Source organism: Flavobacterium ginsenosidimutans (assembly GCF_037478105.1).
Classification (GTDB): Bacteria; Bacteroidota; Bacteroidia; order Flavobacteriales; family Flavobacteriaceae; genus Flavobacterium; species Flavobacterium ginsenosidimutans.
The window spans coordinates 4,844,402-5,305,774 of record NZ_CP147988.1 but is presented as its reverse complement, the minus strand read 5'-3'; the positions used below and the strand labels follow the sequence as shown (position 1 = coordinate 5,305,774).

Here is a 461,373-nt window from a genome sequence, read left to right as displayed (position 1 = left end):
TTTATTTTTTATATTATAATCTTTTACTACTTTCGCACCCAAATGAGAAAGTTAATAGTATTTTTAGTATTCATGAATATGCTTCTGTTCGGCGGAGGCCAATATCTTAATGCAAACACTTTTGGCTTACCTCAACACCATAATCTTGAAAAGAAACATCGAGTTAAATTCACCAGTCAAGATCGAGGATCTTCAATTATAGAAGATGCAGACGTTGATATTGAAGAAGATCTTCTAGGAAGTGATGATGTTGATGGACTTACGAATAAATTCTTTGCAACAACTTACAGTTTTGTAGACCATTTGTATCTGACACTATCAGATCAATCTGTTGTAAATGATTCCAATCGTTTTAAAATTTCTACACCCGTTTTCGGGCATTCAAATCCTTTATACATTACTCAACGCGTATTAAGAATTTGATTTTAAAGTATACATCGGTTGCCTGAGTTGCGATCTGCATATCTTGTTGATGTATATTATTTCTTTACTTCCACTTATATGAAAATTGAGGTCAAGCTAGGGCTTTCAGGTGTCTAACCATCTTTAAGGAATCTATGTATTCCAAGCATTCAATCGCTTAATTTCCATTTTAAAATCATGAAAAGAATTATCTTGTTCACAGGCTTTATGGCCTTGGTGTGCTTAACCAGTTGCGCAGAAAAAAAAGAAGAAAAAGAAGAAGCGGAAAAGTTTACAGTAACAAATCCGATAAAAATTGACACTTCATTTACAAAAGACTATGTTTCTCAGATTAGATCTGTTCGAAATATCGAAATCCGTGCCCAGGAAAAAGGGTTTTTACAAAATATTTATGTTGATGAAGGACAGTTTGTAAAAGCTGGACAACTTTTATTTAGAATTATGCCGAATATGTATCAGGCAGAATTACTAAAAGCTCAAGCTGAACAAAAATCAGCTGAAATCGAATTACAAAATGCTAAATTATTGGCAGACAAAAATATCGTTTCTAGAAACGAACTTAGTGTAGCTCAAGCAAAATTGCAATCTGCAAAAGCTGAGGTTTCATTAGCAAAACTACATTTGTCATTCACAGAAATCAAAGCTCCTTTTGACGGAACAATTGATAGAATTCCATTAAAACTAGGAAGTCTTATCGACGAAGGCGAATTATTGACAAGCCTTTCAGACAATAGTCAGATGTTTGCTTATTTCAATGTTTCTGAGCCAGAATATCTTCAGTATGAAACTAATATTAAAGACAGAGCAGATAATAAAGTTGCTTTAGTTTTAGCTAACGGAGATACTTTTAAAGACAAAGGTAATGTTGAAGTTATCGAAAGTGAATTTAACAATGAAACTGGAAATATCGCTTTCAGAGCAAGATTCCCTAACTCAGGAAAATTACTTAGAAATGGTGAAACAGGACAAGTTCAAATGAACGTTCCTCTTAAAAACGCTATTGTAATTCCACAAAAAGCGACTTACGAAATTCAAGATAAAAAATATGTTTTTGTAGTAAGTAAAGACAATAAAGTAAGTTCTAGAGAAATTACAATTACGGGCGAAATCCCTGATTTGTATGTAATCAAAACCGGTCTTACAGAAAATGATAAAATCTTGCTTGAAGGAGTTCAGAAAGTAAAAGAAAACGACAAAATTAAATTTGAGTACGAATCTCCTAAAGAGGTAATCAATCATTTACGTTTAAAAGCAGAATAGGTTTACTGGGTTTTAATCATTAAAAAATACAAAAATGTTTAATAAATTTATACAAAGACCTGTTCTGTCGATAGTAATATCGCTGATAATTGTCTTTTTGGGAATCTTATCGGTATTAAACTTACCAATTACCCAATTCCCTACAATTTCACCACCAATGGTGAACGTTACCGCAGATTATCCAGGATCTAATGGTGAATTGATGATTAAGGCGGTTGTTATTCCTTTGGAAAGAGCCTTAAACGGAGTTCCAGGAATGAAATATATGGCTTCAGATGCCGGAAACGACGGTGAAGCTACAATCAAAGTGGTATTTAACTTAGGAACAGATCCAAATCAAGCTGCAATTAACGTTCAAAACCGTGTGGCTTCGGTTACCAATAAACTTCCTCCATTAGTAATTAGAGAGGGTATTAAAATTACACGAGAAGTACCGAGTATGTTGATGTACGTGAACCTTTACAGTACAGACAAAAATACCGATATGAAATTCTTGTATAACTATGCTGATATCAACGTACTTTCGGAGTTAAAAAGGGTAAACGGTATTGGTTCTGGGGATATCTTAGGAACACGTGAATATGCAATGCGTATCTGGTTGAAACCAGACCGTATGTTGGCTTATAAAATTTCGGCTGATGAGATAATGGAAGCATTATCTAGTCAGAGTTTGGAGGCTTCTCCAGGTAAAACAGGGGAAAGTTCTGGTAAACGTTCTCAAGCATTTGAGTACGTATTGAAATATTCTGGACGTTTTACAACAAAAGAACAATATGAGAATATCGTAGTAAAAGCAAATCCAAATGGAGAACTTTTAAGATTGAAAGATGTTGCTAAAGTTGAATTTGGAAGCTCGATGTATGATATCTATTCGAATTTGAATGGAAGACCATCTGCGGCTATTGTATTGAAACAATCTTTTGGAAGTAACGCGAATCAAGTTATCGAAGAAGTAAAAGCGAAACTGGAAAAAATTAAACAGAGATTTCCAAAAGGAATGGATTACGAAATTTCTTATGACGTTTCTAAATTCCTTGATGCTTCTATCGAGAAAGTAATCCACACTTTAGTAGAAGCCTTTATTCTGGTAGGTTTAGTAGTATTCCTTTTCTTAGGAGATTGGCGTTCTACGGTAATTCCAGCAATTGCGGTTCCAGTTTCTTTGGTTGGAACATTCATATTTATGACATTCTTCGATATTTCGTTGAACTTAATTACATTATTCGCCTTAGTACTGGCAATTGGAGTCGTGGTCGATGACGCGATTGTGGTTATCGAAGCCGTCCATGCCAAGATGGAAGAAGAACATCTCTCGCCATTTAAAGCAACTAAAAAAGCAATGCACGAAATTGCAGGAGCTATTGTTGCAATTACATTCTTAATGGCTGCGGTATTTATTCCGGTTGCGTTTATGTCTGGTCCAGTTGGGGTGTTTTACAGACAGTTCTCTGTAACTATGGCAACGGCTATTATACTTTCAGGGGTAGTTGCTTTGACGTTGACTCCAGCGCTTTGTGCGATGATGTTGAAAAACAATCACGGCCAGCCTAAAAAGAAAACGCCTGCAAATAGATTTATTGATGCTTTTAACGAAAAGTTCAATTTAGCACAAGGTAAATATCAGAATGTATTGGCAAAAATTGTTAACAGACGAGTAGTTACAATTGTTTCTCTTCTTGTTTTCTGTGCTGGTACATGGATTATCAGTAGTAGTGTTCCTTCTGGATTTATTCCGAATGAGGATCAGGGAATGTTCTATGCCGTTATTCAAACGCCGCCAGGTTCATCTTTAGAGAGAACTAATAATATTGCAGAGCGCGTTCAGAAAATTGCTGAAGATATCGACGGAGTGAAATCTGTTTCTTCTTTAGCTGGTTATGAGATTCTGTCTGAAGGTACTGGAGCAAACTCAGGAACTTGTTTGGTTAACCTTAAAGATTGGAGCGAAAGAAAAGAATCTGTTCTTGAGATTATGCATGAAATGGAGGAAAAATGTAAAGATATTACAGGTGCTAATATCGAGTTTTTCCAACCACCTGCTGTACCTGGATATGGTGCTGCCGGAGGATTTGAGCTTCGTTTATTAGATAAAACGGGTTCTGTAGATTATAAGAGAATGGAGCAGGTAAACAATGATTTTGTGGCCGAATTAAACAAACAGCCAGAATTAACTAACGTATTTAGTTTTTACAGCTCTAGTTTCCCTCAATATATGATGAAAGTCGATAATGATTTGGCACAGCAAAAAGGCGTTTCGATTGAAAATGCCATGAATACTTTGTCAACTCTTGTGGGAAGTAACTACGAAATCAGTTTCATTAAATTTGGTATCAACTACAAAGTAATTGTTCAAGCTTCGCCAGAATATCGTGCACAGCCTGATGATATCTTGAAATTGTATGTAAAAAATGATCGTGATGAAATGGTGCCTTTTTCTGCTTTTATGAAGTTAGAAAAAGTGTATGGACTTTCAGAAATTACACGTCATAATATGTATACCTCAACACAAATCAGTGGTTCACCAGCTGCAGGTTATAGTTCTGGAACAGCGATTAAAGTGATTCAGAAAATTGCGGCCGAAAAATTACCAAGAGGATATGACATTGACTGGGCAGGTATTTCTGCCGATGAGGTGGCACAAGGAAATCAAGCGATCTGGGTATTCTTGATCTGTTTAGGATTCGTCTACTTGGTATTAGCTGCTCAATACGAAAGTTTTATTCTTCCATTGTCAGTAATTTTTTCTTTACCAGCGGGTATTTTTGGAGCTTTCTTTTTATTAAAATTAACTGGATTAGAAAACAATATTTATGCTCAGGTTGCAATGGTAATGCTTATCGGATTATTAGGTAAAAATGCCGTGCTGATCGTAGAGTTTGCCATTCAAAGACATGCTGCGGGTATGACTGTTTTACAATCTGCAATGGAAGGTGCGAAAGCAAGGTTCCGTCCAATTTTGATGACTTCATTTGCCTTTATTGCTGGTTTATTACCGCTTGCTTTTGCAACTGGTCCAGGTAAAATTGGTAACAGAACGATTGGAACTGCAGCAGCTGGAGGTATGCTTATCGGAACAATCTGCGGAGTATTTGTAATTCCAGGTTTGTATTACATTTTTGGTAAAATCGCCGAAAAACACAAACTGGTAAAACATGAAGAAGAGAATCCATTAACAGAAGAAATTGATAACAATCATGTCTAAAATAAAATTATATCAATACAGTATTGCATTGAGCTTATGTCTTGCCGTGGCAGGATGTAAAGCTCCTGCGCCTGAAACTGCAAGCACAAGCACTCCGGTTCCCGAAGGATTTGGTGCCGAAAAACCGCAGGATACAACCAATATGTCTGCTCTAAAATGGAAAGATTTCTTTAAAGATCAAAATCTTGTAGAGCTGATTGATATTGCGTTAAAAAACAATCAGGAACTAAATATGACTTTACAGGAAATCGAAATTGCAAAGAATGATATTCGTGTTCGAAAAGGAGCTTTATTGCCAACTGTAGGAGTTCGTGCAGGAGCAGGAATAGAAAAAGTGGGTAGATACACAAGTCAAGGTGCGGGTGATGCTACAACTGAAATTAAACCGGGAGTTGAAACACCAGATCCGTTGCCAGATTATACAATTGCCGCTTACGCGAATTGGGAAGTAGATATCTGGAAAAAACTGCGTAATTCTAAAAAAGCAGCAGTAAACAGATATTTAGCAACTGTTGAAGGTAAAAACTTCGTTGTTACAAATCTTATTGCAGAAATCGCTGATTCATATTATGAATTATTGGCTTTAGACAGTCAGCTTGAAATTGTAAGACAAACTATTGAATTACAAAGTAACGCTTTAGAAATTGTAAAAATTCAAAAGCAAGCGGCTAGAGCAACAGAATTAGGAGTTCAGAAATTCCAAGCAGAAGTTTTAACTTCAAAAAGTTTAGAGTTTGATATTCTTCAGAAAATTAAAGAAAACGAAAACAAAATCAACTTTTTGTTAGGACGTTATCCTCAGGATATAAAAAGAGACAAAACCAATTTTACAGATTTGCTTCCAGCAGTTGTAAATTCTGGAGTTCCATCTCAATTGCTGATGAACCGTCCAGATGTTAAACAAGCAGAATTGGAATTGGTAGCAGCAAAATTAGATGTAAAAGTAGCTCGTGCAGAATTTTATCCTTCATTGGACATTTCAGCTGCTTTTGGAGTTCAAGCTTTTAAACCATCATATTTGTTTACGTTCCCAGAATCATTGTTGTATTCTTTAGCAGGAGATCTTGCAGCGCCATTAATCAATAGAAATGCAATTAAAGCCGAATTTTCTAGCGCCAATGCAAGACAGCTTCAGGCATTATACAATTACGATAAAACGATTTTAAATGCTTATTTAGAAGTTTCAACGCAGCTTTCTAAAATCGAAAATCTTCAAAAAGGTTACGATTTAAAATCACAGCAAGTTGACGCTTTAAATAAATCTATCGATGTTTCGAATGATTTGTTTAAATCGGCTAGAGTAGACTATTTTGAAGTTTTGATGACTCAACGAGATGCATTAGAAGCTAAATTGGAATTAGTGGATACTAAAAAAGAACAATTAAATGCTGCAGTCCATGTTTACAGAGACTTGGGCGGCGGATGGAAATAATATTGCCACTTAATTTGTAGATAAAAAGCCTTTCGGGAGTAAAATCCTGAAAGGCTTTTTTTTATCTTGGAATTACGATTTTTGCTTTAAAACCTTTATCTGGTTCTGTTTCAAATTCAATTGTTCCTTTGACGGTCTCAATATGGCTCTCCATATTTCGAAGACCATTTTTTGAAATAGCCGTTTTTTCACAGCCTATCCCATTATCCGTATAGTTTATGAAGATTGATTTTTTGTCGCTTTCAAATTTTATCACAACAAGATAGGCCTTACTGTGTTTTTTCATATTCACCATTAATTCCTGTAAAACGCGTCCAATAGTGATCTTTTTTATGTTATCAATTGTTTCCCAGTTTACACTTTCTAAATTAGTGGTTATAATATTTCTTTCGTTGGTATTATAAGCCGAAAGCATTTCTTTTATGCTTTTAATAAAACCTGTTCCAATTTCTACTTTATTGTTTTCTTTAGAAATTTCTCTCACACGACCGTAAATATCATCCAATTTCTGGAGCAGATTTTCTTTTGTATTTTCTTTAGGTAATGGCAATGATTCCGCAAAAGCAATTACTTGGAAAACATCATTGGCAAGTTCGTCATGAATTTTTTTAGCAATTCGGGTTTCGGTATCGTACGAACTTTTAAATTCGATTGCCTTGTTTTTATTTTTATAATAACGGATTAAAAGCACTATTAAAATCATTAAAAAGACAAAAACAATTACAAATACAATCCGCATATATTTGGCTCTTTGTAAGGATAAAAGATTTTCTGTTTTTTCCAAACGAAGTTTTTCGTTTTCATCTTTCTCCTTTTTAGCATCATATTTAATTTTGGCAGATTTATTTTTGAAATTATTTCTAACCTTAATAAGACTGTCATTTAGCGTAAAGTAATGCTGTATGTATTTGTTAGTATTTGGAGTGTTATCATTAGAAATTAAAATTTGCAGTGCTTCCAATCTTTCTTCAACACTATTTAGTTTTGTAGCAATTGTGTAAGCGGCAAGAGCATTTTCATCTGATTTTTGAACATCTCTTTTTGAATAATAATCGGCAAGGTGAAGATAACTTTCAATACTGCTATAATTGTCCTTAATTTCATTTTTTAACAACAAACCTTGATTCATTAAATCAAATCCTTTTTGATGCATTCCATTCTTAAAGTACGCATAACCTAAATTGTCCTGTATTCTCGCTTTAGAACTTGCATTAGATTTTTTCTCTATAAACTTTTGACTTAAAAGAAATTCTAAAAGAGTAATTGCGGCATTATATTTTTTTTGTTGCATATAAACAACCGCAATATTACTTAGAGGAGAATGACTGTCTTCCAGATTTTTAGAACCTTTAATCGATTCTTTGTAGTAAAAAATGGCATCATCATAAAGGGAAAGTTCTTTGTCAGCAATGCCTAAGCTATTATTTATGGAACTTATATGATTTTCAAATGTTTTAGCATAGGGTATAGCTTCGGTTACTGTTTCTTTACTGCCGTAATAGTCTCCGTTAATTTGCTGTATATCTGACATCCGAATAAGCACGTACGAAATATTGGGGCTGTCTTTTACAATTTCAAAAAGTTCTTTGGATTTGTTAAACTGATAAAAAGCAGTATTAAGATTTTGCTTTTCAAAATTTATATCTGCCGTATCTCGTAAACTGAGCGCTTCTTTTTTTATAGATTCGATATTAGGATCAATTCTCTTTTTTTCTTTACAGGAAAAAAGAGAAATAAGCATAATAAAATAAAAAAGTTGGGCGCGCAACATATAGATTTACTTTTTCCGAAAAGTAGCAATTAATTAAACTCTTTTCTAAAAATTTGAAGAAAAAGGCTTTTGTTTATTTAGGAATTACAATTTTAGCTTTAAAACCTTTGTCTGGTTCAGTATCAAATTCTATAGTTCCTTTGACCGTCTCGATACGACTCTCCATGTTTTGAAGGCCATTTTTTGAAATAGCCATTTTTTCACAGCCAATTCCGTTATCTGTGTAATTTATGAAGATTGATTTTGCATCACTTTCAAATTTTATTATAACAAGACTGGCTTTACTGTGTTTTTTCATATTCACCATTAATTCCTGTAAAACGCGTCCAATAGTGATCTTTTTTATCTCATCAATTGTTTCCCAGTGTACACTTTCTAAATTAGTACTCATAATATTTCTTTCGCTGGTATTATAAGCCGAAAGCATTTCTTTTATGCTTTTAATAAAACCTGTTCCAACTTCTACTTTATTGTTTTCTTTAGAAATTCCTCTCACACGACCGTAAATATCATCTAATTTCTGGAGAAGATTTTCTTTGGTATTTTCTACAGCTAATGGCTGTGATTCGGCAAAAGCAATTACTTGAAAAACATCATTGGCAAGTTCATCATGGATCTTTTTAGCAATTCGGGTTTCAGTATCATACGAACTTTTAAATTCGATTGCCTTATTCTTATTTTTATAATAACGAATTAAAATTGCAATTAAAATCACTAAAAAGATAAAAACAATTACAAATACTATTCGCATATATTTTGCCTTTTGTAAGGATAAAAGATTTTCTGCTTTTTCCAGACGAAGTTTTTCGTTTTCGTCTTTTTCTTTTTTAGAATCGTATTTTATTTTAGCAGATTTATTTTTAAAGTTATTTCGAACTTTAATAATACTGTCATTTAGAGTAAAATATTTTTGTGTATAGTTGGGAGTATTAGAACTGTTATCATTTGAAATTAAAATCTGTAGGGCTTCAAGTCTTTCATCTACACTATTAAGTTTTGTAGCAGCTTTGTACGCTAAAAGAGCGTTTTCGTCTGATTTCTTTGCGTTTTTTTTAGAATAATAATCAGCAAGGTGAAGATAACTTTCAATGCTTCCATAAGTATCCTTAGTATCAATTCTGATTTGGAGGCCTTCAGTCATTAATTGGAATCCTTTTTCATTCATTCCCTTTTTAAAATAAGCATATCCTAAGTTATCTAAAAGTATAGATTTATCACTTGGTATAGCTTTGTCTTTTAATTGTTTGCTTGAAAGAGATTTTAAAAGAGAATCTAAGATATGAATTGCTTCAACGTATTTTTTTTGTTGAGTATATACAACCGCAATATTTTGTAGAGGACCATGTTTATAGAGTGGATCTGTATATTCATCTGCTGCTTTTTTATAGTAAAAAATGGCATCATCATAAAGAGAAAGTTCTTTGTCTGCGATGCCCAAATAATTATTTGCGCTAGCAGAATAAACTTCTTTTTTAATATACGGCAATGCTTCGGTAATTATTTCTTTACTACCATAATAATCTCCATTTCTTTGATGAATTTCTGCAATTCTAATAAGTATGTACGAGATATTGACACTGTCCTTTATGACTTCAAAAAGTGCTTTTGATTTATTGAATTGATAAAACGATGTGTTGAAGTCTTGTTTGTCAAAACTTTCAATAGCCTTATCTCGCAAAATGATCGCCTCTTTTTCTATAGATTCTTTCTTAGGATTAACAGGCTTTTTCTCTTCGCAGGAGAAAAGAAAAAGAGTTATAATAAAATAGAAAAACGGGGACCGTAACATACAAATTTACTTTCCCCGAAAATAACAATTAATTAGATACTAAAAATATATTTTTAGCTTATGGTTTTATTGGTGGTGGTGTGCTTCCTTTGTCACCAGGACCATCAGGATTTGGATCACCAGCTTGTAAAGGCTTTTTAACCTTTTCAATTTTTTTGACTGGTTGTGTCTCGTACTCATCAGGAGTACAAGAAAATATCGTGAATATTAACGCAAAAGCGATAAAAAGTATTAGTTTTTTCATTTTAATTTAATTTAGAAATTAGACATAGGTATTGCTGTCCGGGAATTATCCAGATCTTGGAATTGCGATACCAAAATTGATTTTTGGGGAAGTCGTGTGTAGAACTGTAAGACGTAATTTATACTTCCCGAATAAACTCGGTCTTACGGTTTTCCACAATGATAATTAGAACTAGTTTTTTATTTTTGTTTTAGTCTGCAGACAAAACTGGTACTAATTTCTTATGCAAAGTAAAGGCGCTTTTAGAGCACTGTTGATAAGGGATTCCCGGAATTCCTGCATTTTCCTAAGATTCCCATGAATTCCCGAGAATTCCTAATACAACAAATCAGGAAAGGCCTAACTTTTTTATTAAATGTTATTTAATTCTAAATAAATCTCTATTATAAATAGATGCAATAAGTCCGACAAAAGTTGGTTGCGAACCCTTAAAAAAAATATATAAATAATATAGATTTGGAACAAAAATTGAAATGCTGATATGGATCTTATAGCAGAGGTCAAAAATAAAGGCATAGAAAAAAATTGTTTCGGTGAAAAATGAAAATAAAGAGTCAAATGAAGTTCTTAAAAAAGGCAAAATGATTAATACATTAGAAGAATATAAAAAGTCGATTAAAATTAAATACGAGATCGAAAAAGAAGGACAATACTTTGATTATTTATACAGTCCCTCTCGCGGGAAACTTCGCGATTTGTGCTGGCTTATTTTTGAAAATGAGCCAACTCAAGACGATTTGAATGTTTTTAGAAATTTGTTTTGCTTAGATTTTGACCATACCAAAAAAAACAAGTTTAAGGAGCAAAAAGATAAATTCAGACCGATTGAAACTTTCTTCAAAAACGAAACTGACCCACACAATATTGACGCGATAAATCTTGCGGCAATTATGGTCGATTTTCAGCCGCGGCCTTTTAAAAATTTCGATAAAAAATATAGAATTGTTGAAGCAAAACAGCTTGAAAGTAAGGCAGACGTGAAGCCAAGTGTTGAAGTCAGACATGAAAGCATAGAATTTAAGAGTTTTGTGGAAAATGAAAATGAAGAGTCGAAAGAAGTTCCTAAAAAAGGAAATCTTTTATTTGATTTGGCAGATGAATTTTCTAAAAAAATAGCTCAGAAAATACAGCCAGAAAAAATAATTACGGTTGCAGTTGGTGCAGTTGTACTTGTTTCTTCTGCGTGTTTAAACTTGGTGAAGAAAAAAGAATAGAAATAAATTCTAAATGATTTTGGATTGCATTTTCAAAAATAAAATGCTGGAAGAGATAAAAAGAATAATTTTTTGAAGAGTAATTTTGGCATTTAAAAAGTTCGTTTTTCGGCATATATTTACTGTTATTTAGATAATAAAGATAAGAAAAAAAATCCGTAAAACCTACTAAAAATCAATAATTTAATGAATTTTTTAGTCTTTTTTTTGACCTTTTTTTTGAAAAATTTATTTACTCATAATAGCTAAATTTTGAAGTAGAAAACGAACTTTCGAAACAGCCGAATTGTAATAAAATTATTTATATTTATCGAACATTAAATAGATTTTTGATTTTCTAATAACTATCCGTTTTAAAACCTCTTTTATGAAAAAGCTTCTCTTACTTTTAATCGTTTTATGCACTTTTAGCTGTAAAAAATATGTTGTCTCTTTTGAACAGCCAACGAATATGGAACTTGATAAGTTGAAACTGGAAGTATTTCTGGATAAAAAGAAAGTTCAAGACATTAATTTAAATGCAACAGAAGAATTGCCAACTTATGAAACCATAGATCTTTCAATATCTGATGAGGGAAAACATTTGCTTCAGGTTAAAGCAATGGACACGACTTTTAGTTATGATATAAAATATCCAGAAGAAAAATATATTATGGTGACAACTCACTTAAAAAGCAATGGAAAAATCCATGTTGGAATCTTAAAACAGAATTACAAATTTAGATTTCAATAAGACAGTTTTTTAGCTGCAAAGACCGCAAACGAAAAACACAAAGTTCGCAAAGCTAATAGAAGCTTTGCGAACTTTGCGTTTATAAAAGTAGCTGTTAAACCAGGTGTTCTTTGCGGTTAAGTTATTAAGATAGAAAATCTTTAAACCATAATCCAGAATTTTTAATGGTTCTTTTCTGTGTTTCAAAATCAACGTGAATTAAGCCAAATCTCGCATTGTAACCTTCGGCCCATTCAAAGTTATCGGTTAGACTCCATACAAAATAGCCTTCGACATTTAATCCGTCGTTTTTGGCTTTTAAAATCTGTTCCAAATGATCTTGAATATAATGCGTTCGCTTTATATCATAAACTTTTCCATTTGTAACCGTATCTGGAAAAGCAGCTCCGTTTTCGGTAATAATGATTTTTCGAATTCCTTCGTATTCATTAAATTTTTTCAGAACATGATAGAGTGCAGGCGGATAAACTTCCCAACCCATTTCGGTTGAGATTACATTTCTTTTTTCGGCGCTTACCAATTCGGCGCCAATATACGGAATGAGCATTGCAGATTTTACAATTTCTCTTGTATAACATTGTAATCCAATGAAATCGAAATCAAAATTAAGATTGTTTAAATCGTCTTCTAAAATATATGAATTAAGCTTTTTAAGAACCGGAAGATCTTGCTGCGGATAACCTAATCCTAAAATTGGTTCAATAAAAGTTCTATTTAGTAAAGTATCTACACGTTTTGCGGCTTCAATATCTTTCTGGCTGTCGGTTGCTGGTTCTATATGAGTACAAGAAAATGTCGTACCAATATTGGCTTGCGGAATCCGATTTCGAATTATTTTGGCGCCTGCCGCAGTTGCTAAAGTAACGTGATGCATGGCTTTAAGGTAATTGGTAATTCCTTTTTTGCCAGGCGCATGAATGCCTAAAAAATAACCAGCTCCCGTAAAAACAGAAGGTTCATTGATTACCATCCAGTTTTTTACGCGATCGCCAAAATACTGTACGCAAACTTCTACATATTCTTTAAACCAAGAAACCGATTCGCGACTTGTCCATCCGCCTTTTAATTCCAGTTCGTGCGGCAAATCCCAATGATAAAGTGTAATCCAGGGTTCGATTCCAGAAGCAAGCAATGAATCTATAATTTTGTTGTAATAATCGATTCCTGCCTGATTTATAGGATGTACACCAGTTGGCATAATTCTAGGCCAGCTAATTGAAAATCTAAAATTCGGAATATTCAATTCGCGTATTAGATCAATATCATCCTGATAAGAGTTGTAGAAATCGCAGGCAGTTATGGCATGATGACCGTTTTTTATTTTTCCTTTTTGAGAAGTAAAAACATCCCAAATAGAAGAACCTTTTCCGTCTGAATCATGCGCACCTTCAATTTGGAAAGCAGCGGTTGATACACCCCACAAGAAATCTTCACCAAATTGGTTTTTGTTCAGAAATGAGCTTTCAGTTTTATTCATTCAATCGTACTTTCCTTTATTTTTAAACTATTTATTAATGTAGGAAAGAAGATTGCATAGCTCTTAGAAAAAGCCATTCTTTGAAAGAAACTAGAAAATTTAGATTAAATAATTTCATGACGATTAGTTTTATATCAAATTAAACAAACTAATGTGAAATTATTGTAAAGTGATTATTATCAAATGATTAAATATGAAAATGGGAAGATGTTTAATCTTCCCATCCGCAAAGTGTTAAACCATAACTTTGAGCTTCTTTAAGAGATGTTTTTACAACTCCGTGACTGCAGGAACTTAAACCGCGACAGTTTTCATTATAATGATATTTCTTTGCGCCTTTTGGCCCGCAGATATATACATTTGTTTCTGGCGGACTGAAAGAAGTTAAAAAGATAAAAAGTAGAGGTAAAATATATTTCATGGAAAAATTTTATTTAACGATTAACTGATATTCATTTCCATTTTTGTCAAGAGCTTTTAGTTTTCCATTCGAAACCCATTCGGTATTGATTTCTAGTTCAGGAATGCTGTCGGTTTTTAAAATTCCAGCTCCATATTTTCCTTGTGTATTGATATTGCCAAAAACCGAATCGCCTTTGATGTTTATTCCTTTTACATCATAATTGTATTCGTAATTACCGGGATGTCCAGTTCGATATTCATATTTGTAAGTCGTATTAACATGATATGTTTTGGCTTCTTCCGGCGTAATAGTTTTTCGATCTTCTGCCTGAATTACGGGTTTGTAAAATGAATTTACTTGCGGTAAGGGAGGCGGAGCGCTAGCTTTTTTACAGGAAAATAAAAAGAATATTAAAAGTAAAATAGAGTAGTTTTTTTGCATAGGCGATGTGGTTTTAGTTAGAGTTAGAAGCTTATTTGGTTGCGATAAATCTAATTAGAATTAAATTCTTCAAAGTGAGTACTTATACGGGATTTAATTCTGTTTCATAAAGAGCTGCAGTTTCTAATAATTCTTTTTCGTATTGATAGATGTCATCAATTGAAGATATTACGATTTTAGCTTCGCTTTTGTTATTATTGAAAAGACTTATATATTTTTTTCCACCATTTAAGTGAAGTCTGCATAGAGGTTTACGATTATTATCGTCTAATAATATTCCGAAATAAGACTGTGTATCGCGATATACTATTCTGCTAATTGGCAATTTTCGGCGTAAAATGGCAACCACAATACGATAACCATCTAATTCTTCTTCGGTTGTTACGACTTTATTGTCATCTTCAAGAGAAATAATTTCTTGATCTTGTTGCTTAATAGTTTCTTTGCTTAAAGCGGCATTCAAACGATCGTTAATTTTGTCATTAATGAATTGATTTACCGATTTTTGAACTAAATCTTTAAATTCTTCTACAACTTTTTCTGTAAGCCTGCCAGTGTAAACTTTGTTGGCAAAAAGTTTTGTAAATTCATTAGATGGGTTTTCTAGTTCTGTACTTATCTGTTTTTTTATTTCTTTAATATATTTTAAAGAACTGGCATTGCTTACAATATTGTCAACGTCAAAATTTGCTTTGTGGAATTTAGCAATTTCGTTTATTGTATTTTCTTTCAGATTACAGATATCAAATTCCAAAAAAGGTTTTTCATCCATTTTATTTTGATCATCCAAATCGGTAAAGAATTGATAATTTATTCCGTTTGTTAAAAGAGCAAACCTAGTTTTTGTAACATGGAAGTAACGGAACAATTGGGAATTATGAACCGTAAGTTTTTCTTTCCAGCTTTTGCATTCCACAATTATTATAGGTTCTCCATTTTGGAAAATAGCATAATCTACTTTTTCGCCTTTTTTTAATCCAAGATCTGCGGTAAATTCAGGAACTACTTCAAGCGGATTAAATGCATCGTATCCCAAAATATTTATAAAAGGTAATACAAAAGCATGCTTAGTAGACTCTTCTGTTTCAATTTTACTTTTCAGCTGATTTATTTTATCTGCTAACGATTTTAGTTGAATATTCATTTCCATAGGTTTAGAATTTAAATTAATAATTCAAAAGTAAAACCAATCAAAATCAGTATTTTATGGAAATCCGTAATGAAACAGAATTTTAAAAGAAGAAGTTTTTTAAACGGAAAAAAGAGGACAATGAAGTTCCTCTTTAAAACATATTGGTTTGATGTTTTATTCTTTTTCTAAAATAAAATCTTTAATGATTTTATCCATGTTAGAAGGCAAGTCGGCATTTTTGATTTCGAAATGTTATCTTCATTTCAGAAAGCCATTTAGTCCAGTAAGCTTTTATAATTTTTTCTTCGAAAGGATTATTTTTACTTGGATTTATCCCTAAAACTAAGACTTCAAGATTGGATAAGTCGGTATCAGTTTTAATGAAACCAAAATTTTCTTTTTCAAATTTTTTCTCCCAATCGTTTGTATTTAAACCATTTTGTTTAATAAGTTGAGGTGTTAAATAACTGGATAAATTTCCGTCTTTGATTTGAGTTCCTTCATAAAACATATACCCGTCTGTTAAAATAACCAAGATGTTTCTGAAATTCTTATCAATGCATTGATCTTGTACTTTACTGTCAAAAAAGTTCCAAATATCTGAACCAATGTATTTATCATCTTTAATTGCAGATTCATAAATAGTTGCCGTTTTTAAAGAATAAGTATCATTAATGGAATTGAGGAATTTTTTTGAAGCATTATCTTTAGTAACATTAATTCTCAAATCTTTTGAAATAGAATTAATTTCAGAATTTTCAGGTTCGGGATTAAAGAATAACTGCATTTTATCATTAATCTGTCTCATTCTTTTGGATTTTAAATGCTGCGTAAAAGCTTCAGAAACCGATTTGATATATCCTAAATCTCTTTGGTATATTTCCATTGTAGCATTCGGATTTTTTTTGAGACTTATTCGATCTGACAAATCAACAAGAATACTGATATTGTAATTTTCTGAAATGGAACTTTTAGTTGAGGTTTCCTTGTTTTCAGTTTTGGTTTCTTCTTTGCATGAAAAAAATAAAACCAATAATAAGGATGTTGAAATTTTGAGTAGAGTGTTTTTCATCTTAATTAATTTTAGAATATATCAAGTGTTGAAAGTCAGGATCAACTAAATTTAATTTTCCAAGATGTTCCTCAGAGTAAAGTTCACAGCTTTGAAGAAGCTCTTCTTTTTCTTTATATGGTAAAGCCAATTCGGTACCAATTGCCTGAAACCAGCCTTCTTTGTATTGATGATGATAATGAAGATATTCTTTTACAGGAAAAACAAAACCGTCAATTTTGGCTTGCAATTCGGAGATTTTACCATTAATAATAACAGTTTGTTGTTTGAAGTCGTTGATTTTGTTTATATAATCCGTTTTTAGTTTTTCTAGGTTGAGTAAATTTTCTTTTTTTCCTCTTATAAAAGCTCTGATCTTATCAATGTTTTCAAATTCTTTCATTACAAAATCAAATACAAGTCCCCAAATGATATAGACTACAAAACCTGCAAAAATGATCATCCAGAATTCTGGTTCGCCCAAAGCAATATTTAAATTATACGGAGAGGATTCTGTTGTTTTATTAAACTCATATATTTTTTTCTCAATGATATAAGCCAAAAGAGAATCGAATAAAAACGTAATAGCAAAAAGCGCAGCGAGCCTAAAAATATTTTTGATTCCTTTTCCTTTTTGAACCATGTGAATCACGTAACCCAATCCCATAAAAACAAACGGAATAGTCGTAACCAAAACGCCTTCAAGCCAGCTTGCCTTAAATGCATTTGTGAAAGCATCTGCATCGAAGATTGCCGCAGTTAAACTGTCATTTGAAAATTCCTTAAAAAAAGCAGAATAAGAAGCGGAAATGTAGAATACCAAAACATATAATGTAATTGGAAGCAAAAGAATAAGACCAATATAAAATTGGGCTTTTAGACCTTTTCCTTCTTCAATTCCGTATTTATCAGGATTGCGTTTAACTTCTATAATTTCGTTTTTTATCTGATCAATATTCTCATTGATATCTTGTTCTTTTTTCTCAAAAATACCAATAGCCGTTTCAGATTTTTTAAGTTCGGTTCTGTTTTTTTCCTGTTCTTCGCGATAAGGCTGTTTGAGTCTGTCTTGCTCCATTTTTTGTTTTCGGCATTGATCTTCAAAACTCATGTACAAATTTTGAAGACATGCTTTTAAAACAATTGGTTTTCCAGTTGCTTTTACCGATGCGGCAAAACCGCTTTGATAATACGTAATTCTAATTTGTTCTCTGTCTTCTTCATTTTCTTCCAAAACTTTAAAAGAAGGATCTTCAGATTTTTTTAAACTAAATAATTGTGAAAGTGGTTTCATATCTTAAGCGTTTAGTTGACTAATAATTTCTTCTTTTCCAATGTTTTTCTGAACACAATCAATTAAATAATCAGATAAATTATTGATATTTTCTTCGATGAAATCAAATTTCCTGCAATACTTTCTCAGCATATTTAATTCATCATCAGTAATTTTTCCATCGGCCCAGATAATTCTGGTAAGATCATACAGATATTCAATTTTTGTATTTAAAGCTTCTGGAACAATAAATTCTGTATTGACAGGATTTAGAAAAAGTTTATCCAGTTCTTCTTTTGGAATTCCTCTCTCGTCTGCAAAATGATACAGCATTTGAAGCTCTAATACATCAAATAGATCATCTGATAATGCCATTTGATATAATCTTAAAAAATGACTTTTTAGTTCTAGTGTTATCATAGTTTTGGGTTTAGTTAATTAGTCTATCAGCGATTTCCTCTTTGTCAATTATTAGTTGAGAAGGAAGAATCATTCGGATTTCGTTATTAATTGGATTTTTAAAAATTGAAAAATTTCCTCTACAGTTTTTATATCGAAATTGAAATGCTTTTAATCCCTTTATGAATCCTTCGTTTTGTGTTATTTCAAAAACATAATTTGAGCAGGATTTTTTAAAAATGCATTTTCTTCTTTTAGATTGAGGAATTAAAATCCAATACAATCGAATAATTAATACAATGAAAATTTTCATTTATTTTTGAAAAACAATTAAATGAGTGAAAAGTGTTTGAGCTGGTCTTGCTCCGAATCCGAAACATCCCATTTCGGCATTAACAAAAGTTGTTATGTTTTCAACTCTTACATATTTCCAGTCTTTTTCTGTGTGATATTTAATAGCACTTTCTAATTGTTCTGCGATTTGTGAAGATGTGTTTTTCTTTAAATCGATTGAAGCTGCAAATGGCACTACTTTGTATTCCATAATTTTTGGTTTTAATTAATATTAAATTGTTTTATAATCCAAAAGTAAAACCAATCAAAACCAGTATTTTATGGAAAACCGTAATCCGTGAAATTTAAATTTCGGAAATAAAAAAAGCCCCCGAAGGAGCTTGAAAATGATGCGATGAGAATTTAAATAATTCCCATATCTTTTGTAATTGAAACCAAATGAATAGTATTATTTGCCTTGAAAAAGTCTTTCAGTTTTGACAACCTTTTTTCCATCGCACTTTTACTATTTGGCTTAATATCGCTGGTTTTAAAAATTTCGATGATTTCGTCCTGTGAAGTTCCAGCAGACAAATACTTTAAGATTTTAATATCGACATCATCAATTTCGTAGTTGCCTTTTTCCTGAAGCGCAGATGCAACTTCGGGTGAAATAAATTTTTGATCAGAATTCGAAATCAGTGTAATCGCTTTTTTAAGATCTTCAATACTATTTCGGCCTTTTAGCACAAAGGCGTTAATTTCAGAATTTTCGAAAAGTGATTTTATGCGAACATTTTTATCTTCAATAGAGTAGGCAATGATTTTAATATTAGGTTGCAGTTCACGAACTTTCTCAATTAGTTCGTCACCGCTGCCAATTTTTACTTCGCGATGGTCTTGTTTAAATGAAAGATCACTAATTAGTAAATCATATGGTTCATTATCCTGAATGGCTTTTCTTATTTTTAGAAAAGCATCGTCACAATATTTTGCGTGCTGAAAATTGACAATGTCGAAATCATTCAAAGTTTGTTTTATGGCTAAATTGAATTCTTCAAAATCCTCGGCAATAATTACTTTTTTAAACATAGGCTCTTATTTAGGCATTGTTATTTTTACTTTGAAACCTTTATTTGGTTCAGTGTCAAAAGTAATAGTTCCGTTTATAGCCAAAATACGGTTTTCCATATTTTGCAAACCATTTTTTATAATCTTTGACTTTTCGCAACCTTTACCAATATCGCTGTAGTCAATAAATAAAGAATTGGAGTTTGAATTAAATGTTATTGATACGACAGCAGCTTCACTGTGTTTTTTCATATTAACCATTAATTCGTGCAAAACTCTTTGGATGGCAATCTTTTTTAAATCTTCAACCGAATCCCAATTTACTTTATCAATACCATTAATAATAACGTTTGTTTGATTGCTATTATAAGTTGAAAGCATTTCTTTTAAATTATTGGGATAATTTGCACCGGTATCAATATTGTTATTTTCTCGAGAAATTCCTCGAACTCGCGAATAAATATCATCCAATTTTTCTAATAAGTTGTCTTTGTTATTCTCGTTGGTTAAAGGCTGGGTTTGAGTATAAGTAATAGCGTGAAATACATCGTTTGCCAAACCATCGTGAATGTCTTTTGCAATTCTGGTTTCGGTATCATACGCTGTTTTTATTTTCTCCATTCGGTTTCTGTTGTCATAATGCTTTTTCAGATATGCCAATAAAAACAGTAAAATGGTGAAAGCGGCAATAAAGATGATCTTTTCGTTTTCAGCTTCTTTAAGAGCGACTAAATTTTCGGCTTTTTCTAAACGAAGTTTTTCATTTTCGGCTTTTTCTTTTTTCGAATCGTATTTAATCCTAGCAAACTTGTTTTTAAAATTGTTGCGAATTTTAATAATGCTATCATTTAAGAAAATGAATTTTTGAGCATAAGCATTTTGAGAATCAGAGTCATTTGAGATTAAGAATGATAATGCTTTTAAACGTTCGTCAATACTATGAAGTTTTGTAGCTATCTCATACGCTTTTTCTGCATATTCATTTGATTTACGAATATCGGTTTTAGCGAAAAATTGAGCCAAATGAAGGTTACTGGCAATAGTAGCATATAAATCTTGAGACTCTGTTCTAATTTTCAGACCTTCATTCATTAATGCAAGTCCCTTTTCGTTATTTCCAATTCTAAAATATGCAAAACCAAGATTGTCTAAAACCCTTGCTTTACTTTGTTTTGAAATTTGTTTTTCTTTTAGAATTGACTCTAGAATTTGAATGGCTTCTTTGTACTTTTTCTGTTCGATATAAATAACAGCGATATTATTTAAAGGGGAGAATTTAGAAACGTTATTCTCAGCATCTTTTATTGCTTCATTATAGTAATAAATTGCATCATTATAAAGCGAAAGTTCTTTGTCTGCAATTCCAAAAAAGTTATTGATAGAAACCGTGAAAACATCTTTCTTTTTAACGAATGGCAACGCTTCTGTTAAGGTTTCTTTGCTTCCGTAATAATCTCCATTTATTTGTTGGATGGAAGCCATTTGAATTAAATTATAAACAATATTGGAACTGTCTTTTACAGTTTCAGAAAGTATTTTAGATTTATTAAAATTGTAAAAAGCGCTGTTGTAGTTTTTGTTTTGAAAATCGGCAATGCCTTTATCTCTTATTTGATAAGCTTCATCTAAGCGAAGATTGACTTTAGGAGACACAGTTGTTTTTTCTTTACAAGAAAAGAAGAAGAGAACCATTAGCAGACAAAAAAACGGGGATCGTAGCATAAAAGTTACTTTCCCCGAAAATAGTAATAATTTATTTATAAATTACTGTTTTTTGAATTATGGTTTTTTAGGTGGTGGCACCACAACTGGATCATCTTCTGGCCCTTCAGCCTGTGCGCCTTTTATAGGACTAACTTCTTTTTTTACTTCAGTTTTGTCAGCAGCTGTTTCTAATTCGTCAGCAGTGCAAGAAAATAATGTAGTTGACAACAGAGCACACGCTCCCCATAAATATAATGTTTTCATTTTTTTAAATTTTAAAAGTTGGACATGGGTATTGCTGTCCGGAATATTTTTCCAGGTTGGTTAATGAATGGCAATACCAAATTTTGTTTGGGAAGTGAAGTGTGTAGAACTATAAAACATTATTTATACTTCCCAGATAAACTCTGTTTTACGGTTTTCCACACTTGTTGACTTAACTAGTTTTGTACATTTGTTTTTGACCAGCAGATCAAACGTTAACTAATTTTGTTGAAGCAAAGTTATATCGGGTTTAGAGCTGTATTGATATGGAATTCCGGGATTTCCGATTTAGTTTTAATGAATCCCTATATGTCCTTAGATGTCCTTTAAAATCCAAAAAAAATATTGCCTATGTGTAACATTACTTTAGAAGATTTATATAAAAAAGCCGTTAAAGAGAAATATGAAGAAGTAAAAAACGGTGATGATTTTTTCTTCTTGAATGCTCCAACAAGAGGAAAACTCAATAAGTTATGTTGGGAAAAATTCACGAATAAAGAGGTACATTCAAATGACTTGACAGTCTTTAATTCTTTGCTTGGACTTTCTTTTGATATTAATTCAAAAAATAAGTTTAGGCAAGAGACGAATCCATTTCGACCAGTAGAAAAATTTTTTAAAGGGGAAACAGATCCAGATAAAATTGAAGTTGTGGATATGGCCGCAATTTTAGTAGATTTTCAGCCAAGACCTTTTAATAAGTTTAGAAAAGAAATTGATCCAGAAGATTTGAAATTAATTGAAGAATTAAGAGATACTGATTTTCCGAAGAATGATTTTTTTTCTGATAATTTGACTGATGAGGTAGAAAAGGAAAAAATTACCGATTTAAAAAGTGAAGAACAAGAACAAATTAAAAGTCAGGAATCAGAACAGATTCAAAGCCAGAAATTAGAATCAGTTCCAATGCCAATTGTTTCAGTAACTTCTGTTGTGAAAGAAGATAAAGAAAAGCCTGAAAATATAATACCAACTAAGCTATTACATATAGGCATTGTTACTTTTGTAGTTTTTGGTTTGGTTGCTGCGGTCATTTATTTCGCTTTCTTTAACAAACAGTGCATGCAATGGTCAGAAGATCATTATGAGATTGTAGATTGTTCTTCGAAGATTGAAGGTAATTTTAATGAAATAATTCGGCTAGATAAAGATCTATTGGACTTTAGAAAAATAAAAGCTTGTGATACTACAACTTGTTTTCTAACAAATGGCGATCCTATCGTTTGGTATGGTAAAACTGCAAACGGAATAGATTTCTTTAATGATAATGGGAACGGCTTTCATCCAGAGAATAAAAAAGCGCTTCATCCTATGACTAATTATATGTTTGGCAGATATCTAAAAGGGAAAATTTGCGAATAATGATTTTATAGCTCTTAATTTTAAGTTAAAATGCGATTTATGTAAAATATTCCTAAAATCATGGAATTTTCTGTAGGATTATACTTTTAATTTAGCAGTATAATTTTTAAACAAAAATCTACCATGAAAAATAAAGCATTATTATTAGGATTATTAAGTATCGGTTTTTTTGCAATTTCTTGCAGTAATGATGATAACGAAGGGGAAACAATAGTTCCAATACAAGGGAAATACAATTTAAGTAAAACAGGAACAATTGTTAACGGACAAGAAGTTTTAATTGACGCAATAGAAAACGAAAGTGGCTGTAACAGAGATTATTTAGATTTAAGAGTGAGTAATGCAGCAGTTATTGGAGACTATGATGGTACAGATTGCGCCTTGACAGAAACTACAGGGACTTATGTAAGATCTCATAATGATTTAACGATTACAATTGGGAACGTTAGTTCAGTAAGTGATATTATGAATCTTACGAACAAAGAATTAAAAATAAAAGACAAAACAACTGGTGTAATTACAGTTTATACTAGATAAGAAAATTTGTTTTGAGATAATTTCAATTTGTTTTGAAATGGAAAACGGAAACGACTTTAATGTGGTTTCCGTTTTTTTTTATGAAATTATATCACGAATATTTTAATTGACAGGAATATAAATATCAAAAGCTGCTCCTTCATTTTGGATTCCTGATGCAGTGATAATTCCGTTGTGGTTTTCTACAATTTTTTTCACAATTGCCAATCCAATTCCAGTTCCGTTGTAGCGGTCTCGGCCATGAAGGCGCTGAAAAACTTCGAATATTTTTTTGTTGTATTGAGCTTCAAAACCAATTCCGTTATCTGAAACTTTAACGTGACAATATTTTTTGGCAGGGATCAGTTTTTCATTTTCTAAATCTTTGCCTAAAGCCGTTTTGCTTTCAATTTTAATTACAATTGGAATTTCTGGATTTGAAAATTTTAAAGAATTGCTGATCAAATTATAGAGCAATTGCTTGAATTGAAACGGAATAATATCAACTTGGCAAGTTTGTTTAATTTCAATAATCGCATTTTTTTGTTCTAATTCTTCCGTTAGATCTTCTTTTACTTCTTCGATAATCTGGCTGAGGTCTGTTTTTATAAAAGTGCGTTCATGCGCATTTGTTCTCGAATAAGCCAATAAATCATTAATTAAAGTCTGCATTCGCTGCGCTGCGTTTTGCATTCGTTTAAATTTATCTTTTCCGTTTTCAGATAAATTTTCAGATTCTTTCTCGATAATCTGCGAAGCAAAAGTCTGAATTTTTCGAAGCGGTTCTTGCAAATCATGACTCGAGATGTAGGCAAAAGACTGAAGTTCTTTGTTCATTTCTTCGAGTTCATTGTTTTTTTGCTCTAGTTCGAGTGCATTCATTTTTAATTTATCATCGGCTTTTTTTCTTTCCGTTAAATCATGCGTTACTTTTGAGAAACCGATAATTTCATTTTGCTTATTATGAATTGCAGTAATTACAACACTTGCCCAGAATTTACTTCCATCTTTGCGTGATCGCCAGCCTTCATGAACGACTTTTCCATTTTCGATTGCGAGCTGTAAAAGTTTTTCAGGCAGTTTCTTTTGCTGATCTTCTTTGATGTAGAAAATCGAAAAATATTTCCCAATTACTTCCTCAGCTTTATAACCTTTTATTTTTTCGGCTCCAGCATTCCAGTTTTCAATAATTCCGTAGGCATTTAGATATAAAATAGCATATTCCTGAACTTCTTCAACCATTAAATGATAACGCTCTTCACTTTTTCGAAGCGATTCATTCATCTGAATTAATTCTCTCGTTCTAGCTGTAACCTGCTGTTCAAGTTCATGTGTAAAAGCCTTTTCAGTATGAATGTCGGTAAAAGCGCCAACCCATTTTATAATTTTATTGTCGAGACCCAAAACAGGTTCGCCAATAACGGTGTGCCATCTATAAGAACCATCTTTTCTATGCATTCTCACATCGCAGCGATACATTTCGCCCGTTGCAAGCGCATGTTTCCATATTTTGACATTTTCTTCAAAATCGTCAGGGTGAATCATTTTTTGCCACGAATCTTCAAGACCGGGTTCAATTCCTGTATATTCTAGCCATTTGCCAGAAGTAAAAAGTGCATTTCCTTCGGCATCTGTTTCCCAGATTAACTGCGGAATACTTTCTGTAAGCGAACGGAATCTTTTCTCGCTTTCTTCGATTTTTTTTCTGGCTTCGACTTTTTCGGTAACATCGATAAGCGTCATTCTAAGTCCTGAAATAGAATTATCGCTTTCGCGAAGCGGTGCAAATTCAAAATCAACATAAAACTGATTTCTGCCTTTTTCATTATCAATAAAAAGTAAGGATTCAGATTCTGAATATACTTTTCCTGATTCGTAAACTTTCTTTAATAATTTGGCATATTTCTGTTTATTCAATTCTGGAAATAATTCTAATATTTTTTTTCCTTGAACTTCCGATTCTTCTTTTTTCCAGATATTCTTCAAAAGGGCAAAATTGGCCATTTCGATAACAAAATCATTTCCACGCAAAATAGCTTTTGGAACAGGCGACTGCATAATAAGATTGCGCAGTTTTTTTTCGCTTTCCTCAATTTTCTGCTGATATTTCTTTTCTTTGGTAATATCTCGAATCGTACCAATTAGTTTTTCAGGCTGCTGATTTTCATCATAAAAAACTTTTCCTTTTCCTTCAATCCAATGTATCGATTGGTCTTTCCAAATTACACGTACTTCATAATTTAGTAAACCTGAACGTAGCGCTTCCTTAAAACCTTTGTTTCTTATATGAACATCGTCAGGATGAAGATGCGCTAATAATTCTTCATGCGTCAACAGTACATCTTCAGTGTAACCGCCAATAATTTCAAGATATCGTTGAGAATAAGTTGGAATTCTCGTTTTTACATTCAATTCCCAAGTTCCCAATTCGCTGGCTTCAACTACTATTCTTAAGCGTTCTTCATTAAGTTCAATTTTTTTTCTGGCTTCAACTTTTTCGCTTACTTCTGTAACGGTTACTAAAATTCCCGAGATTGCGCCATTTTCTTCTTTTAATGGATGATAAAGAAAATCAAAATATGAAGTTTCAATTTTTCCGTATCGGTTTAAAGGAACAGGAACTTCAATTCCATGAAAAGGAATTCCAGTTTTTAAAACGCCATCTAAGAAAGCGCTGACGGTTTCTTTTACTTCAGGCAATGAATCATACAACGATCTTCCTATAAAAGTTTTTTCTTCTCGATCTACAAGTTTAAGATAAGCTTCATTGGCCATTTCCACAATATATTCTGGCCCTCGAAGAATGGTAATACCAACAGGCGCTTGTCTAACTGTATTACGGAAACGCTTATCACTTTCTTCAATTTTTTGTTTGGCCAAGAACAAGTCGGTGATATCTACAGCGGTATTCATTACACCATAAATTTTACCATTTAGATCGTACAACGGCGTAAAACTGTAATTGAAATAAGATGTTTTTAGAACATTATCAACAACGAGATCAATTCGGGTATTTTTAGAATGAAAAGATTGTCCCGTTTTATAAACAGTTTCGACTTGTTTAAAAATGGGTTCATCTTTTAATTCGGGAAGAATTTCAGTGTATGTTTTTCCAATTACGTCAGGACCTTTTCCCCAAACTTTAATGATTGAGTCATTGGCAAGTTCAATGCGCATTTCTTTTCCAACATAAACGGCAATAGGGAAAGGTGCATTTTCGACCAATTGTCTTATTTTTTGTTCACTTTCTTCTACTTTTGAGCGAGCCAAAACTTGAGCAGTAACTTCTGTAGCAATTGCTGCAACTCCAGAAATAGTTCCGTCAGGTTCTCTTAAAGCTTCATAAACAAAATTGATATAAGTATTTTCAGTTTTTCCGTTTCGGTTTAATTGGACAAAAAGTTCGTCAGTCGTAATTTTTTTTCCGTCTTTAAAAACGTTGTGCAGAATTTCATCAAAACCTTGTTTCTTTAATCCAGGAAGAACTTCAAAAATGGATTTATTAATTACATTTTCTGCTTTTGTTTCCCAAAGCTGGAGCATTTGGTCATTAGCAATTTCAACAATATGATTTTCACCTCTAAAAATACACATTGCAATAGGAGCTTGCATAATATTATTTACAAATCGTGCATTACTTTCTTTTAGAGCATCTGCAACAATCTTCTTTTCTGTGGTTTCAATAACAGTCACTAAAATACCACCGACAGATCCATCTTCAATTTTTATTGGACTGTATGAAAAATCAAAAAAACAATCTTCTATATAACCGTTTCGATGTAATGAAACTTTAAAATCAGGAAGACTTACCGCTTGTCCCTGCATTACGTTGGCAAACATTGGACCTATGGTATCCCAGATTTCAGCAAATGTATTTCGGGAACTTCCGCCTAAAGCTTCTGGATGTTTAGAAGCTCCAAGAATAGGTCTAAAAGCATCATTGTAGAGCTGAGTATAATTTTTCCCCCATGCAATGTACATTCCAAACGGATTGCCAAGCATCATTGCGGTCATAGTTTTTAAACTTTGTGGCCATTTTTCAGGATCGCCCAAAGGTGTTTTGCTCCAATCTGCAGAACGAATTAAACTTCCCATTTCGCCACCTTCGGAAAGAAAATAATGTTCCTTTTTTTTGCGGTTCATTTCCAAAGAAGATTAAGGTTGCAGTATAAATTTTGCTCTTTCGGGCTGTTTGAAATTATTTTCTGATGCTACATTTAGTGCTTTTTCGATAACAGTTTTAAGTTTAGAAAAATCACCAGGTTTTCGAATATAATAAGAAGCACCTTTTATGTACAAATTGTTTACAATTTCGCTATCGAGCGAAGTAGAAAAAATAATAATAGGCAGGTTTGTTAGTTTTTCGTCGTTTTTAATTTCATCCAAACATTCAAGGCCATTTTTTCGGGGCATATTTAAATCCAAAAAAAGAACATCTGGAAAATTTGAAATATTTGTTTTGAGATAATCCATCAATTGTACACCATCGTGAACCATAGAAAGATTAGTGCTGACAGCTATTTCATCGAGAGCTTCTTTAAAGAAAAGGCAGTCGTCTTCGTCGTCGTCAGCCAATAAAAGATTGTAATGCTCCTTACTCATATTGTAGTCTCCTCAATTTAGGGTTAAGTTTGTTTGGTTAAATTTAACTTTTTTCCGTAAGATTTTCTGCTTTTTTGTGAAGAATGTTTTTTAAAATACAAAAAAATAGCATATAAATATGTTTTTCATACTCAAATGCAATTTTCTGCTAAAAACTGCGTTTAATTTATTCTTATCGTTTTTTCGATGCAAAACTATTTTTGAGATTAGGTTTTCTTTTCAAATTAGAAATTAGAAATCTTCTGAAAGCCTTCTGAAATCTCACTTTTCAATCCAAAAAATTCACCATTTTAGTGTTTACTGTATCCTAAAAGTGTAAAATAATTATACACTCTTTTTTGTTTCAATTTACATAAATAGCTCTATACCAGTCTAAAGTCGTGTTGGCACGGCGCTTGCAAATTGTGTTTATGTCAAATCTTTGATGTGTTTGTTTTTTTTATTGTTTCTCGAAAAGGAGAAGCAAATAAATCAGAAAAGAAAGATTTTACTAAAAGCCAAATTAAGGAAATTAAAAAAAGGAGTATAAGCATGGAAAGCGAAACAATTATCTCAAAACAATTTTACGCAAACAATAGTTCAGCTATCAGCGAAAAAACATTAACTGGTTCATTCTTCAGAACCAACGAAAAATCACAAAAAGTACACGTAGAAAGACCATCAAGTCCATTTGGATTAGCAATTCTTGTTGCTACATTTTTATTGATGCTTTCTGGTGTTTATTTAGTATTTCAATTTCAAGACGATTTTGAACAATTTCATTTTGAAAGAATCGCTTCAACTTGGGGATTACCATTTTTAATCATCACAACAATTTTATTCTTCTATCAAACGGGAGTTTTCTTGTACAGCTCTTATTTGTATTTAAGATATAAACCAATCGAATCTGTATCAGACGATTTGTTGCCAACTTGTACGATTATCGTTCCGGCATACAATGAAGGAAAATTAGTTTGGGACACTTTATTAAGCCTTGCAGAAAGTGATTATCCAGCAGAAAAATTACAGCTTTTAGCAATCGACGATGGAAGTAAAGATGATACTTGGTATTGGATGCAAGAAGCAAAAGCAAAATTAGGAGATCGTGTTACGATTTTTCAACAGCCTAAAAATCAAGGAAAACGTCAAGCTCTTTACAGAGGTTTTAAATTAGGAACGGGAGAAATCTTTGTAACGGTAGACAGTGATTCTATTGTGAAAAAAGATACTTTAAGAAACTTAGTTAGTCCATTTGTGGTAAACAAAAAATGTGGTGCAGTTGCAGGAAACGTTCAGGTTTTAAACAACAAATCGGCAGTTTTACCAAAAATGCTGAATGTAAGTTTTGTAATGAGCTTTGAATATCAACGTTCTGCCGAAAGCGAATTAGGTTCTGTATTATGTACGCCAGGCGCATTGGCAGCTTACAGAAGAGATGCAGTTTTCAACTGTCTTCCAGAATGGATCAACCAGACATTTATGGGCGAACCATCAGATATTGGAGAAGATCGCGCTTTAACAAATATGATTTTGAAACAAGGTTTTGAAGTTAAATTTCAAAGAAATGCAGTAGTATTAACTAATGTTCCTGAAGAATATAAAGGTTTATATAAAATGTTTATCAGATGGGCGAGAAGTAACGTTCGTGAAAATCTTATGATGGCAAAATTTGTTTTCAAAGATTTTAGAAAAGGATCAAAATTTGGAGCTAGAATGTTATTCTTAAACCAATTTTTTAAGATTGCAATGACATATCCGTTTATACTTTTTATGTTCTATTTTATTGCAGTTCACCCAGTATTATTTTTAAGTTCAACATTAGCAGCGATTTTAATATTCTCAACATTTTCAATGCTATTTTATGCAAAAAGATACAACTTGTCAGAGTCTTTCTGGGCTTACTCTTATAGTGTTTTCTACACTTTCAGTTTATTCTGGATTGCTCCTTATGCCATTGCAACTGCAAACAAAAAAGGATGGCTGACAAGAGGATTATAATATTCATTCTATTCTATATAAAACTCCGCCAAATGAAAACCCGCTGTATTTTGCAGCGGGTTTTTTGATTAAATCACATTTCATTCCAAGAGGAATGTCCGGTAGCTAAAATTAAAATTTACATAGTACGTTCCGTAGGAACGTTTCATCGGTAAAAAAAGGAAACCGCACAATTACGTTCCGTAGGAAGGTCTGATATATCAGATTGTTTAAAAACAATATTAAATCAAACGTTCCTACGGAACGTAAAATAATGATAACAATATTAATTTCTACCGATGAAATGTTCTTACAGAACAAATAATTTTTGAGAAATTTTATGCATTTTTATTTGAATCTAAAGCAGCAATAATCTGTTTTTTCATTGTTGTATTTATGTAATCTAAAGCCTCAGCATAAGAGGTAGCGTAACGTCTTTCTATATTTTGGAAATGCTCTGGAAAACAGCCTAAGATTTTATCATAATAAATATCCAGCTGTTTTTCTGAAGGCATTTCATATTTCAAACGAAGCTGAAATCTTCTCAATAAAGCGCTGTCTATTATTTCGTAATGATTGGTTGCACAGATCAATAAACTATCAGAAGGGAAATAATCAAAAAGCTGAATTATAGTGTTTACCAAACGTCTCATTTCGCCCACATCTTTATCGTCGCTGTCTCGGCTTTTTCCAATTTGATCAAATTCATCCAAAAATAAAACAGCTCTTTCTAGAATTGCTCTATCAAAAATTGCTTTTAAGTTTTTAGAAGTTTCACCAATTCTAGAATCGATAACGGTGCTGAGGTTGACAATGATAATTTTTTTATTTAAAGTATTGGCAATCGCTTTTGCTGTTGTCGTTTTCCCGCAGCCAGAACTTCCGTGCAGTAAAATTTTATTATCAACTTTAAGATTATACTTTTTTAATTCGTCAACATATTGATGCTCTTTGATAATTTGAAGCAAAGAAGCTTTATTTTCAGCACTAAAAAATAAATCGTCTAAAGCAATTTTTTCATTATCAATTACGGTAAGATCATTCAGGTTCATCAGCGTTTAATTTGCTGCAAAATTAAGTTTTATTCTGTAATGTTCTTATTCTCAAAAATAGCTTTTCTGGAAAAAGTTTCTGCACAGATTCAATACTTTAAAATGTTTTGTTATTTTTAAAATAAAAAAATAAACCATGAAAAAGATGCTCTTCAGTTTTCTGATTATTACTTCTTTGCATTCTTATGCTCAAAATAATCCCATTTTTAAAGGATGGTACGCAGATCCCGAAGGAATCATTTTTGACAAAACCTATTGGGTTTATCCAACTTATTCAGCGCCTTTTGACGAGCAGGTTTTTTTTGATGCTTTTTCTTCTCCCGATTTGGTGCATTGGACAAAACATCCTAGAATTTTAGATACCACATCCGTAAAATGGGCGAAACGCGCAATGTGGGCGCCATCGATCATTAAAAATAAAAATAAATATTTCTTGTTTTTTGGTGCTAATGATATTCACGAAGGAGAAACTGGCGGAATAGGAGTTGCAGTAGCTTCTAAACCAGAAGGGCCTTATAAAGATTATTTGGGAAAACCTTTAGTAGATAAAATTATTAACGGCGCTCAGCCAATTGACCAATTTGTTTTTAAGGACAAAGACGGTCAGCATTATTTAATTTACGGTGGCTGGAGACATTGTAATATTGCCAAATTAAAATCGGATTTTACTGGATTTATTCCGTTTGCAGATAAAACGGTTTTCAAAGAAATGACGCCAGATAATTATACTGAAGGGCCATTTATGTTCATTAAAAACAATAAATATTATTTTATGTGGTCTGAAGGAGATTGGGGAGGTCCAGATTATTGTGTGGCGTACGGAATTGCAGATTCTCCAATGGGACCTTTTAAAAGAATTGGAAAAGTCCTAGAATCAGATCCGAAAATTGCTCGCGCAGCAGGACATCATTCGATCATAAAAGTGCCAAACAAAGAGCAATATTATATTGTGTATCACAGAAGGCCTTTGACAGAAACGATAATGCATTCGAGAGAAACTTGTATTGAAGAAATGTTTTTTGATGAAAATGGTTTTATAAAACCTGTTGTTTTGACCAATGAAGGTGTAAAAGCCAATCCGTTAAAGTAAAAGGCGAATAATTTTTTTGTTCCACAGGAACATTTTATCGGTAGAAAAAATTATATTGTTATGATGTTTACGTTCCGTAGGAACGTTTGATTTTTGCATCATTTTAATAATAAGACCAATCAAACATTCGTAGGGAATGATTAGGAAATATGTTTAAAAATAAAAAAGCGGTTATTTCAATTTGAAATAACCGCTTTTTTAGAGTCCTAAGAATATTAAGAAAGTACTGCAATTGGCAAATTTACAGCAGTTTTTTGAGTAAAATTTAAAGTAAGTTGATCCAAATGTCCGAAGAAAAAAGTATCTAAAACTTGCTGAAATACAGGATGTGCATTTTGTACCTGAACAAATAAACTCATAGAAGAATGTAGTTTTTTTGCTCCCAATTCTCCCAGAATTCCTTCAGCCGATTTTTTGTTTAATGTCAGCAAAAGTTTCGAAATCTCAATTAAATGTTTGGATAAAATGGGATGATTTAAAAATTCTGTCGCTTCTTTTAAATCTGCTACAGCATAATAATCTGAAATGGTACTTTTTCCCAATCCTTTAATCTGCGGAAAAATAAACCACATCCAATGCGTTTCTTTTTTACCTTTTTTAATTTCAGATAAAGCAGTTAAATACAGTTTATTTTGAGCATCTAAAAATCGGGTCAAATCATTTTTTGCGTAAATCATGTCTTGATTCTGTATTAAATCGTTTATAAATGGAGTTTCTTTAATAGGTAACACTTTTATATTTCTTTATTGTACTTTGTCAAATTTTTCGAATACCAAAAGTAAAACGCTAAAAACGGTATGAGTTATAGAATTGTAATTCGTCGTTACATAATTCCGATAGCCTGTAAGAATGCCTTGTTAATATAATTTTAAAGTTTTGAACGATTCTAAATTCTAATGTTATTTTAATGTTCTACAAAAAAATTGGCTCTAAATTGCGCGCTCAGAAAAATTGTAATAAACGCCTTAAATCACTGAGATTTTGAATTAAATTAATGTGATTTGATTAAACTTCAAGCCTTTTTTAGAGTATGTTGAATAAAATTAGAAATAGCTTTTTATGTAAATGCCTTCAGGCATTACTTGTCGGCTATTTTCTAATAAGCAGTTTAAACATCTCAAATAGTGTAGGCAGAATCATCAATGCAAACGCTGAAACCTATACTGTTAAAGGGATTACGTGCAATTTTCTGAAAAAAATCTTCAAATGTGACGGAATTCCAGAAGAATTGGACGATTACAAAACAAAAGATACTAAAACAGCCAAATTAGCAAAAGGAATTCCTTTAATGGAATATTTGATTTCATCAGAATCACTGATGCCTAATTTTTATTTTTTAATAGAATCAGAAGGGAAAAAATATATTGATAATACAATATTCTCGTTTGGTTTTCATGGCAAAATAGATATACCGCCTCCTCGGGTGAATTCATAAATACTTGTTTTTTAGGGATTAGGATAAAAAATCTTCGTCCTGAATGCGGTTTTTGCCGTATATTTATTCTATGTAATAATCTTGTATTTATACTTAAATTCATGACACCATTTAAACGTTTTTATAACTTATTGCAGCTCGATAAGCGCGATGTATATCAAATTATCTTCTATGCTGCTTTTGCAGGGTTAGTAAATCTTTCTCTGCCTTTGGGAATCCAAGCTATTATTAATTTTATTCAAAGCGGACAGCTCAGTGTTTCTTGGATCATTCTTGTGATTCTAGTTACGGTTGGAGTTGGTTTTGGAGGAGTTTTAACGATTTTACAGCTGCGTATTGTAGAGAATCTGCAGCAGCGAATTTTCGTTCGTTCTTCTTTCGAATTTGCCTACAGAATGCCTTTGATTAAATTTAAAGAAATGTACTCGGAGTACGCTCCAGAAAAAGCAAATCGTTTTTTCGATACTTTGATGGTGCAAAAAGGAACAGCAAAACTTTTATTAGATTTCTGTACAGCATTTCTTCAAGTTGGTCTAGGGATTATTTTATTGGTTCTTTACCATTCTTTCTTTATGGTTATTGGACTTCTTTTTATTGTGATTTTATGGGTAATTTTTAAATTTTCGTACAAAGATGGTTTAGAAACCAGTTTGAACGAATCTAAATTTAAATATAAAGTTGCGGCTTGGCTTCAGGAAATTGCTAGAAACAGAGAAAGTTTCCGACGAAAAGGAGCTTTCGAATATGCTTTGGAACGAAATGACAAATATGCAACCAACTATGTAAATTACCGTGAAAAGCACTTTCAGGTAATGAAGAAACAATATATTCAGCTTACTATTTTTAAAGTAATTGTTACTGCTGCCTTATTATCGATCGGTGGTTTTCTGGTAATTCACCACCAAATGAACATAGGGCAGTTCGTAGCAGCTGAAATCGTAATTGTATTATTAATCAATTCGGTAGAAAAAATCATTTTCGGATTAGAGTCTTTCTACGATGTATTGACTTCTGTTGAAAAAATCGGTCAAGTTACTGATATGGAAATTTCATGCATTCCTCAAACTTCAGATAAAACTGAAAAAGGAATCAATATAGAAACTGAAAGTATCAATTACAATTATCCACAACACAACAAAAAATCACTGAAGAATATCAATTTAAAAATATCTCAAGGAGAAAAAATCATTCTTACAGGAACAAATGGTGCTGGAAAAAGTACCTTATTGCGACTGCTTTCAGGCGTTTTGGAACCAGAAAGCGGAGCAATGTATGTGACCGATAATTATATGAATCGCCTTAGCGAAGATACATACAGAGCGCAGGCGGGAACATACTTGCAAGGCGATACACTTTTTGCAGGAACAATTCGTGAGAATATTGTTTTTGGAAATGAAGAATTAAATAGCGATGATTTAAAATGGGCTTTAGATAATGTTGGTCTTACACCGTACATTAAAACTTTCGAGAACGGATTGGAAAATCAAATTCATCCCGGAGGTCGTGAACTTTCTGCTTCAGATGTTCAAAAAATTCTTTTGGCAAGAAGTATTGTTAGTAAGCCAAATATCTTATTCTTAGAAGATCCAGTTGATAAAATGGACGAATTGACTTCGAGTAAAATTGTTGATTTTTTACTTTCTGAAGAAAATGACTGGACTGTTATTGTAACTTCTAAAAATGATATTTGGAAAAGCAAATGCAGTCGTATGATCACGATTGATGACGGAAAAATTATTAACGACATAAAGCTTTAATCATGCTCAATATATCTAAAGATAATAACGTACTTATAACGCCGGGCAAATACAAATCGATTACAAGCGTTGCCCGAAGACCTCACTATAAAATTTTAAATAGAGTCATAATTGGATTTTTGATTTTTGCTGTCTTATGCCTTTTTCTGCCTTGGACGCAAAATATTTCAGGAAGTGGTTCTGTAACAACTTTAAAGCCAGATCAAAGACCTCAAACGGTTCATAATGCAATTGCGGGACGAATTGAAAAATGGTTTGTAAAAGAAGGTGATTATGTAAAAAAAGGAGATACGATTCTTTTTATTTCGGAAATAAAAGAAGATTACTTAGATCCAAATTTGGTTGGAAATACCAAACAACAAGTTGATGCCAAAAAGATGGCTGCTGAATCGTACGGTGATAAAGTAAATTCGCTTGATGTTCAGGCACAATCGCTTACTACAGAAAGACAATTGAAGTTGCAGCAGGCTCAGAATAAAATTCGTCAGGCACAGTTGAAAATAAAAAGCGACAGTATGGATCTTGTTGCGGTTAGAACACAATTGAGAATTGCTAAAACGCAATTTGACCGTTCGACTGCCTTAAACAAAGAAGGTCTTAAACCCATGACTGATGTCGAGCAGAAAAGATTAAAACTTCAGGAATCTGAAGCATACATTATCACTCAGGAAAATAAATTATTGAGCAGTAGAAACGAATTGATTAATGCGAAAGTAGAAATCAATAGAATTACTGCTGAATATGCCGAAAAAATATCAAAATCTAGAAGTGATAAGTTTACCGCTTTAAGTACGCAATACGATACAGAAGCTCAGGTAAATAAATTGGAAAACCAATATACAAACTACAGATTAAGAAATGGTTTGTACTATATAACAGCGCCACAAAGCGGTTATGTAAACCGTGCATTATTGGCTGGTCTTGGAGAAACAATTAAAGAAGGAACTCCTGTAGTAAGCATTATGCCGGCTAAATACGATATTGCGGTAGAAACCTATGTAGATCCAATCGATTTACCGCTTGTTCATCGTGGTGCAAAAGTTCGTGTTTGGTTTGACGGATGGCCTAGAATCGTATTTTCTGGATGGCCTGGATTATCTTATGGAACTTACGGCGGTAAAGTTGTAGCGATAGAAAATTTTATAAGCCCGAACGGAAAATACAGAATTTTAGTTTCACCAGATGGAGAAGACCGTCACTGGCCAAAAGAATTGAGTATTGGTGCTGGTGCGCAAAGTATTGCATTGTTAGAAACCGTTTCGGTATGGTACGAGATTTGGCGAAACTTGAATGGTTTCCCACCAAATTATTACAATTCAGGAGAAAAAGAAGAAAAAGGAAAGGAGAAAAAGTAAAATGAGAAATCTAGTAAAACTGTTTTCTTTCTTAATACTATTTTGTTTTTCTACGCTGCAAAGTCAGAATTTTAATCAAGAGGAACTTACTTTTATCGAGTTTTTGGGATATGTAAAAAAGTATCATCCTTTGGTTAAACAAGCTAATCTTGAAGTGACAAACGCTCAAGCAAAGCTGATGATGGCACGAGGCGGATTTGATCCAAAACTTGAAGTAGATTACAATAAGAAAGAATTTAAAGGCACAGAATATTATTCGTTATTAAACAGCAGTTTCAAAATTCCAACTTGGTATGGAGTGGAGATTAAAGCAGGTTTTGACGATACAAGTGGAGAATATTACAATCCGCAGAACAAAACGCCTGAGGCAGGTTTAACTTCGCTTGGAATTAACGTTGCTTTAGGGCAGGGAATGTTTATTAACCAAAGAATGGCCGATGTTAGAGAAGGAAAACTTCAGGTAAAACTGAGTGATGCACAACGAAAACTAAGAGCTATTGAAATTTTATATCAGGCGAGCGAAGCTTATTTTGAATGGAGAAGAAGTTATAACGAAGCAGAATTGTATAAAAACTATTTAGGCTTTGCGAGCACTCGTTTTGAAGGGGTTAAAAAACTAATCGCAGCAGGAGATGCGCCAGCAATTGACAGCGTTGAAGCTAAAATTACCGTAAGAAACAGAGAACTGAATGTTGAAAACGGAAATTTGAAATTAGCGAAAGCGAAACTGAAATTAGCCAATTTTTTATGGATTGAAAATGTTCCAGTTGAATTGGGAGATTTGGTAAAACCAGAACAAAACCTAATTCAGACCATTGAGGAAACTTTGAAAACAGATGCTATGATGGTCGATGTTGAATCGTTAGACTCGCACCCAAAAATTCAGTCTTTAGAAACTAAAATGGATATTTTGGAAGTCAACCGCCAGCTAAAAGCTAATTCATTGCTTCCGAAAATAAATGTGGGCTACAATTACATTTCAGAACCCAATTATTGGAATAATTTCAACGCCGATGATTATAAGTTTAACATCGATTTCAGCTTTCCTATTTTCTTAAGAAAAGAACGCGGAAGTTTGAAAATGGCTAAACTGAAAATTCAGGATATGCAATATGATATTGGACAGCAGCGATTGGAACTTAAAAATAAAATCAAAGCGCAGCAGACAGAAATTGCTTCGTTAAGAAAACAGAAAATCGTAATCGACAATCTCGTACAAGATTATATGACGATGCTGAATTCAGAAGAAAAATTATTTTCATTTGGAGAGAGTTCGATTTTCCTAATCAATTCAAGAGAAAACAATTTGGTTAGCGCAAAATTGTCACAAATAAGTTTAGAGAATCAGTTTTATCTGTCGAATGCCGAATTGTATAAAATATTGGCAAATCCAGATTAATAAGGTTTCGATTTATAATCGAATTGTTGAAATTTAGAAGAATCTAATATGTCGCTCCTCTGGAGCTTCTAAATTAGGGAGCATAGATTTTTAGCTATAAATATTTCGCTCTTCCAGAGCTATAAGATGGTTTTTAAAAGTCCCCGCGGGACGAAATGTTGGTAGTTCCAGCGGGACGAAATATTTATAGGAATGTATGTTTGATCTCTAAAATAGCCCCAGAGGGGCGAAATATCATTTGTACACAAAAATAACAGTCAGCTTTGTACCTGTCTGCATTATTAGTTTTCAGAATTTAAATTTTAAAAAAGCTTTAGATATTTTTCTAAAGCTTTTTTGTTTGGAAGAAATGTTTAAAAAAGCGGTTTCAAATTATAACATGAAACCGCTTTTTTAAAAAGTTAAAAACATCTTTATTTAAATTTGATAGACTTTCTTATTTCACAGCCGTGTAATTTAATACTGACTGATTATGAGTTTATTAAAAAAGAGTTTCCTTTTATTTTGTTGCATCATTCTGTCTCAAATTTTAAAAGCCCAAGACGCTCCTTACACAATAGGATTTATTCCAGCATCTATAAGTGAAGTTGATGTTGCGTTTCCGTTAATAGAAAAGTGGAATTTGAGCGGTCAGGCAGATATGCAGCTCGTTACACAAGGTGCTTACACAAACGGAAATCCTTTTGAATATACGCAGCGAAAAGTAATAAGACCTTGGATTATTTATTCTGGGTTTAAAAATATGAAGCTTTGGTTAGGATATGCCCACAATCAAAAATATGCAGTAGAAGAAGCGGGAAACTACAAAACTTTAGAAAATAGATTGATTGTTATGGGAACCTATACTCAAGAAATGCCAAAAGGATCTATTTTCGAACAAGTACGTTTTGAAACCAAATTTTTTGATGACAGAAACGGCAATCACCAGACGATACCCAGAATAAGAGCCCGTTTTGGAGTCAATCATTATTTAAGACAAAGTAAAGAAAAGCCAATTTTTCTGGCACCAAATATTGGATATTACACTGAATTGATGCTAAAATTTGCTTCGAAAGATTATGCCGATGAACATTTTGATATCTTCAGATTATCGGTTTATTATACCGCGGGAATTACGCCGAATATTCATTTTTTGGCAGGCATAATAGGGCAGATGCAGCTGCGTACAAACGGAACCCAATTTGATGTTTACTACGGACCAATGGTTTCATTAAAATACAGCGTAAAACCAAAAGAACGCGAAACATTTGATAGCGTCGATGGTGGTGCAGATTAACCAAATTATTTCTGCCGATTTTAAAACGACTTTGTTTTGGTTAAAACTTATAATATTTAACTTTGGAATGTTATAAGAAATAAGCAAAATGAAACAAGCGATTATAAATGCTGTCGTACACACAGGAGAAGAAATAATAGAAAATGGAGTTGTAATTGTAGAAAATGGAACTATTATCTCGGTGCAAAAAGAAATTCCAAACGATATTAAAAGCATCGATTTAAAAGGAAATCATCTTTCGGCAGGATTTATAGATATCCAGATCAATGGCGGAGAAAAGTACTATTTCAGCCAGACTCCAAACGAAGAAACGATTCAGGATATTTATGATGCCAGCATGAAATACGGCACAACGCACGTTTTACCTTGTTTGATTTCTTCTTCTAGAGAAACTATTCTTCAAGGAATCGAAGCTGTTCGCGATTACATGAAAAAACATCAGAATGGCGTGATCGGAATGCATTTAGAAGGACCATTTTTAAATCCAGAAAGACGTGGCGCGCACAGTATAGATCAAGTTAGAAAGCCTACTGATGAAGAACTTCAAGAAATTATCAGCAAAGGAAAAGACGTTATAAAAGTGATTACCATTGCTCCAGAATGTTTTACTGAAGAACAATTGAATATGTTGATCGAGAGTGGAATAACAATTTCTATCGGACATTCGACGATAACACATAAAGAAGCAAAACACTATTTTTCGAAAGGAATAAATTTGGTAACGCATTTGTTTAATGCCATGACGCAATTTGGTCACCGCGAACCAGGTTTAGTGGGAGCTGTTTTTGAAAACGAAAAAGTTTATGCTCCAGTAATTTTAGACGGAATGCATTGCGATTATGCTGCTGCTAAAATTGCATATAAGTTAAAACAAGAAAAATTCTTCTTAATCAGCGATGCTACATTTTTAGGACGAAAGGTTGCCAATTTCAAATGGGACAATTTTGATGCTCATTTAGTTGATGGTTTCTATAGAAATGAAGATGGAAATCTTGCAGGAGCAACAATTTCAATGACAGAAGCTGTGCAAAATGCTTATAATCATTTAAATGTTTCGGCAGATGAAGCTATAAAAATGGCAACTACAAGAGTAGCTTCTGCAATTGGTGTGGAAAATAAAGTTGGAAAAATTAAATCTGGTTTTCCGGCAAGTTTTGTTCAATTCAATTCTGATTTGTCTAAAATCGAGACTTTAGATTTAACCTTATAAAGCTTTAAAATCTGACTGTTAAGTATAGTTTCTGTTAAGGAAAACTTACTTTGGATATATTTAGGTTTAATACTTTTCTTTCAATATGCTTGTTTTTAAAAAGCATATTGATAGTTTTGTACCGTAATTAACCCCAAACCTACTTACTTAACAATGAGAAAAAACACTCACTATTTTTTACTTGCTCTTTTTTCAAGTATAATTTTAGGCTGTAGTGACGATAGCGATTCGTACCAGCCAAATTATCTGCCAAGCATTGATGCCACAGCTTTACCAGACGGAAATCATCCAATGGCAATGTTTGAAGATGATGAAGATCCTTCAATAATGTACAATAAAGCTGATCGCTGGTTTAGAGTAAATGAACCATTTCAAGTTATTCAAAAAGGAAAAGATTCTGTACAAGTTTCGCTTTATTCTCCAGTCGGATTGACAAATGTGAAAGTGTATGCAAAACTGCCTAATTATGATAAACGATTTTTAATTTACAGTTTTTCAAAAGTTCCAGCTTTTCATCGTTCGTTTCATAAATTACCTTTAACAGAACAGAAAAACGATTATTTGTTAGAAACAGGAAATACCGTAACGATTGATAAAATTGAAGGATTTTCTTCAGGAGCAATAGAATTTTCTGTTGAATCAGATGATCCATTATTTCAAAAATTCAAAAAAATAAAATCAACACATTTAGTTCAGTTTAATGATGGCTATCACATCAATGAATATGGTAAATTTCTACCAATGAATCCAGCTTTGGCAAAAGAAGCGATAACCATGATCATCAATTATTCTTATGCTTTGAGTCATCCTTTGTATTATGACACTTTTACCAATTTTGATAGATATAAGCAAGAACAGGCAACTACAGCAGGAACGGAAATAAACGGGGCTTTGAACTGGCACGGAAATGCAGATGATGTCGATGGAGTTTATGATTATTATTCGAAAGAAGAAATCGAAAAAATATATTGGAATTATCTAGATAAAAGAACCCTTTGGATGGCAATGGTAGGCGGTGATTCTGCTTGGGGCGGAGGAAATCTGGCATCGCAATGGGAATCTGGTTATGTAACCGGACATTGGGTTGGAGAAATGTCGGTTTGGTCGCATGAATATTCGCATCATATTGGTTTCAGCCACAGCAGTAATTTAGCCAATAGTGGCGAGGGCGGAGGACAACAAGAAATGCTGACTCATTTTTATAAGTATTTAATTTATTTAAATGATCTTCCTTTTACAGATCCAGAGGTTTTAAAAACCTATGCAAAAACAAGTTATGTAACAGGAACTTATAAAAAACCAGTATTTACTATTAATCCTAAAAATCCATTTTTACTGAAATATAAAGGTGAAGGAAAATGGAACTAAACTATAAATCACTCATGAAACATATTTTACCGCTTATTCTTGTACTTTGTTTTTTTACAAATTGCAGTAAAGATGATAATGTTGCGACTAAAGATTACACGTATTTTTATCCAACAGATGAAGCTTCTATTACAAATGTAAATATTCCAGGAAGTACAGAAGCTTTTGATCCAAAAGGAATTGCAATATCAAATGAAAAATTATATGTCATAAACGGAAATGTTTTAGAAATTTTTAATGCATTAACCCTTGAGCATATTAAAACGATTAAAGAATATACAAAAGGTACAACTATTATTCCGTTAACGAGTTTAACATCGGTTAGTGTAGATAATGGCCGAATTTACATTGGAAGCACCGAATCAAGATTATTTATTTTTGACGAAATAACAAATGCTGGAATCAGCACCGTTGGAAACGGACAATGGTGGCAGACTTTTGTACACGTTTTTGGTGTTGTTGCCAAAGACGGATTGGTGTTTGTAAAAGAAAAAGAAAATAGCATAAAAGTGCTTGACGCTACTCAAATTACAGAAACAAGTACTTGGGATTTAAAGCCAATTGCTAAATTAAATACTTTAAAAGGATATACAGAGGTTTATTCACTTGATGTTTACGGAGGAAATTTGGTTGTAGCAGGAAGAGATGCTAAAAGTTATTTGTATTATAATATTGCCAATATTAAAAAGAATGCTACAAGCTCACTAACAACTCCTATCGAGCCAGAACTAGTACAGTTTGTAGATATAAAACCAATTGCAGTATCTTTTAGCAAAGATTGGGCTGTAACTTCAGAAAATGTTGGAAGTGCGTCTTATTTAAAATTATACCCTAAAGAAGAGTTTATTAAAATGAATTACAAAGCAGTTTTAAGCGCTTCTGATATTTTAGGGCAAAATGCTTTTGGAACAATTGTAGGAACTGCACAACTTGACGATCGTATTTTTATATCTGATAATACAAATAAAAAAATCAGAGTTATAAAACTAAATAAGTCAACCATTTCAGAGCAGAATAATTAATTTTTAAGTTCCAATACTGAATCCTTGAGATAAATTCCAAATTCCAAAATGAAAACTTCAAATTGGAATTTGGAATTTTTTTATTGAAATTTGAAAATAACCTACTAGATTGATAGGTTAATAAAAGTTTTAACGATTTATACATTAAAATTGAAAATAACTATTTAAATTTGCACTCGCTATGAACAAAGAGAACCAGAAAATGAATAATTATTATCGTTGCAGCATGATGTGCTGTGATGCTATTATGGTATTTGTTGATCTGGCTTATATATAAAATAATGTTATTTATTTCAAAAAAGCCTTTCATATATAGTTGAAAGGCTTTTTTGTTTTTAAACTTTTAAAAATGATTGAATTAAAAAATGTAACCAAAACTTTTCATCAGAAAGACAGAATTGTTGCTGCTTTGTCTGATGTCTCGCTTAGAGTTCCTGAAGGGAAAATTTTTGGGGTAATTGGAACTTCTGGAGCAGGAAAAAGTACACTGATTCGTTGTGTCAATTTGTTGGAAAGGCCAACTTCTGGTGAAATCATTGTTGATGGAAAAGCTTTGATGCAATTATCAAACGCAGAATTGGCGATTGAAAGAAGACAAATCGGAATGATTTTTCAGCATTTCAATTTACTTTCTTCTAGAACGGTTTACGAAAATGTTGCTTTTCCATTAGAATTGGCTGGAACCTCAAAAGCTGAAATCAAAACTCGTGTTTTAGAATTATTGCAATTGGTTGGATTAGCCGAAAAAGCAAACGATTATCCTGCAAGTCTTTCGGGCGGACAAAAACAGAGAGTTGCGATTGCAAGAACTTTGGCAAATAATCCGAAAGTTTTGCTTTGTGATGAAGCTACAAGCGCGCTTGATCCAGCAACAACAAGATCGATTTTAAATTTATTGAAAGACATTAACAAACGTCTAAATATTACCGTTTTATTGATTACACACCAAATGGAAGTTGTAAAATCTATTTGTGATGAAGTGGCGGTAATCAGTCACGGAAAATTAATAGAGCAGGGAAGTGTTGGAGAAATTTTTGCAGATCCAAAACATGAACTGACAAGAGAGTTTATTTCTTCTTCGCTTCATATTGAAGTTCCATCTGTTTATCAGGAAAAATTACAAAAAGAAGACAACGGAAATCTGAATCCGTTATTGAAACTGGAAATGACAGGAAAATCAGTTAACGAGCCTGTTATCTCAGAAGTTTCAAGACTTTTTGATACCGATTTCAAAATTGTAAGCGCACAAATGGATCAGGCTGGCGAAGTGAATTTTGGTGTAATGCTGATTGAACTTTCAGGTAAACGCGAAAATTACGACGCAGCAATTCAATATTTTAATTCAAAACACATTAAAACAGAAATTATAGGTTATGTCTGATTCTATTATAGATTTATTGTTAAAAGGAACATGGGAAACCATTGTTATGACTTTTGTATCGGGCTTTTTCGGTTTTTTATTGGGACTTCCAACAGGAATTTTATTGTTTCTAACTCGTAAAAACCAGATTTTAGAACAGCCTGTTTTAAACAGAACATTATCAATTGTGGTAAATGTTTTTCGTTCTATTCCATTTATTATTTTAATCGTTTGGATGATTCCGTTTACACGTGCGATTGTTGGAACTTCAATTGGTGTGAGTGCAGCTTTGGTTCCGTTAAGCATTGGTGCGGCGCCATTTATTGCCCGTTTGGTCGAAAATAGCTTGCTAAGTCTTCCGTCAGGATTAATTGAGGCAGCAAGAGCATTAGGAGCAACGCCATTCCAAATCGTTTACAAAGTTTTATTGCCAGAAGCTTTGCCATCTTTAATCAATGCGGCTTCAATTACTTTAATCACGCTTGTTGGTTATTCTGCAATGGGTGGAGCTGTTGGAGCAGGCGGATTAGGGCAAGTTGGTTATCAATACGGATATATTGGTTATGATGCTGTAACGATGAATTCTGTTCTAGCTTTATTGGTAATCTTAGTATTCATAATTCAGTTTGCGGGAGACAAATTATCAAAAAGATTTGATCATAGATAGTCATCAATTGACAATTAATAATTAACATTTTACAATTAAAAAAATATGAAACTTAATATTTTAAAATCTGCTGGAGTTTTGGCTTTGGCGCTTGTTTTATCAAATTGCGGAAAAAGTAAAAATAATGATCCTCATTTTATAAAAGTAGGAGTAGCTTCTGGACCTGAATTAAAAGTGGCTGAAGCAGCAAAAAAAGTAGCCAAAGAAAAATTCGGTTTAGAAGTAGAATTGGTTTCTTTTAACGATTATGTAATTCCAAATGAAGCTTTAAGCCAAGGTGATATTGATGCCAATGCTTTTCAGCACAAACCATATTTAGACGAGCAATCAAAACAAAGAGGTTACAAATTGGCTATTATCGGAAATACATTTGTTTATCCGATTGCTGGATATTCTAAAAAAATAAAAAGCCTTTCTGAATTGAAAAACGAAAGCACCATTATTATTCCAAATGATCCAACAAACGGCGGGCGTTCATTATTGCTTTTACAGAAAAACGGATTATTGAAATTAAAAGAGGGCGTTGGTTTATTGCCAAAAGTAACAGACATTGTGAGCAATCCTAAAAACTTAAAAATTTTAGAATTAGAAGCTCCTCAATTGCCTCGTGCCTTAGACGACCAAAATGTTTCTATTGCAATCATCAACAATACTTTTGCTTCTGCTGCTGGATTGGTTCCATCTCGTGACGCTTTGTTTGTTGAAGATAAAGATTCTCCTTATGTAAATTTGGTGGTGAGCCGCGAAGACAATAAAAACGAAGAAAAAGTAAAACAGTTTTTACAAGCATTCCAATCTCCAGAAGTAGAAAAAGCAGCTGAACGAGAATTTAAAGGCGGTGCTGTAAAAGGATGGTAAACAATTATGAGTTATAAGTTATAAGTTATGAGTTTTTAACCTGTAACTTGAAACTTGAAACCTGAAACAAAAAGAGACAGATGATAGAAGAATCATCTGTCTCTTTTTATATACAAAAGTCGTATTGTGTTGTTTTTCAGTCTTGTAGTGATAATTTGTTTTTTAACGGCAAACTAATTTTGTTCTGTTAATTTCTAAGAACAATTATTATGAAAATCTTTAATTTGACTTTATTTTTATTTATTGGTTTTTTGGGAACTCCAAATGAAAATAAAAAAGAAATACCGCCTTTAAGTCCAGAAATGGAACGTTTTAATGCACAGATTGAAGAAGTAAAAGCAGCTATTGCAAAAAATAATACCTACAATTCTAAAATTGCTTTTTTTATTGATATGAAAATCAAATCGGGTAAAAACCGGTTTTTTGTTTACGATCTTGAAAACAATAAAATTTTAGAAGAAGGTCTCGTTGCAAACGGGTCTGGTTCTGAAACAAATAGAAGAGGAGAATTAAAATTCAGTAACGAACCTAATTCAAGATGTACTTCTTTAGGGAATTATGTAATCGGTAAATCGTATCGAGGAATGTTTGGCAAATCGTACAGACTTTCTGGTTTAGATGAATCGAATAGCAATGCCGAAAAAAGAGCCATTGTACTACATCCTTATTCAGCCGTGCCAGATGAAGAACAGGATTATTATATTTATAATAGTCAGGGTTGTCCAATGGTTAGTGACGCTTTTTTTAAAAAATTGGAAAAAATTATCGATAGCTCGAAATCAAAAATAATACTGAATATTTATTATTAATTGTGAATGGTGAATTGTGAATTGTGAATTGTGAAATTGTTTTTATCACCTTACGGTTGATATTTTTGAGAAGAATTTTATAAAACAAATCGTTGATTTTGTAAGGTTTATGTCTTTTGGCTTAGCTAAATTTAATATTCAATTTTAAAACAAAAGCCATGAGAGCGATTTGGACAGGTTCAGTAAGTTTTGGATTAATTAATATTCCGATAAAAATGTTTTCGGCGGTGCAGGAAAGCAGTTTAGATATGGATATGCTTGACGCGAAAGATTACGCCAATATCAAATTTAAACGTATAAATGAAGATACAGGAAAAGAAGTTGATTTTGCGAACATTGTGAAAGGCTACAAACTCGATGACAAATATGTCATTTTAGAAGATTCCGATTTTGAAGCCGCGGATGCCATTAAAACTAAAACAATTGATATTGAAAGTTTTGCTTTCGAAAAAGAAATCCAAAGTATTTATTACGAACAGCCCTATTATCTCGAACCAGACAAAGGCGCGATGAATGCCTACGGATTGCTTCGTGATGCGCTTGAAGCTTCTGGAAAAGTGGGCGTTACAAGATTTGTTCTGCGAAATAAAGAAAGTCTGGCCATTTTAAAACCGTACAAAAATGTTATTGTTTTAAACCGAATTCGTTTCGAGCAAGAAATTCGAAGCACAGCAGAATTAAAGCTTCCGCCAATGTCAAAAAAGTCTACAAAAGAAATGGACATGGCAGAAAAATTAATTGATCAGCTGACAGAGAAATTTGATATTTCTGGTTTTAAAGACGAATATACCGCCAAGCTCTTGGATATTATTAAAAATAAAGCCAAAGGAAAACCACAAAAAGCAGCTCCAAAATTAAAAGTCGTGCATAAACAAAGTGACGATTTAATGTCGATGCTAAAAGCCAGTCTCGAAAACAAAAAGAAAAAGTCTTCTTAACTGTTTTGACTATTTTCCAATTTGTGAATGATCTTTTTGATATTCGCTCCTTTCAATAAAACAGGTTTCCATAAATCGCCTTTTTTCTCAAAACGTTTCAAGACATTTTTGATAGTAAATTGCGACGGATGCAGTTTTTCATTTACTTCACTCCATTCTAAAGGCGTAGAAACTGTTGCGCCAGGTTTTGGACGAACAGAATACGGCGCTGCCAAAGTTTGTCCGCGTCGGTTTTGCAAAAAATCGATATATAGTTTGTTGTTTCTCTTTTTGATGCTTCTATCAACCGTCGTGATATCAGGAAGTCTGGATTGGACTTCTTTGGCAATCAATTCGCCTAGAATTTTTATAGAATCATAATCGTATTGCGCACCAAGCGGAATGTAGATATGAAGTCCCGAAGCGCCTGATGTTTTACACAAACATTCGGTTTCCAATTCGTCTAAAACTTCTTTTACGACTAAAGCAGTTTGAACGACTTGTTTAAAATCGTCTTTTGCGGGGTCTAAATCAATTACTAGCCAATCTGGATTCTGGATATGTTTAATGGTCGAATTCCACGGATTCATTTCAATACAGCCTAAATTGGCCATATAAATTAGTGTTTCTTTATTATTGCAAATAAGATAATCAATGTTGGCATTATTCGATTCTGAGAAGATTTTTTTGGTTTTAAGCCATTTCGGAATTTTATCTACATCAACATCTTTTTGGTAAAAACTAGGAGAATCAATTCCGTTTGGGAAACGGTTCATCGATTCTGGGCGGTCTTTTAAATACGGCAGAATCAACGAAGAAACTTCATTATAATATTGCACAATATCACCTTTTGTAATCTTGTCTTTCGGAAAATAAATTTTATTCTGATTGGTCAAATGCAAGGTCGTTTTGCCAATTTTTAAATCGTAATCATTTTCAGTTTTGTGTTTATTTAGTTCTCCCATTTCAATTAAATTAGAATCTCCATTTTTATTATAATTGACATTCTCCGCTTTTTTATCAATCCTGATCCCAAGATAAACAGGATGCCTCAAATGCTGATCTTGCGTCCACTCCGAAAATTTTACCTGACAAACGACTTTGGGTTTAACCCATTGAATCGGATCACGCAACGGAATTTTTTCATCAAGCGGCGATTTTTCAATAAAATGTGGTTTTAGTTTAGTATATAATTCTTTAAGAATAGCTTCTGTAAAACCAGTTCCGCATTTGCCAATATATTTCAATTTTTTACCTTCATATTGACCGAGAAGAAGCGCACCAAAATATTTTCTAGAATTTTTAGGTTCTGTGATTCCAATAATTATAGCTTCTTCTTCATTTGCTGTTTTTATTTTAAGCCAGTTTGTACTTCTTCTATTTATCGCATAAGTACTGTCAGCTCTTTTTGCAATGATTCCTTCGGTTTTATTTTTAATTGCTTGTTCAAATTGTTTTATTCCGTCGCCAATAGTATGTTCAGAATAAAAAACATTCGAAAATGGATATTTATTAAAGAGAATTTTAAGCAGTTCTTTTCGCTCCAAAAGAGATAGTTCGGTAATGAGATTTCCGTCCAAATTCAATAAATCAAAAACGTAATATTTTAGATTTCCAATTCCGGTTTTCATATAGTTTTGTAGCAGCTGGAAATCGGCTTTTCCAGAATCATTCTCCACTACCACTTCGCCGTCCAGAACGACTGTATGATCTATTTGTTTTAATTCCTCGGCAATAGGTTTGAAATTAGAATTAAAAGAAAGTTTATTTCTGCTGAATAAATCTACTTGCTGACCATTTATAACCGCAATCGTTCTGTAACCGTCGTATTTATTTTCGAAAATCCATTCGTCATCGTCAAAAGGTTCTTCGCGTACGCTGGCAAGCATAGGTTTTATAAACTCAGCTATTTCAACTTTCGGATTAGACTTTTTTTTTACCGCTTTTTTCTCAACTGTTTTCTCTTCTGTTTTCTCTTCTGTTTTCTCTTCTGTTTTTGAAGCGAGTTTTTCAGATTTTTCTATCAGCTGTTCCAAACTTCTTTTAGAAATGACAGATTTATTTTTTTCTAAAATATCTTCAGTAGAAGCATATTTATCATTTTTCTTGATTAAAAGCCAGGCATTTTCTTGTTTGCCGTGAAGTTTAACCAAGGAAAATTCACCTTTCAGTTTTTTGCCTTTTAAAACAAAACTCAAACGTCCTTTTGCTAAATCACTTAATAGCTGTTTTTCGTCAGAAGCTGTTTTTTCATCAGAAGTATAAGTTCCGTTATCCCACACAATTACATTTCCAGCGCCATAATTTCCTTCTGGAATTGTGCCTTCAAAATCTTTATAACTGTATGGATGATCTTCGACCATCATGGCGAGACGTTTTACTTCAGGATCCATCGACGGACCTTTTGGCACTGCCCAGCTTTTTAAAACGCCATCCATTTCCAGCCTGAAATCATAATGAAGATGTGATGCGGCATGTTTCTGCACAACAAAAATCAGTTCATTTACCGATTTTTCAACCTTTCCTTTGGGTTCACGGGTTTGTTTAAAATCTCTTTTCTGATGGTATTTTGACAATGACATAAGCTTTTGCGGGTGTTAGAAAGTTAGCTGCAAAATAATATGGGCAAAGAACAGCTGAATATCGCAACCGTTAAAGTCAATTGGGGGTTGATAAATGGCTACTTAAAAATAGAATGATCCAGCTGAATATGCCAATTACACCACTGAGAACTCTTGAAATAAGTGTATTGAGTGGCGAAATTGGTAAATGTCCTTTACCCATACTATATGATATTTACTATATGATATTCCATAACAATAGAAGATCAATAATAATGTAAAAAACCTTAAGTCTTTTTTGAATTAAAACTCTATTTCAAAGTTACTTTTTGCTGGACTTTTTCTGTTATAGGATTAAAATGCGTAATTATATAATTATCAGTAATGTGTTGATTTTTATTTATGTGTGATTCGAATGTTATAATCCTTAAACTGAATTGTATAAATTTTAACTTGAAAAGCACTCTAACTTTGTGAGCCTATTGTTTGAGAAATACCTCACAACCTTGAATGAATGATAAATGTAAAATCAACAGAAAATGAAAAATTCAAAAAAAACAAACCAAGACAATTCTGATGGGAAACAGAACGATTTAGAATACAATAAATCAAATGCCGAGAACGAATTTTTAACCACCAACCAAGGCGTTAAAATAAACGACAATAATAATTCTTTAAAGTCAGGAGAAAGAGGCCCTTCTCTTTTAGAAGATTTCATATTACGAGAAAAAATTACCCATTTTGATCACGAAAGAATTCCAGAACGCATTGTTCATGCACGAGGTTCAGGAGCGCATGGTTATTTTGAATTGTACAATAGCATGGAAAAATATACCAAAGCAGGCTTCTTAAACGATAAGAGTATCAAAACACCAGTTTTTGTTCGATTCTCGACTGTTGCTGGTTCTAGAGGATCTACCGATTTAGCTCGTGATGTTAGAGGTTTTGCTGTAAAATTTTATACACAGGAAGGTATTTTTGATTTAGTCGGAAATAATATGCCTGTATTTTTTATTCAGGATGCCATGAAATTTCCAGACTTGATTCATGCTGTTAAAGCAGAACCGCATAACGAAATTCCGCAGGCGGCTTCGGCACATGATACGTTTTGGGATTTTATTTCGCTAATGCCCGAATCCATGCACATGATTATGTGGGTAATGAGCGATAGAGCGATTCCGAGAAGTTTAAGAATGATGGAAGGTTTCGGAGTTCATACTTTTAGATTTATTAATGATAAAAACGAATCGCATTTTGTAAAATTTCATTGGAAACCAAAATTAGGTACACACGGAGTTGCTTGGGATGAAGCACAGAAAATATCAGGGAAAAATTCAGATTTTCATAAATTGGATTTATGGGAAGCTATAGAAGCAGGAAATTTTCCAGAATGGGAATTAGGGGTTCAGATTATTCCTGAAAGCGACGAACATAAATTTGATTTTGATTTGCTTGATCCAACAAAATTAGTTCCAGAAGAATTAGTTCCAGTTACTATTGTCGGAAAAATGGTTCTGAATAAAAATCCAGATAACTTTTTTGCAGAAACAGAACAGGTCGCTTTTCACCCAGGACACATTGTTCCGGGAATTGATTTTACAAATGATCCTTTATTGCAAGGAAGATTATTTTCGTATACCGACACACAATTATCAAGATTAGGAAGTCCGAATTTTCATGAAATTCCAATTAACAGAACCATCGCGCCCATGCACAACAATCAGCGTGACGGACATATGCGTCAGGAAATTGCAAAAGGGAAAGTGAGTTATCATCCAAATTCTTTAGGAGGCGGATGCCCATTTCAAGCCAAAATGGATCAGGGCGGATTTGTAAGTTTCAATGAACGAGTAGATGCCCATAAAGTACGAGAAAGAAGTAAAAGCTTTTCGGATCATTTTAGTCAGGCAGCGCTTTTTTACAACAGTCAGACACCTATAGAACAAGATCATATTGCAAGTGCTTTGTCTTTTGAATTGGGAAAAGTAGAAACGGTTTCGATTAGAGAAAGAATGCTCGGACTTTTAAATTACGTCGATTCGAATTTAGCGGCAACAGTTGCTAAAACATTAGGAATTGCAGTTCCGAAAGATATTGAAAAACCAATTAATCATGGAGTAGGAGCAGACGATGAAGGAAATCAAGAACCTGCAAAAGTAAAGCAAAACATAGGAAGTTCAGATGCTTTGAGTATGCTTAAAAATCCAACCATTTCAAATACGATTGCAACTCGACAAATAGCTTTTTTATGTGCTGATGGTGTAAATGCAGATTCTATAAAAGTAATGAAAACAGCCTTGCAAAATGCTGGGGCAAAAGCTGTTATTATAGCACCGCATCTAGGAACTATTGTTTCTGCAGAAGGAACAGAAATTGCAGTAGAGCAAACTTATAAAATTGCGGCATCGGTGCTTTTTGATGGTGTCTTCATTCCAAGTGGAAAAGGAATTGCAGATCTTTCAAAAATAAAAGAAGTAAAAGAGTTTTTAAATGATGCGTATCACCACTGTAAATTTATTGCAGCTGAAGCTGAAGGAGTACAAATCTTAAAAAACAACAGTGATATAAAAGCTAAAGATTCTGGAGTTTTGACAAGTGAAAATAGCGCAGACAAATTACTAGCTACTTCGTTTATAAAAGCTTTAGGAAGACATCGTTTCTGGGAAAGAGAAAAAACTTTGTAATAAATTGTATAATTGGCTGTCGAAAAAGACAGCCATTTTTTTTGTTTTATACGCATATATATTCAAACATAGCCTCGTGGTCTCAACCACGGGTTATGTTTTATAAAGATGTTCATTTGAATCTATGGAGCTGAATCATTGACTGTGTTTCCATTAGTCAGAATCACTTCAATTGTCCAAAATAATAGCTAAACAGCTACTTAAAATAGCAACTGCCTTTTCCATTTCTTCTTTTTCTAAATGTCCAAATCCTAAACGGGTTGCGGTAAGATTTTTGGTTTGATATAAAATGGTTTTCGGGAGAAATAAACCATGATTGGAACATTCCTTTTGAAATTGTATCAAATTAAATTGATCTAGCCATTCGACCCAAATTGCCAATCCTCGTGGCGGTATCTTAAATTTGATTTTACCTTTTAGTTTTTCATTTAAAAGCGAAACAAAATGATCACGGCGTTCTTTATAGATTTTTTTATTTTTTTTTGAAAGCCTGTGCACTTCGCCTTCGGTAATCCATTCGGTTAAAACTTGTTCTTTTAATACATCAATTCTAGGTTCTAGAATGTTTTGATGTTTTTCGAGTTCTTTAATAAATTCCGCAGGAGCGGCAACAAATCCGTAACTAAATCCTGATGGAAGCGATCTTCCAAAAGAACCAATATAAACCACTTTCTGATTCGAGTCGAAAGCGGCTAAAGGTAGAACTGGATTATTATCGTAATGAAAATCAAAATCGTAATCGTCTTCTAGAATTACAAATCCATATTGATTGGCCAATTCCAGAACTTCGATTCTTTTTTTCGCGCTAAGCGAAATTGTAGTTGGATAATGATAATTGGAGGTTAAATATAAAACTCGGATTTTGGTCGTTTCACAAATTTCTTTCAATTTTTTGGTATCGATTCCATCATCATTTACGGGAATGGAAATAATCTGCGCGCCAGTATTCGTCAGCGTCATATTGGACATATAGTAACCTGGCGAAGCCACAACCACTTTATCATTGGGCGAAATAAGCACTTTGGTAACCAAATATAAAGCAATTTCATGACTGCTTGTAGTAAGTAGATTAGAAGTTGCAATACGAATTCCTCGAGTAAGATTCAGATAATTAGAAAAATGTGTTTTAAAATTCGAATGCGAACGCAATTCTATCTGTTCGTAAGTTTTAGAAGTTTTTCTTCTTTTTAATTTCGAAACATATAATCTGGCCAAAACATCTGTTTGAACTAATCTTAAATCGGGCATTCCGTCATTAAATTGATGCGGAAGATTGCTTATTTCTATTGGATTTTCGAGAATCGTCGAACGCTGAAAACTAAATCCAACATTTTCTTCAGATGAATTTTGTTCTTTCGAAATCGTAAATTCGGCTTTGTTTTTTTGTTTTTGCTGCGATAAAATAAAAGTTCCTTTATTCGGAAGAGTTTCTATCCAGCCTTGTGATTCTAAATCTTGAAAAGCTTTGATTAAAGTATTTCGATTAACAGAAAGCACTTTGCACAAAATTCGGGTTCCGGGAAGTTTAGTGCCTTCAGGAAGAAAACCCGTTTGTATGGCTTTGATAAACTCAAAAACAATCTGCAAGTAAATAGCAGTGCTTTCTTCTGGCTTAAGCTGAATAAAGCTTTTAAAAGGAATTTCAACCGGACTATCCATAATTCGAAACTGATGCTTTTGATTAGTACGGCAAGATACTGCTTTTCTCAAAATTTTTAGAAAAAAGAAAAGTGATCTTGCATAAATAAGTGTTAGAACGATGACCAAATCAAACTATTAAGTCTGGCTGAAATTATTTAATTCATTCCGTAGGAATGTTTCGTAGGTAGAATCAATTTGTAATTGCAGTTTATCGTTCCGTAGGAACGTTTGATTCATAAAATAGAGCGCTGTTATATAAAATCAGGTGTTCCTCTGGAACACAATGCAAAATGACATATTCTTTTTCTACCGACCAGATATTCCTACGGAATATTAAACTGTAACTCGTTGTGGTAATTCATTATAATCTTAATTACACTTTAAAAATCAGTTTCTTTTTGTAAAAAATCCATAAAATGAAAGACCAGAAAATGGCATAAGATAAAGCGTAAGCCAACGATGCATTAAGTGGATTTTCAAAACAAGGCATAATTCCGTGATCATAAATGTAGGCTTGAAGTCCAATTTCTTCTCCAGCGATTTCAGGATTTGCCACTTTTATCGAACCTAAAACTCTCGGAATTATTCCTGAAAAGAAAAATACAATCATCGGGTTTACTCCCCAAATCAAGAATAGTTTGGTCCATTTTTTATAGCCTTTCACATCAATTATAAAATATAAAAATGTCAATGAAATTGTTGCTATTCCTGCCGTGTACAAAACGTAAGAACTTGTCCAAAGCGATTTATTAATTGGGAAGAAAGTGTTCCAAATTAAACCGCCAATTAATAGAATAATTCCTGTAATGGCTGTTTTTTTCACGATCTGAATTTTCTCGATTGAAAGATTTAGAAGTTGTCCAATGTACATTCCTAAAATTCCAGTTCCAATTGCTGGCAAAGTGCTCAAAATTCCTTCTGGATCCCAAGTTTTAGACGATGCCCATAGATGTCCGTTTAAAAGCGTATCGTCTATCCAAGCGGCAAGATTGGTTCCTTTATCAAAATTGGCAGAACCAAATCCAGGAACGGGAACAAAAGCCATTAAAAGCCAATATCCAATTAAAAGTGCGGCTAAAACTAAAAGCTGTGTTTTTAAATTTGTCTTTAAATACAAAATAGAAGTAAAGAAATATACAATTGCAATTCGCTGTAAAACGCCTGGAATTCTAGTATCTTCAAAATGTTCTAATCCGCTAAAAGATAGCGAAAGCAATATGATAAAGATCCCAACTGCAAGAATGGTTTTGACTTTCATTGAAAAGTTTCCTAAAAGTGCATAGGCAACAGCAAAAGCAATTGCTAATCTCACTGTTAATAACGGAATTCCTTCTAAACCAAATAAATGAATTCTGCTGAAAACACTTAAAAACAATCCTAAACAGAAAATTCGAAGCGAACGAACTAAGATTTTATTAAAAACACTTCCGTCAAAATGTTTTACAGGCATTGCAAACGGAATTGCAGTTCCCATTATAAAAACAAAAAACGGGAAAACTAAGTCTGTAGGCGTGCAGCCATGCCATTCGGCGTGTTCTAAAGGCGGATAAATAGAAGACCAGCTTCCCGGATTATTTACAATTGTCATTAAGAAAATGGTAAATCCTCTAAAGACATCGAGTGAAGTTAAACGTTCTTTTGTCATTGGGTTTATATTTTAGATGTTAGATTTTAGATTTTAGATTTCAGATTTTAGATTTGAATTTTGGAATTTAATTTTTTGGAATTTGGGATTTGAAATTTTTATTTTATGATTGCGTCTTGAATGATCTGCTGAATTTCTTCTCTGATTTTTCCTTTGGCTAATTTATTTTCGTCGTTAACCACTTCTGGATAAGTTCTGTTGGATAAGAAAACATAAACAATTTCGGTTTCTGGATCTGCCCAAGCCATGTTTCCTGTAAAACCAGTATGTCCAAAACTTGCTTCAGAAACGCAATTGCAAGTTGGACCGTCTTTGTGGACTCTTTTGTCAAATCCTAATCCTCTTAAAACACCTTGATTTTTGTAATAACAAGTATTAAAAGCATCAAAAGTTTCTGGAGAAAAATATTGAATTCCGCCGTAATTTCCTTTTTGTAAAAACAGCTGCATCATTTTGGCAACATCCATGCTGTTCGAGAAAATTCCTGCGTGACCCGCGACACCACCTTCCATTGCCGCAGCCATGTCGTGAACATAACCTTGAATTACCTGATGTCTGAAATAATTATCGATTTCAGTTGGAGCAATATTGCTTTTATCAAATCTGTCCAGCGGATTGTAAAGCGTATTTGTCATTCCTAATGTGCTGAAGAAATTTTCTTTGCTAAGATCTTCCAATTTTTTATGCGTTTTTCTTTCTAAATATTCTTTTAGAATAATAAAAGTAAAATCGCTGTATTTATATTCTTTTTTATGTGATACAGGACTTTCTGCAATGATTTTCATAATCGTATCATGATAATCATTTCGAATGTAAAGATTCTCAGCAACTTTCGTTGTAAAATTTGGCCCAGCTACTTTGCTGTAATATTTTTCAGAAGGCTGGTTGTTGCTGTCTAAAGTTGCTTTGTAAAACGGAATCCAAGCTTGAAGTCCGGCATAATGATTTAGTAATTCTTTGAAAGTGATATTTTCTTTATTTGTTTTAGCAAAAAAAGGCAACATGTCTTTCAATTTGGTGTCTAGCTCGACTTTGTTTTTATCATACAATTGCATCACATTTGGCAGAGTCGAAATCATTTTTGAGATCGAAGCAACATCATATAAATCTGTATTCGTGACTTTTTTTCCGTTATCGTAAGTTTGTGCTCCGTACGATTTCTGGAAAATGACACTTCCTTTTCTTGCTACCAAAACCTGCATTCCCGGAGTCATTCTGTCATCGATTGCTTTTTGTGCCACAGCATCTATTTTAGATAAAATAGCAGGATTCATATTTACATTTTCTGGAGCTGAAAACGCTAAGCGATTTAGTTTTTCTGTAGTTAAACCATCGTTGACATGAAAAGCATCATTGATAGAAACAGGCAATTTTCCTTTGGCTTCAATGGCTCCAAAAAGTAATTCTGCCGAAACAACCTGACTAATATCTGAGTTTTGATAGGAAACTACCAATCCTTCAATATCATCAAAATTTGAAATAGATAGAAGAGAATACGGTTTTGCAAAAACATCCAAAATCACTTTATTGTGTTTCGCAATTTCTTTCAGCCAAAGCATTTCTTGTAGTGTAAATTCTTGTTTTTCCCAAGGTTTATTTACTTTGTGAAAACTGATAATGACTTTGTCAAATTTTTTCAATTCCTTATTCAGACTGTCAAGATTGGTATCTTTAACTTCTGTAATTTCAGTATATTTTTTTAGGGTCGAAACAAAAGTGCTATTGGTATCTTCACCCAATTTTATGTACGCAATTTTTTCGCTTAAATCTTTTATTGGAAGAATTTCTTTTTCATTTTTTAAAACCGTAATTGCATTTTCATACAATTTATAATGTAAAGCATCATTTTGCGTCGGATTCAAATCTTCGTACAAATTATTTAAATCTATCGGTTTGTATTTATTTAGTCCCGCTTTGTATTTAAAATGAAGAATTTTTTTAACAGAATGTGCTAATCGTTCTTCTGTAATTACGTTTTGATTATAGGCAGCTTCTAGTTTTTGAAATGCTACAGGTACATTTTCTGGGCAAAGCAAAATATCATTTCCAGCTAAAATTACGGCTATTTCCAAGTCTCCAGGACCTTTAAAATTAGCCGCTCCTTTCATTGCTAAACCATCAGTAAAAATCAATCCGTTGAAACCTAATTCTTTTTGAAGCAGATTGGTTACTACATTATAGGAAGCCGAAGAAGGGCAATTTGGCTGTGATTCTAAACTTGGAATATTAAGATGCGCGACCATTACAGAAGCCAAACCTTCGTCAAATAATTTTTTGTACGGATATAATTCTACTAACTCAAGACGTTCTTTAGAAAAATTAACGGTTGGTAAAGCTTTATGCGAATCGGTTGAAGTGTCGCCGTGTCCAGGAAAATGTTTTCCGGTACAGAAAACGCCGTTTCCTTGAATTCCTTTCATTAAAGCAATCGCTTTTTCGCTTACATTGACTTTGTCTTCACCAAAAGAACGGTTTCCAATAATCGGATTTTTAGGATTGGTATTAATATCCAAAACAGGAGCAAAGTTAAAATGAACGCCAATTCGTTTGTTTTCGGCAGCCATATTTTTTCCCACGTTTTCAATTAAATTTAAATCCTGAATCGCACCCAATGTCATATTCCAAGGATAACGATACGTTGAATCTAGTCGCATGGCTAATCCCCATTCGGCATCGATTCCAATCATCAAAGGAACTTTTGCTTTTGATTGATATAAATTGGTCAATTTCGCCTGACGAACTGGTCCGCCTTGAAAGAAAATAACGTTTCCTATTTTGTAATCTTCAATAAGTTTGATGATTTGATTTGCATGTACAGAATCTTTATTGGAATAAGCCGAAACCATAAAGAGCTGTCCAATTTTTTCTTGAACCGTCATTTTGTTGTAAATGCTGTCGACCCAAGCTGTTTCTTTATCAGAATCTTTGAAAAAAGTCTTTTTTTCAGTATTATTTTTTTGAACGTAAACAACGGTGTCTTTCAAAGGAATGTCCTTGTTTGCATCGGTTACACTATTGTTTTTTTTAGAGGCGCAATTGGTAATTAAAAAGATAAAAAAGGCGTATAAGCTAATTTTTATGAATGAATTTTTCATGTTATTTTTTTTAAAATCAATTGGAATCTAACATTAAACCCAAATTGATTAATCAATATTGATAAGCTGATTAGAAGCTTATTTTGTCACTCCTTTTAGAGCTTGTAATGTATAATCCTAAATAAGTTATTAATCCGTTTAGCACGATTAATTCGTTATCAAAAACATATCCTGCAAATAGCAGTTTTGAATTTTCATTAATTAAATAAGTGAAAAATGGAGACAATAAACAGATGATTGGGACTAGTTTATCATGCACGTTTCTAGATTTTTGGAACAAACCAAAAGCGTATAATCCTAATAATGGTCCGTAAGTATAAGAAGCCACTTTAAAGATCATTCCAACAACAGAACTATCGTTTATTACGTTAAAGACCAAGATGATAAAAAACACTAAAATAGAAAAACTGATATGTACTAAATGTCTAATTTTTACTGTGTTTTTCTTATGACTGTTTTCGGCTTTGTCCATTCCTAAAAAGTCTACGCAGAAAGAAGTTGTCAAGGCAGTCAAAGCGGAATCTGTAGTTGCAAAAGTGGCAGCAATGATTCCCAATAAAAATACAATTGCAGGAACAAGCGCTAAATGATTTAAAGCAATTTCTGGGAAAAGTAAATCGGTTCTTGGTTTTCCTGTAACTAAATCAGTTGGAATTGCGATTCCGTTTTTATTTGCGTAGATGTATAAAAGCGCTCCAACACTCAAAAAGAAAATATTAATTACAACAAATATTCCTGTAAAAGTGAACATATTTTTTTGTGCTTCGCCAATGTTTTTACAGCTTAGATTTTTCTGCATTAAATCCTGATCCAAGCCAGTCATAGCAATCGTTACAAACATTCCGCCTAAGATTTGTTTTATGAAATGGAATTTACTTCCCATGAAATCATCAAAGAAAAATATCTTAGAATAATTACTGTTTTTTACTTCTTCAAAAGCGCTGATGGCACTTAAATCCATTCGATCGCAGATAAAATAAATGGTTAGAAAAACCGAAGTGACCAAAAAGAAAGTCTGTAAAGTATCTGTAATGATAATCGTTTTTAATCCGCCTCTATAGGTATAAGAGAAAATAAGCAATAGTGAAATTAAAACTGTAAATGCAAACGGAATATGATAGAAATCAAACACAAAACGCTGTAAAACAATTACAACCAAATAAAGCCTAAACGCCGAGCTAATTGTTCTACTGATCAAGAAAATAGAAGCTGCTGTTTTATAGCTAAAAATTCCCATTCTTTGCTCTATATATCCGTAAATCGAAGTTAGATTCATTCGATAATACAACGGAAGCAATAATTTTGTAATGACAATAAAACCAAGCGCATTACCCAAAACAAACTGAAAATATTTGAATTGTTCACCACTTGCAGCACCAACTTCTCCTGGAACCGATATAAAAGTTACTCCAGAAAGCGCAGTTCCGATCATTCCGAAAGCAACTAAATACCATTTTGAATTTTTATTAGCGGTAAAGAAAGCTTCGTTTCCGCTGTCTTTCTTGCTCACTCTGTGTGAAATATAGAATAATGTTCCGAAATAAATGATAATTAGAAGAAGGATGGTGCTTGGTGTCATTTTTATTTTTTGGTGTTTGATTCTTTTATAAAACTATAAAAGATTTTAGATAGTTTTAGATTTCCTGATTTTATTTTTGAGCTAATAAAACGGCTCTTACACTTTTATGCTTGTGAAGTAATTCTTCGGCTATTTCATATTCCACATCAAGTTCCTCCATAATCATTTTGATGCCACGTTTTACCAGTTTTTCGTTAGAAAGCTGCATGTCAACCATTTTGTTGCCTTTTACTTTTCCTAATTTAATCATAACCGAAGTTGAGATCATATTTAGAGTCAGTTTTTGAGCAGTCCCTGATTTCATTCGGGTACTTCCAGTTAAAAATTCTGGACCTACAATTAATTCAATTGGATAATCTGCTTCTTGAGCAATAAGTCCGTTGCTGATACAAGAAATACTTCCTGTTTTTACATTATGTTCTTTGGCCTTTTTCAAAGCTCCTAAAACGTAAGGCGTGTTTCCAGAAGCCGCAATTCCGATAATAAAATCTAAGCTTGAGATTTCATATTTGGCTAAATCTTTCCAAGCTTGTTCTGTATCATCTTCAGCATTTTCTACAGCTTTTCTAATAGCGGTATCTCCACCGGCAATAATTCCGATAATCATGTCATGAGGCACACCAAAAGTTGGCGGACATTCAGATGCATCCAAAATTCCAATTCTCCCAGAAGTTCCTGCTCCAAGATAAAATAATCGGCCGCCAAGCTGCATTTTTTTGACAATTGCTTTTACAAGCTTTTCGATTTTAGGAATCTGTTCTTCAATAATATCTGGTACTTTTCGGTCTTCTGTATTAATGTTAGTAAGAAGTTCTTTCACGCTCATTTGATCCAAGTCTTTGTACAAAGATTCTTGTTCAGTTTCAGGATTTTTATTTTTCATTTTTCTTTTTTTTGATTTTGAAACCAAACTTCTTTCGAATAATTGATTTCGTTTTTTTGCATTAATAGTCTCTGTTTTATTGAAAAAACAGTAGAATTTGAGTTATTATTGAATTAAGGGATTATTTGTAAATCAGATATTTTGTTCGCATTTTTTTGAAAGCTTCTAAATCTTTCTGCCAGCTTTGTCTTATTTGAGTTTCAGAAACACCGCTTTCAATTTGCTGTTGTAATTTTTTTGTTCCTGCTAGTTTCGTAAAAAAAGCATTGAAGAATTTTGTCTTGTCACTAGTATTCTGGTAAGCTTTAATAAGCCATTTTAATTCTAGCTGTTTTAGTTTTGGATAAGCTGTTAAATCTTCACCAAAACATTCTTTTCCATTGTATAAAGGATCTTTTGCGCCAAAGTTAGGTTTTGGCGTAAAGCTGAAATTAGTTTTGGTTAAATACGGAGAACCATAAATTTGGAATTGTTTTTCAGTTCCGCGTCCCATACTCACATTTGTTCCTTCAAAAAGGCATAAACTTGCGTAAAGGTTGATCGATTGATCGTTAGGCAAATTTGGAGATGGCTTTACCAATAAACTGTATGGCATTGTTCGTTTATAATCTAAACATGGAATAACAGTCAATTTGCATTGAGTGCCATCTTTTAGCCATTTTTCGCCATTTACCATTTGAGCATATTCACCAATCGTCATTCCGTGAAGGAGCGGAATAGGGTGCATGCCCACAAAACTTGTAAATTCTTTTTCTAAAAGCGGACCGTCAACAATAGAACCGTTCGGATTTGGTCTGTCAAAAACAATAAGCGGAACGTTATTTTCTGCACAAGCTTCCATTACATAATGAAGTGAAGAAATATACGTGTAGAATCGTGCTCCAACATCTTGCAAATCGAAAATCATAACGTCAATTCCAGATAACTGCGCTGGTTTTGGTTTTTTATTGTCGCCGTAAAGAGAAATAATTGGCAAACCAGTTTTTTGATCTTTTCCGTCAACGATATGTTCGCCCGCATCTGCTGTTCCTCTAAATCCGTGTTCTGGAGCAAAAATAGTTTGAACGGCAATCTTTTTCTCCAAAAGAAAATCAACAACATGTGTTTTGTTGGATAAAATTCCAGTCTGGTTGGTAACGATTCCGACTTTTTTATCTTTTAAAAGAGGAAGATATTTTTCGTAATTATCTGCTCCTGTTTTAATTTCAGTATAACTGAATGCTTTAGAACTATTAGTTCCAATTGTTTTCACTACTGTTGAATAAGACGGAGTATTAAAAAGAAATGCTGCAACAAAAGCACTTTTTGCTATAAATTTTATCATTTTAAATACAGTTTATAGTTAAAGACAAAAACTTGACTTAATAAAATTAAGGATATTATTGGTATATATAAATGTTTTAGGTAGATAGGGGACTCTAAAAAAAACTATTGTTTTGCCTAGATTATTTCAGGCTAGATTTTGATTGTGTCTTTTTGTCTTTTGACGATGTGTTTAAAAAAGAATATTTTAAATACTACCTCCAAAATAAACGATCTTGGAGGTAGTTTTGTATGTATTAATTTTTTAGCTGTTACTAAATTACCAGCCTGGATTTTGTTTTAATTCTACACCTTGAGCTTTATATAAGTCGATGTCATTCGTTGGAATGTTCATTAAATAATGCTTAGGTTCGAAATTTCTTGTACTTGCTGGGTATATTTTAACATATCCATTTGCGTCAACAACAGTTTGCGATCCAACTGGAGTTCCAATTCTAGCGCCTAGATTTACGTCTGGATTTTTACTAGTGTCTAAATAATCACCTTTTTTCCAACGGTAAATATCAGCTTGTCTTAAAGTTGTCCAGCTCATAAATTCAATCTGACGCTCACGACGAACTTCCCAGATTAATGGATTTACAGTTCCAGAAATTTGCTCTAAAGCAGAAGTTCTTCTTGGATCATTAATTTGAACACCATTTGCAGAAGCATTAACGCCGTCTGTAGTTAAAGGCGCAATTCCTGCACGAGCACGAACTTTATTGATTGACAAATCAAGATCGCTGTTTGTTGCGTTTCCTAATTCAGCACAAGCTTCGGCATAATTTAAATAAACTTCGCTTAAAGTAAATAATGGAGCATCAGTGTAATTACGTCCTCCAGTTGTAACATCTGGACCTGTTGTAGCAGGGTTGTTGTATAATTCGAATACATATCCAGACATTGAAACTAAAGCTGCTGTACCAAAAGGTTTTCCTTTGTATCCATAATTAGCAGGATTTACCGTTTTACCAAAACGAGGATCTCTATTAGTAAACGTATCTGTAACGTTGTCATCACCAACATACTGACTGTTTCCAGTTTGTTGAATTGGTAATCCGTTTGTTGTTACATAACTATCTGCTGCCCATTTTGTCAAACCATATTGAATAGTCGAAGTATTCGTATAGTTTTGAAGAGAGTGCATTAAAACGTTTGTTAAGTAACGTTTTGCCAATATCACTTCTGTATTTCCAAGTAATTCAACTGAATTGTATAAAGATTTCCAATCAGCATTTAATTTATAACTCGGGTTATTCATAATCATTAATGAAGCAGCTTTGGCTTTGTTAAGATATAAACTTCCGTCTTGACCTAAATGATATTTTCTGTACGTTCCTTCATAAATACAAGCATTACTCAAAGCTGCATAAGCGGTATATTTATTTGCAGTAACGTTTTTATCATCACTTACAAGCATTAAATCCGCTGCTTCCTGAAGTTCTGCAATTACTTTGTCCATAATCTCTGCTCTAGGCATTGCAGGAGAGTAAACTTCCGGATCGCCTTGAGCTAAATATTTGTCAGTATAAGGCACATCTCCAAATTTTTGCACTAAACGGAAATAAGTATAAGCTCTGAAAAACTTAGCAACCCCAATGTAGTGGTTCTTTTTTTCTGTAGACATATTTACAGTTGGCACTTTTTCCAGCATTAGATTGCAACGGCGAATAAGTGTGTAATATTCATTCCAAGAATAAGTATTAGTAGTCGCAGCTGTAACGGGCATTTGATAAAAAGTAAATGCAGACAAGTTATCATCTACTCTATAATCACTTCCATGATAGTAGAAAAAAGAAAGTCCGATTGTTGTACCATTTCCGTAGCCATAAAAAGTGTCATAATTCAACCAAGAAAAGGTTTTTACGTTATCTTCTGACTGCCAAAAGTTATCGTTTGTAAATTTATCTGCAGGATCATCTGTTAGATAATCTGAACAGCTAACTGCGCTTCCTGCTAATAAAACAGCAGTAAACATTAGCAGAAACTTAGATTTTATATTTGATTTTTTCATTTTAAAAGTTTTGAATAGTTAGAGATTAGAAAGATAAATCAACACCAACAGACCATGTTTTTGTGTAAGGATAAGCTCTTCCCCAGAAAACTTCTGTTTCGTCAATTTCAGGATCTACAGGAAGACGTTTGTCTTTCCAAGTCACTAAATTTTCACCTGAAGTATACAATCTTACTTTTTCTAATCCTGCTTTTTTCACAATTGCTGCTGGCAAGTTATATCCAAACGTAAAGTTCTTTAAACGGAAGTAAGACATGTCTAATAAATATCTTGTTGATGTAACAAAGTTGTTTTGACCCGATGTACCTGATCCAAAAGTATTTGCTTCATTTCCATAATATGGATTTGGGAAATAAGCATCTGTATTTTCTGGAGTCCAGTAATCTGCTTGGTTTGCATACATTTGCTGAGGCGCTCTGAAGAAAGGTAAAACAGCATCAGAAGCAGCCCAGTAATCACGTTTTCCAACTCCTTGGAAGAAAGCAGAAATATCAAATCCTCTGTATTTTCCACCTAAAGTAATACCGTATTTATAACGAGGCGTTGAATTTCCAATTTTACGTAAATCTCCGTGATCATCAGCAGTTCCAGCTCCACGTGTAATAGCTCCGTCACCATCTAAATCTACGTAGTGAACATCTCCGGCTCCGTATTGGAAATTACCTCCCATTGTTTTAGAGTAATCAACACCGTTTACTGTTTTACCATTATTTGTAATAACATCATCAGCTTGAAGAAGTCTGTCACTTGTTAATCCCCAGATTTGGCCAATTTCATAACCATCATAGTAAGGTTTTGTATCAGCTGTTACTAATGCTAATAATTTAGAAGAGTTATTCCATTTTGTGATAACTGATTTATAATCTGATAAAGCAAGATCAACAAATACAGAAGCGCTTTCGCTTAATTGTTTATTAAAGTTTAATCCTAATTCCCATCCTCTAGTTCTCATATTTCCTGAGTTTGTCTGTGCAGAAGTCTGACCGAATGAACCTGGAAGAGTTATACCAGGAGCAAGCATTCCTTTTGTATCACGTTGGTACCAGTCAAATGTAGCGCCTAACATGTCAAATATTTTAATGTCGATACCCACATCTTTAGTATATACTTTTTCCCAAGTCAATGCAGGATCCACGTTAGTTGGCAAGTCAGCAGAAGGAGGAATTGTAGTGCCGCTGTTTACCCAAGAAGGATTTTTAGCGTTCATGATAGATAAGAAAGCATTATTTCCTACGTTTTGGTTTCCAATTGCTCCAATAGATCCACGCAATTTAAGATCAGTTAACCAGCTGCGTGTTCCTTCCATAAATTTCTCATTCACAATTTTGTATCCAACAGAAGCAGAAGGGAAGAATCCCCATTGTTCATTTGTTGGGAATCTTGACGAACCGTCATAACGAGCATTTAATTCTAAAAGATAAATTCCGTTGTAGTCATAATTTACACGAGCAAAGAAACCTGCAATTGAGTACTCAGTTTCTGCTGGGTTTAAAGAAGTATTTGCAGCTCCAGAAACAAATTGCTCGCCAACTGCAAGATTAAATTCTGGTTTAGATTTATCTAAAAGCGTATTTCTTCTTGCATAATTACGAGAGAAATTTTGCCACTCAGAGTTGAAACCTCCTAAGAATTTGAAATTATGCTTGTCAAATTGTTTTTTGTAGTTACCATAAATGTTTACAACATTTGTAGTAGACTCAGATTTTGATTGCGCTACATAATCGTTTCCTGTTTCAAGAGTTGCAGGTGTAGCAGTTTGAATTGTTGTAGCATCGTATGGCATTGCTGACCAGCTGTCCCATGCTAAGAATTTACCACCATTTTGTTTTCTGTTGTAATATTCATTTACAGTGCTTACTTCAGTAATAAGATTTAAATCTTTTGTAATATCTGCTGTAAATTTAGCGCTAAGTCTTGTATTACGTTTGTTGTTTTCGTTTCTAGAAGCATTTGATAAATATCCTCCAGCAGTACGGAAATTATATCCTCTATAAGTTCCGAAATTCGGGAAATATTGTCCCCAACGAAGCGCATAACCAAAATAACCTCCGTAACCTGTATCATCTGTTCCAGAACCACCATAATAGTTAAATGGCTGATCGTAAGTGCTATTGATCGTCATTACTTTGAAATCTCCAGTAAGCCAATCTGCTAATTTGGTTGTAAAACCTAAATTAATATTAACTCTTTGTCTTTTTTCCTGATTCACTCTTAACATCCCTTCTTGGTTTGTTAATCCGAATGAAGCGAAGAAAGAACTTTTATCTCCTAAATTTCCTTGTGCAGATAAATTATGTGTTGTTTGAAGCGCATCACTTGCATATAATTCTTTATTAGCATCCCAAACTCTGTAAAAATACGGCGTACCATTTTTTATTTCCCAATCTTCACCATAAACCATTTCATGACTAGTACGGTTATTTGCGTATTTTTCTTTCCAGTTTTTAATTCCATCTAATAAAACACTGTAATTTTGACCAAAAATCTCAGGTGTTGAACCATCTGTTCTTGTTCCCGCAGCGATTAATCCAGGAATTTCTTCTGTTGGATCCAAGAATTTTAAAGTAGAAATCGGATTAGTGAATGCAGTATTTGCACTATAAGAGAATCTTACTTTTCCTTCTCCAGTTTTTCCGCCTTTTGTAGTAATAAGAACCACCCCAAACGCTGCACGAGCTCCATAAATAGAAGCAGAAGCCGCATCTTTAAGTACAGACATTGTAGCGATATCATTTGGATTGATAAGCGATAAATCTGTTGGAACACCATCAACTAAAATTAAAGGTGCATCAGAACCATTAATAGTTCCCGCTCCACGAATATTGATATTTGCTGCACGATTAATATTTCCAGAGTTAAAAGAAACATTTACTCCTGGTGTGGTTCCCTGCAATGCTTTACTAACGTCAGTTAAAGGTCGGCTACCTATAGTTTTGCTTACATCAATGTTAGCAACGGCTCCTGTTAAATTGGTTTTTTTCTGAGAAGCAAAACCCACAACAACTACTTCGTCTAATTTTGAAGTGCTTTCTGAAAGATCAACATTTACTTTCTGTTGATTTTCGATTTTAATTAATTGGGTCTCAAATCCCATATAACTAAAACTTAGCGTTCTTCCTGGTGCTACAGAAATGCTGTAGTGACCATCAAAATCTGTAGAAGTGCCATTTGTTGTGCCTTGAATTATGACGCTGACTCCGGGAATTGGAATTCCGTCCGTTTTGCTTTTTACAGTTCCAGTAATTGTTTTTGTTTGTCCAAATGCTGTTTGAATAAACAAAACCAACACTGAAATAAGAAGTAATTTTTTCATGATTAATCTGGTTTTTATAATGGTTGTTGAGCAAATATATTTAATTATTGCATACAAATGCATTATTTAAAACTTTTTTTAGAAAAAAAAATCAAATAACGCAAAATAATGCAAAAATTATCAAATAATCTGTACTTGATTAATCTGTAAAATTTCAATTTTGCATACTGTTGCAGTTTTAAGGGTGTTTTCTAATATAAATTGAAATATTTGATATATTTGTGATGAACTTTAACTTTTATAGAAAAATGCTGAAAGCCGAAAGACATAAATATATAATGACTAAGCTTATTGAGGACCAAAAAGTTGTCACAACAGATTTGGCTTTGGCTCTGGATTTGTCGGAAGATACTATACGACGAGATTTGAACGAACTTGACAGTAAAAAGCTGTTAGAGAAAGTATATGGCGGGGCTGTACAAGTTAAAGAGAAGTCTGCAAATGTTTTTGACATTGCGATATCTGAAGAAGAAGAGAAAAAGAAAATCGTATCAAAAGCGTTGTCACTACTTCATGACGATCAAGTTATTATAATGAGTGGAGGAAGTACAAATTTAGTTTTCGCAAAGTTAATTCCATCCGATTTGAAGGCTACAATATATACGTATAGTTTACCAATTGCCATGCAATTGTCTCAGCATCCTAATATAGATTTAATATTTATTGGTGGGAAAATGCAAAAAAACGCAATGGTAACAATCGGTATGGATGTGATTCAGGTTGTGTCTAAAATTAAAGCAGATATTTGTTTCATCGGAGCCAGCAGTATTAATATAAAACAAGGACTTACAGAAGTGGGTTACGAAATCTCAATTGTCAAAAAAGCAATGATAGAAGCTTCTGATAGAGTAGTTTCGATGTTTTCTGCAGATAAGTTAAATACTAAAATGCCACACGGCGTTTGTGAATTAACTCAACTAGACACTATTGTAACCGATTTGGATCCGTATGACGCAAAACTGGAAGAATATAGAAAATCAGGTGTTTTTATCTTATAAGATATTGTTTTAAAAAATATGTTTTGCATGTTTTTGCGTTTTTTAAAATTTATTTTGTTAAATAATGCAGAATAATGTAAAAACTATCTTTTTTGTATATATATTTGTTAAAGCTAAACCTTTGACCAAATATATTTATGAAAACCATTACTTCATTTACTTGCCGTTTATCTGGTAAATTTGAAGAAGTTCAAAGCTTTCAATTGGAGCTTTAATAAATATTTATTTCCAACAAGATTTAGATTGTATTGTTTTAACTGATGTTCGCAGAAGTATAAAACATTTATTAAAGAACCAAAAGCAATAGAACCAAATTAAATGCCCGATTCTCTTCAACTACAAGAATTAGAAACTTCCTTAGAAGGAAACCTTTTTTATGATGAGCTTCATAAAAAATTATATGCCACAGATGCTTCTGCTTATAGAATTATGCCGCTTGCTGTGGCAATTCCAAAGTCAGAAAATGATATAATTAATATTATTCAATTTGCTACAAAAAATAAAATTTCAATAACACCAAGAACTGCAGGAACTTCTCTTGCAGGCCAAACTATAGGAAGCGGAATTATTGTCGACGTTTCAAAACATTTCAATAAAATTATCGCTTTTGATCCTGAAAAGAAAACCATAACCGTTCAGCCTGGAGTGATTCGCGATGAATTAAATCTATATTTAAAACCGCACGGATTGTTTTTTTCGCCAACAACTTCTACTACGAATCGATGTATGATTGGTGGAATGGTTGGAAATAATTCTTCAGGAACAACCTCAATTCGCTATGGCGTTACCAGAGATAAAATAGTAGAAATAAAAGCAGTTTTAAGCGACGGAACTACTGCGATATTTAAAGATTTAACTTCTGAAGAATTTATCGAGAAAACAAAAGGCGATTCTTTAGAAAGTAAAATTTATAAAACGATTTACGAAGAGCTTTCAATAAAAGAAAATCAAGAAGAGATTTTAAGGGAATTTCCAAAACCAGAAATTCACAGAAGAAATACGGGTTATGCGATTGATGTTTTGTTGAAATCGGAGCTTTTTTCTGGAACAGAAAATACTATCAATTTAGGAAAACTGCTTTGCGGAAGTGAAGGAACTTTGGCATTCTCAACTGAAATTACTTTAAAAGTAGATGATCTTCCGCCGACCAATAATATTATGGTTGTGGCGCACTTTCACACCATTCAAGAAAGTTTGGAAGCTGTTGTTGTCGCAATGAAACATCATTTGTACACTTGCGAAATGATGGACGATACGATTTTAGATTGTACCAAAACCAATAGAGAACAAGCCAAAAATAGATTTTTTATTGTTGGAGAACCAAAAGCAGTTATCATGCTCGAAGTTGGATCTCACATTAGCATGGAAGATGCCGAATTGCAAGCCGATGCTCTAATTAAAGATCTTGAAGTGAATGGTTTTGGATATGCTTTGCCAAAAATTTACGGAACAGATATTGACAAAGTAAACGAGGTGAGAAAAGCGGGTCTTGGACTTTTAGGGAGTATTGTTGGAGACGACAAAGCAGCTGATTCTATTGAAGATACAGCGGTAGAACTAAGCGATCTTCCAAATTATATTGCCGATTTTGCTGCGATGATGGAAAGACACGGACAAAGTGCGATTTATTATGCACATGCCGGGGCAGGAGAGTTGCATTTGCGTCCGAAGATAAATTTAAAAACTAAAGAAGGTCTGCATCAATTTAGAAATATATCTACCGAGGTCGCTCATTTAGTTAAGAAATATAGAGGTTCGTTAAGCGGTGAACATGGCGACGGAATTCTACGCGGAGAATTTCTACCGTTTATGATTGGCGATAAAAACTATGAACTGCTAAAACGAATTAAAAAAGCATTTGATCCTAACACAATTTTGAATGTTGGGAAAATTGTAAATGCTTCTAAAATGGATGAAAACCTTCGTTTCGAAGCAGGAAGAGTTGAGCCAGATATCAAAACGATTCAAGATTTCTCAGACAGTTTGGGAATTTTGCGTGCTGCCGAAAAATGCAACGGTTCGGGCGATTGCCGCAAAATGCCTTCGGCAGGAGGAACTTTATGTCCGAGCTATCGTGCGACAAGAAATGAAAAAGATACTACTCGTGCTCGTGCGAACGCTTTACGCGAATATCTAACGAATTCTGAAAAAGAAAATAAATTCGATCACGAAGAATTGTACAAAGTATTCGAATTGTGTGTGAGTTGTAAAGCCTGCGCGAGCGAATGCCCAAGTAATGTGGATGTGGCGACTTTAAAAGCAGAATTTTTATACCAATATCAAAAAGCAAATGGTTTTTCTTTCCGCAATAAAATCTTTGCTTTTAATTCAAAATTGAATGAATTGGGAAGTATTGCGCCATCAGTTACCAATTGGGCTTCCAATCTTTCATTCGTTAAAAAAAGAATGGGAATTGCACCTGAAAGGCAAGTGCCATTATTGGCTTCAAAAAGTTTTAGAAAATGGCATCAAACTAACAAAAAGCTTTATGAATCTAATTCTTTTGAAAACGGAAGCGTTTATCTTTTCTGTGATGAATTCACCAATTATTATGATGTTTCGGTTGGAATTGACGCTTACGAATTATTAACGAAATTAGGTTACAGAGTAATTATAATCGATCATGAAGAAAGCGGAAGAGCTTTTATTTCGAAAGGATTTCTTGAAGAAGCACAAGAAATTGCGAATAAAAATATCAATACTTTTAAAAATATAATTTCTGAAAATACGCCTTTAATAGGTCTTGAACCATCGGCAATTTTGACTTTTAGAGATGAATATCTTCGATTGGCTGGAGATAAAGAAAGTGCAGAAAAAGTAGCAAAAAACACTTTTACGATTGAAGAGTTTTTTAAAAGAGAAATTACAAGCGGAAAAATTCACGCAGGACAATTTTCTGAAAAAGAAAAAAATATAAAGATTCATGGGCATTGTCATCAAAAATCATTGAGCACTGTTGAAGCTTCTTTTGCAATGCTTAATGTTCCCAAAAATAATACTGTTACCATTTATAATTCAGGTTGCTGCGGAATGGCGGGTTCATTTGGTTATGAAAAAGAACATTACGAAATCAGTATGCAAATGGGAGAAGATACTTTGTTTCCAAAAATTAGGGCAACGGAATCGACAACAGAAATTGCAGCAGCAGGAACAAGCTGTCGTCATCAGATTTTTGACGGAACGAGCAGAAAGGCCATGCATCCCGCGACTATTTTAAAAGATTGTTTGAAATAATTTTTTGTATTTTCCCAGTGCTTTTCAAAAATATTATTTTATAAAAAACATCAGTTATGAAAAAAACAATTTACACCTTTTTGTTCGCATTTCTAATTTTTACGGCAAGAGCAGCAAAGGTTGATACTTTACAGGTTTTTAGTGCTTCGATGCAGAAGAATATTAAAACTTGTGTCATAGTTCCAGACAATTATAAAAAGAGCAAAAAGGCATTTCCTGTGGTTTACTTGCTTCATGGTTATAGCGGAAATTATGCTTCTTGGGCAAAAGATTTTAAGGAACTTGGAAAACAAGTAGATCAATATGGTTTTATAGTGGTTGGTGTTGACGGAAATTATTCAAGCTGGTATTTTGACAGTCCGATAGATCCGAGTTTTAAATATGAAACTTATGTCGTAAAAGAGTTGGTTCCTTTTATTGATAAAAAATTCAGAACTATTACAGATCGTACTGGAAGAGCGATTTCAGGTTTAAGCATGGGCGGACATGGCGCTTTGTATTTGTCTTTTAAACATCAAGATGTATTTGGTGCTGCAGGAAGCATGAGCGGAGGAGTAGATTTTCGTCCGTTTCCAGAAAATTGGGATATCAAAAAACGATTAGGCACAATTACAGAATTTCCTGAAAACTGGAATCAAAACACCGTTACCAATATGCTAGATTTGGTAAAAGACAATAAATTAAAACTGATTATAGATTGTGGTGTTGACGATTTTTTCATGACAGTTAACAGAGAACTTCATGCAAAAATGCTTGCTTTAAAAATAAATCACGATTACATCGAACGTCCAGGAGAGCATAATCTAAAATACTGGGAAAACTCATTAAAATATCAACTTTTGTTTTTTCATGATTTCTTCAATGAAACGGTAAAAACAAAGTAAATTATTGTTTGTTGCAGCCTTTCCAAAATTGGTACGCACATGTTTTGTTTGGTTATCCTAACAGGTTTTTAAAACCTGTTAGGTTTTTTTAGCCAATCAATTAAAAGCATTTTTTAAGTTTCTTTTTTTGTAAATGAAATTGCTCGCAAAGACGCAAAGAATATAAAAAACTTAAAAAATAAAAACTTTGCGCCTCTGCGACTTTGCGAGATTAAAAAAAATAAATAAAATAAAACTTAGCGAACATTGCGTAAACCACTGCGTGCTTTGCGGTTAAACAATATTATACAAACTAACCCAAAATAATAATTATGAAAAGCGTAAAAATTATGATTTTGGTATTGCTGATTCAGACCAAAATTTTCAGTCAGCAGTCTCCAAAAAGAGAAATGCGTGCAGCTTGGATTTCTACTGTAGAAAATATCGACTGGCCGTCTAAACCAGGTTTGTCAGACAAAGAAATGAAAAACGAAATGATTGCCATTTTGGATAATCTTCGTTCGTATAATTTGAACACTGTAATTTTTCAAATTCGTCCAACTGCCGATGCATTTTATAAATCTACAAAAGAACCAGCTTCACATTGGATAACAGGAACTCAAGGCGTTGCTCCAGGTTTTGATCCGTTGCAAATGATGATTGATGAAGCAGGAAAACGCGGAATGAACGTTCACGTTTGGCTGAATCCATATCGTGTTCAGAAAGATACTGTTAGAGATGTACTTTCAAAAGATCATTTATATTTTAAAAGACCAGACCTTTTTCTGACTTACGGAAAAACAAGATATTTTAACCCAGATTTGCAAGAAACCAGAGATTTTGTAGCTTCTGTTGTGGGTGAAATTGTTCGTAAATATGATATTCAGGCCGTGCATATGGACGATTATTTTTATCCGTATAAAATTGCGGGACAAGAATTTCCAGATGATAAAGCATTCGCTAAAGAACCGCGCCAGTTTAAAGACAAAGACGATTGGCGACGAGACAATGTAGATTTAATCATCAAGCAAATCAGAGATACAATTATTGCCAATAAACCAGAAGTTGAATTCGGAATTTCGCCTTTTGGGGTTTGGAGAAATATTGCCAAAGATTCTGAAGGTTCTAAAACTGTTGCAGGAGCTACAAATTATGATGATTTATATGCCAATATTTTAAAATGGCAGAAAGAAAACTGGATCGATTACGTTACGCCTCAATTATACTGGCACATTGGTTTTGACAGAGCTAATTTTGAAGTTTTGGCAAAATGGTGGGCAGAACACAAATACGGAGCAAATGTTTACGTTGGTCATGGCGATTATAAAATTTCGACTTCTGCTAAAGAACCAGAATGGAGAAGTCCTGATCAAATCGTAAAACAAATTGAAATGATTCGTAAAATGCCTCAAATTGAGGGTTCAATGCATTTTACTGCTTCTACTTTTCTAAAAAAAGGAGATTCGCTAAGACAGCCTCTTCTTCAAAAAGAATATAAATACATCGCTTTAACTCCCGAAGCAAACCGAATTACAAGATTAAAACCAGAAGTACCAACAAATGCATTTATTACTAAAAAAGGTAATAATGCACTTTTGACTTGGAAAGCTGCATTTAACGACAAGAAATATGTGATTTACAGATTCCCAAAAGAAAGAATAACCGATTTCTCAAATCCTTCGACTATTTATTATGTGACAACAGCATTAAAACTAGAAGTTCCAAATGCCGATTTGGAAAACTACGTTTATGCGCTCACCGCTTTAAGTCAAACCCAGACAGAAAGCAGTCCGATAGAATTTTCACTAAAATAAAATAGTAAGAAATGAAAAAAAGTATTCTTCTAATCGCCATATTTCTGAGTTCGATAAGTTTTGTACAAGCCCAAAAATTAGATATAATTCCAAAACCAGTTTCAGTTCAGCAAAGTGTTGGGCAGTTTGTTTTGCCTTCGCTATTAAAAGTTGTGGTAGACAAAAAACTAAAAAATAGTGCCGATTATATTTCAACAAGTATTTCAAAAAATACAGGAATTAACCCAATTATTTCTATTGGGAAAAAACACGGAAAAAATACTATTTCATTTTTAGTTGATAAAAAATTAGATCTTCCAAATGAAGGCTATCAATTGGAAATAAACGAAAAAGGAATTTTTGTAAAAGGAAAAACAACAAATGGAGTTCTAAACGGATTTCAGACTTTAGTGCAAATTTGTTCTGCAAAAGAAGTTAAAAAAGGAACAGTGCCGTTTGTGAAAATAGAAGATTATCCTCGTTTTGATTGGCGCGGAATGATGCTCGATTGTTCGAGACAATTCTTCGACAAACAAACCGTAAAAAATTATATCGATTGGCTGGCTGCTCATAAAATGAATGTTTTTCATTGGCATTTAACCGATGATAACGGCTGGAGAATCGAAATCAAATCGATGCCAGATTTAACTTTAAAAGGCGCTTGGAGAGGACCAGGCGAAGTTTTATTACCTTCTTATGGTTCGGGAGACAAACGCTACGGAGGTTTTTATACACAAGAAGATATTAAGGAAGTGGTGGCTTATGCAGCAGATCGTGGAATTTCTGTAATGCCAGAAATCGAAATACCGGGGCATTCGCGTGCGGTAACGGCTTCGTATCCAGAAGTGGGCTGCGCTATAACGCAGGAACTTAAAAGTGTTCAGGGCGAAGTGAAAAATGTTTGGTGCGTTGGGCGAGAAGAAAACTATGATCTTCTAGATTCAATCTTTCGAGAAGTTTCTGGACTTTTTCCTTTCGAATATATTCATATTGCAGGAGACGAAGTCAATCGTGCCAATTGGGAACATTGTCCAAAATGTCAAGCTTTAATGGCGAAAGAAGGGTTTACGGATAGTTTTCAGCTTCAGAATTATTTCTTTAGAAGGGTTCAAAAAATTGTAGATAAGTACCATAAAAAAACAGACGGCTGGAATGAAATTCTGAAAGGCGGAGAAATCAATCCAAATACGTTGATTTCTGCTTGGCAGGGAATTAGTTACGGAATTGAATCTGCAAAAAAAGGATATTCAACGATCATGATGCCAGGTCAATTTATGTATTTTGACATGGCACAATCTGAAACAGAACGTGGTCATCGTTGGGCGGCGATCACCGATACAAAAAGAGCATATTCTTTCGAACCAATTCCAAATAATGATTTAACACCTGAAGAACAAAAAAACATAAAAGGTGTTCAAGGCGCTTTATGGAGCGAATATCTGGATCGTCCAGCAAGAATTATGGAATATCAAAGTTATCCGAGAATTAGTGCTTTGTCTGAAATTGGCTGGTCTAAAAAAGAAGATAAAAACTGGGATGATTTTTATGGAAGATTAACCAACAGCCATTTGAAAAGATTGGCCGATATGGGAATTGCTTTTAGAGATTTTCCTCCAACAGCCATTTATAAAAACGGAACTATTACTGTAAGCCCACCTTATGAAGGTGCTGTTGTGCGATTTGATAAAGATGGAAATGAGCCAACAAAACAATCGCCATTATATACAGGACCAATTCAGACGAAGAATTATGAGCAATATTTATTTCGAGTATTTTTCAATGAAGATTCAGCAAGTCCAGCTGTAAAAGCCGAGAAATTGCCTGTTGCAGAATGGAATACAGCTAAAGCAGAAGTTTTGACTATTTCTGAAAATATCTCAGAACATATTGATAAAAAAGGCATTTGGTATTTGACTTTTAATCCGACAGATGATGGAGCAAATGGAACAATCAAAAATGTTTCGCTTTTTGAAAACGATAAATTAATTCAGACTTACGCAGATGAAAAAACATTAAAATCAAAACCTCGCCTGAGATTTTTAATCGAAAATTATAATGAAAAAAACACGTATCGATTAGACTTTACAGTCGAAAATAAAGAAGAGAAAAAGTCGGCTGGAAATGTAAAATTTAATTGTACGCCATATCAGGAACCAGAAGTAAAAGTAACTTCGTCGATGGCAGAAAATCCGAAGTTTCCAATTTCGAATCTGCAGGATTATAATGAAGAATCGTATTTGCGTACAGATGTTGCTTGTAAAGACGGCGATTGGATTTTGTACACTTTTTCAAATCCTGTAAACTCTTCAAAAATTGATGTTTTAACTGGAATTCCACATCATCCGCGATTCATTGTAAACAACGGTTTTGTTGAGTTTTCATATAATGGAACTGATTTTATAAAAGGAGATAATTTCGATTACGGAAATGCATCAATTTATCCGAAACAGCCTGTAAAAGCAGTGAGAATTAAAATTACTGGAACCAATAATGAACCTTTAGTTGCAGCGCAAGACTTAAGAATTAATCCATAGTGTTATGAAAAATATTGGTATTAAAATTATAATTGTTTCCTTGATTTTTTTTGGAATAAATGGTTATGCTCAGGAAAACACAAAACCATTTTATGGTTTAAAATATAATGAAGTTTACATTGATTCAATGATGACAAATGCTCTGGAAAAAGGCTTTTTTCCGGGAGCACAAATTATTGTTGGTACAGGAGATTTTAATTTGATTTCCAAAAATTATGGTTACCACGATTATACGAAAAAGCAATTAGTAAAATCTGAAGATGTTTTTGATTTGGCTTCGATGTCTAAAGTTTTAGGCGCAACGCTTGTAACAATGCGTTTGGTTGGAGATGGAAAAATTAAACTGACAGATCAAGTGGGCGAAATTGTTCCGATGTACAAAAAAACAGCCATTTCCGATTTAACGCTTTTTGAATTGCTAACGCATACTTCTGGATTAACACCAAGTATTACTTTTTATCAAGCATTGCTTTCTACACCAGATAATTCGCCTTTTTTGAGCAATCAAAAATCAGAGCAATATGTTGAACCTTTTGATAATATGTTTGTGAACAAAAACATTGTTTACGATTCAAAATATCTTGTTTTTGAGCCAAAAGAAAATTGGGTTCAGATTTATAAAAACATGTGGCTGAATCCAGAATTTTATCCATCGGTTTATGAAAGGATTGCGAAAGCAAATACAAATCCGAGAGGGAAATATCTGTACAGCGATTTAAACTTGCTTTTGGTGAAGCAAATGATTGAAACCAAAACAGGAAAAAAACTCGATCAGTTCACCAATGAAATTTATACCGAATTGGGTATTTCAAAAATTGGATATAATCCGTTAAAATGGACTTCGATAGATAACGTCATGCCAACTGAAGTGGATAATTTTTTCAGAAAAGATACTATTAAAGGTTATGTGCACGATGAAGCGGCGGCTATTTTTGGTGGTGTTTCTGGAAATGCTGGTTTGTTTGCCAACGCAGAATCGATTGCCGTTATCTGTAAAATACTAATGAACAATGGTAATTATAAAGGAAAACAAATTCTAAAAGCAAAAGTCGTAAAAGAGTTTACAGATTCACCTCTTGCGAAAGAAGGTATTTACAGAGGTTTAGGTTTTGATAAACGAAAACCAGACGAGTTTTTTACAAAAGATGATTTTGGACATACAGGTTTTACGGGAACTTTTTTCTTTATGAATAGGAATACCAACCGTTTTTTAATCATTCTGACCAATCGCGTAAATCCTACTCGAACAAATAGATTGATGTACAAAGATGATTTTAGTGCCAAAATCTGGAGACAAATTAATAGATGATTTTTTTTCGCCACGAATTCACGAATTATTTTTTTTATAATCTGTGTGTTTAAAAAGCATGTTGAATTACACCAATTATTTGAAATAATTCGTGAATTCGTGGCGAAAAAACTTTAACCCAAAATATTCTCATGAAAAATATAATAATCTGCATACTAATTTCAGCAGTTTCTTTTGCGCAGGAAATAAAAACTGGCGCTGAAAATTCTGCAAAATATCTTCCTTTACTAAAAGACAAAACCGTTGGAATTGTAACCAATCAAACGGGAATTATTACTAAAGAAAAACATCTCGTTGATTTTTTAGTGGAACAAAAAGTAAAAATCAAATTCATTTTTGCACCAGAACATGGTTTTAGAGGAACTGCCGATGCAGGCGAACATGTATCTGATGAAATTGATTCGAAAACGGGCTTATCAATCGTTTCGCTTTACGGAAAAAACAACAAACCAACTCCTAAACAATTGAAAGGAATCGATATTATGATTTTTGATCTTCAGGATGTTGGAACACGATTATACACGTACGTTTCTACAATGCATCGCATTATGGAAGCCTGCGCTGAGAACAATGTTCCACTGATTGTACTGGATCGTCCAAATCCGAATATTGCGATTGTCGACGGTCCAGTTTTGGACATTGCTTTTAAAAGTGGTATCGGAATGCATCCAACGCCTTTGCTTCACGGAATGACTTTAGGCGAAGAAGCAAAAATGATCAATGGACAAAAATGGCTGAAAGATGGAATTCAGTGCAAATTGACTGTGATTCCGTGTTTGAATTATACCAGAAAAAGTTCTTATAGTTTGCCAGTTCGTCCTTCGCCAAATTTACCTAACGATCAGGCGATTAATTTGTATGTGAGTTTATGCCTTTTTGAAGGAACAAATGTGAGCATGGGGCGCGGAACAGAAAAACAGTTTCAAATTTATGGTTCGCCATATCTTCCAAAAAGTAATTTCGCCTTTACGCCAAAACCTAATTTTGGAGATAAAGATCCTTTGTATAATGGCGTAGAGTGCAATGGAGAAGATCTGTCTTCTATTCCGAGAATAAATAGATTAGAAATAAAATGGCTGATAAAAGCCTATCAGACAACATCAGATAAATCTAAATTTTTCGATAAAAGAAAATTTGCCATTCGCGCAGGAAATGAAAAACTGCAGCAGCAAATTGAAGCTGGAATTTCTGAACAAGAAATTAGAAATAGTTGGAAAGAAGGCTTGATCGAGTTTAAAAAAATGAGAGCTAAATATTTGATTTATAAGTAATATCTTTCAGTTTTGTTATGTATTATTTTAAATTCAAGTAAAATAGAATAGAATTTCAACCGGACTAGTTATAATTGTAAAACTGGAATACTTTATTGGTACGGTAAGCACCTACTTTTGCCAAAAAAAATAGTAAACCAAAATGAAAAAAATCTATTTTGCTGTTTTTACAGTAATTTGTTCCAATTTTTACGCACAGACAAAGAATGATTCCATAAACCAAATGGATGAAGTCATTATTAATGAAGGCCGTTTTAATACACCTATTTCTAAACAAAATAGAAACGTTTATGTTATTTCTAGCGAAACGATTAAAAAGCTGCCTGGTAGAACATTGCAAGAAGTATTGCAATATGCAAATGGAGTAGATATCAGACAAAGAGGGCCGTTTGGAACTCAAGCCGACATTAGTGTTGATGGTGGAAGTTTTGAGCAAACTGTTGTTCTATTGAACGGAGCAAAAGTAATCGACTCGCAAACTGCACATAATATGTTGAATCTTCCTCTTCCGGTTGAAGCAATTGAAAGAATTGAAGTAGTTCGTGGTCCGGCTGCGAGAATTTACGGAATTAACAGTTTAACTGGAGCAATTAATATCATTACAAAAAAACCAACCGATTCTGGTTTTATGGTAAGCACTTATGCAGGTTCTAATTTCGAAAAAGATACGCAAGATACAGGAGATACTTTTTACGGAACAGGAATTCAGGCTGGAGCTGTTTTAGGTAAAGAAAAACAACAGCATTTAATCTTCGCTTCGCACGATAAAAGCAATGGTTACCGCTACAATACAGCATTCGAAAACAATAAAATTTTCTATCAAGGAAATGTGCAGATCAATGATAAAAACGAAATTTTAGGTTCTGCTGGTTACATTAATAACGGATTTGGTGCAAACGGATTTTACGCAGCGCCGGGAGATAAAAACTCTACAGAAATTGTTCAGACTACATTTGCTAACATTCAGTCAAATCATCAAATTACGGACAGTTGGAAAATTATGCCGAGAGTAACTTACAGATACAATTATGATGATTATCGTTATTTAGGAAACTCAAATTTGGCAGTTGGAAGAAGTCAGCATTATACGAATTCAATAGCGGGAGAATTGAACTCTACAGTTAAATTATCTAAAGGAGAAATTGGTTTTGGAGCTGAATTCAGAAACGAAAATATTCACTCTTCAAACATTGGAGATCACGATCGCGAAAATGTTGGATTGTATGCAGAATATAGAAGAAGCTTTACTGAAAAATTAGATGTAAATATCGGAACATATTTAAACTATAATTCAGATTATAAATGGCAGATTTATCCTGGAATTGATGCAAGTTATGCAATTACTGATGCCTTTAAAATTATTGGAAATGTTGGTACAAGCCAAAGAATTCCTTCGTTTACTGATTTGTATTTGAAGCAAACAGGAAATATTGGAAACCCAGATTTAGATTCAGAAAATGCATTTCAGAGCGAAATTGGATTTAAATACAACAAAAGAGCTTTGAGTTTGAATGCAAATTATTTCTACAGAAAAATTGACAATTATATCGATTGGATGCGTAATGAAACAACCGTGCCTTGGCAAAGTCAGAATACTGGAGATTTGAACACAAATGGAATCAACTTACGTGGAACTTACAGATTTGATTTCTCTAAAGATTCTAGATTGAACATTCTTCTTGGATACACTTATTTAGATTCAGAATTCAAAACTGCCCGTACAGAAACATATTCAAAATATGCAATTTCTTCTTTAAAACATCAAATTACCAATACGATAGATTATCAGTTTAAAAATCTGTCTGTAATGTTTGCAACTCGTTTTAATGAAAGAATTACAGGACCTTCTTACTGGGTAAATGATTTTAGAGTAAGTCAGACAATCAATAAATTCACCATTTTCTTAGATGGACAAAATATTTTCAATGCAACTTATTATGAAGTAGGTGCAGTGCCACTGCCTTCAAGATGGCTTACATTGGGAGTTAAGCTGGTTACTTTTTAAAATTACTTTTAGGGATTTAGATTGGTATAAAGCCTGTAAACTTAGTGTTTACAGGCTTTATTCTTTTATTAACGATTGCTGTTCTTTATCAAACTAAAAAGCAAAAAATAAGTTTTATTTTACAATTCAAAACATAATGTTCTTTTTTACAATTTCTTAATCAATGTTGGAAATATTTTGCTTAATTTTAGTGAACTGTTAAATAGAATCATATAAAATTTCTACAAAATGATGTAACAGCCCCTTAACTTAATTTGTTGAATTTTACGAGTCTACGTTATGAAGTAATAATCATACTTTCAATTTGTGATGGTATAAAAATAGTTAGACAAATGGATACAAGAAATGAACAAAACGGTTTGTTCCAAGATGGAATCGATCGTACTCAAGAATCAAATTGGGATCCTATTTTTGGTTATCAAATGTATTTTCCAAGTGATGAAAATAAGGATGAACAATTAAAAGAAAGAAACAATCCGATTCAACAGCAAAATACAGGAGATTGGGGTGATGATGACGATTACGAGGAACTTAGGCATAAAAATAATTTCCATAGAGATATTTCTGAAAATGATGCAACCAAAACGGATTAAAAGGATACAAAAGAGCGGAATTTTTCCGCTCTTTTTTGTTAGAGTTAATTCAATAAAAAACATCTGTATAGGAAACTGCAAGCTTCTTTCCTCTTAATCGAGTTGATACTATTTGATTTCTATAACAGGTTTTTAAAATTGTGTAAAGAAGTTTGCGATAGAGGTTTTAACTTTATAAATAAGATTTTAAAAAATATAATAATGAAAACGATATTAAAAACGAAAATCGCTTTTTTCATTCTATTGATTGGATTGGTATTTTCTTGTAAAAAGAATGAAACTCCAACAACAGATTCTTATGAAAATGATTCGATTCAAAATACGTTTGATACAGTTGGACCTGAAGTAGATACAATTAATATGGATACTACAGAAACCATTAGTACAGATACTATAAAAAAGTAGGAATTAATTAAAATTTAAAGTTTAAAAGCCAAATCTTAGAGTTTGGCTTTTTCGATTTTTAAATTCCATTTTAACTGATGTTTAAGTGACAAGGTTTTTCTCTATATTTGAGAAAGAATTTTAACAAATTCGGAAGGCCTTTGGAAAAAATCATACAGCATTAGAAATTATTTTAACTCAAAACTATAATGGAGCTAATAAATAATTTAGACCTTTTTCAAACTGTTTTTAATTCTGCGCCTAACGGTATTGCAGTTTTAAAATCTTTATATGATAAAAAAGGCAAGGTCGAAGATTTCTCCATTTTGCTGTTTAATACCTACATTATAAATTGGATCAATATTGCTGATTATAAGGGCAAAAGATTCAGCGAAGTTTTTTCTAAAATTGAAAAAACTAATATTCTCCAAAAAATTATTGAAACTGCAGAAACAGGAATTACAACTAATTTTGAAAATTGGTATGGAGATGAAAATGCCAAAAAATGGTTCAAATTTACTACAGTAAAACAAGGCGAATTATTGGTGGTGACGATGGAAGATATCACTGAAAAGAAAAATGCAGAAAACGCTTTGAATAATGCATTAATTGATGCCGAAAAACAAAAAAGACTTTACAATTCTATAATAAATGCAACTCCCGATCTAGTTTATGTATTTGATCTTGATTATAAGTTCACGTATGCAAACAAAGCCTTATTGAGTATGTGGGGCAAAACGGCAGAAGATGCGATCGGGCGTGGGCTAAGAGAAAATGGTTATGAAGATTGGCATGCCGAAATGCATGAACAAGAAATAGACACCGTAGTTGCCGAAAAAAGAGCCGTAAGAGGAACTGTTTCTTTTCCGCACGCAGAATTAGGAAGGAGAATTTATGATTATATTTTAGTTCCAGTATTTAATGAAAAAGGAGAAGTTGAAGTTGTTGCTGGAACAACAAGAGATATTACTGAAATTAAACTGGCAGAAGAAAAACTGCAACAAAGCGAGAGTCGTTTCAGAAAAATGATTCACCAAACACCTGCACCAACTTTAGTGCTTAGAGGAGATGATCTCATAATTGAACAGATAAACACGCACATGCTTCAAATGATTGGTCGAGGCCAAGAAGTTATTGGCATGCGATTGATTGATGTTTTGCCAGAACTAGAAGGTCAGTACGTTTGGGAACAGCTTTTAAAAGTTTATAATGAAGGAATTCCTTTTGACCAAAGCGAAGTTTTGGTTCCGCATAATCGTACGGGAGAATTAAAAGATTACTACTATAATCTGGCCTATCGTCCGTTGATTGAAGATGGTCAGATAACTGGAATGATACAAGTGGCGGTTGAAGTTACACAGCAAGTTGTAGCGCGCCAAAAAATGGAAGAAAGCGAAAGCCGTTTTAGAGCGCTAGTCAATGCATCATCTGATTTAGTCTATCGAATGGATGCCGATTGGATGATTATGCAAAATCTTGAAGGAGATGGGCGTTTATCTAATTCTGGCGAAAAACGTGTTAATTGGCTGGATAAATTTATTCATCCAAATGATTTAAGAAGAGCAGTAGATCTTATTTCTAAATCTATAATAGAAAAAAGCATTTTCGAAATGGAACACAGAGTGATAAATCCAGACGATTCTATAGGATGGGTTTTTTCTAGAGTAGTTCCAATATTAGACGATCAAGAAAAGATCATTGAATGGTTTGGTGCATCTAGCGATATTACTTCGCAGAAAGAGCTTCAAAATGTAATTACAGAAAGCGAAGAAAAATTTAGGCAGCTCGCAGATTTAGTTCCGCAAATTATTTGGACAGCCAATCCAGACGGTTTTGTTGATTATTATAACAGTCGCTGGTACGAATACACCGGTTATGAAGAACATGAATTTGGAGATTCAAGCTGGATTTCAAAATTGCATCCTGATGATGTTTATTTAGTGTCAAAAGGCTGGCACGAAAGTGTTCATGCAGGTTCTTCTTATCAGCTTGAATTTCGTTTAAGAAATGCAAATACTGGAGGATATCGATGGTTTTTAAGTAAAGCGGTTCCAATCAAAGATAAAGAAGGAATAATCAATAAATGGTTTGGTACCTGCACTGATATTCATGAACAAAAATCAACTACTGAAAAGCTAGAAATTTTGGTAGCCGAACGAACGAAAGAATTACAGCGTTCTAATGACGATTTGCAGCAATTCGCTCATGTTGCTTCGCACGATTTAAAAGAACCGATTAGAAAAATTAAAACATTTGTCAGTCGTCTCGAAGATCATTTGGAAGGACAATTAGACGAATCTGCTTCGAAATTTTTTGATAGAATTCATGTCGCGGCAGATCGTATGTTTAACATGATTGATGGCGTATTGGCCTATTCTAAAATCAATGCCGATTCGCAAAAAGCTACAATTGTCGATTTAAATGAAACCATTAAAAACATAGAAACTGATCTGGAAATCGTGCTTCAAAAAACAGGCGCAAAAATTTATTACCAAGATCTTCCCGTTTTAGAAGGAGCTTCTGTTTTATTATATCAATTGTTTTACAACCTGATTAATAATTCTATTAAATTTGCTAAAGAAGATACCGCTTCGGAAATTATTATTACTGCGAAAGAACAAATTGAAGAGGATAAAAAATTTGCAATTATTACGGTAGAAGATAACGGAATTGGTTTTGATCTTGATCAAACAGGCCGTATATTTGAGACGTTTACACGACTTAATTCTAAAGACCGTTATGAAGGAACTGGCTTAGGATTATCGCTTTGTAAAAAAATAGCGGAACGCCACGGCGGAAGTATTACTGCTTCTGGAGTTCCAAATAAAGGAGCTGTTTTTATTATAACATTGCCATTTGAGCAAAAAGAAAAAGACATTTAAATATGATAAAAAAAATAATTCTATTAGCTGATGACGATAGGGATGACGCAGAAATGTTTTGCGAGGCATTGGCCGATATAGATGAAAATATTATTTGTCATTGCGCAGAAAATGGAAGCGAAGCTTTAAAAATGATAGAGAAACAAAATGAAATTCCTGAAGTTGTTTTTCTAGACTTGAATATGCCTATAATGAACGGCTGGGAATGTTTGAAACAATTAAAATCGGATGAGCGTTATAAAAACATTCCTGTAATTATGATTTCGACTTCTTCGTATAAAAATGATATGGATACCGCTGCAAATCTTGGCGCTGTCTGTTATTTCATAAAACCAACCAATTTTAAAGACTTAAAAGAAGTTCTACGATCTATTACTACAAATCTAGAAAACGGGTTGAAAGAATCGCTTTCTAATCTGGAAACGAACAAATATCTTTATGTTTTTCTTTAAAAAGAAGTGAAATTTATTCTCTGTTTTTGATAAAACGTATGAATTTATTTTATAAAACGAATTATCATTAAAAATATTTTTAGCTTTTAATGCCTTGATTTTATTGATATTGAAGTTGTTTTTCAACTCAATTAAAAATAAAATTCAAAAAAAACAATTTTAAACTTGACTAATTCTGTAGAATTAATATATATTTGTATCACAGAAAATTTATAAAATGATACTTATCCAGAAAGACTGAGGGAATAGGCCCGATGAAGTCTTAGCAACCTGTTGCCGAATAAGGTGCTAAATCCTTCCGTTAAACGGACAGATAAGAAAAGATTTCCTCAAAATCTGAATAAGATCATCAACGTTAAATCTTTATTTTTTTAAAATGAAAGCAGACTTGATATTATACGCCGGTTACGAACTTTTGAATTCAATTTTTGAAGAATATAGTCTTGCCACTTTTCGAATGTGAAAACATAATCTCTCTTAGATCTTCTTTTTAAAATATTATTCGCTAATACTTTTTGGCATTGGCCTGAAACTCTTTTGTCTAATCTTAAAACTAAAAATAAAATGAAAAAAATACTATTAGGTTTTGCCTTGTTTCTTGGAGTTTTTCAAACTCAGGCACAGGAAAGTAATTTACAATTAAAAGGAACAGTTGTCGATACTGTGGCGCAATATGTTTATCTGCAAAAGTTTCACAATAAAATGTTTACAACTATTGATTCGGTAAAAGTAAAAGACGGAAATTTTAGCTTTAAAACAAAAGTAAAAACACCAGAATTATACGGATTGAGCGTAAATACAGCAAGTTCGCCATTGTATATTTTCTTAGAAAAAACACCAATTACGGTTCAATTAAATCCGAAGAAATATTACAGCAATTCGGTTGTAGAAGGTTCGGCTTCTCAAGATTTGTTCGAAACTTATAAAAAGACGAAAGATGTAGAAATCAGCAAATTCATTACAGAACATCCAAATTCTTTGGTTTCTGCATACGTTTTATACAGAAACTGGTCGTATCGATTGTCTCCAGAACAGATTACACAAAATATTGCTTTGCTAGATAAAAGTCTTCAAAGTACCACTTACGTGAAAGAACTTAAAGAACTGGTTACCGTTTTAGACGGATTAGCGATTGGTAAAAAAGCCCCTGATTTTACTGCTAATGATCCTGAAGGAAAACCAGTTCGTCTTTACCAAAATTTAAAAGGCTACACTTTAGTTGATTTTTGGGCTTCATGGTGTGGTCCTTGCCGAAAAGAAAATCCAAATATCGTTGCTGCGTACAAAGAATTTCATGATAAAGGATTCAACATTGTAGCAATTTCATTGGATAAAAAGAAAGAAAATTGGATTAAAGGAATTCAAGATGATAACTTGACATGGACACATGTTTCTGATTTACTTTTCTGGAATAGTGCTGTTGCCAAACTTTATGGAGTAAGAGCTATTCCTGCTAATTATTTAGTGGATTCGAAAGGAATAATTGTTGCAAAAAATCTTCATGGAGAAGAATTGCAATCTACTTTAAAAGCGCTTGTGGAGAATAAAATTTAATAAAGAATGCGCAATCTTGTCATCCTGACGAAGGAAGGATCTCCGCAAGAAGCTCCTCAAAAAAGGCAATCAATCTTTGCGGAACATAGGACGGAGATTCCTCGTTCCTCGGAATGACAAAAATTGAGAAAGAATAAATTTAGTTAATTAAAAAAATGATAAGGAAATGAATGCTATTGAGTCAACAACGAAACCAACAGAATCTGAATGTTACTTTTCTAAATTTAGAGAAAACACAGTAGGAATAGATCATATTTTTGAATCGGTTTATGGAGAACAAAATCTCGTTTATGCAGATTGGGTTGCCAGCGGAAGGTTGTACGTTCCGATTGAAGATATAATGCTTAATAAAATTGGTCCGATGATTGCCAACACGCATTCATTTTCAAGTCAGACAGGAAAAACTTCTACATACGCTTATCAGCATGCAAGGGAAATTATCAAAAAATCGGTTAATGCAAAAGACTCTGATGTTTTGGTGACAACAGGAACTGGAATGACGGCGGCTTTATCAAAATTGCAGCGCATTATTGGTTTGAGAAAAAACCACGAAAATGAACAAGATAAACCTGTAGTTTTTATCACGCACATGGAGCATCATTCCAATCAAGTTTCGTGGTATGAAACCAATGCTGAAGTTGTGATTCTTTCGCCTGACGAAAATAATTTAGTAGATCCAAAAGTCCTTTCAGAAGAAATTAAAAAATATGCTGATAGAAGTATAAAAATTGGTTCGTTTACAGCTTGTTCGAATGTTACAGGAATTATTACGCCTTATCATGAATTAGCTAAAATCATGCATCAAAATGGCGGTTTATGTTTTGTCGATTTTGCAGCTTCTGCGCCTTATGTAGAGATCGATATGCATCCAAAAGATCCAGAACAGCAATTGGATGCTATTTTCTTTTCTCCACATAAATTTTTGGGAGGACCTGGAACTTGCGGAGTTTTGGTTTTCGATGAAAAATTATATCAATCTGAGTTTCCTGATAATCCGGGAGGCGGAAATGTAAAATGGACAAATCCGTTAGGAAATTATTGTTACAGCGATGTAATAGAAGTTAGGGAAGATGGAGGAACTCCAGGATTTCTTCAGGTAATTCGAACAGCTTTGGCTTTAGAATTAAAAGAAAAAATGACCGTTGACAAGATTGCCAAAAGAGAAAAAGAACTTCTGGATATTTGTTTTTCACGACTTCAAAAAATACAAGGTTTATCTATTCTGGGAGATTTAAAAAGCGACCGAATTGGCTGTGTTTCTTTTGTGATCGAAGATATTCATTACAATTTAATCGTAAGACTTTTAAACGATCGTTTTGGAATTCAGGTTCGTGGCGGCTGGTCGTGTGCGAGTACTTATGCGCATTATTTGTTCAATATTGATGAAAAACGTTCTAAAGCAATTACAAACGAATTACTTCAGAAAAACCAAACCAATAAACCGGGCTGGGTGCGTTTGTCATTGCATCCGATAATGACTAATGAAGAGCTTTTTTATATCTGTGATGCCATTGAAAAAGTTGCCTTGAATTATAAAAAATGGAAGAAAGATTACGAATATAATCCTGCTTCAAATGAATTTGAAAACCCAAAAATTAAAGACAATATCGAAAGAGAAGTTACCGAATGGTTTAAGTTAGATTGAGTAAATAAATAATATTCCGTAGGAATATCTCGTCGGTAGAAAAAAAATAATGCCAATACATACAATATGAAAACAATTCCAAGAAGAGTCGTAACGGGTTTACGAAACGGAAAATCAATTATAGAACAAGATGAAATTGTTACCAATGTATCAGAACATTTTCCAGGATTAATTATTTCTGATATTTGGTCAACAGATTCGACACCAGCAAAATTTGAAGAAAAAGTTATAGAAAATACCGCTTTTCCAAACACACCAAAAAACGGAAGTTATTTTCGTTATGTTCAGATTCCGCCCGATAAAGATTTAGGTGTGATAGCTCCAGAAGGACAACCGCATCCTTTAATGCATCAGACAGATACTTTAGATTATATCATTATTATTTCGGGAGAAATTTACTTGATTGTCGATGAAGAAGAAACTTTACTGAAAGCTGGAGATATTGTAATTCAACGCGGAACCAATCATGCTTGGAGCAATCGTTCTGATTCGCCTTGCATTCAATTGGCCGTTTTATTGGATGCAAAAACAGAAAAATAGAAATTATACGCCGAAAACTACATTTTGATTTATTTTTAAAATCGTAATGATCAAATTGATTATTGCGATTTTTTTTTGTCTTAAAATATACTTAGAAACCTTCGAAGTTGTTCCATTTTATAAAATGAAACAATTTTGAGTGTTTATACTATAAGGTACTGATTAATAATTGTTTAAATTTATACGAAAATCATAATATTGGGATAGCAGATCCAAATAAAAGATACCATAATTTTTCCGCCTAGCTAAAATCCAATTCTCTCAAAAGTTCTGCTAAATATTAAATAATGTTGATTGTAAATTTCCAAAAAGTGCAAAATTAAATCAATATAATCTCATGAGCTATTGGCGGTTTAAAGTTTTTCGTTTAAAGCATTTAGCTCTCTTTTTATTGAGCTGCAGCCTCAACGTAAGTTTTGCGCAGCAAGATAGCAGCAGTCTTGGCACTGCAAAAAAAATAAGGTTAGACGAAGCAATTTTATTAGGAATTAAAAATAATCGGCAATTAAAACTAGCTAATACTGATTTGGCTATTGCCAATGAAAATGTCAGTCAGGCGAAAATTGCAAAAATGCCAAGATTGAGCTTAAATGGCGGATACAATTATATTGGAGATCCGAAACTTTACGACGGATTTTATGAAAGTCAGGTTACGGTCGATTATTACAATCATCAGGCATTTGCCAATATTATTTCGACACTTCCAATTTATAGCGGAAACGCAATCAACACCATAATCAATCAGCAGGAATTAATTACCCAAATGCAGGAATCGGCTGTAAGAATGACGGAAGCTGACGTAAAAAATGCGATTACAGAACAGTATTTTACACTCGAAAAATTGTATCGGCAAATCGAGGTAACAAAACAAAATATTATCAATACAGATATTCGAATCAGTCAGCTGAAATCTCGTGTCAATAATGGTCAAAATCTAAAAAGTGATCTTTTAAGAACAGAATTGCAGCAATCTAATTTTAAAGTTTCTGTTTTTAGAAGTACCAATACAATCCAACTGATCAGTAATTATCTGGATATTTTAATCGGTTTTCCAACGAATACGATTCTGAAACCTGAAGTAGTAGAAAGTATGATTCCGACAGAAAATATAAATCTTCAAGATAGTTTAGAAGAAGCTTTTCAAAATAGAGAAGAAATAAAACGAGCTGAGGTTAAAATCAAATTATCAGAATCGTCATTAAGTTTAACCAAAAGCGGATTTAAACCCAACTTAAATGCAAATCTTATTCTAAATACCGAATATCCAGCACAATGGCCGAATTATGTTAATATTCTAAATTATTGGGCTGCAGGACTTTCTTTGAACTGGGATCTTTCAAGTTTTTATAATTTAAAACATCGAATATCTGGTGATAAACTGGAAATCGATAAAAGTAATATTGCTTTGGAAGTGACTAAAGATCAGATTTCTACAGAGGTTAAAAATGCATATGTTAGATATGCAGAAAGCAAAGAAAATATTAAAACCTACAAGAAAGATGTTGAGCTTTCGATGAGCAATTATAAAATTGTAAAAAGCCGTTACGATAATGATTTTGCATTAATTAGCGAAATTGTAGATGCCGAATTACAACTGAATAACTCTCGAATATCATTGGTAAATGCCAATTTAGATTTAATCATTCAATATTATTCACTTCAATATGCAATGGGAAAACTTTAATGAATCTTGTTATGAGCGAAGCAGATACACAAAATGAAGTAATTCAGAAAAATGAAAAAAAGAGAAACAGAATTCTGACTGTATTGTCTTTTGTTTTTTTAATTGCTGGAGGATTGTGGATTTTAAGTTTATTCTTTGATTTCAGCACTTATGAAACCACCAATAATGCGCAGGTTGAAGCTTACATCAACAATGTTGCTGCGCGTGCAACTGGCCATATTAAAGAAATCAAATTCGAAGCCAATCAGTTTGTTCATAAGGGAGATACGCTGGTTATTTTGGATGATTCAGAGTATATCATAAAAGTTAAACAAGCGGAAGCAGATTTGGCTATAGCCGAAGGAAATCTTCATTCGCTACAGCAAAATATTACTACTTCGGCATCCAATCAAGCTTCGGGAAAAGAAAAATTGGCTGGAGATATGGCAAATTTGGAGAAAGCCCAAAAAGATTATCAGCGTTTCAAAAATATGTATGCTGATTCTGCTGTAACGCGAAATCAATACGATCAGGTTATTTCAAAACTAAAATCGGAAGAAGCTTATGTAAAAGCAGGTCAAAAAGGATTGGAAGCTAGCAGTTCTATAACCAAACAAAGCAATATTAATCTTGAAGCGTCATCTGCAACTGTTGCCAGAAAGAAAGCTGATCTGGATGCAGCAAAACTACAATTGTCTTACACGTATATTATGGCTCCTAGTAATGGTTTTGTGGGCGAAAGAAATTTGTCTATTGGAGAATTAATCAATGCAAACCAAACAATTGCCACAATTGTTCTGAATGAAAAATTATGGGTTTCGGCAAATTTTAAAGAAACTCAAATAGAAAAAATAAAACAAGGGCAAGAAGTTACCATTACAATTGATGCCTTGGACGGAAAAGAATTTAAAGGAAAAGTCGTTGGATTTTCTCCCGCAACTGGAGCTAAATTTTCGATGGTTGAACCCGATAATTCAACTGGAAATTTTGTAAAAATTACGCAAAGAATTCCAGTTAAAATTGAATTTGAAACACCAGCTAAAGAGCTGCAGGAAGTAAGACCAGGAATGAATGTAACTGTTGAAGTAAAAAAATAAAAGATGTTTGCAGGAAAAAAAGGAAGCGTTTTTACACTTGCAGGATTGTATATCCTGACGATTCCTTTTTTTAACGGACTCAATGTTACCACTTATGATAATTCGCAGATATTAGGACATTTTGGATCTTCAACAACTGCTTTTAGTTATGCGGTTTACATTCCCATTTTTGCAATGTTAGCTTTTCTTCCTTTAGGTTTAAAATTGGGAAAACAAATCAAAGTGCGAACAATGATTTTGTCCGTTTCATTTTTATCCTTGTTATTCAATACAGCATCACTTTTTGCGCCAACGATTGTATGGTTTGTTTTGTGCAGATCGCTTTTGGCGATAGTTTCGATTATCGGAATATTTGCATCAATGGTACCGATTTTATTAAAATACAATCCGGCTTTTAATATGGCTCTGATGTATGGTATTTTTCAGTTTATTCAAAAAGGGAGTCAGCATTTATACCAATATTTGGGAGCACATTTCGTGAGTTTTCATAATTGGACTTTTGGAGTTTATTTCCTGAATGTCAATTTTTTGATCTGTATAATTTTGGCTTGGTATTTTTATAAAGCCGATGTTGCGCCAATGAAAACCCAATTTCAGTTTGATTGGCGAGGTTGGATTATCATGGTTTTATTTTTTGCCATCATTCTTTTTTTATGTGCCGAAGGACAGACTAGAAATTGGTTCAGCGATCCTAAAATAACACTTGCATCAGCATTTTTATTTATTACGGTAGGAGTTTATCTGCTTCATGTTCGATTTACAGCAGAACCGCTTATTAATCCTAATGTTTACAAGTTTAAAAACGTTATGGCAGGCGCGGTTTTAATGTTTTATATCGGTGTAATCAACGGAACGGGAAGTATTATTACAGGTTATATGACCAATATTTTGGGTTTTGATTCAGTTTTAGGAGCAGTAACTCATCTTTCATTATTAATTGGTTTGTGTATTTCGATTCCGCTTTCAACATATCTTTTGTACAAACGCATTTATCTGGCTACGATCTGGATTATTGGTTTTGCCTGCTACGGATTGTATCATATTGTTCTCTTTTTTAGGTTTTATCCGGGAATTGACGCATCAGATTTTTTTCTTCCGCTTATTTTTAAAGGATTAGGAATGGGATTTCTCTTTCCTGTTTCCCTGCTTTATATTTCCGAAGGTGTGCCAAAGGATTTAAGTACATCGCGTATGATGACGGGAATTATCGCACAGGCAATTTTTGCATCGTTATTAGGCGGTGCCATTTTAGGAACTTTTATTTCTAATCTAAATGTCCAGCATAAAACAGGCTTAAGCCAACAATTGTCTTCTGTAAATCAGTTGGCAGAAAATCAGCTGGAAAACTACAAAAGGAATTTTCTATTTATGGGATTGTCTGATGCCGAGGCGCAGAAAAAGGCAGAAAAAAGTCTTTCCAACCAAACCTCTCAATCGGCTATATTATTAGCGTATAAGGATATTTATCTCGTCATGTCGGCGATTTGTTTTTTGCCTATTTTCATTATCCTGCTTTTCAAACTTTGGCGTAGGCCAATTGGAAGAGTAGAAGTAGAGCCAATACCAATTTGATCCTATAGATTATAAAAAGTAGTTCGCATCTTGTTTAATTAACAAATTGATTTTTATTATGATAATAAAAAAAGATCGCTTCTTGTATCGTTTTTGGACCCAAGAAAAAGGGCTTAGCGGAATGCTGATACTGCTATTTATTATGCATTTTATTGCTATTCCTCTTTTTGGCAGTTATCCTCATTTTATGATTGCAGTTAATATTTTCTGGATGCTATTCATCTTTGCAGGAATTATAGCCGTATCAAAACATAGAAAACAAGCTTTAATTATTTCCATAATTCCAGTTCTGTTTCTTGCCATACAGTGGATCAATTATTTAAATCACAATGTCTTTATTTTATTTGCCGATCTTATTCTCTCAGTAGCAATTATGCTTCTTCTGATTGTTTTGGTTTTAGCCAAAGTATTAGAACCAGGACCTGTCACAATTTATCGAATTATAGGTTCAGTAGTAGTCTATATGCTTTTAGTGCAATTTTGGTCAACGCTTTATTTATTTCTTTTTGAACATATTGAAGGATCTTTTCAGATAACAGAATCAAAATTTGAAAGTAATAGCGATCAGGCTAGTTTTATGTATTTCAGTTATGTATGTATTACTTCAACTGGTTTTGGCGAGATCGTGCCACTTCATCCCTTGGCTCGCGCTCTCGTCCAGATTGAAGTGCTGACAGGCGTTTTATATCCTGTAGTTTTAATAGGAAGATTGGTTTCAGATGCCAATTTTGGGGTTAAAAAGAATTAAGAATTAAGAATTAAGAATTAAGAATTAAGAATTAAGAATTAAGAATTAAGAATTAAGAATTAAGAATTAAGAATTAAGAATTAAGATTTCATTAAACATCTCATATTTCACCATTAACAATTAACAATCAACCATTAACAATCAACAATTAAAAAACTAATATAGCCATGAAAACAACTAATACTAATAAAAAGAAAGAGCTCTTTGAAACTATTTTGCAGTTATTTTTCATTTTCCTGATAATTGGATTTTGTCTTAAATTGCTGTTGCCTTTTTTTATGCCTATTCTCTGGGCTGTAATCCTTTCTGTGGTTTTTTATCCATTATTTAATGCGTTACAGAAAATATTAAAAGGGCGAAAAGCACTTGCTTCGGTTGTAATTACAATTTTGATTATTGCTGTGATGGTAGTTCCATTGATCTATTTTTTGAAGGCCGCAACTGTTAATTTTTTGGAATTGAAAAATAGTTTTGAAGCTGGAACTTTAAAAGTAGCGCCTCCTGGTTCTAATATAAAAGAATGGCCAGTAATAGGAAAACCACTTTATGAATTTTTACTGTCGATGTCAACAGATTTGGAACAGGGAGTGGTTAAATATCAAGATCAGATAAAAGAATTGTCTTCTAAAATTATGGCAAGTATTTTAAGTTCTGGAGCAGCGTTTCTTCAATTTATTTTATCTATCATCATTGCAGGTGTTTTATTGGTATCTCCAAGTGGTAAATCTTTCTTTATGAAATTCCTAAAAAAAATTGCAGGAAGTGAAGCAGAACAAATCATGACGATTTCTGTTTCAACGATTTATCAAGTAGTGAAAGGGATTTTGGGAGTTGCTGTCATTCAGACGATAATTCAGGCAATTGGATTGTTTATGGCGGATATTCCATATGCAGGAATTTTGACTTTAATCTGTCTGATATTTTCAATTTTACAGATTGGACCAATCATAATTAATATTGGTGTTATTATTTATCTTTTTTCAACTGGAGATTCAGGATACGCTATTTTCTGGACTGTATTTTTCATCATCAGCGGACTTTCGGATAATGTTTTAAAACCTCTTTTATTAGGGAAAGGAGCTCTTGTGCCAATGCTAGTTATATTTTTGGGTGTGATTGGAGGATTTATTATGTCAGGATTTATCGGATTATTTGTTGGTCCGATTGTGTTTTCAATAGGTTACAAACTTTTTGTTGCTTGGATCGATGATACCTCCGAGCCTGAAGTTGAAGCAGTTTCTCCAATAGATGAAGCCGAACCTCTTGCTTAGATTGGTTATTTAATTGTAATATAAACTAAAAACTCCCATTTGAGAAAATGGGAGTTTTGATGGAATAAATTATTTTAACTGCCTCTTTTTTGAGCCATTTCTAATAAATCTTTCATGTTATTTGGCACATTATACATTAGTATATTCTTAGAAATCGTAGCCAAACCTTCAAGAGCTATCGCGCCTAAGTAATCGTCTGCAAGATCAAAACTTTTTACCTGCCAGTCTTGGCTGTTTTTTATCAATGAAAAATCGACACTATACTCTCCATCCAAACACGGGATGAATTTAAAATCCTCATCTATGCCTTTTCCAAGGGCTTTGACAAAAGCTTCTTTACGTGTCCATAAAGTGTAAAAAGTATTTTTTTTATCAGTTGATCTTTGAATAATTGTGGTTTCATTGTCATCAAAAACATCAGGAAGAAGACTTGTGAAATTAAAATCCTTACTCATATATTCGATATCCAATCCGACTTTTCTTCGCGAAACCGCAATAGCCGCAAAATCTTCTGAATGCGAAAGATTAAAATGCAGCCACGGATGCGAAGCTAAATACGGTTTTTTATTAAAATCATAATCAAGATAAATATTCTTCACGTTTAATTTCGTGTAAGCTCCTAAAACAAGTTTCAAAATCGATCGGTATATAATGAAGCGGTTTCGGTCTACTTCTTTATAAAAACGCTTTGTTTTGCTCAATTCAGCAGAATTAAGAAACTTTGACAAATCTGCCTGTATATCCTTAAAATTGGGCAGATATACGGTATAGATCACAATATCATTATTATCCAAAGAATACTCTTTTTTTGGAACAAATTCAGTAATCTTTAAATTAAAAAATGAAATAAAGAGCTTAGAGATCTTCATGATTTTGGTCTAAAATATCTTGAAGTAATCGCGCTAATACTTTGTCATTTGGCGGGGCTACAATATCTAGATGATTACCAGAAATATTATGAATTGTAACGCCTCCTAATGCCGCTTTTTTCCATCCTAAATGTGTTGGGTCTAGCTTATAATTGATATCATCTTTTGATCGAAACAAATCGACTTTAAAATTTTGTGGTTTAAGATGATAACGGTCAACGATTTTTTTAACCATTCGATCGGCGGCGATAAACTCCTGAAGAGCTAACTCTTCTTGTTCTGTCATAGTAATTTTTTTCCCAAAGTATCTTTCTAAAATATATTCTTTTTTTCCGTTAATGCGCATTTTAAAAGCTTTCCAGCTCAACAACATCTCTTTTAAAAAGTCTAGCCTTCTATGCGTTATGTCAAAGTATCTTACAAGTTGTTTTCGCCTGTAATTTCCATAATAATAAGAAGAGTCAACATAAGAGTCTAGCAATCCTGTAAGGCTTACTTTTTTACCCATTTCGTTTAATTGGCGGGTCATTTCAAAAGCTACAATACCACCAAAAGAGAATCCAGCCAAAGCGTAAGGGCCTTTTGGATTAACTTTTATAATAGCATCGATGTAATGCGTTGCCATAGCTTCGATAGATTCATACCATCCCTCAAAACCTTTAGGTTTCGTACCTTGAATACCATAAATAGGCTGATCCTCATCAAAATGTTTACTTAAATTAATAAAGTTTAAAACATTAAGCCCAGCGCCATGAATAATAAAAAGAGGAACTTTGTTTCCAACAGGTTTTATCGGAACCAAACAATCAGAATAAATTTCTGTTCCAGTGTTTAATAACTTGGCGAATTTCTCTACGGTCGAATATTTGAATAATGCTGATAAAGGAATTCGTTTGCCAGTATGTTTTTCAATTTCAATCATCACTTTTACTCCTTTGATGGAGTGTCCGCCCATTTCGAAGAAATCGCTGAAAATATCAATGTTTTCAAGATTTAAACTTTCTTTCCAAATGGTTGCCACGATATTTTCTTCTTCTGTTCGAGGAGCAGTATAAGCGATTTTCTTGTTTACTTTATATTGCGACAATGCTTTTCGGTCTATTTTTCCGTTGAGCGTTGTTGGTATTTTTTCGATAAGATTAAAATCATGCGGAATTAACTGCGAAGGAAGTTTTGCCGTTAAAGCTTCGCGCCATGAAGGAACATTTTCTTCAGCACTTTCAATACTAGAATCAGGAACAATATGAGCAACAAGGAAGTTTTCATCAGCTAATACCACTGCAGATTTTACTCCGTCAAGCAATAAAAGCGCTTGTTCTACTTCTCCAGGTTCAATACGATGACCTCTAATTTTAACCTGCTGATCTACACGCCCTAAACACTCAATTTCATTATTTGGAGTTATTCTTCCCAAATCACCTGTTCGATAAAGAATATCGTCTTTGTTTGCAGAAAATTTATCTTGAATGAATTTCTCAGCCGTAAGTTCAGGACGGTTCCAATAGCCTTTTGCAACACCGTCTCCGCCAATAACAATTTCACCAATAGTTCCTGGCGCTACAAGCTGTCCTTGAGTATCCAACAAATAAATCTGTGTATTTCCGATTGGTTTTCCAATTGTGATCAATTTATCTTCGGCTGTTATTTGTTTTACAGAAGACCAAACGGTGGTTTCTGTAGGACCGTAAACATTCCAAAGCGAATCGCATTTTGACAATAATTCTTTAGCAAGATCTGCAGGCATTGCTTCACCGCCACACAAAGCTTTAATTGGCAATAATTCAGACCATCCAGAATCCAAAAGCATAGACCAAGTTGTTGGTGTAGCTTGCAGAAAGCTGATTTTTTCGCTTTTTACTAAATCAAGTAAAAGTCTTCCATCTCTGGCAGTTTCGTGGTCGGCTAGAATTAATGTTGCGCCTTTAATAAGTGGCAAGTATAATTCTAAACCAGCAATATCAAAGGAAATTGTAGTGATAGAAAGCAGTCTGTCATTTTCGTCAAGACCTGGTTCTATTGCCATACTGCAAAGAAAGTTGACTAAATTTTTATGTGTAATAGGCACGCCTTTTGGATTACCAGTCGATCCTGAAGTGTACAATATGTAAGCATTGTTTTCTGAACTCACCATAAATGGAAGCGGTGACGAAGAGTATTTATGCAATGCCTCTGTCGCATCTTCAATAAAAAGTGTCTGTGGCCAAGATGGCAAAGAGGCAAATAAAGTTTTGCTCGTTAATAAAACTTTTGCTCCAGAATCATGCAGCATAAATTCTAAACGTTCTTTTGGATATTCAGGATCCAGCGGCAGATAGGCAGCACCACATTGCATAATAGCTAATAAAGAATAAACCAATTCTGGACTTCTTGAAAACGAAACCGCAATAAAATCGCCAGATTGAACACCTTGCTCTTTTAAATAATGTGCCATTTGGTTTACTTTGTTATGCAATTCTAAATAGCTGATTTTAGAATCGTGAAACTCCAAAGCTATTTTATCAGGCGTAAACTCCGCTTGTTTTCTAAGTAATTCGGTCAGGGTTACATCAGGATATGGCATTTCAGTATTGTTTAATGGCTCATAATCTGTTAGATAATTTCCTCCAATTAAATCGGATAACGGGTCGTTTGGATTTGAGATTACTTTGCTGATAATTTCTTCAAAAGAGGCCATCATTTTAGTTATAGTCTCAGGTTTAAATAATGTTGTATTGTACATCCAATGAAATTCAGGTCCATTTTTGGCTCTGAAAATATGAAGTTGAATTTCAAAAGTTCCAAATTCTCTCGGATTTGGTTTGAAACTATGAGTAAGACCTGTAAATGAGAATTCATTTTCGATTGTTCTGTTCAAGTCAACCGTTAGGATAACTGGAACTAAAGGAATTCTTGAAGGATCTCTTACAATCGGAAAACTTTTTAGTAAATGACCAAAACTAACCTGCTGATTGTCATAAGCATCAAATAGTTGTGAATTTCTTTCTTTTAAATAATCATAAAAACTAATATTAGGATTAATAGTACTTCGAAGAGGAAGTAGATTGGCGCAATCTCCAATCAGCTGTCTCATGTCGTATAAGGTGTTTCCAGATGAAGGGAAACCAACTACTAAATCATTTTGCCCAGTTATTTTGCATAAGAAAACTTCAAAAGCTGAAAGCAAAGTGGTAACTAAACTGCTTCCGGTGCTTATTCCTATATTTTTTAATTCATTTATAATGGCATCATCAAAAGGAAAATCAATTCTGTTGCTATTATACGTTCTTAATGCAGGTCTTACGTAATCCAAAGGCAATTCGATCGTAGGAACAGATTCTTTATAAATATCAATCCAGAAATCCTCTAGCGGTTTATATTCACTGCTTTCCATGAACGAATTTATTCTTTCGGCAAATTTGCTGAAAAGTTCAGGAGCAGGCAGTATTGGCTCTTTATTTTCTACATAAGCAGAATAAAGCGTACCTAGTTCTTCTAATATGACATCAAGACTTAATCCGTCGCCAATGATATGATGTATCGTTATGGTTACGAGATGTTCAAAATCATCAATTTTAACTAAGCAAACTCTAAATAATGGACCGTGTACAAGATCAAAAAGCGCACTCACTTCTTCCTTAACAAACGTATCAATTGAGGATTCTTTTTCAATCGCTGAGATGTTAGAAAAATCATGATGTGAAATTTCGATGTTGTAATCGCTATAAGTACACATAAAGCGACCGTCTGGACTAAAAGTTGATCTTAAAGTTTCATGACGTTCTACCAAAGTATTTACAGCCTTTTCAAATAGATCTATTATTAAATTACCTTTAAGCCTTATAGACACAGACAAGTTGTAAGCTTTGTTAGCATCACTTCCTCCAAAAATGCAATCACTCCATATTTCCTGTTGTGAATTTGTGGTGTGTATAACTCTTTCGATTTCAGGTGTAAATGGATTAAATTGAATGGCAGTTTCAGTTTCCATTTCTGTTTGTATTTGAGGTTGATTTTTCATTATTACCCTATTTTAAATGTAATTGTATCGTTTTTAAATTGACAGTTTAAAATATTACCTGCTCCTTATCTTGTTCTTATAATTTGATCTTTACAAAACTTCCATTCTGATTTGGATCTTCAATAAACCAAGCTGGATTTCCATTTTCGTCTCTTCCTAGTTTACTGCCTTTTACAGGCGGTTCATCGGCATTTATAGTATATTTTTTTTCGGCAGTATTATTTTCAAATCGTTGTTCATTATTAATTTTTGTTATATCAGATGACTTTTCGTTTTTAGAAGTGCCATTGGCTTTGGTTCCATTAGTTTCGTTATTAAACTTAGCATCAAAACTTTCTACAGTTAGATTGACAAATGAAGCACTGCCATTTGCTGTAGAACTCTGTAGCTGATCTACTTTTTGACTTAAAAGCTGAATTTGTTTAATAATTTGTTCTAATGAAGATTGATTTTGAGATGACGATGCCGTTTCATTTGATGAAAAAGTTGGCGCTGCTGTTTGATTTGCAACCACTTTGATTTCTTTTTTTGGTTCGGTGCGAGTTTCTTTGGGAAGATTTTCGTCTATATAATCTGCTAAAAGAGCTGGTGTTGAATACGTTTCGTTGAGTTGTCTGAATGTAATTGGCAAATCGAATTCTTTCTTCAATTTTCCAGATAATTGGGTTAGTGATAATGAATCTAAACCTAATTCTAGAAACGTATTTTCAGATGCCTCACTTTCGTAAACGATTCCAGATGCATTTTTGATAATTTCAGAAATCTGTGCAAGTATTGCATCTTTTCGAGATTGATTTGAATTTACTTCTTGATGATCAACTTGTGTGGCAACTGCTGGAGCTTCAGAAATTGCTGGAGCTTGAATTACCAAAGAATCAAGCGTTCCCAAAGGTTCGATCCAGCAAAGTTTTCGATCAAAAACATAACTAGGCAATTCGATTTTTTGTCTTTGTTGTTCACTAAAATATGCTTTCCAATCCGGATTTAAACCTTTCATCCATAAATCTCCTAATGTATTTAACAAAGTGTTATATTCATTTTCCTGCTCTTCTTTTGGAGGCGTTATGCTTGCATACGCAGGAATAATTTTGCCTGCAGCTTGCTGACGTGCCAACGTAATTAAAGTTGATCCTGGACCAACTTCTAATAGCAGAAGATCTTCTAATTCAAATGCTGTATCCATGGCATCTGCAAATCGAACCGTATTTTTTAATTGGTTAACCCAATATGTTGGATCTGTGGCTTCTGTATCTTTCAGCCAAGTTCCTGATGCGCTTGAAATAATTGGCAATCTCGGAATGCTTAGTTTTATTTTTTCTAATTCATTTCTAAAATCATCCAAAATAGGTTCCATCATGTGAGAGTGAAATGCATGGCTGGTATTAAGCAGTTTATTTGGAATATCTTTGGTATCAAGTTCCTGATTAAAAAGAGCGATATCTTCTTTCTGACCCGAAACCACACAAAATTGAGTTGAATTAATCGCTGCAATTGAAAGTGTTTTAGGAACTAATTCATACAATTGTTCTACAGGAACGCGAACAATCAACATTGATCCGCCAGGTAATTCGCTTATTAATTTCCCTCTGACCGCGACAATGTGTAAAGCGTCTTTTAATGTTAGAATTCCAGCCAAATGCGCAGCTGCAAATTCGCCAATACTGTGACCGCAAAGGAAAGTTGGTTTTATTCCCCAGCTCATCCATAATTGCGATAACGCATATTCTGTTACAAATAGAGATGGCTGTGTTAATCTTGTATTTCTTAGAAGTTCTTCAGCTTCAGCAAAATGGTCTTTTGGAAAAAGAATATCACGAATGTCTAAATCTAAATCTTTCATCAATAATTCAGCACATTTGTCAACGGCATTACGGTACACTTTTTCGTTGTCATAAAGTGTTTTACCCATTTGTATGTACTGAGAACCTTGTCCTGGGAAAAGAAATCCTATTTCGCTAGGAACTCTTTTTAAAATAGAAGATTTAGTGTTTTTAGTTTTAAGAGAAATTAATTTTTCAGCAGCATCTTCGGTTGAATCTGCTATTAAAAAACTTCTGTGGTTAAAGTCATCTCTTGTCATATTCAAAGAATAAGCGATATCTGCCAAAGGAGTATTTTTTGACTTATCAATAAAATGTCCTAAAGCATTTTCGTAGCCTAACAAACTATTTTGACTTTTTGCTGACCACATTAATATTTCAAGAGGTCGTCCAGATGATGTTACTATAGGTTTTGCAACGTATTCTTCAACAATGGCATGTGTATTTGTGCTTCCAATACCAAAAGAGCTTAAACCAGCTCTTCTTATGCCATCAGCTTTCCATTCGATTAATTTGTTATTAATGTAGAATGGACTATTGTCAAAATCAATATTAGGATTAGGTTTAACAAAATTTACCATTGGCGGTATTTGTTTGTGTTGCATGGCCAACAATATTTTTATCAAACCTGCCACACCAGCCGCAGCTGTGGTATGCCCTAAATTGGTTTTTATAGATCCTAAGGCACAGTAATTATTTTTTTCTTGTTTGCCATAAGCAATCTTAAGTCCTTCTATTTCTATTGGGTCACCAATTGGAGTGGCGGTTCCATGCGCTTCCATATAGCTAATTGTAGAAGGAGAAATTTGTGCATCATTAAAAGCATTGATTATTGCTCCAGCCTGACCTTGCGGACTTGGCGCCATAAAACTGCCTTTGTCTCCTCCGTCATTATTTACACCAACTCCTTTAAGTACGCCATAAATGATATCGCCGTCTTTTTCTGCTTCTTCTAATCTTTTAAGAACAACAACCCCAGCGCCATCACTAAAAACAGTACCTTTTCCAGAAGCGTCGAAAGAACGTGTAGATCCATCTGGACTTTTAATAAATCCGTCATCATAAAGGTGTCCGCTTTTTATTGGAGCTGTAACGCTTGATCCTCCTGCAAGAGCAATATCGCACATTCCAGCTCTTATTGCTTTTACCGCTTCGGCAATTGCTAATAATGAGGTAGAACATGCAGAATGCACTGTAACTGAAGGTCCTTTTAAGTTTAAATGATAAGAAGTACGAGGCGCAATAAAGTCTTTTCCGTTTACAGTATAAATTTGTAATTCTCCTACTGAACTTTTAAGTTCTTTATTTAAGAAAATATTGTTTTCGTAGTAAGAATTGATTTCACTTCCAGAATAAACTCCAATGCTTCCTTTATAATGTTTTGGAAGATGTCCAGATTGTTCTAATGCTTCGAATGAAATTTCTAAGAATATCCTAATTTGCGGGTCCATTGCAGCGGCAAGCTGCGGATTTAATCCGAAGAACTGAGGATCAAATGTTTTGGCTGAAGGTAAAATTCCTCTTGCACCTATATAAAGCGGATCTTCGCGAAGACTTTCAGGTAAACTAACATCCAATTCATCTTTGCTGAATAAAGAAATAGTTTCTTTTCCGTCTCTTAAAATTTCCCATAATTCTTCTATCGTATCAGAACCAGGAAATCTTCCCGCCATACCAATGATTGCAATATCTGCAGAAGAAGCATTTTCTTTATGTTTTTTAAATTCGAATTTTTCTTCCTTATTATTGTGTTCTTCCAAAATAGATGAAAGTTCTTTTATTGTAGGATGAATATAAATTTTTGAAACTGGAATTTCTAATGACAAACGTTGTTTTATTAAAGTTGTAACTTTTTGCGCAAGCACAGAACTTCCGCCCATATCAAAGAAATTATCATCTATTCCAATCTCTGTTATTTTCAATTCTTCGCTCCAGATTTTTGCAAGATCTTTTTCTAATTGTGTAACGGGTTTTTTGAAAAGAGGAGCAGAGTCAGGTCTTGTATTTTCGGGAAGAGGTAAATTCTTTTTGTCAATTTTTCCGTTTGGAGTTATCGGAAATTCATCAACCCAAATGTATTTTGATGGCAATAATATTTCGGGTAAAACTTTCAAAAGCGCATCGTGAATCGTTTTTTCGTCTTGTGATTCTTCGCCCGATTTTAAATACGCTACAAGTTTATCTTCATTGCCAAAATGATTGCTGACAATTACAGCAGATTGTTTTACTCCCCGCAATGTATTTAAAGTAGCTTCGATTTCGCCCAATTCGATACGATGTCCTCTCAGTTTTACTTGATGGTCAATACGACCCAAACATTGCAGTTCTCCATTCGGCAATAATTTTCCTAAATCTCCTGTGCGGTAAAGTCGAGCGCCTGATTCTGTTGAAAATGAATCTGGGATGAATTTTTCTGCAGTAAGTTCTGGACGTTTCCAATAACCTTGTGCGACTCCATCTCCGCCTATAACAATCTCACCAATTGTTCCTTCTTCAACAATTTTTCCTTGTTCGTCCAACAAATAAATTTCTGTATTTGCAATAGGAAAACCAATGGTGATTAATTCATCATCTGCAAGAATTTCTTTTACAGCAGACCAAATTGTGGTTTCTGTTGGACCGTACATATTCCAAAGAGAATCACATCTCGATGTCAATTGACGCGCAAGATTTAAAGGCATTGCTTCACCACCGCACAATGCTTTTAAAGCTAAAGGAGTATCCCATCCAGAATCTAGTAATAATTGCCATGTAGTTGGTGTAGCCTGTAATATTGTAATTTGTTTTTTCTGTAAAAGATTAAATAAAAGCAAACCGTCTCGAGTAGTTTCATAATCGGCAAAAACTACCGCTGCACCTTTTATTAATGGTAAAAATAATTCGAGACCCGCTATATCAAACGAAATTGTTGTTATAGATAAAAGTTTGTCTTCTGCATTTATACCTGGTTCAATCGCCATACTGTACAGAAAGTTCACCAAATTTTTGTGTGTTACCGTCACACCTTTTGGTTTCCCCGTAGAGCCCGATGTGTACATCATATAAGCAACAGATGTTGGATTAACCGATATAGAAACTGGCGAATCACGATATTGGCTTAATGAAGCTAATACATCTTCTATAAATAATGTCTTTGAACTATTTGGCAGTGAAGTAGAAAGTGATCTTGTAGTGAGTAAGAAACTTGCTTCAGAATCTTCGAGCATAAATTCTAAACGCTCAGTTGGAAATTTTGGATCTAATGGCAGATATGCTGCTCCACACTGTAAAATTGCTAAGAGAGAAACAATCAAATTAGGGTTTCTTTCCATAGATACCGCTACAAATTGTCCGGGAGATAAACCTTGAGCTAAAAAGTAATTTGCTGTCTGATTTATCTTTTTTGCTAATTCCTGATAAGAAATTTGCTGATCTTCAAATTCAAGTGCCATAGAATTAGGCGATGCTTCAGCTTGAGCCAGAAAAAGCTCATGAAGCGCATTGTTAGGATACACCATTTTTTTCCAATTTGTCTCTTTGTTTAAACTATTGTTGTTGGGTCTTTTCATTTTAAGGGTATTAAAATTAAAGTTGAGCAAAATAATTATGATAATATCAGCGTTAACTAAAAAGAGAAAAGTGTAAATCTTTGTCTTATAGTTTATTAGTGGGATGGGTTTACACCTTTTTAAATTATCGGTTGAAATAATAGAAAAGGGTGTAAGAAATTTTAATTAGTTTTTGGCTTTTATTTTGGCTCTGTAATAAATAGCACTTATCGCTTATTGTTCAATAAGTTGATCAAAAAAAGGAAAAATTTTTCACTAAAACTCGCTTATTCTATATAAAGCTATTATTCTCGATGAAAAGCATATTTTAAATTGTAAAAGACAAAATTTATTCAAAATTGACGAAGATTCATTGAGTCCAAAATTTGTCAAATTCATCGCTTTTTCCCTCAATCTGCCTGCTTTTTTCTACTGAATTTTTTTGGAGATTTATTTGATTCAAGAAAAATAATTATTTTTATTAAAATGTAATTATCTTGTTTTCAATTAGATGTGTTTTTGTAAGTGAAGCATTTTTTATTTTAGCCTATAAAAATTATGAAATAATAAAATTAAGAACCCTTAAATTGAAAATTAAATAAAAAGCAGCTACAGATGTAATTTAAGAGACAAATTGCCGTTACATTCTGTAACCTGCATTTTGGTTTTTAAGACCAAAAAACATTTAGTTTTTAATAGTTGTAAAGTTTAGTGCAATTATTTTTGTTAATAAAACTAAAAACCCCTTTTCTTAACATTTCCGATGTAAGTAAATAGTCATTAAAATACTACATTTTGTGTCAGTTATCGGAAATAAAAATGATTATATCGATTATTTTTTGAAATTAAATAATTTTGCAGTATTAAAATAACGCAAGAATAATTAAACTGTGAAGTATCTAAAGACGAGAAATATAAACCTACTAATAATTACGATGTTATTCATTCCTTTTGTAGGAATTAGTCAGTCAAATACTGATATAATGGAGACTATAATTACATCGGGTAATAATGCAAGCGGGAGTTCTGGAACAGTTACTTATTCAATCGGCCAAGTATTTTATACCTATATTGGAACAGAACCCGTTTTCAATGTGGCTCAAGGTATTCAGCATCAGGAAAATGATGAGACACTAGGTAATCCAGAAATTGAAGAACCCGCTAAAGCAGAAATGTTTGTTTTCCCAAATCCAACATCAGATTTTGTTAATATCAGTATGACTGGATTAGAGTTACAAAGCGCTCATCGATCGTATAGACTCTATGATATTCAGGCGAGACTTTTAAAACAAAACACAATTAGTCAAGATGAGACTCAGGTTAGTTTAGCTAATCTTACTCCATCTGTATATATACTTGTAGTATATGTAGATAACAAAAAATTGAAGTCATTTAAAATAATTAAAAATTAAAAAAAGAGATAGAATGAAACTTGCAGAGACCCTTTTATTATTATTTGTGACTGTTACGTTTAAGGTATTTGCGCAATCACCTGAAAAAATGAGTTACCAGGCAATTATCCGAGCGCAGGATAATACTTTGGCAGTAAATAAGAACATAGGCCTTAAAATTGTTGTACATCAGACTAATGCAACAGGAACAATAGTTTATCAAGAAACACATTCTCCTACTACAAATGCTAATGGTCTTGTTTCTCTTGAAATTGGAACAGGAACAATTGTTACGGGTGATTTTAGTAAAATTTCTTGGGATAAAGGACCTTATTATATAGAAACACAAGTAGATGTAAACGGAGGAACAAATTATAACATTGTTGGAGTTACACAACTTTTAAGTGTACCTTATGCATTGTATGCAAAAACAGCAGGAGGAACTTCTACAACTCCATATAGAGCTACAGTTATTTCATTTACTTCTTCTAGAAGTATTGCTGCAGCTGACGTAAACAATACAATTGAGTGTACAACGTCTTCTACATTAACCTTAACTACCGATTTTGGAAGTATGGCAGTTGGTGAAACTATTAATCTAGAAGCTCATAATGGTGCTGTTCTAACAGTACAAGCAGCTTCGGGTGTTACCATTAATTATACATCAGCTGGAAGTGCAAAATTTACTAGCACAGCTGGAAACGTGAGATTTGGATTCCTTAGAAAAACAGGCACAAATTCCTATATTATATCGGGACAATGAAAAAGTTAATTTATTTTTTACTGTTTTCGACGACGGTTTTTTCGCAGAATTATCAATATGCAATTGATGAAGCTCCTGTAAAAACGCCAGAAAATCCTGTTGTCGCTAATCAGCCAGAAGAAACAGATTATTTTAATGCTCATGTTGTTCCAGTTACACAAAAAGCAACTCTTCAACAAGCATTGGATACGTATGGTTCTGTGCGATTAGAAAGAGGAGATTATTCTGGAGTGGATATTGTCATGAAGAGTAATCAGAAATTATATGGGCATCCGTCTTTAAATTTATTTTCAAATATTACGATAGCTGCCGGAAGTACCGGTGTTGTAATCGAGTATTTACTTCCAGCAGATAAAACTATTACGCTTCAAGCCGGAGGTGTTATTTCTAATTGTACTTTAAAATCGATTAAATGGGCGACTTTAAAAGCAACAAATGCAACTTTTGAGAATAACTCTTTCATCAATTTTGGAGGTCCAATACTTATAGATTGTAGTCAGTCGGGGTATTTTAGAAATAATAAATTTATAAAACACCAATCGGGCGGATTATCTACAGTTCTTACCATGAAAGGAAATTCAACAACTCCTAGTTATGGTAACGTAAACCTGCATACTAACTTTTTAACGCCGCACGGAAATACCACAGATATGGACAATCTTAAAACGGCTACTTTTGTTGGTATTGATGCAGAAGGATGGAACCTTACCGGAGACGGAACCTATGCTATGTTTAAGGCTAGTAATATGGGGAATGTTAAAATAACCGATTTAGGTGGAGGAAATTCTTATTCTACAGTACGAACTGGAGCTTATGACATAGATGCAGCAAATATTTCGATTCTTAATAAAAAATTGAATACAGAGTTTGATGTTATCTCAGCAAGAAGCAATATGACCTTAGTTGGTGCTTTAGGAGGATACAAAAGAGGAAGCGGAACGGTTACTGGATATGATCTTTGGGGAAATTTAGATAATAGTAATTCTGTCAAATATAATAGTACTGAACAAACTGCAGCTATCACTAATTCGACTATACTGGCAAACTTGAGTAGCTCTATTTTAGGTACAAAATATACGCCTTGGGCGAGACCAAATTGGGAAACATTACCAGATCCTTTAGGAGCAAACTGGAGAACCGACAGAGTAGGTAAGCCAGATAGTACAACTTATATTCAAAACTTGATCAATAACTCTGGTATTGCAGATCTTCCAGAAGGAGTTTATTATATCAGTTCGACTTTAAAAATTCCGTTAGACAAAAGTCATGGAATTATGGGAAAAGGAACTGGAAAAACAGTTATTGTAGGTTTAACAGACGATTTTCCTCTAATATCGCTTACGGGAGGTCAAGATGCTAATTTTGTGTTAGCGCATTTGACATTGCAAGGTGGAAACACAGGTGTTTACTCTTCACAAAACTATGGCACACAACATATGAGTTTTGTTTGGTTGAAATATGTCGTATTTAGAGATCAAACGAATGGTTTTCATTTAGATAAAATGATGGGATTTGATAATAATTTCTTCGATAATATTTCTTTTGTAAACTGTAATAAAGGCTTCTACCAAGATGCGCTTGTTGGTGGTGTTTCAGATAACTCAAGTTTTGTTGACAAAACAATGTTTTATAGAGGACAGTTTATTAATTGTACTACAGCAGTTTCGATGTTAGCTACTAGAGCAGACAATTTAAATGCTTGGGTAGATTGTAAATTTGACGGAGGAGATACAGCGCTTAATTTAAGTGCAAATAACTATCCTTTAGCTGCAAATAGTGACTTTACTAATTTTAAAGGAAAAAATGTTATTTCCAGCGGCGAGATTTCTTTCTATAGTTCTAATTTTTATAATAATTCGAATACAGGCTCAACAATAAAAGCTATTGCAACGTATTTAGAAGGATGTACTTTTTCAGATTCTGCACCAATGTTTTCGTCAGTATTATATAATCCAGTATATAGTTATATAGTAAATTCTACGATTACTGGAAGTGTAACTGCTTTAACAATAGATGGAGACTGGAACAGTAAGTATTACGGAATATTTATGAATAATACTTTTAGAGCAAATACAACGCTTAGTAAGTTGTTGGTCAATGTAAAAGAAGGTACTTCGACTGTAATTATAAATACAGCTTCAACTCCTTATCCACAGCTATTAGTGACTCAATAAACTAAATATAACTTTAAAAAATCCGTTGGCTATTAATTTAGTTAACGGATTTTTTTTTGTTTAAAATCTCATTTGAAACTTTCAACGCCTATCATTTCTGATAATTTAAACTTTATACCGATTTTCTCCTTTTTTGATGCAGATCGTCGAAAGTAAGATTTTTACGGTAAGTATTATTACGTGCTTTTTATCTTATAAAATAAGGGTTTTACGAGCTTTTTTAAGCAAATCTGACGACCTAAAAATAGGAATGTTGTATTTTATCGGATTTTAAAATCCGTTGAACAGATTTATTATTATATACTCTAAACATTATATATTTTTGATCAAAATTTAAAATGAATGCTAAATAAAAACAGTCATTTAGCTTCAAACGTTGTTAATAATTGAAAGGTTAGTATGAAAAGGTAATTTTTTTGTAAAATAAGATTAAAAAGAAAGAAAATATTTTTTCGCATAATTTTAATAATAGTTATGACAAGTACCTTCAGAGTAGAATTATTTATAATTTTTTATTTTTTATGAAATATAGTGTATACGAAAATATTAGAAAGATAAGAGAATTAAAAAATTTGACTAGGGAATATGTAGCGGCTGAATTAAAAATGAGCACCAGTGGTTATGGCAAAATTGAAAGAGGTGATGTTGATTTAACCGTTTCTAAATTAATTGAGATTTCAAAAGTCTTAGAGGTTTCAATTGAATTCATATTTAAATTCGATGTATCGATCTTTTTTAGTGAAACAAGATAAAAATATCCTGTCACAATTTATTGAATATTAAGGTAATTAAACTAATTAAGTTATAAAATAGTAATAAAAAAACAGCATCATGGAAAATTACTACCTAAAAATTAAAGAGTATAGATTACAGAATAACCATACTCCAGAATATGTAGCTATTCAAATGGAAATGAGCGTAAAAAAATATGAGAAAATTGAACAAGGAATGGTTGATCTTAAACTATCAAAACTAGATCAATTAGTTAAGATTCTTGGCATTAAAAAAAGCCAAATCTTTCAATTGGAAAACTAATATTTTTTATCGCAGCTATTTTGCTTTTTTCATGAAAAAGAAGAGTTGCAAGTTAGGATTGTACTTCTTGAAAAACTCTTTCTTTTTTCATTTGTTATTTATGTTTTACTTTTAAAACATATCCCAAAGATTCTAAAATCAGAACATAATGTGTTTTTGTAATATCCTTAATCACGGCGTTCTGATTACAAAATATACCGGAATTTAAATGTACCTTATCGCCAATTTGATATTGCATAACTGAGATATCTGAAGCGGTATCTCCACTATCAAGCCATTCTTTTATGGTTTCTATCTCTCTATCTTTTACAATAGCGTGTCTACCTAGCCAAAATAAGAATCGTACAACTCCAGGAGAATTAAAAACCAGATTTCGATCTTTTTCTGCTAATTGTACAAATATGTAATGATTAAACAATGGCACTTCTACCTTTATTTTCCTATCTGATCTCTGTTGAATTTTTTTAATCACAGGACAATAACAATTGATGTTAAACTTAGTTAACTGTTCTGCAACTCTTTTTTCCCATTTAGGTTTAGTGTACACTACATACCATTTCATAATTCTAGAATTTATTAAATGTATTTGTGAATAGTTGTTTTTAAATGTTTAGTAAGCTGGTTTGTAATGTTTTACGTTCTCTTAGTTTTTCTTGAAAATGAAATTTTTAAAAAATACTGTTTTAAATTTTTAAAGTGTTTTTAAAAAAAACGCCTTCAATCGATATAGTTAAGAGGTTTAGAAAATCAGCATTAGCAATCTAATGTTTGGTCTGTAAACTAAGTAGTAAAATTAATTCCATGAGTCTAAAAATAGTGATGCATTTTATAGTAAAATTTCCTTATTAAGGACATTTAGTCACAAAATTGAAATTTCTCATAGACCCTATTACCATAATTTTATCTTAAATTATTATAAGGGACAAATTGAAATTAATGAATTGAATTTCTCGATTTAGAACTAGAATTTTAATTCATTTTATAACGATCAGGAGCTATAATTTTTTAAGTTTTTATACCATTTATTTTTTCTTTTTTGAGTAGTTAAAATGTAACTATTCACGGGGAACCCTTTTGCAAAATTTTAAAAAAAGCGCCGAAACCCCAGTAAAATGGTTAATTACAAATTTTGAAAATCATACTACATTAACAAACATATTTTTAATTTAAAACATTAAGCAGATGAGAACTGGAATAACATTTAGTGCTTTTGATTTGTTACATGCAGGGCACGTTAAAATGCTTGAAGAAGCAAAACAACATTGTGATTATTTAATTGTTGGTCTTCAGACAGATCCAACGTTAGACCGCCCAACAAAAAATAAACCGACCCAAACAGTTGTAGAACGTTACATACAGTTAAAGGCGTGTAAGTTTGTAGATGAAATTGTTCCTTATGCAACAGAACAAGATCTAGAAGATATTTTGAAATCTTTTGCTCTTGATGTTCGTATTCTAGGAGATGAATATAAAGAAAGAGATTTTACAGGAAGAAAGTATTGCGAAGAAAAAGGAATCGAATTGTACTTTAATACAAGAGACCATCGTTTTTCGAGTACTAATCTTCGTCATGAAGTTTATCAAAGAGAAGTTTTAGTACATTCTAATGGCAATTAGTTCTGTTACACACGTAGTTTTAACTGGAGGAATTGGCAGCAGATTGTGGCCATTATCCAGAAAAACACTTCCTAAGCAATATTTAGAACTTTTTGACGGAGAATCACTTTTTGAAAAAACAGTAACACGTAATCTTAATATATCCAATAAAACAATAGTGGTTGGAAATATCGAAAATTACAAAATGAGTAATGCCATTATGTCGAAATTCGAGAAACCATTTACACATATTGTAGAAGCTGTTCCTCGTAATACTGCGGCAGCAATTGCATTTGCAGCATTTGCATCAAAACCTGAAGATATTTTATTGATTACGCCCTCAGATCATATTATTGAGGGAAATGATTTATACATAAGTGCATTAAAACAAGCTATTGAATTAGCCAATCAAGATTATTTGATTACTTTTGGTGTCAAACCAATTAAACCAGAAATAGGATATGGATATATAGAGTTTGAGCATCAAAATGTAATTGCTTTTCATGAAAAACCAAATTTGGAAACAGCCGAAATATATCTGAAAAATGGAAATTATTTTTGGAATAGTGGTCTCTTTTGTTTCAAAGCGGAAAAGTTTTTAAAACAACTTGAAATGCTTGAACCAGAGGTTTTTTTGACATCAAAAGAAGCTTGGGAAGCAAATAAAAATGGCTTTTTGGATTATGAAATGTCTATGAATATTCCATCTATCAGTATTGATTATGCAGTAATGGAACGTAGTAAAGATATTAAAGTAATTCCTGCTCATTTTGAATGGTCAGATTTAGGTTCTTTCGAATCGGTTTATGATTATTTGGTTAACAAAGATCATCCAATCGATGCTAATAGAAATATTGTTATAGGAACTTCAATGCATACCACTTTTGTAGGAGTTAAAAATTGTATATTGATCTACACTACTGATGCTTTGATGGTTTTGCAAAAAGAAAACTCTCAAGAAGTAAAACAAGTTTACCAACAATTAGAATCGATTGCATCGCCATTATTATAATTGTAAATAAATATACTCACAATGATTAATAAAAATACTGTAATATATATAGCTGGACATAAAGGAATGGTTGGAAGTGCCATTTGGAGAAGTCTCACCGCAAAAGGTTATACAAATCTTATTGGAGCATCAAGCAAAGAATTAGATTTAAGAGACCAGAAAGCTGTTCGAGAATTTATACAAAACACAAAGCCAGATATTATTATAGATGCCGCGGCAAAAGTGGGAGGGATTTTGGCAAATAATGATTTTCCATATCAATTTTTGATGGAAAACATGCAGATTCAAAATAACCTTATCAGCGAAGCTCATAGTTTAGATGTCGAAAAATTCATTTTTTTAGGAAGCTCTTGCATTTATCCAAAATTAGCTCCGCAGCCATTAAAAGAAGATTATCTGTTAACGGCTTCTTTAGAAAAAACAAACGAATGGTATGCTTTGGCAAAAATTACAGGAGTAAAATTGTGCGAAGCTATTCGTAAGCAATACAATAAAGATTTTGTGAGTTTAATGCCAACAAACTTATACGGTATTCATGACAATTTCGATTTGACCAGTTCGCATGTTTTACCCGCTATGATTCGCAAATTTCACGAAGCTAAAGAAAGCAATAATGCACCCGTAATATTATGGGGAACAGGTACACCAATGCGTGAGTTCTTGTTTGTAGATGATATGGCAGAAGCAGTAGTTTTTGCGTTAGAAAATGAACTTCCTGAACATTTATATAATATTGGAACAGGAGAAGATTTAACCATTAAGGAACTTGCTGCTACAATTCAAAAAATTGTGGGACATACCGGAAATATTATCTGGGATGAAAGCAAGCCAGATGGAACACCACGAAAATTAATGGATGTTTCTAAAATGCACAGCATTGGCTGGAAACACCAAGTGACTTTAGAAGAAGGAATCCAGAAAACCTACAATTGGTTCCTAGAAAATATTGAAAGCTTAAAAGAAAATAGTTATTAATATTATCTATCCTTTTAATTAAAGATAACAAAAATAAATTTTGCAACATTGCAGCAGAACGCATTTGCACTTTATAATTAAATTATGAATAATCCGATACAAAAAACAGCATTCATCACAGGAATAACAGGGCAAGATGGAGCTTACTTAAGCGAATTTTTATTAGAAAAAGGATATATAGTTCATGGATTAAAAAGACGTACTTCTTTATTCAATACAGATCGAATTGATCATCTTTACCAAGATCCTCATGTAGAAAATAGAAACTTCATTTTACATTATGGTGACATGAGCGACAGTACAAATTTAACACGATTAATAAAGGAAATTCAGCCCGATGAAATCTATAATTTGGCAGCTATGAGTCATGTGGCAGTTTCATTTGAAACTCCTGAATATACAGGAAATGTAGATGCACTAGGAACTCTTAGAATTCTAGATGCTGTACGTTTGTTAGGATTAGAGAAAAAGACTAGAATCTATCAGGCATCAACTTCAGAATTATACGGTAAAGTTCAAGAAGTACCACAATCAGAAACAACTCCTTTTTATCCAAGATCACCTTATGCGGTTGCAAAAATGTATGCTTTTTGGATTACGGTAAATTATAGAGAAGCTTATGGAATGTATGCTTGCAATGGTATTTTATTCAATCATGAATCTCCTATTCGTGGAGAAACTTTTGTGACACGTAAGATTACTAGAGCAGCTTCAAGAATAGCTCTAGGTTTACAGAATAAATTGCATTTAGGAAATCTCGATGCGCAACGCGATTGGGGACATGCAAAAGATTATGTTCGAATGATGTGGATGATATTGCAGGCAGATGAACCTGAAGATTTTGTAATTGCCACAGGAAAAACAACTACAGTTCGAGAATTTGTTCAAATGAGTTTTGCAGAAGTAGGAATTGAACTAGAATTTAAAGGTGTGGGTGAAAACGAAAAAGGATATGTTATATCTTGTAATAATCCTGAATATCAGCTTCCAATTGGAAAAGAAGTATTAGCTGTAGATCCAAATTATTTTAGACCTACAGAAGTAGATTTACTTATTGGCGATCCAACAAAAGCTAAAACAAAATTAGGTTGGGAGTGTGAATACAAATTATCTGAATTAGTAAAAGAAATGATGCAATCTGATTTAAAACTGATGAGAAAAGAACAGCTTTTAAAAGAATGTGGCTTTACTATTTTAAATTACTACGAATAAAAAAATTAATTATCCTAATTAATTTAGAAACAGCCTTTTTTGTCTCTTAAAAAAGATTTTTAAATGAAAATCAAAAATATTTGTTGCTTGGGTGCGGGTTACGTAGGTGGTCCGACCATGTCTGTTATCGCGTTAAAATGTCCGGAAATTAAAGTTACAGTTGTAGATTTAAACGAAAGCCGAATTGCAGCTTGGAACAATGGCGATTTAGATAAATTACCGGTTTACGAACCTGGACTTGCTGAAGTGGTTGAAGAAGCAAGAGGACGTAATTTATTTTTTTCGACAGAAGTTGATAGTGCAATAGAAGCTGCCGATATGATTTTTATAGCAGTAAATACTCCAACAAAAAACTATGGAGAAGGCAAAGGAATGGCTGCCGATTTAAAATTTGTAGAATTATGCGCCAGACAAATAGCCAGAATAGCTAAAAATGATAAAATCATAGTAGAAAAATCGACTCTTCCTGTAAGAACAGCCGAAACGTTACAGACTATTTTAGATCATACTGGAAACGGTGTTAAATTTGAAGTTCTTTCTAATCCTGAATTTTTGGCTGAAGGAACAGCAATCAATGATTTATTGCATGCAGACCGTGTTTTAATTGGTGGGAAACAAACAGAAAGCGGTCAAAAAGCAATTCAAGCATTGGTTGATGTTTACGCACATTGGTTATCTCCAAAACAGATTTTAACCACAAACGTATGGTCATCAGAATTATCAAAATTAACAGCCAACGCTTTTTTAGCACAAAGAATTTCTTCTATTAATGCCTTATCCGCTTTATGTGAAGCTACAGAAGCCGATGTTGATGAGGTTGCAACAGCAATTGGAACTGATAGCCGAATTGGACCAAAGTTTCTTAAAGCTTCAGTAGGTTTTGGAGGTTCTTGTTTTCAAAAGGATATTTTAAACTTAGTGTATTTATGCCGTTATTTTAATCTGCCTGAAGTGGCTAATTATTGGGAACAGATTATTATTCTAAACGATTATCAAAAATATCGTTTTGCAAAAAAAATCATTAGTTCTCTTTTTAATACCGTCAGCGGAAAAAAAATAACTTTTTTAGGATGGGCATTTAAAAAAGACACAAATGACACTAGAGAATCGGCGGCTATTTATGTAGCAGAACATTTGATCGAAGACGGTGCAGAAATTCACGTTTATGATCCGAAAGTTTCTGAAGAAAAAATAAAAGCTGATATGAGCTATTTATGGGAATTAAAAGGATTTACAGAACAGAAAATTGAATCCAAACTAAAACAGATTTTTGTCTATAATTCAGCAGAAGACGCACTTCATCAGGCTCATGCGGTAGCGGTTTTAACTGAATGGGACGAATTCAAAACATACAATTGGAATTCGATTTTTATCAATATGTACAAGCCTGCTTTCATTTTTGACGGACGCAATATTTTGGATGCCGAAGAATTAACAGCAATTGGTTTTCAGGTTAAAGGAATTGGTAAAGGTTATATTCCTCAATTAAAAAGAGAACCTGTTTTTTAATCGTTTTATTTCTATTCTTTGAAAAATATTTTAATCAAACTTAAACAACATCCGAAGTATGATACAGTCATAAACTGGGGAAAATTAATTTCTATAATAGGAAGCGCTCAAATTATTGTACAACTTATCGGATTTGCTTCTGGAATTTTAATAATCCGTTTATTGCCTGTTCAGGAATATGCTTTTTATACTTTGGCCAATACAATGTTAGGAACAATGACCGTACTTGCCGATGGCGGTATAGGAACTGGCGTTATGGCGCAAGGTGGAAAAGTTTGGCAAGACAGACAAAAAATGGGCGTTGCTCTAGCAACAGGATTAGATTTAAGAAAGAAGTTTGCAATAGGGAGTTTAGCAGTATCAGTTCCAATTTTGTTTTATCTTTTGGTTCACAATGGAGCGAGCTGGATTACATCAATTCTTATTGCTTTGGCATTGATTCCAGCTTTTTATGCAGCTTTATCTGATTCGTTATTAGAAATTGTTCCAAAACTGAATCAAACTATTCTGCCATTGCAAAGAAATCAAGTAGAAGTAGGAGTTGGAAGATTGGTATTGTTGCTTATAACAATGTTTATTTTTCCATTTTCGTTTGTAGCGATTTTAGCTGCAGGAATTTCTCGAATCTGGGGAAATGTTGGTTTAAGAAAGATCGTTTACGGTATGGCTGCCCAAAATCAGGAGCCAGACGCAGAAGTTAGTAATGAAATATTAAGTTTAGTAAGACGTATTTTACCAACATCTATTTACTATTGTCTTTCAGGACAGATTACAATTTGGTTGATTTCTATTTTTGGTAATACCACTTCTTTGGCTCAATTGGGAGCTTTAGGAAGATTAAGCGTAATCTTAACTGTTTTAAGTGCCGTAATTAGCACATTGATTATTCCGCGTTTTGCAAAATTAGCACAAGATAAATACCTTTTATTAAAGCGTTTTTTTCAAATAATGGGTCTTTTAATTGGGCTTCTAAGCGTCGTGATTTTTGTAGTTTATTTATTTCCAGCTCCAATTTTATGGCTGCTTGGAGATGCTTACAAAGGATTACCATTTGAGTTATTGCTAAGTATTATAAGCAGCTGTATTGGTTTATTAAGCGGAATAGTTTTTTACTTATACAGCGCAAGAGGATGGGCAATGTCGCCCGTAATTATGATTGGAGTCAATTTATTAACGATAATTGTTTTTGCCAGCCTTTTAGATCTCGGAAGTTTAAGAGGCGTTTTGTATTTCAATATAGGTTTGGGATTAGTGGGATTAATCCAGACTTCTGTGTTTTGTATTTATAATATTCTTGTAATAAAAAATAAACAACATGAAACGGCCCAATCAGATAGCGCTGATTTATAGTAAAGTAATTGGTATTAATCATTCGTTATCGTTTTATCTTTTGAAGATTAGAGGCTTACAAGGAGGCGACGATTCTAGAATAGAAAAAATCACCTGCAATTGGCCAAACAAATTAATAATAGGACATCAATGTAATATCGAAAATGGGGTCGATTTTAGAATTTTGAATCCTCTCAACGAAAGTTCATACATAAAATTAGGGAACAAGGTTTTTATTGGTCACGCCTGCGAATTTGTTTGTAACGAAAAAATCATCATCGGCAACAATTGCCTGATTGCAAGTAAAACGACAATTAACAATACTAGGCACGAGTATAAAGTCACGGCAAACATCAATACACAGCCTATTATAAGTGAAGCAATAATTTTAGAAGACGATGTCTCGATCGGAACCTCCTGTGTCATACTGCAAGGAGTTACAATAGGCACAGGTTCTATAGTTGCAGCAGGTTCAGTAGTAAATAAATCAATACCCGCGAATGAAGTTTGGGCAGGAGTACCAGCTCATTTTATAAAAAAAAGGACATAAGATATGATATCAGCAGTTTGCACCTTATTTGAAGGTCATTACCATTATGGAGTTGCTACGCTTTCAAATTCGCTATATACGCAGGGATTTCGCGGAACTATTTATGTTGGTTATCGAGGATCATTACCAAATTGGATCTCAAACGGTAAAAAAGAACCTGTTGGCAATTGGAAAGAAGCAATTACAATTCATCCTGTTGAAGGAATTGAGCTTGTTTTTTTACCGCTTGCCACTACATATAGCTTAACGAACTATAAACCTGATTTAATGCTGGAGCTGTGGGATGGTCCAGCAAAAGAAGTAGATGCATTGTTTTATTTTGATCCAGATATTGTTGTGGTTGATTCTTGGGCTTGTTTTGAACAATGGGTCAATTGCGGCGTAGCGGTTTGTGAAGATATTAATTCGCCTTTGCAGGAATTTCATCCGCGAAGACAAGGCTGGAGAAATTATTTCAAAAATTACAATATCGATTTGCAATTTAAAAATCAGATTTATGTAAACGGAGGTTTTGTTGGCGTGATTAGAAAAAATATTTTCTTTCTCAAATTGTGGGTAAAACTGCAAGAACGAATGGGAGATGCAATTGGCGGACTTGATAAATCTATTTTCCAAAATCAAATGCACAATTCGAGTATTTTAAAAATGGAAGGATTTCAGTTTTTTGATAAATCAGATCAAGATGCTCTAAATGCAACAATCGAAGCCTATCACGGGAATGTCAGCTATCTAGGAAAAGATGGAATGGGTTTTATTCCTGGCGAAGCAACAATGTTTCATGCATTAGGAAGTTCAAAACCTTGGCAAGTGAATCACTTTATCAGACTTTTTAAAGGAAGAATACCAAGAAAAGAAGATGTTGCTTACTGGGAATATACGAAAAGCCCAATTTTAGCGCACTCTAAGCAGGAAATAAGAAAAAAACAGATGGCAATTAAAATAAGCAAGTTCTTAGGAAGATTTTATAAAGTCTAATGGAGTAAAGAAAATCATGATTCCAAAAACAATACACATTTGCTGGTTTAGTGGAGAAGAATATCCTCCATTTATAAAAGAATGTATTGCTACTTGGAAAGTCCACATGCCCGACTGTAAAATTCGGGTTTGGGATAAAAATAGTTTTGATTTTGATTCTGTTTCTTTTGTAAAAGAAGCATTTCAGGCAAAGAAATGGGCATTTGCTGCAGATTACGTTCGTCTTTATGCAGTCTACACCGAAGGCGGATTGTATTTAGATTCAGATGTGAAAATATTGAAGACTTTCAAAGAATCATGGTTCGAATATGATTTTTTTAGTGCTCATGAAATTCATCCGGGACATTTTGAAGAAGCAGGAGGAAAAGAGCTTTTAAACGCTTCTTTTTTACCTAAAAAGCAAGGTGAGCCCATTATTGGTTTTGCAGTTCAAGGCGCCATTTTTGCTTCGATACCAAATCATCCTTATATAAAAGATTGCCTCGAAACATACCAGAATCTAAAGTTATTTGAAAAGGACGGAACAATTGATTTAAAAAAAGTAATAATAGGTTCTGTAATTACCCCAATAGCAGAAAAATACGGATATACTTATCAGGATAAAGAACAAGTATTGAAAGAAAATATGCTTATTCTTCCATCCAATATATTAGTCGGAAATTCTATTTATTTAGACAAAGAATCATACGCTGTTCATCTCATAAACGGCAGCTGGAGAGATAAAAAAGGAATTGAAAAATTCCTGCACTTATTTAGAAATCAATACCCTCGCATATTTCCTTTTGTCAATTTTATTGATAAAGGTTTTAATAAAACATATCGAACAACCAAAAAAATAAAAAAAGTATCTCACAATAAAATAAGAGCATTAATCAAAATAATTTCTTGGTAACAAAAAGAAATTCTGATAGGTGAATTTTTTGTAAAAGTAACTTTTCTATAAAACCAATAACTAAATCAAAAATGGACATTCTTTTCATTTGCGGATCTGCCGAACTTGGCAATGATGGTGTGGGGGATTATACCCGCAGATTATGTGGTATGCTGATAAGATCAGGTCATAAGGCTGAGATTTTAGCTTTATGCGATCATCAGGCTCCTCTTTTTATTAGTGAAAATCAAGTAATAGAAGATACAGCTGTAATGGTGCACCGAATTCCAATTGCAGCCGATAATAAACAGCGTTTTGTGTACTTGCAGCGAATTCTAAAAGATCTTGAACCTGATTGTATTTCATTGCAATATGTTCCGTACAGCTTTAATCCGAAAGGATTGCCTTTCTGGCTGCCTTCTTATTTAAAAAAAATAAGAGGAAATCATAAATGGCACATTATGTTTCACGAATTATGGCTTGGAATTGATGCAGAGTCTTCATTTAGACATAAATGCATTGGGAAATTACAGCAGTTAATTGCAAAAAAAATTGTTCAGAATACAAGAACACATGCTGTTAATACTCAGAATAAGCTTTATCAGTTCTTTCTTAAATCGCATAATATCGATGCACAGATTTTGCCAATATGCGGAAACATACCTTTAACGGCAGTTAAAAAAGAAGCAGCAGAATTTGCACAATTTGTTTTATTTGGAACGATCCACAATGGAGCTCCTTTCAAAGATTTTATTGATGATTTAATTAAAAATACCACTTTTAATAAACCAATAAAATTTGTTTTCATTGGCAATAATGGTCCAGAATTAGGCAATTACAAAACAATTTTAGAAAGTTACAAAATACCTTATGAAGTGCTGGGCATACAGTCTGAAGATGTAATATCTCAAGTGCTTTTAGATAGTGATTTTGGAATTTCTACAACTCCTTATTTCCAGACAGAAAAAAGCGGTGTTTATGCAGCTTACAAAGAACATCAAATCAATACGATTTCTATTTCTCGCAATTGGACTCCAACAAAAGGACAATACGTGATACCGCAAATAATTAAATATGAAAAAAACAATCTGAATATAATTCTGAATAAAGTTGAAGTTTCTGATTTGCCAAGCATTGCGACACAGTTTATTAATTCAATTTCATTAACATGAAAGTAATAGTGTCTCATCCAACTTTAAATGCAAATTCAAAAAACTTAGTAACTGGATTATTAAAAGATCAGCTGCTTTTTAAGTTGTTTACGTCTATTGCCATATTTCCGGGACAAGTATTATATAAATTAGGAAGTAATCCAAAATTAAAAGATTTAAAAAGAAGAAGTTTAGACACAACTTGGAAACCTTATACAAGATCAAAATCTTTTTTTGAATTTGGACGTTTGTTGACTTCAAAGGCTAAACTGGATTTTTTAATCTCACACGAAAAAGGTCTTTTCTGCATTGACAGAGTTTATCAAAAACACGATAAATGGGTGGCTAATACTTTAGCGAAAGCAAAAAAAAACGGATTATCTGGAGTATATGCTTTTGAAGATGGCGCGCTTTCTACTTTTGAAGAAGCAAAACAATTAGGACTTTATTGTATTTATGATCTCCCAATTGGGTATTGGAAAAGTGCACGTTCCTTAATGCAGAAAGAATTTGAAATAAATCCAGATTGGTCGAGTACGCTTACAGGATTTAATGATTCATCAAAAAAACTGCATAAAAAAGATAAAGAGCTGGCTTTGGCAGATGTAATTTTTGTAGCAAGCAGTTTTACTAAAAAAACATTGGAAGATTATTCTGGGAAATTATCAGAAATAAAAGTGATTCCGTATGGTTTTCCAGAAGTAACTCAAAAAAAAGAATATCAGCCACTGAAAGATAGAAAGCTAAAAGTTTTGTTTATCGGCGGATTATCACAGCGAAAAGGAATTTCCTATTTATTTGATGCCATTGAAGGAATGCAAGACAAAGTAGAGTTAACGATTGTAGGGAAAAAATCGGTACCGAATTGTCAGGCGTTGAATACGGCTTTAGAAAAACACCATTGGATTCCGTCGCTTTCTCATGATCAGGTTTTAGCATGCATGCGCGAACATGATGTATTTGTTTTTCCTTCTCTTTTTGAAGGTTTCGGATTGGTAATTACAGAAGCAATGTCACAAGGAATTCCAGTAATTACAACAGATCGTACGGCAGGGCCAGATTTAATAAAAAATGGAGAAGATGGCTGGATTGTTCCGGCAGGTTCTTCTGAAGCATTGAAAGAAGTAATTAACAAGATACTTGAAAAACCAGAAATATTAGAACAAGCAGGAACTGCAGCTCAGAACAAAGCTAAAACTAGACCTTGGGCGGTTTACGGACAAGAAATGGCAGAAGCAGTTTCTTCTTTAAGTTTTACAAATAATTGGGAAAAATGGATTTAGCTATTGAACAAGTAGAAGTACAAGAATCAGATTATAAATACATTAAAATAGCTATTTGGATGTATTTTTTACTTTGGATTTTTGAAGGTGCTCTGCGTAAGTGGATTTTACCTAGCTTGGCTACGCCTTTATTAGTCGTACGCGATCCTATTGCGATTTATATTATTGGAAGAGCTTTATATCAGGGTATAAAATTTGTAAATTCTTATGTCATTTTTGGACTAATATTTACATTATTCGGACTCGCGTTGACTTTTACTTTTGGTCACGAAAATATATTTGTAGGCATTTATGGAGCTAGAATTATGCTGCTTCATTTTCCTGTGATTTTTATAATTGGTCAGGTTTTTACAAAAGAAGATGTGCTGAAAATAGGCAGGTTTCTTCTAGCAATAAATATCGTAATGACGATAATTGTTTATTTTCAATTTACAAGTCCGCAGAGCGCTTTTATAAATGTTGGTATTGGAGGAGAAGGAAGTGCAGGATTTTCTGGAGCAATGGGATATAGCAGACCTCCAGGAACATTTTCGTTTATATCTGGACTATCGATTTTTTATACTGCAGTCTCTGTTTTTGTCTTTTACTTTTGGCTGTCAAAAGATCGTTGTTCAAAAATTTTACTTTATGCAAGCACCGTTTCTTTAATTATTGCTTTACCGCTAACGATTTCTAGAGGCGCCGTTGTAGCTGTAGCCATAGTTGGTTTATTTGCTATAATAGCTTCAGTTACAACAGGAAAAATGTTATTTAAATTAATAATCATTATTGCTGTTTTATCGCTTGTATTTATTTTTCTTCAAAAATATTCAAGCATTTTTAGTTTAGGTACAGAAGTATTTATGGACCGTGTTGATACTGTAAATAAAGTAAATGGCGGAGGTTTAAAAGATTCCATTCTTTTAAGAGCCTTAAATGAATTTCTTGGTCCACTTTCAGATTTATTTGATCAGCCAATGTTTGCAGGAAACCTAGGAATGGGAACAAATGCAGGTGCTCAAATGATGACGGGTAAAACATCCTTTTTAGTTTCAGAAACTGAGTTTGGGCGTTTGGGTGGCGAACAAGGAATTATTTTTGGAGGCGGACTTATGGTTTTACGTATAGTTTTAGCACTAAGCATGGCGATTACGGCTTTTAGATTGCCACACGAAAAAAAATTGCTTCCTTTTATTCTTTGCGGAGCGGCTTGTATCGCAATATCTCAAGGACAATGGGCGCAGCCAAGTATTTTAGGATATGCAGTTATTATGGCAGGTTTAGTTATAGCCAGCATTAAAAAAGAGGAAAATACATTTCAGAAAGAAGTTTTATGATGTCTCAAATAATTCTAATTGGTAATTACAAACCTGACAAGCAGTTTAGCATGCAGATTTTTGAATCACTAATGTCGGAAGGGTATAGTAAATCAAAAATTAATGTTAGCGCTATTCGGCCGCGTGAAATATTTAGAAAGCTGAGTTTCAATAAACCTAGTTTAGAAAAATGGCTTGCTTATATTGATAAATTCTTTGTTTTCCCAATTGAGCTTTTATCTTTCAGAAGTCTGAATTTTATTTTGCGAAGACCCGTAAACTATCATATTTGCGATCATTCGAATGCTTTTTATCTTTATTTTTTGCCTAAAAATAAAACCATAATAACTTGTCATGATGTTTTAGCAATAAGAGCTGGACTTGGTTTTGCAGACACTTATTGTTATGCAACAAAATCTGGACAGGTTTTACAAAGGATAATTTTGAATGCCTTATGCACCGCAAAAAAACTGGCAACGGTATCTGAATTTACATTAAATCAATTATTAGAAATTGATAATAAACCGGATAGAAACAAAAAATGGATAACAATTCATAATGCCGTATCTGAAAAATTTCTGCCTTTGCCGGAAGATAAAATTCAAGAAGTGCTTAAAAAATATCAGCAGTTAAAAGGCAAAGAAATTATTCTGCACGTAGGTTCTGATTTGGAACGCAAAAACAGAAAACTTCTTGTCAACATGATGTATGAATTGCAAAATGACTGGAATGGAATTTTAGTTTTAGCTGGAGAAAAATTAAATGCTGAATTGCAAGAGTTAATTCAAAAACTAGAAATTTCAAATCGAGTTTTGCACATACAAAATCCTAGCGACGACGAAATTGTAGCACTTTATTCAATATCGAAAGCAATGATTTTTCCATCATATTCAGAAGGATTTGGTTGGCCAATAATTGAAGCACAAGCTTGTGGATCTCCTGTAATTACAACAAACAAAGCACCTATGATGGATGAGGTAGGAGGAAATGCCGCACTTTATGCCGATCCTGATGATCCTACTGCTTTTGTAATGCAATTTAGAAAATTCGAAGACAAAAAATTTAGAGACGAAATCATAGAGAAAGGTTATAAAAATGCAAAACGATTTGATTTTGATAATACCATTCGTCAATATGTTGAATTAATTAAAAATTAAGGATGATAGTGCTAAAAATATTAACCGTTTTGTCGCCTTGGCCATTAAAGCGATTTATGCTAGTCCAATTTTTTAAATACGAAATTGACAGATCATCCAGAATTGGTTTTTCTTGGGTTTTTCCTAAAAAACTAATTATGGATTCAAACGCTTACATTGGTAATTTTAATGTAGCAGTGCATTTAGATTTATTGAAAATAGGAAAACATTCCAGTATTGCTCGCGGCAATTGGATTACAGGATTTCCAACCAATACCGATTCGAAACATTTTTCACATCAAAAAGATCGACAATCAAATTTGATTATTGGCGAACATTCAGCAATTACAAAAAATCATCATATAGATTGCACCAACATAATTCAAGTTGGAAATTTTGTTACAGTAGCCGGTTATTCTAGTCAATTGCTAACACATTCCATTAATATCGAATTAAATATTCAAGACAGCAATCCGATCACAATTGGCGATTATTGTTTTGTTGGAACAGCATCAACGATTTTAGGCGGAGCAGCTTTACCCGCATATTCTGTTCTTGGTGCCAATGCATTATTAAACAAAAACTTTACTACTCCATACCGATTATATGGAGGAAACCCAGCAAAAGAAATCAAAGAGTTACCCAAAGAATATAAATATTTTAATAGAGAAACAGGCTTTGTTTATTAAAATAAATCTCCCACAACCAAAAAACAACCATACCATGAAAGTAATTCATTATATAGCCAGTATTGATAAAAGCGGCGGAGGAACAACAGAATATATGCGGCTTTTGAGCAAAGTATTAAAAGATGTAACATCATTTAGTATTGCGACAGGACATTCTAAAGAACCCATTGCAATTGAAGGCGTTCAGATAAAATTTTTCAATAACAAAATGACGCGCTGGTTTTCTTTAATCAATGAATATCGCGCTTATCTTGAAGAAGAATGTCCAGATATTGTTCATATTAACGGAATCTGGAGTCCTCAAAACTGGGCTTTTCAAAACGAAGCTCAAAAACTGGGCATTAAAGTAATTGTTTCGCCACACGGAATGCTTGAACCTTGGATTTTGGCTCATAATCCGATAAAGAAAAAAATCGCATTGTTTTTATACCAAAAAAGTGCTTTGAAAAAATCGCTTTGTCTTCATGCAACAGCTCAAATGGAAGCCGAAAATCTTCAGGCTCTTGGTTTTAAAAACCCAATTCATATTATTCCAAACGGAATTCATTTGAGAGATGTTAAAAAATTAAAGGAAAAATATGGGACAAAGAAAATGATATTCATGTCTCGAATTCATCCTAAAAAAGGAATCGAATTATTGCTAGATGCTTGGAGAACCAGTAACACAGAAGGCTGGACACTCGAAATTGCAGGAAGCGGAGAAGAAGAATATGTAATTAGTTTGATTCAGAGTACGGTAGATTTAGAAAATGTACATTTTGTTGGACCAAAATACGGTGAAGAAAAATGGGATTTTTTACGCTCTGCCGATGTAATGGTACTTCCAACTCACAGTGAAAATTTCGGAATCGTTGTGGCTGAAGCTTTGGCGGTAGCTGTACCCGTAATAACGACTCACGGAACGCCTTGGGAAGATTTAGAAATACACAAATGTGGCTGGTGGATTGATCTTTCGGTTACAAATTTAGAAAAAGCTTTATTTAAAGTTTTTAATGCGCCAACTATGCTTTTGGAAATGATGGGCAAACACGGACGAGATTTAATTGTCAAAAAATACGATATAAAAACAGTCGGAAAAAAAATGGTCGAATTATATAATACGATGTAAAAGAATGAAAATAACAATAGTTCAAGGTGCCTTTTTTCCTGTACCTCCCTTGCTGGGCGGAGCTGTAGAAAAAATGTGGTATGGTCTGGCAAAAGAATTTGTTAATAAAGGGCACGAAGTAAATTATATTTCCAAATCATATAAAGGGTTTTTAGATGTTGAAAATGATGGCGGAATTAATCACATAAGAGTTAAAGGTTATAAAGTGCCGTCATCAGGAATTTTTCTAAAGGTTCTGGATTTTTTTTACACTTTAAAAGCAGTCCGAAAAATATCAAAAAGCACAGATATAATTGTTTCGAATACTTTCTGGCTGCCAATTCTTCTGCCTTCTAATCAAAAGAAAAAGTGCATGATTGATGTGGCTAGAATGCCAAAAGGGCAAATGAAATTTTACACAAAAAGTGCCAGATTAAGAGCCAATTCGAGCCCAGTTGCAAAAGCAATAAAAGACGAAATCAAAAAAGAATATTTTGATAAAGTGGTAATGATTCCAAATACATTGCCTTTTAGAAATTCAAAAACTATTGATTTTTCGAAAAAAGAAAAAACAATACTTTACACCGGAAGAATTCATCCAGAAAAAGGTTTAGATATTTTAATAGAAGCATTTGCTGCTTTGGATGCTAAAGGCTGGCAGTTACTTATTGTAGGGCCTTATTCTACAGAAACTGGCGGAGGCGGAGAATCTTATCTGCACGAATTAAAAGTTTTGGCTATAAACAGCAATGTAAGATTTCTTGAGCCTGTTTTTGATATTGAGAAATTAAATGAAATCTATGCAAAAGCCTCAATATTTGTTTATCCGTCGGTAGCAGAACAAGGAGAAACATTTGGAGTTTCGCCTTTAGAAGCCATGAGCTGGGGATGTGCAACGATTGTTTCCAATTTAGATTGTTTCAAAGATTTTTTAATTCATGAAAAAAACGGTTTGTGTTTCGATCATCGAGTAGAAAATCGAGTAGAAATTTTGAATGGCTATTTGAGAGATCTAATAGAAAATCCAAATCGGATCAATGATTTAGCCAGAGCTGGATTGATGGTAAATGAGACACATTCTAATGAAAAGTTAGCGGCTGAATTTTTAAACGAATTCGAGTCAATCAAAATCAAACAATAAAAACAATGGAACAAGAATATTCACAGAATTCCCCTTACGATTCGCCTTGGTCATTTTCGCAGCGAATTAAAATGATACTTTGGGAATATGTCTGGTTATTGTTTTGCAGTTGGACACCAAAACCCGCTAATCGCTGGAGATTATTTTGGCTCAAATTGTTTGGATGTAAAATTTACGGAAAACCATTTGTGCACCAAAGAGCAAGAATTCAAATTCCGTGGAATCTAATTTTACATGATTTTGCCTGTCTTGGTGATCGTGCCAATGCTTACACACTTGGAGTTGTAGAAATTTTTGAACACGCCACTGTTGGTCAGGAAGTATATTTATGTACTGGAACTCATGCTTTTGATAAGCCTGAAATGAATTTAATAACAAAGAAAATTACCATACAAAAAGGTGTTTTTATTGGTGTAAGGGCTATTATCATGCCTGGAGTGACAATTGGAGAAAATGCCATTGTAGGTGCAGGAAGTTTAGTGACTAAAAATGTCGAGAAAAATACTATTGTAGCGGGTAATCCTGCCAAATTTATAAAATCTAGAAGCTTTGAATAAAATTCCTATTTCCGTAATCGTTTCTGTTAAGAACGAAGCTAAGAATTTACCATCATGTTTGGATAAATTAAAGCGATTTTCTCAAGTAATTGTTGTTGATTCTGGAAGTACCGATGATACTATAACGATAGCAACTGCTATGGGAGCAGAAGTGCTGCAGTTTAATTGGAATGGAAAATTTCCAAAAAAACGAAATTGGGCGCTTCAGAATGCAAATCTTCTCAACGAATGGATTTTATTTCTTGACGCTGACGAATTTGTTACTGACGAATTTGTCAATGAAATAGCAATAAAAACCCAAGATCCTAATTATAACGGCTATACAATTCAGTTTGAAAACTATTTCATGGGGCGAAAACTGAAATATGGTTATGGATTTAAAAAGTCAGCTCTTTTTAAAAAATCAAAAGGAGCTTATGAAAAAATCGAAGAAGATTTATGGAGCCATTTAGATATGGAAGTGCACGAACATCCTATTATTGAAGGTAAAGTTGGGCTTATTTCGGCAAAAGTGATTCATAAGGATTTTAGAAATTTAGAGCATTATATCGATAAACACAACGCTTATTCTACCTGGGAAGCACAAAGATATTTACAGCTTAAGCAGTCTAAAAATGAGCTTTTATCTTTAAATCAAAAAATTAAATACGGCCTTCTTAATACAGGATTACTTCCGGTTGTATATTTTATGGGCGCTTACTTTTTAAAATTAGGCTTTTTAGATGGCAAAGAAGGATTTTATCTGGCGCGCTTTAAGTCACATTACTTTTTTCAGATTCAAACTAAAATTGATTTAATCAAAAACAAATAGAATTAAAAAATGAAAAGAATACTGATAACAGGAGGAGCAGGTTTTGTAGGATCTCATTTGTGTAAAAGGTTATTAAATGAGGGCAATGAAGTAATTTGTTTAGACAATTATTTTACTGGAGCAAAATCTAATATTATAGAATTGCTGGATAATCCTTACTTCGAAATGGTTCGCCATGACATAACAGAATCATACTATGCTGAAGTTGATGAAATTTATAATCTAGCCTGTCCTGCGTCTCCTGTACATTACCAATATAATCCGATAAAAACGATAAAAACTTCTGTAATGGGAGCAATTAATGTGTTAGGATTGGCAAAACGTGTGAATGCTAAAGTGCTTCAGGCCAGTACGAGTGAAGTTTATGGAGATCCTTTGGTACATCCTCAAACCGAAAATTATTGGGGACATGTTAATCCAATTGGTATTCGTTCCTGTTATGATGAAGGAAAACGATGTGCGGAAACTTTATTTATGGATTATCACAATCAAAATAAAGTGGCAATCAAAATCATCAGAATCTTCAATACCTACGGACCAAATATGAATCCAGGAGATGGAAGAGTGGTTTCGAATTTTATCGTTCAGGCTTTGCAGGGAAAAGACATTACAATTTTTGGTGATGGATTGCAAACGCGCTCTTTTCAATACGTCGATGATTTAGTAGAAGGCATGATAAGAATGATGAATTCTGAAAAAGATTTTTTAGGGCCAGTCAACTTAGGAAACCCAAATGAGTTTACCATGTTAGAATTGGCGCAAGCTATTATTGACCTGACCAATTCTAAATCGAAAATTATTTATCTAGATCTTCCGCAAGACGATCCCAAACAAAGACAGCCAGATATTTCTTTGGCAAAAAATAAATTGAACGGTTGGGAGCCTAAAATTCAATTGCGCGAAGGTTTGGTTTCGACAATTAGTTATTTCGAAAAGTTATTGTTAAATCAATGATTTTCTTTTTTAAAATTTCCTTATTAAGGACATTAATATTCAAAAATTAGGGTTTTAACGAGGATTGTGGTGCTTCGTCGAGAACTTTTTTTAGTGGCATTCTTTTGTTTTAGCTTTACCTTATAATTATGAAAAATTTTCACCTTAAAATGTAATTATTATGAGAATTACCATAATCACAGTCTGTTATAACAGAAAAGCTACGATTGAAAAAGCGATCAAAAGTGTATTGTCTCAAAATTATCCTGACATCGAATACATAATTGTTGATGGCAATTCTAAAGACGGAACAAAAGAAATTATTGAGTCTTATCGTGATAAAATAAGCCAATTTATTTCTGAACCTGACAAAGGTATGTACGACGCAATAAACAAAGGATTAAAACTGGCAACCGGAGATGTAATTGGACTTATGCATTCTGATGATGAGTTTTTTGATAAAAAAGCTATTTCAAGAATTGCAGCTCGTTTTAATGCCGATTCTTCGATAGATGGTATTTATGGTGACGGTGTTTACGTGACCAATGATACAGACGAACGTTTGGTTCGTGATAGAATTGGAGGCGTTTTTAGTCTTAAAAAAGTAAAAGGCGGATGGCTGCCTCTGCATCCAACAGTTTATTTGAAAAAAGATATCATCGATAAACATGGTTTATACAATCTTGATTTTAAAATAGCGTCTGATACCGAATTTTTGCTTCGCTACTTGTACAAATACAAAATCAAGATGAGTTACATCGACAAGTATATTGTAAAGATGAGAATGGGAGGTATGAGTACCAGTTTTAAAACTGCTCTTGAAGTGCTAAATGAAGATTATAAAATCTATAAATATCATGGTTTAACTGCAGTTCAGGCTGTATTTCTTAAAAAGAGTATGGCTTTGAGGCAGTACATTACTCATTAATAAAAAAGATAAATACTATTCATTTTAGTTATTTATCCCAATAGAATTTAGAGTATTAAGTAAACTATATATACCGATTAAAATGAAGAAATTTTTCTTTCCTATAATTTTATTGATTTTATTAATGCTTGGATCTTGTACTACCAGGAAAGAAATACTGTATTTACAAGATTTGGACAGTTATGCAAACTCAACTTTAAATTATACATCGCCTAAAATACAACCTAACGATATCTTAAAAATAGATATTGGAGATATTAATCCAGTAGTGGCTGCGCCATTTAATATGACTTCAGCAACTAATGGACAAACATCTGTAGAAATGATGAGGTTATCAGGTTATTTGGTTAATCCGCAGGGAAATATTATGATGCCAATTTTGAATGAAGTGAAAGTTGGAGGTTTAACTCCAGCCAATGTAGAAATCAAAATAAAAGAACGTCTTATAAACGAAAATTATCTGGTAAACCCAACGGTTCAATGTAGAGTGCTGAATAACAAGTTTACGATTTTGGGAGAAGTAAATGCTCCTGGAGTAAAACCTTTTAGCGAAGAATCAATCAGTTTACTTGATGCAATTGGATTGGCAGGAGACTTAACTTATTCTGCAATTCGTAAAGATGTAAAACTGATTAGAGAAGTAGACGGAAAACGTTTGGTTTTCCATGTCGATTTAACGAGTGCTTCTTGGATGTCAAATCCGAATTATAGAATAAGACAAAACGATGTCATAATCGTAGAAGCAAATAAACTGAAAGTAAATAGTGGAGGTTTAATAAAAGATCCGATACAAGTATTGGGTATCGCAGCTTCTCTTACTGCAGTGATTTTATTAATTGTAAATAATTAAAAACAGTAAGGATTTCAGAAATGCACTTATTGTTATTAACGCGACTGAATTAATATAAATAGTTATGGATTTTAAAAAAGAATTTTTAAAGTATTTACGTTACTGGCCTTGGTTTTTGCTAAGCTTAATTTTATTTGTTGGAGCCGCTTTTATTTTTATAAAAATTGTTCCGCCAACATACGAAACTTCAGCTACAATCTTGATTGACAAAAAACAAGAAGACAAAACAAAAATCATTACCATCAGTACAGATAAAAGCAGTAGTGAAGATAATTTAGAAGACGAAATAAGATTAATGACTTCTAATGAGTTTTTGTTGGACGTAGTTAAGAATTTGAATTTAAATTACAGCTATTACGAAAAGGTTTATACAGTTCAGAACAATTATATAAATGTTTTGCCTTTCGCTTTAATACCAACAGTTTCTAATGATTCGCTTCCACTAGTTTCTTATGAAATTAAAATAAATGAAAACGGATTTGTTGTAACAGAAACAGATACCGAAAACAGTTATACCGTTAAAGGATATAAAGGAAACGAAGCTGTAAAAGGTTTGCCATTTAAAATCCAATTATCTGCGAAAGCAAAAAAGAATCCGTCGCTTTATTTTGACAAAGAATATAAAGTAACTCTTGAACCTACAGCTATTGCTTTAAAAAACTTAAAATCATCGCTTCTTGTCGCATCTGATGAAACTGCAAAAGGTGTCATCGAGTTAAAACATATTGGATCAACTCCAGACCGTTCTAGAAAAATATTGAACGAAATTATTGTTTTACTGGATAAAAACATTGTACTCAATAAACAGAAAGTATTTAGAAATACAGTTTCTTATTTGAATCAAAGAATTAAAAGTTTTACCAAAGAAAAAGATTCTATTGAAAGCGAAAAAGAAAGATATCTGCAAAACAATGATATTGGCGTAATGGACAATTATATTGTTGAAAAAACAGCCGACAGAAGTCAGAAAAAAGAAACTGCTTCTATTAATGAAAGACAAATATCACAAGCTGCTTTTGCAATTAATGACATTAAACAATCGGGGCCTGCGCAAACTTTAGGAACAGATTACAATTTAGATTCGCCTACTGTTAATCAAATGCTTGTTAATTACAATCAAAAATTGATGGAAAGCCAGCTGATCTTAGAAAGAGCGCAGAAAAACAATCCGGCATACATCAGTTTGATGACGCAGCTGAAAACTCAAAAACAAGAAATCTTAAATACTTTAGAAGGTTATTTGAATTTTCTAAATCAAAACAGTAGAGTAAATAGAGAAGAACAAAGTATTGCTGAAGCAAAAGTAAAAAGCATTCCAACAAACGATAAAGTATTGGGGAGAATCAATAGCAATCTTAGTCTAAAAGCAGAAACGTATGTAGCATTATTACAAAAGAAAGAAGAAGCAGTTTTAAACGGCGCCATTTTAGAATCAAATTTAAAAACTCTAAATGCGCCAGAAACCAATTATTCTGCAATTTTTCCACAGCCAAAAGTATTTATGCTTGGCGCATTTATGTTTGGGTTGCTGGTTCCTTTTGGAATTACCTACGTTCGTTTATTCTTTGATACCAAAGTGCATAACGAGGAAGACATCCAAAAAATAATTAGCAATATTCCTATTTTGGGGAATATTCCTAAAATAAGCACAAACGACAAGCTAGACAATACAGCTACTTCTCGTTCTATGATTGCAGAAGCTTCGAGAGCTTTAGCATCTAATATATCTTATTTACTGCCTAGGAAAGAAGAAAATCGAGGAAGAGTAGTACTCTTTACATCAGCTATTCAAGGTGAAGGAAAATCCTTTTGTGCTTTTCACAGTGCGATAACAAGCAGTAATTTAAATAAGAAAACATTGCTGATAGGCGTCGATCTAAGAAATCCTCAGCTGCATGATTATTTCAATGTTGATAGAAACGTGCCAGGACTTTCAAATTTCTTAGCCAATAAAGCAGATGACTGGAAAGAGTTTCTTCATAAAGAGAATAATTTTTCTAAAAATATTGATGTTTTATTCGCAGGAGAAGCTCCGCCTAATCCATCTCAGTTAATAACCAATTCAAATTTTGAATCCTTAATTGAAGAAGCAAAAACACTTTATGATTTTATCATCTTAGATACTGCGCCAGTTCAAATCGTATCTGATACGCTAAATTTCAGTCATTTGGCAGACGTAACAGTATTTGTGGTAAAATATGATTATACAGATAAAAGTAATTTAGTTCATATAAACAATTTCATTAAAAAAGGTCAGTTAAAAAATGTCGGGGTTGTTATAAACGGAGTAAATCTGAAAACCGCTTACGGATATGGTTATAATTATGGCGTAAGTTATGGTTATCAGTATAAAGAATCTGGAATAAAGAAACCCTGGTATAAAAGAGGTCTTAAAATAAAAGAGGCCTAAAATGTACTGAAATCAAATAGTATAAAATGATTCATAAAATAGTTCTGGTTTTATTGCTTTTCGTTGTTGGTGCCGTTTTTTATTTTTCGTGGCTGCCTGATCCTGGTTTTACGAGTGAGCACTATTTGCCAAGATGGCTTTTAAATTGGAGCAATCATTATTACAATTTGCGCACTGCTGTTCCTTTTTTAGCTGTAGGTTTTTTGTTAGAAGCATATACAGAAAACAATGTGGATTATTTTAAAAATTTAAGTTTTATACAAAATATTGGTATTGCAGGAGTGATCGCATGTATAGCAGAAGGAGGCCAATTTATAATAGAAAGAAGAAGCCCTGATTTTATGGATGTTTTTTATGGAATTGCAGGAAGTTTAATTGGAGCATTAGGTTATAATTTATTGAAAAAGATAAAAAATGCGAAACAGACATAAATTTACTTTCATAATGTGTTGTGCCTTTGCAGACATGATTGCGATGGTACTTGGCACAATGATATTTTTGAATTTTGCGATTGAAGAAAAAGTTGGCTGGAATGCTTTGTTTCTTAATAAAATGATTCCGATTACAATTTTAAGTTGGTTGTTTTCAGTTACTTATTTTCAATTGTATAGAGTAGACGTTCTTTTTAGTTTAGATGAATTTTTCCGAAACAGCTGGCGTGCTTTCTTTACACAAAGAGTTTTATGGCACAGTTACATTTTCATTTTTCAAGATGATGTTTTGTATTTCTTTGGCACAAAGGCAAATCTAATTCAATTGAGTTTTCTATTGTCTTATTTCTTGCTGTCAAGAATCTTGTTTACGCTTGTGATTGGAAAAATAAAAGGGTGGGTTTTTAAGCAATATACTGTTGCAATCTGGGGATTTAATAAAACCAGTATCGAATTGGCTTCTCATTTAGAAAGTAATTCTTTCTTTATCAATTTTGTTGGTATTCTTAACGAAAACTCTTCGGTTGAGTACACAAACAACAGAGATTTTACAGAAGCCTTATGTACAGCAATCCACAAAGCATCTAATGATGATATTAATGAATTATATATCGTTTCGAAACCTGATTTTATTTCAGATTTGAATGATTTTTTTGAGCTTGGAGACAAACATTGTATGCGTTTGAAATTTGTTCCAGATTTCTCTTCCATTTCAAAAAAACATTTCAACTCGACACATTTAAATAATTTTCATGTTATAAAGCCCCGTTTCGAACCTTTACAAAATGCTTATAATCGATTGGCAAAAAGAATATTCGATCTTGTTTTCAGCATTTTGGTGATTGTTTTCATCTTGTCATGGCTGTATCCATTATTAGCCATTATTATTAAAAAACAAAGTAAAGGACCGGTTCTGTTCAGACAAATGCGAACAGGTAAAAAGAATCAGCATTTCTGGTGTTATAAATTTAGAAGTATGTATATGAATTCTGGCGATGAAAGTAAGCAGGCTCAAAAAGGAGACAGTAGAATTACTCCAATCGGAAAATTTATTCGCAGAACAAGTTTAGATGAAATGCCGCAATTTTTTAATGTTTTGATTGGAAATATGAGTGTTGTTGGGCCACGTCCGCACATGATTAAACACACATCAGATTACAATGATCACATTAATAATTTTATGGTACGACATTTTGTAAAACCAGGAATCACAGGTTTGGCTCAAGTTTCGGGTCTTCGAGGAGAAACCAAAAGAGTATCTGATATGAAACGACGCGTTACAACAGACATCGAATATGTGCAACGATGGAGCTTAATCAAAGACATTAAAATTTGTTTTTTGACTGTTATTGTAACTCTAAAAGGAGATAAAAATGCTTTTTAAACTAATAAAATAAACTAAATATTAAACTTAAAATTAAACTAATAAACTAATAATCATGGATATTAATAATTACCTAATAGGCTTGCTTACAGGAGTTTCTGTGACAACCTTTTTTATCGGAAAAGAGTGGTATAAGTACTATACTAAATATACTATTCAACAAAAACAATTGGACAGAGTTCTAAAATTGAATGATAAAATTAAAAAGCTAAAAACTTTGAGTTCTACTGAAACTCCAAATGTTAATGTTGGCGTTTAGTATTTATTATTTTTAGTTAGATTTTTTTCTTGATTGCTTGTGGATTAAATCCAATAAGCCTACTGTTTACATGAAATAAAGTAATCCTATTTGTTACTTTCATTTTTTACTTAAACACCTACAACAAGTAAAATAAACAGTAGTTAAAAGTTTACGCGATTATAATTTAAATTCGGAAGTATTGGGCACGACTAAGTTATCGAGCTCAATACTTTTGGATTTATTTTAAATTATAGATTGTAGTAAAACATTCTTTTATACTCCTAAATTATTGATTTGCATTTTTTGATTGCAATTGGCAGTCTTAAAACTAGTGCAGACAATCTTTTCTATCATCCTTTATTATTGATTTGTATTATTTAATTCGTTTTAAACTTTAATTCCAAAATTTTCAATCACGTCGGTTTGTGATTAATCATCAATTTAATTTTTTGAAAAGTTCGTTTACATATAGGCGTTTGTTTACTGATCTGGTCATTTTACTCCAAAGCGGAGTAAAGTTCAAGTTCAGTTATAAATATATCTTTTGGTTCCTTATTCGAAGGAACATAAGGATTATTTATTTCTATGGAGTTTCGGTATGAGATCATGCTGAAGCTCAAACAATGTGTGTTATAATCGATTGTAGGAAAAATAAATGCTAATTTTTAAGTGATGGTTAAAAAAGAAAGAGTTTTAGTTCGCGATAATAAAGGAGTTTTTCTAAAAATGTTTAAAAGAAAATTTAAAGATGAATTTGAATTTTCTGAGGATTCCTTTTTGTTGAAAAATGAAAATAAAGCAACGAACTTTGATCATTCTGTATTTGTAGTATATGAATATTCAGAGCTGTTGGATTTTTTCGAACTAGGAGGGTTACATTCAAATTTTATAGTTTGTTTATTCAGTAAGCATCTGTATAATGGTTTATCTATGATAGAAGAAATCAAAGACTTACTATTAATTGATGCTTCAAAAAATAAAACGGAAATTTTTGAAGATTTGAAAATGTATTTAAGAAAACCCGCATCTTTACTTCCAAAACTATCTAAAAAGAAATTCGGTAAAAATAAAATGCATGAAAAAGAGCTCGAAGTGCTTCAGAGAGCTTTGTTTTTTATGATGTAATCGTATAAGTAGTTCATTTTTGCGAAAAAGCCTTAAGCACTTGTTGTTTAAGGCTTTTTTTATTTGATAAGCTGAACTGCTTTTTAAACAAATGCTTTATAGTATTTTGCGTATTTTTGCAAAATACAAATCTTAGAAAATGAAACGTTCAGGCACGGCAGATCTTCCTCTACATTATGGACATGTTCCATTATGGCTTGCCGAACGAATGTCTAAACTTGGCTTTGCAATTGTAGAAACCATTGCAATGGAATTTTCTACTGCTGAAGTTATAAGTAAATTAAGTAATCCTTTTTGGTTTCAGAGTTTTGGTGCAGTTATGGGAATGGACTGGCACTCATCTGGAATTACAACTTCTGTGCTTGGCGCATTAAAAAAAGCTGTAAATCCGCATTCAAAAGAACTCGGAATTTACATTTGCGGAGGCAAAGGAAAACACTCTATGCTAACGCCCCAAGAACTTTTATTTGTGGGAGAAAAAACAGGTCTTGACGGAATTAATCTTGCCAGCTGCAGCCGACTAACAGCAAAAGTCGATAATACAGCCATTCAGGACGGATTCCAGTTGTATCAGCATAATTTTATTGTTGATAATAAAGGACAATGGGCTGTAATTCAGCAGGGAATGAATCCGAATTCTAAAACGGCAAGAAGATACCACTGGCATTCACAAGATTTGAAGTCTTTTATAAATGAACCGCATACTTTTATTTATGGCGAAAATCAAGGGAATATTTTAAATCTTACTGCCGATGCCGCAACGAAATCTAGAGAAGGAATTTTAGAGTTGGTAAAAGAATCTCCAACAAAAATTATAAAAGAAATGCAGCATCTTTCTATGCCAGCGCATCACGATGTAAGAATGGAAGATGTGAACATGAAAAGGCTTGGAGCAATGCTTTGGACAACTCATGAAAATAAGCCAGAAGATTTTGAAGAACTTTTACTTTTAAAAGGAATGGGACCAAGAGCTTTGCAATCATTAGCTTTGGTTAGCGAAATAATTTATGGAACTCCAACTAGATTTGAAGACCCTGCACGTTTTTCATTTGCCCACGGAGGAAAAGACGGACATCCGTTTCCTGTTCCTGTTAAAATTTATGACGAAACAATCGATACTTTGCAAAGAGCAATCAATCGTGCTAAAATTGGCAACAGCGATAAAATAAATGCGATCCATAAATTATCTGAAATTTCGCGAAAAGCAGAAGAAAGCTTTACACCCAATTCTAATTTTGATGCTTTAATTCAAAGAGAAAGAGAAGAGTCTTATAAATATGGAGGAAAGACCGTTTTTGGAGATGCAAAGCCTCCAAAAAAGAAACCAAACAATCCGAATAATCAATTGGAATTATTCTAAAAAATACAAATTATAATTCTCTATTTTTTTGCCTATAATGTCACAAAACGAAAAATCAATTTATACCTTACAATTCATTTTACTTTGCTTGAGTTCCCTATTGTTTTCATCAAGCTTTAATATGATGATACCAGAACTTCCTAATTATTTAAGCAGTTTAGGAGGTGCAGAATACAAAGGACTTATTATTTCCTTATTTACATTAACAGCAGCAATTTCTCGTCCTTTTAGCGGTAAGCTAACAGACAAATGGGGACGTGTTCCTGTTATGGCAATTGGATCTTCGGTATGTGTGGTATGCGGATTTCTTTATCCAATTTTAAGTTCAGTTTCAGGATTTTTATTTCTGCGTTTGGTTCATGGCTTTTCAACTGGGTTTAAACCAACATCAACATCGGCTTATGTAGCAGATATTATTCCGCAGAAAAGATGGGGAGAAGCACTCGGAATGCATGGATTATGTTTCAGCATTGGAGGGGCACTTGGTCCAGCAGTAGGAAGTATGATTGTAAATGCTTACGGAATGAATGTTATGTTTTACAGTTCGTCGTTTCTGGCTTTTTTATCTATTATTATTGTAATGAATATGAAAGAAACCTTGAAAGTAAAAGAGAAATTAAATAAATCAATGTTCATTATTGGCAGAAAAGATATCGTGGATAGAAATGTATTTCCAGCCGGAATTATAACTTTTCTATCTTATACCGCTTTCGGATTAATATTAACTTTAATTCCCGATTGGAGCGAACATCTTGGCGCACAAAACAAAGGGCTGTTTTTTACCGCTTTTACGGTGACGTCTGTTTTAGTTCGTTTTTTTGCAGGAAAAGTTTCAGATAGGCACGGACGTACAAGCGTAATATTTGCAGGTTTAATTATTACAGCTTTTGCGCTTTTTGTCATTAGCGAAGGCAGAAATATTCAAATGCTTTTGGTAGGAGCAGGGTTTTACGGAATTGGAACTGGAATTTTATCGCCAGCGATCAGCGCCTGGACTATTGATTTGAGTAATCCAGATCACCGAGGAAAAGCGGTTGCAACAATGTATATTTCGATGGAACTTGGAATTGGTAGCGGGGCTCTTATTGGAGGAAGTTATTATAACGATCTCATAATGCGCATACCGCAAATCTTGAAATTTGATATACTGATTATAATTTTAGGTGTTGTATATCTGACCTATTGGACTAGACGTCTCAAAAAAAATCTTAAGAAAGAATTAGAGTAAAATAAAGGAAAAGCTTGTAAAATAATTTACAGGCTTTTTTTGTGTTTTGATGAAAATGAAATCGGTTTTTTTGAAACTATAATCCTGCAATTCAATATTATTAAGATTAATCATATTGAAATTTATGCAAAAAAGTTAACGAAATCCTTTGCGCTTTTTAAAACTTAATAATGTTTTGGCTTTTAACATAAAAAATGTTTAATATTGCGTTTTTGATCCTCACTTTTTAATAATTAATGTCTGTTTATAGCAAATATGCTGATCATATTCTATTAAATCTTCTTAAAGAAGATGATCAATTGGCCTATACAGAAATCTTCGAAAGGTATTCCCGAATTCTCGTTAATCATGCTTATAAATTGCTTGGAAGACATGATGAAGCAAATGATGTTGTTCAAGAAGTATTTTTATCACTTTGGAACAAACGTTACGAATTGGCGGTTACTGGATCTCTTTCTTCTTATTTATACAAAGCTGTAAAAAATAGAATTCTTAATCATATCGCTCACGAAAAAGTGGTTTCGCGTTATGCCGATTCTATTTCAAATTTTATTGAAAACGAATATGTCTTCGCAGATTCTAAACTTAGAGAAAAAGAATTAGAAGCCATTATTGCAAAAGAAATTGCTTTACTCCCTGAAAAAATGCGAGAAGTATTTCTGCTAAGAAAAGTAGAAGAGCTTTCGTATGACGAAATTTCAAATCAATTGAATATAACAGATAAAACTGCAAAACAGCAAGTTTACAATTCAGTAAAAATTCTGCGTGAGAAACTAAAAACCGCGCTTAATGTTTTTATCTGGTAAAATTATTGCAAATTTTTCGATAATTTTTTTTTGATGCATTCTGTTTGTAATGTACTCATTAATAGAAATAAAGGCTTTGAAGCTCTTAATCTGTTAATTATAAAATAATATTTTTTTAATTTTTTTTTGTCATTGCCTATGACAAAACCCATTTCTAACTGTCTTATTTAAAACGGGACAAAATTTCGTGTTGTAATTATGAATGAATCAGAAATCTTAGCATTGCTGCAAAAATACCAAGAAGGAACTTTATCTAATGAAGATAAGGACAAACTTGAGGCATGGTATTTACATAAAGCTTCAAATAGTAACAGACAGCTTAGCGAATATGAACTGGAAGATAGTTACGAACATTTGAAATCGAAGTTGCCATTGGCACAAAAAGCAAAAGTGGTTAGTCTTTGGCCGCGTGTTGCTGTTGCAGCATCTGTTACTTTATTATTAGGTAGCGGAATATTCTATTTTACAAAATCGGAAGTAAAAGAAGAAGAAAAAATTCAAGTTGTTGAAAAACCTAAAGACATTGCACCTGGAGGAAATAAAGGAATCTTAACGCTTTCTAATGGAAAACAAATTGTTTTGTCTGATGTATCTGCAAAAGATATTATTGCAAAAGAAGGCGAAGAAGATGAGGTTACAATAAAAATGGATGCTAATGGAGTAATTACTTATGTGATAAATCCAAACGCTGATTCTTCGAAAGAAAATGCAAATTCATTTAACACACTTTCTACGCCAACAGGCGGACAATATAATATTGTTTTGGCAGATGGAACTAAAGTATTCTTAAATGCAGTTTCTTCTATCAAATATCCTACACAATTTAATGGAGATGAAAGAACCGTAGAATTAGAAGGAGAAGCATATTTTGAAGTTGCTAAAGATAAAAGCAAACCTTTCATCGTAAAATCAGATAATCAGAAGATACAAGTTTTAGGAACACATTTTAATGTTCATGCTTATAATAATGAAGCTATTATAAAAACAACTTTATTGGAAGGAAGTGTTGCGGTTGCTTTCAGAAATCAGACAGCAATTTTAAAACCAGGTCAGCAATCTAATATAACAGAGAATTCGACTAAAATTACAGTTAAAGAAGTCGATACCGAAGCAGCAATTGCTTGGACAAATGGCCGATTTAAATTTGATAATGCCGACTTGAAATCAGTAATGAAACAATTAGAACGCTGGTATGGAATTAAAGTCGAATACCGCGGTGATGTTTCAGACGTGAGATTTAACGGAGGAACATTTAGAAATAAAAATTTGTCTGAAGTATTAAAAGTACTTGAGCTAAGTAATATAAAATTTAGGGTCGAAGGAAAAACGATTATTGTTTATCCGTAAGATCTTTTATTTAACCGATTATATTGAGTCTATAAACTAAAAAACCAGAGGCAGTTGCGATGCTTCTGGTTGTTGTAAAAGTTTATAGCCAATATAAGTTGTCCACTATTGTTTAACTATAACCAAATGTAAATGTATGAAATTTAATTTACAACCAAAAAAACCTTACAAAAAAACTAAAAAAAAGATTCCTAAATTTAATTTTCTGACTCTATTATGTGCCTTGTTTATGTTGTTTTGCAGTTATACAAGCCAAGCTCAGAATATTACCATCAATTTTAAAGAGGCACCTCTTGAAAAAGTTCTAAAAGAAGTGGCTAAACAAGCCAATTACGAAGTTTTTTATACTCAGAAATTGCTTAAGGATTCAAGACCTGTAACTATTAATGTTAAGAATGCTAGTCTGAATGAAACTTTAAATCAAATTTTTAGAAATCAAAGTGTAAAATATAACCTTGCAAATCAAACGATTGTGGTAACTGCGCCAAAAGAGGAGGAGCGGGGAAACGGACTAATCGATATACGAGGAAAGGTAGTAAATAATAGAAATGAACCTTTTCCAGGTGTATCGGTAACTATTTGGGGAACAAATAGAACCAGCGTAACAGATTTTGACGGAAGTTTTGCTTTTGATAAAGTGTCTCCAACTGGAGTACTGGATTGTTCTGGATTAACTATCGAGAAAAAAACTTTTTCAATCAATGGGCGCAGCGAAATGACGCTTGTTGTTGATGACAAAGTTTCGACAATGAAAGAAGTTGTTGTTACTGGTTTCCAAACTATTGCAAGAAGTAATTTTACTGGAGCAATTTCTAAAGTTGACGAAAAGACATTAAACGAAAATATCAATTCAAATTTATCAAGTGCGCTTGAAGGACGTGTTGCTGGTTTGATGTTTCAAAAAAATGTAACTGGATCTGACTCTGATAAACCTATATTGAGAGGTATGGGAACTTTTTCTTCTCAAGTTGGTTACACTCCGCTTTTGGTAATTGATGGTTTGCCAACAGAATTAAGTTTGGATGATATTAATCCTTATGATATTGAAAGTGTTGACGTTCTAAAAGATGCCGCGGCGGCTTCTATTTATGGTTCGAGAGCAGCAAATGGTATTATTGTTTTAACTACCAAAAAAGGAAATGGTAAATTAAAAGTTAGTATCAATTCGGATTTCTTTATTTCTACAAAGCCTAATTTAAGAGATATGAATTATGCTTCTACAAGCGAATTGATCGATTTTGAGCAGGCAGTTTACGATAGAGAAAGAGCCAGATTTGCAGACACATCTACAATGTTTAGCAGTTATGGAGATATTGGAAGCAGCAGTATGAAATATTACAGTCCGCTTTATCAATTGAACAGAAATTTAGAAGAAGGGAAAATTGATAATGCTACTTACGATAGTACTATTGCACAATGGAGAAAAAACGATTACATAAAAGATTATCGTGACAATGTTTGGCAAAATGAGTTAAGACAACGCTACAATATTGCATTTTCGGGTAGTACAAGTAAACAAAATACTTATGTTTCTCTTAATTATGACGAATCAAAAGATCGTATAAAATTTAATAACAGTCGAGCATTTAACCTTTATGCTAAAAGCAGTTTTCAAATAAATAATTGGCTAAACGCTACATTTGGAGTAAACGGAACTTATAGTAATGATGATGTTACCGATGCTGCTTTTGGAAATTATGATATCCAAAAAAGATACGAGCGTATAACTGATGATAACGGAAACCTTGTAATGTCGCCATTTGTAGGTATTAGTGATGGTTTTACTTCTGGTAGTGTTATTAATCCTGCTGTAGCTGAAAAATTAGCAGGCTTAAGTGGTTTTAAATCAACAGAATTTAATGTTTTAGATGCGCTTCAAGAAGGTATTGAAAAACAAAATTCATTAAGCTTAAGAACTTTTGCCAACATAAAAGCTAAAATTTGGAAAGGCTTAAGCGCTAATTCGCAATTTCAATATGAATTAAGAAGAAATGATAACGAACAATATTACGCTGTTGACTCGTACAGAATGCGTATGGCTATTAATTCTTTGACAGGCTATAATCCGACTACAAATACTTATACCTATGTAGATGGTTTTTCAGCAGGAGGACGATACAAACAATCTAGCAGTCAGGCAAGTAATTATTCTTTTAGAAATCAATTAGATTTTAATCAAGAATTTGGTGATGGAAAACATTCTGTAAATGCATTAGCAGGTTTTGAAATGCGTGAAACTTTTGTTCCAAGAACTATTGAACAATTACGATATGGTTATGATCCTGTAACATTAAGTTCTTCAGTATTAAACAACCTTTTGCTTAGTCAAACTGGAGTTTCAAGTTATATCTATGGAAGCAACAGAACTTTGGCTGCTTTATCAAGAACGCAAACAGAAGTTTTACACCGTTATTTTTCGATGTTTAGTACAGCGAGTTATACTTATTTATCTAAATATAACATTACAGGAAGTTACCGTGTAGATCGAGCAGATTTATTTGGAGTGGATCCGAAATACAAAAACCGTCCTTTATGGTCAGCTGGTTTAGGTTGGAATATAAGCAATGAAGATTTTATGAGAGAGGTAAAATGGGTGAGTATGCTGAAATTAAGATCTACTTATGGTATTAACGGAAATATAGATCAGAGTACAACTCCTTATATTACAGCGACTATCAAAAACGATAACTTATATCAATCTCTGCAATATACCAATATTACATCGCAGCCAAACCCAATGTTGAGATGGGAAAAAACACAGAGCGCCAATTTTGGTATTGATTATAGTTTGTTCAGAACGAAGCTGAATGGTACTATTGATATCTACCGTAAATACAGCACTGATTTATTGGCAACAACAGATTTAGATCCTACAGTTGGTGCATTATCAAGAAGAATTAATGCAGGAGCTTTAATGAACAAAGGTGTTGAATTTACTTTAGGTTCAGAATGGTTTAATAATGGTAGCTTTAAAATAGCTTCAAATGCAGTTTTAGCATTTAACAAAACAACCGTAAAAAAAGTAACAAGAGCACAATCAACGGCTTCTGTTTATGTTAGTTCACCAATTGATTACTTTTTAGAAAACGAAGCATACAATAGTTTATACGCTTACAAATATGGCGGAACTGTTAATGGATATCCATATATTTTGGATGAAGAGGGAAATCCGTCAATCACTTTTGACGAAAATGGAAATCCAATTTCAACCAGTATAAAATCGGTTACAAATCCAGATGCTTTAGTAAATATGGGAAGTTTGACACCAACTTATACAGGTTCGTTGTCTCAGCGATTTTCTTATAAACAATTCGATTTAAATTTCTTGTTTGTTTTCTCTGGAGGAAATGTCATGCGTAAAGAAGTTTTAGCAATGGATTCAGATGCTGTGAACCTTTCTGGCATTGCAGACCGTTACACAGATGCTAATCCAAATGGAAATACCCGTTTATATGTAGATTTAGACGAAAGTGTTCGAAATTATGCTACAACAATCAGCAGCCAATGGAGAAATTCAAGCGCAAATGTTGTTGATGGCGATTACATCAAATTGAGAAACATTTCATTGAGCTATAATTTGCCTAAAGACTTTGCAAATAGAATAAAAATGAGTTCAGCTAAATTCACTTTCCAAATGAATAATATTTGGTATTGGAGTGCTGCTGGCAATCGTATCGATCCAGAAGTTTATAGCGCAAATTCTGGCACACGTAATTTACCATTGCCGAAAACGTATTTATTTGGCTTTAATCTTACTCTTTAAAAAAATGAAACATTTATATATTACACTATTATCAGTTATGATGCTCGCTGTAACATCTTGTGACGATTACACAGATGTTACGCCAAAAGGAGCTTTAGTTATTGAAACACCAGAACAATTCCTAGACTTAGTTTCACTGCCAGGAAGAGGTTATCCAATTAGTAACTTTCAATATTTATCAGACGATCAATGGATGAAAGAGTCAAATGTAATTGGAAAAACGCCAAACATCGATATCATTAATTTTACTTTTGATGAAAGCGTAGACCGAGTTTCATTAATGACCGGTTCAAGTTTTTACAACCAAGCCTATACTTATATCAACAGATGGAATACTATTATTTCATTAGTTGATGATAGTAAAGGAGACGAAAGCATAAAGCGATTAGCAAAAGCTGAAGCTCAAATTTATAGAGCATACGATCACTTTTTATTAGTGAATCATTATGCGAAAGCTTACGATCCGGCTACTGCTGCTACTGATGGAGGAATTTGCATCATGGATAAATTCGATTTAGAAGCAGAGCCAGCAAAATCGACTGTAGCGCAGGTTTATGAATTTATTCAAAAAGATATTGAAGAAGCGTTGCCATATCTTCAGGAAAAACCAACAGATGTTTACCATCCGTCATTAGCATTTGCTTATGCATTCAAAGCTAAAGTTCATTTGTTCAAACGTGAAATTGCAAGCGCTCAAGCGGCAGCCGAAAAATCTTTAAGCTATAACAATCAAATATTTGATATGGTTGCTTATAATGCGCAGGGCGGACCAAGCACTGTTTTTGTGCCTGCTGCAGATAATGTAGAAGTTCTAAGTTATATGTATATGAATGGTTATAACGAAATGAACTTTGGACAACTTTACATTATCAGTCCAGAATTGAGAACTCTATTTGGTATTAATGATGCTCGTTTTAATTTGTTTTTTAATACTACAAGTACAACCAATTTAGATCAAGGTTCAAACACTGCATATTGGGGAACTCAGTATACGAAGTTTTTTTATCCAACAGTGGGTATGAAAACTACAGAAGTATATTTAATGCTTGCTGAATGTTATGCAAGAGATAATAAGCTTAATGAAGCAGTAGATGTTTTAAACACCTTAAGAGCAAAACGTATTTTATCTGGAACTGTGAATTTAGATGTTCCAGCTACAAGAAAAGAAACAATGGAATTGGTTATTAATGAACGAAGAAAAGAATTGCTTTTTGGTTTTAACCGATTTTTTGATCTAAAACGATTAAATACGGAGTCAGAATATGCGAAGACAATTACGAGAGTATTTCCAATTGTTAATAAAACAGTTGAGCAGAAAACGTACACTTTACAGCCTAATTCAAGATTATACATTATACCGTTTCCGTTGTCTGCCTTGACAAAAAATCCAAAACTTACATTAAATACAGACGAACAAGTTCCGTTTTAATTCCAATGAAAAAATTAATTATATTCTTAATCATGCTGTCTTCTTGGCAGCATGGTTTTGCTCAAACTCCAGAAAAAAAAGCCGACAGTACAAGTACGCAACCAAAAGGTATGCAGGCTTATAGCAAAATTATTACTGATAAAGCTAAAAACAAATCAGGACTTTTTACTGTTAGCCAAGTCGATACTAAATATTACTTCCAAATTCCAGATAGTTTGTTTAACCGATATATGCTGGTGGTAACGCGATATTTGTCTACTCCAGAAGGAATGGGAATTTTTGGTGGTGAAAAAGCTAACGAGCAGACTATTTATTTTGAAAAAGGAACAAATAACACTGTTTTTTTAAGATCATTGCAGTACAGACAAGATGTTCGTTCTGCCGATTCTATGCTGGCAAAAGCATTAGCAGGCAGTAACGAAAATCCGATTGTAGCGGCTTTTCCAATAAAAACAACCAATCCTGATAACGGAAATGTTGTTATTGATGTAACTGATTCTTTCAAGAAAGATAATGCGATGTTTTCTATTGGAAGCTCTGAGAAAACTGAAAAAAAATTAACTTCTCTCGCAGATGATAAATCCTTTGTTGAAACTATAGATACTTATCCGATTAATATTGAAGTTAAAACTACAAAAACTTATACCAGTTCTACCGCAAGCAGCGGAAGCATTACGTTAAGATTAAATACCTCTATAGTATTGCTTCCGAAAATACCAATGCGTAAACGATTTTTTGATGAAAGAGTAGGCTATTTTGCTAATAAATATGTTCTATTTGATGACGATGAACAACGCGCACAAAAAAAGTTCATTATTCAACGTTATCGATTAGAACCTAAAGACAAAGACATTAAAAAATATTTAAGAGGCGAATTGGTCGAACCAAAAAAACAAATTGTTTACTACATCGATCCTGCAACACCAAAAAAATGGAGACCTTATTTAATTGCAGGTATAAACGACTGGCAAAAAGCTTTTGAAGCTGCCGGATTTAAAAATGCAATTGTAGGTAAAGAATGGCCAGAAGATGATAAAACAATGAGTTTGGAAGATGCGCGATATTCTGTAGTAAGATATTTAGCTTCTGAAACACCAAATGCTTACGGGCCAAGAATTAGCGATCCAAGAAGCGGTGAAATTATGGAAAGTCATGTTGGCTGGTATCATAATGTAATGAAATTGGTACAGAGATGGTACATGATTCAGGCTGGACCGTTAGATGCTAGAGCAAGAAAAATGCACTTAGACGATGAATTAATGGGACAATTAATTCGTTTTGTTTCTTCACACGAAATCGGACATACAATTGGTCTTCGTCATAATATGGGAGCGAGTAGTGCTACTCCAGTAGAAAAACTTCGTGATAAAAAATGGGTAGAAGCAAACGGACATACTGTTTCTATTATGGATTATGCCCGTTTTAATTATGTAGCACAGCCAGAAGATAATATTAGTCCAGTAGGTCTTTATCCGCGTATTGGAAGTTATGATAAATGGGCAGTTCAGTGGGGTTATAAATATTATCCAAATGCCAAAGATGAGTTTGAAGAAGAGAATTTACTAGCTAAATTAACTACAGATAGTTTAACAGCAAATCCGAAATTATGGTTTGGTGGAGAAGGTAAAGATGAAGATCCGCGCAGTCAAGCAGAAGATCTTGGAGACGATGCGGTACTTGCCAGCGATTACGGAATTAAAAATCTAAAACGTGTAGTTCCTCATTTGATTGAATGGACTTATCAGCCAAATGATCCTTACGATAATTTAGCAGATATGCATAAAGCAGTAGTTAGGCAGTACGGATTGTACTTGTATCATGTTCTGAAATACATTGGAAACAATTATGTTACAAAACGAACTGTTGATGAAAAAGGAGCAGTTTACAAACCAGTTCCTAAAGCAAAAATAAAAGCTGCAATTGATTATTTAGGAAGACAATTGTTTGTTGCGCCGCTTTGGATGTATCCGCAGGAAATCGATGATCTTATTGCTTTAAAAAGAGAAGATCAAATTTCAGATCAACAGAATCAGATATTGAATATGTTATTAAGTTCTGGTATGCTTTATAATATTAGCCTTAAATCTATGCAGTCTGAAGAAGCTTATACTGTTCCTGAATTTTTAAATGATGTGCAGCAAATAGTTTGGGTGAAATTTAGCGGAGATGAAAAGCAAGATTATTACAGAAGAAGTTTTCAGCGTGGCTATGTTGAAAAACTAGGAATGCTTTTATTGCCAAAAGAAGTAGAACCTGGAAAAGCATCAAACACAGCACAAAGAAGTGATGTAAGACTTTATGGAAAACAGCATCTTTTAAAATTAAAAACAGATGTCGCAAAACTGATGAATGCTTCAACAGGAATAAATAAAGATCATTATGAAAGCATTTTAATAGAAATAGATAAAATCATTACAAAATTAGATAAACCTACATCATGAAAAATTTATTAGTTGTAACATTCCTTTTTCTTAGCTGTTTGGCTCAGGCTCAATTAACTTCAAAAGAAGAAGTAGCTCCTGAATTAGTTGCAAAACGCGAAGCTGAGAAAAAAGAAATCACAAAGAATTATTTAGCTCTTAAAAATAGCTTTTTAACTTCAGACAGTCTTGCTGTTGTTAAAAATGCAGAAGCCTTGAAAAGTTCGCTAAAGAATTTCAAGTTTAAAAAATTAAACCTGGAAAATATGAATAAGGCTACCATTTCACGAAAAGAAATCATTGATTTGGCAACAGCATTAACAGTAACAAAAAATATTAACAAACAACGTAAGATTTTTGAGTCTCTTTCTCTGAAATATTGGGATCAGGTGGCAAAATTCAAACCTGCTGATGAAACATTATATTTACAAGTTTGCCCAATGACAGGCGCAGTTTGGACAAGTGATAGTAAGGAAATAAAAAATCCATACTATCCAAAAAATATGCTGACTTGCGGTGAAGTGAAAGCAAGTCTATAATTTTTTTAATTTGAATTAGTTGATAGATGCGGTATTCTAAGGAAGCCGTATTTGTCGTTTATGATAATAAGACTTAATCTAAGTTTGAATTGAATAAAAAAAGCCTGTAAACAAAGAGTTTACAGGCTTTTTTGTGGAGTCGCCGGGAATCGAACCCGGGTCCAAACAAGCAACTAAAGAGCTTTCTACACGCTTATTTCCTGATTGAATTTTCGATGTTGAGCTAGGCCAGAAACAACCACCCAACACTTATCTTCTTAAATTTCGAAATCCACCCGAAGCTCATGGAAATCTAGGTTTATTTTTACGGTTCTCCTGAACGGAACGCCACAAACCAAGGCTTTCCAGGAGAATCCAGCTTCCCTACCTTGTAGAGACGTGGCGCAATCTTACTATGATTCGGATTATGCAGCTAAAGCGTAATTATTTTCGCCGTGTAAAAGTTTGAGATCTTATATTTACGAGCAAGGTCTCAATGCTCGACGTGCTTACTGTTCAATTCGACTTGCTGTCAAAACCAGTCGACCCCAAAAAATAAGTCTGCAAATTTAGGGTATTTGAAATTACTTTCTACTAAAATTTTCAGAAAAAAAATTAGTCAAAAGTTGTAAAGCCGAAAGTCGAAAGTCCAAGAGTGAAAGTAAAAAGTTGTAAAGTTTTTAAAATCAAAAGATTGCTTTCTGTTGCTTCTCTTTATTTTTCGATAATTGGTATGTTTAAAAAAGAATAAAGTTTATATTGTCAACTGTTTTAAGACTTTTGACTTTCGACTTTATTATTATTTTATTCTTCGTCTTTAAAATTAAAAGGGTAATCTCCAAAGATCGGAGCTAATTTACGCACTGCATAAGTGTTTCGGGTCATTTTATTAGATAGTGCAATAATTGTTACACCTTCTTTCATCAAAGTAATATAAGATGAGGTATTTCCGTGCCACCATCCATTATGAAAATAGAAGTTCTGACCCGTTTCCCAGTTAATCATTCTAATTCCGAGACCGTAATTCTTAGTTCCTTTACGTTCGTTGCTATAACCCGTATAAACTTGTTTCAATAATTCAGGTTTCAAGAAATCTGGAGATTGTCTTGCTCTATCAAATTTTAAAAGATCTCTAGCTGTAGAGAAAACATTTTTATCTCCGTAAACATTATCAAGATAATCAAAACCAATTTCTACACCATTACCTTTATAAGAAGGAACAATCTTTTTTCTGTCTTTGTCATCGTCAAAAACATAAGTATGTGTCATTCCAAGAGGTTTGAAAATCATTTCAGACATCGCTTCTTTATAACTCAATCCTGTAATTTTTTCTATAATAAGCGCCAACATTGCATAGTTGGTATTACAGTAGCTAAAACGTGTTCCAGTTCTAGATTCTAAACCAACATCTTTTGTTGCTAAAATGTCTAAAATATCTTTATTCGTTAATTGGTTATGCCTGTCCCAAACCGATTTATCGTGATCTGTGAAATAAGCATAGTTACGCATTCCTGTGCGATGACTTAAAAGCATTCTAATCGTACATTCTTCGTAAGGAAAAGTTTTTAAAATCGTATTTACTTTTTGGTCCAAATCAATTTTACCTGCGTTTACCAGTTTTAAAACCGCTGTAGCTGTCAAAACTTTACTTACTGAAGCAATCTGTACAGGAGTTTCAGCCGTTATTTTTGTCCCTTCATTTTTGTTCGCAAAACCATTATATCTTTCAAATAAAATCTGTCCGTTTTTAGCAACTAAAAAGCTTCCGTTCATGTTGTTATTTGGCCAGTTTTTATTGTAAAAGTGATTTATTCTGCCAACAACCGAATTTTTATAGGCCTGAGAAACTTTCTTTTCTTCGCCTAACGGCTTCATTTTAGGTAATGTATCTTCTATTATTGGGGTAGTAGCTGTGTCAGTTTTTTTGTCTTTACCACATGAACTTAAAACTAGTATAGAAAAAAGTATTTGTGGTATCTTTGTTTTTTTAAGGAAAATCATTTGCATCGTTCTTTAAAAACAAATATATCGAATTCAATTTTGTTGTATTCTCATTTCTGAGGCGTTAATTTGTGTTTTTTAACTTTTTTTTAAGACCTTAAAAATATATTCGTTTGTTTTTCAGCTTATAACGGTTTTTAAACATTCTAAATAGAAATTTTAAAACAAAATTTTAACTAAATTTGTTATATTTGAAACAAATGTGTTTTAAAAAGTTATATTATTTAATATTAAATTCAGTTTAAATGAAATTTGGAATCATAAAAGAAAGAAAAAATCCGCCAGATAGAAGAGTAGTATTTTCTCCAAATGAATTGACAAGATTAAAGCAGCTTTATCATGATGCTTCTGTAAAAGTGGAAAGTTCTGATATTAGAATATTTTCGGATGACGATTATAAAAATATGGGAATTACGGTTACAGATGATGTTTCTGATTGTGATGTTTTATTTGGCGTAAAAGAAGTTCCAGTAGAAGACTTGATTCCAAATAAAGCCTATTTCTTTTTTTCTCATACAATTAAAAAACAGCCTCATAATAGAAAATTACTTCAGGCAGTTTTAGAAAAAAATATTGATTTATATGATCACGAAACAATTGTTGACGAACACGACCATCGTCTAATTGGTTTTGGAAGATATGCTGGAATGGTTGGTGTTTATAACGGAATTCGAGCTTTCGGAATTAAATTCGAACTGTTCAAACTTCCTAAAGCAGAAACACTTTCAGGAAAAGAGGATTTGATAAAGCATTTAAAGCGCATCACAATGCCAGCTCTAAAGTTTGTGGTAACAGGAACTGGAAAGGTTGGGAGTGGAGCAAAAGAAATTCTTGATGCTATTAAAGTGAAAGAAATTACGATTGATAATTATTTGACAAAAAAATATGCTCAAGCGGTTTATGTTCAGCTTGATGTGCTGGAATACAATAAAAGAAAAGATGGTCAGGTTTTAGATTTTAGAGATTTTGTAAATCATCCTGAAGAATACGAATCTGATTTTGAAAGATTTACAAAAGTGTCTGATATTTATTTTGCAGGGCATTTTCATGCTAGCAGTGCTCCAATGATTTTAACGAAAGAAATGCTGAACGCAAGCGACTGCAAGTTGAAAGTTGTTGCAGATATTTCTTGCGATGTTAATGGACCTATTGCCTGTACAGTTCGTTCTTCTACAATTGAAGATCCATTGTATGGATATTTTCCTTTAGAAGATAAAGAAGTAGATTTCTTTCATCCTGCGGCAGTTGCAGTTATGGCGGTAGATAATCTTCCTTGCGAAATTCCGAAAGATGCTAGCGAAGGTTTTGGAGAACAGTTTATGCAACATGTAATTCCAGCTTTCTTCAATGGAGATAAAGACGGAATTCTAAAACGCGCTAAAATCACAGAAAACGGAAAACTGACGGAGAGATTTAGCTATTTGCAAGACTATGTTAATAATGGTTAATTGTGAATTGTAAATTATAAATAAAAAGCCTGAAATTGATATTTCAGGCTTTTTATTTTTTTGTCAGACTGAGCGAAGTCTAAGGGCTTTATGCATAAAAAACTTCGACTTCGCTCAGTCTGACAATGCATCATTTTATCTGAATGATAATAATTAATAATTCACCATTAACAATTCACCATTAAATTAAACCATATCTTCAGGTTTCACCCAAGCATCAAAATCTTCTGGAGTTACATAGCCTAAACGAACAGCTTCTTCTTTAAGTGTAGTTCCATTTTTGTGTGCAGTTTGAGCGATTTCGGCAGCTTTATAATAACCAATTTTAGTATTCAAAGCGGTAACGAGCATTAATGAATTATCCACTAATTCTTTGATCCTTTTGTGATTTGGTTCGATTCCTTGTGCACAATGTTCATCAAAAGAAACACACGCATCTCCTAATAATTGTGCCGATTGTAAAAAGTTGGCTGCCATTACAGGTTTAAAAACATTCAATTCATAATGTCCCTGCATTCCTCCAACTGCAATTGCCATATCGTTTCCGATAACTTGAGCGCAAACCATTGTTAAAGCTTCACATTGCGTCGGATTTACTTTTCCTGGCATAATAGAAGAACCAGGTTCGTTTTCAGGAATATGAATTTCGCCAATTCCAGAACGTGGCCCTGAAGCTAACATTCTAACATCATTAGCGATTTTATTTAAGGAAACAGCTAATTGTTTTAAAGCTCCGTGTGTTTCTACAATTGCGTCGTGTGCTGCAAGTGCTTCAAATTTGTTTTCTGCAGTAACAAAAGGATGATTGGTAAATTGAGCAATATATTCCGCCACTTTTACATCGTAACCTTTTGGAGTGTTTAGTCCAGTTCCAACAGCTGTTCCTCCAAGAGCGATTTCAGATAAATGTGCTAAAGTATTTTTTAAAGCTTTTAATCCAAATGCTAATTGAGCGGCATAACCAGAAATTTCTTGACCTAAAGTTAATGGCGTTGCATCCATTAAGTGTGTACGCCCAATTTTGACAACATCTTTATATTCAGTTGCTTTTTTTGCTAAAGTAGCGTGAAGTTTTTCTACACCAGGAATTGTTGTTTCTACAACCATTTTATAAGCTGCAATGTGCATTCCTGTTGGGAAAGTATCGTTTGATGATTGTGATTTATTTACATCATCATTGGCTTTTATGAATTGTTCGCCTTCGCCAATTTCAAAACCTTTAAGAACTTGTGCGCGATTTGCAATTACTTCGTTTACATTCATATTGCTTTGCGTTCCAGAACCTGTTTGCCAAATTACTAATGGAAACTGGTCGTCTAATTTTCCTTGTAGAATTTCGTCGCATACGGCTGCAATGGCGTCTCTTTTTTCGATTGGTAAAACTCCTAAATCGTAATTCGCATAAGCTGCAGCTTTTTTTAGATAAGCAAAACCTTCTATGATTTCTTTTGGCATTGAACCTGAAGGCCCGATTTTAAAATTGTTTCTTGAACGTTCTGTTTGTGCACCCCAATATTTATCGGCTGGGACTTGAACTTCGCCCATGGTGTCTTTTTCTATTCTATATTTCATTATGTAGTATGTAAAATGTTATTCCTGAAAATGTGAAATGTTTTATTCTAAAACGAAAACTTCTTTTGAAAATGAGTCTTTTAGCCCTGATGGGAGCGGCATCTCCCGATTTAGAAAAACAAGGTTTTTTAGCCGTAGTTTTTGTTTATCGGGAATACAGCGGACAGCAGGAATAGCTCCTAAAAAAATAGATGTTTCTTTGAGGCCTTTATTTAAAAGGAATCCATGTTCAAAAAAAGCTTATTTAAAATGAGTATAAATATACGTATAAATGTTATTTAACGAAAATTGATTTAGATTTTATTGCTGAGAAAAAATATATACCCTACATTTGTCGTAACATTCAAAAATTCCGGAAAACATGTTTGAATTTTCACAGTACTTAGGCTTTTTACTTTTCTTAACCATTCTAACTATAGGGTTTTGGTTAATGTTTTTCTTAGTTGGTTTCGTATCTTACTGGGTTACGGGAGCAAGCTGGGAAATGATTAAAGAAAAAAGAGCCAGAAAAAGACAAGAAGAACAATCTATTTAATTTTAGATTGATGTCATAAGAAAAGAACCTTTTTAGGTTCTTTTTTTTTGTGCCAAAAAAGAAGAAATTCCAATATCAAAAATTCCAAATTCAATGCGTTGAGTTTAAAACTTTGACAAAGTTGGAAGGCTAAGTAAAAGACTTGAAATAAAAAATTCCAAATCCCAATGATAAAATTGGAATTTGGAATTTTTAGTATTGGAATTTAAGAGGTTTTAACCTGGAAAATCTCCACCGCCTTCTCCGCCACCTTCATTTTTAGGCTGTGCGTTTTTATCTCTTTCTCCTTTTGGTTTGTTTAAACGGTAAGTGAACGATAAGTTAAACTGACGTTTACGGAATTGGAATTCGCTATATGAAGTCACTCCATCTAAATAAGTGTAAGATCTCATTTTTCTAGAATTGAATACGTCGCTGATGTTAAAAGCAATAGTTGCTTTGTCTTTCATAACATCTTTGCTGAAAGCTGTATTCATTCCAAATTGACCTAAGTTCTTTCCTTGAGCAGTTTTCTGCTCTCCGTTGTACATTGCAGTTAGCTGCCAATCAATTTTATATGGTAAAGTAACTTTAGAGTTTACTCTTGCAAACCAAGAAGTAGCCTGATTGTCTAAATTTTGGACAATATCATTTCCTTGTGTGTCTTTATAGCTGTGTTCCCCAGTTGTTTTTACATTATAAAAGTTGAAGTTACTGTTTAATTTCCACCATTTTAATGGCGTGTAATTGATTGTAAATTCGAAACCAAATTTTTGTTCTTCTCCTAAGTTAATAGGCTGGCTTTTAATAACAGGAGTGCCATCAACTACTTCACCTGGTGCAGGAGTTACCACTTCCCCATCAGCAGTTACATAATCGCCAGTAGGAGATCTTACAAAGCTGAAAACGTCTTTAGTGTCTTCAAAATATGCCGATGTATTGAAAGTTACTTTATCCCATTTTTTGATATAACCAATATCGTATTTATCTGTTAAAGAAGGATCTAAATCTGGATTTCCTTGAAAGATATTAATGTTACTCGCATAGTTTACGGCAGGATTCATGAAACGTCCTCTTGGTCTTGATAAACGTTTGCTATAACTTGCTGTGAAGTTGCTTTGATTTGAGATTTCGTAACTAATAAATGCGCTTGGAAACAAGTTGTTGTATTTTTTAGTATTGAAATCACTATTGTCTAACAAGTTAACATGAATATCGGTGTCTTCCCATCTTAAACCAAATAAATAAGAAAACTTATTTACTTTGAAACCGTATTGGGTATAAAGTGCGTTGATGTTTTCTTTGTATTCCAGTGTGTTTGATAAATTAGGGTCCTTTACTGGAACATTATTTTCTATAGTAGTTACATAATATTCGTTATTCAAATCTCCAAAACTTCCTTTGTAACCCGCTTCAAATTGTCCACTTTTTCCTAATGGAAGAACGTAATCAGCTTGGAATAATACTTGTTTTTGTATTTGATCATTTAGCGTATTATTGAAATTTGGTGAAGCTGTAATGGTACTATAGCTGTCATCTGTATTTCTTGAAATGGAAAAATCTGCTGTAAGCTTGTGTCCTTTATCGTTGAAGTTTTTAATTAAGTTAGAAGTGTACTCAAAGTTTTCACTGCCAGTGTCGGCGTTGTTTAAACGATAAGATGTTCCTGTATAATTATGCGCTGCGTCATAATTGTAATAGTTGATCAAATCTCTATCGTCACCAGAATTTTTTTGGTAATTGATGGCATTTGTCCAAAATGTAGTAGGGGTTATGCTCCATTCAACACCAGCTCTTCCATTAAATCCTTTTCTAAGACGTTTAGTATCTCGGTCTTCATCTAAATAGCTTTTTGTTACTTCGTTTTCATCAAAATATTCTGAATTTGTTTTACCAGCTCCTTCTGTAGTTCTGTAGTTGTAACCAGCAGTTGTGAAATAGTTTAACTTTTCAGTTTTATAATTCAAATTGGCACTTAAACCATACGTTTCTGGTAAACCTGTCGAAGCAATGAAAGTTCCATTAAAACCTTGATTTTTTCCTTTTTTAAGAATAATATTAATGATTCCTGAACCTCCTTCTGCATCATAACGAGCAGATGGATTTGTAATTACTTCTACTTTGTCTATAGCATCTGCAGGTAGTTGTCTTAAAGCTTCTGCCATGTTTATCGCTTGCGAAGGTCTTCCGTCAATTAAAATACGAATATTGTCGCTACCTCTTAAACTAACATTTCCTTCTGTATCAACAGAAACAGATGGAACGTTGTCTAAAACATCGCTTACACTTCCGCCTTTTACAATCATATCTTGACCAACATTGTAAACTTTTTTGTCCAGTTTGATCTCTACAGTCGATTTTTCTGCACGAACTACAACTTCATTCAATTGCGCAGCATCTTCAGATAAATTTACAACACCTAAGTTGGTATCATCCTGAATGCTTTTTTGTTTGATTTCAGTTGATTTAAAAGAAATAAATTCGACTTTTATGTCGTAAGTTCCTGGCGCAACAGCAACTTCAAATTCTCCTTTTGGATTTGTGATCCCGCCCGCAATAACTTTTGTGTCATTTGGGGCAGTAATCGAAATTGTAGCATACTCTAATGGTTGTTTGCTTACTTTTTCAAAGACTTTTCCGCTGACTTTTACTTTTTTACCACCGGGCGCTCCTTGTTGTGAGTAATTGTAAAAACTTGTAAACAGGAATACAAGTAATACAGCAAATTTGATTTTTTTCATTTTTCTGGTTTCTTTTTCTCTTTAGACGGCAAATGTAGTTTTTGGTTTAAAGAGAGAAATCACAAAAAAATGTTAATAGAATATTTTAGAATCAATCTAAAAAAGAAGCAACCACTTCTGGGTCACGACCAATAATAGCTTTTCCGTCTTTTACCACAATCGGGCGCTCTATTAAAATTGGGTTTTCTATCATTGCAGAAACTATCTGATCGTCATTTAAAGTTTTTCCTTTAAAATTTTCAATCCACACTTTCTCTTTTGTTCTTACTAATTGAATTGGCTCCAAATTAAGCTGTTTTAGCAATTTTTTTAATTCTTCAAAAGATGGAGTTTCTGTTAAATATGGGATGATTTCAAATTCTTGGTTTGATTGTTCGATAAAAGCAAGGCAGTTTCTTGATTTTCCGCATCTCGGATTATGGTAAATTTGTATCATTTTGTTATATTTAATGGTTTCAAATATTCTTAAGGTAAAAAAGAGGTATTTTCGCAGTATCAAAAGTAAGATTAACTTATCGAATTTGGATTCTCATTTTTTTAAAATTTTAGATTTATGTTTTTAGAGCAAGGAATTAAACCTGAAAATAAGTTTTGGAAATATCTTTTAGGTTCTGTTTTTATTATCGCAGCTTCTTTTGTTGGACAAATTCCACTTACTGCAGCCGTATTTTACAAAACATTTACTGAGAAGATTGGTTTTCCAACTACTAACGAAGGGGTTATGAAAATGTTTGAGTCCAATACAACACTTTTTTTGGTAATGACTTCATTCGTTTTTGCTTTTGCGGGTGTTTATTTTGTAGTCAAATTTATTCATCATCAAACGTTATTGTCAGTAACGACTTCAAGACCAAAAGTTGACTGGAAACGCATTTGGTTTTCTTTCTTTTTATGGGCTTTCTTTTCCTTGCTTAGTTTTTTATTTGTGTATCTAAAATCGCCAGATCAGTTTGTTCTGAATTTTAAATTGGTTCCTTTTTTAATTTTATTGGTTTTAGGAACACTTTTAATTCCAATTCAAACCAGTACAGAAGAATATGTTTTTCGAGGTTATTTGATGCAGGGATTTGCTAATTTGGCTCAAAATAGATGGTTTCCGCTTTTGATGACTTCTGTTATTTTCGGGTCAATGCACTGGGCAAATCCGGAAGTGGTAAAAATGGGAAATATCATAATGATTTATTACATAGGAACGGGTTTATTTTTAGGAGTTATTACTCTTATGGATGAAGGAATGGAACTTGCTCTTGGGTTTCATGCGGCAAACAATCTTGTTGGCGCATTATTAGTAACCTCAGATTGGTCGGTTTTTCAAACGCATTCTATATTTAAAGATCTTTCAGAACCTTCAGCAGGAATTGATGTAATTCTGCCTGTTGTAGTGATTTATCCAATATTACTTTTTATTTTTAGTAAAAAATACGGTTGGACAAACTGGAAACAAAAACTAACAGGAAATATTATTAATGTTCAAGTAAAAGCTTAAAAATATGCAAAACTTAACTCATAATAACGTTCATAATTACTTTAGGTTAAATGGATACCATTTAAATGCAAAAGATTTGTGCCAAATAGCCTACAGTTACATCAAAGAAGGAGATGCCTACGAACAATCAATTGGAGAATTCTTTTTGGATTGGTTTGATAAAAAGGATTATATCGAAATGACGACTTCTGGAACAACTGGCCTTCCAAAGTTAGTTCGTTTAGAAAAACAAGCTATGATTCAATCTGCTTTGGCTACAGGCGACTTTTTTGATTTACAGCCAGGAGATAAAGCTTTATTATGTCTCCCGACTCAATTTATTGCAGGGAAAATGATGCTGGTAAGAAGCTTAATTCTAGGATTAGAATTAGATGTGGTATCGCCAAGTGTGCATCCATTAGCTTTAAATAAAACTACATACGATTTTGTTGCAATGGTGCCATTGCAGGTTCAAAATTCTATTGAGCAACTTTCAAAAGTGCGTAAACTGATTATTGGAGGCGCTAAATTAGATTCTTCGTTAGAAGAAAAACTTCTGCATCTAAAAACAGAAATTTACGAAACGTACGGGATGACTGAGACAATTACTCATATTGCAGCAAAACGCCTAGGAGATTCTGTTTTTTCAGTTCTTCCAAACGTTAAAATATCTCAAGATGATCGTCAGTGTTTGGTTATTAATATTGCTACAATTTCTGATGAACCAATTGTTACTAATGATTTAGTAGAATTATTGAACGAACATCAATTTAAATTTTTAGGACGAATTGACAACGTAATCAATAGTGGAGGAGTGAAGCTAATTCCAGAACAGATTGAAGCAAAATTGGTGGGCAAAATTAATAGCAGATTTTTTGTAACCGGACTTCCAGATACTACTTTAGGAGAAAAATTAGTTTTGGTTATTGAAGGCGAAAAACAAGAATTTGAACCTGATTTCTTTGATGTTTTAGGAAAATATGAAAAACCAAAAGAGATCGTTTTTGTCTCAAAATTCAAAGAAAACGAAAACGGGAAATTGCTTCGCAAACCAACCTTGCAGGATTAAATTCCAATATCCAAATTCCAAAACTCTTAGTTTAGAACTTTGTCAAAGTTTTAAACTTTGACAAAGTTGGATGCTAGAATATAAAAACCTTTGAAAAAATAAAAATCCCAAATTTCAATAACTAAGATTGAAATTTGGGATTTTTTTATTTGAATCCAAAATTGGAATTTGGAATTTTCAATATTGGAATTTAAGATTTTCTTTCTAAAAGTGCCATATAGAATCCGTCAAAACCAGATTTTGAAGCTAACATTTTACGGTCTTCAATAAAAGTAAATTGTTTTCCGATTTCTGTTTTTAAGAACTTCTCAACTTGTTCCTGGTTTTCTGAAGGTAAAACAGAACAAGTTGCATAAACTAATTTTCCGCCTGGTTTTACAATTTTAGAATAGCTTTCTAAAACTTCACTCTGAACTTTACGAATGTTGTCAATAAATTCAGGTTGTAATTTCCATTTAGAATCTGGATTTCTTTTTAAAACTCCCAATCCGCTACAAGGTGCGTCAATTAAAACACGGTCTGCTTTTTCGTGTAATTTTTTGATCACTTTTGTGCTGTCAATAATGCGGTATTCAATATTAAAAGCTCCGTTTCTTTTCGCTCTTAATTTTAATTGCTTCAATTTGCTTTCATACAAATCCATAGCAATTAACTGTCCTTTGTTTTCCATTAAAGAAGCCATGTGCAATGTTTTTCCACCTGCTCCAGCACAAGTATCAACTACACGCATTCCTGGTTTTACATCCAAAAATCCTGCAACTAATTGTGAATTTGCATCTTGAACTTCAAATAAACCTTGTTTAAAAGCATCAGTTAAAAATACATTGGCTCTTTCTTTTAAAACAAGAGCTTCTGGCTGGTCTTTTAAATATTCCGTTTCAATATTTAAATCCATTAAAGTATTTCTAAGGCTTTCTTTAGTTCCTTTTAAAGTATTAGTTCTAAGAATAACTTTTGCTGGCTGATTTTGTGCTGCAATTTCTTTTGCCCACACTTTTTCTCCAAGTTCTTTCACGCCTAATTCATCCATCCAATCTGGAATAGATTCTTTAATTGCTCTAGTTTTAGATAATTCGTCAAAACGACCTTTTATTTTTCTTTCTGGAGTTCCTTCCAATTGTCTCCAATCTGGAATTGGATAACCACGAAGAACAGCCCAAACAGCAAACATTCTCCATAAATTATCTCTGTCATAAGGTTCTTTAACTTCTGCAATTTCAGCGTATAATCGTTTCCATCGAACAATCTCATATATGGTTTCAGCAACAAATTTACGGTCAGAACTTCCCCAACGTTTGTCTTTTTTTAATGCTCTAGCTACAACTTTGTCTGCATATTCTCCTTCATTGAAAATAGCATTCAAAGAATCAATTGTCGTATAAACTAAATTTCTGTGTAATCTCATTTTATTTATTTGAAGTGCAAAGGTACTATTAATTGATTGAAAGTTAAATTTTTAATACCGAATCTTATTCTGACTCTCATTAAAAGAAAAAACACTCTTATTTAGAGTGTTTTTTTGAATTATTTTTAGTTTTACTCTTTGGAAGTAATACGTGTTAATCCAATATTTTCTGGAGCATGAAGCACCATTGGGAATTTTTCTATTTTAACAGAGCTGCTGTCTAAACCAAAAGCTCTTTCTTCAGATAAACTCAGTTTCTTGATGAAGAAATAAGAGTTCATGATAATGTTTTCATGCCATCTTAGATCGTTGTCGTTTGATAAGAATTTCTCTGATAATACAAATTTGAAATCTCCAATAATGTTGTTTTTGTTTAAAGATTCATAACGGCTCGTAATATCTACTTCGCCTCGTTTTACCATGTCTTTGATAACTTCTCTAAACATCAAATTGATCTTGGTAGGCTCTCTAAAACCTAAGTTGAAATCAATTCTATAAATATCGTCTTTCGCAATTTCAGTTACTTTATATTGCGTTTTGTAAGGTTCAGTCAAAATGTTCACGTGAACAAACCAATAAATATCAGCTCTTTTTGGACGTTTTTGAAGGATAGAATAAATGATTTTTTCCTCCAGTTCATCAACGCGATTCGCGTTTGTCATATAAACCAAATGCGTAGCATATTTCGGAATAGATAAATCTTGGCTTAGCTCTACAAGAACTTGTTTGTAATCGTCAACTTTAACCACTTTAGTGTAGTTTTTGTTGATTTTCTTAGCTAAATACCAGATTGTCATTACAGAAATCAGCATACTTGCAATGATTAATGTTACGTAACCACCTTCTGCAAATTTTGTAATGTTAGCAAAAAGGAAACTGAACTCAATCAATAAATAAATTGTAATCAGCGGTACCATAAAGTACAGTTTTACACGTTTCATGATTAAGTAATAGTTTAGCAAAATGGTTGTCATAATCATACATAAGATGATGGCAAGACCGTATGCATGCTCCATGTTTCCTGATTTTTCAAAATGCAAAACAATTCCAACACAGCCAAAAAACAATAACCAGTTGATTGACGGAATGTATAATTGACCTTTTACTTCTGTCGGATATTTGATTTTTACTTTTGGCCAGAAGTTCAAACGCATTGCTTCGTTGATCAAAGTAAATGAACCAGAAATAAGGGCTTGAGAAGCAATTACGGCTGCTAAAGTCGCAACTACAATCCCGAATGGTAAAAACCAATGTGGCATAATTAAGTAAAATGGGTTTCCATTTTCTCCACCTAATTGCTGTAAAGTGCTTCCTTCATGGTGAATTAAATAAGCAGCTTGTCCGAAGTAATTTAAAACCAATGTTGCTTTTACAAATATCCAACTGATTCTGATGTTTTTTCTACCACAGTGCCCCATGTCAGAATATAAAGCTTCAGCTCCAGTTGTACATAAGAATACAAAACCAAGAACGAAGAAACCATCAGGATGGATCGATAGTAAATGATAAGCGTAATAAGGATTGATAGCCTTAATTACTTCAGGATAATTAATTACCTGAATTGCACCTAAAGTTCCCAGCATAGCAAACCAAATCAACATCATTGGTGCAAAGAATTTACCAACCAATTTTGTTCCGAATTGCTGAATAGTAAATAGAATAAATAGAATTGTAATTACTATGTAAACAATGGTTTGTGTCTGCATTGTTGGATAGAATGCTCTAATTCCTTCTACAGCAGATGAAATCGAAATAGGAGGAGTGATAATTCCGTCAGCAAGCAAGGCGCTACCTCCAATAATGGCGGGCACTATAAGCCATTGAATTTTTGTTTTCTTTACTAATGCGTATAACGCAAAAATACCTCCTTCACCGTGGTTGTCTGCACTTAAAGTAATAAGTACATATTTAATTGTAGTTTGTAAAGTTAAAGTCCAGAACACACAAGAAATACCGCCTAAAACAATATCGGCATTAATGGTATGTTCGCCTAAAATAGCTTTCATTACATACAATGGAGAAGTACCAATATCCCCATAAATAATCCCTAAAGTAATCAATAAACCCCCAATAGACAACTTACTGTGTAAGTTTTTATGCGATGCGCTCATGTATAATTTTATAAAAAGACGGTTGCAAATTTACTGTTTTAAAACAAATTAGCGGCAATTATAATCAAAAAGATAAAAAAAAGCACAATCGTAAAATTGTGCTTTCCTTTTTGAATGTTATTTAGTTCTAAAATTAACCTCTTCTGCCATTTCCTCGAGAACTTGAACTATTTTCTCTTTGGCTTTGTCCGCCTCTAGATTCTTGGCTTACTCTTGGAGATTCACTACGTTGTTGAGCTTGTTGTGGTCTAGCAGAATACTCTCTGTTTGAGTTGCTAGATTGATTTTCAGAATAACTTCTTGAGCTTCTTTCTGCTCTAGGAGCAGATGCTTCACGATTAGAGTAACCTCTTGATGTATTAGAAGAATTGTTATTTCCGTAATCTACTCTTTGTGTGTTTTGTGCCCTAGGAGTGCTTTCAACTCTTGGAGTATTATTAGCATTATTAGAATAACCACGATTTGTATTTCTGTCAGTGTTAACATTTTCAGTACTTCTGCCAGTAGAACTGTAACCTCTGTTACTATTGCCGTTGCTAGTTCTTTCTACAGAAGGTCTGCTTGTTGCATTTCTGTTATCTGCATAAGTTCTGTTAGAAATTCCATTGTTAGATGTTGTTCTGCCAGTATAATTTCTATTTGTGTTATAGGTGTTTCTATTTGTTTCTCTACTAACTACACGTCTTTGGTCTAATTCGTATCTATTTGATGTATTAGCATGTCTTTCAGCGAAACTATAGTTAGGACGCATTCTTTCATAACCATAAGAACGTCTTGTTTCATAGATCACAGGTGCTCTGTAACTTCTTCTTACATTAACATAGTTATAATGATTGTTAACGTTAATACAAACATTGATGTTGTTTCTGTATCTGTACACTGGATATGGTGCCCAAGTTCTATAATATGTTGGATAATAACCCCAGTACCAAGTTGAGCAATAAGGCACATAATTTGTAACCCAGAAAGAAGTATAGATAACAGGAGCTACACTATAAACTGGCTCATAAATATAATTATCTCCATATAAATAAGTATTTCCTACAACCTGAACGCTTACTTTATTGTAATTATCTCTTTCTACGTCAATGGTTGCAATGTCTTGATATACATCACGATCCAAAACCGCTTGGATAATAACAACGTGTGTTCTGTTTTCAACACTTTCGATTACACGTAAGTAATCAACTTCGTCGTCACCATTAAGGTCAAGGTTTGATATTTGATATTTTGGATCATTCAAACGTCTTTCAAAATCTTGAAGGTTGGCTGATTCTCCAAAAATTGAAGCAACAGCTCTTAAGTCTAAGTTATCACTTATATCTGAGTTTTTTGCATAAACTGTAGCTCCAGCTTGGGCTTGGCAAGAAGTAATTGCTACTGCAAATATGGCTATTAAAAGTAATTTCGCTTTCATGGCTAAATCATATTAAATTGTTGTATTAGTTGATATCCAATTACTGTGCCACAAAATTAAAGCTGTGTTTTATTTGTTTTATTTATTTGATTATTAGGTATTTGTGTTTATTTGTTTATTTGTTTGTTTGTTTGTTTTATCGTTTGTGCAGAAACACATCTAGAACAGTAAATACAAATGGTATAATAATGTCTTTTGGACGAATTCCTGAATCTGTGCTATAGCCGGTATTTCTTGAACTCATCACGATGTTAATAGTTGCTACATCTTCATATATGTTCGGTTTGATTTCTGATTGAATAATGATTATCTTAATGTTATTTTGAATTTTTTCGATAACCCTCAAATAATCAACTTTTCCATCATGGTTTAAATCTAAATTAGAGATTCTGTAGTCTGGATAGTTTAGTCTTGTTTCAAAATCTGCAGTATTTACAGATTCAGAAAATATTGTTGAAACTGCATTTAAATCTAAGTTTTCTTCTACATAAGAGTTCTTTGGATATACGTTGACTCTTTGAGCAGTGAGAGTATTTACTAATAATATAAATATCCCGGCCAATAATATATTTTTCATATTTTACTTGTTAATTTTTATTTGGTAAGAAAACAATTACTATGCCAGAAAAAGACTAGAGAATGATTTTGATATTTTATAAATAATCGTATTTTAGCGTTAACCAAATTTTAAGTTTCCTATGAAAAAACTCGCTTTATTTTGTGTTATTTTTATTTTATTGATGTCTTTTAGAACATTTAACTATAAAACTGACGCTGTTTACAATAATGGTTTTACATCAATGACAGTAGATACATTATTCAAAGACAGAATTAGTATTAGAGCAATTTTAATTGATAAAAATAAAGTTTGGTACGGGGCAGATAATTCTCGTTTTGGATATTATGATCTAGATAAAAAAGAAAAATTCGAAGAGCATATTTACCGCGATACACTTAAATTAGAATTCAGAAGCATAGCACAAACTTCGAAAGATATTTTTTTGTTGAGTGTGGCAAATCCAGCGCTTCTTTATTCGGTTTCTAAAAAAGACCGTAAAGTTAAATTGGTTTACAAAGAAATTAACCCAAAAGTTTTTTACGATAGCATGCAGTTTTGGAATGATAAGGAAGGAATTGCTATTGGAGATCCAACAGAGGATACTTTTTCAATTATTGTTACACGCGACGGAGGAGAAACTTGGACAAAATTGCTGTCTGATAAATTACCAACCAATAGCACAGGAGAAGCTGCTTTTGCAGCCAGTAACACTAATATAGTGATTAAAGGAAATGATACCTGGCTGGTTTCTGGCGGAAAAAAATCACGTGTTTTTTATTCTCCAGACAAAGCAAAAACTTGGAGAGTTGTAGAAACTCCTATCGTACAGGGAAAACAAATGACAGGAATTTTTACGGCAGATTTTTACGATTCTAAACAAGGTTTTATAGCAGGAGGAGATTACGATTTGCCTAACGTAAAGACAAATAATAAAGCTTTTACAAAAGATGGCGGCAAGACTTGGGAATTAATTGGTCAGAATATGGGATTTGGTTATGCGTCTTGTATACAATATGTTCCTGGAGGTAATGGAAGAGAAATTGTTTGTGTAGGTTCTGAAGGAATACAATATTCTCAAAATGGAGGTGAAAACTGGATGCAGCTTTCTACAGACACGAAATTTTTTACAATTCGTTTTGTGAATAGAAATACCGCAATTGCTGCGGGACATAATAAAGTAGTTCGACTAAATTTTAAATAAAAAAATAAGAACCCTAAATAATAAAGTAAGTATTATTATATAGGGTTCTTATCGCTGTTGTTTCGTTAAGTTTAATCTTTATTAGCTTTGTCGCGGTATTGCTGCAGTAATTTTCGATTAAAGTCGTCTTCAGATTTTTTAAGCAATAATATTTTCTTTGCAGGAAGTACTTTCTTAAGACTGTTCATGTATTTTTCGCGAAGCTGGTATATTTCTTTATCGGTGCTTTCGATTTGAGATAATAATGTTGCTGCGTCTTTATCTGAAAGATTTTTAAGATTGTCATCTTTTAGCTGTCTCAGATAAGTTTTCATTTTCAAATACTTTAATTCATATTGCTTATCATCATAAGCATTATAAATAGGCCAGAATTTTTCAGCTTCAGTTGAAGTTAATTCCAATTCTGTTGTTAAAAATGACACTTTAAAAGCTTTAATTTTTTCTCGCTTTTCATCTATTTTTCCATTTTGTGCAAAAAATGAAAAACTTGTCAGAAATAGCAATAGCGGTAAAATGTTTTTTATTTTCATTGTTAAGCTAAGTTGTTGAGTTAAGTTTGATTTAATTTTGTTCTGAAATTAAGTGTTCTATGTTTGGACTTGCAACTAAAATATCTTCTAGTGTTTCATCTTCTAGAGTAACATCGTTACCTAATTTTTCTATATCACTGTCATCTAAGGTTTGAATTAAATCATATTGGCTAATATTGGAGTGATAAGATAAATAGTTTTCTAAAGTGGCTTCATCAAGCTCGTTTGAATTGGCTTTGTAATTATTTACAATCGGAATTAATAATGCAAAACCAATTACCGCAGCGGCTGCCAGAGAAATGATTTTTCTACGTTTGTAAAAAGGAATTACCTTAACTTCTTTTTCGTTTAATTGCTGTAAAACTTTTTCTGAAAAATCATCAAAATAATTTTCCGGAGTTTTAAACCCAGATTTTATTTTTGGTTCGTTTTCTAATTTAAATGTTTTCATAATACTTATAAGATAGTTTTTGTTACAAAAGGTTTAATTTGACGTAACATATAATTCTATTTTTTTTACTGCGTGATGATATGATGCTTTGAGAGCTCCAACAGAAGTTCCTAGAATATCTGCAATTTCTTCATATTTCAATTCTTCAAAATATTTCATTTTGAAAACCAATTGCTGTTTCTCTGGAAGTGTTACAATTGCCTTTTGAAGTTTGATTTGAATTTCATCTCCATCAAAATAAAGATCGGCTTTTAAGTTATCGATTGTTTTATTCTGCAGATCTTCAGATGAAATGCCACTCAATTTTGCTTTTTGCGATAAAAAAGTCAAAGCTTCATTTGTAGCAATACGGTACATCCAGGAAAAAAGTTTACTTTCTCCTTTAAAGTTTTTAAGATTTTGAAAGACTTTTACAAAAGTGTTCTGTAAAACATCATCTGCATCATCATGATTCAAAACAATGTTTCGAATATGAGAATACAGAGGTCTCTGATAATCAGACAAGAGTTTTTGAAACGCAGTATTCTGCGTCTCAGGACTTAATAATTGTTTTATAAATTCTTTCTCGTCTATCAAACTTATTGTTTTGTAAACTTTCTTTAATAGAAGTTAGACAGAATTTAAAAGAAAAGGTTTAATGCCTTTTTTTAAATTATTTAAAACTCTGAATCTTCTTCTTGTGCAGGAGTTTGTGCAGGAGCAGGCGTTGGTGCCGCTGGTTTGCGTTTTACAGGTTCTGTGCGCGGTTGTTCTGTACGTGGCTGGCTTGGAGCTTCACCAGTACTATCTTGAGCATAAACAGGCTCAGTAACAGCAGGAGCTACTTTTGGTTTTATTGGGAAATAAATTTCGGTTACCAATTTAGAAGAAGCTTTTACATCCAATTTGCTCAACGTCAAGATTTCAAGATGTGACCAGCTTAAATCTGGAATAATCTTTTCATTGTTTATATATGCAGTTGTTTTTGCAATTGCTTCGTTTCTATGAGAGTAATCTCCAGTAAGAGTTGTTTTTACAGCATCAAAACCATTTAATTTTCCTGCTAAAATATCACTTCCTGAACTGGTTGAAATTTCTTTATTAATAGGTAAACAAATAGAGATTTTAGCCAAACCATTTTTAGTATCGTAAGTATGATAAATAATAAATGGTTTTCCCATTGCAGATAAACCGTTTGTTTCACTAAAGTGAATAAGCTTTGGAATTACAATTCTAGCATTTTTGCTCACTTTGGCAATTTCACTTGTAAAAGTCTGTTTGATATAAGGCGTTTCTGTTTTCTTAACAACTCCGTCTACATTAACCGCATAAGTTCTAGTTTCGAAATCTAAATTTTTATCAATATTAGCTAAGCTTTTTTCGTAAATAGTTCCAATAACTCTATCTGAACCTCCATGTAAAGCAGTATATATTTTAAATAGAAAACTCATTGTTCCTTTTCCTTTCCAAGTAACTTTTGTTTTTCCGTTCAATGTATCTTTTAAAGTCCAATTTACATCGGCTTCAGTACCGTCAAACTGCATTTTTTGGTCAATGCTCTCGCCATCTTTTGTTTTAAGGATAATAGAATTTCCTTTGCCATCAACACCATCCCAATAAAATGTTGCGCCATTTCCGCTTGTTTTATTAGCGTATGTCATTTTTATGCTAGGATCTTCAATAGACCAAGATTCAAAATCTTCATAATTTCTAAAGTCGTTTAAGTAGTTATAAACCGTTGCACGAGGCGAATTGATGACTTTACTTCTTTCTACAGAAAAATCTCCTTTCTGAGTAGCAACAAAAACAGTAAGAGCAACAAAGCTTAAAAGTGCAAAAAGAAATAAATACTTTAGAATTTTCATGGTAGATTGTTTGGTTTCGGTAAAGTTATAAATTTATCATGAGTCTTACTAATAACCCATAATGATTAGGTTTATTTTATTGCGACCAGAATAATTTATCTTTTTAAAAATATTTTAATTACGAACAAAAGTACTATGAAAAGCAGAAAGGCAAGGAGTACTTTGTAATTTCCTTTATAAAAGACTTTGTGTAATTTCAAATCTTTTCGATAAGCAAATATCATAACGATTACAAACGCAATAAAAAAACATACCCCAAATAGTATTTGACCTTGACTAAACATAGTTATAAAAATTTTTGGCAAATTTAGAGATTTGTAAACGATTTGCTGCTAAATTGCCTTTTCATTTCTTTCAATAAATTTTCAGATTTATATGAAAGTGACTTAAATTAGCAAAAAAAAAGAAAAACTACTATATGAAAAAACAACTTGACGCCGTAACAGAATTTCATACTGCTTTTAGAATTGGCCACAGCACTACACCAGTTGCCGATGTGGGAGCAGAGAAAAAATTACTTCGTTATAATTTAATGAAGGAAGAAAACGAGGAATATTATGAAGCGGTTCAGAATAATGATTTAGTTGAAATTGCAGACGCTCTTGGAGATATGATGTATATTTTGTGCGGAACAATTATCGAACACGGACTTCAAGATAAAATTGAAGCTGTTTTTGATGAAATCCAACGCAGTAATATGAGTAAATTAGGAGAAGATGGTCAGCCAATTTACCGCGAAGACGGAAAAGTAATGAAAGGTCCAAATTATTTTAAACCTGATTTTTCGAAGCTTTTATAGAAGATTAACCACAAAGAATGTTACACTTTTTCTGTAGTTCTTAAAATAAGCGTAAAGTTTTGCGTCATTTATGTCATTTCGACGAAGGAGAAATCTTCGCAAGTAACTCCGCAACGAGAAGCTAAAATTTAATCATAAAGGAAAAATAAAAAACCCGATAAAACTAAATTTATCGGGTTTTCTTTTTAATATGGTTTTGGATTATTGAACTTTAACTGTCCATCCGTAAGTGTCTTCAGAAAGTTTGTTTTGAAGACTTGTTAGTTTTTCTTTTAAGAAAGAAGCATAAGAATTTTCGATTGGAGCCATTTCGAAGTATTCGTCTTTATAAGAGAATCCTTTGATAACGCTAATAACCGCTGCAGTTCCAGCTCCGAAGATTTCTTTCAAAGAACCGTTTTTAGCAGCTTCAACCAATTCTGAAACAATTACTGGACGAACTTCAACTTTTAATCCTTCTTTTTCTGCCATTGCGATCAAACTTTTTCTAGTAACACCATCTAAAATTCTTTCGCTTGTTGGAGCAGTTAATAAAGTATCGTTAATTCTGAAGAAAACGTTCATTGTTCCAGCTTCTTCTAATTTTGTGTGCGTTGCATCATCAGTCCAAATAACTTGTTGGAAACCATCTTTATTTGCCAAGTTAGTTGGGTAGAATTGAGCAGCATAGTTTCCGGCAGCTTTTGCAGCACCAATACCACCATTTGCAGCTCTACTGAAATGTTCAGCAATGATAACTTTTACTTCACCTCCATAATATGCTTTTGCAGGAGAAAGTAAAATCATAAATTTATATTCGTCAGACGGATTTGCGATAACTCCAGGACCTGTAGCGATCATAAAAGGACGGATATACATACTTGCTCCGTTTCCTCTTTGAATCCATTCTTGATCAATTTTCAACAATTCATTTAAACCATCCATAAAAATAGCTTCTGGGATTTCTGGCATAGCCATACGAACAGCAGAATTATTGAAACGTTTGTAATTTTCATCTGGTCTAAACAACCAAATGTCATTACTTTCGTCTTTATAAGCTTTCATTCCTTCAAAAATAGCTTGTCCGTAGTGGAAGACTTTTGAAGATGGATCCATCAAAATAGGAGCATAAGGCTTAATGACAGGATTTTGCCATTGCCCGTTTTTAAAATCGCATTCGAATAAATGGTCTGTAAATACAGCACCAAAACTTAAGTTGTCAAAATCTACTTCATTGATTTTTGTAGAAGTAGCTTTAATGATTTCAATTTTGCTCGTTTGAGTTGTACTCATAGTTATGTAAGTTTTTTGTGAGATATTTTTCACTATCAGAAATCTAAAGTGATGATATCGTGTAAAATGGAATTTATTGAATGCAAAATTACGTAAAAATCTGTAAAATACTTAGCGAAAATTCATTATTTAATGGTTTTGACTGAGATTTATTTATCTTATAATAAACTCAAATATTTAGTTGATTTTTATAAAGAATTTATGAAAAAAGTATCGTTTTTTAAGGCTTTACGCATTTGTTTTGACTAAATTTGAATCTTAAAATGGCTTGAAAATCAATAAAAAGTTATTGTAAAATTCGGAAAAAGTGAAAAGAGAAATAATTAAAACGTTAGATGGTTCAACCACAATTCGTTTACCAGAATGGGACGAATGTTATCATTCTAAACATGGTGCAATTCAGGAAGCAAAACATGTTTTTATTAAAAACGGACTGTCATTATTTGAGAATCCTATAAGTATATTAGAAATAGGTTTTGGGACTGGATTAAATGCTTTTATCACTTTTTTAGAATCTGTTAGAAAAGATCAGGCTATTGATTATGTTGGGGTAGAGGCATATCCTGTAGATCCAAAAGAGATTTTAGAGATGAATTATGCTGAAGAATTGGAAGCAACAGAATACGAATCTGTTTTTAAGGAAATGCATCTTGCAGAATGGGATAAGAAAACTGTTATTAATTCTCAATTTTCGTTAACCAAAAGAAAACAATTTTTTCATGAAATAAACGATCTTGAAATTTTTGATTTGATTTACTTTGACGCCTTCGGTTACCGAGTGCAGCCGGAGCTTTGGAGTACTGAAATTTTTCAGAAAATGTATAATAGTTTAAAGCCAAATGGCGTTCTTGTTACTTATGCAGCGCGAGGAGTTGTTAAAAGAAGCATGATAGAAGTTGGCTTTACTGTAGAAAAATTAGCAGGACCTCCAGGGAAAAGAGAAATGTTTCGAGCCTTTAAAAAGGTTTAAATGAGTTATTTAGAATAATTCTATATTGATTTATATATTTTAAGAAAACGTATTCGTTGCTAAATTTTTTAAAAAAATAAGTTAAAAGTAGTATTTATGTTCAATATTTGTTTAAATTTGGCTCGAGTTTAAAAAAATAGATAACCCCCGAAAATCTTATTTTATTATGTCAAAAATGATGTTTGATTACACGAAATCAATACTTGAAAGAGTTAGTTTCGATCCGGTACTTTTCTGTAAGGAATTAGAGAAAGCTATCAAAACACTGTTACCTTACGAAATGGAACAATTACAAGAATGGTTATTGAATTTCATTGTTGGAAAGCCAGAATTAAAACAAAGTCTACTACTGATTAAAGTATAAAAAAAGGAGCCAATTTGGCTCCTTTTTTATTATGCTCTTTTTTGTAGCGGACTTATGATTTGAACATTCTGAAAAACTATTGCGCCTTTTACAACGCCAGCAATTGTAGATCTGAGTGCATCAATAATTTGCATTTTTAATTCGCTCTTTGGGTAAATCAAACTTACCTCTCGAGCTGGTTTTGGTTCCTTAAAATTACGAAGTTTCAGTTTATCGGATTCTTTTAAGTCTAAGGTGTGCAAGTACGGAAGTAACGTTGTACCAAGGCCTTCGTCTGCCAATTTAATCAAGGTTTCAAAACTACCGCTTTGAATCTGAAAATTAGATTGATCGACGTCTGAGACATTTTTGCACAAATTCAAAATTCCGTCTCTAAAACAGTGACCGTCTTGTAAAAGCAGAATTTCATTTAGATTTAAGTCGGCAACTTCGATTTCTTCTTTCTGAAAACTAGCATGATGCTCAGGGATGTATGCTACAAAAGGCTCAAAATACAATACAATCTCTTTGATTTTTTCGTCTTCAAGAGGAGTTGCGGCAATTGCAGCATCAAGATGTCCGTTTTTCAGTTTTAGAATAATTTCCTCTGTGTTCAACTCTTCAATCAAGAGTTTTACTTTTGGGTATTTCTTAATGAAGTTATTTAAAAACATTGGTAAAAGTGTAGGCATAATCGTTGGAATAATTCCTAAACGGAATTCTCCTCCAATAAAACCTTTTTGCTGTTCTACAATATCTTTTATACGATCAGCTTCGTTTACGATATTTTTTGCCTGACTTACAATTTTTTGTCCTATATCTGTAAGCTGAATTGGCTTTTTGCTTCTGTCGAAAATTAAAATATTAAGTTCTTCTTCAATTTTTTGTATCTGCATACTAAGAGTTGGCTGAGTTACAAAGCATTTTTCAGCAGCAAGTGTGAAGTTTTTATGCTCAGCAACCGCTAACACATATTGTAATTGAGTTATAGTCATATTGATAGTATTTTGTGATGCAAAAATAAGAAAATATAATTTTTATTTATGTTTATTTTATAGAAGTTACTTTAAATTTGTAGTAAATTAGTGTAAAAAAATAGATTATGAAGACAAATATTTTAGGATTACCTGTAAAAGAATCAGAATTATTGGTAAAAGAGTTGAATGTACTTTTGTCAAATTTTCAAGTGTATTACCAAAACTTGAGAGGAATTCACTGGAACATTCGCGGAAAGCGTTTTTTTGATTTACATGTAAAATTCGAAGAACTATATACAGACGCACAATTAAAAATAGATATGATAGCCGAAAGAGTTTTGACAATTGGAGGAACTCCATTGCATACTTTTGAAGATTATATTAAGAACAATAAATTAACAGTTGGGAAAAATATTTCTAACGATGAAAAAGCAGTTCAGTTAATTGTTCATTCTTTATCTGATTTATTAAAAATCGAAAGAGAAATATTAAACAAATCGGATGAAATTAATGATGAAGGTACCAATTCAATGATGAGCGACTTCATTTCTGAGCAAGAAAAAACAATTTGGATGATGAATGCTTGGTTAGAAGAAACTTTATAAATAATTGTTTTTTAAAGAATTAAAAGCAGAATGTAATGAAAATTGCATTCTGCTTTTTTGTTTATGTTAAATTTCTATAAAAATCTCTTTGATTTTATTTGTTTAACGCTATTTTTGCTTTGATGAAATTTGTAGCCCGCATATTATTATTCATATTCATTGCCTTCTTATCGACCCCAACAATTGTTCAGGCGTTAAAGAAAGGGAATAGTGCGGCTATATCTTTTAGTATTACTGAAGAAGAAGTACATAAAGAACTTAAAAATGTAGTTCATCCAACTATTCTAGAACATGAAGTTTTAATCCCGGTTTACATCGAGAAAAAAACTATTATTTCTGAAAATATTGTCATGCTAGACAATATTTCTCCAAGCATATTTGCTCCACCACCTAACGTAGCATAATACTTCCGATTATTTCGAACTTTAGCCGCATTTCTATCGAGATGGGGTGAATCTTTAATGAATAATTTTTTTAGTATTATATTATGACAAAAAAAATCAATCTTTTTGCCAACCTTAAATCTGATTTTGCTTCGGGTTTAGTGGTTTTCTTGGTGGCTCTTCCGTTGTGTTTAGGTATTGCAATGGCTTCTGGAGCACCGTTATTTTCTGGAATTATTGCTGGTGTTGTGGGTGGTATCATTGTAGGATATTTAAGCCAGTCACATATTAGTGTATCAGGTCCAGCTGCTGGGTTAACAGCTATCATTTTAACCGCAATTACCGATTTAGGAGCTTTCGATGTATTTTTAATGTCTGTTTTTATTGCTGGATTAATTCAATTGGCATTAGGATTTTTAAAGGCCGGAAGTATTTCGAATTATTTTCCAACAAATGTAATTGAGGGAATGTTAGCGGGTATTGGAATTATTATCATCTTAAAACAAATACCGCACGCTTTTGGTTATGATGCAGATTTTGAAGGAGATCAAGCTTTTATTCAAAATGATGGAAGTAATTCATTTTCATTTCTATTTGATGTTTTAAATCATATTCACTTAGGAGCTGTGGTGGTTTCTGCGGTTTCATTGGTAATTCTATTAGCTTGGGATAAAGTTCCTTTCTTAAAAAGAATAAAACTGGTTCCAGGTGCTTTGGTTGCCGTTATTGCTGGAGTAGTTTTAAACGAAATATTTGTATCTACAGGAAGCACTTTGGCAATTGCAAAAGAACATTTGGTTTCTTTGCCAGTTCCAAAATCTTTTGATGATTTTAAATCAATTATAATTACCCCAGATTTTACCGCTGTTACAAATCCGCAAGTTTGGGTAGTTGCTATTACAATTGCCATTGTCGCTTCTATTGAAACGCTTTTATGTATAGAAGCCACTGATAGAATGGATGTGCAAAAACGTTACACAAATACTAATGTTGAGCTTAGAGCGCAAGGTATTGGTAATATTGTGAGTTCTCTTTTAGGAGGTTTACCAATGACTTCTGTAGTAGTAAGATCTTCTGCTAATAACAATGCGGGAGCAAAATCTAAAATGTCAGCCATTATTCATGGTGTGCTTTTATTATTAAGTGTATTGGCTATACCAGTAATTTTAAACAAAATTCCATTGGCAACATTGGCGACTGTTTTGATTTTGGTTGGATATAAATTAGCAAAACCAGCAGCCTTTATGCATTTCTGGAAAAAGGGTAAATACCAGTTTGTCCCTTTTATTGCAACTTTGGTCTTTGTCGTTGCGACAGATTTGCTAAAAGGTGTTGCGTTGGGAATCATTATTAGTATTATTTTCGTTTTACGAGGAAACTTAAAAAGAGCTTATGTCTTCAAGAAAGAAGAATATGAAGATGGTGATATCATTCATATTGATTTAGCTCAGGAAGTTTCGTTCTTGAATAAAGCGGCAATAAAGCAAACATTGGCTGAAATTCCAGAAAACTCTAAAGTTATAATCAATGCGCATGATACAGAATATATTTCGCATGACGTATTGGATTTGATTCGTGAGTTTAAAGAAACTAGAGCAATCGATGAACATATAAAAGTAAAACTTAAAGGGTTTAAAGAAGCTTACGAACTAGAAAATACGCCAGAAAATCATAATCACGTTAAAATCGAACATTATTATGATGTGGCAAAAAGAGAACTAGTTAAAAAAGAAGTTGTTAGATAAGAATAATTAAATTTAGGTGTTTTTAAGGCCGTAGAAATGTCAAATTTTAGGTAACTTTACATTCAAGTTCTTTTTTGAGACATACCTAGAATTAGAAATTACCACACAAAAAATAAAAAAATGAGAAAATTTTATGAGCAGTTATTAGAAAATAATAAAAAGTGGGTTGAAACTTCATTAGCAAAAGACCCTAATTATTTTGCTGATTTGGCAAAAGGACAATCACCACCTTTATTATGGATTGGATGTTCTGATAGCCGTGTTCCTGCAAACGAAATTGTTGGTGCAAAACCAGGTGAAGTTTTTGTACATAGAAACATCGCTAATATGGTTGTTCACTCTGATATGAACATGCTAAGTGTACTGGATTATGCAGTAAATGTTTTGAAAATAAAGCATATCATTGTATGTGGACACTACGGTTGCGGAGGTGTAAAAGCAGCAATGGGGCATCAATCTGTTGGAATTATAGACAACTGGTTACGTCATATTAAAGATGAATACCGCCTTCACGATAAATATTTAAACTCAATTGAGAACGAAGAAGAACGTTTTAATGCTTTTGTAGAAATCAATACTAAAGAACAAGTTTACAACTTAGCGAAAACATCTATTGTACAGAATGCTTGGAAAAATGGTCAAGATTTAATGCTTCACGGATGGGTTTACGGATTAAATTCAGGTTTTGTAACCGACTTAGATGTAAATATTGCTTCGAATGATGAACTAGATGAAGTTTACCAATTGGATCTTTAATAGTTAGAAATAGAAATCGCCCTGTAAAAAGGGCGATTTTTTTTATTCGTTTTCGTCTAAATTCTCATTAAATGCTGAAGGAAGCATTGTTGGAATAAACTTAATTAATATAGGCAGTAATAAACTTCCTCCAGGAAGTAAAAATATGGTCAGCGACGGAATGGTTTTACAAATATCCAAAAGCTGTTTTTTTACTTTCTTTTTTTCTTTTGCATCCAAATCTCTTGTTGTAGAATAAGCAAGTAAAACCATCAATTCTTTACTTTGAACAATTTCCTTAATTAGCCTGTTTTTATTTCTTATGATTAATTTGACTACGCTGTGAGTCATTTGATCATAAAAATGTTTAACAGGATTAGAATAATTAAAATACGGAATCTTCTTTTTATGAGTTGTAATAAAAGTATTGGTTGTATCCATACTTTTGGTTACAAAATCGTCAGCAACTCCCATTGTTGAACCCAATGCATATAGGAAATACGATTCTTCATTTTCGACAATTCCGTCACTCCACAGCGCCATTCCGGCCATGTCGATTAAGTAATATTGTTCTAGTTTGTTTTTAAAATATTCAAGATTTAAAGTTTCTAAAGTGTCAACAGTTACTTTTGAAAATTTAGAATATCGAATAGAAGCTTCAAAAAGCTTGATTAATAAATCGTCATGCTGCGATTTTGAAGTTTTGGTTTTTAAAGCTAAACCTACAATCCCTAAAACAGTTTCTTCAATCCTTTTCAGGTACTTTTCAGGAATTTCGCCATGTTCTAAATATTGTCTAAAAGCTAAAACATCAATAAATAGCAATGCATTAGTTACTAAATGCGAAAAGTTTTTACTAATGATACTGTCATTGGTCTGAACTCTTTGATCTATAATATTTTCCAGAGAAAGGGCAGGAGTATCTTTAGGCAATAAAATTTTAAACAAATTAAACCCTTCTGGATTCATTTGTTTGTAGAACTTTAAAACTTCTGAAATAAAATTTTTAGGTTCCGAATTTCTTTTCTCTAAACAAAAAACATGGTATAGAGTATTTAGTAAAGCTACTTTAGAAATTTCGGTTTTAAACCAGCCTTTTATCGGAATTGGCATTTGAGAATCTATAGCAATAATATGACCATAAATAAATCCCGTTTCTCTTACTTTATAGTAAAACGAATCTACAGTTTCAAAGGGAATTGCCTCTGAAAACTTCTGTTCACTAAAAAACTTATCGATCCAGCCTGGTGCTGATGGGTTAATCATTGATTTAATTTTGCTGATGCAAAGCTATATCTTTTTCTTCTTTTAGAATTCATTTTAAATGAAATAACCACTAGATTTTGTTAAAAAATAGTGGTTATTATGATTTTTCTTATTTGATGATTCCTGCGCAGGCAACTCTTCCTCCTGCATTTCCTGTTGGCTGAGTTGTAAAGTCGTCTGTTCCAGCGTGTACAATTAGGCCTTTTCCTAAAACATCTTTATTGCTGTCTCCACATCCAATACACCATTCATCAGTTGTTAGAGTGATGGATCCGTTACCTTTTGCATCAGCAGTAAAGTTTCCGATATCTCCTTTGTGATATTCGCCAACTCCCCATTTTCCGTGTTTTTTGAAAGTTGGATTCCAGTGTCCTCCAGCTGAACTTCCGTCTGCAGAGCTACAATCTGCTTTTTCATGAATGTGAATTGCGTGAACTCCAGGTTCTAATCCAGTGATTTTTGCTGTAAAAGTTACTTTACCATTTTTCTCGACAAAAGTGGCAGTTCCAGCAACTTTACTATTGCTTTTAGGTTCTAATGCTACAGTCAAAGTTTTAGCATCATTTGATTTGTTATTTGTTTTACAACCAACGATTAAGGCTGTAATTATAGCGAAAGAAACGATTAGTTTTTTCATATCTACGGGCATTTTTAATTAAAGATTAAGTAAATTTAACATAAAATAACGGAATTGATTAACTCTAAAAGTTAAAAAAAAGTCAAACTATACGTTATAATTTAATTCTGATTGAGTTAAAAACGGAAAATATTGTTTAAATTCGTAGAGGTTTTTAACGAATACTTTCTGAAACCAATTTTATCTAATTCGCTCACATTTAATCTTTAATGTTATGATGAAAAAGATTTTTACCCTCATTTTTTTTAGTTTGCTTTTAATTTCTTGCAGTATTTTTAAGTGTAAAAAAACAGATTCTGTTTCGAAACTTGATGGAACTTGGGAATTGAATTATATCACGGGGCCGCGAATTACTTTTGATGGATTATATCCAAATAAAAAACCTACAATTGTTTTTAATAGTAAAGAAAACCAAGTGTCTGGAAACAACAGCTGTAATTCGTATACAGGAAAACTGAATGTGACTGGAAACAAAATCGATTTTACACAGCCTATGGCAGTAACTAAAATGATGTGTTTAGATGGTCAGGGCGAACAGACTTATATGAGTACGCTACAGAAAATTACATCTTATGATATTACTGATGATGGAAAAACATTGAATTTTATTTCAGGAGATATTGCAATGATGCGTTTTACTAAAAAATGATAGTATGAAAACCACAATATCAGTTTTGTTGATTTTTTTAAGTGTTTTTAGTTTTTCAGCTTTGGCACAAGAAAAATCAAAAAAAGAACTTAAAGCAGAAAGAGAATTACAGAAACAGAATGAAATTAAGGCACTTATAGCTTCTCAAAATTTTATTTTTGAAGCGCAAAAAGTGACTCCTCAAGGAGGAAGATTAATCCAGCTGGATTACAATACTTATTTTTTAAATTTTAATACCGATCATACAACTTGTGATCTTCCTTTTTTTGGGCGCGGCTATAATATAGGATACAGCACTGATGGCGGAATAAAATTTGAAGGTAAGCCAGAGAATGTCAAAATTGAAAATAAATCGAAAAACATTAATGTCAAAGCAACTGTAAGAGGTCAAAATGATGTTTATGATTTAATGTTTAGAATATTTTACAACGGTACAGCAACATTGTCTGTTAATAGCAATAATAGAGCCCCAATTAGTTACGATGGAGTAATAAATCCTCCTAAATCAACGGAGAAAAATGTAGAATAATTCATTACTAAACTTGTCACAAATTCACTTGAATATATGGTAGGAAAGTTTTTTTGGTTATTTAAGTGTCTGATTTTATTTTTCTCTTTTGGTACGTTGACGATTTACGGTCAGGATTTGGAACCTAGAGCTTATGCGAATGTTCCAAAAAATTTGAATGTAATTGCCGCAGGTTATGTTTTTATGAATGGAAATGTACTCACAGATCCTTCTCTACCCATAAAAGATTTTACACTTCAAAGCCACAATATGGCTGTAAATTATATAAAAACTTTTGGGTTGGCAGATAAGCTGGCTCGTATACAAGTAGGACTACCTTTTACTTTTATGGATGGATCTGCTGTAATCAGCGATCAGATGGTTACTGGCTCAAGAACTGGTTTTGCAGATATGAAAGTCCGTTTTGGAATTAATTTGCTAGGTTCTCCTGCACTTGATAGATCTGAATTCAGAAGCTTTGAGCAAAAGACAATTCTTGGAGTCAGTTTGGTTACTTCAATCCCAACAGGAAGATATTATGGTGATAAACAAGTAAACATTGGAACAAACCGCTGGGCTTTTAAGCCCGAAATAGGTGTGTCGAAACGGTTTGCCCATGTTTATGCCGAAGCCTATGGCGGGGTGTGGTTTTATACGGATAATAATGATTATCTAGGAAAAAAATTAGAGCAAAAACCAACCTATAGCCTTCAAGCTCATGCAAGTTATTATTTTAAAAACCAAATGTGGGTTGGTTTTAATACGACTTGGTTTTTTGGAGGAAAAACTATTATTGACGGAGTTGCTGATGATAGTCAAATTGATAACTGGCGTGTTGGAGGTACATTCTCAACTCCAATTGCAAAAGGTCAGTCCGTTAGGTTTCAATATCATGTTGGAGCTTATACCAACAACGGATTGAATTATTATGCTCTATCAGCAGTTTATCAATATTCATTTTTTTAAAACTTGTTTTTGTGATTTAAAGTGTTAAAAATCAGTATATTTGAGTATGCATATATTTTTAAAAACAAATTTAAAATTAAAACTATGAAAAAATTAAGTCTTATTCTTATCATGGCGGTAGCCTCATTTTCATCTTATGCGCAGTCCTCTTACAAAGAAGATTTAGAAGTAGTACAAAGTGTTTATGGAAAATCTAAAGCTGAGCTGGTAAAACAGTACATGAATTTATCTGATGCACAAGCAACAGCCTTTACTAAAATTTACGATAATTATGAAACGTCGCGAAAAGCTTTAGGGCAGACAAAGTTTCAATTGATAAATGATTATGCTGCGAATTACGAAACTTTAACTGATGCTAAAGCGGATGAATTGGCCAAAGCAACTTTAAAAAATCACATTGATTATGAAAAACTTTACTCCAAAACATATAATCAGGCGAAAAAAGCTATTGGCGCAATAAATGCGGCAAAATTTATCCAGCTTGAAGTTTATCTTCAAACCATAATTAGAAGCGAAATTTTAGAAGCGATTCCGTTTATTGGAGAATTGGATAAGAATAAGGTGCAATAATCTTATACGATATATAAAAGAAAAAGGGAATCAAATTGTGATTCCCTTTTTTTATTATTTTGCGGTTTTAACTTTGTAAATTTCATTTACCATTCCATCACGGAAACTATCTAAAGTAAGTTCCCAGAACATTATCCCGCCTAATTTTTTGGCTTTTACATATTCTGCTTTTGCTTTAATAGATTTTAAATCATCCGAAGTTGCAAAAGTTTTAGTTTGTGCATTGTACCAGTATGGAGCTTTTGCTTTATCATCCCAAAAATATTTCCAGCCGTTAGCCTCAGTATAAGTTGTTGCAAAGTTTTTGAAGTTTACACCTTCAATATGCTCTCCAGCTTGATACAATCCGTTATTGATGTTTTCTACATTTTTCCATGTTCTAGAATAAAATGCACCCCCAATAATTAATTTTTCAGCAGGAACGCCTTGTTTCAATAAATACTCAACAGCTCTATTAGTTGATTCTTCATTTGCATTTGTGCTGTATAATGGAGTATGATGACCTGTAACTTTAGAATATCCGTTTACTAAATCATAACTCATAATATTAATGCGATTTACTAATGGAGTTATCGCTTTCCAGTCGATTGATTCGTCCAAGTACTTTTGGAATCCTCCAGCAGCAAAACTTAACTCGTATTTTTTGCCTAATGTAGAACGTAATATTTTTACTAATTCAGTGAAGTTTGGTTTGTCAGCGGCTTGATACAAATGTCCAGGAAGTCCTTCAATTGCTGGATATTCCCAGTCTAAATCTAATCCGTCAACTTTATAAGAATCGCTTATTTCTTTTACTGATTTTGCAAATTTCAAACGCCCTTCAGCAGTTGAAAAAGCATTAGAACAAGGTTCGCAGCCTCCCCATCCTCCAAGAGACAAAATAATTTTCAGCTGAGGATTTTTCGCTTTAAGCGAAACTAAATGTTTAATTGTAATTGAATCTTTAGCAGAATCGACAGTTAGCTTACCGTCTTTTAAATGACAAAAACTAAAAATGATTTGGTTTAATTTGCCAACTTCATATTTGTCAATAAGTTCTGAGTCGCCAGTATAATAGGCGATTATGTCCATTTTTTTATTTTTTTGTGCAAAGGTAGTCGTGATACCAAAACACAATAAAAATGATGTGATTAGAGTAATTTGTTTCATTATTTTGTTTTTAGCGTTTTTTAGAATGATAAATATACTGCAATACATTTGATATATAACTATCCTAAACGTCTCTGAAAGTCAATTTTAACGAATATTTTGCAAATAGTTGCAAAAATATTGCGCCTTGTAAGTAATGTCTTTCGAAGTAGATATTTGGAAAAAATAAGCCCGCGCAGTTTCGGACTTGCGCGGGCTTAAACAAATTAAAAGCTAAAAACTATTTTTATATTAGAAGCAGTATGCATTTTCTGCAACTAATTTTTCTGCAATTTTTTCTCTTAGTGCCACAACATTTGGCAGGTTAGTATATTTTGTAAAACGTTTTAATCCCATTAACATCATACGTTGTTCGTCTCCTTCAGAGAATGAAGCAATTCCTTCTTTTCCTCTTAAGTTTACAATATCTACAGCTTTGTACAAGTATAATTTTGCCATCGCGATTTGCTCTTGCACTTTATCTTCTCCTTGAGTTTTTGCTAATTTCTCAGTTCTAAGAATAGTACTTTCGGCCATGTAAATTTCGATTAAGATATCAGCAGCAGCCATTAATAATTGTTGGTGAGAATCTAAATCTGGACCATATTTTTGAACAGCGCTTCCAGCAACCATTAAGAAAACTTTTTTCAAGTTAGCAACGATTACTTTCTCTTCAGAAAATAATTCTGAGAAATCTGGAGTATCAAAAGATGGAATTCCCATTAATTCTTCTTGAACTTTCATTGCTGGTCCAAGTAAATCAACGTGTCCTTTCATTGCTTTTTTGATCAACATACCTACAGAAAGCATTCTGTTGATTTCGTTTGTTCCTTCGTAGATACGAGCGATACGAGCATCTCTCCAAGCACTTTCCATCGGAGTATCTTCAGAGAATCCCATTCCACCAAAAACCTGAATACCTTCGTCAGAACAGTTTTGAACGTCTTCAGAAACTGCTACTTTCAAGATTGAACACTCGATAGCATATTCTTCAACACCTTTCAATTCAGCTTCCTGATGACTTGTTCCTTCTGCTTCACGGGCAGCAATTCTGTCTTCAATATCTTTTGCAGCACGGTAAGAAGCACTTTCTCCAGCGTAAGCGCTAGTCGCCATTTCAGCTAATTTAGAACGGATAGCTCCAAAAGATGAAATAGAAGTATTGAACTGAATTCTTTCGTTAGCATATTTTACAGCTCCAGAAGTAACTCTTCTTTGAGCATCTAAACAAGCAGCAGCCAATTTAATACGCCCAACGTTTAACGCGTTCATTGCGATTTTGAAACCGTTTCCTCTTTCAGATAACATGTTTTCAACCGGAACTTTTGTATCGTTGAAGAAAACCTGACGAGTAGAAGAAGCACGGATTCCTAATTTATGCTCTTCTTCATTCATAGAAATTCCGTTAGACGGATCGTTTTCTACGATGAAACCTGTAATATTTTTATCATCTCCAATACGAGCAAAAACGATGAAAACGCTGCAGAAACCTGCATTCGAAATCCACATTTTTTGTCCTGTGATCGAGTAGTATTTTCCGTCTTCAGACAAAACAGCTTTTGTTTTTCCTGAGTTAGCATCAGATCCTGCACCTGGTTCAGTTAAGCAATAAGCTCCAAACCATTCTCCAGTAGCTAATTTCGGAACGTATTTTTTCTTTTGTTCTTCTGTACCATAAAGGGTAATTGGCATAGTTCCAATTCCTGTATGAGCACCAAAAGCAGTTGAGAAAGATCCAGTTGCTCCAGAAATGTAGTCACAAACTAACATTGTAGAAACGAATCCCATTCCTAATCCGCCATATTCTTCAGGAACTGCAACTCCAAGAAGTCCAAGTTCACCAGCTTTACGCATAGATGATTCTGTATAAGCGTAATCTTTCTTTTCAAAACGATCTTTATGCGCCCATAATTCTTTGTCAACGAACTCTTTTACAGAGTCACGCATCATTAACTGCTCTTCTGAGAAATCTTCTGGAGTAAAGATATCTTCACATTTTGTTTCTTTAACTAGGAATTGACCTCCTCTTGTTTTGTCGCTCATGACTTTTTGTTTTTTAGATTGATAGATGAAAGAAGCAAGATTTTAATCTAATTTGATTATGAAATCTGCGGTCATCTTTTGAAATTCAATTATTTTGTTTTTTAATTTTTCTGTTTTATGAGGAAAGAAAAAATCAAAATAGATAGCAAGTTTTTTTATTACTATTTAAAATGATTTCTTCTAAAAATATCTATTTCATCCCAAATGAAAAGTTTTTATTCTTGCTTCTTTCCTCTAAAAAAATCTATAATACCTCGTAAATTCCTGCACTTCCTTGTCCTGTACCTACGCACATAGAAACAATTCCATATTTATTACCTCTGCGTTTCATTTCGTCAAATAACTGAACAGAAAGTTTAGCTCCTGTACATCCCAGAGGGTGTCCTAATGAAATTGCACCACCGTTTACGTTTACGATTTCTGGGTTAATATTTAATTCACGAGTAACTGCTAAAGCTTGTGAAGCAAAAGCCTCGTTTAATTCAATTAGCTCAATATCGTTCAATGTTAATCCAGCTTGTTTCAAAGCTTTCGGAATTGCTTTCACAGGACCAATTCCCATAATTCTTGGCTCAACACCAGAAGAAGCAAAGTTTACCAAACGTGCAATTGGCTCAAGATTTAATTCTTTAACCATGTCCTCACTCATGATTAAAACAAAAGCAGCACCGTCACTCATTTGAGAAGAGTTCCCCGCAGTTACGCTTCCGTCAGCAGCGAAAACTGGTCTTAAACCCGCTAAAGCTTCTTTAGAAGTTCCTGCTCTTGGACCTTCGTCTTTATTTACAACGTATGATTTTGTTTCTTTTTTGCCATTTTCATTGATGAAAGTCTGCTCAACAGTAATTGGAACGATTTGTTTGTCAAATTTTCCTTCTGCCTGCGCTTTCAAAGCTTTCATATGAGAGTTGTAAGCAAACTCATCTTGATCTTCTCTAGAGATGTTATATTGGTTAGCCACCGCTTCAGCAGTTAACCCCATTCCCCAATAGTAATCTTCGTGACCTGCAGCGGCAACTTTATAATCCGGAGTTGGTTTGTAACCTCCCATCGGGATATAACTCATGCTTTCTGCACCACCGGCAATAATACAATCTGCCATTCCTGATTGGATTTTAGCAGTTGCCATTCCGATAGTTTCTAATCCAGATGCGCAATAACGGTTTACTGTAACTCCAGGTACGTCTTCTACTTTTAATCCCATTAAAGAAATTAAACGTCCAACGTTAAGACCTTGTTCTGCTTCTGGCATGGCATTTCCTACCATAACGTCGTCGATACGTTTTTTATCAAAATTAGGCAGTTCGTCCATCATAAACTGAATGGTTTCTGCAGCTAATTCATCAGGTCTTTTAAATCTAAAAACACCTTTTGGAGCTTTTCCAACTGCTGTTCTATATGCTTTTACTATATATGCTGTTTTCATAAATGATTGTATTAAGATTGGTGTATTAAGTATTAAGACTGCCAATCGATATAGTTATTATTTTTTTAGAGATCTTTGAAGCGCAAAATTCATGTTGCTGACTTCTACTAATTCATTTATTATAGTTGATATTTTTTCTTCAGCTATTAATTTCAAACGTTTTGAAATCATTAATTGAGTAATTAATTCATAAGTTGAACCATTTGCAATTCCTAAAAAATGAGCAAACTCATTATTAGAATTTCTACCAGAACCTTCAGCTATATTTGAAGGAATAGATACTGCACATCTTTTTATTTGACTTATTAAGTTAAATTTCTCATCTGAGGGTAATTCTGAGCAAACTTTGTATACATTTTCGATAATATCCATGGCTTTTTGCCAGATTTTCAACTTTTCAAATTGATGCATAATTCTTTTTAATCTTAATACTTAATACTCAAATCTTAATACTCAAATACTAATTTCTAAGTGGTTTTCCTTTAGTTAACATATATTGAATTCTCTCTAAAGTTTTTCTCTCTGTACAAAGAGATAAGAAAGCTTCACGTTCTATATCTAATAAATATTGTTCAGATACTAAAGTTGCTTCAGATAAATCACCACCAGCCATTACATAAGCCAGTTTGTTAGCGATTTTCTTATCGTGCTCAGAAATGTACTTTCCAGCTTCCATTTGGTCTGTCCCAACTAAGAACATACCTAAAGCTTGTTTTCCTAATACTTTAACATCAGTTCTTCTGATAGGTTGTGTATAACCAGCTTCAGCCATTAACAAAGCATGTTTTTTAGCTTCAGCAATCTGACGATCTTTGTTTACTACGATAACATCTTTTCCATGCTGCAAAAGTCCAGTATCAAAAGCTTCATAACCAGAAGTTGATACTTTTGCCATTGCGATTGTTAAGAAATACTCTTGAAGAACGTTTAATTCCACGTCATTTTTGCGGAATAAATCTGAAGCTCTCAAAGCCATTTCTTTAGATCCACCGCCGCCAGGAAGTACACCAACTCCAAATTCAACTAATCCCATGTACGTTTCCGCAGCAGCAACCACTTTATCAGCGTGCAAACTCATTTCGCAACCACCGCCAAAAGTCATTCCGTGAGGCGCAACTACAACTGGAATAGAAGAGTAACGAACACGCATCATTGTGTCTTGGAACAATTTAATTGCCATGTTCAATTCGTCGTATTCCTGCTCAACTGCCATCATGAAAATCATTCCGATATTAGCTCCAACAGAGAAATTCGCTGCTTGATTACCAATAACTAAACCTTGATATTCTTTTTCAGATAAGTCGATTGCTTTATTAATAGCAGCAAGTACATCGCCGCCAATTGTATTCATTTTAGATTGGAATTCTAAGTTTAAGATTCCGTCTCCTAAATCCTGAATGATTGCTCCACTGTTGCTCCAAACTTTTTTGCTTTCGCGAATGTTGTTCAGAATAATAAATGAATCTTGTCCAGGAACTTTAACTTGTGATTTTGTTGGAATGTTATAGAAATAAGTTGCTCCTTCTTTTACAGAATAGAAACTATCACTTCCAGAAGCCAACATTTCAGTAACCCATGCAGCTGGTTCTAAACCTTCTGCTTTCATGATTTCAATTCCTTTGGCAACACCAATTGCATCCCAGATTTCGAATGGACCATTTTCCCATCCAAAACCAGCTTTCATGGCGTCGTCAATTTTGTATAATTCGTCTGAGATTTCAGGAACTCTGTTTGACACATACGCAAACATTCCAGCGAAACTCTTACGGTAGAATTCTCCCGCTTTGTCTGTTCCTTTAACTAAAACTTTAAAACGATTGATTGGTTTATCGATAGTTTTTGTTAGTTCAAGAGTAGCAAAATTTGCTTTTTTAGCAGCACGGTATTCTAATGTATCTAAGTCTAAAGAAAGAATATCTTTATCTACTTTTTTATAAAAACCTTGTCCAGTTTTGCTTCCTAACCAATTATTTTCCATCATTTTGTTGATGAAATCAGGAAGTTTAAACAATTCGTGTTGTTCGTCGTTCGGGCAGTTTTCGTAAATACCGTTGGCAACGTGTACCAAAGTATCCAATCCAACAACGTCAACTGTACGGAAAGTAGCTGATTTTGGACGACCAATAACCGGTCCAGTCAATTTATCAACTTCTTCAATCGTTAATCCCATTTCTTTTACCAAGTGGAATAAACTTTGGATTCCGTAAATACCAATTCTGTTTCCAATAAACGCAGGAGTATCTTTAGCAACAACCGAAGTTTTTCCTAAGAATTTAGATCCGTATTCGTTTAAGAAATCCAATACTTCAGTTGAAGTTTTTGGACCAGGAATAATTTCAAATAATTTTAAGTAACGCGCAGGGTTAAAAAAGTGAGTTCCGCAGAAGTGCTGTTGGAAATCTTCGCTTCTTCCTTCACTCATAAAGTGAATTGGAATACCAGAAGTATTAGAAGTAACCAAAGTTCCTGGTTTACGGAATTTCTCGATTTGTTCAAAAACTAATTTCTTAATATCTAAACGCTCTACAACAACCTCGATAATCCAGTCAACATTAGCAATTTTTGCCATATCATCTGTTGTATTTCCAGTCGTGATTCTGTTTGCGAATTTCTGACTGTAAATAGGAGATGGTTTTGATTTTAATGAATTCGCCAAATGTTCGTTTACCACACGGTTGCGAACGGCTTTACTTTCAAGTGTTAATCCTTTTTTAGCTTCAGCTTCGGTCAGTTCACGCGGTACAATGTCCAGAAGTAAAACTTCGACACCAATGTTAGCAAAATGACAAGCTATACCTGAACCCATAATTCCGGATCCAATTACAGCAACTTTTTTAATTGTGCGTTTCATAATTTGTTACTATTTGTTTGTAGGAGGAAAAGAATGTTATTCTTTTTCTGTGTTTTCTGTTTGATTAAATATGTTTTTATCGTGAATCAGTTCATTGATGATTTCAGAAACTTCTATAAAATGATTCAGCTTTTCTTCCGAAACATGTTTTCTAACGGTTTCATTAAACTTTAGAACTGTATTTTTAGATAAATCTCTTTTTTCTTTTCCAAAATCGGTCAGGTAGATCAAAACGCCTCGGCCGTCGCTTGGATTTTTCTTGCGAACAATTAAACCTTTTTCTTCCATAGATTTAAGTGTTCTTGTTAAGCTGGTTGCTTCCATGCCCATTCTCGGACCTAAAGCGGTTGATGGAGTTCCTTCTTCCTTGTCCATACTTAAAAGAGCAAATCCTGTCGCCATTGTTGCGTCATATTTAGCAGCTTCTTCATTATACATTCTTGAAACAGCCTGCCATGTCGCTCTCAAAATATAATCTATCGTTTTGTCTTTCATAGGTAACTATATCGATTTCAAATATAATTAAAAAATACTATGCATGCATATAATTTTTTAATAAATTTTTGGTTAGTTAAAAAATATCCCTGATTTAGAGGGTTTTGGTGGTTTATTTAAAGTGAAATATACTATTCTTTTTTTAGATTTTAACATTTTTAATGCGGTAAAAATCTCTTTTTAATTTTTAAAACGCATTTAATTCTGTATTCTGTAAAAAATTATGCATTTAATTCAGTTGGCTTTTCAGAATCGTAGCGCGAAATGGCATCTTTCAGCATCTTTTTCATACGATTTCGTAGACCTTCGGGCCTTAAAATTTCAATACAGCTTCCAAAACCTAATAAAAGCCTTTCCATTTCATAATTCGGAATAACGAACAAATGCACAATAATACTTCCATCTTCATTTTCCTTAATTATCCGCTGAGACTCATGCAAAGGTTTTGTGATTATGTAAGGCGCATTCGAAGCATCGACCCATATTTCAATTCTTCTTGCGTTCAATCCTGAATTAACCGTAACACCAATTACATCTTTATAAAAATTATCAGCATCAAAATCTTCTTCTAGATAGGGAAGATTAAAATCGTAATCAATAGAAATGATTCTGTCCAAAGCCAAATTAGTAATCGGCTGAGAGGCTTTTTTCTTTCCGATCAAAAACCAACGGTTATTGAATTCTTTTAATATAAAAGGATGAAAATGGAATTTCGTTTCTTCAGCAGATTTAAAAGATTTATAAGTAATAATGAGAACCATTTTCTTAATTATTGCTTGATAGATTTCGTCCAAATAATGCAGTCCTTTTAGTTTTTCATTTTTATCCAAATAAATGACAGGTTTGGTATGCGATTTTTCGGCGTAGATTTTATCCTCCAATCGCTGTAAAATATCCGAAACATCATTAAATAAAGAGAAATCTTTAAACTGTTTTAGCATTGAGACCGTTTCGGTCAAAACATTCATGTCGGTTTCCGTCAGCGGAATATCGGTTATCGAAAAATTTTCGTCTTCATATTTATAATACTTTTTATCGTAAACCACGATTGGAGCGTTATATCCCAGTTTTTCACTTCGCATCAGCTGAATATCCATCTGAATGGTTCGCTTGCTGATTGGGTTCTGCCGTCCTTCGTATTCGAATAAAGCTTCAGAACAGCATTCGATTAAATCTTCGAGTGTCCATTGCCTATATTTGTTCTGCAGACATTTATCGATGGTTTTGTATCTAATTAGGGCGTTTTTGTTTTGTGACATTTTTGTGTTGTTTTGCCACAAAGGCGCGAAGGTGCAAAGTTTTTTAATTCAATGATTATTAAGATTTGTTTCACGCAGATTAAAAATGATTTAGGCAGATTCAGCAGATTATTTTAAAAATAAAATCTTTTTAGATCTGCTCAAATCTGTAAAATCTGCGTGAAACAAAAAAACTTTGCGACTTCGCGACTTTGCGAGATTCAATTTTTAGCTTAATAACTTTATTTCTTTCTCAATATTAGCCCGAGCTTTTCCCTCATATAAATTCCTAAATTCCTCGGTCTGAAAAATAAACTCATTTTCCAGAAAATGCTTCAAAGCTTTGGCACGTCCGGGTTTGTATAGAAAATCAGGATAAATGCGGTATTCTTTTCTAATCTGTTCGAAATAGATTTTATAATCGTCCCAATCTTTAGCGAGGATTTTCAAATCAAAATCGATTAACCAATTAATATCTTCAATAGAATTATGTTGATGTTGCTGTGTAGCGCAGATCACATCAAAAACTAATTGACGATCAAATTCCGCAAACCCGACAGTCCCGAAGCCTCGGGATAAAAACCTGTCGGGTTTAATATCGGTAAAAATAGACATAGCATATTCGGCACTTTTGAGTTCGTTATCTTTTTTGGAAGCCGAATACACAAAATCATGATAAAAAATAGAAAATAATATTTCGTCAGGATTTTGAAGTTTGTCTTTATAAATTTCAAAACTGTCAATCATTTCTTTTAAATGCGTGAGATTGTGATAATGCCTTGATTTTTTGGAATATGCCTTTTCTAAATCTTTCCAGTTTTGCTGAATTTCCTTAACTGAAAAACCAATATTCAAAAGTAAATCAGAATAAATTTCTTTTAAATTCATCTTGTTTTTTACTCAAATTTAAAATTCTTTTTTTACTGCGCAAAATAATTGCGTAGTAGTTTTGAAATCTTTGCTCAGGAAATAAAACAAATAGTATTTCTAAAAAATGAAATAAAAATTTTACTACGCAAGATAACTGCGTACTAGTTTAGAAATCTTTGTTCAGGAAATAAAAACAAACGTTCATAGAAATAAAAAAAGAATAAAACAGGTCAAGTTTGAGTTACTTCGAAACACTTTCCACGTACACACTTACACCATTACCTTTTTATTCAATTATAAAGGAAGCAGTAGCTCAGCGGTTAGAGCAGGTAGTTTTGAAATTATCCATCAAAGGTCAATCAAAACTTACTTCGTACACTTTTAATGTCCGGGTCGTGGGTTCGAATCCCATCTGCTTCACAATTAATGGTCAATTAAAACTTACTTCAGACAATTGGTAACTTTCGGTTCGAGTCCGAACAAGTTTTAAAATTATCATTAATAAATGAGGGTCAAGATTAACTTACTTCTCGGGGAAACCCGCCAGATAAACTCAGTTAATCAATTATCGTCAAATTTCAGGTCAAGTGTTTCTTACTTCAAAATCTTTTGGGTAGAACTAGAAGCACAATTATCTAAATTTTAAAAATTAAAAAAAATGAAAACAAAAGAATTATTAAAAATCAGTTTACGTCAAAATGCTATTTTCATTCCGTCAGAAATGATTACGAATGACGTTAAAAATTTATCAGGAACAACTTCAGTTTTGTTAGCCAATGTTTCAAAACTTGGATTTACATTTTCTGAGTCATTGCTTCACGCTTTAAACAATGTGAGCCCGAATTATAAAATCGAGGTTTTAGAAGTTTTGAGAGAAGTTTTAGGAACAGATAAAAACTGGACACCATTGGTAAAAGAATGGAATATTCCAACGGGAGAATCTGTTGTAGATCATATTTTAACCTATTTCTGGAATGTTTTAGGTGTGAAAAACGGAACAACTTTACAGTGCGGACATATTATCCCAGATAATACTTTTCCATTAGAAAGATACAATGGTTGTCCGTTCTGCGGAACTCCGTTTGAATTTGGAAAACTGGAAAATATCGGACAAGGAAGCAAATTAAAAATGCTTGAATTGTGGACAGAAAAAGATTTAAATGATTTCTACATATCGTTATTGCAATCTAAAACCGCTTTAGACGCTACTCAGGTGGATAGTTTAAAAATGGCGATGAAGTATTTGCTTTTGCCAAAAACAGAAGTGGCGATGAAGGAAACTTTAATGCTGGTGATTGATCTTTTGATCGAAAATGGTAAAGAAGATGAAGCGTCTCAGTTTTTGAAAACGCCAACAGATATCTTACGATACTTGTGGTATAAAAACACAGGAATGCTTCAAATTATTGAGCCAAAAACGATTATCAAAAGAACATCAAAAAATGCACAGCACTTTTATAATGTTTTAGATACAAGCGTTCAGGCAAGAATTGCGTCTCAAAAAGATTTGAAACTAAAATATTCCCGAAAAGAATGTTTAATGGTGGCAAACTGGCTGAATAATATTGATATGGACGTTGAGAAGATGTGCGAAATCATGCATCCAAAAAGAGGAATGTGGGTTCGTTTTATCCGCGCACTTCGTTTGGCAGAATACAGTAAAAGAAAAGGGTTTGAGAAATTGAATTTTTTAATGGATGTATTCTACAACCAAGTGTACGATGTTTGGCAAAGCAAAGTAGATTCGTCAAGATTGAAATTTGATGCCAATAAAACGTTTGCTTTATTGAAACAGCGTCCAGGTTTATTTGCACGTTCGTTATTCTCTAACATGCTATGGTTTGGAGCGGAGGAAACTATTGCTCATTTTGAAGAAATCATCGATAAAGTTCCGGCTAGATTGGTGTTTACTTTAAACATGTATGCTCAAAATTATTTTGATAAAAACATGCAGAGAAGTGTGAAACCTTTGGGTGGAACAAACAAACGAATCGAAGCAAACGCTTTATTGAAGTTGTACGAAGATTTTCAGTTGGAAGCAATGAAAAATCAAATCGAAGAATTGTGTCTTTTGGCTATGAAAAAACGATTTGCAAAAATGGCGAACACCAACAAAACAATCTATATCGATCCGCAATTGTTTAATATTCCGGTTTCTATAGGAGATCGAAGCGAAACGGTTCAGGATTTACCAGTTGCTTTAATGGGAACACGTTTCCCGGTTGAAGGAAACGAAGTACGATTGTTTATGCAATGGGGGAAAGATTTGCCAGCACAGCATTTAGATATGGATTTGAGCTGTCATATCGCTTATGAAGATAAAGCCGATATTTGTTCTTTCAGCCGATTGACTACAACGGGTTGTCAGCATAGTGGTGATATCCGAAGCATTCCAAATAAAATTGGAACAGCCGAATATATCAACATCAACATCGACGAATTGGCGAAAGCCAAAGCAAAATTTGTAACTTTTACTTGCAACGCCTACAGCAACGGAAGTATTACGCCAAATTTGGTTGTTGGTTGGATGAACAGCAAATATCCGATGAAAATTTCGGAGAGAACAGGTGTAGCTTACGATTCGTCGTGTGTAGATCATCAGGTTCGTGTGACGCAGAATGTTGCCAAAGGTTTGGTTTTTGGAGTGTTGGATGTAACCAAAAGAGAAATCGTTTGGTTAGAGATGACTTTCGGAGGTCAGGTTGTAGGCGGATTGGATTTCAAAGGCGTTCAGGCGTTGTTATCAAAACTAAACAGCAAATTGAATATTGGTAGTTTGTTACAGCTTAAAGCGGAAGCACAAGGTTTAACAATCACCGAAAATGAAATTGCCGATGAGGTTTATACAGCGCAATGGGCCATGAATCCAACGGTTGTTACGCAATTATTAATTGATTAGGTGCAAAGGTTCATAGATGCAAAGGTTTTTGTAGAGGCGCACTGCTGTGCGTCTCCGCAAAGATTAATGTTTCACGCTGATTTAAAATGATTTTGGCAGATTAGCGCAGATTATTCATAAAAAAAATCTTTTTTAGATCTGCTTAAATCTGCAAAATCTGCGTGAAATAAAACCTACGCAAAATAACTGCGCAGTAGTATAAAACCTTTGCACCTATAAACCTCTGGACCTTTGTCCCTTTAAAAACAAAAAAATGAAAACACAAATAAACGGTACAGATATATTAGAATTAGGATTCCCAGAAGGAAAAATAATTGGGATTGCCTTAAAAATAAACAGCAAAAGAAACGGATTCACCAGAGACGAAATGATTACAAATTTCAAAAACGTCTTAGAAACTCCTGAAAACTATATAGACGATAAAATCTTCAGCAAATTGGCTGTTGCTTTAATCGAAAAATCGAATGAAAAACCAGAAGATTTCATCGCTTTAAATCAGAATCCAAATGCGTATTCCGCTTACGGATTAGATCATATCGAAGACGGAGCCAGAAAACAAATGGAAGTTGCCATGAAATTGCCTGTTACGGTTGCCGGAGCTTTAATGCCAGACGCGCACCAAGGTTACGGATTACCAATTGGCGGAGTTTTAGCCACAAAAAATGCCATTATTCCGTATGGCGTTGGAGTTGATATTGGGTGTAGAATGGCATTGTCGGTTTATGATATTCCTGAAGCTTTTTACTTTGAAAACGAAGCCAAATTCAAAAGAGAATTAATTGCGAATTCTATTTTTGGAGCAGGTCACGGATTTCATGGTCAGTACAAATCAGACCATGCGGTTTTGGAGAACGAAACGTTCAATATGAATCCGTTTGTGAAGAATTTGAAAGATAAAGCCTGGTCACAATTAGGATCTTCAGGTGGTGGAAATCATTTTGTGGAATTCGGAATCATGGAATTTGCGCAAGACGATGCCGTTTTGAATATCCCAAAAGGAAAATACGTCGCTTTGTTAACACATTCGGGTTCACGCGGAATGGGCGCAACCATTGCGGGACATTATACTAAAATTGCCAAAGACGAATGTAAACTTCCAGAAGTGGCAAAAAACTTAGCGTATTTAGATATGAATTCGCAATTAGGACAAGAATACTGGCTGGCCATGAATTTGGCGGGAGATTACGCTTCGGCTTGTCATGAGATTATCCATAACAAAATGGAACGTGCTTTGGGTGCGACGATTTTAGCCAAAGTCGAAAATCACCATAATTTTGCCTGGAAAGAAATCTGGAACGGAGAAGAGGTGATCGTACATAGAAAAGGAGCAACCCCAGCCGGAAAAGACGTTATGGGAATCATTCCGGGAAGTATGACCGCACCGGGATTTTTGGTGAGAGGAAAAGGAGAGGAGAACGCCATTAATTCGGCTTCGCATGGAGCAGGAAGACAAATGAGCAGAACTCAAGCCATAAAAAACATCACTCAAACCGAAATGAAATCGATCCTGAAAGATCATGGCGTTACGCTTATCGGAGCAGGTCTAGACGAAGCCCCAATGGCGTATAAAGATATCAATCAGGTAATGGAAGCACAACAGGATTTGGTTGATGTGGTTGCCAAATTTACACCGAAATTAGTGAGAATGGCAGATGATGGAAGCCGTGAGGATTGATTTTTAGTGTTCAGTCGCAGTCACAGTTTTCAGTGTAGAGGAGTGTTTTTAGTGATCAGTCGCAGTTTTCAGTGTAGAGGCGCACTGCAGTGCGTCTAACACCCAGTTTGTCATCCTGAGGGACGAAGGATCACACAAGAAACTCTACAAAGATTGGCGATTCTCTTTGAGGAATATTGGATGTGATCCTTCGTTCCTCAGGATGACAAACTTTGTAGTTAAAGATTTTTTCACGCAGATTTTGCGGATTTTAACAGATTAAATTAGATTTTTTTAGAATAATCTGTGAGCATCTGCTTAAATCTGTTTAAAATCTGCGTGAAATAAAAAACTTTGCGGCTCAGCGACTTTACGAGATTAAAAACAAAAAACTTAACGTCTTAGCGCCGTAGTGGCAAAAAAAATAATTACCAGACCAAAAAATAAAAAAACTTTGTGTCTTAGTGCCTTCGTGGCAAAAAACAAAAAAAATGAATTATATAGACATAGGAATTAACCTAACCAACAAACAATTCCAAAACGACATAGACGATGTCGTACAAGACGCGCTCGATGCCGATGTATCGCAAATGATACTAACAGGCACCAGTGTACGAAACAGCGAAGAATCTGCGAAGATTGCGAGGCAATATCCAGGCGTGTTGTACGCTACAGCGGGAATACATCCGCATGATGCGAAGAGTTTTGATGCGCAGAGTATTTCGAAACTGCGAAACTTATTAGAGCAGAAACAAGTCGTTTCGGTTGGCGAATGCGGACTCGATTTTGATCGTGACTTTTCGCCTCGAAACAAACAGGAAGAATGTTACAAAGCCCAATTAGAATTGGCGATTGAAGTACAGAAACCTTTGTTTTTGCACGAAAGAAGCGCTTTTAATTCTTTTATGAATATTACCAAAGACTATTTACCGCAATTGCCAAAAGCCGTTGTACATTGTTTTACGGGAACTTTGCAAGAAGCCAAAACCTATCTCGATAACGGATTTTATCTGGGTTTTACGGGAGCGATTTCAGATGCCAAACGTTTCAGCCATTTAAAAGAAGTCATTCAGTACGTACCGCTCGACCGAATGATGATTGAAACCGATGCGCCGTTTATGCTTCCTAAAAATGTCCCGAACAGCCTTTTGAAGAAATACCACGAACGTCGTTGCGAACCTGCTTTTCTGCCGTATGTGGCCGGAACAATTGCACAGTTTAAAGGAATTACTTTAGCTAAAGTAGCGGAAGAAACGACTAGGAATTCTAAAAGCTTTTTTGGGATTTAGGTTTTAATTATAAAGATTATTTGTTGGCTTTTAAATCAGGGGTTTGTACTTGGTTTGAAGGCTTTTTGTTTGTATATATTTGATTGTGATTATTTCTTGTGTTTATGGGAAACCGTAAAATATCTTACGAAATTTTCTGCATTTTTGATTACAGATTTTTTATAGAAAGGTTACAGTTTTTAATCAAGAAAAACTGGATCAAAAGAACAGGCAAAAGATGAATTGCATTTGTTTTTATGTGAATGATAAAATAGATTAATATGAGTTTTAAGTTACTAGCGATTAGACCGCTTAAAGATTGCAATGATAAATTTCTTAAAAATTTAGAAGAGAATCAAATCTATCAGTTTTACAATGATTATGAATTTAAAGATGGAAAAGGGAATGGGATTATTGACTACCAGCCAATAATTGATGTAAAAGTAGTAGAAGACAGGAGAAAAAGTTTGCCAGAAAGTTTTTACGGAGAAAATATTAATGTTTGTGCAATTGTAGGAAAAAATGGGAGTGGTAAAAGTGCTTTGATAGAATTGCTTATAGCAACTATTATTAAAGTTTCTTTAATAGTAAATGAAAATTTTATAGTTCCTGAAGAATTATACTCTCAGGGAAATGAAATTTTTGATAAAATAAAATTTGATGAAAATATTGATAGATACAAAAAAAGCCTGCAAAATGATTTGAAAGATTTAAAGGTTGAAATTTATTATCAACATGATTCTGAATTTGCTGTTTCTAATAAATCAAATAAAGTGGTTACATACAATAAGGGGCGAGGTATCAAAATTAGATGTATACAATTAGAAAATGAAATCATAACAATTAAAGATCAAATAGGAGGGAAAGTTGAATATTTTTTATTGAATGATTTAGATCATGCCAATCCTCATAGTCAAAATATTGCACAGGAGTTATACTATTTTTTAGGTGATTTGTTTTATTCAATGGTTATTAACTATTCTCATTACGGATTTAATACTAATGAAATAGGTGAATGGATTAAAGGTGTTTTTCATAAAAATGACGGTTATCAATTACCCGTTGTGATAAATCCATATAGAGATAAAGGAAATATTAATATTAATAGTGAAAAAGATCTCGCTAAATCACGATTTCTTGTAAATATCTTACAGGAAGAAAACTTAAGGGAAATTCAAAAAAATAAAAAAATCACTCATATTTCCATAATGTTAGATTCTACTAAATTTAAATGGGAAAAAGATAGTTTCAGAGACTCTAGGATTGCAAATACAGATGAAGAAAAGAAAAATATTTTAAGAATTATTTTTGATACGTTTAATGGTGAATATGATTTATATGATGATGATTATATATACTTAAATGAGGAAAACCATTTTTTTAATTTTGCACTTGACTATTTATTGGTTAAGTTATATAAGATAACTAATTATCCTATTTATCGTAATTATCGTGATTGCTTTGAGCAAGTAGTAATTGATACAAGTGAAAAAAAACTAACCAAATTTAGAATTCTGGTTAATGAATTATTTTTGGATTATTTAGATTCCTTATTTGTGAATTTTAGTCATATAACAGATAAGTTTAGACAAGCTTTGTTTTTCTTGCAATATACCTATTTTGATTTATCAGATATTGAAGAAGATAGTAAAGCAAAAATTTTAGAAATTGGTACACTTTCTAATTGGATTAAAAACTCTTATTTAAGATCATTAAAAGTTCGAATTGAAAAATTTTACTCTGAAGATGAGAAGTTTATTCGGGAAAGTTTAAAAAGAGAATATGAAATCGGAAAGTTTAAACTGTTTCATTCTTTACCCTCATTTTTTAAAGTAGAGTATTATTTTGAAGATAAGATAAGTAATAATGACTTTTCAAGTTTTAGTTCTGGAGAAAAGCAGAAAATTTTTAGTATCCATTCTGTAATATATCATTTAAGAAATCTTGTCTCTATAAGAGAAAACAATCCAGTAGGAGAAAAAAACAGTTTAAAAAAATTAATTGCGTATAAAAATATTAATATAATTTTTGATGAAATTGAATTATATGCACACCCAGATTTTCAAAGAGCTTTTGTAAGAGATTTATTGAATTCTTTTAATGCAATGGATATAAAAGATTACTCCCTAAATATAATTTTTATAACTCATTCGCCTTTTATTTTATCTGATATTCCAAGGCAAAATGTACTTTTTTTAGATAACGGAAAAATTACAAATTCATTTGTAAGATCTAATACATTTGGAGCAAACATAACTGATTTGTTTACAGATAATTTCTTTTTAGGAAATTATGAAGATAATAAATTTTTAATGGGCAATTTTGCTAAAGACACAATTGATAAAATTATAAAGTGGCTTAACGACGAGAAAAGAGATTTAAGCAAAAAGAATGATTTTAAAAAGATTATTGAAATAGTAGATGAAACTTTAATAAGAAGTAAACTTTTAGAAATGTATTATAATATATTCCCAGATGAGTTTGATAAAATTAAAGCAATAGAAGAATTAAGAAGAATGGCTAATGATTTAGGTATTGAATTAAAAGAATAAGGCATGTTAACACTCAAACCAACTATAGAAGCATTAGATTTCCATAGACAAAAAGTAGATGAAATTTTTACAAATGTGATTAAAAAAGAATATATAAAGAGAGAGGGTAAACAATTAAAAATAAACAAAAGTTTTATTTCTTTTTTATCAAAATATAAAGATGAATTGATTAGTGCTTTACCAGTTCGTCTTTTAGAGATTCAGAAAGAATATGACAAAAAGCTATTTTCAAATCACGAAAAGAAAGTTATTAGTAGTTTTTTTAAAGAGACTGGATATAAAAATTTTCAAAAAAATAATGGTAAAACTTTTTTGAATTTATTGAAAACAGATACTTGTATTTATTGTAATAGAAACTATACATTAGATTTTGATAAAACAACTCATGCGCGTGCTGAGTTAGATCACTGGTTTCCAAAAGATAAATTCCCTATTTTGGCATTAAGTTTTTACAATCTAATTCCTAGCTGTCATTTATGTAATCATATGAAAGGAAGTCCGGATTATGATTGGTATACAGCCTTGGATAAAATGAATCATCCATATCAATTGGCAGATGAGAGTTTTAGATTTAGTTACTTACTAAATAGTTTAAATTCTTTTCAAATCATAACCAAAACTAAACTAAAATCAAAAACTGAAGAAACTTTAGTTTTTAATATGACCAATGAAATTTATAATGTGCATGGAGATAAAGAATTAAATGACTTGCTTAACCTTCGTTACAAATATTCTAAAAATTATTTAGATATATTATTGAACAAAACTTTTAATGACTTGCCAATATCTAAAGAAGAAACTTATCGGATGATCTTCGGAATAGAAATTAAGGAAGAAGATCATCATAAAAGACCATTTAGTAAATTTAAACATGATATAATACAAGAGCTAATAGGTAAGATATAGATATTTAAGCCTATGTATTTTAGGTAGGTTTTTTCTTTCTTTTTAGAAATAAAATAATATATTTGCTTTGCTAAAATACCTAGGATATCATCCTAAAAACTTTTATAAGTTAACATAAGCGATTCCCTCGCCATGATGTACCTGCGGAAACAATGGTAAATCTATCCTAATTGGGTATTTTAGCACATCTAAAGCGAGGGTTTCGTGTGTCTAATAATTTTCGATTATGCTAAAAGAAAATCAAAAACCAACACATCGTGATGTAGTGCCATCCGTAATTAATTTCCTTTCAGACGAATTGTTTGAGGGAGATTACAAAGAACAGCCCATATATTTGCAGGAAATCTTCGAGCTTTTAATGCATACAGAGTTTGGCGACGATATCAATTTAAGGCAAAAAATACTGAGCTGTTTAAGAACCAGCCGAAATCTGGCAGAAACGTTATCGCCATTTTCAGAGAAGCAGATTCAGAAAGCTTGTGTCAGCAATAGATAAATTATTCCAATCAAAACAAAAACCTCGCAAATATCAATTTGCAGGTTTTTGTTATAAAAAATATAGTTTCGGTATATTTTGTTAAATATCTGCAAAATATAGTATATTTGTACCTGTAATTAAAAAACAGAAAAATACATATGACACTTTCAATAGCAAAATATTTTGACCACTTAGCGGGAGAACTTCCAGCTGAAGTATCAGGATGCCATATGTATTTTTATGAAATAGAAATTTAAAATTTAGAGTCAAACTCATCATAAAATAGAAAAGCGTCCTCATTTCGGGGACGCTTTTTTGTTTTAAAGCCACTTCGAATTTGCTCAGTGTGACAAAAAAGATGTTTAGAATGATAGAAAAACAAACCATAACTAAAAAAAACTAAAAAAATAATTGACCAAAATGTTTAATGATTAATAAAAATAGAAAGATATAGTCTTGGAAAGTAATCTGATGAGTAACAGTCATTTGATACAAAATTGAGATCTGCACCAGTTTGCGGACAGGAATTTCTTTGTCTTTATTTTTGGTTTAACTGGTTGATAATCAGAAAATTATTCTTAAAAAATATTTGGAAATATGATTTTTTCCATCATATCTTTGCCAAACAAAATTGAAACACAGCGTTTCATAAAACAACAACAACAACAACAATTTTAAAAATAAATAAAATGAGTTTTAAATTATACATAAATAACCTAGGATTAGTAGCCGCGACTTCGGATCGTGAATGCTTTTTCATGTCGGTGCATCAATATAGGCAATAGGATAGTTATATCGTATTTGTTATGAAGCACCTTTAATCGGGTGCTTTTTTTGTGAATTGATTTGCCACAAAGGCACAAAGTCGCAAAGATTTTGAGAAGATATAAAAAAGAAAAACTTTGTGTCTTCGTGTCTTAGCGGCAGAAAAAAAAGTTTAATAATAAAAATTTAAGGATGAATCAAGAAATAGGATTTTCGTCTGGTCTTCATACCGGTCAAACAGATACAGTGGAGTTAAGTGAATCTTCATTTGCCTCGATTAAAAGAGCAGATTTAGAACTCATTAGCCTATGGAATGAAAAGGTAAATTTTCGGGAAACCATATATATCATTTAGAGATATTTCTCTAGTAAAGCAAGTGTGCTTTTGAACTTTTGTGATATGGATTTCCCAGAAAAGCCTTCGATTTCCTGAGATTCCCAAGAATTACAAAATCAAAATACCATGCAAAACAATACATTACAACAATATAAAAAAGCAATTAGAAAAAAATACGAAATAGAAAAAGAAGGCAAATACTTTGATTATTTGTACAAGCCTTCTCGTGGAAAACTTCGTGATTTGTGCTGGTTGATTTTCGAAAATAACCCAACTCAAGATGATTTGAACGTTTTTAAAAATCTTTTGGGTTTAGATTTCGATCATACGAAAAAGAACAAGTTTAAGGAAAAGAAAGATAAATTCAGACCTATCGAAACGTTCTTAAAAGGAGAAACAGATCCGTCAAATATTGATGCTATAAATATGGCAGCTATTTTGGTTGATTTTGAGCCACGTCCTTTCAAAAAGTTTTATGAAACTTCTAAAAAAGAAGAAACAAAACCAGTTAAAAAGCTTGAGAAAGCTAAAGCTGTTTTTGAAAAAAAGAGCTCTGAAAAAAGAGAAAAGCCTGAAAAAAAGTCTAAGAAAAGAAGTTTCTTTCTAGATTTTAAAAGCATGTTTTTCTAAGTTTTTTTGCCACAAAGGCGCTAAGACACAAAGTTTTTATAGCTATGGGGAGCTAAAACTAATCTTAGCGATCCTTTGCGTAAATCTTAGCGCTCTTAGCGGTTAAAAAAATAAACACAATTATTTAAAAAATTAAAAAAAAAATGAAAACTACAGATAAAATTATTATTATCGATTTAGAAGCCACGTGTTGGCAAGGCGCGGTCCCGAGCGGGCAGCAAAATGAAATTATTGAAATTGGTTTGGCTGTATTGGATACAGAAACTGGAGCAATTTCTAAGAATAAAGGAATATTGGTAAAACCACAGCGCTCGAGCGTTAGTTTGTTCTGTACGGAATTGACCACCATTACTCAGGATTTACTTGATAAGAACGGAGTTAGTTTCGAAGATGCCATTAATCAGCTTATTGACGAGTACAATCCCGATTTGTACACTTGGGCAAGTTACGGTCAGTACGATTTGAATATGCTGAAGAAACAATGTAAATCGTTTGGTGTTTCCTATCCAATGGGAGAGGAGCATATCAATGTAAAAGTACATTTTGCCGAAAAGTTTGGCTTGGTTAAACCAACAGGAATGAACGGCGCGCTTGCATTGCTGAATATTCCATTGGAAGGAACACATCACCGCGGAATTGACGATGCCAAAAACATTGCTAAGATTTTGAATTGGTGCCTTAAAAATTAGAATTTAATTTGTTAATCGCAGTTATCAAAAGGATAGCTGATAACTGTAGAAAACTGTAAATAGAAGTATTTACAGTTTTTCGCGTTTCTGCAATTGCTGTAAATCATTTAAATCCACTCTCCAGCTGCATTGTAATCGTTTGGAAGATAAGTAAGATATTGAACCATTCGTGGGTTTTCTCCTTTGTTTGGCGTTGCACAGTGTGGGAGTGCGTTATGCCAGATTATAAAATCGCCTGCATTTCCAATAATTGGTTTTGCTTTAAGCGTTTGTATTGCTTTTTCTCTTGGATTTTCATGCGGTTCAAGTTCGTCCAACCACTGATTAATTTGGTTATGAAAACCTGGAACGCAATGAAATGCTCCATCATTTTCTTCGCAATCTGTCAAATAAAGCAATCCTTGAAGATCGAAAACAAGCGGTTTTTTTAAACTCATATCCCAATGAAGCGGACTTCCAAGAAAAGTGAAATTTTCTGTTTCAGGCGGACTAAAACTTACTTTGTCTATTGTTTTGTAAATATTCGTAGTTCCATAAAGCTGTTCATAAGCTTTTTTTACTTTTGGCGAAAAACGGTTGCGATTTAAAGTTTCATGATCCGAAAAATTAAGCATAAGACCTTTTTGTTCTTCATGGCGCTTGTACCAGCTTTCTTTTTCATTTGGATCCATGTTTAAATATTCCCAAATGGCTTTTTGTGTGGCTTCGCAATCTTCTTTTGAAATCACATTTTTAACCACTAAATAACCATTTTCTTTCCAAAAATCAAGATCTTGTTCAGATAATACATTTTCAGTTAAATCCTCGATTTCGGATGCAATATCTCGTTTTCTGCTATTAATCCATATTTTGAAAGTTTCAAAATCGGGTTTTTCAGAATATAGAAAGCGTAGCGTATCTTCCATGCCAATGCCCAATTGGTACAAAGCTTTAACTTCACTGTCCCAGTTAGAAAGGTCTGTATTTGTGTTTTCAGGATTTACTGCACGTTTCCATAATTGTTCGAGAACTGTCCAAGGCATAGTTTTCAGTTTTAGTTGAAACAAAACCTAAAAATACACGATTTATAGTTTCGTGTTTAAAGCAAAAACACCTGTTTTTAAAAGTAAAAAAAAAGGCTGTCTTAATTGAGACAGCCTTTTCGTTTTTGGTTATATTATCTTGATTTATTAATTGTTTCCGTAGATTTTAGCATAAAGATCTTTATAAATCTCTTTAATAATTTTACGTTTCAATTTTAAAGTAGGAGTAAGTTGTCCGCCATCAATTGACCAAACATCTGGAGTAAGTTCAAAACGTTTGATTTGTTCCCAGTGTCCAAATTTCTTGTTTATTCCTTCTATTTCTTCATCAATTCGTTTAATAACATCTGGATTTGAAGCAATTTCTGCATCAGTACTTCCTAAAGTAATTTTATGGATTTTAGCCCATTCTTTTACAAATTCGAAGTTTGGCTGAATAAAAGCTGCAGGCATTTTTTCTCCCTCACCAATAACCATAATCTGCTCAATAAAACGAGATTGTTTCATTGCATTTTCGATTATTTGCGGAGCGATATATTTACCTCCTGAAGTTTTGAACATTTCTTTTTTACGATCCGTAATTTTTAAGAAACCTTCGCTGTCAATTTCCCCGATATCTCCTGTATGGAAATAACCGTCTTGAATTGCTTCAGCAGTTTTTTCTGGATCTTTGTAGTAACCTAACATTACATTTGGACCTTTCAATAAGATTTCGCCATCTTCAGCGATTTTAACTTCAAGATTACGAATTGGTTTTCCAACAGTTCCAATTTTGAAACCTTTATTTCTTTGATCGTTAACCGCAATTACAGGAGAGGTTTCAGATAAACCGTAACCTTCCATAACTGGAATTTCTGCCGCAGCAAAAACTCTTGTTAAACGTGGCTGTAATGCTGCACTTCCAGAAACCATTAAATCTAAATTTCCTCCCAAACCTTCTTTCCATTTGCTGAAAATCAATTTTCGGGCAATCTTTAATTGGAATTCATACCAAGCACCATTTGCTCCGTAAGGTTCATATCTTAAACCTAAATCAATAGCCCAGAAAAATAGTTTTTTCTTAATTCCTGTAAGTTCTGCGCCTTTAGCATAAATTTTATCGTAAACTTTTTCTAGAAGTCTTGGTACAGCTGTAATTACCGTTGGACGAACTTCTTTTAAGTTGTCACTGATTTTATCAATAGATTCTCCAAAATAAACCGAAACACCATAATATTGATAGATGTACAAAATCATTCTTTCGAAAATATGGCAAATAGGCAAGAAGCTTAATGCAGTACTTTTTCCTGGGTCAAACGGAATTCTTGGCGCACTGTCTAAAACATTCGACACAATATTTTTGTGTGAAAGCATCACTCCTTTAGGTCTTCCAGTTGTTCCAGAGGTATAAATAATGGTTGCCAAATCCTCTGTTTTGATACTATCTTTTCTAGCTTCAACTTCGCTTTGATTACTTTCGTCTTCACCCACTAAAAGAAGATCTGACCAGTGTTTGCATCCTGGAATTTCATTAAAAGAATAAACCTCTTTTAAAGTTGGTACGTTAGCTTTAATAGCATTTACTTTATGTAAAACTTCTTCATCAGAAACAAAACAGTAAATACTGCCGCTATGGTTTAAAATATATTCGTAATCTTCTTCTGCTATGGTTGGATAAATTGGAACATTTTGAGCGCCAGTCTGCAAAATACCAATATCCATTATATTCCACTCCGTTCTGTTATTCGAAGTAATTAATGCAATTTTATCATCTTTCTGAACGCCCATGCGCAATAATGCTCTTGAAATAGCATTTGCTTTTGCAATATATTCTTGGCTAGATGTTTTTTCCCAGACTCCGTTTTTTTTTGTTGCTAGAGCAACCGGAAGGTTATAAGTTTCTTGTTGATAATAGGGAAAATCAAAAAGGCGTGTGATTGAAACCATGTTTAATATATTGAATTTTATTGCAAATTAAATAAAATTTGGGTATGATTTTTAATTTTATAAAATTTAATGGGAAAATTTACGGGTACTTTTAAAATTCTACGAAAACGTTTTCTTTTTGGTAGAAAATTTCCCTAAAAATGAAGAAAAATTTAAAAGTAAGACCTTTTTTTATTGATTATTGTACGTTATAATCTTCGTATACTTTTACTCTTTCTCCCATTAAGAACATTTTTTTCTTGGCAAAATGAATAGAGAATTGAGAATAATACCATTCTTCGCTATCATTGGGTCTGTACCAAAAAGTGTATGATGCACTGTTGAATCCTTCTTTAAAAATAGGAGTGCCTTCGTCAGTACATTCAATTCCCCAATTGATTTTTTGTTTGCTTAAATCATCCGCTTGGATAAAACCTGTTCCATCTGGATTTAGAACGGTAATTGGCTCTTTTTGGTTTAATGGAGCATAAGTCCCAGGAACTGGATAACCAATAGTTGTGGTAATATAGCGCTCTTTTGAATTATGAGTAATTTGATCAACATGAACTTGCGAATGCGATTGAAAGGCTGTAAAAAATAGTGTTGCCACTAATAAATGTAAAAATTTCATTCTTATGTAGATTAAAGTGTTTTTGGGCTGAAAGTATCTGATGAACAGATTTCTCTTGGCGAATATAACTCAAATTTTTAATAGAATTGAGACTTAAAAATACAAGAATGAAATTTTTATTTTTTAATGATTTCAGATCAGTTTTTACTCCGTTGAAAACTGATTTTCCAGTAATTTTTCTTTAAAATCAGATCTAAAAGTATAAGCAAATGTAATCATCAATGCACGTGTATCAGATTTAGAAGTTCTTTGGTTTTTAAACAATGCTGTATTGTTTTTATAACCGCTTTCTAAAGTGTTAAACATATCGGTTACAACCAATCCTAATCGGGCATTTCCTTTTCCTAATTTTTGCTGAAATCCCATATCGACATTATAAATTGGAATTCTTTTTCCCTGCGGAGTTGCTACGGCTGAATTATAGTTTCCGATAATCTGAAGTTTCCCGCCTTTCCAAGGAATAAAGTTATTAATCACTTTTCCGTACCAACTGAAAGCACTTTTTACAACATCTTCGGCTTGCTCTAAATTGCCAGCGCTAATATTTTGCTGAAAAGCCGTTAAACTAATATTGGCATCATAAAATGAAAAAGGTTTAAAACTGAAAATAGATTCAAGTCCGTAAGTAACCATGTTTCCAATGTTTTGAGGCTGTAATAAAACAACTCCATTGTCTTGAAGTGTACCATATTGTCTGATTGTATTATTGGCATTTCTATAGAAAGCATTTCCAGAAAACGAATAATTATCCCATTCTTTATTATAATTTAATTCTACAATATGAATGATTTCGGGCTTTAAATAAGGATTTCCTCCATGCGGATTCAACGCATCTGTGATATCGATAAAAGGATTCAAATCATCTAAATCTGGACGATTGATACGCTTGCTATACCCTAATTTTAGAAATTCATCCGACTTCAAATTTAATTGAACTGATGCTGAAGGGAAAAGTTTTAAATAATTATTCGAAAAATTATCAGTTCCCGTTTCAGTTTTTCCACTGTTTGAAACTTGTTCAGCGCGAAGTCCTAAATTGTATTTCCATTTCTGATTGTCTTTTGTGCTTGAATAAGAGTTTAAAAGTCCGTAAAAGGCATTTATCTGTTCATTAAAATCAAAAATATTACTCGCAAGCGGATTAATTACATAATCTCCATTTACCAAATCTGCGCTTTGAAAATCAGAATTGAAGAACCTGAAAGTTCCTTTATATCCAGTTTCAATTATTGATCTTTCCGAAATTGGAAAAACATAATTTAAAATGGCATTTGAGATATTTTCTTTTTCATAATTATGTGTTTTCTGCCAAAAAGTATCTCCAATTAGCATTCCGTTCTCATCATAATTATCAGTGTCAATATTCGTATTTTCTCTATGGAAATTATATGAAGTAGTAAGACTCGCGTTTAGGCTTTTTCTATCATCAGAAAATTTTCGATCATAATTAAAAGCAAATTCCGCTGCTTTTGAACGTTCTAATTCTAAAGAATGACGTTTGTTACTGGAATAAAATTGATTAGAACTGTTAAAAATGTCTGTTTTTAAAGTTTCATCATTATCCTGGCTTTCCATATTTCCCAGAGCCTCAAAAGAAAAGGTGTTTTTTTCATTAGGAGAAAAATTAGCATTGAATTTTAAGTTCTGCAAGCCTTCAGTTCTTTCATCGTGTCTGTTTTGATTGATGAAATGTTCATCTTCAATAAAATAATTGGTTCTTTCGCCTTCAATGCTTTTTGTTCTTCCCGCAAAGCGATTGTCGTAAGCAACTCCAATATTCCATTTATCATTTTTGTAGTTTAAAAGCGCAGAACTGCTTAATCTTCCTTTTGCACCAAATCCGCCGCCGAGAACCGCTGCACCATTTATTCCATTTAGATTATTCTTTTTAAGTTTAATATTGATGATACCGCTTTCTGCATTCGCATCGTATTTTGCCGTCGGACTTGTAATAACTTCAATGCTTTCAATACTGCTCGCAGGAATTTGATTCATATTGGTAATAGCAGAATTTTTTCCATTAATCAAAATCAAAGGCGTTTTTCCTCTTAACGAAATCGCATCGTCAGCATCTACAGCAACAGTTGGAATATTTTTCAGCATATCGATTGCGGTTCCTCCAGATTGCGCAATATTAGAAACGGCATTAAAAACAAAACCTTCAGTAGTTTTCTGAATTTGTTTTTTCTCAGATTTCACAACAACTGTATTAAGCAAATTTGCATCTTCTTGCAAAACAATATTACTCATTGAAATAGGAGAGCCTGTATATTTTACTTTTTGATTTTGAGATTTAAAACCAATCAGACGAAATTTTAGAATGTATTCTGCTGGGCTTACATTTTCAAGAATGAATTTCCCAGAAGAATCCGTAACCGCGTAAGCAGATATTTTGGTAGTATCGGTAACTGGTTTTAAAACCACATCGACAAATTCGATTGGAGTTTTTCCATCAGACACAATTCCGTTGATAGAATTTGTTTTTTGACTAAAGGAGTATTGGCTTATAGTAAATAAGATAATTGCAGCGACTAAATTTTGTTTCCATTTTTTCATGAGACAAAGTTATTTATCCAATGAAAAAAGGAATAATATTCTACCTTAAGATAGTATTAAATTAAACTTAGGGTATATTAATTGACTTAAGAAAATAGGAAGATGAAAATAAAAAAGGGTGTTTTTCCCCTTTAAAAACAGGAAATTTCATAGACAGTTTGCAAAACACGATTTCTATTTTTAGTCCGTCAAAATGCGGAAGCCGAAAAGCAAACGAGTAGGCATGTTTTAAAATTGAAATAATTATGGAAACTGCTTTTTTTTTAGCGATGGGCTGGTGCGGCACAAAATACCCAGGCTGGTGGAAAAAATTCTTCAAACAACCGCCCTTTCCAGAACCAGAACCCTGGTGGATTATTGCAACAATTGGTCTGGGATTAATTGCCGGATTAGCCGGAGGAACAATCTTTAGTATTGCTGTTCGTAGCAGTCCGTTCTTTGCTGGACAAGCCGCAATCGCTTCTGGACTGTTTGCTTTTGGAACCGCAAATATTGTAACTGGAATAGCATCCTCTTTTAGGGACTGAAAATAAAGAATATCTCGGCCATTTGGGGATAGCGTCGAGATGTTTGCTGCCATGAATTAATTAGTTAAGGTTAATTATTTCGTGGCAAAAAAAAACGCCCGACAAATTCGGGCGTTTTTTATTTAATGAAAACTAAAAATTAGTTTTTCTCAATCCATTTTCTTGCATTCACAAAAGCTTCGTGCCAAGGCGTAACCTCGTCATTTCTATCTTTTGGATAATGAGCCCAGTTCCATTGGAAAGTTGAACGCTCAATATGAGGCATCATAACCAAATGTCTACCAGTTTTGTCACACATCATTGCGGTGTTGTAATCAGAACCGTTAGGGTTTGCAGGATAACCTTCGTAAGCATATTTAGAAACAATGTTATATTTATCTTCTGAATAAGGCAATTTGAATTTACCTTCTCCGTGAGAAACCCAAACTCCTAAAGTGCTTCCAGCCAAAGTAGATAACATCACAGAATTGTTTTCCTGAACCGTTACAGAAGTAAAGATACTTTCGTGTTTCTGGCTTTCGTTATGGTGCATTTTTCCGTGAACTTCATGTTCTGGATTAATCACTTCCAATTCCATAAACAATTGGCAACCGTTACAGATTCCAACAGATAAAGTATCTTTTCTTTTAAAGAAATTATCTAAAGCTGTTTTTGCTTTTTCGTTGTATAAGAAAGCACCAGCCCAACCTTTAGCAGAACCTAAAACATCTGAGTTAGAGAATCCTCCAACTGCTCCAATAAACTGAATGTCTTCAAGAGTTTCACGACCAGAAATTAAATCCGTCATGTGAACGTCTTTTACATCAAATCCAGCCAAGTACATTGCATTTGCCATTTCACGCTCAGAATTACTTCCTTTTTCACGAATAATAGCGGCTTTTGGTCTCTCGACTCCGCTCGAGATGACAGGCGCTTTTCCTGTAAAATGTGTAGGGAAAGTGTAATTTAAAACCTGATTTTTATAGTTTTCAAAACGTGCCTGAGCTCTTCCGTTTTTAGATTGTTTTTGATCTAATAAATAAGAAGTTTCGAACCAAACGTCTCTATAAGTTGGAATATCTAATTTCCAATTTCCAATTTCCAAAGTAGCTGTAGAAGTTACAGAACCAATTTTGAAGAATTCAATATTGTTAGCATTTAATTTAGCTTCAACAGCTGCGTCAGATTTAGCCTGGAATACGATTCCGATGTTTTCAGCGAAAAGGATTTTCAATAAGTCTTTTTCAGCAAATGCAGAGAAATCAATTTTAGCTCCAAGATTTACATCTGCAAAACACAATTCTAATAAAGTAGTAATTAAACCACCGCTTCCGATATCGTGACCTGCTAAAATTTGGTTTTCACCGATTAAATCTTGAATGGTATTAAATGCATTTTTGAAGAAAGCTGAATCTTTAATTGTAGAAGTTTCGTTTCCGATTGTGTTTCTGATTTGTGCAAAAGATGAACCTCCAAGTTTGAAATCATCTTGAGACAAATTGATATAATAAATTGAATCTCCATTTTTCTGTAAAACAGGTTCAACTACTTTTCTAATATCTGTACAATTTCCAGCAGCAGAAATAATAACCGTTCCAGGTGCAATTACTTCGTCATTTGGATATTTTTGTTTCATTGAAAGTGAATCTTTTCCTGTTGGAATATTGATTCCTAATTCAATTGCAAATTCTGAACAGCCTTCAACAGCAGCGTACAAACGAGCGTCTTCACCTTCGTTTTTACAAGCCCACATCCAGTTTGCAGATAATGAAATACCTTTTAACTGATCTTTAATTGGAGCCCAGATAATGTTTGATAATGATTCTGCAATAGCATTTCTGCTTCCTGCAACAGGATCGATCAAAGCAGCGATAGGAGCGTGCCCGATAGAAGTTGCAATTCCTTCTTTACCTAAATAATCTAGAGCCATAACTCCAACGTTATTTAAAGGCAATTGTAACGGACCTGCATTTTGCTGTTTTGCTACTTTTCCTCCAACACAACGGTCAACTTTGTTTGTTAACCAGTCTTTTGAAGCAACAGCCTCTAAACGTAAAACGTCTTTTAAATATGATTCGAAATCTCCTGCGTTGTAAGCAACATCAGCATATTTTCTATCGATAGTTTTATCTGTCATAACCGTTTTTGGAGAACTTCCGAAGAAATCTTCTAAAGCATAATCCATCGGTTTTGAACCATTTGATTTTGATTCGAATGTAAAACGGTGATCTCCCGTTACATCTCCAACCTCGTACATAGGAGAACGCTCTCTGTCAGCGATTCTTTGCAACGTATCAATATCTTTTTGACCAATAACCAATCCCATTCTTTCTTGAGATTCGTTACCGATAATTTCTTTTGCAGAAAGAGTAGGATCTCCAACTGGTAATTTGTCTAAATCGATTAAACCTCCAGTTTCTTCAACCAATTCTGAAAGACAGTTTAAGTGTCCTCCAGCTCCGTGATCGTGAATAGAAACAATAGGGTTATTATCGCTTTCTACTAAACCACGAATCGCGTTTGCAGCACGTTTTTGCATTTCAGGGTTTGAACGCTGAATCGCATTTAATTCGATTCCTGAACCGAAAGCTCCTGTATCTGCAGAAGAAACCGCAGCACCACCCATTCCGATTCTATAATTTTCTCCACCTAAGATTACGATTTTATCGCCTTCTTGTGGTTTCTTTTTAATTGATTGATCTAATTTTCCGTAACCAATTCCTCCCGCTTGCATGATTACTTTATCGTAACCAATTTTACGGTCGTTTTCTGAATGTTCGAAAGTTAAAACAGAACCTGTAATAAGCGGCTGACCAAATTTATTTCCGAAATCAGAAGCTCCGTTTGAAGCTTTGATCAAAATATCCATTGGAGTTTGGTACAACCATTTTCTTTCTTCAACAGCATTTTCCCATTTACGATCTTCTTTCAAGCGAGAGTAAGAAGTCATGTAAACGGCAGTTCCAGCTAAAGGAAGCGATCCTTGTCCTCCTGCTAAACGGTCACGAATTTCTCCTCCAGAACCTGTTGCAGCTCCGTTGAAAGGCTCAACAGTTGTTGGGAAATTGTGTGTTTCTGCTTTTAAAGAGATTACAGAATCAAATTCTTTTATTTCGTAAAAATCAGGTTTGTCTGCTGATTTTGGTGCAAACTGCTGCACTTTTGGTCCTTTTACAAAAGCAACGTTGTCTTTGTAAGCAGAAACAATATCGTTAGGATTTTCCTGAGATGTTTTTTTGATTAATTTGAAAAGAGAAGTTTCTTTTTCTTCGCCATCGATAACAAAAGTTCCGTTGAAAATTTTGTGACGGCAGTGTTCTGAATTGGCTTGAGAAAAAGCAAAAATCTCAGAGTCAGTTAATTTTCTTCCAAGTTTAGTTGAAAGATTGTTTAAGTATTCAACTTCTTCTTCGCTTAAAGCTAAACCTTCTACTTTGTTGTAAGTTGCAATATCATCAATCTCCAAAATTGGTTCTGGCTGAATGTTGATAGTGAAGATTTCTTGATCTAATTCGTTGAATTTTTGAGAAAGCATTGGGTCAAAATCAGTAAAATCTTCCGTTGCAGGATGAAATTCTTCGATTCTGATAATACCTGAAATACCCATATTTTGAGTAATTTCTACAGCATTTGTACTCCAAGGTGTAATCATAGTAGCGCGAGGACCAACAAAGAAACCTGTCAATGCAGATTTTTCGATCTTACTTGCGTCGGCAAAAAGCCAGTTTAATTTTGAAATGTCTTGAGCTGAAATTTCGTTTTGCGTTTGTACCGCAAAAACAGTTTTGCTTTGGTTTTCAAAGAAATGGATCATTTGTGTAGTTTGTTGTATTGAGCTGCAAATTTAATGTAAATAAATAGTAAGCGCAAATTTGGAAACCATCTCTTTTCAAAAAAAATGAAATTGCTTTTTTCTTGCATTTTTTCTACCAAAAAGACGCAGAATCAATAAGTTTTGACCTTTTGTAAAATTTAAAGATTTAGTAAAAAGTCTTCTTTGGTATTTTCTGCTATATTAAACTTTTAGAAGAAAAGAAATCAAAATTGCAAACATCAAATTTTGCCATTTTTACATGAACAGATTTGCAAAATTTACGAAACTTCAAAATATGTCAAAAATTTAGGTTTAAAGAAAATTCTCTCAAGTGTAATAAAAAAAGCGGCAAATTGCCGCTTTTTGGTTGATGAAAATCTGATTTTTAATTAATAATAACCTTTTTGAAAGCTATTTTTTCGCCTTTTATAACTTTAATAATGTAGATTCCTGATGATAGATTTTGGATCGAAATTTCAGGAGAAGTTGTGTTTTGTTTTTCGAAAACTTTCTGTCCAGAGAATGAGAAAATTTCAATAGAATATGGAAGATCTGAATTGCCTGATTTAATTCTGAAATTTCCATCAGAAGGATTTGGATAAATTACAATTTCATTAGAATCAGCAATAATTTCCTCTTCTTCGATTTCTGTGGTTTGAACCATTTTGCTCGCTAAGTTGTTGCAAGTGTCTTGTGAATACGAATCCCATTGTGCGCTTAAATTGAATGTTGTACTTGGAGATGTTACAGTCGATTTTCTTCTTAAAGTAACATCGATGGCAAAATTGGCTGTTCCGCCATTGAAAGTTCCGATAATGTCAATTAAAACACCGTTTTTGAATAAACCTACAGCATCATTTCCATTAAAAGTTAGTTCAGTTGCCGTTGTCGAAATGTTAGCCGCACTTGTAGAAAAACAGCTTGATGACATCGAACTATTTACAATTACAAATTTACTTCCTGTTGTTAAAGTTCCGCTCAAAGCCAATCCAGTACTCCAAGAACCAGCACCATTGGTTTGCTTTTTAATCGTATAAGCCGATAAATTAACAGAACTTCCAGTATTGTTTGCAATTTCTAGAGCTTTGTTATTTCCAGAACCTTCAATGTATTCAGAGAAAAGAAGATCGGTTGCAGTTCCAGTTCCGCTGCTGTCTGTTGTAACGCTTATTGTATTGCTTGACGCAGAAGCATTTCCAGCAGCATCTTTTGCTTTTGCATAAATAGAATAACTTGTTGAAGCGATTAAACCTGTAATCGTTGCAGTTAATCCAGAGACAGTTGTTTTTAAAACACTATTTGCATAAATGTCATATCCTGTTACGGCAACATTATCGGTTGAAGCTGTCCAGCTAAGCGAAATTGAAGTTGCAGTTTTTGCTGTTGAAGCTAAACTTGTTGGCGCGGTTGGTGCTTGAGTATCTCCAGAAGATGTTCCGCCCCAAATTTGATTTACATATTCAGGATGATCAATAAATGGATTTCTATTGTTTTGACGTGTATAAATTGCATTGTTTCTAGCAATTTCTCTTGCACTTACAGGATCTTGCGCGTGCCAAGCCAAAAGCATATTTAGGAAAGCTGTGGTAAAAACTTGGTTGCTTGAACCGTTAAACATTGCATAAGAATAACCTGCAACTGTATTTTCGTATCGTGTTGCAAAATAGAAATACATTCTGGCAATATCACCTTTAAATTCATTTATTGGTTCGAAAACAGTTCCAGAATATCCAGAAACGGCACTTGATCCTAATTTGCTTCCGTTTTGAGAAGTATACGTTGCAGAGCTTACATTTCCGTGAGGATAGTTCGAACGTATTCCGTTTACTTTGCCATCAGTTGGCGTAATAAAATGCGCATCGGCAACCATTGGTGATTGTTCATTAAAAACAGATTGCGGAATAATATGCTCTCTATTATAGCAATCGCCTTCAACAGAATAATTACCGCATCTTTGAGTGGTTCCAGTTGTGTAAGTGTACGGATCTGTTCCAGAAGGGTTTTCAGAATACATATCTAAAACAGTTCCGTCATTCTCGTAGAAGTTGTCAACGTCAGAGGTTTGATAAGTAGTATACAAACCTGCGTATCCATTATCAGTATGACCTTTAATAATGTTATACAATTGTGTTTTTAAAGTGAAGCCTGTTCCAGTCGCTGTGCTGTAATATCCAGATGGAATTTGGGCAAAACCAATCGTAGTAAGAAATAATAGCAGTAAAAAGTAGTTTTTTTTCATAAATAAAAGTTTAAGATTTGAATTGGGCTTTTGTTTTTAAAATTCTGATTTTTAAGTTTTTAAAAACGTATTGTAACAAATCTACTACTTTTTAAGAAGCAAAACGTTATGAAAAGTTTAATTTTAGATATATTTTCTTACGAGAGTTTTTTTTGCTGCGAAGGCGCTAAGACGCAAAGTTATTTCGGCAGATTAGACTTTCGTTCCAATATTCCGTAGAGACGCATTGCAGTGCGTCTAACGTATTGTGGATATTCGTTGCGTAGACGCACTGCAGTGCGTCTCTACGATATACTTTTGTGCAAAAAGAAACCTTTGAGCCTTCGCGCCTTTACGAGATTAAAAACTTAGCTTCTTAGTGCCTTCGTGGCAAAAAAATTACTTTGGAAAATCTTGACTCTGATAAGCCCCCAAATCCGGAGGAGAAGTTCTGGTAATTCCTAAAATATCTGTCGGAATTATATATGCTTGATTCCCTTTCGCGAAAGCGGCAGAAGTATTATCAATATTAAACTTATTCTGAGAAACATTATAAAATTTCGGATTTTCATTCAAAATGATATTATTGTAATGTTCTGTATCGGTTTTGAATTGATAATCTGAATTTGATGTGCTTCCAAATTTCAACAAACAATTATTTAATTGATATACAAACGGCGCGCTTGTATTTTTATCTAAATTAAATTCGTTTGTAGCCGAACCGTAAATAATGCAATTATTAAAAGTTGCCTGAGTAAGTGGATTCGTTTCTGGAGTTGCTCCAGCCAAAGAGTTGCTTAAATTTACCGCAAGCTGAGAACCGCCTGACCAATTATTGTTGAAAGTGCTATGTACAAAACTATAATTTCCGCCATAAACACAAGATAAACTGGCTATTCCAGCATAATTGATCACAATATTTTCTGCGTTAATTTGTGCGTTTTGAGCTAAAATTCCGTATTCAACACAATTGTAAACTTGAGTATTTTTAATTTCAATTGTATTTAACGGGCTTCTGAATTCTAAACCAGTAACCGCATTTTTTAAAGTCAGATGATTAATAGAATGATTCGTGCTTCCTTTCTCAAAAATAACCGAATTCCATTGCCCTGGAATATCAGAATAAAGTGATTCTAAACGATCGCCTTCAAAAATAACTTCGTTTTCGAGTTTATCAGTTGTAGAAGCTGTTCCATTAATTTCTAGAGAAGCTTTATTTCCAACATATAATCCGGAATTGGCATGAAAATGAACTCTTGCACCAGCTTCAAAAGTTACTGTTTTATCTTCGGGAACTCCTGCGTAACCATAAATTACATACGGTTTTTCGTTTGTAAAAAGAAGTTCGTTTCCGTTTGTTGGATCATTTTCGCTTAAATAAAATCCATCAACTTCTTTACCGTCAATTTCGATTTTTTCTTTTGTTCCATCAGGATTTTGATTCGGATATAAGAAAACAGCATCTTGAATTAAGGTTACCAAAGCTACTTCCTGTAAATTAGCTCCGCTGTCAAACTGAATTTCATCGGTATATAAAAAATCATCAGGATTTGCATCTGTAATATCTGCCGTGGTTTCTATAAAAATGTACAGACTGTCTTTTGCTAAAAGCGTAACATCTTTAAAAATCTTTCCTTCGCTGCCACTCATTCCGTCAACAGTCATTCTGTATTTGGAGTTTAAGCCTTTTTTTAATTGTACAGTCGGAATCGAAATATCATTTTTACTTCGGTTATAAACTTTCAATTGATAAGTGCTTGAGCCTATATTTTTAAAAACAGTGTCCAAATAAACAGTGTCTTTTGAGAACTTTAAATCTCCAGAACTGGCAACAGTATCAAAATCAGTTCGGCAAGAACTGAAAGCTAGAATGATTCCGAAAATAAAAAGTACAAAGTATTGACGCATTTGAATATTTTTTTAGCTACAAATTCACGAATTTTTATTTGAAATAATTCGTGAATTCGTGGCGAATAAATTGTAGATAAAAAATCTTTTTAATTTGTGTAATCTGTGGCAAAAAAAAGCCAAAGATTGATTTTGATTGTTTTTGTAAAAATAACAAAAAACCTACACGTTTGAAGTTGAATTTTAAATTTAGGATCGGATTTTAGATTTATGTCTTATCTTTCTTTAATTTTACGATTTTAAAGTTTATTTTAATGAATTATACAAAAGAGCAGATTTTGGCGCGCTGTAATGAGTTTTCTAAAAACACATTAATGGAAACGCTAAAAATTGAATATATCGATGCCGGAGAAGATTTTTTAACTGCGAAAATGCCTGTAAATCCAAGCGTTCACCAACCAATGGGATTATTGCACGGAGGCGCTTCTGTAGCTTTGGCAGAAAGTGTCGGGAGTGCGGCTTCTTTCTTTTTTATTAATCCGAAAGAGCAGGAGGTAAGAGGTATCGAAATTTCGGCAAATCATCTAAAAAGTATTCGCGAAGGTTATGTTTTTGGAACAGCCAGAATTATTCACAAAGGAAGAAGTCTTCATCTTTGGGAAATTAAAATTACCGACGAAGAAGGAAACTTGGTTTCGCTTTGTAAATTGACGAATATGGTTTTGGATAGAAAGAAAAGTGAATAAATTATGAATCCATTTTTCTTAAAAATTAAAAATCATAAAGAACAAAATTTACCTTTTGTACTTTATTCAAAACCCAACACAACAGACCTTATTGGGATTTTACAACAAAATAATACATTACACAAAGTTTCTAATTACAGCGAAAAAGGATTTGTTTTTGCTTCTTTTGATGAAAAAAAAATAATTCTGATTCCTGAAAATGAATCGGAAATTATTACTGCCGAAAAAGAAAAAACTTCTTTCGAACCAATTGAAATTGACGATTTGAGTTTTGATCCCGAAGCTAAATTTCAATATGAATATTTAGTAACGCAGGGAATTCAAGCAATTAAAAATGAAGAATTCAAAAAAGTAGTTTTATCAAGAAGTGAAGAAGTCCCTTTGGCCGAATTTGACTTCATTGAAACTTTTCAGCATTTGGTTCAATTGTATCCTGCGACTTTCTGTTATTGTTTCTTTCATCCTAAAATCGGACTTTGGATGGGAGCAACTCCAGAAAAATTATTGAAGGCAAACGGAAATGTTTTTGAAACAATGGCTTTGGCGGGAACGCAAAAAGATAATCAGGAAACAGAAATTGTTTGGCAGCAAAAAGAAAAAGACGAACAGCAATTTGTAACTGATTTTATCGTAAAAAGACTTCGAGAATTTACGGCTTCGGTTGTAGTTTCTGAACCTTACAGTTTAAAAGCAGGATCGATTTGGCATATTAAAACGGATATTTCTGGAGTTTTAAAAGAAAATTCAACTTTAGAAGAAGTAATCGATACTTTGCATCCTACGCCAGCAGTTTGCGGACTTCCAAAAAAGAAATCAAAAGCCTTTATTATAGAGAATGAAAACTACGATAGAACTTTTTACACTGGTTTTTTAGGTGAATTAAACAGCACTTTTGCAGGAAATAATGCCAGTTCTGATTTATTTGTAAATTTACGATGCATGCAGATTCAGGACGGAAAAGCGATTTTATACATGGGCTGCGGTATTACAAAAGAAAGTATTCCTGAAAGAGAATGGGAAGAAAGCGTCAATAAATCAATGACGATGAAAAAAGTTTTGAGAAAAAGTTTATAAATTGTTTCAAGTTTCAGGTTTCAAGTTTCACGTTCTGTTGACAACTTGAAACCTGAAACTTGAAACTTGAAACAAAAAATAATGAAACTAGACATATTAGCCTTCGGGGCGCATCCAGACGATGTAGAATTAGGTTGTGCTGGAACAATTTTAAAAGAAGTTTCCCTTGGGAAAAAAGTAGGTATTGTAGATTTAACGCGTGGTGAATTAGGAACACGTGGGACAGCAGAAATTAGAGATCAGGAAGCAAAAGATGCAGCTAAGATTTTAGGCGTTGTTGTCCGTGAAAATTTAGCAATGCGCGACGGATTTTTCGTTAATGATGAAAAACATCAATTGGAAGTCATTAAAATGATTCGTAAATACAAACCAGAAATTGTGTTGTGTAATGCAATTGACGATCGTCATATAGATCACGGAAAAGGAAGTCAACTTGTTTCCGATGCTTGCTTTTTATCTGGTTTAATGAAAATTGAAACTACTGTAGACGGAGAAAAGCAAGAAGCTTGGAGACCAAAAGTTGTTTACCATTATATTCAATGGAAAAATATTACTCCAGACTTCGTTGTAGACATTACAGGATTTGAAGAAAAGAAAGTAGAAGCAATTATGGCATATAAAACGCAGTTTTATGACCCAAATTCAAATGAACCTGCAACGCCAATTACAAGCAAAAACTTCTTTGAAAGCTTAAATTATCGTGCAAAAGACTTGGGAAGACTAGTTGGGAAAGATTTTGCTGAAGGTTTTACAGTTGAAAGATGTTTGGCAGTCAATAGCTTAGAAAATTTGATTTAATTTTTATGAAAATTTTTCATTTTTTTCTTTGTAGAACTCAACCTTTGTTCTATATTTGCACTCGCTAAGCAGAAAAATGGTGGTTGTAGCTCAGCTGGTTAGAGTAGCGGTTTGTGGTGCCGCGGGTCGCCGGTTCGAACCCGGTCAGCCACCCAGATAGAAAGCCTTGAAGAAATTCAAGGCTTTTTTTGTGCGTTTAATTTTCTGAACCATAAGGTGTTTAAGCTCTTTTTTTAGATTAAACTTGCTTAGTATCATGTCTTAAAAGTGAAAATTCAAAAAACATTTGCATTTCAAATATAGCCCGCGGTTTCAACCGCGTGGAAGATTGGGATTTGCGTTGTGATAACGTCGTGTTCCAGCGGTTGAAACTGCTGGTTATGTTTTCAAATATTAAGTGTTAATTGAAAGGAATGAGATCCTTTGTTCTTAAAGGCAATTGGAATTTGGATTTTTTTTGTTGGAATTTCATAAAAAAAGCCCAACTGCAAAGTCGGGCTTTTTAATGGTTATTATATTTGGTTTGTGTATTATCGAATTTCTTCAAATGTAGTGCCTTGTTTAATATCTCCGGTTTTAAAACCTTTATTAAACCAATACATTCTCTGTTCTGATGTTCCGTGAGTGAAAGAATCTGGAACAACATGTCCTTGCATTTTACTTTGAATGGCATCGTCTCCAACTGCATTTGCTGCACTTAAAGCTTCTTCGATGTCTCCAGTATCTAAATTAGTTTGATTGTAATGTGCCCAAACCCCAGCATAAAAATCGGCTTGTAATTCTAATGCTACAGATAGTTTATTGGATTCGGCATCACTTTTTCCTTGCTGCATTTGACGCATTTTAGAAGAGGTTCCTAGCAAAGTCTGAATATGATGGCCAATTTCATGTGCAATAACGTATGCAATGGCAAAATCGCCTCCTTTTGCACCAAATTTAGTTTTCAGTTCTTCAAAAAAATCTAAATCCATATATACTTTTCGATCGCCTGGGCAATAAAACGGACCAGAAGCAGATGATGCGCCTCCGCAGGCAGTTTGTACAGCGCCTTTAAAAAGAACTAATTTAGGCTTTTCATAAGTCATGCCATTTTCGGCAAAAATTTTACTCCAGATATCTTCATTATCAGCCAAGACAACTCTCACAAAATTTCCCATTTCTTCGTCTTCCTTGCTTAATGGAGCTGCAGCTTCGGTTTGCTGACCTTGTCCGCCTTGCATTTGTTCTAGAATTGGGGCGATTTGCTGACCAGTTTCGCCACCAAAAACATTAAGCAGTAAGATAATAATACCAATAACACCACCACCGACTAGTGCTTTACCACCGCCAGAAATTGATCTACGATCTTCGACATTATCACTTTGTCTTCTGCCTTGCCATTTCATATTGAATTGTTTTTAAACTTATTATCTAAAATGATATACGAATTTATAGATTTTTTATGATAAATTTCACAATTGGAACACTTAAGTTTTCAAAAAGATTTTGATATAGTCTCGGTTTTCAGTCACAGTCTCAGTTGAGTTTAGTTCAAGACTGCTAACTGCGACTGCGACTGAAAACTAATAAAATCATCCCAGCCATTTAATTAAAGCTTCTTCTACTGTTCCTTTCATGATTGGTTTCGAAATGTAATCATCCATTCCAGCAGAAATACATTTGTTTCTTTCATCTTTTTCTGCACCAGCTGTTACAGCAATAATTGGGACATCGCGTCCTTTTGTAGTGTTTCTAATTGCTTTTGCGGTTTCATAACCATTCATAATAGGCATTTGAATGTCCATGAAAACAATCGTCGGATTGATTTGTTCGAATTGTTGGATTGCTTCATATCCGTTTTCGCACTCGTATATGTAAGCATTATTATAAAGGTTTTTAATAATTGTTTTGAGAAGAAGCATATTTACTTTGTTGTCTTCAACAATCAAAAATGTAATATTGTTTTCGTTTGGTTCTGCGTCTTCAGAATCCAATTCGATATTTAAACTTTTAAGTTCGGCATTGTATTTATCGTTAATGCTTTGATGGCTAGTTTTTAAATTTAAATCAAAGAAAAAAGTACTTCCTTCGTCGATTTTACTTTCAAGCTGCAAACGGCTTTCCATTAAAGCGAGAAGCTGATTTGAAATAGTTAAACCTAAACCTGTACCTCCAAACTTTCTTGTTGTTGAACTATCTTCCTGAGAAAATGCTTTGAAAATTTTCTTTTGATTTTTTTCTAAAATACCAATTCCAGTATCTATTACTGCAAATCGAATTAAGCAAGTATTATTTTTCTTCTTTTCTAAAACCGAAACATTTAGTTTAATCGAACCTTCACTTGTAAATTTAACCGCATTTGAAAGCAGATTGATCAAAATTTGTTTAAGTCTGACAATATCTGTCCAAATATATTTCGGTACATCAGGATCAATATTTAGTTCTAGACTTAATTTCTTTTGATTGGATTCGTAAACAATTAAATCGAAGACTTGCGCTAGAATTTTTTTAATATCATAAAGATCAATAAAGAGTTCCAGTTTTCCAGCTTCAATTTTAGAGAAATCTAAAATATCGTTTATAATTTCAAGCAGCGAATGTGCTGATTGATTTATAGTTGTCATATATTTTTCCTGAATCTCTTCTAAATCGGTTTTCATAAGCAAATGCGTGAAGCCAATAATTCCGTTGAGCGGAGTTCTGATTTCGTGAGACATATTGGCCAAGAAATCAGATTTTGATTTGTTGGCAGCTTCGGCTAATTGCTTGGCTTTTATGGCGTCTTCAATTTCTTTTTTGTTTGTTATATCAAAATAAATTCCGCCGACAAATTCGATTTCATCATCTCTCTTAATTACGTCTCCAAATTCTTCTATCCAAATAAACTCCCCGGATTTGCGTCTAATGCGATATACATTATGCAAAGGCATTCCTTTTTGTAAATTATCAATCTGGTTATTGATGACTTCTTCTTTGTCATCAGGATGAATTAACGAAAGAAAAGAGAGATTATTTTCGATAAATTCAGATTTCGAATATCCAGTTAGATTTAAAACTTCATCATTTAAGAAGATTTTAGTAGAAAAAGCATCAAATTTCGACAAATAAACCGTTCCAGGAATATTGTTTGCGATCAATTTGAATTTCTCTTCACTTTCTAATATTTTACTTTCATTTCGATTTCTTTCTAAGGCAGAAGAAATGTTATTGGCTAATACCTGAAAAATATTGATTTCATCTTCAGACCATTTTTTCTCTTTCGTACAATCGTCAAAACCAATAAAACCAGTAAAAATATCGTTGATGTAAAGCGGTAAAATTAAAATTGATTTGATTTCATTGTCAATTAAAAGTGTTTTGAAAAAGCCTTCTTTTAAATTTTTAGTTAATGTATTTAAGATTTTTTTCTGTGATGCCGCGTCGTAAATTTCCTTTAAATTTTCTTCAGTCATATGTCGCAGCGGCGTGATTTGATGAGTAACACCTTCACGAGACCATTTGTATTTTTGACTGACTGTATTATAAATTGGGTCTTTTTCGTAATAATACATATGATCCACTTTTGCGGCTTTTCCAATGATATTATACGTTTCCTGAAACATTTGATGTGTAGTTTTACTCAACAGGAATTTTTCGGTACAAGAAGAAAGCGCAGATAAAAGCTGACTTTTAAATTCTAATTTTCTTTCTGCTTCCAAACGCATTTGAGACGAAATTGCAAGCGAAATCACATCTGAAATAGTTCTCGCATAATTGATGTCTTCATTATCCCATTCGCGTTTTTGCTCGGTACTTTCAAAACAAACTACTCCAGCCAATTGTCCGCTCAAGAAAATTGGAACATCTAGCATTGACTTAATATTGTTTTTTGTAAAGTAAAGCTTTTGAAATTCAGATGTTTCTAATTTATTGAATACATCTGGTGCATTGATAATGGCTTTGTTGCTTAACGTTTCAAAATAAATAGGATAAGATTCTTTATTTAAAATGTTTTTATCGCTTAAGTTTTGATTGTCAAGACTAAAAAGGTTTTTACAGGTGATTAAATCTTTGTGATATTTCCAGAAACTTACGCGGTTGGCATGACTAATTATAGAAGCTTCTTTAAGAATTAAATCAATTACAGTATTAAGTTTATCGTATCTGCTGAAATCGGTCGTTGATAATTTTTTGGTCGAATTATTATAAGCTTCGATTTTTTTGAGACGTCTTTTTTTCTCGTTTTCAATATTTTTCTTTTCAGTTATATCCCGTGCAATTCCAGAGAATCCAGCGGTTAATCCTGAATCGTTTTTACGAACAATAATCTTTTGTGAAACCCATATTTCTTCTCCGTTTTTCTTTAAAATAGGAATTTCAATTATTGGATAATTGTTTTCATTAAGTACTAAATTTTCGTAGAAATCCACAGCACTTTTGATGTAATGTTCGTGAATAAAATTAGAATAATGTTTTCCGATAATTTCATTTTCTGCGTAACCAAGAATTGCGATTCCAAATTCGTTTATGAAAGTAAAATGGCCTTCATCATCTATTTCGAAAATAATATCGGTGGCAGTTTGAATTAGATTTTTGTATTGATCCTGAACAATGATTTGTTCTGTAACATCTTGCCCGATGCTGATAATTAAATCATCTGAAAATTTTTTGTCTTTCCATTGAATGTATTTGTAATCACCATTTACGGTTTTTAATTTTCTAATGTAAAGTTTGTTTTCGTGATTTTTGACAGGATTTAATTTTTTTGCAAATTCAGAATCTTGAGTCAGTTCCCAAAATTTTAATCCCATAACTTGTTCGGGCTGATAACCTAAGATGGGAATTATGGTTTCACTGCAAAACAGTATTTCTCCTTTTTGATTGGATGCAATTGTTAACGAATTTCCTTTATGAACAATTTCACTTGCAAACCTAAAATTGTCTCGATTGTTTAATAAAACGGCATATTTTACCTGATTTATAATGAAAATAAGAATGCAGAAGTTTATTAGTAAAATCGAAGATTTTATAGGAATGAGCTGAAAAGCTACCGTAACAATTAAAAAAGTAAAAGTTAAAGCAACAAAGAACCAATAGATTTTGATTGGTTTAAGTATGCTGTACGAAAAGAAAAAAGAAATTAGAAAAACAATAATTGGGACAACATCACTGGCTAGGGCTACAATATTGTAAGCAACATAGCTCATGTAAATGAAAAAACAGGAGATGAAAATCTGCTGAATATGATCTCGCAGCCACTTTATTTTATCTGTAATTGCATAAATAACAAGTACAGATATACCAATAGAAACATTTAGCACTAAAAGACTTTTAGGTCTAATTTTGAAAATTTCATTGATGATTTCAATCAGAATTACTGCAATTCCAAAAAATAAAATATAAAGCTGATATTCTCTGCTTATGGTATCTTGTTCTTTCTTTTTTTCGATGAAATAACCAATTTTAGCTTTAATTCTAAAAAACTGATAAACTAACAGCGAAAGAAATGCAAAGAGCGATAATCCTAATACAATAAGTTTAGAATTATTGTAAAAAATAATGTCCGAATTAAACACATACCAACCAGTCATGATTGATTCAAAGGCACTTCCAAAATAGGAAATTCCCGAAATAACCGATTTGAAAAAACTATAGTCTGCGGCCATAGAATTTGGGGTATGTTGGTTTAGTAAATAGCTTTTTGAAAATTCTTAAAAGAAGTGGTTAGGTTCTCTGAAATTAAGAATTTTCGATTTTAATCTACATTGTATCTTCCAATTGAATCAATTGAATCTTCATCTTCTGATTCTGTTCCAAAAATCGCAAAATAAGTTGCATAAATCATAGAACTATTGAAAACAACAGTAAAAATAACTCCTACACAGCAGGCAATAAAGCCAACCATAGAGCCAATAAAACCTATAATAAAAAATGCAAATATGTTAAGCGGATTTTTAGTAACAATAATAATACTTGATTTTATAGCATCGATAGCTCTCAGGTTTCCGAAAACGATCAAAGGAATTGATAAAAACATGAAATAAGAAACCATAAAAGAAATTACATTCCCTACAAATACAATGTTTAAACTCTCAATCAAATTAGCAAGGGCTGTTCCTAAAAGAGCAGGAATAAAAGCCGCAACGAAAATCTGTCCAAAATAAGGGGATGTATAATAACTAAAAATAGTTGAAACATTAAATTCAACATCTTTATCTGCAGAATCTGCCATTTTCAAAAAACCTGCGCCAAAAGGAGCTGTAATTCCTGCAAGTACAGAAACAGAAACGGTTTGTATTACAAGCTCAATCGCAGTGAATTGTTGATTTTCGAAGTTCTCAATAAAATCTTTAGTCATAACTTGAACACCGTAAAAAGCAACCGCTACTCCAATAATAGCGATACAAGCAATAATAGAAAAGACTAAGATAATAAGTCCAGAATAAAGTGCTATTTTTTTATAGTTTTCGAAGGCATGATTAAAAACTGTAGCAAAATCAAGGGAATAGCCATTCTTTTTGATGTCCTCAATTTGGTTAAGTGTCGATTTCATTTTTGCGTAAAGTTGTTTTATAGACTTGTAATATTTGATAAGTATCTTGACGTAAATATAATATTTTTAATCAATTCCGTATCAAAATCTATAAAACATTGCGAAATGTTTTTAACTGATTTAAAGCCAGTCTAAAATTCGTTTTATTGAAGCTAATTTGTCTTTGTATGGCGCATAACGCATAGGTAAATCAAGCCAATTTCCTTTTTTTACAATTGGTTTGTGATGAGAAAAAGTATCGAAGCTGCGTTTACCGTGATAAGCGCCGATTCCGCTGTGTCCAACACCGCCAAAAGGCAGTCTGTTATTAGAAAAATGAACAACTGTATCGTTGATACACCCGCCTCCGAAAGAGTATTTCGAAATTAATTTCTTAGCAAATGAATTATTTTCGCTAAAAATGTAAAATGAAAGAGGTTTCTCATAACGGCTTACGACCTTTTCTATGTCATTTTCATTTTCATAAACAAGAATCGGCAGGATTGGTCCAAAGATTTCTTCTTTCATAACAGCGCTATCCAAATCTGGCTCTTCAAGAAGAGTAGGAGCAATATAAAGTTTATTGGCATCACTTTCTCCGCCAAATATAATATGTTCATTTTGAATCATATTGGTTAATCGATACCAATTTTTTGTATTTATAATTCTCGCAAAATCAGGTGATTTGTCTATCTTTTTTCCGTAGGCTTTTATGATTTCTTCTATTAAATAAGAAATAAAATTAACCTTCATGTTTTTCTGAATCAGAATGTAATCTGGTGCAATGCAAGTCTGGCCGGCGTTGATAAATTTTCCCCAGACAATACGTTTGGCCGCCAGTTTTAAATTGGCTGTTTCATCAACAATACATGGATTTTTTCCGCCTAATTCTAAAGTTACAGGAGTTAAATTTTCAGCTGCGGCTTTAGCCACGATTTTACCGACAGCCACACTTCCAGTAAAAAAGATGTAATCCCAACGTTTTTCCAATAATTTATTAGAAACTTCGACACCACCTTCAAAAACTTCTACATGATTGATATGAAAAGTTTTTTCTATGATTTTAGCAATTATCGCCGATGTGTGCGGAGTAAGTTCAGACGGTTTTAAAACAACTCTATTTCCAGCTGCAACGGCAGCAACGAGCGGACATAAAGCAAGTTGAAAAGGGTAGTTCCAGGGAGCGATAATTAATACATCGCCATAAGGTTCTTTATGAATATAATCGGAAGAAGGAAAATTAAGAATCGATGGGAAAACACGTTTTGGTTTCGTCCATTTATTGATGTTTTTGATTACATCTTTGAGTTCCGAAATAACGTAATTCGTTTCGGTTAAAACAGCCTCAAACTCTGGTTTTTTAAAGTCATCATACAAAGCTTTTACAATCAAATCTTCGCTTTTCTGAATATTATACAATAACTTTTTTAGAGTTTCTTTTCGATATCCGATGTCGCTTTTAAAGTCCATTTTTCGATTAGCTTGTTTTTTACTCCCTGCAAGTTAATCGATAAAATTTAAAAAATTAACAATTAAATCATAAAAATCATACAGCATTCCAAATAGGATCGTCTGGAGTAGGAGCAATAATTGTAATGTTTTCTTTCGAAACAGGATGTACAAAAGTCAGTTTTCTAGCATGAAGATGAATTCCACCATCTGGATTGCTTCGGTCTGCGCCGTATTTTAAATCACCTTTGATTGGAGATCCAATTGCAGTTAGCTGAGCACGAATTTGATGATGACGACCTGTATGTAAATTGATTTCTAATGCCGTATAATTTTGAAGTTCTTTAATTATAGTATAATCTAAACTCGCTAATTTGCTGTCTGGAACTTCTTTTGAATGCGCTTTTGAAGTATTATTTTTTTCGTTTCTTTTTAAGTAATGAACCAATTTAGCTTTTGCTTCTTTTGGTTTATTTTTTACAACGGCCCAATACGTTTTTTTAGTTTCACGATTACTAAACAATTCATTCATTCGAGATAAAGCTTTGCTAGTTCGAGCAAAAACCACAATTCCAGTTGTAGGTCGATCCAAACGATGAATTACGCCTAAAAAAACATCTCCGGGTTTATTGTACTTTTCTTTAATGTATTCTTTTACAATATCAGAAAGAGGTTTGTCGCCAGTTTTATCACCTTGTACAATATCACCCACACGTTTATTAATCACAATTATGTGATTGTCTTCGTGAAGTACTTGTAAATTATCTTTAGTGGAAACAATTTTCATATTAGAATTTCGAATTATATAGAGAAATTTGGCTAAAGTCTTTAATATATCTTAAAAATAAACCTCCAGCTAAAGCTGGAGGCAATTCATAAAAATCTTTGAACCTTTGTCACTTTGTATCTAAAAAAAAGAAACCTTAGAACCTTAGCAACTCAGAACCTTAGTATCTTAAAAATTAATATTGTTCTTTTTCGTTCGGGAAATCACTAGACTTAACATCTGCAGCATATTGTCCGATTGCTTTAGTCATTTCTTCGTAAAGATTTAAGTAGCGACGTAAGAAACGTGGACTGAATTCATTATTCATTCCCAACATATCGTGGATTACTAAAACTTGTCCGTCAACACCGCCTCCAGCTCCAATTCCGATTACAGGAATAGAAATACTTTCTGCAACTTTTTTAGCAAGGTCTGCTGGGATTTTTTCCAAAACTACTGCAAAACATCCAACTTTTTCAAGCATTTGAGCATCTTCGATCAATTTTTCAGCTTCTTCTTCTTCTTTTGCACGAACGCTGTAAGTTCCGAATTTGTAGATAGATTGAGGCGTTAAACCTAAATGCCCCATAACTGGAATTCCAGCATGTAATATTTTTTTGATTGATTCTTTAATTTCTTTTCCGCCTTCTAGTTTTACTGCGTGTCCGCCGCTTTCTTTCATAATTCTAATAGCAGAACGTAAAGCTTCTTTAGGATCAGATTGGTAGCTTCCAAAAGGCAAGTCAACCACAACCAAACCTCTTTCTACAGCGCGAACTACAGAAGAAGCATGATAAATCATTTGATCTAAAGTAATTGGAAGAGTCGTTTCGTGACCAGCCATTACGTTTGATGCCGAATCACCAACTAAAATTACGTCAACACCTGCAGTGTCAACAATTTTCGCCATTGTATAATCGTACGCAGTAAGCATAGAGATTTTTTCTCCGTTGCTTTTCATTTCAATTAATGACTTTGTTGTGATTCTTTTATAATCTTTTTTTGCTACTGACATTTTATTGTTTTTTTGATATTGTAAAAGTATTGAATAATTGTAAAATGGGAATCAGCAATAATAGAATATTTCGACAGAATATATTTTTCCGTCCTTAAATTCTAAGCGAAATTGACTGTCTTCCATTACGATAGTGTAATTATGAGGTGATTTTAGAGAAGCTTCAATATACGTTCCATATTTTTCTATGAAAGCTTTTTCAGACAGCGTATGATCTAAAATTGCGTTTGAGTTTAGAATGAATTTATTGTTTTCATTAATAAAAACTTTAATGATTTCGCCTTTATTTTGTTTTTCATCTACAGAAACTTCCAAGTCGGGATAGTAATAAAACAAATCACTTAAATATATTCCGCATTCGTCTGAAATTTGATTTTTCTTGGTTGGATTTCCCATTATCTTAATCAAATCGGTCTGTGAAATAGTAACTGATTTTGTTTTAAAACCTTTTAAAGAATAATGTGATTTCTGTGAAAATGCAATAATCTGTTCTGGTAATTTATGATTTGCTAAACCTTTGGCAAGAGCCATATTCAATTCGGTTTCAGCAATTAATTTTGGATCGTTAGTTTGTTTGACAACTTCATAATATCGCTGATAAGCAGGAATTAACGAAGAATAATCGCTATTCCAAGCCAATTCTACAATTCGCTCACTTACTGTTTTTCGTTCAGTTAGATTGTTTGTGTCTAGTTTATCAAACTCTTTTAGTAAAGCATCAAAATTAGGTCTTGGGCCAAGAAATTTTCTTAGCGTATATTTTGCATATTCTTCTGTAAAACTACCGTTGATATTTACCCATTCATCTGGATTTAAAGGAATATAATTTACAGCAACAGGATCTCCAGTAAATAGGATTTCTCTAATTTTTGAATTTTTATCGGGTAAAGCTCTCGCTTTCAATCCGGCAGCGAGAATAAAAAGATGATTTCCTCCATAATAAGGATCACCGCCTTCAATAATTGGATTTTTAGAATCTTTAGTTTTTACATCTTTCGCATTCAAACTTTTGGCTACAAATTTCTCTTGAACATAGCCTTCATTCAAATTATCAGCTTGTATTTTGTACCAGCCGTTTTGATTTTCAGATAACAATCGAACTTCTGCTCCATATTTAAAATAGCCTAAAAAATCAGCAGTTGAATTTGGTGAAGTATAAAGTCTTGTGTCTGAATTTAGAAAATAACGTTCTTGAGAATGCAGTAGAACAGAACAGAAAAAAAATAAAAAGTAAAGTTTTTTCATGAAGTTGACGTTGTATTTTTCACGCAGATTTAAAAAGATTTAAGCCAATATTCGCAGATTTTTTTATTTTGAATCTGCTAAAATCTGCCGAATCTGCGTGAAAAAATCTTTTAATACTTTCCAATCAGTGGCAAAATAATAGTTTAACAATCTGCCATATTTACAGCAATTGCAAGTCCACCTTCTGAGGTTTCTTTGTATTTTGAATTCATATCTTTTGCTGTTTCCCACATCGTGTTGATCACTTTGTCTAAAGGAACTTTAGCATTTTTAGAGTCTGTTTCTAAAGCCAATTCAGCCGCATTTATCGCCTTAATTGCGCCCATAGTATTTCTTTCGATACACGGAATCTGAACCAAACCGCCAATTGGATCGCAAGTTAAACCTAAATGATGTTCCATTGCAATTTCGGCAGCCATTAAAACCTGAGCAGGAGTTCCGCCCATTAATTCGCATAAAGCCGCAGCTGCCATTGAAGACGAAACACCAATTTCAGCCTGACATCCGCCCATTGCAGCAGAAATCGTAGAACCTTTTTTGAAAATACTTCCAATTTCGCCCGCAACCATCAAAAATTGTTTGATTTCTTTTTCGCCTGCATCGTGGTTTTCAATCACCATATAATACATTAAAACAGCTGGAATTACACCAGAACTTCCATTAGTTGGAGCAGTAACAACACGGCCTAAAGATGCATTTACTTCATTCACGGCAAGTGCAAAACAGCTAACCCATTTTAAGATTTGGCGAAATTTAACTTCGGTTTTTCTGATTTCTTCCAGCCAGCTTTGCGGATCGGTATAATTAGATAGTCCGATTAGATTTTGATGCATGTCAAAAGCTCTTCTTCGAACATGAAGTCCGCCAGGAAGAATTCCTTCAGAATGACAGCCAATGTACATACATTCCAACATCGTATTCCAAATTCGCATTAATTCTGAATGAACCTCTGCTTCAGGACGCATCGAAATTTCATTTTCATATACAATTTCAGAAATCGATTTGTTTTCAGTAACGGTATAATTCAATAATTCAGCTGCATTTTGAATTGGATAAGGAAATGCACATTTTATAACTTCTTTCAGTTTAGCATTTGTACGTTCTTCTTTTACCACAAATCCGCCGCCGATAGAATAAAAAGTAGATTCATATTCAGAATCATCAGATTTATATGCAGTAAATTTCAATCCATTTGCATGGAAAGGAAGAAAATCTTTATTGAAAACAATGTCTTGAAGAAAAAAGAACGGAATCACTTTTTGGTTACCCAAATTGATTTCGCTAGTCGTTTCGATTTTTTTAATAATTCCTGCAATATCTTCAACCGGAATATATTCAGGATCTTGTCCGCTCAATCCGAGCATTACGGCAAGATCTGTTGCGTGACCCTTTCCAGTCAAAGAAAGCGAACCGTATAAATCGACTTTTACTCTCGTAATGTCATTTAAAATAGCTTCATCTTTCAACTCTTCCAGAAAGCGTTCGGCAGCGCGCCAAGGTCCTAAAGTATGTGAGCTAGAGGGACCAACGCCAATTTTAAGCATATCAAAAACTGAGATACATTCTTCCATTGTTCGTTTTTTGTTAAGACAAAGATAATTGAATAATGCAATGATGATTCATATTTGAATGTTAATCTTGCGTATTTGTTAAAAAAAATATTAAATTTTAATAATTCGGCAACGAAATAAATTTAAATCCTTAATATGCGGTTTACGTAAAAAGTTCGCGTTTTTTCGGTATTTTTGTAAAGAATGATTAGCGCAAAAAGCGCAATCTTTATATTAATACTCTTGGATTTTTGTTTTAATTCTGAAATGTCTTTTTACAAATATTAATACCACAAGAAGATAAAATTACCCTATGATAGAATTTTTCAGACATCTATTACAAGAATTCGAATTACCCCTAAGCAATCCAGTATTGATTTTTTCTTTAATACTTTTTATAATTCTGCTTTCGCCAATTTTACTTAAAAAGATTAATATTCCTGGAATTATCGGGCTTATTATTTCTGGAGTTATCATTGGTCCGCACGGATTAAATATTCTAGCAAAAAACTCTGCAGTTGATTTATTTTCAACAATCGGACTTTTGTATATCATGTTTATTGCAGGTTTAGAATTGGATATGAATGAGTTTAAAGCCAACAGAAATAAGAGTTTATTGTTTGGCTTTTTCACCTTTATTCTACCACTTTCAATTGGGTTTCCGGTTTGTTTTTATTTATTGAAATATGATTTTAATGCCAGTTTCTTAACCGCAAGTATGTTTGCAACGCACACGCTTGTAGCATATCCGATTGTTAGTAAATTAGGGATTTCTAAAAATCAAGCCGTTGCAATTACGGTTGGTGGAACCATTTTGACCGATACAGCCGTTTTAATTATTCTGGCTGTCATAATGGGGAGCAGTCAAGGAAATCTAAATCAAGCTTTTTGGATTAAATTGTTTATTTCATTGGCAATTTTTTCTGCCATAATGTTTATGATTATTCCGCGTGTAGCAAAATGGTTTTTCAAGAAACTTGAAAGTGAAAAACACGCTCATTACATATTTGTACTTTCTGTGGTTTTCTTTGCAGCCTTTTTGGCAGAAGTAGCAGGAGTAGAGCCTATTATTGGAGCTTTCGTTGCAGGTTTAGCATTGAATCCATTGATTCCGCATTCTTCTGCTTTGATGAATAGAATTGAGTTTATTGGAAATTCGTTATTCATTCCGTTTTTCTTGATTTCTGTGGGAATGCTAGTCGATGTAAGCGTTATTTTAAGCGGACCAACGGCTTTAATTGTGGCAGGAACTTTAAGTGTTGTAGCAATATTTGGAAAATGGATTGCGGCATTTTTTACTCAAATTGTTTTTAAATATACCAGAACCGAAAGACAGCTTATTTTTGGATTGAGCAGTGCGCACGCAGCGGCAACTTTGGCTGTAATTTTGGTTGGATATAAAGCTAAAATTTTAGATGAAAATATCTTAAACGGAACTATTATCCTAATTCTGATTACGTGTATTGTGGCTTCATTTGCAACAGAAAAAGCGGCAAAGAAAATTGCCATTTGCGAAGAAGAAATTTCACATGAAGATACAGAAAGAGATCAAATTTTAGACGAACATATTTTAATTCCGCTGGCAAAATCTTCAGCGGCAGCGAGTTTGTTGGATTTTGCTCTTTTGATAAAAGATAAAAAATCATCTAATCCGATTACTTTACTAACAATCGTTCCGAATAACAATCAGGCGGAAAAGAACATTTTGAAGTACAGAAAAGCAGTTGATAAATTTGTAGTTCAAGCTTCGGCTTCAGAAGTAAAAATTAATACCATTGCAAGAATCGACCATAATCCTGCAAGTGGAATTGCTAGAACTTCAAAAGAAATCATGTCGGATATTGTGATTGTGGGCTGGCCTAGAAAAACAGGTTTTATTGATAAAATCTTTGGAGAAAATGTAGATTCGATTATCAATAATGTTGATAAAAGTTTGTTTATCTGCAGGTTTCAAAAGAATTTTATTGAAGAAAAAAGACTAGTTTTTATTTGTCCGCCATTTTCAGAAAGAGGAATTGGTTTTCATTTATTAATGCAGAAAGTAAGCCGTTTGGCTCAGGAATTAAGTGTGCCAGTTGTAATTCATGCTGAAGAAAAAACGTTTCAATCTATTCAGCAGATTGCTTCGCATTTAAAATTAAACAGCAAATTTGGATTCAAAAATGTTTCTGATTGGGAAGATTTTGAACTTATTACAGAAGAAATAAAACCAACAGATTTAGTCGTTTTTAATTTGTCTAGAAAAGGTTCAGTTTCGTATCAATCGATCTTTGATAAATTACCGCAGAAGTTCGAAAAATATTTTAGCGATAACAATGCGATTTTGGTTTATCCGCATGACGATCGCAAAGAAAGTTCAATGGACGCTTACGAAGATTTTACATCATCGCCTTTAGCAAAAGGTATTGAAGCGATAGAACAAATTGGACGTGGTTTGGGAAGTATTTTGAAAAAAGGATAAAAATTTAGTTTTATGAAAAGCTGTAAAACGTTTATCTTTTCTGCTTTTTGCATCTTTTTTCTAAGTTGTAATAAAAATAAAATAGAAGAATCAAAGCCAGATTCTCAAACTAAAAATAGCATAGAATCAAAGAAAAAAGAAATAGCAGAAAGCTTTGATGAATTTAATAAAAGGTTTCATTCTGATTCTATTTTTCAAGTTTCGAGAGTTGATTTTCCTATTGAAGGAAAGCACGTTTCTGGTTTTGAACAATACAATTGGTCGCGAAAGAATTGGCAGTTTCAGGCTGTTCCAGTTGCTGAAAAAACTGAAATAGGAGAATATGAACATTCTTTAGTAAAAACTGATACTTTAGTCACAGAAAAATTTTGGATTCCGAACAGTGGTTTTGAAGTAGAAAGGCAGTTTAAACTGATTAAGAATAAATGGTTTTTAATTTATTATAGCGACATAAATTTATAGTAATATGAATCGAAAAATAAAATCAATCAGACCCTTTATTGGTTCTAAAAATTTTGAAATCGCAAGAAGTTTTTATCGTGATTTAGGCTTTGAAGAAATTGTTTTAGATGCAAAAATGTCTGTGTTTAAAACGGAAGAAATCGCTTTTTATCTTCAAGATTATTACGATAAAAACTGGATCGAAAATACCATGATTTTTGTGGAAGTTGAAAATGTCGAGCTTTATTACAGTGAACTTTTAGCTTTAAATCTTCCTCAAAAATATGAAGGAGTAAAATTAACTCCGATAAAATATTTGGATTGGGGAAGCGAATGTTTTCTACACGATCCGTCAGGAGTTTTATGGCATTTTGGGAAATTCAAATAAAGCTGGTATTCTATTTTTGCCGCGAATTTCACGAATTTTCACGAATTATTTTTTTATTCACTTCAATAAAATTAGTCGAGATTTGTGAAATTAGTGGCAAGCAAAAAAATCATCTCAAACCAAAATCTCCCAAGACTTTGGTTGTGCTTTTACGCTGATACCAATCATTGTAAACCAATTCTAAATTTTTGACGTCGAATTCACCGAAATCATAATCACGGAATTTTTCTGCAATTTCAATTAATTTCTTCGGATTTTGAAGTTTTTCCTGAAAGCGCATAATAGTAGAATGAGCAGCAGAAATTGTATATCGGCTGTCTATACTTTGCTGTAATCCTGAATTTTTGAAATTCTCACGAAGTCTGTTTCGTAAATTATTTAAAGTTTCATCACTCGGAAATCCTTGAATCATTAAAGCTGAAGGAGAAGCAGTTATTCCTTTAAAATGAATTTTTATTTTATCGACATCCACCAAACTTCTGCAGATTACTTCGATATATTCGTTTGGCGAAATTTGATTTAATGTAAAATTTTCCGAACAAGAAATAATCGACATTACCGTAATGTGAATATCTGAATCTGGATAAAAATATTGTTCTGGTTCTGCTTTTTTTAATTCGTTAATTAAAGTTTGAATATTAGCTTTAATTTCCTCATTTGGACGAATAAGAAGCGTAATTCCAAAACGAGAATCTGATTCGTTTTTAAGTTCAGCATCTATAGCATATTTTCCTGTCAAAATTGCTTCAGAAGAAGTTTTGTAAAGTTGGTTGTAATGTTCGGTTAAATTGCTCATTAGAATATATTATTCGGCTTCAAAAATAGTTTTTAATTGCTTTTGTAGATCGTGTTTATTGATTTCTCCACTACCTTTCCATTTCCCAATAATAATGCCGTTTTTGTCGATTAGAACTTTGTGTGGAACACCATTCACAAAATAATCTTTATCGATCGAACTATTATTTTCTAAAATAGAAATATGTTTCCAAGCTTCAATTTGTTCTTTTGCAATAGCCTTTTTCCATAAATCGGAGTTTTCATCTTTTGTAACGCTAATGATTTCAAATCCTTGCGCCTGATATTTTTTATATAGCTCTTTTATATATGGCAATTCTTCTCTGCAAGGGCCGCACCAACTTGCCCAAAAATCAATTAGAATATATTTTTTACCTTTAAAATTGGCTAATGAAATATTTTTGCTGTTTATATCTTTAGCTTCAAAATCTGGTGCAGGACTTCCAACTTTGCTTTGTTTAAAATATTTCAGTTTTTCTGCCATTTCAAGTCCTTTCTCAGAATTCTTTATTTCGGGAGTGAAATTTTCGAAAACTTCCACGAAAGTGTCATAAAAATTCATTCCAATAAATCGACCAACATGAATTCGGATTAATTTCAATGCACGAGGCGAATTTGGGTGATTTTTAGCAAAGACAAAATCAAGTTTTAATTCGTTGATATCATTTTGATCTTTTACATTTTCTAGATCATCTAATTGAAGAATTAATTGATTTTTGATGATAGAATCCTTTTCAATTTCAATTTTTGAAACAATTGCTTTTTGCAAACCAAAAATCGAATCACGAATTTTTTTGGTTGGTTTGTGTAATTCTAGAATTTCTTTTTCGATTGCAGCTTCATCTTGAGCAAAACACATATGACTTGCAAAAAAGATAAAGACTAAAAAAAGAAGGTTTATTTTTTTCATTGAATAAGGTTTTGTTAGCGGCAAGAATAATGTAAATCTAAAGTTATTTCTTTTTTACTTTTTCAAGATTTTCTTTGACTCTAAATTTGACAATTTCAGTAATCAAATCGTAAGGCATTGGATCTTTTAAAGGAAATTGCACTGAACCTTTTCCTGATTTGTATTTTGATAGTTTTTCAGCAAAAGCTTCATGTCCAGAAGGCAGAGCATAAAGCCCGATATGGTTTTTAAAAGCAGCAAAATAAACTACAATTCCATTTTGTTCAAAAGCCGGCATCGAATAACTAATTTTTTCTTTAGCATCTGGTGCAGCTTTCTGAATTGTCATTCGAACTTTCTCTAAAATTTCCTGAACATCATTTGGAAATCCGCCAATGTATTGGTCGATATTTTCAGGTTTTTTTACTTCCATGATTTTTAATACGTGTCTTTAATTTTTAACGCAAAGTGCGCTAAGGCATTTTAATTACGAGACTAAGGAAAATCTATATATTAAGTTCGCAAAGCTTTGTCATATAAGTTTTATCTAAATATGCTTTGTGAACTTTTCATTTTAATGATTCTCAAAAAAACTTCGAGTACTTTGCGTAAATCTTTGCGTTCTTTGCGGTTAAAATAAAGATTACGCTAATCCTTTAGGGAAGCGATCTAAAACTAAATTTAAATGTAAATTATGCTCTAAATAAGCTTTTGCTCCAGCCAGAACCAAAGTAAAACCTTCAGTTGAATTTCTAACCTGATCGATTATTTTATCTGTATCACCATGAAAACCAGAATTGGTAATACTCACAAAAGTTTCATTTTCATTTAATGGACTAAAAACCCATTCTACTAAAGTAATTTCGTCTGGATTTCCCCATTCGATCACAATCTTTTTATTTTCCTGCAAAACAACCGTTTTAACCGAAAGTGAAAAACCATACATTTCCCAAGTCCATTCCGTTTTCTGATTTTCTTCTAATTTTCCTGATCCTTTTGTAAACCAGAAATTACTAGTTATCTGCGGATCAATAAAAGCCTGAAAAACTTCTGAAACAGGTTTCCGAATTAACATTTCGGCTTTTGCAAATTTGTTATTTTCTGTTTTCATTGTTTAGTGTGTAAAATATGAGCTGTTTTTTGTGACTTCTAATTTAAGAAAGAAATTTCGAATAAAGAGAATAAAAAAATCCACACAAGTATTTTTGACCTGTATGGATGTTATGTTAAAAGTTAAATTCCAATATATAAAATCTCAACTTTCAAAAAAGAGCAAAGCGATTTTTTAGAAAACATAAAATCTATTCTCTAATTGTAGTTTTATCGTTTAATGCCATTTCTGCAATTTCGTCTTTTCGTTTAAAGCTTACGCCTTTATGTTGCTGCATGTATTTGATGAGATCATTTGTTGCTTTTACCATTTGCGGAGTTCCTCCAATACGGTCATGAAAACTAATTGACATTTGTCGGCGTTGTGTCTCACTTTCGATGTATAATTGGTCAAATTCCATTTTAACTTGTTGAAAGAATTGATCTGCCGAAAAGTTTTTACCTTCAATCAGAACAATATCATTGCATCTAAGCGTATAGGGGACGACTGCAAAATCTTTATTTTTTACCTGAATAATAAATGGCTCATCCCGACTAAGATCGTCGATATGATATTTAAAACCAAGTTCCTGTAAAATATCGAGTGTATTTTGTCCTCGGCGCAGCCAGTTTGCATTGTAGCCAACAGGAGTAAAACCAGTAACTTTTTTTATAGCTTCAACACCGTCTTTTATAAACTTTTTTTCTTCGTCATACGGCATGGTGTATTGTGTGCTCCAGCTCATACCATGTGCCGCAGCTTCGTGGCCTCTTTGTACAATTTCTTTTGCCAGTTCTGGATTTTTTAAAACTGCAGTTCCAACCATGTGCGAAGTGACTTTTACGCCCAATTTGTCCCAATTATCCAGCATGCGCGGTATGCCTTCTTTATATCCATATTCGTACCAAGTTGCAGAAGGAAGGTCTATAAAGCCTTTTTGTATATTTTGAGGAAAAGGACTTTCGGCATTTTGAGGCTGTCCGCCAGCTTCAAACTGCATCGAAATAGACACAACTAATCTAGACCCATCTGCCCATTTTGTTTTTTGCGGAGCGAAAAGAGGTGCATTTTTTGAAACTTCGGAAAAAGCTTCAATAGGATTCATCATACCAACCATACCAATGATTCCAGTTTGCTTAATAAAATTTCTTCTTGAACTCATGATGTTTATTTTTTAATTAAAGCATCAATTGCCCAACTGTTATAATCTGCATAATGCAAAAGCAAAGCAAAAAAAGCGATGTGAATTAATTGCGATGGAATAGCTTCCCAATTCTCAATCATCGAAGTGCCAAACAACAAGATGAGCATAACGATTGCTCCTGCAACTAAAGATGGTTTAGTAAAGATACCTAATAATAAGAAAATACCAATTGCAAATTCGGCTATAGGAAGAATGTAACTAAATGGTGTTACGATGATTTTAGGTAGCATTGAATTTTCAAAACTGCCAACCATCCAATTGCTGAAAGTTGCTAGTTTTGGCAGACGGACTAATCCGTGGCCAAACATACTGATGGCGATTGCAAGACGTAATAATAAAAATGAGGTTGTTTCCATATTGATGTGATTTTATAGTACAAAGTTGCAGATAACGGTTTTTTAAAATTTGTACAATCATTGGAATAATTTGTATTTTTGGAAGATGGAAATTAGAAATTTACACCGTCCTTTTGAACTTCAGTTTTTAGAAGTTTTGGAATACGAACCAAAAGAACGTAAAAATACTTTCTTTGAAATGGTATTTGTTCTTGAAGGAAAAGGAACTCAAATTATCAATGATCACCGATTACCGTATAGCAATGATAAGTTTTTTGTCATTTTTCCTCAGGATACACATAGTTTTGAAGTCATTGAGAAAACAAAGTTTTTCTTTTTGCGCTTTAATGACAGTTATCTTAAAACGCAAAACAGCGACTGGATTCAGAAATTGGAGTTTATTTTTCATAACCACAATCATATGCCGGGCTGTATTCTAAAAACGATAATCGACAAACCTTTAGTAAGAGCAATGGTAGAAGCACTTATTAGAGAAGAGAAAAGTCAATTTCCGCAGCAGCAAGAAGTTATAAAGCAAATTATAAATACGATTATAACAATAGCAGCTAGAAATATTTCGCTTATGGCTCCTCTTAGTGTAAATGAGATTAATGCAGTGCCAAGTCTGGATTTACTAAATTATGTTCATGAGAATATTTATCAGCCAGATCAATTAAAAGCATCAAATATGGCATCAGCATTTAATATTTCGCCAAAATACATAAGTGAGTATTTTAAAACTAAAACAGGGCAAAGTATACAGGAATATACAATCGCGTACAAAATAAAATTAATTGAAACCCGACTGAAATATACCAATATGCAAATCAATGAGATTGTGTATGAATTTGGTTTTAGCGATGCAAGCCACTTGAATCGGTTGTTTAAAAAACATAATGGGGTGAATCCAAGTGACTATAAAAAACAGTTTAAAAATGTGGACAGAGTTTAATCTAAAGTCTAAGATTGCTCTTTATTAATCCATTTTACAACAGTTGGCGCAACATAGTTTTTCATTTTATGTAAAAGATCGTCAATAGTTTCGCTAACGATTAACATTTGTTGGTATTCACTTTTTAAGAAACCTTTTTCAACCATAATTTTTGTTAGTTGAATTAAAGAATCATAAAAGCCGTTTATGTTAAGAATTGCAATAGGTTTTTTATGTAGACCCAATTGTTCCCATGTCAGCATTTCAAAAAGTTCTTCTAAAGTTCCAAAACTCCCTGGTAACGCGATTACACCATCACATAATTCATTCATTTTGGTTTTTCTTTCGTGCATACTTTCAACCAAAATTAATTCGGTTAAACCTAAATGTGCAATTTCTTTCGATCTCAGAAAGTTTGGAAGAACGCCAATTACTTTTCCTCCAGCATTTAAAGCTCCATCTGCAACAGCGCCCATTAAACCTACATTTGCACCGCCGTAAACTAATTCTATATTTTGCTCAGCTAAAGTTTTTCCAACTAAAATCGCTTGTTCTTCGTAAATTTTTTCTGTACCAAAACTTGAAGCACAGAATACTGTTATTCTTTTCATTGTTTTTAATTATAAGTTATAAATTATAAGTTATGAGTTATGAGTTATGAGTTAGAGAGCAACTTATAATTCATAACTCATAACTCATCATTTTTTTAGTTCATATTCAAAGTATGGCACATCAACACCATTAATAGTAAATGTAAGCTCATTGATTTTTTCTGCTCCAAGTTTTAAAACGGCTTTTTGCGAACGGAAATTTTCTGCTCCGATGTGAAAAAGTACAGAATCAACATATTGAAATGCATAATCAATCATTAATTTTTTGTTTGATTTATTGTACGGGCCGCCCCAATATTTTCTTGTAATAAAAGTGTAGCCAATTCCAACATTCGATTTTTCGGGATTGTAATCATAGAAACTCGTTGTTCCCATTATTTCATTGGTCTGTTTATCGAGAATTAGAAACGAACCTTTTGTAATTATAATATCAAAAAAAGTTTTAAAACCTTCTTTTGTGTATCGGTCTTTTGCAGGATTCTGTTCCCAAATCAAAGGATCGGAAGCGGCTTCAAATAATCTTTCAAAATGTTTTTCTTCTAACGGAATTAGTTTCGTGATTTCATTTTCTAAGAAATCAGGCTGTAAATTGAAGTTTGATATTTGCATTTTTATGATTTTTAGTTAAAGACTAAATTTTTCTAATCTGCACGCAGGAAACATTTTCCATTTTAATCTGTTTTCCTACTTTTTTAAGTAATCCAGTTTTAAAATCTCTTTTAAAAACCACAACATTTCCAGTTTGCACATTTGATGCAATTAAAAATTTTCCGCTTTCATCAATGGCAAAAATTCGCGGATGTTTTCCTAAAGTAGATTGATAGCCAATGTTTTTCAGAAATCCATTTTCAGCAATAGAGAAAATAGCGATATTATTTTCTTTTCCGCGATTGGTAGCGTAAAGAAATTTTCCGTCAGGAGAAATATGAATATCCGAACTTTCAAAACCTTCTTTTATTTTATCTGGATGCGTTGCAACGCGCTGAATTTTATTCAAAACTCCATTTTCAAAATTGTAAAGGCTGATTTGCCCTGCCATTTCTTCAATACAATATCCCCATTTTTGATTTGGATGAAAAGTAAAATGTCTAGGTCCAGCTTCTAAATCAGTTTTTGTAAATGGATTTTTAGTTTCTACTAAAGGCTTTTTCAGATTTTCATCAAATGCATAACAGCGAATTTTATCGGCGCCTAAATCGGGTAAAAACAAATAATCGCATTGAGGAGAAAATATAGCAGAATGTACGTGGGATCTGGTTTGTCGTTCTTTATGCGTACTTCCGTCCATGTATTGGAAATTTTGGGCAATCGAATCGATTTTTCCATTTTCTAAAATTGGATAAACCGAAACACTTCCTTCTGTATAATTGGCATTTGCAAGCCATTTTCCGTTTTTATGAACAGAAACATAAACTGGATTTTCACCATCACTTCGCTGACTGTTCAAAAAAGTCAATGTTTTTGCCGACGTATTAAATTCAAAACTGCTCACGCTTCCCGCATTGGGTGTTTTGGTATCGGTGCAAGCATAAATGTATTTTCCGTTTGGCGAAACCGTTAAATAGGAGGGATTGACAACATTTTTAACCGAAGTAAATTTGGTCAATTTTCCACTCAAAGTATCCAATTGATAAACTTGAATAGCTTCTGCCGTTTTATCTCGATTGTAAGATCCTAAAAAGACATAGGTATTTTGAGAAAACAAGTTTATTGCTAGTAAAAATACAATTGCGAAATAGTATATTTTTTGTTTCATTTTTTGGTTTCAGGTTTCAAGTTTGAAGTTTCAGGTTTCAGGTTTCACGTTTTAAGTGCTGTGTTCGTTGTCAGGCTGAGCGATCCCAAGGCTTCGGGAGAAGCCCAAGTGCCAATTGGAACGCCCTTCGACTTCGCTCAGGGTGACATTACAATTAAGAATTAAGAATTAAGAATTAACGAACATTACGCCACCACTGTTTAAATTCTTGTTTTTCATTTTTCAATTCAACAGCTTCACCAATCATTGGCGTAATTAAAGGAATAGGATTTTCAGACAAACTATTCAATTCTGTAACTTTTTTCAAAGGTTCGTCCCAAGCATGAAGAGACAATGAAAACTTAGAAGAATGCACTGGAAATACTCTTTTTGCTTTCAAATCTTTCATTGCTTTTATCACATCTTCGGGCATATTATGAATGTATTTCCATTTCTCATTGTATTGGCCGTTATCAAGTAAAGCGATGTCAAATGGGCCATATTTTTCACCAATTTCAGCAAAATGAGAATCGTAACCGCTGTCGCCACCCAAATACATTTTAAAATCTTTAGTTTCCAAAACAAAAGAAGTCCATAGTGTATTGCATCTTTTGAAACTTCTGCCAGAAAAATGTCTTGAAGGCGTAGTGTGAATCGTTAGATTTTCATCTAATTGGATCGTGCTGTACCAATCTTTTTCGATAATGTTTTCTGATGGAAATCCCCAAAACTCAAAATGAGAACCAACTCCAAGAGCCGTGATGATTTTTTTTGTTTTAGGTTTTAATTTTAAAATCGTATCGTAATCCAAATGATCGTAATGATCGTGTGTAATCAATAAATAATCAATTTCTGGAAGATCGTCGACCGAATAAATATCAGAACCTTTAAACGATTTTGTTGTGCCAGGAATTGGAGAGGCGTTTCCGCTGAAAACGGGATCAATTAAAAATCGTTTTCCTTCCAACTGAATAAAATATGACGAATGTCCAAACCAAACTAAAATATCTTGATCGAGAGTAAGTTCGTGTAAATTGGTTTTTACGGACGGAATCAAATCGGTTGGCGTTTTTCTTTCTACTTTTTTGAAAAAGAATTCAAACAAAACCCCCGCCATACTTTCTCCTTCTGCAAGGTCTGGTGTAAAAGATTGATTTTCAAATTTTCCGTTTTTATATTGAGGCGAATTTTGAATTAAAGTTAATCTTTCGCCAGAAGGAGCTTTTCCGAATTTTGGATGCTGAAGAAATCTGTAAATGGCAAATAATAGTAAAAATGCAAGAATTAAGAATGTAATCATTTTATTTTGAGGGATATAAATTTTGAGTGTATTGGATAGAAAGCAAAATTATCTTTTTTAAGATTTCGATATCAACATCAGCTAATTTTTTGATGTAAATGCAAGCTTTTGAAGATGTATGTTTTCCTAATTTCGATAAAAGTTCTTCTCTTTTTTCTTCTGGCAAATAGAAATAAACGGTCAATGCTGTTTTTCTTGGCGAAAATCCAGCTAATGGAGCATCGCCTTCATGTCCGCTGTCATATTTATAATGATAACTTCCAAAACCAATAATGCTTGGTCCCCACATTTTGGGTTCAAAACCAGATGTTTCCTGTATTATTTTTAGAAGTTCAAAAGCATCATTTCTTTTAACTTCATTTTCGACAGCGTTAATAAAATCAGTAACACTGTTTTGAGTTTCTGTAGTTTTATTTTTTGCCATTTTATTTACTTTTTACTTAATAAATCACTTTTTAAAAGGATGTTTTTGATTTTGAATTCAGAAGCATAAAACAAATTAGAATCTTCTGGCATTTGATTTTCTAAAACAATCAGACTCACATCACTTTCTGGGAAATACAAATTTACACCAGAAAATCCGTCTCCTAAGCCTGTATGTCCAAGATATTTAACAGATTCTTCTTCTACAATTCGAATTCCGTATCCATAAGGTTGTTTTTCTTTTCCGAAGAAATTATGCTGAGATAAAATGGTGTTTTTAGTTAATAATTGATACGATTCGGGTTTCAATATTTTTCCTTTGTGCAGATTATTATTCCAAATGGCAAGATCAGAAACGGTTGAAATAATGCCGTCTGCACCTAAACTTTCATCTGTGATTTGTCTTGAGGTATCAGGTTCCAACTGATTTTTCACATTATAATAACCTTTTGCCAGATTTTGTTCTTTATCTTTTGAATAACAAAAAGTATGATTCATTTTTAATTTCTTAAAAAGCGATTCAGCAACCTCTCTATAGCTTTTTTTAGAACTGAATTCGACAATTTTTGCAACCAGATTAAAACTTAGATTTCCATATTTAAAATCAGTTCCAGGTTTAAAAGCCAACTGTTTTTGTAAATCGATAATTCCGTGCGAGTGATTTAAAAGCTGATGAACCGTTACTGAATCTGCCCAAGTTTGATTTAGTTCTGGCAAATATTTTTTGATTGGAGCATTCAAATCTACTTTTCCTTTTTCTACTTCCAATAAAAGTAAAACGGCAGCAATTAATTTACTGTTGGACATGATTTCAAATTGGGTATCCATTTTTAAAGGTTTTTTGGTTTCGAAATTCGAAAGACCTTCAACTTTTGAATACAGCGTTTTCCCATTTTTAGAAATTAAAACTATACCAGTAAATTTAGGGTTTGAGTTTTGAATTATACTATCAATACTTTTTTTGTAATCCTCTTTTTTCTGAGCTGATGAATTGCAGGAAGCTAAGATTAGAACTAATAAAGAGATTTTGGCGATGAAGTTCATTTATAATTGTTAATGGTGAATTGTAAATTGTTAATGTTTGATGCTTGCTCGATTGATTATGGTTGATATTTTTTATAGTATTCTATAATTAATAATTTACCATTAACAATTCACAATTAAATTAAAACATTCCGTTTTCGTTGATAGAATCTTTAGGAACTGGCTGGCCTAAATCCCAAAGTTCTATAATTTTGTCGTCTTTGAATTTGAGAATATGCACTACTGCAAAACCAATATCTGAAGGAGTTTGTTTGAGATGCGAATGTACCGCAACTAAATTTCCGTCTTCTAAAATATGATGAATTTTAAAAATCTTATTGGGATTTGTTCTGGCAGATTCTTCCATGGCAAGCATAAGCGTTTCGGCATCGCCTTTGAAGTGCGAATTGTGATGTTTGAAGTTCTTTCCCACATATAATCGAAAACCTTCGTGAGAATGTCCTTTTGCTGCCAATTTCAAGAAGTTTTTAGCGATTTCTTTCTTAGTCATAATTCCAGATTTAAAAACAAACTAAGTTATGAAATAAGTAGTAGAAATTAAATAATATTTAAATCGTTAGATTTTAAATAATGATTTTGATTGATGACTTTTTTTGCGTCTGGACTAATCCAGAAATTAGGTCTAAATAGTTTTGCAGTACTTTGGAGTTTTGCTTTATTTGAAATAGCTTTTATATTTTCGATTAAATTATTGAATAAAGTATTAGTAGTAAAGCTATGTGTGTCTACCAAAGATTTGAAATTATCACTTTCAAAACTTACAATTTTTGGATAGGTTAATTCTAAACCAATTGATCCTTCGTTATTCATGTAAGAAATGCTTAAGCTTTCAAAAGTTTTTGAATAAGTCAAATAAAATGGACTGATGTTTATTACAGGTTCAGTTGGTCTAACTAATTTAAAATCATTTGAAACGATTCCTTTTTTATCAATAATATCCTGAAAATTTATTTTACAGAGGTCGTCGGTTATAGATATTCTAATATCCCTTTCAAAAGACCATTGTTCTTTTTTATCAAACTTGTTTTCTCCAGTTAAGACTTCGTTATAATAAGATTTATAGCTGTCAAAAATATATTGCTCATCTGTGTTTTTATAGTTTATTTCAACTCGCGAGCCTGTAATAACAAAGTAATAGTTTAAATCTTGAAAAAGAGATTCAAATTCTTGTGGTGTAATTATGAACTTAAATGTATTCCAGCCTTTTCCTGCACCAAGTCCTCCAAAGTATGACATGTAACTTAAATTAAATTATCGATGTTAAATTGATTCTTCTATTTCTTTTTTACAGCAATTTTAGAAGCTAAATAAGCCATTGGAATGTAAGCGAAAATTAAATCGACAAAACCAAACCAAATTGGTGATGGCAGGGTAAACATGGTTACAATACCGCCAAATAAAAAGAAAGCTCCAATTCCAAAAGCTAATTTTGTTTTATGATGAATTGCGGTTAAAGCTGTCGTTAATGCGCCAGCAAAAGTTCCTAACGCGTGGGCTAAAAATGGAAAAAGAAAATGCTTTGGCTCAAATAAATGCATTGATGCTTTTAAACCTTCAGCAGTAGTAACGTCTGCACCATTTGGCGCTGGAATTATAGAGCCACTAATTAAAATGATGCTCATATTGACAACGCTTCCGATAACAAGACCTGCAATTACGGCCAAAGTATTTCTTAAAAATGGATTCATAGCTTTCGTTTTAATTACTATAACGAAAGTAAGAAAATTATTCTTTTGATGATAATGCTCTTTCTGTTTCTATTTGAGGTTTTCCAGTTGCATTAGGCTGTCCTTTTCCAGTTTCAATTAGTTTTTTCAAACTGTTCTCGATATAATTGGTCCATCCAGCTTTGCAAACGTCAAAACATTCATATTCTGGCACTAAACCAACGTGTGTAAAAATGAGTTTGGTTTTATTATCTTCTTTCGAAATATCAAAAATCGCTGTCGTATTAGTCCATTCCGTATCGTCTTTGGTAAAACTGAAATAATTTTCTTCAATCAGCCACACGATTTTCTGATTCGGAATGACTTCAATCAATTTTATTTTGCAGCGGTGAACGTCTTCATAATGGTATTTAAATTCGTCTCCCTCGTTTGCTGTGTTTCCTTCAATTTCTTCAGACCACCAGCCTCGAACATTTTGTATAGCTTTAAAAACTTCTTCTGGCGATTGATTGACAATTATTGTTGTGGTAAAATCGTGAGTTTCCATAATTAATTGATTTTTAAATTAGTAAAGTAAATTTACAATCTAAAAATCAATTAGTTAAGGTATTTTAAAGACAATTTTAAGGTGCTTTTCGGACAGAATTAAATGTGCTAGTTATTCTCCTAAAAATAGATAAGCTGAACTCAAAATTATGCCAACTAAGATTATAAGACTTAATATAGAAATCAAAAACAGTCTCCATCCTCCAAAAATGCTTCCGCCATTATCCATGTGTTTTTGAATATTTTTTTCTTGGTAGGTATGAATTAAATAAGAAGCTACCGCTGAATAAATTACAGGAAAAATAATTGTTGGAAAGTTTTCAGGAAGACTGAATGCAATAGCAATAATAACGATTGTAAAAGCTCCGGTAATAAGCCAAGTATTTCTAGCTTTTTCAGATTCGTTAAAAGCTTTGAAATTTTCTGCAATGCAATAGCCAGCGACCAACGGACCTCCAAAAAAAGTTGCGGTGCTTATTGCTTTTTTAGAATAAATTTTCTCGGTTGGAATTTCTTCAAAAACAGATTTTTCTGTTGTATCATCTTGTATCATTTGAGGTTAGTTTATTTTTAGGGATTATTTTATTGCTTTAATTTTTTCGGGAATTTGATTAATCAGTTCAAAATGTTTTGCCATGACATTTTCGAGTTCTAAAGTTCCACCTAGAATAATCATTTCCTTTTGGATGAAACGTTTTCCAAGTCGATCTTCGAGCATTATTTTTTCCATGCTTTGGGCAATTTCAATTTCGTTAAGAAAATCATTCGGATGGCCCGCTGTACAAATTACAAGTCCTAGTGGAATGGTTTTCATTTTTCTCGAAGTTTCATTTTGTCCGTAAGCATATCCAACCGAATAAACACGATCAAACCAGCCTTTTAATTTTGCAGGACAATCGCTCCACCAAACTGGATAAAGGAAAATAATGCAGTCTGCTTTTTCTATTTTTTCTTGTTCGCTCAAAACATCTTGCGGAATCGGAAGTTGTGTTTTTGCAAAACCTTCACGTTCATATTCTTCTTCAGACATATCGCTTTCGAAATTGGAAGCATACAAATCTGAGATTTCAATATTCCAATTTTCATTAGCCAAAACAGATTTTAATCTTTCCAAAACCTGAAAAGTGTATGACTTTTTACTGGGATGCGAGTAAACAATTAAAATATTCATTTTTAGACTTTTTAGATTTGTAATCGTTTCAAAGTTTAAATCAGTTCTGTACGAAAATACAAATTAAATCGAAATGAAATTATTCTTCTGAAAATTCTAAAATATCACCAGGCTGGCAATCCAAAACTTTGCAGATTGCTTCGAGCGTACTAAAACGAATGGCTTTTGCTTTTCCTGTTTTTAGAATGGAAAGATTTGATAAAGTTAAATCTACTTTTTCTGAAAGTTCATTTAATGACATTTTTCTTTTTGCCATCATGACGTCTAAGTTTACTATAATAGGCATAATGTTTCGTTTAAATGGTTAAGTCAATTTCAGATTGAATTTCGATTCCTCTTTTAAAAATCTGTCCTATTACAAACATGACAATTGCCATAAAAATCCAGATGCTGTGACCTTCAAGATTCAGAGATTCTAAAGTTGGGAGTTTTACGCCATTTGAAGCCAGCCAATTATTGAATTTGAAAGCCCAAAAAGAAAATAACCCAATTCCGAAAGCCAAGTAAGAAAGATTAGAAATAAAACGTCCCATTTCGGCAGTGAAAGGCTGTGCAATGTCTAATTTTTTATAATGCAGCATTTTTACAATCAAATAAAACATAATTGCTTTTAGTATGGCTACAATACTGATAAAACAAATTTCTTGAATGTAATAACTTGGACTATAATTGTACAAATCAAGTAAATCAAGAAAACGTGCATTGTATGAATTTATAGTCATTGTATAAATTCCGTTAAAAAGATACATACCAGCTTCTACGCATAAGCCAATAAAAATAATCCATGATAAAATATTCAAAATTTTTAGGATCTGGGGTGTTCCAATTTTAATTTCCATTGTGATCAAGATTAAAAGTTATGCTGCTAAAATAATAAAAATTTATTGATAAACAATAAATAAATAGTTTTTATCAAAAAAAACTCCAACATTAAATTTGTTGGAGTTGCTGTTTTATATTTGAAAATTAGATTATTTGAGTGCTTTCCTTTCGTTTTCTAGCATTTTTTCAATATTAAAATAAATGCCATCTACATTGTAAACTCCTTTTTCAAAACTTAGATAATCGCAGTTTCCTACGAGAGATTGTTCTTTAGAATCGATTTCGAAAAGACTAAGCAAAACATATTCATGATCGACCATTAAGACATGAAAACCAGTTTCACATTTTTTTCCGTCGCCAGATGAAAGAATGACATTCATAATACTATGAAATCTAAAAGAGGTAATTTTTGCTGCTGTCTCGTCGCCTTTTAAATGATAAATGTAAGCAAGGAAATTAAGGTGTTTTAAATCAAACGGAAAATCGTATAAGGAATGATTAGATAATTTAATAATTTCATCATAATCTGAAGTTTCGAGTTTCTCTTTATCGTAATATGTGCGAAGTTTTTCTTCATCAGGAGATGTCCAAAATGCATTGTATTTGGGTTGAAAAACATAGCCTAAATACAAATGACGATATTCATCATGTGATAAAAGGGTATCATTTTTCATGAGCCTTTCCATTAATTTTGGATAGAAAAACTTTGAATTTTTGTCGTTAATTTCTTTTTCGATGGCTTTATAATCTGGAGTTGTAAAACCAATTTCTTGTGAATGCAATTGAATTCCGAGACAAAAAAGGAGAAGGATAAAAATTTGTTTTAGCATGATTTAGAGTGTTTTTGGTTGTAGTTATGATCTTACTAAAATACAAATTATATTAGAACAAAAATGTTCTTATGAAAACAGATGGGTGAGGATGGGAGCGGCATCTCCCGATTTAGAAAAACAAGGTTTTTTAGCCGTAGTTTTTGTTAATCGGGAATTTAGCGACAGCCTGACCTGGAGGGACACGCCATATAAATTAAACTATTATGTATTTGGATTAATGCCCAAGCTGTTTTCTTAAATCTAAATTAAGGCTGTATTGTTCTTCAATAGGAATGGGTTTTCTATAAATTTTGTTAATATCGTTTCCTTGTTCACTCCATAAAAAAGGATAAAAATTAAAAACTTCATCACCTTTTAGCTCCGAAACTTCTTTTTTCCAGTTTTCCCAACGGCTTCCCGCATAATATTTGTCTAGATCATTGTTAAAACAGAATTCTAAAAACTGAGAATAAGTAATATCCAGCGGTTCGTATTCTAAACTATCTGGTGCAAAATAATAAACGTTGCCTAAATCTGTGCCGAGCGCGCCGCCATTTAATATATAAAATCCACCCCAGGCATCGTCTGCTATTAAAAGAAACGAAGGGGCTTCTCCAAATTCTTTAAAAGATTTTCCTTTGTTCCAATCTGGAAGACTTCGGTTAAGTTTGGCGCTTCCAGAACCTAGGATTCTGATCCATCCATTGTCGATTAAAATGCCGCCAGTTTTATATACAATAGCGCCCATTGGCGAGCTGGTTGTAACTTGGGTGTGATACAAAGCGTCTTTGGCTTTTTGAGGATCTGCAGGAAGAATTTCTACTTTGTTTTTAGCAGTATTTGTCCATTCTTTTACTAATTTCCATCCAGAATCTGTCTGATCAATGAGTTCGTTTACTGGTCGCATTTTTGTTTGTGAAAAGGTTGTAGAGGTTAAAAAAATAAAGGCGATTAGGGGAAAAAATTTCATTTTTGGGTTGTATTTGTTTTTGGTTAATAGGTTATTTTAGTCGAAGCAGAACTCCTTTTCGTTTGACAATATTTTTATAATCCCATTGAATTTTTATGCTTTTTCCGAGCCAGCGTTTTAAGTCTTCTTCGTTAATTTGATCAACGTTTGTATAACGCATTTCGGCTGCTTTAAACGAACCTTCGTTTTGTAGTTTTTCTTCTTCAAAAGATTGTCCGCTCCAGAAAAGCAATCTGACAGAACCTTTTAATTTACTATATCCTACAATCGGATTTTCGTCTAGAAACCAAACCGGATGTGCATGCCAGATTTTGTTTTCGGCTTCAGTTAAGTTCTTGTCTATTATGTTATAAAGAAGATCGCAAATTTCTTTATCTTCAGCTGTCTGAGAATTATTATAAGTCTGAATTTCTGATTTCATAATAATTGATTTTTAGTGAGTTACTGATTTTTGATAAAGTTATAAAAGATCTCAGGATTATTTTTATTGTTCTTCAATTACAGAATTTCCTTTTGATTGGTCGCCAGATGTCCATTGCCAGGTTTCATGAAGTCTGATTTTTCCATTTTCTAAAATTTCAGGTTTAGAATGGCAAATCCCAGTCATTAATTCGCCTTTTTCATTTACTTGATGGTATCTCATGTCGATATTACCTTCATTATCTACCAATCCAATTAAATGACCTTTTATGATTTTTCCGCCTGAATATTCTGCACTTAAAATATTTCCTTCTTGTTTATAAAGAAAAGCGGTTTCATTAGAAGTTTCTCCGTTTTCGCTGTTGCTTACAGGTTTGAAAATTTTGTTGTTATAATTGATCATTTTAGTACTGGTTAAAAAGTCAAGTTATTAATTTTATTGTAGAGAATGTATTTTGAATACAAAAACATCCGATCTGTTTATACAAATCGGATGTTGTCGTTTTATTCTATTTTTTTAACTAATTGCTGTGAGCCTACAAGTAGACCTTTGTAATAATCACCTTTTTTAAGTTCTGGAACTACATAAGTTGAAATGATGTCTTTCATTTCCTGATCGCTCATTTTGACACGTATTTTATCAACGCCTTGCACTTGAATTTGTCTTAATTGCTTGCTTATTACAATAAGAATTGAAGTGTCGATTTTTAACTGAGTCAGTAAGTATTTGTCCAGTTCTAAAGAGTAATCGGTTAGATCTGTATGCGGACTTATTGAAGAAGTAGTTACAATAAGAATTTTACTTTTTGTTTTAGCTTCACTAGTTTTTAAAAATTCGCTTAAAGTTTTCACCTGACTAGGAGTCATAATTTTTTCAAAATCATTTACATAATCGTAGGATGGGGCAAAAATAGTTTTTGTTTCTGGTTTTGTCTGTGCAGAAAGAGAACTAGATATAAGAAGAACAATTGTAAGTAGGAACAATAATTTTTTCATGGCTTATAGTTTTGGGCACGGCAAAAGTAAGTCTTTATTATTAAAAATTAATGCTGAATTTGTTATGAAAAATCAATATTTATTTAATAAAAAACCCGATCTACTTTCGCAAATCGGACTTATAATTTAAAGTTTAAAACGGCTGGTATTGTCGCTCCAGCCTTTCCATTCAAATATTTCGACTACTTTTTCTGTAATATCTTTTTGCTTTTCTGTCCATTTGTTTATAGTTAGTGAATAAAATTCAGAACTATAATCATGTTCAGTATAGTCTATAAAAGCAATTGTATCATTTTTTTCTAATATTGTAATTTTATCAAATGATGTTTTAAAATCATAATAATTCATCAATTCAACTATTTTATTATTCATTAAATTATCATTTTTTGAAAAAAGATAACTGTATGATTTAGTTTTTATTTTAGAACATTTTGCGCAAATATGTTGAATCAAAAAATTAGTCAAGTCTAAATCTTCATAGTAAGTTGTTTCTTTGGTTTTTAAATTTATGACTAGTCTATAGATTTTGGGGTTTTCTTCTGATAAATCATTTTTTTTGATACCATAAAAGAAATCTTGTTGTCCTTCTTGCAATAAGAATAAAAATTCTTGTTTTCTGTTGTATGAAATAATTAAAGACTGATTTGTAAAAATATAATTGAAGGCTGAATACAAAAACTTTTTGTTTCCATAAAAAATGGAATTACTCAAATCCATAAAAAGATTAAGAGTATTATTTATATTTTCAGATATATTAATGCCAAATCGATCTCCAAAATTAATCTCTTTGTCAGTCTGGAGAAGGTCAATTTCATACCATGTTTTTATAAATTTTCTTAGAACGGTAAAAATGTTTTTATTATTTATAGTATGTAGTATTGGAGTATAACCCATTGTTTTAATATTTTATTCAATTTAAGAAGAATAAAATTATAGAAAAAATATTACAAAATTTAAAATGCTATAAAAAACATTCAATTTTACAGATTGTAAATTATTATGATTATCTCAATAATTTTAAATATGAAGAAATAAAAAAATCCGATCTACTAAAAGTAGATCGGATTTTTGGTTTGTTATTGAAGTAATGGAAGTAAATGATCCCATTTTAGTTCTTTGGCAAAATCTAATGCCGTTTTACCGCTTTCAGTTTTTGCATTTTTATCTGCGCCAGATTCTAACAAAACTTCAACTGAAGTCTGATTTCCTGCTATGGTTTCGCGATGTAAAAAAGTATATCCCAATTCATCTTGATGCGTTATTTCTTCAGGATTGTTTTTTACAAAATCGATAAGGCTTTCTTTCATGTTTTTGCTCATCGGATGTTCTACGAGATTTTCTGGTTTTTCCTTTTGTTCGTTAACAACCAGAATATCATTAAAATCTCCAAAATCCAATCCCCATGCTTCATCATGAGATTCTCTTTCCTCTTCGCTCATTTCAGAACGCATGGCTTGAATTGTAAATGCGCCATAAGTTTGTCCATTAATAGCAAATAACCAATCACTGATTTGATTTATTGGAATTGCAATTTCGTCTCCATTATTTACATTGGTTAGTTCGTCGGGATCGTTTACTAAAACACCGTAGATATTTTCTCCATCAAAATTCACATCGTTAATCCACATGTGTTCTACTACGGTTTCATTGTCAATTTCTTGAGTAAAAGCTAGTTTTACGCAGGCAACATCCAATCCTGGGACTATTCTTCGGTATTCCCAAGAAAGTTCTCTCCAGAAGTATTTAAAGGTTTCTTGGGCTTTTTGGTAAGCTTCAATCATTTTTGGATTTTCTCCGTCGGCGTAGAATATTTTTGTTTCTTCCATAAAAGGGCATATTTATAATGGATTATAAAAGTAATCTTTTTATTACTTTGGAAGAAATGATATTTAAGGATTTATGATTTTTCTAACGTAATTGTGATTCTGTTCTTCTTTTGTTCAACAATCACCATTTTTCCTTTCTCAAACCCTAGTTTTTCAAGCCATTTTCCTTCTAGTTTTATTGATGGAATTGTAATATGATTTGATGTTCTAGTTTGAAATTTACTGTGTATTTTAAGTTTTCTTGAATTTTTCATTTTCGATTTTTACTAATCTTTGTCGAGCTACTTACGGAGATTTCTCCCTTCGGTCGAAATGACAAAGATTGACGATTCACTTTGTAGAATTTCTAGTGTGATTTCTCCTTACGTCGAAATGACAAAACTAGATGGTTATCTTAGATACTTTAAATATGTTGGAATAAAAAAATCCGACTTGTTTTCACAAATCGGATTTTATAAATTGAGAATTATATATAACCGTAAAACGGTATATTTTTACAAGTGAATTACTTCGCCGTAAGCATCAGCAACAGCTTCCATAACAGCCTCGCTCATTGTTGGGTGAGGGTGGATAGATTTAAGGATTTCATGACCTGTAGTTTCAAGTTTACGAGCTACAACTGCTTCAGCAATCATATCTGTAACACCAGCACCAATCATGTGGCATCCTAACCATTCTCCGTATTTAGCATCGAAAATTACTTTTACGAATCCGTCAGCATTACCAGCAGCTTTTGCTTTTCCAGAAGCTGAGAATGGGAATTTACCAATTTTTAATTCGTAACCTTTTTCTTTTGCTTGTTTTTCAGTTAAACCTACAGAAGCAATTTCTGGAGTTGCATAAGTACAACCAGGAACGTTTCCGTAATCGATTGGTTCTACGTGTAAACCTTTGATTTTCTCAACACAGTTGATTCCTTCAGCAGAAGCTACGTGAGCTAAAGCTTGACCTGGAGTAACGTCTCCAATTGCGTAGTATCCTGGAATGTTCGTTTCGTTGTAAGCGTTTACTAAGATTTTATCTCTGTCAACAGCGATTCCAACTTCTTCTAATCCGATGTTTTCAATGTTTGTTTTAATTCCAACTGCCGAAAGAACGATATCGGCTTCAAGAACTTCTTCTCCTTTTGCCGTTTTAACGAATGCTTTAACTCCTGCACCTGTTGTGTCAATACGTTCAACAGAAGAGTTAGTCATTACTTTAATTCCTGATTTTTTCAAAGAACGCTCAAATTGTTTTGAGATATCTTCGTCTTCTACAGGAACTACGTTTGGCATAAATTCTACGATAGTAACATCTGTTCCCATTGAGTTGTAGAAGTGAGCGAACTCAACTCCGATTGCTCCAGAACCAACAATAATCATAGATTTTGGTTGAGTTGGCAAAGTCATTGCCTGACGGTATCCAATTACTTTAACACCATCTTGAGGTAAGTTTGGTAACTCACGAGAACGAGCACCAGTTGCGATGATAATGTGGTCAGCGCTATATTCTGTAACTTTATTGTCTTTATCCGTAACGTCAAGTTTTTTTCCTGGTTTTAGTTTTCCAAAACCTTCGATAACGTCAATTTTGTTTTTTTTCATTAAGAATTGAACTCCTTTGCTCATTCCTTCTGCAACACCACGGCTGCGTTGAATAACTGCTGGGAAATCTTTATCGAATTCAGAAACTTTCAATCCGTAGTCAGAAGCGTGTTTAAGGTAATCAAAAACTTGAGCAGATTTTAGAAGCGCTTTTGTAGGGATACATCCCCAGTTAAGGCAAACTCCACCAAGATTTTCTTTTTCTACTACAGCAGTTTTAAAACCTAATTGTGAAGCTCTAATCGCTGTTACATATCCTCCAGGACCACTTCCTAAAACAATAACGTCGTATTTCATTTTTTTTGTTTTTAGTATTAACTATCGAAAAATGAATTTTAAAATTCCGAAACTCATCTTTCGATTTATTCTTTTGTTATTTGTGATTGCGAATTTAAGGATTTATTTTAAATGAACACCTGAAAATTTGTTTTTAAAGACACAGATTTTGGTCTTTTCACAGAAACCGAAGTAATTGTGAATTGTAAATTGTGAATTATGAAGTGATTTTTGCTATTTAGTGAAAAGTGAATAGTAATTAGTGAATAGTAATTAGTGATTAGTGATTAGAGAAAAGTGAATAGTAATTAGTAATTAGTGATTAGAGAAAAGTGATTAGTGATAAGTCATTTTGAAAATTAATAAAAAAATGAGCCACAGATTATTAGGATTAAAAGGATTTTTTCAAATCTGTGTTAATCTGTATAATCTGTGGCTATTATAATTTTGTTATTCTGAGTGTCCGAAACTTTGGGAGAAGAGCTTTGTGCGGGGCTTCGACTTCGCTCAGCCTGACAATTAGCAATTAATAATTCACAATTAACCATCAACAATTAACCATTCACCATTAAATCTTAACGTGCCCCCAGTTTTCTCCGCTGGCAATTCTTCTGATTTGCATTTCGCTTACGCCGAATTGTTTTGCAATCATTTTAAGACGTGTTTTTTGTTCAGGTCTTGCAAGAATTTTTTTGATTAACATCACTTTTGTAGTTGTTAATTTTCGTCCGTCGGCTTTAAGATTGTGTTCGATCAAATTCTTTTTGGCCTGAATAACGCGTGGACTTTTTCGGCTATGAGCCATCATTTCTTGTTTGGTTGCCCAGCGTAAATTGCTTACATCATCGTTAGCTCTGTTGTAATCTAAATGCAGAACATAAGTTTGATCTTCGGAATCTTTTGGAATAAAATATTGGGCAACTAATTTATATAAGAAGAGATATTTGTTTACGATTTTATCGTCTTTTTTAACCTTAAAACGGAAAGTTGGGTATCCATCGCTTAATCCGCCTTTTAAGATGCGTCCGTTTTCAATTTCGTCTGTAAAACTTATTAGTCGACCTCTGTTTGAAATGGCATATCGTAATTGTAATGAGGCATTTATTTCTATTTCTTTAAACTGTTCATTTGGATAAAATCTATTTTGTGGCATTTTCTTTTACATTTGATTTCTATACTCTCAAAGATAAATAATAAACCAAAAATTTCTGCTATCTTATTGATAGTGAACGGGCAATTTTATGATTTCTATAACGCTATTTTAACGTTTAAACGTGTTTTTGACAGTTTTTAGTCGGATTTTAAATCACAATTTATCAAAAGTGCAGTTTTTTAATTTTTGAAAACTGCGGAAATTTATAGCTAAATAATTATTAATTTATTGGTCAAGCCAATTTTTGAAATTATTTATTTCCTTTTTACTGATAAAAATAGCGTCAGATTCGGCTGCAGGAACCGTTAAAATCAATTCCACTTTCTGATTGGAATGTTTTACAACTTCTTTAATCGTGTTTCGATGAACGATATATTTTCGATTTATTTTAAAGAAATTAAAAGCATCTAAACTGTTTATAATTTCGGTTAATGTATTATTGTATAAATAGCTATTTCCAGATTTTACATGGACAAAAAGATGCTTTCCTGTGGCGGAAAAATAGGTGATTTCACTTTCGTTAATAGAAATCAATTTATAGCCGTGATTTACTAAGAAATGACGCTGTATTTTATTCGATTCTGGATTTTCTATTGCGACTAAAGATTGAAGCGTGGAATCGCTATTAAAACTTTCTTTTATATTTCTGAATTTTTGAAGGGCTTCTAATAATTCTTCTTCTTCAAATGGTTTCAAAAGATAATCGATCGTAAAATGTTTGAAAACGGAAATAGCGTAAGAATCATAAGCCGTGATAAAAATAACAGGGCAGGCGATAATGGTTTTTTCGAAAATGTCGAGACTTTTTCCATCACCTAAATGAATATCCATAAATGCTAAGTCGACTTTGTTTTCGCTAAAAAAAACAACCGCTTCTTTTACAGATTTTAAAACGCTGATTTCTGCAATCTGTAAAATATCTTGCTGTTCTAAAATAGATTTTAGATAGCTAGAAGCTAGGTATTCGTCTTCAACAATAGCAATTCTCATTTTATAAACATTTTGGAGTGTTCAATTATGTGGCAAAGATAATTCAGTAATTATTATTCGCAATAAAGTGAGCATTTTGTTATTGGGATTTATATAAAAAAAGGCCCAGCTTAAAAAAACTGGACCTTTTAAAAAAAACAATTCTAGGTAAAATTATAGATTGGGATTGTTCAATCTCGCATTTGCAGGATAAATGATTGTATAACGCGGATCGTTTTGTATCAAAGTATAATCGGTACCATTGATAGTGTGTACGATTTGTTTTTGAGATGTTCTTCTCAAATCGAACCAACGGTGTCCTTCAACTGCAAATTCACGCTGTCTTTCTGCCAAAATGAAGTTTGTTAAATCTGCTGCGTTCATTGCGTTAACTGCGATTTCAAGCGCTATATATCCTGCTGATGTATATCTGTTTTTAGCGAAAGCTAAAACAGTAGTTTTGGCATCAGCGATATTATTTAACTGCACTTGTGTTTCTGCTTTTGTCAAATACAATTCAGAAGTTCTAAGCGTACATTTTTGGTCATCGTTACCACCTTTTTGAATTCTGAAACGGCTTCCGCTTGCTAAGAAGTAAAGAGGAAAACGTAAATCTGTTGTTCTGTCGTAAGCAGCAATTAACTCAGGCGAAGCGTATGAAGCTCCCTTCATTCTGTTAATGTATCCATCTTCTAAAGCTAAAATAGATTCTTTTGAATCGTATTTTGTTGCAAATATAGAAGTAGCTTTTAAATCAACCAGATTGTTGTTGATTGCCAATGCCTTATTTGCAGCATCTAAAGATTTCTGCCATTGCTTTTGGTGCAAGTAAACACGGCTTTCTAAGCTATACAATGCAACTTTTGAAAAACGATAATTTAAACCTTTTGTCTGTGAATTTAAATTGATAAGTTTTTCAGCTTCCTGAGTATCAGAAATAATTTGATTGTAAATTACTTCAACACTTTGAGGAACGTAAACCTGCTCTAAGTCAATTTCTAAAGCCAATGGAACTCCTTTGTCTGAAGTAGCAGTTGTAGCGTTGTATGGTTTTCCAAAAAGGTTAACCAAATCAAAATAAGCCATTGCTCTTAAAGCGTAAGCTTCTCCAATTAATTGATTTCTTTCTTCAGAAGCAGCTACTTTTTTTGATGCTTCATTGATTACTACATTCGTATAGAAAATTACATTGTATAAATCCTGATATTGGAAATCTCTTGTAATACGGTCAGGATTGGCATCTTTCCAGATAAAAATGTCTTTGTAAATATTTAGATCTTCACTAAAATCATCCAATGTCAATTCATCTGTACGAAGTGTTGTCAATGTTTTGTGTTCCGGATATTTTGAATATCCAGTTGTTAATACCGCACGAAATTGTTCTTGTGTTTCTGGAATAACACGTCCAACAGGTGTTATATCCAGATAATCATCGCAGCTTGTTACTGCAATTCCTGCAGTAAAAAGTAATATATATTTTGAGATTTTTTTCATCTTTAATTGTATTAGAAAGTTACATTACATCCAATAGTGAATGATTTAGGAACTGGCTGTGCATAAATGTTTCCGTAAGTTTCAGGATCAAAATATCCTTTAAAGTCAGAACTGATTACAAATAAGTTTCTTGCTTCAACGTTAAGTCTGATGCTTTGGATGTTGATGTGATCTGTAAATGCTTTAGGGAATGTATAGCCTAAACGCATACTGCTCAATCTCATATAACTCATTTCGCTAACCCATGTATCTAAGTAATTATTCCAGTTTAATGGAGTAGCTGATGAGAACCATTGATATGCCATCCAAGAATCTCCTGTTCCAGAATCTTTACCTGTAATTCCTGGCAAATTAGAAGAAGTATTGGTTGGTGACCAAGCATTCAAAATATCAGTAGAGTAGTTTTGTCCTCTATCTACTTCAGTTCCGCTGTAAGGAGGTGTTCTTACAACAGTTTGTTTCAAATTAAATGCAGCTGCAACTGTAAAATCAAAATTATGTACTTGAATTGTATTGGTAATACCTCCAGTGAATTTAGGATCTCTATCACCTAAGTAAACAAATAAATCTCTATACTCTGCTGGTGTTAAAGATGATTCTGTAAGTTCTCCAGGAAAGAAATCAGCATAAGGATCGTACAATTTGAAGAAAGTTTGAGCATTTACTGTTTCACCGTTTTTATTAACAAATAAAGGATAACCATTTTCGTCTATACCGTTTGTTCTTAATCCAAAAACTGCATTTACAGGACGACCTTCTCTGCTTGGAAGTAAATCAGTATCACGTACTTCAATTCTATCTACATTACTTTTGTTATGAGAAAAGTTAATGCTTGTATTCCATTTAAAGTTTGGACGGTCAATGTTTCTTGTAGACAAAGTAATTTCATAACCTTTATTGCTTACTTGTGCCCAGTTCATGTTGCTGTACTCAAAACCGTTTTCGAACGGAACTGCTCTCAAACCAATTAAGTCAGTACTTTTTCTTCCGTATAAATCAGTTACAATGCTGATACGGTTGTTGAATAAGCCAAGATCCATACCTAAGTTGGTATTAGTAGTTTTTTCCCAACGCAATTTGTCGTTTGGTGGAGTTTCAACAGAAATGGTTTGTTCTGTTTGTCCAGGTAAAATGGTTGTATTGCTGTATCTTCCCATTACAAAAGGAGAAGTGTTTTTATCAATATTACCTTGTAAACCGTAAGAAGCACGTAATCTTAAGTTAGAAAGTGTTAAGTTATCTTTTAAGAAATCTTCTTCAGAAACTGCCCATGAAGCAGAAGTTGACCAAAGTGGCAAGTATTTGTATTTTGGATCTACACCAAATAAATCTGAACCATCATATCTCACACTTCCAAATACACTGTATTTTCTATTGTAAGTATAAGAAGCTGTAGCAAAAAATGAAGCAAAAGCATTTTCGTTTTCAGATTTCTGATACGTTCTGTATATAGCATCATTAGCAAAAGAGCTATTTGGGAACATAATTGGCTTAGTAGTCAAAGTGTTTTTATCAAATCCAAAACCTTTTGTTGCAATAGTAGTTGTATAATTTCTTCTTAACTCATTACCAACCATAGCCTCAACTTCGTGTTTTTCTCCAAAAGTTTTAGAGTAATTCACCATTGTTTTTAGATTGTATTGGAAAAAGTCAGTATTTGCGTTTTGGATAATACCGCCTTCAGGTAAGAAGTAATTATAAGCTCCGTTTGCAAAGTAACGAGATCTTTCTTTTTCTTTTCTAGTATAATAAGTGTCTTTATCGGCAAATTTTTCGCTAGAAGTATTGTCCAATTGTAAACCTAATTGAGAGGTTACTTTTAAATCTCTAGTGATTTTATATTCAGCATCTAATAAAGCTTTTACGGCTCTTGTTTTTAAATCGTAAGAAGTGTTTGCTCTTTCTTCTAAAATATTAAAAGGAACATAACGTTCTGAGTAACCCACAATATCTTGATCATATTTATAACTTCCGTCTGCATTATAAGGAGTCAAATATGGATTTACGTTTCTTGAATAGTTACTTGGGCTTGTGTAAGCATCTGTATCAGATAAGTAAGAAGTAGTTTTGTTTTCAGAACCAAAGATTCCAACTCCAACTTTGAATTTATCTGTAATTTCGAAATTGTTTTTCAAAGTTAAGTTGTAACGTTTGAAACCAGTTCCAATAGTAGTTCCTTTTTCATCATAATATCCTAAAGAGAAATAGTAATCAGATTTTTCTCCACCGCCAGATAAACTTAAACCGTGTTGCGTGTTAATTGCAGTTTGGTAAATTAAATTGCCCCAGTTTGTATTGTTGTTTCTTAAATCATTGATTGACTGTTGTGTAGCAGGGCTTAACGCAGAAAATCCTCCCGCTCTATAAGCTGCTAACTCATTTGATCCGTTTAAGATACGAGAAATTTCTCCAACATTGTCTCTGTATGTTAAATCAGAACGGCTTGCAAGGTCAAGTTCGAAATCAACTTTTTGGTTTGCATTCATTAAATTTAATTTTGAGAAATCAGGTCTTTGAGTGATAAAAGTATTGGTGTTGAAATTAATCACCATTTTACCAGCTTTACCTTTTTTAGTCGTAACAACGATTACACCGTTTGCAGCACGAGCACCGTAAATAGCAGTTGCAGCAGCATCTTTTAAGATTGTAATATCTTTAATATCATCTGGATTTAAACCTGCAATAGAAAAGTTATTCAATTGATCAATATTGTCTTTGTCGTAGTTTTTAGGAACGTCATTTCCTTCTAATGGCAAACCATCTAATACCCATAAAGGATCTTGAGTTCCACTTAAAGAAGCTGTACCTCTAATTCTAATTTTAGCTGGTGCTCCAGGTGCTCCAGATGGAGTAGAAACAGCGACCCCCGCAATTTGTCCTACCAATAATTGGTCAATACTAGAAACCCCAGTTTGCTGAATAGCCGACATATCTATTTTAGAAACGGCAGCAGTAAGTTTTCTTTTCTCAATTTTTTGGTAACCTGTTACAACAACCTCTTGAAGTTTTGCTGTTTCAGATGTTAAGTTAATAGTATAGTTTTTTTGAGCATCTAATTCAAGAGTATACGATTTGTATCCCATGAAAGTAACTCTCAAAGAAGTAACGTTTTTTCCGATTTTCAAAGTGAATTTACCATCGAAATCTGATGTAGTTCCAATTGCTTCACTATGAATAATACCTGCCATAGCAGTTTTGTTTGAAATAGAATTATTCTCAACGAAGATTGACGCACCAGGAATTGGCGCCAAGTCTGCTTCATCTTGAATGATACCCGTAATAGTTCGGGATTCCTGCGAGTATCCTGCGATGGCCAGGAACAGCAGTAAGGCATGTAAAATTTTCTTCATGTTTTGGGTTGTGTATTAAAAGGTTGTATTATTTAGGGCTTTATCGATTCGTTGTATCAAATCGCGGTAATGGTTTTGGGTAGATTGATCTCCTGTACTCTTTTTTAGTTTTAATAACTGAAGTACTTTTGATAATTCTCCTTTTTTATCTGAGGTTACTTCTGTAACTCTTTTTAAAAAATAGTTATTAATGTTTCTTGCCATATGTTCATCATCTACAGAACATAAATGAGGCATTTGTAATGTTTCCTGTATTTGGATTGTTTTTTTAACATCTGTTTTTTCAAATAATTTATTTGTCGAAACAATTAAAACATCTACATAATTTTTCTGTGTCATTCGCTCCAGAATGCTAAGTGATTTGTTTTGAATAGTACCTGCAAAAACACTTTGGTGTAATTTTTTAAACAAATCATTTACGGTAAAAACGGGTTCGCTGGTTTTATTTTGCTGGTATAATTCATTTTCTGTCATTCGAAGCAAACGGTCATCGAATAATAAACTATACATAACATCATATTGTAATTCTCTTGCCAGCGTGTAAGGCGTATACTCATAAGGTCCAATAGGAGAATCTTTCAGCGGATTTGTTTTGTCTAAAATGTCATTGAAAAACAACCATTGCGGAATTGTAATTACATTTTTAATTAAATAATCGGTTGCTTTTTTCTGCATTGATGCAGGAACAGGAACATAACTTTGTTTGTTATCACCGTGAACCGTTGTGTTTAAATAAACACCGCCAATATTGGCTACTACATGATGATTGTATATGTGCCATTGTCCAATAGTTCCAATATACAGTTTACCAGTTTCGTGATAAGACTGATCTTTATCATATGTCCAGTTTATGATATTATCTACAACACGTTTTAAGTTTTTCAAACCGTATTCGCTTGCTTTTACAGCATCGTTTCCTAAGTCTTCAGACTGTGAACGAGGATCAATTGCAGGACCTAGCTGCTGCTCGCCGTAAAAATAAATTGGGTCATTTTGATGTTTTGTAACTAAGGCGTTTAGTTTGGCTGTTTCATTTTCATTAGGCGAATACCATCTGTAACCCCATTCTATTGCATATTTATCATATTCTCCAATTTTTGGAGTAATAACTGTGACATTATCTTCTGGTTGTGCAACATAATTGTATCGGGCATAATCCATAATAGAAGGAGCTGTGCCTCCCATTTTTGCTGTGAATTCTTTAGAACGTAAAGATTCTACATCATAAGCAAAAGAAGAACCCATATTATGTTTTAGACCAAAAGTATGACCCACTTCGTGAGACGAAACAAACCGAATTGCTTCTCCCATGTGCTCATCGCTAAATGTATTGCCACGTGCTTTTGGATCAATTGGTCCAGTCTGGATACGCATCCAGCTTTGAAGCGAAGTCATTACATTATGCCACCAGATAATATCGGCCTCGATTATTTCACCGCTTCTAGGATCAACCACAGATGGTCCCATTGCGTTTGATTTTGGAGATGCGGCATACGTAATAACAGAATAACGTACATCATCAATGTCAAAATCTAAATCTTGTTCAGTAGGTTCTTTTGCAATAACAGCATTTTTAAATCCAGCTTTTTCAAAAGCTGCCTGCCAATCGTGTACCCCATCAATGATGTTTTTTCTCCATTGTTTTGGAGTCGATGGATCGATGTAATAAACGATTGGTTTTTTCGGCTCTACTAATTCACCTTTCGAATAACGTTCTTCATCCTCTTTTTTTGGTTCTAAACGCCAGCGGGTAATCAATTCTTTTTCAAGCATTGCCTGCTGTGCATCGGCAAAGTACCAATGCTTTTCAGTAAAAAAACCAATTCTTTGGTCAGAAAAACGAGGTTTCATTGGAGTTTTATCCAATAAAATAATATTAGTTGTCACACCAAGCGTAATAGGTACTGAGGCACCTCCATCGCTAAGTGAAGTTGTCATTTGTGATTTTACAACAATGTTTTTAGGAAAAGATTTTAATCCTTCTATATAAGATAAATCAGATTTTACAGAACCGCTTAAGCCAATGTTGCCCATTACATCATTAAAACTTTTTTGTTTTCCGTCAAAAATCTTATTTACTTTAATTACAACAGCGCTCGAATCGTTGTTTTTGGTTTCGATATCAAAAACTTCAATAATAGATTCGGAGAAATTATTAATTACAGATGCTGTGATGGCATCTTCTTTAGGAGAAGAAACTTTAGGCTGATATGTCTTTACCCAGACTTTCTTTGCAATAGTATCTTTATAAAAGGAAATAACTTTATTTTCATAATTCATTCCTTTATTTAATCCGGCTTCATTTATATCGTAAGGAACCTGAGATAATTTGTTTACAATTAGAAATTCTCTTTTAAACAAACTGTCCTGAATTTCGAAATATACATCGGTTTTAACTTGGATGATATTGAATAGTCCTTTTTTTACAGTTCCTTTTTTTATCAGGTCACTATATTTTTTGCCTTTTTTGGCGTCAGTAGAATCTTTTTTAATTTCAGTTGCCTCTTCTTTTTTGTCTTTCTTTTTCTTTTGAGAATGAACAGTAAGAGGTGCTAATAATAATAGGAGTATGCAAAATGTTATCAAATTATGCAGGAATGCCTTTTCCTTCATCAGATGTTAAGTTTAGATTAATTTTTGGCCGAAACTATTCGATTTTAGTTCAGCAAAAAAACAAAAAGGAGTGAGTGGCTTTTTTTTAGGAGTGAATGGATATTAATGGAAGAATACAGATAAAAACGCCGTCTTTTTCTGATGTTTTAAAATCGGTTTTTGAATAATAATTGTAAATACTTTTCAGGTAATTTAACCCAAATTTAGTACTTGGTTCAGCGGTGAATTTCTTTTGAAGATTGTTGCTAATGATTACCTGATCTTCTTTAATCAGGATTTTTGTAGTTAAAGGACTTTCTTGAGTGGCCGCATTATGCTTAATAGCATTTTCTACCGCAATCTGAAAGGCTAGATAGGGGATGTGTTTGTTTAAAGCTGTTTGGTTTTCGATTTCTATAGAGAAGAATAATTCTTCCTTAAAACGGGTCTGCTGTAAAAAGATATATTTTTCGATAAATAAAAGTTCATCCTTTAAAGGAACAATGTTCTTTTCTGGCGGATCAATTAAATAGCGATAAATTCGAGATAAGTTTAGTGTGAATTTCTGCGCCGTTTTTACATCGCTTCCAACCAACATATAAAGCGAGTTCAACGAATTAAATAAAAAGTGCGGATTAATCTGCTCTTTTAAATGCTGAAGCTGAATAAGTGCTTTTTCTTTTACAATTTTTTCGTTCTCAACTAAAAGTCGGTTTTTTTCTTTAATCGCAATTCCTTTTTCGCGATATGCACGTCTGTTTACATAAGAGAATAAATAGAAAATCAACAACAACATTACAGTTGTAATCGAATAAATCCAAGTTGAATATTTCTTAATTAACGTTACATTTTCATCAACAAATATTTTTGGAAAATCTACACATATATACCACGACAGATTTTGTATATCTATTTTTTTTGTAAAACGAATAACATCCATTTTCAAAAATTCAGACATTGTCACTGTTTTTACATAATCCTTCTTTTTGCTGAATATAGTATCAAAAGGTTGTGTAGAAGAAAACTTGTAAACGTTTTTTCCAATAAGATCAGATTCCGGATGATAAACACATCTTCCAGATTGATCAAAAACAAAAGCATAATTACCAGTTGTTTTGTCGGCGGTAGAAATATAATCGTGAAGTTTCTTTAAATTGATATCGTAACCATAACGCACGGTTAAATTTTTTGAAGCGAGTTTGAAATAAATTCTCCAAATCTGTTCTTTTCCCTGCGAAATAACTGTTTTGATATGGTCTTTATTTTTATTTTGAAGAATAAAATCTTTTGCCTCTTTTTTCATGACATCCGAAATAGAGTCAATTCCAAACTGAACTTCCCCGTCATTAATCTGAAACCAATTGTTATCGACTAATAAATTGGTGCCTTGAACTGAAGATAAAACTTGTAAGTTAGAAGCAAGATTTTCTGGCTTACTAATTTTTAAAACATGTTTAATTCTATTTTCCTGTTCCAGAAGTTTTGAAAATTCTTGAGACAGGAATTCGTGCTTTTTAATAAAATTACGTTGTGCTAGATCTTCATTTGCTTTTTCTGTAAGATCAGTAATTAAATTACTTAATATGTATACAGAAGAAACCGTAATAAGAATAGAAGCGATAACGTAAATTACGAAAGCGCGTTGAGATTTTATTTTTTTTAATCTAAATTTCAAGAAGTACCATTATGACTTAGTTCGCCACGGCGAATTGCGAGTCATATAAATTTTTATAGTAACCATCAGTTTTAAGCAATAATTCCTGATGCGTTCCTTGTTCAACAATCAATCCCTTATCCATCACCACAATCTTATCTGCATTTACAATTGTTGCTAATCTATGTGCAATAATAATCGAAGTTCTTCCTTTTGTAATAGTTTCTGTCGCACGCTGAATCATTTCTTCAGAATACGTATCGATAGAAGAAGTTGCTTCGTCCAAAATCAAAATACTTGGATTGCTCACATAAGAACGTAAAAAAGCAATTAGCTGGCGCTGTCCTGAAGAAAGCATGACGCCTCGCTCTTTTACATCAAAATCATAATTATCTGGCAGATTCATAATAAAATCATGAACACCAATTTTCTTTGCAGCATCAATTACTTTATCTCGAGTAATTTCTGGATTGTGCAAAGTGATATTATTATAAATCGTATCGGCAAACAAAAACACATCTTGCAAAACAACAGCAATCTGTTTTCTTAAAGAAGCCAAAGTATAGTTTTCGATATTTTCTCCATCAATACAGATTGTTCCGCTATTGATTTCGTAAAAACGATTCAATAAATTAATAATGGTAGATTTTCCAGCACCCGTAGAACCTACAATGGCAATAGTTTGCCCAGCTGAAACCGATAAATCAATTCCTTTTATAACTTCTTCTTCTGGAATGTAGCTGAAACGAACGTCTTTAAAATCAATTCTTCCATTAAAAACTGGCGCTTCAATTGTTCCTGTATCTTGAATATGATCTTGTGTGTCAATAATATCAAAGACACGATTGGCAGCGATCATTCCTAATTGCATCTCGTTAAATTTATCCGCAATTTGTCTTAACGGATTAAAAAGCATTCCGATAAACATGGTGTATGAAAATAAATCTCCGAAAGTCGTAAAATGATCTCCGTTTAAAATTCTGAAACCACCATAAACAACAACCAAACCTAAAGTTATGGATGAAATAATATCTGCAATCGGGAAAAAGATCGAGTTGTACAAAATCGTCTTAATCCAAGCTACTCTATGTTTGTTATTGATTTCTTTAAAGTTTTCGGCTTCGATTTTTTCACGGTTAAAAAGCTGTACGATTTTCATACCCGTTACACGTTCCTGAACAAACGAGTTCATATTGGCAATTTGAGTTCTTACTTCTTCAAAAGCGACCTGCATTTTACGCTGGAAAATTCTTGTAATGTAAACCAAAATCGGCATCGCAATCACGACAATCCAAGTCAGTTTCCAGTTCATGTAAAACATAAAAAGTAGTACCACAACCATTTTCATCAAATCGCTTATAATCATAAATAAACCTTGACTGAAAATACGTGCAATCGATTCAATATCTGAAACGGCTCTCGTAACCAATTGACCAACGGGAACCAAATCAAAATACTTCATTCTGAAACTCAAAATGTGCTGAAAAAGTTTGGTTCGAATATCTTTTACAATATCTTGTCCGAGCCAGTTTGCCCAATAAACAAAGTAGAATTGAGAAAAAACCTCCATCAATAAAACTGCTCCCATCAAAATGATATACATCAGTAATCCCATCTTATCATGAGTTTTGATGTAACCATCGACCGTTTCTTTAAGTAAATAAGGACGAAGTGCTGCGAAGATAGATAGCGAAATGGCAAATATGATTACGCCATAATAACGCCATTTATAAGGACGCGTATATTTTAATATTCTTTTGAATAATCCTGTATCGAATGCTTTTGCTTTCATTTGTTTTTTCAAGCTTTAAGCTTTAGGCTTTAGGCCATAAGCTATTAGCAGTAAGCTGTAAGAAATAAGCCTAAAGCCTATTGCCTAAAGCTTAAAGCTTTATAAATAATCGTAATCTATTTTGGTTAAATATAAACCATGTGCAGGAACCGAAAACCCTGCTTTTTCTCTGCTTTTGCTGGCAATGATGTTTTCAAAATCAATTAAAGAAATTTTCTTTAAACCAATATTGATCAAAGTGCCTACAATCGCCCGAACCATATTCCTTAAAAACCGATTTGCCGAAATGGTAAAAATCAGTTTTCCATTTTCTTGTTTCCAGTATGCCTCAAAAATCGTGCAATCAAATGTGTTTACATCAGTATTAACTTTTGAAAAACATTGAAAATCGGTATGTTTCAATAGTAATTGCGCAGCTTCGTTCATTAAACTCACATCCAATTTTTGCGTAACATACCAGCTCAATTCCTGTAAAAACGGATTTTTTACTGTATTGATATGATATTCGTAAGTTCGCTTTGTTGCGTCAAATCTACAATGCGCATCATCATGAACTAAAATGACATCAAAAATCGCAATATCTTTTGGTAAATAAGAATTCAGTTTATGAACTAAAACCGGAATGTCTAAGGTCTTTTCTGTGTCAAAATGACCGTACATTTCGCTCGCATGAACACCAGTATCTGTTCTTCCAGCACCCATAATACTGATAGTTTCATTTAATAAAACCGAAAAAGCCTTATTTAAAGTTTCTTGAACTGAAGAAGCATTTGGCTGTATTTGCCAGCCATGATAATGTGTTCCGTTATAAGCGAATTGAATAAAATATCTCATTTTAAGGGACAGAGGTTCTGAGGGGCAAAGGTATGAAAAAAAGCTTCTAAGATGCTAAGATGCTAAGGTTCTAAGTTTTCTTTTAGTAACAAAGTTACAAAGGTTCAGAATTGTAATGGTTTTTGCGTTCTGCATATCTGTAGAGACGCACTGTAGTGCGTCTAACATGAGATTGGAAAAAATTGTACTTAATATATAGGTATAATATTTTCGGTATATTTTTAAATCAATAAACATCCATTTCAATAAAATCTAAAAACAAAAACTTAGTTCCTTAGTATGTTAGCGTCTCAGAAACTTTGTTAAAATCCATTAAAACCCAAAATGCAAATCATAGTTTGTTCAGCTAAAAATCATGTCAGAAATTGACAATTCCAACGATATATTCGGAATCATTTTTTAACATTTTTGGTCAGAAAATTCCAAATGTTAATTTTTAAAATTTTTCATTTTAACAGTTCGTATTTCTCCTATGTTTGTACAACTAAATATCAAAAACTATGAATGAAATTACTTCTTATTGGTGGATAATTTTAATCTTATTCGCTATCATTTTTTACAAATTTATTTTGCGTGTTTTCTTCGGAATGGTTATGGTTCCTGAAGACAAAATTGGTTTAGTGACCAAGAAATTTGTTCTGTTTGGCGCAGACAGATCATTGCCTGATGGGCGTATCATAGCTACAAAAGGCGAAGCTGGTTATCAGGCGGCTACGCTTGCGCCAGGGTTGTATTGGGGAATGTGGATTTGGCAATATTCAATCGATATGACAGGCTTTACCATTATTCCCGAAGGTAAAATCGGATTGGTTTTAAGTAAAGACGGAAAGGAAATTCCAACTGGACGAATCTTAGCAAGAAAAGTAGAATGTGACAATTTTCAAGATGCTACCTCTTTCTTGAACAATGGCGGACAAAAAGGTCGTCAGACTGCATTTATTACGACGGGATCATATCGTATTAATACGTTCTTGTTTGAAATTGTTATTGCAGATCAGATCAAGATTTATGAAAACATGATTGGTATTGTAACTGCGCTTGATGGAGAACCAATTCCGCAAGGTCAGATTGCAGGAAAATTTGTTGATGATCACAATAATTTTCAGGACTTCGATAAGTTTTTAGAGCATGGCGGAAATCGTGGTTTACAGCCTCAGGTTATGCTAGCAGGTTCTTACTACATTAATACTTGGGGAATCTTGATAGAACAAAATCCAATGACAGATGTGCCAATTGGTTATGTTGGAGTTGTGATTTCATACATTGGAGAAGATGGTCAGGATGTTACAGGAGATACTTTCAAACACGGAAATATTGTTTCAAAAGGACAGCGAGGTGTTTGGATGGAGCCTTTTGGACCAGGAAAATATGCTTTGAATAAATATACAACGAAGTTAGAACCTGTTCCAACAACAAATTTGGTTTTAAACTGGGCTAATGCAAGAAGCGAGTCGCATGATTTGGATAAAAATTTATCTACGATAACAGTACGTTCAAAAGATGGTTTCCCATTTAATTTAGATGTGGCGCAAATCATTCACGTTCCAGCTGCCGAAGCGCCAAAAGTAATTGCTCGTTTTGGAAGTATGAATAATTTGGTTTCTCAAGTTTTAGAACCGACAATTGGTAACTATTTCAGAAACTCAGCTCAAGACAGCGATGTAATTTCGTTCTTAACAACAAGAAAAGAACGTCAAGAATCGGCTAAAAACCATATTAAATTAGTTCTTGATGAATATAACGTAAACGCAGTTGATACTTTGATTGGAGATATTGTGCCACCAGATTCGCTGATGAAAACGTTGACAGACAGAAAATTGGCAGAAGAAGAGCAAAAAACGTATCAAACGCAAAGAATGGCGCAAGAACAGCGTCAGGGTATGGAAAAAGAAACTGCAATTGCAGATATGCAGAAAGAAATTGTTCGTGCTTCGCAAAGTGTTGAAATCGCACAAAGAACTGCAGATGCAACTGTAAAGAAAGCTGAAGGAGATGCGACAAGTTTAAAATTGAATGTAAATGCAGAAGCAGAAGCAACAAAAATGCGTGCAAATGCAGAAGCAGAAGCGACAAAAGCTAGAGCAGGAGCACAAGCGGAAGCAACAAGACTGAATGCGAGCGCAGAAGCTGAAAAAATCTCAAAAACAGGTTTGGCTGAAGCGGAGAAAATTATGGCAATTGGTAAATCAACTGCTGAAGCTTATCAATTACAAGTTAGTGCGATGGGCGGAGATAACTTTACCCGTTATAAAGTAACCGAAGAAATTGGTAAAGGAAACATAAAAGTAATTCCAGATGTGTTGATTTCAGGAAACGGCGGATCTGACGGTTCAATCAGTGGTTTGTTAGGATTGAAATTAATGGAAATGATGGATACCAAAGATTTAAAAGAAGGTAAAAATCCTAAAAAACAATAATTATTTAATACTATAATAGAAATCCGATTTGCGAAAGTAAATCGGATTTTTTTGTTTGAGGAAGTATATCATTACGCTAGAAAAACTCAGAATCTTAGCAACTCAGAATCTTAGCGTCTTTTAAAAAAAACCTTTGTACCTTTGTTACTATGAACCTTTGAACCTTTGAACCTCAAAAAAATTGACTAAAATTCTCCTTCTCTCAGATACTCACAGCCATATTGATGATACAATTTTAAAATATGTTGCTCAGGCAGATGAAGTCTGGCATGCCGGAGATATTGGAGATTTGACGGTTACTGATACCATTAAAAAACTAAAACCTTTAAGAGCAGTTTACGGAAATATTGATGATGCAAAAGCAAGATTAGAATTCCCGTTAAACAATCGTTTTTCGTGTGAAAACGTGTCGGTTTGGATTACGCATATTGGAGGTTATCCAGGAAAATACAATCAGAATGTTAGGGAAGAATTGGCTCTGAATCCACCAAAATTATTTATTTGTGGACATTCTCATATCTTGAAAGTCATGTTTGATAAAAAGAATAATTTACTGCACATGAATCCCGGCGCGGCAGGAAAAAGTGGTTTTCATAAAGTAAGAACTATGCTTCGATTTGTAATTGATGATGACAAAATCAAAGATCTGGAAATTATCGAAATAGGAGAGAAGTAATTAATGTGGCAAAGGAATTTGAATTTTTATTTTAGTTCCCTCGTTTTCTTTTGAAACAATAGATAAAGAGCCTTTGTATTTTTTTACTCGAGCTCTAATTCGGTTTAAACCAAAACCCTCTACGTCTTTTAATTTTCTAGTTTTAAAGCCAATTCCGTCATCATGAATGTGCAAAATCAGTTGATTGTCTTTTTCAGTTAGAGTGAGTTTTGCTTTTTTAGCACTACTGTGTTTTATGATATTGCTGAATAATTCACTGACAATGAAATAGATTTTCATTTCAAATTTCTCAACATATCTTCTGCTAGTTGGAATCGAGCTTGAAAATTCAAATTCAATAGCAGAATTAGAGTTTTTCTCGCACAAATCTTCTAAGGCATAAATCAATCCAAAACGAACCAAAAGCGATGGAACAAGATCGTGAGACATATCTCGTAAAAGCTCATGAACTTCTGATAAAATAACTCTTGCTTTCTCAATCTCGTTGGATTTGATATCATGTTGTGCTGTAAAAGTATTTAAATGCAATCCAGCAGAAGACAACAATGAATTGATATTGTCGTGCAGAAAAGAGGCGATCTTTTTACGCTCGACTTCTTGAGAATCGATGCTAGAATTAATAATGTTGAGAAGAATTTTCTGCTTGGTATCTTTTCGTTTTATTTTCTGTTTTAGCTTATTGTTTTGGTACAAAAAGTAAAATAAAAGAAAAATGATTACGACAAGTATAATAGATAAACTGACGATTTTTTTATTTCGTAACTGATCTGATTTACTTACTTGATTAAGTGTTGTTTTGCTGCCAATTTGTGTTTGAAGAGCTTTGGTGTTTATGCTATCTTTTGATTTAGCAATGACAGTTCCTTCAACAGCAAAAAGTAATAGCAGAGAGATAAAGAATTTAAAACCAAACATAAAAGCAATTTTTAAGAATTAATCAAATTGTTTTTAAGGGAGTATTTTACTAAGCCAATTGTACTTTTAATATTTAGTTTTTTCATAATGTTTTTGCGATGGGTTTCAACAGTATGCGAGCTAATAAAAAGTTTTTCACTGATTTCTTTTCCGCTGTATTCTAAAGCAATTAAAGTTATGATTTCAATTTCACGCGGACTTAAAATCGGATTTTCTATAACGGCATTTTGGTTTAATTTCGGATTGTCTTTAAAGGTGTTAAATATCTTTTCTCGCACTGCATCACTAAAATATTCCTGTCCTTGATAAACGGCTTCAACAGCTTCGATAATATTTTCTCCTGCGCAGTTTTTTGTTAAGTAACCTTTTGCGCCTAATTTCATGACTTCTTTAATAATCTTCAAATCATCATAACTCGATAAAATAATGACTTTGCAAGGAGATTGATTTGTTTTGAATTCTTTTAAAGTCTCAATTCCATCTTTTTTAGGCATACTGATATCAAGAATTAAAACATCAGCATTATCCATTAAAACATCATTATATACAGTGGTTCCGTCAAGTGAGCTGCCTGCCACTTCAAAGTTTGGAACTGTTTTTAATAAGTTGGAAAGGCCATCAATTAAAACCTGATGATCATCTGCAAGATGAATCCTTATTTTTGGTATCATGATTATTTGAATTTGAAAAATACAAATTTATCATGCAAATCACATTTTAATAGGCTCTTTAGGTCTGATTTATACTAGAATAGGGCAAAAAAAAACCCGAATCAAAATTCGGGTTCTTCTTCGCACAAATAAACTAAGTTTATAGGTTTACCTCAAACGATCAACAGATTTTACAAGATCTTCATCCTTTTTGATGGCCTTATTAGCTAAAACTAATAACACGATAGCAACAATTGGCATGAACATCCCAATACCTTTCTCAGAGACCTCAGTCCCTCCAGATAAATTTAGTGATCGATATACAAATAATCCTAATAAAATTAAATTTAATATTATATTAAGTCTGTTTAACACAAACTGATTTTGTCTCTTTTTAAATGAAATTATACTGATAATGCTAAGCATAGTTGTTAAACCTAATAAAACAGTATAAAGCTGATCCTGCATAAAAAAGAACGGCTTTCCTGCACTTGTTGTCCAAAGCGGAACAAAAAGCATTAAAATGCCAGTTGCAGCAAAAGCTAGAAATAAATATACAGTCTGAATTCTTTGTATCATGGTCTAAAAATGTTTTACAAAAATATATTTTCTTTTTTTAAAATACTATTGTATGATAAAATTTTATTCGTATTATTGCATCATAATACCGTAAGCACTTCATACTGCGGTCAATTCAAATTAATTATCTACCTATTCTTTTTACAGTATTCCTTAAAATAATTAAATTCATAGAACATTCATGTTTGATATTTCTGCATTAAAAGAAATGAAGCTTGCTGAGCTTCAAGAAATAGCTAAGTTAGCTAAAACAATAAAGATTAATGGTGTCAAAAAAGAGACTTTAATTAGTCAGATTTTAGCACACCAAGAAAATACTCTTGCGCCTGCTGAAGCTCCTCAAACAGAAGCAGTTTCTGAAGTTAAAGATGAAAAACCGAAACGCGCTAGAATTGCACCGGCAAAAACAAAAGCAGCAAATACCAAAAATACACCTGTTTTAGAATTTGATAAAGTAGAGGAAACTGTTCAAAGTAACGATATAGCTGAAACAGCACAGCCAATTGCAGAAGTGGCGACTGTAGAAGCACAGGAAAACAAAGCACCAGCAGCAAAAAAAGAGCCTAAAGTTGTAAAATTTAGTAAATCGGCATACGAGAAGAAAGTAGCTCTTAAAAAGGAAAAAGAAGCTGTAAAAGAAATTACTGCTGAAGAAGTTACAGAATCAATTCCGTCAGAATTAACTCCATCAGAATCAATTGTTTCTGAAGCAACAGCCGAAACAGCTGAAAAAACTCCACAATCTGCTCCTGCAAAAAAGATCAATCCGAATCAGAATAAAAGCCAGAACCAAAATCAAAACCCGAATCAGAACCAAAATCAGAGCGGGAATGGCAATGGAAACGGAAATCACAATAATCAAAACCCAAATCACAAGAATAAAAAGAATAACAATAACTTTAGAGATTCAGACTTTGAATTTGACGGAATTATTGAAAGTGAAGGTGTTTTAGAAATGATGCCGGACGGTTACGGATTTTTACGTTCATCAGATTATAATTATTTAGCTTCTCCAGATGATATTTATTTATCAACTTCACAAATCAGATTATTTGGTTTAAAAACCGGAGATACTGTAAAAGGAGTGGTTCGCCCTCCAAAAGAAGGTGAGAAGTTTTTCCCATTGGTTCGTGTTTTAAAAATCAATGGACATGATCCGCAAGTTGTTCGCGATAGAGTTTCTTTCGAACACTTGACTCCAGTTTTTCCTTCTGAAAAATTCAAACTTGCCGAAAAAGGCAGTTCTATTTCAACAAGAATTATAGATTTGTTTTCACCAATAGGTAAAGGTCAGCGTGGTATGATCGTTGCGCAGCCTAAAACTGGTAAAACAATGCTTCTTAAAGATATTGCAAATGCAATTGCAGCCAACCATCCAGAAGTTTATTTGATTGTTCTTCTTATTGACGAACGTCCTGAGGAGGTTACAGATATGCAAAGAAGTGTTCGTGGTGAAGTTATTGCTTCTACTTTTGATAGAGAACCACAAGAACACGTAAAAATCGCTAACATCGTATTGGAAAAAGCAAAACGTTTAGTAGAATGCGGTCACGATGTTGTGATTTTGTTAGACTCTATTACGCGTTTAGCAAGAGCTTATAACACGGTTCAACCAGCATCTGGAAAAGTATTAAGTGGAGGTGTTGATGCAAATGCATTACAAAAACCTAAACGTTTCTTTGGAGCGGCTAGAAATGTAGAAAACGGTGGTTCTTTAAGTATTATCGCAACTGCATTAACAGAAACTGGTTCTAAAATGGACGAAGTTATCTTCGAAGAATTTAAAGGAACAGGTAACATGGAATTACAATTAGATCGTAAGATAGCTAATAAACGTATTTTCCCTGCAATCGATCTTACATCATCTAGTACACGTCGTGATGACTTATTATTAGACGAAAAAACTTTGCAAAGAATGTGGATCATGCGTAAATATCTATCAGATATGAACCCAGTAGAATCTATGGACTTCGTAAACGACCGTTTCAAGAAAACAAAGAATAACGAAGAGTTTTTGATTTCGATGAATGACTGATTTTAAGTTGCTAAGGTTCTAAGATGCTAAGATTCTAAGGTTTTTAGCTTTGAGTAAATTAGTAAATCAAGATAATAAAAAAAGGATGAGTTTTACTCATCCTTTTTTTATTATCGTTCCCTAAAAGAAAACTTAGAATCTTAGCATCTTAGAACCTTAGTATCTTAAAAAATTATTTTTTATCAACTACCGGTCTATTCTCTCTATTAGCTAAATCCCAAGCTACAACAAAAGCCAGTTTTGTTCTTTTAGTTAAAGCATCGTATTCAATTTTTTGAGGTTCGTCACCCTTTCCGTGATAATCTTCATGAACTCCGTTAAAGAAGAAAACTGCTGGAATACCGTTTTTAGCGAAATTATAGTGGTCAGAACGCTCGTAGAAATGGTTTGGATCTTTTGGATCATTAAATTTAAAATCTAAGTCCATTTTGATGTATTTTTCGTTTTGGGCTACAACCGCATTGTGTAAATCAGAAGATAATCTGTCAGCACCAATTACATAAACGTAGTTGTTTGTGTTTGAATGCTCAACATCGCGACGTCCGATCATGTCGATGTTGATGTCGGCAATTGTATTCGCGATTGGGAATAATGGATTTTCAGAATAATAACGCGATCCGTGTAAGCCATGCTCTTCACCAGTTACATGAAGAAACAAAATAGAACGTTTTGGTCCGTGCCCCTCTTTTTTAGCTTTAGCAAAAGCTTTAGCCATTTCAATAACCGCTACAGTTCCAGAACCATCATCATCAGCACCATTGTAAACTTCACCATCTTTAATTCCAACGTGATCGTAATGTGCAGAAATTACCAAAACTTCATTTGGTTTTTCTGAACCTTCAATATAAGCCCAGATATTTTCAGAATCTGGAAGGTTTTGATTACGTCTTGAATTCATAAATGCAGCAGGAACTGGCTGGTAGAAGTCTGAAGCTCCTTTTGGAAAAGAAATTCCGCTTTTTTTGTATTGTTCGATCATGTAAAGACCTGCTTTTTTCTGTCCTGCTGAACCAGTTTCGCGGCCTTCCATTTCGTCAGAAGCAACAGTGTAAAGCATCTTCTTAAGATCTTTTTCGCTGATAGCTTTAACGTATTTTGACGGATCAGAATTGTCTTTGGATGCAGTTGATTGCGCAGTTTTACAAGAATACGCAGAGACAACTAATAATAAAAGGAGTAATTTTTTCATTCCTATAGTTAGTGTAAATTAATAAATGTGTAAAGAACGTAAAAGGTCAGTAAAAATAGAATAAAAAGAGAGTTTATTATAAATAATAAGAAGCTTTTCGCAAAAGAGACTATTCTTGACTCGCCATAAAAACGGTGGTGTGCTGGATAAAAATAATAGCACATCCAAATGGTTCCTGCAAATGTTGTAATTGATGATATAAAAGACAGCGGGCTATCTTCTCCAAAAAGACCAATAACTCTTTCAATGATAAACATGATGAGGAAAATCAGTAGAAGGAAAGAGAAATAGTGGAGAGTAAAAATTCCGTGATCAAAATAATACCATCTTTTTTTGTTATGAAAAATCCATAAGAAAAAAGCAAAAAACGGCATGATTATAAAGAGAATTTTAGGGAGATTGTGAAAAAACGATTCAACGAATTTTTCGTAAATCTCTTTTTTGGTGTATTTTTCCGTTACGTGTATTGCTTTTTCAGAAATCCAATAAGAAGAAGCATTCAACTTCTCGCTTTCTTTCCCATACTTTTGAATTGAATCAAGTTCTTTTATCGTTTTAAAATGAAAGTACCTTTTGTCTTCTTTTTTACTTATACTATCGGTAGCTTTAGAAATTTCTTTGTTCAGTGCTTCTTCACTTTTATCAATTTGTTCGTTTACATTATTTGGAAACATTGAAATTAATAAAAAAGTAACAAAACTGATGAAAATGTAAAGTCGAACGGGCGCAAGATAAGATAAACGTTTTCCAGAAAGGTATTCTTTAGTAAGGGTTGAAGGCTTGAACAGCAGATTTTTTATTGTTTTCCAAAAAGCATTTTCATAATGCGTCAAATCTTCAAAGAAATGAATAAATAAATGGTGAAAAGTCTTTCGACTATCACTGTTTTCTTGTCCACAATTTGGACAGAATTTTTGTTCTACAACATGTCTGCAGTTTAAACAAGTTTTATCCTCTCTAATTTTATTATGTGACATTCAGTTGGTTTAATTAATTTGTTTTTGGTAGGGTTGAGTTATGTGGTATTATTTCTTCAGGACTTCATTTAAGAAAAGCTGTAAATGGTTAAAAGATCTTTTTGCAGCAACAGCATTATACGCAGCACCTTTAGAATTATCGTTTCCTGCTTCAGGATTTGTAAAAGAGTGAACAGAATTTGCATAATAAATCATTTGCCAATCTGCTTTAGAATCACGCATTTCTTGTTGAAATGATGCGATTTCATCTTTTGGTACAAACGGATCATCAGCACCATGACAGATTAAAACTTTTGTATTGATTGTTTCTGTTTTTCTGCTGGCATCTTTTCCTAAACCACCATGAAATGAAGCTATTCCCTTTACATTCAAATGTCCGCGGGCAGCTTCCAAAACTCCAGTTCCCCCAAAACAATATCCGATAGCGACAATGTTATCTGCATTAGCTCCTGCTTTTACCAATTCTTTCAAAGCAGCGTCAATACGTTTTTGGTAAGCTTCGTAATTTGTTTTATAAAAACCAGCTTGTTTTCCTGCTTCGCCAGTATTTTTTGGATAATTTCCTTCGCCGTAGATATCAGCGATAAAAACGTGATAGCCAAGTTTAGATAATTCTTCTGCAATTCCTTTTGATGCATTGTCAATTCCTAGCCACGCGGGTAAAAGTAAGATTCCAGGATTGTTACTGCTTTTTTTAGCAGATTTTACAAATAAGCCATTCAGTTGCTGGCTTCCTTCAGTGTATTTTACAGGTTTTAATTGCGCGCTCATAAGGTTAGAAAATAAGATTGCACTGAATAAAATGATTATGGAGTTTTTCATGATTTCTTCAATTTTTAACAAATATCAGAAATATTATGTTACAAAAAAACCTCACAAGTAAATTCTTGTGAGGTTTGTAACGAATATTTATACATAAAATATATTTTTATAAAGATATATTTCTTTTAAAAGCACAGCCTAATTCTACAATCGAATCAGTCTTTGCAATTCCTGGTATTCCATCAATTTTTTCATAAAGAATGCGGCGCATATGTTCGTGATTTTTAGCTATTATTTTGATGTAAAGCGTAAAAGAACCCGTCACATAATAACATTCTGTGATTTCCGGAATTTCTTTAAGCGCTTCAATAATACGATCAGAATCAGAATCTTTGTTTAATGTAATTCCAGTAAAAGAAGCCCAATCGTAACCAATATTCTTTTCTTGAATAATAGGTTTTATCCCGCCAATTACACCTTGTTCAATCATTCTGTTAATACGCTGATGTACCATCGTATTTGATATTTTCAGATTAGCGGCAATTGCAGAAAAAGCCATTCTTCCGTCTTTTTCTAATTCTTTAAGGATGCTAATATCAAATTCGTCTAATAATTCCATTCAGTAAAATCGTTTAAAATTGAGTTTTTTGCGATTTATAAAAGTAATTCTTTTTTTTAAAAAACAGACATGAATTTAAAATTCTCAAAAAAATAAAAATGCCTTTTTTATGGATTTAAAATTTAAGTTTTGACTTTTATTTTGTTATTTTTAAGTCAAAACTTTATTTTTTGAATTGTTATTTGTTTAATTTTAATATTTTTGTGGAAATAAAAAGCATATTATGATAAGTACAGAAAAAACACTTTCGTCAAAATCAGAAGTTTTGATTGAAAAAGAGAATAAATATGGAGCTCATAATTATCATCCGCTTCCTGTTGTTTTAGAACGAGGAGAAGGAGTATATGTTTGGGATGTTGATGGAAAGAAATATTACGACTTTTTATCTGCTTATTCTGCAGTAAATCAAGGGCACTGTCATCCGAAAATTGTAAATGCAATGGTAGAACAGGCTCAAAAACTGACTTTGACTTCTCGCGCTTTTTACAATGATAAATTAGGAAACTACGAAGAATACGTAACCAAATATTTTGGTTTTGATAAAGTTCTTCCAATGAATACTGGTGCTGAAGCGGTAGAAACAGCTTTGAAAATTTCTAGAAAATGGGCTTATGAAGTAAAAGGAATTCCAGAAAATCAGGCGCAGATTATTGTTTGCGAAAATAATTTTCACGGAAGAACTACTACAATCATTTCATTTTCAAATGATGAAACGGCACGCAAAAACTTCGGACCTTTTACAGATGGTTTCATTAAAATTGAATATGACAATTTAGAGGCTTTAGAAAATGCTTTAAATTCATCAAAAAATATCGCTGGATTTTTGGTTGAACCAATTCAAGGCGAAGCGGGAGTATATGTTCCTTCTGAAGGTTATTTAGCGAAAGCGAAAGCGCTTTGCGAAAAGCACAATGTACTTTTTATTGCCGATGAGGTTCAAACAGGAATTGCCCGTACAGGGAAATTATTAGCCGTTCATCACGAAAATGTACAGCCAGATGTTCTGATTTTAGGAAAAGCAATTTCTGGTGGTGTTTATCCAGTTTCTGCGGTTTTATGTAATGATGAAATCATGAACGTAATTAAACCTGGACAACACGGATCTACTTTTGGAGGAAATCCTGTTGCGGCAGCTGTTGCGATTGCAGCTCTTGATGTTATTAAAGACGAAAAATTGGCTGAAAACGCAGAACGTCTTGGAGTAATTTTAAGAAAAGGATTAAACGATATTGCGGCTAAAAATGATCTAATCACTTTAGTTCGCGGAAAAGGTTTATTGAACGCAATTGTAATCAATACAGATGAAGATTCTGATTTAGCTTGGGAAATTTGCCTGAAATTTAGAGACAACGGATTATTGGCAAAACCAACTCACGGAAATAAAATCAGATTGGCACCGCCTTTGGTAATGACTGAAGAGCAAATTCAAGAATGTCTTGAGATTATCGAGAAATCTTTGAATGAGTTTAAAAATTAATTATTTCTCCGTAACTTTAATCATATAAAAAGGCGATTGCATAAACAACCGCCTTCTGGTTATAATTACTTAAAATATCAAAAAAAGTAACTATTTCTTTGAGTCAATGTTTTTTTAAGCATTGACTCATTTTATTTTAGAATCTAACTTTTTTCAATTCCCACAATGTTTTGATAAAAGTATCAACATCTTGCGTAGTGTTGTAAAAAGCCAAAGAGGGACGAACTGTTGTTTCGACTCCCATTCTTCGCAAAATGGGTTGTGCGCAATGATGTCCTGTTCGCACTGCAACACCTTCTTTGTTCAATGCTTGCCCAACTTGATCGTTAGTATAGCCTTGCAGTGTAAATGATAAAACGCTGGCTTTATCTTTGGCAGTCCCAATCAAACGAACGCCAGGGATTTCCTTTAAAAGACTTGTAGCATATTCTAATAAATAATGCTCATATTGTCCAATAGCTTCGATTCCTAGTTTGGTTACATAATCAATTGCTGCTCCAAGTCCGATAGCGTCTGCAATGTTTCCTGTTCCAGCTTCAAAACGATTCGGAGCTTTGTGGTATTTTATTTCCTCAAAAGTCACATCTTGAATCATGTTTCCGCCAGATTGATAAGGCTCCATTTCATTCAGTAATTCTTCTTTACCGTATAAAGCACCAATTCCTGTTGGTCCAAAAAGTTTATGCCCAGAAAAAACAAGCCAGTCTGGATTTAAATGCTGAACATCTACTTTCATGTGTGAAACAGATTGTGCGCCATCTATCAAAACTTTAGCTCCAGCTGAGTGTGCCAGTTCTACTATTTTTTTAGCAGGCGTAATTGTTCCAAGAGCATTCGAAACTTGTGTAAAAGCAACCAAACGTGTTTTTGGATTTAGCAGTTTTACATATTCATCTAACAAAATTTGACCGTCATCATCAACTGGAATAACGCGAAGTTTTAAACCTTTTCGATCTGCCAGACGTTTCCAAGGAACAATATTCGCATGATGTTCCAGATTACTCACAATGATTTCATCGCCAGCAACTAAATTATTTTCTCCCCAGCTTTGTGCAACGAGATTGATTCCTTCAGTGGCTCCGCGCACAAAAACAATTTCGTTTACCGATTTGGCATTCAAAAATGCTTTTACTTTTTCACGCGCAGCTTCATAAGCATCAGATGCTCTTGCAGCCAATTCATGTGCGGCACGGTGAATGTTCGAATTTTCATGTTCGTAGAAATACGCAATTCTATCAATAACCGATTGCGGTTTTTGAGTCGTTGCGGCATTATCAAACCAAACTAAAGGCTTTCCGTTTACAGTTTCTCTTAAAATCGGAAAATCTTTTTTCACTAAATCCGCATTAAAATGTGGTCCTGAAGTGCCGTAAATTCCTTTAGGATTAAAAGAGTTTCCAACAATTGGACTGCTATTTTTTTGATCAAAAGCAAACGGATTCTGTTCTAAAAAATAATAAGAGTTTTGAAGATCACTTCCGCTTGACGGAAAATCAATTCGTTTTTTAAAATGAGTATCAACACTTTCTAATGCGGCTTTAAGTTCTGTTTCAAAAGAAGAATTTCCGCCTTGAAAAGGGAGATAATTATTATTTAAAAAGAATTGTGAAAAGAAAGTCTCTTCATTAAGCTGTGGTACACTATTGTTTTTTAAATTAATATCATGAAAACCTGTATGTGGATCATCGATGTTGAGTGTCTCTTCTTTTGGGACTTCGTATGAAAACTTTTCATTTTGCGGAGAAAATCCTGTGCCAGCATTTGGATACAAAGCTGAAGATGAAGCTGTATTTCCATAATTAGCAGCAGTTGGAGATGCTCCAAAACCACTAAATGAAGATTGGGGAACTGATAATACCTGTAACGGACTTTGCTCAGAAAATGAAGATAAAGATTCTGTATTTCCGGCATTCAACAGCGTTTCTGCAATTTTAGTCGCACGAGGATGTTCGCTTTTGTCTGGACTCAACGAAATTTCTTTTGGAAATTCATTGGGCAAGGCACTGAACAATTCGTTTGCTAAATTTTGCAAATCTTCTATGTTTGGTAAACCGTTTATGTTAGTATTTATACTCATGATACTTTCCTATTTCTACGTCTTCTAAAACTGCTATTGCATCATCAACTAAAATGGCCAATGAGCAATAAAGTGAAACTAAATAAGAGGCAATTGCTTTTTCGTTAATTCCCATAAAACGAACAGATAATCCTGGTGATTGTTCGCCTTGTAATCCCGGCTGAATCAATCCAATTACACCTTGACGGCTTTCGCCTGTACGTAATAAGATGATTTTTGATTTTCCGTTTTTAATTGGCAGTTTGTCAGATGGAATAAGCGGAATTCCTCTCCAAGTTAAAAATTGAGATCCGAATAAAGATGTAGTAGGAGGAGGAACGCCACGACGTGTACATTCGCGTCCAAAAGCAGCAATTGCTAAAGGATGCAGTAAAAAGAATCCAGGTTCTTTCCAAACTTTCGTCAATAACTCATCTAAATCGTCTGGAGTTGGAGCGCCAGTTCTTGTTTTTATAATTTGCGATGGCACAACATTGCTTAATAAACCATAATCTTTGTTGTTAATTAATTCGCTTTCTTGGCGTTCTTTAATAGTTTCAATAGCCAGTCGCAGCTGTTCCGAAATTTGATTGTAAGGTTTGCTATATAAGTCAGAAACACGAGTATGAACGTCAACAATGGTTTGCACGGCAGCAAGATTATATTCTCTTGGATTATCAATATAATCGACAAAAGTGTTAGGTAAAACTCTTTCGTCACGAGCAGAACAATCTACTTCGATATGGTTGGCGTTTTTTACTTTATTTAAACGAAATACACCTGATTCTACTGGTGTCCAATGTAATAGATGCGTTAACCATCTTGGGGTTACAGTTCCAATTTGAGGAACGGTACGAGTTGCTATTGCGAGCTGTCTTGCGGCAACATCGCCTAATGCGGTCTGTTGTGGTTTTGTTTCTGCCATTTTTTTGGTTTTTAAATTGATTTAATAATTTACTTTTTTGATACCTTAAAGTTATTCATAAATTTTAATCAAATGACTCGTTTATAGATAAATATCTTTCTGTCGTTCCATAATTAAGAGTTAGAATTGCTGTGTTTTTAGGTATTTCTTTTAGTTTTTTTGATAAAGTTTTAATTTTAATTTCGTTTTTATTATAAACAACAGAATTAGGAGGAATACTGTATGTCAGGCAGACATTTCCGCCAATTATGGAATCTTTTCCAACTATTGTCGTACCGCCAAGAATGGTGCTATTGGCATAAATTATTACGTTGTCTTCAATTGAAGGATGCCTTTTGGTAAATGCGTCTTCTTTTTTCACGGTTAATGCGCCGAGTGTAACGCCATGATAAATCTGTACATTATTGCCAACAATTGTAGTTTCTCCAATTACAACTCCGGTTCCGTGATCAATTGCAAAGTCATTTCCTATTTGAGCTCCAGGATGGATATCAATGCTTGTTTTGATATGAGCATATTCTGAAAGTGTTCTCGCTAATATTCTTAGGTTTTGTTTCCATAACTGATTTGAAAATCGGTACATAGAAATTGCAAAAAATCCTGGATAAGAATACAATACTTCTTCTATTGATTTTGCAGCAGGATCTTTGGCAAAAATGGTCTGTGCGTCACTTAAGGCTGTATGATGTAAATGCGGAATTGCATTAAAAAATATTTTTGTCTGCTGTTTTTGATCTTTTTTGGATGAAAAATTCGAAACCAATTCGTCAAACTGTTTTTCTAGCTCATTGAATTTAAATTTGATTGTTTCTTCAAATTCAAATGATTTTGACGTATTTGAAAACAATATCGCAAACAGATTATCTATAAACTGATGTATTAATTTTTTCTCAGGAAGAATCGCTAATTCTTGATGCTGCTTTGCTATTTTCTGGTAAAATAAATTCATGTCAGAATGTTTTTGGTTGGTAATTAAATCTCAGGGAGATCAACTTAAAATCTTTCTGACAAGATGCTATCATTTTGACGCAGAAATGCCTCAAAACAATTTATAATGTTCAGTAAGAAAATGTTTGAATGAAAGAAATTCGTTTTGCAATCCGATTTTATGAAATGGATAATCGGCTACACGAAGGTTTGGAAGTATTAACAACAGAAACACATATAACAAAACGTGTTATATGTATAGTTTTTAGGAAAAATGTGAGATGATATTTTTTCTGCTGTTTTCAAAATGTAGTTCTTTAATTGTTTAAACTCTACTAATTCTATAGACAAAGTTAAATTTATTATATTAAAAACCAAACGAAATGATATTTTTATTTAAAACAGAAATAAGAATTTTTGTTTGATTGTTTTTAATTATTTGATTATTAGTTGTTTATTTTTATTTTGAAATTAAAAAAGACAGAGAAACAAGTGTGATTATTTTTTAACACTTATTTTTCTGTCTTTTAAAATTCGAATTACAGGAAATTTATATTACTTTTTTAAAGCTGCTCCGCCAGGCATTGTTTCAGGTTTTAATTTGAATTTGCTGTATTCTACAACTCCTGTTTTATCTGCCCAGTCAAAATATTTCGCAGAAAGCTCATTTACGATTCCAGGATTTTGAGCTGCAACATTTGTAGTTTCTCCTCGGTCTGTTTCAAGATTGTAAAGTTCCCATTCATAAGAAGGGTAAATAGAAACCAGTTTCCATTTTCCTTCACGAACGGCTCTGTTTCCAGCTCTTTCCCAAAATAAAGGCGCGCCACGGTTTACTTCGGAAGCATTGTCGAATAAAACAGGCAATAAACTTTTACCAGGAAGCGGATTAGAATTTACACCATTCAAATTTTTAGGATATTCAATTCCGGCCAATTCGTAAAAAGTAGGAGCAAGGTCTATAATATGTCCTGTTCCTTTATCGATTCTTCCCGCTTTAATTTTGGATGGAAACCAAGCAATAAACGGCGAGCTGAAACCACCTTCGTGCATATTATTTTTGTATTGCTGTAAAGGGGTATTCGATAAATAAGCCCAGTTTTGCTCCTGATAATCAAATGATCCAGAAGTTCCTACGGGTCCATCATTTCGAACCAAACCTCTTCCTAAGGGATTGTAAGTATTAAATCCGCCTTGAGCGCCATTATCAGAAATAAAAATAATCAGCGTGTTTTTATCCTTTTTCAGTTCTTTTATCTTATTCAAAACTTTGCCAACGTTCTGATCCATATTGTCTACCATTGCAGCATAGACTTCCATTTTTGCTTTCCAGAATTGTTTTTCATCATAGGTCAGTTTGCTCCATTCTGGAACTTCAGGATCTCTTGCCGAAACTGTTTGATTTGCTGGCAAGATGCCACTAGCTTTTAATTTCTCAATGCGTTTTTCTCTTAAAACATCCCAGCCTTCATCAAATTTGCCTCTGTATTTTGCAATATCAACAGGTTTTGCCTGTAATGGCCAATGCGGAGCTGTAAAAGCTAAATACAAAAAGAAAGGTTTGTTTTCTTTGTTCTGTTCCTCTAAGAAAGTAACCGCATTATTGCCGATTTCATCTGTAAAATAATAAGAATCATCTTTTGGGTGTAACTCTTCATTATTGCGAATTAATTTTACTGGATAAGGTGTTTTTCCAAAAGGCAAAGGTTTGGTGTCAAAATAATTAGAAGCCCCTTTTAAGATGCCATAAAATTTATCAAACCCTCTTTGATTCGGCCACTGCGCTTGATCTTCAGAACCAACATGCCATTTACCTGATAAAAGTGTGCTATATCCGCCTGAACGAAAAACTTCACCTAAAGTCAGAGATTCTTTGTTTAAATAACCTTGATAAGCTGGCAAACCCAGATTGACATCAAAAAAGCCAACACCAGCTTTATGCTGATATTGTCCAGTTAATAAAGAAGCTCTTGTGGGCGCACAGATTGAATTATTGTAAAATTCGCGAAGGCGTGTTCCTTCTTTTGCTAATCGATCTAGATTTGGAGTACTAATTTCGGAACCGTAATTTCCTAAATCTGAATATCCCATATCGTCCACCATAATCAAAATGATATTTGGTTTTGATGAATTATTCTGTGCATTCGATTGGTAAAAACTAACCGTTCCAGATACAAGAAAAGACAGTAAAATGTTTTTTAGTTTGGTATTCATGGTATTTTTGATGTTAATTTTCATTGGTTTTTATTTATTGAAAAGTAAAAAAGCAATAAAAAGGGTAATAATAATATTGAATAATTGTGCAATTAAGAAGGCAAATAAAGGTTTCCGGCTATTATTTTGAAGTAAATCTTTAAAATTGGTTTCTAAGCCTATACTTGTAAAAGCTAGTGCAAACCAAACTCCCTGTAGATTTTTCAAATTGTCTTTGACTGTGTCTCGAACTTCTGGATTTATAAAAAACGAAAACACGACAGAGGCTAATATAAAACCGATAACAAATTTTGGAAAACGTTCCCAAATGACTTTTAAAGAGGGTTTAGATACTGCTTCTGAGGAATTGTTATGCGTATAAGTCCAATAAATTGAAATAACAAAAGCGGCAATTCCCAATAATACATTTTGCGAAAATTTTACAATTGTACTGATTTTTAATGCTGTTTCTCCAACCAAAGTTCCAGATGCGACAACTGCACCAGAAGTATCAATACTTCCTCCGAGCCAAGCACCAGTTACCTCTTCAGGAAAATTAAAATATTTAGCAATAATAGGCATAAAAATCATCATTGGAATTGCAGTGACCAAAACGATCGAAATTACATAAGATAATTTTTTGGAGTCGCCTTTAATCGCTCCCGAAGTTGCAATCGCAGCCGAAACGCCACAGATAGAAACGGCACTTGAAATCATCATCGTTAATTCGTCGTCGACTTTTAATTTCTTGCAAAGCCAGAAGGCAAAATACCAAACCGACAAAACCACTATTAAAGCCTGAATTAAACCTAATGAACCTGCCTTTAAAATATCAGAGAAAATAACACTAGTTCCTAATAAAACCAATCCGATTTTGACAAATAATTCGGTTGATAAAGCAGCACGAAACCATTCTGGAAGTTTAAAGAAATTACCAATTGCTAAACCAATTGTCAAACTGAAAATTACGGCTTCTAAATTGATGGATTTTATTGCTGAATTTCCTGCCAGAATAAGTGCAATCAATGTTAAAAGATAAACAATTGGAAAAGTAAGCAGAAAATATTTGATTGATTTTCCAATTAAAAAAACACCAAAAGTCCCGATAGCAATCAGATATAAAAATTGTGTAAAAAGGATTTTTAGATTATTGAAATCAAATATATTTTTCAATAAATCAGAAGTATTTGACCAATTGAAAACGGGTACTTCTGGAAGAAATATAAAAAGAGAAATTCCGATGATCAGAAATCCTAGAATAACAACTGTCCAATCTTCGTGAATATTAAATTTTATTGAGGTTGACATTAAGGGGTGAATTAATTCTTTTTCAAGAATGTTAGTTGAATTGCCTCCAGCTTTAGCTGGAGATAAAAAAATGTGAGCAAGTAAATAGGCTTTAGCCGAATAAAAAGTTTGGCTAAAGCCTTTCTATATTTTGAATTTTAAACCTCCAGCTAAAGCTGGAGGCAATTGATTTTCAAACTTAAACCTGTCAGGTTTGTGTGATGTTTAATTACAAATCAACAAAGTACTTTTGTTTTCCAAAGTCGAATTCATAATACGTTAAATTAGGCCAAAGCGGTTTGATTAAACCTTTTTCCCAAGTTTGTAATGCAGTTTCTAATTCTTTTACTTTTTCAGGATTTTTAGAAGCCAAATCTGTAGTTTCCGATTTGTCTTTGGCAAGATTATAAAGCCATTTTTCATGCGTTTTTCCGCTAATGACTAATTTCCAGTCACCGCTTCTAACCGCTTTTGCATCACCAGAACGCCAATATAAATCGTTGTGCGCAACTTTATTTTCATTTACTGTTTTAACCAAATCAACACCATCATAAATTCTATCTTTTGGTAAATCTGAACCAATCGCTGCTGCAATGGTTGTAAAAAAGTCTAAAGTACTTACAGGTTGTTTATAAACCGTGTGAGGTTTAATTTTTCCTTTCCACGAAAGTGCAAAAGGAACATTGATTCCGCCTTCGAAATGAGAAAATTTACCGCCTTTAAGTGGAGCATTTGTTGTAGCAAAAGTATAATCGGCACCGCCATTATCACTTGCAAAAATGATTAAAGTATTGTCTTCTAATCCTTCTTTTTTGACTTTTTCGCGAATTCTTCCAATAGCATCATCCAATGCACTAATCATAGCAAAATAAACACGCTTGTTTTCGTCTTTAACATTTGGGAAACGATCGTAATATTTTTTGCGAACCTGAAATGGCGTATGAGGTGCATTGAACGGAATATAAAGTAAAAAAGGCTTGTTTTTATTTTTATCAATAAAAGCCTCAGCTTCTTCCGCAAATTTTTCTGTTAAATAGGCTTTTTCATTAATGATTGTGGTATCTCGGCGAATCTGTCCAATTCCAACTCGACCTTTTCCCCAAATGGTTTTGTCGGTAAAATCTTTATGATGATGATTGATAATATCTGGATTATCATCTTCTGGAGTATAAAGCGAGAAAGCCTGATAAAATCCGTAATGATAATCGAAACCGCGATCTAAAGGAAAAAATCCTTTGTTATGGCCCAAATGCCATTTTCCAATTATTCCCGTGCTGTAACCTTGTCTTTTTGCTAAATCTGCAAAAGTGATTTCCGATTTTGGAAGTCCTTGTGTTGCTATAGAAGCATCATTTGGATAATCGATTTTGTCGTTCAATCTCCAATTATCTGTTTCAATTAAATAATTAAAAGCATAATATTCTAGATTGTTTTTAGGATAGCGATCGCCTGGCTGATATTCATGTCCAAAACGTTCCTGATATCTTCCTGTAATTAATCCCGCTCTAGATGGTGAACAAATTGATGCCGAAGCGTAACCGTCTGTAAAAGTTGCACCTGATGCCGCTAACGAATCGATCTGTGGAGTTGGAGTCGATTTTCCGCCGTAGAGCGAAATATCATATTTTCCTAAATCATCTGCCAGAAGGATAATGATATTGGTCTTTTTTCCAGAAATAGAATCTTTAGGTTTTGAAGCTAAAAATTCCTTTTTTCCTTCTGCTAATTTTGGATCTTCTTTGATTAAGATTCCATAGGTATTAATCGGCCAGAATAAAAAAGCCGCAATCAGAAAAAGCAGGAGAATAGGAATTATAAATTTTTTATTGAATTTGAAGTTTGCCATATTTTGGTAAGTTATTTTTTGAATTTTGGTTTTGCGTTGTTTAATTTTTTCATGTACGGTTTGTCAGGCTGAGCGAAGTCGAAGCCCACACAAGTAGCTCCGTCACGAAAAAAAAAATCAATCTTTGTGGAGTTTTTAGCGCGGGCTTCGACTTCGCTCAGCCTGACAAAATTGTATCCAACTTTGCTCTCAAATTAGATTATCATTTCGAAGCCAAAGCCAAATCAACATCATTTTTAAGGTCTCCTAATCCATCTTTTTTGAAAACGATTTTGCCATTTTCATAAAGAATTAGAGTAGGGAAGACTTTTACTGTTTTTAGATCGGCAATTACCTGCGGACTTTCTTCTAATTCTATTTCAATTATTTTTAATTTTTCTCCATATTGAGATCTGATCGATTCTAAAATAGGTTTTACTGTTTTGCAAGTAGCGCAGTATTTTGAACCAATATCTACTAATACATAATTATTGTCCGTTAGGATTTTTTTGTATTCGGGCAATGATAATTTACTTTTTAAATTGCTGTAAAAAGGTTTTCCTCCGCCAATCCAGCTTGCAATTCCGCCTTCTAGAATATATACTTCAGAGAATCCTCTTTTGGCTAAATCGGTTGATAAAAGTCCGCTTCGATAAGCTGCAATGGAGTAAATAAATACAGGTTTTGACGGATTTAAAGCAGCAACGTGTTTTTCGTAATCTTCAGATTTCAGATTAAAATTTAGAGCACCTTCAATATGGTTTAACGCAAATTCATCTGCACCTCTGGCATCAATTATCTGCGGATTTTTTTGGCTTTTGATTTTAGAATAAAAAGCATCCAGCAATATATTTGCACTATTTCCCTGTGAAAAATTTACAATCGTAAAAAGCAGAAATACAGCTGTAAAAGTCTTTTTAAGTATTTTATTTTTCATATAAATTTATTTAAAAAGCCAGCTTACATTCAATTTAAGTTAGATTAAATGTAAGTTGGCTTAATTTCTATTTTTGATTTAAAATTAAACCTGCTCCAAAACTGGAGTTGGTTCTTCCGTTTGTACTGTGTTTTCTACAGGTCTGGCTTTCAAAGGAAATGCTAATACGCCTTCGGCAAGAGAACTTCCTTCTTTTTTAGATTTAAAAATTGGCCAAAGAAACTGTGCGTACCACTCTTCTTGTTTGTATGATTTTGTACCAAATGATTTTGGATATTTTCGAGTAATCAATCCTGTTCCAAAAATGACATCCCAGATAAAAAACATATTTCCGAAGTTGCCTTTAAAATGTCCAACACCATCTCCGCTTGTGTCTGCGTGATGCGCATGATGCGTTGCTGGAGTAGAAATCAACCTTTCTAAAACCCATGCAATTGGGTGTAAAACTTTGTATTTGTAAAATGGTTTGTCCCATGGAATACTTGAATGAGCGCCTAAAGTGATGATACTTTTAATTACTAAAACAAATAAAGCTGGTAATCCTAGACCTAAATAAGTTAAAGTTGCTGTCAAATAAATTTGAGAAAAGAAAACCGTATAAATAAAGTTTTGTCTAGATGCCATTGCCATTCCCATGTAAGGAGCAGAGTGGTGCGTTCTGTGAAAACGCCATAAAAATGGAACTTGATGGTGTAATCTGTGGTACCAATATTGCGTTAAATCATCAGCAATTGCGATCAGGAAAAAACCTCCCCAAAACGGAACCCATGATAAAACATTAGCAGAATTTGGTAATAAATATGGTAAAGCATTTAAGCTGAAAAATGCAATGATTGGTGGTAAAAGTAATTTTGGTGCTAAGAAACAAACAATGTCAATTTTACGTTCTTCGCCTGTCCATTCATCGTCATAAAGACCTGCTGCAAATTCTATAACTCCCAAAACAAGCATAAAAACTGTTAATCCCCAAGTGCGGATGTTTTCAAAAGCTGGTTTTGCAAATTCCAAAAACGAAGGTAATGTAAGATGAGATTCGCTTACAGCTCCACCGCTTAATTTAAAGTAAAGGTAAATTGCCAATACTGGCAATGAATAAATAAAGAAGCTTATTGTTAAGTCTCTTACTAATTTTTCTTTTTGAACTATTGCCATGATTTCTTATTTTAAAAATTGATTAATTATTGTTAGTCCTCCAGCTAAAATTGCTAGCGGAACTAAAAACAAGATTATCCCAACGACAATCTTTTTTCCTATGATTTCATAATCTACTCGTTTCATATCTTTTTGTATTTGAATAGTTTAATGTAAAAATAAATAATTTAACTTCTAATTCTATGGATGTAGTAGAGTTTTATTTTATAAATTTTCATTAATTTGTTAGAATCCTTTAATTTTATTTTACTTTTTGAATGGTTGGAAGCGTCTCAACCGTTAAATTTTCTCTCAATTTTTCAGAAGGCAAGTACAAACGAATGATCAAACTTGTTTTTTGAACATTAGTGATCGGAAGCCAGTTTTCTTTCTTTTCTGTACCCGAAAGGTTGATTTTATAAGAAGTGCTGTCGGCTTCATATTTTACATCTTCCAAATTGTAACTGTATTTATTGATTGGGTTTTTAATTAAAAAACCGTTTTCATCATAAGCTGTAATGCTCCAGTATTTTGCATCAAGTTTTTTTCCGTTAATGATATAATCCGATTTTGGATCTAATTCATTTCCTTCACTATCAGTACTTGTGCTTAAGTAAATAACTTCTTTTTTAGTTAAAGCATACGGGCCGTAAACTGCTACTTGAGCAATGGTAAGTAAATCGGCTGTGTTGAGGTCTTTGTCTTTATCAACCGTTTTCCAATTCCCAATAGTACGCTGTGAATCGCTTTTTCCTGATTTGATATTGTAAATACCAATACCGCTTCCTAAAACTACAGCCAAAAGGACTAATCCTAACCCGATTGCTATTTTCTTAATTTTTTGATTTAAAGCCATTTTGATTTGATTTTAAAATTAATTCGCTAATTTTTCTACCGTAACTCCATGCTGTAATTCTTCCAGTTTTTTTACAGGATATGCTTTTGAAACCAAATAGCGGAAAAGAATTAAGCCTTTTGTAGTCGGACTGTAAATGATTTTTTCTTTTGGAACATTCTTTAAAACTTCAGAAGTGCTTCCTTCTGGAGCTAAATAATATTCGAATTTTGCTTTTACTTTTTCTTCATTTTCCACAAAAAAGTTAGTGGTATTTTCCTGATAAGCAGAGATTGACCAATAGGTTGAATCAGGAACAATTCCAGAGATTTTCAATACATTCTCTTTCAAATCATAATTAATTGTAGAATACAAAAAATCAGGATTTGGAAGCGGAATGACTCTGCTGTTCTCCGCGTTAGGCTGTTCTCCAAATCTTGGTGTATTTACATAGCCCGCACTTTTTTCGGCAAATTTATTTTGCACATAATACGGAACTGCCCAGATCGTTAAGTAGTAAAAAGTCACTGCAATTACTACAAGCACTAAAGCAAAAATGCTTTTTTTGATAAGTGGTTTTGTTGCTGCCATAGTTTGCTTTTTTAATATCAGAGCTATTAATTAGTTAACAGCTCTGATAACATTATTATTTATTTTTCTTGTGAATGCGCTGTCTCAAAACATCTTGCCAATCGATTAGCGGATAAAGATTATTTTTTTTCGCTTGATTGTCAAATTCAGCCTGAAGCTCTTTTAATTTTTCTGGGTATTTTTTAGCTAAATCGACTCTTTCATTAAAATCCGTATTTAGATTATATAATTCCCAAACGTCATTATCAAAATTACTTGGCTCGTCTTTTTTAGATAAAGCATCATTTTGAGTAATGTCAATATAATCAGGATGATGTGGCGCCGAAGCTTTCCAGCCATCTTTATATAATGATCTTGAACCAAAAATATAGTAATGTTGAATTTTATGTCTTGAAGGTGCTTTAGCGTCAGCATAAGAATAGGCTAGAGAAGTTCCTTGAATAGAATCCTGAGCAATTCCTCTGATGGTTTCTGGCGCTTTGATTCCAACAGTTTCTAAAGTTGTTGGTAAAATATCAATTACATGTCCGTACTGGTTACGAATTCCCGGCGTTTTAATTCCTTTTGGATAATAAATAATCAACGGATTTCGTGTTCCTCCTTCAGAATGTGCATCTTGTTTTAGATTTCTAAAAGGTGTATTTGCTGCCAACGCCCATCCGTGCGGGTAGTTTTCTTTTGTTGCCGCTGGAGTTCCTAATAAAGCAGTTTTAGCCAAATTAGATTTTAAAGACTCTTCTTTAATCTTAGGATCAGAAAGTTTTCTAAATGATTCGTCAATTAAACCAATTGAACTTCCTTCTTTACTAGCTCCGTTATCTCCCAAAATAATATAGAAAATAGTATTATCCAGCTGATTAATAGATTTTAGATGATCTACAATTCGGCTTACTTCATAATCTGTATATTCTAAATATCCAGCGTATATTTCCATAAACTGAGCATATAGTTTTTTCTCATCTGGAGATAAAGTATTCCATGCAGGTACATAAGAATCACGAATTGTTAGTTTTGCATCAGAAGGAATTAAACCTAATTTTTTCTGATTGGCAATTACTTTGTCGCGATAGGCATCCCAACCATCATCAAATTTACCTTTGTATTTATCGCTCCATTGTTTTTCTACCTGATGCGGAGAATGTGTTGCTCCTGGCGCATAGTATAAAAAGAACGGTTTGTTTGGTGCGGCATGTTTCTGACGATCAATGTATGTGATTGCTTTATCGGTAATCAATTCGCTTAAATGTTTTCCTTTAAGATCGGTCGTAAACTCATTTTTAGATCTGTCTTTTTCGGCACCATTTAATTTTGTGCTTCCATTTAGCCAAGTCTGGTCTTCAACCAAATCAGGATTGTATTGATCGGTTTGAGAACCTAAGAATCCATAAAAATGCTCAAAACCTTTTCCAGTTGGCCATCTGTCAAACGGGCCAGCATCTGTTGCATCTTCGTCGGGAGTAACACCATATTTTCCAACTGCAAAAGTGTTGTAACCGTTGTCACGCAAAATCTCAGCAATTGTTCCCGCCGAAGAAGGAAGTCTTCCATCCCAGCCAGGAAATCCTGCTGACATAGAAGTATGAGAAAATCCGCCAACATGTACAGCGTGAGAATTACGCCCAGTTAACAAAGCAGAACGTGTTGGTGCACAAATGGCTGTGGTGTGAAAGTTGGTATAACGCAAACCGTTATTAGCCAGTTTTTCAAAAGTTGGTGTATTGATTAATCCTCCAAAAGCACTTGTTGCTCCAAAGCCAACATCATCTAATAAAATCCAAACGACATTCGGCGCGCCTTCTCGTGCTTTTACGGGCTCAATCCAATATTCTTTAGAATCGGCTAAAGTTTTACCCACAACTCCTTTGTAATTTGGATCAGGTTTTGATTGCCCAAAACCAAATTGAGCAAAAACCAAAGCTGTCAACAAAAGACCTTTTTGTGGAGTTTTGAGATTTATTATGTTATTTTTTATTTTTTTCATCTCTATAAATTTATCCTGCAAGGTTTCCAAAACCTTGTAGGTATGATTTTCAAACCGAGGAAATCATTAAAGATTTTTCTGGTTTGGATATTTGAAACCTACAAGGTTTTGGAAACCTTGCAGGTTATGTAATCATTATTTTGTAGTTTCTGTATCTGCGGGTTTAGTTACTTGTTTTACTAAATCTTGCAGTGTTTTTCCTTTATCAGCTGCGGTGTTATGAATTCTTCTGTTGTAAACATCTTGCCAGTCAATCAACGGATAAACATTGTTTTCCTTTGCTTGTTCGTCAAATAATTTTTGAAGTTCAGCTAGTTTTTCAGGATATTTTTTTGCCAAATTATTACGTTCGTTAAAGTCTTCGTTTAGGTTATATAATTCCCAAACATCAGTATCAAAGTTACTTGCCGCTGGTTTTTCGCTTTTTCCTAAAGATTGTTTTACAGCAAATGAATCTGGTAAATGTGCAGCCGAAGCTTTCCATCCGTCTTTATAGATTGCTCTATTTCCAAAGATGTAGTAATACTGAACTTTGTGCAATGATTCTGCTTTTGGATTATCTAAAGAAGCTTGGAATGAAGATCCTTGAATAATATCTTGTTTGATTCCTTTGATATATTCTGGAGCTTTAATTCCTGCAATAGCTAAAGTTGTAGGAAGCAAATCTGTAACATGGCTGTATTGATTTCTGATACCGCCTTTGTCTTTAATTCCGTTTGGATAAAAAACAATCAACGGATTTCTTGTTCCACCTTCTGAATGTGCATCTTGTTTCCAGTTTTTGAAAGGAGCATTCGTTGCCTGCGCCCATCCTAAAGGATAATTCGTATTTAAACCTTTTGCAGTTCCGATTTCACCAATGTTATTTAAGTTGCTTTGAAGATTTTCTTCATCCGATTTTCCTTGAGAAAACAAACTTTGATTGATTGTTCCTTGTAAAGTTCCTTCTTTACTAGCTCCGTTGTCACCAATTGCAACAAAGATTAAAGTGTTATCAAGCTGTCCGCTTTGTTTTAAGTAATCCACAACTCTTCCAATTTCATAATCAGTATAAGTCAGGAATCCAGCGTAAACTTCCATGAATCTTGCATAGACTTTCTTTTGGTCTGGAGTTAATTTTTTCCATTCTGTGATTAAAGCGTTACGATCTGGCAACCCAGCATTTTGAGGAAAGATTCCCAATTTCTTTTGGTTAGCCAATACTTTTTCACGGTAAACATCCCAGCCTTCGTCAAATTTTCCTTTGTATGGTTCAACCCATTTTTCAGCCACTTGATGAGGTGCGTGAACAGCTCCTGGCGCATAATACAAGAAGAATGGTTTTCCAGGCGCTGCTTTTTGCTGTTTCTGAATATAACTGATTGCTTTGTCTGTAATCAATTCATTTAAGTGACGTCCGTCTGGTTTAATATGAACTTGATCTTCTACTAAATCAGGATTGTATTGATCGGTTTGCGAACCTAAGAATCCATAGAAATGATCGAAACCTTTTCCAGTTGGCCATCTGTCAAACGGACCAGCATCTGTAGCATCTTCATCTGGCGTAACACCATATTTTCCAACTGCAAAAGTGTTGTAGCCGTTGTCACGTAAAATCTCTGCAATTGTTCCTTTATCAGAAGGAATTCTTCCGTCCCAACCTGGGAAACCAGCTGATAGAATGGTATGAGAAAATCCGCTAACGTGAACTCTTCCAGAATTTCTTCCAGTTAATAAAGCGGCGCGAGTAGGAGCACAAATCGCTGTGGTGTGAAAGTTGGTATAACGAAGTCCGTTATTGGCCAGATTATCAAAAGTTGGCGTATTGATTAAACCTCCAAAAGTGCTTGAAGCTCCAAATCCAACATCATCCAATAAAATCCAAACAATATTCGGAGCGCCTTTTGGAGCCGTTACAGGCTCTGGCCAATATTCTTTAGAATCGGCAAGAGTTTTTCCTATTGTTCCTTTAAACTCTTGTTGTTCTTGTGCAAAGCCAAATTGTGCAACCAGCAATGCCGTAATCAAAAGCCCCTTTCCAAAGCTTTTGATTATTGTGGTATTTTTAAAATTTTTCATCTTTTAATAGTTTTTTGGTTTGTGGTTCTAATTAATATCCAGGATTTTGAGGTAAACCATCTGGGTTAATATTTCTTTCGCTTTGCGGAATTGGGTAAAGATTATTTCTTTCCGAAACTGAGTTTTTAGCCGTTACTTTTTTCACTTCGGTAACCAATGTTCCCCATCTTACCAAATCGTACCAGCGCTGTCCTTCTTGAACAAACTCTTTTTTGCGTTCTTCCTGAATTGCAGCTCTAAAAGAAGTTTGGTCTAATCCAACTAAATCTACTTCTGCATCAGGCGTTGTAATTGCTTTTCCGAAAGCTCTTCTTCTCACTTGATTAATCAATTCGTAAGCTTCAGCAGTTGGTCCGCCTTGTTCATTTATCGCTTCCGCTAAAGACAAAAGGATGTCTGCATAACGAATAACCGGAAAGTTGATCGCAACATTTGATGGAGTTGCCAGATTGGTTAAATCCAGATATTTTTTGAAAATTGGCTTAGGAAAAGTATAAAGCGTTCCCGTTGATGGATTAAGCAATTGTTTCGCATAACTCACATCTCTTCTTTTATCTCCCGGTGCATAGATATCATAAAACAATGCAACGTCTGAGATAATATCTGCTGGTTCTGTTGCTGTAAATCCTGTAAAAGATGTCGCCTGAAAAGTACTTCCGCTAGAACCATTTCCAGCTTGATTTGGTTCAAACTGAACAGAGAAAATATGCTCTTTTCCGTTCTTTTTTGTTTTAGTGAAAATATCTTGAAAATCTTCAAACAAAGCATATCCGTAACCGCCGTCAATAACTTCTCTTGCTTTTGAAATAGCATTTGGCCAGTCTTTTCTAGTCAAATAAACTTTAGCTAAAATTGCTTTTGCGGCACCAGAAGTTGCGCGTCCAGCATCTGCTGCTGTATATGTCTTTGGTAAAGCTTCAGCATCAGTTAAATCTTTAACGATTTGAGCGTACACTTCGTCAACTGTAGAGCGATTTGTTTTTAAATCTCCTAAATTGATAGAAGTTGCTTCGTGCAAAACAATCGGAACTCCACCCCAAAGACGAACTGCTTGAAAGTAAAGCAATGCTCTGATAAATTTAGCTTCGTTAATCAATCTTGTTTTGATTACTTCAGAACCAGACACTTTCGGAATATTGTCAATAGAAACATTGGCTCTATTGATTCCGTTATAAATTTGTCTCCATGCCACCTGAACGCGGTCATTAGTAGCATCGTGCGTTAAACTGCTCATTGCTCTAACTTGCGGGTTTGTCGCAGAAACTCCTGCAGCTGCGTAATCAGACCCCATATCAGTTAGGAAATAAAGGTTTCTTCCAAACAAACTTTGTTCACCTGGATCAAGGCTCAGCGAAGCGTAAACAGCAGTTACACTTGCAACAGCATCATCTTGAGTGATAAAATAATTGTCTTCGGTTACAAAAGAGTTTGGAGTTACCTCAAGCTCCGTGCACGATACAAATAGGCCGGCACTTAAAAGGAATGTTATAATGATCTTTTTCATTTTGATGTTTTTTTACTTAGAATGTTACGTTCAAGCCCGAGATGAATGTTTTTGAGTTTGGATAAGAACCAAAATCAATTCCCGGATATAAGTTGTTTTGTTCGTATGAACTTACTTCTGGATCGTAGCCAGTGTATTTTGTCCATGTAATTAAGTTTTCTGCTGAGATGTAAACTTTTACGCTTTTTGTTCCCAGTTTTTTAGAAACGCTTTTAGGTAAAGTGTATCCTAATGTGATTAATTTCAATCTGAGGAAAGAAGCATCTTCAACATAGCGTTCAGAAACAATTCCTAGCGGTGAACTAGAAGCTCTAGGAATTTCGTTACTCGGATTTGTTGGTGTCCAGCGGTCATTTAAAGTCGCTGCAGCATTGGTTCCAAGGGTAGAAATTTCTAACTGCTGATTTAAAGCATTGAAGATTTTTCCGCCGTATGCTCCTTGAAAAGAGAAATTCAGATCAAAATCATTGTATGAAACTGTATTGCTGAAGCTTCCCACAAATTTTGGCTGAGAAGTGCCTAAGTTTCCTTTATCAAGAGCGGTAATTACACCATCTCCGTTGGTATCAACATATTTTCTATCTCCGACTTTGGTATTTGCCAAACTGTTGATTTTTGGCTGTGTGTTAACTTCTTCCTGAGTCTGGAAAATTCCGTTGGTTCTATATCCCCAAAAAGTTCCTAAAGGCAACCCTACTTTTACAATTACGGGCTGTTGTTGTAGCAAAGATCCGTTTGGCACTACAGGAAAAAATTCGTTTACACCATTTCCGATTTCGGTAACTTTATTTCTATTTAAAGAAAATACGATGTTCGAGTTCCACGCGAAGTTTTCTGTTTTAATGTTTTCAGTTGTTAAACCAACTTCAAAACCTTTATTTTCAACTCCACCAATATTTTGAAGAACTGTTGCATAACCAGAACTCAATGGCACTGGAACGTTGATTAATAGGTCCTTTGTCTTTTTGTAATACACATCAAAAACAAAATTGATTTTTCGATCTAATAATGATAAATCCAATCCAACGTTATACTGATTTGTTTTTTCCCATTTCAAATCTGGATTTGACAATCGGGTAGGAGCTAAACCGGTGTATAATGTTCCTCCAAAAGAATAGTTTACAGATCCCATTGAAGCCAACGGAAGATAATTTCCAATTTCTTGGTTTCCTGTAGTTCCTGCTGTAATTCTCAATTTTGCTTCCGTTACACCTTTAATATTGTTGGCAAATTCTTCGTCAGTAATATTCCAAGAAAATCCAGCAGAAGGGAAATAACCCCAAAGCGATTCTGAACCAAATCTTGAAGAACCATCTGCACGTCCAGATAAAGTGAAATTGTATTTTCCTTTATAAGAATAATTTACTCTCGCCAGCCAAGATTTCAGAACACTTTCGTAAGCATCACTATACGGTTTTACAGGAACACCATCTTGAATGGCATTGTAAGTATTGGCATCATTAACAAAAGTCTGCGCTCCAGCATTCACAACTTCGCCTTTTGTATATTGAAGCGTATAACCGCCCAAAGCAGAAAACTTATGATCTGCGCCAAAATGAGTATTATAATTCAGCGTATTTTCATTCAGAACAGAACTTACTAATCTTTCTCCAATAGAAGCCAAACCTTTTGTTCCTGCACCTGTAGTAGTGTTTGAAGGCGCGTAATAGTTTTGTTTCGTATTCAAAACATCACCGCTTACAGCAACTTTTGCCGTTAATTCTTTATTGAATTTATACTCGCCAAATAAACTAGTTAGAATTCTGTTTAATTTGGTTTCGTTGGTTGTGTTATCCAAATCGTTAATCGGATTCGGAACATAACCATTTACGGAAGTTGCATAAGGATTGTTCGTTACATTGTAACTGCCATCCGCATTTTTGATTGGAACAACCGGAGCAGTTAAAACAACGCTAACCAATGGATTTGGATTCCTTCCAGCTCCCGCGCCGCCATTTGTACCGACACCATTTGCAATCGAGTTGGTATAATTAGCATTTACCCCAAATTTGAATTTCTGAGAATAGTTTCTTTCATAGTTGGCTCGCAGAGAAATACGTTTGAAATCTGATCCTAAAACAATACCATCTTGATCAAAATACCCTGCAGAAACTGCATATCTTGATTTTTCATCTCCGCCAGAAAATGATAAATTATGGTTTTGTACAGGTGCCGCAGTTACAAAGGCTGCCGATTGCCAATCGTAATTTCCAGAAGTTTTTAAAGCTTCAATTTGTTCAGGAGAAAAAGAAGGAGCTTGGCCAATACTTGCCTGAACATCGTTTCTTAAACTTGCCCATTCGCTGGCATTCATTAATCTCAGTTTTTTTGAAATATTCTGGAAACCGAAATAACCTTGGTACGAGATATTATCTTGTCCTTTTGTTCCTTTTTTGGTCGTTATAATAACGACACCATTAGCACCTCGAGAACCATAAATCGCTGTTGCCGAAGCGTCTTTCAGAACTTCAATAGATTCTATATCAGCTGGATTAATGGTCGATAGAACGTTTACGGTTGCCCCAGCATAAGTTACTCCAGCTCCACTGTTGCTATTATCGTTGTAAATTAAAATTCCGTCAACAACATAAAGTGGTTCATTACCAGCAGTAATAGAGTTTCCTCCACGAATGCGAACACTAGAAGAAGCACCTGGACGTCCAGAACTTTGTGTAACTACAACTCCAGCCACAGCACCTCTTAAAAGATTATCTGCTGATGAAGTTACCTGAGATAAATTGGCTTTTGGAACCGAAGCTACAGATCCTGTAATGTCTTTTCTCTTCTGAGTTCCGTAACCTACAACTACCAATTCGTCTAGTTCTTGGCGTTCTTCTTTAAGATTAATAATTACTGGATTTTTCTCAACAATGACTTCCAATTTTTTATATCCAATGTAGCTTACAATCAATGTGTAGGGAAATTTCTGTCCCGTCTGAAAATAAAATTTTCCTTCTGCATCTGTCACAACACCGTGAGTTGTTCCTTTAATGGTTACTGATGCACCTATAATGGGCTGATTTGTAATAGCGTCTACTACAGTTCCGTCTAGTTTGGATTGAATAAGAGGTGTGGTATTCTGGGCTTGTATTCCTGCCGTTATCAAGAGTAGAAACAGCAGTATGTGTATGTTTAACTTTTTTTTCATTTCTTTGTGTTGGTTTTAAGTAATTAACAAGACGCCCTGAGCACTGTTTATACAGCACTCTAAAAGTGTTCTTGATTTAGTGATAAATGTTCTTTAAGCCTTGCCATTTCTGTTGCCGCAGAAATGGCTTTTTTTATTTACAGCAACAGCTTTGCATTGTTTTCATTTTTGTCTTTTTAGTTGTTAGTTATTTAATTTGTTGAATAATAGATATGGTTTCAAGAATCTGATCCAATACATCTGAATGCATTGGAGAGATTTCTTGGTTAAAATTCATTAAATATTTTTGGTGATGTTTTTTATGTTTTGCTTCGATATGAATTATAAAGGCAAACAAAATGAAAGTAGATTATTAACAACAGATACACATATAACAAATAGTGCTATAAGTGTATTTTTTAGGAAGAATGTAACGCGATATGCTTTCTGTTGTTTTCACAATAATAGTTTTTTATAGTTGGAAATATTATTTTAAACTCTACTAATCCTATAGACAAAGTTAAATTTTATATAATAAAAACCAAAAGTTTAGACGATTTTTTTTGAAAAAAGTCTTTTTTAGAATTGGAAATCACTTAAAAAACAATTCTTAATGCCTTGTTTTTTAAGTGATTGTATGTGTTGTTTGATTTAAAAAAAATGTTAATTTATTTTTTAATTGAAGTGCAAAATTGTAGTATTTTACATTTAAAATGCTTGTTTTTAATACTTTGTAAGATATGTAAAAGCTCTAAAAACGTCTTGTAAATGTTTCAGAATGAGTTGATACACAATTTAAGGCAAACGATAGTAAGTTATTTAGCAATAATTTTAAATTTTGTTATATTGTTTATTATTAGTGTTTTAACTGTTTTTTTTCTAATTTTAATACATTCTTATTTTTAGCAGGAAAATTGAAATATTTCTGCAATATTGATTTATAGGTTAAATTTTTCAGTAATAATTCTAACACTATTTTTCTATGTCTGATCTTTCCCAATCACATCGCATTCTTTTTTTCAATACGTTAGCATTTATAATTTGTTTTGCCTGCTGGACGTTAAATGGAGTATTAGTAACTTTTTTAAACGATCGTGGTATTTTTGAATGGAGTGTCGTCGAGATAGGGTGGCTTCTCGGGATTCCGATTTTAACAGGTTCGGTAATGCGTTTGCCAATGGGAATTCTCACAGATAAATTTGGAGGGAAACCGGTTTTTTCTTGTTTATTAATCTTGAGTTCAATTCCATTATTTCTTTTACCTTTTGCTTATAATTTCTGGACGTTTGCGATTTTGAGTTTTTTATTCGGAATGGTAGGAACTAGTTTTGCCATTGGCGTAGGCTATACTTCAGTTTATTATCCAAAAGAATGGCAAGGAAGAGCCTTAGGTATTTTCGGAATGGGAAATTCTGGCGCTGCACTGACTACTTTTCTAGCGCCGACATTACTGACAAAATTCTCGGAAAATGATCCAGAAAATGGCTGGAAATGGCTTCCAATTATTTATGCAAGTGTTTTGCTTGCTATGGGAATTGTTTTTTTGATTTTTACAAAAAATAAAAAAATTGAAGCAGCACCTAAAACAATAAATCAAGTTTTTACACCGCTTAAAAGTATCCGAGTTTGGCGTTTTGGATTATATTATTTTCTTGTTTTTGGTTCATTTGTAACATTTTCGCAATGGTTGCTTCCCAATTTTTTAAACGTATATCATACGACTTTGGTTATGGGTGGAATTTTTGCTGCCATATTTAGTTTGCCATCTGGAGTTATTAGAGCTTATGGCGGATTTTTATCTGATCGTTTTGGTGCGAGAAAAGTAATGTATTGGGTTTTGAGTTCTTCAGTTGTTTTAAGTTTTCTGCTGATGTTTCCAAAAATGGATATTACAACATCTGGTTCTGGTATTACAGCAGCAAAAGCGGGAACAGTTACCGAAGTTTCAAACGATAAAATTGTTATTGGCGATAAAACCTATCCGATAATTCAAGAAGATAAAAATGCTGCACACAGCAAATTTTTCCCATCAAAAAAGTCTTGGCAACAAGTTGTAGTAGAGCAGAATCAGCAAGTTCAAAAGAAAGATTTATTGGCAGAAGGAATTACCCAAATTCATTTTGAAGCCAATATTTGGATTTATTTAGTTTTAGTAATTCTGATTGGTTCTGCGTGGGGAATTGGCTCTGCAGCGGTGTATAAACATATTCCGGATTATTTTCCAAATGAAGTTGGCGTTGTAGGTGGAATGGTTGGCTTACTCGGCGGTTTAGGTGGATTTGTTGGACCAATTATCTTCGGTTATCTTTTAAGTACAACTGGTTTCTGGACAAGTTCATGGATGTTTATTTTGGCAGTTTCTCTTATTTGTTTAATATGGATGCATCGTGTTGTTGTGAATTTGATGAAAGAGAAATCACCAGAATTTGCTAAAGATATGGATCGAAAACATTAAAATAGATTTATAAAAACAGAAAAAGCCTTTTCTAAATACAGAAAAGGCTTTTTCTATTTTAAAAGGTATTCATTTTCTGTTATTTAGGATGTTTTAAAATAAGATAAAAATATCTTTTATATGATATATGTCATATAAATTATCAGATTGAGACTATAATTTTGCTTGCATAATTGATGATAATCACTCGATTATATTCAGGTAATCTACATAGTTTATGAATAATTTGTCTCAATCTCACCGAATTTTATTTCTTAATACCTTAGCTTTTACCGTATGTTTTGCATGTTGGACATTAAATGGCGTTTTGATCACTTTTTTGGCTGATAAAGGAATATTCAATTTTACTGTAGTAGAAATTGGTTGGCTTCTCGGAATTCCTATTCTTTCAGGTTCTGTTTTCAGACTGCCAATAGGAATTTTAACAGATAAGTATGGTGGCAAATATGTTTTTTCGGTTTTACTACTCCTATGTTCTGTGCCGCTTTTTTTACTTCCTTTTGCAAATTCCTTTTGGAGTTTTGCAGTTCTAAGTTTTTTCTTCGGATTAGTTGGAACCAGTTTCGCCGTTGGGATAGGATACACTTCAATTTGGTATCCAAAAGAATGGCAAGGAAGAGCCTTAGGAATCTTCGGAATGGGAAATGCCGGTGCAGCCATTACCACTTTTATTGCGCCTACCTTATTAAATAATTTATCTGAAAGTGACCCACTTAACGGCTGGAAAATGCTTCCAGTTATATACGCATCCATACTAGTAATTATCGGAATTCTTTTTATTGTTTTTGCTAAAAACAAAACCAATCATGGTATTTCAAAAACTATGGGAGAACTTATGTCTCCGCTTAAAAAGGTCAGAGTGTGGCGCTTTGGTGCGTATTACTTTTTAGTTTTCGGATTTTTTGTAGCCTACTCGCAGTGGCTTCTTCCAAATTTCATGAATGTCTACAATACCACTTTAGTAATGGGCGGTATGTTTGCTACAATGTTCAGTCTTCCATCAGGAGTTATAAGGGCTTTTGGAGGTTATCTCTCAGATAAATTTGGAGCGAGAAAAGTGATGTATTGGGTTTTGGGCTCATCAATCGTAATCAGTTTTTTATTGATGTTTCCAAAAATGGAAATCTTCACTGCGGGCCCTGGAGTTATGTCTTTAAGTAATGGGACGGTAACAGAAATTTCGGCAGATAAAATAATAGTCAACGGAAAATCACATCAAATCAACACTAAAAAAGATCTGGAAATAAATAGCGAATCTTCTGTTTTCCCTGTAAAAAAATCTTGGCAGGAAATCATTGTAAAACAAAATCAGGAAGTAAAAAAGAAAGAATTATTAGCAAAAGGAATTACCCAAATCAACTTCAGCGCCAATCTTTGGGTGTACGTTGTTTTGGTAACGCTGATAGGAATTTCTTGGGGTATTGGAAAAGCGGCTGTTTACAAACACATTCCAGAATATTTTCCTAATGAAGTTGGAGTAGTGGGCGGAATGGTTGGTTTGATTGGTGGATTAGGAGGTTTCTTCGGTCCAATAATCTTTGGCTATCTTCTCACTTATACTGGACTCTGGACAAGCTCATGGATATTCATATTTCTGGTTTCTGTTCTTTGTTTAGTATGGATGCACAGAACAATCATAAATGCGATGCGAAGTAAATCACCCGATTTTACAAGAGAAATAGAAGACAATCATTAAAAATTAAATTGAAATAGAGATGAAAACTTGGTTAGACAAATGGAACCCCGAAGATGAAGCATATTGGAATTCTGACGGAAGTAAAATTGCATGGAGAACTTTAACAATTACAACAATTACATTAGTATTATCATTTGCCTCATGGTTCATGATGAGTGTTATAGCAGTAAAACTGCCTGGATTAGGATTTAATTTTTCTAAAGATCAGCTTTTTTGGTTAACTGCAATACCGGGATTAGCTGCCGGATTATTGCGAATTATTCACACATTTCTGCTTCCTATTTTTGGAACGCGACATATTATTTCTTTGGCGACAGCAATTAAATTAATTCCCGTAATCGGAATTGGTTTTGCAATTATGAATGTAAATACGCCTTTCTGGGTTTTTGCAGTTTTGGCTTTTACAACTGGTTTTGGCGGTGGAGATTTTTCTTCTTATATGCCAAGTACAAGTTTGTTTTTTCCTCAAAGATTAAAAGGAACTGCATTAGGAATTCAGGCAGGAATTGGAAATTTTGGTGTTTCAATAGCACAATTCGTTACGCCATTAGTAATAAGCGTCGGAATTTTTGGAGCTTCGACCGTTTTTACAAGCATCGATCCGAAAGAAACGTTAACTGTTTTCCAAAATTCTTCAATTGAAAAACAAAAAGAAGTTTTTGTTGCTTTAGATAGTCAAGTACAAACGAAAATTCTTTCTAATGTAAAGAAAAACATTGTTGATTCTGTAAGTACGGCCGTGAACTCGCAAGACAATGCGGTTGTTTTTGCTTCACTTCCTGTTAAGGCAAAAGCAAAAGCGATTGCAAATGCAAATCCAAAATTAGCAGAGAAAATAATAAACAACATTAGCGCCGAAAATACAGCGGTAAAAAACAAACCAATTTATTTGCAATCTGCAGCATTTTGGTACGCGCCATTTCTAATAATTATGGCATTTATAAGCTGGTTTTATTTAAGAAGTATACCGATGAAGGCTTCTGTAAAAGAGCAATTGGATATTTTCTCAAATAAACATACTTGGTATTGTACAATTACATACGTAATGACTTTTGGAACTTTTGCAGGTTTATCTGCCGCTTTTCCATTAATGATTAAATTTTTATATGGAGATTTTCCAAATGCGCCAGATCCTTTAGTATATGCTTTTTATGGACCGTTAATAGGTTCTGCCAGCCGAATTGCTTTTGGATTTGTTGCAGATAAAGTAGGAGGAGCCGTATTGACAACCATAACAGGTTTAGGAATTTTGGCAGGAGCTATTATTTTAGTAACTCAAGGATTAGTTGCACCGACAAGTATGGATCAGTTTCCTCTTTTTGTAGCAGTAATTTTAGCAATGTTCTTTTTTACCGGAATTGGAAATGCTGGAACCTTCAGACAATATCCAATTATTTTTAAAGAGAATCCTCGTCAGGCAGCAGGAGTTATTGGTTGGACAGCTGCAATTGCGGCATTTGGGCCATTTATCTTTTCTAAATTAATAGGAAATAATATTTCGGCTAATGGTACTGTAAATCAATTCTTTATTGGTGTTTCTTTTTTTACTATATTAGCTACAGGTATCAATTGGTGGTTTTACAATCGTAAGAATTGCGAGAAACCAAGTTAAAGAAGTAATCATTAAAATAAAAATTAAGGATGAAAAAGAAAACGTTTAATACCAAAGCTTTACTGGTTGCATCACTGGTTTCTATACTTACAATTATACTAGTATTTTACGGTTCAAGGCAGTTGCAAAATTTTGATGCTGCTCTCGTAACATACCTCTTCGGAACTGTATTTGCATTCTTTGGAATCGTTTATCGATACACAGTTTGGCTTCAAAGACCTCCAACTTGGATGTACTTTAAAAGGAGTCTTAAATTTCTTTTTACCGGAAAAGTGTTTTCACATTTATGGTTTTTAGGAAAAGAATCGGTACAGAATATTTTAGTTCAGAGATTTATTTATCCGAGAAGCAAATGGCGCTGGTTTGCCCATTTTTGTATTGCCATAGGATGTTTATCCGCTTTTGCGATTACAATTCCGCTAACATTTGGATGGATTCATTTTACATTAGCACCCAATTCCATTTCCATTTACGAAGCACATTTCTTCGGATTCAAAATGATGGATTTTCAAATAAATTCATTTTTAGCATTTCTGATTTTTCATGCATTAAACTGGTCTTCATGGCTTGTTATAATTGGTTCAGTTTATTATTTAAGAAGAAGATTAACCAATCCTGGACTTATTGCAACACAAACATTTGAGGGTGATTTATTGCCTCTTATTTTATTAATAGCGATTTCCGTTACTGGATTGTGTTTGACTTATTCGTATCAATTCATGAAAGGTTTCGCTTATGATTTTCTCGCTGTAATTCATTGTGTAACAGTAATTATGTTTTTGCTTTGGATTCCGTTTGGGAAATTCTTCCACATCATTCAGCGTCCCGCGCAAATTGGAGCACATATTTATAAGCAAGAGGGAATTAAAAAAGGAATGGCTGTTTGCCCTCATACAGGCGATGAATTTGCAACTCAACTTCATATCGAAGATTTAAAAATTGTAACCAAACAATTAGGTTTCGATTTTACTCATGAAGATGGAACTTCTCATCTTGATTTAAGTCCTGAGGGAAAAAGATCGCGCTTAGCACAAGCACATTTAAAAGCCAGATTAGAAGGCGGTAATTTATTTGGATAATTTATTTAAAAAGTATTCAGTAGCAGTATTCAGTTTACAGATTAAATTGAGGCCGAGACTGAAAACTGAAAACTAATAAAAAGTATGCAGTCACATTTAGCGGTTTACAATTTAAACTGACACTGGGACTGAGACTGAAAACTAAAAAAAATGGCAAAACTACCAGTATCAATAGAGAAAATAATAGATGACTTTGGACCGCATTTAAACTACGCGCCAGTAGACGGTTATGCAGGAAGAGATGAACCAGATGAAGTTGTAAAAACGCATTGCTGTTTCTGTGGTATGCAATGCGGCATTCAATTAATGGTGAAAGAAAACAAAGTTGTAGGTTTTGAGCCATGGATGGAATTTCCTTTTAATGAAGGTCGTTTATGCCCAAAAGGAGTACAGCGTTATCTTCAAAATAATCATCCAGATCGTCTTTTGCATCCAATAGAAAGAGTAGAAGGAAAAGGTTTTGAGAAAGTTTCCTGGGATGACGCGATGGACAAAACGGTTTCTGAAATAAAAAGAATTCAGGAGAAATACGGAAAACACGCATTCTCAATGCTTTCTGGCGTTTCATTAACCAATGAAAAAAGTTATTTAGTTGGAAAGTTTGCCCGCGTTGCCTTAAAAACAAGAAATCTGGATTATAACGGCAGACTTTGTATGGTAAGCGCTGGTGCAGGAAATAAAAAAGCATTTGGTTTAGACCGAGCTTCAAACAATTATTCTGATTTAGAATATGCTGAAGTCATTATTGTAACAGGCGCCAATATCAGTGAAACATTTCCAACTCTTACTCATTGGATTTGGAAAGCCAGAGATCGTGGCGCAAAATTGATTGTTATAGATCCAAGAATGATTCCGCTGGCTAGAACTGCCGATATTCATCTTGATGTAAAACCCGGAACAGATTCGGCTTTATATGGCGCAATGTTGAAATATTTGGTAGATCACGATATGCTCGATCATGATTTTATCGATAATTATACATCTGGATTTCAAGAAACAATTGATGCCGTAAAAGATTATACTTTAGAATGGGCAGAAGAAGTAACTGGAATTGACAAGGAAAAAATAAAAGCTGCTGCCGAATTATGGGGAAAAGCAAAAACTAGCTTTTTATTGCATGCAAGAGGAATTGAGCACCATTCAAAAGGCGTAGATAATGTTGTAGGCTGTATCAATTTGGTTTTAGCAACTGGAAGAATCGGAAAACCGTATTGTGGTTACGGAACAATTACAGGACAAGGAAATGGTCAGGGTGGCAGGGAGCACGGACATAAATGCGATCAATTGCCAGGAAACAGAGATATTGAAAATCCAGAACATAGAAAATATATTTCTGAAGTTTGGGGAATTGATGAAAAAGATTTACCAGGAAAAGGACTCACAGCTTACGAAATTATCGAAGCAATTCATAGAGATGAAATAAAAGGCTTAATTTCTATTTGTTTTAATCCGTTGGTTTCGCTTCCAAACAATAATTATGTGCGATCAGCTTTAGAAAAATTAGAGTTTTATGTATGTATTGATTTCTTCTTGAATGAAACTGCAAGACATGCGGATATTGTTTTAGCAGGCTCTTTACAGGAAGAAGAAGAAGGAACAACAACTTCTGCAGAAGGACGCGTTATTCGAATCAGGCAAGCCGTTACGCCACCGGGTGAAGCAAGAACAGACACTTCGATTTTATTAGAAATTGCTGAACGTTTGGGCGAAAAAGATAAATTTACTTACAATAATAGCGAAGAAATTTTCAATGAATTACGTGTAGCTTCAAAAGGAGGTACAGCAGATTATTTCGGAATCACATATAAAAAAGTAGAAGATAATATGGGCGTTTTCTGGCCTTGTCCAACTGAAGATCATCCAGGAACACCAAGACTTTGGGAAGATAAAAAGTTTAAAACACCTGACGGGAAAGCGCATTTTAATCCCGCGCCATATAAACTTCCGGGTGAAGTTACCGATGATGAATATCCAATAACACTGACAACTGGACGTGTAGTTTCGCAATATTTGAGTGGAACGCAAACCCGAAGAATTGGAAAATTAGTGGATCAGTTTCCGGAACCAATGGTCGAAATCCATCCAGAAATGGCCACAAAATATAATATTAAACAACGTGAATTAGTTCGAGTAGTAACGCGTAGAGGCGAAGGGATTTTTCCAGCAAATATTGTAGAAACTATTAGAAAAGATACTGTTTTCATTCCGTATCACTGGCCGGGACACAAATCTGCAAATCAGCTAACACCAGGAACTTTGGATCCAATTTCTAAAATTCCTGAGTTTAAAGTCTGTGCCTGCCAATTATTTCCGCAAGGGGCAATTGCCCCGCCAGCAAAAGAATCTGAAGCTTATGCAAGTGTTTAATCTATAAAAAGAATAGTATGAATTTAACGAATTTTAATACCAGCGAAGAATTTTTTGTAGATATGCAACGCTGCATTGGCTGTAAAGCTTGCGAGATGGCTTGCGCTGAGTGTGAAACCAATGGGCAGCAAACTTTAATCAGTGTAAATTATGTAGATCGCGCGGCAACTATTCAGACTACAGTTCAAGTTTGTATGCATTGCGAAGATCCAGTTTGTGCCAATGTTTGTCCCGCAGACGCTATTTCACAAGATGAATTTGGCGTAGTTCACACGGCAAGCACAGAAAGATGTATTGGTTGTTCAAATTGCGTAATGGCATGTCCGTTTGGCGTACCGAAAAAAGTCGAAGAATACGATTTGATGATGAAATGCACCATGTGTTATGATAGAACTAGCGTAGGGAAAAAACCAATGTGTGCAACAGTTTGCCCTAGCGGTGCTTTGTTTTATGGCACCAGAGAACAAATTGAAGAAATGAGACCAAACAGCACACCAATTAATAATTTCATTTTTGGAAAAGAAAAAGTGAAAACCAAAGTCAATATTATGATGCCAAAAGGCAGTACAGAATTACGAATTTATTAAATGACAAATCATGTCTAAAGAAGATAATTTAAATGAAAACTGGAAAAAAGATTTTCCAATAAAAAAACAAGAATCAACCCAGGTCAGTCGACGCGATTTTGCCAAATTCTTAACTTTTGTTTCTGGAGGCTTAATGGTGGGAACTGGATTTGTGACTGCAAAAGCTTTTTTATTGCCAAAGGAAGAAGTGCAAGGCGAGCATTTTATTTGTAATAAAGAAGATGTTCCTGTTGGAGGAACGAGAGGTTTTGTTTTAGAAGGAAGTACAATTCCGTATATTTTAATTCATTTAGAAAGTGGTGAATTTAGAGCTTACGAACAAAAATGTACGCATCTTTCGTGTTCTGTTTTTTATAAACCAGGAACAGGAATTATACATTGCCCATGTCACGAAGGATCGTTTGATGCCATGACGGGAGATGTAATTGCTGGGCCTCCACCGAGAGCTTTACCACAATTGGAGGTAGTTTTTAAAGAAAATGCTGTTTTTGTAAAAGCATTAATTGAGAAAAAAGAAAGCTAATTTAAATTTTGAATTATGAGCACATTTAGAAGAAGCCAAAACAGAGCGAATCCGAATAAATTGAACAACATACTTTCGACACTTATCTTTATTCTGATTTTAAATGTAAGCATTCAAATTTGGCTTTTGTATGCATCATTAAACAATGCATTAGATAATAATAAAGAGATTTTAATTCCCGCTTTTATAGCTTCTGCGATCTTATTTTTAATTGGGTTTGCTTGGCTTTATTATCTTCCAAAGGGAAATTTCAGAAACAAATAAAATGAAATTCTTAATTTCAAAAAGCTATTTTGGTTTTTTATGAATCTATTTGCATTAATTACGCTAAATTTATATTTTTTAAAGAATTAAGGTTTTTTAATGATTTTAACTAAGTAAAAATACTTATATTTGTAATAAGTATTTTTTGCTTTTAAATATACACCAGCATAATGATTAAAGTTGAAGAAGCCATAGCAATTATTGAAGCGAATAGTACTAAAATGCCAACAAAGAATATTTCGGTACGCAAAGCTTTAGGATATGTTTTAGCAGAAAAAGTGATTTCGCCAATCAATATGCCTCCATTTCGCCAATCAGCGATGGACGGATATGCGTTTACACACAGTATTCGCCATCAATATGATGTTGTTGGAATTTCTCAGGCTGGAGATCATTCAAATATAAAACTGAAAGCAACTGAAGCAATTAGAATATTTACAGGAGCTTATGTTCCAGATGATGCTGATACAGTGGTAATGCAGGAACATGTGATGGCAAATAAAGATTCGATTTTAATTGCTACAATGCCAGAGAAATTGTCAAATGTTCGTCCAAAAGGAGAACAGATTGCTAAAGATGAGGTTGTTTTTGAAGCCAATACTTTGATTACACCTGCAGCAATTGGTTTTTTGGCTTGTCTGGGAATTACAGAAGTTGAGGTTTATAAGAAACCGAAATTAGCGATTTTAGTAACAGGAAATGAACTAGTTCAGGCAGGTGAGAAGCTAAAAAAAGGGAAAATATACGAAAGCAATTCAGTTATGTTAGAAGCAGCGCTTCAAACTATCGGAATTGAAAAAACGAAAGTTTACAGAGTAAAAGATAATCTGAAAGCAACAAAAAAAGCGTTGCAAGGGATTTTAAAAAAATATGATATCGTTCTTATTTCTGGCGGAATTTCAGTTGGAGATTATGATTTTGTAAAAGAAGCATTATTGCAAAACGATGTAAAAGAACTTTTTTATAAAATCAATCAAAAGCCAGGAAAGCCAATGTTTTTTGGATCTAAAAATGAAACTTTAGTCTTTGCGCTTCCGGGAAATCCGGCGTCATCATTGACTAATTTTTATATTTATGTTGCTCCGGCGGTGAAAAACAGAATTGGATATTCGGAAATTCACAAACCGAAAGTAGTTCGAAAATTAAACTCAGAAATAAAAAACAATACTGGAAAAACATTGTTTTTAAAAGCAAAATACGACGAAACAAGCGTAACGGTTTTAGATGGACAAAGTTCTGCAATGCTAAACACATTTGCAGTTGCAAACAGTTTATTAATTGTTCCAGAAGATATTGAAAATTATAAAAAAGGGCAATTGGTAACATTATTGCCAATTGATTAGATTTTAAGAAAATAGAATAAAGCGCTAAGAAAAAAGATTTTAGTTATTAAAGATGAAAAGCAGTATGTAAATAAAAACATATAGCTGAATGACTTGAAACTTTAAACCTGAAACAAACAAATACCAAATGAACCTCCTAAATTCCGAAAATATACTATTATTCAGTTTCGCCTTAATTGTAATTGCATTTTTATATTCAAGCGTTGGGCATGGCGGAGCTTCGGGATATTTAGCATTGATGAGCATTTTTGCTTTCCCGGTTTCGATTATGAAACCATCAGCTTTGTTATTGAATTTGTTCGTGTCGAGTATTTCGTTTTTATTTTATTATAAAAATAATTATTTCAAGCCCAAGCTCTTTTATCCGTTTGCGATTGCATCGATTCCCGCGGCGTTTGTTGGAGGTTTTATAACCTTAGATAATGCGATTTATAAAATTGTTTTAGGAATTGTATTGGTTTTTGCAGCCTTGAGATTGTTTGGAGTATTTAATTTTAAAGAAAAAGAAGAAGTAAAAATAAATCTTCCGTTTGCTTTAGCAATTGGTTTTGCAATCGGATTATTATCTGGAATGTTAGGAATTGGCGGCGGAATTATTTTAAGTCCGATTCTATTATTTTTAGGATGGGCATCAGTAAAAGAATCAGCAGCGGTTTCGAGTCTATTCATTTTTGTGAATTCAACAGCCGGAATGTTAGGATTCTTTTTAGGAGGAAAAACAATTCCGATGGAAAGTTTTTACTTAGTTCCAATTGCAGTTGTCGGAGGAATGTTAGGAGGTTTTTACGGAAGCGGTTCTTTTTCGAATAGAACATTAAAAATGGTATTAGGAACAGTGATTTTAATGGCAAGTGTTAAATTGATTTTTCCTTGAAAATAAATTGAATTTTAACCGCAAAACACGCAAAGTTTTATAAAAGCGGTTTTGAGAATAGTAAAGCACGCAAAGCTTTGCGAACTTAATTTAAAAGTTAAGTAAAAAAAACTTAGCGCACTTTGCGGTAAAAAAACGCATTTCAACTTTAAACCTGAAATACAAAGACAATGGAAACACTAACAGTATTTATTCTTTGCGGAGGAAAAAGCACCAGAATGCAGTCAGAAAAAGGATTGGTTTTGTTTCAAGATAAGCCATTTATTGAGCACATCATTCAGGCGATTTTACCAATAACAGATCAAATTAAGCTGATTACAGCATCAAAAGAATACGACTATTTGGAATACGAAAAAATTCCAGATTTAATTGTAGATAAAGGCCCATTAGGCGGAATTTACACGGCATTATCGCATTCTGAAACCGAATTTAATCTGATTTTAAGCTGTGATATTCCGTTAATTTCAACCGAGTTATTACAGGAATTAATTTCAAAACATACACAAGAAGCAGGAATTACAGTTTTTGCATCAGAAAGTAAAACACATCCTTTAATCGGGATTTATTCAAAAAACATTGTTCCTGTTATTAAAGAAGCAATTGATTCAAATGAGTTAAAAATGATGGATTTGCTGGCAAAGCTTCCGCATCAGATTATCAATATAGAAGAAAGTGAAAATTATCATTTGACTAATATTAATTCAGCTGATGAATTAAACGACCTGAATATCAATTTAACATAAAAGACTATGCGAAATTTAAAAACACCAAAATTGACGATTGTAGGCGCAGGTCCAGGCGACGTTGAATTGATTACGCTAAAAGCAATTAAGGCTTTAGAAAGCGCCGATGTAGTTTTGTACGATGCTTTGGTAAACGAAGAATTATTAGAATATGCGTCAAATGCAGAAATTGTTTTTGTTGGAAAACGTTTGGGTTGCCACGCTTATACACAAGATCAGATTAACGAATTGATTGTTTCAATGGCAAATCGTTACGGTCATGTTGTACGATTAAAAGGAGGCGATTCTTTCGTTTTTGGAAGAGGAAGCGAAGAAATTGATTATGCGGTAAAATTTGGTTTAGAAACAGCAGTTGTTCCAGGAATTTCTTCTGCTTTGGGCGTTCCCGCTACAGCAGGAATCAGTTTGACACAGCGTAAAATAGCAGAAAGTTTTTGGGTAATTACAGGAACAACTTCTAATCACGAATTATCGAAAGATATACATTTAGCATCAAAATCGGCTGCTACGGTGGTAATTTTGATGGGAATGCATAAGTTAGAAGAAATCATTGCGATTTATCAAGAAAATAGAACGGATGATCTCCCGATTGCAATTATTCAAAACGGTACGAAAAATTCAGAACAAAAAGTGATAGGAACTATAAGTACAATCACTAAATTGGTATCCGAAAAGAATATTTCATCACCAGCCATTATCGTGATTGGTGAAGTAGTGAAAAATACATCAAAACTGACTGAATATTTTCAAGAGCATTTTGATGATGAATTCATTTTTCAAAATTTAAATTTATAAAAATGATCGAGGTTAAATATTTTGGAGCTGTCGCTGAAAAAACAAAATGTGAATTCGAAAAACTATCTTTTTCGGAAGAATTATCATTGCAAAAATTATTGCAAGATTTAAACGAAAAATACGAGTTTGAATCATTGACTTTTAGCGTTGCAGTAAATCAGAAAATAGTTTCAAAAGCAGCTGATTACACTTTACAAACTAGCGATATTGTAGCATTATTGCCACCATTTGCTGGCGGATAAAAATAAAATTATGAATGGAGCCGCGAGATATAACAGACAAATCATACTTCCTGAAATTGGAGATGTTGGTCAGTACAAATTGCTGAAAGCTAAAGTTTTGGTAATTGGTGCTGGAGGTTTGGGTGTTGCTATTTTACCTTATTTGGCTGCGGCGGGAGTTGGCGAAATCGGAATTGTAGATGATGATTTTATTGAGATTTCGAATCTTCATAGACAAGTAATTTACAAAAGTTCAGCGGTTGGAAAAGGAAAAGCGACTGAAGCAAAAGCAATGATTTCAGAACTGAATCCGCAGATTAAAGTGAATGTTTTTGCGGAGAAATTGTCTGGAAAAAATGCACTTTCTTTATTTGAAAAATACGACATCATTGTTGATGCAACAGACAATATTTCGATTAAATATTTAATCAATGATGCTTGTCTTGTAACCAATAAACCAATGGTTTACGGATCTATTTTTAGATTTCAAGGGCAAGTTTCAGTTTTCAATTATCAAAACGGACCAACTTATAGATGTTTGTATCCAGATGAAAATTCGAATGTAGCAAATTGCGAAGACGCTGGCGTAATAGGAGTTTCTGTTGGAATTATCGGAATGTTTCAGGCCAATGAAGTTCTAAAAATGATTCTCGGAATTGGAGAAGTTTTAAGTGGAAAAATATTGGTTTATAATATTTTAAATAACGAACAGCAGAAATACGATTTTGAAAAGAATTCAAATCTTGAAATAGCAAAAGAAGATTTTGAACGAAAATACAATTCAGATGAAAATCAAATAGAAGAAATAAAATTTGAGCTTCTTTTGGATGAAATAGAAAACAATGAGGTTCTTTTTTTAGATGTTCGAAATGAAGATGAAGTACCAAAAATCAAATTTAAAAACAGCATTCAAATTCCGTTGATGAATTTAGAAAATGAAATGAAAAAGCTAGATTCAAATAAAACTATTTATGTTTTCTGTCAATCAGGAATTAGAAGCAAAATTGCAGTTGAGTTGCTTCAAAAGCATCAATTTAAAAATATTAAAAGTATTGCTGGCGGTGCTTTGGCAATGAAACAATTATTAAAAGAGGATAAATTAAAGTTAAAAATATAATATGAAGTTAAGCAATTCATTTAGTGGAGCGCTAAGAACATTCACTTATTTCATGGCAAGTGGGACTCATTATAATTTGAAAGGTATAGAATATATATCTCTTTATGGAGAAGAACCAAGTGCGATTGAACAGGTATTTGCTATCTATGCTAATGTTATTGAAATGGATGAAAATGGAGTGGTTCTTAATGATCAATATGCACAATTGCGAGCAACAGATTATCTAAAACAATATTGTACCTCAAATTTTGTAGTTAATCCGCCTTATGAAGATTGGGAGATAGAATTATATTAAAAAGATTATTGAATTTGCTTTGTCAGGCTGAGCGGAGTCGAAGCCCTAGTCCAATTGGAGCGCCCTTCGACTTCGCTCAGGGTGACAAATGAGGCAAAACAAAAAATCCAAATAATCCTTTTAATCTGTGGCAAAAAAATAAAAAGAAATGAGTAAAAATGTATTTGTAGAAGGACCGATTTCTCCAGAATTTATTGCTGAATCGATCGCTAAACATCAATCAAAACATACGATTGGAGCGCATAATATTTTTCTAGGACAAGTCCGTGCCGATGTTATTCACGACAATACCGTCGTAGCAATCGATTATTCGGCGTATACAGACATGGCAAATGAAGCTTTGTATGCAATCCGTGAAAAAGCTTTTGCTAAATTTGATTTGACCTGCATGCACATTTACCATAGTTTAGGTGTTGTAAAAGCAGGCGAAATCTGTTTGCTTGTCTTTGTTTCGGCAACGCGACGCAAACAGGTTTATGAAGCTACAGAAGCCATTGTAAACTGGATTAAAACAGATGTGCCAATTTTTGGCAAAGAAATGTTTGAAAACGATACATTCACTTGGAAACAAAATACCTAACAAAATAAAATGGTAGATATTACGCATAAAATAAGCACTTTAAGAGTCGCAACAGCAACCGCAATTGTAAAGGTTAGCAAACAAGAAACAATTGATGCAGTTGTCAATAATTTAGTGCCAAAAGGAAACGTGTTTGAAATGGCAAAAACTGCTGGACTGTTTGCGGTAAAAAACACGCATTTGTCCATTCCAGATTGTCATCCGCTTCCAATTGAATTTACTTCTGTTGAATATAATATTGAAGGTTTGGATATTCATATTATTTTCAAAGTGAAAACCGTTTACAAAACAGGAGTTGAGGTTGAAGCCATGCACGGCGCATCAATTGTAGCATTGACAATGTACGATATGCTGAAACCAATTGATAAAGAAATTGAGATTTCAACAATCAAATTAATTAATAAAGAAGGCGGAAAATCGTCTTTTAAAAATAAATTTCCGAATGCAATTAGAGCCGCAGTTTTCGTTTGTTCCGATTCGATTTTTGCGGGCGATAAAGAAGATCGTTCTGGAAAAACTATTGTAGAAAAATTAGATTCATACGGAGTCGAGACTTCTCATTATGAAATCATTCCAGACGAATTGGATATTATTCAGGAAAAAACAAAGGCTTTCGCCAAAGAAAATCAGCTGGTGATTTTTACAGGCGGAACAGGTTTGTCTCCAAGAGATGTTACGCCAGAAGCTTTAGAACCATTATTGGAAAGCAGAATTCCAGGAATTGAAGAAGCCATTCGCAGTTACGGTCAGCAAAGAATGCCGTATGCGATGCTTTCTAGAAGTGTTGCAGGAACATTAGGAAAAAGTTTAGTTTTGGCTTTGCCAGGTTCAACAAACGGAGTAAGAGAATCTATGGACGCTGTTTTTCCACATGTAATGCACGTTTTTCATATTTTAAAAGGAAAAAATCATGACAGCCTCTAACACTGTTTTAACGGATGGTTTTGGGCGCAAGCATAATTATTTGCGCATTTCGCTGCTGGAAAAATGCAACTTGCGTTGTACGTACTGTATGCCGGCTGAAGGAATTGCGCTTTCTCCAAAAAGCAGTTTAATGACGGCTGATGAGATTTTTGCCATTGCTCAAACTTTCGTAAAAAATGGTGTTGACAAAATCAGGTTAACTGGTGGCGAACCTTTGCTAAGAAAAGATTTTCCAGAAATAGTTTCTAAACTATCTCATTTAGATATTTCACTTTCCATTACCACAAACGGAATTTTAATTGATCGTCATATTGAGGTTTTAAAGCAATTTAATGTCAAAAAAATCAATTTGAGTTTAGATACCTTAGTTTCATCTAAATTTCATACGATAACGCTTAGAAATCAGTTTGAGAAAGTAATTGATAATTTGCATTTGCTTTTGAATAATGATTTTCAGGTAAAAGTAAACGTCGTTTTGATGAAAGGTTTTAATGATAATGAAATTGTTGATTTTGTAAAACTAACGCAGTTTCTTCCTATTTCTGTTCGTTTCATCGAGTTTATGCCGTTTGCGGGAAATGAGTGGGACAGAAGCAAAATGGTTTCGCAACAAGAAATTTTATCTTTAGTTGAAACTCAATTTTCTTCGGATGATATTCAAAAACTAGAAGACGAAAAAAACTTCACTTCAAGAAACTATAAAATAAAAGGATTTCAAGGCGATTTCGGAATCATAAGTTCGATTACAAATCCGTTTTGTGATAGTTGTAACCGCATCCGCTTGACGGCTGATGGAAAAATAAAAAACTGCCTTTTCTCTAATTCAGAAACTGACTTATTAACTGCTTTTAGAAATGGAGAATCCATTACTGATTTGATTTCAAAATCGATTCAGAATAAAAAGAAAGTACGCGCAGGAATGGTTACGATGGATGAAATGGACGATCCTAAAAAACATTTTGACAATCGTAGTATGATTGCGATTGGGGGGTAATGTTAATTGTGAATGGTAAATTGTAAATTGTGAATGAGTTACTTTATAAATAATTAAGCTTCTTGTGATAACACAAAGTTTGTCATTGCGAGGAACGAAGCAATCACACGACTATTTGCAACGTTGCTTTTGTTAGTGCGGTTGCTTCGTTCTTCGCAAGGACTTACTACTGTGAATAAAAAAAGGTTTAACTTTTTCAAAGTCAAACTTTTCTCAGAATATTATTTTTTCTTTTTAGCTTTTGCCTTTTTTTGAGCTTTAGCTTTCTTTTCAAGTTTCTTAGCTTTAGCTTTTGCTTTCTCTTTTTTAGCCTTTTCCTTTTTCTTTTCAGCTGCTTTTAGTTTTGCTTTTTTAGCTTTTTCTAATTTTTTGATAACAGCTTTAATCGCTTTTTCTCTTTTCTTTTCTTTCTCTTTTTTGGCTTTCAGTTTAGCTTTCAGCTTAGATTTTATATCGTTTTTCTCTTTGCCAATTTTTTCAACAGTAACAACAGGTTTGTTTTCCGCAGCATCATTGGTTTTAATTTCTACAATTTCAGAAACTATAGGTTCTTTTTTTGCAGGTGCTGTTGCTGCTTTTTTCACAGTTGCGCTAGGAGTTGTTTTGGAGGCAGCTCTTACGGGTGTTTTTGCTGCAGGTTTTACAGTAGCTGTTGGTGCTTTTGTGGCCGTTGTTTTCGTTGTTGAAGTCTTGGCAGCTGATGGTTTTACAGCTGTTCTGGTGGTTCTTCTAACTGTTGTTTTAGTTTCTGGTTGTATTTCTGTAGTACTTTCTACAGCTGTTTCTGCTGGAATATCAGTAGCTTTTTCAGCAGAAGATTGTGTTGTTCTTTTTATCATAACTGTATTTTTTTATTGAATAAATAGATGTTAACCAAGTGGTTTCAAAGCTTTTGAAGTATGCAGCCTTACGATAAATTCTTAGTTAAGCTAAATATACACAATTTTTGAATACAAAATGCGACACTTTTTTAGAACTCATTAATTTTCAATCGTTTCCAAAATTCTAAAATTGCTTTTTGGTGCCTCGCAAAGAGAACAGCAATAATTTTCGGGTAGATTTTCAAATAAAATGCCTTTTGGAACACCTTGGGTTTCATCTCCGTATTCAGAATTATAAAGCGTTAAACATTCCTGGCATTGATAAATGTCTAATTGTGGTTTTTCTTTTTTCTGAGAATTTTCAGTTGTCTCTGAAGTTGAATTTCCGAGTTCATCGAAATATTTTCGGCTTAACTCAATTAAAATTGTCGGAAGTTCTAGTTTATCAATATCTTGTGAATGCACGATATATTCGCGAGTATTTGGGTCGAAATTCTTGGCGAACAATACATTATAAGTATCTCTGATTTTGATCGATTCTAAAGCTATCGGAAGTTCATTTTTTTCGATAACAATCGAAGTAAAATAATGTCCGTCGCGATTGTATTCTGAAATTCCGAAATTCAATCCGTAAGTACTGATGTCGAATTGATCTAAAGTTCGAACCAAGAAAGTTTTAAGATTTAAAGCCCATTCCATTGCAACGGGTAAATGCCAATTTAACTCTAACAACGAATGACGAACGTTAATTCCTCGTTTTCCTAAGAATTTTTCCCATTCCAGTTTTCGGTCTTTCGGGATTCCTTTGATTATGAAAGATTTCCAAGGCGTAATGCAGATTTTTCCGATTTTACATTCAAAACACAGATCACACATTTCTTTTAGAAAATCCAAATCGTATAAATTATTTCTCCAATACAATCCCAACCAATATTGATCAATTCCCATTCGGTTCATTCCTTCGTAATAAGGAAATGGATAAAATGGGATATTTAATGGTTTGTCAATTGTTCGATTATTGGTATCTAAAGCTTCACTTACCAAAGCGAAAAGTGTTTCAATATCAACTGAATCTTCTTCTGATATTTTTTCGATTTCGTAATAAATTTTAGCCAAGTCCCAGCTGTAAAGTAAAACAGGATAAACCTCCATTTTTTCCCATTTTGGAAGACGAATGTATAAATACCAGTAATCTTCATGTTCTGAAGCAATAAAATTCAAATGTCCTGTAAACAAAGGCACCAATTGTTGCTTCGGATCGGTTATGTTGACTTTAAGTTTTGGCTGTTCTTTAAATTCTTCTAAAATATATAAAAAACGGTTTCCTGTAAGCCAGTTGGTATTTCTGAAAATATCAGTCGAAACATAAGAAGAAACAATATTGTTGCCGCTTTTTTGATCGGGATAAACAAAATGATGTTTTCCTAAAGTGGTTTTGTCCAAAGATTTAAATCCTTTCGGAAAAATAATATCCTGTCTGGAACCAAACGAAATCGAATCCAAGCCTTCTTCCAAAGCGATATTTACAACTTCTCTAAGTTCCCCTGGCGAAATAACGCCTCCTTTTACTATTAATCTTGTTAGTTCCATTTTTTTTCAGTTTTCAGTCTCAGTTTTCAGTCTCAGTCTTGGTCACGGTTTTCGGTCACAGCATAAACTGAAAACTGCGACTGCGACTGAAAACTATTTACACTTCGCCAATATCTCCTTTACCTCCGTTTTGCAGCTTCCGCATCCTAAACCTGCTCCTGTGTTTTTGCATAAATCAGTAAAATCGCTTACACCGCTTTTAATCGTTTCTTCAATGTTTCCAGCTCCGACTTGGCTGCAGGAACAAACCAATTTTCCTAAAACTGGTTTTGCGTTTGAGCTTCCTCTCAACAGTGTATTTCGTTTGTCTGATAATTCGATTTTGCTTTCGATCATCGTTTTGAATTCGGCAAACTCATTTTTATCGCCCATTAAAATGGCTCCAACCAAAAGATCGTCTTTTACGATACACTTTTTGTAATAGCGTTTTTTCAAATCGGTAAAAACAATTTCTTCGTATGAATCGTCATTTTCTGGAATTGTAAGATCGCCAATACTGCAAAGATTAATGTCTTCTAATTTTAGAATATTCATTAAAATCGAGCCTTTGTAATAACTGCTAATATCGCCCGCAAGGAAATTAGCCAGAATATCAGCTTGTTCTTCAGCGGCAGAAGTGATTCCGAATAACTTGTTATCGAATTCTGCTATTTCTCCAATGGCAAAAATATCAGGATTTGAAGTCTGTAAATACTGATTTACCTTTACACCGCGTCCGCAGGCTAAACCGCTTTCGCGAGCAATTTCGATATTCGGAATAGTTCCAATTGTATACACAATCGCATTTGCCATTATAATTTTTCCACTTTTTAAAGCAATTTCGATTTCATTCGGATTATCGGTTTCAAAAACGGTGCTGACTTCATTATCAAAATAAATCTGAATATCACGAAGCTGTACTTCTTCAGCCAATAATTTACTTGAAATTCGGTCTAACTGACGCTCCATCAAACGAGAAGCACGCTGAACAATCGTAGTTTTTACTTTTTTATGCTTTAAAGCTGCAGCCAATTCTAAACCTAATAATCCACCGCCGATAATGACAACGTGCTGTTCTTCTGGCGGAAGATTAGTATTGTCTAAGTGTTTTTTCAAACGATCCGCATCTTCTTTTCTTCTAACGGTGAAACGCCCAGGAAGATGAAGCTGTGCATTTTCTGGAACGAAAGGGCGGCTTCCTGTTGCCATAATCAACGAATCGAAAGTGTGAATTTCGCCTTGACTGTCAACAATTGTTTTTTGTTTTGGATCTAATTTTTCAATTGCCACTCCAGCTTTCATGGTAATTTTCAACTTACTGAAAGCTTCGCCATCTTTAACTTTTAAAAGTTGTTCCCAAGTAAATTCTCCCGTCATATATTCGGGAAGTAAAACACGATTGTAAAACGGATTTACTTCATTCGAAAAAACAATAATTTCATCGGTTGAATTGAATTCACGATAGTTTTGAATGAATCGGAAAGAAGCAGCACCCGCGCCAACAATGGCAATTTTCTGGAATGGTTTTACGTATTTTTTAATCGAAACGGTTGTGAACTTAAAATCAGGTTCTTTTGAAATTGGATCGACAACAGTATTCGTTAAATTATTCGTTCTGTTTAAATCATTTTCAAGCTGTTTTCCCCAGTGCATTGGCAAAAAAACAACTTTTTCTTTGATCGAATCAGTCACTTTTGCTTTTACACGAACTTCTCCGTTTTTACTTGAAACCACAACAATATCCCCATTTTTAATATCATTTTTAAAAGCATCAATCGGATTTATTTCTAAAACTGGACTTGGAATATGCGTTAACAAACGAGATACTTTTCCAGTCTTTGTCATCGTATGCCATTGATCACGAATTCTTCCCGTGGTTAAAATAAAAGGGAATTCGTCATTTGGCTGAACCGATGTATTTTCGATAGAAACGGGAAGATTAAAAATCGCTTTTCCAGAAGGCGTATAGAATTTTTTATCTGTAAATAATCTTGGAGTTCCTGGGTGATTATAATCAGGAACTGGCCACTGAAAAGTACCTTCAGTTTTTAAACGATTATAATTTAAGAACGAAATATCAATATTAGTGTTTTTGGTAAGCGCACAATGTTCTTTGTAAATTTCTTCGGCACTATTAAAATTGAATCCGTTGAAATTCATTTTTTTCGCAAAGCGAATTAAGATTTCAATATCTGGAAGTGCTTCTCCAGGTGCATTTATCCCTTTTGGTAAATAAGAAATACGACGCTCGGAATTGGTCATGGTTCCTTCTTTTTCTAACCAACCCGCAGCAGGTAATAATAAATCGGCAAATTTAGCTGTATCGGCATTATGCGAAATATCTTGAACAACTACGAATTTTGCGTTTTGTAGCGCTTTTTCGGCTCTTCTAGAATCGGGTAAACTCACTAACGGATTGGTGCAGATAATCCAAACAGCTTTCATTTTTCCAGATTCTAAGGCTTCAAACATTTCTGTTGCCGTTAAACCTGGTTTATCTGAAATTTCGTCAACGCCCCAAAAATCAGCAACTTCTTTCCGATGTGTTGGATTGGCAATGTCTTTATGCGCTGCCAAAAGTGTTGCCATTCCGCCAACTTCGCGTCCGCCCATAGCGTTAGGCTGACCCGTTAATGAAAAAGGTCCAGAACCTGGTTTTCCAACTTGTCCTGTTAATAAAGATAAATTCAGCAATGCTGTATTTTTATCAACGCCAACAGCACTTTGATTTAATCCCATCGCCCAAAGCGAAATAAATCCTTTGGCTTTCCCGATAATATCGGCGGCAAGTTTAATATCGTTTACAGAAATTCCGCAAAGTTTAGACGCTTTTTCTAGAGAAGTTCCTAGAACTAAGTCTTTATATTGTTTGAAATTTTCCGCGTGATTTTTAACGAAATCATGATCAACGTGACCTTTTTCGATAATACGTCTGGCAATGGCATGATACAAAATAATATCTGAACCTGGAATAATCTGCAAATGTAAATCGGCGAAAGCCGCAGTATCTGTTCGTCTTGGATCGATACAAATTATTTTTGTTTTCGGATTTTTCTCTTTGTGTTTCTCTAATCTTCTGAAAAGAATGGGGTGGCACCAAGCAGGATTTGCGCCTGTAATTAAAAAAGTGTCCGCCAATTCAATATCATCATAAGCAATTGGCACAGAATCTTCTCCGAAAGTTTTTTTATACCCCACAACGGCAGAACTCATACAAAGTCTGGAATTGGTGTCGATATTGTTGGTTTTCAGAAATCCTTTTACAAGTTTATTGACTAAGTAATATTCCTCGGTTAGACATTGTCCAGAAATATAAAATCCAACGCTATCTGGTCCATGTTTTTTTATGATAGAAGAAAAAACAGCAGCGGCGCGGTCAAGAGCCGTATCCCAACTAACGCGTTCTAATGGATAATTTTTGCTTCCGCGCATTTCTGGATATAAAATTCTGTCTGAAGTATCATTTACTACGTAATGTAGGTTCATTCCTTTAGAACACAGCATTCCTTTGTTTACAGGATGATCTTTATCGCCTTCGACCATTACACCATTTTTGGGATCGTTGGTCACGATTATGCCACAGCCAACGCCGCAGTAGGAACAGGTAGTTTTGATCTTCGTAGTTTGCATTGGAGTTCTATTTAGAGATACTACTTTTATTGAATGTTCTGACTTTAGATAAGTACTTATGCAAAAATAAGTACTTTTTACGTATTAATACTTAATTTTTGGATTTATTTTTTTATTTTTGATGAAAATAAATGAGGAACAACAAATTAGTTTTTAATCTGCTAAAAATTAGAACTCATGAAAGAAGAGCAAGCTGTATGTTATTCCTGTACAAATGAGAATTGTTTTATCAAGAAACACCTGCATTTAGAGCAGATGACGAATTATATTTCTAAAAAACAGAATATAATCTGTAAAAAATCGGATCAGTTTATTACGGAAGGTGCGCCTTTGCAAGGGCTCTATTTTATTTGCAAGGGAAAAGCCAAAACGGTAAAAACAGGAATTAACGGCCGTGAACAAATCGTTCGTTTAACCACAAACGGAGATATTATTGGTTTCCGTGGATTTGGAACGAGCAAACGTTATTTGATTGGTGCTTATGCGCTAGAAGATACTGTCTTGTGTAATTTTAGCAACGAAACCATGCAGGAAATTTTACAGCACGTTCCTGAATTTACGTATGCTTTAATGTTGTTTTATGCCGAAGAATTGAACAAAAGCGAGAATAATATTCGCAAGATTGCACACATGAATGTTCGTGAACGTGTAATTGATTTGTTGCTTTATATTCATCGCAAATTTGGACAAACGAATGGTCTGATTGATATTGAGCTTTCACGGAAAGAAATTGCTGATTTTGCAGGAACTACAGAAGAACAGGCGATTCGTATTTTATCAAGTCTTAAAAAAGAATCGTTGATTAAAACGGAAGGGAAACGTGTTGGGATTTTAGAAGTTTCAGAATTAAGATCTGAAATTATGGAGCATAAGTATTTTTAAGGTTCTTAGTTGCTAAGATTCTAAGGTTTGGTGTTGATGTAAAAATTTTGATTTTTTTTGTAGAGACGCACTGCTGTGCGTCTTTATCGCATGCGTCTCTACGTCGAATATAATTTATTTTTTTCTGCCAATAAATCGAATTACAGAACCAGTTCCGTTGTGAAATAAACCTTCGTTTAGTTCGATTTCTTTTTCTTCTAATTCAATGATTTCATAATTTGGAAAATCAGCTTTTATTTCTTCTATTGAAAAAAGAGATTCGATGTCTTTTGGTCCGCCAACTTTTTCATTTTTGGTAACGTATTCTAAATGTTTTTTACTGAAAGCTTCAAAAATAATAAAGCCATCTTTTCGTAAAAGTTGATTCAGCTGTTTGTGTATTTCAGATTTTATCGCAGCTGGAAAATGTGCATAAATCAGAGCAATCGCATCAAACTGTTCTTCTTGAAAATCTAAAGTTTCCAATTCTCCAACCTGATAATCAATTGAAACGTGATTTGCTTCTGCAAGTTTTAAAGCTTTATTTCTGCCTTCTTCACTAATATCAAAAGCGGAAACTTCCCAGCCTAATTTTGCTGCGAAAATGGCATTTCTTCCTTCGCCTTCGGCAGGAAAAAGAATCGTCCCAGTTTTTAGTTTTTCAATTTGTTCTTTAAGGTAATTGTTGGGTTCTTCGCCGTATGCGAATTCTTCGGTTTTATAACGGTCGTCCCAACGCTGAGTCCAGTTGTTCATGGTTTATATATTGAATTTAATGATTAAAGGTTTGTGGTCACTGTATAAAGTCCAATCTTTGTAACTTCCAACTTCAACGCTTTCTAAAACTTCTATAAAATCATTTGAAGCAAAACAATAATCAAGATGATAGGGTTTGTTTTCATGACGATAGAGATACCAAGTCGGATGCTCTTCTTTGCCTTGAATTTGATTGAAGTATTTATGATACGTGCTGAAAATATTCTTTTCAGCCAATTTATTTACTACTGTTGTATGATTTCCTTCTCTTCGTGGTTTGTCCCAAATGGCATTGCTGTTAAAATCTCCAATTAAAATGGTTTTAGTTTCTTTGATTAAATCTTCGTAGTAATTAATCGCTTTCCAAATTTGAGTAACATAAGCACCATCTTTATCTGTTGGATTATTTGCCCAAATAGCAAACAATGTAAAGTCAATTTTTCCGCCTGTTACGGCGATTGGAAGAATATTTTTGAAAGCCTGATTATGACATTCTAATAACTGAAATTTATAATCTCCAAACGAGAAAACGCCAATTCCTTTATTCAGATTCGCGCCGTACCAAAGAATATCTGAAGGTAATTTTGTGTCATCTGAAAATTTTAATTTTTCAGGATTTTCACACTCAGAAATTACAGCAATATCAGGATTGAAAGCTTGAATATATTGAGCTTTTTTCCTGAAGGCCATATTGCAATTCCAAGCGATTAGCTTCATTTTAAATATAATTAGATTTAAAATTTAATCCAAATATACCCAAATAAAACTCAAAAAAATACCCTTTTCCAAAACTGAAAAAGGGTAAGTCAAATATATTTTAAATAATGTTTTATGAGATTAACCAACAAGTCTTGTTAAGCCACTATCAACATCAATTTCTGCAAAATGATGTTTTCCCATCACGATAAGAAGTTTGTCTGTATTATATCCAATATATCTTATTTCAGGATTTCCATTTTTTGGTTTTCCACAAACAGAAATGACATTGGTTTGCCATTTCAATTTCTTCCTTTTGTAGGCAGATATTGTTTGTAAATCATTTTCAACATAGTAAACAATGTTGTTTTTCTTAATGCCTCTTTTTTGCGTTTTAGCAAAATTTATTTCTGAGCCTTTTGAAATCAAGGCATCATTAAATTTTTGGGCAATACCAGTTTGGGTAACCAAAAAGGTTAACATAGATAATTTTAGAAATGGTTTCATTAGGATAGAATTTGGGGTTCTTAATCGATTCAAATATAGATAATTAATTCATTATAAAGCATTTTTATATAACAAAAAAAATACCCTTTTCCGAAATAGGAAAAGGGTAAAATTTATAAGTTAATTTTGAAGAAAAATTATTTTTTCCAGCTAAAAATTCTAGGATTCACAGAAATCATTAACCAAGCCCAATTGTTGGTATGGTTTGCGTCTCCGTTTTTAATAAATTCTAAAGTGCTAGAACCAAACATTTGAGAGTAACCTCCTGTTACTGTAATGTCTTTTTTGAAATTGTATCCAAAAGTTGCATCAACCTCAGTTCCTAAATAAGAATCCATTTTTTCGTTAAGAGGAACATTCACTACATCAGCAGCAGATAAGAATACGTGCGGAATCAAAGCAAATTGCCATTTGTTTACATTGTAATTCAATTTTAAGAAAGCGTCTTGCAAACCAACATTGTTTAAGTGATTTCCAACATAAAAATAATCCATGTAACCGTTGAATCCGTGGTTGGTTCCAAAAATAGGGTTGAACGATTTGATTACTGTACTTCCATCATTTGAAGCTTTTCCAGATAAAAATTCATAACCTAAGCCAGCTTTAAAAGCTTCCGTTATTTGATATCCGAAATTTGCTGCGGCATTCCATGCGCTTACTTTTAAGTCTGTGCTTTTTCCTGTTTGTCCGTACACCCAAAAATTACTGTCTATTTTACTTGTTTTATAAGTTAAATATGGGCCAAAAGTCTGTTTGTAATCCACTAATAATTTCGCGTCTGCGTTAGCGTATTCATAGCCTGTATTCAGTAATAAAAAGCTTGCGCCTAAATTTTCGTTGAATTGATTATGATACCAAGCGTATTGTAAAGCTTTGTAATTTGCAACTGTATAAGGAGTCTGAATTACATTTTCGGCAGTTGAATTATAAGCGCCTCCAAAATCTAATTTTTGAGTCTCGTCATGGAAAGAAACCGTTAACGCATCATGGCTTTGACCTTGCTGTGCCCAGTCCATTTCACCAAGAATACGCTGATTATCATAAGAAAGTACTTGACGCCCCATTCTTGCGCTCCATTTTTCAGTGAAATTATATTGTGCCCAAGCTTCAAAAACAGCAACTCCATTTGCATCTTTTGTTGTTGCTGGAGCAACATCTCCCCATGTTCTTGTGTTTTGAAAAGTTAATTTCACAATTAAATCTTCTTGTTTGAAATTAATATTTAAACGAGAACGCTGAGAAATTTGCGAGGTTCCTTTTTGTCCTTCAGGAAGAAGGGTTTTGTAACCGTTACGATATTCAAAACGTGGTCTAATTTGAAGATTAACATCTAATTCCTGTGCTTGGATTTCGAAACTTAATCCTACGATAAGTAATAAAATTAGTTTAAGTTTTTTCATAAAATTCTTGTGTTTTTATCGGAGGTAAATTTATAAGAAAATGCCGTCGTATAATATGATCACGGTCATATTTCTAATTTTTTTTTAATCTAAGTCTAATATGCAGACTCTAATTTTGCTTTACTTACTTTAACTTCTTTTTTCTTAGATAGTTGTGTAATAGTGTAATGCATCCAAACTAGGCAGACAGTTGAAAAGATTAAAATAAAAATCCATGAACTTGACCAGATTCCGGTTGCAGTTAATAAATATCCGAAGATAATTGGTCCAAAGAATCCGCCTAAACCGCCAATCATTCCGACCATTCCGCCAACAACACCAACTTCATTTGGGAAGTATTCTGGAATATGTTTGTAAACCGCAGCTTTCCCAATTCCCCAAGAAATTCCGATTAGAATTACTAAAACCAGAAACACCCACATATTGGCATCAAACTTAATAACCGTAACACCTTTGGCGATCAATTCTTTTTTGGCCACGCTTTGATTGTTGGCAACAACAACATCTTGCCAGCTTGTAGAAGTTGGAAAAATAGCGTTTTCATTTGTATTGGCAGTTTTTTGTGTAATTGGATATTCTTTATCTCCAATTTTCACGGTTTTGTCATTGATTTCGTTTACAACACCTTTTTTAGCAGCTAAGATTCCTGGGCCAGAAGTTGTAATTTCCATTTTTGGGATTGATAATAAAGCACTTAAAATTACTGAAGAACTCAAAACCCAATACATTACTTTTCTCGCTCCAAATTTATCAGACAAATAACCTCCAAAAGCTCTAATAACACCAGAAGGTAAACTAAACATAGTGGCAAATAAACCTCCCATAACTAAACTTGTTTGGTAGACGTTCATGAAATTAGGCAGTAACCATTGAGAATAAGCTACAAAACATCCGAAAACTAAGAAGTAATAAGCTCCAAAACGCCAAACTCTTTCTGATTTTAAAGGGGTAAGCATTTGTGAAATGGTTTTACCATTGCTTTCTAATTTTTTGTTTTGAGCGAAAATTAAAAAGGCAACACCAATTACTACCAATGAAATAGCGTAAATAACAGGAAGAATTTTCCAGCCATTTTGCGGATCATCAATTGAAAAATGGTTTAGTAATGAAGGGGCTAAAAAGGTTGTGATAGCTGCGCCGGCATTTCCCATTCCGAAGATTCCCAAAGCACGACCTTGCCATTCTTTTGGGTACCAGATTGAGGTATAACCAATTCCAACAGCAAAACTAGTTCCGACCATTCCAAATAAAAAGCTCAATAAAGCAAACATGGCGAAACTGTCAGCGTAGGGAAGGAGAAATAGCGGAATTGAACAGAGTAATAATAAAAGTGAAAAAACATATTTTCCGCCAAATTTATCCGTCAAGATTCCGATTGGAAGACGCATGATTGATCCAGTTAAAATTGGAATACCTAAAAGCCATCCGACTTGAATAACGTCCCAATGGAAAATTCCATTATCAACTAAAAAGGTTACTAAAACCCCGTTTAATGTCCAGCAGGCAAAACACACTGTAAATGCTAATGTGTTCAAAAATAAAATTTTGTGTGATTGCGATAGTGAGTTTGTATTTTTCATAGTACTTATTATTTTTTGTAAAAGTAAGTACTACAACTTAGTTAAAACCTGCTAAAACGCAGTTTTTCAAAAATAATTACGTATTTATACGTATTTTTTTAGATTAAAGAATACTCGGCCGCTTTATTAGAAAGTTCCATAAGGTTTTTTACTTTCAGCTTTTTCATTAAGTTGAAACGGTGTACTTCGGCAGTTCGTTTACTAATATCCAAGGCTTCAGCGATTTCTTTGTTTCCTTTACCAGATAAAAGAAGTGTAAGTATTTCTTTTTCTCTTTTGGTAATCATCATTTCTTCGCCTAAAGTTTGTTTAGGTTCTAATGATGCTGAAGAACTTGTCAATTGACTGATTAAAATAGAAGAAATATCACCACTGAAATATTTCCCGCCAGAAGAAACATTATGTAATGCTTTTAAGAATTCTTCTTTGCTTGAACCTTTTAGTAAATAACCGTCGGCTCCCGCTTTTATAGATTTCAATACATATTCTTCCGATTCGTGCATCGAAAGCATAATGATTTTTACATTGTTATTCTCGCTTCTAAGTTTTTCTACTACCTCGATGCCTGTTAAGTTAGGCATACGAATATCTACTATAAGTAAGTCAGGTTTTGTTGATGCAACGACTTCAAGCGCATCTGCACCATCAATTGCTTCTCCTACAACCTCGATGTTTGCTTCGTTTTCCAGTAATGATTTGATTCCGTCCCTAACAAAAACATGGTCATCTGCCAGCACTACACGAATGATACTACTCATAATTTACTTAATTTAGATTCTAGATTTTTACGTATATTCATCTATAAAGAAGATGCTAATATACGTACTTTTTTTAAAAGTAAATTTCAATATTAAAATTTCTAATGTTAGGAATTCTAAATTATACAATTGTCAGGCTGAGCGAAGTCGAAGCCCACGCAATCTAAATCGACAATCTTTGCAGAACTACTTACGTGGGGCTTCGACTTCGCTCAGCCTAACAAGATTGTGTTAAGCTGGAGGTTTTTGTAGATAAAATTAGGGGCTTTAGCCAAATGTGTAAGTTTGGCTAAAGCCTTTTTGTTACTTGTTTCTTTACCTCCAGCTAAAGCTGGAGGCAATTGATTTGTTTTACTTTAAATCCTAAATGAAATTAAAATTTCTTTTGAAAACCGTTTGCCCGCGAGAGGGATAGGAGCAAGCTACCGAAGTAGCGCGGATAGTCCGACAGTATTAGGAAAAGTGGGCGAATATAGACAAAGTTTGTTTGCCCACTTTTTCTAATACTGGCTCGCCCAAATAAATTACATAATTTGAAAATGAGATAATTAGATAATAATTTTGTCGATTTACTTTGCGGGGCTTCGACTTCGCTCAGCCTGACAATATTGTTGTCAACTTTGTCAAAGTTTTAAACTTTGACAAAGTGAATGCGCGCAAAGAGTTTGGAATTTAAATATTTGGAATTTCTACTTAAGAATCGGGATGTTGAACGTAATCCTCGTTCCTTCGCCTGGAATCGAGTTCATGAAAACGCGTCCGTTGATGTATTGGATTCTTTCTTTCATGAATAAAAGTCCCATCCCGGATTCGCTGTTGCGTTTTTTGTCGACTGAATTCACGTCGAAACCTTTTCCGTTATCGTCAACAATAATGCTTAGAAGTGTTTCGCTGTGCGAAAGCTGTACAATAATATGTGACGATTCAGCATATTTAATGGCGTTGTTGATCGCTTCTTGCGTAAGGCGATAAATGTTGATTTCGATTAACGAATCTAAACGTTGGTCAAAATCGGTTTTGTTGTAAAACAGGATTTCTTTTCCAGTTAATTTCGAAAGTTCCTGAGTGAGTTTTGAAAGTGACGAAACGATTCCGTGATCGCTTAATTCTGGTGGCATTAAGTTGAAAGTGGCTGTGCGGACACCTTTTATAATGTCTAAAGAAAGTTTCTTTAAATACTCAATTTTTTGTTCTGATTTTTCGCGGTCATCGAGATTGATGCTTTCTAAACTGAATTTTAAACCCGTAAGCATTTGTCCGATTCCGTCATGAATTTCTTTTGCGATTCGGTTTTGTTCGTTTTCCTGATTTTCGACAATTTTGCTCGAAATAATCTTTTGCTGATTGATTTTTTCAGTTGTATTTTCAAGGTTCAAACGTTCAACTTCGCGTTGCGCTTTTTTGCGTTCGGTGATGTTGAAACAAACGATCAAAAGTTCCAGTTCGTCTTTTTTGATCATTACGGGAACCATCGACAAATCGAGCCAGATTTCTTTTTCGTCTTTATTTATAATTTTGATTTCGCCTTGCCAGCCGCTACGCTGTTTTTCAAAAATTAGACGGTCAAAATTTACTTTTTCTTTTTCGTCTTCAGTCAAGACTTCAGAGAATTTTTTGTTTGATGAAAATTTGGTGTAATTTAAAAGTTTGGCGAATTTTTCTCCAATATGAATGATCGAACCATCTGGCGAAATTCGGCAGTACAATAAAGTGTTTTCCATCGCATAATTAAGCGATTTCAATTCTTTTACTGAATTTTCTTTGATTTCACTGATAATTTCGGTGTCGTATGCGAGTTTTAAAGCTTTCTTTTCAGAAGATAAAAGCTGGGCAATTAACCTTTCGATTTTTTTGTTTGTTGGTTTGAAAATGAAGAAGAATTCTAAAAGCAGAACGAGCAATGTAAAACCAAAAATCCAATATTCGATTTTGCGTTGTTCGGTTACTTTTTCGTGTGCTTCAAGATCGTATTGGGTTACAATCTGATTCATTTTCGAAAGGAAAATCCCTTCATTTTCCAAAATAATCTGAACCAGTTTTTGATTCTCAGAAGCCGATTTTTTCTGCTGTAAATTCAACAAAAAAGAATCTGTAGTTTGTGCAATTTTATTGAAAATCGGATTGATTTCAAGGTATAATTTAGAAAGTGTTTCTGATTTTTCTTTTGGAAAAGCCAAGCTGTCACTTCCGTTTTCAAGTGCATTTTGATTTTTCTTCCAAAGTTCTAGAACTTCTTTTAAATGCGAAGTTTTTTTGGCTGTAGCCGAATCAGAAACATAATGTAAAATCAGAACTTCTTTGACAATTTTCTGACTCAGCATTCTTTGCTTTCCAGAGAAATTAATGATTTTAGAATCGCTTAATTGCTGATTCAGATTGTATTGAACTAAAAACTGACTAACAATTATAGTTAAGGCAATAGTAAGAAGCGCAAAAAAATACAGACGGCGTAAATTTTTGAAAGTAATTTTTTCTGCAGCTTCGTGATTGCTTTTCTTCATATCTTTTTTACAATCCTAAAGAAGCTTTTATTAGGTTTAAGTTTTCTTCAGAATAATTGATTTTTAAAGCTTCCTGATGTCCTTTGTCCGACATTTTATCCCAAGTTTTCTTGATGATGTTTTTCAGCTTTTCTTCATCATGTTTGTGAACGAAAGGTTCTAAGTAATAATCTAAAAATACCAAACAAATTACATCTTCTAGTAATTGAGTTTCAGCGTCTTTTTTAAGTAGTTTTTTCTCGATTAAAAATGAAACGCGATCGATGAAAGTTTGATCGTATCCAGCTTTTTCTAATATACCTGCGGTAGTTTTTGCGTGGAATTTTTTCAATTCTTCTCTCCATTTCAAATAACCAACACGATCCATTGGATACGATTCGCGAGCGACTTTCCAACGGCAGATATGTTGGGCTTTTGAAGCGATTTGAACTTCTTCTGAAGCGTTTGGTTCAAACTGCATCAGTTTTTCGTACATCCTGTTTGAATACAATAATTCTTTTGGATATTCGGTGTTTTGGTCTAATTCGATGTTAGGATCCTGAGCGTTTTCAGCATCAATCCATTCGCTTGCTTTTTGAAAAGGTGTAGTCATTTTTTGGTTTGATAATAGAATTTCAAAGATACGGAATTAGTAAATACGTGAAATGTGAAATGTGAGTAGTAAAAAGCGAAAAATGAGAATAGACCTTTCAGTACTAAAATTCATTTAACATCTTACTTTTAACATCTCACAATTTTTCTAATCTACAAATCCCACAAAAACTTCATCTTCAACAATCTTAACTGGGTAAGTTGCAATGCTATATTCTTCGCCGTTTAAATTAGAACCATCAATAAGTGAAAAGGTTTTTTTATGCATTGGACAAGCGATTTTAGGAATATCATCTGCAGATCCCGTCATTCCTCTTGAAAGCACCATTTCCATTTTGTGGGGACAAGCATTTTGGCAAGCATACCATTCGTTGCGACGCGTAAAATTAAAAATCGCAATTTGTTTGTTTTTGTATTTGATGCAACCGCCTCGGTTGGTGGGAAAATCTTCTACTTTACCAGCTTTGAACCAAATTGTTGCGTCGCTTGCGTGAACTGTTTCGTATTGATTTAAGATTTCTTCCATTTTGATTGAGTTTTTGGTTCCTGTTTCTTAGCCCTCTTTTTACAATCAAGAGAGATTTGATGGCGCAGTAAAAAAGAGGGTAAGAAGGACAGCAAACGTTAAATGATTTTTTTTCTTTTTTTGGAGCTTTTGGTGTTCTGCCGCGAAGTCGCAAAGGCGCAAAGTTTTTTCTTTAAGTTTTTTCTTTAAGTTTTTATAATTTGACTTCGTGACTTTGAGTCTTTGCGGCAAGATATTTTTTTAAGTCCACGCTTTTGGCATTTTTTGATCTCTTAATGGCACAAAAGCAATGTTGTCATCTTTCTCGTCTGAGTTCACAAAATGATTGAAACGTTTCAATAATCTTGGTTTTTCTAGAACTTGTTTCCATTCGCATTCGAAAGTATTTACCAACGTTTGCATTTCGGCTTCAAGTGTTTCGCAGATTCCTAAGCTGTCTTCGATAATTACTTGTTTCAAATATTCTAAGCCACCGTCTAATTTTTCTAACCAAGTTGAAGTTCTAATTAGCGGACCGGCAGTGCGGATATAATACATTAAGAATCTGTCCATGTATTTTATAACCGTTTCTTTATCGATTTTTTCGGCTAGTAAAACCGCGTGTTTTGGATTTGCGCCTCCATTTCCTGCGATGTAAAGATTCCATCCGCCTTCAACAGCGATTAATCCGAAATCTTTTCCGCGGGCTTCGGCGCATTCGCGGATGCAAGCTGAAACACCACCTTTTAGTTTATGCGGAGAACGGATCCCTTTATATCTGTTTTCTAATTCTATTGCAAATCCGGCGCTATCGTCCATTCCATAACGGCACCACGCATTTCCAACACAGCTTTTTACGGCTCGAAGCGATTTTCCGTAGGCGTGACCGCTTTCAAAGCCATTATCAATTAAGATTTTCCAGATTTTTGGCAAATCACTTAAATGCGCTCCAAATAAGTCGACTCTTTGCGCTCCCGTAATTTTAGTGTACAAATCAAATTGTTTAGCTACTTCTCCAATCACGATTAGTTTTTCGGCTGTAATTTCGCCTCCTGCAACTCTTGGAACAACAGAATACGTTCCGTTTCTTTGAATATTGGCTAAAAATCTATCGTTTGTATCTTGAGTAGTAACGTGTTTATTTGCCGTATCATTATAAATACTAGAAAAGATAGAAGCGACAACTGGTTTGCAGACTTCGCATCCGTCGCCTTTTCCGTGATGGTCTAAAACGTCGTAGAAATTCTCGTATTTGTTGATTTTTACCAAATCGAATAATTCCTGACGTGTGTAGCTAAAATGCTCGCAAATAACTTCTTTTACTTCTTTTCCTAAAGATTTTTGAGTCGCTTTTACCAAATCAGAAACCATTGGTTTACAGCCTCCACAGCCAGAAGTTGCTTTTGTTGCTTTGACAACATCTGAAAGTGTAGCACAAGATTCGTCTAGAATTTTACAGCAAATAGAACCTTTCGTTACGTTTTCGCAAGAACAGATTACAGCTGTATCCGGCAAATCCATTGCACTTCCCAAAGAAGAACCTTCAGAACCATCGCGAGAACCTAAAATCAAATCTTCTGGATTTTTAGGTAATGCCATTTCGTTAATATAAATCTGAAAAAGAGAATTGTAATCGCTTGAATCTCCGACTAAAATTCCACCTAAAAGCTTTTTTGAATCTTTAGTAACGTTGATTCTTTTATAAACACCGCTTAATTTATTTTCATAAATAATAGCTGTAACGTCATTGTTTTCAACAAAAGGATCACCAAAACTCGCAACTTCAACACCAATTAATTTCAATTGTGTTGACATATCGATGGTTTCTCTCATGGTTTTATCACCATTTAAGATTTGCTCAGCAGCTACATCGGCCATTTCGTAACCTGGAGCAACAAGTCCGTAAATGTTATGGTTGTAAAGGGCTACTTCACCAATCGCAAAAATAGAAGGGTCTGATGTTCGCATTTGATTGTTTACCACAATTCCGCCTCTTACGCCAACTTCAAGTTCAGAAACTCTTGCAAGTTCGTCGCGAGGTTTAATTCCAGCAGATATAACCAACATGTCTACTTTTAACAATTCGTCGTTTGCAAACATCATTCCTGTTATACTTTCCTTTCCGTCAATATATTGCGTTGCTTTGTTAAGATGAATTCCAATGTTTAATTCTTCGATTTTTGATTGAAGCATATCACTTGCGCCTTGATCTAATTGTCTTGGCATCAAACGCGGAGCAAATTCCACTACATGCGGATTCAATCCTAAATCACGAACTGCTTTTGCAGCTTCAAGTCCTAATAAACCGCCACCTAAAACAGCTGCTTCGGTTGCGCCTTTTTGTTTTATTTTTTTGGCGTAGGCCATAATAGCGTCAAGATCTTCGATAGTTCTGTATACAAAAACACCTTCTTTTTCGACACCTTCAATTGGCGGAACAAAAGCCGAAGAACCTGTTGCTAAAACTAAGTAGTCGTACGTATGTGTTTTGCCTAAATGCGTATGTATTGTTTTTACATCACGATTAATATCTGTAATTAGTTCAGATGTGTTTAGAATAATATTGTTTTCAGCGTACCATTGGCTTGTTGAAAGCGATAAGTCATCAGCTGTTTTTCCTCCAAAGTACTCACTTAAATGAACGCGATCGTAGGCGCGTCTTGGTTCTTCTCCAAATACTGTGATTTGATACTTTTCTTGTCCTGATTTTGCAACAAACTTTTCGCAAAATTTATAACCAACCATGCCGTTTCCAACTACTATTACTCTAATCATGATTTCTTTAATTAAGTATTACTACGCAAATATAAGTATTTATACTTATAAAAATACGTAAATAAATTATTTTTTAAGTACTAGATATGTTTTTATGACTACGTATTTTGTCGTAATCTTTTACGTAGTGCGGGTTTTGAATGATTTTTTCGTTACTTAGTTTTTTTAAATTTGAAAGGATTCTAAATAAGCGTTTCAAAAAAATGTCGTAAATTCATAAGAATTTTATAGGTGTTTTGGAAAAGAAGCACTTTTTAAACTGTGATCTCATGAAAAAAATACTTTCAATATTATTGTTATCAATTTTAATTATAGGCTGTAAGACAACGGCAAGTAAAGGATCTGATGGAAATATTTCGACGAGTTCTACAGAGGAAGATTTAAAATATTATTTTAAAGCAACAGGAAACGAGCCGTTTTGGGGAATCAAAATGGGAAATGAGGAAATCGTTTTTACGTCATTAATTCCTGGAAAGGAAAAAATCACTTTTCCAGCTGTTGACGCAATTAGAGCAATGGATGCCAATGTAAAAATGTATCAAGTAAGTAATGAAAATACTTCGGCAACAATTACAATTCAGCAGTTAGATTGTCAAGATTCTATGTCTGGCGCTATTTCGCCTTATAGCGTAAAAGTCGAAATCAGAAATAATTCAGAATTAGAAACGAAGAAATTAAGCGGATGTGGAAAATATCTTACCGATTATCGACTTCACGATATTTGGGTTTTGGAGGAATTAAATGGCTATAAAGTTTTTGCAACCGATTTTCAAAAGGAATTTCCGAGACTCGAAATTAATTCAACAGAAAATAGGTTTTCAGGTTTTGGAGGCTGTAATTCGATAACAGGACAAATCTTTTTTGAAAAGGATCTTTTACGTTTTACCAAAGTAGTTTCAACTTTAATGGCTTGCCCACAAGGAAATAAAGAAAGCGAGTTTTTAAAAGCTTTGCAAAGCACAACAGCTTATTCTATTGGAAATAATCAATTGACTTTGTCGAATCCTTCTGCTAAACTGGCTGTTTTTAAGAAGGTAGATTAGAGTTTTAAAATGTCGTATTGTATCTAAAAAAAAGCTTATACGGCTCTTCTTTATTTTAGCGCTAAAATATTTTTGTAAAATAAAACTTATAATATTTATTTTACATGAAAAGGATTTTAATGTTATTAATTGCAATGGTGTTAGTTTGCAGTTGTAAATCGACTAAAGAAACAAAAGCAACAACTTCTGCTAGTCAAGACTTAGTTGAAAAGAAATTACAGCAAACTTGGATTTTGGAAAACTTAAACGGAAAAGTTATTACTGATAAAGATTTTTCAAGTTCTCCAAAAATTGTAATTACGCCATCTGCATTTTCTGGTTCGACTGGATGTAATGCTGTAAAGGGCAATTTAGTTTCAAAAGGTGAGGGGAAAATTCAATTTTCAAATTTCACAACAGAAACTAAAAAGTGTGATGCAAAAAAAGAAGGTGAGTTCACGCAGTTGTTAAAAACAACATCAGGTTATTCTATTAAGGATAATAAACTTTTCCTTTCAAACCAATTTGGACTTACAATGTCTTTCAAAAAGGGTTAATTAAAAAATGAAAGGCTTCGATTGATTTCGAAGCCTTTTTTTATGTTTTGTTTGTCATTCCGAGGAACAAGGAATCTCCGTAAGAAACTCGACAAAGATTTTATATCTTTCAGTACGGAGCTACTTGTGGAGATTCCTTGTTCCTCGGAATGACAAAATTGCGCTGATTTATTCTAATTCCTTTGGGTCTTCATTTTCTGATTCTTCTTCAATAAAATCTAGCTCCAAAGCTCTTACGCTTTGAACAGCATTTCCAGCTATACCGCGAATTGAACCGTACATTCCTAAAGTATTGTGAACTACTTTTTCGATTTGTTTTTCGCGCTGTTTCCAAATTCTCTGCATGGCTCTTTTTTCAGAATCTAAGTCACTCTGCATTTGAGTGAAACCTTCTACAATACCTTCAATCTGCAAACGGAATTCGTTGCTTGTAAGGAAATCATATAGCATTGACATTTTATCGCCTTTATTTTCCTGAGCCTGAACCGCTTGATTGATCTGAATTAAAGATTGACGCAACACAGCGCTTAAACCTTTGAATTCTTCGTAGGTACAAATCCAGATTCCGTCGCGCATTCCCATTCGGTCCATTCCCGAAGGCATTACTTCGGTTACCAAAACACCAATATTGGCTCTTTTAGTTCTAATATCGTTTTTGAATTTCTCAATCCACGAAGGTTGGAAAGCTTTTGTTCTTTTACTTTCGTAATAAATAGAGCCGCAATTTTGATGTTCTCTTGTGTTTACAACTTGAAGACAATCTGCCCCGTTTGCACCTTTCTTTATTTCATCAATGCTATCAAGAGGGAAGTTGTTGGCAAGCCATTCTTCAATCGCCAATTCCATTACTTCGCCTTGCAATTGCATTGAGCCTTGTTCTTGCTTGCGTTTCATTTCTTCAGTCAGCTTTTTTTGTTCTTCAAGCTGTTTCTGAAGTTCTTTGAATTTTAATTCGTTTTTATCGTCTTCTTGTTTTCTAATTTTTTCGCGTTCCAAAGCCAATTGTGCATTTAATTGCTTTTCGGCTTCGGCTTGAATCGCTTCTTTCATTTCCAGTTTTTCACGCTGTAATTTTGCGATTTCACCTTCCATTTTATTTAATTCCCTGATTTTTTCCGATTTTTCAGAGAGTTCTTTTTCCATTAAAAGCAAACGATCTTTGTTTTCTTCTTCAAGTTTTGCTTTTAGTTTTTCTGAAATTTCTTTTTCGGCTGTTTTTTTCTCGCGCTCCAAACGTTCGGCAAAAAGTTCATTTTCCTGTTTTTTCTTCGCTTCAAATTCGGCTTTGGCTTTATCCAATTGTTCGTTTTTAAGCTCTAATTCACGGTTTTGAACATTTGCTTTTTGCTGGAATTCTTTACGGATGCTGTCTTCCAACTGATGTTTTAAGACATCATTTACATCGATAGGAGTTCCGCAGTTTGGACACTGAATTGAAGATTGCTCGGCCATTTTATATTGAAATTTTATTGTAGAATTTTAATTTGCTAAGATATTTAAAAGTTCTCTTTTTGTGATACGGATTACTGTACTAAATTGTAACGATTTTTTTTATATGCCACGAAGGCGCTAAGGCACAAAGTTTTTTTCTACAGATTAAAGATTGAATAGGATTTTCTCTCATTTTTTGTCATCCTGACGAAGGAAGGATCACACACGTAACTCGACAAAGATTGGCGATTCTGTTTGCGGAATTTCTTGTGTGATCCTTCCTTCGTCAGGATGACAAACTATACGCTTCTTTCTGCTTAAAAAAACTTAGCGTCTTAGCGCCTTTGTAGCAACAAAAAATCAACAGCAGATTGTGTAATCTCAGAATGATCGTCTTTTGAAGTAATTAAAGATACATTTGTATATAGGTTAACCTTTTTCAATTCGATAAAACCAATTTCTGAGTCCTTATTGTTCTTTGCAATATTCGATGGAACAATCGAAATTCCTAATCCGTTTTTGACCAATTGTACGATTGAGTTGATATTATTAGCTTCATGAATAATCTTCGGCGTAAAGCCATAAAAAGCGCAAAGTTCTAATAAAACTTCATGATAATGTGGTGCGTAATCTTTGTTGAAAAAAACAAACGTTTCATCTTTTAGTTCTAAAATATCATTTTCTGATTTTATCTGAAAAGAGTTTTTATTGTAAACCAATGAAAATCCATCCTTAAACCATAAATGAGATTTTATTTTTGGCGACTGAATGGGCGATCTGATAATTCCCATTTCGATTTTTCCTTGTTCTAAAGCATCAATTTGTTTGGTGGTTGAAATTTCGAAAAGTTTGAAATTTACATAAGGAAATCGCGCTTTCAGATGTTTTATCAAATCTGAAATGACAGAAGAATAAATCGAACTGATATAAGCAATCCTAAATTCGCCCGAAACATTCTCTGCAATCTTTTTTGTTTTTGCAGAAATGCGTTCTAGATTCTGAAAAAACACCGTTACTTCTTCTTTAAAATATTTTCCAGCTTCAGTAAGTTCTACTTTTTTATTGTTTCTGATAAAAAGTTTTGCCTGAAGTTCGTCTTCCAGTTCTGCTATTTGTCGGCTTAATGGCGGTTGAGAAATAAAGAGTTTTTCTGAAGCTTTGGTAAAATTCAGTTCTTCGGCGACCGCTAAAAAATATTTTAAGTGACGTAATTCCATGATACTTTTAAAGTATTATTAATTGATAAAAATAGTATTTTTAAAGTATTTATGAAAGAGATAGTTTTGGTTTTAAGTTAAATGTTAGAAGTGAAACGTTAAAAGTGAAAGTTGTAACGAATAACTCTTAACAAAAAAAATATAACTTTTTAAAGCAAAATAGGTCTCTCGCAGATTTAGCAGATAAAGCAGATTATTAATTTTAGATAAATCATCTTAATCATAATAATATCCCAATCATATAATAGCAAAAAGATTCGCTCAATCTGCTTGATCTGCGAGAGATTAAAAAAAACAAAAGACCATGAAAAAATCAACTATTGAAGAAATCAAAGAGCGATTTGACAATGATGTCGAACGATTTTCAAACTTAGAAACAGGACAAGTGGCAACAATCGATGCTACTATTTCTTTAGAATTAATTACCGAAGCTTCAAAACGAATTGTTCCAAATGCTAAAAACGTTTTAGATGTGGGCTGTGGAGCTGGAAACTACACTTTAATGATGTTATCTAAAGTGCCAGATTTAAACTGTACTTTGGTTGATTTGAGTTTGCCAATGTTGGATCGTGCTTTTGAAAGAGTTTCAGCAGTAACAAATGGAAAAGTTGAAATTAAGCAAGGCGATATTCGAGAAGTAGTTTTAGAAGAAAACAGTTTTGATATTATTTTGGCAGGTGCTGTTTTGCATCATTTGCGTGATGATAACGATTGGGAAACTACTTTCGCAAAATTGTTCAAATTATTGAAACCAGGAGGCTGTTTAATGATTTCGGACTTAATCACGCAAGACACCGAATTACTGAATGAATATACTTGGCAACGTTATGGTGAATATTTGGAAGGAATAGGAGGAGCAGAGTACCGCCAGAAAGTTTTGGATTATATTGAAAAAGAAGATTCTCCAAGATCAATGAACTATCAATTGGATTTAATGAAAAAAGTAGGTTTTTCAAAAGTTGAAATTTTACATAAAAACATGTGTTTTGGAGCTTTTGGAGGAATCAAATAAAAGTTTAATCGTTTGATTTTTGTTTTTGGTCGGTTCTATGTTTCTTTCTGTATATTAATTGATTGATGAATTGAAAAAAAGTGTTGTTTTGTATAATCAAGTTCTATTTTTTCTTTCACAATTAAATATTTAAAATGAGCAATAATCAACAATGGAATCGCAGAAGTTTTCTGTTTACAATGAGTGGAGCGGGAGCAGCTTTAATGTTAAATCCGCTTTTATCTTGGGCAGCAACTGAACAAGATCCTAGAATTGCTGCTATTGTTGCAAAAACATTCGGAATCGACACACACAATCACATTGATGTTCCTTTGATAAAATCAGAACTGCCGGGCCCAAAAGTTGATTTGTTTGGTGAAATGAAGAAATCTGGCTTATCTGCAATTTGTATGACTTTTGCCGTTGATTATCAGAAATTAGTTAATCCTGGAGATGCTTACGAAAGATTTCTAAACGGATTAACTGCAATGGATGAAATATTAATTGCTAATAATATGAAACGCGCTCTTAATTACACTGATTTGGAAGAAGCTCATAAAAATAAAAAGCCTATAGTAATTCAATCTGTAGAGGGAGGACATTTTCTAGAAGGCAAAATTGAGCGTTTGCAGGTTGCTTACGATAGAGGTTTAAGGCATTTGGGATTACTTCATGATAATGATGCTTCTGTTCCGTTAGGTGATATTTTTACAAAAACTCCTCAATGGGGCGGACTTACTTCTTTTGGTGCTGAAACAATTAAGGAATGTGAAAGATTAGGTGTTTTAGTCGATTTGTCGCATTGTGATGATAATACGGTAAACGGAGCTTTAAAAGTTGCTAAGAACCCTGTTTTAGTTTCGCATACAGGTTTAAATACACGTCTTGGAACAAATGAATTTATGTCTAAAATGATGATGCCAAGACTTATAAGTAAAGAGCAGGCTAAAATTGTAGCAGATCATGGCAGTGTAATTGGAGTTTGGACACATCTTGCTGATTCACCAACTGAATTTGCAGATAATATAAAAGCAATGGTTGACGTAGTTGGTGTCGATCATGTTTGCATTGGAACTGATACTAAACTGACTCCTGCATATCGTTCACCAAATGATAAAGGATGGGGACAAGGAGATAATAAAAAACCTGAAGATAAAAAGGAAGAACCCAAAAAGCAAAACGATCAAAAAGGGCAAAATGCTAGCAAAAAGCAAGGGCCTCAAGGAACTAATCAGTCTTGGGGAATTGAAAAACAAGGGTTTTATTATACTGTTGTTGAATCTTTACTAAAAGCTGGTTTTAAAGAAGAAGAGATTGCTAAAATCGGCGGTGGAAATTATTGCCGAATATTTGATATTGCAACTAAAAGATCTTAATCTATCAAAGATTATTTGTAAACAAAACAAAAGCGAAATAATGAATTTTATTTCGCTTTTATTTTGTTTTTATTTGGTGCTGGATATTTGTTTCTAAGATCAAAAACTAATTCTGAAGGGCCATTTTTCTGCAGGTAATCTAATTTTTCTACGGCTTTTTCCATGGTTGGAATTTCTCCTTTTGCAATCCACCACATGGCTGTATGCGCTTTTCCAAATTTCTGAAACCATTCTTTTCGACGTCTTAAAAATTCACTATGAAAAGTTTTGTACATATAATGCTCCAAAGTTTCAATGCTTTCCCAAACCGATACATTAATGATAATTTGCTCATCATTGTACGGATTCAGACTTGTGGCATTGTAACTGTCAGTTTCGTCTTTTAATCTCCAAACAAAACCTTCGCTTTCTTCGGCTAAAGTATTTACAGCATCTAAATTATCTACAAATTCTTTCATTATTGGGTCGTTGATATCGACGCCTTTCATTTTGGCAATATTAATTTCGGCAAGATGATAATGACTCATAAAATATAGGTTTCTGAATTTTAGGCAATTTAGTTTTTTTCTGAATAATTTTATAGCCACGAATTGCTTCGCCTTTTCGCTATCGCTCGAGTCACGAATTTATTTTTTAAAATCTATGCGCAAAGATTTTAGATTAATTCGTGAATTCGTGGCTATAAAAACTTATAAAATCTGAGCAGTTTTGTAAACTTGAATTGGACTTGAAACTAGACTTTCAGTTTTTTTGATGAAATCTTTTAAGTAAGATTGGTTGTTATGTAAGTCTAAACCAGGTTGATCTTTCCATTCTTCCCAAAGAATAAAAACATTTTCTGAAGTGTGTAAATCATAACGAATACAAGCAGCTTCTTTTCTAGTTTCGGTTACTAGATGTGTTAGCAGGCTTTGAACTTCAATTAAATGTTCTGGTTTACTTTTTAAAATTGCTGTAATCGAAATCATAATTATAAGTTTTTAAAAGTTTGCTCTAAATGTTTCGTGTAATTCTCTTTAAAGATAACGATATTTTCTGGTGTAGCACCTTTTTCTACGTCATGGAAATGAAATCCGTTTACGCGCTCCATTCCTGTGAATTTGTTCATTTTATGGAAGCCAAACATTACGCCATCATCAACAGAAGTTTCTTCGAAGAATTCGCCTGGAAGTGTAAATGCTGTTGCAGGCGCATTCCAGCTTGTGGTAAGCATGTATTTACGTCCGTGTAAAAGCCCACCGGTTCCGTAGTTGATGTCTGGATTTACACGGCTTCTTCCGTCACTTTTATAGATTCCGTTGTTGTGTCCTTGCGTGAAAACATCATCGATATATTTTTTGAAAAGATTCGGAATTTGAAACCACCAAACAGGTGTATGATAGATAATTAAATCTGCCCAAACGAATTTTTCTACTTCTTTTTGAAGATCTATTTCGTCTTCAATGTGAGTTGTTTTTATTTCGTAATCGCTGTTTTTAGAAAGAAATTCAACTGTCCAGTCCTGAACGGTTTTATTGAATTGTCCTCCTGAATGCGCGAATTTTTGTCCGCCGTTAATTATAAATATCTTTTTCATTTTACTTTATGTTGTTATGGATACGTGATGCGTGAGGGATTGAGGCGTTATCCTTTTGCATAATGAAATGGAGCAAAAGATATAGCCGAAAGCCCGACCCGGAGGGCACGCCCAGATTCTAATTATTTAAGTTTTGAGATTTTTTTTAAACACATAGAAACATAGGTTTTTCTTTCTTGGAAAAGAGACATGGAAAGAAACTAGTTTCCAACACATAGTTCGCAAATCTTTGGCGACCTACTTACGGAGATTCCTCGTTCCTCGGAATGACAAATTACGTTGACTATGTTTGTTAATGCAATTTAAACGCCTTTTGTGTGCAATGAAAACTATGTTTCTATGTGTTTAAAAAGAGAATTATTTTATTTTGGCAATCGCTTGATTGATAAATTCCAATTCTGAAGCTGATAAATCGAAATTCATTGTTTTGGCGTTTGAAATGGCTTGTTCTGCGTTTCTAGCTCCAGCTAAAACAATTGCAATTCCTTTTTGTAAAGATGTCCAGCGTAATACTAATTGCGATAAGCTTGCTTCTTTTGCATGTGCTAAAGAAGTTAATTCTTCAACTAAGGTTTTTACTTTTTGAAGATCAAACTGATTGAAATAACCGTTTCTATGGTCATTTTCTTTTAATTTGCTGTCTGTGAAATATTTCCCAGTCAACAAACCTCTTTCCATTGGACTGTAAGCAATGATTCCGATGTTTTCTGAAATTGTAAAAGGAATTAATTCTTCTTCAATTTTACGGTTCAACATGCTGTATGCGACTTGATTTGAAGCGACTTGAATCGTTTTTTGTGCTTCCTGAATTTGTGCAACATTGTAATTGCTTACTCCGAAAGCTCTGATTTTTCCTTGCTGGATTAAAGTTTCAGCAGCTTCCATTGTTTCAGAAATTGGTGTTGTTGAATCTGGCCAGTGAATTTGCAGTAAATCGATATAATCGGTTTGAAGACGTTTTAAGCTTTCTTCAACTTCTTTAATTACGTTTGCTTTTGATGAATATTTATATACTGGAACTTTTTTACCGTTGTCGTCAGCGTCGAAAAAGAAATCGCCTTTACCGTTATTGCTTCCGTCCCAAACCAAACCAAATTTTGTAAGTAACTGAACTTTAGAACGATCTTGACTTTTAATGGCTTCTCCGATCATTTCTTCGCTTAAGCCAAATCCATAAAAAGGAGCAGTGTCGATTGTAGTTACTCCGTGGTCGATTGATGCGTGAATGGAGTCGATTGAATCTTTCTTTTCTGTTCCGCCCCACATGGTTCCGCCAATAGCAAATGCACCATAAGTAATGGCTGATAATTCTAGTTCTGAGTTGCCTAATTTTCTATATTCCATGATAATGATTTATTTCGTTTAAAATTGATGAGGCAAAATTATACTGTTTTTATGATTCTTATTTGGTATATATTTGTCTTTTTTAGGTATATTTGCATCTTCAAAAAAATGGAATTATGAAAAAAGAAAACTTATATGAACCTTTTACGGTTTCTTTTGAAACGCTGAATGAATATCCAGATGTGGGAGATCGTCATAATTTTTTTGAACTGGTTTATATTTTGGAAGGGACAGGAAGACAGTGTATTAATAAAAATATATTTGAATACGATCCTGGACATTTATTCCTGTTAACGCCTGAAGATTGTCATAATTTTACGATTGAAACTAAAACGAAATTTTTCTTTTTAAGGTTTAATGATATTTATTTGAAAAATTCGAGTCTGCAGAATGAAAATATTCAGCGATTAGAATATATTCTTCAAAACGCCAATCATCAGCCAGGCTGTATTCTTAAAAATGATCCTGACAAATGTTTGGTGAAAGTAATGATTGAAGCGATTTGTCGTGAACATCAGGATAAAGATGTTTACAATCAAGAATTGATTCAGCAATTGGTGAATACACTGATTATTATTGTGGCGAGAAATATTGCGAAGTATCTGCCTGAGCAAGTGACAATAAACACGGAAGCTAAAGCAATGGATATTCTGCAATATATTCAGAACAATATTTATTATCCTGAAAAGATTAAAGCGGAATCTATCAGTGATTATTTCGGAATTTCGAATACATATTTAGGACGTTATTTTAAGAAACACGCCAGCGAAACTATGCAGCAATATATTAGTAATTATAAGACTAAACTGATTGAACATCGTTTGCAATTTAGCGAGAAGCGCATTAACGAAATTGCTTATGAATTTGGTTTTACGGATGAAAGCCACTTTAATAAGTTCTTTAGAAAGCAAAAAGGGTATAGTCCGTCTGAGTTTAGAAAGACGATTCGATTGAGTGCTTAGTTTTTGTTCGCCACGAATTCACGAATTTAGACGAATTTTTGACTCTTGGTTTAGGGTATGTTTTTTTATTTCACATATATAAACTTGGAAAGATTTTAAGAATGAATCTGCTAAATCTCCAAAATCTGCGAGAAAAGAAAGAAAATCTGTGAAAACCCATGTTTTCGCAAAGTGAATCTGTTTTATCCACGTACTTTAATTTTCTTTTCCGATAATAAAATCAAAATGCTCAGTTTTACCGGCTCTTAAATTGTTGATTTCATTTTGAACTAGTTCTTCTAAAGAATCAGCGACAATATTTCTGTCCCAAGATTCATTTTGAAGCTCGATGATTTGACCAAATTTCCCTTTTTCAGCTGGATCTGTATCGTATAGTAAATAATCACCATTTCTTCCTGTGGCAAACGGAATCCATTTTGGGTTAGCGTAATTGTTGGTTTGGATTTTTTCGAAATCTATTTCTTGTTCAGGTAAATCTTCTTCGTCAAATTGCAAATCTTGAATAGAATTCCATTCTTCTGAAATATCTGCAAACGGAATTAAATCATAACTCCAATTGTTTACTCCAAATTGAAAAACAGCCGTTACGGGATCGTAATCTACATTTTGAACTTTGTAAAAGTTAATTAATGCTGGCGGAATTGTAATATCGTCTTCAAGTTCAATGTGTTCTTGAATGTCGTTTTCGGAAATTCCCTCTGTAAGATTGTAGTAATCATTGTTTGTTGAAACGATTTTATTGATTTCTAAAATCCATTCCTGCCATAAAGGTTCAAATGATTTGTATTCGGGATCAAGAGACGCTGTGATTTTCTTTTCTTTTTCTTCAGAAGCAGAAATGCTTAAACTTGTGATTTTACCGTCTTCTTTGTCAAACCAAACACTTGTTTCGTTTAAAATAAAAGCACCGCTTCTGTCTCCTTTAAAAAGTTTTACAAGTTGACTTTTATTATTTTCGTAGTATTGAAATAATTCTTCTCCATCAAAAATAAATTCTCCAGTAAAGATGTTTTTTGCGCAATAATCATATTCTCTAACTTCAAATTCAATAGCCAAACTTTCAACTTTGTTTCCTTCTTTAGAAAACGCCATAATGCCAAGTTCGTCCCAAGTATAAATATGATTGTATTGTTTTTTGATGTGTCTGCAGTCTCCTAAAGCTTGTTTTAAAACTGTTATATCAATTGGGAATTCGATGTTTGTATTGTTAATCTGAAAGCCTGTTTTGGATAATTCAAGTTTTGTCATTTTGCTTTTTATGGGGTTTAAAGGAAAAGAGAAACTAGATAATCTTCTTGATTACACGAAGTTTATGGGTGTGTTTTTTTAATTCAGGATTATAAATTCCGGTATGGTCTAAACGATCAATACGAACTTTTCCACTTGCGTGAATAATGTAATTGTTTTCCATTATAATACCAACGTGCGTAATATTTCCTTCGTCATTATCAAAGAAAGCTAAATCGCCCGCTTCACTTTCTTCAATAAAACTTAAAGGATCGCCTTCAAGTGCTTGCTGAGAAGCATCGCGATGAATTTTATAGCCGTTTAATTTATAAACCATTTGAGTGAATCCGGAACAATCAATTCCGAAAGGTGTTTTTCCGCCCCATAAATACGGTGCATTCAAATACATAAAAGCAGTCTTTATTAAAGCACTTTTAGGTTTGACACCACTGGTTTTGGTTCCTTCAAAATCAAAGTTTGAAGTATTGATTTCGCTATTATTTAAAAATGATAATGAAGCTCCAAGCGGAATTGGAAGCAATAAATTATCTGGAGCAGTGATATAATCAATTAAATCGGCATTTAAGATAATGGCTTCTTTGCTTAACTGATTAAATTGCTGTTCGGTGATAACCTGATATTGTTTGGAATCTACCCAGCCTTCGTAATCATCAAATTGAATTCTGATTTTAGCCCATTGATTATGGCGTTCTAAAATTTCGATGTGCTCTCCAAACAAAAGTTGTGTAACTATTTCACTTCTGTCACTTGGTTCAGATCGAACGGGTACTATGGCAAGATTGCAAATTCCGAACATTTAAGGAAAATTATAAGTTGAAAATCAGGAGTTGCAATTTATAACTCCTGATTTTTTGTGATATTGTTTTAAGCTCTCTCGATAACAATTGCAGATGCACCACCACCGCCATTGCAAATTGCAGCAGCTCCTGTTTTAGCATTGTTTTGCTCTAAGACATTTAGTAAAGTTACAATAATTCTAGCTCCTGAACAACCCAGCGGATGTCCAAGTGAAACAGCTCCACCGTTTACGTTAACTTTATTGTTATCAAGGTTTAATATTTTTGAATTGGCTAATCCAACCACAGAGAAAGCTTCGTTGAATTCGAAATAATCTACATCTGAGATTGAAATTCCCGCTTTATTTAAAGCTTTTGGAAGTGCTTTTGCTGGACTTGTAGTAAACCATTTAGGTTCTTGAGCGGCATCTGCATATCCTTTTATGTAAGCAAGAGGTTTTATTCCTAATTCGTTTGCTTTTTCTTCAGACATTAAAACTAAAGCAGCAGCTCCGTCGTTGATGGTTGAAGCATTTGCAGCAGTTACAGTTCCGTCTTTTGTAAAAACAGCGCTTAAAGAAGGGATTTTATCTAACTTAACATTAGTGTACTCTTCGTCTTTTGAAAAGATAATTGGCTCACCGCGTCTTTGCGGTACTTCAACAGGAACAACTTCGTTATCGAATTTCCCGGCATCCCAAGCTTTAGCACTTCTTTCATAAGATTGAATAGCGAAAGCATCTTGCTCTTCACGGCTGATGTTGTATTCAGTTGCACATAAATCAGCACAAACTCCCATTGCGTTGTTGTCGTAAGCATCTGTCAAACCATCTTTTTGCATTCCGTCAAGCATAGTTGCTGGGCCAAATTTGTTTCCAGCACGCATTTGCACATAGTGAGGAATCAAACTCATGCTTTCCATTCCGCCTGCTACAACAATTTCAGCGTCACCGCATGCGATTGCTTGAGCAGCAAACATTACGGCTTTCATTCCAGAAGCACATACTTTGTTTACTGTTGTAGCAGCAACTTCTTCTGATAATCCGGCAAATAATGCAGCCTGACGCGCTGGCGCTTGTCCAACACCCGCCTGGATTACATTCCCCATGAAAACTTCATCGACTAATTTTGGGTCAAGGTTAATTTTTGAAAGGGCTCCTTTTATAGCAGCAGCGCCTAATTTTGGTGCAGGTACACTAGATAACCCGCCCATGAAACTTCCGATAGGTGTTCTAACGGCAGAAACGATAACAACTCTTTTGTTCATTTTCTGTTTAATAATAGTTAGTAAGCAAATTTACTCTTTATTTGAATAAATTCAAATTTTGTATTGAATAGGGGTGATTTTAAATTTAAGGTCAAATTTTTGTTAATTCTATTTGTTTGATTGTGAAGTGGTTTTGAAAAAAGATGAAAAAAAACTAAAAAAACTCAAAAAAAAGCTTGTGAGAAAAGGAATGATGTTATACATTTGCACTCGCAAAACGGAAGCAATTCCTTGAGCAAGGAGAGGTGCCAGAGCGGTAATGGAGCAGATTGCTAATCTGTCGACGGGTAACCGTCGCCAGGGTTCGAGTCCCTGTCTCTCCGCTTAAATTTTGCCTCGGGGTGTAGCGTAGCCCGGTTATCGCGCCTGCTTTGGGAGCAGGAGGCCGCAGGTTCGAATCCTGCCACCCCGACTACAATTGAAATAATGGTCGCATAGCTCAGCTGGATAGAGCACCTGCCTTCTAAGCAGGCGGTCGAAGGTTCGAATCCTTCTGCGATCACTTGTGAAACCCGCTATTTTGCGGGTTTTCTTGTTTTTACTGCTTTTTTAGGTAATGTGTCAGATGTGTTGGTAGTCAATTATTGCATCAAACATTTACAGATTATCAATGATTTATAATAAAAAAAACAGCCTTCGGGCTGTTTTTTTTATTTTATAATTTTTTATATGCTAGTTGGTTTATGGCTGTTTTCTTTTTATACTGTTTTCTTTTAGTCTGCTTATGAATGCAAATCTTTTAAAGGCATGACTTAGGCCTTCTGGTTTGGGAAGCTTATTAGAGAACCTATTTAGGGATGATGCATCAAGAATTGTCAGATCTTTTTATGCACGGGAAAAATGCGCCCTGTTTGGAATTGGGAGGTAGGACGGCATTTATATTCACAAAGCTGAAGTGCAGTTTAGAGGCAATAAAATGATTTGTCAGAGTTTTTTTTAAGAGCATAAACTCCCGCAGCTTTATACTCAGTTAGTGCATAAGGAGTTCGTATTTTGAGAGCCTCGTCATAATAAGCAGCAACTTTAATGTGTTTTTGAATTAAGAACGGCAGGAAGAAGATAATTAGTTACAATCTGCGAAGCCTGCTTGTGTGCATAAGGCTGATTGTAGGCTGTAGATGTAAGAACAATAACCAAAGGCAGGTTTTGAAAAATATAGACTTTATTTCCTCCATTGCCGCTGCATAGATAAGCTTCATAGCTTTTGCCTTCTATTTCAAATTTTTCTCTCCAGAAAAGATATCCGTACCCACTTAAGTTTTGATCTTCTGGGAAATAATTGGTAAATGTTTTTTTGACCCAAGATGAAGATAGCAATTGTTTTCCCTTCCATTTTCCTTTGTTCTGGTAGAGTTGGCCGTATTTGGCAAGACCGAGAGTTTCCAGTCCTAATCCGCCAGCTGTATTGGCAACTTTTTGCGGAGTGTACTGCCATTGATAATGGGTGATTTCCAATGGCTTAAAAAGTTTTTTATCTGCATAAGATTCAAGCCCTTGTGGCACTTTTTGATTTAGAATATCGCCAATTACAACAACTCCTGCTGTAAAATAATCCCATTGCTTTGCGTTTTTTTTGTTTTTATCTATCGGAAGGTCCAACGCAAATTTTACCCAATTGTCTGTAGGATACATATTTTCTTCATTTCCAGGAGAATTCCAGTCCTGATCTGAGCCTTCAAAAGAAGAACTCATTGTAAGAAGATCTTTTATTTTAATGCTGTCTTTTGAAGCTGTATAATTGGAATAATCCTTAAGATTGTAAAACTGGCTTAATGACTGATTTTCATTTTTTAGATATCCTTCTTGAATTGCTATTCCAGTCATTGTAGAAGCAAACGATTTGCCCACAGAACGGGTATCATGAAGACTTTTTCTATTGGTTCCATTAAAATATTCTTCCAGTAAAAGTTTTCCATTTTTTATAACTGCCACGCTTGTTATTTCTTTAAAACGTTTCTGCAGTATTCTTGTATTCAGTTCTTTAATTAGTCTTTTATCAAACCCGTCATTAGAAATGCTCCATCCGCTTCCAGTTTCAATAGGCTGTATGGCTATTTGTTTTTCGGTTAACTGAATTGCGGGCTGCTCAAAATGAATCTGGCCTTCAGCTATAATAGTTCCGGTTTTAATGCCACTATCAGTTTTTATATAGGGACGGATTTCTATTTTTAAGAGATGCTTCCCGCCAAAAACAGCGTCTTCTCCGCCATTAGCATAATAAAATCGAGACCATAAATAACGTCCCCAGCTGTCTTCATTGGTTGGGCTTATTAAAGGAATTCTTAAAGTTATCCATTGGTTTTTGCCTTTGGAGGTTCCAGCTCCCGTGTTTAAATTTTCTGTATAGATTGATTTTCCATCAACATAAAATGTAAACTGAAAATTTCCGTTTTTAAGCAATTGTTCGGCTGTTAGACTACTATTTAATTCATGCAGATAGTTGGTCAGTGAATTTTTTAGAAAGAGGCGTGCATCAAGGGTGCTACCTTCTTTAAATTCAAACGCTGTAAGAAATTTATCTTCGGTAAGCTGTTCTATTGGGTATTGAGCATTAAGGAAAACAATTTTTCCGGCATATTTTGTCTGAAGCGGACTCATTGGTTCATCTGGCTTCACGATGTTCTGTGCAGTCAAAATGCCTATTCCAGCCAGTAAATGTAAAATTCCAGTTAGTAATAATCTCATGGTTATGTCTTTAAGTTATTTAACAAAACTAATGATGGGTAAAACACCAGTATAGAATAAAATTAACATGAGAGTTATTTTTCATGAAAATTTTTAAGATGCTGCCCGACAGTCAGATTATGGGTGATTTTTGCGCAGGCAATTGATATTCATAAAAGCAGATTTCTAAAATTCATAGGAGTTGTTCCTATGTTTTCTTTAAAACATCTGTTGAAATGGCTTTGGTCGGAAAAACCAGCTTCAAGAGCAATTTCTGCAAGCGAACTGCGATTGTCTGACAGCATGCCGATTGATTTTTTTATTTTGATTTTACGGATGTATTCGCCTAAGGAACATCCAAAATACTTTGGAAAACATCGGGAGAGATGTACAGGATGTATATCTAAGAGTTTTGCTAAACACGGAAGAGAAAAATCATTCAGGTTTTGCTCATGAAGAATTTCTTTTAGAGTTTTTGCCCAATGCGGAATAAATTTATCTTCAGTTTTATATTTCGAATCAATTTTCTCCAATACTTCAATCAATAAAGTATTTATAGTCAAATTGCTTACGCTGTCATCTAATTTGCTTTCCTTGAAAATTTTGTAAAATAATAGCTGTATGCCAGTATTTTTAATTGAAATGCTGCCTTGGACCTGTTCGGTTTTTAAGCTGTAATTTTTAAACCAGTCCTGATTTATTTCGATATGAAAACCACGGGTAAATCCAGGAGGTTTTATATTATAATGCGCATCATCCCAGTTATGGAAAAGAAGACTTCCCTGTGAGCACTGATAAATTTCTTTTTTGTTTCCTTCCAAAACTCTGCCTTGCAGGATAAAAGTGAAGTAAGGCTTTTCGTGGTAATGCCAGTCTACTTTTTCGTGGGTATATTCTGTATCAGTAATGGTAAGTCCATCTAGAACAATAAGACTGTTAGTCTCACCAAAAAATTGCCCAGTACTTAAAGCTTTCATAAAGTCGATATAAGTTTTGTTTTTGCAATTTAATAAAAAGTAATCTTACTTGTATTAAAGTAAGATTAAATCGTTTCTTTCTATTTCTAGTATTAATAGCGTATTTTATTTTTGATCGGCTTTACTTAATCTTTTTCGGTTTGATAAATTATCAATCGTTGATTTTGAAGGCTTTTTGTGTTTTTCAAAACCTGCTTTGCCATGATTCTGCGATAAAGTTTAAATTGCTCAATAATCTTTAAAGTCGCCTTGGCTTTTTGTGGTAGATTGGAGGCAGCTCCAGTTTTTTAATTTCTTAAACCATGCTGCACTGATTCTGCACCAAATATTAAGTCCAGTGCAGTCTGCATTTCTTTATCAATATTATTCAAAACATTGTTAGAATTAGGCTCAGTTTTGTAATCAGGCATTGTGCCGTGTCCAAAATTGACGGATGAATCCACGGCATTGGTATATTTTTGCAATGGAACGGTGAGTGCAAATCCAAATGGCTGCACCAGACTCACAGGCAGCATTCCGCTATTATTTCCCTGATAGCCGCCACCGGTTTCCTGACCTATAAATGCTGCTTTTCTGTTATGGGACAATATTGCTGCAACATCTGCGCATGAGGACATGCAAAATCCGTTAATCAGAATATAAGTTTTGCCTCCGTAATTATTTTTTGCAGGTTTTTGCATTTCGTAATAATCGAATTCTGGTGTATGTTTTGCTTTTTGCCACAGCCAAATGCCGTTTTTTTCTACGGGTTTTCTATAAAAAAGCTTTAGCGATAAGCCTTTTATTTCTTTCGCCACCGTTTCTGTAACTTCTATTCTATCCCAATAGCGAAAAGGCTGGTCAAAAAAATGGCTGGTAAAATATTCGGCATTAGAGTCTGAGCCCCCCGTGTTGTCTCGAAGATCCACAATAAGGTTCTGAATGGATCTGCTCTTAATTTCGTCAAAAGCCTGGTCTATAAATTTCTTAAAATCCTGATTTGAATTTTTAATGTCGGTTTTAGCGAACGAATGAATCGTTAGAAAAGCAACATTGTTTTCAATCTTAAATTCCAACTGCTTCGATCTTGCCGGTTCTTCTAAAAATCCATCCTTAGCAATATCATCAAATCTGGCTCCTGTGGGGCGGTACGTTTTCTCTATATTATTCTGATTCACCAAAATGCTGAAATTTTCGCTTAAATCGATATTTCTGTACCAGCTTGGGAATTGCAGATTCAATGCTCTCCATTTTAGCGTTTGATTATAGCCGTCAGAAGGAATGAGCGCAAACAGCAGTGCGGTGATTTCGGGAATGCTTTTTCCGTTTATACGCACGATTTCATCACCTGGCAGAATACCGCTATTACCCGAAAAATTCTTAACTACATATGCTTTGTTTTCTGAAAAGAAAAGCTGGAACGGAAATAGATTTGGGCGCATATTCAACTGGTCTAAATATGCTTTGGGTAGGGAAATGCTAGTATGCAGGCAATTGATTTTTGCGACGATTGGCTTCAGTTTCTGAAAAGATTCAAATACCGTTAGCGAATCCCTAATAGTTTTTTTTATTGAATCGATGTAAGCGGTAAATTGAGTTTTGGCGGTATATCTGTAAAACCCCGGATGCTTTTCGCTAAGTTCTTTCTGCAGTTCATCGATGGTGTTTTTTACCGTTTCAGCCGAAAACTTCTGATTATTGGATTTTGGTGTCTGAGTTTGTGCAGATGACATCAGTCCAATAAAAAAAGCGGCTATGAGTGATAGAATTGATCTTGCCATTTTTTTTATATTAGGGTTTCTAAAACTTTTTTGCCGTTTTCATTTTTTTGATTTAATTCAATGGATTTCTTATACATTCTGATGGCTTCTTCTTTGCTGTTATCCTTTAATAAAGCTTCTCCATAACTATCATATGCATTCCAGCTATTTGGAAATAGAAATACATTTAATTTAAAAATCTGCAGAGCATTTTTAATTTCCCCTTTTTGCATCATTCGGTATGCCCATTCGTTTAATTCAAATTCATTTGGTTTGAAATAAGGGTCTTTTTTAATCTGTTCTTTCACAACTTTAATTGCCCTGTCAAATCCTGTTTTACGTAAATTAATTCTTAAAAAAGTCAATGGATCTGCATTCAGAATATCCGGGATATAGCAGGCTGCTAGTTCTTCCAAATAATCTTCAGGTGAACCGCCGCCCAGATTGGTCAATACAATTACAGCGAGGTCATCATCGGGATAAATAAGAAAAGCAGCCCTACCGCCGCCTGACATGCCTATAGCCCTATGATGTTTGCGAAATTTTGCTAGGCCCCATCCCAATGCCCAGGGCGTATTCTCGCCGCTATTAAATTGAATTGGAGACCACATGGCTTCTATAGTTGCTTTGGATTTTAGGAGTTTGCCACTTTGCAAAGCAATAACCCACTGCGCTATGTCTTTTGCGGTACTATTAAGTCCGGCTGCGGTTCTTCTGAAATACGGAAACTCATAATAATTATTTACCATTTTCGGCTCCATATATTTTTGTCCATCTAAGGCTGTCCTATAAAAATAGGTTGGTGCAAAATGCGGTATCACATCACGGGAATCGCCAAAAATAGTACTGCCCATGCCTGCCGGTTCAAATTGTTTTTCTGAAAAAACTTCAACAAATGGCTTTTCTCTAAATTTGTCTATTATTTTCCCTAAAAGATATGCGTTAGTCTGATTATAGCTAAACCGCTCGCCAGGCTGAAATTCCAAAGGGATAGATTTCAATTTTTCCCATATGGCTTCTTCATTTTTCAAAGCTGCCAAGCCGCCTGTGTATGGGTCTAGCAGCTTCAGCAGATCGGGCAGTCCTGAACAATGGGTTAGCAACTGTTTAATGGTGACAGGTGCCCATGATGGAGGAAGGCCATCCAAATATTTAGAAACAGGATCTGAAAGTTCAATTTTTCCATCTTCAACCAGCTGCATAATTGCTACGCTGGTAAAAACTTTTGTACAGGAATTGATAGCAAAAATAGTTTGGTTATCTACAGCAATATTGTCCTGGATATTTCCAGTGCCATAGGATTTATTTAAAGCAATTTTTCCGTCCTGTACAACTGCTATTTGCAATCCCGGTATTTTTCGTTCGCTCATTTCTCTTTTAATGATGCTATCAACATCAGCAGTTTTATTTTGAGCAGATAATGATGTTCCGGCAATCACTAAAGTAATTAAAATGCTGTTTTTCATAATGTTTTAATATTGTTAGAGGAAAAAGAAATCTGGTTTCTAAGTATATAAGCTATCGTACCGATAGGCAGAATTGGAAAAATCAGCAATAATGCCAGCGGTAAAATGATGGTTTTAGCACTCAGATAACGGAAGCATATCGGATTTATACAGTATAAAAATATTGGGTTTAATCTTATCTTTTCTTTCATAATTTTTCCTTAATCTGAAATTATCTTCAAATCTAAGCATAAGAAAAAGAGCAAAAATTGACTATGGGTAAGTTTTAATGTCCGGCAGCTTTTTTCTTTTGTCGGTTAAGAACTTTCTGCAGTAAATCCGAGGCAATAGGCAATGATTTTAAGAGGTATGCGCGGGAAAATTTGAGGTCTATGTTTTATCAGCCTAAATATAGATGTTTAGGGCTTCTTTCAGAGCAGCATTCTTTTTCTCATTTTTAGGCTTTTGAGGTGTTTTTCCGCTATAATTTTCTTCTTCAGATTCCATCCTATTGAGCTATGGAGAACGGATTTCGAACCATTTTATACTGTCTTGTTAGTTAGTTAGTTAGTTAGTTAGTTAGTTAGTTAGTTAGTTAGTTAGTTAGTTAGTTAGTTAGTTAGTTAGTTAGTTAGTTAGTTAGTTAGTTAGTTAGTTAGTTAGTTAGTTAGTTAGTTAGTTAGTTAGTTAGTTAGTTAGTTAGTTAGTTAGTTAGTTAGTTAGTTAGTTAGTTAGTTAGTTAGTTAGTTAGTTAGTTAGTTAGTTAGTTTAGTTAGTTAGTTAGTTAGTTAGTTAGTTAGTTAGTTAGTTAGTTAGTTAGTTAGTTAGTTAGTTAGTTAGTTAGTTAGTTAGTTAGTTAGTTTAGTTAGTTAGTTAGTTAGTTAGTTAGTTAGTTTTTTTTGCTTTTATTTTTGGTTTTGGCCGTTAAAGGGGAGGTTGGTTTGGAACGGCTTGCAACTTTAATATATATCTAGTAGAATTATTGGTATTATTTTGAGGCGAGGATTTTGAAAAGTCTCTTTTTAAGCTTTCAGTGAAGCCTTAATTTAACTTATGATCAGAAGTTCGAAAGAGAGCAGGATTCGAACCTTAAGCTTGAAACTCGCATATTTCCTGCATTTTTATTTTTTTTTCGACCTAGTGCGCCCCGATGTTGCTATGATGGAGAAATTAGGTTTTGATATTTACGTAGGCGGATTAAAACCAAACGAGTTGCAATTTTGCCAGCAAGCAGTTTCTAATTACAAAAGGTTAAGTCTGGTAATCTGGCAAGGAGATTTGTACCGATTGGTTTCGCCTTATCAACGAAGCAGAGCAGTGCTTATGTATGTCAATCAGTAGAAAGTCAAGTCGATAGTTTTTTCTTATATCCTGCATCCATTAACCGATCCTAATTATAGTTTTGTAAGATTAGAGGGACTTGATCCTTTAAAAAATATAAAGTCGAAGAAATTGATATCATGCCGGAAGCCAAAAAATGCTTTTGAGGCATCAGGAAATGTTTTTTCCGAAGATTTACGGATGAAATTAGGAATAAAAGTTTCTTCTTCCAGACTGGAAAGCAGTATTGTACTAGAGATTACTGGAGTTGATTAGTTTTTAAAAATTTAATTGTATAACTTATTGTAAAACAGAAAATAGCATTTTATAAAATAGGTAAAATAGTATTAAATATAGATAATATTGTCTTGTAAAAAAATTAGTGTTGTTTTTACATTTACAATATAATGCTATTTCTTAACCTATTAATTAAATAAACTATGAAAAAACTTTTATTACTGATTGTCATTTTTCTATCCAGTTATTCTGCAATTGCACAGAAAACGCTTTTTACACCCACAGAATGGAGTGATCCCAACAATGAATTTTACAATAAAGTATCCAACACCAGAAAGTATGAGTCTACGAACTTTGTTGTTTACTGGGGTGATAAAGTGGGTACAAATCCTGCAGCGTATGCTGATGCAACCTTAAGATTTACTCCAAAATCGGTTGCAGATACGCTTGAGACTAGCTTTAAACGCTACATTACCGATTTGCATTTTATAAATAATGCCCCAACAACAAATTTTGGAAAATACAAGATCATTATTATGATGATGAATACTTGGAATTCTACAGATCCGAGATTAGAGGCCTTTGCTCAGGCTAGTTCGTTTAGCAATACAATTGGTGCAATGTTTGTACATCCTGAAGCCACAAGAGATGGTGGAGCATTGTCACATGAGTTTGCACACACCCTGCAAATGATGATGCAGATACAGGAAAATCCAGGTGCGGGAAAAGCATTTTCCGGATACGATTGGGCAGGTCCCTTCTTTGAAGGACATGCCAATTTTATGCGAGCCCAAGCGTACTCACAATGGGCAGAAATTGACGGAACTCTCACCCGCTGGATTCAGACGAAGCATTTTATGTGGTCGTCTACCAGACATCATTACACGAATTTTCATTTAATGTATTATGTGCAGGAAAAAGAAGGTTTTGATTTCACTAGAAGAATGTGGGCGGAATCTATGAATGAAGAGCATCCGCTTGAAACCATTAAGCGATTAAAAGGTTTTACGCAAGACCAACTTGATGATTATCTTTGGGGATATGCGCAAAGACAACCTGCATTTGATTATCCTATCCAATGGAACTCTCAAATCAATGCGACGAGTAATTTTGGAAAAACCATCAGAACGGTGTATAACAGCATAAAAACAAATATGCCTCGCTATACCAGCAGAGAATACACACTTTTAACTAAAGTTACAGGAACAACAGATCAATATTATACAAATAACGATTGGGCTCCACAAGATTACGGAATGAACGTAATTCCTTTATACCCAACCTGTACGGGAACCCAAAAGAAAGTTACCATTAAATTTAAAGGACATACTGAAGTTAATACAACTCAAGCAGGATGGAGATATGGTTTTGTTACGACAAAGACCGATGGTACTATTTCGCGTTACAGTCCAATGTATAAAGTGGATGGCGAAGCTTCGTTTACGCTTAATACCGCTACAGAAGCCAATATTTATTTGGTAGTTTTTGCTGCGCCAAAAGTCCATGTAAATTACAATATGGATGTTGGTTACCCAAAACAAAGAAGATATCCTTATGAACTAAAAATTGCAAATGCTGCTCCTGAAGGATATCAGCCTGCAGCAAATTTCAGAAGTTATCTTAAAACAAACGGACATCTGCACACTAACGGAGGCGGATGGGTTTCTAATAATGCGACTGTTGCATCTACAGTATATGTAGGTCCTTATGCAATTGTAAGAGCCGGAAATGTTTCAGGAAATGCCCGAATAGAAGATTATGCTATGGTAGATGGCGGAACTATAAATGGCAGTGCGATTGTTAGAGGAAATGCATGTGTGTACAACGCAACGATATCAAACACTGCAATTGTTGAAGGCAATGCCTGGATGGAAGGCGGATCTGTAAAAAACACAGCAAATATAAAAGGAAATGCAATGCTGTTTGCGGGAGATTTTGGAAGCTCAGTTGTAGTGGGTGGTGATGCAGAAATTGGCAGCTGTTCTACACCAGGTGTTTATTTGCAGTTTCCATATTGGAGAAACGGAAGAGATAATTGCGATGGTAAAGGCGCAGCTGATACTTCTAATATCGACATCAATGCAGCATTTACCAACTTTACAGCAGCACAGATGGCTTTTAGCTCCACACCTAACTGCACAGCATCAGCACTTAGTTCCAATAAGTCAACCCTAGAGTCAGAAGTTGATTTGAGCATCTATCCTAATCCAGCAACTGGAAATATAAATATAACTTTTTTGCAGTCTGAACAGCAAAAAGTTACAATTTCAGTATTTGATACCAGCGGGCGCAGTTTAAATGTTATTAAGAGCCAAATTTATGATACGGGCAGAATTGAAATTCCTTACAATTGCAGTAATCTAGCTCCTGGGGTTTATTTGCTGCAGATTCAAAGAGGAAATGAAGTAGTCAGTAAAACATTTATTAAACAATAATGATTCATTAGCAATTACTTGGCACTATTGTAAAAAGGCGTAAGCTTAAAAATTGCAGGGTCTGACTTTTTAATTAAAGTTGGACCCTTTTTCTTGATTATTTGCTCCGATTCAGAAAATAGCGGTTAGAAATGAGGCTGAGCCGAAAAAGCGCATTTCAGCAAGTGCAAAATAATATTTTTTAAACTGGGGGATTACTTTTTTATTAAGTCAAAAAGTTTCGAACCTAATCCTAGCAGGCTTTTATTCTGCTGGATTTCTTTTTTTCAAAAACACCATGCGCCACGATTCTGCCATAAAACTTAGACTTTTGAATTATCAATAAGTTAGTTAGTTAGTTAGTTAGTTAGTTAGTTAGTTAGTTAGTTAGTTAGTTAGTTAGTTAGTTAGTTAGTTAGTTAGTTAGTTATATGTTTTTTCTTTTTTCTCAGACTTCTTTTATTTTTGGTTTTGAATGGTGAAGGGGGGAGTTGGTTGGAAGGACGTTGATTTGGATGTGAGGATTATTTTATCTTTTAATTTATAATGATTCAATAAGATTTGTGAGGTTTTGGTTTGAGTCCAGTTCCTGCTACAACGATATAAGCTTCAGAGTAATCTGGAGTTTTTTTTGTTTTAACTATCTTTGTCAGCATCTATTCACAAGAGAGATGCTCGCGCAAGTAGGTAATGCTATGGCTATATTTGGCGGAGAATTTAAATAAATCTCAACTGTAGGGAGTAGGCTATGCTTAATATGGAATTGGAAGCTGCACTTTTTTATGCCACATAATAAGCAATAAAAATTTAATCTTAATATCTTTTATAAACCTTTTCAGTAAACAACTTTCTAAGGAACAATTTAAATGATTTATAAAGAGTTTATTCCTAACAAATTATTGGCAGACTTCGTTAAGAATTATTGGTGGTTTGAGAATTCAACCAATCAGCAGCTTGATTTTACAATCTTGCCAGATGGCTGTTTTGATCTTATCATATCTTTTGACAGCTACCATCAGAAAGAAATTTCGTTAACAGGACTTTGGACCAAACAAGTCGAAGTTTCTATTGCACCCAATACGCAACTTTTTGGAGTGCGATTTAAATTATTGGCCGTTGATTATATTTTACAGCAAAATATTTCAAGTTTTTGCGACAGCGAAGAAATAAAAGAAAACAGCTTTTGGGGATTAGATAAAGCCTTATTTATAGATTTAGATGCAGAAACAAAAAAGTTGGATAAAATTATGCTCTCCATTTTGGATAGCCAAAAGAGCATTGACAGCAGAAAACAAAAGCTTTTCAGCTTATTGTATCAGACAAATGGCGAATTGGCAATCGAACAATATTCGCAGCAGGTTTTTTGGGCAAACCGACAAATTAACCGCTATTTCAAGCAAAGATTTGGGATTCCCTTAAAAACGTACTGCAAAATTTTAAAACTTTTCGCTTCTTTCAAGCATATCAAGAAAGGACAGCTTTTTCCTGAGCATAATTATTTTGACCAGTCGCATTTTATAAAAGATATAAAAAAACATACAGGAAATATCCCAACCGAATTGTTTGAAAACAAAAACGACCGATTTTTACAATTGGCAACAATGAAAGAAAAGTAGTTTTGCTTCATAACTAAATTTAAAAAGCAAAATGAAATTCGATAACATCAGACTTTTAGTAAATGATTTTGACAAATGCTTCAATTTTTACAGCGGCATTCTTGGTTTAGAATGCACTTGGGGCAAACTTGGCGATAATTTCGCCAGTTTTAATATTGGAAACCTTTCAGGGCTTGCTTTGTTTAAAGCAGAATTAATGAGTGTCGCCATTGGCAGCACAGAAGCAAAGAAAAATGAAATTTTACAAGACAAAATTGCAATAATTTTGAAAGTAGACAGTGTTGATGAGAGTTACAGCATGCTGCAGAGTAAAGGACTGAACTTTTTAGCCGAACCAAAAGACATGGCAGCTTGGGGAATTAGAGTCGCACATTTTAGAGACCCAGAAAATAATTTAATTGAATTGTTCTCTGACTTGTCAAACAAAGATGGGCTGTAATATGACTAAAGGCCGGTTAGGCAATGCCAAAAAAATCTTCCAAGCAGTATTGTAATGCTACAGTAGGATTAGCTCAAATCTAACCGCTAAGCTTATTGTCTGATTATTGCACAATTGAAATCATGATGCTAATGCAATAATTATATAAAATCTTCAGCAAATTGGCTAGTTATTGGAATGCTTCCTGTACAGCAAAAAAGCTTCAAAGAAATCTGGAGCATTTTTGTTTTGCATCACATCAAAAAGCTAGAGACTTTTATCACGTTTACAATTTCTAAGACAAAAAAAATTCGCAAAGTCAGAGACATTGCGAATTTTTTCAAAAAGAATACCTCGGATATCGAAGTCCTGTGTTTTATTAGATGATTTTAGAAGAATATTCTACAAACATTTAATTGTACCTCCATCGACCCTAATTGTAGCTCCACTAATATAATTAGCATAAGTGCTGCAAAGATATGCAACTGCCCCAGCAATTTCCTCAGGTTCTCCAAACCTTCCTGTATCATTTGGAATTAGCTGCTGAACAGCCTTAGATTTTATCTCCTCTAAATCGGTCCCCCAGTTAAACTTAGGCGCAGCATTCACAAGCCAATCTTCAACCATAGGATTTATAATTGCCCCAGGAGAAACTACATTTGAAGTTATCCCAGTTTCTTGCAGTGTTCTAGCAAGTGAGATTGAAAGATTATGTCTTGCAGCAAGTGTTGCATTATAATGCGGCTGCTCTTTAATAGGCTGTATGCCGAGACCTCCGCCTATATGAATAACTCGTCCCCAACCTAATGTTTTCATTTGTGGCACTATACGCTGAATCATTCTTACATATGAAACTACATTATTGTTATAAATTTCAGCCCAATCAATTGCCGTTGCTTCGCCCCAGGATTTATGTGATGTCGCACCCGCATTATTAATTAAAATATCAATCTGGCCATTTTTAAGCGCAGCAGAAGCAGCCTCATCAGCTCCGTTATCTGTACTGAGATCGCCTAAAGCTATTTCTGCCATTCCTCCATTGTTAATAATTTCCTGGCACACAGCTTTGGCACGATCTTCATTTCTGCCATGAACTATAACGGTCGCACCTTCATTTGCCAGCATTTTAACTATTGATTCTCCCAATCCCGAACTCGAACCAGTTACAAGCGCTCTTTTTCCTTTTAATTTTAAATCCATTTTTTCTATTATTAGCTATTCTTATTTTTTTGTAAAGGCGATATGCCAAATTCTTTTTTATATGCATAAGAGAAATGAGAGATATTAACAAAACCTATTTCTAAATAAATGTCACTTGGGCGCCGCTTACAATTTTCTATCAAATATTTTGCTTCATAAAGCCTTTTTTTAGTAAGCCATCTGCTTGGAGTAATCCTAAACAATCTCGCAAAATCTCTTTTGAAACCCGACAAACTGCGTCCTGTGAGAAAAGCAAATTTTTCCAATGGAACATTATACCTATAATGGCCATTCATAAACCCCTCCAAATCCAGTTTTCCAGAATCGCTAAATTCAAATAGCATTTCCTTAATTTCCGGATCAATATCTGCAAGTATCAAAATCAGCTCCTTAATTTTAATTCGTAAAATTTCTACATCAGTATCTCTTCTTTGAGCATATTCATTAAATGCGGCTACAGATTTTGTCAACATACCATTAGCCTTGATAGCCTTAACACTCTCACCGTGAAACCTCTCTGACTTGAAACCGATTTCTTTCGAAATCTCCATAAGAGTATTTTGGTCAAAATGAACAGCTATAGACTTGAATCCATCTGATTCAGTATGTTTAATAGATTTTGTTAATTGATTTCTTCTAAAGAATCGGTAATCACCAGCGGTAAAAGTATATTTCTTGCATCCTATCCATACATCATGCCTGCCGCTTATGATATAACTAAAGATGTGATCGGGCACAAAGGCTTCGCCTTCAACATTATCTCCAAAATAAAGATTTTGTATTAGCTTAGGTTCTGAAAGAGTTTGAACTTTTTTTGATTCCATTTTCTTCGCATTTTTATCTGATACAAATTTCTCAAATATATCAATCCATAAGTTTGTTCAAACGTCCAAACTTATCTTTTGCTGCTAAAAAACTATTGCGGAAAATCCTCAATAAATAATAAGATATTTGAATAACTCTCCTCTACTAAGTAAAAGCTTCAGAGAAATATGCTTTTTCTTTGCTTTCTTTTTTTCGTTTTGTACCTATTTTGTTTACTTTTAGTTGTTCATGATTAAAAAAATATTAATGGCATGAGAATAGTAATTCTAGGGGCTCACTTGGTAGGTAAAACCACATTAGCAGAAAAACTGCATGAATCTCTTCCTGATTATGAGTTTTATCCAGAACCGTATTTTGAATTACAGGAAATGGGCTTTGTTTTTTCTGAAATGCCTACTGCAGATGATTATATGATGCAGTTGGAGTATTCTTTAAAGCAAATCGTGAGAAGTGATAGAAATGCTATTTTTGACCGTTGTCCGATTGATCTGTTAGGATATGCTTTAGCAGTTGATGATACATTAAATTTTTCATCAATATTTAATAAAATTCAAAATGCAATTAAAGAAATTGACGTTTTTGTATTTGTTCCCATTGAAGAACCCGATCGAATTTCATGCTCAGATTCCAATTTGCCTGAATTGAGAAATAATGTAAATGATATTATTGGTGAATTAATCGATGATTTTGAAATAGAAGTTATTAAAGTCAAAGGAAGTTTATCTGAAAGATTAAATCAAATTCAAAATAAGATACAGCAAAAATTTTAAAATAAATTCAATAAAATAGGCTGTATACGATTCTAAAATCACGTTAAGATCCTGCTCAAATAGATTGTTCTTTCTAATAATTTTGTAGTAAATTGCTTCTTCATTTTTAATTCTAATAACAAATAAAAATTTTTACTACACCCCATGAATGAAGAAATAAATTTATACCGAAACGCCAAGAAAACCAGAAACTTACTTTTATACGCTAGCGCAATCAGTATTTTATTAGCAATTGCACTTTTATACGGAATAGGAACTTTTGATGGAGTATTTAAAATAAAACTATCTATTATTTCAGGCGCTATTCTTTTAATGATGCTTGTTTTAACATTTAAAGTTCTTGCAAGTATAAAAGATAAATCTCCATTAATTCATATAGATGCAAACGGTTTTTATGGAAGAACAACCCCAGTAGCTAAAGCTTTTGGAAGAATAGAGTGGCAAGATGTTACCGATGTGCAATTGCAAAAAGTTGGCGGAGATACTTTGGTTGCTGTTACAATTAACAATATAGATAAATATGACGGCCGTGTTTCTAAGTTTCTTTGGAAATTGGCTTATGATGAACAAAGTTCTAGATTGAATATTATGTACTCAGCTTCAGAAATTGATATTGATGCAAATAGGTTATATGACTTGTTTGTCGGTAACTGGAAAAAATAGAAAAAGAGCCACTCATTTTAGTGGCTCTTTATATTTATGCTTTAGATAAAAAAATTACTTTCTTCCAGCTACCCAAAAAATAGAATTTCGAAGTAGAGTAGTGTAAGCTTCGTTTTCAAATAATTCTGGCGCATGTCCCATAAAAATGTAAATATTTCTTGATTTGAAATGATCATTTGTCCAAACTACAGGATGATCTCCCATTTTTATTTTTGAATCTGGTTCGTATGTAGATTCATCAACAGAAGCGAGAACATGAACATTCGACCTCGGACTTTTATCATAAATATACCATTCTTCTTTTTTGATCAAGAAATCAGATGGAATTCCTTTAGTTACGGGATGAGATTTATCTTCAATATTTACTTTCGCACTTGCAAAATCTGGAATGTAGTTGACAAACTGAATTCCGCCCATAAAATCAGAAAACCATTTCCACATTGGATATCCGTCAAATTCTCCTAACAAAGTTGCATGATGTAAACCAACCCATCCACCTTTTCCATTGTTCATGTATTTCTGAAACGCCTGCATCGATTCTTCACTCCAAGTGTAAGGAGGATAATCTAGCTGAATAAAAACTTGATATTGTTTTAAAAATGCTTCGTTAATAGCTTTTGTATTTTCGATATAATCGATTGTAAAACTGCTGTCGATTGCCAATTTGTTCAGCCAAGGTTTTGCAGCTTTTGTAAAATCAAGATGATGCCCACCGTTTTCATATAAAACCAATGCTTTAAAATGTGATTTTTTTTGTTTTTGAGCTAGACAATTCGGCTGAATAAAACAGCTTAAAATAAGTAGAATATATAATGTTGAATTTTTCATGAAAACGATTTGTTTGAAGTGACCAAAATTATGGTTTAACCATTGCCGTTATAGCTTGTAAAAACCACGCAGAATGTGGGATCCATTGTTCAGTCCAGCGCCACTCGTTTCCTTTGTCTTCTGTTTTAAAGTCAATTCCAGAACCATCTCCATTTCCGTCTTTTCCTGTAATTCCGTTAGAAATTCCGCCTTTTTCAGAACCATGTCCATAATTAGAATGCATATACGGAACATTATTTTCTCCAAATTTATATAAAAAGCACATCGAATACGGATTGCATCCTAAAATCCAAGATAATTGCTGTGAAGCATACAAATCAAGTGATTTTTTTATTTTGCTATTTTTTTGAAGTGAAATACTTTTTCCGCCTTCAATTGCTGCTGTTGCCAAAGAAGCTAATCTAGCGTTTTCGCCTTGCCACCACCAGCCAGTTTCATTTTCGTGCGGAATAAAAAAGCCATCCTGAATTTTATCTTTAAATAAAAAACTTTGCCTTGCATAACCAAACGGATTAGGGACATTATTTGTAACAGATAAATTATACACCAAAGCCTTTTTGATGACATTTTTAGCGGAAGCTATTTCTTTACTGTCCGTTTCTTTCTTTAAATATCTTGTTAATGCTACAATAGGCAAGCCAGCATCTGCAGCATGCCAAAACGGACGATTTCCTTCGTTGCTTCTAAACCAGCCTTTATCCGTCATTCGGTTTTCAAGTTTATGAGCCCATTTTCTGGCTTCTTCTTTATAAAAATTATCATTGGTCGCAATCCATAATTCTGTCGATGCCATCAAAGCACAATAATCATCAATGATGTTTTCTTTTCCGTCATCATCATATTTTGTGTTATTGATTAAAAGATGGGCATAAGCTCGTTTTGCACCGTCTAGATATTCTTTTGAAGTAAAATCTCCGTTCTTATTCCACTGAGAAATTCTTGCCAATGAAGCTATTGCAATTCCAGCGCCTTCGCGAAAAGCACTCTGATATTCATCTGTGGTAACACTATTGGCATGAAGTCCAACAATTCTTCTTGCGGCTGGATTTTTATCGAAATAACTGAAAACAATCATATAAAAATAATCTTCATCAGAAAGACAACGCATCATATAATCGGCTCCCCAAATGGCTTCGTTATCTAAAGAGTCTTTTATTTTCCATTGTGTAAGCTGTTTCGGAATCGCTTCAGAGGTATTTATAAGCGACCAAGTTACTAAAGGTGTTTGCTGCGGAGAGACAAAATTGGCGTAAGCTAAATGTGAAAAATATTTGCTGACATCCCCAGAAGCATCACACCATCCTCCGTGCACGTCAACTTTTTTAGTGCTTCCAAACAATAACATATTTTTGTCAGCTTGAAGTTCTTCAGGTGTATTAGCTCTTTGTTTATTATAATAATGCACAATTGAAGAAATAATTCTTTTGGCTAATATATTTTCTTCAATTGAAAAGCGGGCAGAAGTATAATTTTGATCTTCAATTTTTATACTGATTTTATAATTTCCTGGTTTTTGAAAAGAGGAAAAGTCTGCTTTATAATACAATTTCCCCAATTTCCAGTCCTCAACACTTTCTGCGCTTCCTATTTTAGAAGTAAAAACTGTTTTACCAGATTCGGAATCTATAATAGCGAAAGTTGCACTTGAAAGTTTGCCTTCACATCCAATAATAGCAATTTTTGGACTTTTCGGGTCAAAACCAACTTGGTTCACATAAATAATAGGGGAGCTATAAGCCGTAACAGAAAGAAATAAAACTATTAAGGCATATTTTAATTGTTTTCTGAATTTTAACATGGTTTTAGTTTTTTATCTAGTAGAAAGCAAATTACAAAAAAGTGAAAATTTACTTTAGCTAAATGTCATTGACCTAAAATTCTAGAATTATAAGAATTATAATGAAACTAGTTTTTATAGGAGTTTATGCTAAAACGGAGAAATTGATGATGTGTATTTGATGTGATTTTTATAAAATACAAAACTTTCAGTTATTCATTATTTTTTCAAGCTGACCAAAACATCTGGAATGAATTTCAGCTCCCTCTTTATATTGTTCAAGAGTCATTCCGTATAAATATGGTGTGTTTTGTAAATCATTTTGGTTTGAAGATGTAATTTCGAATTGATTGTTCATTGAATCTAATTGTGGTTCGGTGTTTTTATTGATATTCCGGTTTGTCATAAAATTAAGTTTTTGGCTAAAGAATTTTGATAAGATTTGCGTTTAAGAAATAAGAAGTTTAATCTTTTCAATAGCTTTTTTGTTTTCGTATGCAACTTCAACTAATGCAAGTAAAATATCATTTCTAAAAATGGTTTTATTTCTAACGTTTCTGATTAGAGCTTTACTTGGAGCGGGCTGGCCTTTTTTAGTTATGCAGTTAATAGTAAGATCAACATAGGTTGAAGGTAAATGCTTATCAATAAACTCATAAGCTTTTTTATTGTGAGAATTATCTTCTTTAAAATTGCTATTATTGATTAATTTTGACATATATTTGCTAATTATAATTTAATGTTTTCATATTTTATGTAAATGTAGGAATAATATTATATTTACCATTCTTTTTTATGTTAAAAATATATTGTCGCTATATTTTGTATTAAAATTTATTAATGATGTATAACGAGAAGTTGAGCAAATTCTTTAAGGCTAAAGGATTAAAGCAAAAGGAAGTTGGGGCGATTTTAGGATTTAGTCCCGCGATGATTGGAAGATATTTACATGGTACAGCTAATATAGGTTCTGAATTTATTATTAGTTTAAGTAAAAATTTTCCGGATGTAGATTTGAATTATCTTTTTGCTCCAGAAATTGAGCAAAATATGGTTAATGAAGCTGGTGCGGTTTACGAAAAAGAGAATATTTTGAATGATTTAGAAGAAATTGAAGATCGAATTCATAATATTCGGCTACGGCTAGCGGAGAAAAAATTTGAGGAATAGATTAAAATTTTCCAAAAAATATCTAACAATTATAACTTGTAACCGTATTTATTAAACCACTCTTATTAGAGTGGTTTTTTTGTTTAAGATGTTTATTTTTAATTGTATGTAAGCTAATTATTTAAGTTTTTTTTTGCTAAATTTGGTTAAACAATTTCTAGCAATAACCATATGGAAAAATTAAAACGACCGGTTTATGTTAAACCTGGAACCGATGATTTTTTTAAAAAGATGCGTTTAGAAGTGGAAGAAACGGTCTTAAAAAACTCGTCGTTGTATGTATTAAATGTTGTGAAGTCTTTAGGGCTTCTGGCAATTTTCTTTTTATTCTACGCCTGTATCTTAATTTTTGGTAACCAGACCCCTTTACTTTTTCTTTTTTACATTTTGTCTGGTATTACTATGATCGTTTTGTTTATAAATGCTTTTCATGATGCTGCACATGGAGCTTTGTTTAAAAAGCCAAAGCACAATGAATGGTTTTTATATGTTTTAGAACTCTTTGGAAGTAATCATTGGCTCTGGATGCGACGCCATATAAGTTTGCATCATGCTTATCCAAACGTACCAGATTGGGATATAGATATCAAACAGAGCGATATTATTAGAATATTTCCAAGCAGTCCGCTGTTTAATTACCACAAGTACCAGCACATTTATATGTGGTTTATTTATCCGCTTTATAGTCTTAACTGGCTTTATATTAGAGATTTTAAAGACTTTTTTGGTACTAAGGATAATTATGTAAAGAAAGTTGTCGACAAGATTCCGAGACAAGAAGTTTACAGACTTTTTGTGGCCAAAATTATTAATCTTATTTATTTGCTTTTTATACCTATGATGCTTTTAAATCAGCCTTGGTATACTGTTCTTTTTGCTTGGCTGTCTATGCATTTATGTGGCAGTGCAATTGGAGTCGTTGCATTGGTTTCAACTCACGTTGACGAAGATGCTCATTTCCCCAATACTGACGAAGAGGGAAATCTTTCTGATACTTGGGTAATGCATCAAATGATTGTAACTAAGGATTTTAGTACAGAAAGTAAACTGGCTAATTTCTTATACGGAGGATTTACACATCACGTAGCGCATCATCTTTTTCCTGCTGTTGGACATACGTATTATCCTTATATTACACCAATAATAAGACGTTATGCTGAAGAATATAATTTGCCCTATACTGCATATCCGTTTTATCATGCTGTTCGTTCTCATTTTAGAATGCTGAAAAACAAAGGTGTAAAAGAAAATATTTTAATGACAGGCGAGATATAGCTATTGAAAGTTATTTTTATAGAATAAAAAAGCGGTTTTTAAAACCGCTTTTTTTGTGATCATATTTTATTCTTTTATTTCAGCATTTTGCTTTTTAATGTTTAAGTCTTTTAAGAAATTATCTTTGATCTCAATATCAAAATTATCTTCTTTAAAAACCGTCAGTTTTGACTCGGCAAATTTGTAAACATTAATTTTATTGCTTTTAACATCAATATAAAGATCGTAGGAATAAGAATTGCAATCGTGTTGCTTACAGCCCCAAGCATGCAGAACATTTTCTTGTTTTTCAAAAGGAGTTTCTGTATTCCAGTCTTTTACCATTTGATCGTAATCAGTTCCCAATAATTTTTTTAATCTTGGTGCTAAACTGCTCTTAGATAAAAACTGAGTTCCAATAACACTTTTATCGACCAAATTATATAAAGAATCTATTGGATTTAAAACAGTGCTATCTGTTTTTAAAGCTTCTGTTTTTATGGAAGTAGAATCAGTGGTCGGTACACTTTTTATGATTTCTTTTTTGCATGAAAAAAAGATTAAACTACCCAAAATAACTAGAGAAATGTTTTTGGCTCTGTAATTCATAATAACTGATTTTTAGAATTAATAATTTAATTTACAAAGTCGTAATGATCTAATATTCATAAAGATATTAAATTAATATCTGTTTTGAAAGTAAATTAAGACGTAATTGTAAACTCAATAAAGTAAATTTGAGCTCTTAAGAAAAAAGTTAAAGAAGCAGTTTTCAGTTTTTTTGTTTAACTTCAATTTTTAAAATTATCAGGCAATGAATCACTTTTCAAGATTTTTAATCGTTTTTCTTTTTGGTTTTACCTCTTTGCAGGCTCAAAACGAAGCTTATACAAGTACTACAGAAGCTGAAATTTCAGATACTACATTTGTTAAGCTTAGAGATTATAGCAACGATTTTGTATATGATATGAAATATGCAACGGAAGATAATTTCTTAAAAGCAAAAGTGTATGATTGTGCCGAGTGCATGCTTCGTTTAAAGACTGTAAAAGCTTTAATTGCCGCAAATAATGATTTTTTGAAGAAAGGCTATAGAATCAAAATTTTCGATTGTTACAGGCCTTTGGATATTCAGAAAAAAATGTGGGAGATTGTATCGAATCCAGAATATGTTGCAGATCCAAAAAAAGGCTCCATTCATAATAGAGGAGGAGCCGTTGATATTTCTTTAGTGGATATAACCGGTAGAGAAGTCGATATGGGAACTTCTTTTGATTTTTTTGGAAGTATGGCCAGTCATAATTTTAAACAGCTTTCAAAAGAGATTCTTTCAAAAAGGGCTTATCTGAAAAAAACAATGATTAAAAATGGCTTTAATTCATTTGATTCTGAATGGTGGCATTATAATTTAAAAACAGGTTTAAAAGATAAAGTTTCCAATCAGAAATGGAAATGTGATTGATTACTCAACACATCTGATGTTTTCCATAAAATAAGTGTTTGGGTGTGTCACCTTTCCTGTTAACTCAGAAGTAAGTTCTCTTTTTACGATATAATCTTCTGTATTAGTTAGATATTTTACACGCATAAGCGAAATAGGCGATTTTTTCAGTTCTTCATAATTGTCTTTCATGAACATAAAAATTCCTGTATTAACACGATTGTCAAAACCTTTTTCATCACGAATTAATGTTCCGCAAGTTTCTTGATCGATATGCATTAAGGTTACAATTTTTCCATTTTCTAATTGTAAAAAAATCTTTGAATTTTTATCAAAACAATTGGCTTTGATAAAATCTTTACTTTTCTGGATTGCTTGCATATTTAAAGTAGGCAACCCGTCAGTTTGAGCCAGTGAAAAGAAGATATAATTAAAGTTTCCTCCAAAATATTTTTCACTCATTAAGTACTCATTTGTAACTTTGTAAGTACCGATAGAATCGGTTACGTTTGCACTGTACTCACAAGGTTTTTGTGCAAAAGCGGTAAATGTTAATAGAAAAATGGTTAAAGTAAATAGTTGCTTCATTGTGTTAGATTATTTTGGTGCAAATTAAAACTATTTTGTTATCTTTTACATCAGTTGTAAAAAAACAGTACAAATTTCCGCCATTTTTTATTTTCCATTTTTTTCTAATGTTCTCTACAGTCTCTGGAAAATTGCGAGTTGTAATATTTGCCTGCTTATTTGCAAGCTCATTTTTCATTTCGTTTTTGTTGTATGGAATGATTTTTTGGATCTCAAATTTTCTTCCAGGAAAGTCAATTAAATCTTCTGAAGTATATAAATGCGAATGCTTATGTAATTTGTCAATCTGAAAAGCGGTGCTTACTTCGTCAAAACCGCCTGATTTCATAATGGCAGAATTTGGTTCGTAAAGATATTTCAGCGGTAATCCGTAAGATGGGAAAGATGTTTCACTGCCTAAAACAAACTCAAAAGTTTCTGTTTTTTCTTTTAAAATGTTGGCCGTTTTTAATGTTATTTCGCCCGAATAATTTTTATGAATTTCGAAAAGCAATTCTTTTACTTCGTTTTCAAGCGCTATGATGTGAATGTTTTTTACATTTTTTAGTTCTGATAATCCTGCCGAAATATCTAATAACGGAGCCGTTTTAATTAAAACAGAATCTGATTTTTCGAAATAATAATTAAGAAGTTCAGGAACATTTGGCAAACAGTCTTTCAGCATAAAAACTTTGCCTTTACTGTCATTTCTTCTTGATGGATCAATATAAATCCAATCAAATTTATGATTTGTTTTTTCTAATAAATGAATAGAATCTCCAGCATAAAAAGTACAATTTTCAACTTTTAATTGTTTGAAATTGTGTGTTACAATTGCCGATAATTCTTCATTTATTTCGCAATGCGTTATCGATTTAAATTTCTTCGAAAAATAATAATCATCAACACCAAAACCGCCAGTTAAATCAATAAAAGATTCGCCAGAAATTAAAGAAGCTTTATGTGCCGCAGTTTTTTCTGAAGAAGTTTGTTCAACCGATATTTTACTTGGATAAATAATATTTTCCGCTGTAAACCAAGTCGGGAGTTTTTCTTTGGCTTTTGATCGCGCTTCAATTTGATTTAAAATTAAAATCCAGTCTGTTTCTGGAAACGGATTTTTTTGCAACGCCAATTTTGTTACATCTGCACCAGTATTTTGAATTATAAATTCCTGTATATCATGATGCAAAATAGAAGTATTCAAAGCTAAATTCTTTCGGTTAATACGGAGACAATTTTATTATTAGGGAAAAATTCTTTTAAGATTACTTTAATCATTGTAAAAACAGGAATGGCTATAATCATACCAACAATTCCAAACGTAATACCGCTGATTAATATAACCAAGAATATTTCTAATGGGTGCGAATTTACACTTTTTGATGAAATTATTGGCTGGCTAACATTATTGTCAATGGCCTGAACCACTAAAAAACCAATAATTACATAAATTGTTGTAGGAAGAATTTCTGACTGAAAATCTTTTCCGATCATACTTATCATGGTTAATAACCCAGCCAAAGTGGTTCCGATAATTGGGCCCAAATACGGTATTATATTAAGAATGGCACATAAGAAGGCGATTACAAAAGCATTTTTATTTCCAAAGATCAATAAGACAATTAAGTAAAGAATAAAAACAACAATCAATTGCAATAATAAACCAATAAAATAGCGAGTCAGTAAATGGTTTATCTTAGTAATAGAATTTAAAATTTTATCCTCATTCGAATCTGGTAATATTCTTCTTGCCTGATCTTTAAAGATATCTTGATCTTTAATAAAAAAGAAAGTAATAAAAAACACAGAAACCAATCCCATTCCCATATTGGCCATAAAATTGATTATCGAATTGATGAATCCTGTAAAATAACTGAAATCTAAAACAGAAGTAAGTTTAGAATCTTTTATCACTTTATTTAAATCAATATGCTGAATATTAAAGTATTCTTCAAGATGTCTTTCTGCCTCTATAAAATTAGTTTGAAGATGTGCAGTATCTAGTAATGCTAAATTATTGGCTTGAGAAATAATTAAAGGAACAAACAAAAGAATGAAACCCACAATTAGAAATATAAAAAAGATGATGGTGGTGGTAGCCGCCATTGAATTGCTGAATTTTAATTTATTCTTTAAAAATAAAACTAACGGATTCGCAATTAAACATAGTATTAAAGAAATGCACAGATAAACAATAACAGTTTGTATTTCATAGAGAAAATATAAAACGATACCAATGATTAAGATTGTTGCTAAAGCCCTTAAAATTCCGTTCGAAATAGTTTTTGATGTAATCATGTTTAAATATTAGACTATAAATATAGGAAAAAGCATTTTAAAATTTAGAATGAAACAAAAAAAGCGAGATGAAAACATCTCGCTTTGTCTATCATTTTTGATTCAACTATTGTGCAAAAGAAGCTCTTGCTCCTCCAGTTGTAAAAATAGCTGATATTCTGCTTTTTTGCCCTGTAGAGAACATATACATCGCTGCATCATCAACATAATCCATGTAGTTCATTGTCATCTCTACTGGTGTACCTGAACAAGTACTGTAGTGAGGGTAAGCAGGAACTCCGTAGTTTGCTGTGTTGTGAGTAGGAGTATCTGCAACAAGATCGCTTCCGCAAGTTGCATCTCCCCAAATGTGACGTAAATTCATCCAGTGTCCAACTTCGTGAGTTGCCGTTCTTCCTAAGTTGAATGGAGCATTTGCAGTTCCAGACAATCCGAAGTAACGTGAGTCGATAACAACTCCATCAGTTGAAGAAGCACCTCCAGGAAATTGCGCATAACCTAAAATTCCGCCTCCAATGTTGCAAGACCAAATGTTTAATTTAGTTGTTGGAGAAGTAGGAGCGATTCCGCCTTGAGCAGTTTTTTTCATCGCGTCATTTGTTCCCCAAGAAGTTTTAGTTGTAGATTTTCTAATAATCTGATCTAAAACAAATGTAATTCCGATGTTTGCTTTAACTCCTGAGAATAATGCTGGTACATTATTATAGTCAGAGTTTAAAGCATTAAAATCTTTGTTTAAAACATCGATTTGTGATTGAATTTGCGCATCCGAAATGTTTTGCGCTGTTGTTCTGTACAATACGTTCACTACTACAGGGATTTCGATTTTGCCATTAACCAAACGTCCTGTAAAATTTGAACCTGCGTGTTTTGCTGTGAATGCTTCGATTTCATTCATTTTAATTGCCAATGTTGGATCAGCTTTTAATTGCGCCTCAAGAACTTCTTGTGTTGCACATCCTCTTCGAGAAGCAACAGTTGCATCTGCATTAGCAGATTCAGATTGTTCATTTTGGCAAGCAAATAACACTAATGCCGTAAATGCGGTAATAATAACTTTTTTCATAATAATTTGGGTTTTTGTTATAAAAATGTTGATTAGTTAAACATTGCAGCAATTTTATAACAAAAAATTATTGTAGAAAAATATTACAAAGATTATTTTGTCAGAAATTTTACAAACCCTTACAAACACTGATTCCTACAAAAAATACATAAAAAATATTAATAGGTTTTTTCTTTCTTAATTATTTTTTTAATGCATTTTGTCGTGATTATCTGTATTTTAACGATAATTTAAACAAATCAAATTGATGCGAAATCGAAAATTATCTTCTTAAAAAGATTTTTTTACAACGAAGTAATCTCATAAAGTGCAATACTCGCAGCTTGAACCACATTCATACTGCTGTTTTTGCCAAACATATTGATGTGTACGGTTTGGTGAGAAAGTTTTAGAAGTTCTTCAGATATTCCGTTGATTTCGCTGCCAATTAAAAGCGCTATTTTTTTATTTTTAGGAATAGTAACTTCTTTTAAAGGTTTGCTATTAGAAGTGATTTCCAGAGCGATAATTTCAAAATCATTATCCAATAGAAAAGATTGAAGTTCAGTAAAATCTTCAATAACAGAATGTGCTACATGAAGATGTGTGCTTCGTGAAGTTTTATTTATTTTACGAGGTGTAAGCGGAATATCTTTTCCGAAAAAGATAATATTTTCGACTCCGAAAGCTTCAGAAATTCTAAATAAAGAACCAATATTCTGCTGAAAGTAAATATGATCGCATACTAAAGTAATGGGAAATGTTTTTCTTTCAAATTGATTTTCTTCGTGAGTCAGCTGCATTTTTTGTTAGTGAAAAGTGAATTGTAAATAGTGATTAGTGAATAGTGATTAGTAAAAAGTGAATAGTAAAAAGTGAATAGTGAAAAGTAATTAGTAAATAGTGGTGACTCAGAATCTAAATAATTTTTCTTTTTTAATTTGATGAATTACTAGTTACTATTCACTTTTGACTAGTCACTAATTAGTAAAAATATAATTGATGATGTTGGCGCCCATTTTCAAGGCTTTGTCTCTTACGTTTGCAGGATCATTATGAACTTCGGGATCTTCCCAGCCGTCTCCTAAATCACATTCGTAAGTATAAAGCAAAACCAGTTTATTGTCTATAAAAATACCAAAAGCTTGAGGACGAGTTCCGTCGTGTTCGTGAATTTTCGGTAATCCGTTTGGAAAAGGAAAAGGTTTCTGAAAAATGGGATGATTTGCAGGAAGCTCAACTAGATTATTATTTGGAAATATTTTTTTGATTTCTTTTCTAATAAATTGATCCATTCCGTAGTTGTCATCAATGTGAAGAAAACCGCCAGCAGTTAAATAATTTCTCAAATTTGTTACATCTGCGTCACTAAAAACAACATTTCCGTGACCCGTCATGTGTACAAAAGGATACGAAAACAAATCGGGATTACTTGGTTCTACGGTCGAAGGTTTGTTTTTAATTCGAGTGTAAATATTGGCATTGCAAAAATTAATCAAATTTGGTAAAGAAGTTGGATTTGCGTACCAGTCACCACCTCCGCTGTATTTAAGCAAAGCAATTTCTTGTGAAAAAGAAGAGATAGAAATTAGTAATAATAGATAGAATATTTTTTTCATGTAAGTTTTAAATATCTTGTTTTCGCATTTTTGTCATTTCGACGAAGGAGAAATCTCCACAAGTAACTCTATAAAGTTTTGTTTTTCGTTGCGGAGCTTCTCGCGGAGATTTCTCCTTCGTCGAAATGACAATATTGAGTTGATTTATATTCTTGAAATGATAAATTTAATTGTCTTTGATTTGTTTATTCATTAAAAAACACAACGCTATGACAAGCCACAACAGCTGCTGTTTCTGTTCTTAAACGTGTATTTCCTAAAGTTACAGGCTTGTAATTGTTTTCTAATGCCAAAGCAATTTCCTTTTCAGAAAAATCACCTTCGGGTCCAATTAAGATTGTAACGTCTTCGTTTGGTTTTAAAACCTCTTTCAGCGATTTTTTATCGGTTTCTTCGCAATGTGCAATTAGTTGTAAACCATTTTGCTTTTGTTTAATGAATTCTTTAAACGAAATAGCATCATTTAATTTCGGAAGAAACGTTTCGTTGCATTGTTTCATTGCCGAAAGAATGATTTTTTCGAAACGATCTCGATTAATTACTTTTCGCTCAGAACGATCGCAGAAAATAGGTGTAATTTCTTGAATACCAATTTCGGTAGCTTTTTCTAGAAACCATTCAAAACGATCATTCATTTTAGTTGGAGCAACTGCCAAATGCAGGTGAAATTTAGGTTTTTCTGCATTTGTTATCGAAAGGACTTCAACGGTACATTTATTATCTGAAGCAAGAGTTATCTGAGTTTCAAACAATAATCCAAAACCATTGGTAACATGTAAAATATCTGAATCTTTCTTTCGAAGAACTTTTATAATATGACGGCTTTCTTCTTTATCAAAAGAAAAACTTTCGGTTGTTTCGTCTATATTCAGATTAAAAAATAACTGCATGATTTAAAATTCAATTCTTGCTTTAGAAACCACAGCTGAAGTTTCAAAACGATTAGATAAGTATTTTTGATAACCTACAATTCCAATCATTGCAGCATTGTCTGTTGTATATTCAAATTTCGGAATGAAAGTTTTCCAGCCGTATTTGCTTTCTGTTTCTTTCAGTGTATTTCTAATTCCTGAATTGGCTGAAACTCCGCCGCCAATTGCGATTTGCGTAATTCCAGTTTCTTTTACGGCCAGTTTAATTTTATCCATCAAAATTTCGATAATAGTGTGCTGAATAGAAGCGCAAATATCATTCAGGTTCTCTTCAATAAAATTTGGATTTGCCTGTTTGTTTTTTTGGATGAAATATAAAATAGCAGTTTTCAATCCAGAGAAACTAAAATCTAATCCCGGAACTTTTGGTTTGGTAAAAGGAAATGCTTTCGGATTTCCTTCTTTTGCATATTTATCAATTAATGGTCCGCCTGGATAAGGAAGCCCAAGAATTTTGGCGCTTTTGTCAAATGCTTCACCTACAGCATCATCAGTAGTTTCTCCGATAATTTCCATATCAAAAAAACTATTCACTTTTACAATTTGCGTGTGTCCACCGCTTATAGTTAAAGCTAAAAAAGGGAATTCTGGTTTGTCGTAGCCTTCTTCATCAATAAAATGAGCCAATATATGAGCATGCATGTGATTTACAGCAATTAACGGGACATTTAAGGCTAATGATAATGATTTACTGAAAGAAGTTCCTACCAATAAAGAGCCCATTAAGCCTGGACCTTGCGTAAATGCGATTGCGCTTAACTGTTCTTTTTGTACATTTGCTTTACGAAGTGCAGCATCTATCACAGGGACAATATTCTGCTGATGCGCTCGGGAAGCCAATTCAGGAACAACACCTCCGTATTGATTGTGAATTAATTGATTGGCTACAACATTTGACAATACTTTGTCGTTATGTAAAACCGCGGCAGCAGTATCATCGCATGAACTTTCGATGGCTAGAATAAAAACCTCTGGATTTTGCATATAAAGGCACAAATTTTGAATTATATTTGACAAATCAAATTATTAAATTTCTTTGATTTAAGCAGTGCCCCAAAATTAAAGAATTTTTATCAAAAACAGTCGCTCTTTGTCTGTTCAAAATAAATTAAAAGAAAAACTAAAATTAAAGAAGCTATCAAAAAAGTAAAGAAAATAATATCACGAACCCTAATTGGGTTGATTTTACTTTTGTTAGCATTGGCTATCATACTATCTCTACCTGTCGTTCAGACACAGATTGCCAATTATGTTACTAATTCTTTGAACGAAGATTATAAGGTTAATATTAACGTTGAAAAAACGGCAATCAATATTTTTGGTGGAGTAAAATTGAAGAACGTGACAATTTTAGATCATCATAAAAAAATGATGATTTATTCGGATATTATTACTACTGATATTGCAAGTTTCAGCAGATTGTTAGACGGAGATTTGATTTTTGGAGATTTGCGTCTTACGGGTTTGATTTTCAATCTAAAAACCTATAAAGGTGAAAATGAAAATAACATCAATAAGTTTATTAAAGCTTTTGAAGTTGAAAATACGCCTAAGAAAAAGTCAACTAAACACTTTTTACTGACGGCTAAAAATGCGTATATCGAAAAAGGAAGATTTTCTGTTGTTGATGAAAATAAAACTACTCCAAAATTTCTTGATTTCACGAAATTAAACGCATATATCAGCGAGTTTAAATTGTATGGGCCAGATGTAAATACAAACATTCATAGGTTTTCGTTTATGGATCACCGAGGATTATATGTTTCTAATTTTGCAGGGAAATTCAGTTATACCAAAAAACAGATCAAAGTTGAAAATCTGGCTATTAAAACCAAAAGATCATCAATTTATGGTGTAGCAATTTTAAATTATAAACCGTCAGACTTTCTTGATTTTACAGATAAAGTTCGATTTGACGTTTTGATAGATTCTTCTTCTATTGCAACAAACGATATTCGCCATTTTTATGATGGTTTAGGTAAAAATCAGCATTTTAAATTAAAGACAAAATTAGACGGTCCGTTGAATAACATGACGCTTACAAGATTGAGATTAAGCGATACAAATGGATCAAAGATTAACGGAACAATCAATTTTAGAAATCTTTTGGGAAGCAAAACTCAGAAGTTTTCTATGGATGGAAAGTTTGATAAACTGCTTTCTAGTTATGATGATTTAGTGATTTTACTTCCAGAGGTTTTAGGTAAAAGACTTCCGAAAGAAATGAAGAGAATCGGGAAGTTTAATATTGTTGGAAAAGCAAAAGTTTCTACAACAGACTTAGAAACCGATTTCAAGATGGCAACTGATCTTGGAAATGGACAAGTCGATCTTCATATGAATAATATGGATTTTATCGATAAAGCTTCTTATTCTGGAAATATCATTTTAAATAATTTTGATGTTGGCGCTGCTTTAAACAGAAAAGATATTGGCAAAACTACTTTAAATCTTGATGTTGATGGAGTTGGTTTTACCGAAAAATATTTAAATACTGTTATTAAAGGAGATATTGCGAAATTGGATTACAATAAATACACCTATAATAATATAGTAGTAAACGGAAATTTTAAGCTTCCTTATTATAAAGGTCAAATTGCGATTAATGATCCAAACTTAAATTTAAGTTTTGATGGATTGTTGGATTTAAGCAAAAGGGAGAATCGTTATGATTTTCATATCAATGTTGAGAATTCAGATTTGCGAAAACTTAAATTCGTAAGCGATTCTATTTCTAATTTTAAAGGAGATGTTGTTGTTCAGTTAACTGGAAATTCTATTGAAAACCTTCAGGGAAATATCTTTATAAAAGATGCAGAATATCAAAACCCGAAATCGACTTATGTTTTTGATCAAGTAACTTTAAATTCAAGTTTTGACGCAGATCGTTTGAGAACGATTACAATTAGTTCAAATGATGTTGTAGACGGAAAAATTGTTGGAAAGTTTAGATTTGATCAATTAGATAAATTGGTGATGAATTCCGTTGGTAGTTTGTACACCAATTACAAACCTTATAAAGTTAGAAAAGGACAATTTTTGCGTTTCAATTTCCGAGTTTATGATAAAGTGGTGGAAATGCTTTATCCTGATATAAAAATTGATTCATCTACAGTAGTAAGAGGAAAAATTGATTCGGATTTAGAGGAATTTAAATTCCGTTTCAGATCGAAACAGATTACAGCAGACAAAAATACGTTTGATAACATCCGAATTAATATTGATAATAAAAACCCGCTTTATAATGCGTATGTCGAATTAGACAGTATTAAAACACCTTATTATAAGATTCGCGATTTTAATTTAATTAATGTTACGGCAAAAGATACTCTGTTTGTTCGTTCAGAGTTTAAAGGAGGAAATGCAGGAGAAGATTATTTCAATCTGGATTTGTATCATACAATAGACAAGAATAAAAATAATATTGTCGGAATCAAGAAATCCGAAATGAAATTTAAAGATTACATCTGGTACTTAAATGAAAAAAGTGATGATGATAATCAAATCTTAATTGATCAATATTTTAAGAATTTCACGTTTGATAATATCGTTTTATCACACGAAAATCAGAAAATGGATTTAAATGGAGTTATTAAAGGAACAGATTATAAAGATCTGGTGCTGAATTTTGAAGATGTTGATATCAATAAAATTACGCCTTTAAATTCCAAATTTGTCTTTAATGGTAATTTGAACGGAAACGTCAATTATAAACAGAATAAAAATGTTTATCAGCCTACGGCAGCCATAAAAATTGATCACCTTGTTTTGAATAAAACAGAATTAGGAACGCTTAATTTTGATATTTCTGGAGATGAAAGTTTTAGGAAATTCACGGTTAATTCATCGATTCAAAATGGTTTTACAGAATCGTTTAGAGCAAACGGAACTTTTGCGGTAGAGAATAAAGAAACAATTATGGATATGAATCTGAAATTGGAAGGGTTCAATCTAGCAACTTTAGGAACTATTGGCGGAGATGTTTTGTCTAATGTTCGGGGTTCTGTTTCTGGAAACGCTGCTGTTATCGGGAATTTGAAAAAGCCAGAAATTAACGGACGTTTGTATGTAGAAAAAGCAGGGATGACAATTCCGTATCTAAATACAGATTATGAATTAAGTGATCGAACGGTAATTGATTTAACTAATGAAAAGTTCTTGTTTAGAAATAATCAGTTAACAGACACTAAATACGGAACAAAAGGTTTGCTGAATGGTACAATTGAGCACAATAATTTTGGCGATTGGAAATTAGATTTAAATATAACTTCTAAAAGGTTAGTCGCTCTTGATACAAAAGACAGTGAGGATGCTGCCTATTTTGGTACAGCATTTATAAATGGTTCTGCTAGTATAAAAGGCCCTGTTGAAAGTTTATTTATTAAGGTAGATGCTAAGTCTGAAAAAGGCACAGAAGTAAAGATACCTATTAATAATGTGCAAAGTGTTGGAGAAAGCAGTTGGATTCATTTTGTGACACCAAAAGAAAAGTTCAATCTTGCCAACGGAATTGTTGAAAAAACAAGGGATTATAATGGACTTGAGCTGGAATTTGATTTTGATATTACGCCAGATGCCGAAGTAGAAGTTATTCTGGATCGAAATTCGGGTCACGGTATGAAAGGGAAAGGGTATGGATCGCTTTTATTTAAAATCAATACTTTAGGTAAATTTAATATGTGGGGAGATTTCCAGGCATACGAAGGAACGTATAATTTTAAATACGGCGGACTTATCGATAAAAAGTTTGCTGTTAAAAAGGGAGGTTCTATTATTTGGGAAGGAAACCCAATGCGTGCTCAGTTAAATTTAGAAGCTGTTTATAAAACCCAAGCCAATCCGGCGGTTCTTTTAGATAATACTTCTTCATTCAATAAAAAAGTTCCTGTAGAAGTTGTTATTGGGTTGAGAGGAGATTTAGCAAGTCCAGAACCAAATTTTGATATTCAGTTCCCTTCGGTAAGTAATGTTTTAAAATCGGAGATACAATATAAATTAGACGATAAAGATATTCGTCAGACACAGGCGCTATATTTATTATCGACCGGTTCTTTCATGAGTACGGACGGATTTAGCCAAGGAGATTTTTCTGGAACACTAACAGAAACTGCTTCAAGTTTGTTGGGAGGAATTATCAAGTCGGATAATGATAAAGTAAATATAGACTTGAATTATATTGCTGCAGATAGAAGAACAGGGCAGGAGGTTGATGGTCAGTTTGTGGCCAATATATCTTCGCAGGTAAATGAAAGAATTACAATCAATGGTAAATTGGGAGTTCCTGTTGGTGGAGTAAACGAATCTGCAATTGTTGGAGATATCGAAGTCTTATATAGAGTAAATGAAGATGGTACAATGAATCTTCGCTTGTTTAATAAAGAAAATGATATTAATTATGTGGGGCAGGGAATTGGATATACTCAAGGAGTTGGTATTTCGTATGAAGTAGATTTTGATACTTTCAGCGAATTGGTAAATAAGCTTTTTAAAGACCATAAAATCGAAAAAGCGGTAAAAGGTTCTTCTTCTGATGAATTACAAGATTCTTACTTAAATCCTGATTATGTGAATTTCACGAGTAAAAAAGATTCGGAGAAAAACAAAAAGAAGGCAAAAGAAGAGGAAGAGAAAAAGAAAAAAGAAGAAGAAAAGAAGAAAAAGCAGCAACATCAAGAGCCAACGAATAATCAGGGATTAATTCCAGATAGCGATTATTAACACTTTGTTAAAAAAAGACATTTATAAAACCATTATTCTTATAATGGTTTTTTTTGTGCTAAATTTAGGCCCTCTAATAAAATTTTCCAAGTGAGCGGGAAATTCCGATTTTTATAACACTTCATCAGGGTATTGTTAATTTTGACGATTTAATTAAAAAAATAGCGTTTTATTATTTTTAATGAAATTTTTTCCTAGAAAAAACTTATTAACGAAAACGTTTGAATTTAACATATTTTATTAATTTATAATAATCATAACCTGAAAAGTGCTGAATGTTTGCTAATTTTACACTTTAATACTTAAATAATGCCAAAAACAATAAAAAAAGTAGGTGTTCTTACCTCAGGAGGAGATTCACCTGGAATGAATGCAGCGATACGATCGGTTGTTCGAACTTGCGCATATCATAATATAGAATGCATCGGAATTTATAGAGGGTATCAAGGAATGATTGAAGGAGACTTCAAAGAAATGGGGCCTCGTAGCGTAAATAATATTGTAAACAAAGGTGGAACGATCTTAAAATCAGCTCGTTCAGTTGAGTTTAGAACCCCTGAAGGTAGAAAAAAGGCACACGAAAACCTTGTTAAGGCTGGTGTTGATGCTTTGGTTGTTATTGGAGGTGATGGAAGTTTTACTGGAGGATTAATTTTTAATTCAGAATTTGATTTTCCTGTAATGGGAATTCCAGGTACAATTGATAATGATATTTATGGCACAAGTTTTACTTTAGGGTATGATACTGCTTTAAATACTGTTGTTGACTGTATAGATAAAATTAGAGATACAGCAAGTTCACATAACCGTCTTTTCTTTGTAGAGGTTATGGGTAGAGATGCTGGTCATATTGCTCTTAACGCTGGTATTGGTGCAGGAGCAGAAGAAATTCTTATTCCTGAAGAAGATCTAGGTTTAGATCGTTTATTAGATTCACTTCAAAAAAGTAAAGCTTCAGGAAAATCATCAAGTATTGTTGTAATTGCTGAAGGAGATAAAATTGGTAAAAACGTATTCGAATTAAAAGATTATGTTGAAGCTAATTTACCTGAATACGATGTGCGTGTTTCTGTATTAGGACACATGCAGCGTGGAGGTTCTCCATCTTGCTTTGACCGTGTTTTGGCAAGCCGTTTAGGAGTAAAAGCTGTAGAATCTTTATTGGAAGGAAAATCAAACTATATGGTAGGTCTTCGTGAAGATAAAGTGATTTTAACTCCGCTTGAACAAGCAATCAAAGGTAAATCAGAAATTGATAGAGAGTTATTAAGAGTGTCAGACATTATGTCGACATAATCAATATAAAAAGTTTAAAAAAGAAGAGAAGTTTATTGTGAGGAAATTAGACTTTGAATTAGTGTAATAAAAACAAAAGCAAAAAATTTAGTAAAATGTCAAAAGTAAAATTAGGAATAAACGGATTTGGACGTATTGGAAGAATCGTTTTCAGAGAATCTTTCAATAGAGATAATGTAGAAGTTGTTGCAATCAATGACTTGTTAGATGTAGACCACTTAGCTTATTTATTAAAATATGATTCAGTTCACGGTCGTTTCAACGGAACTGTAGAAGTTAAAGAAGGAAAACTTTATGTAAACGGAAGAAATATCCGTATCACTGCTGAAAGAAATCCAGCTGATTTAAAATGGAACGAAGTTGATGTAGATGTTGTTGCAGAATGTACTGGTATCTTCACAACTATCGAAACAGCAAGTGAGCACTTAAAAGGTGGTGCTAAGAAAGTAATTATTTCTGCTCCTTCTGCTGATGCTCCAATGTTTGTAATGGGAGTTAACCACGAAACTGCAAAAGCTTCTGATTTAGTTGTTTCTAACGCTTCTTGTACTACAAACTGTTTAGCTCCTTTAGCTAAAGTAATCAACGATAACTTCGGAATTGTTGAAGGTTTAATGACTACAGTTCACGCAACTACTTCAACTCAAATGACTGCTGACGGACCTTCTAGAAAAGACTGGAGAGGTGGACGTGCAGCTGCTATCAACATCATTCCTTCTTCAACAGGAGCTGCTAAAGCGGTTGGAAAAGTTATCCCATCTTTGAATGGAAAATTAACAGGTATGGCTTTCCGTGTTCCTACTGCTGACGTTTCAACAGTAGATTTAACTGTGAAACTAGCTAAAGAAACTTCTTACGAGGAAATTATGGCTGTTTTGAAAAAAGCTTCAGAAAACGAATTAAAAGGTATCTTAGGATATACTGAAGATGCAGTTGTTTCTCAAGACTTTATCTCAGATAAAAGAACTTCTATCGTTGATGCTACTGCGGGAATCGGTTTAAATTCAACTTTCTTCAAATTAGTTTCTTGGTATGACAATGAGTACGGATACTCAAGCAAATTAATTGATTTATCTGTACATATTGCAGGTTTAAAATAATAATATATATTTTTGCAAAATCCCGTTACTTTAAAATAACGGGATTTTCTTATTTTGTTAGCTCTATAATTAATGTAAAAAATACACTTTTAAATTAAAAATAGAGAGACCTAATCCCAAAAACGAAACAACAATGAAATTAATAGTTGACAGTGGATCTACGAAAGCCGATTGGATTGCAATTGATGATAATGGAAAAGTATTATTCACAACACAAACTTTAGGATTGAATCCTGAAATTCTTGACGGACCAGAAATTATCGAAAGATTAAATGACCGTTTTGATATCTTACAAAACAAAAAAAATGCTACACATTTATTCTTTTACGGTGCTGGATGTGGTACTGACAGAATGAAAACGGCATTGTCACAAATTTTTCAAGGATACTTTACTAATGCAATTGTAGACGTTCAAGAAGATACTTATGCAGCTGTTTATGCTACAACTCCAAAAGGACAAGAAGCTATCGTTTCTATCTTAGGAACAGGTTCTAACTGCAGTTATTTTGATGGAAAAGTATTGCATCAAAAAGTACAATCATTAGGATACATTGTTATGGATGATTGTAGTGGAAATGTTTTTGGAAAAGAATTAATTAGAAAATACTATTTTAATAAAATGCCAAAAGAATTAGCTGTTGAACTTGAAAAAGAGTACGACGTTGATCCAGATTTTATTAAAAATAAATTATATAAAGAACCAAATCCAAATGCTTATTTGGCTACTTACGCAAAGTTCTTAATTAAGCATAAAGACACTGAGTTCTGCAGAAAAATTATCTTTAAAGGAATGAAATCTTTCGTTAAGAATTACATTAAGCAATTCGACAACTGTAAAGAAGTTCCTGTGCATTTTGTTGGTTCTATTGCATTTTATTTGAAAGATGAATTACAAGAGACATTCAATAAATATGAGCTTCAATTAGGGAATGTTTTAAGAAGACCTATTGATGGATTAATTGCATACCATGTCGCTAATCAATAGTTCTGGTTTTATGGAAATTGCCATTATTGCTCATGATGGAAAGAAAGCTGATTTAATTGATTTTTTAATCAAAAATGAAGCTATTTTGCACAATGAAAAAATAAGGCTAATTGGTACAGGAACTACTGGAGGAAAAGCTGAAGCTGCTGGGTTTAAAACTCAAAGAATGCTTTCTGGACCTCTTGGAGGCGATGCACAAATTGCAGGTAGAGTAGCGGAAGGAATTACGCAGATGGTTTTCTTTTTTAAAGATCCTTTATCGAGTCATCCGCACGAAGCCGATATTAATATGCTGATTCGTGTTTGTGATGTGCATAATGTGCCGCTGGCCACGAATGAAGCAACGGCACAATTATTATTAGATGCTATTGCACTGCAATTATAGAAATTTCTACATTAACATTTTTTGGCAAACAAGCCACTTGAACCGTTTCACGAGCTGGAGCGGTTTTTTCGTTAAAATAAGAACCGTAAACAGTGTTTATTGCACCAAAGTTGTTCATATCCATGATGAAAATAGTTGACTTTACTACGTTTTCAAAAGTCATATCTGCTGCTTCAAGAATTGCAGCAATGTTTTTCATAACTTGATTCGTTTCATCATTAATGTTGTCTGTAACCAATTCTCCTGACTCAGGATTGATTGCAATTTGTCCAGAAGCATAAAGTGTATTTCCAGATAATACAGCTTGATTATACGGTCCGATTGGAGCTGGAGCTTTCTCGGTAAAGATGATTTTTTTCATAATGAATTTATTTTGATTCGAAAGTAGTTTATCTATTTGAAACGCTTCGTTTGTTCCATTTGATATCGCTAAGCATACCAGATTTAATTCCGATGAAGAAATTCCAGTTAGAGTTCGTTCCAAGAGGCTGCCAGTTAAATGCCATTCTCCAGCTTAATAAGTCTCTTTCAAAACGGAATTGAGTAAAAGTAACCCCTTTTTGAACAAAATCGTATCCAGTAGAAACTCCGGCTTTCCATTTAGGCGTAAGATCTGTATTTACAGAAATCATGATAGAGTTTCCAGAAATCGTGTTTTCTCTTTTTACGTTTGAGTATGTTAAAGAGTAGGCAAGCGTCATATCCCACGGCACTTTCGAATTAAAGAATTCTGCAATAGCATCTTCTTTTTCCGGTTCATTTGCAAACTGGCTGTTGCGACTATCATTTAAATCGGTATTGGTACCAAATAAGTCATCGCTTCGTCCACCGTTCCTCTGGCTTTGAGTGTTTTTGTCTTTTTCGCTGGTTCCTTTATTGGAGAAAGAATAGTTTACTGTTACGTTAGCACTTGTCATTCTGAATAAACTTCCACCGTTGTCAATGTTGAATTTATCAATTTTGTTACCACCGTTATCAATCGCATAAGGATCTAATGTAGCACCAAAATTCATATTCATTTTATTGTCAAAAAACTGTGTTCCACCGCTAACTAATACAGGCTGCCATCCAAATGTTGATTTTCCGTCAGCATTGAAGTTGTAGCTTGTGCTGAAGTTTAAATTGTTTAGCAGCATTATCTTTTTAGGCTCTGTTTTTGTGCTGTCACGGTCTCTAACTTTAGCCTCAAAAGTGTTGCTTAATGCAAAACCAACAATGTTTGAATTGTCTTTTGCAGGCGCTCCATATAAACCATTTTCAAACCTAGTATATTCAGAAACTATTTTCCCTGTCGCATCGACTGAATACGTGTCATAATAGCGCTCAAAACTTGGTGTATAAGCATAAGTAACACTAGGACGCATAACGTGTCTAATAGACTGGATTTTTTTGTCGTCACCAAAATTGAAAGTTCCGTAAATAGTTGTACCTAAATTGGTGCTGAAATTATATGTTCTATAAGAATCAAATCCGTTTACATTTTCATTGACCGCTTTTGCTTCGGTTGGATCGTAAACTTTTTGAATGGTTTTGTTAACCCATGTTTCTTGGTAAGTTGTAGAAGCTCCTGCACTAAAATATTTAAATAGTTTAAAGTTTGTACTAAGCGGAATAGTATGTTGCATTCCTAACTGAGCGTCATCAAACATTTGAGGCTTGAAAAACAAAGAATCTTTTGTTTTAAAATAGTTTTTACCGCTTACACTATATTGTAAGTTAATGTTCTTAATTAATCCCTTTTTTACACCATCTTTTCCAACAAATGGATAGACACGGTCAATACTTCCTTGTAGGGAAGGAAGGGTCATAATAATGTCTTCTGTTTGTGTATTCTGACTGTGCGTAGCAGATAACGAAATACGAGAACCAGGAATAGTGTTGAAGGTTCTATTGTATGAAATAGAAGAGCTTAATGTATTATTTAAGTTCGAACCAATGTTTGCTTGGTTAATAGATTGCTTAAAATATTTACTACTACCCATGTTAACCGATGCAGAAAAGGTCGAATTTGGGTTTGATTTTGAATCTTTTGAATGCGACCACTGGATATTGTAAATTCCTTGCTTTGAGTAATCAGGATAACCACGTTCGCTGCTAATTAAATTTTCAAAACGAATATTCACATTTCCTCGGTATTTATATCGCGTGGCGTACGACGATTCGAAACGCATCGCGTAACTTCCGTTGGTATAATAATCTCCAAGTACAGTTAAATCGTAATTATCGCTTAAAGCAAAATAGTAACCTCCATTTTGTAATGAAAAACCTCTTGTATTAGAATCGTTATAACTTGGAATAATAATACCAGAAACACTTTTCTCCTGACTCATTGGAAAATAAGCAAAAGGCAAAGCAAGCGGAGTTGGAACGTCGGCAATTACCATATTGGTTAAACCAGTAATTACTTTTTTCCCAGGGATAAATTTTACCTTGTTAGTTTGGAAATAATATTCAGGATGATCTACATCTGTCGAAGTAGTAAAACGGGCACCTTTTAAAAAGTAAACAGAATCGTTTTCTTTTTTAGTAACGGCAGCTTTTATTTTAAATTCACCTTGTTCTGTTCTTGAATTATAAATTAAAGCTTTTTTAGTTTTGAAATTAAATCGGATAGAATCTGGCTGTACTTCGCTTGCTCCTTGTTTAAAGTTTGGATACTGCGTTAAAACACCAGCAGAATCTTTGATTCTTCCAGCATAAACTTCATCTTTTTCATAATTAAGTACAATTATACCAGATTTTAATTCAACATCTTTATAGTATAATTCAGCTTCATTATATAAAGTGATCAGTTTGTTCTTTTGGTCAATCTTCGCATAATCTTTAGCCCTGTATCTAACTTTTCCATCCAAAAAAGTCTTTTTAGGTCTAACAGTGTCAAGTTTAATAGTATCTGTAATTGCAGGATTTTCTTTATCTGTTTGTTTTACAGCAGGTAAAGGCTTTTTTTTGTTTTTTATTTCTTGCGAATATAAATTACCACAACCTATAGTTAGGAAAAATGATATTAAAACGATATTAAATAAGTTTGTATGCAAAGGTTTAAATGCTATTTTTGTAAAATTATGGCTTGTTTTTTGACATGTCAAACTTACATATAATTTTTTGGCAAAAATAATCAATTCTGAAAATTATAACAGCTGCATTTTATTAAAATTAACTTTTAGATTTATGAATAGAATTAACAAAATTAAGGTAATCTTTACTTTATTTCTAATAATATCCTCCTTTTATGCTCATAGTCAGTCAAATGTATTTAAGGTAACTCTTGATGCGGGACATGGAGATCATGACTTTGGAGCGGTTTATAGTGGAAGAATTGAAAAGAATATTGCTTTAGCTATTGTTTTGAAAGTGGGGAAGATTTTAGAACTTAATCCTAATGTTAATGTAATTTACACTCGTAAAACAGACGTTTTTATAGATTTGGTCGAAAGAGCTAATATTGCCAATAGAGCCAATTCAAATATTTTTGTTTCTATTCACTGTAACGCCAATAAAAATACAGCTGCCGACGGAACCGAAACTTATGTAATGGGTTTAAGTAAAGTTGCTTCGAATCTTGAAGCTGCGAAAAAAGAGAACTCGGTAATTACATTAGAGAAAGATTATAAACGTAAATACGAAGGATACGATCCAAATTCTCCAGAATCTATGATTGGTATGACTTTGATGCAAGAAGAATATTTGGATAACAGTATTACGCTTGCAACCAAAATTGAAGAAAATTTTGAGAAATTAGGAAAAAAACTTCGACATGGCGGTGTAAAACAAGCTCCGTTTATGGTACTTCACAAAGCATATATGCCAAGAGTTTTGGTTGAAACTGGATTTGTATCAAATCCGACAGAAGGAAATATTTTAAATTCCGAAGAAGGTCAGGATGATATTGCAAGAGCAATTGCAGAAGCGATCTTAAGCTATAAACGCGAATATTTTGGTTCAGGAGCTCCAGAAGCTACTGAGAGTCGGCCCATAAGAGATACTACTCCCGCTAAACCAAAAGCGACTACTCCAGTTGCAGTGGTAAAAAATGCTCCAAAAGGAACATTCTTTAAAGTACAACTTATCGCAAGTATTAAGAAAACACCTTTAGAGCCTAAAAACTTTAAAGGACTTAAAAACGTGACTATGATTTATGAAAATAACATTTATAAATATTTCTACGAAGAAACTTCAAGTTACGAAACAGCCCAGAAATTTTTGCAAGAGGCTAAAAGCAAAGGATATGGAGCAGCATTTTTAGTGGCAACTAAAGATGGAGAAAAAATCAATATTCAGGACGCAATTAAATAATAAGCGCAAGTTCGAATATTTATATTAATTTTGTAACAAACACTTAGAATTTTGAAACTAACAAGAGAAATTAAAACGGCTATTTTAGTCATCGCATCTATTTTATTATTTATCTGGGGATATAGTTTTTTAAAGGGTAGAGACCTTTTTACTAATTATACAATATTATATGCCGAATATGATAATGTTGAGGATTTATCACCATCAGCGCCAGTAACTCTTAATGGACTTGCGATTGGTAAAGTAAATCAGATAACAATTGATGAAGTAACGGGTAAATTATTGGTTGAACTTCAGCTTAAAACAGATTTTCCAATTTCGAAAACAAGTACGGCAGCAATTTATTCTCCAAGTTTAATTGGAGGAAAGCAAATTAAAATTGTTCCAAATTTTGCAGACAAAGAATTAGCAGAAGACGGTCAAAAATTGGCTTCTACTGTTGAACTGGGATTGACAGAATCATTAGGAGGGAAAATTGAACCAATTCAGCAAAAGCTTGATAAAATGCTTTTGAATATTGATAATTTGGTTACAGGATTAAATAATACTTTAGACAAGAACACTCAAGAAAATTTAAAGAAAACAATTGCTGAGTTAAGTCACACAATGACACAGTTTCATAAAGCTTCAGGAAGTCTTAATAATATCTTGGATACTAATAAAGGACAGATTAATGGAATGGTTACAAACTTCAATAAAATGTCTGGTAACTTCAATAAAATTTCAGATTCATTAAACAAAGCAGATTTAGGTAAAACGGTTCGCAACTTGAACCAAACTTTAGCTAAAGTTGATGTTTTAATGAACAACTTGAATTCTGGAAAAGGTACAGCAGGAAAAATATTGCATGATGAGGCATTGTATAATAACCTGACTAAAACTTCAAAAGAGCTTGAATTGTTATTGCAAGATCTTCGTCTTTACCCAACTCGTTACGTAAACGTTTCTCTTTTTGGAAAGAAAAATAAACCATACATAGCGCCAACTGAAGAAACAAACTCAACTGATAAAAAATAATTATAAATGAGTTATTTAGATAATATTTTATTCGCAATACTTCTTGTAGTAGGTTTCGGTTTTTTTACAGCGAGCGTAAAAAAAATCATCCGAAATATTAATTTAGGAGTTGACGTAGATCGAAAAGATAATCCTAAAGCTCGTTGGAAAAACATGGCATTGATTGCTCTAGGGCAGTCAAAAATGGTGAGACGCCCTGTTGCAGGAATACTGCATATCTTTGTATATGTAGGTTTTATAATTATCAATATTGAATTGCTTGAAATCATTATTGATGGACTTTTTGGAACTCATAGAGTTTTCGCTCCTTATTTAGGTGTAGTTTATGATGTTTTAATTGCTTCATTCGAAATATTAGCAATACTGGTAATCATTGCTGTTGTTACTTTTTGGATCAGAAGAAATGTAATTCGTTTGAAACGTTTTATTAATTCTGATTTAAATGGATTTCCAAAAAGTGATGCTAATTACATTCTGTATTTTGAAACAGTTTTGATGATTCTGTTCTTATTAATGAATGCATCTGATTTGCATTTGCAAAATGTGCCAGGAGGATATTCTCATTTTCATAAAGCAGGAAGCTATCCAATAAGCCAATTTATAGCACCAATTTTTAATGGTACATCTAATGAAGCTGTTGGATTAATGTTTGAAGTTTTTTGGTGGTTGCATATTGCAGGTATTTTAGTTTTTATGAACTATTTATACTTCTCAAAACATTTGCATATTCTTTTGGCTTTCCCAAATACTTATTTTGCGAATTTAAAACCAGAAGGACAGTTTGATAATTTAGCTTCTGTAACAAAAGAAGTTAAGTTAATGATGGATCCAAATGCAGATCCGTTTGCAGCAGCGCCAGCAGATGAGAATGCACATCCAGCTAAATTTGGTGCAAGTGATGTTCAGGATTTAAACTGGGTTCAGTTGTTAAATGCTTATACTTGTACAGAATGTGGACGTTGTACGTCTTCTTGTCCTGCAAATCAAACAGGTAAAAAATTGTCTCCACGCAAAATTATGATGGACACAAGAGATCGTTTGACAGAGGTTGGTAAAAATATCGATGCTAATAAAGGTGTTTTTGTTCCAGACAACAAAACACTTTTAAACGATTATATTACTCCTGAAGAATTATGGGCTTGTACGTCTTGTAATGCTTGTGTTGAGGAATGTCCAGTAAATATTAGTCCGTTGTCTATTATTATGGACATGCGTCGTTATTTGGTTATGGAACAAAGTGCTGCTCCAATGTCATTAAACGCGATGATGACCAATATTGAAAATAATGGTGCGCCTTGGCAATATAGCCAGCAAGACCGTTTAAATTGGAAAAACGAGAATTAAAATTTATTGTTTAATCGGTTAGTTGTTTAACCGTTTAATCGATTTTTAAAATAATTTCGGTTTTTACAGTTTGATTGTTAGTTTGTTATTTAACGAATAAACAATTTAGCGATTAACCGATTAAACAAAAGTGAGAGAAATGTCAGAAAGTTTAGTGGTGCCAACAATGGCAGAAATGCTTGCCGAAGGAAAACAGCCAGAAGTTTTGTTTTGGGTAGGTTGCGCAGGAAGTTTTGATGATAGAGCAAAAAAAATTACTAAAGCATTTGTACGAATCTTAAATCGTACTAATGTTTCTTTTGCGGTTTTAGGTACAGAAGAGAGTTGTACTGGAGATCCTGCAAAAAGAGCTGGAAATGAATTTTTGTTTCAAATGCAAGCCATGATGAATATCGAGGTTTTGAATGCTTATGAAGCCAAAAAAATCGTGACGGCTTGTCCGCACTGTTTTAATACTTTGAAAAATGAATATCCTGAATTAGGAGGTAATTACGAAGTTATTCATCATACAGAATTTTTGAAATCGTTAATTGATGATGGAAGATTAACTGTTGAAGGCGGACAATTTAAAGGTAAAAAAATTACTTTCCATGATCCTTGTTATTTAGGAAGAGCAAATAAAGTTTACGAAGCACCGAGAGATTTAATTCAGAAATTAGACGTTGAATTAGTTGAAATGAAACGTTCTAAAGCAAATGGTTTATGTTGTGGAGCTGGTGGAGCGCAAATGTTTAAAGATGCTGAACCTGGAAACAAAGAAGTAAACGTTCTTCGTACAGAAGATGCATTAGAGGTAAAACCAGATATTATTGCTGCTGGTTGCCCATTCTGCAATACGATGTTAACAGATGGAATTAAACATCAGGAAAAAGAAGGACAGGTTAAAGTTCTGGATATTGCAGAATTAATTGCGAATGCACAGGATTTATAAAAAAAGAGGCTAAGGTTCTAAGATGCTAAGATTCTAAGTTTTTTTAACTAGAAACCTTTCAAAAATCTAAAATCTAAAATCAACAATCTAAAATTAAAAAATGTATATACCTTTTGAAAATTTACCAGGTGAATCTAGAGTCTGGATTTACCAATCGAACAGAAAATTTTCTGAGGAAGAGTTTTCTGAAATCGAAACAGATTTAAAAGCTTTTGTAGAGCAATGGGCAGCTCATGGTACAAGTCTTGAAGCTTCATTTTTGCTTAAATACAATCGTTTTATAATATTAGCCGTAAATCAGGATGTTCAGGCTGCTACAGGTTGTTCTATTGATAGTTCGGTAGAATTTATACAAAGTTTAGAGAAAAAGTACAATGTCGATTTATTAGACAAAATGAACGTTACTTTTAAACTTGGAGAACATATTGCACATAAACCATTAATTGATTTCAAGAAAATGGTAAAAGATAAATCAGTTTCTGAGAATACTATTGTTTTCAATAATCTGGTAAACAATATTGAAGAATTCAATGAATCATGGGAAGTTCCTGCTGCCGACAGTTGGCACAGCAGATTTTTCTAAGAAAGATTTATAAATTATTTAAAAGGCATGAAATTTAGATTTTGTGCCTTTTTTTTACGACTTTTTTGTCATCCTGACGAAGGAAGGATCACACGCGAAACTCAATAAAGATTGGTGAATTTCTATGTAGAATAACTTGTGTGATCCTTCCTTCGTCAGGATGACAAGTTTGAGTTAAAAGTTCTTATGAAAAAGAAAACTTCTAATCTAGCCCCGATGGGAGCGGTATCCTTTTTCTGGCTTCTTTAGGCAGAAAAAGATATAGTGGACAGCGGGACTGCAAGTTGTTTTTAATGATATTGTTCCGCTTCTAAAAATATTTATTAACTGGAATTAATCTAATTTTGTCAAAAATCTAACAATTTAAAAGCTTATTTAAACGTGATTTTTGAGTATTTTCGTAGAATTAAATTTAATCCATGAAAATAGCAATTGTTTGTTATCCTACTTTTGGAGGTAGTGGTGTAGTAGCCACGGAGTTAGGTCTCGAATTAGCCAGAAGAGGACACGAAATACATTTTATCACATATAGTCAGCCAGTTAGATTGGCACTTTTAAATCCGAATGTTCATTACCACGAAGTAAATGTTCCGGAATATCCATTGTTTCATTATCAGCCTTACGAATTAGCCTTATCGAGTAAATTGGTCGATATGGTTAAACTGTACAAAATTGAGCTTCTGCACGTACATTATGCTATTCCACACGCTTATGCGGGTTATATGGCAAAACAAATGCTAAAGAATGAAGGAATTAATCTTCCGATGATTACAACGCTTCACGGTACAGATATTACTCTTGTAGGGAATCATCCGTTTTATAAACCTGCTGTAACTTTCAGTATCAATAAGTCGGATTATGTAACTTCAGTTTCTCAGAGTTTAAAAGATGATACTTTAAAGTTATTCAAAATCAAAAATAAAATTAAGGTAATCCCAAATTTTATTGAGTTAGATAAGGTCAAAAAAGATCCAAATGCACCTTGTCATCGTTATGTAATGGCAAACGAAAACGAGCGCATTATTACTCATATCAGTAACTTTAGAAAAGTAAAACGTATTCCAGATATTATTAAGATTTTCTATAACGTTCAGAAAGAAATTCCGGCTAAATTGATGATGGTTGGAGATGGACCTGAAAAAGAAAAAGCTGAAATTATGTGTCAGGAATTGGGGATTTTAGACAAAGTTATTTTCTTTGGGAATAGCCACGAGATCGATAAGATTTTATGTATGACCGATTTGTTTTTATTGCCTTCTGAAACAGAAAGTTTTGGTTTAGCAGCTTTGGAAGCAATGGCGTGCGGTGTTCCAGTAATTTCGAGTAATTCTGGAGGTCTTCCTGAAGTTAATTTTGATGGTTTCTCTGGTTATTTGAGTAATGTTGGAAATGTAGAGGAAATGGCTGAAAATGCACTTAAAATTTTAAGAGACGATGCTGTTTTAAGTCAGTTTAAAGCAAATGCTTTGGAAGTGGCTAGAAAGTTTGATATTAAAAATATCCTTCCAAAATATGAAGCTTTATACCAAAAAGCAGTTGATGATTATAAGTATGAAAAACACTAATTTTTAAAAAGCGATAAATGAAAAAAGTAATTTCTGTTTTAGCGGTTTTTGTTATGGTTTCGTGCGGAGTGAAGAAAGTTGAAAATTCAAACGCATTGTATGAAGTTTTAACGAAACAATCTGATGGAGGCGGGAATATTAAGTTTTTTGAGATTTTAACGGAGCCAAACGAAATTAAAATGCTTGAAAACGATCCGCTTTTAGCTCATAAGATGAAAGATCCAGATGTTCAGGAATATAATTATGTGATTTTAAATATGGGTGAAAAAAACACAAGCGGTTATTCTATTGATGTTGAAAAAGTAGAAGAAACGGATAAAAATATTATTATCACAGTAAAAGAAAATAGTCCTGCAAAAGACGCAATGACTATGCAGGTAATTTCATATCCTTATACTGTCGTGAAAATTCATTCTAAGAAAGAAATTATTATTAAATAAATTATATAAGGTTTGGGCTTCGACTCCGCTCAGCCTGACATTGATTGTTTCTTAGGATGCAATTTTAAAGTTTATCAGGCTGAGCAGAATCGAAGCCCTTTTTTACATTAAAGCCCTTCGACTTCGCTCAGGGAGACAATCAAAAAAAAACCTGTCGCTTTTCAACGACAGGTTTCTTCTTACAATTATTTTTTATTTTTAATTAGAATCTGAATTTAACGCCTAAACCAACGTCAAAACCAAAATTGTCATCATCATAATATCCTGAACCAATTTCAGGTCTTGCATCTAAAGATAATGTAATTGGCACTTCTTTAAATCTATATTCGATACCGATATCTCCAGCAGCAAACACATAAGTTCCGCTATCATTATATCTGTAGCCGTTATTGTAGTAATCATAATCCCAAGCGGCTAAACCTCCACCGACACCAGCGTACCAGTTAAAACCTCCGTCAATGTTCCAAACCCATTGGTAAAGAGCAACTCCTTTTACAGCATCGACATCTCTGCTGTTTCTCCATCCTAAATCGAATTCAAGTCTGTTTTTTTGATTTAATCCTAATTGGTAAGATACTTCTCCTCCAAATCCGTTATTGTCTCCAAGACGTAATCCTAAAGCATGTTTCGAGATTTCTTGTGATTGAGCCGTAAATGCTAAACCAATAAGCATAATGGCAGATAATATTATTTTTTTCATAAAAATGGTTAAAATTAATTTTATTCAAATGTATAATCGTTCTTAAATTAAGAACGTATAACATTATTAGAAATTGTTATATAATTCACATTTTTTAGAAAAATATGCCATTGCAAGCCCTTTAAATGCTGATTTATTTCAGAATTATGGATGAAATGAGCTGATTACTAAGAGTATCCTCCATTTCAAAAAGATTTTCTTCTTCAGAAAAATTACTGGCTTTGTAAGAAAATAATTTCCAACGTTTTTTGTGGTATTCCAATGCTGTTAAATTTTCTACCCAATCTCCGGAATTAAGATATAAAGTTGAACCATGTTTATTTTCTTTGGTCACGATTTTTGGTTCATGGATATGTCCGCATATTACATAATCGTAGTTTTTTTCAATTGCTAAATCGGTTGCTGTAGTTTCGAAATCAGAAATGAATTTAACTGCTTTTTTTACGCTTGCTTTAATTTTTTTAGAAAAAGAATAAGGTTCTCGACCAAGTTTTGCCAAACACCAATTTGCAAATCGGTTCATTAAAATTAAATAATCGTAACCTAATCCGCCCAATTTTGCAATCCATTTTGAATGCTGAACTGATGCGTCAAAAACATCTCCGTGAAAAATCCAGGCTTTTTTATCGTCTAATTCCAAAACTAATTTATCAACCAGAGCAAAATTACCCATATTCATATCACTGAATTTTCGAAGTATTTCGTCATGATTTCCAGTGATATAATAGACTTTTGTTCCTTTAGAAGCCATTCCGATTATGCGTTGAATAACTCGCAAATGTGCTTTTGGGAAGTAAGATTTACGAAATTGCCAAGCATCAATTATGTCGCCGTTTAAGACTAAAGTTTTAGGTTTAATGCTTGAAAGATAGTTGTTTAATTCTTTTGCGTGACTTCCGTAGGTTCCCAAATGGACATCAGAAAGAATGACCAATTCGACATTTCTTTTTTTCAATTTTTCTTGATTTGAAGTTTTACAAATGAAAGAAAATTTGAGAGGTTTGATTTTATTAAAAGGTTATCAAAAAGAGGATAATTTTACCAAATTGTAATTTTTATTCCATTTAATGTTTCGTTAATAATACCAGTTTTAAATTTTTTAATTTAATTCATAAAACTTACATTTGCTCAAAACAAATTACAATGGCAGGAAACAGCTTCGGCACACTATATAAAGTAACAACATTTGGAGAATCTCACGGTGAAGCTTTAGGCGGAATCATTGATGGATGTCCTCCAGGAATACAACTAGATTTTGAAGAAATTGAAGTAGATATGGCTCGTAGAAAGCCTGGTCAGTCGGCAATTGTTACACAAAGAAAAGAACCAGACAGCGTTCAGTTTTTGTCTGGAATTTTCGAAGGAAAAACCACTGGAACTCCAATTGGTTTTATTATTCCAAATACCAATCAAAAATCTGACGATTACTCTCATATAAAAGATAACTATAGACCAAGCCATGCTGATTATGTTTACGATCAGAAATATGGTTTGCGTGATTACCGCGGTGGCGGAAGAAGTTCTGCAAGAGAAACTGCAAGTAGAGTAGTAGCGGGTGCAATTGCAAAGCAAATGTTGCCGGAGATTAAAATTAATGCTTATGTTTCTTCTGTTGGGCCAATCCATTTAGATACGCCTTATCAAGAATTGGATTTTTCTAAAATAGAAAGTAATCCTGTTCGTTGTCCTGATGAAAAGTCGGCAGCGATTATGGAAGAATATATTCGTGATATCCGTAAACAAGGAGATACCGTTGGAGGTGTTGTAACTTGTGTAATCCAAAATGTTCCAGTTGGTTTAGGAGAGCCAGTTTTCGATAAGCTTCATGCAGAATTAGGAAAAGCAATGCTTTCCATTAATGCTGTAAAAGGTTTTGAATACGGAAGCGGTTTTTCAGGTTCTGAAATGAAAGGAAGTGAACATAATGATTTATACAATCCTGACGGAACTACTAAAACAAATCTTTCTGGCGGAATCCAAGGCGGAATCAGCAACGGAATGGATATTTATTTCAGAGTAGCTTTTAAACCTGTGGCAACAATTATGCAGACTCAGGATTCATTAGATAATAAAGGTAACATTACACCAATGACAGGAAAAGGACGTCATGATCCGTGTGTAGTGCCTCGCGCAGTGCCAATCGTAGAAGCGATGGCAGCAATTGTTTTGGCTGATTTTTATTTAATCAACAAAACATATTAATAAAAGGTAAGACAGTGAGGGTCTTATATTTTAATAATTAAAACAAAAATTAATGCAAGAAGTTACAGAAACTAAAAAACAATCATTTCTTTCGGGATTAACAGGGCAAATTATAATTGCAATGGTTCTTGGAGCCATTTTAGGAATTATATTGCATAATACCATTTCACCTGAAGCGGCACAGTTATTTAGTGGCAAAATAAAAATGTTAGCAACCATTTTTATTCGTTTGGTGCAAATGATTATTTCTCCACTAGTTTTTACCACTTTAGTTGTGGGAATTGCAAAATTAGGAGATATTAAAACTGTTGGAAGAATTGGAGGAAAAGCTATTGGATGGTTTTTTACTGCTTCGTTTATCTCTCTTTTAATTGGATTGTTTTATGTAAATATTTTACAGCCAGGTGTTGGTCTAAAACTAGATCACGTAGATATGGCAGCAGCTTCTGAAGTTACAGGTAAAACACAAAATCTTTCTTTTGATAATTTCGTTGAGCATATTGTGCCGAAAAGTATTGTTGAAGCAATGGCAACTAATGAAATTCTGCAGATTGTAGTTTTTTCTATTTTCTTCGGATTAGCAGCAGCTTCTTTAGGAGAGAAAGTAAAACCAATTATTGGTGCTTTTGATAAACTTTCCCATATTGTTTTGAAAATGGTAAACTATGTAATGAAATTTGCGCCAATTGGAGTTTTTGGTGCAATTGCAGGTGTATTTGCCATAAGAGATGCAGAAGAATTAGTTATTACTTATTTTAAATTTTTCGGTTCGTTTTTAATAGGAATCAGTACGTTGTGGATAATTTTGATCGCCATAGGATATATTTTCCTTAAAGGAAGAATGACAGAATTATTAAGACGTATTACAGGACCTTTGGCAATTGCTTTTGGAACAACAAGCAGTGAAGCTGTATTTCCTAAATTAACAGAAGAATTAGAAGGTTTTGGAGTAAAGGATAAAATCGTTTCGTTTATGTTGCCTCTTGGTTATTCGTTTAACCTTGACGGAAGTATGATGTATATGACTTTTGCAAGTATTTTTATTGCTCAGTTTTACAATGTACATTTGGATTTAGGAACTCAAATGGCAATGCTTTTGGTTTTAATGCTAACTAGTAAAGGTATTGCTGGTGTGCCAAGAGCAAGTTTGGTTGTGGTAGCCGCAACATGTGGTATGTTTGATATTCCAATTGAAGGTATTGCTTTAATCTTACCAATTGATCACTTTTGTGATATGTTTAGAAGTGCAACCAACGTTTTAGGAAATGCTCTAGCTACTTCTGTTGTAGGACAATGGGAGGAAAATAAAGAATAGATTTAGTTGCTAAGATGGTTTAATTTTTTATCTTAGACGCCTAAATAACAATTGACAAGCTGTGTTTTTTTATGAAATACAGCTTTTTTTTATTTTAAAGTGTATATTTGATAAAACTAGCCGATTAATGCCCCAAATACGGATTTTTTTACTTCTATTTTTTGGTCTGAATTGCTATGACAGTTCAGCAGTATCCCCATCTAAATGTAACGAGGATAAAAAAATTGATAAGCTTGTTAAAAAAGCACTTCTCAACTTTAGAGAATCAAATTTCGAAAAATCACTTGTAATTTCGAGAAATGCATTAAATGCTGCAACAGCAATAAAAGATTATTGCCTAATTTCAAGATCTTACAATATAATTGCGGCAAATTTCAATGAGTTATCAGATATTGATAAAGCTATTTTCTTTTATAAGAAAGCATTGTATTATGCAGACAAAACTGACAATGATTCTTTAAAATGCAATCTCTATAATAATTTAGGGAATATGTATTGTTTTGAAAAAAAACAATTTGATGTTGGGATTCGGTATTATAAGAAATCAGTTGCTTATAGTTTAAAGATCAATGATCTAAAAGAGGTTTATTTTACCAATGTAAATATTGCTTGGGCATACTTCGATATTAAAAATTATAGACAAGGTTACCTTTTTCTTAAATATGTAAATAGTACTAAGAAAAAATACAGCGACGGATCTACAGAGGTTATTGTGGATATGCTTAACGGTATTTATGCAAGTTCTCAAAATGATGATAAAGCTGCAAATGCCCACTTTTTAAGTGCTATCGAATCAGGAAAAAGATGCCAAGAAAAAACAGATTTGTCCAATGCCTATTTAGAGTATTCAAAATTTTTAAATAAAATTAATAAGCATAAAGAAGCTTACGATGCTCTTGTTAATCATTACAATCTATTAGAAGAGCTTTATAATGTTAGAAAACTTAAAAAAGCATCTTTGGCAGGTGTGAGTCTCGAATTAGACGAATACAAACGACAAATTGATAAAGTAGAAGGCGAAAAAGTAGAACAATCCCAAAGTCTTAGAAAATCTAAAATTATTGTAATTCTATTTGTTCTTATTTCGTTAATTCTTCTCATTTTAATTATTACTCTGATCAAGAACATTCGATTCAAGAAAAAACACAATTTAGAGCTTCTTGAAGCAAAAGAAATAGCAGAAGAAGCCTCTCTTCTTAAAACTCAGTTTATTTCTACTATAAGCCACGAATTGCGCACGCCGCTTTATGGAGTGGTTGGAATTACCAATATGCTTTTAGAAGAACATAAAGAAATTTCTAGAAGTCAGCATTTAAGTTCGCTAAAATTCTCTGCTAGATATTTGCTATCTCTTGTAAATGATATTCTTCAAATTAATAAAATCGAAGAAAATAAAATCGTACTTGAAAATTTGACATTTAATATTTCAGACGAAATTACCGTTATCAAAAACTCACTTTCATTTCTTTCTCAGAAAAATAATAATAGAATCTCGATTGATATTGATCCGGAAATTCCAGAATATTTGATTGGAGATAAACTTCGTTTGGCTCAGATTTTAATGAACTTGGTGAGCAATGCATTAAAATTTACCAAAGACGGACAAGTTGAAATTATTGTGAATTTGAGTAAAGTAGAAGGGAAACTTTATTATTTAGATTTCTTAATAAAAGACAATGGCGTTGGAATTGCAGTTGTAGATCAAAGTAAAATTTTCGAGAAATTTGTTCAGGTTGGAAGAAAAGATGAAGATTATCAAGGAACAGGTTTAGGTCTTAGTATCGTAAAAAGATTGCTTGGGCTTTTTGGAAGTACAATTACCTTGGATAGTGATCTTGGAAAAGGAACTTCTTTTTCGTTTACAATCGCTTTTGAGCACGATTTAGCCAAAACAAAAAGTATTATTGATGAGATTGAAGTTGATTTAACTTCAAGTGAGATTTATAAAATTTTAGTGGTTGAAGATAATCTCATTAATCAGCTTGTAACAAAGAAAATTATTGAAAAGAATAATTACACTTGCAAAGTGGTTGATGATGGATATGAAGCGTTGAAAATCCTTGAAAACGAAGAATTTGATTTGATTTTAATGGATATCAATATGCCATTAATAAACGGATTTGAAACAACAAAAAGAATTCGCCTTCTCGGAATTGAAACTCCAATTGTAGCTTTAACAGCTTTTGATAAAGATGAAATTACAGACGAAGCTATTTCATCAGGTATGAATGATATTATTATTAAGCCTTTTGAGCCAGTTAAATTATTTAAAATAATTAACTTTTTAATAAACGAAAAAAACGCTGTTTAGTACCAGCGTTTTTTGTTTTTCTTAGAAGAATTCGATTTTCTCGATTTGTGAGCTCCACCGCTTCTATTAGAAGAATTTTTAGGTTTTTCTCCAGCTTCTGGACTTCCCGAATGCCATGGATACGGATGATCTGAAATGATTTTTACATCTACTTTTATTAATTTCTTAATATCTTTCCAGTATGGTTCTTCATCTTTTCCACAGAAAGAAATCGCAATACCGCCATTTCCTGCACGTCCTGTACGACCAATACGGTGAACGTAAGTTTCAGGAATATTCGGCAAATCAAAATTGATTACGTAAGGCAATTGTTCAATATCAATTCCTCGCGCTGCAATATCAGTTGCAACCAAAACTCCAACTTCTTTATTTTTAAAAGCATCTAAAACACGCTGTCTAGCGTTTTGTGATTTGTCTCCGTGAATGGCTTCAGCAGGAATATCTTTCTTGCGAAGTGCTTTTACAACATTATCAGCGCCATGTTTTGTTCTCGAAAAAACAAGTACGTTTGATAAATTTTGCTCTTTAATTAAAGTGTATAATAAGTTTCTTTTTTCAGTTTTATCAACAAAATAAACACGTTGTTCTACATTTTCAGCAGTAGATGAAACGGGGGAAACTTCTACTTTTTCTGGATCTTGAAGAAACATTTCTGCAAGTTCGCGAATTGCAATTGGCATTGTTGCAGAAAAAAGTAAAGTTTGTCTATTTTTTGGAGTCAGTTTTACGATTTTTTTCACATCGTTTATAAAACCCATATCCAGCATTTGATCGGCTTCGTCAAGAACTAAAGTATGCAGGTGATTCAAATCAAGAAAACCTTGTTTATGAAGGTCAAGCAAACGTCCTGGAGTCGCAACTAAAATATCAACGCCATTTTTTAAAGCGTCAACTTGCGGATTTTGAGAAACACCTCCAAAAATAGTCAGTTGTGTTAAATTGGTATATTTTGCGTAAGTATCAAAGCTCTGTCCAATTTGTACTGCAAGTTCACGAGTAGGTGTTACTACAAGTGCACGAATTACTTTTGCTTTTTTTGATGAACCTACAATGCGGTGTAATTGATGTATAATTGGAATAGCAAATGCCGCCGTTTTTCCTGTTCCTGTCTGCGCGCAGCCAATTAAATCACGGCCTTCTAAAACAATAGGAATTGATTTTTCCTGAATTGGAGTCGGATTTAAATAGCCTTCTTCAAATACGGCTCTTTGTATACTTTTTGAAAGTGATAGATCTTCGAATAACATATCTTTGGTATTAAGTATTTTAGTTTTAATTGCTAAAATGCTGTGCAAAGATATGTTTATTCGTTCAATCGTTTGTTTGAATTGGCGATTATTTGGCAAACAAGCTCTAGAGCTTATTCAGTTAGAAGCTCTAAATACGAGTTTGTTCTATGTTTGCTTTAATAAAATCGGTTACTAAATAACCAATTAGTTTTCCAATTAAATTGTTGTTTGGCGAATTGTCTAAATCTGGCGCTCCTTCGCAAATATGCAAATAAGCCGCGTTTTTGTGTTCTGCGAAAAAAGAAACAAATTGTCTCAATTCTTCTACAGAAAAACCGCTTATTGTCATAGCACTGCTTGCAATGTTTGGAATGGCATCTAAATCAATTTCAATTCCGAAAGCATCACTTTTAATAAAATCCAAAGCAGTAATCATTTCGCGATTAAAATCTTTTTCTTTTCTAATATTAACGCTATCATAAGTATTGTAGCGAACGCGGTCTTCTAGTTTTTTGATAATATCTAAAACGCTTTTTGAAGTATAATTCTCGTGAAGACCAAAAATGAAGTATTTTTTTAGGAAACCTTCTTCGTATGCATACGAAAATCCGTTTCCGCTATGACGGCCTTCTAAAATCCTAAAATCAGAATGCGCATCAAAATTGATGGCATTTACAGGTTTTCCTTTTGCTAAAGCGGCACCTTTAATATTTCCGTAAGCATTATTATGTCCTCCACCAATAATAATTGGCGTTTTTCCAGCTTTAATAATAGTAAAAATAATGTGAGATACTTCTTTGTCTATTTTTTCAACAAGCTGGCTTAATTTTGATCGATCGTCAACGTCGTTAAAATCTAGGTTTTCTACCTGGCGCATTTCATCAGCAACATCAATATGTCCTAGAATAATAATATTGCTTCCTTTACAAAAGCGGTTATGCTGAATGTTTGCAATACTTTTGATCGCACATTGCCATGCAGAAGCTGCTCCAGGTCTTCCGTAATTAGCGCGCACGCCAATATCTTCAGGAATTCCTAAAAGCACATATTTAGCTTCACTTTCTTTAAGAAAATCGATTTTATCAGCCCCTGGAGGAATGACAATCATTTTTTCTCCAAACTTTATTTCACCACTTCTGTGATTTGTGATTTTTGCTAAATCATTTATAGTGAAAGGGATTAATTTTTCCATGAAAAAAATTTATTTTCCAAAAATAATATAATTGTAGAAACTTACGTTATTACCTTATATTAATTCTTAAATTTGTTATTAAAGAAAATTTTTTAAAATATGGAAAACCCAAAGAACAACAATTCAAGTCTAAAGGCGGTAATCGCAGTTTTAGCAGTCCTACTTATTGGTAGCTTAGTGTATATTTTTAAATTATCTTCTGATACAGAGGTAGTTAAAACAGAACTTACGACAACTTTGACAGAGAAAGAATCTGTTATGAAAGATTTGCAGGAGTTAAAAGCGACTTATGACGCTGCAATCGCTGAAAACACTTCTATGTCAGACGAATTAATCCAAGAGAGAGACAAAGTAGTTGCTTTGATGGATGATTTGAACAAGTCTAAAGGAGATGTTTCTAAATACAGATCTCAAGTTCAGGCAATGCAAAGTAAAATGAAAACTTTAGTTGCTGAAAATGACGAGTTGAAAAAACAAAATGGAGTTTTAACTACTCAAAGAGACAGTACTATTGTGGTTCTAGGAGAATCTAAAAAATACAATGAAGTATTAGTTGGTCAAAACGAAGAGTTAGCTAAAACTGTAGAAAGAGGTTCTAAATTATCAGTTTTAAATACTAAAACTTCAGCTTACAAATTGAAAAGCTCAGGTAAACAAGTTGAAACAGATAAAGCAAGTCGTGCAGATATTTTAAAAGTTAGTTTTACAATTGCTGAAAACCAAATTGCAAAATCTGGGGATAAAACTTATTATGTACAGGTAATTGATGCTAAAAACAATGTTTTAGGCGAAAAGAAAACTGAAAGCTTTGGAGATAATTCATTAACTTACAGCTTTAAAACTACAGTAAAATACGAAAACAAAAGCGTTAATGTAAGTGAAGATCTTCCTGGAAAAGATTTCGCAAAAGGAACTTACTTCATCAATGTTTTTGATAACGACGAATTAGTTTCTAAAACTAGTTTCAGCTTAAGATAATTTAGCCTAAAGGGATAAAATACCACTTTGATATTAAAGGTCTGTGATTTTTTCACAGACCTTTTTTTATGAGTAGATATTGTTGATTTATAATTCGAAAAATAAAATCTTATTCCAGAATTTTTCCTTCAATAAAAACAGATTCGATTAAGTTGCTTCCAAAAGCGTAAGGGATTTGATAGTAAGAAGAAATTGGTTTCGTTAGAATCAGATTAGCCTTTTTGCCTTTTGTAATACTTCCATGTGTTTCTGAAATTCCCATTGCGTATGCTCCATTTATTGTAGCAGCATTTATTGCTTCTTCTGGAGTCATTTTCATTTTGATGCAAGCCGTTGCAACTACAAAATTCATATTTCCAGATGGAGTAGAGCCAGGGTTGAAATCTGTTGCTAATGCTAAAGGTAAGCCTACTTTTATCATTTCTCGAGCAGGCGTGTACGGAATGCTTAAAAAATAAGAACAAGAAGGTAAAGCGACAGGCATTGTTTCTGTTTCTTTTAAAGCTTCAATGTCTTCTGGATTCATAACTTCAAGATGATCTACAGAAAGTGCTTTAAATTTAACTCCAGCTTGAATTCCGCCAATAGAATTAAATTGATTAACGTGGATTTTTGGCTTTAAGCCGAATTCAATTCCTGCCTGCATGATTTTTTCTGTTTCTTCTACAGAAAAATAACCGCTTTCGCAGAAAACGTCTACATAATCCGCCAGTTTGTTTTTAGCAATTTCAGGAATCATTTTAGTAATGATTTCGTCAATATAACCAGCTTTATTTTCTTTATAATGAGTTGGAAAAGCATGAGCGCCCAAAAAAGTAGCTTTGATTGAAATTGGATAATTTTCTGCTAGCTTTTTAATGACGCGAAGCATTTTTAGCTCGCCTTCAATTGTTAATCCGTAGCCAGATTTAATTTCTACAGCTCCAGTTCCCAAATGCATTACTTCTTCTAAACGGATTTTAGATTGTTCGTAAATCTCTTCTTCAGAAGTTTCGTTTAGTTTTTTAGCCGAATTTAAAATTCCGCCGCCACGATTAGCGATTTCCTCATAAGAAAGTCCGTTGATTCGGTCTACAAATTCTTGTTCACGATTTCCTGCATAAACAATATGCGTGTGGCTGTCACACCAAGACGGAAGAACAACTTTTCCAGTGGCGTCAATTGTTTTATCTGCTTTGATTTCAGGAAGATTTTCCATTGATCCGAAATCTTCAATCAAATTGTCTTTTAATACTAAAAAAGCATTTTTAATTGTTGGAAGTTTCGCCATTTCAGAACCTGAAACTTTAGCAATTGAAGTTTCACGAACTTGCAACAGTTCTTGTATGTTTGTGATTAGAGTGATCATTAAATGAATTTGTTATAAAACACAAATTTCACAAATTTTCCTTTATGAATAAGTGAAAACTTGTGAAATTCGTAAAATTGTTTTTGTATTTGAATTATTCCGAAACTGTAATTTCAAATATTTTATCCCAGTATTTACCTGTAACGAAAATAGTTTTTGTAGCTGGATTGTAAGCAATACCGTTTAAAACTTCAGCATTTTTAGCTTTTAATGATTTACGTAGATCTGAAAGATTTAAGATTTTTTCAACCGCTCCAGATTCTGGATTTACAACCGCAATAGCATCTTTCTGCCAAACATTAGCGTAGAATTTGCCATCAATTAATTCTAGTTCATTAATAGCTTTAATTTTTGAAGTCCCAGAATATACATTGATGTAATCAATTAATTTTTGAGTTGCAGGATCCATTTTCCAGATTTTCTCTGTTCCATCAGAATGATAGATGTATTTGTCATCGTGCGTCATTCCCCAACCTTCAATATCTTTATCGTATTTAAAAGTTTTTTCTAGTTTGAATGTATTTGCATCATAAATATAGCCCGTTTTTTCCTGCCATGTTAATTGGTATATTTTGCCACCGAAAAAAGTAATTCCTTCACCAAAATATTCTTTTGGAAGATCAACTTGCTTGATTACTTTTCCTGTTTTATAATCTACTTCTCTAAAGTAAGAATCACCTTTTTGTCCTGTACTTTCAAAAAGTCTTCCGTCATGAAATTCTAAACCTTCTGTAAATGCTGTCGTATCATGTACAAAAGTGTTCACAATTTTATACTTTAATAATTTAGGCTCGATGTCAGAAACAATCTCAATTCTTTTAGTTGCATCAGAAGAATCTCCACCAAAATAAACCGTAGCTTTTAGGTATTGATAACCTAATTTTTGATCTATTAATTCAAATCTAAATTCTTCAGCACCTTTTTTGCTTCCAACTCTTTTATCGTTTATGAAGTAGGCAACGCTGTCGATTTCTTTCGAATTTGGGTTTAAAATTCCAATTGTAAGCGCTTCTTTTTGCGTAAAATGAGCCGGAAAAGCAGATTCATCGATAGTAAATAAAGAATTTTCACCTTTATTTTTTTCTTTACATCCGATTAATGTGATTCCTAATAAAATGACAGCTAGGAAGTTATATTTTTTCATAGTTTAAAATTTGAATAAGGCAATATACGACGATATTTTTATAGCAACAAAGGTCTTGCAAAAATATAAAAAGGTTGTATATTTGCACCGGCAAGTCCTACACGACCAGCTCCTGCAGACTCCCCCAGGATGGGAACATAGCAAGGGTACGTGGTTGAGCGGTGCGATGTAGGTCGCTTGCCATTTTTTATTTTTTAGAATTAATTAATTTGTAATCTTCCTTCTGGAAGATTTTTTTATTTTTGGACATCTGTAAATTTAATATGAGCGAGAAACTTTCAAAAATAGTTTTAATTATTCTAGTTATAGGCTTGGGGTATCTCTTTGTTAAGGGACACAATGATAGAAAAGAAATTAAAGATAATCTAGGTCAAACAATTTGTAAATATACTTTTTGTAAGCAATTTCCAAAATCTACAGAAGCATATGTAAAATATTGTATTGATGGAAAATTGTATAGAAATAGCCCAGGTGGATGTCCAGAAAATAGCAAATCTGCTTTAAATAAATATTATCTAGTAGATTATTCTACCATTGATCCGAATAAGATTATTGTGGATTTTTCTAAGGAAATTAAAGATTCAATATTGATAAAAGAGTTAGAATCTAAACTTGAATTTAAATACTGGTTAGACCATTAAAAACTTATAACTAAAAAAATGAGCAAAGTCGTTTTAATTACCGGAGGATCATCAGGAATTGGAAAATCTATTGGTGAATTTTTACACCAAAAAGGTTTCGTTGTGTACGGAACAAGTAGAAATCCTGAGAAAGTTTTAAATTCAGTTTTTCCATTAGTTGCTTTAGATGTTCGAAATTCTGATTCTATTAAAACAGCGGTAAACGAAATTATCGAAACTTCTGGAAGATTAGATATTGTAATTAATAATGCTGGAGTTGGAATTACAGGACCTTTAGAAGAAATCCCGACAGAAGAAATTCGAAATAATTTTGAGACTAACTTCTTTGGTCCAATTGAAGTTATGAAAGCGGCGTTGCCACAAATGCGTAAGCAAAATTCAGGACTTATTATTAATATTACTTCGATTGCAGGTTATATGGGACTTCCTTATAGAAGTGTTTATTCTGCATCAAAAGGAGCTTTGGAATTGATTACTGAAGCTTTGAGAATGGAAGTGAAAGCTTTTGGGGTAGAGATTACGAATGTTGCACCTGGAGATTTTGCAACCAATATCGCAGCTGGACGTTATCACGCGCCAGTTATAAAAGATTCGGCTTATGAAAAGGTTTATGGCGAAGTTCTAGCAACAATGAATGATCACGTTGATGCAGGAAGTAATCCAAATGAAATGGCAGAAGCGGTTTATAAAATCATTCAAACTAAAAAACCAAATGTACATTATAAAGTGGGAGCATTTATGCAAAAGTTTTCAATTGTTTTGAAACGAGCGCTTCCAGATAAAGTTTACGAGAAAATGTTAATGAATCACTATAAACTTTAATATTATGAATACGTTTAATGAATTTGTGCCGACTATTTTAGGAGTTTTATTTTTAGTTGTTATTTGGTTTGTAATTCGAAGAATTTTGGGTTCGGTAAGTGATAAAATCAATAATTCTGAAGCTTATAAAGAAGATACTTTGAAAGTTCTTGAAGAAATTAGAGATGAATTAAAGGAATTAAATAGAAATAATTCTAAGCAATCTTAAAATTAAGTTTCTTTAAGTTATCTAATTTGTCAAATTGTATTTTCTTGATTGTTTAGTTTATAAGTCTATAAGAAAAAACTTTCTAATATTATAAGATTTGTTAAAAATGTAAAAAACACACTTATTTTTAACATATAATTTTAAAATGGTTTTAATTTTAAAATCTTTATTGATATTGATTTCGTAATTTTACAGCTAGATTTCTTTAAAAGAATTTATTTGAAGAAAAATTTTTCAAAGATATAAATACAAACAAACCATTTTTAATTAAACAAATTATGAAATTTTTTATAGACACAGCTAATTTAGCTCAAATTAAAGAAGCACAAGCTTTAGGAGTTTTGGATGGAGTAACTACTAATCCGTCATTAATGGCAAAAGAAGGTATTACTGGAAAAAACAATATCCTTAAGCATTATGTTGACATTTGCAACCTTGTAGATGGTGACGTAAGTGCTGAAGTTAACGCTCTTGACTTTGAAGGTATGGTTAAGGAAGGCGAGGAGTTAGCTGAATTACATGAGCAGATTGTTGTAAAACTTCCTATGACTAAAGAAGGTGTTATGGCAGCAAAATACTTTTCTGATAAAGGAATTAAAACTAACGTAACTCTTGTTTTCTCTGTAGGACAAGCTTTATTGGCTGCTAAAGCTGGAGCTACTTATGTTTCTCCATTCGTTGGACGTTTAGATGATGTTTCTACTGACGGATTAAACTTGATTCAAGAAATTAGAGAGGTTTACGATAACTATGGTTACGAAACTCAAATTTTAGCAGCTTCTGTGCGTCACACAATGCATATTGTTAACTGTGCTAAAATTGGTGCTGATGTTATGACTGGACCACTTTCTGCAATTTACGGATTGTTGAAACACCCTTTAACTGATATCGGTTTAGCTCAGTTTGTGGCTGACTTCGAGAAAGGAAACAAGTAATCTTTAGATACTTACAAAATAAAAATCGTCTTTTTTCTAACGAGAAGAGACGATTTTTTTTACTTTTATATTGAATCTTAAATCGTTAAATATGAAAGTTGTATTACTAATGTTGTCTTTTTTTGTAGCGAGTTTTTCTGTAAACGCCCAAGCTGCTAAAGTTATTACTTCAGTAAATGAAGCGGGTGATGTTGCTACTTTTGAATTAGATTGTTCGGTTAAATTTCAAACTCTTGCCAAAGGTCTTCGCTATAATATTACAAGACATGAGTTTAAAGGCCCTGAATTAAAAAACTCGTATCGACTTTTGTTGGTTATGGATGGTTTTTATTCGAAAACATTAAATAGTGAAATGACTATTTCTGCCGTTTTAAGTGATGGAACTGTTATAGAAGCTAGAAAAACTATTGAAGATGATGGTTTTTTTGATGGCGCTTGCACCCTTAAGATTAAAGATCCTCAAGCGCTTTTAAGTGCTGATATAGACAAAGTAATTGTTCATGCTGATAAAGATGTTGTTTATACTTTAACGCCGCAAAATAAAGCTGTTTTCAAGAAGAATTTGAGTAATATAATTAATGCGAAGTAAGGATCTAAGGTACTAAGGTTCTGAGATGCTGAGTTTCTAAGTTTTTTGTTTTAAGATAAAAAAAATCCAAATTCCGATTAGCAAATTGGAATTTGGATTTTTTATATTGAATTTTTCTAATTTTTAGTGTCCGCCGCCTTCGCTTTGTACGTGGCTGATTCCTTGTTTTTTCAAGATTTTAGGACAGTAGAAACCGTAGAATCCTAAATATGCAAAACCAATAAGTGGTACAATGTAAGAGAAGTGAGTGTATGTGATACCGAAAATTCCGTTTGGATTTGTTGCATCTAAATCACAGATACTTCCTTGAACTAATGGAATAACTCCACCCCCAAGAATCATCATGATTAAGAAAGAAGATGCTTTTCCTGTATTTTTTCCTAAACCAGCAATTGCTAAATCGAAGATTGATGGCCACATGATAGACAAGAATAAACCTCCTGAGATAAAGAAGAATTTAGCAATTTCTGGGTTTGGCCAAGCTAATCCTAATACCATCATTGTTAATCCTGAAATTCCGAAAAGCATTAATGTTTTTCCAGCGTTTTTACCACCAACAAAACTTACAGCGATAAATAATAAAATCCAGATTGGGTAGATATAGAATGAAGAAACATCGTGTGCAGCAAAGATATTTGCTCCGATAATTACTCCAAAAGCTACAGCTGGTACGATAAATTTAAGTGCAGTATTTACTAAGTTTGAAGTGTTGAATACGTTTGCTCCACCATTCCAACGACCGATCATTAAACTTCCCCAGTAAAGAGCAATAAATGGTGCAACAGCATCTTCTAGTACATTTCCGAATTCAGATGTATGTAATAAAGCTGGTAAATTACTAATGATTGTTACTTCAGTACCTACATAAATAAAAATTCCTAACATACCCAAGTATAATTGCGGGTAGTCAAGAATGTTAAAACTACTGTGTTTTTCTTTAATTATTGCTTCTTCCTCTTTTACTGGATCTTCGATTTTTGAGAAATTCATAAATACAGCAACAGCAATAAAAGCCAATCCTAAAATAATAAATGGTAATTTAATATCTTCTAAAGAAAGAGCTGTTTTTTTGTTGTCTCCCATTCCAAACAAAGCGATACCTAATAAAATCGCACCGATTGTTGTTCCGAAAGAGTTGATTCCTCCAGCAAGAGTTAAACGGTGCGCTCCAGTTTCTGGGCTACCCATTTTAATTGCTAATGGATTTGCTACAATTTGTTGAATCGAGAATCCTAATCCTACTGTAAATAAAGCTGTTAAAAAGAAAGGGAAACTTTGAGTTGTAGCAGCTGGAACGAATAAAAATGAACCTACAGCAGATAAAATTAATCCTGCAGATAAGGTTCTTTTGTAGCCGTATTTTTGCAAAACGTCTACTTTTAATGAAACTATGAAGAATATAATTGATCCCACAAAGTAAGCTGCATAGAAAGCCCATGCTACTAATTGTGATTGTACTTGCGATAACGTAAATACTTTTTTGAATACTGGAATCAGGATATCATTGGCAGATCCAACGAAACCCCAAAAGAAGAAAACAATTATCAAAGAGATAAATTGTCCCCATTTGGTTTGTACATTTTCTGAAGTCATAATAATGAGGTTAATTTTTTATTATTTGTTTTTTGAAGACCGTAAATATATTTGTTAGGATTATCAAAAAAAAATAAAAAGGCATAAATAATGTTAAATTTAAACCAACGACAGTGTTTTTTCAACAAAGTGTTAATTTTAACCTACTTAGAAAATGTAATTCGTAATTATATTTTATTCCAGTATCTTGTTTTTGACCTCTTTACTGTAGTTTCGGCCTATTGGAATGTTATAAGATTGTATTTGCACGCGGTTTCCTTCAATAGATTTCACCTTATTTAGTGCAATGACATAAGATTTATGAATTCTAAGAAAGCGATCTGCAGGTAATTCTTCAGATAATGATGTAAGAGATTTATGAGTAATATAGGTTTTATCGGGAGTGACAACTTTTATATATTCCTTCATTCCTTCAACAAACAGAATTTCTTCAATATTAATTTTCATCATTTTTTTATCGACTTTAATAAAAATATGAGAATCGCCTTTTGTGGTTTCGACTTTAATATTGTTTTTGAGATTATATTCAGTTGTAATTTTATTGATACATTTTATGAATCTTGGAAGCGGAATTGGTTTTACCAAATAATCTAATACATCGAGATCATAACTTTCGGCAGCAAATTCCCTAAAAGCGGTTGTGATAATTACTTTGGTTTTGCTTTCAATTAGACTTATAAGTTCAAAACCTGTCATCATTGGCATGTTGATATCTAAAAAGACGGCATCGACAGGTGTACTGTTTATAAAATCCAGTGCCTCCAAAGAATTATTGAATGTGGCTATAACTTCAAAATCTGTAAAATTGGTAAAATAATTTTGCAGGACTTTAATAGCTAAAGGCTCATCATCAATTAACACGCATTTAATCTTCATTCTGAGTTGGTATTTGTAATCTAATTATGTAGAAATTTAGTTTGGTTTTGTGCTTAAGACTAAAATCGTTTCTGTAAATAAGCTTTAATCTCTTTTTCGTATTTACTAAACCAATTCCTCTTTTTGGATTATGATTTTGTGAAATTACGAAATTATTTAAGATTTCAAAATCAAGTGTTTTATTGTCAATAACTTTACAGTTGATTTTGATTTTTAAATTTTTGTTATTCAAACCGCCATGTTTAAATGCATTTTCTACTAAAGAAATAAAGATTAGCGGAGGAACAACTACATCTTCAATGTTTGATTCCAGATTTATTGTCACTTCGACGTTTTCAAAACGAAGTTTTTCTATTTCAATATAATTTTGAATATAGTCGATTTCTTTAATTAAAGGTACAAACTTGGTTCCTTTTACATCGTACAGAACATACTCCATTAAATTAGAAAGTTTAATGATTACATCTGGAACTTTCTTAGAAGATTCTAATGACAGTGCATATAAATTGTTTAAGGTATTGAAAAAGAAATGCGGTTGAATTTGATTTTCCAGATATTTCAATTTAATCTTAAACTGATTTTCTCGTAAAGATCTATTTCTTTCGCGTTCTCTCAACCAAGTCAAAGTAAGATAAACTGAAGAAGCCATTGCTAAAACGTACAGCTCTCCTATGCAAACTGCAACAATATGGTTAATTTCAAACGGATGATATTCTCGATTGGCTTCTGGCCAGATGTTTTCAGAAATAATATAATAGGTAAGAGCAGTCTTCGCTAAATAAATTGCAAATAAACTCAAAAGTAAGAAAAACGTATAAGTGATATATTTTTGCTTTAATACATACTTTGGAACTAAAACGAATAAGTTGAGATATACTAAAGGTATAACAAGTGAAAATTCGATCAAGTTCGATTTGAATGCATAAGGATAATCATTGAAATAAGCTCCCCATCTTAAAAAATTCAAAGTAAAATAAACTCCCCAAAACCATATATGGTTTCGCAGTTTAATATCAAATTTAACTTTCTTAATTTCTTTCAATTGGTTTTAAGATATTTAGCAATTTTAGTTTTTCTTAACAAGAAGTAAATAAAGTGCAACTTTAAACAATTAACTGCAAAGCGACAATTTTTTTGAATAAAATTTCGCAAAAAAAGGATATCGGTGCTTTTTTTTTCATGTAGAACGTTTTCGTAAAACGTATTATTGAATGATTTATGTCGTTCGTTTAAATTTTGTTGTCGTTGGTTTAATTTATTTTTTTTAACAATGCCTTAAGAATAATTTTACTTCATAACTAACAAAATAAAATAAACATGAAAAAAATTTTCTTAATCTTTATGATTGTTTTTACGGCGCAGGTTTCGCTTGCACAAGTAAAAAGTGTCAAGGGTGTGATTACAGATTCTGAGGGTATGCCATTACCAGGAGCTTCTGTTGCTGTACAAGGAGGTCAAAAGGGAACAACTACCGATTTTGACGGATTGTATACAATTGAAGTTCAAAAAGGTCAAAGTTTAGTTTTCACATATGTAGGGCTAGAAACTCAGACTATCGTTGTAGGAGATGCTGCAACAATTAATGTGAAAATGGTTCAGGCAGCATCTAATGCATTAAATGAGGTAGTGGTAACTTCTTTAGGTGTTAAGAAAACAAGAAAATCTTTGACTTACGCGGCTCAAGAACTTAAAGGGGAAGAGTTGACTCGTGTTAAAGATGCCAACGTTATTAATACTATTGCGGGTAAAGTTGCGGGTGTTGCAGTAACAAAAAGTTCTGGAGGTACTGGAGGATCTACAAAAGTAGTTATTCGTGGTAACTCATCTATTATGAACAGCCAGCCACTTTACGTTATTGATGGTATTCCTATGTATAATGGTACTTCAAATCAGCAGGGTAATACAAATGCGTCAAATGATTCATTTGGAAGTACTGCTGGAGGTAACCGTGACGGAGGAGATGTTATTTCTTTGATTAATCCAGACGACTATGAAGGAATGACTGTACTTAAAGGTGCAGCAGCTTCTGTATTATACGGATCTCAAGGAGCAAATGGGGTTATTTTATTGTCTTCTAAAAAAGTTAAAGAAAATAAAGGGAATTTAGCTGTTTCTTCTGTTACTACTTTTGAATCTGTTCATTCATTACCAGAATTTCAGTATGAATATGGAACAGCGGATGCACAAAAATCTTGGGGAGGAAAAGTACAATCAAATGATTTTGTAAAAGACTTCTTTAACACAGGAGTTACTCAAATTACTTCTGCTGCTTTTACAACTGGATCTGATATTTCTTCAACAAGTATATCTTACGCTAATACTACAGCTTCAGGAGTTATTGAAGGTAACGGGTTAAAGAAAAACAACTTTGGAATCCGCCAGACAGGTAAATTTTTCAACAATAAATTAACTGTTTCTGCTGATGCAAAATATACATCACAAACAATTAATAACAGACCTGTAAACGGACTTTACTCAAACCCATTAACGGGAGTTTATTTGTTCCAAAGAGGAAATGACTTTAATTATTATAAAGATAATTTCGAAACATTTATTCCTTCTAGAAACCTATACGGTCAAAACTTTTACAGCGCACCAAATGCTGATATTTATGTTCAGAATCCTTATTGGTTAATCAATAGAAATAAATCTATTGATAAAGATAATTTCTTCAACGGAAATTTAGCTTTAGAATACAAAGCAAACAATTGGTTAAGCATTGCTGCAAGATATAGCTATAATAGAGTTGAAAATGATTATGATAAAAAGATTTATGCTACGACCAATACTTCTTTATCTAATATAAACGGTAGATATATAAACGTTGCTAATTTAAGCACACAACGTTACGGAGATTTGATTGCTAAAATTAATACTAATTTCAACGAAGATTTTAGCTTTAATGCTATTTTAGGAGCAAGTATCAATAACACATTAGCAAATCAATCGACTACTTTAGATTCTGGTATTGTTGGCGGACTTGTAAATGCTAACTTGTTTACTTTGGGGAATTTTGCAAGTGCTAGTGGTTTAGATAACTTAAGCCTTCAGGCTACAGGTTCTTCAAGAGAGGTTCAGTCAATTTTTGCTTCTGCAACTTTTGGTTATAAAAACATGTTGTATTTAGATGTTACAGGACGTAATGATTGGTCTTCTACTTTAGTAAATACTGATACTCCATCTTATTTTTATCCATCTGTAGGGGTTACTGCTCTTATTAGTGAAATGGCAACAATGCCAGAATGGATTAACTTCGGAAAAGTGAGAGGAACTTATGCTCAAGTGGGTAATGACGTTTCTGCTTTTGTAACTTCTCCAAAATCGACTATTCAGGGTGGTAATATTATTCCTCCTGTAGTAGGGCCAAGACCAGGTGAAGGATTGAAACCTGAATTGAAATCAGAATTTGAATTTGGTACTGAATGGAGAATGTTCAACAATAGATTAGGTTTCGAAATTTCATACTACAACTCAGAAACTAAAAATCAATATATTCAAGTTCCGGCTCCAGCAACAAACCCTTACGGTTATACTTTCTACGGAATAAATGCTGGTAGTATTGCCAACCAAGGTATCGAGCTTGTTGTGAGTGGAAAAATTATTGAGGGACAAAAATTCTCATGGGAAACAATGGTAAATTATTCTCATAATAGAAATAAAGTAAAAGAAATCCCAGCAGAATTAGGAGGTCAAATTCCATTAACTCCTGTAAATAATATTAATTACAGATACTCTTTAACTGAAGGAAGACCATTTGGTGTTATTGAAGGAAAAGGTATCGTGAGAAATGATAAAGGGGAAATTGTTTTAGATGATAAAGGAAACTTAGCAGTTGAAGCTGATTTCCACGAAGTTGGTAATGCAAACCCTGATTTTATGTTAGGCTGGTCAAACACATTTAAATTTGGTTCTTTTACAGCTAATTTCTTGATCGATGGTCGCTTTGGTGGAGATGTAATGAGTATTACTGAAGGTATGAATGATTTTTATGGAGTATCAAAAAGATCTGGAGATGCTAGAAATGCCGGTGGTGTTGCTGTAAATGCAGTTATGCCTGATGGCACGAAAGTGACTAAAATAGATGCTCAAAAATACTATGAAGCTGTAGGTGGTCTTAACGGTGCTACTGCTGAGTATGTATATGATGCAACAAATGTAAGTTTAAGAGAGGTTTCGCTTGGATATACTTTCAACAAAAAAGCAATTCCATTTGTTAATACAGCAACTTTATCATTAATCGCAAGAAATTTATTCTTCTTTTATAAAGATGCACCATTCGATCCAAACATTGCTTTAAGTACAGGTCAGGGCTTACAAGGAGTTGATATTTATGGTTTACCATCAACAAGAAGTATTGGTCTTAATTTAAATGTAACTTTCTAATTAAAACATCATGAAAACAAATAATATAAAAAAATCACTAATCTGTCTTGGTCTTTTGGCTTTAGTTGGTTGTACAGATAATTTTGACGAGATTAATAGCAATCCTGATGGTTTTACACAAGAGGAACTGACACAAGATTTTAATCACATTAAAGGTCCTTTTACAACGATGTTTGACAACGTTATGGTAAACGTTCCAGGTTGGAAATATCAGGTTGCAATTGACTTATCTGGGAATACTTGGGGAGGTTATACGACAGCACCAGGTTTTGATGGTAACAATAACCTTTCTTATGCACTTTCTGATAACTGGAACCTTTGGGGTTGGGAAGCTATTTATACACAAGTAATGGCAAATTACTTAAAAGTTGAAGCTGCATCTAAAGGAAAATATGATGAGTTTTATGCTTTGGCAACAATAGTAAAAGTACAGACTTTACATAAAGCTGCAGATTCATGGGGACCAATTGTGTATTCAAAACTAGGAACAACAGATGCTGCAATTGGGTACGATTCTCAGGAAGAAGCTTATGGATTAATGTTTAAAGATCTAGATTTTGCAGTTGAGGAATTAACAAAAAGAATTGATGCAGGAGAAGTAAGTTCTTTTACAAAAATCGATCGTTCGACTTATAAAGGAGACTATACAAAATGGGTTAGATATGCAAATTCTTTACGTTTAAGATTAGCAATGCGTATTGTAAAAGTTAATCCAACTTTGGCTAAAACGGAAGCAGAAAAAGCGATTAGTCAAAAATTTGGTGTAATGACAGTAAATGCAGACAGCTTTATTGTGAATAAAGATGTTTCACAACACCCACTTAGAGTTGCTGCTTACGAATATAATGATAGCCGTATGTCTGCAGATATGGAATCTATCATGGGAGGTTACAATGATCCTAGAATAAGTGTTTATTTTAAAACTTCAGAAGAGTTTCCTGGAGAATATAAAGGAATTCGTACTGGTGGTATTCTTGGTGATAAGTCAAAACACATTAAGTTCTCGAACTTTGGTAAGATAATAGATGAAGACAAACAAGTTGTTTGGTTAAATGCAGCTGAGATTTATTTCTTAAGAGCAGAAGGAGCTTTAAGAGGCTGGAATATGGGCGGTGACGCTGCAACACTTTACAAAGCAGGTATTACGGCTTCTTTTGAACAGCTTTCTGTTGGTGGTGCCGCTGATTATATTGCAGATAATGTAAAAACAGCTAAAGATTATGTAGATCCAGTTGCTCCATTCAACAGTGGTTTAGCTGTAAATAAAGTAACTGTTGCTTGGGATGATGCTGCAAGCAACGAAGTGAAATTGCAAAAAATCATTACTCAAAAATGGATTGCTAATTTCCCTGACGGTATGGAAGCTTGGGCTGAACACCGTAGAACAGGTTACCCTAAATTATTGCCAATTCTTAACAACCAAAGTGCTGGTGCAATTACTACTGAGTACGGTGTTAGAAGAATAAACTTTGTTTCTACTGAAAAAGATGGAAACCCAGAAGGTCTTAAAACAGGTATTGCAAAACTTGGAGGACCTGATAACGGAGGCACCAGAACTTGGTGGGATGTTAACGCTCCGAACTTCTAAAAGAAAAAACAAGGATATTAAGTTTGGTTAGTAGTAATGGTATAGATTGCGAGAGTGATCTATACCATTCTTAAAATCAAAATGGTAATTACTACAAAAAAAGAAAAGAAATGAAAAGTGCTTTAGAAATAAAACCTGATATCAGTTACAAAAGCGCGGGAAAATTTGAAGAAACTCGATTTGAAAAAATTCATAACGAGATCTTCAAGAGTTCTATTGAAGCCTCTATAATTGTAGCACAGGAAATTGCGCAGCTAATTAGATCTAAGCAGGAAAAAAATAAAGCTTGTGTTTTAGGTTTGGCAACAGGTTCTTCTCCGATAAAAGTTTACGAGGAACTAGTGAGAATGCACAGAGAAGAAGGACTAAGTTTTAGCAATGTAATTACTTTTAATTTGGATGAATATTATCCGATGACTAAAGAGAATAATCAGAGCTATCATTATTTCATGCATGAACATCTTTTTAATCATATTGATATCAAGCCTGAAAACATTAATATTCCAGACGGTACAATAGCAATTGACGAAATAAATCAATACTGTATCGATTATGAAATGAATATTAAAAATGCAGGAGGACTTGATTTTCAATTATTAGGAATTGGCCGTACAGGGCACGTTGGTTTTAACGAACCAGGTTCTCACATCAATTCTGGAACTCGAATTATTACATTAGATCACATTACAAGAGTCGATGCTTCGTCTGCTTTTAATGGAATTGATAATGTGCCGAAACGTGCCATAACAATGGGAGTTTCAACTATTATGAGATCAAAGCGTATTGTTTTGATGGCTTGGGGACAAAACAAGGCAGATATCATTAAAAGAACTATTCAAGGTGATATCAGTTCAGAAATACCAGCTACATTTTTACAGAATCATCCAAATGCAACTTTCGTTTTAGATCAGTCTGCGGCATCAGAATTAACCCGTTTTAAAACGCCTTGGTTAGTTGGAGAATGTCTTTGGACACCTGAAATGAAAAGTAAGGCAATTGTTTGGCTTTGTCAGAAAACAAAACAATCTATTTTAAAATTGACAGACCGTGATTACAATAATAACGGAATGTCAGATCTTTTGGCTCAAGAAGGTTCAGCTTACGATATGAACATCAATATGTTTAATATTTTACAGCATACCATTACCGGATGGCCAGGAGGAAAACCAAACACAGATGATTCTCATCGGCCAGAAAGAGCAAATCCGGCAAAAAAGAGAGTAATTCTTTTTAGTCCGCATCCAGATGACGATGTTATTTCTATGGGAGGAACATTTTCAAAATTAATCAAACAAGGACACGATGTTCATGTGGTATACCAGACTTCGGGAAATATCGCTGTTTCAGATGATGAAGCATTAAAATTTGCAGAAGTAGCTAGTGATTTTGTTGGAAATGAAAAAGCAGATATCAATTTTAAATCGGTTATCGAATTTTTAAACAATAAATCAGAAAACCAGATCGATTCTTTGGAAGTTCGAAAATTAAAAGGATTGATCAGAAGAAGAGAATCTTATGGAGCAACAAGATATATTGGTTTAAAAGATGAGAATACACACTTTTTAGATCTTCCATTTTATGAAACAGGACAAGTTAAAAAGAATCCGTTAGGACCAGAAGATATTGCTATTGTAAAAGATATTATTGCTAAAATAAAACCACATCAAGTTTTTGCTGCTGGAGATCTTGCAGATCCGCATGGAACACATGAAGTTTGCTTGAATGCCATTTTTGCTGCATTAAAAGAACTTAAACCAGAACCTTACATGAACGATTGTTGGTTATGGCTTTACAGAGGAGCTTGGCACGAATGGGATATTCATGAAATTGATATGGCAGTTCCGTTGAGTCCTTCAGAGGTTTTATTAAAACGTCACGCCATTTTACATCACCAATCTCAAAAAGATAGAGTAATGTTTCAAGGTAATGATTCTCGAGAATTCTGGGTTAGGGCAGAAGATCGAAACAAGAATACAGCCATCTTATATGATGAATTAGGTTTAGCTGAATATGAAGCAATTGAAGCCTTTAAACGCTTTGATTACTAAAGCTTTATGATTCGTTTTTGAACGAATCAAATGACAAAATTCAGATGATTATCTGGTAAAAGTGAGGTAATGCAGAAGTCATTCTGAATTTTGTCTTTTTTTATATAAATTAGGATACTTATTAAAAACTATCCAACCAAAAAAAAGAAAAATGAAATATTTATTTGTACTATTATTTGCAGGTATATCGGCAGGTGCGCAAGTCCAAAAAGAGCAGCTGAACCTTATGCCTTGGCCTCAGAATGTTGTTATTAATGAAGGTAATTTTGCTTTAACCAAAAATTTTAAAGTCAATATTACAGGAAATCCGAATCCAAGAATTTTTGGCGGAGTAACTCGCTTTTTGCGCCGTTTAGATGGTAGAGCAGGTATATTTTTCGAACAAGGTTTTATTACCAAATTAAATGAAGTTCCAAATGCAGAATTACAAATCAATTGTACTAAAAACGGAAAAATTGGTTTGTATGAAGACGAAAGTTATCATTTAGATATTACTTCAGGCAAAATCACTTTAAATGCATCAAGCGATTTAGGTGCTTTACATGGTTTGGAGACATTATTGCAAATGCTTCAAAACAACTCGACTTCTTTTTATTTTCCAAGTTCAAAAATTTCAGATTTTCCAAGATTCACTTGGAGAGGTCTAATGGTTGATGCTTCTAGACATTTTCAGCCAATTGACGTAATCAAAAGAAATATTGATGCATTGGCAGCAATGAAAATGAATGTTTTTCACTGGCATTTAGTTGATGATCAAGGCTGGAGAATCGAAATGAAAAAACATCCAAAGTTTACAGAATTGGCTTCGGATGGAATGTATTACACACAAGAGGAAATTAAAAATATCGTAAAATATGCTGATGAGCGCGGTATTTTAATTGTTCCTGAAATAGATGTTCCTGGTCACGGATCTGCAATTTTAACGGCTTATCCTGAAATTGGAAGTAAAGTAATTACACTGACTGGTGGAACATCCGAAAAAAATATTCAAGGTACAGCAATCGCTAACTATGGAGTTGAAAGAAATGCTGGAATTTTTACACCAACATTAGATCCTTCAAATCCTAAAACATACCAATTATTAAGTGAAGTTTTTGATGAGGTTTGTCCATTATTTCCTGGTGCTTATTTCCATATTGGAGGAGATGAAAACGAAGGAAAAGATTGGGATGCAAATCCAAAAATTCAAGAATTCAAAAAGAAACATAATTTAAAAACCAACCACGAATTGCAAACTTATTTCACGATGCAATTGGCACCGATGTTAAAGAAACACGGAAAACAATTAATGGGTTGGGAAGAAATTTTGACCAAAGATTTATCTAAAGAAGCCATTGTGCATTCTTGGAGAGGTCCAAATGAAGGAATGGCAGCAGGGCAATCTTTAGTAGATGCTGTTAAAAAAGGATACAAAACAGTTTTATCAAACGGTTACTATATTGATTTAATGTATCCAATTGCAAGTCATTACCTAAATGATCCAATGCCAAAAGGAGCGAACTTGACAAGTGACGAAAAAGCAAGAATTTTGGGTGGCGAAGCAACAATGTGGACAGAATTGGCTACACCAGCAACGATCGATTCGAGAATTTGGCCAAGAACAGCTGCAATTGCAGAAAGATTATGGTCGGCAGAAGATATAGTTGACGTTGAAAATATGCGTAAACGTTTAGAGACAGTTTCTTTTAGATTAGAAGAATTAGGTATTACACACATTCGCAATAAAGATGTGATTTTAAGAAATATAGCAAACAATCAAAATATTCAGCCGCTGGAAGAATTTTCTAAAGTTAGCGAACCATTAAAAGGATATACTCGTAACAAAGGAGGAACAGAGTACCAAATGTATTCTCCATTTACATTGTTTGCAGATGCTTGTGGGCCAGATGCAAAAGATGCTTTAGCATTTGATGCAGCAGTAACTCAATATTTAGCTAATAAATCAGCAGACAATAAAGCCAAAGTAACTTCATTTTTCAATAAATGGATTACTGTTCATAAAGATTTAACGGCACTAAGTGCAAACGCACCATTAGTACAGCCAATATTACCATTATCTAAAAAACTAAATGATGCTTCTCAGGAATTATTATTGGTTTTGGATAATAAATCAACTTTAAAATCAGAAGATCTAAAAAAAATGATAGATCAATGTAATACAAAAGATCATGCAGATGTTGAACTGTCTGTTTATGAGAGTTTAAAAAAATTACTTTAAGGTTTGGTTTGAATTAGTATTTAGTACGTTTTTAAGACTGCTAATGTTTTTTTAGAGAGTTAATTACTTCTGCCATGATTCTATGGCAGGGGTAATTATAATGTTGAATTCTCTATTTTAAATAATACTATATCAGGTATAATAAATAATAATTAACTATAAAAAAATAACCAATAACGGAGTATTAACCTTTAAAAACCAAATAAAGAGAATAGAATAAAACATGACAAAAAAGAGTATAGATTGATGAGTAGTCCCAAATTTATCATTTGTATTTGACATTAATTTTTTTTTAAAATTATAAATAAATATCAATCACTACTATTGGCTAATGATTATGTATGAATCAGTAATAGTAATATTTATCTATAGAATTTAATTTGAGTTTATTTCCAATCGACAGCGGGCTTCCAATCTGCAGTTGAGCGAAACCCAGAAGTTTTTATACTGCTGCGGCCCAATTACTTATTTTCTATTAACTAATATTTATTAATTATGAAACATTATTACAGATTGCTCTTTTTGTTACTGTTTCCCTTACTTGCGTTGGCACAACCGGCCCACGGAAAAAAAGTAGTAGGGTATTATGCACAATGGTCTATTTATGCTCGGGATTTCAATGTTCCGAAAATTGATGGAAGTAAAATTACGCATTTGAATTATTCTTTTTATGGGACAACTTATGATCCTGCCCATCCACAGAATACAAAGTTAAAATGTTTGGACACGTATGCTGATTTTGAGCATATGGAAGGAGGCATTCCTTGGGATGCTCCAGTAAAAGGAAACTTTTATGATTTAATGAAATTAAAAGAAAAGTATCCTCATTTAAAAATTTTAATTTCTGTTGGAGGCTGGACAAAAGGACAAGATCTTTCTCCAATTGCTGCAAGTCCTGTAGCAAGAGCAGCTTTAGCAGCAGATATGGCAAACTTCATTACTACATATCCATTTATAGACGGTTTTGACATCGATTGGGAATATCCTCTTTCGGGTGGAACTGATGGTACAGAAATAGTAAATGGTTCGCCTGTTCCTCCACAAAAATATAGCCCAGATGACAACAAAAATTTGGTTTACCTATTAAAAGCCATGCGTCAAGCAATGCCAAATAAACTGGTTACGATTGCTGCAGGAAACAATGTTAGAAATGTTTCTAAACAGTATTTAGGACCAAATAACAGATCACAATACGGAATGACAGAAGACATTTCTACTTATTGTGATTACATCACCTATTTCGGATATGATTTTGGAGGAAACTGGTATGACAAAACCTGCTACAATGCGCCATTATATTCAAGCGGAAATACAAATGACCCGCTTTATGGAGCAACACAATCAGAATCATTAGACGAATTAACCAATCAATATTTAAATGTAATTGGTTTTCCTGCGAATAAATTAATCATGGGATTGCCTTTTTACGGAAAGAAATTCGACCACGTTGCAAATGATGGAACAAATCCTAATTTACCTGGATTATTTGTTTCAGCGCCAAGAGATATTGTTGGAGGATGTACCAATCCGCAAAATCCAATTGGAACATGGGATGGTTCTGGAGCGTGCGAGCGTTCTGGAAGTATTGAAATCTGTGATTTAGTTGGGAATTCAGTTACTAATTCACATGCTTATTTAGATCCAAATACAATGCAGGTAACAGCTTCTGCAGCTTCTGCAGGATGGGTGCGTTATTTTGACAATACAACAAAAGTTCCTTATTTATATAATGCTACTAGAAAAGAGTTTATTTCATATGAAGATAAACAATCAATGGATTTAAAAGTTCAGTACATAAAATCAAGAAACTTAGCAGGAGGTATGATTTGGGAATTATCTCAAGATACCAGAGGTTCAATTCCGAATTCATTATTAAACCAAGTAGATACTTCTTTTGGAAGCGTTGTTCCAGGAACAGTAAGTATTTCTGGTTCTGTAAAAAACGGATCGGCTTTGGTTACCAATGTTACAGTTGAATTGAGAAATGCAAGCAATGCAGTGATTCAAACAGTCGTTTCGGCTACTGGAAATTTTGCATTCAACAATTTAACTTCAGGACAAAATTATTCGCTTACAGCATTAAAAGCGAGTTATACCTTTACTCCAGTATCGTTAACAAATGTTACAACAAATCAGACAGCGGTTGTAATCAATGGAACACAGCCAACTTACACGGTAAGCGGAACAGTTCTTGACGGAACAACTCCTGTTTCTGGCGTAACAGTTTCAGCAGTTTCTGGAAGTACGACTTTAACAGCAGTTTCAAATGCAAGTGGAGTTTACAGCGTTGCAGGTTTAACAGCGGGATTAAACTTTACAGTTTCAGCTGCGAAATCTGGATTTTCTTATGCGCCAGCTTCAACTGTTTACAACGCAATTGATGCTAATAAAACGTTGAATTTCACGCAAGGTGCAGCAGTCGTAACTTACACTGTAAGCGGAACAGTTCTTAACGGAAGTACTGCAGTTTCTGGCGTAACAATTACAGCAGCTTCTACAGCAGGAAATGTTACTGCAACAACTAATTCTAGCGGAGCTTATTCGCTAACTTTAGCTTCTGGCGGAAATTATACTGTTACTGCAGCTTTAACAGGACAAACTTTTACTCCAGCTTCAACAGTTTATTCTAATTTGAATGCTAATAAAACGTTGAATTTTACTCAGGATGTTGCAACAACTACGAGTAAAATTAGTGGAACGGTTAAAAATGGAACAACTCCAGTGGCAGGCGCAAAAGTAGAATTAGTTTTACCTTGGACAGACAATAACCACAACTGGAAAAGTGTTTTGGCAACAACAGATGCACAAGGAAAATACAGTTTTGATAATTCAGTTATAGACGGTTATACACAAGCTTTAAGTTTAAAACTAAATTCATGGCAAAATGGAGAAGTGGCTTATTATCCAAATAATTTAGCAAACTTCGCAATTCCAGCAACTCCAACTGTTTATAATTTTAATACAAGTTCAACAGCTAAAGTAGCTTTAGCAGCAGCGACAAACTTAATTAGCGGAACAGTTAAAAACGGAACAACTCCAGTTTCTGGTGCAAAAGTAGAAATCGTTCTACCTTGGACAGATAGTACACATAACTGGAAAAGTGTTTTAGCAACAACAGATGCATCAGGAAATTACACTTTCGATAATTCAGTTGTAGCGGGTTATACACAAATTTTAAGTTTGAAATTAAATTCATGGGAAAATGGTGAAGTGACTTATTATCCAAATAACTTAGCAAACTTCGCAGTTCCAACAACTCCAACAGTTTATGATTTTAATAGACAAGCAGTGGTTGCGACTAAGCCAATGGTTACGATTACAGCACCAACAGCTTCAGCGATTGCTATAAATTTAGGATCAGCAATTAATTTTGTTGCGAGTGTTGGATTAAGTGCTTCTGATGCCACTACAATCTCATCTGTTGTATTTAGTTTAGATGGACAAAACTTGACTGCTACCAATTCTTCGGGAACTTATACAGCGGTTTGGACGCCTGTAGCAAATCAGTTTTCGCAAAGTCATACATTAACTGTTACGGCTACTGCATCAAACGGAACAACAGATTCTAAAACATATAGTTTTGCATTAACTTGTTCAGGTGCAAACTGTCCAAATACATTACCAACAATTACTTGGAATTCACCATCAAATACTACTGTATACCAAAGTTCTTTCCAAGCTGTGCCAATTTCAGTTACAGCTGTTGATAGTGACGGATCGGTTTCTGGTGTTACTATTACAATAAATGGAGGCACATTTAATATGACAGCAGGTACAAATAATACTTATACGTATAATTTTACGCCAACTGCTTATCAGGATTATCCAGTTGTAATTAAAGCAACAGATAATAAAGCTGCAGTAACTACATTAAACAATACTATTAAAATTGCTACAATAAGTGGTAATAGATTCATTCCGCTGCCATCTAAAATTATTTTAGGATATGCACATTCTTGGGAAAATACGTCTGCTCCATTTTTATATTTTTCTCAAATAAAGGGAAGTAAATTTAACGTAGTTGATTATTCTTTCGTAGAAACCGTTAATCGTGATGGTTATACGCCAATACTAACTACAAATGATGCTAGATATTTGACTAATGGCGTTTTCGATAAGCAATTGTTGAAAAATGATATAAAAACTTTAAGAGATAGTGGTGTTCCAGTTATTGTTTCTATTGGAGGTCAAAATGGTCATGTTGTTCTGGAAAATGTTACTCAAAAAAATATATTTGTTAATGGTCTAAAAGCGATTATTGACGAGTATCAATTTGATGGAGTTGATATTGATTTTGAAGGCGGATCGATGAATTTTAGTGCAGGAGGTTTAAGAGATATTTCTTATGCGGGTATTTCTGCTTATCCAAGATTGAAAAACGTAGTAGATGCTTTCAAAGAACTAAAAGCGTACTATGGCCCTGGATTTTTATTAACTGCAGCTCCAGAAACACAATATGTACAAGGAGGATACACTACTTATACAGATACTTTCGGTTCGTTCTTGCCAATCATTCAAAACTTGCGTAACGAATTGGATTTGTTAGCGGTACAATTGTATAATACAGGAGGAGAAAACGGATTAGATGGTCAGTATTATGGTACAGCTAAGAAAGCAAACATGGTTACAGCCTTAACCGATATGATCATAAAAGGGTATAACATTGCTTCAACAGGAATGCATTTTGATGGCTTGCCAGCTTCAAAAGTTCTTATTGCATTGCCAGCTTGTCCGAGTGCAGCGGGTAGCGGTTATTTAACGCCAGCAGAAGGAATTAGTGCTATGGATTACTTAAGAAACGGAACTACTTTTTCTGGAAGAACATACGCTATGCAGCCAGGCGGACCATATCCATCTTTAAGAGGTTTAATGACTTGGTCTGTAAACTGGGATGCATCTTCTTGTGGTAATTCATCTGAATTATCTAAAGCGTACGCGGCTTATTTTGCATCGCAAGGCACAGCAAAAACATTGGTTGTAGATGATATAACGACTGAAAGCAATACGACTGTGGCTTATTTTAGAAACAATACTTTATCTGTATCTAACGAAACAGAAGAAATTGCTCAGGTTGACGTATTCAATACGATAGGACAAAATGTTACAAGTCATAGAAATATTCAAAACAATAAAGAAGTACTGCTTAATAGCCCAAGTTTTGCTAGTAAACAGATTTTTGTTGTGATAGTAACAGATAAATCAGGCCACAAAAAGTCATTGAAAGTAATGAACTTTTTGAACTAAAATAAAAGGATTGAAAATTTAGAAATAGAAAATTGGGATGGTTAAAATTGAGTTTGGTTATTTATGTTTTAATCTATTTTTATTTCGAATAAATGCTGTGAACTGAGGTAATTTGTTATTTGGTTTTTGCCTCAGGTAGCGCATTATGAACCTGGTAGTTTTTACTGCCAGGTTTTTTTATGTTTTAAAAGAGCACAAAGTATGTCATTGCGAGGAACGAAGCAATCTCACTTGCTAGATCAATTTTAGCGCGTTTGCTTCGTCCCTCGCAATGACAAATTAGCGGGTGAAAAAAAATCAGTACTTTTGACTTTTATTACTATCGCATAAAACTTCATGAAAATAGCATTCACTATTATAATCTCATTTTTAATTTTCAATACTTCTTTTAGTCAAAACAAACTCGGAAATCCAGAAGTTGATCCTATTCAAATACAGAAAAATTACGAACAATGGTCTGTTTATCAGAATAAAAAAATTATGCTTTCGAGAGATTTTAAAGCGTTGGATGTTGTATCAAAAGAAATTTCAAAAGAAACTTTTTTAGATCAATTAGCAAATGGAAATTTCATCCCAATCCGATTAAAATCTGAAGCTGATATTTATGTTTACAAACTCTTTAAAATCCTGCCAAAAACAGATACAAGTATAAAAGCGACAATCAATCAAATTGGTTTTGATGCTTATAAAAATTACAAAATGGAAGGAACAGCTTTTCCGCAATTTTCATTTAAAGATTTAGACGGAAATTTGGTGACCAACGAATCCATGAAAGGAAAAATCATTGTGATAAAATGCTGGTACATTCACTGCACACCATGCATTAGAGAATTTCCGCAAGTCAATAAACTGGTTTCAGCATATAAAGATCGAAAAGATATTATTTTTATAAGTTTAGCCGAAGATTCAGCAGAACAATTAAAAACTTTTTTAGCAAGAAAACCACTTTTATATTCCGTAATTCCAGATATGAAAGTCTATATGAATGAATCTTTACAGTTGAATTCATTCCCAACACATTTTATTATAAACAAAGAAGGAATGATTGCTAAAGTGCTTCCGAACTTTGAAAGTCTTGAAGTGGCATTGGTAAAAGAAAGTAAGCTCTAACCGAATTAATCTCGCAAAGCAACCCCATTTTTGTCATTTCGACTGAAAGGAGAAATCACACTAGTTAATCGACAATGATTGAAGACATGCTTTGCGGAGTTTCTTGTGTGATTTCTCCTTTCAGTCGAAATGACAAACTGTAACTTTAAATTAATAGGATTTAAACAAAACTTTGCGCCTCTGCGCCTCTGCGAGAAAATTACCCGTTTGCATAAAAAACCTTAGCACCTTAGCATCTTTGCAACTTAGAACCTTTTTCACTACTTTTGCACCAAAATTAATTAAAAAGACATTCATGTTAACAGTCAATAATTTATCAGTTCAATTTGGCAAACGAATTTTGTTTGACGAAGTAAATACCACATTCACTCACGGAAATATTTACGGCGTTATTGGAGCCAATGGTGCTGGGAAATCTACATTTCTAAAAATCATTTCAGGTGATATGGACCCAACTTCTGGACATATTCATTTAGAGCCGGGAAAACGTATGTCGGTTTTAAACCAGAACCACAACATGTTCGATGAGCATACTGTTTTGGAAACCGTTTTAATGGGAAATAAAGTTCTGTATGCTGTTAAAAAAGAAATGGATGAACTTTATTTAGATTATAATGATGCAAATGCAGACCGAATAGGAGAGCTTCAGGTTCAATTTGAAGAAATGAATGGATGGAATGCCGATTCTGACGCTGCATCAATGTTGTCTAACTTAGGAATTTCAGAAGCAGATCATTATACTTTAATGGGAGATATGGAAGGAAAAATGAAAGTTCGTGTGCTTTTGGCGCAGGCGCTTTTTGGAAATCCGGATGTATTGATTATGGATGAGCCTACCAACGATTTGGATTTCGAGACAATCGCTTGGTTAGAAAACTTCTTGGCAAACTACGAAAACACTGTAATTGTTGTATCTCACGACCGTCACTTTTTAGATGCGGTTTGTACACATATTTCTGATATTGATTTCGGAAAAATTAATCACTATTCAGGAAACTATACCTTCTGGTACGAGTCTAGCCAATTAGCGGCAAAACAGCGTGCTCAGCAAAACAAAAAAGCAGAAGAGAAGAAACAAGAGCTGGAAGAATTTATTCGTCGTTTTAGTGCAAACGTGGCGAAATCGAAACAAGCAACTTCTCGTAAAAAAATGATTTCGAAATTAAATATTTCAGAAATTAAACCTTCTAGCCGTCGTTACCCTGCGATCATTTTTGATCAGGATCGCGAAGCGGGAGATCAGATTTTAAATGTAGAAAACTTATCAGCATCTGTAGATGGAGAAGTTTTATTTAAGGATATTAACTTGAATATGGCAAAAGGCGACAAGATCGTTCTTTTCTCTAAAGATTCACGTGCTACAACTGCTTTCTACGAAATCTTAAACAACGAACAAAAAGCAGATACTGGAACTTTTGATTGGGGAATTACGACCAACCAAGCTTATTTGCCAGCTGAAAACCACAAATATTTCGAAAACGATTTGAGTTTAGTTGATTGGTTACGTCAGTACGCTAAAACAGAAGAAGAGCGTGATGAGGTATTCATTAGAGGTTTCTTAGGGAAAATGATTTTCTCTGGAGAAGAAGCTTTAAAAACGTCTAGAGTTTTATCTGGAGGAGAAAAAGTACGTTGTATGTTGTCTAGAATGATGATGGAGCGTGCTAACGTTTTAATGCTTGACGAACCAACAAATCACTTAGATTTGGAGTCTATTACAGCTTTCAATAACTCATTGAAAAATTTTAAAGGTTCTGTAATCTTCACAACGCATGACCACGAGTTCGCGCAAACAGTTGGTAACAGAATCGTAGAATTGACACCAAACGGAGTTATCGACCGTTACATGACATTTGACGAATATCTTGATGATGAAAAAATTCAGGAACAAAGAAAAAAGATGTACAATCTTTAATTTTTAAAATTCCAATCTTTGATCTTACAACTTTGTCAAAGTTTTAAACTTTGACAAAGTTCTACACCATAAAAAAATCCCAAACTCCACATTAAACTTGGAATTTGGGATTTTTTATTTGTTTATTTTACTACTATTTGCTTCCGAACATTTTAGCGAAAATCCAGATAATAATCGCAATAATAAAGATTACGATAAATATCCCGAATCCCATTCCGGCTTTAAAAATGTCTCCAATAACTTCACAGCTTGTAAATGAAAACAGTATTACAAATACCATTAACAATCTTAGTATTTTATTTTGCATGATTCTGATGTTTTAAATTGATACTTAAAATTACTTCAGGAATCAGGAAAATGTGTTATAGAATTTTTTGGAAATGTTTTAGGATTATAGTTTGTCCAGAATATTTTTTATGTTACGGTTTAACAGCCTTAGAAAGTTTTTCTACTAGATCACCAATTTGAGTTAAATTAACATTTCCAGGTTTTGAACTTTCGGAAGAAACTCTTTTTCTTAGAGGATCTTTGTGGATTTCTTCCAATGCCGTTTTTATGTAATGAATGTATTCTGCATTATCTTCACTACAATTCTTTTTGAGTTGCTCTGAAAATCCGACGATAGATTTAGCAAGTACCATTTTGTAAGCGTAATCTTCAATTATGTTTTTTTGTCTTATATATTGATTTGCACAAAAAACGGCTCCAATAATTGGAAAAGGCAATAATGAAACTCTTGCAATAAAAATAAAAGTATCATCGGTGATTTCTGTTACGATCCAAATACCGATGGATATTGATGTAATTAAACATAAAATAGCTCCAGTTATCCAGCTTCCAAAAATCCATTTATTATTTGCTTTATTATATTGTACTTGAAATGAGGCGCTAATTCCTTCAGCTGTTTTGTAGTTTAAGGCCTGTTTAGCAGAATCAATTAAATTTTTAGCTTCATTAATTATGTTTTCTCTTTCTGATTCATATTCTGCTAATTTTTTAGAGTTTTCTTCTGTAGCAAATTCTAATTCAGTTAATTTTTTTTCTCGGTCTTGAACTTTGTTTGCGAAAGATGTAATTAATTTTTCATTTGATTTGCTTTCGTTAGTTGATGTAGTAATTACTTCTAAATTTTTATTAGCCTTTATTCTTGCTATGGAAAGTTCTTCGTTATAATTTTTTATTTTTTCAGATTCTGAAATTAATTCATCACGTCGCTTAAGTATTATTTCTAACTCAGTTTCGATTTCTTCTAGCTTTTCTTTTGAAAAATTAATGTTTTCATTTATTTTTTCATTTTCAGATTCGATGCTTTCTTTAGTAGATTTAATTGATTCTAAATTTTCTTGTGCTTCAATTTTTAATCTTGAAATATTGCCGATTTCTTGTTCAAATTCTATTTGTCTTTCAGTTGTATTTCTAATATTAAAGCTTCTAATAAGAATTTTTAATGCTTCAAATGAGGGAATGTAATTATTTGGTGTTTCAAAATATGTATTTATTGCGTTTAAATAGCTATGAATACTATTTCTTTCAGAATATATTGAAAGTGCTAAAAATTTGTTTGGAGATTTTGTTAAAGTTGTAATATCAATAAGAAGATTTTCAATTCCTATTATAAGACCTTTATAGGTGTATTCATTTTCACTGCCATAAGTGTTGTCCTTGTTTTCTCGAATTTGCGCCGTTTTTATTTTCTCCCGAATTTCATCACGTATAGACCTAATGTTTTTAATAGTGGTTGTTTCCATAATTTGATAAGTTAGTTTTTTGGTATCTAGCTAAAATATAGCTTTTTAGTTATAAAATGTAATATAATTCTCTGTATTTTAAAATATTGTAAAAATTGGCAAAAAATATTTCCAACCCCAACACCCCAACAAATAAAATCAGATTCCGTATATTTGCGCAACCAAACATTACAATCACTTATGAGTCAAAAAGTATTACTTAATTCGAAAGAAGTTACTATCATACTCCATCGTTTGGCTTGTCAGTTAATCGAAAAACATCTTGATTTCTCTGAAACTATTTTAGTTGGAATTCAGCCAAGAGGCGTTTTTTTAGCTGAACGTTTAAAACAAATATTAGAAAACGAATACAAGGTTCCTGAAATTTCTTTAGGATATCTGGACATCACTTTTTTTAGAGATGATTTCCGTCGTACTGATAAACCGCTTGAAGCCAATAAAACCCAAATCAATTTTATAGTCGAAGACAAAAAAGTCATTTTTATCGATGACGTTTTGTTTACAGGAAGAAGCATTCGTTCGGCGCTAACTGCCATTCAATCTTTTGGAAGACCTTCAGAAATTGAATTATTGGTTTTAATTGACAGACGTTTCAGCCGTCATTTGCCAATTCAGCCTGATTATAGAGGCCGTCAGGTAGATGCTATTAATGGTGAAAAAGTAATTGTAAGCTGGAATGAAAATGATGGTGAAGATGTTGTTCACTTAGTGACAAATTAAATTTGGTTAATCGTTTAATCGGTTAATTGTTTAATCGATTTATTTCGATTACTCAATTAAAAAAAGTTGAAGCGTGAAATTGTTTATTGATTTAACGGCCAAAAGAGGACGATTAAACGATAAAACAAATAAACGATTAAACGGCAAAACGATAAAACAAATAAACAGTTAAACATTAAACATGAAAGAATTAAGCGTAAATCATTTATTAGGAATTAAATATATCAACGAGAATGATATTAACCTGATTTTTGAAACGGCAGATCATTTTAAAGAAGTCATTAATAGACCGATTAAAAAAGTTCCTTCATTACGAGATATTACCATTGCAAATATTTTCTTCGAAAACAGTACTAGAACTAAACTCTCTTTCGAATTAGCGCAGAAACGTTTATCTGCTGACGTGATCAGTTTTTCTGCAGCTCAGTCATCGGTTAAAAAAGGAGAAACTCTGATTGATACTGTAAATAATATCCTTTCAATGAAAGTTGATATGGTTGTAATGCGCCACTCCAATCCCGGAGCGGCTTATTTTTTATCTAAAAATGTCAAAGCCAGTATCGTAAACGCTGGAGATGGAGCGCACGAACACCCAACTCAGGCTTTGTTAGACAGTTATTCTATCAGAGAGAAACTTGGTGATGTTGCTGGAAAAAAAGTAGTTATTGTAGGCGATATTCTGCACTCGCGTGTAGCGCTTTCAAACATATATGCTTTGAAAATGCAAGGTGCAGAAGTAAAAGTTTGCGGACCAAAAACATTGATTCCGAGATATATTGAATCGCTTGGTGTTACAGTTGAACCGAATTTACGTAAAGCGCTAGAATGGTGCGACGTTGCCAATATGCTTCGTGTACAAAACGAACGTATGGATGTGAATTTCTTCCCATCGACACGTGAGTACGCTCAGCAATACGGAGTAGACAAACCGCTTTTGGATTCGCTAGGAAAAGAAATCGTAATCATGCACCCGGGGCCAATCAATAGAGGAGTAGAGATTACTTCTGAAGTTGCCGATTCTGATCAGTCTGTGATTTTGAATCAGGTGGAGAATGGTGTGGCGATTAGAATGGCGGTTATTTATCTTTTGGCTTCAAAGATTCAGTAGATTTAGTATTCAGTCGCAGTCGCAGTTTTCAGTTATCTGAAACTTAAAAACTGAAACTGAAATTTCTTTAAACGGATAGTTTTCAGTGATAGTAAGACTCTGAAAACTGCGACTGCGACTGAATACTATAAAAAAACTTCGTACCTTAGCTCTCAGAAAATCAATTTTTATATAAGCCCCACAAATTAAAAAATGAAAGTAGATCAAAAAGGACATACCGTTACTATTAAAGATACTCAAGGAGATGTAAATGCTTTCTTGGAAAAAGTGACGCAACAGTTTAAAACCTTTGAAAAACAAAATATTATAATCGATTTATCAGCAGATTCTGCAATTACAGAAAAAGATTTGAAAGCTTTTTTACCGCTTTCTAAGCTTCAGAAAAAAGCAAAAAAATCTTTTGTAATTGTTGCAACTGATCTTGATTTTAATGCCATTTCAGATAAATTAGCAGTGGTTCCTTCACTTTTGGAAGCGCATGATATTATAGAAATGGAAGAAATCGAAAGAGACCTAGGGTTTTAATTTTAGATTTCTGATTTTAGATTTTAGATTTTTGAATGCTAAATCTAAAATACTGATTAATCTAAAGTCTCCAATCTAAAATCTAAAATCAGTAAATGAAATTAACTATACTTGGCTGTTATGCCGCAACTCCGAGAACACTTACTAATCCGACTTCGCAGGTTCTAGAAATTAAAAACCGATTATTTTTGATTGATTGCGGAGAAGGAACTCAAGTTCAGCTTCGAAAGAATAAGATTAAATTCTCAAAAATCAATCACATTTTTATTTCCCATCTTCACGGTGATCATCTTTACGGATTGATTGGAACTATTTCTACTTTTTCTCTTTTGGGAAGAACAACCGATTTACATATTTATGGTCCAAAAGGAATTAAAGAATTAATTCTTCTTCAGTTAAAATTGACTGAATCTTGGACAACTTATTCTTTGTTTTTTCATGAATTAGAATCAAAAGAAAGTGAAGTTATTTTTGAAGATAAAAAGGTGATTGTAAAAACGATTCCGTTAAAGCATCGTGTTTATACAAATGGTTTTCTTTTTCAGGAAAAACCAGACGAAAGGAAGCTTGATGTTGAAGCAGTTCAACGTTATGATATTCATGTTGCTTATTACCAAAAAATAAAAAACGGAAGTGATATTACACTTGACGACGGAACTGTTGTCGAAAACGAAAAACTTACTTTTGATCCTCCACCAACAAAAAGTTATGCATTCTGTTCTGATACGGTTTACAACGAAGAAGTAATTCCGATTATTCAGAATGTGGATGTTTTATACCACGAATCTACCTTTTTAGAGTCGGAAGCGAGATTGGCTGAAAAAACATTGCATTCAACCGCAAAAGAAGCTGCAAATATTGCTTTAAAAGCGAATGTGAAACAATTAATTTTAGGACATTATTCAACACGTTATGATGGAATAGAGCCATTTAAGAAAGAAGCAGAAACAGTGTTTCCAAATGTGCTTTTAGGAGATGACGGTGTAAGTTTTGAGTTATAATTTAAGGTTCTGAGATGCTGAGGTTCTAAGGGACTAAGTTTGTATGTAATTGTTTCAGATTTCAGATTTTAAGTTGATGAAATCTGAATATTTGAGTGTCACACTGAGCGAAGTCGAAGTGCTTTTCTAAAACAGAACGTGCTTTGCAGACGTGGGCTTCTCCCGAAGTCTCGGGATCGCTCAGCCTGACAAACCTGAAACAATAATCTAAAATCTAAAATCAACAATCTAAAATAATAAGCTATGAGCGATTTAAGTAATTATAGAAGGTCATACGAGAAAAGTGAATTGCTGGAAAATACGATTCCTGAAGATCCAATTAATCTTTTTAATCGATGGTTTCATGAAGTGGAGGATTTTGGCGGAAGCGGTGAAGTAAACGCAATGACTGTTTCTACGATTGGTTTGGACGGATTTCCGAAATCTCGTGTTGTTCTCTTAAAAAAATTCTCGGAAGAAGGTTTTATATTTTACACCAATTATAATTCAGAAAAAGGAAAAGCAATAGAAGCTAATCCGCATGTTTGTTTGTCGTTTTTTTGGCAGGAAATGGAACGTCAGGTAATTATTAAAGGAATTGCCCAGAAAACTTCTGAAATTATATCTGACAATTATTTTGATTCACGTCCAGATGGAAGCAAGCTTGGCGCTATTGTTTCCAATCAAAGCGAGGTGATTCCGTCAAGAGATTTTTTAGAAGAAAACCTAAAAAAACTCGAAACTGATTATGAAGGAAAATCAATTCCGAGACCTGAAAACTGGGGAGGATATATTGTCACACCGTTACAAGTTGAATTCTGGCAAGGAAGGGCAAATAGGCTTCATGACAGGATACGTTATACAGGCCAATCTGACTTTTCTTGGAAGATTGAGCGACTTTCTTCTTGATTTTGTAAGTTTTTTACAGTAGTCAATAAAAATTAAGTGCATTTCATCGATTATTTTTGTAGTTTAGCGATGGATTGAATATGTTTGGTATAGAAAAACAGACGATATTTATTCAACAATAAATTTAAAGGATTTGCCCCAACATTTACTTTAAACTCGCTAAAATGCTGATGATTATGAAAAAGATTAAGCGCATCATGTTGTTCATTGCGATTCTCATCGCAATGAACTCATGTTCTGCCGATACAGCTGAAGGAAACGCGGATACTACTGCAAAAACTATCGTTTCGAATTACACGTACAACGATACGGAACTCCAAACGATGAAACTTATAAATGAACACCGAGTTAGTGTTGGTTTAAATGCTTTGGAGAGAATCAATCATATATCTTATAAATGTGAAGAACACAATGAATATATGATTGCAAATAATGTTGTGAATCATAATGATTTTGTCGAAAGATCTCAAAATATTACTAATGTTTTAGGAGCTAAAAAAGTTGGTGAGAACGTTGCCTACAACTATAAAACTCCTGAAGCAGCTTTGAGAGCCTGGCTTGATAGTCCAGGCCACAAAGAAAATATCGAAGGTGATTTTACTCACTTCGGAATATCTGTTACTACAGATGCTGCTACAGGCAAAAAATATTATACTAATATTTTTGCGAAAATTTAAACGTATATTGAACAGGTTGGTTTTTTAGAAGTCGTTGTAATTCATTGAGTTGCAACGACTTTTTAATTAGAAAAAAAGCCATCCGAGTTGGATAGCTTTTTCTAGGTTGGTTATGTTAGTAAATCAATTACAATGCAGTGATTATGAATTCGCTTCGTCTATTCGCTTGATGTTCTTCTTCTGTACATTGAACTCCATCTGAACATTTATTGACTAATTGGGTTTCGCCATAACCTTTTCCAGTTAAGCGGTTGGCAGAAATACCATTTTTAATAAGCCATTGAATAGTTGATTTTGCTCTTCTGTTAGATAATGCTTCATTGTATTGATGTGAAGCTCTACTATCTGTATGCGAACGAATATCTAGTTTCATAGTTGGATTGTCGTTTAAAACCACTAATATTTTTTCTAAATCTAAAGCCGCTTCAGGTCTGATGTTTGATTTATCCAAATCAAAATAAATCATTTTAATTCCGAAACAAACACCTAAATCATCGCCAACAGTAACTTTACAGGTTGCTTTTTCTAATGCAATTGGCAAATCGGTCTTACCGCTAGATTTCGGAATTGTAATACTTACTTCTTTGGTTGTGTATTCTGGTTTTTCAGCTCTTACATAATAGCTTTTTCCGCATTCAACAGAGAAACTGTATTTTCCTGATGCATCTGCAATTACGGAGTTTTTGAGCGACATGTCACTGTCGTATAAAGTTACTTTTGCACCAGGTAAAGTAATTCCGGTTTCGGCATCAGTTATAATTCCTTCTAGTTCTTGAATGCATCTTAGTTTTCTTGTTTCTAGGAATTTATAAATATCATCAGAACCTTGACCTCCATCTTTGTTAGAAGTAAAATATCCTCTTCTGGAAACTGGATCGATAATGTAAGCAAAATCATCTTTTGGTGAATTTATATCTGCTCCGAGATTTTGAATATCGGAAAACTTACCATCGTTATCGATACCGGCAACAAAAACATCTAAACCTCCTAATCCAGGATGTCCATCTGATGAAAAATAGATTTCATTTTCGCTAGTTACATAAGGATAGGTTTCTTTTCCTTCAGTATTGATCGTGTTTCCTAGATTTTCAGGCGTTCCGTATGCGCCATTCGAATTAATACTTACTTTGTATAAATCAGATTGTCCGAAAGATCCTGGCATATCTGAAGCAAAATATAATGTTTTTTCGTCTGGACTTAATGAAGGATGCGCTGTACTATAATTATCACTGTTGAAAGGAAGTTCTGCAATGTTAGTCCATTTATTATCGCTTCCTAATTCTGCTTTGTAGATTTTGATTAAAGTAATTTTGTTTTCATCTTTTCCTTTTTTACCATTTACGTAATTGTTTCTCGTAAAATAAACCGTTTTTCCATCTTTGGTAAAAACAGGAGATGCTTCGTGGAATTTTGTATTAATAGCAGATTTAAACTTGTTCACTTTTGTGGTGCTTCCTGTTTCTGGATCAAGATCAGCATTGTAGATATTTGTAAAATATTCTCCAGTCCATTTGTGTTTGCGCTGTGAAAAGTTCCCCGTATCTCTTGCAGATGCAAAATAAAGTTTATTGTTATATACAAATGATCCGTAGTCAGAATATTTGCTATTTACGCCAGCATCTTCTATTTTATATCTTCCAGAATTTGCTTTAATCTGATCCATATAATTTACATCACTTTTGTAAAGCTTACCTCTATTATCATTTTTTGATTTTGCATAAAAGTCGTCTAAGAACTTATTTGCTTTGCTGGTTTCACCAATCGATTTTAGCGATTGTGCATATCGAAAATAATATTCTGGTTCAACGGTTGTCGTGTTCATTGCAAATAATTCACCATACCATTTTGCTGCTCCTGCAAAATCAGAATTGAAGTAGTAAGAGTTTCCCAGCTTTTTGAACATATCTTCAGATTTGTAACCTTTATTAGCTACTTTTTCGTAGGTCTTTATGGCATCAACATAAGCGTAATTGTTGTATTTCTTATCTCCAGAATTTACTTTTGACTGTTGTGCATAACTGCTAAATGAAAAAGCACTTATTATTGAAAGGAAAAGAAGTGTATAGTTTTTCATAATACTTTTTTTTAGAAGAAACGAGGAGTTGTCATTTTACCATTGTTTGTGAAGAATTCATAGCGCAGGAAGATTTCGTGTGAGCCAGAATTGTAGTTTTTCAAATTGGTTGTTTCATTGTCATATCCATAACCAATATATAATCCGTCTGTAATCTGAAATCCTGCCATTGCACTTATTGCAGCATCCCATCGGTAAGCAACCCCCAAGGTTAACTTTTCAAAGAATAAGAAGTTTGCAGAAACATCTACTTGAAGCGGAGCTCCTTCAACCATTTTAGTTAAAACAGCTGGTTTAAATTTTAGTTCTTGAGAAAATTGGAAAACATAACCTCCCATCAAATAATAATTGATTTTGTCTTTGTAAATAGCAACATCATTATCATCATAACGATTGGTTTGAATGAAGTTAGGAACTGATAATCCGATATATGCTTTATCAGAATGCCAGTAAACTCCAGCACCAACATTAGGTGAAAAGTCATTATCTAAGTTTTGAAATTGTGGATCTCCAGCAGTTTCAGGATTTAATTTGGTTACATCCAGATTGAATATATCTGCAGTACCTTTTATTCCAAATGAAAGTTTCCATGTTTCTGAAGTTGGAATTGTATAGGAAAGATCTACAGAAAATTGATTCTCTGTTGTAGGACCAATTTTATCATTAACTAAAGATACTCCAAGTCCAACATTACTGTTGTTTATTGGTGTATTAACAGAAATAGCATTAGTTTTAGGAGCACCATCTAATCCTATCCATTGATCACGATGTAAAGCAAAAACGCTTAAAACACCACGAGAACCAGCATAAGCAGGATTTATGTTTATCGTGTTGTACATATATTGTGTGAACTGTGCATCTTGCTGCGCACGTCCTGAATATGTAACCAACAGTATGACGAAGAAAAGTAATTTTGTTCTCATAGTAGATTTTTATTATTTTAATAATTACTATTGATTTTTAAGATATTGAAAATCAAACCATTAATTTATTTCAAAGTTAACTAAAATTCTTAACAATTTTATTGTAATCCGCTGTAAAATAATACTTTACAGCGGATTATGGTTTTTTTTGTTATTTGGATAGATATAAATATCCATCTAATTTGTTATCCTGAACATTGTTGTTTCCATCTAGAGACTTATAGTTTATGATGTAAAAATAAGTTCCTGTTGGTAGTCCGTCAGATTGCTTAACAGTTGTTCTTCCTCTTGAAATTCCATCGAAAGCATTCGTTGTATTATTATAGTTTGTAGTTTCAAAAACTAATATTCCCCAACGATTATATATTTCAACAGTATTGCTTGGGTAACAAGTTAAATCATCAATATTGTCAATTTTGAAAACATCATTTATTTGGTCGCCATTTGGAGAGAACGAGTTATGTACTAATACATCTCCGCATGGTAAAACTCTACAATCATCATTTACTTCCATGTTCAGTGCAATAGTTCTTGGACAATTTTCATCAGCTATTAAATATTCAAAAGCATAATTTCCAAGTGCTAGACCAAACGGATTAAGAACATTTCCTTGAAGAGCATTAGTATTGCTTTTATCAATCCAAGTTCCTGTAGTTGGGCTTCCTTCTGGAAGTAAACTGGTTAAATTGATCAGAGTTGAATCATCAGTACATGCTGTGCTTGTAATTTCTGTAACACCGTTTGGAACTACAATGATTGTAATTGTTGCAGTATCGCAGTTTTCAGCGTTTAGCTTATCACAGATTCTATAACTGTATGTATAAGTGCCAGCAGGTGTCAAGCTTGAAACGTTTACATTTCCAGAACCATCAATTACGATATTAGGATCTGTTTTAGAATTATTGCCTTCAACAAGAAGTGTAAAGTTTACTAGCTCTAACGTTGCAGGATTTGTTCCTACTAGGTCATTGCTTAATACATTACCAACTAATCCGAATGAATTACATCCAATATTACTGAAGTTGTCATCGTTTGCAACTATCGTTGCCGGTGGAGCTGGTGCAGTTACAATTACTGTAACGATAGCAGTATCACAGTTTCCAAAATCAGCATTTTCACAAATTTGGTAAGTCAATGTATAGGTACCAGCTGGTGTATTTGGTGGAATATTTATTGATCCGTCAGGATTTATCACCAATGTGCCAGTAGGATCTGGTGTTACGATAGTCAATGTAATGTCATTTATGTTTACTGCAGATCCGTTTAATGTATCATTAGTTAAAACATTTATGATGTTATTTGCTCCAGGAACTCCATTTATAGGACCAGCACTGTCGTCATTTGCAACAATTGCGAATGTTGGTCTGGCAGTACAGTATGGATCTGCAGGTGGATAATTAACTGTGATAGTTTGGCTTGGATTTAAAGATATTGTCAAATTAGCAGTTGGACGTAGTTTTTCGAATCCATCAGCGCCTTCAACCCATTTATTGTTTTCAAAAATCCAGCCTGGCCAGTCAATTCCTTTTCCATTTTCATCAACCACTGCACCTGGCCACAATACACGGCCACTTAATGGAAGATCAGTCATTGTTGTTATTACATTATTATTGTTGTCTGCCCAAGCAATTGTCACACCATCTACAGGAGTGAAGTTTGTTGGTGTTACTACATAATCAATGTATGGAACATCATTTACACATATTGCTGTTGCTGTAACAATCATTACAGGAGCTTCAATTGTAATTGTAACTGTTGCCGTATCACAATTATCTGTTTGATCTGCTTCGCAAATTTGATATACCATTGTTAATGTACCTACTGGTGCATTTGGTAATAGATCTATAGATCCATCAGGATTTAATTGTAAAAATTCATTTGGTGTTACTGTTGTTATAATAACATCAGATGCAGTTACAGGATTTCCTTCTAAGGTGTCGTTTGTTAATACATTTAATACATTAGTTGTTGTATGATTTACTCCTACAATAGGACCCCCGTTGTCATCATTGGCAACAATGTCTCTGTATTCTTTACAGCTTACACCGAAGTCAGCATTTAAATGTACTAAATCCTCTGGCGTTACATTAACAATATAGCCGCTTTCTGTTGTTGTTTTACAAACTGTATGCAGTTGTGTTTTGCTTGTTTTACCAGCAATGTTTTTAGCAGATACAGAAGGAAGCACTTTTACTAAACCTGTAAAGCCTAAGTTTGCAGCCACAGTATCAAAATTAGCATCTCTAACTAACTTAATAGTATATTGCCCGTACGGATTCGCTGTATTTGGACGATCTCTCCAGAATCCTTCGATACCAACAATAACTTCTTCATGATATCCATTTGGTCCGTCAATAATAACATTGGCGTTAAGTGCATTTCCAAAACCTCCTGCATTTAATTCCCCATTGTTTTGAGGTCCAGTGTAGTTTCCGTCTCCGTTAAGATCTATCCATTCCCATTGGCTGTAATCAATAGCTCCATTAGAGTCTGGAATATTTTTGGTAACAACGCCATCATTGTTTGCATCGTACCATTCGTCTTGGATTCCGTTACTATTTGTATCATACCAAACATAATCACCAAGAACAGGAAGGTTTGATGCTCCATATTCAAAGTTATGAGTTTGGAAAACACAATCTTCAAGAGTAGTAAAGAACAAGCTAGAATCGACAGGATACAATTGATATGCGCTATTTAAATTAGCATCTTGAACTTGTACCAAATAACTTCCAGCTGGCATTCCAACGAAATTGTACATTCCGTCAGCACCAGTAATACGCATTTGTATTGGTCCTGTAGTTGTTCCTTGAGGAATTAAAGTAACAGGTACATTTGCAATAGGAGTATTTGTGTCTACGTTAATAATTTGTCCAGAAATTTTTATAGTATAAGTAGGCTGTGTAATCACAACTGTAGCTGTAGCAGAACAAATTTGATTTTCGCCATTTAATTGTGCAGTAGCAGTAAGTGTATAAGTTCCTGCAGGTAAATTGGCGTTGCCTACAATTTCATTTCTTTCATTTGTAATTACTACAGTTGACCCTGGGCTATTGGTTACAATGATTGCACCATCTGTACCTCCAAAACAGCTTACATTTGTAGCGATTCCGCTTACAGAAACTTTATTTTCAACTGTAAAAGTTTGTACTAATTCAGTTTTATTTCCAGCACAATCAGTTAATGTATAAGTTCTTGTTAAGATATATGGTGTTCCATCGCAGCCACTTGCTCCATTATTTGTGTCTGTAACAGTAATATTTACTGTCGGACTGCAATTATCAGCAGCGTCTGTAATATCTGCTGGAGTTCCAGTAGGAATTAAATCAATACTTGCCAAATTAGTTACATCAGCAGGAGCAGTTCCTGTTGGAGCAGTTTTATCTCTTACTGTAATAACTTGGGTATGGGTAGCTGTATTTCCTCCACAATCACTTGTTCTCCAAGTACGAGTCAATGTATAATTAGAATCGCATCCTTCTTGTACATTAGATTTTACTTCAGAGAATACGATTGGTAAATCTCCATTACAATTATCAGAAGCTTGCATTTCTGCTGGTTGAGGAACGGCATCACATGATACTTCAATATCTAAAGGTAGATCACCAGTAAACATTGGCGCAGCAGTATCCTGAATAGTGATTATTTGAGTGAAAGTATCAGAAGTGTTTCCGCAGTCGTCTTTAACAGTCCATGTGTTGGTGTAGGTTCCAGCATTTGAGCATCCTTCAGAAGCAGTAAACTGTCCGCTTACTTTAACTATGTTTGAAACATCGGCATCGCATAAATCTGAAGCAGATGGGAACATCGCCTGTGCATTTGCAAGTCCTGAAGCATCGCTGCATTCTAAAGTAGCATTCAATGAACCCGCAGCAGTTGTCCAAGAAGGCGCAGCAGTATCCTGAATAGTGATCACCTGAGTGAAAGTGTCAGAAGTGTTTCCGCAGTCGTCTTTTACTGTCCATGTGTTGGTGTAGGTTCCAGCATTTGAGCATCCTTCAGAAGCAGTAAACTGTCCGCTTACTTTTACGATATTTGAAACATCAGCATCGCATAAATCTGAAGCAGATGGGAATAAAGCCTGAGCATTTGCAAGTCCAGATGTGTCGCTGCATTCCAAAGTTACGTTTAGAGAACCCGCAGAAGTTGTCCAAGAAGGCGCAGCAGTATCCTGAATAGTGATTATTTGAGTGAAAGTGTCCGAAGTGTTTCCGCAGTCGTCTTTGACAGTCCATGTGTTGGTGTAGGTTCCAGCATTTGCGCATCCTTCAGAAGCCGTGAACTGTCCGCTTACTTTTACGATATTTGAAACATCAGCATCACACAAGTCAGAAGCTGAAGGGAATAAAGCCTGAGCATTTGCAAGTCCTGAAGCATCGCTGCATTCTAAAGTCACGTTTAGAGAACCAGCGGCAGTTGTCCAAGAAGGCGCAGCAGTATCCTGAATAGTGATCACCTGAGTGAAAGTGTCCGAAGTGTTTCCGCAGTCGTCTTTCACTGTCCAAGTGTTGGTGTAGGTTCCAGCATTTGCGCATTCTTCAGAAGCGGTAAACTGTCCGCTTACTTTTATAATATTTGAAACATCAGCATCGCATAAATCTGAAGCAGAAGGGAACATTGCCTGAGCATTTGCAAGCCCTGAAGCATCGCTGCATTCTAAAGTAGCATTCAATGAACCCGCAGCAGTTGTCCAAGAAGGCGCTGCAGTATCCTGAATAGTGATCACCTGAGTGAAAGTGTCTGAAGTGTTTCCGCAGTCGTCTTTTACTGTCCAAGTGTTGGTGTAGGTTCCAGAATTACCGCAACCTTCAGAAGCCGTAAACTGTCCGCTTACTTTTACGATATTTGAAACATCGGCATCGCATAAATCTGAAGCAGAAGGGGACATTGCCTGAGCATTTGCAAGTCCGGCTGCATCGCTGCATTCCAAAGTTACGTTTAGAGAACCCGCAGCAGTTGTCCAAGAAGGCGCAGCATTATCCTGAATAGTGATCACCTGGGTGAAAGTGTCAGAAGTGTTTCCGCAGTCGTCTTTCACAGTCCATGTGTTGGTGTAGGTTCCAGCATTTGAGCATCCTTCAGAAGCCGTAAACTGTCCGCTTACTTTTACGATATTTGAAACATCGGCATCGCATAAGTCAGAAGCTGAAGGGAACATTGCCTGAGCATTCGCAAGTCCTGAAGCATCGCTGCATTCTAAAGTAGCATTCAATGAACCCGCAGCAGTTGTCCAAGAAGGCGCAGCAGTATCCTGAATAGTGATCACCTGAGTGAAAGTGTCCGAAGTGTTTCCGCAGTCGTCTTTTACTGTCCATGTATTGGTGTAGGTTCCAGCATTTGAGCATCCTTCAGAAGCCGTAAACTGTCCGCTTACTTTTACGATATTTGTAACATCGGCATCGCATAAGTCAGAAGCAGAAGGGAATAAAGCCTGAGCATTTGCAATTCCAGCTGCATCGCTGCATTCTAAAGTAGCATTTAATGAATCCGCAGCAGTAGTCCAAGAAGGCGCGGCAGTATCCTGAATAGTGATTATTTGAGTGAAAGTGTCAGAAGTGTTTCCGCAGT

Annotated in this window: 372 protein-coding genes, 5 tRNA genes, 2 other RNA genes and 1 riboswitch (1 of these 380 running past the window's edge); of the genes, 192 read left to right on the top strand and 187 right to left on the bottom strand. The window is 33.4% G+C overall.

Annotated elements, in window-relative coordinates:
- Positions 1-42 precede the first annotated feature (42 nt).
- The 4 genes from V6624_RS22655 (at position 43) to V6624_RS22640 (ending at position 6,317) form a co-directional block, all read left to right on the top strand.
- On the top strand, positions 43-423 hold the full coding sequence (locus V6624_RS22655; protein WP_338840309.1) for a hypothetical protein: 381 nt from the start codon (positions 43-45) through the stop codon (positions 421-423).
- A gap of 177 nt (positions 424-600) precedes the next feature.
- Positions 601-1,683, top strand: a complete 1,083-nt coding sequence (locus tag V6624_RS22650; protein WP_111288860.1) for an efflux RND transporter periplasmic adaptor subunit — start codon at positions 601-603, stop codon at positions 1,681-1,683.
- Positions 1,684-1,717: 34 nt separating this feature from the next.
- Positions 1,718-4,885 (top strand): efflux RND transporter permease subunit, encoded by a 3,168-nt coding sequence (locus V6624_RS22645; protein ID WP_111288858.1) that lies wholly within the window; start codon positions 1,718-1,720, stop codon positions 4,883-4,885.
- Complete coding sequence (locus tag V6624_RS22640; protein WP_162614990.1) at positions 4,878-6,317, top strand: TolC family protein; 1,440 nt, start codon at positions 4,878-4,880, stop codon at positions 6,315-6,317. Before V6624_RS22645 ends, V6624_RS22640 begins: the two co-directional genes overlap by 8 nt.
- 61 nt (positions 6,318-6,378) lie before the next feature.
- On the opposite strand, the gene V6624_RS22635 is transcribed toward V6624_RS22640, so the two are convergent.
- The 3 genes from V6624_RS22635 to V6624_RS22625 form a co-directional block, all read right to left on the bottom strand.
- Complete coding sequence (locus V6624_RS22635) at positions 6,379-8,058, bottom strand: ATP-binding protein (RefSeq protein ID WP_338840308.1); 1,680 nt, start codon at positions 8,056-8,058, stop codon at positions 6,379-6,381.
- A gap of 103 nt (positions 8,059-8,161) precedes the next feature.
- A complete protein-coding gene (locus V6624_RS22630; RefSeq protein ID WP_338840307.1) occupies positions 8,162-9,766 on the bottom strand; it encodes an ATP-binding protein in 1,605 nt (534 codons plus the stop codon).
- 169 nt (positions 9,767-9,935) lie between these two features.
- Positions 9,936-10,121 carry a hypothetical protein gene (locus tag V6624_RS22625; protein WP_111288852.1) on the bottom strand — a complete coding sequence of 62 codons (186 nt, stop codon included), beginning with the start codon at positions 10,119-10,121 and terminating at the stop codon, positions 9,936-9,938.
- 581 nt (positions 10,122-10,702) lie between these two features.
- On the opposite strand from V6624_RS22625, the gene V6624_RS22620 reads away from it, so the two are divergent.
- Both V6624_RS22620 and V6624_RS22615 read left to right on the top strand, forming a co-directional pair.
- The gene (locus V6624_RS22620; protein ID WP_338840305.1) at positions 10,703-11,335 is read left to right on the top strand and encodes a hypothetical protein; all 633 of its coding nucleotides are present in this window, start codon (positions 10,703-10,705) and stop codon (positions 11,333-11,335) included.
- A gap of 367 nt (positions 11,336-11,702) precedes the next feature.
- On the top strand, positions 11,703-12,068 hold the full coding sequence (locus V6624_RS22615; protein ID WP_338840303.1) for a hypothetical protein: 366 nt from the start codon (positions 11,703-11,705) through the stop codon (positions 12,066-12,068).
- Between the two features lie 124 nt (positions 12,069-12,192).
- Here the strand turns inward: V6624_RS22615 and V6624_RS22610 are convergent, their stop codons facing one another.
- The 12 genes from V6624_RS22610 to V6624_RS22555 form a co-directional block, all read right to left on the bottom strand.
- Complete coding sequence (locus tag V6624_RS22610; protein WP_111288848.1) at positions 12,193-13,545, bottom strand: GH1 family beta-glucosidase; 1,353 nt, start codon at positions 13,543-13,545, stop codon at positions 12,193-12,195.
- Between the two features lie 211 nt (positions 13,546-13,756).
- Entirely contained in the window at positions 13,757-13,966 is a 210-nt protein-coding gene (locus V6624_RS22605) for a hypothetical protein (RefSeq protein ID WP_111288846.1), read from the bottom strand.
- 9 nt (positions 13,967-13,975) lie between these two features.
- The gene (locus tag V6624_RS22600) at positions 13,976-14,389 is read right to left on the bottom strand and encodes a hypothetical protein (RefSeq protein WP_111288844.1); all 414 of its coding nucleotides are present in this window, start codon (positions 14,387-14,389) and stop codon (positions 13,976-13,978) included.
- 82 nt (positions 14,390-14,471) lie between these two features.
- A complete protein-coding gene (locus V6624_RS22595) occupies positions 14,472-15,539 on the bottom strand; it encodes a type I restriction endonuclease (protein ID WP_338840301.1) in 1,068 nt (355 codons plus the stop codon).
- 199 nt (positions 15,540-15,738) lie between these two features.
- Entirely contained in the window at positions 15,739-16,593 is an 855-nt protein-coding gene (locus V6624_RS22590; RefSeq protein ID WP_338840300.1) for a hypothetical protein, read from the bottom strand.
- A 1-nt stretch (position 16,594) separates the two neighbouring features.
- Complete coding sequence (locus tag V6624_RS22585; protein WP_111288838.1) at positions 16,595-17,866, bottom strand: ABC transporter permease; 1,272 nt, start codon at positions 17,864-17,866, stop codon at positions 16,595-16,597.
- Between the two features lie 3 nt (positions 17,867-17,869).
- Complete coding sequence (locus V6624_RS22580) at positions 17,870-18,265, bottom strand: hypothetical protein (protein WP_338840299.1); 396 nt, start codon at positions 18,263-18,265, stop codon at positions 17,870-17,872.
- 10 nt (positions 18,266-18,275) lie between these two features.
- A complete protein-coding gene (gene yidD, locus V6624_RS22575; RefSeq protein WP_111288834.1) occupies positions 18,276-18,557 on the bottom strand; it encodes a membrane protein insertion efficiency factor YidD in 282 nt (93 codons plus the stop codon).
- Complete coding sequence (locus V6624_RS22570; RefSeq protein ID WP_111288832.1) at positions 18,558-18,788, bottom strand: hypothetical protein; 231 nt, start codon at positions 18,786-18,788, stop codon at positions 18,558-18,560.
- Positions 18,789-18,940: 152 nt separating this feature from the next.
- Positions 18,941-19,609 (bottom strand): response regulator transcription factor, encoded by a 669-nt coding sequence (locus tag V6624_RS22565; RefSeq protein WP_111288830.1) that lies wholly within the window; start codon positions 19,607-19,609, stop codon positions 18,941-18,943.
- Positions 19,610-19,615: 6 nt separating this feature from the next.
- Positions 19,616-21,241, bottom strand: a complete 1,626-nt coding sequence (locus tag V6624_RS22560) for a tetratricopeptide repeat-containing sensor histidine kinase (protein WP_338840298.1) — start codon at positions 21,239-21,241, stop codon at positions 19,616-19,618.
- Positions 21,242-21,367: 126 nt separating this feature from the next.
- Complete coding sequence (locus V6624_RS22555; RefSeq protein WP_338840297.1) at positions 21,368-21,556, bottom strand: hypothetical protein; 189 nt, start codon at positions 21,554-21,556, stop codon at positions 21,368-21,370.
- A gap of 351 nt (positions 21,557-21,907) precedes the next feature.
- Between V6624_RS22555 and V6624_RS22550 the strand changes: the two genes are divergently transcribed.
- Positions 21,908-22,918: a hypothetical protein gene (locus V6624_RS22550; RefSeq protein WP_338840295.1), complete on the top strand. Its 1,011-nt coding sequence runs from the start codon at positions 21,908-21,910 to the stop codon at positions 22,916-22,918.
- 123 nt (positions 22,919-23,041) lie between these two features.
- Positions 23,042-23,455: a lipocalin family protein gene (locus V6624_RS22545; protein WP_111288822.1), complete on the top strand. Its 414-nt coding sequence runs from the start codon at positions 23,042-23,044 to the stop codon at positions 23,453-23,455.
- Between the two features lie 102 nt (positions 23,456-23,557).
- Here V6624_RS22545 and V6624_RS22540 read toward each other — a convergent pair whose 3' ends face one another.
- Both V6624_RS22540 and V6624_RS22535 read right to left on the bottom strand, forming a co-directional pair.
- Positions 23,558-27,577, bottom strand: a complete 4,020-nt coding sequence (locus V6624_RS22540; protein ID WP_338840294.1) for a PAS domain S-box protein — start codon at positions 27,575-27,577, stop codon at positions 23,558-23,560.
- A gap of 12 nt (positions 27,578-27,589) precedes the next feature.
- Entirely contained in the window at positions 27,590-28,036 is a 447-nt protein-coding gene (locus V6624_RS22535) for a response regulator (protein ID WP_338840293.1), read from the bottom strand.
- A 531-nt stretch (positions 28,037-28,567) separates the two neighbouring features.
- Here V6624_RS22535 and V6624_RS22530 point away from each other — a divergent pair.
- The gene (locus V6624_RS22530) at positions 28,568-30,013 is read left to right on the top strand and encodes a glycosyltransferase (protein WP_111288816.1); all 1,446 of its coding nucleotides are present in this window, start codon (positions 28,568-28,570) and stop codon (positions 30,011-30,013) included.
- A 317-nt stretch (positions 30,014-30,330) separates the two neighbouring features.
- Here V6624_RS22530 and V6624_RS22525 read toward each other — a convergent pair whose 3' ends face one another.
- Positions 30,331-31,044, bottom strand: coding sequence for an AAA family ATPase (locus V6624_RS22525; protein ID WP_111288814.1), 714 nt, complete (start codon positions 31,042-31,044; stop codon positions 30,331-30,333).
- Positions 31,045-31,180: 136 nt separating this feature from the next.
- Between V6624_RS22525 and V6624_RS22520 the strand changes: the two genes are divergently transcribed.
- Positions 31,181-32,134: a glycoside hydrolase family 43 protein gene (locus tag V6624_RS22520; RefSeq protein WP_338840292.1), complete on the top strand. Its 954-nt coding sequence runs from the start codon at positions 31,181-31,183 to the stop codon at positions 32,132-32,134.
- Positions 32,135-32,349: 215 nt separating this feature from the next.
- Here the strand turns inward: V6624_RS22520 and V6624_RS22515 are convergent, their stop codons facing one another.
- Positions 32,350-32,811 carry a DUF1810 domain-containing protein gene (locus V6624_RS22515; protein ID WP_338840291.1) on the bottom strand — a complete coding sequence of 154 codons (462 nt, stop codon included), beginning with the start codon at positions 32,809-32,811 and terminating at the stop codon, positions 32,350-32,352.
- A 353-nt stretch (positions 32,812-33,164) separates the two neighbouring features.
- On the opposite strand from V6624_RS22515, the gene V6624_RS22510 reads away from it, so the two are divergent.
- The 13 genes from V6624_RS22510 (at position 33,165) to V6624_RS22450 (ending at position 47,588) form a co-directional block, all read left to right on the top strand.
- Positions 33,165-33,569 (top strand): hypothetical protein, encoded by a 405-nt coding sequence (locus V6624_RS22510; RefSeq protein ID WP_338840290.1) that lies wholly within the window; start codon positions 33,165-33,167, stop codon positions 33,567-33,569.
- Between the two features lie 101 nt (positions 33,570-33,670).
- On the top strand, positions 33,671-35,326 hold the full coding sequence (locus V6624_RS22505) for a peptidase domain-containing ABC transporter (protein WP_111288810.1): 1,656 nt from the start codon (positions 33,671-33,673) through the stop codon (positions 35,324-35,326).
- 2 nt (positions 35,327-35,328) lie between these two features.
- Entirely contained in the window at positions 35,329-36,681 is a 1,353-nt protein-coding gene (locus V6624_RS22500) for an HlyD family secretion protein (protein WP_111288808.1), read from the top strand.
- A 1-nt stretch (position 36,682) separates the two neighbouring features.
- Complete coding sequence (locus V6624_RS22495; RefSeq protein WP_111289258.1) at positions 36,683-38,080, top strand: TolC family protein; 1,398 nt, start codon at positions 36,683-36,685, stop codon at positions 38,078-38,080.
- Positions 38,081-38,552: 472 nt separating this feature from the next.
- Positions 38,553-39,356 (top strand): DUF2490 domain-containing protein, encoded by an 804-nt coding sequence (locus V6624_RS22490; RefSeq protein ID WP_338840289.1) that lies wholly within the window; start codon positions 38,553-38,555, stop codon positions 39,354-39,356.
- A gap of 88 nt (positions 39,357-39,444) precedes the next feature.
- Complete coding sequence (gene nagA / locus V6624_RS22485; protein ID WP_111288806.1) at positions 39,445-40,566, top strand: N-acetylglucosamine-6-phosphate deacetylase; 1,122 nt, start codon at positions 39,445-39,447, stop codon at positions 40,564-40,566.
- A 153-nt stretch (positions 40,567-40,719) separates the two neighbouring features.
- Positions 40,720-41,934, top strand: a complete 1,215-nt coding sequence (locus V6624_RS22480; RefSeq protein ID WP_338840288.1) for a hypothetical protein — start codon at positions 40,720-40,722, stop codon at positions 41,932-41,934.
- Positions 41,935-41,948: 14 nt separating this feature from the next.
- Complete coding sequence (locus V6624_RS22475) at positions 41,949-42,956, top strand: hypothetical protein (RefSeq protein ID WP_338840286.1); 1,008 nt, start codon at positions 41,949-41,951, stop codon at positions 42,954-42,956.
- A gap of 349 nt (positions 42,957-43,305) precedes the next feature.
- Positions 43,306-44,337, top strand: a complete 1,032-nt coding sequence (metN, locus tag V6624_RS22470) for a methionine ABC transporter ATP-binding protein MetN (RefSeq protein ID WP_338840285.1) — start codon at positions 43,306-43,308, stop codon at positions 44,335-44,337.
- On the top strand, positions 44,330-44,983 hold the full coding sequence (locus V6624_RS22465) for a methionine ABC transporter permease MetI (RefSeq protein WP_338840284.1): 654 nt from the start codon (positions 44,330-44,332) through the stop codon (positions 44,981-44,983). Before metN ends, V6624_RS22465 begins: the two co-directional genes overlap by 8 nt.
- Positions 44,984-45,028: 45 nt before the next feature.
- Positions 45,029-45,841 carry a methionine ABC transporter substrate-binding lipoprotein MetQ gene (gene metQ / locus V6624_RS22460; protein ID WP_111288796.1) on the top strand — a complete coding sequence of 271 codons (813 nt, stop codon included), beginning with the start codon at positions 45,029-45,031 and terminating at the stop codon, positions 45,839-45,841.
- A gap of 209 nt (positions 45,842-46,050) precedes the next feature.
- Positions 46,051-46,650, top strand: coding sequence for a murein L,D-transpeptidase catalytic domain-containing protein (locus V6624_RS22455; protein ID WP_111288794.1), 600 nt, complete (start codon positions 46,051-46,053; stop codon positions 46,648-46,650).
- A gap of 158 nt (positions 46,651-46,808) precedes the next feature.
- Complete coding sequence (locus V6624_RS22450; RefSeq protein ID WP_111288792.1) at positions 46,809-47,588, top strand: Ku protein; 780 nt, start codon at positions 46,809-46,811, stop codon at positions 47,586-47,588.
- Here the strand turns inward: V6624_RS22450 and ligD are convergent.
- On the bottom strand, positions 47,585-50,149 hold the full coding sequence (ligD, locus tag V6624_RS22445; protein ID WP_111288790.1) for a DNA ligase D: 2,565 nt from the start codon (positions 50,147-50,149) through the stop codon (positions 47,585-47,587). The genes V6624_RS22450 and ligD overlap by 4 nt on opposite strands.
- A gap of 518 nt (positions 50,150-50,667) precedes the next feature.
- Here ligD and V6624_RS22440 point away from each other — a divergent pair.
- A complete protein-coding gene (locus V6624_RS22440) occupies positions 50,668-52,812 on the top strand; it encodes a catalase (protein ID WP_338840283.1) in 2,145 nt (714 codons plus the stop codon).
- Between the two features lie 168 nt (positions 52,813-52,980).
- Here V6624_RS22440 and V6624_RS22435 read toward each other — a convergent pair whose 3' ends face one another.
- The 8 genes from V6624_RS22435 to V6624_RS22400 form a co-directional block, all read right to left on the bottom strand.
- On the bottom strand, positions 52,981-54,522 hold the full coding sequence (locus V6624_RS22435; protein ID WP_338840282.1) for a PLP-dependent aminotransferase family protein: 1,542 nt from the start codon (positions 54,520-54,522) through the stop codon (positions 52,981-52,983).
- A 304-nt stretch (positions 54,523-54,826) separates the two neighbouring features.
- Positions 54,827-56,098 carry an acyltransferase family protein gene (locus tag V6624_RS22430; protein ID WP_338840281.1) on the bottom strand — a complete coding sequence of 424 codons (1,272 nt, stop codon included), beginning with the start codon at positions 56,096-56,098 and terminating at the stop codon, positions 54,827-54,829.
- Between the two features lie 98 nt (positions 56,099-56,196).
- A complete protein-coding gene (locus tag V6624_RS22425; RefSeq protein ID WP_338840280.1) occupies positions 56,197-59,193 on the bottom strand; it encodes a glycoside hydrolase family 3 N-terminal domain-containing protein in 2,997 nt (998 codons plus the stop codon).
- A 70-nt stretch (positions 59,194-59,263) separates the two neighbouring features.
- On the bottom strand, positions 59,264-60,772 hold the full coding sequence (locus tag V6624_RS22420; protein ID WP_111288780.1) for a sodium:solute symporter: 1,509 nt from the start codon (positions 60,770-60,772) through the stop codon (positions 59,264-59,266).
- Positions 60,773-60,842: 70 nt separating this feature from the next.
- Positions 60,843-61,655: an N-acetylmuramic acid 6-phosphate etherase gene (gene murQ / locus V6624_RS22415; RefSeq protein WP_338840279.1), complete on the bottom strand. Its 813-nt coding sequence runs from the start codon at positions 61,653-61,655 to the stop codon at positions 60,843-60,845.
- 121 nt (positions 61,656-61,776) lie between these two features.
- Positions 61,777-62,979 (bottom strand): DUF1343 domain-containing protein, encoded by a 1,203-nt coding sequence (locus V6624_RS22410; protein WP_338840278.1) that lies wholly within the window; start codon positions 62,977-62,979, stop codon positions 61,777-61,779.
- A 258-nt stretch (positions 62,980-63,237) separates the two neighbouring features.
- Positions 63,238-64,971 carry a RagB/SusD family nutrient uptake outer membrane protein gene (locus tag V6624_RS22405; protein WP_338840276.1) on the bottom strand — a complete coding sequence of 578 codons (1,734 nt, stop codon included), beginning with the start codon at positions 64,969-64,971 and terminating at the stop codon, positions 63,238-63,240.
- 25 nt (positions 64,972-64,996) lie between these two features.
- Positions 64,997-68,284 (bottom strand): TonB-dependent receptor, encoded by a 3,288-nt coding sequence (locus tag V6624_RS22400; protein ID WP_338840274.1) that lies wholly within the window; start codon positions 68,282-68,284, stop codon positions 64,997-64,999.
- A 224-nt stretch (positions 68,285-68,508) separates the two neighbouring features.
- On the opposite strand from V6624_RS22400, the gene V6624_RS22395 reads away from it, so the two are divergent.
- The 20 genes from V6624_RS22395 (at position 68,509) to V6624_RS22300 (ending at position 96,692) form a co-directional block, all read left to right on the top strand.
- Positions 68,509-69,282, top strand: coding sequence for a DeoR/GlpR family DNA-binding transcription regulator (locus V6624_RS22395; protein ID WP_317048484.1), 774 nt, complete (start codon positions 68,509-68,511; stop codon positions 69,280-69,282).
- Between the two features lie 318 nt (positions 69,283-69,600).
- Positions 69,601-72,516 carry an FAD-binding and (Fe-S)-binding domain-containing protein gene (locus V6624_RS22390; protein ID WP_338840273.1) on the top strand — a complete coding sequence of 972 codons (2,916 nt, stop codon included), beginning with the start codon at positions 69,601-69,603 and terminating at the stop codon, positions 72,514-72,516.
- A 56-nt stretch (positions 72,517-72,572) separates the two neighbouring features.
- Positions 72,573-73,400, top strand: coding sequence for an alpha/beta hydrolase family protein (locus tag V6624_RS22385; protein WP_338840272.1), 828 nt, complete (start codon positions 72,573-72,575; stop codon positions 73,398-73,400).
- A gap of 311 nt (positions 73,401-73,711) precedes the next feature.
- Positions 73,712-75,193 (top strand): glycoside hydrolase family 10 protein, encoded by a 1,482-nt coding sequence (locus V6624_RS22380; RefSeq protein WP_338840270.1) that lies wholly within the window; start codon positions 73,712-73,714, stop codon positions 75,191-75,193.
- A gap of 11 nt (positions 75,194-75,204) precedes the next feature.
- Positions 75,205-77,706: a beta-N-acetylhexosaminidase gene (locus V6624_RS22375; RefSeq protein ID WP_338840268.1), complete on the top strand. Its 2,502-nt coding sequence runs from the start codon at positions 75,205-75,207 to the stop codon at positions 77,704-77,706.
- 4 nt (positions 77,707-77,710) lie between these two features.
- Positions 77,711-79,015 carry a serine hydrolase domain-containing protein gene (locus V6624_RS22370; RefSeq protein WP_338840266.1) on the top strand — a complete coding sequence of 435 codons (1,305 nt, stop codon included), beginning with the start codon at positions 77,711-77,713 and terminating at the stop codon, positions 79,013-79,015.
- A 131-nt stretch (positions 79,016-79,146) separates the two neighbouring features.
- Positions 79,147-80,286: a DUF1343 domain-containing protein gene (locus V6624_RS22365; RefSeq protein WP_338840264.1), complete on the top strand. Its 1,140-nt coding sequence runs from the start codon at positions 79,147-79,149 to the stop codon at positions 80,284-80,286.
- 142 nt (positions 80,287-80,428) lie between these two features.
- Positions 80,429-82,291, top strand: a complete 1,863-nt coding sequence (locus tag V6624_RS22360; protein WP_111288756.1) for a TonB-dependent receptor plug domain-containing protein — start codon at positions 80,429-80,431, stop codon at positions 82,289-82,291.
- A gap of 332 nt (positions 82,292-82,623) precedes the next feature.
- Positions 82,624-82,884, top strand: a complete 261-nt coding sequence (locus V6624_RS22355) for a hypothetical protein (RefSeq protein WP_111288754.1) — start codon at positions 82,624-82,626, stop codon at positions 82,882-82,884.
- 201 nt (positions 82,885-83,085) lie between these two features.
- Positions 83,086-83,289 carry a hypothetical protein gene (locus V6624_RS22350; protein WP_111288752.1) on the top strand — a complete coding sequence of 68 codons (204 nt, stop codon included), beginning with the start codon at positions 83,086-83,088 and terminating at the stop codon, positions 83,287-83,289.
- Between the two features lie 188 nt (positions 83,290-83,477).
- Positions 83,478-86,150 (top strand): PAS domain S-box protein, encoded by a 2,673-nt coding sequence (locus V6624_RS22345; RefSeq protein ID WP_111288750.1) that lies wholly within the window; start codon positions 83,478-83,480, stop codon positions 86,148-86,150.
- 2 nt (positions 86,151-86,152) lie between these two features.
- Positions 86,153-86,602 carry a response regulator gene (locus tag V6624_RS22340; protein ID WP_338840262.1) on the top strand — a complete coding sequence of 150 codons (450 nt, stop codon included), beginning with the start codon at positions 86,153-86,155 and terminating at the stop codon, positions 86,600-86,602.
- A gap of 221 nt (positions 86,603-86,823) precedes the next feature.
- A riboswitch (SAM riboswitch) is annotated at positions 86,824-86,922 on the top strand.
- Positions 86,923-87,166: 244 nt separating this feature from the next.
- Positions 87,167-88,156, top strand: a complete 990-nt coding sequence (locus V6624_RS22335) for a TlpA disulfide reductase family protein (RefSeq protein ID WP_338840260.1) — start codon at positions 87,167-87,169, stop codon at positions 88,154-88,156.
- 166 nt (positions 88,157-88,322) lie between these two features.
- On the top strand, positions 88,323-89,801 hold the full coding sequence (locus tag V6624_RS22330) for an aminotransferase class V-fold PLP-dependent enzyme (protein ID WP_338840258.1): 1,479 nt from the start codon (positions 88,323-88,325) through the stop codon (positions 89,799-89,801).
- Positions 89,802-89,867: 66 nt separating this feature from the next.
- Positions 89,868-90,341, top strand: a complete 474-nt coding sequence (locus V6624_RS22325) for a cupin domain-containing protein (RefSeq protein ID WP_338840256.1) — start codon at positions 89,868-89,870, stop codon at positions 90,339-90,341.
- A 337-nt stretch (positions 90,342-90,678) separates the two neighbouring features.
- Complete coding sequence (locus V6624_RS22320) at positions 90,679-92,025, top strand: TolC family protein (protein WP_338840254.1); 1,347 nt, start codon at positions 90,679-90,681, stop codon at positions 92,023-92,025.
- 11 nt (positions 92,026-92,036) lie between these two features.
- Positions 92,037-93,101: an HlyD family secretion protein gene (locus V6624_RS22315; protein ID WP_338840252.1), complete on the top strand. Its 1,065-nt coding sequence runs from the start codon at positions 92,037-92,039 to the stop codon at positions 93,099-93,101.
- 3 nt (positions 93,102-93,104) lie between these two features.
- The gene (locus V6624_RS22310; protein WP_338840250.1) at positions 93,105-94,673 is read left to right on the top strand and encodes an MFS transporter; all 1,569 of its coding nucleotides are present in this window, start codon (positions 93,105-93,107) and stop codon (positions 94,671-94,673) included.
- Positions 94,674-94,731: 58 nt separating this feature from the next.
- Positions 94,732-95,421, top strand: a complete 690-nt coding sequence (locus V6624_RS22305) for an ion channel (RefSeq protein ID WP_111288736.1) — start codon at positions 94,732-94,734, stop codon at positions 95,419-95,421.
- A gap of 167 nt (positions 95,422-95,588) precedes the next feature.
- A complete protein-coding gene (locus V6624_RS22300; protein WP_338840249.1) occupies positions 95,589-96,692 on the top strand; it encodes an AI-2E family transporter in 1,104 nt (367 codons plus the stop codon).
- A gap of 74 nt (positions 96,693-96,766) precedes the next feature.
- Here the strand turns inward: V6624_RS22300 and V6624_RS22295 are convergent, their stop codons facing one another.
- From V6624_RS22295 to V6624_RS22285, 3 genes are all read right to left on the bottom strand, one after another.
- Complete coding sequence (locus V6624_RS22295) at positions 96,767-97,561, bottom strand: 4'-phosphopantetheinyl transferase family protein (protein WP_338840248.1); 795 nt, start codon at positions 97,559-97,561, stop codon at positions 96,767-96,769.
- Positions 97,548-101,558 carry an amino acid adenylation domain-containing protein gene (locus V6624_RS22290; RefSeq protein ID WP_338840247.1) on the bottom strand — a complete coding sequence of 1,337 codons (4,011 nt, stop codon included), beginning with the start codon at positions 101,556-101,558 and terminating at the stop codon, positions 97,548-97,550. The genes V6624_RS22295 and V6624_RS22290 overlap by 14 nt, the downstream gene beginning before the upstream one ends.
- 76 nt (positions 101,559-101,634) lie before the next feature.
- Positions 101,635-106,926, bottom strand: a complete 5,292-nt coding sequence (locus V6624_RS22285) for an amino acid adenylation domain-containing protein (protein WP_338840246.1) — start codon at positions 106,924-106,926, stop codon at positions 101,635-101,637.
- Between the two features lie 962 nt (positions 106,927-107,888).
- On the opposite strand from V6624_RS22285, the gene V6624_RS22280 reads away from it, so the two are divergent.
- The 5 genes from V6624_RS22280 (at position 107,889) to V6624_RS22260 (ending at position 112,268) form a co-directional block, all read left to right on the top strand.
- The gene (locus V6624_RS22280) at positions 107,889-108,317 is read left to right on the top strand and encodes a T9SS type A sorting domain-containing protein (protein ID WP_162614989.1); all 429 of its coding nucleotides are present in this window, start codon (positions 107,889-107,891) and stop codon (positions 108,315-108,317) included.
- Between the two features lie 13 nt (positions 108,318-108,330).
- Positions 108,331-109,059: a hypothetical protein gene (locus tag V6624_RS22275; protein ID WP_338840245.1), complete on the top strand. Its 729-nt coding sequence runs from the start codon at positions 108,331-108,333 to the stop codon at positions 109,057-109,059.
- Positions 109,056-111,233, top strand: coding sequence for a hypothetical protein (locus V6624_RS22270; protein ID WP_338840244.1), 2,178 nt, complete (start codon positions 109,056-109,058; stop codon positions 111,231-111,233). Before V6624_RS22275 ends, V6624_RS22270 begins: the two co-directional genes overlap by 4 nt.
- Positions 111,234-111,754: 521 nt before the next feature.
- On the top strand, positions 111,755-111,985 hold the full coding sequence (locus V6624_RS22265) for a helix-turn-helix transcriptional regulator (protein WP_091492892.1): 231 nt from the start codon (positions 111,755-111,757) through the stop codon (positions 111,983-111,985).
- 79 nt (positions 111,986-112,064) lie between these two features.
- Positions 112,065-112,268 carry a helix-turn-helix domain-containing protein gene (locus tag V6624_RS22260; protein ID WP_111288720.1) on the top strand — a complete coding sequence of 68 codons (204 nt, stop codon included), beginning with the start codon at positions 112,065-112,067 and terminating at the stop codon, positions 112,266-112,268.
- Between the two features lie 94 nt (positions 112,269-112,362).
- Here V6624_RS22260 and V6624_RS22255 read toward each other — a convergent pair whose 3' ends face one another.
- Positions 112,363-112,830 (bottom strand): UpxY family transcription antiterminator, encoded by a 468-nt coding sequence (locus V6624_RS22255; RefSeq protein ID WP_111288718.1) that lies wholly within the window; start codon positions 112,828-112,830, stop codon positions 112,363-112,365.
- A gap of 620 nt (positions 112,831-113,450) precedes the next feature.
- Between V6624_RS22255 and V6624_RS22250 the strand changes: the two genes are divergently transcribed.
- From V6624_RS22250 to V6624_RS22085, 34 genes are all read left to right on the top strand, one after another.
- Positions 113,451-113,885: an adenylyltransferase/cytidyltransferase family protein gene (locus tag V6624_RS22250; protein ID WP_111288716.1), complete on the top strand. Its 435-nt coding sequence runs from the start codon at positions 113,451-113,453 to the stop codon at positions 113,883-113,885.
- Entirely contained in the window at positions 113,875-114,876 is a 1,002-nt protein-coding gene (locus V6624_RS22245; RefSeq protein ID WP_111288714.1) for a mannose-1-phosphate guanylyltransferase, read from the top strand. Before V6624_RS22250 ends, V6624_RS22245 begins: the two co-directional genes overlap by 11 nt.
- A gap of 24 nt (positions 114,877-114,900) precedes the next feature.
- Positions 114,901-115,851, top strand: a complete 951-nt coding sequence (locus V6624_RS22240) for a GDP-L-fucose synthase family protein (RefSeq protein ID WP_111289254.1) — start codon at positions 114,901-114,903, stop codon at positions 115,849-115,851.
- 84 nt (positions 115,852-115,935) lie between these two features.
- Positions 115,936-117,063, top strand: coding sequence for a GDP-mannose 4,6-dehydratase (gene gmd / locus V6624_RS22235; RefSeq protein ID WP_111288712.1), 1,128 nt, complete (start codon positions 115,936-115,938; stop codon positions 117,061-117,063).
- Between the two features lie 63 nt (positions 117,064-117,126).
- Positions 117,127-118,572 carry a UDP-glucose 6-dehydrogenase gene (locus V6624_RS22230; RefSeq protein WP_338840240.1) on the top strand — a complete coding sequence of 482 codons (1,446 nt, stop codon included), beginning with the start codon at positions 117,127-117,129 and terminating at the stop codon, positions 118,570-118,572.
- 18 nt (positions 118,573-118,590) lie between these two features.
- Complete coding sequence (locus V6624_RS22225; RefSeq protein WP_338840238.1) at positions 118,591-119,922, top strand: polysaccharide biosynthesis protein; 1,332 nt, start codon at positions 118,591-118,593, stop codon at positions 119,920-119,922.
- Positions 119,888-120,451, top strand: coding sequence for an acyltransferase (locus V6624_RS22220; RefSeq protein ID WP_111288706.1), 564 nt, complete (start codon positions 119,888-119,890; stop codon positions 120,449-120,451). Before V6624_RS22225 ends, V6624_RS22220 begins: the two co-directional genes overlap by 35 nt.
- Before the next feature lie 3 nt (positions 120,452-120,454).
- Positions 120,455-121,426 carry a hypothetical protein gene (locus V6624_RS22215; RefSeq protein WP_338840235.1) on the top strand — a complete coding sequence of 324 codons (972 nt, stop codon included), beginning with the start codon at positions 120,455-120,457 and terminating at the stop codon, positions 121,424-121,426.
- Positions 121,416-122,318, top strand: coding sequence for a glycosyltransferase family 32 protein (locus V6624_RS22210; RefSeq protein WP_422389348.1), 903 nt, complete (start codon positions 121,416-121,418; stop codon positions 122,316-122,318). Before V6624_RS22215 ends, V6624_RS22210 begins: the two co-directional genes overlap by 11 nt.
- A 71-nt stretch (positions 122,319-122,389) precedes the next feature.
- A complete protein-coding gene (locus V6624_RS22205; protein WP_338840231.1) occupies positions 122,390-123,469 on the top strand; it encodes a hypothetical protein in 1,080 nt (359 codons plus the stop codon).
- Complete coding sequence (locus tag V6624_RS22200) at positions 123,466-124,731, top strand: glycosyltransferase family 4 protein (RefSeq protein WP_338840229.1); 1,266 nt, start codon at positions 123,466-123,468, stop codon at positions 124,729-124,731. The genes V6624_RS22205 and V6624_RS22200 overlap by 4 nt, the downstream gene beginning before the upstream one ends.
- Positions 124,722-126,047: a hypothetical protein gene (locus V6624_RS22195; protein ID WP_338840227.1), complete on the top strand. Its 1,326-nt coding sequence runs from the start codon at positions 124,722-124,724 to the stop codon at positions 126,045-126,047. Before V6624_RS22200 ends, V6624_RS22195 begins: the two co-directional genes overlap by 10 nt.
- The gene (locus tag V6624_RS22190) at positions 126,044-127,183 is read left to right on the top strand and encodes a glycosyltransferase family 1 protein (protein WP_338840225.1); all 1,140 of its coding nucleotides are present in this window, start codon (positions 126,044-126,046) and stop codon (positions 127,181-127,183) included. The genes V6624_RS22195 and V6624_RS22190 overlap by 4 nt, the downstream gene beginning before the upstream one ends.
- Positions 127,184-127,320: 137 nt before the next feature.
- On the top strand, positions 127,321-127,851 hold the full coding sequence (locus tag V6624_RS22185; protein ID WP_239455701.1) for an acyltransferase: 531 nt from the start codon (positions 127,321-127,323) through the stop codon (positions 127,849-127,851).
- 34 nt (positions 127,852-127,885) lie between these two features.
- Complete coding sequence (locus tag V6624_RS22180) at positions 127,886-128,959, top strand: glycosyltransferase (protein WP_338840223.1); 1,074 nt, start codon at positions 127,886-127,888, stop codon at positions 128,957-128,959.
- A 4-nt stretch (positions 128,960-128,963) separates the two neighbouring features.
- Positions 128,964-130,079, top strand: a complete 1,116-nt coding sequence (locus V6624_RS22175) for a glycosyltransferase family 4 protein (protein ID WP_338840222.1) — start codon at positions 128,964-128,966, stop codon at positions 130,077-130,079.
- A gap of 5 nt (positions 130,080-130,084) precedes the next feature.
- On the top strand, positions 130,085-130,636 hold the full coding sequence (locus V6624_RS22170) for a DapH/DapD/GlmU-related protein (RefSeq protein WP_338840221.1): 552 nt from the start codon (positions 130,085-130,087) through the stop codon (positions 130,634-130,636).
- Positions 130,629-131,447 carry a glycosyltransferase family 2 protein gene (locus tag V6624_RS22165; RefSeq protein ID WP_338840220.1) on the top strand — a complete coding sequence of 273 codons (819 nt, stop codon included), beginning with the start codon at positions 130,629-130,631 and terminating at the stop codon, positions 131,445-131,447. The genes V6624_RS22170 and V6624_RS22165 overlap by 8 nt, the downstream gene beginning before the upstream one ends.
- Before the next feature lie 9 nt (positions 131,448-131,456).
- Positions 131,457-132,401: a UDP-glucuronic acid decarboxylase family protein gene (locus V6624_RS22160; protein WP_338840219.1), complete on the top strand. Its 945-nt coding sequence runs from the start codon at positions 131,457-131,459 to the stop codon at positions 132,399-132,401.
- Between the two features lie 160 nt (positions 132,402-132,561).
- Positions 132,562-133,308: a glycosyltransferase family 2 protein gene (locus V6624_RS22155; RefSeq protein WP_111288682.1), complete on the top strand. Its 747-nt coding sequence runs from the start codon at positions 132,562-132,564 to the stop codon at positions 133,306-133,308.
- Between the two features lie 82 nt (positions 133,309-133,390).
- Positions 133,391-134,158 (top strand): polysaccharide biosynthesis/export family protein, encoded by a 768-nt coding sequence (locus V6624_RS22150; protein WP_338840218.1) that lies wholly within the window; start codon positions 133,391-133,393, stop codon positions 134,156-134,158.
- A 64-nt stretch (positions 134,159-134,222) separates the two neighbouring features.
- Positions 134,223-136,568: a GumC family protein gene (locus tag V6624_RS22145; protein ID WP_338840217.1), complete on the top strand. Its 2,346-nt coding sequence runs from the start codon at positions 134,223-134,225 to the stop codon at positions 136,566-136,568.
- A 26-nt stretch (positions 136,569-136,594) separates the two neighbouring features.
- Entirely contained in the window at positions 136,595-136,999 is a 405-nt protein-coding gene (locus tag V6624_RS22140; protein WP_338840216.1) for a VanZ family protein, read from the top strand.
- On the top strand, positions 136,983-138,383 hold the full coding sequence (locus V6624_RS22135; protein WP_162614988.1) for an exopolysaccharide biosynthesis polyprenyl glycosylphosphotransferase: 1,401 nt from the start codon (positions 136,983-136,985) through the stop codon (positions 138,381-138,383). Before V6624_RS22140 ends, V6624_RS22135 begins: the two co-directional genes overlap by 17 nt.
- A 55-nt stretch (positions 138,384-138,438) precedes the next feature.
- A complete protein-coding gene (locus V6624_RS22130; RefSeq protein ID WP_111288672.1) occupies positions 138,439-138,642 on the top strand; it encodes a hypothetical protein in 204 nt (67 codons plus the stop codon).
- Positions 138,643-139,296: 654 nt separating this feature from the next.
- Positions 139,297-139,749: a hypothetical protein gene (locus V6624_RS22125; RefSeq protein ID WP_111288670.1), complete on the top strand. Its 453-nt coding sequence runs from the start codon at positions 139,297-139,299 to the stop codon at positions 139,747-139,749.
- Between the two features lie 139 nt (positions 139,750-139,888).
- Entirely contained in the window at positions 139,889-141,109 is a 1,221-nt protein-coding gene (locus tag V6624_RS22120) for a DUF763 domain-containing protein (RefSeq protein ID WP_111288668.1), read from the top strand.
- A 37-nt stretch (positions 141,110-141,146) separates the two neighbouring features.
- Positions 141,147-142,337: an MFS transporter gene (locus V6624_RS22115; protein WP_111288667.1), complete on the top strand. Its 1,191-nt coding sequence runs from the start codon at positions 141,147-141,149 to the stop codon at positions 142,335-142,337.
- A 236-nt stretch (positions 142,338-142,573) separates the two neighbouring features.
- A complete protein-coding gene (locus V6624_RS22110; protein ID WP_111288665.1) occupies positions 142,574-143,143 on the top strand; it encodes an RNA polymerase sigma factor in 570 nt (189 codons plus the stop codon).
- Between the two features lie 198 nt (positions 143,144-143,341).
- Positions 143,342-144,490: a FecR family protein gene (locus V6624_RS22105; protein WP_338840207.1), complete on the top strand. Its 1,149-nt coding sequence runs from the start codon at positions 143,342-143,344 to the stop codon at positions 144,488-144,490.
- A gap of 136 nt (positions 144,491-144,626) precedes the next feature.
- Complete coding sequence (locus V6624_RS22100; RefSeq protein WP_338840205.1) at positions 144,627-148,253, top strand: SusC/RagA family TonB-linked outer membrane protein; 3,627 nt, start codon at positions 144,627-144,629, stop codon at positions 148,251-148,253.
- 4 nt (positions 148,254-148,257) lie between these two features.
- Positions 148,258-149,682, top strand: a complete 1,425-nt coding sequence (locus tag V6624_RS22095; protein ID WP_338840202.1) for a RagB/SusD family nutrient uptake outer membrane protein — start codon at positions 148,258-148,260, stop codon at positions 149,680-149,682.
- 5 nt (positions 149,683-149,687) lie between these two features.
- The gene (locus tag V6624_RS22090) at positions 149,688-152,123 is read left to right on the top strand and encodes a zinc-dependent metalloprotease (protein ID WP_111288659.1); all 2,436 of its coding nucleotides are present in this window, start codon (positions 149,688-149,690) and stop codon (positions 152,121-152,123) included.
- On the top strand, positions 152,120-152,641 hold the full coding sequence (locus tag V6624_RS22085; protein WP_111288657.1) for a DUF3347 domain-containing protein: 522 nt from the start codon (positions 152,120-152,122) through the stop codon (positions 152,639-152,641). The genes V6624_RS22090 and V6624_RS22085 overlap by 4 nt, the downstream gene beginning before the upstream one ends.
- 131 nt (positions 152,642-152,772) lie before the next feature.
- Here V6624_RS22085 and ssrA read toward each other — a convergent pair.
- Together ssrA and V6624_RS22075 are read right to left on the bottom strand one after the other, a co-directional pair.
- Positions 152,773-153,170: a transfer-messenger RNA gene (ssrA, locus tag V6624_RS22080) on the bottom strand.
- A gap of 254 nt (positions 153,171-153,424) precedes the next feature.
- On the bottom strand, positions 153,425-154,627 hold the full coding sequence (locus V6624_RS22075) for a serine hydrolase domain-containing protein (protein ID WP_338840198.1): 1,203 nt from the start codon (positions 154,625-154,627) through the stop codon (positions 153,425-153,427).
- A gap of 239 nt (positions 154,628-154,866) precedes the next feature.
- Here V6624_RS22075 and V6624_RS22070 point away from each other — a divergent pair, with 239 nt between their 5' ends.
- Complete coding sequence (locus V6624_RS22070) at positions 154,867-156,069, top strand: NAD(P)-dependent oxidoreductase (protein WP_338840196.1); 1,203 nt, start codon at positions 154,867-154,869, stop codon at positions 156,067-156,069.
- 186 nt (positions 156,070-156,255) lie between these two features.
- On the opposite strand, the gene fumC is transcribed toward V6624_RS22070, so the two are convergent.
- Positions 156,256-157,641, bottom strand: a complete 1,386-nt coding sequence (fumC, locus tag V6624_RS22065; protein ID WP_338840195.1) for a class II fumarate hydratase — start codon at positions 157,639-157,641, stop codon at positions 156,256-156,258.
- Positions 157,642-158,002: 361 nt separating this feature from the next.
- On the opposite strand from fumC, the gene V6624_RS22060 reads away from it, so the two are divergent.
- Positions 158,003-158,176: a hypothetical protein gene (locus V6624_RS22060; protein WP_111288649.1), complete on the top strand. Its 174-nt coding sequence runs from the start codon at positions 158,003-158,005 to the stop codon at positions 158,174-158,176.
- 215 nt (positions 158,177-158,391) lie between these two features.
- Here V6624_RS22060 and V6624_RS22055 read toward each other — a convergent pair whose 3' ends face one another.
- Together V6624_RS22055 and arsC are read right to left on the bottom strand one after the other, a co-directional pair.
- On the bottom strand, positions 158,392-160,896 hold the full coding sequence (locus V6624_RS22055) for an outer membrane beta-barrel family protein (RefSeq protein WP_338840194.1): 2,505 nt from the start codon (positions 160,894-160,896) through the stop codon (positions 158,392-158,394).
- Positions 160,897-160,987: 91 nt separating this feature from the next.
- Positions 160,988-161,332: an arsenate reductase (glutaredoxin) gene (arsC, locus tag V6624_RS22050; protein ID WP_111288645.1), complete on the bottom strand. Its 345-nt coding sequence runs from the start codon at positions 161,330-161,332 to the stop codon at positions 160,988-160,990.
- Positions 161,333-161,449: 117 nt separating this feature from the next.
- Here arsC and V6624_RS22045 point away from each other — a divergent pair, with 117 nt between their 5' ends.
- Both V6624_RS22045 and V6624_RS22040 read left to right on the top strand, forming a co-directional pair.
- A complete protein-coding gene (locus V6624_RS22045) occupies positions 161,450-162,382 on the top strand; it encodes a type II CAAX endopeptidase family protein (protein WP_338840193.1) in 933 nt (310 codons plus the stop codon).
- Positions 162,383-162,386: 4 nt separating this feature from the next.
- Complete coding sequence (locus V6624_RS22040; RefSeq protein WP_111288641.1) at positions 162,387-163,430, top strand: AMP-binding protein; 1,044 nt, start codon at positions 162,387-162,389, stop codon at positions 163,428-163,430.
- Positions 163,431-163,620: 190 nt separating this feature from the next.
- Here the strand turns inward: V6624_RS22040 and V6624_RS22035 are convergent, their stop codons facing one another.
- From V6624_RS22035 to V6624_RS22020, 4 genes are all read right to left on the bottom strand, one after another.
- A complete protein-coding gene (locus V6624_RS22035) occupies positions 163,621-164,835 on the bottom strand; it encodes an RsmB/NOP family class I SAM-dependent RNA methyltransferase (RefSeq protein WP_111288639.1) in 1,215 nt (404 codons plus the stop codon).
- A gap of 131 nt (positions 164,836-164,966) precedes the next feature.
- Positions 164,967-166,946 carry a KUP/HAK/KT family potassium transporter gene (locus V6624_RS22030; RefSeq protein WP_111288637.1) on the bottom strand — a complete coding sequence of 660 codons (1,980 nt, stop codon included), beginning with the start codon at positions 166,944-166,946 and terminating at the stop codon, positions 164,967-164,969.
- Between the two features lie 133 nt (positions 166,947-167,079).
- The gene (locus V6624_RS22025) at positions 167,080-168,363 is read right to left on the bottom strand and encodes a hypothetical protein (RefSeq protein ID WP_111288635.1); all 1,284 of its coding nucleotides are present in this window, start codon (positions 168,361-168,363) and stop codon (positions 167,080-167,082) included.
- Between the two features lie 136 nt (positions 168,364-168,499).
- On the bottom strand, positions 168,500-168,940 hold the full coding sequence (locus tag V6624_RS22020) for a hypothetical protein (protein WP_111288633.1): 441 nt from the start codon (positions 168,938-168,940) through the stop codon (positions 168,500-168,502).
- Positions 168,941-169,061: 121 nt separating this feature from the next.
- Here V6624_RS22020 and V6624_RS22015 point away from each other — a divergent pair, with 121 nt between their 5' ends.
- Positions 169,062-170,123, top strand: coding sequence for an oxidoreductase (locus V6624_RS22015; RefSeq protein WP_111288631.1), 1,062 nt, complete (start codon positions 169,062-169,064; stop codon positions 170,121-170,123).
- A gap of 71 nt (positions 170,124-170,194) precedes the next feature.
- Here V6624_RS22015 and V6624_RS22010 read toward each other — a convergent pair whose 3' ends face one another.
- From V6624_RS22010 to V6624_RS21995, 4 genes are all read right to left on the bottom strand, one after another.
- Complete coding sequence (locus V6624_RS22010) at positions 170,195-170,653, bottom strand: sensor of ECF-type sigma factor (protein WP_111288629.1); 459 nt, start codon at positions 170,651-170,653, stop codon at positions 170,195-170,197.
- A gap of 31 nt (positions 170,654-170,684) precedes the next feature.
- On the bottom strand, positions 170,685-171,104 hold the full coding sequence (locus V6624_RS22005; RefSeq protein WP_111288627.1) for a hypothetical protein: 420 nt from the start codon (positions 171,102-171,104) through the stop codon (positions 170,685-170,687).
- Positions 171,105-171,137: 33 nt separating this feature from the next.
- Positions 171,138-171,680, bottom strand: a complete 543-nt coding sequence (locus V6624_RS22000; protein WP_111288625.1) for an RNA polymerase sigma factor — start codon at positions 171,678-171,680, stop codon at positions 171,138-171,140.
- A gap of 80 nt (positions 171,681-171,760) precedes the next feature.
- Positions 171,761-172,948, bottom strand: coding sequence for a transcriptional regulator (locus tag V6624_RS21995; RefSeq protein ID WP_338840185.1), 1,188 nt, complete (start codon positions 172,946-172,948; stop codon positions 171,761-171,763).
- A gap of 418 nt (positions 172,949-173,366) precedes the next feature.
- Here V6624_RS21995 and V6624_RS21985 point away from each other — a divergent pair, with 418 nt between their 5' ends.
- Complete coding sequence (locus tag V6624_RS21985; protein WP_111288619.1) at positions 173,367-173,747, top strand: nucleoside triphosphate pyrophosphohydrolase family protein; 381 nt, start codon at positions 173,367-173,369, stop codon at positions 173,745-173,747.
- A gap of 201 nt (positions 173,748-173,948) precedes the next feature.
- Here V6624_RS21985 and V6624_RS21980 read toward each other — a convergent pair whose 3' ends face one another.
- Positions 173,949-175,019 (bottom strand): branched-chain amino acid aminotransferase, encoded by a 1,071-nt coding sequence (locus V6624_RS21980; protein WP_111288615.1) that lies wholly within the window; start codon positions 175,017-175,019, stop codon positions 173,949-173,951.
- 307 nt (positions 175,020-175,326) lie between these two features.
- Here V6624_RS21980 and mnmD point away from each other — a divergent pair, with 307 nt between their 5' ends.
- Together mnmD and V6624_RS21970 are read left to right on the top strand one after the other, a co-directional pair.
- Complete coding sequence (mnmD, locus tag V6624_RS21975) at positions 175,327-175,989, top strand: tRNA (5-methylaminomethyl-2-thiouridine)(34)-methyltransferase MnmD (RefSeq protein ID WP_338840182.1); 663 nt, start codon at positions 175,327-175,329, stop codon at positions 175,987-175,989.
- Positions 175,990-176,155: 166 nt separating this feature from the next.
- Positions 176,156-176,353 (top strand): hypothetical protein, encoded by a 198-nt coding sequence (locus V6624_RS21970; protein WP_111288611.1) that lies wholly within the window; start codon positions 176,156-176,158, stop codon positions 176,351-176,353.
- 29 nt (positions 176,354-176,382) lie between these two features.
- Here the strand turns inward: V6624_RS21970 and V6624_RS21965 are convergent, their stop codons facing one another.
- On the bottom strand, positions 176,383-177,327 hold the full coding sequence (locus V6624_RS21965) for a LysR substrate-binding domain-containing protein (RefSeq protein ID WP_111288609.1): 945 nt from the start codon (positions 177,325-177,327) through the stop codon (positions 176,383-176,385).
- A 107-nt stretch (positions 177,328-177,434) separates the two neighbouring features.
- On the opposite strand from V6624_RS21965, the gene V6624_RS21960 reads away from it, so the two are divergent.
- From V6624_RS21960 to can, 4 genes are all read left to right on the top strand, one after another.
- The gene (locus V6624_RS21960) at positions 177,435-177,914 is read left to right on the top strand and encodes a Dps family protein (protein WP_111288607.1); all 480 of its coding nucleotides are present in this window, start codon (positions 177,435-177,437) and stop codon (positions 177,912-177,914) included.
- Positions 177,915-178,036: 122 nt separating this feature from the next.
- Entirely contained in the window at positions 178,037-178,318 is a 282-nt protein-coding gene (locus tag V6624_RS21955; RefSeq protein ID WP_239455700.1) for a hypothetical protein, read from the top strand.
- 83 nt (positions 178,319-178,401) lie between these two features.
- Positions 178,402-180,042, top strand: coding sequence for a SulP family inorganic anion transporter (locus tag V6624_RS21950; RefSeq protein ID WP_111288603.1), 1,641 nt, complete (start codon positions 178,402-178,404; stop codon positions 180,040-180,042).
- Positions 180,043-180,162: 120 nt separating this feature from the next.
- Positions 180,163-180,798 (top strand): carbonate dehydratase, encoded by a 636-nt coding sequence (gene can / locus V6624_RS21945; protein ID WP_111288601.1) that lies wholly within the window; start codon positions 180,163-180,165, stop codon positions 180,796-180,798.
- Between the two features lie 42 nt (positions 180,799-180,840).
- Here can and V6624_RS21940 read toward each other — a convergent pair whose 3' ends face one another.
- Complete coding sequence (locus tag V6624_RS21940; protein ID WP_111288599.1) at positions 180,841-182,043, bottom strand: LETM1-related biofilm-associated protein; 1,203 nt, start codon at positions 182,041-182,043, stop codon at positions 180,841-180,843.
- Positions 182,044-182,152: 109 nt separating this feature from the next.
- Positions 182,153-182,680 (bottom strand): superoxide dismutase family protein, encoded by a 528-nt coding sequence (locus V6624_RS21935; RefSeq protein WP_111289248.1) that lies wholly within the window; start codon positions 182,678-182,680, stop codon positions 182,153-182,155.
- Between the two features lie 214 nt (positions 182,681-182,894).
- On the opposite strand from V6624_RS21935, the gene V6624_RS21930 reads away from it, so the two are divergent.
- The 4 genes from V6624_RS21930 to V6624_RS21915 all read left to right on the top strand — a co-directional run bounded on the left by V6624_RS21930 (position 182,895) and on the right by V6624_RS21915 (position 185,373).
- Complete coding sequence (locus tag V6624_RS21930; RefSeq protein WP_111288597.1) at positions 182,895-183,329, top strand: META domain-containing protein; 435 nt, start codon at positions 182,895-182,897, stop codon at positions 183,327-183,329.
- 4 nt (positions 183,330-183,333) lie between these two features.
- Positions 183,334-183,858, top strand: coding sequence for a DUF4251 domain-containing protein (locus V6624_RS21925; protein WP_111288595.1), 525 nt, complete (start codon positions 183,334-183,336; stop codon positions 183,856-183,858).
- Positions 183,859-183,894: 36 nt separating this feature from the next.
- Positions 183,895-184,803 (top strand): transporter, encoded by a 909-nt coding sequence (locus tag V6624_RS21920; RefSeq protein WP_338840173.1) that lies wholly within the window; start codon positions 183,895-183,897, stop codon positions 184,801-184,803.
- 84 nt (positions 184,804-184,887) lie between these two features.
- Entirely contained in the window at positions 184,888-185,373 is a 486-nt protein-coding gene (locus V6624_RS21915) for a hypothetical protein (protein ID WP_111288591.1), read from the top strand.
- 54 nt (positions 185,374-185,427) lie between these two features.
- Here the strand turns inward: V6624_RS21915 and V6624_RS21910 are convergent, their stop codons facing one another.
- From V6624_RS21910 to V6624_RS21875, 8 genes are all read right to left on the bottom strand, one after another.
- On the bottom strand, positions 185,428-186,444 hold the full coding sequence (locus V6624_RS21910) for a glycoside hydrolase family 18 protein (RefSeq protein ID WP_239455699.1): 1,017 nt from the start codon (positions 186,442-186,444) through the stop codon (positions 185,428-185,430).
- Positions 186,445-186,753: 309 nt separating this feature from the next.
- Positions 186,754-188,544 carry an acyl-CoA dehydrogenase family protein gene (locus tag V6624_RS21905; protein ID WP_111288587.1) on the bottom strand — a complete coding sequence of 597 codons (1,791 nt, stop codon included), beginning with the start codon at positions 188,542-188,544 and terminating at the stop codon, positions 186,754-186,756.
- Between the two features lie 244 nt (positions 188,545-188,788).
- Positions 188,789-189,970, bottom strand: a complete 1,182-nt coding sequence (locus V6624_RS21900; RefSeq protein WP_111288585.1) for a thiolase family protein — start codon at positions 189,968-189,970, stop codon at positions 188,789-188,791.
- A gap of 57 nt (positions 189,971-190,027) precedes the next feature.
- Positions 190,028-190,381, bottom strand: a complete 354-nt coding sequence (locus V6624_RS21895; RefSeq protein WP_111288583.1) for a four helix bundle protein — start codon at positions 190,379-190,381, stop codon at positions 190,028-190,030.
- Positions 190,382-190,430: 49 nt separating this feature from the next.
- Positions 190,431-192,821, bottom strand: a complete 2,391-nt coding sequence (locus tag V6624_RS21890) for a 3-hydroxyacyl-CoA dehydrogenase/enoyl-CoA hydratase family protein (RefSeq protein ID WP_111288581.1) — start codon at positions 192,819-192,821, stop codon at positions 190,431-190,433.
- A 36-nt stretch (positions 192,822-192,857) separates the two neighbouring features.
- A complete protein-coding gene (locus V6624_RS21885; RefSeq protein ID WP_111288579.1) occupies positions 192,858-193,316 on the bottom strand; it encodes a MarR family winged helix-turn-helix transcriptional regulator in 459 nt (152 codons plus the stop codon).
- 221 nt (positions 193,317-193,537) lie between these two features.
- On the bottom strand, positions 193,538-194,575 hold the full coding sequence (locus V6624_RS21880) for a helix-turn-helix transcriptional regulator (RefSeq protein WP_111288577.1): 1,038 nt from the start codon (positions 194,573-194,575) through the stop codon (positions 193,538-193,540).
- Positions 194,576-194,782: 207 nt separating this feature from the next.
- Positions 194,783-195,442 carry a hypothetical protein gene (locus V6624_RS21875; protein ID WP_338840171.1) on the bottom strand — a complete coding sequence of 220 codons (660 nt, stop codon included), beginning with the start codon at positions 195,440-195,442 and terminating at the stop codon, positions 194,783-194,785.
- A gap of 284 nt (positions 195,443-195,726) precedes the next feature.
- On the opposite strand from V6624_RS21875, the gene V6624_RS21870 reads away from it, so the two are divergent.
- The 9 genes from V6624_RS21870 to V6624_RS21830 all read left to right on the top strand — a co-directional run bounded on the left by V6624_RS21870 (position 195,727) and on the right by V6624_RS21830 (position 207,601).
- Positions 195,727-195,844, top strand: a tRNA-OTHER gene (locus tag V6624_RS21870).
- A gap of 238 nt (positions 195,845-196,082) precedes the next feature.
- Positions 196,083-198,323 carry a hypothetical protein gene (locus V6624_RS21865; protein WP_111288573.1) on the top strand — a complete coding sequence of 747 codons (2,241 nt, stop codon included), beginning with the start codon at positions 196,083-196,085 and terminating at the stop codon, positions 198,321-198,323.
- 253 nt (positions 198,324-198,576) lie between these two features.
- On the top strand, positions 198,577-199,998 hold the full coding sequence (locus V6624_RS21860) for an RtcB family protein (RefSeq protein ID WP_111288571.1): 1,422 nt from the start codon (positions 198,577-198,579) through the stop codon (positions 199,996-199,998).
- 470 nt (positions 199,999-200,468) lie between these two features.
- Positions 200,469-201,266: a TatD family hydrolase gene (locus tag V6624_RS21855; RefSeq protein WP_338840169.1), complete on the top strand. Its 798-nt coding sequence runs from the start codon at positions 200,469-200,471 to the stop codon at positions 201,264-201,266.
- Between the two features lie 260 nt (positions 201,267-201,526).
- Entirely contained in the window at positions 201,527-203,797 is a 2,271-nt protein-coding gene (locus V6624_RS21850) for a hypothetical protein (protein WP_338840168.1), read from the top strand.
- Between the two features lie 3 nt (positions 203,798-203,800).
- Complete coding sequence (locus V6624_RS21845; protein ID WP_338840167.1) at positions 203,801-204,703, top strand: hypothetical protein; 903 nt, start codon at positions 203,801-203,803, stop codon at positions 204,701-204,703.
- Positions 204,704-204,929: 226 nt separating this feature from the next.
- Positions 204,930-205,199, top strand: a complete 270-nt coding sequence (locus V6624_RS21840; RefSeq protein WP_338840166.1) for a hypothetical protein — start codon at positions 204,930-204,932, stop codon at positions 205,197-205,199.
- A gap of 1,209 nt (positions 205,200-206,408) precedes the next feature.
- A complete protein-coding gene (locus tag V6624_RS21835) occupies positions 206,409-206,912 on the top strand; it encodes a hypothetical protein (protein WP_338840165.1) in 504 nt (167 codons plus the stop codon).
- A gap of 143 nt (positions 206,913-207,055) precedes the next feature.
- Positions 207,056-207,601 carry a 3'-5' exonuclease gene (locus V6624_RS21830; protein WP_338840164.1) on the top strand — a complete coding sequence of 182 codons (546 nt, stop codon included), beginning with the start codon at positions 207,056-207,058 and terminating at the stop codon, positions 207,599-207,601.
- Positions 207,602-207,708: 107 nt separating this feature from the next.
- Here the strand turns inward: V6624_RS21830 and V6624_RS21825 are convergent, their stop codons facing one another.
- From V6624_RS21825 to V6624_RS21810, 4 genes are all read right to left on the bottom strand, one after another.
- A complete protein-coding gene (locus V6624_RS21825) occupies positions 207,709-208,623 on the bottom strand; it encodes a phytanoyl-CoA dioxygenase family protein (RefSeq protein ID WP_338840163.1) in 915 nt (304 codons plus the stop codon).
- A gap of 147 nt (positions 208,624-208,770) precedes the next feature.
- Positions 208,771-210,549 carry a long-chain fatty acid--CoA ligase gene (locus tag V6624_RS21820; protein WP_338840162.1) on the bottom strand — a complete coding sequence of 593 codons (1,779 nt, stop codon included), beginning with the start codon at positions 210,547-210,549 and terminating at the stop codon, positions 208,771-208,773.
- A 178-nt stretch (positions 210,550-210,727) separates the two neighbouring features.
- A complete protein-coding gene (locus tag V6624_RS21815; RefSeq protein WP_111288553.1) occupies positions 210,728-211,159 on the bottom strand; it encodes a hypothetical protein in 432 nt (143 codons plus the stop codon).
- A 144-nt stretch (positions 211,160-211,303) separates the two neighbouring features.
- On the bottom strand, positions 211,304-213,715 hold the full coding sequence (locus tag V6624_RS21810; protein WP_338840161.1) for a TonB-dependent receptor domain-containing protein: 2,412 nt from the start codon (positions 213,713-213,715) through the stop codon (positions 211,304-211,306).
- Between the two features lie 245 nt (positions 213,716-213,960).
- On the opposite strand from V6624_RS21810, the gene V6624_RS21805 reads away from it, so the two are divergent.
- Complete coding sequence (locus tag V6624_RS21805) at positions 213,961-214,242, top strand: hypothetical protein (RefSeq protein ID WP_111288550.1); 282 nt, start codon at positions 213,961-213,963, stop codon at positions 214,240-214,242.
- A gap of 139 nt (positions 214,243-214,381) precedes the next feature.
- Here the strand turns inward: V6624_RS21805 and purL are convergent, their stop codons facing one another.
- The 3 genes from purL to V6624_RS21790 all read right to left on the bottom strand — a co-directional run bounded on the left by purL (position 214,382) and on the right by V6624_RS21790 (position 222,161).
- On the bottom strand, positions 214,382-218,035 hold the full coding sequence (gene purL / locus V6624_RS21800) for a phosphoribosylformylglycinamidine synthase (protein ID WP_338840158.1): 3,654 nt from the start codon (positions 218,033-218,035) through the stop codon (positions 214,382-214,384).
- A gap of 385 nt (positions 218,036-218,420) precedes the next feature.
- On the bottom strand, positions 218,421-220,274 hold the full coding sequence (locus V6624_RS21795) for an endonuclease (protein WP_111285582.1): 1,854 nt from the start codon (positions 220,272-220,274) through the stop codon (positions 218,421-218,423).
- A 378-nt stretch (positions 220,275-220,652) separates the two neighbouring features.
- Positions 220,653-222,161 (bottom strand): hypothetical protein, encoded by a 1,509-nt coding sequence (locus tag V6624_RS21790; RefSeq protein WP_338840156.1) that lies wholly within the window; start codon positions 222,159-222,161, stop codon positions 220,653-220,655.
- A 254-nt stretch (positions 222,162-222,415) separates the two neighbouring features.
- On the opposite strand from V6624_RS21790, the gene V6624_RS21785 reads away from it, so the two are divergent.
- From V6624_RS21785 to V6624_RS21770, 4 genes are all read left to right on the top strand, one after another.
- Entirely contained in the window at positions 222,416-222,847 is a 432-nt protein-coding gene (locus V6624_RS21785; RefSeq protein ID WP_012026684.1) for a PaaI family thioesterase, read from the top strand.
- Between the two features lie 3 nt (positions 222,848-222,850).
- Complete coding sequence (locus V6624_RS21780) at positions 222,851-223,921, top strand: chorismate-binding protein (protein WP_338840152.1); 1,071 nt, start codon at positions 222,851-222,853, stop codon at positions 223,919-223,921.
- 81 nt (positions 223,922-224,002) lie between these two features.
- Positions 224,003-224,719, top strand: a complete 717-nt coding sequence (gene bshB1, locus V6624_RS21775; protein ID WP_338840151.1) for a bacillithiol biosynthesis deacetylase BshB1 — start codon at positions 224,003-224,005, stop codon at positions 224,717-224,719.
- A 79-nt stretch (positions 224,720-224,798) separates the two neighbouring features.
- A tRNA-His gene (locus tag V6624_RS21770) sits at positions 224,799-224,872 on the top strand.
- A gap of 377 nt (positions 224,873-225,249) precedes the next feature.
- On the opposite strand, the gene V6624_RS21765 is transcribed toward V6624_RS21770, so the two are convergent.
- The 8 genes from V6624_RS21765 to V6624_RS21730 all read right to left on the bottom strand — a co-directional run bounded on the left by V6624_RS21765 (position 225,250) and on the right by V6624_RS21730 (position 237,255).
- Entirely contained in the window at positions 225,250-226,104 is an 855-nt protein-coding gene (locus V6624_RS21765) for a KPN_02809 family neutral zinc metallopeptidase (RefSeq protein WP_111285574.1), read from the bottom strand.
- 186 nt (positions 226,105-226,290) lie between these two features.
- Entirely contained in the window at positions 226,291-230,343 is a 4,053-nt protein-coding gene (locus V6624_RS21760; RefSeq protein WP_338840150.1) for a PAS domain S-box protein, read from the bottom strand.
- Between the two features lie 89 nt (positions 230,344-230,432).
- A complete protein-coding gene (locus tag V6624_RS21755) occupies positions 230,433-231,230 on the bottom strand; it encodes a hypothetical protein (RefSeq protein ID WP_111285570.1) in 798 nt (265 codons plus the stop codon).
- Between the two features lie 120 nt (positions 231,231-231,350).
- Complete coding sequence (locus tag V6624_RS21750) at positions 231,351-232,679, bottom strand: aldehyde dehydrogenase (protein ID WP_263521664.1); 1,329 nt, start codon at positions 232,677-232,679, stop codon at positions 231,351-231,353.
- 76 nt (positions 232,680-232,755) lie between these two features.
- Positions 232,756-233,445: an RNA pseudouridine synthase gene (locus tag V6624_RS21745; protein WP_338840149.1), complete on the bottom strand. Its 690-nt coding sequence runs from the start codon at positions 233,443-233,445 to the stop codon at positions 232,756-232,758.
- A gap of 175 nt (positions 233,446-233,620) precedes the next feature.
- Entirely contained in the window at positions 233,621-234,439 is an 819-nt protein-coding gene (gene panB, locus V6624_RS21740) for a 3-methyl-2-oxobutanoate hydroxymethyltransferase (protein ID WP_111285562.1), read from the bottom strand.
- A 51-nt stretch (positions 234,440-234,490) separates the two neighbouring features.
- Entirely contained in the window at positions 234,491-235,684 is a 1,194-nt protein-coding gene (locus tag V6624_RS21735) for an SH3 domain-containing protein (protein WP_338840148.1), read from the bottom strand.
- A gap of 143 nt (positions 235,685-235,827) precedes the next feature.
- The gene (locus V6624_RS21730; RefSeq protein ID WP_338840147.1) at positions 235,828-237,255 is read right to left on the bottom strand and encodes an L-serine ammonia-lyase; all 1,428 of its coding nucleotides are present in this window, start codon (positions 237,253-237,255) and stop codon (positions 235,828-235,830) included.
- Positions 237,256-237,547: 292 nt separating this feature from the next.
- Here V6624_RS21730 and V6624_RS21725 point away from each other — a divergent pair, with 292 nt between their 5' ends.
- The 3 genes from V6624_RS21725 to V6624_RS21715 are packed head-to-tail and all read left to right on the top strand — an operon-like array spanning position 237,548 to position 240,524.
- On the top strand, positions 237,548-239,695 hold the full coding sequence (locus tag V6624_RS21725) for a cation:proton antiporter (RefSeq protein ID WP_111285556.1): 2,148 nt from the start codon (positions 237,548-237,550) through the stop codon (positions 239,693-239,695).
- A 12-nt stretch (positions 239,696-239,707) separates the two neighbouring features.
- Positions 239,708-240,157: a hypothetical protein gene (locus tag V6624_RS21720; protein ID WP_338840146.1), complete on the top strand. Its 450-nt coding sequence runs from the start codon at positions 239,708-239,710 to the stop codon at positions 240,155-240,157.
- Between the two features lie 4 nt (positions 240,158-240,161).
- Positions 240,162-240,524 (top strand): glyoxalase, encoded by a 363-nt coding sequence (locus V6624_RS21715; protein ID WP_338840145.1) that lies wholly within the window; start codon positions 240,162-240,164, stop codon positions 240,522-240,524.
- 109 nt (positions 240,525-240,633) lie between these two features.
- Here V6624_RS21715 and V6624_RS21710 read toward each other — a convergent pair whose 3' ends face one another.
- From V6624_RS21710 to V6624_RS21685, 6 genes are all read right to left on the bottom strand, one after another.
- Positions 240,634-241,320: a 2'-5' RNA ligase family protein gene (locus tag V6624_RS21710; RefSeq protein WP_338840144.1), complete on the bottom strand. Its 687-nt coding sequence runs from the start codon at positions 241,318-241,320 to the stop codon at positions 240,634-240,636.
- Between the two features lie 9 nt (positions 241,321-241,329).
- Positions 241,330-242,229 (bottom strand): TlpA disulfide reductase family protein, encoded by a 900-nt coding sequence (locus V6624_RS21705; RefSeq protein WP_338840143.1) that lies wholly within the window; start codon positions 242,227-242,229, stop codon positions 241,330-241,332.
- A gap of 43 nt (positions 242,230-242,272) precedes the next feature.
- Positions 242,273-242,641 (bottom strand): iron chaperone, encoded by a 369-nt coding sequence (locus V6624_RS21700; protein ID WP_338840142.1) that lies wholly within the window; start codon positions 242,639-242,641, stop codon positions 242,273-242,275.
- A gap of 210 nt (positions 242,642-242,851) precedes the next feature.
- A complete protein-coding gene (locus V6624_RS21695) occupies positions 242,852-243,319 on the bottom strand; it encodes an SRPBCC family protein (protein ID WP_338840141.1) in 468 nt (155 codons plus the stop codon).
- A 190-nt stretch (positions 243,320-243,509) separates the two neighbouring features.
- Positions 243,510-244,460 (bottom strand): polysaccharide deacetylase family protein, encoded by a 951-nt coding sequence (locus V6624_RS21690; protein ID WP_338840139.1) that lies wholly within the window; start codon positions 244,458-244,460, stop codon positions 243,510-243,512.
- 5 nt (positions 244,461-244,465) lie between these two features.
- Positions 244,466-244,858, bottom strand: a complete 393-nt coding sequence (locus V6624_RS21685; RefSeq protein ID WP_111285540.1) for a DoxX family protein — start codon at positions 244,856-244,858, stop codon at positions 244,466-244,468.
- An 85-nt stretch (positions 244,859-244,943) separates the two neighbouring features.
- Between V6624_RS21685 and V6624_RS21680 the strand changes: the two genes are divergently transcribed.
- Positions 244,944-245,789 (top strand): helix-turn-helix domain-containing protein, encoded by an 846-nt coding sequence (locus tag V6624_RS21680; RefSeq protein WP_111285538.1) that lies wholly within the window; start codon positions 244,944-244,946, stop codon positions 245,787-245,789.
- A gap of 8 nt (positions 245,790-245,797) precedes the next feature.
- Here the strand turns inward: V6624_RS21680 and V6624_RS21675 are convergent, their stop codons facing one another.
- From V6624_RS21675 to truA, 31 genes are all read right to left on the bottom strand, one after another.
- Entirely contained in the window at positions 245,798-246,379 is a 582-nt protein-coding gene (locus tag V6624_RS21675) for a TIGR00730 family Rossman fold protein (protein ID WP_111285536.1), read from the bottom strand.
- A gap of 87 nt (positions 246,380-246,466) precedes the next feature.
- A complete protein-coding gene (locus V6624_RS21670; RefSeq protein ID WP_338840136.1) occupies positions 246,467-246,988 on the bottom strand; it encodes a GNAT family N-acetyltransferase in 522 nt (173 codons plus the stop codon).
- A 22-nt stretch (positions 246,989-247,010) separates the two neighbouring features.
- Complete coding sequence (locus V6624_RS21665; RefSeq protein ID WP_338840134.1) at positions 247,011-248,135, bottom strand: lactonase family protein; 1,125 nt, start codon at positions 248,133-248,135, stop codon at positions 247,011-247,013.
- Positions 248,136-248,310: 175 nt separating this feature from the next.
- Positions 248,311-249,414, bottom strand: a complete 1,104-nt coding sequence (locus V6624_RS21660) for an MBL fold metallo-hydrolase (RefSeq protein WP_338840133.1) — start codon at positions 249,412-249,414, stop codon at positions 248,311-248,313.
- A gap of 1 nt (position 249,415) precedes the next feature.
- The gene (locus tag V6624_RS21655; protein WP_338840132.1) at positions 249,416-249,838 is read right to left on the bottom strand and encodes a DUF1801 domain-containing protein; all 423 of its coding nucleotides are present in this window, start codon (positions 249,836-249,838) and stop codon (positions 249,416-249,418) included.
- A 5-nt stretch (positions 249,839-249,843) separates the two neighbouring features.
- Entirely contained in the window at positions 249,844-250,881 is a 1,038-nt protein-coding gene (locus V6624_RS21650) for a serine hydrolase domain-containing protein (protein ID WP_111285526.1), read from the bottom strand.
- Between the two features lie 121 nt (positions 250,882-251,002).
- Complete coding sequence (locus tag V6624_RS21645; RefSeq protein ID WP_111285524.1) at positions 251,003-251,371, bottom strand: nuclear transport factor 2 family protein; 369 nt, start codon at positions 251,369-251,371, stop codon at positions 251,003-251,005.
- Between the two features lie 47 nt (positions 251,372-251,418).
- The gene (locus tag V6624_RS21640) at positions 251,419-252,117 is read right to left on the bottom strand and encodes a hypothetical protein (protein WP_111285522.1); all 699 of its coding nucleotides are present in this window, start codon (positions 252,115-252,117) and stop codon (positions 251,419-251,421) included.
- Positions 252,118-252,155: 38 nt separating this feature from the next.
- Complete coding sequence (locus V6624_RS21635) at positions 252,156-252,569, bottom strand: hypothetical protein (protein WP_111285520.1); 414 nt, start codon at positions 252,567-252,569, stop codon at positions 252,156-252,158.
- Positions 252,570-252,606: 37 nt separating this feature from the next.
- The gene (locus V6624_RS21630) at positions 252,607-253,095 is read right to left on the bottom strand and encodes an SRPBCC family protein (protein ID WP_111285518.1); all 489 of its coding nucleotides are present in this window, start codon (positions 253,093-253,095) and stop codon (positions 252,607-252,609) included.
- 111 nt (positions 253,096-253,206) lie between these two features.
- Positions 253,207-253,647: a hypothetical protein gene (locus V6624_RS21625; RefSeq protein WP_111285516.1), complete on the bottom strand. Its 441-nt coding sequence runs from the start codon at positions 253,645-253,647 to the stop codon at positions 253,207-253,209.
- 24 nt (positions 253,648-253,671) lie between these two features.
- Positions 253,672-254,265, bottom strand: a complete 594-nt coding sequence (locus tag V6624_RS21620; protein WP_338840131.1) for an NAD(P)H-dependent oxidoreductase — start codon at positions 254,263-254,265, stop codon at positions 253,672-253,674.
- A gap of 79 nt (positions 254,266-254,344) precedes the next feature.
- Positions 254,345-254,551: a helix-turn-helix domain-containing protein gene (locus tag V6624_RS21615; RefSeq protein WP_057116634.1), complete on the bottom strand. Its 207-nt coding sequence runs from the start codon at positions 254,549-254,551 to the stop codon at positions 254,345-254,347.
- 10 nt (positions 254,552-254,561) lie between these two features.
- On the bottom strand, positions 254,562-255,104 hold the full coding sequence (locus tag V6624_RS21610; RefSeq protein WP_338840130.1) for a DUF2975 domain-containing protein: 543 nt from the start codon (positions 255,102-255,104) through the stop codon (positions 254,562-254,564).
- A gap of 132 nt (positions 255,105-255,236) precedes the next feature.
- The gene (locus V6624_RS21605) at positions 255,237-255,917 is read right to left on the bottom strand and encodes a DUF4919 domain-containing protein (RefSeq protein WP_338840129.1); all 681 of its coding nucleotides are present in this window, start codon (positions 255,915-255,917) and stop codon (positions 255,237-255,239) included.
- A 217-nt stretch (positions 255,918-256,134) separates the two neighbouring features.
- Entirely contained in the window at positions 256,135-256,869 is a 735-nt protein-coding gene (locus tag V6624_RS21600; protein WP_338840128.1) for a DUF2625 domain-containing protein, read from the bottom strand.
- A 31-nt stretch (positions 256,870-256,900) separates the two neighbouring features.
- Positions 256,901-257,290, bottom strand: a complete 390-nt coding sequence (locus tag V6624_RS21595) for a DUF1801 domain-containing protein (RefSeq protein ID WP_338840127.1) — start codon at positions 257,288-257,290, stop codon at positions 256,901-256,903.
- Positions 257,291-257,353: 63 nt separating this feature from the next.
- The gene (locus V6624_RS21590; RefSeq protein WP_338840126.1) at positions 257,354-257,692 is read right to left on the bottom strand and encodes a n-acetylglutamate synthase; all 339 of its coding nucleotides are present in this window, start codon (positions 257,690-257,692) and stop codon (positions 257,354-257,356) included.
- Between the two features lie 101 nt (positions 257,693-257,793).
- Complete coding sequence (locus tag V6624_RS21585; protein WP_338840125.1) at positions 257,794-258,285, bottom strand: TPM domain-containing protein; 492 nt, start codon at positions 258,283-258,285, stop codon at positions 257,794-257,796.
- Between the two features lie 126 nt (positions 258,286-258,411).
- The gene (locus V6624_RS21580; RefSeq protein ID WP_338840124.1) at positions 258,412-259,179 is read right to left on the bottom strand and encodes a hypothetical protein; all 768 of its coding nucleotides are present in this window, start codon (positions 259,177-259,179) and stop codon (positions 258,412-258,414) included.
- 182 nt (positions 259,180-259,361) lie between these two features.
- The gene (locus V6624_RS21575; protein ID WP_338840123.1) at positions 259,362-260,111 is read right to left on the bottom strand and encodes a DUF2314 domain-containing protein; all 750 of its coding nucleotides are present in this window, start codon (positions 260,109-260,111) and stop codon (positions 259,362-259,364) included.
- Positions 260,112-260,182: 71 nt separating this feature from the next.
- A complete protein-coding gene (locus V6624_RS21570) occupies positions 260,183-260,365 on the bottom strand; it encodes a SymE family type I addiction module toxin (protein ID WP_338840122.1) in 183 nt (60 codons plus the stop codon).
- A gap of 240 nt (positions 260,366-260,605) precedes the next feature.
- Positions 260,606-261,994, bottom strand: a complete 1,389-nt coding sequence (gene lpdA, locus V6624_RS21565; RefSeq protein ID WP_008468646.1) for a dihydrolipoyl dehydrogenase — start codon at positions 261,992-261,994, stop codon at positions 260,606-260,608.
- A 547-nt stretch (positions 261,995-262,541) separates the two neighbouring features.
- Complete coding sequence (locus V6624_RS21560; RefSeq protein ID WP_111285499.1) at positions 262,542-263,126, bottom strand: NUMOD4 domain-containing protein; 585 nt, start codon at positions 263,124-263,126, stop codon at positions 262,542-262,544.
- A gap of 225 nt (positions 263,127-263,351) precedes the next feature.
- Complete coding sequence (locus V6624_RS21555; RefSeq protein ID WP_111285497.1) at positions 263,352-264,116, bottom strand: LytR/AlgR family response regulator transcription factor; 765 nt, start codon at positions 264,114-264,116, stop codon at positions 263,352-263,354.
- 153 nt (positions 264,117-264,269) lie between these two features.
- Positions 264,270-265,589 carry a RagB/SusD family nutrient uptake outer membrane protein gene (locus V6624_RS21550; RefSeq protein WP_338840121.1) on the bottom strand — a complete coding sequence of 440 codons (1,320 nt, stop codon included), beginning with the start codon at positions 265,587-265,589 and terminating at the stop codon, positions 264,270-264,272.
- Positions 265,590-265,600: 11 nt separating this feature from the next.
- The gene (locus V6624_RS21545) at positions 265,601-268,939 is read right to left on the bottom strand and encodes a SusC/RagA family TonB-linked outer membrane protein (protein ID WP_338840120.1); all 3,339 of its coding nucleotides are present in this window, start codon (positions 268,937-268,939) and stop codon (positions 265,601-265,603) included.
- Between the two features lie 15 nt (positions 268,940-268,954).
- Positions 268,955-271,552, bottom strand: a complete 2,598-nt coding sequence (locus tag V6624_RS21540; protein WP_338840119.1) for a zinc-dependent metalloprotease — start codon at positions 271,550-271,552, stop codon at positions 268,955-268,957.
- Positions 271,553-271,637: 85 nt separating this feature from the next.
- Positions 271,638-273,206, bottom strand: a complete 1,569-nt coding sequence (locus V6624_RS21535) for a histidine kinase (RefSeq protein ID WP_338840118.1) — start codon at positions 273,204-273,206, stop codon at positions 271,638-271,640.
- 16 nt (positions 273,207-273,222) lie between these two features.
- Positions 273,223-274,977, bottom strand: a complete 1,755-nt coding sequence (locus tag V6624_RS21530; RefSeq protein WP_338840117.1) for an ABC transporter ATP-binding protein — start codon at positions 274,975-274,977, stop codon at positions 273,223-273,225.
- Positions 274,978-275,076: 99 nt separating this feature from the next.
- Positions 275,077-275,811, bottom strand: a complete 735-nt coding sequence (gene truA, locus V6624_RS21525) for a tRNA pseudouridine(38-40) synthase TruA (protein ID WP_338840116.1) — start codon at positions 275,809-275,811, stop codon at positions 275,077-275,079.
- A gap of 500 nt (positions 275,812-276,311) precedes the next feature.
- Here truA and V6624_RS21520 point away from each other — a divergent pair, with 500 nt between their 5' ends.
- Together V6624_RS21520 and V6624_RS21515 are read left to right on the top strand one after the other, a co-directional pair.
- Positions 276,312-278,228: an SPFH domain-containing protein gene (locus tag V6624_RS21520; RefSeq protein ID WP_338840115.1), complete on the top strand. Its 1,917-nt coding sequence runs from the start codon at positions 276,312-276,314 to the stop codon at positions 278,226-278,228.
- 181 nt (positions 278,229-278,409) lie between these two features.
- Positions 278,410-278,904 (top strand): metallophosphoesterase family protein, encoded by a 495-nt coding sequence (locus tag V6624_RS21515; protein WP_338840114.1) that lies wholly within the window; start codon positions 278,410-278,412, stop codon positions 278,902-278,904.
- Here V6624_RS21515 and V6624_RS21510 read toward each other — a convergent pair whose 3' ends face one another.
- From V6624_RS21510 to V6624_RS21500, 3 genes are all read right to left on the bottom strand, one after another.
- Positions 278,905-279,819 carry a sensor histidine kinase gene (locus V6624_RS21510; RefSeq protein ID WP_338840113.1) on the bottom strand — a complete coding sequence of 305 codons (915 nt, stop codon included), beginning with the start codon at positions 279,817-279,819 and terminating at the stop codon, positions 278,905-278,907.
- An 11-nt stretch (positions 279,820-279,830) separates the two neighbouring features.
- A complete protein-coding gene (locus V6624_RS21505; RefSeq protein WP_111285477.1) occupies positions 279,831-280,490 on the bottom strand; it encodes a response regulator in 660 nt (219 codons plus the stop codon).
- A gap of 147 nt (positions 280,491-280,637) precedes the next feature.
- A complete protein-coding gene (locus tag V6624_RS21500) occupies positions 280,638-281,048 on the bottom strand; it encodes a DUF4293 domain-containing protein (protein ID WP_008468670.1) in 411 nt (136 codons plus the stop codon).
- Positions 281,049-281,229: 181 nt separating this feature from the next.
- Between V6624_RS21500 and rho the strand changes: the two genes are divergently transcribed.
- The gene (gene rho, locus V6624_RS21495; RefSeq protein ID WP_338840111.1) at positions 281,230-283,083 is read left to right on the top strand and encodes a transcription termination factor Rho; all 1,854 of its coding nucleotides are present in this window, start codon (positions 281,230-281,232) and stop codon (positions 283,081-283,083) included.
- A 172-nt stretch (positions 283,084-283,255) separates the two neighbouring features.
- Here the strand turns inward: rho and V6624_RS21490 are convergent, their stop codons facing one another.
- The 4 genes from V6624_RS21490 to V6624_RS21475 form a co-directional block, all read right to left on the bottom strand.
- A complete protein-coding gene (locus V6624_RS21490; protein WP_111285473.1) occupies positions 283,256-284,272 on the bottom strand; it encodes a M28 family peptidase in 1,017 nt (338 codons plus the stop codon).
- Between the two features lie 8 nt (positions 284,273-284,280).
- Positions 284,281-285,249: a DUF3667 domain-containing protein gene (locus tag V6624_RS21485; protein WP_338840110.1), complete on the bottom strand. Its 969-nt coding sequence runs from the start codon at positions 285,247-285,249 to the stop codon at positions 284,281-284,283.
- A 48-nt stretch (positions 285,250-285,297) separates the two neighbouring features.
- Positions 285,298-286,071 (bottom strand): dienelactone hydrolase family protein, encoded by a 774-nt coding sequence (locus V6624_RS21480; RefSeq protein WP_338840109.1) that lies wholly within the window; start codon positions 286,069-286,071, stop codon positions 285,298-285,300.
- A 106-nt stretch (positions 286,072-286,177) separates the two neighbouring features.
- On the bottom strand, positions 286,178-286,630 hold the full coding sequence (locus V6624_RS21475) for an Lrp/AsnC family transcriptional regulator (protein WP_111285467.1): 453 nt from the start codon (positions 286,628-286,630) through the stop codon (positions 286,178-286,180).
- A gap of 223 nt (positions 286,631-286,853) precedes the next feature.
- On the opposite strand from V6624_RS21475, the gene rocD reads away from it, so the two are divergent.
- Positions 286,854-288,107, top strand: coding sequence for an ornithine--oxo-acid transaminase (gene rocD / locus V6624_RS21470; RefSeq protein ID WP_111285465.1), 1,254 nt, complete (start codon positions 286,854-286,856; stop codon positions 288,105-288,107).
- Positions 288,108-288,243: 136 nt separating this feature from the next.
- Here the strand turns inward: rocD and V6624_RS21465 are convergent, their stop codons facing one another.
- From V6624_RS21465 to V6624_RS21400, 14 genes are all read right to left on the bottom strand, one after another.
- Positions 288,244-290,184: a family 2A encapsulin nanocompartment cargo protein cysteine desulfurase gene (locus V6624_RS21465; protein WP_338840108.1), complete on the bottom strand. Its 1,941-nt coding sequence runs from the start codon at positions 290,182-290,184 to the stop codon at positions 288,244-288,246.
- Positions 290,168-291,088 (bottom strand): family 2A encapsulin nanocompartment shell protein, encoded by a 921-nt coding sequence (locus tag V6624_RS21460; protein WP_111285461.1) that lies wholly within the window; start codon positions 291,086-291,088, stop codon positions 290,168-290,170. Before V6624_RS21460 ends, V6624_RS21465 begins: the two co-directional genes overlap by 17 nt.
- A gap of 64 nt (positions 291,089-291,152) precedes the next feature.
- Positions 291,153-292,037 carry a serine acetyltransferase gene (locus V6624_RS21455; protein ID WP_338840107.1) on the bottom strand — a complete coding sequence of 295 codons (885 nt, stop codon included), beginning with the start codon at positions 292,035-292,037 and terminating at the stop codon, positions 291,153-291,155.
- A gap of 533 nt (positions 292,038-292,570) precedes the next feature.
- Positions 292,571-294,253, bottom strand: a complete 1,683-nt coding sequence (locus V6624_RS21450; RefSeq protein ID WP_338840106.1) for an arylsulfatase — start codon at positions 294,251-294,253, stop codon at positions 292,571-292,573.
- Positions 294,254-294,259: 6 nt separating this feature from the next.
- Positions 294,260-295,516 carry a YeiH family protein gene (locus V6624_RS21445; RefSeq protein WP_338840104.1) on the bottom strand — a complete coding sequence of 419 codons (1,257 nt, stop codon included), beginning with the start codon at positions 295,514-295,516 and terminating at the stop codon, positions 294,260-294,262.
- Positions 295,517-295,724: 208 nt separating this feature from the next.
- Positions 295,725-297,341, bottom strand: coding sequence for a sulfatase-like hydrolase/transferase (locus tag V6624_RS21440; RefSeq protein ID WP_338840103.1), 1,617 nt, complete (start codon positions 297,339-297,341; stop codon positions 295,725-295,727).
- A 202-nt stretch (positions 297,342-297,543) separates the two neighbouring features.
- Complete coding sequence (locus V6624_RS21435) at positions 297,544-298,257, bottom strand: rhodanese-like domain-containing protein (protein WP_338840102.1); 714 nt, start codon at positions 298,255-298,257, stop codon at positions 297,544-297,546.
- An 84-nt stretch (positions 298,258-298,341) separates the two neighbouring features.
- Positions 298,342-299,409, bottom strand: a complete 1,068-nt coding sequence (locus V6624_RS21430; protein ID WP_111285426.1) for a sterol desaturase family protein — start codon at positions 299,407-299,409, stop codon at positions 298,342-298,344.
- 241 nt (positions 299,410-299,650) lie between these two features.
- Positions 299,651-300,244, bottom strand: coding sequence for a DUF1214 domain-containing protein (locus V6624_RS21425; RefSeq protein WP_338840101.1), 594 nt, complete (start codon positions 300,242-300,244; stop codon positions 299,651-299,653).
- Between the two features lie 18 nt (positions 300,245-300,262).
- Entirely contained in the window at positions 300,263-300,814 is a 552-nt protein-coding gene (locus V6624_RS21420; RefSeq protein WP_111285422.1) for a DUF1254 domain-containing protein, read from the bottom strand.
- A 55-nt stretch (positions 300,815-300,869) separates the two neighbouring features.
- Entirely contained in the window at positions 300,870-302,795 is a 1,926-nt protein-coding gene (locus tag V6624_RS21415) for an arylsulfatase (protein WP_338840100.1), read from the bottom strand.
- Between the two features lie 135 nt (positions 302,796-302,930).
- Positions 302,931-304,853, bottom strand: coding sequence for an arylsulfatase (locus V6624_RS21410; RefSeq protein ID WP_338840099.1), 1,923 nt, complete (start codon positions 304,851-304,853; stop codon positions 302,931-302,933).
- Positions 304,854-304,884: 31 nt separating this feature from the next.
- Positions 304,885-306,357, bottom strand: coding sequence for a RagB/SusD family nutrient uptake outer membrane protein (locus tag V6624_RS21405; protein ID WP_338840098.1), 1,473 nt, complete (start codon positions 306,355-306,357; stop codon positions 304,885-304,887).
- Between the two features lie 16 nt (positions 306,358-306,373).
- Positions 306,374-309,505 carry a TonB-dependent receptor gene (locus tag V6624_RS21400; RefSeq protein WP_338840097.1) on the bottom strand — a complete coding sequence of 1,044 codons (3,132 nt, stop codon included), beginning with the start codon at positions 309,503-309,505 and terminating at the stop codon, positions 306,374-306,376.
- 961 nt (positions 309,506-310,466) lie between these two features.
- Between V6624_RS21400 and V6624_RS21395 the strand changes: the two genes are divergently transcribed.
- The 18 genes from V6624_RS21395 (at position 310,467) to moaA (ending at position 327,953) form a co-directional block, all read left to right on the top strand.
- Entirely contained in the window at positions 310,467-311,939 is a 1,473-nt protein-coding gene (locus tag V6624_RS21395) for an MFS transporter (RefSeq protein WP_338840096.1), read from the top strand.
- A 217-nt stretch (positions 311,940-312,156) separates the two neighbouring features.
- A complete protein-coding gene (locus V6624_RS21390) occupies positions 312,157-313,635 on the top strand; it encodes an MFS transporter (RefSeq protein WP_111285412.1) in 1,479 nt (492 codons plus the stop codon).
- Between the two features lie 19 nt (positions 313,636-313,654).
- Positions 313,655-315,247: a magnesium transporter MgtE N-terminal domain-containing protein gene (locus V6624_RS21385; RefSeq protein ID WP_338840095.1), complete on the top strand. Its 1,593-nt coding sequence runs from the start codon at positions 313,655-313,657 to the stop codon at positions 315,245-315,247.
- Between the two features lie 29 nt (positions 315,248-315,276).
- Positions 315,277-316,326 carry an MFS transporter gene (locus V6624_RS21380; RefSeq protein ID WP_111285408.1) on the top strand — a complete coding sequence of 350 codons (1,050 nt, stop codon included), beginning with the start codon at positions 315,277-315,279 and terminating at the stop codon, positions 316,324-316,326.
- Positions 316,327-316,476: 150 nt separating this feature from the next.
- Entirely contained in the window at positions 316,477-318,693 is a 2,217-nt protein-coding gene (locus V6624_RS21375; RefSeq protein ID WP_338840094.1) for a molybdopterin oxidoreductase family protein, read from the top strand.
- Positions 318,694-318,710: 17 nt separating this feature from the next.
- Positions 318,711-319,280, top strand: a complete 570-nt coding sequence (locus V6624_RS21370; protein ID WP_111285404.1) for a 4Fe-4S dicluster domain-containing protein — start codon at positions 318,711-318,713, stop codon at positions 319,278-319,280.
- Positions 319,281-319,290: 10 nt separating this feature from the next.
- Positions 319,291-319,803, top strand: coding sequence for a ubiquinol-cytochrome c reductase iron-sulfur subunit (locus V6624_RS21365; RefSeq protein ID WP_111285402.1), 513 nt, complete (start codon positions 319,291-319,293; stop codon positions 319,801-319,803).
- A 15-nt stretch (positions 319,804-319,818) separates the two neighbouring features.
- The gene (locus V6624_RS21360; RefSeq protein ID WP_089059585.1) at positions 319,819-320,067 is read left to right on the top strand and encodes a DUF6755 family protein; all 249 of its coding nucleotides are present in this window, start codon (positions 319,819-319,821) and stop codon (positions 320,065-320,067) included.
- Positions 320,068-320,237: 170 nt separating this feature from the next.
- Entirely contained in the window at positions 320,238-321,410 is a 1,173-nt protein-coding gene (gene glp / locus V6624_RS21355; protein ID WP_111285400.1) for a gephyrin-like molybdotransferase Glp, read from the top strand.
- Positions 321,411-321,537: 127 nt separating this feature from the next.
- Positions 321,538-322,284 carry a sulfite exporter TauE/SafE family protein gene (locus V6624_RS21350; RefSeq protein ID WP_338840093.1) on the top strand — a complete coding sequence of 249 codons (747 nt, stop codon included), beginning with the start codon at positions 321,538-321,540 and terminating at the stop codon, positions 322,282-322,284.
- Positions 322,285-322,454: 170 nt separating this feature from the next.
- Positions 322,455-323,027, top strand: a complete 573-nt coding sequence (locus V6624_RS21345) for a molybdenum cofactor guanylyltransferase (protein WP_338840092.1) — start codon at positions 322,455-322,457, stop codon at positions 323,025-323,027.
- A gap of 6 nt (positions 323,028-323,033) precedes the next feature.
- Positions 323,034-323,822, top strand: a complete 789-nt coding sequence (cobA, locus tag V6624_RS21340; RefSeq protein WP_338840091.1) for a uroporphyrinogen-III C-methyltransferase — start codon at positions 323,034-323,036, stop codon at positions 323,820-323,822.
- A 2-nt stretch (positions 323,823-323,824) separates the two neighbouring features.
- On the top strand, positions 323,825-324,064 hold the full coding sequence (locus tag V6624_RS21335; RefSeq protein WP_213258242.1) for a MoaD/ThiS family protein: 240 nt from the start codon (positions 323,825-323,827) through the stop codon (positions 324,062-324,064).
- Between the two features lie 10 nt (positions 324,065-324,074).
- Entirely contained in the window at positions 324,075-325,160 is a 1,086-nt protein-coding gene (locus tag V6624_RS21330) for a HesA/MoeB/ThiF family protein (protein ID WP_338840090.1), read from the top strand.
- A 1-nt stretch (position 325,161) separates the two neighbouring features.
- Complete coding sequence (locus V6624_RS21325) at positions 325,162-325,455, top strand: DUF7677 family protein (RefSeq protein WP_422389320.1); 294 nt, start codon at positions 325,162-325,164, stop codon at positions 325,453-325,455.
- Positions 325,456-325,603: 148 nt separating this feature from the next.
- The gene (locus tag V6624_RS21320) at positions 325,604-326,035 is read left to right on the top strand and encodes a molybdenum cofactor biosynthesis protein MoaE (protein WP_338840088.1); all 432 of its coding nucleotides are present in this window, start codon (positions 325,604-325,606) and stop codon (positions 326,033-326,035) included.
- Between the two features lie 9 nt (positions 326,036-326,044).
- Positions 326,045-326,959, top strand: coding sequence for a bifunctional molybdenum cofactor biosynthesis protein MoaC/MoaB (gene moaCB / locus V6624_RS21315; protein ID WP_338840087.1), 915 nt, complete (start codon positions 326,045-326,047; stop codon positions 326,957-326,959).
- On the top strand, positions 326,946-327,953 hold the full coding sequence (gene moaA / locus V6624_RS21310) for a GTP 3',8-cyclase MoaA (protein ID WP_338840086.1): 1,008 nt from the start codon (positions 326,946-326,948) through the stop codon (positions 327,951-327,953). Before moaCB ends, moaA begins: the two co-directional genes overlap by 14 nt.
- 221 nt (positions 327,954-328,174) lie before the next feature.
- On the opposite strand, the gene V6624_RS21305 is transcribed toward moaA, so the two are convergent.
- The 3 genes from V6624_RS21305 to V6624_RS21295 all read right to left on the bottom strand — a co-directional run bounded on the left by V6624_RS21305 (position 328,175) and on the right by V6624_RS21295 (position 333,973).
- Entirely contained in the window at positions 328,175-328,792 is a 618-nt protein-coding gene (locus tag V6624_RS21305; RefSeq protein WP_274257844.1) for a hypothetical protein, read from the bottom strand.
- Between the two features lie 141 nt (positions 328,793-328,933).
- Entirely contained in the window at positions 328,934-330,364 is a 1,431-nt protein-coding gene (locus tag V6624_RS21300; protein ID WP_338840085.1) for a rubredoxin, read from the bottom strand.
- A 93-nt stretch (positions 330,365-330,457) separates the two neighbouring features.
- Positions 330,458-333,973: a molybdopterin-dependent oxidoreductase gene (locus V6624_RS21295; RefSeq protein WP_338840084.1), complete on the bottom strand. Its 3,516-nt coding sequence runs from the start codon at positions 333,971-333,973 to the stop codon at positions 330,458-330,460.
- 177 nt (positions 333,974-334,150) lie between these two features.
- Between V6624_RS21295 and V6624_RS21290 the strand changes: the two genes are divergently transcribed.
- A complete protein-coding gene (locus V6624_RS21290) occupies positions 334,151-334,855 on the top strand; it encodes a Crp/Fnr family transcriptional regulator (RefSeq protein ID WP_338840083.1) in 705 nt (234 codons plus the stop codon).
- Between the two features lie 114 nt (positions 334,856-334,969).
- On the opposite strand, the gene V6624_RS21285 is transcribed toward V6624_RS21290, so the two are convergent.
- The 10 genes from V6624_RS21285 to nirB form a co-directional block, all read right to left on the bottom strand.
- A complete protein-coding gene (locus V6624_RS21285; protein ID WP_338840082.1) occupies positions 334,970-335,590 on the bottom strand; it encodes a class I SAM-dependent methyltransferase in 621 nt (206 codons plus the stop codon).
- Positions 335,591-335,593: 3 nt separating this feature from the next.
- Complete coding sequence (locus V6624_RS21280; protein WP_338840081.1) at positions 335,594-336,307, bottom strand: endonuclease/exonuclease/phosphatase family protein; 714 nt, start codon at positions 336,305-336,307, stop codon at positions 335,594-335,596.
- Positions 336,308-336,427: 120 nt separating this feature from the next.
- Positions 336,428-336,793 (bottom strand): hypothetical protein, encoded by a 366-nt coding sequence (locus V6624_RS21275; protein WP_111285368.1) that lies wholly within the window; start codon positions 336,791-336,793, stop codon positions 336,428-336,430.
- A 137-nt stretch (positions 336,794-336,930) separates the two neighbouring features.
- A complete protein-coding gene (locus V6624_RS21270; protein ID WP_338840080.1) occupies positions 336,931-338,193 on the bottom strand; it encodes an alginate export family protein in 1,263 nt (420 codons plus the stop codon).
- 95 nt (positions 338,194-338,288) lie between these two features.
- Positions 338,289-339,773 (bottom strand): MFS transporter, encoded by a 1,485-nt coding sequence (locus V6624_RS21265; RefSeq protein ID WP_338840079.1) that lies wholly within the window; start codon positions 339,771-339,773, stop codon positions 338,289-338,291.
- Positions 339,774-339,871: 98 nt separating this feature from the next.
- Positions 339,872-340,531: a response regulator transcription factor gene (locus V6624_RS21260; RefSeq protein ID WP_111285362.1), complete on the bottom strand. Its 660-nt coding sequence runs from the start codon at positions 340,529-340,531 to the stop codon at positions 339,872-339,874.
- A gap of 689 nt (positions 340,532-341,220) precedes the next feature.
- On the bottom strand, positions 341,221-343,032 hold the full coding sequence (locus tag V6624_RS21255) for an ATP-binding protein (RefSeq protein WP_111285360.1): 1,812 nt from the start codon (positions 343,030-343,032) through the stop codon (positions 341,221-341,223).
- 7 nt (positions 343,033-343,039) lie between these two features.
- On the bottom strand, positions 343,040-343,624 hold the full coding sequence (locus tag V6624_RS21250) for a DUF4202 domain-containing protein (protein ID WP_111285358.1): 585 nt from the start codon (positions 343,622-343,624) through the stop codon (positions 343,040-343,042).
- A gap of 147 nt (positions 343,625-343,771) precedes the next feature.
- Entirely contained in the window at positions 343,772-344,149 is a 378-nt protein-coding gene (gene nirD, locus V6624_RS21245; RefSeq protein ID WP_111285356.1) for a nitrite reductase small subunit NirD, read from the bottom strand.
- Between the two features lie 240 nt (positions 344,150-344,389).
- Positions 344,390-346,903 (bottom strand): nitrite reductase large subunit NirB, encoded by a 2,514-nt coding sequence (nirB, locus tag V6624_RS21240; protein WP_111285354.1) that lies wholly within the window; start codon positions 346,901-346,903, stop codon positions 344,390-344,392.
- A gap of 269 nt (positions 346,904-347,172) precedes the next feature.
- On the opposite strand from nirB, the gene V6624_RS21235 reads away from it, so the two are divergent.
- The gene (locus tag V6624_RS21235) at positions 347,173-347,946 is read left to right on the top strand and encodes an META domain-containing protein (protein ID WP_111285352.1); all 774 of its coding nucleotides are present in this window, start codon (positions 347,173-347,175) and stop codon (positions 347,944-347,946) included.
- Between the two features lie 104 nt (positions 347,947-348,050).
- A complete protein-coding gene (locus V6624_RS21230) occupies positions 348,051-348,482 on the top strand; it encodes an META domain-containing protein (protein ID WP_111285350.1) in 432 nt (143 codons plus the stop codon).
- A gap of 168 nt (positions 348,483-348,650) precedes the next feature.
- Here V6624_RS21230 and V6624_RS21225 read toward each other — a convergent pair whose 3' ends face one another.
- The gene (locus tag V6624_RS21225; RefSeq protein ID WP_111285348.1) at positions 348,651-349,934 is read right to left on the bottom strand and encodes a DUF2130 domain-containing protein; all 1,284 of its coding nucleotides are present in this window, start codon (positions 349,932-349,934) and stop codon (positions 348,651-348,653) included.
- A gap of 314 nt (positions 349,935-350,248) precedes the next feature.
- The gene (locus V6624_RS21220) at positions 350,249-351,130 is read right to left on the bottom strand and encodes a LysR family transcriptional regulator (protein WP_111285346.1); all 882 of its coding nucleotides are present in this window, start codon (positions 351,128-351,130) and stop codon (positions 350,249-350,251) included.
- A 304-nt stretch (positions 351,131-351,434) separates the two neighbouring features.
- On the opposite strand from V6624_RS21220, the gene V6624_RS21215 reads away from it, so the two are divergent.
- Together V6624_RS21215 and V6624_RS21210 are read left to right on the top strand one after the other, a co-directional pair.
- Positions 351,435-352,142: a class I SAM-dependent methyltransferase gene (locus V6624_RS21215; RefSeq protein ID WP_338840078.1), complete on the top strand. Its 708-nt coding sequence runs from the start codon at positions 351,435-351,437 to the stop codon at positions 352,140-352,142.
- Positions 352,143-352,276: 134 nt separating this feature from the next.
- Positions 352,277-353,497, top strand: coding sequence for a dipeptidase (locus V6624_RS21210; RefSeq protein WP_111285342.1), 1,221 nt, complete (start codon positions 352,277-352,279; stop codon positions 353,495-353,497).
- A 47-nt stretch (positions 353,498-353,544) separates the two neighbouring features.
- On the opposite strand, the gene V6624_RS21205 is transcribed toward V6624_RS21210, so the two are convergent.
- From V6624_RS21205 to V6624_RS21190, 4 genes are all read right to left on the bottom strand, one after another.
- Positions 353,545-354,024, bottom strand: a complete 480-nt coding sequence (locus tag V6624_RS21205; protein ID WP_111285340.1) for a DUF3291 domain-containing protein — start codon at positions 354,022-354,024, stop codon at positions 353,545-353,547.
- 162 nt (positions 354,025-354,186) lie between these two features.
- Positions 354,187-354,465 carry a putative quinol monooxygenase gene (locus V6624_RS21200; RefSeq protein WP_338840077.1) on the bottom strand — a complete coding sequence of 93 codons (279 nt, stop codon included), beginning with the start codon at positions 354,463-354,465 and terminating at the stop codon, positions 354,187-354,189.
- A gap of 2 nt (positions 354,466-354,467) precedes the next feature.
- Positions 354,468-355,073 carry an NAD(P)H-dependent oxidoreductase gene (locus V6624_RS21195; RefSeq protein ID WP_338840076.1) on the bottom strand — a complete coding sequence of 202 codons (606 nt, stop codon included), beginning with the start codon at positions 355,071-355,073 and terminating at the stop codon, positions 354,468-354,470.
- Positions 355,074-355,430: 357 nt separating this feature from the next.
- The gene (locus V6624_RS21190; RefSeq protein ID WP_111285334.1) at positions 355,431-356,417 is read right to left on the bottom strand and encodes an aldo/keto reductase; all 987 of its coding nucleotides are present in this window, start codon (positions 356,415-356,417) and stop codon (positions 355,431-355,433) included.
- A gap of 116 nt (positions 356,418-356,533) precedes the next feature.
- Here V6624_RS21190 and V6624_RS21185 point away from each other — a divergent pair, with 116 nt between their 5' ends.
- Positions 356,534-357,379, top strand: a complete 846-nt coding sequence (locus V6624_RS21185) for an AraC family transcriptional regulator (protein ID WP_111285332.1) — start codon at positions 356,534-356,536, stop codon at positions 357,377-357,379.
- Between the two features lie 195 nt (positions 357,380-357,574).
- On the opposite strand, the gene V6624_RS21180 is transcribed toward V6624_RS21185, so the two are convergent.
- The 3 genes from V6624_RS21180 to V6624_RS21170 all read right to left on the bottom strand — a co-directional run bounded on the left by V6624_RS21180 (position 357,575) and on the right by V6624_RS21170 (position 360,670).
- Entirely contained in the window at positions 357,575-358,627 is a 1,053-nt protein-coding gene (locus tag V6624_RS21180; RefSeq protein ID WP_111285330.1) for an SMI1/KNR4 family protein, read from the bottom strand.
- A 34-nt stretch (positions 358,628-358,661) separates the two neighbouring features.
- Positions 358,662-359,423 carry a C40 family peptidase gene (locus V6624_RS21175; RefSeq protein ID WP_111285328.1) on the bottom strand — a complete coding sequence of 254 codons (762 nt, stop codon included), beginning with the start codon at positions 359,421-359,423 and terminating at the stop codon, positions 358,662-358,664.
- A 68-nt stretch (positions 359,424-359,491) separates the two neighbouring features.
- A complete protein-coding gene (locus tag V6624_RS21170) occupies positions 359,492-360,670 on the bottom strand; it encodes an acetyl-CoA C-acyltransferase (RefSeq protein WP_111285326.1) in 1,179 nt (392 codons plus the stop codon).
- 239 nt (positions 360,671-360,909) lie between these two features.
- Between V6624_RS21170 and V6624_RS21165 the strand changes: the two genes are divergently transcribed.
- The 3 genes from V6624_RS21165 (at position 360,910) to V6624_RS21155 (ending at position 361,172) form a co-directional block, all read left to right on the top strand.
- A tRNA-Ser gene (locus tag V6624_RS21165) sits at positions 360,910-360,993 on the top strand.
- Between the two features lie 14 nt (positions 360,994-361,007).
- A tRNA-Pro gene (locus V6624_RS21160) sits at positions 361,008-361,082 on the top strand.
- A 16-nt stretch (positions 361,083-361,098) separates the two neighbouring features.
- Positions 361,099-361,172 (top strand) — tRNA-Arg (locus tag V6624_RS21155).
- A 521-nt stretch (positions 361,173-361,693) separates the two neighbouring features.
- Here the strand turns inward: V6624_RS21155 and V6624_RS21150 are convergent.
- The 4 genes from V6624_RS21150 to V6624_RS21135 all read right to left on the bottom strand — a co-directional run bounded on the left by V6624_RS21150 (position 361,694) and on the right by V6624_RS21135 (position 367,516).
- A complete protein-coding gene (locus tag V6624_RS21150; protein WP_111285324.1) occupies positions 361,694-363,355 on the bottom strand; it encodes a serine hydrolase domain-containing protein in 1,662 nt (553 codons plus the stop codon).
- A gap of 149 nt (positions 363,356-363,504) precedes the next feature.
- Entirely contained in the window at positions 363,505-364,311 is an 807-nt protein-coding gene (locus V6624_RS21145; protein ID WP_111285322.1) for an AraC family transcriptional regulator, read from the bottom strand.
- A 287-nt stretch (positions 364,312-364,598) separates the two neighbouring features.
- A complete protein-coding gene (locus tag V6624_RS21140) occupies positions 364,599-366,071 on the bottom strand; it encodes a S41 family peptidase (protein ID WP_338840075.1) in 1,473 nt (490 codons plus the stop codon).
- 5 nt (positions 366,072-366,076) lie between these two features.
- Complete coding sequence (locus tag V6624_RS21135; protein ID WP_338840074.1) at positions 366,077-367,516, bottom strand: serine hydrolase; 1,440 nt, start codon at positions 367,514-367,516, stop codon at positions 366,077-366,079.
- 1,032 nt (positions 367,517-368,548) lie between these two features.
- Between V6624_RS21135 and V6624_RS21130 the strand changes: the two genes are divergently transcribed.
- From V6624_RS21130 to V6624_RS21115, 4 genes are all read left to right on the top strand, one after another.
- Positions 368,549-368,836 carry a hypothetical protein gene (locus V6624_RS21130; protein WP_338840072.1) on the top strand — a complete coding sequence of 96 codons (288 nt, stop codon included), beginning with the start codon at positions 368,549-368,551 and terminating at the stop codon, positions 368,834-368,836.
- Between the two features lie 419 nt (positions 368,837-369,255).
- Positions 369,256-371,487: a DUF6055 domain-containing protein gene (locus V6624_RS21125; RefSeq protein ID WP_338840071.1), complete on the top strand. Its 2,232-nt coding sequence runs from the start codon at positions 369,256-369,258 to the stop codon at positions 371,485-371,487.
- 845 nt (positions 371,488-372,332) lie between these two features.
- Complete coding sequence (locus tag V6624_RS21120) at positions 372,333-373,082, top strand: DUF6597 domain-containing transcriptional factor (protein WP_111285312.1); 750 nt, start codon at positions 372,333-372,335, stop codon at positions 373,080-373,082.
- Positions 373,083-373,113: 31 nt separating this feature from the next.
- Positions 373,114-373,521 carry a VOC family protein gene (locus V6624_RS21115; protein WP_111285310.1) on the top strand — a complete coding sequence of 136 codons (408 nt, stop codon included), beginning with the start codon at positions 373,114-373,116 and terminating at the stop codon, positions 373,519-373,521.
- 381 nt (positions 373,522-373,902) lie between these two features.
- On the opposite strand, the gene V6624_RS21110 is transcribed toward V6624_RS21115, so the two are convergent.
- Positions 373,903-374,700, bottom strand: a complete 798-nt coding sequence (locus V6624_RS21110) for an SDR family NAD(P)-dependent oxidoreductase (RefSeq protein WP_338840070.1) — start codon at positions 374,698-374,700, stop codon at positions 373,903-373,905.
- 11 nt (positions 374,701-374,711) lie between these two features.
- Entirely contained in the window at positions 374,712-375,524 is an 813-nt protein-coding gene (locus V6624_RS21105) for an AraC family transcriptional regulator (RefSeq protein ID WP_338840069.1), read from the bottom strand.
- 252 nt (positions 375,525-375,776) lie between these two features.
- Between V6624_RS21105 and V6624_RS21100 the strand changes: the two genes are divergently transcribed.
- Entirely contained in the window at positions 375,777-376,295 is a 519-nt protein-coding gene (locus V6624_RS21100) for an ATP-binding protein (RefSeq protein WP_111285304.1), read from the top strand.
- 144 nt (positions 376,296-376,439) lie between these two features.
- A complete protein-coding gene (locus V6624_RS21095) occupies positions 376,440-376,958 on the top strand; it encodes an STM3941 family protein (protein WP_111285302.1) in 519 nt (172 codons plus the stop codon).
- A gap of 54 nt (positions 376,959-377,012) precedes the next feature.
- On the opposite strand, the gene V6624_RS21090 is transcribed toward V6624_RS21095, so the two are convergent.
- The 4 genes from V6624_RS21090 to V6624_RS21075 form a co-directional block, all read right to left on the bottom strand.
- Positions 377,013-377,786, bottom strand: a complete 774-nt coding sequence (locus V6624_RS21090; RefSeq protein WP_111285300.1) for a ThuA domain-containing protein — start codon at positions 377,784-377,786, stop codon at positions 377,013-377,015.
- Positions 377,787-377,814: 28 nt separating this feature from the next.
- Positions 377,815-379,584 (bottom strand): glycoside hydrolase family 9 protein, encoded by a 1,770-nt coding sequence (locus V6624_RS21085; RefSeq protein ID WP_338840066.1) that lies wholly within the window; start codon positions 379,582-379,584, stop codon positions 377,815-377,817.
- A gap of 187 nt (positions 379,585-379,771) precedes the next feature.
- On the bottom strand, positions 379,772-379,969 hold the full coding sequence (locus tag V6624_RS21080; RefSeq protein ID WP_338840065.1) for a hypothetical protein: 198 nt from the start codon (positions 379,967-379,969) through the stop codon (positions 379,772-379,774).
- A 42-nt stretch (positions 379,970-380,011) separates the two neighbouring features.
- Positions 380,012-380,281: a hypothetical protein gene (locus tag V6624_RS21075; protein WP_338840064.1), complete on the bottom strand. Its 270-nt coding sequence runs from the start codon at positions 380,279-380,281 to the stop codon at positions 380,012-380,014.
- 125 nt (positions 380,282-380,406) lie between these two features.
- Between V6624_RS21075 and V6624_RS21070 the strand changes: the two genes are divergently transcribed.
- Together V6624_RS21070 and V6624_RS21065 are read left to right on the top strand one after the other, a co-directional pair.
- Positions 380,407-380,733: a helix-turn-helix transcriptional regulator gene (locus tag V6624_RS21070; RefSeq protein WP_338840063.1), complete on the top strand. Its 327-nt coding sequence runs from the start codon at positions 380,407-380,409 to the stop codon at positions 380,731-380,733.
- Between the two features lie 171 nt (positions 380,734-380,904).
- Positions 380,905-382,008, top strand: a complete 1,104-nt coding sequence (locus V6624_RS21065) for a fatty acid desaturase family protein (RefSeq protein WP_111285290.1) — start codon at positions 380,905-380,907, stop codon at positions 382,006-382,008.
- Positions 382,009-382,074: 66 nt separating this feature from the next.
- Here V6624_RS21065 and V6624_RS21060 read toward each other — a convergent pair whose 3' ends face one another.
- Positions 382,075-382,596: a hypothetical protein gene (locus V6624_RS21060; RefSeq protein ID WP_338840062.1), complete on the bottom strand. Its 522-nt coding sequence runs from the start codon at positions 382,594-382,596 to the stop codon at positions 382,075-382,077.
- 205 nt (positions 382,597-382,801) lie between these two features.
- On the opposite strand from V6624_RS21060, the gene V6624_RS21055 reads away from it, so the two are divergent.
- Positions 382,802-383,449 carry a M15 family metallopeptidase gene (locus tag V6624_RS21055; RefSeq protein ID WP_338840061.1) on the top strand — a complete coding sequence of 216 codons (648 nt, stop codon included), beginning with the start codon at positions 382,802-382,804 and terminating at the stop codon, positions 383,447-383,449.
- Here the strand turns inward: V6624_RS21055 and V6624_RS21050 are convergent, their stop codons facing one another.
- The 8 genes from V6624_RS21050 to tsaD all read right to left on the bottom strand — a co-directional run bounded on the left by V6624_RS21050 (position 383,450) and on the right by tsaD (position 390,876).
- On the bottom strand, positions 383,450-384,016 hold the full coding sequence (locus tag V6624_RS21050; protein ID WP_111285284.1) for a hypothetical protein: 567 nt from the start codon (positions 384,014-384,016) through the stop codon (positions 383,450-383,452).
- A 4-nt stretch (positions 384,017-384,020) separates the two neighbouring features.
- Positions 384,021-385,202 carry a THUMP-like domain-containing protein gene (locus V6624_RS21045; RefSeq protein WP_338840059.1) on the bottom strand — a complete coding sequence of 394 codons (1,182 nt, stop codon included), beginning with the start codon at positions 385,200-385,202 and terminating at the stop codon, positions 384,021-384,023.
- 2 nt (positions 385,203-385,204) lie between these two features.
- Positions 385,205-386,296, bottom strand: coding sequence for an AI-2E family transporter (locus tag V6624_RS21040; RefSeq protein ID WP_111285280.1), 1,092 nt, complete (start codon positions 386,294-386,296; stop codon positions 385,205-385,207).
- Positions 386,297-386,402: 106 nt separating this feature from the next.
- Positions 386,403-387,362, bottom strand: a complete 960-nt coding sequence (locus V6624_RS21035; RefSeq protein ID WP_111285278.1) for a zinc metalloprotease — start codon at positions 387,360-387,362, stop codon at positions 386,403-386,405.
- Positions 387,363-387,646: 284 nt separating this feature from the next.
- Entirely contained in the window at positions 387,647-388,144 is a 498-nt protein-coding gene (locus tag V6624_RS21030) for a TrmH family RNA methyltransferase (RefSeq protein WP_338840058.1), read from the bottom strand.
- 177 nt (positions 388,145-388,321) lie between these two features.
- Positions 388,322-388,960, bottom strand: coding sequence for a DUF4159 domain-containing protein (locus tag V6624_RS21025; protein ID WP_111285274.1), 639 nt, complete (start codon positions 388,958-388,960; stop codon positions 388,322-388,324).
- Between the two features lie 185 nt (positions 388,961-389,145).
- Complete coding sequence (locus tag V6624_RS21020; protein WP_338840057.1) at positions 389,146-389,850, bottom strand: 16S rRNA (uracil(1498)-N(3))-methyltransferase; 705 nt, start codon at positions 389,848-389,850, stop codon at positions 389,146-389,148.
- Between the two features lie 3 nt (positions 389,851-389,853).
- Entirely contained in the window at positions 389,854-390,876 is a 1,023-nt protein-coding gene (gene tsaD, locus V6624_RS21015; RefSeq protein WP_111285270.1) for a tRNA (adenosine(37)-N6)-threonylcarbamoyltransferase complex transferase subunit TsaD, read from the bottom strand.
- 207 nt (positions 390,877-391,083) lie between these two features.
- Here tsaD and V6624_RS21010 point away from each other — a divergent pair, with 207 nt between their 5' ends.
- From V6624_RS21010 to V6624_RS20990, 5 genes are all read left to right on the top strand, one after another.
- Positions 391,084-395,610, top strand: coding sequence for a translocation/assembly module TamB domain-containing protein (locus V6624_RS21010; protein ID WP_338841922.1), 4,527 nt, complete (start codon positions 391,084-391,086; stop codon positions 395,608-395,610).
- Between the two features lie 309 nt (positions 395,611-395,919).
- Complete coding sequence (pfkA, locus tag V6624_RS21005; RefSeq protein ID WP_111285266.1) at positions 395,920-396,906, top strand: 6-phosphofructokinase; 987 nt, start codon at positions 395,920-395,922, stop codon at positions 396,904-396,906.
- A gap of 95 nt (positions 396,907-397,001) precedes the next feature.
- On the top strand, positions 397,002-398,006 hold the full coding sequence (gene gap, locus V6624_RS21000) for a type I glyceraldehyde-3-phosphate dehydrogenase (RefSeq protein ID WP_026730156.1): 1,005 nt from the start codon (positions 397,002-397,004) through the stop codon (positions 398,004-398,006).
- Between the two features lie 133 nt (positions 398,007-398,139).
- Entirely contained in the window at positions 398,140-398,991 is an 852-nt protein-coding gene (locus V6624_RS20995) for an N-acetylglucosamine kinase (protein WP_111285264.1), read from the top strand.
- Between the two features lie 10 nt (positions 398,992-399,001).
- Positions 399,002-399,376, top strand: coding sequence for a methylglyoxal synthase (locus V6624_RS20990; RefSeq protein WP_111285588.1), 375 nt, complete (start codon positions 399,002-399,004; stop codon positions 399,374-399,376).
- Here the strand turns inward: V6624_RS20990 and V6624_RS20985 are convergent.
- Both V6624_RS20985 and V6624_RS20980 read right to left on the bottom strand, forming a co-directional pair.
- The gene (locus V6624_RS20985) at positions 399,357-399,737 is read right to left on the bottom strand and encodes a RidA family protein (RefSeq protein ID WP_202003948.1); all 381 of its coding nucleotides are present in this window, start codon (positions 399,735-399,737) and stop codon (positions 399,357-399,359) included. The genes V6624_RS20990 and V6624_RS20985 overlap by 20 nt on opposite strands.
- 28 nt (positions 399,738-399,765) lie before the next feature.
- On the bottom strand, positions 399,766-402,465 hold the full coding sequence (locus tag V6624_RS20980) for a putative LPS assembly protein LptD (RefSeq protein WP_338840056.1): 2,700 nt from the start codon (positions 402,463-402,465) through the stop codon (positions 399,766-399,768).
- An 82-nt stretch (positions 402,466-402,547) separates the two neighbouring features.
- Between V6624_RS20980 and V6624_RS20975 the strand changes: the two genes are divergently transcribed.
- The 7 genes from V6624_RS20975 (at position 402,548) to V6624_RS20945 (ending at position 409,552) form a co-directional block, all read left to right on the top strand.
- Positions 402,548-403,672, top strand: coding sequence for an N-acetylmuramoyl-L-alanine amidase family protein (locus tag V6624_RS20975; protein WP_111285586.1), 1,125 nt, complete (start codon positions 402,548-402,550; stop codon positions 403,670-403,672).
- 51 nt (positions 403,673-403,723) lie between these two features.
- Complete coding sequence (locus V6624_RS20970; protein ID WP_338840055.1) at positions 403,724-404,689, top strand: MlaD family protein; 966 nt, start codon at positions 403,724-403,726, stop codon at positions 404,687-404,689.
- A gap of 6 nt (positions 404,690-404,695) precedes the next feature.
- The gene (locus V6624_RS20965; RefSeq protein ID WP_111285256.1) at positions 404,696-406,033 is read left to right on the top strand and encodes a (Fe-S)-binding protein; all 1,338 of its coding nucleotides are present in this window, start codon (positions 404,696-404,698) and stop codon (positions 406,031-406,033) included.
- Between the two features lie 139 nt (positions 406,034-406,172).
- Positions 406,173-406,964 carry a (Fe-S)-binding protein gene (locus V6624_RS20960; protein WP_111285254.1) on the top strand — a complete coding sequence of 264 codons (792 nt, stop codon included), beginning with the start codon at positions 406,173-406,175 and terminating at the stop codon, positions 406,962-406,964.
- Between the two features lie 100 nt (positions 406,965-407,064).
- Entirely contained in the window at positions 407,065-407,547 is a 483-nt protein-coding gene (locus tag V6624_RS20955; RefSeq protein WP_057116491.1) for a hypothetical protein, read from the top strand.
- Positions 407,548-407,966: 419 nt separating this feature from the next.
- Positions 407,967-409,112 (top strand): N-acetyl-alpha-D-glucosaminyl L-malate synthase BshA, encoded by a 1,146-nt coding sequence (gene bshA / locus V6624_RS20950; RefSeq protein ID WP_111285252.1) that lies wholly within the window; start codon positions 407,967-407,969, stop codon positions 409,110-409,112.
- 17 nt (positions 409,113-409,129) lie between these two features.
- Entirely contained in the window at positions 409,130-409,552 is a 423-nt protein-coding gene (locus V6624_RS20945) for a protease complex subunit PrcB family protein (RefSeq protein ID WP_111285250.1), read from the top strand.
- A 202-nt stretch (positions 409,553-409,754) separates the two neighbouring features.
- Here V6624_RS20945 and V6624_RS20940 read toward each other — a convergent pair whose 3' ends face one another.
- Together V6624_RS20940 and V6624_RS20935 are read right to left on the bottom strand one after the other, a co-directional pair.
- Entirely contained in the window at positions 409,755-410,252 is a 498-nt protein-coding gene (locus tag V6624_RS20940) for a hypothetical protein (RefSeq protein ID WP_111285248.1), read from the bottom strand.
- Positions 410,253-410,385: 133 nt separating this feature from the next.
- Positions 410,386-411,207 carry a UDP-2,3-diacylglucosamine diphosphatase gene (locus V6624_RS20935; RefSeq protein ID WP_111285246.1) on the bottom strand — a complete coding sequence of 274 codons (822 nt, stop codon included), beginning with the start codon at positions 411,205-411,207 and terminating at the stop codon, positions 410,386-410,388.
- Between the two features lie 188 nt (positions 411,208-411,395).
- Here V6624_RS20935 and aroC point away from each other — a divergent pair, with 188 nt between their 5' ends.
- The 3 genes from aroC (at position 411,396) to V6624_RS20920 (ending at position 416,080) form a co-directional block, all read left to right on the top strand.
- Positions 411,396-412,454, top strand: a complete 1,059-nt coding sequence (gene aroC, locus V6624_RS20930; RefSeq protein WP_338840051.1) for a chorismate synthase — start codon at positions 411,396-411,398, stop codon at positions 412,452-412,454.
- Positions 412,455-412,506: 52 nt separating this feature from the next.
- The gene (locus V6624_RS20925; RefSeq protein WP_338840050.1) at positions 412,507-413,769 is read left to right on the top strand and encodes a dicarboxylate/amino acid:cation symporter; all 1,263 of its coding nucleotides are present in this window, start codon (positions 412,507-412,509) and stop codon (positions 413,767-413,769) included.
- Positions 413,770-413,896: 127 nt separating this feature from the next.
- Positions 413,897-416,080 carry a response regulator gene (locus V6624_RS20920; protein ID WP_338840049.1) on the top strand — a complete coding sequence of 728 codons (2,184 nt, stop codon included), beginning with the start codon at positions 413,897-413,899 and terminating at the stop codon, positions 416,078-416,080.
- Here the strand turns inward: V6624_RS20920 and V6624_RS20915 are convergent.
- Together V6624_RS20915 and V6624_RS20910 are read right to left on the bottom strand one after the other, a co-directional pair.
- A complete protein-coding gene (locus tag V6624_RS20915; RefSeq protein WP_111285238.1) occupies positions 416,077-417,327 on the bottom strand; it encodes a DEAD/DEAH box helicase in 1,251 nt (416 codons plus the stop codon). The genes V6624_RS20920 and V6624_RS20915 overlap by 4 nt on opposite strands.
- Positions 417,328-417,457: 130 nt before the next feature.
- Positions 417,458-418,501 carry a formimidoylglutamase gene (locus V6624_RS20910; RefSeq protein ID WP_111285236.1) on the bottom strand — a complete coding sequence of 348 codons (1,044 nt, stop codon included), beginning with the start codon at positions 418,499-418,501 and terminating at the stop codon, positions 417,458-417,460.
- Positions 418,502-418,600: 99 nt separating this feature from the next.
- Here V6624_RS20910 and V6624_RS20905 point away from each other — a divergent pair, with 99 nt between their 5' ends.
- Entirely contained in the window at positions 418,601-419,479 is an 879-nt protein-coding gene (locus V6624_RS20905) for a hypothetical protein (RefSeq protein WP_111285234.1), read from the top strand.
- Between the two features lie 109 nt (positions 419,480-419,588).
- Here the strand turns inward: V6624_RS20905 and hutI are convergent, their stop codons facing one another.
- A complete protein-coding gene (gene hutI, locus V6624_RS20900) occupies positions 419,589-420,827 on the bottom strand; it encodes an imidazolonepropionase (RefSeq protein ID WP_111285232.1) in 1,239 nt (412 codons plus the stop codon).
- Between the two features lie 94 nt (positions 420,828-420,921).
- Positions 420,922-421,971, bottom strand: a complete 1,050-nt coding sequence (locus V6624_RS20895; RefSeq protein WP_338840048.1) for a glutaminyl-peptide cyclotransferase — start codon at positions 421,969-421,971, stop codon at positions 420,922-420,924.
- 88 nt (positions 421,972-422,059) lie between these two features.
- On the opposite strand from V6624_RS20895, the gene ffs reads away from it, so the two are divergent.
- The 6 genes from ffs to V6624_RS20865 all read left to right on the top strand — a co-directional run bounded on the left by ffs (position 422,060) and on the right by V6624_RS20865 (position 425,166).
- Positions 422,060-422,157, top strand: an RNA gene (gene ffs / locus V6624_RS20890) — signal recognition particle sRNA small type.
- 77 nt (positions 422,158-422,234) lie between these two features.
- Complete coding sequence (locus tag V6624_RS20885; RefSeq protein ID WP_338840047.1) at positions 422,235-422,612, top strand: hypothetical protein; 378 nt, start codon at positions 422,235-422,237, stop codon at positions 422,610-422,612.
- Positions 422,613-422,630: 18 nt separating this feature from the next.
- Positions 422,631-423,434, top strand: a complete 804-nt coding sequence (locus tag V6624_RS20880) for an SDR family oxidoreductase (protein WP_338840046.1) — start codon at positions 422,631-422,633, stop codon at positions 423,432-423,434.
- A 4-nt stretch (positions 423,435-423,438) separates the two neighbouring features.
- Positions 423,439-423,642, top strand: coding sequence for a hypothetical protein (locus tag V6624_RS20875; RefSeq protein WP_111285226.1), 204 nt, complete (start codon positions 423,439-423,441; stop codon positions 423,640-423,642).
- Between the two features lie 278 nt (positions 423,643-423,920).
- Positions 423,921-424,577, top strand: coding sequence for a fructose-6-phosphate aldolase (fsa, locus tag V6624_RS20870; protein ID WP_111285224.1), 657 nt, complete (start codon positions 423,921-423,923; stop codon positions 424,575-424,577).
- 91 nt (positions 424,578-424,668) lie between these two features.
- A complete protein-coding gene (locus V6624_RS20865; protein WP_111285222.1) occupies positions 424,669-425,166 on the top strand; it encodes a hypothetical protein in 498 nt (165 codons plus the stop codon).
- A 123-nt stretch (positions 425,167-425,289) separates the two neighbouring features.
- Here V6624_RS20865 and V6624_RS20860 read toward each other — a convergent pair whose 3' ends face one another.
- The 3 genes from V6624_RS20860 to V6624_RS20850 all read right to left on the bottom strand — a co-directional run bounded on the left by V6624_RS20860 (position 425,290) and on the right by V6624_RS20850 (position 428,677).
- A complete protein-coding gene (locus V6624_RS20860) occupies positions 425,290-426,759 on the bottom strand; it encodes an MFS transporter (RefSeq protein ID WP_111285220.1) in 1,470 nt (489 codons plus the stop codon).
- A gap of 174 nt (positions 426,760-426,933) precedes the next feature.
- The gene (locus V6624_RS20855; RefSeq protein ID WP_111285218.1) at positions 426,934-427,635 is read right to left on the bottom strand and encodes a LytR/AlgR family response regulator transcription factor; all 702 of its coding nucleotides are present in this window, start codon (positions 427,633-427,635) and stop codon (positions 426,934-426,936) included.
- Positions 427,625-428,677, bottom strand: coding sequence for a sensor histidine kinase (locus tag V6624_RS20850; RefSeq protein ID WP_111285216.1), 1,053 nt, complete (start codon positions 428,675-428,677; stop codon positions 427,625-427,627). The genes V6624_RS20855 and V6624_RS20850 overlap by 11 nt, the downstream gene beginning before the upstream one ends.
- A 275-nt stretch (positions 428,678-428,952) precedes the next feature.
- Here V6624_RS20850 and V6624_RS20845 point away from each other — a divergent pair, with 275 nt between their 5' ends.
- The 7 genes from V6624_RS20845 (at position 428,953) to V6624_RS20815 (ending at position 446,141) form a co-directional block, all read left to right on the top strand.
- Positions 428,953-432,018, top strand: a complete 3,066-nt coding sequence (locus V6624_RS20845; protein WP_111285214.1) for a SusC/RagA family TonB-linked outer membrane protein — start codon at positions 428,953-428,955, stop codon at positions 432,016-432,018.
- A 10-nt stretch (positions 432,019-432,028) separates the two neighbouring features.
- Positions 432,029-433,606 (top strand): RagB/SusD family nutrient uptake outer membrane protein, encoded by a 1,578-nt coding sequence (locus tag V6624_RS20840; protein WP_111285212.1) that lies wholly within the window; start codon positions 432,029-432,031, stop codon positions 433,604-433,606.
- 110 nt (positions 433,607-433,716) lie between these two features.
- Complete coding sequence (gene nagB / locus V6624_RS20835; RefSeq protein WP_111285210.1) at positions 433,717-435,654, top strand: glucosamine-6-phosphate deaminase; 1,938 nt, start codon at positions 433,717-433,719, stop codon at positions 435,652-435,654.
- Between the two features lie 151 nt (positions 435,655-435,805).
- A complete protein-coding gene (locus V6624_RS20830) occupies positions 435,806-437,872 on the top strand; it encodes a beta-N-acetylhexosaminidase (RefSeq protein ID WP_338840043.1) in 2,067 nt (688 codons plus the stop codon).
- 495 nt (positions 437,873-438,367) lie between these two features.
- Entirely contained in the window at positions 438,368-443,116 is a 4,749-nt protein-coding gene (gene chiA / locus V6624_RS20825) for a T9SS-translocated chitinase ChiA (protein ID WP_338840042.1), read from the top strand.
- 336 nt (positions 443,117-443,452) lie between these two features.
- Entirely contained in the window at positions 443,453-444,226 is a 774-nt protein-coding gene (locus V6624_RS20820) for a TlpA disulfide reductase family protein (protein ID WP_338840041.1), read from the top strand.
- Positions 444,227-444,521: 295 nt separating this feature from the next.
- Positions 444,522-446,141, top strand: coding sequence for an ABC-F family ATP-binding cassette domain-containing protein (locus V6624_RS20815; RefSeq protein WP_338840040.1), 1,620 nt, complete (start codon positions 444,522-444,524; stop codon positions 446,139-446,141).
- A gap of 133 nt (positions 446,142-446,274) precedes the next feature.
- Here V6624_RS20815 and V6624_RS20810 read toward each other — a convergent pair whose 3' ends face one another.
- Both V6624_RS20810 and V6624_RS20805 read right to left on the bottom strand, forming a co-directional pair.
- Positions 446,275-446,448 carry a hypothetical protein gene (locus V6624_RS20810; RefSeq protein WP_008468862.1) on the bottom strand — a complete coding sequence of 58 codons (174 nt, stop codon included), beginning with the start codon at positions 446,446-446,448 and terminating at the stop codon, positions 446,275-446,277.
- Positions 446,449-446,560: 112 nt separating this feature from the next.
- Positions 446,561-447,889: a hypothetical protein gene (locus tag V6624_RS20805; protein ID WP_338840039.1), complete on the bottom strand. Its 1,329-nt coding sequence runs from the start codon at positions 447,887-447,889 to the stop codon at positions 446,561-446,563.
- A gap of 180 nt (positions 447,890-448,069) precedes the next feature.
- On the opposite strand from V6624_RS20805, the gene pyrR reads away from it, so the two are divergent.
- The 6 genes from pyrR to V6624_RS20775 all read left to right on the top strand — a co-directional run bounded on the left by pyrR (position 448,070) and on the right by V6624_RS20775 (position 452,808).
- Entirely contained in the window at positions 448,070-448,609 is a 540-nt protein-coding gene (gene pyrR / locus V6624_RS20800) for a bifunctional pyr operon transcriptional regulator/uracil phosphoribosyltransferase PyrR (RefSeq protein ID WP_338840038.1), read from the top strand.
- Positions 448,610-448,790: 181 nt separating this feature from the next.
- A complete protein-coding gene (locus tag V6624_RS20795) occupies positions 448,791-449,717 on the top strand; it encodes an aspartate carbamoyltransferase catalytic subunit (protein WP_338840036.1) in 927 nt (308 codons plus the stop codon).
- A gap of 192 nt (positions 449,718-449,909) precedes the next feature.
- Positions 449,910-450,242 carry a ribonuclease Z gene (locus V6624_RS20790; protein ID WP_111285196.1) on the top strand — a complete coding sequence of 111 codons (333 nt, stop codon included), beginning with the start codon at positions 449,910-449,912 and terminating at the stop codon, positions 450,240-450,242.
- 95 nt (positions 450,243-450,337) lie between these two features.
- Positions 450,338-451,243 (top strand): ribonuclease Z, encoded by a 906-nt coding sequence (locus V6624_RS20785; RefSeq protein ID WP_338840034.1) that lies wholly within the window; start codon positions 450,338-450,340, stop codon positions 451,241-451,243.
- A gap of 243 nt (positions 451,244-451,486) precedes the next feature.
- Complete coding sequence (gene pdxH / locus V6624_RS20780) at positions 451,487-452,131, top strand: pyridoxamine 5'-phosphate oxidase (RefSeq protein WP_111285192.1); 645 nt, start codon at positions 451,487-451,489, stop codon at positions 452,129-452,131.
- Between the two features lie 176 nt (positions 452,132-452,307).
- Positions 452,308-452,808, top strand: coding sequence for a CAP domain-containing protein (locus tag V6624_RS20775; RefSeq protein WP_204251670.1), 501 nt, complete (start codon positions 452,308-452,310; stop codon positions 452,806-452,808).
- 127 nt (positions 452,809-452,935) lie between these two features.
- Here the strand turns inward: V6624_RS20775 and V6624_RS20770 are convergent, their stop codons facing one another.
- The 3 genes from V6624_RS20770 to V6624_RS20760 form a co-directional block, all read right to left on the bottom strand.
- Complete coding sequence (locus tag V6624_RS20770) at positions 452,936-454,882, bottom strand: OmpA family protein (RefSeq protein WP_338840033.1); 1,947 nt, start codon at positions 454,880-454,882, stop codon at positions 452,936-452,938.
- 11 nt (positions 454,883-454,893) lie between these two features.
- Positions 454,894-455,805, bottom strand: coding sequence for a PorP/SprF family type IX secretion system membrane protein (locus tag V6624_RS20765; protein WP_111285188.1), 912 nt, complete (start codon positions 455,803-455,805; stop codon positions 454,894-454,896).
- A 151-nt stretch (positions 455,806-455,956) separates the two neighbouring features.
- Positions 455,957-461,373, bottom strand: partial view of a gliding motility-associated C-terminal domain-containing protein gene (locus V6624_RS20760; RefSeq protein ID WP_338840032.1) — the final stretch only. 6,784 nt of this gene lie beyond the right edge of the window; 5,417 of the gene's 12,201 nt are visible here — the last part of the coding sequence; its start codon lies beyond the right edge, outside the window — the gene reads right to left on this strand; the stop codon is at positions 455,957-455,959.

Coding starts and splice junctions, on each gene's coding strand:
- V6624_RS21815 (WP_111288553.1), bottom strand. CDS start 211,159: ATGAAATTTTTACATTTATTAGTGGCAACACTATTTTTTACAGCCTTT.
- V6624_RS21320 (WP_338840088.1), top strand. CDS start 325,604: ATGAGTAAAAATGTATTTGTAGAAGGACCGATTTCTCCAGAATTTATT.
- V6624_RS22455 (WP_111288794.1), top strand. CDS start 46,051: ATGAAAATCTTTAATTTGACTTTATTTTTATTTATTGGTTTTTTGGGA.
- V6624_RS21820 (WP_338840162.1), bottom strand. CDS start 210,549: ATGGTTTCAATCACACGCCTTTTTGATTTTCCCTATTATCAACAAGAA.
- murQ (WP_338840279.1), bottom strand. CDS start 61,655: ATGAAAAATAAAAATCCTGAAACTGAACAAGAATCTTTGTACAAAGAC.
- V6624_RS22255 (WP_111288718.1), bottom strand. CDS start 112,830: ATGAAATGGTATGTAGTGTACACTAAACCTAAATGGGAAAAAAGAGTT.
- V6624_RS21150 (WP_111285324.1), bottom strand. CDS start 363,355: ATGAGATTATTACTAACTGGAATTTTACATTTACTGGCTGGAATAGGC.
- V6624_RS22475 (WP_338840286.1), top strand. CDS start 41,949: ATGAAACATATTTTACCGCTTATTCTTGTACTTTGTTTTTTTACAAAT.
- V6624_RS21745 (WP_338840149.1), bottom strand. CDS start 233,445: ATGAAAATTGTTTCCACTAAAGATAATTTACAAGTACTTCACGAAGAC.
- V6624_RS20775 (WP_204251670.1), top strand. CDS start 452,308: ATGAAAAAGATTAAGCGCATCATGTTGTTCATTGCGATTCTCATCGCA.
- V6624_RS22315 (WP_338840252.1), top strand. CDS start 92,037: ATGAGCGAAGCAGATACACAAAATGAAGTAATTCAGAAAAATGAAAAA.
- V6624_RS21295 (WP_338840084.1), bottom strand. CDS start 333,973: ATGCAAACTACGAAGATCAAAACTACCTGTTCCTACTGCGGCGTTGGC.
- V6624_RS22500 (WP_111288808.1), top strand. CDS start 35,329: ATGCTCAATATATCTAAAGATAATAACGTACTTATAACGCCGGGCAAA.
- purL (WP_338840158.1), bottom strand. CDS start 218,035: ATGATCCATTTCTTTGAAAACCAAAGCAAAACTGTTTTTGCGGTACAA.
- V6624_RS22170 (WP_338840221.1), top strand. CDS start 130,085: ATGGAACAAGAATATTCACAGAATTCCCCTTACGATTCGCCTTGGTCA.
- V6624_RS22115 (WP_111288667.1), top strand. CDS start 141,147: ATGTCACAAAACGAAAAATCAATTTATACCTTACAATTCATTTTACTT.
- V6624_RS21810 (WP_338840161.1), bottom strand. CDS start 213,715: ATGAAAAAATGGAAACAAAATTTAGTCGCTGCAATTATCTTATTTACT.
- pfkA (WP_111285266.1), top strand. CDS start 395,920: ATGCCAAAAACAATAAAAAAAGTAGGTGTTCTTACCTCAGGAGGAGAT.
- V6624_RS22525 (WP_111288814.1), bottom strand. CDS start 31,044: ATGAACCTGAATGATCTTACCGTAATTGATAATGAAAAAATTGCTTTA.
- V6624_RS21710 (WP_338840144.1), bottom strand. CDS start 241,320: ATGAGCAATTTAACCGAACATTACAACCAACTTTACAAAACTTCTTCT.
- V6624_RS21715 (WP_338840145.1), top strand. CDS start 240,162: ATGAATCGAAAAATAAAATCAATCAGACCCTTTATTGGTTCTAAAAAT.
- V6624_RS21570 (WP_338840122.1), bottom strand. CDS start 260,365: ATGAAAAATTCAAGAAAACTTAAAATACACAGTAAATTTCAAACTAGA.
- V6624_RS21290 (WP_338840083.1), top strand. CDS start 334,151: ATGAAAGAAGAGCAAGCTGTATGTTATTCCTGTACAAATGAGAATTGT.
- V6624_RS21790 (WP_338840156.1), bottom strand. CDS start 222,161: ATGCGTCAATACTTTGTACTTTTTATTTTCGGAATCATTCTAGCTTTC.
- V6624_RS22325 (WP_338840256.1), top strand. CDS start 89,868: ATGAAAACAATTCCAAGAAGAGTCGTAACGGGTTTACGAAACGGAAAA.
- chiA (WP_338840042.1), top strand. CDS start 438,368: ATGAAACATTATTACAGATTGCTCTTTTTGTTACTGTTTCCCTTACTT.
- V6624_RS22275 (WP_338840245.1), top strand. CDS start 108,331: ATGAAACTTGCAGAGACCCTTTTATTATTATTTGTGACTGTTACGTTT.
- V6624_RS21335 (WP_213258242.1), top strand. CDS start 323,825: ATGATCGAGGTTAAATATTTTGGAGCTGTCGCTGAAAAAACAAAATGT.
- V6624_RS21305 (WP_274257844.1), bottom strand. CDS start 328,792: ATGATAAAAAGAACAACACAATCTTCTGCTGAAAAAGCTACTGATATT.
- V6624_RS21995 (WP_338840185.1), bottom strand. CDS start 172,948: ATGAAAATTCTAAAGTATTTATTTCTTTTTGCACTTTTAAGCTTTGTT.
- rocD (WP_111285465.1), top strand. CDS start 286,854: ATGATAAGTACAGAAAAAACACTTTCGTCAAAATCAGAAGTTTTGATT.
- V6624_RS22055 (WP_338840194.1), bottom strand. CDS start 160,896: ATGAAAAAAATCAAATTTGCTGTATTACTTGTATTCCTGTTTACAAGT.
- V6624_RS22520 (WP_338840292.1), top strand. CDS start 31,181: ATGAAAAAGATGCTCTTCAGTTTTCTGATTATTACTTCTTTGCATTCT.
- V6624_RS21765 (WP_111285574.1), bottom strand. CDS start 226,104: ATGAAATGGCAAGGCAGAAGACAAAGTGATAATGTCGAAGATCGTAGA.
- V6624_RS21595 (WP_338840127.1), bottom strand. CDS start 257,290: ATGAAATCAGAAATTCAGACTTATAATAATTCTCAGACAGCTGAAGAT.
- V6624_RS21080 (WP_338840065.1), bottom strand. CDS start 379,969: ATGACAAACCGGAATATCAATAAAAACACCGAACCACAATTAGATTCA.
- V6624_RS20985 (WP_202003948.1), bottom strand. CDS start 399,737: ATGAAAAAAATCATCTTTACCGAGAAAGCTCCAGCTCCAATCGGACCG.
- V6624_RS22185 (WP_239455701.1), top strand. CDS start 127,321: ATGGATTCAAACGCTTACATTGGTAATTTTAATGTAGCAGTGCATTTA.
- V6624_RS21985 (WP_111288619.1), top strand. CDS start 173,367: ATGAAAAAACAACTTGACGCCGTAACAGAATTTCATACTGCTTTTAGA.
- V6624_RS22035 (WP_111288639.1), bottom strand. CDS start 164,835: ATGAGATTACACAGAAATTTAGTTTATACGACAATTGATTCTTTGAAT.
- V6624_RS21185 (WP_111285332.1), top strand. CDS start 356,534: ATGAAAAAAGAAAACTTATATGAACCTTTTACGGTTTCTTTTGAAACG.
- V6624_RS21835 (WP_338840165.1), top strand. CDS start 206,409: ATGCAAAACAATACATTACAACAATATAAAAAAGCAATTAGAAAAAAA.
- V6624_RS22280 (WP_162614989.1), top strand. CDS start 107,889: ATGGAGACTATAATTACATCGGGTAATAATGCAAGCGGGAGTTCTGGA.
- V6624_RS21855 (WP_338840169.1), top strand. CDS start 200,469: ATGAATTATATAGACATAGGAATTAACCTAACCAACAAACAATTCCAA.
- V6624_RS22495 (WP_111289258.1), top strand. CDS start 36,683: ATGAGAAATCTAGTAAAACTGTTTTCTTTCTTAATACTATTTTGTTTT.
- V6624_RS21640 (WP_111285522.1), bottom strand. CDS start 252,117: ATGTCATACTTTGGAGGACTTGGTGCAGGAAAAGGCTGGAATACATTT.
- V6624_RS22610 (WP_111288848.1), bottom strand. CDS start 13,545: ATGAATAAAACTGAAAGCTCATTTCTGAACAAAAACCAATTTGGTGAA.
- gap (WP_026730156.1), top strand. CDS start 397,002: ATGTCAAAAGTAAAATTAGGAATAAACGGATTTGGACGTATTGGAAGA.
- V6624_RS20905 (WP_111285234.1), top strand. CDS start 418,601: ATGGAAAACCCAAAGAACAACAATTCAAGTCTAAAGGCGGTAATCGCA.
- V6624_RS22655 (WP_338840309.1), top strand. CDS start 43: ATGAGAAAGTTAATAGTATTTTTAGTATTCATGAATATGCTTCTGTTC.
- V6624_RS21285 (WP_338840082.1), bottom strand. CDS start 335,590: ATGAACAACTGGACTCAGCGTTGGGACGACCGTTATAAAACCGAAGAA.
- V6624_RS21865 (WP_111288573.1), top strand. CDS start 196,083: ATGAAAACAAAAGAATTATTAAAAATCAGTTTACGTCAAAATGCTATT.
- V6624_RS22555 (WP_338840297.1), bottom strand. CDS start 21,556: ATGAAAACATTATATTTATGGGGAGCGTGTGCTCTGTTGTCAACTACA.
- V6624_RS22245 (WP_111288714.1), top strand. CDS start 113,875: ATGGCAATTAGTTCTGTTACACACGTAGTTTTAACTGGAGGAATTGGC.
- V6624_RS22410 (WP_338840278.1), bottom strand. CDS start 62,979: ATGATAAAATTTATAGCAAAAAGTGCTTTTGTTGCAGCATTTCTTTTT.
- V6624_RS21725 (WP_111285556.1), top strand. CDS start 237,548: ATGATAGAATTTTTCAGACATCTATTACAAGAATTCGAATTACCCCTA.
- V6624_RS21085 (WP_338840066.1), bottom strand. CDS start 379,584: ATGTTAAAATTCAGAAAACAATTAAAATATGCCTTAATAGTTTTATTT.
- V6624_RS22190 (WP_338840225.1), top strand. CDS start 126,044: ATGATGTCTCAAATAATTCTAATTGGTAATTACAAACCTGACAAGCAG.
- V6624_RS21585 (WP_338840125.1), bottom strand. CDS start 258,285: ATGAAAAAATTATTGTTCCTACTTACAATTGTTCTTCTTATATCTAGT.
- V6624_RS21440 (WP_338840103.1), bottom strand. CDS start 297,341: ATGGCAAACTTCAAATTCAATAAAAAATTTATAATTCCTATTCTCCTG.
- nirD (WP_111285356.1), bottom strand. CDS start 344,149: ATGGAAGAAATCTTAAATCAATACGAAACAGTTCACGCAAGCGACGCA.
- V6624_RS21140 (WP_338840075.1), bottom strand. CDS start 366,071: ATGGCAAGATCAATTCTATCACTCATAGCCGCTTTTTTTATTGGACTG.
- V6624_RS21600 (WP_338840128.1), bottom strand. CDS start 256,869: ATGAAATTTTTTCCCCTAATCGCCTTTATTTTTTTAACCTCTACAACC.
- can (WP_111288601.1), top strand. CDS start 180,163: ATGAGAAAATTTTATGAGCAGTTATTAGAAAATAATAAAAAGTGGGTT.
- V6624_RS21755 (WP_111285570.1), bottom strand. CDS start 231,230: ATGAAATCGACACTTAACCAAATTGAGGACATCAAAAAGAATGGCTAT.
- V6624_RS21965 (WP_111288609.1), bottom strand. CDS start 177,327: ATGACTATAACTCAATTACAATATGTGTTAGCGGTTGCTGAGCATAAA.
- V6624_RS21960 (WP_111288607.1), top strand. CDS start 177,435: ATGAAGACAAATATTTTAGGATTACCTGTAAAAGAATCAGAATTATTG.
- V6624_RS21830 (WP_338840164.1), top strand. CDS start 207,056: ATGAAAACTACAGATAAAATTATTATTATCGATTTAGAAGCCACGTGT.
- V6624_RS22015 (WP_111288631.1), top strand. CDS start 169,062: ATGAAAAAACTCGCTTTATTTTGTGTTATTTTTATTTTATTGATGTCT.
- V6624_RS20795 (WP_338840036.1), top strand. CDS start 448,791: ATGAAAGAATTAAGCGTAAATCATTTATTAGGAATTAAATATATCAAC.
- V6624_RS21935 (WP_111289248.1), bottom strand. CDS start 182,680: ATGAAAAAACTAATCGTTTCTTTCGCTATAATTACAGCCTTAATCGTT.
- V6624_RS21090 (WP_111285300.1), bottom strand. CDS start 377,786: ATGAAAAATTCAACATTATATATTCTACTTATTTTAAGCTGTTTTATT.
- metQ (WP_111288796.1), top strand. CDS start 45,029: ATGAAACTTAATATTTTAAAATCTGCTGGAGTTTTGGCTTTGGCGCTT.
- V6624_RS21645 (WP_111285524.1), bottom strand. CDS start 251,371: ATGACTAAGAAAGAAATCGCTAAAAACTTCTTGAAATTGGCAGCAAAA.
- V6624_RS20895 (WP_338840048.1), bottom strand. CDS start 421,971: ATGAAAAAATATAACTTCCTAGCTGTCATTTTATTAGGAATCACATTA.
- V6624_RS21860 (WP_111288571.1), top strand. CDS start 198,577: ATGAAAACACAAATAAACGGTACAGATATATTAGAATTAGGATTCCCA.
- V6624_RS22580 (WP_338840299.1), bottom strand. CDS start 18,265: ATGATAACACTAGAACTAAAAAGTCATTTTTTAAGATTATATCAAATG.
- V6624_RS21905 (WP_111288587.1), bottom strand. CDS start 188,544: ATGAGCGACAAAACAAGAGGAGGTCAATTCCTAGTTAAAGAAACAAAA.
- V6624_RS22535 (WP_338840293.1), bottom strand. CDS start 28,036: ATGAGTAAGGAGCATTACAATCTTTTATTGGCTGACGACGACGAAGAC.
- V6624_RS22200 (WP_338840229.1), top strand. CDS start 123,466: ATGAAAGTAATAGTGTCTCATCCAACTTTAAATGCAAATTCAAAAAAC.
- V6624_RS20995 (WP_111285264.1), top strand. CDS start 398,140: ATGAAATTAATAGTTGACAGTGGATCTACGAAAGCCGATTGGATTGCA.
- V6624_RS22260 (WP_111288720.1), top strand. CDS start 112,065: ATGGAAAATTACTACCTAAAAATTAAAGAGTATAGATTACAGAATAAC.
- V6624_RS21270 (WP_338840080.1), bottom strand. CDS start 338,193: ATGAAAAAACTTAAACTAATTTTATTACTTATCGTAGGATTAAGTTTC.
- V6624_RS20820 (WP_338840041.1), top strand. CDS start 443,453: ATGAAAATAGCATTCACTATTATAATCTCATTTTTAATTTTCAATACT.
- V6624_RS22390 (WP_338840273.1), top strand. CDS start 69,601: ATGCCCGATTCTCTTCAACTACAAGAATTAGAAACTTCCTTAGAAGGA.
- V6624_RS22085 (WP_111288657.1), top strand. CDS start 152,120: ATGAAAAATTTATTAGTTGTAACATTCCTTTTTCTTAGCTGTTTGGCT.
- bshB1 (WP_338840151.1), top strand. CDS start 224,003: ATGAAACTAGACATATTAGCCTTCGGGGCGCATCCAGACGATGTAGAA.
- V6624_RS21705 (WP_338840143.1), bottom strand. CDS start 242,229: ATGAAAAAAATAAACCTTCTTTTTTTAGTCTTTATCTTTTTTGCAAGT.
- V6624_RS22160 (WP_338840219.1), top strand. CDS start 131,457: ATGAAAAGAATACTGATAACAGGAGGAGCAGGTTTTGTAGGATCTCAT.
- V6624_RS22320 (WP_338840254.1), top strand. CDS start 90,679: ATGAGCTATTGGCGGTTTAAAGTTTTTCGTTTAAAGCATTTAGCTCTC.
- V6624_RS21520 (WP_338840115.1), top strand. CDS start 276,312: ATGAATGAAATTACTTCTTATTGGTGGATAATTTTAATCTTATTCGCT.
- V6624_RS21780 (WP_338840152.1), top strand. CDS start 222,851: ATGAATCCATTTTTCTTAAAAATTAAAAATCATAAAGAACAAAATTTA.
- V6624_RS21840 (WP_338840166.1), top strand. CDS start 204,930: ATGCTAAAAGAAAATCAAAAACCAACACATCGTGATGTAGTGCCATCC.
- V6624_RS21020 (WP_338840057.1), bottom strand. CDS start 389,850: ATGCAGTTATTTTTTAATCTGAATATAGACGAAACAACCGAAAGTTTT.
- V6624_RS22330 (WP_338840258.1), top strand. CDS start 88,323: ATGAATGCTATTGAGTCAACAACGAAACCAACAGAATCTGAATGTTAC.
- V6624_RS22030 (WP_111288637.1), bottom strand. CDS start 166,946: ATGAGCGCATCGCATAAAAACTTACACAGTAAGTTGTCTATTGGGGGT.
- V6624_RS21065 (WP_111285290.1), top strand. CDS start 380,905: ATGGAAAAATTAAAACGACCGGTTTATGTTAAACCTGGAACCGATGAT.
- V6624_RS22540 (WP_338840294.1), bottom strand. CDS start 27,577: ATGAACCGCAAAAAAAAGGAACATTATTTTCTTTCCGAAGGTGGCGAA.
- V6624_RS21130 (WP_338840072.1), top strand. CDS start 368,549: ATGATCAGAAGTTCGAAAGAGAGCAGGATTCGAACCTTAAGCTTGAAA.
- V6624_RS21690 (WP_338840139.1), bottom strand. CDS start 244,460: ATGAGTTCAAGAAGAAATTTTATTAAGCAAACTGGAATCATTGGTATG.
- fsa (WP_111285224.1), top strand. CDS start 423,921: ATGAAATTTTTTATAGACACAGCTAATTTAGCTCAAATTAAAGAAGCA.
- metN (WP_338840285.1), top strand. CDS start 43,306: ATGATTGAATTAAAAAATGTAACCAAAACTTTTCATCAGAAAGACAGA.
- V6624_RS22125 (WP_111288670.1), top strand. CDS start 139,297: ATGGTTAAAAAAGAAAGAGTTTTAGTTCGCGATAATAAAGGAGTTTTT.
- hutI (WP_111285232.1), bottom strand. CDS start 420,827: ATGATCACTCTAATCACAAACATACAAGAACTGTTGCAAGTTCGTGAA.
- V6624_RS22430 (WP_338840281.1), bottom strand. CDS start 56,098: ATGACAAAAGAACGTTTAACTTCACTCGATGTCTTTAGAGGATTTACC.
- V6624_RS21670 (WP_338840136.1), bottom strand. CDS start 246,988: ATGCAAATATCAAACTTCAATTTACAGCCTGATTTCTTAGAAAATGAA.
- V6624_RS21560 (WP_111285499.1), bottom strand. CDS start 263,126: ATGCCACAAAATAGATTTTATCCAAATGAACAGTTTAAAGAAATAGAA.
- V6624_RS20865 (WP_111285222.1), top strand. CDS start 424,669: ATGAAAGTTGTATTACTAATGTTGTCTTTTTTTGTAGCGAGTTTTTCT.
- V6624_RS21475 (WP_111285467.1), bottom strand. CDS start 286,630: ATGGAATTATTAGACGAATTTGATATTAGCATCCTTAAAGAATTAGAA.
- moaA (WP_338840086.1), top strand. CDS start 326,946: ATGACAGCCTCTAACACTGTTTTAACGGATGGTTTTGGGCGCAAGCAT.
- V6624_RS20770 (WP_338840033.1), bottom strand. CDS start 454,882: ATGAAAAACTATACACTTCTTTTCCTTTCAATAATAAGTGCTTTTTCA.
- V6624_RS21210 (WP_111285342.1), top strand. CDS start 352,277: ATGAGCAATAATCAACAATGGAATCGCAGAAGTTTTCTGTTTACAATG.
- V6624_RS21250 (WP_111285358.1), bottom strand. CDS start 343,624: ATGACTACACCTTTTCAAAAAGCAAGCGAATGGATTGATGCTGAAAAC.
- V6624_RS21380 (WP_111285408.1), top strand. CDS start 315,277: ATGAAAAAGAAAACGTTTAATACCAAAGCTTTACTGGTTGCATCACTG.
- V6624_RS21630 (WP_111285518.1), bottom strand. CDS start 253,095: ATGGAAACTCACGATTTTACCACAACAATAATTGTCAATCAATCGCCA.
- fumC (WP_338840195.1), bottom strand. CDS start 157,641: ATGAAATATAGAATAGAAAAAGACACCATGGGCGAAGTTCAAGTCCCA.
- V6624_RS21880 (WP_111288577.1), bottom strand. CDS start 194,575: ATGTCACAAAACAAAAACGCCCTAATTAGATACAAAACCATCGATAAA.
- V6624_RS22070 (WP_338840196.1), top strand. CDS start 154,867: ATGAAATTTGGAATCATAAAAGAAAGAAAAAATCCGCCAGATAGAAGA.
- V6624_RS21465 (WP_338840108.1), bottom strand. CDS start 290,184: ATGAGTATAAATACTAACATAAACGGTTTACCAAACATAGAAGATTTG.
- V6624_RS20965 (WP_111285256.1), top strand. CDS start 404,696: ATGAGTTATTTAGATAATATTTTATTCGCAATACTTCTTGTAGTAGGT.
- V6624_RS20810 (WP_008468862.1), bottom strand. CDS start 446,448: ATGCAAAATAAAATACTAAGATTGTTAATGGTATTTGTAATACTGTTT.
- V6624_RS21255 (WP_111285360.1), bottom strand. CDS start 343,032: ATGAAGAAAAGCAATCACGAAGCTGCAGAAAAAATTACTTTCAAAAAT.
- V6624_RS21680 (WP_111285538.1), top strand. CDS start 244,944: ATGGAAATTAGAAATTTACACCGTCCTTTTGAACTTCAGTTTTTAGAA.
- V6624_RS21275 (WP_111285368.1), bottom strand. CDS start 336,793: ATGAAACCATTTCTAAAATTATCTATGTTAACCTTTTTGGTTACCCAA.
- V6624_RS21375 (WP_338840094.1), top strand. CDS start 316,477: ATGGCAAAACTACCAGTATCAATAGAGAAAATAATAGATGACTTTGGA.
- V6624_RS22505 (WP_111288810.1), top strand. CDS start 33,671: ATGACACCATTTAAACGTTTTTATAACTTATTGCAGCTCGATAAGCGC.
- V6624_RS22295 (WP_338840248.1), bottom strand. CDS start 97,561: ATGAAGATCTCTAAGCTCTTTATTTCATTTTTTAATTTAAAGATTACT.
- V6624_RS20945 (WP_111285250.1), top strand. CDS start 409,130: ATGAAAAAAGTAATTTCTGTTTTAGCGGTTTTTGTTATGGTTTCGTGC.
- V6624_RS22040 (WP_111288641.1), top strand. CDS start 162,387: ATGCAAAACTTAACTCATAATAACGTTCATAATTACTTTAGGTTAAAT.
- V6624_RS21940 (WP_111288599.1), bottom strand. CDS start 182,043: ATGATTAACCCATCAGCACCAGGCTGGATCGATAAGTTTTTTAGTGAA.
- V6624_RS21760 (WP_338840150.1), bottom strand. CDS start 230,343: ATGGCCGCAGACTATAGTTTTTTCAAATCGGTTATTTCGGGAATTTCC.
- V6624_RS22650 (WP_111288860.1), top strand. CDS start 601: ATGAAAAGAATTATCTTGTTCACAGGCTTTATGGCCTTGGTGTGCTTA.
- V6624_RS22105 (WP_338840207.1), top strand. CDS start 143,342: ATGAATGAATCAGAAATCTTAGCATTGCTGCAAAAATACCAAGAAGGA.
- V6624_RS22545 (WP_111288822.1), top strand. CDS start 23,042: ATGAAAAATAAAGCATTATTATTAGGATTATTAAGTATCGGTTTTTTT.
- V6624_RS20805 (WP_338840039.1), bottom strand. CDS start 447,889: ATGGAAACAACCACTATTAAAAACATTAGGTCTATACGTGATGAAATT.
- V6624_RS22215 (WP_338840235.1), top strand. CDS start 120,455: ATGATATCAGCAGTTTGCACCTTATTTGAAGGTCATTACCATTATGGA.
- V6624_RS21660 (WP_338840133.1), bottom strand. CDS start 249,414: ATGATTACATTCTTAATTCTTGCATTTTTACTATTATTTGCCATTTAC.
- V6624_RS20915 (WP_111285238.1), bottom strand. CDS start 417,327: ATGTTATTCGAAGATCTATCACTTTCAAAAAGTATACAAAGAGCCGTA.
- arsC (WP_111288645.1), bottom strand. CDS start 161,332: ATGATACAAATTTACCATAATCCGAGATGCGGAAAATCAAGAAACTGC.
- V6624_RS21675 (WP_111285536.1), bottom strand. CDS start 246,379: ATGAAAAGAATAACAGTATTCTGTGCTTCAAGTTTTGGTACAGAAAAA.
- V6624_RS22600 (WP_111288844.1), bottom strand. CDS start 14,389: ATGCAAAAAAACTACTCTATTTTACTTTTAATATTCTTTTTATTTTCC.
- V6624_RS21450 (WP_338840106.1), bottom strand. CDS start 294,253: ATGAAAATTAACATCAAAAATACCATGAATACCAAACTAAAAAACATT.
- V6624_RS21580 (WP_338840124.1), bottom strand. CDS start 259,179: ATGGGTTATACTCCAATACTACATACTATAAATAATAAAAACATTTTT.
- V6624_RS22310 (WP_338840250.1), top strand. CDS start 93,105: ATGTTTGCAGGAAAAAAAGGAAGCGTTTTTACACTTGCAGGATTGTAT.
- V6624_RS21100 (WP_111285304.1), top strand. CDS start 375,777: ATGAGAATAGTAATTCTAGGGGCTCACTTGGTAGGTAAAACCACATTA.
- V6624_RS21875 (WP_338840171.1), bottom strand. CDS start 195,442: ATGAATTTAAAAGAAATTTATTCTGATTTACTTTTGAATATTGGTTTT.
- V6624_RS22395 (WP_317048484.1), top strand. CDS start 68,509: ATGAACTTTAACTTTTATAGAAAAATGCTGAAAGCCGAAAGACATAAA.
- V6624_RS20765 (WP_111285188.1), bottom strand. CDS start 455,805: ATGAGAACAAAATTACTTTTCTTCGTCATACTGTTGGTTACATATTCA.
- V6624_RS21900 (WP_111288585.1), bottom strand. CDS start 189,970: ATGAAAACAGCATATATAGTAAAAGCATATAGAACAGCAGTTGGAAAA.
- V6624_RS20975 (WP_111285586.1), top strand. CDS start 402,548: ATGAATAGAATTAACAAAATTAAGGTAATCTTTACTTTATTTCTAATA.
- V6624_RS22515 (WP_338840291.1), bottom strand. CDS start 32,811: ATGATTTACGCAAAAAATGATTTGACCCGATTTTTAGATGCTCAAAAT.
- V6624_RS21430 (WP_111285426.1), bottom strand. CDS start 299,409: ATGGCAATAGTTCAAAAAGAAAAATTAGTAAGAGACTTAACAATAAGC.
- V6624_RS21605 (WP_338840129.1), bottom strand. CDS start 255,917: ATGCTAAAACAAATTTTTATCCTTCTCCTTTTTTGTCTCGGAATTCAA.
- V6624_RS22135 (WP_162614988.1), top strand. CDS start 136,983: ATGCGAAACAGACATAAATTTACTTTCATAATGTGTTGTGCCTTTGCA.
- V6624_RS21170 (WP_111285326.1), bottom strand. CDS start 360,670: ATGAACAAAAGAGTTGTTATCGTTTCTGCCGTTAGAACACCTATCGGA.
- V6624_RS22060 (WP_111288649.1), top strand. CDS start 158,003: ATGTTTGAATTTTCACAGTACTTAGGCTTTTTACTTTTCTTAACCATT.
- V6624_RS22110 (WP_111288665.1), top strand. CDS start 142,574: ATGTCTGTTTATAGCAAATATGCTGATCATATTCTATTAAATCTTCTT.
- V6624_RS22420 (WP_111288780.1), bottom strand. CDS start 60,772: ATGACACCAAGCACCATCCTTCTTCTAATTATCATTTATTTCGGAACA.
- V6624_RS21480 (WP_338840109.1), bottom strand. CDS start 286,071: ATGAAAAACTCCATAATCATTTTATTCAGTGCAATCTTATTTTCTAAC.
- V6624_RS21135 (WP_338840074.1), bottom strand. CDS start 367,516: ATGAAAAACAGCATTTTAATTACTTTAGTGATTGCCGGAACATCATTA.
- V6624_RS22590 (WP_338840300.1), bottom strand. CDS start 16,593: ATGAAAAACACTCTACTCAAAATTTCAACATCCTTATTATTGGTTTTA.
- V6624_RS22305 (WP_111288736.1), top strand. CDS start 94,732: ATGATAATAAAAAAAGATCGCTTCTTGTATCGTTTTTGGACCCAAGAA.
- tsaD (WP_111285270.1), bottom strand. CDS start 390,876: ATGCAAAATCCAGAGGTTTTTATTCTAGCCATCGAAAGTTCATGCGAT.
- V6624_RS21230 (WP_111285350.1), top strand. CDS start 348,051: ATGAAAAGGATTTTAATGTTATTAATTGCAATGGTGTTAGTTTGCAGT.
- V6624_RS20885 (WP_338840047.1), top strand. CDS start 422,235: ATGAGCGAGAAACTTTCAAAAATAGTTTTAATTATTCTAGTTATAGGC.
- V6624_RS21260 (WP_111285362.1), bottom strand. CDS start 340,531: ATGAGTAGTATCATTCGTGTAGTGCTGGCAGATGACCATGTTTTTGTT.
- V6624_RS21590 (WP_338840126.1), bottom strand. CDS start 257,692: ATGATCAATTATAACAACAAAATTTTCAAACCTGTAAGCAACAGCGAA.
- V6624_RS21650 (WP_111285526.1), bottom strand. CDS start 250,881: ATGAACTTCATCGCCAAAATCTCTTTATTAGTTCTAATCTTAGCTTCC.
- V6624_RS22425 (WP_338840280.1), bottom strand. CDS start 59,193: ATGAAAAATTCATTCATAAAAATTAGCTTATACGCCTTTTTTATCTTT.
- V6624_RS21300 (WP_338840085.1), bottom strand. CDS start 330,364: ATGGAACTAACAAGATTAATAGTAAAAGGAGGCGTTATTTCGCCAGGG.
- V6624_RS21420 (WP_111285422.1), bottom strand. CDS start 300,814: ATGGCAGCAACAAAACCACTTATCAAAAAAAGCATTTTTGCTTTAGTG.
- V6624_RS21545 (WP_338840120.1), bottom strand. CDS start 268,939: ATGAAGAAAATTTTACATGCCTTACTGCTGTTCCTGGCCATCGCAGGA.
- V6624_RS20880 (WP_338840046.1), top strand. CDS start 422,631: ATGAGCAAAGTCGTTTTAATTACCGGAGGATCATCAGGAATTGGAAAA.
- V6624_RS20845 (WP_111285214.1), top strand. CDS start 428,953: ATGAAAAAAATTTTCTTAATCTTTATGATTGTTTTTACGGCGCAGGTT.
- V6624_RS20840 (WP_111285212.1), top strand. CDS start 432,029: ATGAAAACAAATAATATAAAAAAATCACTAATCTGTCTTGGTCTTTTG.
- V6624_RS21345 (WP_338840092.1), top strand. CDS start 322,455: ATGGAAACACTAACAGTATTTATTCTTTGCGGAGGAAAAAGCACCAGA.
- V6624_RS22640 (WP_162614990.1), top strand. CDS start 4,878: ATGTCTAAAATAAAATTATATCAATACAGTATTGCATTGAGCTTATGT.
- V6624_RS21330 (WP_338840090.1), top strand. CDS start 324,075: ATGAATGGAGCCGCGAGATATAACAGACAAATCATACTTCCTGAAATT.
- V6624_RS20955 (WP_057116491.1), top strand. CDS start 407,065: ATGTATATACCTTTTGAAAATTTACCAGGTGAATCTAGAGTCTGGATT.
- V6624_RS21025 (WP_111285274.1), bottom strand. CDS start 388,960: ATGAAAAAAATATTCTATCTATTATTACTAATTTCTATCTCTTCTTTT.
- V6624_RS21395 (WP_338840096.1), top strand. CDS start 310,467: ATGTCTGATCTTTCCCAATCACATCGCATTCTTTTTTTCAATACGTTA.
- V6624_RS21095 (WP_111285302.1), top strand. CDS start 376,440: ATGAATGAAGAAATAAATTTATACCGAAACGCCAAGAAAACCAGAAAC.
- V6624_RS22635 (WP_338840308.1), bottom strand. CDS start 8,058: ATGCTTATTTCTCTTTTTTCCTGTAAAGAAAAAAAGAGAATTGATCCT.
- V6624_RS22150 (WP_338840218.1), top strand. CDS start 133,391: ATGAAGAAATTTTTCTTTCCTATAATTTTATTGATTTTATTAATGCTT.
- V6624_RS20875 (WP_111285226.1), top strand. CDS start 423,439: ATGAATACGTTTAATGAATTTGTGCCGACTATTTTAGGAGTTTTATTT.
- truA (WP_338840116.1), bottom strand. CDS start 275,811: ATGAGATATTTTATTCAATTCGCTTATAACGGAACACATTATCATGGC.
- V6624_RS22250 (WP_111288716.1), top strand. CDS start 113,451: ATGAGAACTGGAATAACATTTAGTGCTTTTGATTTGTTACATGCAGGG.
- bshA (WP_111285252.1), top strand. CDS start 407,967: ATGAAAATAGCAATTGTTTGTTATCCTACTTTTGGAGGTAGTGGTGTA.
- V6624_RS22465 (WP_338840284.1), top strand. CDS start 44,330: ATGTCTGATTCTATTATAGATTTATTGTTAAAAGGAACATGGGAAACC.
- V6624_RS21795 (WP_111285582.1), bottom strand. CDS start 220,274: ATGAAAAAAAACTACTTTTTACTGCTATTATTTCTTACTACGATTGGT.
- V6624_RS21950 (WP_111288603.1), top strand. CDS start 178,402: ATGACAAAAAAAATCAATCTTTTTGCCAACCTTAAATCTGATTTTGCT.
- V6624_RS20960 (WP_111285254.1), top strand. CDS start 406,173: ATGTCAGAAAGTTTAGTGGTGCCAACAATGGCAGAAATGCTTGCCGAA.
- V6624_RS21455 (WP_338840107.1), bottom strand. CDS start 292,037: ATGAATTTATTTTACCAGAAAATAGCAAAGCAGCATCAAGAATTAGCG.
- V6624_RS22375 (WP_338840268.1), top strand. CDS start 75,205: ATGAAAAAAAGTATTCTTCTAATCGCCATATTTCTGAGTTCGATAAGT.
- V6624_RS21200 (WP_338840077.1), bottom strand. CDS start 354,465: ATGATTTCGATTACAGCAATTTTAAAAAGTAAACCAGAACATTTAATT.
- V6624_RS22300 (WP_338840249.1), top strand. CDS start 95,589: ATGAAAACAACTAATACTAATAAAAAGAAAGAGCTCTTTGAAACTATT.
- V6624_RS22270 (WP_338840244.1), top strand. CDS start 109,056: ATGAAAAAGTTAATTTATTTTTTACTGTTTTCGACGACGGTTTTTTCG.
- V6624_RS21620 (WP_338840131.1), bottom strand. CDS start 254,265: ATGAATATTTTAATTGTTTACTCGCATCCCAGTAAAAAGTCATACACT.
- V6624_RS22620 (WP_338840305.1), top strand. CDS start 10,703: ATGATTAATACATTAGAAGAATATAAAAAGTCGATTAAAATTAAATAC.
- yidD (WP_111288834.1), bottom strand. CDS start 18,557: ATGAAAATTTTCATTGTATTAATTATTCGATTGTATTGGATTTTAATT.
- V6624_RS21425 (WP_338840101.1), bottom strand. CDS start 300,244: ATGGCTTTAAATCAAAAAATTAAGAAAATAGCAATCGGGTTAGGATTA.
- V6624_RS21195 (WP_338840076.1), bottom strand. CDS start 355,073: ATGAAAAAGATATTTATAATTAACGGCGGACAAAAATTCGCGCATTCA.
- V6624_RS21050 (WP_111285284.1), bottom strand. CDS start 384,016: ATGAAGCAACTATTTACTTTAACCATTTTTCTATTAACATTTACCGCT.
- nagA (WP_111288806.1), top strand. CDS start 39,445: ATGAAACAAGCGATTATAAATGCTGTCGTACACACAGGAGAAGAAATA.
- V6624_RS22595 (WP_338840301.1), bottom strand. CDS start 15,539: ATGGAAATGAATATTCAACTAAAATCGTTAGCAGATAAAATAAATCAG.
- pdxH (WP_111285192.1), top strand. CDS start 451,487: ATGAGCGATTTAAGTAATTATAGAAGGTCATACGAGAAAAGTGAATTG.
- V6624_RS21625 (WP_111285516.1), bottom strand. CDS start 253,647: ATGATACAAGATGATACAACAGAAAAATCTGTTTTTGAAGAAATTCCA.
- V6624_RS21925 (WP_111288595.1), top strand. CDS start 183,334: ATGAAAACCACAATATCAGTTTTGTTGATTTTTTTAAGTGTTTTTAGT.
- V6624_RS21405 (WP_338840098.1), bottom strand. CDS start 306,357: ATGAAAAAGATCATTATAACATTCCTTTTAAGTGCCGGCCTATTTGTA.
- V6624_RS22370 (WP_338840266.1), top strand. CDS start 77,711: ATGAAAAATATTGGTATTAAAATTATAATTGTTTCCTTGATTTTTTTT.
- V6624_RS22345 (WP_111288750.1), top strand. CDS start 83,478: ATGGAGCTAATAAATAATTTAGACCTTTTTCAAACTGTTTTTAATTCT.
- V6624_RS22565 (WP_111288830.1), bottom strand. CDS start 19,609: ATGTTTAAAAAAGTAATTATTGCCGAGGATTTTGAAGAATTCAATTTA.
- V6624_RS21825 (WP_338840163.1), bottom strand. CDS start 208,623: ATGCCTTGGACAGTTCTCGAACAATTATGGAAACGTGCAGTAAATCCT.
- V6624_RS21785 (WP_012026684.1), top strand. CDS start 222,416: ATGAATTATACAAAAGAGCAGATTTTGGCGCGCTGTAATGAGTTTTCT.
- V6624_RS21540 (WP_338840119.1), bottom strand. CDS start 271,552: ATGAAGGAAAAGGCATTCCTGCATAATTTGATAACATTTTGCATACTC.
- V6624_RS21265 (WP_338840079.1), bottom strand. CDS start 339,773: ATGAAAAATACAAACTCACTATCGCAATCACACAAAATTTTATTTTTG.
- V6624_RS21460 (WP_111285461.1), bottom strand. CDS start 291,088: ATGGCAGAAACAAAACCACAACAGACCGCATTAGGCGATGTTGCCGCA.
- V6624_RS22230 (WP_338840240.1), top strand. CDS start 117,127: ATGAAAATCAAAAATATTTGTTGCTTGGGTGCGGGTTACGTAGGTGGT.
- V6624_RS21750 (WP_263521664.1), bottom strand. CDS start 232,679: ATGGACTTTAAAAGCGACATCGGATATCGAAAAGAAACTCTAAAAAAG.
- V6624_RS21915 (WP_111288591.1), top strand. CDS start 184,888: ATGAAAAAATTAAGTCTTATTCTTATCATGGCGGTAGCCTCATTTTCA.
- V6624_RS21060 (WP_338840062.1), bottom strand. CDS start 382,596: ATGAATTACAGAGCCAAAAACATTTCTCTAGTTATTTTGGGTAGTTTA.
- V6624_RS22510 (WP_338840290.1), top strand. CDS start 33,165: ATGTTGAATAAAATTAGAAATAGCTTTTTATGTAAATGCCTTCAGGCA.
- panB (WP_111285562.1), bottom strand. CDS start 234,439: ATGTCAGTAGCAAAAAAAGATTATAAAAGAATCACAACAAAGTCATTA.
- V6624_RS22385 (WP_338840272.1), top strand. CDS start 72,573: ATGAAAAAAACAATTTACACCTTTTTGTTCGCATTTCTAATTTTTACG.
- V6624_RS22010 (WP_111288629.1), bottom strand. CDS start 170,653: ATGAAAATAAAAAACATTTTACCGCTATTGCTATTTCTGACAAGTTTT.
- V6624_RS22530 (WP_111288816.1), top strand. CDS start 28,568: ATGGAAAGCGAAACAATTATCTCAAAACAATTTTACGCAAACAATAGT.
- V6624_RS21445 (WP_338840104.1), bottom strand. CDS start 295,516: ATGTCAACCTCAATAAAATTTAATATTCACGAAGATTGGACAGTTGTT.
- V6624_RS21930 (WP_111288597.1), top strand. CDS start 182,895: ATGATGAAAAAGATTTTTACCCTCATTTTTTTTAGTTTGCTTTTAATT.
- V6624_RS21500 (WP_008468670.1), bottom strand. CDS start 281,048: ATGATACAAAGAATTCAGACTGTATATTTATTTCTAGCTTTTGCTGCA.
- V6624_RS22100 (WP_338840205.1), top strand. CDS start 144,627: ATGAAATTTAATTTACAACCAAAAAAACCTTACAAAAAAACTAAAAAA.
- V6624_RS22380 (WP_338840270.1), top strand. CDS start 73,712: ATGAAAAGCGTAAAAATTATGATTTTGGTATTGCTGATTCAGACCAAA.
- V6624_RS22290 (WP_338840247.1), bottom strand. CDS start 101,558: ATGAAAAATCAACCTCAAATACAAACAGAAATGGAAACTGAAACTGCC.
- V6624_RS21180 (WP_111285330.1), bottom strand. CDS start 358,627: ATGACAAAACTTGAATTATCCAAAACAGGCTTTCAGATTAACAATACA.
- V6624_RS22615 (WP_338840303.1), top strand. CDS start 11,703: ATGAAAAAGCTTCTCTTACTTTTAATCGTTTTATGCACTTTTAGCTGT.
- pyrR (WP_338840038.1), top strand. CDS start 448,070: ATGAGTCAAAAAGTATTACTTAATTCGAAAGAAGTTACTATCATACTC.
- V6624_RS22360 (WP_111288756.1), top strand. CDS start 80,429: ATGAAAAAAATCTATTTTGCTGTTTTTACAGTAATTTGTTCCAATTTT.
- V6624_RS22120 (WP_111288668.1), top strand. CDS start 139,889: ATGAAACGTTCAGGCACGGCAGATCTTCCTCTACATTATGGACATGTT.
- V6624_RS21390 (WP_111285412.1), top strand. CDS start 312,157: ATGAATAATTTGTCTCAATCTCACCGAATTTTATTTCTTAATACCTTA.
- V6624_RS22400 (WP_338840274.1), bottom strand. CDS start 68,284: ATGAAAAAATTACTTCTTATTTCAGTGTTGGTTTTGTTTATTCAAACA.
- V6624_RS21615 (WP_057116634.1), bottom strand. CDS start 254,551: ATGCCTATTATAGTAAACTTAGACGTCATGATGGCAAAAAGAAAAATG.
- V6624_RS20940 (WP_111285248.1), bottom strand. CDS start 410,252: ATGAAAAAAATAATATTATCTGCCATTATGCTTATTGGTTTAGCATTT.
- lpdA (WP_008468646.1), bottom strand. CDS start 261,994: ATGAAATACGACGTTATTGTTTTAGGAAGTGGTCCTGGAGGATATGTA.
- V6624_RS21035 (WP_111285278.1), bottom strand. CDS start 387,362: ATGAAAAAAGTTATTATTACCGCATTTACGGCATTAGTGTTATTTGCT.
- V6624_RS21325 (WP_422389320.1), top strand. CDS start 325,162: ATGAAGTTAAGCAATTCATTTAGTGGAGCGCTAAGAACATTCACTTAT.
- V6624_RS21070 (WP_338840063.1), top strand. CDS start 380,407: ATGTATAACGAGAAGTTGAGCAAATTCTTTAAGGCTAAAGGATTAAAG.
- V6624_RS21610 (WP_338840130.1), bottom strand. CDS start 255,104: ATGGAAATTAAAATTGGAACACCCCAGATCCTAAAAATTTTGAATATT.
- V6624_RS22005 (WP_111288627.1), bottom strand. CDS start 171,104: ATGAAAACATTTAAATTAGAAAACGAACCAAAAATAAAATCTGGGTTT.
- V6624_RS20925 (WP_338840050.1), top strand. CDS start 412,507: ATGCAAGAAGTTACAGAAACTAAAAAACAATCATTTCTTTCGGGATTA.
- V6624_RS22585 (WP_111288838.1), bottom strand. CDS start 17,866: ATGAAACCACTTTCACAATTATTTAGTTTAAAAAAATCTGAAGATCCT.
- V6624_RS21505 (WP_111285477.1), bottom strand. CDS start 280,490: ATGATACCAAAAATAAGGATTCATCTTGCAGATGATCATCAGGTTTTA.
- V6624_RS21120 (WP_111285312.1), top strand. CDS start 372,333: ATGATTTATAAAGAGTTTATTCCTAACAAATTATTGGCAGACTTCGTT.
- V6624_RS21685 (WP_111285540.1), bottom strand. CDS start 244,858: ATGGAAACAACCTCATTTTTATTATTACGTCTTGCAATCGCCATCAGT.
- V6624_RS22340 (WP_338840262.1), top strand. CDS start 86,153: ATGATAAAAAAAATAATTCTATTAGCTGATGACGATAGGGATGACGCA.
- V6624_RS22205 (WP_338840231.1), top strand. CDS start 122,390: ATGGACATTCTTTTCATTTGCGGATCTGCCGAACTTGGCAATGATGGT.
- V6624_RS21845 (WP_338840167.1), top strand. CDS start 203,801: ATGTTAACACTCAAACCAACTATAGAAGCATTAGATTTCCATAGACAA.
- V6624_RS22480 (WP_338840288.1), top strand. CDS start 40,720: ATGAGAAAAAACACTCACTATTTTTTACTTGCTCTTTTTTCAAGTATA.
- V6624_RS21635 (WP_111285520.1), bottom strand. CDS start 252,569: ATGAATCCATTTTTAAGAAATACTTTGGCCGTAATTGCAGGTCTTGTT.
- V6624_RS21280 (WP_338840081.1), bottom strand. CDS start 336,307: ATGAAGCTAATCGCTTGGAATTGCAATATGGCCTTCAGGAAAAAAGCT.
- V6624_RS21980 (WP_111288615.1), bottom strand. CDS start 175,019: ATGAGTACAACTCAAACGAGCAAAATTGAAATCATTAAAGCTACTTCT.
- gmd (WP_111288712.1), top strand. CDS start 115,936: ATGAATAATCCGATACAAAAAACAGCATTCATCACAGGAATAACAGGG.
- V6624_RS21190 (WP_111285334.1), bottom strand. CDS start 356,417: ATGGAATATAGAAAATTAGGCAACTCAGAACTAGAATTATCAGCCATT.
- V6624_RS21030 (WP_338840058.1), bottom strand. CDS start 388,144: ATGCAGCTGACTCACGAAGAAAATCAATTTGAAAGAAAAACATTTCCC.
- V6624_RS21125 (WP_338840071.1), top strand. CDS start 369,256: ATGAAAAAACTTTTATTACTGATTGTCATTTTTCTATCCAGTTATTCT.
- V6624_RS20860 (WP_111285220.1), bottom strand. CDS start 426,759: ATGACTTCAGAAAATGTACAAACCAAATGGGGACAATTTATCTCTTTG.
- V6624_RS22180 (WP_338840223.1), top strand. CDS start 127,886: ATGAAAGTAATTCATTATATAGCCAGTATTGATAAAAGCGGCGGAGGA.
- V6624_RS21415 (WP_338840100.1), bottom strand. CDS start 302,795: ATGAAAAAAATAAAAAATAACATAATAAATCTCAAAACTCCACAAAAA.
- V6624_RS21205 (WP_111285340.1), bottom strand. CDS start 354,024: ATGAGTCATTATCATCTTGCCGAAATTAATATTGCCAAAATGAAAGGC.
- V6624_RS22450 (WP_111288792.1), top strand. CDS start 46,809: ATGAGAGCGATTTGGACAGGTTCAGTAAGTTTTGGATTAATTAATATT.
- cobA (WP_338840091.1), top strand. CDS start 323,034: ATGCGAAATTTAAAAACACCAAAATTGACGATTGTAGGCGCAGGTCCA.
- V6624_RS21385 (WP_338840095.1), top strand. CDS start 313,655: ATGAAAACTTGGTTAGACAAATGGAACCCCGAAGATGAAGCATATTGG.
- V6624_RS22025 (WP_111288635.1), bottom strand. CDS start 168,363: ATGAAAGCGAAATTACTTTTAATAGCCATATTTGCAGTAGCAATTACT.
- V6624_RS20990 (WP_111285588.1), top strand. CDS start 399,002: ATGGAAATTGCCATTATTGCTCATGATGGAAAGAAAGCTGATTTAATT.
- V6624_RS21370 (WP_111285404.1), top strand. CDS start 318,711: ATGAATTTAACGAATTTTAATACCAGCGAAGAATTTTTTGTAGATATG.
- V6624_RS22625 (WP_111288852.1), bottom strand. CDS start 10,121: ATGAAAAAACTAATACTTTTTATCGCTTTTGCGTTAATATTCACGATA.
- V6624_RS20855 (WP_111285218.1), bottom strand. CDS start 427,635: ATGAAGATTAAATGCGTGTTAATTGATGATGAGCCTTTAGCTATTAAA.
- V6624_RS21510 (WP_338840113.1), bottom strand. CDS start 279,819: ATGTTTGGTTTTAAATTCTTTATCTCTCTGCTATTACTTTTTGCTGTT.
- V6624_RS21695 (WP_338840141.1), bottom strand. CDS start 243,319: ATGAAAACAGAAAATAACAAATTTGCAAAAGCCGAAATGTTAATTCGG.
- V6624_RS22130 (WP_111288672.1), top strand. CDS start 138,439: ATGGATATTAATAATTACCTAATAGGCTTGCTTACAGGAGTTTCTGTG.
- V6624_RS22090 (WP_111288659.1), top strand. CDS start 149,688: ATGAAAAAATTAATTATATTCTTAATCATGCTGTCTTCTTGGCAGCAT.
- V6624_RS21805 (WP_111288550.1), top strand. CDS start 213,961: ATGGAAACTGCTTTTTTTTTAGCGATGGGCTGGTGCGGCACAAAATAC.
- V6624_RS22355 (WP_111288754.1), top strand. CDS start 82,624: ATGGATACAAGAAATGAACAAAACGGTTTGTTCCAAGATGGAATCGAT.
- V6624_RS21970 (WP_111288611.1), top strand. CDS start 176,156: ATGTCAAAAATGATGTTTGATTACACGAAATCAATACTTGAAAGAGTT.
- V6624_RS21665 (WP_338840134.1), bottom strand. CDS start 248,135: ATGAAACAAAAAATATACTATTTCGCAATTGTATTTTTACTAGCAATA.
- nagB (WP_111285210.1), top strand. CDS start 433,717: ATGAAAAGTGCTTTAGAAATAAAACCTGATATCAGTTACAAAAGCGCG.
- V6624_RS22155 (WP_111288682.1), top strand. CDS start 132,562: ATGAGAATTACCATAATCACAGTCTGTTATAACAGAAAAGCTACGATT.
- V6624_RS21730 (WP_338840147.1), bottom strand. CDS start 237,255: ATGGAAGAATGTATCTCAGTTTTTGATATGCTTAAAATTGGCGTTGGT.
- V6624_RS21920 (WP_338840173.1), top strand. CDS start 183,895: ATGGTAGGAAAGTTTTTTTGGTTATTTAAGTGTCTGATTTTATTTTTC.
- V6624_RS21350 (WP_338840093.1), top strand. CDS start 321,538: ATGAACCTCCTAAATTCCGAAAATATACTATTATTCAGTTTCGCCTTA.
- V6624_RS22265 (WP_091492892.1), top strand. CDS start 111,755: ATGAAATATAGTGTATACGAAAATATTAGAAAGATAAGAGAATTAAAA.
- V6624_RS20910 (WP_111285236.1), bottom strand. CDS start 418,501: ATGGAAAAATTAATCCCTTTCACTATAAATGATTTAGCAAAAATCACA.
- V6624_RS20790 (WP_111285196.1), top strand. CDS start 449,910: ATGAAAGTAGATCAAAAAGGACATACCGTTACTATTAAAGATACTCAA.
- V6624_RS21145 (WP_111285322.1), bottom strand. CDS start 364,311: ATGAAAGCTTTAAGTACTGGGCAATTTTTTGGTGAGACTAACAGTCTT.
- V6624_RS20830 (WP_338840043.1), top strand. CDS start 435,806: ATGAAATATTTATTTGTACTATTATTTGCAGGTATATCGGCAGGTGCG.
- V6624_RS21110 (WP_338840070.1), bottom strand. CDS start 374,700: ATGGATTTAAAATTAAAAGGAAAAAGAGCGCTTGTAACTGGTTCGAGT.
- V6624_RS22220 (WP_111288706.1), top strand. CDS start 119,888: ATGAAACGGCCCAATCAGATAGCGCTGATTTATAGTAAAGTAATTGGT.
- V6624_RS20785 (WP_338840034.1), top strand. CDS start 450,338: ATGAAATTAACTATACTTGGCTGTTATGCCGCAACTCCGAGAACACTT.
- V6624_RS21360 (WP_089059585.1), top strand. CDS start 319,819: ATGAGCACATTTAGAAGAAGCCAAAACAGAGCGAATCCGAATAAATTG.
- V6624_RS21410 (WP_338840099.1), bottom strand. CDS start 304,853: ATGAAAAATTTTAAAAATACCACAATAATCAAAAGCTTTGGAAAGGGG.
- V6624_RS21400 (WP_338840097.1), bottom strand. CDS start 309,505: ATGAAAAAAAAGTTAAACATACACATACTGCTGTTTCTACTCTTGATA.
- V6624_RS22490 (WP_338840289.1), top strand. CDS start 38,553: ATGAGTTTATTAAAAAAGAGTTTCCTTTTATTTTGTTGCATCATTCTG.
- V6624_RS21885 (WP_111288579.1), bottom strand. CDS start 193,316: ATGAAAGACAAAACGATAGATTATATTTTGAGAGCGACATGGCAGGCT.
- V6624_RS21040 (WP_111285280.1), bottom strand. CDS start 386,296: ATGATTACATCAAAAACTATTTCGAACGGAATTTTAAGGGCTTTAGCA.
- V6624_RS22140 (WP_338840216.1), top strand. CDS start 136,595: ATGATTCATAAAATAGTTCTGGTTTTATTGCTTTTCGTTGTTGGTGCC.
- V6624_RS22405 (WP_338840276.1), bottom strand. CDS start 64,971: ATGAAAAAATCAAATATAAAATCTAAGTTTCTGCTAATGTTTACTGCT.
- moaCB (WP_338840087.1), top strand. CDS start 326,045: ATGGTAGATATTACGCATAAAATAAGCACTTTAAGAGTCGCAACAGCA.
- V6624_RS21105 (WP_338840069.1), bottom strand. CDS start 375,524: ATGGAATCAAAAAAAGTTCAAACTCTTTCAGAACCTAAGCTAATACAA.
- V6624_RS22175 (WP_338840222.1), top strand. CDS start 128,964: ATGAAAATAACAATAGTTCAAGGTGCCTTTTTTCCTGTACCTCCCTTG.
- V6624_RS21175 (WP_111285328.1), bottom strand. CDS start 359,423: ATGTTCGGAATTTGCAATCTTGCCATAGTACCCGTTCGATCTGAACCA.
- V6624_RS21225 (WP_111285348.1), bottom strand. CDS start 349,934: ATGGCCGAGCAATCTTCAATTCAGTGTCCAAACTGCGGAACTCCTATC.
- V6624_RS21895 (WP_111288583.1), bottom strand. CDS start 190,381: ATGCATCAATTTGAAAAGTTGAAAATCTGGCAAAAAGCCATGGATATT.
- V6624_RS22285 (WP_338840246.1), bottom strand. CDS start 106,926: ATGAAAAGACCCAACAACAATAGTTTAAACAAAGAGACAAATTGGAAA.
- aroC (WP_338840051.1), top strand. CDS start 411,396: ATGGCAGGAAACAGCTTCGGCACACTATATAAAGTAACAACATTTGGA.
- V6624_RS22605 (WP_111288846.1), bottom strand. CDS start 13,966: ATGAAATATATTTTACCTCTACTTTTTATCTTTTTAACTTCTTTCAGT.
- V6624_RS21530 (WP_338840117.1), bottom strand. CDS start 274,977: ATGAAAGCAAAAGCATTCGATACAGGATTATTCAAAAGAATATTAAAA.
- V6624_RS21365 (WP_111285402.1), top strand. CDS start 319,291: ATGTCTAAAGAAGATAATTTAAATGAAAACTGGAAAAAAGATTTTCCA.
- V6624_RS21575 (WP_338840123.1), bottom strand. CDS start 260,111: ATGGAAGAAACAAAAATATTCTACGCCGACGGAGAAAATCCAAAAATG.
- V6624_RS22195 (WP_338840227.1), top strand. CDS start 124,722: ATGGATTTAGCTATTGAACAAGTAGAAGTACAAGAATCAGATTATAAA.
- V6624_RS21075 (WP_338840064.1), bottom strand. CDS start 380,281: ATGTCAAAATTAATCAATAATAGCAATTTTAAAGAAGATAATTCTCAC.
- V6624_RS20815 (WP_338840040.1), top strand. CDS start 444,522: ATGTTAACAGTCAATAATTTATCAGTTCAATTTGGCAAACGAATTTTG.
- V6624_RS22045 (WP_338840193.1), top strand. CDS start 161,450: ATGTTTTTAGAGCAAGGAATTAAACCTGAAAATAAGTTTTGGAAATAT.
- V6624_RS22570 (WP_111288832.1), bottom strand. CDS start 18,788: ATGGAATACAAAGTAGTGCCATTTGCAGCTTCAATCGATTTAAAGAAA.
- V6624_RS22020 (WP_111288633.1), bottom strand. CDS start 168,940: ATGAAAAATATATTATTGGCCGGGATATTTATATTATTAGTAAATACT.
- V6624_RS22350 (WP_111288752.1), top strand. CDS start 83,086: ATGAAAACGATATTAAAAACGAAAATCGCTTTTTTCATTCTATTGATT.
- ligD (WP_111288790.1), bottom strand. CDS start 50,149: ATGTCATTGTCAAAATACCATCAGAAAAGAGATTTTAAACAAACCCGT.
- V6624_RS21955 (WP_239455700.1), top strand. CDS start 178,037: ATGAAATTTGTAGCCCGCATATTATTATTCATATTCATTGCCTTCTTA.
- V6624_RS21700 (WP_338840142.1), bottom strand. CDS start 242,641: ATGGAAGTAAAAAAACCTGAAAATATCGACCAATACATTGGCGGATTT.
- V6624_RS21890 (WP_111288581.1), bottom strand. CDS start 192,821: ATGAAACGCACAATTAAAAAAGTTGCTGTAATTGGATCCGGAATTATG.
- V6624_RS22550 (WP_338840295.1), top strand. CDS start 21,908: ATGTGTAACATTACTTTAGAAGATTTATATAAAAAAGCCGTTAAAGAG.
- V6624_RS21720 (WP_338840146.1), top strand. CDS start 239,708: ATGAAAAGCTGTAAAACGTTTATCTTTTCTGCTTTTTGCATCTTTTTT.
- V6624_RS22365 (WP_338840264.1), top strand. CDS start 79,147: ATGAAAAATATAATAATCTGCATACTAATTTCAGCAGTTTCTTTTGCG.
- V6624_RS21655 (WP_338840132.1), bottom strand. CDS start 249,838: ATGGCAAAAAATAAAACTACAGAAACTCAAAACAGTGTTACTGATTTT.
- V6624_RS22095 (WP_338840202.1), top strand. CDS start 148,258: ATGAAACATTTATATATTACACTATTATCAGTTATGATGCTCGCTGTA.
- V6624_RS21490 (WP_111285473.1), bottom strand. CDS start 284,272: ATGAAAAAATTACTCCTTTTATTATTAGTTGTCTCTGCGTATTCTTGT.
- V6624_RS20920 (WP_338840049.1), top strand. CDS start 413,897: ATGCCCCAAATACGGATTTTTTTACTTCTATTTTTTGGTCTGAATTGC.
- V6624_RS21485 (WP_338840110.1), bottom strand. CDS start 285,249: ATGTCACATAATAAAATTAGAGAGGATAAAACTTGTTTAAACTGCAGA.
- V6624_RS21735 (WP_338840148.1), bottom strand. CDS start 235,684: ATGAAAAAACTTTACTTTTTATTTTTTTTCTGTTCTGTTCTACTGCAT.
- V6624_RS21910 (WP_239455699.1), bottom strand. CDS start 186,444: ATGGACATAATCGCCTATTATACTGGCGACTCAGAACTTATTGACAAA.
- V6624_RS21435 (WP_338840102.1), bottom strand. CDS start 298,257: ATGAAAAATAAAATACTTAAAAAGACTTTTACAGCTGTATTTCTGCTT.
- V6624_RS22440 (WP_338840283.1), top strand. CDS start 50,668: ATGAAAAATTCAAAAAAAACAAACCAAGACAATTCTGATGGGAAACAG.
- V6624_RS21550 (WP_338840121.1), bottom strand. CDS start 265,589: ATGAAAAAAATCTCAAAATATATATTACTTTTTACTGCAGGAATTGCA.
- V6624_RS21220 (WP_111285346.1), bottom strand. CDS start 351,130: ATGGAATTACGTCACTTAAAATATTTTTTAGCGGTCGCCGAAGAACTG.
- V6624_RS22145 (WP_338840217.1), top strand. CDS start 134,223: ATGGATTTTAAAAAAGAATTTTTAAAGTATTTACGTTACTGGCCTTGG.
- glp (WP_111285400.1), top strand. CDS start 320,238: ATGATTAAAGTTGAAGAAGCCATAGCAATTATTGAAGCGAATAGTACT.
- V6624_RS21215 (WP_338840078.1), top strand. CDS start 351,435: ATGAAAAAATCAACTATTGAAGAAATCAAAGAGCGATTTGACAATGAT.
- V6624_RS21235 (WP_111285352.1), top strand. CDS start 347,173: ATGAAAAAAATACTTTCAATATTATTGTTATCAATTTTAATTATAGGC.
- V6624_RS21555 (WP_111285497.1), bottom strand. CDS start 264,116: ATGAGAATTGCTATTGTTGAAGACGAATACCTAGCTTCTAGCTATCTA.
- V6624_RS22075 (WP_338840198.1), bottom strand. CDS start 154,627: ATGCAAATGATTTTCCTTAAAAAAACAAAGATACCACAAATACTTTTT.
- V6624_RS21055 (WP_338840061.1), top strand. CDS start 382,802: ATGAATCACTTTTCAAGATTTTTAATCGTTTTTCTTTTTGGTTTTACC.
- V6624_RS21850 (WP_338840168.1), top strand. CDS start 201,527: ATGAGTTTTAAGTTACTAGCGATTAGACCGCTTAAAGATTGCAATGAT.
- rho (WP_338840111.1), top strand. CDS start 281,230: ATGTTTGATATTTCTGCATTAAAAGAAATGAAGCTTGCTGAGCTTCAA.
- V6624_RS22645 (WP_111288858.1), top strand. CDS start 1,718: ATGTTTAATAAATTTATACAAAGACCTGTTCTGTCGATAGTAATATCG.
- nirB (WP_111285354.1), bottom strand. CDS start 346,903: ATGATTAGAGTAATAGTAGTTGGAAACGGCATGGTTGGTTATAAATTT.
- V6624_RS22335 (WP_338840260.1), top strand. CDS start 87,167: ATGAAAAAAATACTATTAGGTTTTGCCTTGTTTCTTGGAGTTTTTCAA.
- V6624_RS21115 (WP_111285310.1), top strand. CDS start 373,114: ATGAAATTCGATAACATCAGACTTTTAGTAAATGATTTTGACAAATGC.